Consider the following 445,513-nt stretch of genomic DNA (forward strand, 5'->3'; position numbering starts at 1 on the left):
GGGGCTGGAAACGGCAGGTCCCCTGGATTCCCCGGGAACATCTCCGATGGCTGCAGGACGTTCTGCTAAAATATCCCTTCCATGATGAAGCTACCATATGACTTCCCTGATCCTGCGCGTAGACGCGCCGAAACGCCTGAAGGAGGCCGGCTACGGAAGGGCCCGCCTCGACCCCGAGGCGTACTCATCGCTGGAACTCACCATAGGCAGCATAGTCAGGATCACCGGCAAGAACACCGCGGTCGCCAAGATATTCCGCAGCGACCCGGAGGATGCCGGTTCCGGGATCATCAGGATAGACGGCCTCACCAGGACCTCGGCCGGCGTCTCCATAGGGGAGAACGTCAAGGTCGAGAGGATAGACCCGGGCCGGGCGGTGAGGGTCGTCCTCGCCCCGAACATACCTCCCGGGACCCACATCGCCGTCGACGACAATTTCGCCGGCATCTTCAAGAGCAACCTCATCGGGAGGCCGGTCGTCAAAGGGCTGGACATCACCGTGCCGAACGTATCTCTCATGGGGAACCGCTCCGTGTTTAGAGTGGTGTCGTCGGACCCGCCCGAGGCCGTCATCTCCGACACCACCGACCTGGTGATCCTCGAAGGGCCCGAGTCCCCCGCCGGCAAGAAGCGCGGGAAGGCCAAGTTCGGAAGGGAGAGCAAGTTCACCACCTACGACGACATCGGCGGCCTCGACGACGAGCTGAGGCGCATCAGGGAGATGATCGAGCTCCCGCTGAAGCACCCCGAGCTGTTCGAGAGGATGGGGATATCCGCTCCGAAGGGCGTCCTCCTCTACGGGCCCCCGGGGACCGGGAAGACCCTCATCGCTGAGGCTCTGGCTAATGAGTCCGGGGCCAGTTTCCTGACCATCCGCGGGCCGGAGATCGTCGGGAAGTACTACGGCGAGTCGGAGGCGCACCTGAGGGAGATCTTCGATCAGGCCGAGAAGTCCGCGCCGTCGATCATCTTCATCGACGAGATCGACTCCATCGCCCCCAACAGGGAACGCGCCGACTCGGAGACCGAGCGCAGGATCGTGGCTCAGCTTCTGACCCTCATGGACGGCATGGGAGGCCGCGGGAACGTGGTGGTCATCGGGGCCACCAACCAGGAGGATTCCATCGACCCGGCGCTGAGGCGCCCGGGGAGGTTCGACAGGGAGATCGAGATCGGCATACCCAACCTCGAGGGCAGGAGGTCCATCCTCGAGGTGCACACCAGGTCCATGCCGCTCGCCGAGGACGTCGACCTCGATGCGCTGGCACATACCACTCACGGCTTCGTCGGGGCCGACCTCGCCGCCCTCTGCAGGGAAGCGGCGATGAAATGCCTAGGCCGCTACATGAAGGACGTCGACCTCGACAGGAAGGTCCCGGCCGAGGTGCTGGAGAAGATGAAGGTGGGCATGGACGATTTCTCGGCCGCCTTCAGCGAGGTCGAGCCCAGCGGCATGAGGGAGGTGTCCGTGGAGGTCCCGAAGGTCACCTGGGACGACATCGGCGGGCTGGACGACATAAGGCGCGAGATGACCGAGGTCCTCATGCCGGGGGAGGAGCGCAAGGACTTCGAGCGCCTGGGCATCTCCGCCGGGAAGGGCGTCCTCCTCTACGGGCCCCCCGGGACCGGGAAGACCCTCATCGCCAAGGCGATGGCCAACCAGGCGGACGCCAACTTCATCCTGGTGAACGGCCCGGAGCTGCTCAACAAGTTCGTCGGGCAGGGGGAAGAGAACCTCAGGAAGATCTTCAAGCGCGCCAGGCAGATGGCCCCGTCGATCATCTTCTTCGACGAGCTGGATTCCCTGGCGCCCAGGAGGGCGGGGGACGAGGCGTCGAGGGCGACCGACAGCATGGTCGCGCAGCTCCTTACCGCCCTGGACGGCGTGGAGCAGCTGAAGAACGTCCTGGTCATCGGAGCGACCAACAGGCCCGACATGATCGACCCGGCGGTCCTGAGGCCCGGGCGCCTGGACAGGATGATCCTGGTCGGGAAGCCCTCCGAGGACGCCAGACTCAGCATACTGAAGGTCCACACGCGCAGGATGCCGCTGGCAGACGACGTCGACCTGGAGGAGCTGGCCGCCCGCACCGAGGGTTACGTCGGGGCCGACCTGGCGACCGTCTGCAGGGAGGCCGGGCTGGCCGCCTACCATGAGGACCCGAAGATCGAGTACGTGCACATGAGGCACTTCGAGAAGGCGATGGGAATGGTCAGGCCGTCCGTCGACGACATGACCTACAAGGCGTACTCCGACATGGCCGCCGAGGCCCGCAGCAGCAAGAAGGGCAAATGGGACAATAACCAGCTCTACGGATGACCCAGACGGTCAGAGGTCCTTGACCATGTAAGGCGGGGCGGGAGTGTAGCCGAGCTTGGCATAATACTCCCTGGCCCCCGGCGCGGATGTGACGCACATGCGGGTGCATCCTTCCCGGGCCGCTGCCGCCTCGGCCTCGGCGAGGAGCCTCTTCCCGTAGCCCCTGTGCTGCCATCCCTCGGCCTCCTTCCCAACGGCCGTCTCCTGCCCCGCGACCCTGAGCTCGCGTATGCGGGCGGTCCCGCTGCCGTCCGTCCTCAGGCGTACGTAGCCGATTATCCTGTCTCCTGTCTCGAACGATATGAAATGCTCCGTCCCGCCGGACGCCTCGTAGGTCTGGGTCTTCAGCTCCGCGCCGTCCGGCCCTTCCGGCGGGAGCCCGCTCCTGCCCGCCTCGCGGCAGCGGATGCACCTGCAGGAGAGCCCCTCCTTCGCCATGTTCTCCTGCACCAGCTGGCGCAGGTTGCTCTGCATTATGCCGGCGGCGATCTCCGGGACCGGGATGTCCCTCTGTATGCGCTGTATCCTGACGTACTCGGGGACCTGGGACTTCATCTCTGACAGGAGGGCGACCGCCGTGGCCGTGTCCGGAGGGACGTATTCCCCTGCCTCCCACCACCTGTGCATCTCGGTACCTGGGATCACCAGGGCAGGATAGAACTTCAGGCCGTCCGGGCGGAACGCCGGGTCGGAGAACAGCCTGCGGAAGCACCTGAGGTCGTTTTCGGGCGAGGAGCCGGGAAGTCCCGGCATGATGTGGTAGCACACCAGGAGCCCGTGCCTCCGGCAGACCTCGGTGGCCCTGACCGTCTCGGCCACGCCGTGGCCCCTGCTGACCTTCTTCAGAACTTCATCGTCGAGGATCTGCACCCCGAGCTCCACCCTGGTGGCGCCGAGGCGCATCATCTCCTCTACAGCTTTGTCTGTCATGAGGTAGTCGGGGCGGGACTCCACCGTGAGCCCGACGCACCTGTGCTCCGCAGACCCGTTGATCGCCTGCGCCTCCTCCAGCGAGGCTGCGGGACGGCCGTTCATGGCGTCGAAGCACCTCTTGACGAACCATTCCCGGTACATCGGGTCGCGGGAGGTGAAGTTCCCTCCCATGATGATCAGGTCGATCTTGGATGATGGGTGACCGACCTCCTCCAGCTGGGATATCCTCGAGGCGACCTGGTCGTACGGGTCGTAATGGTTCATCGCCGCCCTCCTGGCTGCCGGCTCCTTGCCGGTGTAGGACTGGGGGGAGTTGTTCTCGACCCCGCCGGGGCAGTAGGCGCACTTGCCGTGGGGGCAGGGGTACGGGGAGGTCATGACGGCCACCGCGGAGACGCCCGACACTGTCTTCACTGGCTTCTTGACCAGCAGGGGCAGGAACCTCTCCCTCTCCTCCCCGCTCAGAAGTGCCAGCACCTCTGAGTTCGGCGGGACCTTGTCGGGCCCCAGCTCGGAGCACAGCTTCATCTTGAGGCGCTGGAGGGAATCGCGGTCGGAGACCTCCCCGGACCTGAGGGCCTCCGCGATGCGTTGGGGGACCTCGTTTCCCATCTTCAGCTCTTCTCCGCCCTTTCCTTCGCAAGCTGCCCGAACCTCTCAACGGTCTTGCGGTAGTTGTCCATGGCCATCTTCACGTTGGCCTCGCAGAACGACCACGCTTTGGACAGGTCGCCGTATCTCAGGCGGTATCCGCGCCTGACCTGGCCGTCGGCGCCCTGGACATCGGTGTACTCGACGATGTCCATCGACTTCAGCTTGTTGATGTAGCGGTAGACGGTGGGCTTGGTGGTGTCCAGGAGGGCGGCGATCTCCTCGGCCGCCCATGCCTTGGAGGGGTTCTTCATGAAGAAGTCCATGAAGATCCTGTAAGGGATGCTCTCCCTCAGGGTGAGCGCCCCGCTCCCCCTCGGGTCGTAGCCCTTAGAAAGGTAGCCGATCTGCGTTAGGAACGTCTCGGCGAGGACGTCAATATCGTCCACGCCGGTCATGGGAGTGTTGGATACCACCTGGAGCTCGAACATCTGTGCACCGCCTTCTTTCCTTTATGCTTGAAAAGTTAAGCCCGGATATAAACTTGTATCGGGCCTCTGCGGCGGGCCCCGCACAGTGCAGTAAACGGCGGGACCGAAGCGCGGGGGTATAGGCGCGGACGGTCCCGCCGGGGGGCAGAGAATGCCCCGGTTAAAGGGTTTGAGCGTAAGATGATGCGGGGGCTCAGTCCCCGTTCCCGGGATCGGTCCCGGAGGCCGCGGTGGCCGTGGGGACGCTCCCGGCCTTCTTCTCCTTGGCCTGCAGTGCGAACCAGAGCGGGATGTAGGCCAGGAGTATGATCGCCCCTACGACCACGGACGACGGCCCGAACAGGTAGTTGGACTCGTACGCCAGGCAGGGAATCAGTATGAAGAACTGGTAGATCGCCAATCCGGCGGCGACATATACCCAGCCCTTGGGCGCGTTCCATACCCTGGGCCTGTCCTTGAACTTCGGGTCGTAGTGGGTCTTGAGGAAGCAGATCATCGCCATCCCCAGCGCGAAGCAGAACCCGAACGACGAGGCCGCCAGGATCATTCCCGGGGTGCCGAGGGGGATCAGGCACATGCCGACCGCGAACTGGAAGAACATGGCGTAGATGGGGGCCCCGTTCTTGTTCGTCTTGCTGAGGAGCTTCGGCATGTTGCCGTTCTGGCTCATCGCGAAGAGCGTCCTCGATGAACCGAGGAAGGCCGTCTGGATCAGCATGACCATGCCTGCGACGAGCAGGATCAGGGCGACGAGGGCCCCCTCGTCACCGAAGTCGCTCACGCAGAGAGGGGCCAGGGTCGCATATCCTGCGACGTCGACGCCGTCGTAGCCGAGGGTGCCGAACACCGACAGCGAGACGATGAAGTACATGAACAGGCAGATGAGGCCGCAGGCGATGAGCGCCTTGGGCAGGTCGTGCCCGGGGTCCTTGTACTCCGCGCCGTAAGTGGCGCAGGACTCCCATGCGCAGGCGCTCCACTGGGCGGTCGCCAGGAACCCGAACACCAGCATGAACCCGTTGGCGTCCCACTCCCAGTCGGGGGAGGTCCAGTCCCTGCTGACGGTGTCCAGGCTGAAGGACCCGTCGATGAACGGGATGGCCACGACGATGACCAGCGGGACGATGGTTATCAGCGAGAGGATCAGCTGCGCCGTGGCGCCGCCGGAGAGCCCTCTCGATCCGATGCCGACGATGACTCCGTAGATGATGGCCCCGAGCACCAGGTTGAGGACGGTCGGGTCGATGTCCGCCATGAAGCCGATGTACTCGTCGAAGTACTCGCTCTGGAGGTACGTCCCGGTCATGATCGTGAAGATCGGGATGACCGGGGTCCACGTGAACCAATAGGACCAGGCGGTGAACGCGCCTATGAACTTACCCCAATTGACCTTCTTCCCGCGGTACTTCTCCTCATCGTCGAAAACATACTGGGCGCATGCCCCGATGCCGGACACGCCGAAATTGGCCGCCATCTCTCCGATGGCCATGTTCTGCAGGAAACCCTGCAGGACCGATATGACCCAGATGGCGATGCTCATCGCCCACAGGGTCCCCGATAGGTCGTACAGGGACGGCAGGATCAGGATGGGCACGCCCATCGCGATGATGACTCCCTGTTTCCAATCGATGGTCCTCGCGAGCTCCGACGTACCTTCAACTGAAGTTCCATAGCTTTCGCTGGGACTGCTTGCTTCTGCCATTGCCACTCCTCCGCACCCTGACGCCGGACGCAGGATTGCCGTCCTGCTAAATCGTGTCCGGCCCGGGGCAAGACTGAAAAGAATATCCGATTGGAGACTATTTAAAAAACGTTACGAATTTTCGGATGACCAGAGAACCATATTAAAAGGTTCCTATGGGTAATGCTTTAAATTCAAACCAAAGCATTATATATAATACATATAAGGCAAGGTTGGATGCATGCTCCGACCCACAGCCCCGAATCAGTAGCGTTCCTTCAGCACATCGATGATCTTCATCACGCTGTCGAACGGCATGACGGGGTATACCGGCACCGTCGAGATCTTCTCGATGGTGGACGCCACGATGGGCGCGCAGATGATGCCGACCGCGCCGTCCCTGCCTGCACGCACTGCGGCGATGACAGCATCCTCCACGGTGGAGACCGTGTACTCGCGGATGGCGATGGTGCCCCCGGCGCCCGTGTCGAAGCTCTTGGGGAGGCCCTCCATGAACGATGAGGCGGCGATGACGGCAGTGAACTTCTGCTTGTCCTTGCCGTAGATCTGCTTCAGGGCGTTTACAATCTGCCTCACGGTGCGCAGGTTGGGCTCCCTCCTCTCCTCGAGGATCTTGTACATGGTGCTCTGGGACAGCCCCGACACCGAGCAGAACTCGCTGAGGGACATATGGAGCTCGTCGTCGAGGATGTTCTGGAAGGCCTTCTGGAAACCTCCCTCCTCCCTGAGCATCCCCGATATGAGGTCTTCCACGGTCATTTCTTCGCCCTCGCGGCATAGGCGGCCGCGGACATCCCCGCGATGACGCCCTCGCCGACGGCCTTGCCGATCTGCCAAGGCCTGCCGGTGATGTCCCCGCAGGCGAACAGCCCCGGGACGCCGGGCACCGAGCAGTCCTTCTCCACCTTCAGGGTGTCGTCGATCTCCGGCATCGCCCCGAGGTCCATGGAGAGGTCGGCGGAGGACCTCCCGCCGAGCTCGATGAACACGCCGTCGACGGGGAGCTCCGTGCCGTCCTCCAGGACCACGGACTTCACGAGCCCGTCGCCGTGGATCTCCTTCACCGACGACTCTATCCTCACGGCCCCCGCGGCCTCGGCCTTCTTCTCGAGTGCCGGGTCCGCATCGTGCGACTTCGCGATCCAGAAGGTCTCCGACGCGTACCTGGTCATGATCTCGGCGCCGATGGCGGCCTCCGATTCGGACCCGACCACGGCGACCCTCCTGCCCTTGTAGAAATTGCAGTCGCAGGACACGCAGTAGCTGACGCCCTTCCCGTTCGAGAACTCGGCCTCTCCCGGGACGTTCAGCTTGTTGCGGGAGACCCCGGTGGCGAGGACGACCGCCCTCGCGGAGATCTCCGTCCCCGACTCGGCGACTATCCTGAACATCCCGTCCGCCCCGCGCGAAGCGGAGACGACGTTCATGTCCAGGACCTCGCACCCGAACGAGTGCGCCTGGCGGACGCCGTTCATGAGCAGGTCTATGCCCTTGGCCTTCCCGGCGGTCCCGAAGTAGTTCTCCACGGATATGCCGTAGGCAGCGCTCCCGGAGATCCTTCCGATGAGGACCGTGCTCACCTTCCTGCGGGCCGAGTGGATGGCGGCCTGGAGGCCTGCCGGCCCGGACCCGATGATCAGAACGTCGGCGTCCATCTGAGCTCACTGCTTCTTCAGCCCGTCGATGTAGGAGACGATGTCCTCTTTCGGCCTGAGGCCGATGAGGGACTCCTGCTGGACCCCGTCGACGAAGAACAGAAGGGTGGGGATGGCGGAGATGCCGAAGGTGCGGGCGACCGCCTGGTTCTCGTCAGTGTTGAGCTTCCCGACCTTGACATCGGGGAGCTCCTCGGAGAGCTGGTCGATTATGGGGCCCATCCTCCTGCAGGGGCCGCACCAGGGGGCCCAGCAGTCGACAAGGACGACGCCGTCCTGCTTCACGAACGTGCTGAAGGTCTGCTCGTTCAATTCCGTTACCATTAGGTTCACCTGCGATGGAATCCCCGATGCAGTTTATAACACATTTGTGCGGGACCCGATCCCGAAGTGGCCGGAACACAGTCCGGCCGGGGTTCAGGGTTTCACGCCTTTTATCTTGGGGTACTCCCCGAGCTCCCCGACCAGGACGTCGAGGTCGCGGCCGTAGTAGGCCGAAAGCTCCCTGTGGAGGTCCTCGATCCTCCTCGCCCCTCTCTCGGCGCCCTTGCGCCTGAGCTTCTCGACGGAGTACGTGTGCTCCACGACCCTGTTGTCGCTCACCATGTTGTCCGCGTGGGCGACGATCTTCTCCTCGATGGTGCTCGGCATGTAGTCGCCCGGAGGCAGCTGCATCTCCTCGACATCCTGCTGGTCCAGGCCGGCGCCGGTATGCTTCCGGACGATGTCGACGAGCTCCTGCGGGAGGCCGAGGTCGCGGACGATGACGGAGCCGATGTACGCATGCATGATCGAGTGGTCCCTGGACCTCCCGATATCGTGCAGCAGGGCGCCTGCGGTGACCAGGTCCGGGTCGGCGGACGGTATGCCCTTGGCGATCGCGTCGGCGACCGCGCGGACGGTGGCGCAGTGCACGACGACGCGCTTGGAGCACCCTGCGTCCCAGAGGTACTGGATGCACTGCTTCCCGCTCGGATACTTCTCATCGCCTGTTCTCGACAACGGTCTTCCCCCTTTCATTGGGAACGACGGCGATCTCGCCGCCCTCCCTGTACTCGTACAGGTGCTTCCCGCCCGTATACACGTACAGGAAGATCGCCATGGCGGAGATCTCCGAATGCGGCTGGTTCCCTACGGAGACGTTGAAGTCCGCCCTCTCATATATGCACATCGGGACCTTGGTCGCCCCGACGATGACGAGGATATCCTCGTCCGTGGGTATCCTGGGTATGGCGATGTCCGCCCTCTGCCCGTACATGGTGAGGTGGACGATCTTGCCCTTGAAGGAGCCGATGACGTCGTCCCAGGCGACCCCGGTCTTGATCGTGAAATCGCCGCCGAACCTCTGGACGGTGCTGCGGATGTTCTCCTCCAGCACCGGGTCCGCGGTATCGACGTAGATGCCCTTGGCGCCGAGGGCCCTCGCCGTCAGCGCCACATGCGTGGTAACGCGCTTGTCGCGCTCGGGACGGTGCCCTATGCGCAGGACCCAGATGTCTCCCATATGAGTCAGTCTTCTTTGATCGGCTCTATCTTGTGGCCGCGGTAGTCCATCTTGACGGACCTGCGGACGAGGGATTTGAGCATGGTGGAGGAAAGACCCAGTTCCTCGGCGACATCGCCGGAGAACTTACCTTCAGTCCCGATCTTCTCGAGTATCTGGGCCTCGATCTTCTGGTACTCATCCTCGGGCATCATGGCGGCGGCCAGGACATCGCTGATCTCGTAGACCGGCCACTGGGCGTTGATGCTGAAGGAAGTGTAGTAGGTATGGTAGGATTTCTCCGGATAGTTACCGTTGGTGGAAAGCCAGCGGGTCTCGACCAGTTTCATCTTCTCGAAGAAGATGGTGGCCTCCCTGCCTTCGGGACCGAACTTCTTCTCGATCTCGTCGGCGGTCTTCCATTCCAAGGTCACCTCTTTCAGCACCTCGCGTTTGATCGGGGTGTCAACGGCCCTGAGCATTGGCACGAGTTCAGAGGGCTCGTTGATGACCTTTATTCTATTCATGGTCGAATTAGGGGTTTTGGAACTATATAATGATTAACGGAACGCCAAACACCATCTGGACAACTTATTTGTCAAAATAATTTCGTTCAGTTATGATGCGAACATGAATAATTTACGATGACTGTCATAGGACAACATGTCAAGAATCGGTCGCCGTTTGTCCATGCCAGCAGATTTCAGCCAGGCGGTTGCCGCCTGCAAAAGCGCAGAAGAGCGCATCTGAGGCCCGGAGCATGTACCCAGACATGGACGGGAACGCCGCCGGGGCCGGGGCTAATTATTTATGCGGAATTCCCCATCGTCGCTTAATGAGATTCGACAGAAAATCTCCGCCTGTACTTTGCTTCCAATGCCTTAACTGCAATAAGGTGTTCAAGGGCGAGGGCGCAGAACAGAAAGCTCTGGACTGCTGCGGATCCTTCATCCAGGGATTCTACGTAAACTACAAAAGGTGGGGCTTCCAGAAGTGGTACGGCCGCTGATGCGGCTCACGGCCCCGCAACGCTCGGCCTATCGGCCGGGCACGCTTTTCCCACAATTTTCGCACTCTGGCTCTTATGAACCGTACTCCGTGCTAGCAAGGGACACACTTTTTATAAGCGCCATCCGTTCGCAGGAGCATGGACGAGCTTTTCACCGGGACCTTCGAGGAGCTTGACCGCACAGAACGCCACATAATGGTCCTTAAGGCTACGAAGGACAACCAGCCCGTGGGCATCATCCGCCTGTCCGAGATTACCGGGCTGCCGAAGCATCTGGTGCGCTACAGCCTCCGCCGCCTGGAGCAGGACGGCCTCATAATCCCGACGAAGGACGGAGCGACCGTTTCCCCCAAGTACAGCGAGTTCATGGACAGCGTATCGTCCAGACTGGACGAGATAGAGTCCCGTGTGGAGGGCCTCCGCCGGGACATAAAGGCATAATTCTTTATACAAGTCCGCCATGCGAGAAGTTGAAGCCTCTGTAGCTCAGTCGGTAGAGCGTGTGACTGTTAATCACAAGGTCCTCGGTTCGATCCCGTGCGGGGGCGCCATCTTCTATCATCCTGTCTGCGGTTCTGCAGCATTTTTTCGATCGTTCTGCTTCCGCCGCTGCTTCCGTTCCCGTTCTCCCGTTTCCGCGGAGCCTGAACGAGGAGACCAGGGAAAGCACCGGCAGCTCGATCAGGGGACCGACGGCGAGCGCCACCAAGACCAGGGGAGAATCGGCGAACACCGCCGACGCGATCGCAAGTGCCAGAGGGGAGTTGCGGGCCATAGTGGTGAACGTCAGGGCGGTGGCGTCCTCCCTGGGCATGCGCAGGCGACCCGCGATATAGTTGGCCAGGGCGTAATCCGAGGCGAAGAAGACCGCCAGCGGAGCTATCAGCGATACCACCAGGCCCAGGTTGTCCGTCACGGTGCTGTGGGCGGACGCGAACATCGCGAAGACCGCGAGGCACAGGAACAGCAGCTGGATCCCGTCGCATCTGTCCCTCACGAAGCCAGAGAACCTCCCGGCGGCGGCGCTGCGGCGGGACAGCAGGCGCACAGCGACGGCCGCGGCCAGCGGGATGGCCACGACATACGATGCCTGGAACAGCATCCGGGCGGCATCGAAATCCGCCCCCGACCCGCAGAAGATCATGATGTACACGGGCATCAGCAGGACCTGCAGGACCAGGTTCATCGGCAGGATGCTGCCGGCGAGGGCCACGTTGCCCCCGGAGACCCTGGTGAACACCAGGTACCAGTCGGTGCAGGGCGTGACCAGGAGCAGGAGCAGACCCGTCCTCATGTCCGCATCGGAGTAGAACGCCAGACCCAGCAGCCATGCGAGGACCGGGGTCCAGACGAAGTTTATCAGCAGGGCCGTGCCGGCGAAGCGGACGTCGGAGAACGACCTCTTCACATCGCGCATGTCCACGGCGGCGAACACCGCGAACAGCATCATCATGAGGAACGCCTCCACGGCGGCCTCCCATCCGCCGATCCCGAAGACCGTGCCGGCGGCCAGACCCAGCAATGCTGATGCCAGCATCGCCGCCGTATGCGCCCACGGTGTGCTGTCCATGCGTCACGCAATGCTTCGTCCGTTGAAATATTGTAGTGCGCACGGTCTGAAAACATATTTTAATAAACAGCAGATATGGCGCACTGAGGGCTCATAGCTTAGCTAGGTAGAGCGTCCGACTCATAATCGGATGGCCGCCGGTTCAAATCCGGCTGGGCCCACCACTTATCGGCGTTTGTCAAAATTCTCTGCCTTGGGCATCCCCTCATTTCCCGCCTTCCTTCCCGAACTCGAGGGAGTTCTCCTTCGCCAAGTCCTGTGCCAGATGCTTGGAGAGCATGCCGATCTCCTCCCAGGCAGCGTCGAATATGGCGTTGGGCACCAGGCAGGGGATGGACAGGGGCTGCCTGATCTCCGGGTCGACGACGCGGCTGCCCTTCCATTCGACCACGTCGGAGACGTGTATCGTATCGCCGAGAAGGGCGGCGTAGCTCATGACGTTCTTGCAATCGGAGGCGATCTTGATCTTTATCGTGTCTCCGTCATCCTGGAGCTCGGCCGTCACCCGGGTCGTCTTGGAGCATGTCCTCATGCGGACCGTCACCGTGGATGCCATGGTCCTGCAATCGGAGAGGGACAGTAAAAACTGACCGCCCGACATGTGCGTCATGCATACGGATACAGGATGCTCCGGAGCGCCTCAGGCGTCCCGCCCGGTGCTCTTGGAATAGCTCTCGCCGGGCACGGTCACCCTGACCTCGAGCGTGCCGCCCGCGGTGCTGGAGCTGTACCTGAACCCCGAGGTCTCGGCGATGTCCCTCGCGATCGCCTCGTACGGGCCGTCGGAAGTGCCGCCGGTATTCGAACGCGCGTTCTCGGAAGCACCGGGATAATCGCTCCGGTAGGCGATGACGAGATGCCCGGCCCCGTCCTCCGAGGCCGAGACGGATGCCGAGTCGGACCCGCGGAGCATCGATGCTTCATAGAGGCTCTCGAACATGCTCGGGAACACCGGGTCCGCCAGGACGCTGAACCCGTCCGCGGAGAACGCGACGGAGAACCCATCGGGCCTCCCGGAGGCGCAGGCGCTCAGCGGCATCCATACCGGGAGCCTCTGCCCTATGGCGGACTCCGCTCTGAAGTACCGGATGAGGTCCCCGATCGCGCGGCGGGACCTTTCCAGCGACGTACGCTCCTCCCCGTCCCCCGTCGTTTTCAGGACCTGCCCTATGTTATCGTCCACCTTCGACAGGATGTGGCCCGAGTAGGCAGAGAAGTAGCGGACGGAGTTCCGCACCTGCCTCAGCCTCCCTGCCGATCTGATGAGCACCGACACATCGGACATCGACACCAGCCAGAACACCCCCTCGCTCTCGTTGTTCAGATAGGCCACGGTCACGAAGATATCGGCGCAGCGGCCGCCGCGGGCGTATCTGAAATACCCGGACTTGGTCGGGGAGCCCGGGCCGGTCTTCGGGAGCAGGGAGCGTATCAGCGCCGCACCGTCCCCTTCCAATGATTCTAGGGACATGTTAAGGAGCCCCCCGTTCTCCGGGCCGAGATAGGTGTCCGCGGCATAATTCGATTGGATGAACGTCCCCGCGGAGTTCAGGGTGGCGATCCCCAGCGGGAGGACGTCGATGAGGTCGATCATCCTGTTCTCCGTTATACGCGAGGCATCTTCCCTTATGTTCTGCTCGTAGAACGAGAACAGGTTGCCAATGAAGAGCCTGAACTGCTCCTCGTCCTCGTCGGTGTTGTCGGTCTCCTTGTTCGCGACCCCTGCGGTCCCGACGGGTATGCCGTTGATGATCACCGGGATCATCATCAGCCTCTTGATCTTGATATGGCCGGGAGGCGTCCCCTTCTTCTTATGCACCGTCTCGGCGTCGTAATCGTTGACGATCACCGGCTTCATGATGCGTATGGGCTCCCCCCATATCCCCGTCTTATCGAGGTCGTATATGCGCGGGGGGTTCTTCAGCCGGCTGTCGATCATCGCGGAAATCGACCACGCGATCATCTTGAGCTTCTTGGACGAGCAGTTGAAGGTCGCGATGTACCCCACCTTGCTCCGGCTGAGCTTCAGGGCCTCCTCGAGGGCGCGCCCCATGATGTCCTCCAGCGGGCTCCCCCTCATGCTCATCATCCCGACGGTGGCCTCCGACCTCTCCATTGAGTGCTCCCTCTGCTCGGCCGAGCGGTGCCTCTCGGCGGCCAACTTTATGCGGGACACGAGCTCGATGAAGAAGTTCGGGGTGTCCTCAGGGAGGTAGTAGTCCATGCGCGAGTCCATGGCGCGGATGGCAAGGTCCGCGTCCTTGGTCTCGGACAGCAGTATGAACGGAAGACTGCCGCCGGGTCCCCTGAGCATGCTGTCGAAGAAGGAGAAGGCGTCGGACCCCTGCGTATGCTCGCAGACGACGACATCGATGCCTCCCTCCGCGATCCTCGCAGCAGCATCCTGGGCCCCGCGGGCGAAGGTCAGGCCGATGTCCTTGCTTATATTCGGGACATACCTGCCGATGCGGGCGCCGACCTCGGACTCGGCATCTATCAGCACCGAATACATTCTCCGATACCATCGGATAAACGGTTATTAATAATTGGCCGAGAACAGCATCCAGGCATGCACCGGCACGTGAAACGGGCCTGCGCCCCTTTCCCGGGTAACAACCCCGAATCGGTTCGATGCGGAAGAGTGGTTGATTCCGACGTATTTTCGGGTTTATTGGATATATTCATAATTAATTTGAAATACTGATGGTTGAAAAATAGACTTTCGGCACTGAGTATATTTACAATTTTTCTATTGAATTCGGGTCAAATTTCAGGTAACAATTATTGGTCTTTAAATACTATATAACTTGTTTTCTAGTTGGTACAATTTAAACAGTAAGTATTCCGCCGTTAGGAACTTTATTTAAATACTCTCCAACCAGATTTTTATTCCAACCGTTGATGAAACGGGAGGAGTGAAGAATGGCAACAAAGGAAGAGATAATGGACAGACTGAGCAACTCAGTCATCCAGTACAAGAGGGCGGACGCGATCGCGGCCGCCAACGAGTGCGTTGCAGAGAAGATCGACCCCGTGGACGCCATCAACGACGGCCTCGTCAAGGGGATGAACGTCATCGGCGACCTCTACGCACAGCACAAGATCTACCTGCCGCAGGTCCTGACGGCCGCCTCCGCCATGTACGGGGCGCTGGACATCCTGCTGCCGCTGATCCCCAAGGCATCCCTCGAGAACGCGAAGAAGTGCGTGACCGCCGTCATGGAGGGGGATGTGCACGACATCGGGAAGAACATCGTGAAGACGATGCTCACCGCCGGAGGCTTCGTGGTCACCGACCTCGGCAAGGACGTGCCTCCCGCGACCATCGCCGGCACCGTCGAGTCCGACGGCATCGACATCGCGTGCCTGAGCACGCTGATGACCCCCACCATGGACAACATGAAGAAGACCCTCGATCTTCTGAACGAGAACGGTGTGCGCGGGAACTGCATCGTCACCATCGGCGGGCCCCCGACTTCGCCCGACTTCGCCAAGCAGATCGGAGCGGACCATAGGGACAACAATGCGCAGGATTGCGTCAAGTACCTCAAGGAGCGTGTCTGAGATGTCCTCCGTCAAGGAGATGAAGCCCAAGGAGAGGGCGCTCGCGGCCCTCTCGGGAGAGAAGACCGATTGCCTCCCCACCTACCCGATCGCGTGCGGGGTCTGCAGGAGGTTCATCGGCGACGGGCATATGAAGTACAGCGAGTGGTGCAACGACCCGGAGAAGTTCGCCGAGGCGTTCCTCCAGGGACAGAAGCACTTCAACATGGACTTCGCTATCGGGCTGATGGACCTGTCCGTCATGGCCGGCGACCTGGGCGCCCATGTCAGGATGGACGAGCAGAACACCCCGTTCGTCGACGGCCACATCATCCATTCCATGGAGGACTACGAGAAGCTCGAGGTCCCGGACATCACCAAGGGCAGGACCGGGGTCCTCATCAAGGGGACCGAGCTGATAGCCAAGAAGCTCAAGGACCAGGTGGTCACATCCGCCTTCGTCGAGGGGCCTCTCCTGGCACTGTCCCAGACCGCGGGCGCCGAGCAGCTCTTCATGGACATGTTCAGCGACCCGAAGCCCATCCACAAGGCGCTCGAGGTCACCACGGAGTACGACAAGCAGATTGTCGAGGCGCTCGGGAAGACCGGCATCGAAGCGCTCTGCTGGGACTACCTCTGGGGCAACTACGCCTGTCTGGGAGACCAGGAGTACGGGGAGTTCGAGGGCGACAAGTACGCTCCCTTCCTCAACGAGCAGACGAAGAAGAACGGCATGGCCGTCGCCATCCACAACTGCGCCGACCTGCCCCACCTCGATACCCAGATCAAGAAGTTCAAGCCCTCGCTCTACTCGATGGCCTACTACCCGCTGATCGCCGGATCGCCGACGGCCGCGGAGACCATAGAGAAGGGGTACAGCGACCACTGCCTCGTCGCCGGCAACCTCGACCCGCAGATCTTCATGAGGGACACCCCCGCCCAGTGCGAGGAGGCCACGAAGAACCTGTGCCAGGAGGTCAAGACCGCCCTCTGCAAGAGGGGGCTAAACTCCGGATACTGCATAGCCAGCGGATGCGAGGTGCCTCCGTCGGTGAACTGCAGGCTCGAGGACATCAAGGCCGTCGTCGACGCCGACAGGAAGTACGGCAGGATGGAATACTGAGCTGGGTGCCGCTCCGAAACCCGTAAACCTATTACGGCGGCGTTGCCGCGCCGCCGGACTCTCCGGAACCGAAACTGCAGAAACAAACCACAGGAAACAAGGATGCGATGATATGGCGAATGCATATTTCGAGGCTATGAGCGCCAAGGGGTTCTCCTTCAACACAACTGCCTCAGTGAGGAAGTTCCAGTGCCCCAGATGCGGATTCAGTTTCTCGCTCGTCTATGCCCGCGCCATCGCGTGCCAGGGATGCTCCGAGGCCGTGAAGGGCTGCCCGAAGGTCAGGTGCGGGAAGTGCGACTACGAGTTCCTCCTCAGGGAAACCCCCGATGTGCAGGGGAAGAATCAGGAGCGCACCCTCGCCGATCACATATGCGACATAGTAAGCAAGCGCGACAGCGGCCTCGGCATCGAGGTCTTCAACAGGTGATGGCCATGGCCTTGGGCCTTGGCATCGACACGGGCGGCACCAACACCGATGCCGCCGTCGTCGACCTCGATACCATGCGCATCTGGGACAGGTCCGTCTCCCCCACCACGAGGGACGACCTCACCGTCGGGATATCCCGGGCCCTCGACGGGCTCGACCGGGACCTCCTGGACAGGATATCCCTCGTCTCCCTGTCATCCACCCTCGCCACCAACACCATCGTCGAGGGCAAGGGCGGGCGCGCAGGGCTGATATGCATCGGGCGCGGCTACAGCGACCGCTCCTTCGGCGGGCCCTGCTGCGTCATAAAGGGGTCGCACGACCTCGACGGCAACGAGACCGAGCCTTTCGACGAGGCCGCCTGCAGGGAGTTCCTGCAAAGCCTGGCCGGGAGCGTGGACGCCGTCGCGGTGTCCGGGTACCTGAGCGTCAGGAACCCGGCCCACGAGGACCGGGCGGCCTACCTCGCCCGCGAGATCCTGGGCGTGCCCGTGGTCTGCGGGCATGAGCTGTCCTCCGGGCTGGGGTTCAACGAGAGGACCACGACGGCCCTGATGAACGCCCGCCTGATACCTATCATCGCCGAGCTGATCCGCGCAATGCAGGAGTCCCTCCGCGGGCGCGGCATAAACGCCCCGCTGATGATCGTGAAGGGGGACGGATCGGTCATGAGCTCTGCGGCCGCCGCCCTGCATCCGGTCGAGACCGTCCTCTCGGGGCCGGCCTCCAGCCTGGTGGGGGCGTACGCCATCACCGGGGAGAAGGACATGCTGATGGTCGATGTCGGCGGCACCACCACCGATATCGGCCTGCTGAAGGACGGTTTCCCCCGCCTCGAGAAGGAAGGGGCGTCCATCGGGGGCAGGCGCACCCGCGTCCTCGCCGCCGCCATGTCCACCTTCGGCATAGGCGGGGACAGCAGGATCCTGGTCAACGGGACCCGCCCGATGATGACCTCCCTGAAGGTCATCCCGGTCTGCGCCGCGGCGGAGAGATGGCCGCACGTGAAGGAGGTCCTCGGGCAGCTAAAGGACAGGAGGCCGTCCGCCGCCTTCGAATCGGTGGAGCCTGACCTCATCAGGCAGGAGACCGAGCTGTTCGCCGCCGCCAGGCCCCCTGCCTCGGAGGAGCTCACGGACTACGAACGGAAGCTCCTGGGACGTTTGAGGGAATCCCCGATGACCGCCGCCGAGGCGGAGGAGTTCACGGGGACCATGGGAATAGCGTACTCGCTCAGCAAGATGGAGAAGCTCGGCCTCGTCACCAGGATCGGCGTGACGCCGACGGACCTGCTGCACGCCGAAGGCTCCTTCACAGAGTTCGACAGGACGGCCTCGGAGGCCGCGGTATCCTACCTCGCCAGGAAGTCCCGCATGACCCAGGCCGACTTCGTCGCCAAGATGAAGGAGGCTGTGGTGCAGAAGATCGCATCCTGCATCATGGAGCACCTGCTGACCGAGGAAGGGGTCACGGACCCGGCAAAGCGCGCCGGGGAGCTCATCGCCAAGACGGCCTCCCGGGACCCGGACCCAGACTACACGATGTCCCTGCATATCGCCCGCACGATCGTGGGGATCGGGGCGCCGGTGTCCGCGTGGCTCCCGCCCGTGGCCAAGCTGTTCGGGGCCAAACTGGTGATCTCCAGGAACGCCGACATCGGGAACGCCGTGGGGGCCGTCGCCGGGATGGTGACGGTCACCGAGGACGTGCTCATCAGGCCGGCGGCGGGGAGCGTATCGGCCAACCCGGCCTGCATCGTGTTCACGAAGAAGGGCAAGCGCGAGTTCCCTGACTTCGACACCGCCGTCGGATATGCCAAGACCGTGGGGGCCGAGGAGGTGCGCCGCCGCGCGGCCGAATCGGGCGCCGGTAACGTCCTCCTGGAGTATCAGATCAGGAAGAAGACCTACCGCAACGAGTTCGAGGGAGGCGCCTACTCGCTGCTGGAGGCGAACGTCCTGGTCAGGGCCAGCGGGAAGCCGAGCCTCAGCAGGGACGGAGACCCGTCCCCCGGCGCCGCGCGAGGCGGCGGACTCCCTGCCCGACGGCCTGTCATCGGCTGCTGGGCTGATCATTTATGTCCATCAGTAGTATCTTTTAAATATTGATGGATACGAAAAAGGACATGTTCGTATCAATAGTTAATCCTCCGTCCGCGTATCATACGGGCCGGAGCAGTTAATTTGTCAAACGGGGACAGAGGCCCTTCGACCACCGCGAAGTACGGCATCGCGACCTTCGCCATATTGGCGGCAGCATATTTCCTGGTCTATTTCCATAGGACGACAGGAGGAGCGCTATCCGAGACCTTCGCGGACCGCTACGGGGTCAGCCCGTCAGCTGTGGCGCTCCTCGCTTCGACCTATCTGATCGCATACACTGTCATGCAGATACCCAGCGGGATGCTGACGGACCGCTGGGGGCCCCGCAGGACGGCCACCGCGGCCGTGTCCCTGATAGCCGCCGGCTCCGCCATGACCGCCCTCTCCGATTGGACCGATGAGTTCATGCTCATGGTCATCGGGAGGTTCATCATCGGTTTCGGGGCGGCGTCCATATTCATACCGATGATGAGGGTCCTCGCCGTTTGGTTCAGGAAGGACCGCTTCGCGACGATGAACGGCATCATCCTGCTTATCGGGAACGTCGGAGCCATCGCCGCCGCCACGCCGATGTACGAGATGACCGACGCCCTCGGCATAGGCGAGGCGTACATCCTCCTCGCGGCGGTCACCGTGATGGTGGCAGCGTGCTGCTGGGTCATCGTGCGCGACAGCCCCAGGGACAGGGGCCTCGGGTCCCTGGACGCAGGGGCGGAGGAGAGGATCCCCGCCCGCCGCGCTATCGCCACCGTCCTGGGGGGCAGGATGAGGTTCTGGCCCCTGGCCGCCAGCATGTTCTTCTTCTTCGGGACCATGATGATGTGGCAGGCATCGCAGGCCGGGTCTTTCTACACCAACGTCTACGGATACGGCGAGCACGACGCGAGCATCATGGTCATGATGATCGGGATCGGGTCCCTTTTCGGATGCCCGGTCGGCGGCGTGCTGTCCGACAGGGTGCTGCGCTCGAGGAAGGCCGTCGCCATGCTCGGAACCGGCGGGTACGCCGCGGTGTGGGCCGCCATGTGGCTCACCGCCGGCAGGGACGCGTTCTCCCCGGAGGTGTTCCAAGGGTCGATGAACTTCCTCTTCGGGTTCTTCTCCGGCTTCCTGGTGGCCACCGTGGCCCAGATCAAGGAATGCTTCCCGTCGTCACTCTCCGCAATGTCTGTGGCCTGCATGCATACGTTCACGTTCATCGGCGGGGCCCTGGCGGTCGCCACCTGCGGGTTCGTGGTCGCGGATTCCACCGTGGCCGAGTTCCAGACCCTCTGCCTGATAGCCGCCGTCATGGCCTTCCTCTCGTTCGCCTGCGAGGCGGTGTCCGTAGAGGACGGGCCGGACGACAGCCTGAGCAGCGACCCGGCGGTCGGGTACATCGTGTACCTCACCGAGATGGGGGAGGACGGCGGGTTCCTGCGCAGGCGCCGATACCGAACGCAAGGTCAATAAGCAGAAACGCGCATGCTGCACGCATCTGGAGGACGACACCGTGTTATGCCCCGAGTGCGGAAAGGAATACGAGGATGCATACGGCTTCTGCCCTTGGTGCGGGGCCGTCAGCAGGCCTGAGCCGGCCGGCACCGCGGGCGCGGGGAGCACGGCAGATGCCGCGGGGAGCCCTCAGCAGGCGATGATCCCGGGCCTGCCGGCATCCATGGTGCCCAGGATGAGCCCCGCCAAGAGATCGACGGTCTGGCTCCTGTGCTTCATCCTCGCGGCCGGGATCTGCGTCTACGGAAGCGTCTCGCTCTCGTTCCTAGCCGGTTCCGCGGCGCTCCTGCTGGCGACCTACATCCCAGGAGGAGCGTTCTTCCCGATGGCGGGAGGAGGGACCATGGGCCTCATGACCGGGATATTGTTCAGGTCGATGCTGGGCCTGAGCTGACGGCGCAAACCGTATTATCGCAGGTACGCCTAATACCGGCCGAGAGAGGTACGATAAGATGTACTGTCCCAAATGCGGGCGCCCGGTGCCCGAAGGAGCCAGATTCTGCCCCGACTGCGGGGCCTCGATGGACATGGTCTACGGCGGAGACCGGGACGGCACCGCCACCTCCGGAACATACTCGGCGGACAGGCCCCGCCGCGGGAGGGTGAAGGACGATATCCGCTACACCAACAACACAGAGAGCAACATCTCCCTGCTCGTCGGGTTCACGCTCGCGATCCTCGCGACGATATTCCTGACGCCCATCGGCGGATTCGTCGCCGGAGTGATCTTCATGCTCCTCGCCGTAGGAGCATCGGTCCTCGGCATGGTCCCGGGGAACAGGGTGTTCCTCCTGGGCGCCGGAGGCACCGCAGGGTTCCTGATCGGATGCCTGCTGTGGATCATCATATGATATCTGAGGAAAGGAGGAAGATGAGATGTACTGCCCGAATTGCGGGATGATGCTGCCTGAGGGAGCGGATTTCTGCCCCGACTGCGGGACCAGGACCTCAGGGTACGGGAAGACTTCCGGAACACCCGGCACGGCCTCGGTGCCGGAGGACGGGAAGCTCAGGCACAACATCCTCCTGATAAGCTTCCTGCTGAACCTGATCGTCACCTTCGCGCTGGGGTTCGCAGTGGACCTCGTCATCTGCACGATCATCCTCATGGTGCTCTACGGCAGACGCAACCTCTACAGGAAGAACCCTGCGGGCGAGGCGCTCGTCGGATCGGCCATCGGCCTGATCATGGGGATCATGCTCCAGGCAGTCTACCTGTGGCGAGGGGAAAATCAGGCGCCGGCATGCGGCGATGCATGCCCGCCGTCCGTCGAAGGGTTCAGCTGAGGGCCTGAGCGCGGAACGCCGCTATGGCCTTCGTCCATGCCTCGACATCCTCGAGCGGCGTGTCGTTGACGAACCATTTGACCGGCATGATGGATGCTCCGCGGGCCGATTTGCGTATGCCGGGCATGACGTGCCCCTCGTTGCCGATGCTGCCGGAGACGTAGAACGGGCAGACGGTCTTGCCGATGAGGGTGCAGGCCCCGAGGAACCTGTCGACGACCTCCGGTTCCTTGAACATGACCATGGGGAAGCCTACGATGACGGTATCGTACCCGTTGGATGGATCCTTCGTCCATTCGGACTCGGGATCGAGCGCGATGATGTCTGCCTCCATCACGGCGGATATCATCTCGGCGGTGCGTCTGACCGCGCCTCCGATGGAGAAATATGCAACCAGGGGGACCATCCTTTCTTCCAACCAGTTGACGTCCTTCCCCATGTGTTTATTTAAAGATTATCGCGAACTGATACGTAATCGGAATTAATCCATCGCAGAGGGGCGGCAGTCCTCCCGGAAGGGCCCCGGAAGGGCCGGAGAAAGGGTTTTCAGAGCGATCCTGCCCATTCCTTCAGGTCGGGAACGGAAACGGAGGATGAGAACCTCCTTCCCTTGAGCACCTTGGCCTTGGGGACGAGCTTCTGCATCCTGGGGCCGATGCCGTCCATCCCGGAGCTCCCGGAGGTGGCGAAGGGGACGACGGTCTTCCCGGAGAAATCGTAGGATTCCAGGAAAGTGTCGATGATGTTGGGCTCCTTGTACCACCAGATGGGGAAGCCGACGTAGATGACATCGGCGGAAGCGACGGGCGCGCCGCCGTTCTTGATCTGCGGCCTGCAGGAATCATCCTCCTTCTCCTTAGTGGTCCTGGAGCTCTCGTCCCTCCAGTTGAGGTCCGCGGCGGTGTAGGGGGTCTCCGGTACGATCTCGAAGATCTCCGAACCGGTGGCCTCGGCGAGCTTCTCCGCGACGGCCTTGGTCACTCCCGAGCAGCTGAAATACGCGACTAACGACGCCATATTCTCACCTTGGCCCTGAATGGCCGCAGACATATAAATGACTGTCCGTCCGTTAATTCCGTGTTCCCTGCTTTTAATACAAAAGCGCCGTTCTTGGATCACCATGGATGCGGGATCCGCGCTCAGGAAGCTGGCCGAAGGGAACAGGAAGTACGTCGAAGGGCGTTCCGCAGGAGATTTCTCAGAAAGCAGGAGGAGGGAGCTCGCAGAAGGGCAGGCCCCTTTCGCGGCCGTCATAACCTGCTCTGACTCCAGGGTGGTGCCGGAAGCGGTCTTCTCGGCGGGCCTGGGGGAGATCTTCGTCATACGCACGGCCGGGAACACCGCCGGACCGGACGCCCTGGCCTCAGCCTGGTACGCCGCGGACCACCTCCGCGTCCCGCTCATCGTCGTCCTGGGCCACACCGGGTGCGGGGCTGTCTCCGCCGCCCTGGAAGGGCACAGCGGCGGCCCGATGGGGGACATCGTGAAACGGATATCCGCCAACATCGGAGGGGAGCGCGACCCCCGCACCGCCGCGGAGATCAACGCGAGGAGGACGGCCGAGGCGGTGGAGAAGGCCGTTCCCGGCACGGCGGTCGCGGCGGCAGTGTACGACACCGCCGGAGGAGGCGTCCGCTTCCTCCTCGGGGAAGGTGCGAAACCGTTATAATCTCCGTGCTAATGTCTAGCACGCTATGGGCTCCCTGACTGTAGGATTCATCGGACTGGGTCTTATCGGAGGCTCGGTCGCACGCGCGCTGAAGAAGGCCGATCCGGGCACCGTCGTCATGGCCTACGACAGGGATGCCGAGTCCCTCGCCGAGGCGTACAAGGACGGGACGGTGGACATCCTCCTCTCGGGCATCGACTCCCGCTACTCGGACTGCGACATGATCTTCCTGTGCGCCCCCGTCAGCACCAACATGGAGCTGGCGGCGCAGGTCGCCCCGTTCATGAAGCCCGGCTGCATCCTCACCGACGTCGGCAGCGTCAAGGCCCGCATGCACCGCAGGATCGGAGAGCTGGGCCTGTCTGATCGTTTCATCGGCGGGCACCCGATGGCGGGCAGCGAGAGGACCGGCTACAGGAACTCCAAGGCGCTGCTCCTGGAGAACGCCTACTACATCATCACGCCCACGCCCGAGACCTCCCCGGAGGACCTGGAGCGCTTCCGCTCCCTGGTCGCCTCCATGGGCGCCATCCCGATGGTGATGGACCCGGAGGAGCATGACACGGTGACGGCGGCGGTCAGCCACCTCCCCCACGTTATCTCCGCGGCGCTGGTGAACCTGGTGAAGGACTCCGACTCGGACGACGGCCGGATGCGGACGGTCGCCGCCGGCGGCTTCAAGGACATCACGAGGATCTCGTCCTCGTCGCCGGAGATGTGGCAGAGCATATGCGCCGAGAACTCGGAGAACATATCGCGCCTGCTGTCCCTCTACATCAGCGACCTGGAGGGAGCGAAACGCCTCATAGACGCCCGCGACAGGGAGGGGCTGAGGGCGATGTTCGACAGTGCCAGGCGTTACCGGGAGACCTTCCCGTCCGCCTCGGCGGGCCCCATCAAGACGGACAATGCCATCCATGTGGAGATCCCGGACAGGCCGGGGGCCCTGGCGGTGGTGCTGACTATGCTGGCCTCTGCATCGATCGACGTCAAGAACGTCGGCATCGTCCACAACCGCGAGTTCGAGACCGGATCGCTGAGGATAGAGCTCCACAGCGAGAGGGATGTGGAGAAGGCCTCCGGCATCCTGAAGGGCTACGGGTACGCCGTCACCGTAGGATGAGGCCCCGTCGCGCCCTGCGTGCGAGGACCGCGTCCCTCAGCTTCCTGACCGATTCGGCGCCGTTCTGGTCGAAAACATCCGCGCCGGCCCTTTTAGCCCCTTCCTCCGAGACCGGCTGGCCTCCACAGCAGAACACGATGCGGTCCCTGATGCCCAGTTTCCTGAGCTCGCTGTCCACCGCCCTCATCTTGGTGTCTATGGAGGCGAACTCCCCGGACACCACGCAGGCCGTGACCCCGTCCTGCCTGCAGCGGGCGGCGATGTCGTCCGGCATCATGCCCTCCTCGACGATGTCTGTCTCGAATCCTTCGATGCCCAGGAGGAGAGCCATCAGGTTCCTGCCCTCGGTGTGGATGTCCAGGGTGGCGACGACCGCCTTGCCCAGGTCCGGCCTGGGTATGCCCAGCGCCTCGCGCACCTCGTAGGCGGTCTTCACGGTGCCCATGAGCTTGGGGAAGACCGTCTTCCCGGCGGTGTACCCCTTCTCGGCCCTGAACACGGCCTCGCGCACCTCCGCCTCCGCTTCATCCCTGCCCATGCCCTCCGCGACCTTCACGGCAGCGGCGGCGTCCATCCTCCCGACGGCATCCGAGACTTCCGACATTCCGATCACTCGCAACGAGATATGGACAGGGAGCATATAGGGTTCTCCCTCTCCCATTCCTCTTTATACCATCCACACCGATTCGCCGAGCATGGCAACATATGTCGTTCTGCACACGAACATGGGAGACATCAAGATCCAGATGCACGAGGACATGCCGATCACCACCGGCAACTTCGTGAAGCTCGCGAAACAGGGCTTCTACGACGGCACCATCTTCCACAGGGTCATAAACGACTTCATGATCCAGGGCGGGGACCCCGAGGGAACCGGCATGGGCGGCCCGGGATACACCATCGAGGATGAGTTCGGCCACGGGCATTCCAACCAGCCCGGGTACGTCTCCATGGCGAACACCGGCCGCCCCCACACCGGAGGGAGCCAGTTCTTCATCAACACCAACGACAACGGCTACCTGGACAAGGAGAACCCCAGCACCCCCTACGCCCACCCCGTCTTCGGGAAGGTCGTAGAGGGGATGGAGGTCGTCCTGAAGATCCAGAAAGTCCCCACCGACATGAACGACAGGCCCCTCAGGGACGTCGTCATCGAGAAGGCAGAGGTCATCGAGGACTGATCGCCATGGCCGCCGGCAAGGACCGCCACGTGTTCCAGGCCCTGGGACTTACCAGGGTCGTGATCGAGGACGGGAAGGTCGTATCGGTCAGCGAACCGAAGCTTGATTACTGCCCCCTCTTCAAGAAGTTCCGCAACCTCGACCGCATCACCCCCGAGGCCGTGAAGGAGAACGTGGAATCGAGGATCCGCGAGTTCGGCCTGTGCACCGAGAACAGGAAGGTGCGCGACGGCGACTACGTGACGTTCGGGATCTCCGAGATCCTCTCGGCCGCTCTGGCCGCCGGCAGCATCGACGCCGCGGTCATCGCCTGCGACGGGGCGGGTACCGCCGTCGTCACCGACCCAGAGCTCCTCCAGGGGCTCTGCGGGAGGATCTCCGGCCTGGTCGAGACCTCCCCCCTGAAGGTCGTGCAGGATGCGGTCGGGAGGGAGAACATCCTGGACCCGGAAGGCTGCACCATCGACCCGCTCAGAGGGGCCGACATGGCCGCCGCCCGGTACGGGAAGTTCGCCGTCACCGTGGCCAACCCCCACGATGCAGCGGCCATCAGGAAGAGATACGGGGACAGGGCGGTTGTGGCGGCCGTCCACAGCAGTGCCATAGGGCCCAAGGGCGCACAGCTGTACTTCGACAACTGCGACCTCGTGACCGCATGTGCCAGCGCCCCGATCCGCAAAGAGGCCGGCAGCCGCGACATAGTCGTCGCCGGCAACAAGGTCGAGATCTACGGCGTCACCGACATCGGGAAGAAGCTGGTTATCGACAAGCTCGCGTCCCTGGGCAGGAAGCCGTATGACGGCGGGCCCCTGGACGAGCCCCGCCCGCTCCTCAACGCCGACCTGCTGTCCGGCGACGAGTGACCGGAAAACCCCATCCTTCCGCCCGGTGCCCTCAGGCGCCGGGCCTCATTTCTTCTTCGGCGGATCGCCGAACTTCTCCTTCAGCGCCTTCTCGGTCAGGAAGATAGGCACCATCAGGGCAACGGATTCGGCGATCACGACGGCCAGCATCATCATGGATATCCCGTACTCGTCGGAGTCCATCACCGGGATCATCGAGACCGTGGCCGGAAGCAGCATGACGAGACCCAGCCACTCCATCTTATTCCCGGAGTACACCTGGGCGAACTTCCAGGATTCGATCGTCCTCATGGAGCGCCGCGTGCGGTAGCCGAAGAAGTGATTGGGCTCTTTGGGCGGATGGGCCGCCAGGAAATGCCCGAGGGCGGCCATGATGCAGGGCGTGAGGACCGCTATGAAAAGCGCGAACCACCAGAAAGGGCTCATGCATTCGCATCGGAGTATGATTATAAAACCGCGCCATCTCGGCGGGAACAGGATCATGCAGGACGGACGCCCGGAAGGACCGGGCCGCCGAAAGACCCAGATCCCTGCCGGCACGGATTTCCGCCTTACAGTTTCGCGCCGATGTACCTCTTGGGCAGCACGTATATCTCCCCGTCCTCGTCGAGACCGACGCGGGCATCGACCTCGTAGACATCGCGGATGAGCTGCGGGGTGATGACCTTCTTCGGGTCCCCGATGGTCATGATCCTGCCCTTCTTCATGATGATGCAGACGTCGCAGTAGCGCGCCATCAGGGAGATGTCGTGCTCCGCCACCATGACGGTCATGTCCGTGCGCGCCATGGACTGAAGATATTCCATCACGTCCAGCTTGTACTTCATGTCGAGGTGCGAGGTCGGCTCGTCCACCAGCATGAGCTTCGGCTCCTGGACGTACGCTTTGGCTATGAGCGCCCTCTGGCGCTCCCCGGACGAGAGCTTGCTCACCTGGTTGCGGCGGAGATCGTCGAGCCCGAAGGTCCTGAGCGCCTCCCTCACCTTGGCCTCATCCTCCTCGGTCTCCCACCACAGGCGGTCCACGAAGGGATAGCGCCCCAGCATGACCATGTCCATCACCGACATGCCGAAGGTCTGCCCGGCCTCCGCCGGGACGGACGCCACCAGCTTGGCGATCTCCGACGGGTGCATGGAGCCCACGTCGTTGCCGTCGATGGTTATGGTGCCGGAGGTCATCTGGTTGATCTTGCAGATGCACTTCATCATGGTCGATTTCCCGCACCCGTTGGGCCCGATGAGGCCCACCAGGCGGCCTTTGCCGAGACTGAAGTTGATGTTGTCCAGCGCCCTGAAGTCGCCGAAATCCATGCACAGCCCCTCTATCTTGAGCAGGTCGCCCTCCCAGTATCTGCCGCTGTCCTCATCCATTGTAACTGCGCCCCTTGGTCATCAGCATGTACGCGAATATCGGCGTCCCGATCATGGCCGTGATGGCCCCGACGGGCAGCTCGATGGGCGAGAGCACCGTCCTGGCTATCAGGTCCGCGAACAGCATCAGCATCGCGCCCAGGACTATCGACGCCGGCATGATGAGACGATGGTCGCTCCCCAGTGCCATCCTGCAGGCATGGGGGATGACGAGCCCGACGAACCCGATGATCCCGCAGAAGGCCACGCAGAGGGCGGTGAGAACCGATGCGATCACCATCATGCAGCGCTTGAACCTCTTCACGTTGAGGCCCAGCTGCTTGGCCTGGTCCTCCCCCATCATGAAGAGGTTGAACTCGCGGGCCCACAGCATGGATATCAACGACACGCCCATCACCGGGATGAACACCAGCCAAGCGTTCTCCCAGGTGATGTTGGCGAACGACCCGAACAGCCACCACATGGCGTTGGTGATGTTGTCCTGCCCCAGGGACAGGAAGATGGTCTGGAAAGAGGAGAAGGCGAACCCGACTATGGTCCCGGCGAGGATGTAATTGGTGGCGGAGCCTCCCGCCCCCTCGGCCACCAGCATGGTTATGCCGAAGGCCGCGATCCCTCCGACGATGGCCGCGATGGGTATCAGGTAAAGGTTGCTGTTGGGAAGGAACGAGACCGATATCTCCAATGCCACGATGGCTATCGCCAGGCATCCGGCTCCCGAGGACACGCCGGTTATGTAGGGGTCCACCAGGGGGTTGCGTATCAGCGCCTGGTACATGCATCCGGCGATGGACAGACCCGAGCCCACGGCTATGGCCGCGATGGCCCTCGGGAGCCTGGCCTGGTAGATGTAGAGCTCGGTGGTATCGAGGTCCTCCCCGTGCTTCTGGACCGAGGAGATGAGGGCGGAGACCGCATCGCCGACAGAGATTATCCCTCCGGAGGAGATGGATATGGAGATCAGGAAGGCTATGACCGACATGGCTATGCCGAACATGACGATGACCGCGACCGCCTCTTCTTGCGCTTTATCTCGCTCTCATCGTCGCGCTTGGTCATCAGGTGCAGGAGCCCTTCGTAACCTTCGCGCAGACGCCTGCCTTTTTTCTCTCCGCTCAAACGAACATCACCTTTCACCTTCAATAGAACTTGATCAGGAATAGGATGCAGACCGCGGCCGCAACCGCCAGCACTCCCCACGTCCAATCCAGGCCGTTCTCCATCTCGACATGGCCTTCGTCGCCCCAGGCCCGCCCCGCCACTTCGGAGATGCAGTAAATCGCCCCGTAGTCGTTGCCCACGTAGAGCTTCCCGTCGATGACCGTTACCGAATCCATGGAATACGAGTCATCCGAATACGGGGAAAGCTGCATCTTCCACAGTCTCTCTCCGGTGTCAGCGGAGTAAGCAGCCACACCTCCGCCTGTAGGCCAGAAGGAACCCGCTGAGTAGTCTGTGGCGTAAACGACGCCATCAGCCAGGGTAAGGGCCCCCTTGACTAGAGATGAAATAGACGACCATACGACCTTCCCGTCCATGTCGAAGCAGCAGATCTGCCCGGTCAGTTCCACGGACGTCCCCTTCCGCCATGGATACAGAGCCCCGGATGGCGGCTGCCGACCGCGGGTCGTTCGCATCGACGTCCCATTCGGGGGCCATCAGGAGCCTTCCGCCGCGCATTATCCAAGTGGTGCATCCCGAACCTCCCGAACGGATGCCTGCGTCGCGCTGGGCGGTCCCGCTGCCGACCCTCCCGGCGGCCCCCGAGACGATCAGCGAGAAAGAGTATCCCCCGATGACGCACCCCGGGGCGGACACATCTGCGAAACGGATCCCCATGGCATCGACCATGTTCCGGCCTGCAGGCCTTATGGATATCCCGAACCTCCCGACATCCACGAGCCCGTAACTCCTCATCAGCTCGACGAGCCTGCGCATGCTCCCCTCACCTATCTCCAGGGTTGCGCACGCCTCCGAACGGCTGACGGCCCTGCCGTTCCATATCATCTTCAGGAGCCCTATGACGTCCGAATCATCGAAACGGGCCGATGCCCCCTTCTTCACCGTTTCAATGATCAGCATCTGCGCCGCTCCTCCCAGAGTCCGAGCGGAACCTCCATACGTCTTCCCCGAAGCGAGAGCGCACGACGGACATCACTTTGAACAGAGGGCGCCCGGTCTCGCAAGCGATGTCGATGCAGCCCTCGCCCCTGAGATAGCGCTTCTCGATCCAGCGGTCCACCGTCTCATCGCTCCAGATGCCGGCCTCGGCCGGGACCCCCGGCGGCGGCCCGATATTCCACCGCTCCGATTTGCATCTGGGGCATTTCACCGGGCCTCCCTGCCTGCGGGGCTCCCATTCGTATCCGCAGACGCGGCAGACGCATCTCTCCGCAGGGACATTCCAAGAATAGGATCCGCATTTGGGGCATTTCTTCGGCTCCGGACCCCGGCTCTCCCATCTGTGCCCGCAGCGAAGGCATGTGCGCCGCGCAGGGGCTTGAACGGCTGCGAAGCGCCTGCCGCAGTAAGGGCATACGCAGATGCCGTCCGCACCTATCTCGGAACGGGACAGGGACCCCTCGGAAACGGGAGCATCTGAGTTGGACATATATTCCAACATAACGCAAGCCGATATGTAACTTATCTCTCGGACGGCCGCCAATGCGAATGCCCGACATCTGCCCGATCGCATCATCGTCGAAGCCGTTTAGATAAAGGCGAGGGATTGAGAGTGATGGGCATTCAAGCTCTCTTTCTTTTGTCAAGGCCCGCATAGATGCTCCCGATGGTTCAATTCTCTGCACGGAAATCAGAATTAATTGGCTCTATGTGCGCCATCATCAAGCCGTTCGCGCTGAAACAGAACGCTCTGCGCAATCCTGCAGAGATCTGGAATTTATTGACTGAACCATGGAGAGAAGAATACGCGAAAAACGATGATGATGGTTTTAACAGGATCGTATCCGACCTCTGCATCAAACTGAAATGAGGCTCCGACCGGGGCCCCGCCGATAGCGGAGCGCCGTCAGTCGCGGAGGCAGCCTATAGGGACCACCGCAACACCGTCTGAGCGCATATAGGCCTGATTACCGCCGGTCAGCACCATCTTGAAGCTCGGAAGCTTCAAGCCTTTCTCTCTGACGAGTTCCTCGATCCTGCACAGGTGCATGGCGCCCTCGTCTATCTCCCTGCTGCCAAGCTTCACTTCTGCAAGAGCATAGCGCCCGTCGTCCAGATGTATCACGGCATCGGCTTCGAGGCCGTACCGGTCATGATAATAGCTGATATCCCCCCTGAGGGCGGATGAATATACCTTGAGGTCGCGTATGCACATGCTTTCGAAGAGGAATCCGAAAGTGTTGAAATCCTCGATGAAGTTGTCCGGCGTTATACCCAGATAATAGGCTGCGATCGACGGATCCGTCAGGTTTCTCTTTTCCGACGCTCTGATGGCCGATTTCGATCTGATTGCCGGATTCCAGGCAGGAACATCGGAGATCAGGTAAGCGTTCCTCAGGGCCTTGATGTGCGCATGGAATCTGTCATCGGAGAGGGCGATTCCGGCATTCTGAACATCTCTGTATATCGCCTGAAGAGAGGCCATGGTGCAGATGTTCCTGGAATACGACCGGATTATGCTTTCGGCAAGATGCACATCCTTGTTGTATCTGCCCGTGCTGAAATCCTCTCCTTCGAAGATCTCTTTCAGATAACCTGCCATTCTGTCTCTGCATATTTCTTGGCTGAGACCGAGGTTGGCAGGCCATCCTCCGCGGCAGATGCATTCTGCCAGTTTCCTAACCGTGAGTTCTGTGGTTGCTCCTCTGAGATCGGCCGTTCCGGAGAACAGGTCCCTGAGGGACACGGTCCCGTTGGATTCTCCTGATTCGAAAAGGCTCATAGGATACATATCCAGGAACCCGAATCTGCCGGCACCGCTGTGCTTCATTGAACCTTCCTTGGGAGCACTGGATCCGGTGAGTATGAACTGACCCACGTCGTTCCGTTCGTCCACTTCATAACGGACAGAATCCCAGATTTGCGGATACTCCTGCCATTCATCGATCAACCTTGGGGTCGGCCCGTCGAGAATCAGGGAGAGATCGGTATCTGCCGCCTTCAGATATGCCTTGGCATCCTTGCCCTGCATCAGGATCCTGCTCTTCGCATATCTCGATGCGGTGGTGGTCTTGCCGCACCATTTCGGCCCTCTGAGGCAGATGGCTCCGAAAGCATTCAGCTGGTTTTCGAAACGTTCATCGATGACCCTGCGGAGATACTTTTCAGGCACGAATTCCCCCATGCATAGCCAGTATATTGATTGCGGTAATTTGCTGTATTCTCTGCGGTTATTTTGTGGTATTTTCTGCGGTGTTTTTGCGATGAATTCGATGCCTATGAGATGCCCAGATCAAGGAAAACAGTAATGCTCGGTCATGAAAAACCTCAGCAATGCTCGGAACTGAGCAAAATGATAAGATGCAAAATGTGCCGGGCCCGTTCAGTAGGTCTCGAGGACGAGATGGGTCCCCGACCTCAGGTAGATCAGGGGGATGAGAAGCTTCCTGGCGCGGCGCCGGAGCTCCTTGTCGTTGGTGAGGATGTAGGCATGCTCCCTCTGGGCGACCTCGAGGACGGAATCGTCCCCGTGCGCCTCCGAGGGCACGATCTCCCTGGACCTCGCCAGCGCCAGGGCCGCCTTCGCCCACTTGCTGTCGAGGTGCTTGAGCTCGCCCACCAAAGGCCCGGGGACGACGAAACGGACGTCCCCGAGGAGGCCGGACACCTCGGCATCGAGGTTGATGCCGATCTCGAACGGCATCAGCAGGGCATTGGTGTCCAGCACTACGGTCTGCATCGGCTCACTGTTCGATCACGCCGTAGCCGATGAGGCGCCACTTGTTGGAGATCCTCCTTGAGATGGCGACCCTCTGGCCCGGCAGGATGCAGACGGGGAGTTTGAGGACGACGTCGGCCTCGCCCTTGCGGGCGCTCCTGACGACGCCGACGGTGGTGGCGATGCCGACGCTCAGCATCAGCGGCTCGCTGCTCTTGATCTCGTCGACGTTGAGCTCGTCGGCGGCGCCGACGACGCGGTCCATCAGGGTGATCTTCATCGTGAAGGAGCTGACCACCTTGGGGGTCTTGCCGGGGAACCCGATGACCTTGCCGGTGAGGCCGTCCGATTTGGTGATGGACGGGTCGAGCTCGGTCCCGAGGGCGATGAGGCCTCCGGGGACGACGGACTTGACCGCCCTCTCGCCGGCCTCGAGGGAGACGATCTTCGCGATGATCTTCTCGTAGGTGACCTTCTTGTCGGGGGCGACGACGCGCCTGCCGGGGACGATCTCGATCTCATCGCCGATCTTCAGCTTCCCCTGGACGAGGGTGCCGCCGATGACGCCGCCCTTGATGTCCTCGGGCACGGTACCGGGGGAGTTGATGTCGAACGACCTCGCGACGTACATGATGGGGTCCGCATCTGGATCCCTCTTCACCTTCGAGACGATGGTCTTCTCGATGGCCTCGATCAGGAGGTCGATGTTCACGCCGCGGTTGGCGGACACAGGGACGATGGGGGCGTTCTCGGCGACGGTGCCTTTGACGAACTCCTTGATCTCCCTGTAGTTCTGCATCGCCTGCTCGCGGGTGACGATGTCGATCTTGTTCTGGACGATGACGATCTTGTCGATGCCGATGATCGAGAGCGCCATGAGGTGCTCCCTGGTCTGGGGCTGGGGGCAGTGCTCGTTGGCGGCGACCAGGAGCAGGGCCCCGTCCATCAGGGCGGCGCCCGAGAGCATGGTGGCCATCAGGGTCTCGTGCCCCGGAGCGTCCACGAAGGAGACCGCCCTCAGGAACTCAGTGTCCGCGCCGCACACAGGGCACTTCTTCTTGGTGCTGTACGCGGCCGCTCCCTGGCAGTTCGGGCACTTGTAGAACGCGACATCGGCATAGCCGAGGCGGATGGAGATGCCCCTCTTGATCTCCTCGGAATGGCGGTCGGTCCACTCGCCGGAAAGCGCCTTGGTGAGGGTCGTCTTCCCGTGGTCGACGTGGCCGATCATCCCGATGTTGATCTCGGGCTGCTTGGGGACCTTCATTCTTCCTTCTTCTCGCTGGGCGCGAGAAGCTCCTCGACGGGCTTGGGTCCGTACTCGGCGACGATCATGTTGATCTGCACGATCTCAGAGGAGATGGCGGAGCCGCGGGCGGCGACGCGCTTCCTCTGCCCGGGGTATTTCTCGTGGAACCCCTTGCCGTCGGCGAGGAGGAGCATGGTCCTCTTCTTGCCGGGCAGGTCTGCCCTCATGGGGGTCCCGGTCTTGTCGGAACCTCCGGTGATCTTCACTTTGTATCCGGGGAGGCCCACGAAGATACCGTCGACGACTTCCCCGATGTTCTTGCCATCAAGGGAGTTCGCGTAGTTTCCCGACACGGCAACGTTGTAGGATTTGCCGGTCTTCACATCGTTGAGAACGACTTTGAATTCAGCCATTTGAACACCTTTGTGTGAACGACCCATCGGTGCTTGGATTATAAATATTTCTTAAATGAAACAAGCCTCTCTTCAAAGGAACATGGACATGTAGATCGGGATGTACACGATATCCCCGTCGACGCGGAGATCGCGTGAGTGGACCACGTATGACCGGCGTACCCTTTCCTGGTACTTCGACACGAAGGCATCCAGAGAGGCATGCCTCGCCGATATCCTCCCGGACTTGACTTCTATGGGGACGATTCCTCCCGAATCGGCGGGGAGAATGAAATCCACTTCGTAGGGCTTCTTGCTACAGGGGGAAGGATAGAACTCGTGATAGAACAGGTTGTGCCCGGAGCATCTCAGTTCCTGCGCCACCATGTTCTCGAAGAACATCCCGCTGTTGATCGACAGATCGCCGCCGATGAATGATGAATAAATGCCCGAGCTCGATCTTTCCTCGATCTCCAGGGTGACCAGGAGCCCGGTGTCAAGAAGGTAGCATTTGAATTCGTCCCCGCGGGTAAGGTTAAGCATCGTGTCGGGATCCGCGCACACGTAGCAGATGTTGCATATCTTCGCTTCCTCAAGCCAGGAGACGCTGTCGGCATAGGCATTCCTCTTGGAACCTTTCTTAACACGAGAGGGACTAAATGTCTTCCTATGGAACGACAGCATAGAGGGTATGTGATCGAATATCATACGCGCCTTCGTCCCGTTCCCCACGGGAATCTTCCCCATGTCCTCGCGATAAAGAGCCAGGATTTGTCTCTTCACCTTCTCCACATTGCTAAAATCCTTAGTGTTCCAGTATTCGGCTACCGCCTGCGGCATCCCTCCGACCAGCATATACGTCCGATAGCGTTCCATCATCTCCCCGTGAAGAGGGGCCAGAGGAACCATTTCTTCAAAATGCTTCCTGATGAACGGCACGGTCGTCTCGTCACCCCCGGCCCAGCAGAACTCCTCGAAGTCCATCGGATACATCTCGATACGCATCTCCTCGGAGGGTATCGTGATATTTTCGACATTCTTCCGCAGAGATATCAGGGAGCCGGTCTCGATGTAATCATAACGGCCGTCCTCCACGAGATATTTGATAAGCGCCCTTGCTTTCGGATAGTTCTGGACCTCGTCGAAGATTATGAGCGTCCGGCGCTCGTGCATCTCCACCTTGTAAAGAGCGCCGAGGTACGACAGAAAGCGGTCGAGATTGCCTGAATTATGCTCGAACAGCGGGATTATCTGTTCCGGCGGATTATTGAAATCGATGTATATGGAGTTCTCATACTCTCTCGCAGCGAACTCTTTGACGATTGTGGTCTTGCCTACACGGCGGGCACCCTCGATGAGAAGCGCGTATCTGCCGGACCACCCTCTCTTCCATTCGAGCATTTCTCTGTAGATTTTCCGCCGGAATGGTGGAGAGAGATTTTTATCCATGTACTGGCAATATTTTCCGCCAATTTAAATTATCGGTTTTATCCCGTTTCCGCCAATTTGGAATCGCGGTTTTATCCCGTTTCCGCCAATTTAAATTATCGGTTTTATCCCGTTTCCGCCAATTTGGAATCGACATGATTATAAAACGTAAAGCGAAACAATACGTTTTCCGGGCCTTCACATGCCCCAGAAGGGCTCGGCGCGGCGCTTGATGGCCGCGATGTCGCTGAGGGCGAGCTTCTCGTCGTCGGTGAGGTCGGATTTCTGCACCTCTTTGAAGCCGGACTCGATCATGTCGGTGTAGAGGACACTGCCCTCGTTCACCTGGCGGCCGACGGTGACGCCGTCGATGGCGACGGACACCTCATCGCCCTGAACGGCCTCTTTGAGGACGGTCCCGTCGTCGGCGCGGACGCTCTTGATCTCCCCGCAGGCCCTGCCGTCGGTGTCGATGAGCCCCTCCCCCACGCGGATGCGGCCGGCGAGCACGCGCACGCCGACGACGGCGGGCTTGCTCACGCGGAACACGTGGTCGGGGAGGATGGCGATCTTCGCCGGGAAGGTGTACGCCAGCCTCTTGTCGCTGTCGCTCTGCTTGGAGGACTCCTCGAGCCAGAGCTTGTAATCGTCGATGAGGGCGTAGACGATCTCGTTCGTCATTACCTTAATGCTGTGGGTGGCTATCTCGGCCTCCGCGTCCTTGGACACCGGGACGTTGAACCCCAGGATGACATGGTGCGTGTCGTTGCCGTAAGAGCTCTCCAGGACATCCCTGCGGGTGATCTCGCCGATGCCGTACTTCCTGATGGGTATGCCGGCGGCCTTCGCCTCATAGGCCAGAGCCTCCAGCGAGCCGATGGCGTCGGCCTTGATGGTTATGCCGCGGTCCTCGGTCTCGATCTTGATGGAGGTCTCCTCCTTGATCTCGGAGACGGCCGGGTCCTTGGCGTTCTTCACGACGCGGATGGGGGCGCCGGCGATGACCCCCTCGGCGTCCTGGACGGCGATCTTCACGCCGGCGGCCGCGTGGAGCTCCTTGACGCTGTCGAAACGGTCGCGGGGGTCGCGGATCTCGTCGAGGGGCTTGGGCTTGAGGATGGCCTTGACGCGGGTGACCAGGGGGGCGCCCCGGGTCCCGATGGCGACGGTGGCGCCGGTCTTGAGGGTCCCGGAGTAGAGGATCATGTCGAGGGTCTGTCCCAGGCCCTTGACCTCCTTGACCTCGAGGATGGTCCCCTTGCCGGGGCCCTCCTCGTTGGCTAGCCTGGACTCCAGGAAGCGCTGTGCCAGGCCGATGAGCATCAGCATGAGGTCGGGTATCCCCTCGCCGGTCTTGGCGGACACCGGGATGAGGGCGACGGCCTTGGTGAAATCCTCGATCCTGTCGTACCTGTCGGCGAAGACGCCGTTCTCGGAGAGCTGGGATATGACGTTGTACATGTGCTCCTCGAAGACCTGGCGGGTGTGGTCCGACTGCTCCTTCTCGGCGAGGACGAACGGCCGGTCCTCGACGGAGTTCCAGCCCTCGATCGTATCGATCTTGTTCAGGACGATGACGAACGGGGTCTTGTACTGCCTGAGGATGCGGATGGACTCGATGGTCTGGGGCATCAGGCCTTCGCGGATGTCGATGACCAGCACCGCGATGTCGGCGAGAGATCCTCCCCTGGCGCGGAGCGAGGTGAACGCCTGGTGGCCGGGGGTGTCGATGAACAGCAGGCCCGGCACCGTGAACCTCTTGGCGCCGATGATGGGGCCGCACATCTCGTAGATGCGCTCGATGGGAACCTCGGTGGCGCCGATATGCTGGGTGATGGCGCCCGCCTCGCGGTCCCCGACCGCGGTCCCGCGGATCTTGTCGAGGAGCTTGGTCTTACCATGGTCGACATGTCCCAGAACGCTAACAACAGGCTGCCTGATCGTCGTCATATGATGCCTCCCGGCCGGACCGTCTCGAGCAGGGCCCGTCTAGGGATAATAGTGAAAGGAAAGGGTTTGGGAAGGGGCCTTGCGGCCCCGGGAGCGGGGACGGACCTCACTCGTAGATCCACTTGTCGGCGTCCCTCTTGTAGTCCACGAGTTCCTCGGGCCTGAAGAAGATGCCGATCTCCCTGGCGGCGGACTCGGGGGAGTCGCTGCCGTGGATGATGTTGACGCCGGTGACCATGCAGTAGTCGCCGCGGATGGTCCCGGGAGCGGACTCCTGGGGGTTGGTCTTGCCCATGAGGCTCCTGCACACCTTGACCGCGTTCTCTCCCTCCCAGACCATTGCGAAGACGGGCCCGGAGGTGATGTAAGCGATCAGAGAGGGGAAGAAGGGCTTGTCCTTGTGCTCGGCGTAGTGCTTCTCGGCGGTCTCCTTGGGGATCGTCATGAGCTTGGCGGCGGCGAGCTTGAGGCCCTTCCTCTCGAAGCGGGACACGATCTCGCCGACGAGGCCGCGCTGGACTCCGTCGGGCTTGATCATGACGTAGGTCCTCTCGATTGCCATGGGGCTCACTCCTTCTTGTCGGCGGCGGCCTTGGCGGCGGCGTTCTTGAGACGGCTGTCCTTCTCGTCGTGCGCCTTGGCGGTCCAGCGGGTGGTCCTGGCGACCCTCTTCAGCTGGATCATGTTCCTGTAGCATTTGCTGGAGTCGAAGTAGAGGACGGTTCCGTCCTTCCTGACGAACATCTTGCCCGTTCCGGGCTCGATGACTTTCCCGCAGAACGAGCATTTCTTCTCTTCCACCATTGAAATCACCTGCCCATTCCGAGCTTCTTGGCCTCTCTCGAGGTCTCCCTGAGCATGAGGATGTCCCCCATCCTGACGGGGCCCATGATGTTCCTGACGATGACGCGGCCCTTGTCGCGGCCGTCGAGGACGCGGACCTGGACCTGCGTGGCCTCCCCGGTCATCCCGGTGCGGCCGATGATCTTGACCACCTCGGACGGGATGCTGTCTGTGTCGACCATTCGGATCCCCCGCTTACTGCCTGAGGTCCTTCACGGCCGCAGCGATCTCGTCGACCTGGGTCTTCCCATTGCCGGCGTCGACGATGGCGACGGAGGCGGTGGGCTTGGAGAGTCCGATGGCCTTCCCGAGCTCCTCCTTGGAGGGAACGTACACGTAGGGGACGTTCTTCTCGTCGCAGAGAGCGGGCATGTGGGCGAGGATCTCCGGGGGCTCGACGTCGGCCGCCATGATGACGACGGCCGCCTCTCCGCGCTCCACGACCTTGGTGACCTCGTTGGTCCCTTTCTTCACCTTTCCGGAGTCGCGGGCGACCTCGGCGAGGGCGTAGGCTTTGTCGGAAACTTCCTTGGGGGTCTCGAATTTGACGTAAACTGCCATTTCAAACTACCTCTTTCGGGCGCTCAAACAGCGCCTTCATTATTCATCGGCTCGATTAGAGCAACGTGACTATAGGGCGGTCGTATAAAAAAGGATGCATAAGCGCCGGGGCCGGCCGAAAACAGGCGCTGGCCCCAGCCTATATCCGGCACGCATGAGGCCGGCCTTCTCGATCGGAACACTGCAGGAAGGGGCCAGGCACGGTTCACCGTCGGGGACGCGGCCGTGTCCGATGCATGAACCGAAGAGAGCCGGATGTGAGATCCGAACGGCGATCGGAGGAGGATGCCGACATCTCGGATACCTGGGACATCTATACGGTCAACGGGTGTTCAATGCCGTCGGACCCTTACATCCTAAATCTGCGGATTGTATAGGTTACATCATCTCAGAACGATCTGGCCCGATTCCATCTGCTCCAGTCCGAAGACGTTGAATATCTCTCTGATGTTCTTCGATATGTGCGTGAGCCTCCAGTCGCCCGTGTTGCCGATGGCGAACACCGTATTCAGCGACAGGAGGAGTTCGCTCACCGACATCCCGTTGACAGAATCCTTCTTCGCCTTGGTCCGCAGCACATCCCGGTCGTGGTCCCTCAAAACATTCTGGATGCGTATCCTCATCATCAGCGCTATGAACTTTATGAACAGCCGTCCTCTGGCGCGTTCCGGATTGCCGGTGTTGTTCCTGTCACCTTCCAGTTCGTTCTTATACACGTCGAAGGCCTTCTCCACCCAGTCCCTGACATCGTAGGAGGTCATCATCTGCTCGAACGTTGTCCCCGAAGATGCCAGCATGACGAACATGCCCGCCCTGTTGTCGGCGAATGTGAACGCATTCTGTTTCCTCTGGATGTGCATATATCCTTCGTCATCAACGGTGTAGTCCAGATACCTCCTGACGAACGGCGGCAGTTTCCTGTACGTCAGTTCGGGATTGCGGTGTTTCGTGTTCTCCAGCCTCAACTCCGTCTCCGAGACCATCGACATCATCTTCGTGATGTCGTCGGATGCCTTCGAGGGATCGAACACCACGAATGCCTTCAGTTTCCTGGATTTTGCGAATCTCTCGTTCACGGCGGCGGAATCCTTGTGGTTCCTGAGGACCTCGACGATATACTCATATCCCTCATCTCCATCGGTTACACCCACTTCGTATTCCGCATACTTGTACGCCTTCCCCTCGTGGAAGGCGAAGGATGACGATGCCTTCAGTTCGTCTATCGCTTTGGACATCAGCTTCTTGATCGGCTCAGCTTTCACGTTCGAAGGCATGGTGAAATCCATATCCAGATCCATCAGAGCGGATACGTTGGCCGCACTCTCGAATCCCCTGTCCATGACCATCCTTCCCTTGCAGCCCATGTCCTTCATATCACGGACGGTGTCCTTCATCACCGCCATGTCAGCAATGCTCCCGGGGAGCATACGGAACATGACAGGGATCCCATCGCCATCGGTGACCATGGCGATGTTGGTCTGTTTCAGATCCTCTCCGTCGCGGTTGTGTCCCCACTGTGCCCATCCCTCCATCTTGGAATAGGTGGAAACTGAGGTCAGATCCAGAGAGAAGAATTCGCTGGAGGTCCTCGCTATGCGTCTCGTGAAGAATCTGTCCATGGTGTTCATCATTCCCCCGACATCCTCGCAGACGGTACCCATAGTGCTCGGAGATAATGTTCCTCTAAGCTTCATGGTCTCCCTGATCACGGTGTTCTCCACCGTATAGTGGATCGAATCCAGGGAGGTGGGATTGATCGCCAGGGCCATGGCGGCACCCATGATGTTGGGTGCCATGGTGGTGAACACCTCATCCAGGTCCTCGAAGATGCCCATGTCCTTCTGTATGCCGTCAAGGAACCTGACGGACCCGTAATGCTTCGCATATTCCTCCTTGGGACGGCTCCTCGACTCTTTAGGAATGATCTTACCCGTCTCCGGGTCCACCCTGCCCAGGTACGTCTTGATAGTTTTCGGATTTTTCCTTCCCGGTACCCTGACAGAGGTACTTTCGTAGGCGTACTTCTGGCCGTTGCGTTCCATATAGAATATGCTTCCCATTAGTAACCTATATGTAAGGTTACATATTTAATACCTTTCTTTATATATTCTTTAAATACCGTATATAAAAAAGAATCAACAATCTGTATGGTTACATCGTCGTAGTACTACAAACCGCAGATTTAGGCTTACATCCTAAAATCAATGCCATAAAAATAGAACTGGGCTGGAGAAATATGGGGCGCATCTTCGACAGGAAGACAATGAAATATCTCAAGCTGACTGGGAAAGACGGCCGTGCCCCCTTCTGTGAATGGATCGAGGAGCGGTACGGCATCGTGCTGGACGACGACCTCCGAAGAACCTGTCGGCATATCTGTATCTTAAAAGGTACAACTTCGAGAAGACCAACACCGCCCTTGACGAGGTATCAGAGGCGATAAGGAAGAACGATACCGATGTGATCCGCGGATTCATCGATAAGAGCATACCCGGAGAAATGAAGGAGACTAAAATAGGACGATATTGAAGATGCCGAGATTAGGCCGCGCCCTATATCGATCATAAATATTGGATTATTAAAAACTCCATCGTTACAATCTGACACGGGCTACCTTCTACAATAGATTGTGCTACATCATTTGGAAAATTCAATACAATTTATTAATATAGTAACCTGTAAACTTTAGAACGACAGTTCTTGAAGTGCAAATTCTCTCTTCAATCTTCTGCGATTCTTGGATATCCGCATAAACCCGATGGCGATCAGAAAAACGCAAAGAACGATAACAGACATCCCCTTCACACTAAAAAGCACAATCTGAAACTCTTCCAAAGAAGGGAACATAGAAAATGCTATGGCGAGGAGGATGGCGACTGCCACAGTCACTTTTGTCTTCTTCTCGTTTCCGAAGAAATAGACTATACCTGGAATGAGATATAGACTCAAATACGGTGTTCCGATGCTGAAAGTAGTACAAAGCAGAGCACCTATGAGCATTACAGCCTCCCATTCCTTCATCTCTCTATCGAACAGAATAACAATGAATGCCAGAAGCATTACGGTTATTTTTAAAACAGAGCCCACCGAAGAAGAAATGCCAATTATCTCTACTAAATCAGAAAAATTGAAGATGCCTTCGCTTCCTGCCCTCCCATTTGCAGTGTCAGTTATTGTATCCAACATCCCCATGAGTGAACCATCTGTAAAGATAAAGGGAACTATCAAAAGAATGCACACAATGATGAAGCAGGTCACAAAATCGCGATACTTTCTCTCTCTTAATATTAAAATGGCAAAAATAGCTGGAACTATCTTAATTCCTGCAGCAATACCAAGGCATACAAAAGAAAATAACCTTATGATCCTGTTTTCAGACTTGTATCCTTCCAAAAAAAGAAGGATGAAAATCAAACATAAAATAAGACAATTTCCGCGACTAATGCAGTAAACCATAGGAAAAGAAACCAAAGTTAATAAGAATAAACCCTCAGTTCTTCTTGCCCCCATTGATTCGTTCAGTTTCTCTGTGAAAACAAAGTGAATGAAATAAATTGCAACAGTCATCAGAAGAATGAATACCATCATCGGTTCATTGGATGACCTCATGTTCATTGCTAAAGAATGCAATCCAAAATCAACAGTAAATGGTACTGTGATGTATGCTATGAAAGCATAAAAAAGCGTGATAAGGGGCGGATACATGACATCCCATTTGGAATATGGATCATCATCGCTGTACATAACGCTGTTAAAATGATCCATGAAGACGTCTGCCCAATCTTTTAGGAAGATTCCATTAAAACTGCGCCCAACAGTGAGTATTGCAGAAATAAAGGATATAATCAATCCGAAGAGCATTAAAAAACAAAATATAGAGAGATGATCTTTGAGTACCTTTTCTTTGAACTTCTGATCGATGAAAGTTTTCTCCTTTGCAAACATGTTATTTCACCACGTTCATTTTGTATTAATTCGGTACTATGTTCATAAAGATTCGATAATCTCTCAGCAGAGCCGTCATACAACCAGGAATGAGATTACCTATTGAGGGATATATTGATTCTTTTGATTATTTTTATCGATTCATCGATAAAATGCTTAAAACCACAATGATATACATATGCGATTGCACTCGTAATAGCAAAGGTAAGCACAATCATTGATAGGTAATTGAAAAGTGGAGAAACATCCGGCACATACACTTCCATTTTCGAAAGTATTAGGGAATGCCAAAGATAGAATTCGAACGAGATTGTCGCGAGAGATTCTATAATTAATTTGGGATGTTTGATTACAGTCTTTGCTGAAGGAAGACTTGCTCTGAATCTTGATTTTTCAGAATAGGCCACGATATAAATTGAAGTTGCGATTAACCAAATAGTCGGATAAACAATCTGGTATAGTTTGATGTAGTCAGGGTTATCAATTTCGCCCCATGTATAAATATAGCAGTTCGTAACAAAAACGATAACAATCAGCATAATGGAAATAATTTGAAGATTCTTTTCCAATGATGACCATTTCTTGAGTCCTCTTAATTCCAGAACAATCTTGTTTAGAAGTATCCCCGCTACGAATAGATCCAGGTTAAATAGGGGACTCTTGTACATTCCTTCTGACCAAGAAAAAGGATCGTAAAAGGCGTTTCTTGCCCAAAATCCTATTATGATGACAGTCGCTAGAAGAACGAACCATCCAGATTTATTTTTCAAAAATCTGCCAATAAAGTCAAATGCGATGCAAACAAAAGGTGCAATCAAATAAAGCCAGAATAATGTAAATATAAACCATGTTGCACCCAATCCATCAAAAGCAATAGAACCATCGTATTTTAACAACAATATATCCTTAACGACTTCTGGATGATCAACAAGGAATTCAGGTGCTGTCAACAAGCATATCAAGAAAATAAAGAATAATGTTGGGATTAGTATCCTAACAACCTTAACAAGATAATATCTAACGAGACCCGTAATCGAATACTCATATCTTCTCTCAAAAAAACCCATACCAGCCAAATATCCGCTAACGATGAAGAATATCCAAACTCCTGCCCATGCGGGAGTTTTGAGAATGAAATCCAATCCTCCATCTATCTCGAAATCAGCATAACTCCTGAATATGTAACTGTGCAATAAGAAAACTAACATCAGTGCAAATACCCTCAGAGCACTCAGCGGATTGACAATAGACGCATTATAAGATGCATTATTCGACCGAAATTCAGACATATTCATTCATTTCCTACTGATTTGTGCATATTTTTAACTTTAATATATATCTAAATAGTATTAACAATAAAGGACTATTGATATGAATAAACGTATTCATCTTACTTCTGAATCTTGATTTATTCCAAATTTAATCGCAAGGCTGAGACGAATACTTATTTCACTTGAATTTTCTTATAGATAACGGCACCAAATATATACACAGCGCCACAGACAGCCCGAACACGAAATATGAGGCAACGAGCGCCCAAGATGCCCCCTCCACTCCCGACCCCGGGATCATGGTCAGGAACAGGGGAATCGATATCAGCAGAGCTGCGAATGAAGCAGCAGCCGCATAAGGGCCCTGGCTCTTCGTTATCAGCACCGTAGTCCCGATCGTCCCGACCGTGTAAGCGGTGATGCCGAGCATCAGCAGCGCGAAATACTGTGAATACGGCTCCATCTCCTCGCCGTAAAACGTCCCGAAGACCCAATCCTGCAACAGCAGGGAAAGAACCACGCAGACGAGGCCGAAGCCCGCGATAAGCGCCACGACCTTAGTGAACTGCCTCCTCAGCGATGCCATATCCCCGCTTCTGGCTATATTGGTGAACGGTACGATGAAGGGCGCGAATACCGATATGGCGAGCGTAGGCACGATGATGGTCGGCGTCGAAAGGGTGCTGAATATCCCGGCGAGATCGTCCCCCTCCTCGAACTGTATGATGAGCTTCGGCAGAGCTGTTATTACGGTCGGAGCGAGGATGGACAGCAGGAGGGGGAGCCCGACTCCGAAAAGCTCCTTCGCCTTCGGCCAATCGATATCCTTTATCCTCGCACTCCTGCTGACGTCCTTCCTGTAGCCGGCCGCCTGGGAGGCCAGGAAATATCCTCCGCCGATGGCCGCCATCAGGAACACTGCCAGGAGCAGATCCTCGCTGGCGATGTAGACCGCCATGAACGATACGAAACTGAAGACGCCCTCGACGGCCATGCACTTGCCGACATAATCCAGATGGCCTGCGATCTGCAGGGGCGCCGAGTACACGTAGGCATAGTGGATGAGGTTCCGGTACAGCATATATGCGAAGATTATGAGGGTCTGTTCGGTGCCGTATCCGAAGATCAGCGAGAACGGGACGATCCCGATGAAGCTGATGGCTATGGTGATGATCCTGACGACGCGGTAATCGTCATCTCTGAAACGCGAGTTCTGATCGGATATCTGGAATTCGCGCAGTGAGAACGTCGCGAAATGGTTCATGATGGTGCAGACGGAGATCGCCACCGAAAACACCCCTGCCTCCGCGAAGTCCGTGATCTTCGGGATAAGCATGATGATGAGCCACTGGAAGAACAGCGTCACCACGTTGCCGATGGTGTTGAACGTTATCTCCTTGGAATGCCCCGCCGCTCCATCCCGCATGCTACCGTTTAGGCTGTATGCTAGAAAAAGATTGGCTTCCGATTCCACACGGCAGCATTCGTACCGCCGTCTCACTGAATGCATATGCCCAGAACTATACACATTGCATCCTGACCTCGCCACCAGGGGTAAACTGAACACGGATTCAGGGGCATGAGGCGAAAACGAAAAGTGTCCCGGTCCGATGTTCAGCTGTGACACAAAAACTAATCGCGACTGGGACGGAACTTCCCAGTCCTAACGACAATATATCGGTTCCTATCGGTCTCGTGAAAACCGTGGAGCATTATCTCGGTTCTGCAGGCGTTCTGGAGTTCGTGGATACGTTCAAAGGACGCGGGGTCCCCATGAGCAGGATACTGGTGGCGATGTGCACGCACATCCTCATGGGCAGCAATTCAATGAGCAGGTGTTCCGATTGGCTGAAGAACAAGGATGTGCGGAAGGAGCTCGGATTGGATTCGGGTCTATCGCAGAGGACCATCAACCGTGCGATATCGCTGTTGGGGAAACACAGCGACGAGATCATAGTGAAGCTGTGGGAAGGGCTCGATGCAAGATACCATTTCGAGAACACCGATGTGAACATCGACGGTTCAGCGGTAGTGGTCAACGGTCCGGAAGCCGAATTGGGTGCGGTAGGTTATCCCAGGGATTTCAGGGACCAGAGCAGGAAACAGGTGGAGTTCCTGACAGCGGAACTCCAGAAGTCTAAGATCCCTTTCTTCATGAGGGCGTACAAGGGGAACACATCCGATCCCGAGCAGTACAGGGATGCGCTCCCGGACATCTTCTCCATGATACGGGAGGGTTCGTGGATAATCGTGGACAACGGAGGTGCATCGGGGGACATCCTGGATTCCATCGTCGATGCGGGGCATAAATATCTCACGAGGGTGAAGATGAACGTATCCGATGACAAACGGATAAACGATCCCGAATGCGAATGGGAGTATGTGGAGGAAGGGGTGTGTTGTAAGAAACACACCTTCGACTCTTCCGGGAGGACGACGTATCTGTTCTTCTCCTTAGACAATTGGAACCGTTCGTATCATTCCGCATCGAAGAGCTTCGACCGTATGGTGGAGGCGGTGAGGACCTACGAGGACGGGCATTTCAGAAAATCGGATTTCGTAACGGTGAAGAGGAACGTTCTCGCGGATGTGGAGGTGAAGGTGAGCCTTCAGACGAAATTCGCATTCGACGAGAGTGAGAGGGATGGCATAATCCGGGAGATCATGGGCACCCGTGCAGGGATTTTCAAACTGGAATCCTCGGAGCAATTGACACCATTGGAAGCTCTTGAGAAGTACCGCGCGAGGGCCACCGTGGAGCACCTGATCCATTCCCTGAAGAGGGTCACGGGGCTCAAACCTCTGAGGGTGTGGAGCGAACCGTCCATCCGCGGATCCATGATGCTGGCTCTCCTTTCTGAAACAGCGATAGCCATGGCGAGATACGAGATGAAGGGCAGGGAGAGGATAAAGGGCAAACGGGGAAGGAAGAAGACCGTCATCGAGAAACCGAACACCGAATCCATCGTCTGGTCTTTGGGCCATTTGACACTTACGAGGATGATGGAGAACGGGAACAGGAAAGAGGCCGTCTACAGCAATTGGAACCCCGTTTCCAAGGAGATCTTCGGCAATATGCGTGCCGATATCGAGAAGGATCTTGCGATTACGGCCTGAAAACGGTCATCCCGGGCCGAGATCATCGGGTCAACTGGCAGCGTAAGCTATGGAAACCGCCAAGTGGCGAATGGATCGGACTTCGTTCAACAATCACAAAGTGGCGAGGTCAGGATTGCATCTTCTCTCCGCAGGATTTTCAGAGTATAACTAAAGTATTATACCGTCCAACCGATAGCATACCGATCTGATGAAAGGGATGAACGACAGGATCCTCCTCCTGGACTGCACTCTGAGGGACGGAGGGTATGTCAACGATTGGAACTTCGGCAGCGGCAATCTGACGTATGTCTTCGACAGGCTCAACAGCGCCGGAGTGGATGTCATAGAAGTAGGCTTCCTGGACGATCGCCGGCAGGCCGATATGAACCGCACCATACAGCCCAGCACAGAAGCCTTGGAGGCTGCTTATTCGAAGACCGCCTCAGGAAATTCGGCGATTTTCGCCATGATCGACTACGGCACCTGCTCGATAGAGCATGTCCAGCCCAGGAACGAGACATTCCTGGACGGGATAAGGGTCATCTTCAAGAAGCCGAACATGCGCAAGGCCGCAGAATTCGGGAAGGAACTGATGGCTAAAGGATACCTCCTGAGCCTGAACATGGTCTCCATCACATCCTACAGCGACGACGACATCAGGGAGTTCTCCGAGTGCGTGAACCGGATAAAACCGTTCGCGGTAAGCATCGTGGACACTTACGGTCTGATGCACAAAGAGCAGATGTACCATTACTTCGAGTTGCTCGACAGATACCTCGAGAGAGATATCCGCATCGGCTACCATTCGCATAACAACTTCCAGTTGGCCTATTCCAACACCATCGAGATGATCAAGATCCATTCGGACCGGAAGATTATCGTCGACGGGACACTGTACGGAATGGGCAAGAGCGCAGGCAACGCCCCCATCGAGCTCCTGGCCATGCATCTCAACGAGGATTACGGTAAGAACTACGACATCAGCCAGCTCCTCGAAGCCATCGACGTCAGCATCATGCCCATCTACCGCGAGCATTACTGGGGCTACAGCATGCAGTTCTACATCGCGGCCAAGGATGACTGCCACCCCAACTTCGTCAAGTATCTTTTGAACAAGAAGACCCTGGCCATCAGGGACGTCGACAATATCCTTTCCAGGATCGATCCCGAAAGGAAACTGAAGTATGACGAGCAGTACATTGAGTCGCTCTATTCGGAATACATCTCCGAGAACGAGGACGACCGCGATGACCTGAAGAAGGTAAGGGCCGCCCTGGGGGACCGCGAACTGCTGCTCATAGGCCCCGGGAACTCCGAGCTCACTGAGAGGGACCGCATCCTCGAGTTCATCAAGGAAAAGAACCCGGTCGTGCTGGCGGTCAATTTCGTCCCGGAGAACCTCGATCCGGATTTCATCTTCCTGAGCAACTCCAAGAGATACAGCTTCCTCTTCCACAAACTGGAGAACTGCAGTTCGAAGATCATCGCCACCTCCAACATCGCCCCGCTCGACAAGCCGTTCGCCTACACCATCCGCTACGATTATCTGGTGTCGGAGAACGACGAGATCTGGGACAATGCGCTCGTCATCATCCTCAACCTTCTCAGGAAAGTGGGAATCGCGAAGGTCAACCTGGCCGGGTTCGATGGGTTCAAGAACGACATCGACAAGAACTACATCGATCCCAGCTTCAAGCTCTCCAGCGACTTCAGCTACCTGTCGGCAGTCAATGAGCGCCTCACGAAGAAGATCGCCGAATACCGCAAGACCATGACGATCAACTTCGTCACCGAGTCGATATACGATGATAAAGGCCAGCGATACCGAGGCCGTCATCTTCGATGTCGACGGCACCATCTTCGATTCCAGCAGCGGGATCATACATGCCCTGAGGGATGCCCTGGAGGAGATCGGCGAGCCTCCTGTCGACGATCAGACCGTCCGCTCCCTCATAGGCCCCCCGATAGGAGCCAGCATCGCAAGGATACGCGGATACTCCGAGGAGAAGGAGAAGATTCTCACGAAGACGTTCAGATCCATCTACGGAGAGAAATATCTGAACGAGGCCTCGGTATACCCCGGGATCGAGGGTCTCCTGAAGGACCTGAAGTCCGCGGGCTTCCGCCTCGGGGTGGCCACCAACAAACGCAGGGACTTCACCGAGAGGATGTTCGATGATTTCGGCCTCTCGGATTATTTCATCGATGTTGAGGGCATGGACCCCGAGGGGACTCTGGACAAGACCCGGATCGTCGGCATGTGCGCCGAGAAGCTGGGAGCAGAGAAGGGTCGCACGGTCATGGTGGGGGATGCCTCCTCGGATTTCAAGGCGGCCGAGGCGAACGGCATCGGGTTCATCGCCGTTCTGTACGGTTTCGGGTACCGTTCGGCAGGGGATGTTCCTGCCGGGCACCGTTCCGCGCGCACCCCCCGCGATATATTCAGTCTCCTCCGATTCGCTCCTTATCGAAGTTGATGCGCTCGGCCTCGACGACCAGGGGGCGCTTCCTGACCCTGTCGTTGACGTTCATCACATACTCCCCGACCATCCCGATGAAGAACAGGTTGAGCGAGACCGCCGAGAATATCGCGAGCGCCAGGATATCGTCGGTGAGGGCGTAGGAGTCCCAGTTGAGGATCTTATTGATGATAGCGGCCGCCCATGCGATGGCGCTCAGGACCGTGAGCCCTATCCCCAGGCCGGTGGCCAGTCTGACGGGGTACTTCGTGTAGGATGTGATGCTCTGCATCGCGCCGTCATAGTAGCTGAAGAGATTGTTGCTGGACTTGCCGGCCCTGCGTTTCGGCTGCTCGAACGGGATGAGCTTGATCTTGTAGCCCATCTCGGCCACGACGCCCCTGAGGAACGGCTTGGGGTCGTCGATCTTCCGCATGATCTCCACGAACTCGCGGTCGTATAGCCCCGAGCCGTTGACCTGCTCCAGCCATTCCACGCTCGAATGCTTCCTCATGAAACGATAGTAGGAGCGGCGCGCCCTGTAGACCAGGCGGCTCTCTTTGCTGGAGGTCTTCTGGCACATCACGAGCTTGTACCCTTCTTCCCACGCTTTCACATACTGCGGGATGAGTTCCGGAGGATCCTGGAAATCCGCCGCCATGCTGATGACGCAGTCGCCGGTGGCCTGGAGGATCCCGTAGTACGGGGAATTGAACTGCCCGTAGTTCTTGGCATTGAATATCGCCTTGATCTTAGGGTTCCGGGCGCACAGGACGCGAATCTTGTCCCTGGTGGTGTCCTTGGAATCGTTATCGATGAACAGGAGCTCGTAATCATAATCCCCGCACTTCGAAAGCTGCTCGATTATGGCTTCCGAGATGGGGACCACATTGTCCTCCTCGTTATAGGTGGGGACCATCACTGAGATTTTCTTCACGTTCAACACCGCATATCCGGGTTATGCGCCCTCACGTAAGCAAGGACGTTCATTATACCTTCCTCGAACGAGTACTGCGGGACGAACCCCGTGTCCTCCGTGAGCTCGGAGATGTCGCCGGCCAGCATCATCGGCTGGTGCGGGTAATAGGGCTTGACCCCGAACCTGAGCTCCGCACCCGGAGCGACGATGTCCCTCACTGCCTCGACGTAGTCCCTGAGCCTCCTGGGCTTCCCGCTGCCGATGCAGTAGGCCGTTCCGTCCTTCCCTCTCTCGCCGATCGCCTTCAGGGCCGCCGCGCAGTCCTTGGCATAGATGTAGTCCCAGATCTGGTCGCAGCCGGTGAGTTCCGGGGTCTTACCGGCCAGCAGGGACTTGATCAGGTACATGATGAGGGTATGGTCGGCGTCGCGGTCCCCGAAGACGCTAATCACGCGCGCCCAGCCGAAGCGGATGCCCAGGCTGCCGCAGAGGAGGCGACACATCCTTCCGGCAGCGTACTTGGCGATCCCGTAGCCGCTCTCCGGGTTCACAGGGGTGCGGCTGCTGAGCTTCATGTCGCACGGCCCGTATTCGGCCTGCGAACCTGTGCCGACGAACGCCTCCGCTCCCCAGTCGGCCGCCAGCCTCACGGCGTCGGCGGAGTACTTGATATTGTCGATCTGAATCTCGGCATTATCGCGTTCGGCTCCGAAAGTCTCCGCCCACGCCAGATGGATGAATAAATCGCACTTCCCCCTGCCCTTCAGGGAAGCGTAATCCGAGATGTCGGCCTCGATGATGGACAGCCGGCCCGAGTGCGGCAGGTTCCCGAGGTTCTTGGACCCCGGCCTGACTATCGCGATGACATCGTTCCCTACCGCCAACTCCAGTTCGACAAGCTCCGACCCGATGGCCCCTGTCGGCCCCGTGATGGCCACTCTCATACCGGTCATGCTCCTTCAGTCGATGTACATGTTCTTCTTCAGCTCGTCGCGGCTGAGGAACGGGTACATATCCTCGAGCGGAGCGGAATACATGGTACCGTCCTCCAGGATCTTAGTGGAGGATTTGGGCTCGAACGCCTGCTTGGTGGTGACGAAGACCTCGCAGATGAAGGGGGCGCTCTCAGAGAGAATCGTATCGAGCTTGGAGAGCTCGGCATTGGTTTTTACCGAATAATACGGATAACCGAAGGCTGCGGCCAATTTCTCAAAGGACGGGAATCCAAGATCCCCTGACTCCGGGCCCATGCCGAAGAAATCAGAATTGAACAGGTTGGTCTCTGTGAGACGCATAGACTGGTATCCAGCGTTATTTATGATGAACAGTTTGATCGGCAGGCGGTTGGTGATGACAGTCTGCAGCTCCTGGAGGTTCATCATGAGGCTCCCGTCCCCAGCGATGCAGACGAGGGGCTTCTTCCCGATTGCGACGCACGCTCCAATGGATGCCGGCAAATCGTATCCCATGGACGCGATGGCTGAGTTCACGATGAAGCGGGTGCCCTTCTTGATGACATAGGCATGGCTGCCGACGGCGCAGGCGGTTCCATTCCCCACGACGGTCACCGTGCCCTCGGGAAGCCTCCTGCTCAACTCCTTCATGAAGCAGTAGGGGTTGGCAGGTCCCTCCTCTCTGTAGTACTCCGGCCTGACGACAGGATACTCCTTCTGCCACTGCTTGCATCTGGCTATCCAATCATCGTCGTCACAAACCTTGTCCCCGGCGCGGTCCAGGAGTGCCTGCAAGAATGCCTTGGCATCAGCATGGACAGGCATATCGACGTGCACGTTGGGCTTCTTCAGCTCAGCGGCGTCGATGTCCTCCATGATTACATATGCCTTCCTGGCCCAAGTCTCATAATTGAATCCGGTCTGGCGGAAGCTCAGGCGGCTCCCGATCGAGAGGATGAGATCGCTGTTCTGCACCGCGAAATTGCCTCCGCGGTCCCCCAGGTTCCCGCCGCGCCCTCCGTACAGAGGATGGTCGTCCGGGATCAGGTCGACGCTGTCCCAGCAGGTGACCACAGGGATGTTCATCCTATCGATGAGCTTGAGGAATGCATCATATCCTCCGGAAAGCCTGATGCCATTCCCCGCGTAGAAGACGGGGCGCTTCGCCTTGGACACCAACTCAATGACCTTGTCCGCAACGGAAGGATCCACCGTCATGGAGATGCTCTTCATGTATTCAGAGGAATTGAAATCTTCAAGCCCATCCGTCTCGATCTCGGCTTTCTGCACATCCAGAGGCACATCTAACCAGCACGGGCCTGGCCTTCCGTGGGTAGCTATGAAGAGGGCCTTGTGGACACAATATTTGATCTTCTTCGGGTCTAGGACCAGTTCGCTGTACTTTGTCATGCAGCTTATAGCCTTGGTGATATCAAACTCCTGGTCTCCCATGGAGCGGAGTGGGAGCCCAGTGCTCCTGGCCATCGTGGCATAGCGGACCTGCCCCGAGAAGACGATCATCGGGATGGAGTCCAGCCATCCCCCCACGACGCCGGTTATAGCGTTGGTCCCTCCAGGACCGGTCGTCACGCACAGGATCGCCAGTTTATTGTTTATCCTGGCATATGCCTCGGCCGCGATGGCCGATGCCTGCTCATGGTGGTTGTAGACGACGTTTATGCCCTTGCAGTGCGCGAAAGCATTGTTCATCCACATGGAACCGCCACCGACCACCGTGAACGCGTCGGTAATGCCGGCATCACGGCAGAGGCTTGCAATATAATCCGATACCCTCGTTTTCATAAAATCACCGATGAAATCAAAGATTGATGCCGCGCCCGGAGAAATACTCCCTGATCTGGGAGTCCATGCATGCAAGGACATCCCCTCCGTCCGCCCAGACCTTGGTCCACTCGACCGTCCTGGCGACTGCCTCCGGACTGTGCCAGAGGGGGGAGATCCCGAAGACCTTCCGGAGGAGCGAATTGTCCAGTTTGAGGAAACTCGCCTCGTGGGGGCCGTTATCGTCCTCCGCCCTCCATTTCAGCCCTTTCCCCCACAACCTGCAGAAGCCGTCAGCCAATTCGCCGGTGGTTATGCAATCCTCCTGATCGGGGCCTATATTGTACGACCCGGCAAGTTCCGGGTCAGCGTACTGCGCCGCCGCCACCGTCAGATATGAGTAAAGCGGTTCCAGAACATGCTGGTAGGGCCTGACCGAATTGGGGTTCCTCAGGACCACATCCTTCCCAGCGACGGCTGCCCGGACGCAGTCCGGCACCAGGCGGTCCTTGGCGAAATCTCCTCCGCCGATCACATTGCCGGCCCTGGCGGTGGATACCGCTACCCCTGCCTGCTCCAGGAAGCTCCGGCGGTAGCTGTGGGTCACCAACTCTGAGCAGCTCTTCGAATTGGAGTACGGATCATATCCGTCGAGGCGGTCGCCTTCAGAATAGAAACGGTCGGAGTCGTTGTTGTCGTAAACCTTGTCCGTGGTTACATTGAGGAACGATCTGGCACAGGGATGGGTACGGACGCATTCCAGTATGTTCACCGTCCCCATGACGTTGGATTCGTAGGTTTCGCGCGGTATACGGTATCCTTCCCTGACGATAGGCTGGGCCGCCAGATGCAGCACGATATCGGGCGATGCATCGGCATAGAAACGGGAGAGTTCAGCGTAGTCCCGGATATCGGCGATCCTGGAATGCACCTGCCCGCCGATGCCGGCGATATCGTAAAGGCTGGGGTCCGTGGGCGGGGCCAGGGAGTATCCGTATACCTCGGCGCCCAAGAGCTTCAGGATCCTGCACAGCCATGAGCCCTTGAAACCGGTATGCCCGGTGACCAGGACTTTCTTGCCGGCGTAGAATCCCGGATTTGCCCTCACCATACCTTCCACTTCGCTTCGCCCCGGGCCCACAACTCCTCGAGCTTCTCCTTATCGCGCATGGTGTCCATGCACTGCCAGAAGCCGCCGTGCTTGTATGCCATCAGCTGACCTTCGGAACTGAGCCTCTCGAGAGGCTCCTTCTCGAAAGTCGTCTCATCACCTTCGATGTAGTCTATCACCTTGGGGTCCAGGACCATATATCCGCCGTTGATCCAATCGGTCTTGCTCTCGGTCTTCTCGCCGAACGAGGAGATGCAATCCCCCTTCATGCCCAGGACTCCGAACCTACCGACGGGATGGACGGCAGTGAGAGTCGCCAGTTTGCCATGCGCCCTATGGAAAGCCACCAGCTTATCGATGTTGACGTCGGAAACACCGTCTCCATATGTCAGAAGGAATGGCTCGTCATCCAGGTACTTGCGAATGCGTTTGATCCTACCGCCGGTCAATGTATTGAGGCCAGTATCTACGACGGTTACCTTCCATTTCTCTACGTCGCTGTTATGGATCTCAGTCTTGAAACCATCGGTAAAATCGAAGGTAACATCGCTGCAGTGAAGGAAATAATCGGCGAAGTACTCTTTGATCATATGCTGCTTGTACCCAGCGCATATGATGAAGTCGTTTACGCCATAATGATAATATGTCTTCATTATATGCCAGAGAATCGGGTGGCTGCCGATTTCGATCATCGGTTTGGGCCTCAGATAACTCTCCTCAGATATCCTGGTCCCCAGCCCGCCTGCCAATATGACGGCCTTCATGCTATCTCCCACTTGCAGTCCGTATTTTATCCTTTTGAACACCGATGTATCAGTGTTTTCCGACCGCCTTTATTATCTCGGCGGCCATGCGATCAATCATCTCATCAGTCATTCCAGGATAAACACCGACCCAGAATGAATCACGCATAATCCTGTCAGTAACAGTCAGATTTCCGACAACGCGGTACTTGGTGCTGTCGCCGCGTATACTGTCGAAGCATGGATGCCTGATAATGTTGCCGGCAAAAAGCATCCTGGTCTGGATGTTGTTGGTCTCCAGATGACCAACCACGCTCCCCCTGTCCACGCCCTCACGGCAGGTCATAAGGAACCCGAACCAGCTCGGATCGCTGCCCGGCAGCGGTTCCGGCAGGATCAATCTGTCGGACACGTATTCAAGCGCGGCCTTCAGCCTGTTGAAGTTGCTCTGCCTCCGCTCGATAAACGACGGCAATTTCTCTAGCTGCGCACATCCGATGGCGGCCTGCAGATCGGTAGCCTTGAGGTTATATCCGAAATGGGAATAAACGTATTTGTGGTCATATCCGAGAGGAAGCTCTCCATACTGACCGTCGAACCTGTGCCCGCAGGTGTTGTCCTTCCCCGAGGGGCAGGAACAGTCCCTCCCCCAATCTCTAAGCGAGCGGATGATTTTGTGAAGTATCGGGTCCCGAGTATAAACCGCCCCGCCCTCACCCGTTGTCATGTGATGGGGAGGATAGAAACTGGACGTCCCTATGTCCCCGACTGTTCCGGTAAACATCTTCTTGCCGTTGTATGTGCATACGGAACCCAGGGAGTCGCAGTTATCCTCTATGAGCCAGAGGTTATGTTCGTCGCAGAAATCCTTGACCTTCTGTATATCGAAGGGATTGCCGAGGGTATGGGCGATCATTACAGCTTTGGTCTTGGGGGAGAGAGCCTTCTCCAGCATGGAGACGTCGATATTGTACTGCGGGATCGTCATATCCACAAATACAGGAACCGCTCCGAACTGGATGGCAGGAGCTACGGTCGTGGGGAATCCGCAGGCGACGGCGATGATCTCATCGCCACGACGGACAGTGCGATCCCCCAAAAGAGGAGATGTCAGGGCCATGAACGCCAAAAGGTTGGCCGAAGAACCAGAATTCACAAAACTGACATACGGTACACCGAGGAACTTTCCGAGCCCGGATTCGAATTCTTCAGTATATCTCCCGGATGTCAGCCAGAAGTCCAATGCTGCATCCACGAGGTTGCACATTTCCTCATCGTCATACACTCTGGATGCATACGGGATGCGGTCCCCTTCCCGGTATTCCCTCCTCTTATGGAACTTCTCGCAATATTCGGAGACTGATTCCAGAATCTCCTTACGAGCCTTTTTTTCGCTCATATCCTCGAACATCTTTATTCAGCCTCTGCATTCATAACATTCCGTTTAATAATATCTGACGGCAACATCGGCATTTATCTCGTGAGACTGCTCGCAGTGAATAGTATTTGCCATTATTTACAGAACCGAGATCATGATGACAAAAGAGTACAGACAGAATTGAATCGATGCTCTTCGAAACGCATTCTCCGATTTGATGGCATCAGCAATCTATGTGTCCCTTTCTGCAACTGTCCTTTATAGCCCTGAAAGTCCTGGGCAGGCTCTCCCATGAGATCATGGCTAGGACAGCGATGAGCGCCAGGGATTTGATGAACGGCTCCGGCGGATAGAGCATGAATATCACGGCGAAGCAGACGGCCGATACGGCATTGATTATGGACAGTTCCCTTCTTTCGGATGCGAAGCAGACCATCGGGATGATGACATAGCAGAAATTGTAGCGGATGCCGTTCCCGAAACAGAGGATCATCGCCCCGAACATGAGCATGAGGACCTTCCACTGGTCAAGGCCCCTGTCGAAGAGGATCATCGCCGCAAACAGGATGACGACCGATGCAGTCACAGCAAGGGATACTGCGGACTGGATGCCTTCGGATGCGAAACGGTGCAGGATCGCGTGGACATAGTCGCCGGCTGTGACGATTGTGCCGTCTTTCCTGCCATCGCCGTATAGCAGCAGATTGTCGGTCAGATCTGACAGGCTGCCGTCGGTCAGGGCAAACGGGACTATGAAAAGGACCGCGACGACCGCCGCGCATCCGGCGAACCCGCGCCAGTCCCTCTCCCTGAGGATGAGGAATGCGAGGACAGCGGGAGCGATCTTTATCCCGGCGGCGATGCCCAGGCAGATGTACGAAGCCCATCTGATCCATTTGCTCTCGGACCTGTAGCCGAGGACGAACATGGCGCAGAACACCGCACACATGATCATCGAATTCCCGCGTACGACAGCGTACATGACGGGAGACGACAGCAGAACGCACAGGAACATCAGCTCTGACATCCAATGTCCCAGACCCCCTTTCCTCTCCGCCCTCATGCAGAACAGATGGACAGCATACAGGGACAGGGCGGTGATGATGAGCAGGACCATGACCGGTTCCTGCGCCTCCCTGTACGAGAACGCGTCTGCCGGATCGGCAGCATAACCGGAGACCGCATTCCCGACCGCGGCGTAGAATACGGTGATGAGTGCTGGGTATATCGCCCCAGTCACATCCCTCAGATTGCCGTACGGATCGTTCATGGAATCCACGAGACTGTCGAAGAAATCCATGAAATATGTCCCGGAATCGCTGTGGAGCGAATCGTGGAAAGCATCGAGGCCCGGAACCGCGAAAAGGAACGCATCTAAGACCAGCAGAACTGCCATCAGGACGATCATCAGCGATGCAGCAGGATTGCCGCGGCTGATCGTATCCCAACGCTCGAGCGCCCCCTCCCTAAGGCTCATCGGTGTGAAGAAGCCGAGAAGGTATATTATCATGATGAACAGGCCGTACACGGCGCATCGACTCTGTCGAAACCCCGCCGCGGACAGAGATCATGATACCGGGCCGTACAGGGGTCTGCCGCGAGGATTCGAACGCGATCCTGCGCGCCCGCTCTTATATAAACAGCCTCGCCGTATCCGAGAACGCAGTTCGGTGTGATGATGAACCGCGGAACCATGCTTATCTCGCTCGCTGCCGTCCTCCTCGCGGCCGCCGTTCTGGCAGGGGAGTTCCTGGCATACAATCCGGTCACCGAGCGCGATGCTGAGGCTCAGTGGTCCGACGGCTCGGTATCGTACAGCGTCCGCAGCACTGGATCGGATGCCTGGGACTCAGTCCTCCTGGAGGAGAGCGGACCGTACACGGCGCCGACGCGGGCCCTCATCTACATCGACCCCGATTACGAGGGCAATTATTCCGAGGCCTGCGCGCTCAGCGATGCGGACCCGTTCCACAACGATCCGTCGGACACCGCCCGGCAGATAGAGCTGAACCTGAAGATGCGCGGGTTCAGGGATATATCGAGGATCGGCGACGGAGAACTGACCGACGAGATATCGCCGAAGATACCGCCGGGTTCCGGCGCCGGCACCGCCCTCATAGTCCTCTCGTACGCGCTCCCGTCATCTGTGTACACCGGGTCCGGATCGGATGCCCTCATCACCTGGATATCGTCGGGCGGCGCGGTCTACTGGCTCGGGTCCGAGGCCGGCCTCCTGTACAAGACGGCGGACGGCCTGGACAGGGCCTCGGAGAACACCCTCCTGGGAACGGGCACCGGAGTGTGCCATGAGGATACCCAGAGCGGGGATGCCGTGAGCGGGGGGCTCACCGGCGCCCTGAAGCTGTCCTGCACCTCCGTCCTGTTCGGCACCGATTCCGGCCTGCAGGCAGGGTACTGCCTCGGTGCATATGCCAGCATGTCATTCATCGGCAAGGGTTCCGGATACATCTGCGCCGTGGCAGGCGACGCAGGCTACTACTCCATAGGCGACCTGGCCCAGGCGCTGGCCGCGGGCATCACCCCCGGCACGGCAGTGCTGGCGCATGACGGGGGCACGGCGGTGAGGGAGACCCTGGACAGGTCGTTCGGTTTCTCCGGAACGGCGACTGGAAAATCCCTTTACATCTACTTCGGAGGGACATATGTTTGCAAGGGGGCGGTGTTCCGCGGCTGAAACGATGCGCGCTGCGGTATTCGATATGCGCGGGGCCGTCTGCAGGCACCCTCTGCTCACAGTCGTCCTCGCCGGCCTCATCCTGCGCCTCCTCATAACCTCCCTGTCGATGGTCTACGACACCGACTACTGGGCCCTGGTCATCAGGAACATCGACAGCGGCAACGGGCTCTACGGGCTCGACGGGTACTTCTACACGCCGGTCTGGGGCTACCTCCTGGCGCTGGAGGAGTGGTTCAACGACTCCTTCCTGGGCCTGGGCGAATCGGCCGTACGCGTCTCGGAGATCGTGTACTTCGAGAACGGCGACCACCAGACTGCCGCCACCATCACATCGGTGGCCTTCGGGTACCTGGTGAAGCTCCCTCTGGCACTGTCCGATCTCATCCTCGCCTGGCTCTGCATGGGGGCAGTGAAGGACAGAACGGGCGATGGGAAGAAGGCCGCGAAGGCGTTCGCGCTCGTGTTCCTGAGCGCGACTGTCCTGGGGTCCTCGGCCATCATCGGCATGCCGGACACTGTCGGCGCGGTATTCATGATGCTATGCATCCGCCTGACCCAGAAACGTCTCCCGGTGCTCGCCGGAGTATGCTTCTCGCTCTCGGTCCTGACCAAGTTCTTCCCGTTCTTCATCATATTCCCTCTGGTGGCATACATACTTGCAAGGGACAGGAGGGACATCAGGCGCGGCATGGTCCAGGTCGCTCTGTCCGCGGCCGGCGCGCTGATCGCTCTGGCGGTCATCCTGGCCCCGCAGATCTCGGACGGCACCGTGGGGGAGTGCTTCCGCTTCATAACCGACCGCATGGGGATATCGTTCGGGGATTCGGCGGGAAGCCGCCTTGCCGGAGCGGCGAGGGTGGCGGTGTTCGCCGCCATCATCGCCGTGGCCTGCCTCGTAGGCAGGAGGGCCTACCGCGAGACCGTGTCCTCGGGCGATGCCGACCGGGCGCTGTACCGGTACTCCCTGGCGATGGTCACCATGTGCATGCTCTACCCGCCCGCCGCCCAGTACCTGGTAGCGGCCGTCCCGCTGCTGGCCTGCTGCGCGGCGGCCGGGGACCGCCGTTTCATGATCTCATGGAAGCTGCTGAGCATCGGGGCCGCGGTCATATTCACGGTGTCCCTCTGCACGCACCTGATGCCGATCGCCGTTTGGACGGACCTCCTGGACGTCTCCTCGCTGGCACATTTCTATGACGTCTGGAATGCCGGGCCCGGCGTGCTCACCGTATGGAACGTCCAGTTCGTGGCGGGGAGCGTCGTCCAGTACATGGGCGTGCTGACGGTGCTGATCGTCATATTCGAGGCGGAGGTCCGCAGATACCTCGGAGGTTTCGGATGCTGGATCGCCGATATTCTGGGAGGTGAAAAGGATGCGTCCGAGGATTAAGCACCGGGGGGACAGCATGAGGATAGATCTCCTCTGCAGCTGGGGAGGCCACCTCCAGGAGATGTTGGACCTCCGCGGGGCATGGGGCAGGTACGACTACCGCTTCATCACCTACGAGAGCGAGCGCACGGCCGCCATGGACGAGCCGATGGTCCTCATAACCCCTCCCTGGATCAGCATCCCCCGTTTCCTGAGGGGCCTCTTCCGTGCCCTCCGCTGCGTGCTGTTCGACCGTCCCGACGTGCTCATAAGCACCGGAATGGGTTATGTGGATGTCTTCGTCTTCCCTCTCTGCAGGCTGCTCGGCACATATACAGTGTACATAGAATCCGGGGCCAACGTCGGCTATGTGAGCGGCACCGCCGGCATCGTCAGACGCTTCGCCGACCGCTTCATAGTCAGATGGGAGGACCTCGCGGAGGAGATCGGAGCGGAGTTCCACGGGGGGATATTCTGATACTGGTAACCATCGGCATGAACGACGCCCCGTACGGCGCCCTGTTCGAGGAGATGGACCGCCTCGCACCCTCTCTGGGGGAGGAGGTCGTGATGCAGGTCGGCAGGACCGGCTTCCAAGGGAAGAACAGCAGATGCTTCCAATACCTCCCCGACACTGAGATGGGGAAGCTCTTCGATTCCTGCTCCCTTATCGTATCCCATGCGGGCATCGGGACCATAGTGAACGGCCTCGACCGCCGCATCCCCCTCGTCCTCGTCCCCAGGGAAGTTGTCATGCCCGATGCCGGCACCGATCAGCAGATGGCCGTGGCCGAGAAGGTGGAGGCCATAGGGCGCGGGACGGTAGTCAGGGACCTGTCCGAACTCGGGAGCAAGCTGACGGAGGCCAGGGCCATGCGCCTCCCCCCGTACGAGCGCGACCGCTCACTGCTCTCGTTCCTCTCAGGACTCCTCGCCGGGCTCGCCGAGGAACCTCCTGAAAAGCCTCTTCAGCGAGCCGGGCAGGAAGCTGCTGATCTTCCCCCTCTCGTAGGAGTCCAGGGCGGCGAACATCGCAGGCACGTAGACCGCGAAGAGCGCGAGGAACAGCCCGATCACCGGGATCCATGCCCCGGGGATATCGACGGCCCCGGACAGCAGGTACATCAGCGCCCCCGAGGCGGCGAAGAATGCATAGCCGACCGCGAGCGGGCGCATGATCTCCCATACCCCGGTGCCGGTGATCCTCCCGACGTAGGCCGTGGTGCAGAGCGTGTAGGCCAGGGTGCAGACCATCCACACGGCTGTGGCCTCCTCCACTCTCTCGAAGCTGTCGGAGGGGGACAGCATGCAGACGGCGGCGGAGACCGCCACGTTGGCGATCCCGAAGACCACGGTCATTATGGAGACAGTGTTCACCTTGAGGTACACTGTGGGCACGCTCTGGAGGACAGTGGCGGCGCAGTAGGCGACATCGCCGGCCAGGGCGATCCTGACCACGTCCGCCAGGTAGACATAGTCCGCCCCTACCCACGCCTCTATGACCTGCGGCGCGAACACCATGACGAAGGCCACCGGCATGGCGAAGAGCAGGGATACGAACTTTATGCCCGTGACCAGCAGGTGGCGGAGGCCCTCGCCGTCCTTCTCCGCATAATAGTGGTAGACCAGGGGCTCGAAGGAGGTGGTCACGGAATAGCATGCTGTGTGTATCATCGAGATGAGAGAGGACACGATGGCGAACCCTCCCTCCGCCTCCGCGCCGATGTATATGTTGATGATGACCAGAGACGCCTGGATGTACAGCATGTTCCCGATCTTGTAGATTATCGACCATGCGCCGAGGGTGCCCATCGAACGGAAGAGGGACCTGTCGTAATAGCGGTAGCGGATCCTCATCGGGGGGTAGTCATGTTTGGCGAGGACGTACAGCAGGACCAGGAGGAACGCGGAGGAGACCAGGTAGGCCAGGCCCACGGCTATGAGGTCCTTCTCGCCGGCCGCGAAGAGGGCGAAGATGAGGCCGACCTGCAGGACCGTGTACGCCAGCCTGGCCATGTATATCTGGTACAGGGTGTTGTTGGCGTTGAAGACACTGGAGAACGCGGACCCGATAACGACCAGCAGCGAAGCGGCCATGATCAGCAGGAACATGATCTGGACCTCGCCGTAGCTGTTGCCGGCAACACCGAATATGTACGGCGACGCCCAGGAGACCAGGATTATCGGCGGGACCAGAACGATGCATGTCCGCAGTATGCCGAAGAAGCCCGTGCTGAGCTCTTTCGAGGCGTCGCTGCTCCTGCTTATGGCAAGCGTGGAATACCTCGAGCATGCAGATTCGAGCGAATCGGCGATGATCATGACGTACGACGTCATGGTGGTGGCGAGGGGGATTATACCGTAGGTCGCAAGACCCAGATTGTCGATGTAGAAGGGTACGAGGAAGACCCCGATGAGCGCCATGACGACAGTCCTGACGATGTTCATCGCGGCGTTAAGCGGGGTCCTCGCCCAGAAGGACCTATCGACGGTCACCGTTTCAATACACTCTCCATCTCACAGTTCGGGTGCCTTACGTGCATAACGGGGATAATGCTTTTGGCGCCCTTGCCTCCGGAAATTAACTGCAGATAACTATAGAGACTATTATAAAGAGCATATGCTTGGTATACATTTATGAACACTATCCAGGAAGGACTGCTGGATATGATGGCAGACATCGACCGGGCCGCCCGGGAGAACGGAGCGGAATACTCCCTGGACTGCGGCACGGCGATCGGAGCGGTCCGCCACCGCGGGTTCATCCCATGGGACGACGACATGGACATACTCGTGAAGGAAGAGGACCTCCCGAAGTTCCTGGATGCCATGGAGAGCCTGCCCGAGGGGAAGTACACTGTCCAGTGCCCCCTGAGCATCGATTTCGCCAACACATTCTACAAGATCCGCAGGAACGGGACCACCGCCATAGAGGACGATCATTGGAGCAACCGCGGCCACCAGGGGCTCTTCATAGACGTGTTCGTCGCCCGCGGATATCCCGACGGGCGCTTCCGGAGAGCGCGGTACGAACTCCTGCTGAAGTTCCAGCGGGGGATGAGGCTCATCGCCTTCCGCTGCTACGGGGACCCCTCGAAGGACCGCCGCCAGAGATGGTGCGACCGCATGCAGGCGCGGGCGCAGGAGCGCATGCGCAGGCTCTGCAGGGACGACCGCACGATGTACCGCATCGACTATCCTGTGGACTCCCGCCCGGTCCCCAGGGAATGGTACCGCGAGTATACCGACGTCCCGTTCGAGGGGCACATGTTCCGTATGTACGCCGACTACGACGACATCCTGACGGATGCCTACGGGGATTACATGACCCCTCCGCCCGAGGAGGAGAGGATCGGCAAGCACATCGTCGCGTTCAGCATGACCGAGGATTACAGAGACTGGCTCAGGGAGCACGGTCACTGAAGATCATCATCGGTCTTCTTCACGAAAACGGCGTACTTGCTGATGAGATAGTTCAGCACGATCTCGATGAACGAGATGATTATCTTAGCGGGGAACCCGTCGACCCCGAAGAGCTCTAGGTCGAGGCCCATGTCGTAGAGGACGGGGAACCCGCAGATGTTGATAGCCCCCGTGAAGGCCCTTCCTGCGACGAAGTAGGTGGCCTCCTTGCTGACGGTCTTCTTCTTCCTCGTCTGACTGCCGAAGACGAAGGTCTTGTTGAGCACGAAAGCGACCATCACTCCTATGACCCAGGAGGCCGCATTGCTGTAGACCGGTTTGATCCCGAGGAGGACCAGGGCCGCGTAGACGCCCCAGGTGATGGCAACGTTGAGGGCGCCGATGAAGAGGTAGCGCATGACCTCTCCGTGCTTCCCGTAGAAAAGACCGTCACAGAAATCCCTGATCCCCATGCTATCCCTCACAGTTTCTTGGTCGAGCCGACCATCTCCCATACGCTCATGTTGTCGCCTCCCTTCTCCACATGCTCGCGCGCGATGCGGCGGCATCTGCCCTCCAGGCGCGCCACGTAAAGCATCTTGAAGGGATGGAACCCCAACTCTTTGATGCAGGCCACCGCCGCCTTCACGAGGTACCTTTTGTTCCATGTAGGGATACTGTAGCCATACTTCTTCTGCATGACGCATTCGCCGACATTGACGCGGACGCGCTGCTTGATGAAATCCTCTTCCGTCTCCGGTCCGCGGTTCAGGACTATACTGTCCGGGACGTAGACGCATATGTACCCGGCCTCCTCCAGTTTCATGCGTATGATGTCCTCATCGGACTGCATGTCGGTCGGCAGGCGGGTGCCGATATCGCGGAACGCTATCAGCTCTCCGATCTTGGGATGCTCGAGCGCGAGCTGGTGGTGGACGCACCACATGAGGTTGACGGCGAAACCGATCTTGGTATCCTTCCCGTTGGTCGGGATAGGGTGACCCCCGGTGATCCCGACCTTCGGGTCAGCGAGGGGCTCGACCAGCTTCTGGAGGGAATCCTCGGTGCCGAACGCGTTGTCAGCGTTCAGCATGACCACGAGATCGCATGATTTGTGGTCGAGGTAGCAGTTTATGGCGGAGTTCTTGCCCTCCCTCTTCTCCTGCCTGTAAAGGCGGAGGGTGGGGAACTCCGCCTGCAGCCCTTTGACGATGTCGTCGGTCCCGTCGGTGCTCCCGCTTGAGACGACCAGCACCTCCTTCACCGAGACCGTGCTGAGCTTCTGGGAGTAGACGGAGCGGATGGACCGCTCGATGATCTGCGCCTCGTTATAGGCGCATATCCCTACAGTCACCTCCAAATCTGGCATTGTGGTGCACAGATTCGCAATGTCCTATAAAAAGTGTCCATGCTGCCTGCCCTTTATCCCATAACTAATAAAACAGCAGTGCGCATATTGAGCATCAGATACACTGCGAGGCAGATGCCGACCGCAGTGCCAGAAAGAGAGATCCGATAAAATGGTCTATGTCGATCCTTATGTGAAGAACGCCTTCCGCAAGAAACAGCCCGAGGGGAGGGGAGGATTCATACGCCTCGATCAGAACGAGAACCCCGACGGACTCCCGAGATGGCTGTTCGACGGGGTCATGAAGGGCATAACCCCCGAGATCCTCGGGATGTACCCGGAGGAGGGACCGTTCATCGAGAAGTACTCCAAGATGGCGGGCATATCCCCTTCCCAGATGACCGTCACCGACGGCAGCGTCGTGGCCATGGGGTACATGATGAAGGTCTTCGGAGAGCCCGGGAAGGACCTGGTGGTCGTACGCCCGACCTTCAACATGTACGGAGCCTACGGAGCGCTCAACGGGATGAAGTTGAAGGAGGTCCCCTACCGCGACGGCTACAGGATGGACATCGGTGACATCCTCTCGTCCATCGACGACAATACGGGCATCGTCGTCCTTGTGAACCCCAACATGCCGATAGGCAACTCCTATTCGCCCGAGGAGGTCGAGGCGGTTGTGAAGAAGGCCGCAGAGCACGGGGCCATGGTCGTCATCGACGAAGCATACCACTACTTCAGCGATACCCAGTCGTCCGTACCGCTGATATCAAAATATGACAACGTCGCGGTCCTGCGCACCTTCTCCAAGATGTTCTCCCTGGCCGGCCTCAGGCTCGGCATTGTGATGTCGAACGAGGAGAACATCCGCTGCATCAACAACTGGCGCCCGCATTACACCGTGAACGCGGTCACCCTGGCCTTCGGCGAGGCCGTGGTGGACAACATCGACAGGCTCCTGAAGGAGGAATCAGAGAAGTTCGCTAGAGGAATGGAGTACATAACCGGATGGCTGGACTCCCGCGGCTATTACTACGTCCCCAGCAGCGGGTGCTTCCTCTGCATCCGCCCCAAGCACAGGGATGCGGTATACATCACCGAGGAGCTGAAGAAGCGCAACATCCTCATCCTCTGCGGCGGCAACAACATCGACGGGCTCCTCCGCCTGACCGTCTGGGACGAGAAGTACATGAGGATGTTCGCCGACGCCATGGCCGCGATAGACCGGGAGCGATCCCCATGAGGACGGTCGCTGTCATCCTGGCCGGAGGGGTCGGGAAGAGGCTGGGCGCATCATGCCCCAAGCAGTTCCTGGAGATCCGCGGGAAGCCGGTCATCGTCCACACGGTCGAGAACTTCCAGAGGAACCCTTCGGTGGATGCGGTGGTCATCGTATGCGTCCCCGACTGGATAGATCATATGGCCGGGCTCGCCAAAGAATACGGCCTCACCAAGGTGGAGGCCATCGTTCCCGGGGGCGAGACCTCGCACGATTCCACCCGCAACGGCATATTCCATCTGCGCAGCGAGCTCGGGAAAGGCGACATCGTCATAATCCACGATGCGGCGCGCCCCATCCTCCCGCAGGCGGCCATCGACGAGATGCTGAGGGTCGCCAAGGAGAAAGGCAACGCCTCTCTGGCCATCCCCTGCTACGAGACCGTGATATACACGGACGACCAGGTCTCCGGCGACAAGGAACTGGACAGGAACCGCCTGATGCGCGTGCAGACCCCCCAGGCCTATGAGTATTCCGATCTTCTGTCACTGTACGACCGCGCCGAGGCTGAGGATAAGCATGACTTCATCTACGCGGACCTGGTGGAGATCTACTACGGCAGGCGCGTGTACTTCTCCAGGGGATTCGCCAACAACATCAAGATAACCAAGCAGGAGGACATCCCCCTCTGCGAATCGCTGATGTCCTTCTCCGAGGACCAGCTCTTCAACCTGTGATACCGTGGACGGCCCTAAGCCCTGGGAGATGAAGCGCCCCGCCTGCGAGAAGGCAGTAGACGAATACGCGCGCGACGGCATGACCGTCGGCCTCGGAACAGGGAACTCGGCCAATTACGCCGTGATGCGCCTGGCCGAGATGGCCCGCGAAGGGGCGGACTTCGTCTGCGTCGCCTCCTCTGTGAAGACGGCGGAGCTGGCCAAAAGCCTCGGCCTGAATATAGCGGATATCTCCTCCGTCAGCAGGATCGATGTGACATTCGACGGCGCCGACGAGGTGGACCCTGACCTCAATCTCATGAAGGGGCTGGGCGGGGCTCTGCTCAGGGAGAAGATAATAGCCGCTTCGACAGCGCGCGAGGTCATCATCGCCGACGACATCAAGCTCGTGGGCAGGCTGGGCGAGAAGGCCCCCGTTCCGGTGGAGGTCTGCACCTTCGGCAGCGCCCGCACCGCGGAACTGCTCCGGAAGCTCGGGTGCGAGCCCGTGCTCAGGATGCATGACGGGAGCCCGTTCGTCACCGACGGCGGCAACCTGATCTACGACTGCCGCTTCGGCCCGATCGGCAGCCCCTCCGAGCTGGAGGCCGACATCGACCGCATCCCGGGCGTCATCGAATGCGGGATCTTCCCGGGCATGGCCGATTCCGTCTTCATCTACCATGGGGACAGCGATACCTTCGAGGAGCTCCGCCGCCCTCAGATCTGATGCCGGCAGGCGTATATCTGGTAAGCATCGCCGACGGTCACGTAGACGCACAGAGTTCCCGAGGCCCCGTTCTTGTCCAGCGTCCCGGAACCGCTCCCGTGCGTAGTGCCCGATTGAGAATCCAGGAGGACGCTGCACCAGCACAGGCCGGCAGAGGCGGCGGATGCAATGTCCTCCGCCTGGAAAAGCGAGACGCCGCCTGCGGCGATGCATATCTGCCCGGAGCCTTCCTTCACGAAGGTCAGGGTCCCCAGGCTGCCGGACATGTAGCCTGCCGTGAGGGATTCCATCCCTGTCCCGGACATGTCAGGGGCGTTCTGCAGGAGGTCGCCCTTCAGCTGCAGCTCCTTCCTGAACGGCCCTTCCGTATCCGCCGGAATGTCATCGGCGAGGTACTCCGCCGTCCCTGTGAAGAAGGCCCTCCCGCCGGCATATTCGTACCCGTCGCGGGTCATCACGTAATCGCCGGGGGCCGGCCCCACCCAATAGACGGTCCCGCCTGCCTCCATCCATTCCAGGGCCGTCCCGCCGGATGTCCCGTCATAAACGGTCATCGGGAACGCCCCGTAGACCATCACCAGGCCCTTGCCGGCGGCGGTCCCCTCCGAGATATCGGACGACAGCGCCTCGGCGAGGCCATCCATGTCCACGTATTCCGTATCGTCAATCCCGCAGATGCCCAGGGAGGTCCTGGTCTGTTCCAGATAGAACCCTGGCTCGTCCATGCGCGAGAGGAAGAAATCATTGCCGTCGCTGTACTGGGACGTGCGCCCTTCCTCCAGGAACAGATACACAGAGGTCACCGGGACGTAATCTCCGCAGGAGATCAGGGATGCCGCATACTCATGCGAACCGTTCACGGTCACGGAGTACTCAGCATATTCGCCTGCATCCGATGCCGAGGATCCGTACCCGTAGTCATCGGGAAGGTAGGCGTACGCCTCGCCGATGAAGATCACCGCGCAGACCGCGATGACGATGGCGGCCTCGGCCGCCCTCTTCCTGCTGAGATGCATGCTGATGTTCATCCCGGTATCCTCCCCAACGGGGCGCGCAGGCGCTCGATCAGCATGCCGGAACGGGTCCCGCGCCGCCCGAGAATATCGTACGCCGCCAGGACGATGAACAGCCACACGGCAACGGACCACATAAGTGCCAGCACTCCTTCGATCATATGCACAGGCAGGTCCTCGGCGAAGGACACCGACAGGGACGTGAAGGTATCGTAATCGATCAGCCCGTAATAGGCGCATGACAGGCACAGCAGGGTGAACCCTGCATGGACGAACGCCTCGGCGAACGAGAACAGACCCAGGCCCCAATAGGATGCGGAATATCCGCGGCAGTCGGGGGCCATCTCCATGCAGAGGATGATGAACCCGATGGCCGACGGGGCGTACTGATATCCGCGGTTCAGCATCACAGCGACGGCGATGAGCAGGCCCGCGCAGAGGTACACTGCCCTGCCTGCTTCATCCCTGTCCATATGCCAGATGCGGCGCGCCGTCAGAACCATGAGTGCCAGCAGGAGCAGCCCGACGAGAATCTGACGGAGAGATGTCGCAGCCCCGTACAGGGAACCGAAGTCCGTGCCCTGCCTATCGGTCAGGAACACGAACGCGTCGTCGATCTGCCCGTTGGCAATCTGCGGCAGGATAAGAATGGCGGAGACAATCAATGCCCCGACTGCGGCAGACACGGCCCCTCCGGCCCATTCCCTGCCGCGGACCGAGCGGAGATAAGCGACCAGGAGGAGGACGCAGACGGCCGGGAAGACCTTCAGCCAGATGGCGAAACCGAACACGATGCCGGCCAGCAGAGGCCTGTTCCTTCCGGCAAGAACGATGCACCCGAGGATCAGGGCCGTCGAGATGCAGTCGAACTGCCCCTGGATCGAGGACATGTAGATGGTTATGGGGCAGAAGCACCAGAGCGCAATGGCGCGGAGCGCACGGGACATGTCTCCCGTCCTGCCGAGGACGATGCGGTACAGCATCCATCCGACGGCGACGTCGATGACGTCCAGGGGGAACTTGATGGCCATGTTCATCTCGGGGGAAATGACGAACGGCCGGTAGCTCCTGACCCCTTCCAGGGGCAGAAGGCCTTCGAAGTAATCTCCGAAAAGCGGCACAGCCCCGACCGCCTGGATCATCATGTCAAGGAAGGAAAGGAGGTACCCCCAGACTGGAGTGTAATAGTTCCCCATGACCCCTAGATGTCGTTCCCGCTCTCGACGGACGCCATTATCCTCGGCCATGCGGACGAATCGCCCATGTGGGTAAGGGAGACTGTGCAGACAAAGCGAACAGCGAGCGCAATGATCACGATCGATGCTAGCTTCTGCTTCGCCGAGAACTCAGACCATCTGCCCATGAGGCTTATCAATGGCGGCTGATGAATGCTCATATGAAATACGTTACGTCTGTTACCGAAACGAATAATATTACAAATTCCGAAATTGTTTTAATTTATTGCGGATTTGATTGCAGGTCCAGCGACGTATCTGCATCCTAATGGAAAAGCCCATGATCTGTCCGCGGAGGGTGCTCCCGCTAAATACTGTGCACAGCATCAGTGACGCAGGCAGGGGCGGCCATGAACATCGGGCAGAGCATCTACGACCTCTTCGGAGGGAACGGCGAGATCGGAATCTTGATCTGCATATTCCTGATCTTCCTGCTGGATGCTCTTGTCATCCCTACGCTCCCGGAGCTCTTCTTCGTTATCGGATTCATGGCCGGTACAGAGTACACTGATGTCCCAATCCTGTTCGGATGCGAGCTCATAGCGGTGGCGGCGGCAGCCGAGCTGGTCGGCATATTCTCACTCTACTATGTCGTGAAGCACATCCGCATTCCGAAGAAGGTCGAGAAGGCCGTGGGGGCTTACACTGACTTCCTGGTCCTCGGCGACGAGCGTCTCCTGCTGCTGAACAGGGTGGCACCCATGATCCCGTTCGCCGGAGCGTTCATCTCCATCATGAAATGGAACCCTGCGAAATGCGCTTTCTACATCGTCCTCGGATGCGTCCTCAAGTTCGGAGTCATAATGCTGCTGAGCGACTTCTTCTACGGGTTCTTCGACAGCGGAAAGGCCCAGAGCTTCACGCTGATTATGATATTCACGGTCATAGGAGCAAGCATAGCCCTATCGCTGTACCTCAAAAAGAGGAACGGGATAGGCATCGGCAAAGACCCAGACGCCTGAAGCAAAGGGATCCGGGGCTGAGCGACCCTATAAATAAATGCGGAAATTAGGGGTCGATGGGGATATCTTTGGCAGGATCGTGCACAGTAGTCATCCCGACATACAACGAGAAAGGGAACGTCGTGAAGATGGCAGAGGCCATCAGGAAGGCGTATCCGGAATTCAAGATCCTGTTCATGGATGACAACTCCGATGACGGCACCATAGATCTGGTCAGGGGCCTGAACGACCCCCTGACCGAGATCCGGCCCAGGAAATAGCCCAGAGGGCTTGCGGCCTCGGTAATGGAGGGGTTCTATCTCGCCGACACCGATTACGCCCTCTGCATGGACTGCGATTTCCAGCATCCCGTAGAGGTCCTGAAGGACATCGTCAGCGAGATGGACAAAGGCGCGGACCTCTGTGTCGGAGTGAGGAACAGCAGGATGTCCATGGGATTCGTCCGTGCGTTCGGTTCCGAGGCCGTGGAGGCCTTCTGCAAGATCTTCTTCCGCATCCACGGGAAGCAGACGACCAAGGACATGATGTCCGGCCTGTTCGCTGTCCGCTGCAGCGAGTTCCATGATGTCATCGCAGGATGCTGGGACAAGTTCGAGTACAGGGGCTGGAAGGTTCTCATGGACCTCATGAAGTACGAGACCCACGACGTGAAGGTCGCCTATGTCAGGTATGATTTCGGCAAGCGGGCCGAGGGAGATTCGCACCTGAACCCCAAGGTCGCGGTCATGACCCTGCATCAGCTGTGGGGCTTCGGGAAATGGTGCTCGCGCATCCTCGCCAGGCTGTACCGCATCGATTATTACGAGATGTACCCGGACGAGGCCAAAGAGAAGAAGAAGACCGGCAAGAAAAAGTGATTTTCTCTTTCCCAGAAAACTTTCCGCAGTTCCCTGCAGGGATCCCGCATATCCCAATTATCGAAAAATAACGGAGGGCATGAGCCCTCCTTCTGAAGTTTCAGTTCACGTAGTCGAGCCAGGCGTCGTACTTGGGGTCCCTGCCGTTCGCGATGTCGCTGAACTTGGCATGGATCTTCTGGGAGACCTCTCCGGGCTTCCCGTCCCCGACGGTGCGTCCGTCGATGCTGGTGACGGGGGCGACCTCGGCCGCGGTCCCGGTGAGCCAGACCTCGTCGGCGGTGGTCAGCTGGAACCTGGTGACAGGGCACTCGCAGACCTCGTAGCCGAGGTCCTTGGCAATTTGGATGATGGACGCGCGGGTGACTCCCTGGAGGATGCCCTCGGCCGCGGACGGGGTGTAGACCTTGCCGAACTTGTACATGAAGATGTTCTCGCCGGTGCACTCGGCAACGTGCCCCTGCCTGTTCAGCATGACGGCCTCGTTGGCGCCCTGGCGGATGGCCTCCCTCTTGGCGAGGCAGCTGGCGACGTAGGACCCGTTGACCTTGGCTCCCGCCGGGCCGCAGAGGTAGTCGGGCCTCTGCCACGAAGAGGTGATCAGCTTGATGCCGGCGTCGGCGTTCTTGCCGAGGTAGGCGCCCATGTTGATGCAGGTGATGGCGAACGAAGCGGGGACGCCGACGGGGTTCAGGCCGACCTCCTCTCCGGAGAGGAAGACGCAGGGCTTGACGTAGTCGACGTTCTTGTTGGCGCGGACGGCCTCCTTGATGGCGTCCATGACCATCTGGTAGGTGTACTCCTTCCCCTCGAAGACGAGGTCGATGCCCATGAGCTTGCAGCCGTCGACCAGCCTCCTGGCGTGGTCCTTGAGCCTGAAGATGGCGGGGCCCTTGGGGGTGTTGTAGACCCTGATGCCCTCGAAGACGCCGGTACCGTAGTTGAGGGCATGGGCGAGGACGTGGACCTTGGCATCCGCCCACTTGACAAGCTTTCCGTTCATCCAGATGTATTCGCATTTTTCCATAGGATTCCCTCAGTGACACACATTTCAGAGCGCGTTCAGGGCCTTGACGTACTTGTCAGGCTCGGAGCGCGCGATGATCTCCTCGACCTGGTCCGACCCGCCGACGACGCCGACGTTCCCGTTGGAAGTGGAGATCAGCGCGTAGGCCGACTGCCCCTCCTCGGGGACGAGCTCGCAGCCGTAGACGTCCTGGAGCTTCTGGAGCCTTCCCATGGCCAGCTCGGCCTCGCCCCTGTCGATGACGGACAGGACCATCCTGGACTTGCCGGGGACCTCGCATTTCCCGACCACGATCGTCTCGACGTTGATCTTGTTGCGGGTGAACTCGCCCATGACTCTCTGCATGACGCCGAACTCGTTCTTGACGATCAGGGATATGACATACATGTGGGTCAACCTGCGGCGGATTAAGGCATCGTCCTATTTACTATGTGCGCGCGATTAATCGCGTTATCTGTTCGGTGCCGTCCGCCGACGTTCCCCAGGATCTCGTCCGCGGCATCGGCGAAGGTGAAAGTGCCAGATACGCGGATGCAGCGCATCCCGAGCCTCCTGCCGAACTCCATGTCCCCGTCGCTGTCCCCGACCATCCAGCACTTGGACGGATCGAGGCCGAGGTCCGAAACGGCCCGCAGGCCCATCCCGGTCGCCGGCTTGCGGCAGGAGCAGTTCTCGTCAGGGCGGTGGGGGCAGAAGTAGACCGCATCGATGCGGCCGCCCGACGATTCCGATATCTGCCTCATGAGCTCGGCGTTCACCGCTTCCATGTCCTCGACGGTGAACATGCCGCGCCCGATGCCGGATTGGTTGGTCACCATCACTACGGGGAGGCCGGCGTCGTTGAGCCTCCTCACCGCGGCCGGAACCCACGGATAGACGTGCATCTTCGCCGGGTCGCCGTTGTGGGGGACGTCCGGGCAGAGGGTGTCGTCCCTGTCTACGAGGACCGCCGCTCGCCCGAACATCTTCTTCTCGACGATCCCGCACATGATGTGGCAGGCGGCCAGGTAGCCTTCCTGGATATGCGCCGTGTCGGTGCTGGGTATGATGACCGCTACGTCGGCGATGTCCTTGAGCTTCCCGCCGGGGCCGGTGAAGGAGAGGGTCCTGCTGCCGAGCTCCTTGGCCCTCTCGAGGGCGAGGATGACGTTCTTCGAGTTGCCGGACGTCGACATGCCGACGACGGCGTCGCCGGGCCTGGCGAACGCCTCGACCTGCCTCTTGAAGACGATGTCGTAGCTGTAGTCGTTGCCGATCGCGGTGACCGGTGCGATGTTGGACAGGCATACCCCCGCCATGGCAGGGCGCTCCATCTTGTACCTGCCGGACAGCTCAGCGGCGATGTGCTGGGCATCGGCGGAGGACCCGCCGTTGCCCATGAAGATCGCCTGGCCCTTGCCTTTCAGCGCTTCGTAGACCAGCTCCGCCGCGGCCTCGATCTGCCTTGGGTCTATGCCCAGGATGGCCTCGGAGCTCTTCCTCAGCTCTTCGACGATACCGTCAGTCATATCTGCTTCTCCATGAGATCACGCCCTCGGGCTCGAACTGGAAGTCGGTGACATCGGCGCCCGCCTTGGCAAGGGCCTTCGATACCTGGGGCTTCTTATCGTACTTCGTGACGAAGTACATGAACCCTCCTCCTCCGGCTCCCGAGACCTTCCCGCCGATGGCCCCCGCTTTGATGGCAGTGTCATAGAGGCTGTCGATCTCCGGGTTGGAGACCTTGTCGGAGAACATCTTCTTGTACTGCCAGGACTCGCCGAGGAGATTGCCCACCTCGTCGATGTCGCCGTGCCTGAGCGCGGAGCGCATCCTTATGGCGATGTCCTTGGCCTTGTCTAAGGCCGCGTCGTTCTTGCCCTCTTTGTACGATTTGATCTGGGTATCGATGACTGCGGCGGAATCGTGGGTCATGCCGGTGAAGCACATGACCGAACGGCACTGGAGCTCGTAGATTATGTCCTGCGGGATCTTGGCGGGGAGGACCGCCACCCCTCCGCTGTCGAACCTCAGGGAGTTGAAGCCGCCGAAGACTGCCGCGTACTGGTCCTGCTTGCCCCCTTTGAGGCCTATGACCTCTCTCTCCAGGTGGTATGCCAGGGCCGCCATCTCGAGCTTGGACATGTCGACGTCCCGCCAGTTGGCGATGGCCCCGATCATCGAGACAATCATGGTCGACGACCCTCCTAGACCGGACCCGGCGGGGACGTCGGAACGGATGCTCATGTCGAACCCTTCGGTCACGCCGAAATGGTTGGTCACGGCCTTGATAAGGTCCATGTTCCCGTCCAGAGGGAGCGGTCCGTCGCCGAGGGGGGCCTTGTAGCGGCCGTAGTACTCGGAGTTGACCGTCATGGTGTTGTCCTTCCTCGGCTTCAGCGTGCTGTACGCATACTTGTTGATGGTGGTGTTGAAGACGTAGCCTCCCTTCTCCGAGGCATAGGGCTCAACATCGGTCCCGCCTCCAGCCAGGCCTATCCTGAGGGGCGCCCTGGACCTGATGATCTCTACCATTCACTCCGACCGTCCTGTGACTTTCTCGTTCTCTCCGACCACAGTGCCGTCGCCGAGGACGGCGTCGGTGACGACGCAGCCCCGGCCGAGGGTGCAGCCCTCGCCGATGACGGAACGCTCGATATGCGCCCCGTCAGCGCGGCAACCTTTCATCAGCAATGTGCCAGATATGTACGAATCGTTGATAGTGCATCCCTTGCTTATAACAGATTCGCAGACTTCCGAACGTCTTAGGAAGGCATCATCGCCTATATAGAACCTGCCGGAGATCTTCGATCCGCTCACCCTGCTCTCCCACCCCGGCGCCGGATGCACCCTGCCGGCCATCTCGAGGTTCATCCTTATGAGGTCGGCCGGGACGCCGATGTCGGTCCACGGGCCCGGGGAGACGTAACCTGTCAGGCGCTCGCCGTGCGAGAGCAGGAGGGGGAACAGGTCCTTGGAAAAATCGAAGAACGTGCGCGGCGGGACGTACCCCAGCACCCGGCGCTGGGCGATGTACACCCCGGTGTTCACCAGGTCGGAGATCTCCTCCCCCGGGCGGGGCTTGTCCTGGAACTCCGCGATCCTCCCGTCGGCGTCCGTGCGGACGACCCCGTACCTGCTCGGATCGCTGACCTTGGAGAGGGACACCGTCGCCGCCGCGCCTGATGAGAAATGCGCATCCTCCATAGCGAGGATGTCGACCGAGGTCAGCGTATCCCCGTTGGCAGCGGCGAAGACCGGGTCCAGGCGGTCCTCCAGCAGTTTCAGCGCCCCTCCGGTGCCCATGGGCGACTCTTCATCGGAATAGGTCAGCTCCACGCCCATGTCGGACCCGTCCCCGACGGCCGCCGCCAGCAGGTCGGACTTGTAGCCGCAGGCCATTATGACCTCGCGCACGCCGGCAGAGGCCAGGGAACCGATGAGGTACTTTATGAAGGGCCTGTCGAGGATCGGCATGGCAGGCTTGGGGCGTGTGAGCGTCAGCGGCAGGAGGCGCGTCCCCTTCCCTCCGACGAGGACGACGGCCTGCTTCACTCTCGGGGCCATGGTTTGCGATGCTCCAGCCCGTATTAATATTCACAGGTGGGCCATGCGGACCACATTGGTGCCGACTGGCACATCCAGTGACGAGGCCACCGGGATGCATTTGGCGCGGAGCAGATGGGCCACCGGGAGCGGCAGCTCCATCTCCGACAGAGACTCGTAGTTGGCCATCCCCTTGGCGATCATCACGCCGGCGGAGGACATCTCCTCCCTGAGCTCCGGCGGCATCAGCCTGTCGGAGAACCCGATGCAGAACCCTCCTGTGTCGAGGATCCCGTCCATGTCGCGGTCCAGGCCTATGCGCAGGGCGTCCTCCCTGGTCACGTCGTTGAGGATGGGCGCTCCGCGCACGATCCCGATGACCCTCTTCCCGTCCGACCTCATCTCGCGCATGAGGAGGCGGTCGAACTCGTCCTCCCCGCAGTTGTCGAACGCATAGAGGACGGTCTCCGATGACCCCACGATCTTCTCCAGCTCAGGCGTCTGGTCGGAGCCCACCCCCTGGTCCAGGAGGGACTGGAACATCTCCCCGAAGCGGTCGGGGCTGTCGATGGCTATGCCGGACCCGAAATCCATGATGTTCCCGATTATCGAGACCCTCACGGCGGCGGCGAAGCGGTCGTCTGACGAATCGATGAAATCGGCGGCGGCCGGGACATAGCGGGCGGCCACCCTGTCCGCCTCCTCCTTCATGGCGCGGTAGGGATCGGCGGTGCCCATCGCCCTGTACGCGGCGGAATGGGCCTCGGTCGCCAGCTCCGCGGAGCATGCGTCCGGCGAGAAGCCCGCGGCGTACGCCTTCACTGCGGCGTCCATGGCCGCGAACTCGGTGCCGTTGCCGGCGAGGCGGGCCTGGAAGAGGACCCTCTTCAGAAGGCAGGGGACGCAGTCGGCACGGACCTTCATCTGAACCTCCCGCTCATGTCCGGGCCGGGGATCTTCTTGTAGAGGAGATGCGCACGGTAGAACAGGCCGCCGGCGTAGACGAACGCGTAGAACACGATGAACACGTCGAGGTACCCGAAGAGCGCGAAGAACGGGATCAGGAACAGCATGTTGGTGAACGGGAAGGGGCTGAAGGGGATGACCTTCTTGTAGAACGACTTGTGCCTGACGTACTCCCCTTCCATGCCGGTGGTCCCGGCATTGGTGACCAGCTGGTTCTCCGGCATGATGCGGTTGTAGATGTTCCCCACGTCGATTATGAGCACCATGCTGGTCCCGGCGATGCAGCCGAGGAACAGGTAGACGGCCGGGTCGAAGCTGAACCCGAAGATGCTGTCCATCCCCCACCTGTAGGCCCAGTAGCCGAGGCTGAACATGAGCAGCGGATAGGTCAGGCGGTGGTTGAAACCATCGATGTAGTCTCCGCGCCCCGACTTGAGGTTGGTGTAGCGGGCCAGCGATCCGTCGGCGCAGTCCAGGGCATATGAGATGACCCAGCCGATCCCGCCGAGCACATTGATCCAGCGGTCGTCCGTCCAGAAGCAGAAGCAGCTGAAGAACATCAGGCATCCCCAGAAGATGGTCAGCTGGTTCGGTGTGACGCGGGTGTGCACCAGGAGCCTGACGAAGAGGCTCCCGAGCGGGATGTAGAAATAGTTCTCCGATGCGTTGTTGGACTCATCGTGGTTGAGCGCTTCCTCGAGCCTCTTCTTATCGACTGCCACGCTTATGAGCATCGGCGATGCCGATTTAAGTATTGCCTTATCCCCGGGGCAATCTGCGGGATCGCGGACGGGATGTCTGCGGCATTCGGCATGTCCAATGTGCCAGATACGGGAACGTCCCCTTCCGGAGACATGCCGCCGGGCCTCACGAGAGGATGCCTTCTGGACGGTGTCCCAACCCCGTCGTATTTTAATACAGGAACCATTATCGTACGCACATGGCTAACGAAAAGATTTGCTCTTCCTGCGGGAAGAGGCTTATCGGGCACGGCAACACCTTCTTCAAATGCCCCAACTGCGGACAGGTCGAGATCGGCAGGTGCGCCGAGTGCCGCGACCAGAAAGTCCCCTACAAATGCCCCAACTGCGGATTCTGCGGACCTTGAGGTGAATCCATGGGACAGATCGTCAGCACCTACGACATCCTGCCGGAGAGCACCGACATCGACCTGAAGAAGATCATGGCGGACCTTCCGAACATCATCCCCAAGGGCGTCAAGCTCATCGAGGAGGACACCAAGATCGCCCCCGTTGCCTTCGGTCTCATGAAGATCGTGGCTGCCTTCGTCATCGATGACAGCATCGAGACCATCGGCGGCGACCTCGAGAACGCGCTCACCTCGATCCCCGGGATCCAGAACGTCGAGTGCGTCTCTTCCACCAACTACTGAAACCTTCAGGGGCCGGAAGGCCCCTTCCCATCTTTTCGCTGTTCGGAACGTTCCGGAACGGCCGTTCTTTCTGTTGAAAATATCAGTTGGCGTTCAGTGCTTGGGGCCCAGGGCCTTCCTGAACACCCTGCCGTCGGTCCGCATGTACGTCTTCCCGTCATGCTTGTAGAAATGGCGGATGTAGAACCTGATCCCCCAGTGGTACACCGACGGGAAATGGAAGCAGCCCCAGCCCTCGAAGCCCCTGAGATACTTCTTCCGCATCTCGGCGAACTCCGGGCTCCTGACATACTTCACGAAGCTCGCCCTGTCCATGTGGCCGGCCGAGCGCATCTTCATGTAAGCATTGCTGCGGAGGACCTCCACCCTCGCCGACGGGTCCTCGATGCCCTCAGCGGTCACGTCCGCGGCGCAGTAGGCCCTGACCTCGTCCCTTCCGCGCCTGTCGGCCTTGGACGGGTCGGAGGTGAGGGACCCGGTGTTCCTGCGGTAGGCGTACATCGGGCGGAGGGACACCGTGACCGTCCCGCAGACAGCCAGTAGGCGGTAGGTGAACTCCACATCCTCCGCCAGGGAGTCGCTGAAGCGCAGGCCGGCGCCCTCGATGACCGATCTCTTCGCGAACTTCGACCAGGCCGTGACCGGCACCGCCGCCTTCCTCATCAGCCTCATGCAGGCGGACGCCGGCATCGTGTAGACGCCGTAGGAAACGGCCATCATCCTCTCCGGGACCTTCCCGCCGGGGCCGGCGTTGACGGCGTTGAAGATCACCAGGTCCGAGCGCTCCTTCTCGGCCAGGCCGATGCAGCTCTCCAGAAGGTCCGGGACGAACCAGTCGTCCACATCCAGGAACCATACGTACTCCCCGCGGGCATGGGCGAGGCCGAGGTTCCTGTTGCCGGCGAGATGGGTGCCCTCCTTCAGGGAGAAGAGCGAGAAACGGGGATCGCCGGCGGCCGCGGACACGGCCGCCTCGGAGCTGCCGTCGGTGCTGGAGGCGTCCACGCAGATGAGCGCTTCGAAATCCCTGAAGGTCTGGGACTTCAGGCAGCCTATGCATTCCCCGATATAATCCGCCCCGTTCTTCACGGGAACGATGACCGAAACCTTCGGGGCGCGTCCGTTTTCCTGCATTTCGGGCTTCCCCAAAGGCTGGCTGTATTTAAATTGCGGAGGGGCCTCGGCCCCTCCTCCGCCCGTCACTGAGCGGGCTCTTCGTACTTCCTGATGAATCCCTGGTCCATCATGGCGCGGGTCAGCTTCCTGGACCTGCCTATGATGGCCGCGGCGCGCTCGTACTCCTCCTGGTAGGTGGTCTTCTTCCTGGCCAGGCCCTGCTCGCAGGCCTTGACGGCGACGGCGGCAGCCTCGCGGGCGAAGACGTCCTCCTCGGACATATTGGGCACGATGTACTCGGCGCTGAGGCCCTTCTCCTCGGCGCACTTGGCGAGCTCGGTGGCCGCCGCGATGCACATCTCGTCGGAGATGGACTTGGCCCTCACGTCGAGCACTCCCCTGAAGATGGCAGGGAAGCCCATGGAGTTGTTGACCTGGTTGGGGAAGTCGGCCCTGCCGGTGGCGAACACCTTGCAGCCGTGCTCCTTGGCCTCCCAGGGCCACATCTCGGGGACGGGGTTGGCGGTGGCAAACACGATGGGGTCGTCGGCCATGCCGTCGATGTACTCGGCGGGGATGGTCCCGGGCCCGGGCTTGGAGGCGGCGATGACGATATCGGCGCCCTCCATGGCCTCCTTGATGCCTCCCTTCTTACCGGCTCCGTTGGTCTTCTCGGCGATCATCTTCTTGAGGCGGTGGGCATCATCGATGTCGTCCCTGTCCATGTTCAGGATCCCCTTGGAGTCGCACATGCAGAGGTGGTCCGCGCGGAACCCGGTGCCGAGCAGGAGCCTGGCGGTGGCGATGGAGGCGGCGCCGGCGCCGACGATGGCGATGTTGGCGTCCTCGAACTTCTTCCCGACGAGCTTGAGGGCGTTGATGGCACCGGCGACCTCGATGGTCGCGGTACCCTGCTGGTCGTCGTGCCATACGGGGATCTTGCAGTCGGCCCTGAGCTCATCGAGGATATCGAAGCACTTGGGGTTGGAGATATCCTCGAGGTTGATGCCGCCGAAGGAGGGGGCGATGAGCCTGACGGTCTCGATGATCTTGTCAGGGTCCTTGGTGTCGAGGCAGATGGGGACGCAGTCGACGCCTCCCAGGTACTTGAAGAGCATGGCCTTGCCCTCCATGACGGGCATGGCGGCCTCGGGGCCGATGTCTCCGAGACCGAGCACGCGGGTACCGTCGGATACCACCGCGACGGTGTTCCACTTGCAGGTGTGCTCGTACACCATCTCGGGGTTCTTCTCGATGTCCTTGCAGGGCTCCGCCACTCCGGGGGAGTACCAGATGGAGAAATCATCGAAGTTCCTGATGCATGCCTTGGGGACGGTCTCGATCTTGCCGCCGTAGTACTTGTGCATGATCATGGCGTCCTTCCCGGGCTTGGCGGCCAACTCCAGGCGCTGCTCCGGGGTGAGGTCCTCGTACCTCGGCTTCTTGGGCTGCTCGCTGCCGGCGCTCTCGCCGGACTCCTTCTTCTTGAACTTGTCCATGAAACTCATGTCCACACCTTCTTCTTCGAAATTCGTATGAATTTCTGCGAACTTTCTGTCCCGTCGATATGACTTCACTTATTAATATTGTTGTGAATACGAGCCTTATCCGGCATCCCGGGAGCGCATAATGCTGACTGCAGCCGTCATTCCCTTTATACTTCAGAGTACTAGAGGCGCGCATGAGCAGGACAACCAAGGCGGCCATCATCGACGGGTACATCGATGACCCCGCCGCACTGGGGGTGCCGCCCTATATCTCCCCCATGATCAGGGCCGTGGCCGGTGCTGCGAAAGACGCAGGGTGTTCTACGGAATACGTCACTATTGACATGATCCGCGGAGGACGTGCGCCGCCCGACGCCGACGTGACCGTCCTGCTGTCCGGCAACACCGTCCCGGGGAAGTACCTCAGGTCGATGCCGATGTCCCTGAAGGAGATCAGGGAGATCTCCCCCAAGCTCTCGGGCCTCACGGTCATCGGGGGATCGTCGGCGTTCGCGCCGGATGCCCAGAGGTTCGACCGCCGCATAAGAGGAGACCTCGCCGCCGCGGTCAGCGACATCCTGCACGGGAAGGAGCCCACCGGCCGCTGGAGGACGCTTGACGAGTGGAACAGGTGGATGCTCCTGGGCGCCGACATAGCTGCGAGCCACCAGGACTTCCCGGACCCCCTCGAGGCGGAGATCGAGACCTACCGCGGATGCCACCGCTGGAAGTCCGGGGGATGCTCGTTCTGCGTAGAGCCCTCCAAAGGGCGGCCCCTCACCAGGGAGCCTGCCGACATCCTCGCGGAAATACGGAGGCTCAGGGAGATCGGCGTGAGGAACATCCGCATCGGAGGGCAGACGGACATCATCTCCTACGGAAGCTCCGACGATGACTCTGGATGCCCCCGCCCGAACCCGGAAAAGGTACGCGAGCTGTTCGAGGGAATAAGACAATTAGGTTTTGACAACGTCAGCGTGGACAATGCCGACCCAAATGTGATCTCCACATATCCCGAAGAATCGGAGGAGATCGTCCGCATCCTCGCGGAAACCTGCTCGTCCGGCAACGTCCTCGCCCTCGGGCTCGAATCGGCCGATCCGGAGGTCGCCCGTCTGAACAATCTCAACTCGACCGCGGAAGGAGTGCTCGAGGCCGTCCGCCTGATCAACCGCGTCGGAGGCGGAAGGGGAGAGAGCGGGATGCCGAAGATACTCCCGGGCATCAACATCATCTGCGGGCTGGACGGCGAGACCGCGGCCACCTACGAGGCCGACCTCGCCCTGCTGAGGAGGATCCGCGACGAAGGGCTCCTGCTGAGGAGGATAAACATCCGCCAGGTCATCCCGTCCCGCAGGCCGTTCGACGTCAAGGTGAACGAGAAGAGGTTCAAGAAGTTCAAGGAGACCGTGCGCGAGGAGATCGACCGCCCCATGCTGGAGCGCATGGTTCCTGCGGGCACCGTCCTCAGAGGGGTCATGGCCGAGCTGCATGACGGGAACATAACCTTCGGCCGCCAGGCAGGCTCGTACCCCCTGCTGGTCGGCATCCCGTACAAGATCGAGCTCGGGAAGCGTTACGACGTCGCCGTCATCGGCTGGGGCTTCCGTTCGGTGACAGGCATCACCTATCCGTTCAACATCAACACCATGCCTATGTCGGCCTTGTCCGCCCTCCCCGGGATCGGGAAGAAGAGAGCGGCATCCATCGCCGCCAAGAGGCCGTTCAGCGGCCCGGACGACCTCTCCCGTGCCGTGGACGACCCCCGCGTCATACAAGGTCTAAAAACCATGATAACATTCGAATGAGGCGATCAAAATGGTCGATTCCCTCCGTGCCGCAAGATATCCGTTCGTCTCCGACGCGGCCGCGTTCATCGACGCGAACGGCGTGAGCATAGAGGACCTCCTGGTCTCCCCTATGTACGCCGATGCCCGCCGCCGGGGGATGGAGAGGGTCATGGGGGCGCTGAAGAAGCATATGATTGAGGACGTCCCCCTGAACGTGTCGAGGGATTCCGAGAACTATGTGCATCTGATAGAGATCCTGTCGTACGGGTATGCCAGGATGATCGTGTCAGACATCAACGACCGCCTCCTCACCAAGAGGTACGCCCTCGCCGAGGCCGAGCGCGTGAACAGGATCCTCGAGGACGATGCCGAATCGATCGACGCCATTTCCTCGGAGCTGGACATCAGCGAGCACGTCAATCCGGACAACACCGTGAGCATACATTTCGCCGACTACCTGCGCTACTCCGTGGCCATCGGCGCGGTCGAATGGAAGCTGATAAACCGCGATGTGAGGAACGGGTTCGTCATCATACCCAGGAAGGATTTCGGAAGGCTGGTGCAGAACGCGTTCCTCAGGAGGCTGGAGTCCGAGATCCCCCTGAATCTGACGGACAGCATGAAGAAGATGCTGTCGAAGAACTCCCAGCATGTCCGCCTGGCTCTGGCGGACCTGAAGGCCTCCCTCAGCCCGACCGGCGGGAAGGGCATCGACAACGACTGCCTGCCGCCCTGCATCAAGGCCATCATCAAGATGGCGCAGACAGGTCAGAACCTCCCCCACAGCGCCAGGTTCGCCCTGGTCTCGTTCATGCACGCGATGGGCGCGGACTACGATCAGATAATCTCTATCTTCGCAGAATCCCCGGACTTCGACGAGAGCAAGTCGAAGTACCAGATAATGCACATCACCGGCGAGCTGAACGGCGGGGAGGGGTACACCCCGCCCGGGTGCGGAGCGATGAAGACGGAGGGGATCTGCTTCAATCCTGACGGGCTCTGCGAGAAGGTGAAGCACCCTCTGAGCTATTACCGGCTCAAATCGCGCGATCTGAACTTCGTCAGGAAGCCCGAAGAAGGGAAAGACGGAGAGGGGAAGAAGGAGCGAATCACTCCTTCTTCCCTGCCTCCCCGCCCTCCTGCCCGGCAGAACGCTCGGCCTCGCCGAGGTTGCGCCAGGTCATGAGCACGCGCTGCACCGCGGTCAGGTTCCCGACCACGGCGAAATAGAGCATCATGAGCTCGATCAGGGACATCGCGTGCCCGAAGACGTCGAAGGTGTCCTCCCATACCGCGGACATGATGAACTGGAATATGGGCACGGCGAAGCACAGGACGACCCTGTCGGCCCTGCCGAGAAGGCCGTCGTAGAGCCTCTTGGCGCCGACCGCCTGCGCCTGGGTCCCCATGTAGGACGTCAGCAGGACGCCGACGATAGCGAGCATGCCGATGTAGTCGTTACACCATCCGCAGAGCGCGAACGGCACGATCATGAACATGTCCGCGTACCTGTCGAAGACGTGGTCCAGATAATCGCCCTTGACCGAGCATTTCCCGGCCAGCTTCGCTATCTTGCCGTCCAGGGCATCGAAGTACCCTGATACCAGCACCAGAATCGCTCCCAGAAGGAGCAGCCAGTGCTCGTCGTAGCTGAAATAGAACACGACGCCGCAGATGAGCGCCGTGATCAGCCCGAGCCAGGATACCGTGTTCGGGTTGACGTTGATGAAGCGCCTCGCAACCGGTGCGATGAAGGGGTCTGCTTCTCTCCTGTGCTTGTCTAGAACCATTCTTCCATCTCCCCTGACCAGTCCACGTTCCCGGGCCTATAAATATCCCCGTTCCCGCGGACGATTCTCTCTATTATGTCGGCCGCCTCCGCGGGGGTGCCGCGGGTGCAGTCTATCTCGTTCACCGGGATGTCGGTGTCCGTGCTCTCGCACAGGATGACGTCCAGCACCTCGGCCTGCACGTTCTCGAGCACCTTGCCGTCCGAGTAGCCGCGCTTCCTGAGCCTCTCGGCGAGGACGGCGGGATCGCACCTGAGGACGATTATCCTGGAACAGTCGCACTGATGTGCCAGATGGGAATCCATGAACACGATCGAGTCCTTGCTCCGGTACGGCTCCAACGAGTCGTTGAGGGCATCCATGTCCACGTTGTAGGTGTCGCGGAGGACGTCCCTCTCCCCGAGCAGCCCGTACTCCCGGAGATGCCTGTTGATGTCCACCACCTCGTAGCCGCGCTTCCTCAGCTCCTCCGACACAGAGGTCTTCCCCGTCCCGGGAGTCCCGGTTATCGCTATCAGCGGCGTCTCAATCCCTCATGTATCCCTTGGCGCGCTCCTCGACCATGTCCCAGGTGGGGGTGTTGGTCAGGGCGCCGGTCTTCTCGAGGACGAACGACGATACCGCGGCGGCCAGGACCAGGCTCTCCTTCTCAGAATATCCGTGGTAGAGCCCGGAGTAGAACCCGGCCCTGAAGGAGTCCCCGCAGCCGGTGGCGTCCACCGCAGCGGCCCCTTTGACCGCCGGGATCCTGAAGATCTCGCCGTCGATGGAGGCCGTGCTCCCCTCTTCGCCGTCCGTGCGCACCACCAGCCTGGGGCCGATGTCGAACACCGACTTAAGACCCAGGCGCTCCTCGATGGCCTTGGCCTCGAAGGAGTTGCAGAAGAAGATGTCCGACGTGTCGGCGAGCTTCCTGAGGTTCTCCTTCACCCACCTGCGGTAGGTCTCCTGCGACGGGTCGCCGGCCACCTTTATCCCTTCCGCGCGCAGCTTCCTGGCCAGGGCGATGTAGTAAAGAGGCTCCCCGGTGCAGAAGTGCACATGCTCTGAGTTCATGGCGTTGCGGGACAGGTCGATGCCCGTCTTGATGATCTCCGCCTGCGGGCCCTGGTAGAAGATGACCTTCTGCCTCAGGCCGCTGTCGTTCATGATGATGCACGATGATGTCTCGTAACCGTCCACCGGTATGATCTCGTCGTCGATCAGGCCGCTGTCCCTGATCTCGTCCCGGTACACCTGGGGAAGGTCGGGGCCCACCAGCGCGGCCAGCGCCGTGGGGACGCCCAGCCGGGCCGCCGTTATGGCTATATTGGTGCCGGTGCCGCCGAGCGTCGTCTTCTTCGAAAGGATGTCCACAGTCTCGTTGAGGGCGGGAAAGTGGGGTATGGAAACGATCTGGTCTATGGTGACGTGGCCGAAAACTGTCAGGAAAGGCTTCATCTCATTCGCTCCTGCGTCCGTCCGCCTCGGTGTACTCCCCGGATACGACCTTGGCGTAGACTTCCTCTATGGCGGGCAGATGGATGTCCCAGTCATAGAACTTCGCCCGCTCGGCCGATGCTCTGGCCAGCTCCTCGCATCTTTCCCTGTCCTCGAAGAGGGCGTTCATGGCATCCGCGAGGGCGGCGGCATCCCCTCTCGGGACCGCCACCCCGGCATCGCCGACGGTCTCCTTCAGGCCGGCGGCGTCGGAGCAGACGATGGGCCTTCCGCGCGCCATGAGCTCCTCGGCCGCCAGACCCAGGCTCTCGAACATCGACGGCATGACGAAGAACCGGCAGCTTCCCATGAGCTCCCGTTTCTCCTCGTCGGAGACGAACCCGCGCATCTCCACCCTATCCTCCAGGCCGTACTTCGAGATGAGCCTGCGCAGCTTCTTCTCCTCCGGCCCCTTGCCGCAGACGATCAGCCGGTGGTCCACCTGCTTCATGGCCTCCATCAGGACGCCGAGGCCCTTGGTGGCCACGAGCCTTCCCAAGCTCAGAGCGAAGTCTCCGCTGCCGCTGCCGGGCTCGACCGGGCGGTCGAGGCAGGTGGGCACGGCGGTGACGTAGCGCTCCGGGTATCCGCGGGCGATGAGGTCGTCCCTCACGGCCCCGCTGACGGCTATGATGTGGTCGAACGACCTCAGCGAGGAATCGAAACGGGAATCGTTGATCCTCGACAGCGCGCCTGCGATCCCCATGCCCTCGCCCCACATGTTATGGTAGGTGAACACCTTCTTCCCGTCGTAGGCGCGCATGGCCTTGGTGTAGCTCGGCGCCCAGCGGTAGTTGAAGTTGACGACGTCCGGGTCCAGCGACTCCACCGCCTCCCCGACCCCTTTCGATGAGATGTAAGGCGGGTTGTACAGCTTCAGCTGCCTCGACTTCAGGCGGATGATGCGGTACCCCTCGGTCTTCTCCTCCTCCGGGTCGTCTTCGGAGAGCCTGCCGGTGACCACCGTCACCTCGTGCCCTTCGGCCGCCAGCCGGACGGCCGTGTCATGCATCCTGCGCTCGATGCCGCCTTTGTACGGATAATAGAACGGATTGACATCAGCGATCTTCATCGCATCATCTCCCGGGAACGGGCTCCTCCGCTCCCGAACCTATGGCCGACCGGTACGCTTCCAACAGCCTCTCGGTGGTCGGCCGGATGCCGTACGAGAGAGCGGTCGCCCTCCCGGCCTCCCGGACCTCGGGAGGAGCATCGAGCGCTTTCTCTATCGCAGCGGCGCATTCCTTCTCCGTGAGGCCGAACAGGTACCCGTTCTCCCCGTCGCGGATAAAGTCCGCGAACGCCCTGCCGTTGCCGCAGGCGACCGGCAGGCCGCAGGACATCGCCTCCTGCACCGTGAACCCCTGGGTCTCGAAGACGGACGCGGACGCGAAGCAGTCGGCCGAGGAATAGCAGGCGACGAGGTCGGCGCCTGTCTGATAGCCGGTGAAGAACACCCTGTCCTCCACCCCGGCTGAATGTGCCAGCTCCTTCAGGCCGTCCAGTGCCGGGCCCTGCCCGACCACCATGAGGACCGTGTCCCGGGGGAGGAGGGCCATGCTCCTGACCAGCAGGTCGGCGTTCTTCTCGAAGGACACCCTCCCGACGGTGATGACCTCCCGGGCGCCCTCCGGGATGCCGAACCTCTTCCTGGCCTCCGCGCCCGCCGCCGGATCGCGCGAGAAATGGTCCGTGTCTATCCCGGTGGGGACGACCTCCATGCGTCTGGGACGTGCCTTCAGGTTCTCGGTGACCTCCCGTCCGGCGGACGGGGTGGGGACGAGGACCGCGGCGGGGCGCTTCAGCAGCTGCCTCAGGTACACGGAGGCGAGCTTCACGAGCCAGCTCTTCGGGAGCCTGATCGGGGAGTACTTATCGATGACGTCGGTCACGAGGGTATCGTAGGTGAGGACCACCGGGACGCCTGTCTTCCTGGACGCCCAGAGGGCCTTGACGGCCATGAAGGCGATGCCGCGCACATGGATCACGTCGGGGCGGAGCTCCCTTATGAGGGCGGCGGTCCGGGAACGGTAGAACGGGACATAGTACCCCGGATAGGAGCTCAGCTCCTTCGCTTTGAAGTAGTATACCCCTTCCTCGCGGTGCTCCGGGCCGGGGTCCGGCGCGATGACGAAGACCGTATGCCCCAGGGCCTCCAGGGCCGCGCGCGTGACCACAACGGCCGTGGCCACCCCGTCTATCGTCGGGCGGTAGCTGTCGGTCATTATGGCGATGCGCATGCTTCAGGTTCCTTCCTGCCAGCTGTGGATGTAATCGTACTGTTCCTTGGTCTGGACGTCGATCTTTATCCCGAGGGAGGCCAGCTTTATCCTGGCTATCTCTGTGTCGATCTCCTCCGGGACGCGGAAGACCCCGGGGGCCATCTCGTCGTGGTGCTGCACCATGTAGACTATGCCCATGGCCTGGGAGGCGAACGAGGTGTCCATGATCTCGGCGGGGTGCCCCTGGCCGGCGGCCAGGTTCATGAGCCTGCCCTCGGCTATGAGGTAGAGCTTCCTGCCGTCCTTCATAACATATCTGTCGACGAAGTCCCTGGCCTTCTCCTTGGACACCGACATCTCCTCCAGGTCCTTCTTGGAGATCTCGTTGTCGAAGTGGCCGACGTTCCCCATGATGCACCCGTCCTTCATGACGGCCAGAGCATCGCGGGTGACGATGTCCTTGCATCCGGTGACGGTCATGATGATGTCGGCGGTCTTGGCGGCCTCGGCCATGGGCATGACATCGAAGCCGTCCATGCGGGCCTCGATGGCCTTCACCGGGTCGATCTCGGTGACGGTGACGAGCGCCCCGAGCCCCTTGGCGCGCATGGCGATGCCCTTGCCGCACCAGCCGTACCCGGCGACGACCAGGCGCTTCCCGGCCACGATGAGGTTGGTGGCCTCCATCCATCCGTCGAAGGCGCTCTGCCCGGTCCCGTAGCGGTTGTCGAAGAGGTACTTCATCTTCGCGTCGTTGATATCCATGACAGGGAACTCGAGCTTGTGCTGGGCGGCCATGGCCTTCAGCCTGACCACGCCGGTGGTGGTCTCCTCGTTCCCTCCCTTGATGCTCTTCAGCACCTCCCTGCGGGAGGTGTGGGCCATGGTGATGAGATCGGCCCCGTCGTCGATGACGTAGTCCGGGCCGATGTCGAGCACCGCGTTCAGGTTCGCGTAGTACTCCTCCTGGCTCTCCCCTTTCTTGGCGTGCACGTCGAGCCCGTACTCCTCGCGGAGGGCCGCGGCCACCGAGTCGTCGGTGGAGAGCGGGTTGCAGCTCGCGAGGCAGATCTTCGCGCCGGCATTGGCCAGCGTGACCGCCAGCATCCCGGTCTTGGCCTCAGTGTGGAGTGCCATGCCTATCTTCAGGCCCTCGAGGGGCCTCTCCCTGCGGTAGCGCCTGTCCAGCTCCTGGATGACCGGCATGTGCTCGTACGCCCATCTGAGCCTCAGGCTCCCTTTTTTCACAAGTTCGTCCATTTTCTTCCCTTCCGGTCATTCCTTGCTGAACTCTGACATGAGGTATCCGCAGATGGCCTCGATCTCCCCTTCGCGGGTCTTCCGCGCTGAATACGAGGATATCAGCGCGTCGATCTCCGCGTCCTTCCCCCTGAGCTCCTTCACGTAGGCGGTGATGTTCGCCAGCGCCCTGGAGATCTCGTCGGAGATGGGCACGGTCGCCATTCTCGAGGTCCTCGACAGGGGGTTGAGATCGAGCGAGATGACCTTCTTCCCCATGGCCACGAGGGCCTCCGCGCGGTCGCCGTCCTCGATGGGGACCACGATGACGTCGCTGCTCCCGACCCCTTCCTGCGTGCAGAGGGCGCGGTCGTGGTTCAGCCCGGGGATCCTCGTGTCAGGGTCCCTCCCGAGGACGTTCTTCGCGCCCTTCGACTCCATGTACGAGATGAGCTTCTCCATCCGTTCCGGGGTGCGGTGGAAGAGGTTGACCTCCATCTTGGCCGGGACCGCCTCGGCAAGGGCGATCAGGCCCTCGGGGTCCAGGACCACCGAGTTGCCGTTCATGCACACGACGGGGTTCTCCGCCCTCAGAAGCATGGCGGCGGCCACCTTCTCGGCATGCCTCGCGGGCTCCGTGGTCCTCTCCCCCATGAGGTAGTCGAACGCCTCTCCCCTGCCCTGGGATATCAGCCCGGTGGGGTCGGCCATTCCCTCCTTCACGCCCTCGGCGAGCTTCTCCCTCGTCACGAGCGATTTGTAGCGCGGATGATCCTTCGGAATAGAAGACACAGCCGTTGAATGAGGGTGCGCCTATTATAATTGCGCGTGCGAAGAACACATCGCAGCGCAGGATGCCCGAAGTATTGTCATTATTCGATGCGCTCTATGACAATAGACAGCAGGGAAGCCGATGCCCTCCCGATGCAATGGCATCGAGAGCTGGAAATACAGGGTGGGCAGCAGAACACCTCTGAGTCACGGCTTCCGAACCAGAACACTCCGTCGAAACGCGAATCTCTTTTGACGCATATCTCATACTTTTGGACATCAGTAAATTCCCTGAGGATCATTGCAACACCGCAGTCCGTCAGTTGTTTGTTCGCACACCTCTGCTATGGGATGTATGCTGGATCGGCTCACAGGCAGCCGGAATCCAGCATGTTCGAAGATTTGCCATTCTTCTGAATACCGTCTTTTTGAATGTTCAGTTCGGCCGGATAATGATTGCATATCCTGAGTCACGGGTATTGCAATGCATGCGCTTCATATGCCGTGTTCAATGATTCAATCCCCATGACGGAGCGGCATTCGGTCTGGATTCAAAATCTGAAAAAGGCCCCGCAAAACGGGGCCGAAAAGGTTTGCGCCGGACTCTTCAAGGCCTGATTACATTATAGTGCACGGCGGCGACGGCCCCGGCTACGAACAGCACGATCAGGATCGCTGTGGCCAGCGCGAGCAGAGCGATGCCGGCTCCCGCTCCGTCGTCCTTCTCCCACTGGGCGTAGAGGACCAGGTCCGCGGTCAGGTCGGAGATCTCCGCGCCGTCGGCGTACGAGGTCCCGCTGCCGTCGGCGGCGGTGTTCCATCCGGCGAAGGAATAATCGTCCCTGGTGAATCCGTTGGCGGTCAGGGCCTTGGCGGCCTCGCCGTAGGTGACCTGCATGGAAGCGGTCGTTCCAGAGGTGCTGCCGTTGCCGTCGAAGGAAACGGTGTAGGTGTCAGCGGTCCACTGGGCGTAGAGAGTAAGATCAGACAAAAGGTCGGAGACCGAAGACCCGTCGGCATACGAAACTCCTCCTCCGTTCGCCTGAGTGTTCCAGCCGGTAAAAGTATAGCCGGTCTTGGTGAATCCGTTGGCGGGGAGAGTAACCTCACCGGCACCGTAAGTCACGGAGACCGATGGAATACTACCGGAAGTGCTTCCGTTGCCGTCGAACGTGACAGCATAGGTGTCTGCAGTCCACTGAGCATAGAGTGTGAGGATGGAGGTCATGTCGGCTATCTCGTCGCCTGCGGCGTACGAGGTGCCTTCTCCGTCAGCCTGGGTGTTCCAGCCGGCGAAGCTGTAGCCGGTCCTGGTGAATCCATTGAGTGAAACGGCCAATGTGCCCCCGTACTCAACGTTCTGCGCGTCGGTAGAGCCTCCGTCAGCGCCGTTCCCATCGTACGAGATCGTATAGGTGATGATTGTCCACTGGGCGTAGAGGGTAATGGCAGAGGTGAGGTCGGACACTGAGTCCCCGTCAGAGTAAGCAGTTCCTTCGCCGTCCGCCTGAGTGTTCCATCCAGAAAAGGTATAGCCAGTCTTGGAGAAACTGTTGGAAGTGAGGGTAACAGCCCCGGCACCGTAGGTCACGGAAACCGGGTCCATGGTCCCGGAGGTGCTGCCGTTGCCGTCAAACGTAACAGTGTAGGTGTTCGCGGTCCACTGGGCGTAGAGGATTATGGACTCAGTGAGATCGGACACCAGTGCCCCATCGACGAACACTGCGCCTTCGCCGTCAGCCTGGGTGTTCCAGCCGGAGAAGCTGTAGCCGATCCTGGAGAACCCATTGAGGGTGAGGGCCTTGGCAGCCTCGCCGTAGGTGACCTGCATGGAAGCGGTCGTTCCCGAAGTGCTTCCATTCCCGACAAAGACCACTTCATACGCGTTCGCAGTCCACTGAGCGTAGAGTGTGAAGGACGATGTCAGGTTCGAAACCTCCTGACCATCGGCGTATGCAGTGCCTTCTCCGTCTGCCTGAGTGTTCCAGCCGACGAAGCTGTAGCCGATCTTTTCGAAATTGTTGAGAGTCAGGGCTACTGGGTCTGCGCCGTATGTTACATTGGTCGCCGAAGTGGCGCCGGACGTACTGCCGTTGCCGTCGAACGTGACGGTGTATGTGTTCGCGGACCACTGAGCGTAGAGGGCGAGATCGGACAGAAGATTGGAGACCGAGGTACCGTCGGCAAACGCCGTCCCTTCTCCGTTCGCCTGAGTGTTCCATCCCGTGAAACTGTATCCTGTCCTGGTGAAGCCGTTGGAAGTGAGGGTGACGGCCCCGGCATCGTAAGTGACCGAAATGGAAAGGGTGGATCCGCCGTCGGCACCGTTGCCGTCGAACGTGACGGTGTAGGTGTCAGCGGTCCACTGAGCGAAGAGGATGAGATCGGACAGGAGATTGGAGACCGAGGCGCTATCAGCATACGTTTCTCCTCCACCGTTCGCCTGGGTATTCCATCCGGTGAAAGTGTAGCCGGTCCTTGTAAAGCCGTTGGCTGTAAGAGCGACAGCTGCGGCATTGTAAGTGACGGAAACCGAAAGGGTGGATCCGCCGTCGCTCCCGTTCCCCTCGAAGGTCACAACATATGTGTCAGCAATCCACTGAGCGTAGAGAGTAATGGAAGACAGAAGATTGGAGATCAATGCCCCGTCATCATATGCATCGCCGTTTCCGTCAGTCTGGGTGTTCCATCCCGAGAAGGTGTATCCTGTCTTAGTGAAGGTATTGGCAGGAAGGGTAACAGCTCCCGCACCGTAGGTCACGGTGATCGAATCCATTGATGACCCGCCGTCGCTCCCGTTGCCGTCGAAAGATACTGTCTGATTAACCCCGGTCCACTTAGCGTACAGAGTTATGTTCGAGGTGATGTTGGAGATTGTGTCGCCTACGGCGTAGTCGGTGCCTTCGCCGTCCGCCTGAGTGTTCCAGCCGTTGAAAGTGTAGCCGGCCCTGATGAAGCCGTTGTCCGAGACCGTCAGAGAGCCACCGTACGAAACGGTCTGCGAAGATACCGAACCGCTGTCGCTGCCGTTGTCGTCGTAAGACAGAGTCTGGTATGCAAGAAGCGGATCGGATGCGGAATCCCTCTTCCATGTGTGACCGGAAAGGTTAGCGGCGGTAACATCAAGAGCAGCCCCATCGGATGTGTTCTTGAAAGTGCCCACGCCAGAGAATGCACTGCTGCCAATAGTAGTTACTGAATCCGGGATGTTGATAGACAATATTGCACTGCAATCGAAGAATGCGCTGATGCCGATTTCTTCAAGTCCATCTGGAAGGGTTACTGATGTGAGGGCGGTGCAATAATAGAATGCGCCACTGTTAATAATCCGTACTGAACTCGGAACTTCATATGTTGTCGATGCTGACTTTGCCGGATATTGAATCGGTTTCGTCATATCCTTGTCAAAGAGAACGCCGTCTGCGGAGCAGTATGATTCATTTTCGCTGCTGACTATAAACGATTCAATAGATGTGCATCCGAAAAATGCATAATCTCCGATTAACAACACCGATGATGGAATATTCACCGATGTGAGGGCTGTGTTAAGATAAAATGTGCCACCGTTAATAGCCGTGACTGTATATGAAGTGCCAGTGTCGGAATCGGTCGCTGTGCTCGGAATATCGGCAGATGTAATGCTGGTATCTGTTAGTCCGGTGACAGCGACGGTCGTTCCGTCCTCGTTCACTGTGTAAGTGAACGTTCTGTCGTTGAAAGTGTCTCCCGCAGCTGCATCCGAGTCTTCAGATGACGCCGACAGGCCTCCAATCGCGCAGCAGAGCAGCACGCAGACCGCGGCCGCGATGCCGATGATGAGCCGGCGAGTTCCCCGGCCGGCGGAGAGGAATTCACACCTTCCCATATGTCCATGTTCAAGATTGTTCATAGAACACCTCTGATTGTATATTGAAAATTGCAATCGATAGCCGATTGCCTAATCAAAACAATATTATTAGGTTCTATAACATTTCGTGTGGAATCGGGCAGAGGAGCAGGCTCATAATCGATCATGCGCATACGCACCTGTGTGCGCCAAAAGGAGCTGTAAGGCACCTTCGCCGAAGGGCGAAGGATGCGCCCCGATGACATTGGAGCAGTCGATGAAATTCATCCTCGGGGTGGAGACCGATCAGTGGAAAATAACGGCGATCCGGGGAGGAGTGGAGGATGACGTGAAGGTCACCCACATCGACATGGATTTCATCGGAGACCCCGGAATATGTCCGGAGTGCGGATGCAGACGTTCGATCCACGACGCCAGGGTCAGGGTATGGAGACATGCCAATCTGGACGATACCGTCTGCTACATCCATGCCGCGATACCGCGCTGCATGTGTCCCAAGTGCGGGAAGATAACCCAGGCGGACATACCCTGGGCGGATCAGCGCGTGAGCTATACGAAGAGGTTCATGGAGGCGGCCATCGAACATATGGCACAGATGTCGCTTGCAGCGGCATCGAGGCTTCTCAAGGTGTCCTGGAAGGTGCTGGACGATATAGTCGGGGCCGTTGTCGACCGCCATCTCGATTCCATGGACCTGTCCGGACTGAGGCGCATCCGTGTGGATGAGACGGCGGCGAAGAAGCACCATAAGTACATCACGGCAGTGACCGACGCCGATACCGGGGATATCGTGTTCATAACCAAGGGGAAGGATTCCGATACCATCAGGGAATTCGCTGTCTGGCTCTGTGAACATGACGGCGACCCGCGGGCCATCGAACTGATCGCCACGGACTTCGGCGATGCGTTCATCGCCGGCGCCAAAGAATATCTCCCCAACGCCGAGCCGGTCTACGACCCGTTCCATCTGGTCCAGATCGCCAACAGGCATCTGGACCGCGACCGCGCATCGACGCAGATCAACGGCCAGAGGAGGAAATCCGTCCGTTACGCGCTGCTGAAGAACCCCGAGAACCTCCGTCCGGATGAGATGCATGAGCTCATGGACATAACCAAGGACAACGAGCTTGTAGGTACATCCTATCAGATGAAGGAGTCCCTCAGGCAGGTGTTCGACTACTCATACGAGCAGATCGATCTGGCACGTGCCCATCTGGTCAGATGGGCGCAGTGGGCCGCAGAGGAAGGATCCGCGGGTTTCAGAGCATTGGCCAAGACCGTGAAGAAGCATCTCGAAGGGATATTGAAGGCCATAGAGACCGGCATCAACAACGGCTACCAGGAATCCCTCAACGGCAGGGTGCAGCTGTCCAAGGGATTGGCGAGAGGTTACGGGAAGGAGATGCGTCTCGGAAGGATAGTGTTCTTCCGCGACAGCTGCAGGTCGTTATGAGCCTGCTCCTCTGCCCGATTCCACACGAAATGTTATAGAACCTATTATTATACGTTATGTTGGACGTTATTGAAAAATATCTTAACAATCTTTAAATGAAGAAAAATGCCCCGAAGCGCAGGGGCCTATGCAGACGCTGGGCATCATTTGCATTCGTCGATCGTCCCTTCCACATAGGGAACGTCCTGAGGAAGGTATCCGCCGGTCACAGCGTCCCAGAGGCCGTCCACTATGCTGTCGATCACCCTGTCGCGCAGCTCCCGGTAAGTGTCCGGATCGGATTTCTTCAGGGCCGCCGCCGAACGGTACACGGTGCCGTCCTCGGAAGTGAACCCTCCCCTCTCGGTCAGGATGGCATCCAGGTCGGAGACCCCGAAGCCCCCGTCGATCTCCAGCCTGACAGCTTTCATGAGGCGCTCGATGTCCTCGTACCTCTCACCTCTGAACCAGTATGCCATATGAGGCGGCCTACCGCCGTCGCAGGTTTATCTAGTTGACGGCCCCGGCATTCCGCCCTTTGTCCGTCCCCGTAAAAATCCTTATACTCCCCGCATATGGGATTCCGATTCAAATGGTAGATATCCGCGTCGTAGTCGTCGGCCCCAAGTTCGAGGGCAACGTCGGGGCCATAGCCAGGTGCATGGCTAACTTCGGCGTGAAGGAGCTTTATCTTGTTAATCCCTGCGAGATCGGCGACACCGCCATCGCCCGCTCCAAGCACGGGGACTACATCCTGAAGGACGCCGTCATATGCACCTCCCTGGAAGAGGCCGTCGACGGATGCTTCCTGGTCGTCGGGACCTCCGGCACCGTCACCAAGGGCGACAGCAACTACACCAGGATCCCGGTCGACGTGAGGACCTTCGCATCCATGTGCCGCGGATACCACGAGAAAATAGCGCTGGTCTTCGGCAGGGAAGACATCGGCCTGCTGCAGACCGAACTCAACAGGTGCGACGTCCTCGTCACCATACCTGCCGACGACGAGTATCCGGTCATGAACCTCTCCCATTCGGTCGGGGTCGTTCTGTACGAGATGTTCCAGGCGGTCCGCAAACCTGAGCACTGCAAACCCTGCAACAGCCACGAGAAGGAGCTCATGTACAAGTTCTTCGGCGATCTTCTGGAGGAGATCGACTACACCGAGCCGAGGAGGGAGGCGACCACCGTCATGTTCAGGAGGATGATGGGAAGGTCCGTGCCCACCGGTTACGAGTTCAACACCATCATGGGCGTCTTCGGCGATGCCGCGAAGGTCATCAGGAACCTTCAGAAAAGCGGAAAGAAATGGGAATGAAGACGAACGCGCCGGTGCTGCCCTGCATCGTCCCCTCGACGACCTCCGGGACCGACCCGGTCAGGTCCGCCGTCCGCCTCACCAGCATCTCGCGCTCCTGAGGGCCCAGCGGAGAATCGGTGAGGACCACCGCGCGCTTGCCCATGATATCCGTCCGGTAAAGCGGGAACGCCAGCGCGCCTTCCGCTGAGAACGCAGGGGACGCCCCGTTCCCGTACCCCAGAGTGTAGAACCTCCCGCCGAATATCAGTTCATACCTGCCGTCGCCCGCCAATGAGGCTATGCTCTCGACGGCGTGCTTGCGGAGGACCGCGAACTCGTCGATCAGAGGCGCGAAGTCCAAGGCCGACGAGTCCTCCCTGAACGCGGTATCGAGGTCCATCACGAAGATCCTGCAGTCCGGCACCGATTGTGCCAGGCTCTCGACCAGGGGCTCGAAGCGGGAGCGGGTGTCATCCGCCCTGAAAGGGACGGAGAGGACGTAGGTGACCCGTATCCCTGCGGAGGAGGCCACCTGCCCGAAGGCGAGAGCGGCGCTGTCCGCGGTCTGACCTCCGACGAATAATGAGACAACTGCGGCCGTGCGGCCGCTGAGATGCTCCAGGATGTCCCCGTCATGGATGAACATGGCGCGGAAGTAGCTCCCGTCCATATCGCCGGGGGCATCCCCCGAAGGGCCGTCCGAGAGGCATATGTCGGCATCCTCGCGGTCGATGGTCAAAAGCGGGAGCCCGCAGTCGGCGGCGGCCGCTCTTGCGGTCCTGCAGCCGTCGGTCCCGCACCCTACGATGACTACTCCCGTCATCCCTTCCTCTCCAGGCTCTCCCGGTACGCGGACGCGAGCTCGGAGGCGGGATCGCCGTCTGAGAACTCCTCGATCCCGTGGGACTCGGCCTCGGCGGCCGCTTCGAGGATACTCTCCCTCTCGGACGGGGACAGGCATTCGGCCAGAAGACGCGATACGGCCTCCAGCAGGAAATCGCTGCGCGATGCGAAGCGGTGCGAGCTCACGAGGGAATCCATCAGGACGAGCTCGTCGGAGGGGATTCTCGCAGTGAGCTTCATTGAACCGTCCATATGACCAGAACTTCAAAAGTGAGCGGGGGGAAACCCCCGCATGGATGAAAGGCGTTTCAGTTATTGCCGGTAAACGGGGATGCTCATCCGAAGAGAGCGGAGAGACCAGCGGCGGCTTCGTCCTCGCTGACCTTCTCTTCCTCGGCCTCGGCCTTCTTGTCTTCCTTGGGGGCCTCGGCGGCGGCTGCGGGAGCAGCTGCGGCGGCTGCGGGAGCGGCGACAGAGGCGTTAGCGATTGCCTCTTTGATGTCGACTCCCTCGAGGGAGGCAACGAGTGCCTTGACTTTCGCGGCATCAACTTCTACGCCTGCTGCGGTGAGAATGGCCGTGATGGCATCTTCGGTGATCTCTTTCCCAGCAGAGTAGAGGACCATTGCGCTGTAAATATACTGCATAATTCTTCAACTCCTTTATCCGAACAGAGCGCCGAGTCCTGCGGAAACCTCTTCCTCAGTTTCCTCTTCGCTCTTTTCTTCTTCTGCTTTCTGCTCCGCCGGTGCGGCGGGCTCTGCTGCGGCGCTAGCGGCAACAGGCGCGGAGGCGAGCCTCGCGGCGATGTCGTCGTTAGTGAATCCGGACGCAGAAGCAAGGGCAAGCATCTGCCTGTCTGCCTTCGCAAAAAGCGCTCCGATAGTATCTTTGGTCGGTATCGCGGCCTCAACAGACAGCGCAACTGCGCTCCTGTATGCCTTGGCGATAAGGGCAGGCATCGTCTCCTTCGCAGGGTATGCGATCTCGACAGCGAGCGCCATAGCGTCGTGGGCGGCCGTAGCGAACATAGATGTGTAATAATCATCAGGAATGTCGAGGACGTCCCTAGTGTAGACGATCCCATCGCCGAAAATCGCGTAAGCGTTCATTCCGACTTCCATGGGAAGAATCTCGAGCTTGGGAAGCATCGCGGCGATCTCGGGGGAGATGGCCTCACCCTGTTTGACGAGGGTGGTCTTCTTCTTGATGGTTATTTTCCCGTTCATGATCTGAGCGGGAAGGCCCAGTTTCTGAAGTTCACCGATGATGGGCCCGGGCCCGAAGGGGGTGGGTCCCTCAGGAACGACGATGTCGATGGGCGCGATCTGACCCGCTTTCGCGGGAGCCGGAGTGCTCGTCGCCTTCAGCTTCTTGAAGAGCTGGAAAGCGTTGATGTCCGTGGTAACGATCGCACACTGCCCGCCGACGTACTCCTTCAGCTTCTCCACGCCGGGCCTGACGGACGCGGCCTGCTCAAGAGCCAGATGAATAAGGTTGTTCTTAGTCATCTTGATCTTGGCATGCTGCCTCATGCCTGCCCTCATGGACTGGATCTGGGGAGCCGGGATCTCCTGCATGTCCACGATCGCTACGACCGGGTACTGCTGGATATCGGCGACGATCTCGTTCACGATGTCCTTCTTCCAACTTGCGACGTGTGCCATACTTGGACCTCCCTCACATCAGCCTCTCGGACGGTCCCATGGTGGTCTTGATGTAGGCGGAGTCGATGTTGTGCTTACCCTTTTCGAGCTTGTTCTCAACACGCTTCATGATGACATCGACGTTTTCGGCGATGTCATCCGCGGACATCTCAACGGTCCCGACGGGAACGTGGAAAGTCTTTCTGTCTTTTGTCCTGACGGTAACAGACTTGCGGAGGTTTGCGATCATCGGGGCCGGATCAACTCCGGGAGCGATGGGCTTAGGCATCTTTCCGCGGGGACCGAGAACGGTACCGAGCCTCTTACCGACGACCGCCATAAGGGGGGCCTCGGCGATGAAGTAATCGATGTCGTTCGCGATCTTCTTCGCCTGTTTCTTGTTGCCAGCGAGGGTCCCGAGTTCGTCGGGAGAGATCACTAGGTCAGCAACGTCCTTGGCTTTCAAGGCTAGTTCGCCACCGCCAATGACAGCGATCTTGATCGACTTTCCGCGGCCTTTCGGGAGGATGATCTCCTCCTGGATACGGTTCTTCGGAATGGTCAGGTCAACATCCCTGAGATTGACGGCCAACTCAACCGTTTCTACGAATTTGCGCTTCTTGGCGCTTTCGAGCGCCTTCTGCACAGCCATTACGGTTGGTTTTTCTGCCAATACAATTCCTCCTCGTAGTGATAGCGGACCGTGAGGCCCTTCTACGAGCGATTCATGCTCATTCTCTTTCCATATTTAAAGAAAACTATCATAAAGCATCCTCACGAGAAGAGGGCACGTGCGCTCATGTACGACGTGTACCTTAAAGAGCCGGAGCAGCTCTCTGACAGGACTGCCGGGGCACTTGCAGCCGTCACAGTCTAAAACACCAAAGATTCCGAAGAATCGGTTAAACTGTGTTTAATATGGATAGAAATGGGAATTTAAGTTGTGTTTAATATGGATAGAAATGGGAATTTAAGTGGTGTTTAATATGGATAGAAAAGGAATTTTTGATATACGTTTAAAGCATCTGGCTATTGATGACGCTGCCTTCCAGAATTTTCAAGAGAAAGATATACGGCTCCCTTCTCAAGTGGAAGAGCGAATCCAACGGAAGCTCGGCACTTCTCATACAGGGCGCCAGACGCATAGGGAAAAGTACAATCGCCGAAGAATTCGCCAAAAACGAATATGAATCGTATCTGTTGATCGATTTCAACAATCCTGGACCAAATCTTATCCATTACTTTGAAAACTATCAAACAGACCTGGACCGCCTATTTTTCCTGCTGCAGACGGAATACGGAGTAAACCTGACCCGCAGGAAAAGCCTAGTCATCTTTGATGAAATTCAGCTATTTCCCTTGGCCAGGAAGATGATCAAATATCTCGTGGCAGACGGACGTTACGATTACATCGAGACCGGGTCGCTGATATCTATCATGAACAGCATGAAAGGTTTCACTATCCCTTCCGAGGAAGAGGACCTCTGCATGTACCCCATGGATTTCGAGGAGTTCTGCTGGGCGTGCGACATGGAATTCATCCCGCAGGAAATCCGCAAGCACTACGCAAACAGAACACCGCTCGGTAGGGATGTACATGACACTCTCATGAACAAGTTCAGAGAGTACATGCTGATAGGAGGAATGCCGCAATCTGTTGCGACTTTCATCGAAACAAACGACTTAAACGAAGTTGAACGTACCAAAAGCCTCATCATATCGCTTTACCGTAAGGACATAACCCGCGAATCCGCTCTCAGTGGCAGAGCCGCCGAGATATTCGACCATGTTCCGTCGTTCCTTTCCGACAGCAGAAAACTGTTCAGGCCCGGAAAAATAGCTAAAGGAACGAGAATGGAGGATTACAGCAGAAGCATCTTGTGGCTTTCGGATGCGATGATCTGCAATGTCTGCTACAATGTGAATGATCCAGATGTTTCTCTCGACCTCACATTGGATAGGAACACGTTCAAATGCTACCTGTCCGATACCGGACTTCTCATCACGCTCTCCTTCAGCCGGGACATCCTTTCGAAAAAAGAGTTCTTCGCCTCGTTCACAAGAGGCAGCATTTCGATGAACGAGGGGATGATATTCGAGAATGCAGTCGCCCAGGCGCTGAAGGCAGGCGGGCACGAGCTCCGTTACTGCGAGTTCTATAACAAAGGTTCAACCCACATCCATGAAATCGATTTCCTTCTCCCGTGCGGCGCGGAGAAGATGTGCCCAATCGAGGCCAAATCAGGGAAAATATCCGACCGCCACATATCGCTGGACCGTTTCTGCGAAAAGTACCGTGACAGGATTGCGGGACCGATCGTGATCCACACCAAGGACCTACGCGAGGAAAAGGGGATCCTCTATATCCCTATCTATATGGCCTGGCTCTTATAATCGGCTCTGGTCCCGCCGTACCCATGGCCCTTCGGCATGACCGGCAGGGCCTCAGATATCGAGAACTTCATGATCTGATTAGCAGAATCCGATATGGTGCATGCAGAAACAACAAACTGCCGAATCTTGGCAACGGAATCGTGCCGTTCCGAATCTGTTTGCAAAAAGAACGGAAACAGAGATGAGCGGGGGAAGGCCCCCGCGGTGAAGTTTGAGATCAGTGAGCGATCTGGGCGTCGTAGACGCCGGCCTTCAGGTCCTTCTGGAAGACCTTGGGGTCCTTGCCGTCCACGGTGACGCCGCAGCTGACGCAGTTTCCGGCGACCTCGGAGACGCGGGCCCTCTCGGTTGCGCCGAGGAGGGAGTCCTGCTTCATCTCCGCGATCTTCTTGATCTGCTCGACGGTCAGGTTGCCCACGACGGTGGTCTTGGGGTTCCCGGACGCGGTCTCGAGGCCGAGCTCGTTCTTGATGAGCGCGGACACGGGAGGGGTTCCGACCTTGATGTCGAACGATTTGTCGGGGTTGATGAGGATCTTGACGGGGACCTTCATTCCCTCGAACGCCTTGGTCTTCTCATTGATCTTAGCGATGATCTGACCGATGTTAACTCCTTTAGGACCAAGTGCAGGGCCCAGAGGCGGACCTGCGGTGGCCTTGCCCCCGTCAACCAATGCCTCAACAGTATCTACCATGTTCAATTCTCCTTTTCAACGACCCTGACGCTGTCAGCCTTGACAGTTACAGGTATGGGGACCATCGCATCGACAAGCTCCACGGTGATCTCCTCTTTGTTCTCGTCGATCTTCTGGACGCGCGCCTTCTCACCCTTGAACGGGCCGGTGACGAGCTCCACCAGATCTCCTTCTTCAATACCGACGACGGCCGATACGGGCACCAGGTAGTGGCTGATCTCCTCGATGGAGGTCTCGCCGTCGATGAATGAATATGCTTTCTTGATGTCGCGGACCTTGACCCTGAGCTGGTCGGTGTTCATGCCCTCGACGAACACGTACCCCCTGAGCCCGATGGGGCTGAGGACGGCGTAGACGTCGCGCTCCCCCTTGTCGGCCCTGGCCATGAGGGCATCGACGACCTCCTTCTCGTGGTCCATCTGGGTCTTGAGGATCATGATGGACTGCCTGGCGACGGCGGTGAACAAGGCGGACGCCTCGCCGGCGTCGGAGGCGATGTGCACCTCGACGTTGACGGCATCCCCGTACCTCGCTCCCTTGGGGCAGATGATCTCGAGCTTGAGGATCTTGGCGGTCTTGCCCGGGAAGTCCACGGTCACGGAGTTCTTGGAACGGTAGTTCTCCCAGAGCTCGTTGCCCACAGAGTCGTACAGGGTAACGTTCCATTCGGGCGCGTCCTCGGCATCGGTCGTCACGCTGAACGACAGCTCGGCCTTGGGAGCGCCGGAAATCGCCTGGAAGTCCCAGTAGACCGTACCGCCGGCATGGACATCTTTCGATCCCGTCTCGCCGGTGAAGTTGGGGCCGCTGACTTCGTCTGACATTTTTCGCTCACCGCTCAGAAATAATCCGGAAGATAGGTCATCAGCCACATGATGAAGAAACCAAGCGCACCCAGGACTATGATCCCGATTGCCGAGATCTTGGAGGTCTTGAGGTACTCGTCCCTGTCCGGCGTGTGCGCCATCTGGAGGATCCTCCCGTACTTCCCCTTGCCGAGGTTTCTGATCTTCGACTCGAGGTCGTCCTGGATCTCCTGGGACCTGGTATCTGCATCGATGTCCGACATTCAAATCATCCTCGGGCCGTAAACGGCCGCGGCACTCTTTCGTTATCACTAGAACAACGATTAAGCAAACCCCTAACAAAGGACGCTTGTATTAAAGGTTTCGTCAGGGTTTCTTTTATAATAGAAAAGGCCCGCGGAACGGGAGGCTGGATGCTCTGCGTCCGCGCCAATCTAATAATGCTTTTATAGGGAACGCAGATGTACCTTCAAAAAACCCTTGAGGTGTTACCATGGAAGACGTTTTGTGCAACATCGAACTGGTCAAGGACAACAACTACTTCATCGCCAGGATCCAGAGCGAGTACAACGGCACCCGCGAGTACAAATCCTCGAACATCGAGGAGGTCCTCGAGCAGATGACGATGGACCTGCAGGAAGAGTTCGACTCCGCCTGATGGGGAGGGAATCTTATGGCGAACGAGATCAAGATGGTATGCGACGAAATGGACATGCTCGCTGAGGACACTACGATCCCCAGGAACATCAGGCGCAGCGCCCAGGAGGCCAAGAACAACCTCCTGAACGAGAAATACGCCCTCGACGTCCGCTGCGCAGGCGCCATGAACGTCCTCAGCGACCTCACCGGCGACAGCAACATGCCGATGCAGGCATACACCCTCATCCTCCAGATCCTCAGCCAGCTTGAGAAGATCTCGAAGGACTACGACGCCTCCAAGGGCAACTGATCGGTCCTGACATAAAGGACCGGCCACCGGCCGCGGCGGGAGACCGCTGCGGCCTTTTTTTTCTTAATTTTTCCGCGTATGAGCGGGACCGGCCGCAGGGGCCTGCCCGCCCTCACTTCTTGAGGAAACCGAGGAAGTTCTGGAATATCTCGGCCCCGTGCTCGGTGTTCTCCACCTCAGGGTGGAACTGGACGCCGTAGCGCTTCAGGGAGTCGTTGGCGACGCCCTCCACGGGGCAGTTCTCGGAGGACGCAGTGAGCCTGAACCCCTCGGGGACCTGCTTGACCTCGTCGTTGTGAGAGCAGACGACCGTGAACTCGTCCGGGAGGCCAGCGAAGAGATCGGAGTGGTCCTTCACGCTCAGCTTCACCTCCCCGAACTCGGGGACCTTGGCGGGGCCGAGCTCGGAACCGAAATGCTGGCACATGAACTGCATCCCGGCGCATATCCCCAGGATCGGATAGTCCGCCTTGTCGAGGTAATCGCCGTTGAACCCCATCCTGTTGGTGTCGCAGGCGACGCTGGGCGCTCCGCCGGACAGGAGCAGGCCGTCGAGGCCGCGGAGCTCGTCGAACGGGGTGTTGTTGGGGACGATCTTCGTCTCCACGCGCAGGTACTTCAGAACGCGCCATTCGCGGTGGGTCCACTGACCCCCGTTGTCGACGACATACACCTTCATGGGGCGGTGATTCCCCATCTTGGCTTATAATCCTAATGACGGAAGCGGAAGAGCTCTGCAGAAGGATGGTCCCCGCCTCTGTCCGCGGGCAATGTTTTTCACAGTGTCAGGCAATCTCTGTGCTGAGGCTGTAACATGGTCAAGCAGACGGCGGGGAGGGATGCTCTGGGGGATTTCGCCCCCAAATTCGCGGAACTGAACGATGACGTGCTCTTCGGAGAGGTATGGTCGAGGGAGGACAAGCTCTCCCTGCGCGACCGCTCCATCGTCACGGTGACCGCCCTGATGTCCAAGGGTATCCTCGACGAATCCCTGAAGTACCACATCGCCAACGCCAGGAAGAACGGCGTCACCGCCGGCGAGATGGCGGAGATCCTCACGCACGCGGCGTTCTACGCCGGATGGCCGAACGCCTGGGGCGCGTTCAGGTACGCCAAGGAGGTCTACGCCGACGATATCCAGAAGGCCAAGGCCGGGAAGCCCGCCCAGAAGGACTACTCCTATACCCAGGAGGACCTGAGGTACTTCCTGGAGAACATGAAGCCCGGGACGCTGATCAAGCTGAGGTCTCGCATGTGCGTCATCATGAACAGGGTCAGCCGGGAGACCATGGGGCTCTGCATGAAGCTCAACGACGGCTTCAAGACCGCCGACGAGCGCCGCGCCGAGTTCTCCAAGATCGTCGGCTACAAGGTGGACCCCAGGTTCAGGGTCTTCCCGCCGTTCTACTCCGACTTCGGGAAGAACATACACCTCGGGAAGAACGATTTCATCAACACCAGCTGCCACTTCCAGGACCAGGGCGGGATCTACCTCGGCGACCATGTGCTCATCGGCCACTCGGTGACGCTGGCCACCATCAACCATATCCAGGACCCGGCGAAGAGGGGCGACACCGTCTGCTACCCGATCACCATCGGGAACAACGTGTGGATCGGCGCCAACTCCACCGTCGTCGGGGGCGTCACCATCGGCGACGGGGCGATCATCGCCGCCGGCGCGGTGGTCACCAAGGACGTTCCCCCGTACACCGTGTACGGCGGGGTCCCGGCCAAGTTCATCAAGAACGTCGATATGGATGAGGAAGAGCGTCTGCAGCTGAAACCTCAGCCGAAGGATTGAACCGGTCACTGGCCGCCGTCTCTGTATCTTTTCCGATAAAAGGACGATGAACGGGGCCCGCAGAGGGCCCCGGAAATGTTTCCGGACTTCACTCCCACTCGATGGTCGCCGGCGGCTTGCTGGTGATGTCGTAGACCACGCGGTTCACCTGGCTCTTCATCTCGTCGGTGATCCTCGACGAGATCCTCCTGAGGAGGGCTATGGGCAGGGAGGAGAAGTTGGCGGTCATGCCGTCGACAGAGTCCACGGCGCGGACCGCCACGGTGTACCCGTAGGCGCGCCTGTCCCCCTGGACCCCGACCGACCTGGTGGGCAGGAGCACGGCGAAGTACTGCCAGGGGCGGACGGCCTCGCCGCTGCCCACAGACTTCATGATCTCGTCCTCGACGATGAAGCAGGCGTTGCGGACGATCTCCACCTTCTCGGGGGTGACCTCGCCGAGGCACCTGATGGCCAGGGCCGGCCCGGGGAAGGGCTGCCTCTCGGAGGCCTCGACACCGAGCTTCCTGGCCACGGCGCGGACCTCGTCCTTGTAAAGGTCGCGGAGAGGCTCGACGAGGGACATGTTCATGTCCTTCGGGAGACCGCCGACGTTGTGGTGGGACTTGATGGTGTCCCTGACCCCGTCGCCGCTCTCGATCCAGTCCGGGGCGATGGTGCCCTGGAGCAGGTGCGTGGCCCCGAAGTTCTTCGCGTACCTCTCGAAGACCCTGATGAACTTCTCGCCGATGATCTTCCTCTTCTGCTCCGGGTCGGTGACCCCTTTCAGGGCGCCGAAGTACTCGTCGGCGGCACGGGCGACAGCGTAGTTGATGCCCATGTGCTTCATCATGGCCTCGACCTCCTCGGTCTCGCCCTTCCTCATGAGCCCGCTGTCCACATAGACCGCCAGCAGGCGGTCCCCGATGGCCTTCGAGGCGAGAGTGGCGGTGACCATGGAGTCGACCCCTCCGGAGCAGGCGATGATCGCCTTCCCGGGTGCCGGGATCTGCTCCTTGATAGAAGCGATGGCCTCGTCGATGAACTCCTGCTCGTCGAAGAATCCCGACATCACTCCACCTTCCTGGCTTCCTCGGCGACGGCCTCGGAGTCCCTCTCGACCTTGGCGGCCATGGCCTCCCTGTCGTCCTTCAGCTTCTGAGCGAGGGCAGGGTCGGAAAGTGCCAGGATCTCCACGGCAAGGGTAGCGGCGTTGTCGCCGCGGTCCATGCCCACGCAGGCCACGGGGATCCCCGGGGGCATCTGCACGATGCTGAGGAGGGCGTCGTAGTTCAGTGCGCCGCTGGCAGGGACACCGATGACGGGCTTGACCGTGAAGCTGGCGATCACTCCCGGCAGGGCGGCGGAGAGCCCGGCGACGGAGATGAAAACATCCGCGTCGGAACCGGTGACGAGCTTCTCCACCCTTGCGGGCGTGCGGTGCGCCGATGCGACAGCGATATCGTAGGCCACGCCGTATTTCTTGAGGACTTTGATCGCCTTCTCCGCTACTGGGAAATCAGACTTGCTCCCGGTGATGATGAAGACCTTTGACATATGCTGAGAGCACCAGCGACGCAATAGTTAATCATTGCGCGCAGCGGCGCATGGCGTTCAGGGCCTGAACTCCAGCCGGCAGATGTTCATATTCATCGCCCTGTCGAAGAACCGGCACATGAGCCTCATGCCTGCAGGGACGCCTTCGGACTTCAGATCAACGTAACCTCCCAGGTACCTCCTGGACGATACCGATATCCTGTCGGACCAGCCGCCGATCTCCGATACCGGGTCGCTGATGCAGAAATACCCGCTGATATCGCTGATGCCCATGTTCTCCAGCGTCTTCTTCATCAGCAGCCTCTGCCCGGTCCTGCCGACGGTGTCGAAGACCAGGCGCCCGCCGGGGAACGCTTCCAGGAGCCTGAGGACGAGGTCCCTGACCTCCCCGGCCCTGAAATAGTGGAAGACCCCGGCAGCGAACAGGAACACGCCTTCCTCCGGCTCGATCTCCTTTATCCAGGAGGGGTCGCTGAGGTCCGCGGCGATGTTCGTCTCCCTCCCCATGGGCGGGAGCAGTTCGTTCCTTATCCCGATGACATCGGGGCGGTCGATGTTGTACAGCCTCATCTTCCCGTTATCGCCGATCAGCGGCGTCTGATCGAGCCCGCACCCCATGTTCACCACGAATGCCCCCGGATGCAGTTCCAGATAGGCCTTCATCTCCTCCAGGATGTCCCTGGGGCGGAGGATCCCCTCCAGGGCGCCGAACCGCCATGCGGCGGTGCGCTTCTTCTTATCGAGTTCGGCGAAATCATAATCCAGACGGCCGGCCGCGGCGGCCGAGTACGGGTCATCGAGTATCCCGGGGTAAAGCTCGCTCCCCAGCTTCCTCCCGTAGAGAGGGATGATCAGGGTCTCCTGCACAGTGTTCTCGGCGATATGGTATCTCTCCATTCGGTTCACCAGTTCCCGCGATCCCTTTCCGTCCCCTCCGGGCCGCGCGGCCTCTGTGCAGGAGGGGGCGGACAGCGCCCTTCCGGCTGCTCCGAAGGATGTGCAAGCATGCGCGCCGCGGACTCGCGGCGCATTGCCTGCCGGCTGAATACCGTTCTGAGTACTATTAGTTTATCCTAAATCTCGAACGGCAGCGATCAGAAGGTCCCCGGATCATCCGCGCCGATGAGCCAGTCCATCACATTGACGATCTCTATCCCGTTTTCCGTCCCGAGACCCAGACGATCCAAGGTCAAGATGGTCTTAGGGAAATTGTCGCCGACAGACGACAGCGGCCTCAGTTCCCTTTCACGAGCCTCCTGCGGCATCATCGATAGGCAGACCTGGTAATATTCCACCCTGCCGTTCCTCATAGCCGTGAAATCGATCTCTCTGTCGCGGTAACTCCCTACATGTACAGTATACCCCCGCCTCAGCAGTTCCAGGTACACAGTGTTCTCCAGCGGGCGGCTGATATCGGTGCCTTCGGCCCCTATGAGAGCGGCATTGCGCAGGCCGAGATCGGAGGCATAGAACTTCGCATTCGTCTTCAGTATCCTCTTGCCGATGATGTCATAACGTTCGGCACGGCGGAACAGGAATGCCTCCTCGAGCTTTCCGACATAACGGTTTACTGTGACCGGCCCAATGCCGATGGCTTTGGCAATCATATCCGTGTTCGTGATATTGCCGATATTGCTGTACAGGAATCTCGCTATGGCGCGGAGAGTGTTGGCATCTCCTGTGCCTAGGCGCGCGAGAACGTCGTCTACAAGCACGGTATTGAATATCCCTGTGAGCTGCGCACGGCAGAATTCCTCGCCGCGGGATGGGTCGACCTCGGGGAGCGCTCCGAAACGCAGGTATTCGGAGAACCTGCGTTCATTGTCGCCAGGATGCAGTTCCAGGTATTCCGGGAACGAAAACGGAAGGATCGCTATTTCCACAAACCTGCCGGCGATGTGCGTGGCGAGTTCGGATGACAGCAGTTTAGAGTTGGAACCTGTTATATACACATCGCAGCGGCCGGTGTTGATCAGATGGGATACGGACTTCTCCCACCCCGCGACGTTCTGAATCTCATCGAGGAATACGTATTTCCTGCCGCTCTTGCCGATCCTTTCCAAAAGCGCACGGTCCAATTCATCTGAGGTGCCTACATCTCTGAATTCGAAAGTCTCGAAGTTCATCTTGATGATGTCCTTCGGATCGGTACCGCCGGAGATCAGATCGGAGATATACTGGTCCAGCAGCGTAGATTTGCCGACGCGCCTCATGCCTGTGACGACCTTGACGACATCGGTCAGGTCCTTTCCTGACCTGAGCCTGTCCAGATATCTTTCCCTGATGACCTCCTTCTGCATACGGGGTATGATGCGATTTCAATTGAAAAAGTTTTCATTGATGAAAACATTTCCGATGAATTTGAATTTGTTTTTATTGATGAAAGAATTTTACGTGAAATATGTCTTCTGCAATGCCCTTCCGGAAGAAATGGGATGCATGCATACGCTCCGAAAATTCACAGCCCGAACGCTGCGAAATCAGAGCGCTCAGTCATCAAGACCCAGACATCTAGCAGGCGGACATTTGCAGCAAGAATCCGTTCCCATTCATGGGCTGCATAGTCCGACAGAGCCGGACCCGCGATGAAGAGCAGAACGCTCGAGAACAGGAGAAAAATTCAAAGAAAGGAAGGGGACCGGCCCGGAGGCCGGGCCCCGCTGAATCGGTTCAGCTTTTGAGAAGTGCGACCAGGAAGATCCCGACAGCGATCAGCGCGCCGATGAGGATTCCGATCAGGTTGACAAGGGCATCGTAGAAGACATCCCAAGCCGCCACATCGCAGAAGGGCTCGACATCGCTCCAAGCAATCATGTAGAGCCATGCGAAGCCGATGATGAGGCCCGCAAGGGTGAGGATGATGCCGTACGCCTTGTTCTTGCCTTTCCCGAAGTACGCGGAGAAGATGCCCGCCGCAATGGCCACCACGGCGAACGCGATGACGATCACCGTGATGAATTCCCAGATGGTCCAATCCATAATTCAGCCTCCGATTCAGAGGATGCCCGCGGGCACCCGAATGTACGGATGATGCAGGTTTACCATAAAAAGGTTTATGGGTTTGTCCAACAGACCAGCCTGACAGTCTGACAGGGCCCGCACGTATGCCTCCGGCAGCGCCGGACGGGAGCGGGACAGCCCCTGCTGGATGGTCATGGATTACCCATCCCAGTCGCTCTTCGAATTTCGAAGAAATTGGATTTGCTTAATATATCGGAAGAGTGTTCATAATTAAACGAATCCGATATATTCAAATAGAAGGGCATCATATGCCTAAATATAGGGTTTTTGGAGGTTTCATGAATTTTTCGGGCACAGTCCAAGGCGTGAACTCCGAGGGGCGCATCATCGCCAGATGCGAGGAAGCTCCCGACATCGGCTCCCGCGTGACGGATTCCCGGAAGAGGATAGTGGGGACGGTCAAACGCGTGTTCGGCCCGGTCGACGGGCCGTACGCATCGATCGCTCCTGCGGCCGACATACCCAGAGAAACATTCGCCGAGGGCGCCAAGCTGTACTTCGGCGGCACAGATCCGAGGAGAAGAAATGCCAAAAAACAGAGAAGAGACCGAGGAAATCAAAGTCTGTCCCGAGTGCGGAAGCCACCATCTGGTGCGCGACTACGAGAGGGGAGAACTGGTATGCGAGGACTGCGGTCTCGTGCTCGATGACCAGTTCATCGACCAGGGGCCCGAGTGGAGGGCCTTCGACGTGGAGCAGGGAGAGAAAAGGGCCCGTACCGGGTCCCCCATGACCTACACCATCCACGACAAGGGTCTGTCGACTGAGATCTCCTGGAAGAACAAGGACAGTTACGGCAAGAGCATCCCCACCAGGAACCGTGCCCAGCTGTACAGGCTGAGGAAATGGCAGCGCAGGATCCGCGTCTCGAACGCGACCGAGAGGAACCTCGCTTACGCCCTCTCCGAGCTCGACAGGATGGCGTCCGCCATGGGCCTCCCCAGGAACGTCAGGGAGACCGCCGCCATGATCTACAGGAAAGCGGTCAACAAGAACCTCATCAGGGGAAGGTCCATCGAGGGCGTCGTCGCAGCATCCCTCTACGCCGCCTGCAGGCAGTGCGGGGTCCCCAGGACGCTCGACGAGGTCGCCGGCTCCTCCAGGGTCGGAAGGAAGGAGATCGGGAGGACCTACAGGTTCATGACCAGGGAGCTCAAGCTCAAGCTCATGCCCACCAAGCCCCAGGACTATGTCCAGAGGTTCTGCTCCGAGCTCAAGCTGAGCGGAGAAGTGCAGACCAAGGCCGCCGATATCCTCAAGGACGCCTCCGAGAAGGAGCTCACCTCCGGGAGAGGACCGACCGGGGTCGCCGCCGCGGCCATCTACATCTCCTCGATCCTGTGCAACGAGCGCAGGACCCAGAGGGAGGTGGCCGATGTCGCCGGCGTGACCGAGGTCACCATCAGGAACAGGTACAAGGAGCTCACCGAGAAGCTCGGCATCGAGATCCAGCTCTGAAACCCCTCCCCCCTCAGCCCAGAGGGGCTCCGGCCGCTGTGCCAGCAGTTCAGCGGCATCCGGCCGGGCATCGTTTTCTATCCCTTCCGCCATGGCGCACGCATGCACGGGGAAGGCTGCATCATCTGTGGGAAGGAGCTCATTTATTCGACGGAGGAGAGGGACGCCGTCTGCTCGATATGCGGGAAGAAGACGAGAACGTCCATATGGTGCCCGGAAGGCCATTATGTGTGCGACGACTGCTGCCGCGCACCTTCCCGGGCGGCCGTCGTCAGGGCCTGCCTGGAATCGGAAGAGAAGGACCCGGTAAAGCTGGCGGAGTCGATCATGCACAATCCGTCGGTCTGCATGCACGGGCCGGAGCACCACATACTGGACGCCTGCGCCCTAGCGGCCGCCTACAGGAACTGCGGAGGGAAGATAGACCTGGAGAGCGCGCTCAGGGAGCTGGTATCCAGGATGTCGGCCGTCCCGGGAGGGGTCTGCGGGAGGTACGGCTGCTGCGGGTCCGCCGTCGCCTGCGGCGCGTTCGTCAGCACCGTCACCGGCACCACCCCTCTCAGCGGGAGCACCTGGGCGCTGGCCAACCGCATGACGTCGGAATGCCTCGCGGCGGTCGGAAGCATCGGAGGACCCAGATGCTGCAAGAGGGACTCCTTCCTCAGCCTCGGCGCGGCCGCCCGCTTCATCACGGAGAACATGGGGGTCCCCATGCCCTCGTCGGTCCCCGTATGCATGTTCAGCGCGAGGAACGCCCAGTGCCTGGGCGAGGCCTGCCCGTTCAATCCGGGGCACGGACGCAGGCGAACGAACCCGCAGGGTGGGTTTTATCTAGATACCCAGATATTAGGGGGGCAGTGATACCATGGGACTGAGTGACAAGTTCAAAAGCGCTCTGAACAAGACCGTGGATAAGCTCGACGACACCATCGAACGCGCCGGCGAGGACGACAAGGCCCACATCGACAGGTACGTCAAGGACCTGGGGCTCTCGAACAAGACGAAGGACGCCGCCCAGGACCTCCTCGCCAAGGCCTCCGCGAAGGACGCCGACGGCAAGGAGCTCGTGTACAGCGGCAGGAACAGGGCCGGCGCCTGCGTCTACATCGCCGCCAAGCAGAACGGCGAAGCGAAATCCCTCGAGGACGTCGCCCGCGTAGCCCACACCGTCCAGTCCGAGCTCAGGAAGTACTGTCTCGACGTCAAGGACAAGCTGAAGATCGATGTCGAGATCGAGGCCGAGTCCTCCGCCGCGAAGACGGAAGAGAAGAAGGAGCGAGACTAAACCATTTCCCGGGGCCTTCGGGCCCTGTTTTTCTCAGCCAAGAGGCATATCGCATGAAGGGGGCGCCTGTGCGCATCATCGAACCGTCCGAGAGGACCGCTTTCGCGTACCGCATAGAGGGAGGCATGGACGCCCGCGACCTCGACGAGATCGAGGCCATGGACTCCGGGTACGTGACCGGCGAGAACTGGCCGTCGATCGTCTCGGAATCGGTGGACGTCAGGCACCGCATGAGGTACATGCGCGGCCGCTCGCTCGGCTTCCGCTACCTGGGGACCGTGGATCCGGATTACTGGAGGTTCCTGCGGGGCATCGACCCCGACCTGCCGCCCATCGCGGCCTGGATGTGCTCCGAGTTCTACCTCAACGGCACCGAGAGGGTATCGGACATCCTGGAGAACCTGGAGCAGGTCAACCCCCTGAGATACTCCAAGCCGCGTGCGAACGGGACTTACCGCAGGAAAGTCCGGGACATGATGGAACGTTCCGCCGGGGATGCGGGCCTCGGGCAGGTGGCGGGGGACGGCCTCCTTGACGACCTCGCCCTCGAGCGCGTGCCGGTGGGCAGGTTCGGATCCACGGAGATCGAGGAGATCGGCGGAGGGGCATACTCGATGAGGTTGGTCCTCTCGGTTCGCTACATCGGCCGTCTGAAGCCGCCGGGGACGGTCTGACATCATACCCGCGGTCAAGGTTTGAACCATTTGAACTGAAGGTAGCGGACGACATCCCCGACCCTGCAGAAGAGGATCTCCTTCCTCACACCGCCCGAGAGGCGAACAGTCCTGGAAATCTCCGGCCACATGGCCACCTTGGAATCCTGGAAAGCGTGGACGAGATAACGCGCATGGCATTCGTCCGGGGACCCCTCATAGACGCGGAAATGCGTCCCGTACTTGAACCCGGTCTTCACGATCAGCCCGCGGGACCGGAGGTCCTCGTAGGCCCTCAGGCGCAGCCCGAACTCGTTCTGGCTCTTGCGGCCGATGGACTTGATGTCATCGGCTGAGAGGACCTCCCCCTTGCGGTCGCGGACCGTCAGGCCGCCGTTCTTAACGAGATAGCATCCCTCGATAAGGGAGAGCTGCAGGACCCCCTGCATGCCCTTCCCATAGAATGAATCAGCATAGAGCGCAGCCCCCTGTTCCGTGTCGAAGACGAATATCCTGTCCCCGACGATAGTCCCGGATACCCCGGGAGCGGGCTTCCCGAGGACCTTCCCGCGGGGGTCCGTCTCCGACATCTTGTAGTAGGTAACGTCGCCCTCTTCGTCGACGACCCCGTAGAGGAGCTCCTTGCCGCGGTCCTTGGTCTGCTCCGCCTCGTCGGCGGAGAGACCGAAATCGACGGCATCCCTCTCCGATACTGCGCAGACGAGGTAAGCGGGAGACGCTGCCGACGGCTGCTCCCCGCGGGCGTAGACGCGGAGGTCGAAGCCGCCGGACTCGGGCTTCACGATGAAACCCCTCTCCCTGAGGTCTTTGTAAACCTGGTACTTGGCCACGAAACCGGGAGTGTGCGCGGAGGCGTACTCGAAGAGCTTCGGGAAATCGACCTTCCTCTTCCCAGATACGACCTCCAGCCTCTCCGCCTGCACCAGGAAGGCGGCCTCGACCAGGTCGAGTTCGAGGAACCCTCCGCTCATCGGGTAGCCGAAGCAGCCCTTGGAGTAGGTCTGGCTCGCTTCCCTGACGTCGCGGATGAAAACAGAACACCCTTCGAGAACGCCCGGCATGATGCGGCCCCATGATGTCCGGCGGATAAAGTTTGTTCGATTGAAGTCTCGGACAATCGCCTGAACAGCCTGTTATGAACGATCGCGGCCATCGGATGCGTATGGAATATGCATCCGCTTTCCCGGAAGGAATGGAACCGGGAGGGGAAACCCCTCCCGAAAAGTATCACTCCATCCCAGACTTCGGGAGGGTCCCCTCGAGGGCCTGCTCATAGCCGTAAAGGTCGAGGAGGCCGTGCCCGGAGAGGTTGAAGACGATGGTCTTGGCCTCGTTCTTCTCCTTGCATTCGAGCGCCTTGTCGATGGCGCACTTGACCGCATGGCAGGATTCCGGCGCGGGGATGATGCCCTCGGTCCTGGCGAAGGTTATGCCGGCCGCGAAGGTCTCGGTCTGGTCGTAAGATACCGCGGAGATCCTGTGCTGGTCGAAGGCCGCGGAGACCAGCGGCGACATGCCGTGGTACCTCAGGCCGCCGGCGTGGATCGCGGGCGGGATGTACTGGCTGCCCAGGGTGTACATCATCATCATGGGGGTCAGGCCGGCGGTGTCCCCGTAGTCGTACTTGAACTCCCCGCGGGTGAGGGACGGGGCCGCTTTGGGTTCGACGGCGATGATCTCGCAGTCCTTGTGCTTGCCCTGCATCTTCTCGCGCAGGAACGGGAAGGTGAAACCGGCGAAGTTGCTTCCGCCGCCGACGCAGGCGATCATGTAGTCCGGCTCGATCTCGCCGATGGCGAACTGCTGCAGGGCCTCCTCGCCGATGACGGTCTGGTGGAGCATGACATGGTTCATGACGCTGCCCAGGGCATAGCAGGTGTGCTCGTCCTTGGCGGCCATCTCGCAGGCCTCGGAGATGGCGATGCCCAGGGACCCGGAGGTCTCGGGGTGCTCCTTGAGGACCTTCCTCCCGAACTCGGTATACTCCGAGGGAGAAGCGTAGACCGTCGCGCCGTAGGTGTTGATGATGGTCTTTCTCAGCGGTTTCGCCATGTAGCTCCCTTTCACCATGAAGATGGTGCTCTTGATGTCGAAGAGGTTGGACACCATGGCGAGGGCGGTCCCCCACTGGCCCGCACCGGTCTCGGTGGTGAGGGTGTGTATCCCCGACTCGGCATTGTAATATGCCTGAGCGAGGGCAGTGTTCCCCTTGTGGGACCCCAGAGGGCTCATGTCCTCTCTTTTGAAGTAAATCTTAGCAGGAGTCTTGAGGTATTTCTCCAGCCGGTATGCGCGCTGGAGGGGGGAGGGGCGGTTGAGGGAGATCAGGGCGTCCCTTACCTCCTCAGGGATGTCGATGTACCTCTCCTTGGAGAGCTCCTGCTTGATGATGGGGTCGCAGAAGATCGCTTTGAACTCCTCGGCCTTGACCGGTTCTTTCGTGACCGGGTTGATCATCGGCTTGAGGTTTGGCAGGTCCGCTGCCATGTTGTACCATTTCTTCGGGATGTCCTCAGGATTGAGGCCGATTCTCGCGTCCTTGGGAATTGCCATGGTGCACCCGAGTGCGCTGATTATGTTTAATGATTCGCCTCAAAACTGCAATAGTGTATGTAAACATACATCAAAGTACTGATGTTCATCTCATCGTATCGGAAAGGCAGGAAGGCACGGACGTCCGCGGAGAACGGACGGCGGCCCGGAGACCGGACCCTGCAAAAATCCCATTATAATAAACTAAAATGGTTATTTGTTATCGTTTTCAATCATTTATGAACAGAAGAAGAACCGGAAATAAACAAAGTTATTTATAGAAGTTCTGTACTATACAACCATTAGTTGTAAACCGAGAGAGAACAACTAGGAACAGAGCGAGTGATTGAAATGGCCGACATGGACACCATCCTTTCCATCGTGGAGAACCCGACCCGGAGGAAGATACTTCAGGCTGTGGTCAGGGAACCCCATTACCCCCTGCAGCTTTCCAAAGAACTTGGAATAAGCCAGCAGGCGGTCGTGAAGAACCTCAACCTGATGGAGAGGGAAGGCCTCGTCGAGAGCTATCATCAGAGCAGCGACAGAGGGCCGGACAGGATCTTCTACAGACCCAGTTCGGAATTCAGCATCACCATAGACATGCGCAACAGCATGTTCGAGGTGAGGATGATCCCGACCGGGAACACGAAGAGCCAGGCATCAAAGGATAAGGCCCCTGCTCAGCCGGCGAAGACTCATGACGAGAGGCGCCTGGAATCGGTCCGTGCGGACATCTCGGCCATCGACAGGCAGCTCAACGAGTTCGACAGGAAAAGGTGCCAGCTGGTCCAGCAGAGGAACGACCTCATAGATTCGTTCCTGGCCGAGACCGACATACGGAACCTCGACTACGAGCACCGGCAGCTGCTCTACGATATGCTGAACAGGCCTAACTGGAGCGCCGGGGACATCTCCCGGAACCTCGGTTTCAATGAGAGCACAGTGTCCGAGATGATCTCGGACATCATGAAAATGGTAAGAATGGAGTGATTGAAATGGCAGCTAACGACAGGGCGATCAAGGTCGCCGAGCTGAAGCCCGGTGAAGCGGGCAAAGGCGTCGCGCGGCTAGATCCGGCCCTGATGGGCATACTGGGCATCAAGGTCGGCGACATAGCCATCGTTACCGGAACGAAGAGGACGGCGGTGAAGATCCTCAGGGGAGCCCCCGAGGACGAGAACCGCGGCATCATCAGGCTGGACGGCTCGACCCGCAGGAACGCGGGCGTGTCGATCGACGAGAGGGTCGATGTCAAGAAGGCGGAGACCAAAGAGGCCGAGAAGATCACCTTCGCCCCCACCGACGAGCTCAGGCTCCAGGGCGGGGAGGAGTACCTTGCGCAGGTGCTCGAGGGCAGGGCGTTCGCCAAAGGCGATGTGCTGTCCCTGAACATCATGGGCAACAAGATGGACCTCGTGGTCACGTCCTTCGGCCCGGCCGCCGAGGCAGCCCTGATGGGCCCCTCGACCAAGGTGAAGATCAGCGACAAGCCGGTCTCCAAGGAGAGCATGGACATCCCGAAGGTGTCCTACGATGATGTCGGAGGCCTCGGCCCGGCCATCGCCCAGATAAGGGAGATGATCGAGCTGCCGCTCAAGCATCCTGAGCTCTTCAAGAGGCTGGGCGTCGAAGCGCCCAAAGGCGTGCTCCTGCACGGTCCGCCCGGAACCGGGAAGACCATGCTGGCAAAGGCAGTGGCCGGCGAGACGAGCTCCAACTTCATCTCGCTCAGCGGCCCTGAGATCATGAGCAAGTTCTACGGCGAGTCCGAGGGCAAGCTCAGGGAGATCTTCAAGAACGCCGAGGAGAACGCGCCGAGCATCATCTTCATCGATGAGATCGACTCGATCGCTCCGAAGAGGAGCGAGGTCCAGGGCGAGGAGGAGAGGCGTATAGTCGCCCAGCTCCTGACCGTCATGGACGGGCTGAACTCCCGCGGCAAGGTGGTGGTCATCGGTGCGACCAACAGGCCGAACGCGATCGACGAGGCGCTCAGGCGTCCCGGCAGGTTCGACCGTGAGATCGAGATCGGCGTGCCCGACGAGCACGGAAGGCTGGAGATCCTCCAGATCCATACCCGCGGCATGCCTCTCGACAAGACGGTCGACCTCAAGGAGATCGCCGAGAAGACCCACGGATACGTGGGCGCTGACCTGGCAGCGCTCTGCAGGGAGGCCGCCATGGCCGCCCTGAGGAGGGTGCTGCCCGACGTCAACGTCGAGGAGGAGACCATCCCCACCGAGGTGCTCAACAAGATCAACGTCACCCGCGACGACTTCATGAACGCGATGAAGGGCCTGCAGCCCTCCACCATGAGGGAGGTCCTCATCGAGAAGCCGAACGTGAGGTGGGAGGACATAGGAGCGCTGGATGACGCGAAGCAGGAGCTGAAGGAAGCGGTCGAATGGCCGCTGAAGTACGGCAAGGTGTTCGCTCACATGAACGCCAAGCCTCCGAAGGGCATCCTGCTCTACGGCCCGCCCGGCACCGGGAAGACCATGCTGGCAAAGGCCGTCGCCACCGAGTCCGAGGCGAACTTCATCTCCGTGAAGGGACCCGAGTTCCTCAACAAGTGGGTCGGCGAGTCCGAGAAGGCCGTGAGGGAGACGTTCAGGAAGGCCAGGCAGGCCTCCCCGTGCGTCATCTTCATGGACGAGATCGACTCGATCGTGCCCGTGAGAGGGACCGGAGGGGACTCGAACGTCACCGAGCGCGTGGTGTCCCAGATGCTGACCGAGATGGACGGGCTGGAACCGATGAACGACGTCGTCGTGATCGCCGCCACCAACAGGCCGGACATGATAGATCCGGCCCTGCTGAGGCCCGGCAGATTCGACAAGTCGATCTACGTCGGACCGCCCGACAAGGCCTCCAGGAAGGCCATCTTCGGCATCCACACCCGCGGCAAGCCCCTCGCCGACGACGTCGACCTCGACGCCCTGGCCGAGCAGACCGAAGGCTGCACCGGAGCCGATATCGGCGCGATCTGCAACGAGGCGGTCATGACCGCCGTGAGGCGCCTTGTCTCCAAGGGCAAGGAGCCGACCGACGATGACATCGCCGCCTGCAAGGTCACGCAGGACGACTTCGTCAAGGCCGTCGGGAAGTTCGGCCCCAAGGCGGCCGAGCGCCTGAAGGCGTACGGCGACCTCGGGAAGGTCCCCCGGGACCGATCCCCGGGCGAATAAACAATTTAAAACAGCCCCGGCCCCCTGTGCAGGGGGGCCAAGACATCAGAATACCCAGACAGGAGAATTGAGGTGATTAGAATGACAGACTATGATGACAGTATGAATGACATGTGGGCTGACTTCGGCCGCCTCTTCGAGAACGACTTCGAGGACATGAACAGAAGGCTCAACAGGATGTTCGACTCCCTGAAGAGCGCCCCCGGCGTCAAGACCTACGGGTACACGATGTACCAGGGGCCCGACGGGGTGCCCCACTACCAGGAGTTCGGCAACACCTCCGGGGACCGCGGGCTGATCGGCAGCACGCCCTTCGGAATGATAGCCGAGCCTCTCACCGACGTCGTAGAGGACAACGGGGTGGTACGCGCCACTGCGGAGATCCCCGGCGTCGACAAGAAGGACATCAAGCTCGACGGGACCGCGAACAGCCTGACTATATCGGTGGACACCCCCAAGAGGAAGTTCACCAAGACCCTCGCCATGCCGTGCGACGTGGACATCGCGTCCGCGAAGGCGACGTACAACAACGGCATCCTGGAGGTCGAGCTCAAGCCGGTGAAGCCGGCGGAGATCACGCGGCATATCGAAGTCCAGTGATCGCAGTCGGGGCCCGAATAAGGCCCCGTTTAATGCCGGGAAGGCGGCCGTCCGTACCTCCATCGGCCGCCCCCGTTCCCCAGGCTCCCGGCATCATTGTTTTATTGCCGCATCTGCGTCAAGGACGCGTGCTCGGCATCAGAAGGAACAAGGACCAATCGCAGTGCCCTGCAGACCAAGGTTTCACGGTCCCGGGGCTGGTTTCCCTCTCCAGGCAGGAATATTCGGACAGCAGCGGGCGCCATGTGCGCTACCGCATGCGGATATCATCGGTCAGCGGCACGACCAACGACCGTCCGGGCTCCGCCAGGGCGATCCTCGGCGGGGACCTCGTCATGGTCGACATGGTCCTCCAGAGGTCCGGCCGCCTGGGTATCATGATCGACATCTCCCCCGGCGCCGTCCGCATAACCTCCGATTCGATGCTCAAGAGCATAGCGGAGACCGTCCCGCTCCCGGTCAGGGTGCGGCCGGAGCCCGTGTCCCTGAGGATCGCCGAGGGCACGCTGTCCCTCGCTCTCAGAGCGGAAGGGCCCCTGGATCAACAATGAACCTCTCCGACTGAACAATCGCTTTATAGAAGGATAAACATCGTTTTATATCATGAACAGAGAGGACATGATCAACACGACGCGCGCCATCCTGGCGAAGGCCGGGTTCGACGTGTCGTCCGCAATCAGCATCAGGAGCATCTGCTTCGACGTAGTCGGACGCAGGGGCAGCACCCTCCTGATCATCAAGGTCCTCAGCAACGTCGACGCGTTCTCCCGCGAGAACGCGAACGAGATGAAGATCATGTCGAACGCTCTCGACGCCTCCCCCATGATCATCGGGGAGACCTCCAGCTCGGGGAAGCTGGAGAAGGGCATCATCTACACGAGGTTCAAGATCCCCATCATCTCCAACGAGACCCTCGCGGACCAGCTCCTCGAGGAGGTGCCCCCGTTTATATTCGCCGCCCCCGGCGGGCTGTACGTGAAGATAGACAGCGACACCCTGAGGGAGCTGCGCGAGGAGCGGGGCATATCCCTGGGGACCCTGGCCGAGACCGCCGGAGTGTCCAGGCGCACGATCCAGATGTACGAGAACGGGATGGGCGCCATGATCGATGCGGCCCTCCGCCTGGAGGAGTTCCTCGGCACCGACATCATCGAGCCTCTGGACCCCTTCACCTACGCCAAGGACGAGAAGGTCGAGGCCAAGGAGGTCAAGGGGGCCGGCAGCAAGACCGGTTCCGACCAGCTCGACCGGCTCGTCAACATCGGGTTCTCCATCACCCCGATCGTCAGGGGGCCGTTCGATGCCATCACCCGCGACTCGGACAGCAACACCGTCCTCCTCACGGGCGTCGGCGACGAAGAGAGCAAGCTGATCCAGAAGGCCCTTATCGTGTCGGAGCTCTCGAACCTCTCGCACAGGCATTCGGTCGTCATCGTCCGCAAGAAGCCGGAGCACGAGAGGATCCGCAGCACCGCCCTGGTCACCGACGACGAGCTCAAGAAGATAGACGACAAGGACCAGCTGACCGACATCGTCCTCAGCCGGAGCACCAAGAAATGAACTCGCCTCTGCGCCTGAGCATCGGGAACTGCACGGTGGACGTCCTGCCTGTCGTCAACGGCCTCCTCTCCGAGGCCGATGTCGTCAGGGCCAACTACCCGGGGCATGAGGCATACGGGGCCTCGATGAGCATCGAAGGATTGGACGCCCTCGCCAAAAGGAAGGAGATCGGCACCGACGAGGTCCCGGTGTCCGAGCTCGACATCGTCTATGCGAAGAAGATGTCCCGCTTCGGGGAGATACAGGTGCCGTCGCCCGCCTTCTGCGAGCTCGTGGACCTCTGCAGGTCGGACGGCAAGACCGTTATCCCCCTCGACATGAGCGATTACGATTACGATACCGCGTACATGCAGTGCGTCAGGGTGACCGAGTTCACCTCCGAGCACCGCCTGGCCAAGAATGGGATGAAGAAGGCCATGGACGCCCCCGACCCGCACGCCCTCGCGGCCATGTGGGACGACCACATCTCGTCCATAAGGGGATATTCGAAGCTCAGCCACAGGCGGGAGGAGCACATCGCCCGCGAGATCGCCGACACCGCGAACTACCGCAGGAGCCTGCTGGCCGTGGTGGAGACGGAACGCGCAGAAGGGGTCGTTTCCCTGCTGAGGTCCGATTATGGAGCAAAATAACTGCAGATACTGCAATTATTATGCGTCCAAAGGCGCTAAATACTGCCCGAGATGCGGGAGGGACCTTTCCGGCATGAGCATTTCCGGGTGTCCCAGATGCGCCGATCAGGCCGCGGCGGGCGCCAGGTACTGCAGGTACTGCGGGAACTACCTCGGAGAAGGAAGAACACAGCCGTACCCGTCCGGGATGCAGGATGGGCCGGAGCACCCGTTCATGAGGAGCACCGTCACCGCGGTGACCCTCCTTTTCATCCTGCTCTGCACGGCGTCCCTGATCGTCTACACCGTCCACGTAGGAGACGTCCTGGGCATAGCCGACCGCTACTCGTACAGCATCTACGTCCCCCTCGGCCTCGTGAATGCCTTCTCGATCCCCCTCAGAGGGAACGCCTTCAGGGCGTACATCCTGATCGCCTACGTCTTATTCGCCCTGTTCCTGGTATATGCGGTCATATCCTATCAGAGGACGGCCGGGAAGTACGGCACGTCGTCCGACCGCACGGAGCACAGCGGGCTCTCGGCCGCCGCTTCCTGCCTGAGTGTCTCCCTCTTCCTGTCGATAGTGTACCTCTTGCTCATGTCCTCGGCGGGAGCGGACGCAGACTCGTCATGGATGGACGATTTCCGCGTCTGGGACCTCAACGCCCTGCTGTTCATGGCCGGACTGAACGAGGAACTGGCGTTCAGGCTCGTATGGATCGGGATCCCGATGGCGCTGCTCGGGTTCCTGTGGAAGAAGGACCGTCGTTCCCTGCAGTACCTCATGGGCGGGTTCGGCATGTCCAAGGCGGCCCTGGCATTCATCATAATATCATCGACCATATTCGGTCTGGCACATTACGACGGATGGGGCTGGGTGAAGATCATCGATGCCGCGGCCGGCGGGATCATCTTCGGATATCTGTACACGGAATACGGCCTTTATGCAAGCGTGCTCGCCCATTTCCTGAACGATACGGTCACCGTCTTCGCCGGGGGCGTCCTCGGGGAACTGGCACTCATGGCGGCAGGGGCCGTCATCCTCGTCTACTGGCTCGTGAAGCCGAACAGGGAACTGCTCGACCTGAAGGGCATGCCGGACATGACGGAGAGCCTTCCCCCGATGAAGGACCAATGGGGAAGGCACTGACCCAGATAAGCAAACGGAGATCAGAACGCCTTGGTGATCATGTCCCTGAGGCGCTTCTGGGACTCCACGGCCGACTCCAGGTTCCTGGACTCGATGATGTACCTTCCCTTGTAGAACGACAGCTTCTTCATGACCGCCGGGAAATCGATGGAACCGTCGCCGATGGTGAGGTGCTCGTCCCTCTTCCCGTTGTTGTCATGAATGTGGACATTGACTATCCTGTCCCTGAAGGCATCGATCATGGCGTCCAGCTGGCCCGAGGTATTGGCATGCCCGACGTCCAGGCATATCCCCAGGTCCGTCCCGGCCACGATATCCTCGAGTTCCGACGCCTTTACGCCCAGCATAACCGGTAAATCCGGCATGTTCTCGATGGCCAGGCGCACGCCGTACTCTGTCTGGGCGCGGTCGAGGAGGCGCATGGTGTCCTTGGACGCCCGGATCGATTTCTCGCGCATGTCCGTCATGGCGAGGTTGACGATCCCCGGATGGACGGTTATGCATTGGGCCCCGAACTCCACGGCGGCCTCCATCTCCGACATGAACTCCATGCATGATGCTTCCCTCATGCGGTCGTTGAGGGCGGCGGCGTTGGTATCCGCTATCGCCGAGTGAACAGTGAAGGTCATGCCGTTCGCCTCCCCTGTGCCCAGAAGGCCGGATATCTTCTGGACGACGTGCTTGTACTCCGAGAATATCTCCCAGTGGGAGAACTCCGCCGATATCTTGGCCAGGCAGGGCTGGAAATCCTCCTTGCCGAAGTCAGGGCAGGAAACTCCTATGACGGTCAGCAGCTCACCTCCTCACCGTTGACGGTAACAGGCGCCACCCGGTCGATGAGCGCATCGAGGTCCTCGTCCTCCACCGTGACGTCGATGGTGCCGAGGACGGTGCGATAGTCCACGAAGGACACCTTGCCGACGGTAGCGACCTGCTTGTTCAGCCTGATGGTCGCAACGGTATGCCCCCTGCGCTCGCCTTTGAGGAACTGGGAACGGGCGGTATCGAGGATCCTCTGCTCGCGGATCTTCTGGGAGAAGCGCACCAGGTCGGCAGGGCCCGAGAGGACCCCGTCGGCGAGGGCCAGCTCGGCCGTGGGGAAGAGGTTGAGCACAGCGGCCCTGACCTTATCAGGGTCCTCGCTCGGATAGACAGGGCAGGATACCGTCACTCTAGCCATGGTCTCGGAATCGGCGGGCAGGTATTAATTGGATTTGCAGAATAAGTGCCAGAATCAGCCCGCTGCAATGTTCCGCTGGTCGCAACCCCATCACTATATAACCCCGTTGCGATAGCCTCGGTCAATGAAGGACGATATACTCGACGCGGCATCTAGGAGGAAACTGTTCCTCTCGCCCGACGCTCTCGAGATAATCGATTCGAACGGCTACCCCATGGAGATGGTCAACACCATGCTCAATGCGATGGCCGGGAACAAGATGTTCGTCACCAAGGAGGATGTCATCGACTTCCTGAACGGCGACAAGGCCCTCTTCGAGAAGGAGAAGACCGCCAAGCCCCGCAACAAACGGGACCTGGACATAGAGGTCGTGCCCGGATCGGACATCACCGGGAACTCGACCTGCGAAGGGACCATCCAGGATTTCACGGCCTACTTCCGCAGCAGGTACAACCTGCTCAAGCGCATAATCTCGAGCCACAAGGACTTCACGATGTCCACCAGCATCGCTCATGCGATGCAGTTCGACCGCCAGGTCAACATCGTCGGGATGGTGTACGAGGTGCGCCAGAGCCAGAAAGGCCATACTATCCTGACGGTCGAGGACGAGACCGGGACCTGTAACGTCCTCATAAAAAAGGACTCCCCCTACGCTGATAACATCTACATCAACGACGAGGTCATCGGGATAACCGGGAAGAAGATGGAGCGCGGCACCCTCTTCGTCGCCGACAAGGTCGTCCGCCCGGACATCTCCAAGAGGCACACCTGGGAGGTCAGCGATTCCACGTCGTCGGTGGCCTTCCTCAGCGACATCCACATCGGCTCGAAGGAGTTCCTGAAAACGAGCTGGGAAAGGATGATCTCCTGGCTCAAAGCGAACGCTTACGACATGGGCCTGAACTACATCGTGATGCCCGGCGACGTCGTGGACGGCATCGGCGCGTATCCGGGGCAGGAAGCGGACCTGGAGATAGACGACATCTACCGCCAGTACGAGACCCTCGCCGAGTATGTGAAAGAGATACCTGATGACATCAAGATCATCCTCCACCCCGGCAACCATGACGCCTGCAGGCTCGCCGAGCCCCAGCCGGCGATATCCGAGATGTACGCCCACGGGTTCGATTCCAATGTCACCCTCACCGGCAACCCCATAAGGCTGAAGATCGAGGGCAGGAAGGTCACTTCCTACCACGGCAAGAGCATCGATGATTTCATCTCCGCCGTGCGCGGGATGTCCTACGACGACCCCCTCGCCGTCATGAGGGAGATGGCCCTGAGAAGGCACCTTGCGCCCATGTACGGCATGAGGAACGCCCTTGCGCCCGAGAAGAAGGACTACCTCGTTATGGAGGAGGAGCCCGACATCTTCGTGTCCGGGCATGTCCACGGCGCCGGCACCATGGAGTACCACGGGGTCAAGATGATCAATGCCAGCACATGGCAGGCCCAGACGGATTACCAGGCCATGCACAACTTCAACCCCGACCCCTGCATCATGCCGATCGTCGACCTGGGCACCGGCAGGGTCGTCATGAAGAACTTCATGAAGTGATTGCCGCCGCGGCCTGACGATCTATAAAAAGAAAGAACGGGGTCGAAGGCCCCGAAAGGGGTTTCAGAAGAGCAGCTGCTCTGCAAGGATCCAGATGATGATGAAGGCCCCAAGCATGAGCATTCCGTAAGCGATGATCCAGACGGCCTTGAACGCGCGTCTGAGCTTCACAGGGTCCTCGCGGATCTCATCCATGCGGTCTTCAAGAGATTTCATCAGCTTTTGCCCTTGATGTGCTTGAGGCGGGTGGTGTTCTCCCTCTCCATCTCTTCGAGGCGGAACTTGACGAAGTGCTCCGAGTCCTTGAGGTCGGGGATGATCTTGAACTCAAGCGCGTTGACACGGCGCTTGGTCTTCTCGATCTCATCGAGGAGCTTCTTCATGGTGGTCTCGACCTCGGCGGCCCTGACGAGGGTCTCGAGGAGCTTCTCGAAGGCGGCCGAGGCCTCCTCCACGTAGGCCGAGGTGTCCAGGACACCGAACCCCTTGTTCAGGAGATCGGTGTGGATGGACGTGGCCTCGACCTTCGGGACCATCATTCCCATGATGGACTTGCTGCCAAGCTTGACCTCGGGGCGGGCGTTCAGAGCGTACGCGGCGCTCCTCACGGCCACCTCTCCGTCGATGGCGCGGGCGATGGTGATCTTCTTCATCGCCTGCTGGAAGTCGGAGCTGACACCGGCGCGCATCTGCCTCGCCTTCTCCAGGACCTCGAAGAACTCGATGATGAGGCCGTCCCTCTTCATCTTGAGGATCTTGTGCCCCGACTGGGACAGCTTGATCCTCCTCTTGAGGTCGAGGAGCACGGAGCGGGTAGGTACGACATCCTGAGGCATCGCTCATTCCTTCTTGGGGAGGTACTTCTGGATGTACTTCTTGTCGATCCTGGTGAGCTGGTCGATGTCGAGCTCCTTCAGGATGTCCCAGGCGATGTCGAGGGTCGTCTCGATGGAGCGGTCCTCGTCGATGCCCTGGCGGACGATGCGGTCCTCGAAGATGTCGGCGAAGTCGAGGAGCTTCCTGTCCTTGGCGTTCAGGGAGTCCTTTCCGACGATGGCGACAAGCCCGCGGAGGTCCTTACCCTCGGCGTAGGAGGCGTACAGCTGGTCCGAGACGGCCTTGTGGTCGTCGCGGGTCTTGCCGGCTCCGATACCGTTGTTCATCAGCCTCGACAGGGAGCTGCTGACGTTCACGGGCGGGTAGATACCGGCCCTGTACAGGTCCATCGACAGCACGATCTGGCCCTCGGTGATGTAACCGGAGAGGTCGGGGATCGGGTGGGTGATATCGGACCCGGGCATGGTCAGGATGGGGATCTGGGTGATGGAACCCTTCTTCCCTTTGATCTTACCTGCACGCTCGTAGAGCTGGGCGAGGTCGGTGTACATGTAACCGGGGTAGCCACGCCTTCCGGGGACTTCCTCACGGGCGGCTCCGACCTGACGGAGCGCCTCGCAGTAGTTCGTGATGTCGGTCATGATGACCAGCACCTGCATCCCGAGGTCGAACGCCATGTACTCTGCGGTGGTGAGTCCCAGACGCGGGGTGGCGATACGCTCGACGGCGGGGTCGTCGGCGAGGTTCAGGAAGACGACGGCGTTCTTCAGGGCGCCGGTCCTCTCGAACTCGTTCATGAACTTCTGCTTCTCCTCGTTGGTGATACCCAGAGCGATGAACACGACAGCGAACTCCTCGTTCTCGCCGCGGACCTTGGCCTGCCTGGCGATCTGGAGAGCGATATCGTTGTGGGGAAGACCGGATGCGGAGAAGATAGGGAGCTTCTGACCCCTGACGAGGGTGTTCATCCCGTCGATGGTCGAGATACCGGTCTCGATGAAGTCGGCGGGGGAGTCCCTGGCCCACGGGTTGATAGCTGCTCCGGCGATGTCGAGCTCCTTCTCGGGAACGATCTTGGCGCCGCCGTCCAGCGGGTCTCCGGCTCCGTTCAGGACACGTCCGAGCATGTCCTTGGAGACGGGCATCTTCATGGTCTCGCCCAGGAACCTCACGGATGCGGCCCTGTCGATACCGTCGGTGCCCTCGAAGATCTGAACGACGACCATGTCGTCGGAGGAATCGAGGACCTCTCCTCTCTTGATGGACCCATCGGAGAGCCTGACGGAGACGAGCTCCTTGTAGCCGACGGGCTCGGTGTTCTTCACGAACACGAGGGGACCGGCGATCTCATCGATGGTCTTGTACTCTTTTGCAACCTCTGCCATGTTCAGGCCTCCAGTTTGGCGAACTGCTCGTCCATGTCCTTGTCGACAGCCACGAGCTCCTCGTCGATCTTCTCTTCGAACTTGGCCTGCTGGAACCTCTGCCTGACGGGGATGTAGATGATCTTGTCCACCGCGACGCCTGCCTTGAGGGCCTTGTCGGCGAGGTCGGAGAACTTCTTGATCATGCTGAGCATCTTGTACTGCCTGGAAAGCGGGCAGTAGCAGTCCACGGGGTGGAAGGAGTTCTGCTGCAGGTAGATCTCACGGATCATCTTGGCGATCTCGAGAGTGATCTTCTGCTCATCGGGCAGGGAGTCGGAACCGACCATCTGCACGATCTCCTGAAGCTCGGCCTCTTTCTGCAGGACCTTCATGGCCCACTGCTTGAGGGCGGGGAAGTCATCGCCGACGTTCTTCTGGAACCAGGGCGCCAGCTGGGCGTCGTACATGGAGTACGAGGTCAGCCAGTTGATGGTCGGGAAGTGACGCCTCTCCCTGAGCTTGGTGTCGAGCGCCCAGAAGACGCGGACGATACGCAGGGTGTTCTGGGTGACAGGCTCGGAAAGGTCTCCTCCGGGAGGGGAGACGGCTCCGATGACGGAGATGGACCCGTCGTCGCCGCAGAGGGCCTTGGCGCGGCAGGCACGCTCGTAGAACTCGGAGAGCCTTCCGGAAAGGTACGCAGGGTATCCTTCCTCGCCGGGCATCTCCTCGAGCCTGGACGAGATCTCACGCATGGCCTCGGCCCACCTGGAGGTGGAGTCGGCCATGAGCGCGACATTGTATCCCATGTCCCTGAAGTACTCAGCGATGGTCATGCCGGTGTAGACGGACGCCTCACGGGCGGCGACAGGCATGTTCGAGGTGTTCGCGATCAGGATGGTCCTCTTCATAAGGGACTCGCCGGTCCTCGGATCCTTCAGGTTCGGGAACTCGGTGAGAACCTCGGTCATCTCGTTCCCGCGCTCTCCGCATCCGATGTAGACGACGATGTCCGCATCGGAGTACTTCGCGAGGGACTGCTGGGTGACGGTCTTCCCGGTACCGAACGCACCGGGGATGGCCGCCGCTCCTCCCTTCGCGAGGGGGAACAGGGTGTCGAGCACGCGGAGCCCGGTGATCAGGGGAACATCGGGGTTGTACTTCTCCGCGACAGGCCTGGCGGAACGGACGGGCCATTTCTGCATCATGGGGTAGCTGACGCCGTCGACGGTGACGACGGGCTCCTCCACGGTGAAGGACCCGGCCTCGATCTTCTCGACCTTCCCCTTCTTAGCGTTGGGGGGGAGCATGATCTTGTGCAGTATGGGGCCTTCCTGGACGGTTCCGACGACGCTGCCGGCTCCGACCTCGTCTCCGACCGCGACGGTAGGAGTGAAGTCCCATTTGGTCTCTCTGTTGAGTCCAGGTGCGGTCGCTCCGCGGCCGATGAAGTCGCCGGTCATCTCACGGAGGACGGGCAGGGGCCTCTGGATTCCGTCGTAAACGGAGGTCAGAAGCCCGGGTCCGAGCTCGACTGCCAGGGGCAGGCCGGTGTTGGTGACGGGCTCACCGGGTTTGACTCCGGTGGTGTCTTCGTAAACCTGGATGATTGAACGGTCGCCGACGATCTTGATGACCTCTCCCATCAGCTGCTCGTTCCCGACATGCACGACATCGTGCATTTTGGGGGAGATGCCGGTGGCGGTCACGACAGGACCAGCGACCCTGTAAATTACACCCTCAGTGCTCATCATTCATCCTCTGTCTTGTATAGATCAACGCCAATGACTCTCTTAACCTTCTCGCGAAGGTCGCTCTGGTCCCCGCCGACGGGGACGACGACCGGCTTGATCGAGTCAAGCACTTTCGTCCTGTAGGCGTTGGGTAGGTACTGCAGGTCGTTCGCGTTCACCGCGAGGATTCCGACATTGGCATCGGACATCGCTTCCTGCATTTTCTCCTGATAGTTTTCCTTGCCGGCGACGTACACCAGCCTGACCCCCGCAAGGCGGAAGCCCAGGGTGAACTCGTCGCTGCCGATAACCGCGATCTCCATCTCAGATCACCAGCAGTCCTTTCATGGTCTCCCTGTCGAGCCCGGAATCGGTCCCGTGGGCGATCATCCTGATGTTCCTGACCTCGTTCTCCTTGTGGATCATGTAGTCCACGACCGGGATGACGGACAGGGGGTACATGTGGCCGACCTTGTTGGCGAGCTTGGCCTTGTAGCGGGCCATGGCCGCGACGACGTCCAGGATGCTGGAGTCGTCCGACAGCTCGTCCTTGATGTCCGCGTACATCCTGAGGTTCTGCATCTCGTTCAGCGCCGATTTCACATCGGACGCGGCGGCGATCTGCGCCATGACCTTCTCGTCGATCTCCGCGCCGCCGGGGATCCAGAACTGGGCCACGGTGTCGCCGGATATGCGGTCGGCCTTGAACTTCATGACGGTCTCGACGTTCTTGATGTCGATGCAGTCCTTGATGTAGGTGCGGAAGATGTCGGTGGGGCGGTCCTGCTTCGAGATCGAAGCGAGCAGCTTCCTGTAGTAGCTCTTCACCATCGCGTCCTCGATGGGCTGGAGGTTGTTGTTCTCCTTGAGGGCCGTGACAGCATCGTCAGGGACGGTGATGTTGGTCTTCTTGGCGAACTGGGCCAGCGCATCTTCCGGCGTGTTGGCTGCGATGAGCTTCTCCAGGTCCTCGGCGGAGAGGTTCCCCGCGGGGACCATGTCCTCGCGGATCTGGTCGGCCGAGAGGCCGTACTTCTTCCCGCGGAGGATGGATTTGAAGTTCTCGAAGTCCCACTTCGCCAAGTAGGCATCGACCATGTTGCTGAGCTCGCCGGTGGACGACTTCAGGATGCTGCGGAAGGCCTTCGACATGTTGGCGTAAGTCGCGTACTCGAGCAGGGTGAGGCCGCTGTAGCGGCCCGCGTAATCGGCCATCTCCTTGGAGTAGCCGGCCTCGGAGATGTACTGGGACATCTCCGGGACGGACATCATCAGGAGCTTGTTGTAGTCCTCCTCCTTGAGGAGCTTGGACTTCTTGGCCTTGACCCTTGCCGAGGTGTACGAGAAGTTGCCTTTGCCGCTGCGTGCGAACATCGTATCACCCGAACAGGATGTCCGAGATCTTCTTCAGGTTCTTGTCCCAGATGCCCTGGAGGATGACGCGGTACTGCATGTCGGCCTCGAAGGACCCGTCCTCGCTCCTGAGGATGAGCCCCGAAGCGACGAGCGCGTCGGTCTCGACCGATCTGACGCCGAGCTCCGCCGCGGTGAAGTCCTCCTTGGGGGACATGACCGCGATGGGGTCGGGGATGACGGTCTTGGCGGAAGCGACCATCGCCTTGTAGTCGGCGAGCCTCTTCGACCTGGGGGCGTTCTCGAGCTCCGCAAGCGCGGAGTCGAAAGCCTGGCCGAGGACCTCCTTCTGCTTGGCGAGGACGATCTTCTTGCTCTCCAGCTCGGCGCTGGAGCGCTCCTGGCGGCCGAGCATCTCCTTGGCCGCGGCGACCTTCTTCTCCTGGGCCTCTTTCATCTTGGCGATCTGGGCGTCCGTCTGCTCCTTGATGGCGGCTATCTCCTTCGCCTGATCCTCGCGGATCTTGGCGACGGAGGCCTCGGCGGATGCCTGGATCTCCTTCGTCACGCTGTCTAGCGCCATCTGCAGGCCTCTAGACTCACAGGACGAACATTGCCATGACGGCGACGACGAGACCGAAGATGACGATAGTCTCAGGCAGGACGGTGAAGATCATTGCCCTTCCGAAGAGGGAGGCGTCCTCGGTGATCGCACCGACTGCCGCGGCACCGATGTCTTTCTCACCGAGACCGGTTCCGATTCCGGCGAGTCCGACCGCAAGGCCGGCTCCGATAGCGATAAGTCCTGCTCCGTTGTCCGAAACTCCATCAACAATTGCCATTTATTCAAATCTCCTTGGTGTTGAGTTTAATCTGTTTGCCGAAATAGGTTTTGACACGCTTCTCGGAGAGAGGCGCGAACTTCTTCCCTCCTCCGTCGAAGAACCTCATCATGAGCTCGACGTACTGCAGCCTTAGGGCGTGCAGACCTGCCGAGAGGATTCCGAGGGTCCAGACAACGAGGTGCAGGAAGCCGAACATGAGTATCGCGATTATGAGGAACGCGATGTTGGCAGTCCAATCGAGTCCGGCGATGTTGTAAGTGACGCCGTCCAAGACCTGCTGCCCCATAACGTCCCCCTTGGGGATAATCATGAGGAAGATGATGTAGTTGAATGCCAGGGCCATACCTGCCTTCGACATGGCGATAGCCGCCAGACGGGTGTAGGAAAGGATCTGACCGATAATCTCCGGAACAGCCATGACAGCGGTCATAGCACCTTCCGCCTTCGCGTTGACAATGATACCAGCGATCAGCAGCACGATACCGATAACGAACGTGTCGAGTGTAACCCCGTCAGTCAGTTTCTCGGCCATAGTCATATCGCCGCGGTTGAACATGGCATCAGTCAGAGCATAGCAGAAGAAGATCATCCCGAAGAACATCATTATGAGGCCGCCCTTGTGTATGAAGGCGGTCTTGCCTCCGTGCTGCATGCTGATGTTGTAGTACCCGGTCATGTGCCCGATGAACAGGTGGATGATACCGATGTACACGGACATCTTCAGCAGGAAGCCGACATCCTCGAGCTTGGAAACCCCTTCTCCGGTGAACATCGCATGAGCATGGCCCACATTGGGCAGCATGTCGTAGAACCACTCGGGGAAATGAACTCCGAGGATCCAGTCCCAGCTGATACTCGTTCCTCTGCTGCCGGCCTCGTCGGTCAGCGCGGCGCTGTCCTCGTACCAATACCACTGGCCGTCGGAGTATCCTCCGCCGATGAAATGCATACCCAGCATCTCGCCGTAGTAGAAGGTTCCGAAGATAGCTCCCCAGATTCCTCCGAAGAACAGGACGAGCCCGATGGACCTCCAGTCCTTGTTCTTTGCGTATTTGAGGCCGTAGGCCCCGATGATTATGAACGGGATCGAGTAGCCGAGGTCTCCGATCATGTAGCCGAAGAACAGGGGCAGGAAGATGGCGATCAGGACGGTCGGGTCGACCTCCTGGTACTTGGGCACGTCGACCATGGAGGTCGCATACTCGAACTCGCTGACTATGGCTCCGTTGTTCTGCTTGGTCGGGACCTTCTGGAAGCGGGGCTCCGCTTTCTCGGTCTCATCCAGGGACCTTCCGCGGGTCTCCTGGAACTCCACATAGATGTCATCCCCGAGCTTCTGCTCGAGGTCGGCCTTGACAGAATCCACCTTCTTGGTGGGGACCCAGGCATCCATGACGTAGGCGTATTTGCTCACCGCGATCCTGAGAGGGACGGACCCTTTCTCGACCTCGATGGACAGTTCTTCGTCGCTTCCTTTGAGGAACGACATGTATTTCGATTTGAGGGCTTCGAGCTCCTTGCCCGCCTCCTCGACCTTAGCGGTCTTGTCGGCGATCTCGGAGTCGATCTCCGCGACGGCGTCGGCGGGGGAAACCTTCCCGGCCTGAGCAGGGACGGACACTTCCGCGAAACCGAAGGGTGCCAGGGCCTCAGCGGCCTCGGCCTTGCGTCCGGCCTTGAGGAACACCGCCACGACGCCGCCGGTCTTCTTGTCGTAGGACGAGAAGATCTCGGAGTCCGCGATCTCCAGCTTGGCCGGGTTCTCGCTGACGGTCCCGACGACGACATCCAGCGATTTGTAGCCGGAATACTGGTCGAGGGTCAGCGGAAGCCTCTGCAAAATCTCGTAGGTTTTCTTTTTGGCGTTTAATTCAGCGATTGACTGGGTAAGATCATTCCTGGCGTCGACGGTCTTGAGAACCTCGTCTTCGACGCTTTCAACATCCCCGGCGGCGATGCGCTCCTGCACATCCTCCACGGTGATGTTTTCCGTCTTCGTCTTCTTTTTGATCCCGAGCTCTTTCTCCAGGGCTTTGACCTTCAGCAGCCTCTCGGATGCCTTGGACGTCCCCTCGATGGGGGTGCCGATGGAGAGCCCGTCGTCGCCGGTGGCATGATCGATAACGTGGAGGGCCTTCTCGTCATAGAACGCGTTGATAGCGTCGGCGAGGCGGGCCTTGGTGCCCACAATCACGATCCTACTCATCGACTCAGGAAGAAGCATTAATCGCACTCTCGAATTCTTTCGCGAGGAAATCATTGACTTCCTTGATCTTATCCTGGGCAGACGCTCCGATGGAATCGGCTTCGGCGCGGCCTTTGGCGAGCACCTCGGCTTTCTCCTTATCAAGGGCAGCCTGCTCCTCCGCCATCGCGGACTCATAGGCAGAGGACTCTGCAGAGTTCTCGGCCTGGATCCTTGCGACGGAATCCCTGCGGGCCTGAGCCACAGCGGCTTTTTTCTCAGATTCGGCCTTGGCGACCGTCTCATCCGCTCTGGACTCAGCCTCCTTTATTTCCGAAAGTATGTCAGTTCGGCTCAAATTACACTCCCCGACTTATTCGTGGGGTGACGTAACCGACTGAAAATATATAAGACAGCGGGTTGGATTCGTTATTATAAAGGAAAACACCGCCTGGCTGGCATTATCGGGCCCCGTACCCGTCAGTGAAAATGTTTTTAAGTCTGCAGAGAGGGAAATGCCGGAGGATGAGACCTCCTTGGGCATGCCCCTCAGGCCTTCTTGGGAACAGCCTCGATCTCGTCGCCCTCGACACGGCGTATCCTCATCTGGGTCTCTGAGAGTATCTCCTTCGAGAGGTCGTCCATGTACCCTTCGTCGTACACGATCTCGGAGATACCGGCGTTCACGAGTATCTTGGCGCACAGGGAACAGGGGAAAGTGGTCGTGTAGATGGTCGCCCCTTTGACGCTGGTACCGAAATAGGCCGCCTGAGCGACAGCGTTCTGCTCGGCATGGACGCCGCGACAGAGCTCATGGCGGGTGCCTGACGGCACCTTCAGCTCGATGCGGAGACAGCCGGTCTCCTCGCAGTGCCTGGCACCTCTGGGAGCGCCGTTGTAGCCGGTGGACAGGACATGCTTGTCCTTCACGATCACGGCCCCCACATGCCTGCGGAGGCAGGTGGAGCGCGTGGCGACGAGTTTGGCCATGTCCATGAAATACCTGTCGGGGGAGGGCCTATCCATGCCCGTACCATGCTTCACGGCGGATAATTAGTTTATCATCCCCTGCGTTAAGGGGTCCGATGAGGAAGAACGCCGTGCTCATCGTTGCGATTATAGCGATCGCCGCCGTGCTCGGGCTCAGGGTAGCGGTGAACGAGATGTCGGGCGTGAGCCCGCCCTTTACCGTGGTCGATTCTCAGTCGATGCAGCATTCCCACGACTCGGAAGTGGGAATAATCGACACCGGGGACATGATACTGCTCAGGGATACCTCCAAGCATGAGCCGGTCACATACGTCGAGGGATACTCCTCCGGCTACAGGATGTTCGGGGAGTACGGGGATGTGATCGTCTACGAGAGGCCCGGCCAGAACCAGGTGATCCACCGCGCGATCCTGTATCTCGAGTCTAACGGCGACGGCACATTCACAGGCAGAGGACTGGAATCCTACACGGGCAAATGGTCCTGCCACGACAGCGGAACCGATACCAGTAACCCGTCTGAACCGTCTAAACTGTCTGGAACTTTGGAAATGGAGAATATCGGATACGGCGGGAAGAAAGTGAGCATAGACCTCTCCGTCCTTTCCGGGAGCGGCTACCTCACCATGGGGGACAATGCCGACACGAACGGATATTTCGATCAGGGATCGGGAATAACTTCCGGCCTGGTGACCGATGATCGCGTCAAGGCCACCGCATGGAAGGAGATCCCGTGGGCCGGCTCTGTCAAGCTGATCATGAACGGCAATGACGGCGCGCTCAATTCCTGGGCCCCCAGCAGCCTCGGGTATCTGACGGCCGCCCTGGCGACAATTTTCATGACCATCATCGGCATCGGCTTCGCGTTAGATGCACTGCATCTCAGGAAAGCCCTGAAAGGCGGGCACTGACAGCACGGCGGCAGATTTTGACTGCTGTACCCCCACCCCTTCATTTCCAGTGGAACTCTGAACGGACGCAATGCTGAAAAGAACAAACCTAGCAGGATACCCCCACCCCTTCATTTCCAGTGGAAAATGAAAAAGGAAAAGGCGATGGAAAAATGAAAAGAAGTGGTTTCAGGAGTCGATATTGAACTGCGTCTGCCTTCCGCTCTTGAAGGCATTGAAATCGATACCGCTAAAGATTTCGTCTTTCTCGAGGATGTCCACGATGTTCTCGGAGACCTTCTCGATCTCCTTGGTCCTGCCCTGGCGACCGAACGATTTGACCCTGGCAGTTATGATGCCGAGCATATCGAGCTCCGAGATGAAATTGGCGACCATCCTCTGGGTCAGCACGTTGTATCCCATGGCGGAGCTGATCTTGACATAGGTCGAGTAGACGTTCCCGGTGGTGACGCTGCCGCTATCTGATCCGGATTCTGTCTTGATGATGCTCATCAGGACCAATTTCGACTGCTCGGTGAGGTTCTTGACCACTTCATAGACAGCATCGAGCTCGAGCTTCTGCCTTGCGTAATCGACATGGGCGGTGGTCACCTTGAGGTCGTCGTTCCTCTCGGCGGCGTCGGCGGAGACACGGAGGACATCGAGGGCCTTCCTTGCATCTCCCGAGGCCTGCGCGGCGATGGCGGCGCAGTAAGGTATGACGGCCTCGTCGAGCGCGCCGGGATAGAAAGCGTATTTTGCTCTGTCGCGGAGGATGTCGATGAGCTGCTCCGGAGTATAGGGAGGGAAGACGATCTTCTCCTCTCCGAGCCTGCTGCGGATCTTCGGAGTTAGCATCTTCTCGGCGAACATCGAGTTGTTGGTGATGCCGATGATCGATACCCTCGATTTCTTCAGCATCTCGTTAATCGTCGTCAGGTAGTAGAAGATGTCGTCGCCGTTTTTCCTGAACGACATATCGATCTCGTCGAGGACGATGAGGAAGATCTTATCCTCCTCGTCGATGTAGACGGAGAGCTCGTTGAATATCTTCTCGAGCGACCATCCGGTGAACGGGATCTTCCTGTTCGGGTCGGTGATGATCTGGTTGGCGATGTTGTAGAGGATGGAGTAGGGAGTGTCGACGACCTCGCAGTTAACGTAGATGCTCCTGCAGTTGTTCCCTTTGTCCGCTTTCTCCAACTCTTTGCCGATGTACTTCACGACCGCCGTTTTCCCGGTTCCGGTCTGGCCGATGATGAGGATGTTCGAAGGTTTGTTCCTGCCGAGCGACGGCGCAATGATGTCGACGATCTCCCCAATCTCATCGTCCCTGTGGAGAAGCTGGTCCGGAAGATACTCTTTGTCGAGGATCTTCCTATCCTTGATCAGCCTGTTCTTCTTCTCAAGATACTTTTTGAAAAGCGAATCTGCCGTCACTCGAAAATCCACCCTTTCCCGTGGAACCCTTTACTTCGGGTCGAAGATATAAGGATTGTTTTTCCCAACCGCCGGCAGGTTATTTCAGACGTTTCCTCAGATGAACGATTTTATAATGGGAAGGGTATAATCGCCCGTCTGACAGGAGACTTCCAAAATGAAAGGCTACCTCACCATCGTCGGCTGCATCGCGGCCGTCTGCGTCGCCATCGTCTGCTTCTGGGCGATCGGCGAGTTCATGTGAAACAATTTCATCTGAACGCGCGGCCGTACGCCGGCGTCCTTTCTCTCTTTTCGGCTTTTCAGCCGTTCGGCTGACAGCTTTTCATCATCGATCTTCATCATTATCGCTCGGGCAGGCATTCCGCCGCCCGTTTCCGCAGTTCTGCAGAGCCTGTTTTTTCACACCCATATCCTTTTTCAGTTTCCAATGGAAATGAAGGGGTGGGGGTGTTCCGCTGCATGCAGCATGCTGCTCTCAAGAACCCCTGCCGATTATCTGCCATAAATGAACATCCTGAGGGACAGATATTTCCTGATCTGCGTGGCGGCGGCCTTCATCCTCATTGCATCCTCGTTCTTCTGGGACAGCGGAGATGGAGAGAGTGGAGTCGCAGGAATAGCCAGGGATGTGAAGGAGACGGAAAACGGGTTCGTCTTCTCCCTCGAGGATGCTTCCGGGGAGGAGACGAGATGCTTTTCCAAAGACCGCCCGGAACCGGGCGCGGTCTACAGGGCCGAAGGAAGCATGTCTGACGACGGGACGATGCTCTTCGTCAGTTCGCTGGAGCTCCTGCTTCCGGCGCGGGAATGATTTAAACATCCCCTGCCGATGGCGGAGCGATCATGTTCGTAGCTGCGGACGATACCGATTCGATGAGGGGCAACTGCACCACATATCTCGCGACCGAGATCATCCGCGTACTGGTCTACGAAGATGGGCTGGACCTCATCGGCTACCCGAGGCTGGTCCGCCTCAACCCAGCCATCCCTTGGAAGACCCGCGGCAACGGCGCTCTCGTCATGCGTTTCGGGAAAGGGACCGGGAAGTAGACGTTCATCGGGAACATCGAAGGCAGGGAGCTTTATTGCTGTGAGTCCCAGACGGAATGGGAGCCGGACCCTGAGGCCCTCGCCGGACGCATCCGTCCCATCGTGGAGGAATACCACGATCCGGTCGATTCCGATCCGGGGATCGTCATAAGCCGCGTCCGCCCGGACCCGTCCTTCTACCGGCGGGGCGTGACCCGCGTCATGAAGCGCTCCGATATCGAAGCGGAGATAGAATGCATCGGCGCCGCGAAGATCGAGCTCGGCTGCGGGCGCGGGATCATAGGGTGCGTCTGCGGCATGGCCTGGGTCCCTGAGGACCACACCTACGAGCTCCTGTCGTACCGCCCCCGTTCCAGGTGGGGGACGGAGAGGATCTTCGACCCCTCCACCGTGGCGCGCGCGGAGCATGAGATCCCAACCTCCTTCAACAGCTGGGACGACCGTCTGGCACAGTGCGCCATGGTCCCCGGGACCCCCTGCCCGGTCATGTACGGCTTCCGCGGCGACGTGCCGGAGGACCTCATCCGCGGGCATGATATCATCAAGACCGAGCCTCAGAGCAGATGGGTCATATTCGAGAGCAACCAGGGCACGGACGATCATATCATCCGCGATTTCACGCCGGAGGAGTTCATCCCGAACAGCTCCTACCTCATCCGCGGGACGGTCGTGTCCGAGCAGAGGATCCGCGGCGGCCACACCTTCCTCTCAATCGATACCGAATGCGGGAGGGTGGTCTGTGCGGCCTACGAGCCCTCCGGTCCTTTCCGCTATCTCCTCGACTGGCTCGACCCGGGGGACACCGTGGAGGTCATGGGGGAGCTCAGGGACAGCCCGAGGACCCTGAACCTCGAGAAGGTGCATGTTATCTCCCTTGTAGATGAATGGGAGAAGGTCTCCAACCCCGTATGCCCGAACTGCGGGACCACGATGTCGTCCGCCGGCAGGGGCAAAGGCTACCGCTGCCGCAAATGCGGGGCCCAGGCGGCGCAGGCCGTGATGAAGAAGAAGGTCCGCCCGGTGGTCCTGGGATGGTACGAGCCTCCCACGGAGGCCCGCAGGCATCTTTCCAAGCCCCTCAAGCGCATGGGGGAGGTACAGCCCGTGGAATTCGTCGATTGCCGTAATCACTGAACGGCATCGTTATATACTGATGAATGGGAATCTGCCATCGCTATACACGGAAGGGACATTCCATGGACGAAGCAGTAATCATAAGCGCATGCAGGACCGCAGTCGGAAAGTACGGCAAGACGCTCAGCGGGATCAAAGCGACCGATCTCGGGGCCCATTGCGTGAAAGAGGCCGTCAGGAGGGCCGGTATCGAGGCCTCCGACGTCCAGGAATGCATAATGGGGAACGTCCTGTCCGCAGGTCTGGGACAGAACCCCGCGAGGCAGGCCGCCGTCGGCGCCGGGCTCCCTGTGGAGATCGGGTCGTTCACCGTCAACGCCGTCTGCGGATCGGCCCTCAAGGCCGTGATGCTCGCCGCCGATGCCATCAAAGCAGGCGAGTACGAGTGCATCGCGGCAGGCGGCATGGAGAGCATGTCCAATGCCCCGTACCTGCTCACCGGCGCCCGCTGGGGATACAGGATGAACGACCAGACCGTCGTCGACTCGATGGTCCACGACGGGCTCTGGGACATCTTCAACAACCAGCACATGGGATTCACCGGCGAGATCGTTGCCGAGAGGTTCAACGTCACCAGGGAGGATGCCGACCAGCTCTCCGTCGACAGCCACAGGAAGGCCCATGAGGCGCAGGTCTCCGGGAAGTTCGACAAGGAGATCGTCCCCTTCACCATCCACAGCAAGAAAGGGGACATCGTGTTCGACAAGGACGAGGGCATCAGGCCCGACTCCACCCTCGAGTCCCTCGGGAAGCTCAAGCCCGTGTTCAAGAAGGACGGCATCGTGACCGCGGGGAACTCCTCGCAGCTCTCCGACGGCGGGTCCGCCGTCATCGTCGCCTCCAGGAAATGGGCGGAGGAGCACGGTATCAAGCCGATGGCCTCCATCGTCGCCTACGGCGAGAGGGGAGTCCTCCCCGAGAGGATCATGGAGGCCCCCATACCGACGACCCAGTACGTCCTGAAGAAGGCCGGCATGACCATCGACGACATCGGGCTCTTCGAGCACAACGAGGCCTTCGCGTCCGCTTCCTGCGCCGTGAAGAAGACCCTCAACGTGCCGGACGAGATCTTCAACGTCAACGGCGGCGCCGTGGCCCTCGGCCACCCCATCGGGTGCTCCGGGACCAGGGTGCTGACCACCCTGCTCTACGCCATGCAGGACAGGCAGAAGGACACCGGCCTCGCCACCCTCTGCTACGGCGGCGGCAACGCCGTCTCCATGATCGTCCGCAGGGAGTGAAACCCGATCGAGCGGGGGCGCATCCGTGCGCCCCCGTATGTGCCAGCAGGGCAGGTATCCATCCATCCGGCCGGGGGCTTCCCTGCTGCGGCTCATCTGAGCACTGCAAATGATTTTACCCCCGGCCGACGATACGCCCGGCATGCAGCTGAGCGAGATCCTGGAGCGCATCGACGCATCGAAGGATGAGATCGCCGATATCATGGTCTCGATGGTGTCCATCCCCTCCATATCCCCCGAGGACGGAGGGGAGGGAGAATCGCGGCGCGCCGATTACCTGATGACCCTTCTGAAGGGCTTCGATTCCGTGGAGAGGGTGGACGTCCCCTTCGGCCCGTCCGGCATACCCCGCTCCAATATCCTGGCGAAGAAGAACGGCAGGGTGAAAGGAACCGTCTGGCTCATTGCCCACATCGACACCGTGCCGGCCGGCGACCTGAAAGCGTGGGAGACCGACCCGTTCAAGGGGGTCCGCAAGGGGGACCGCGTCTACGGGCGCGGCACCGAGGATAACGGCCAGTCCGTGATCTCGTCCCTTTTCGCCACCAAGTTCATCGAGAAGGGCACTCTCGACGGCCACTCGATAGGGATCGCGTGGGTCGCCGATGAGGAGATGGCCAGCGAATACGGGTGCGTCTGGCTCATTGAACACGGCTACTTCTCGCCCGACGATATCTTCCTGGTCCCGGACTGGGGGAGCCCTAACGGGAGCATGATCGAGGTCAATGAGAAGAACGTCCTCTGGCTGAAGTTCGATGTCATCGGGAAGTCCGTCCACGCGTCCACTCCACAGAAGGGGGTCAATGCCTTCGCCGCCGGCGCGGAGCTGATGCATGAGCTCCGCAGGGACTTCACCGAGAAGTACGGGAAGAGCGACCCGATGTTCATCCCCCCTGTATCCACCTTCGAGCCTACCAAAGCGGACTCGACCGTCCTGAACGTCAACACTATCCCGGGAGTATGGTCGTTCTGCATGGACTGCAGGATGCTCACCGATTTCTCCGCGGACTCCGTGAAGGCGGAGGCGGAGAGGGTCGCGGCCGATACGGCCACCCGCACCGGCGCCGAGATCAGGGTGACCGAGCTCGTGAGGCACGTCTCCGGCGGGGCCTCCTCGACAGAGACCCAGGCGTACAAAGCACTGTCCGATGCCGTCCTGTCGGTCACGGGAACGAGGCCGAAGGCCGTCGGGGTCGGGGGCGGGACCTGCGCCAACTTCTTCAGGCTCAGGGGGTACAACGCTTATGTTTGGCAGTGCGGCGGCGGGACACTCCACGGGCCAAACGAGTATGTGGAGCTCAGCAACCTCATCACCGATGCCAAAGTGTTCGCGACGCTGTTCTACAGCATCTGCGTGAAGAACTGCTGATCTGCAGAAAAAAATCCGGCGGCCCTGAGGGGCCGCCCCTGGGGGATCATTCATCCGAGGATTCGAAAAGTCTCCGGAGCATCCAATCGGCATCGAACTTCTCGATGTCGTCATACTCCTGGCCGTCGCAGACGAAGGCGATCGGCTTGCCGATGGTCTTCGCGATGGAAAGCGCTGCGCCGCCTTTGGCATCGGTGTCGATCTTCGTGAGGATGATCGCGTCGACCCCTATGGCCTCATCGAAGACCTTGGCCTGCTCGATCGCGTCATTGCCGGCGAGGGCATCGCCGACGAAGACCTTCAGGTCGGGCTTGGCGATCTTCGCTATCTTCTTCATCTCGGCGATGAGGTTGCTGTTGGTCTGCATCCTTCCGGCCGTGTCGATGAGGACGACGTCCCTCATCTTGGACTTGGCATGCTCGATGGCATCGTAGGCGACGGATGCAGGGTCGGCCTCCTGCTGGGACTTCACTATCTTGACGCCGAGCCGGTCGGCGTGTATCGAGAGCTGCTCGATCGCTCCGGCCCTGAACGTGTCGCAGGCCGCGAGCACGACGCTCTTGCCCTCTTTCTTCAGGCGGTTCGCGATCTTCGCGATGGCCGTGGTCTTCCCGGTGCCGTTTATGCCGACGAACATGATGACGGTCGGCTTGCTCTCGGCCTGCTTCTTCTCGAGCCAGGCGTCGAAATCGAACTGGTTGACCTTCAGGACGTCCGACACGGCCTCCCTGACGGCGATCTCCACGACCTGCTCGAGGGAGTACTCTCTGCTGTACTTCTTCCCGGTCAGATTGTTCCTCACGCCGATGATGATCTCCTGGACGACGTCGTAGGCGACGTCCGACTCGAGGAGGGTGACCTCGAGCTCGTCGAGGATGTCGTCCATCGGGTCGTCCTTGATCTTCTTCGCCAGGAAGGAGTCGCTGAGCATGTCGGAAGCGCGTCCGCTCTTCCTCTCTTTCTTAGAAATGTGGCCGTGCTCTTTGGCCGGTGCCGCAGGAGCCTTGCTGTGCTCCTCGCGGGAAGCGGTTTCGGGTGCCGGGGCTGCAGGCGCGGGGGATGCCTGAGGGGCCGGAGCGGTTTCCGGCTTCTCCTCAACGGGCTTCTCGGGCGCGGGTTCCTCGTATACGGTTTCTTCCTTCAGGTCCTTGCCTTTGCTGAAGATGCTCTTGAGCTTGGACTTGAGGGAATCGAACATGATGGATCACTGCTGCGGTGCGCCCTGCTGCAGCCTTCTCCTGCGGTACTCGTCCTGGACCTCGGCGGCCAGCTGCTCCGTGTACTGCTGGACTTCCTGCATGGCGGCGAGCGCTCTCTCGAGGGCGTCCTGGACCTCGGCGCCGCTGCGCATGAGGTACTCCTTGGTGTCCTCGAAGCTCTTCTCGACGGAAACGCGGTTGCCGATGCCGACGACCGCGGATTTCCTGCCGGTTACTTTGACGGAAACGAACGAGGACGCTCCGATGGGGATCATGATCTCATCGCCCTCCTTCGCTTTGGACAGGGCGTCGATGGTCCTTACCGCTCTGATGTTGTCATCGCGGGAGGACTGAAGGATCCTGATCTGGCGGGTGATGGCCTCGAGCTGCTGGTTGTAGCTGTCGAGCGTCCTGGCCGCCTCGCGGAGCTCCTCGTCGTTCATCTCATGCACCGATCTGGTACTTCACGACGTGGCTCTGGACCTGGTCGGCGGGGATCTCCTCGACCTTGTCGATCTTGATCTGCCACCTCTTCATCTTGTGCTTGGAGCCGATGGTGGAGAGGGCCTTCTCCCTGACTGCTGCTTCGTCGTCTGCGGCCATCTCGATGGAGAAGGGCTGCTCTTTCCTGGGGTCCGCGAAAGAACCGGTCACGAGGAATGCTTTCATGATATTACCTGCCGTGCCCAACCTTTACTCTATAAATAAAGGTTTGGAGGGCATGCAGCGGAGGCTGCTGAAAGGGCCGTCCGCCGGCCGGTCCGCAGGGAGTTTTCAAAGTCGTGTTAACCCGGTCAGCCGAAGAGCTTCTCCCCGGCCTCGCTCGCCCATCCCCATCCGGCGTATCTCCTGCCGACCAGGAACACGGCGCAGTACTCGGGGACCTCGGTCTCCCCGCTGAGGACGAAATGCTGCCCGAGCATGTCCAGCTCCATGTCCTTCTTCATCGTCACTTTGACAGGCTCATCGGTGTAGGCGTCCGGCACTGCGTACTTCAGGGGGTCGTAATCGGTCAGCTGGTCGCGCGTCAGGTGCGATACGCGCAGGCCGGTCTTCCCGTGGACGGACCCCGGGAGGCGGATCAGCCTCTTGATGTCGGGGGTGACGGGCTTGTCCACCTCGCTTGCCATCCTCGGCGCCGCATCCTTCAGCATGCTCATGATGAACTCCTGCTCGAAGTTAGTCAGCCCCTGCATGGTGCCGCGCTCGAGCATGGTCTGTTCCAGCATGCCGATGTGCTCCGCGTACTTCGCCACGGTCTCCTTCTCCTTCTTCGCGATCGAGGGGTATTTCTTCCTCAGGTCGCGGAGGTCCATGGAGCGGACGTCGTCCATGGCCTCGACCATCAGCTTCCTGGTCTTCGCGTACCATCCGCCCTGTTCCGCAGAAGGTATGCGGCGGAACGTCTGTGTCCCGCCGTAAGTGCTGTTACCGTACTGCCTGGTCCCCGTCGATGCCTTCTCTATGCGGAAGATCCGGTCGAGGTCGAGGCCCTGGCATGACACGTAGTCGACGATCTCCCTGCGCTCCCTCGTGCCGAGGGTGTAGATGTCATCGGTCCTGATGTGCGCATGGTACCCCCTGCCGCCGGAGAAGCAGATGTGCACCTGGTCCTCCGTGAAGCCGAGGTCGCTGTACAGGTAATCGTCGCAGAGGGAGATCATCTCCCGGCGGATCTCGACCATCATCTCGGAGTAGGTCATCTCGTCGGCGCCTGCCAGATGATCGGCGTCGAGGTCGAATATGAGCTCCGCGCCCAGCCACTCCTTGAGGTCCATCTCGGGCTTGGCCGGGTACCTGTAATATGATGTGGAGTAGTAGCTGTGGCGGGGGACCCTGGTGGCCATGAAGAACTTCAGGTCCTCGGGCGACTGGAAGGCCATGTGCCTCCTCATGGTCCCGCCGAAGGGGATGAAGCCGAACTCCTTCCTGGCGAAACGGTGGGGCATCTCGGGGGTGAAGGAGCGGTAGTACCTCCTGAACACCCTGAAAAGGAACCTGCTGTCCGCATCCAGCAGGCCCATGTCCTGACGTTCCTGTGTCTGATTCGGCCCCTCCATACCCGTTCGATGTTATCATTGCGCCCTGTTTTATAAAACGATGGCGATGGATGCAGCATGAACCGCGTCCCGGCGTACGACAACCACCTCCATATGAGCCCCGGCGGGCGCAACATCGATGCCCTGAAGGAGTTCGAGGCCGCCGGGGGGACGGGCCTGACGCTGGTCACTCTTCCCTATCCTGAGGTGCCCGTTTCGAAGGGAGAGGATTTCGCGCGCTCCTATGAGATAACCTACAGGATGGCGCAGACGGCGCGGGAGGAGACGGGCCTGGAGGTCAACGTGGCCGTAGGGCCGTATCCGGTTCTGCTCATAGGCCTGGCGGAGAGGTACGGGCTCCCGGCGGCCGAGGACATGCTCATGCGCGGCATGGAGGACGCCGGGAAGGCAGTCGAGGAAGGCAGGGCGGCCGCAATCGGGGAAATCGGAAGGCCCCACTTCCCCTGTTCCCAGGAGATCTGGGACAGTTCCAACCGCATCCTCGGCAGGGGGATGGAGATCGCCCGGGAGGCCGGCGTCCCCGTCATAATCCACTGCGAGTCCGGCACGGCGGAGACCAACCGGAGCCTCGCGGAGATCGCCCGCGCCGCCGGCCTGGACCCGGGGATGGTGATAAAGCACTCCTCCCCTCCCCTTGTCACCCCGGAGGAGACCTTCGGCGTCATGCCCTCGATGCCCGCTTCCAAGACGAACATAAAGGAAGCGCTGTCGAAGGGGTCCGACCGCTTCATGTTCGAGACCGACTACATCGACGACCCCTCCAAGCCGGGGGCGGTGATGTCCGTGACCACCGTCCCGAACAAGGTCCGCTGGATGCTGGCCTCCGGCATCGCCGACGAGGACCTGGTATGCCGCATCTGCAGGGACATCCCGGACAGGTACTACCGGCGCCGAAGGCCCCGCATATTTTGCAAGCGTTATTATCCCAGACAGGGGATTACTGAGCATGAAGGCCAAGGTCACCTGCGTCTACGACGAGGGCGCTCTGCCGAACACGCACCTCATCGGGGCGATCGGAATGTCCATCATGATCGATGCGGATGGGAAGCGCTTCCTGTTCGGCCTCGGGCATCGCCCGAGGTACCTGGAGAACAACATGGGCGAGCTCGGCATCGAACCCGACTCCGTCGACGCGGTGGTCGTGTCCCACAACCACATGGACCACCGCGGGGCGCTCGACGGGTTCATGAAGGAGCGGACGAAGCCGATCGACTTCTACGCCCCCGCGTCCTGCTTTGCCGAGGAGAGGAAGCGCTTCGGCCGCACCGGCGGCATGTACCCTCCCGAGGGGAAGGAGGGGCTGATGTACAGGAACGATGTCGCCGGATGGACCGACCTGTCGGAGCACGTGCACATATCCCCGCCTATGACCCAGAACGGCGCGGACGAATGCTTCCTGGTCGTGAGCACCAAGGTCGGGCCCGTCCTGATAGTCGGATGCTGCCACATGGGCCTGGACCATGCGGTGGACGCCGTGAAGGAGAGGTTCGGCAGGATCCCGGCCGCCGTCATCGGAGGGCTGCACATCGGGAAGAAGAACGACAGGCTGGCCGACGTGTACGCCGGGTACCTGAAGGACCTCGGGATCAAGAGGCTCTACCTCAATCACTGCACCAACGAGAGGGGGATAGACCGCATGCGCGTGACCCTCGGGATCGACGGGGTGAAGGACTTCTTCGGGGGACAGACCCTGGAGTTCGACCTGCTCTGATGCGGACCCGTTGCAGCCCGCACTAATGCTTTTTATAGAAGGACAATCAATCCCTTAGCCAACCAATCCAACAGGGGTAATGAAATGAAAGCGGCATACAGGCTCAGGACGCTCTCGATATTCGTCATCCTGACACTGTTCATGATGCTGATCGGCTTCGTGATCGGCTGGTTCTTCGGCTACGGGCTCTACGGGCTCGTGCTGATGCTGGCCGTCTCGGTGCTGATAAGCTTCTTCTCGTACTGGTTCTCCAAGCAGTCCGCCCTCAGGGCGAACCGTGTGCACCTGGTCACGCGCGAAGAGGAGCCGAGGCTGTACGGCATCGTCGAGAAGGTCGCGAAGGAGGCCGGGCTGCCTATGCCCGAGGTGGGCGTATGCGAGGCCCCCATGCCCAATGCCTTCGCCACCGGCAGGAACCCGAAGAACGCGGCCGTCGTGGCCACCAGGGGCATCCTGAGGGCGCTCAACGACGACGAGCTGGAGGCCGTCATCGGCCACGAGATGTCCCATGTGAAGAACCGCGACATCCTCGTGATGTCGGTGGCCTCCTGCATGGTCGCCATCCTCACGTACGCAGCCAGGATGCTCTTCTACGGCGCCGTCTTCTCGGGCGGGGACAGGGACAACAGGAACAGCGCCCTGATGCTGGTCGTCGCGGCCGTCTGCGTGATATTCGTGCCGATCGCCGGTCTCATCCTGCAGCTGGCCGTCTCCCGCAACCGCGAGTACCTGGCGGACGAGACCGGGGCGAGGATCACCCATAAGCCCCGCGAGCTGGCCAGCGCCCTGATGAAGCTCGAGCGCGGATGCAGCTCCCCGAACAACGACTACTCCGACACCGCTCATGCCAACATGTGGATCAGCGAGCCCTGCCGGAAGGGGTTCGCCAGGAACCTCTTCTCCACCCACCCGTCCACCCAGGACAGGGTAGAGAAGCTGGAGAAGCTCGCCGCCGCCATGGACGGCGGGAGGATCAGGGAATACACTCCCGGAGAGGACTCCTCGAAGAGCGTCATGAAGACCATGACCTCCCGCTGAGGCGGAGGAAACTTTTTCCGTTCCGCTGTCAGCGGGCCGCTGGGTCATTTCCCCGGCGGCCCCGGCGGAGAGCCTATGAATATTATCTGAGCGGCGGAGGGGACCGAAGCTCCCCTCGCTGCACAGGCTCCCATTTGGATATCTCGTTGACCTTGGAGAGGGTGGAGCCCTTCCTGATCTCCGCGCGGACGCGGGTCTCGTGCTCATGGACGTCGAGGGCGCGGTTGGCCACCTCCACGGCCTCCTCCTTGGCGATGACGATGAGGCCGCTCTCATCGCCGACGATCCAATCGCCGGTGCGGACCCTCTGCCCCCCGATGACGATCTCGGTCCCTATGACCCCGGCGCCCTTGGCCTCTCCGGCGCAGGGGACCGCCGTGCGGGCGAAGGCCGGGAACTTCAGGTTCTCGATGTCGTCGATGTCCCTTATCGCGCCGTCGATGACGACCCCTGCGCAGCCCATCTCCATCGCAGAGTTGGATGCCAGCTCGCCCCAGACGGCCATGGGGGCCCCGCCGACGTCGATGACGATGACGTCCCCCTTCTTGGCGCGGTCGATGGCCTCCACGGGCTTCGCCCAGTCGCCGTTCGCCGTCTGGACGGTGAGGGCGCGCCCGACCATCTTCGCATTGCGCTCGATGTACGGGTGCAGGCCGTAGACGACCCCCTTCTTATGGTAGGCGTCCGAGATGTTGCAGGTGGAGACCTTGGAGAACGCCTCGAAGAGCTCGTCCTCGGTATACTTCTTGGCTATGACCTTGCTGATCTCCAGCCCCTTCATGGCCTTCTTGATCTCCGCCGCGGCGCCCCTGATGTCGTCGGTCTTGGTGATCCCGCCGCCGACGATGATGTCATAGGCGCCCGCCTTCACATAATCGGGAACCGTGTCGGCGGTGATCCCGCCGGCCACCGCCACGGGGATGCTTACTGCCTCCACGATCTTCCTGAGGACATCCACCGGGGCCTCCTCGCCGCGCATCTGGGTATCTATGCCCATGTGCAGGCAGATGTATGCCACCCCGAGCTTCTCGACCTCCTTCGAGCGCTTCACCTTGTCCGGGACGTTGATCATGTCGACCATGATCTCCGCGCCGTACTTCCTCCCGGACTCGACGGCCTCGGATATGGTGGAGTCCTCGGCGAGGCCGAGCACGGTGACGATGTCGGCCCCGGCTTTGGCCATGATCTCCACTTCGAAGGCACCGGTGTCCATGGTCTTGGTGTCGGCCACGATCTTGTGGCCGGGGAACTTCCTCTTCATGGTGCGCACGGCGTCAGTGCCGGCGCTCTTTATCAGCGGGGTGCCGACCTCGACCCAGTCGGCGCCGCCGGCGACGGCCTCCTCGGCGATGCCCTCGCTGCGTTTCAGCTGCATCATGTCGAGGGCCACCTGCAATACGGGTTCCATGCCGTAGCGATGCCCTCGCGTGTATAAGAATGAGCGCCGGGGCAACAGGTTTGGGCGTCTCTGCGAAAATTTTTCGGGTCCCCGCCCCGGATTCATGTTCAGATGAATGCCGCTCAGCTCGCCCGTCAATCATCAGCGTTCAGCTCAATGAAACGATCATCATCGCGGCGCTTCTCATATCGCGAGGAATACTTTAATGATGGCCCCCGCCATGGTACTCTCCATGGCAGCAAAGAAGAAGCAGGAGAAGAAGCTCCGCATCCTCTTCGTAGATTCCAAGAACGATCTCTCCTCGCAGCTTGCCGAGCATTATGCCAGGAAGATGTTCTCGGACAGGTACGAGGTCTACAGCGCCGGCCCCGAGCACGATATCGTCGACTGCGACCTGCTCTCGGTGATGTACTGCGCCGGCGAGGACCTCCGCGACCTGGTCTCCAAGGACTTCTCCGACGACAGGTTCCTCCCGCGCGACGAGGGCTTCGACTTCGTGGTCTACACGGAGAAGCCCGTGTTCGACCGCCTCGCGAAGAAATCCCCCTGGCAGGGGCGCCAGATCTGCGCCCACATGGGGACTAGGGAGGAGTTCACCGCTACCGACGACGCCGAGCTCGCCGATCAGCTCCTGGCCATGGCGGACCGCGTGTCCAAATGGGTCGCGGAGAACCTGGCAGACCCTGAGAAGCTCAGGTCCCTGATCTCGGCATGATCCCCATACTCGTCTACGATAAGGACCAGTGCGACCCGAAGAAGTGCACCGCCAAGAGGATGGAGAAGTTCGGCCTGGCCCGCGAGGTCAGGCTCGACCGGATCCCCCGCGGGGCCCTGGTCCTCGACCCCACCGCGGACACCATGCTCTCGCCCGCGGATGCTAAGCACGCGCATCTGGGTCTCGTCGTTCTGGACCTCACCTGGACCCATATCTCGGAGCTCCCGCGCATCCGCGCGGCCCGCGGCAGGTGCCTCCCCTATCTGGTGGCCGCCAATCCGGTGAACTGGGGGAAGCCGTGGAGGCTCAACAGCGCCGAGGCGGTCCTGGCCTCGCTGATCATCATGGGCATGGACGAGCAGGCCGAGCTGTTCATGGGGAGGTTCAACTGGGCCCCCGAGCTGGTGACTCTCAACAAGGCGCTCTTCGACGAGTACAGGACGGCGGCCGACTCCGATGAGGTCCGGAGCATGTCCGACAGCTACGTCAGGTCGGTGGCCGGAGACGGTGGCGGGGACCGATGTCCGCAGGATGTCCGCGGGCTTGTTTTTAATATTGCGCGAGCATAGGAGACGACGCAATGCCGGACGAACTGTTGGAAATGGTATGGAAGGCCCTGGGGGATGAGCGCATCACCACGGCCGAGGCGGCCGCGAGGCTGGAATCGTATTTCCATTACAGGTGCCCGGACGATCTGATCAAGACGCTCAGCAAATACCGCCGCGAGGGCCTCGTGAAGGGGAAGGTCTCCTTCGAGGACGGCGGATGGATCTGGTGGGCCGACGGCGAATGCCGTTCCAAAGAGGCGTGAGATGGCTGTTTTCCAGGATGATGAGCTGAAGGAGGCATGGGCGAGCATCCTCGGCAAGGAGAAGTACGTCCTGATGCTGAGGGAGATAGCGGACAGTTACCCGGACAAGCGCAGCGTGTTCATAGACTACGACGATATCGACATGTACAGCTCGCAGTTCGCGATGTACGTCATGGAGGCGCCGGACCGCTGCATCGCGGCGGCGTCGGAGTACATCAAGGAATCCGCCATGCCCCCTTCGTGGGACCCTGTCAACATCGTGAACGTCAGGATCACCTCGATCCCCCACGACGCCAAGGTCGGGATCAGGAAGCTGAGGGCGAAGCACCTCGGCAGGCTGGTCTCCGTGGACGGCATAGTGAAAAGGGTCACCCCCGTTCGCCCCAGGATGACCAAGGCGCTCTTCAGGTGCGCCAAGTGCGGCCAGGAGATATGGGTGGACCAGCCGGGCATGATCCTCGCGGAGCCGGCCATGTGCACCAACCCGGCGACCACCTGCAACCGGGGCCCGCTGAAGTTCATACTCGACGAGCAGGAGTCGATATACCGCGATACCCAGAGGATCGATTTCCAGGAATCCCCCGAGGACCTGAGGGGAGGCGACCAGCCCGAGAGGATGAGCGGCTACCTCGAGGACGACATCGCCGGGGAGGTCACCCCCGGGTCCAGGGTCACCTTCAACGGGATCCTCCGGTCGGCCGAGAAGCAGGACAGGAACAAGACCACCACCTTCGAGACCTACCTGGACGTTATCTCGGTGGAGTACGAGCAGCACGAGTACGACGAGATCGTCATAACGGACGAGGACGAGAAGGCGATCCTGGAGATGTCCAGGGACCCCCACCTCTTCGAGAACATCATCGACTCCATCTCGCCGACCATCTACGGCATGAGGGAGGTCAAGGCGGCCGTCGCCCTGCAGCTCTTCGGAGGCTGCCACAAGGTCATGGACGACGGCTCGGCGATCAGGGGGGATATGCACATCCTCATCGTCGGAGACCCCGGTGTCGCGAAGTCCCAGATCCTCCGTTACATGTCCCAGCTGTCCCCCCGCGGGATCTACGCCTCCGGCAAGTCCGCCTCGGCGGCCGGCCTCACGGCAACCGCAGTGAAGGACGAGGATACCGGCGGCTGGGTCCTCGAAGCGGGGGCGCTCGTCCTGGCGGACGGCGGCCTGGCATGCATCGATGAGCTCGACAAGATGACCGAGCAGGACCGCTCCTCGCTCCATGAGGCCATGGAGTCCCAGAGGATCTCGGTGGCGAAGGCCGGCCTGACCATGGCCCTCCAGTGCAGGTGCTCCATGCTGGCCGCGGCCAACCCCAAGCTGGGGAGGTTCGACACCGAAGGCTCGGCGATAGCCACCCAGATAGACCTCCCGGCCCCCCTGCTCTCGCGTTTCGACCTCATCTTCGTCATGAACGACGTGCCGGAGCCGAAATACGACCGCAAGGTCACCCAGTACATCCTCAAGGTCCACAGGAGAGGGGAGGCGAGGCAGTACAGCGGCTCCGAGTCCCCGGAAGGCGTGGACATCGACCAGATCATGGAGGAGACGGTCGACATCAAGCCCAAGTACTCCATAGAGCAGCTGAGGAAGTACGTGGCCTACGCCAAGCAGCATATCGTGCCGGTCATGACGGACTCGGCCGCCAAGATGATCGAGGACAATTACGTCAGGATCAGGAGCGGCTATTCGGAATCTAAGACGGTCCCCATCACTGCCAGGCAGCTCGAGGCGTATGTGAGGATAGCCGAGGCCTCTGCGAAGATGCGCCTGTCCAACACCGTCACCGACGTCGACGCGCAGCGCGCCATCGACCTGGTCGCGTACTACATGGACAAGATCGCGAGGACCCAGGGAGGCATCCTGGACATCGACAGGATGTCCGAGTTCTCGTCGAAGGACCGCGCCGACATCAACCAGATCGAGAAGATAATCAAGGACGCCGGCGAAAACGGGATCACGACCGAGGACATCATCTCGGCAGCGTCCCATGACGGGATAAAGGCCGCCGAGGTCAACCAGACGCTCGAGAAGCTGAGCCGGAGAGGGGTCATCTACAGCCCCAAGAGCGGGCACTACAGGCACGCAGGGTGATACGCATGGCAGGAGGATTCTATTTCAGGACGCACAGGCACCCTAAGGAGACCATCATCGCGGTCTGCGATGAGGAGGTCCTCGGGAAGACATTCGCGGAGGGGAAGCTCCACATCACCGTCAACGAGGGCTTCTACGGAGGGGACCTCATCGACGAGGCCGAGCTCCGCTCGAGGTTCGAGGCGTTCACCATCCTGAACATCGCCGGGAACCGCGCGGTGGACATAGCGGTGGAGATGGGGATCATCGACAGGGGCGCCGTCCTGGAGATAGGCGGCATCAGGCATGCGCAGGCGGTGACGCTGTGAACGGGTTCTGCGTCGAATGCGGCAAGGAGACCGACCAGACCGTCAACGGGATGTGCCTGGAATGCTTCCTGAAGGACAGGCAGGTCCTCTCCCTGCCGGACCATGTCGACCTCCAGAGATGCACCACCTGCGGCCAGTTCTACCGTCACGGGGCCTTCGTGCCGATGGAGCAGGACGAGGCGGTCATATGCGCCGCGGCCGAGGAGCTCCAGTGCATCAGCGAGGGCAAGGTCACGGACATCTCCGCCGCCCTCGGGTACCTGGACGATTACAACGTGTCCGTCACCCTCAACTGCAAGGTGGCCGTCGGCGGCTTCACGACCGACGCGGCGGCGACCACCGTCGTCAGGATCAAGAACACCGTCTGCAGGATATGCTCGCGCCGCAGCGGGAACTACTACGAGGCCATACTCCAGATCAGGAGCTCCGGCAAGACGCTGTCCAAGGACCTGCAGGACGAGGTCCTGGCCAGGGTGGAGAAGCTGGTGGACGGCGCCATGAAGACCGACCAGAACGCCTTCATCACCAAGATGGAGATCGTCACGGGCGGGGTGGACGTCTACCTGTCGCTGATCGCCCTGGGGAAGTCATGCGCGCGCGACCTGGCTGATGTCTACGCCGCGGAGACCGACGAGTCCTCCAAGCTGGTGGGGCAGACCCGCGACGGGCTCGACATGTACCGCGTCACCTACCTGGTCAGGCTCCCCGAGTTCCATGTCGGGGACGTCGTCCGCTTCAAGAAGAAGTACTGGCTCCTGTCGCGCGTGTCCGGCAGGGGAGGGAAGATCGTCTCCCTGGACAATTTCCGCGAGACCTCTATCGAGAGGAGGGAGATGCCCGATCTGAAGGTCTACTGCAAGTATTCCGACCTCATCCGCGCCGATGTGATTACGGCCTCCGAGGGCGAGGTCCAGGTCCTGGACCCCTCGAGCTACCAGACCGTGGACCTGCTGGTGCCCAAGGACGCGTCGATCGGGGACAGGGTGCCGGCCGTGAGGATCGATGACGTCCTCTACTACGTGCCGCTGAGGTGATTTCCATGGTGGTCAAACTTCCGGAGACAAGGGAACAGATAGTCGAGAACCTGCTGAAACTGGCCAACACCAAGATCCCCGAGGACATCGGCTGGGCGCTGGAGGCGGCGGCCGAATGGGAGGCGGACGCCTCGGCGCGCACGGTGCTCGGAGCGATCCTGGACAACATCAGGAAGGCCGAGCACCTGGGGAAACCGATGTGCCAGGATACGGGAGTGCCCGTGTTCTGGGTCCGCGGGAGGATCGACCCCGGCATTGCGGACGACATCCGCGAGGCTATCGTCCGCAGCACCGCGAAGGTCCCTATGAGGCCGAACGCGGTCGACCCGTTCACCAGGAAGAACTCCGGCGACAACACCGGCGCGGGGATGCCCTTCATCCATTACATCCCCACCGCCGATCCGTTCACCGAGATCTCGGTCATGCTGAAGGGCGCCGGGTCGGAGAACATGACGAAGCTCGCCATGCTGAACCCCGCCGAGGGCAGGGAAGGCATCGTGAAGTTCATCATCGACTCCGTCCTGGACGCCGGCGGGCGCCCCTGCCCTCCGGGGATCGTCGGGATAGGCATCGGCGGCACCTCGGACGAGTGCGCCGCGGCCGCCAAGCGCGCCCTGATGGAGCCCCTTGACCATGAGGACCCGGACCCGGAGATCAGGAAGCTCGAGGAGGACCTGTTCATCAAGCTGAACAGCTCCGGCCTCGGCCCTATGGGGCTGGGCGGGAACACCACCGTCCTCGGCGTCAAGATAAGGAAGATGGCCTGCCATACCGCCTCCCTCCCCGTCTGCGTCAACATCGGCTGCTGGGCCACCAGGAGGGCGTCCGCACGGATCACCGATTCGGACGTCGAGTACTCCCAGGGGGCGGTTCTGTGAAGACCCTTAACGCTCCGCTGTCCGACAGGGACGTCAGGTCCCTGAAGCTGGGCGAGACCGTCTACATCAACGGCCCCGTGATCACCGGCAGGGACGATGTGCACATCCGCGCACTGGAGTACCTCGATGAGGGGAAGGAGGTCCCGGAATGCCTCCGCGGCGCGGTCATCTACCACTGCGGGCCCATCATGAAGAAGAACGGCGACAGGTGGACCGTGGTCGCCGCCGGGCCCACCACCAGCGCGAGGATGAACTCGCTGGAGCCCCGTTTCATCAGGGAGTTCGGCATCAAGGCGATCATCGGCAAGGGCGGCATGGACCGCGCCACGGCCGAGGCGATGAAGAAGGAAGGCTGCGTCTATCTCGCGGCCGTCGGCGGAGCGGCGGTGTCCCTCGCGGAGGGCCTGTCGCAGGTCATAGGGTGCGAGTGGGAGGACCTCGGAATGCCCGAGGCGCTCTGGAAGTTCAACACTGTCCGTCTGGGCCCCCTCACGGTCGCGATGGATGCCGACGGCAACAGCCTTTATGAGAAGGTCAGGCAGAACATCAAAAGAGTATACTGACCCAGCAGGGCCCCCGCTTACGAGTCCAGCTTCTTTCCGGTGCGGTGGAGGGCCCATGCCGCTGCGGCCATGAAGATGCCGATCAGCAGGCCGGCGAGCATCATGACATGGGCGATGTCGAAGCCCCACAGGTAGTGCGTATGGGTCCTCTCAGTCAGATTCGCATCCGTCGTTGTGCCGCCCTCTCCGACGGTCACTGTGGACTCGTAAGTCTCGAATCCGTCGGCCTTGACAACGATGCTGTATTCACCTACCGATATATTGTTGAACTCGGCGTATCCGCGGGAATTGCTCTCAACAGTATTGCTGTCGCTGTCGCCGACTTTGCTGATGGTGACTTTGGCTCCCTCGATGAAATCGCCGACGTAGATCACCCTGATGGTGAGGGTGCTGGTGGTGGAGGCCATCAGCACCACCCTCAGATCGGAACCGCTCTGGGACATGTCATCGGTCAGCATGTAATAGGTGTTCCCATCGGTGGTCGTGGACGTGGGAAGCGTCAGTGTGTAGTATCCCTCGGAGTCCGTCGATGTCGAGACTGACTGGGGCAGGTTCCTCATAGTGTAGTCTTCTAGGGCGAACAGTATGCCGAACGTTGCAGTGGTGTCGAAGCCTTCCGTGATATTGACATCGAACCTGCCGTCGGATCCGGTTGCTGCGCTGAACCTGATTACGTTCCCATCGGACAGGGTCATCTTCACGGTCACCGTCGCTCCCTCGATCGGCCCGTTCCCGGATGACAGGGGCTCGTAGATGTATCCGGAGATGTAGGTCTGCCCGGTCTCGGTTCCCTCGCCGTCGGCATCCGAGCCGTCTGCGAAGACCAGGGACGGCAGGAGCATGCATATGGCGGCGGCCGCAATCAATGCGGCGGATACATGTTTCATCATCTTTCGATATCAGCGATTCGCTTTATAATCTGCGCGTATAGGGCGTTCAATGGCAAAGACTCTCGCCGTGTTCGACATGGACGGCACTCTGACGGACTCCAGGGAGTCCATTTGGCGTTCCTACAGGCATGCGGCCCGCAGGCTAGGTGTCCCGGAACCCTCGGATGCGGTGCTGAATGACCATCTCTGCGGAGGCCTTCCGGGCAACTGTAGGGCGATCTTCGGCCCTGAGCTGGCGGACGAAGCGGTAAAGCTCTACCGCGAGGACTACCTTGGGCGTGCCGCCGATGACGGCGTGTCCCTCTATCCGGGCGTGAAGGAGGCCCTGGAGAGGCTGAGGGCATCAGGGATAGCCCTGGCGGTGGCGACGATGAAGGTCCGGCCGGCGGCGGAGGCAGCGGTCGAGGCCTTCGGGCTCGGCGGTCTCTTCGGGGCAGTGGCGGGCGCCGACCCCGAGGGGAAGCGCACCAAGGGCAGGATGATCCTCGACTGCGCCGAAGCATTGGGCGCGGACCGCATCATCATGATCGGCGACTGCATCCAGGACCTGGAGGCCGCCAAAGAGGCAAGATGCTGGTTCATCGCTGCCTCCTACGGCTACGGGCTCCCCTTATCGAAGTGCCTGGGTCTCGGCGTCGCATCCGCGGCCACTCCGGCCGAGGCCGCCGATATCGCCATCCGCATATCCAGGCGCCCCTGATGCATTCCGGCGGCCCGATGAAGGGTTTATAACAGGCCAGGGGATTCACAGTACTATTCGAACGGGGAGGGGCTGTACACCCGCCCCGGGAATGTGGCTCATATGGCAGAAACCAAGATGATGACTTCCAGGAAATACGCCGTCCTCGCTGTCCTTGCGGCGGCCGTCGCGGTAATGGCCTGCGTAAGTGTGTTCGATTCCGGCGAATCCGATGCCGAGACTGCGGCCGATGCGGATGCCTACCCTGCAGATTCCGTATACGCCTCCGACTGCGATGACGACGATGACGACACCGACTGCATCGAGATCGCGATCGAGGCCGTCCTCGGCATCGCTGTGCTCGTAATACTCGTCTATTTCGCGATGCAGGTACGCAAGCACTGAAACCGGGCCTTCGGGCCCTTGAAACCCTTTACCGCATGCTGGCGGCCGGGCATCCCCCTGCGGGAACCCGTCCCGGCAGCGCATGATGATGCCGCGGCCTTACTGGCTGTTACCTATTGTTTTTATACGGCGATTTGATAGGCTTCCCGTCCACTTTCCTTTCAAGAGGTGCCAGATACGGAGAAGATAGACAGGAGATACACGATGGACGAGGTCCTCGGCCTCATGGAGCCGCTCACGGCGGCCTGGTTCAGGAAGAGCTTCAGGTCCCTGACGGAACCGCAGAGCATGGCCATCCCCGTGATCCATGAACGCAAGAGCGTCCTCGTCTCCTCTCCCACCGGCTCCGGAAAGACCCTCACCGCCTTCACGAGCATCCTCAACCAGCTGATCAAATACTACAATGAGGGGAAGCTCGAGGAGAGGATCTACTGCATCTACATCTCGCCGCTCAAGGCCCTCGCCAACGATGTCAACAGGAACCTCAACGAGCCTCTGAGGCAGATGCGCGAGCTCGCGGCCGAGATCGGCATGCCGGTCCCCGAGATCTCCGTGGCCGTACGTTCGGGCGACACCCCGCAGAGCGAGAGGCAGAGGATGGTCCGCCATCCGCCGCACATCCTCATCACCACGCCGGAGTCCATGGCCCTCATCCTCGCCTCCCCCAAGTTCAAGGAGGCGCTGAAGAAGACCGAATGGGTCATCCTCGACGAGATCCACGACATCTGCGATTCGAAGAGGGGCGCGTTCCTGTCGCTGACCCTAGAGATGCTGAAGAACTACTGCGAGACCGACTTCACCCGCATCGGGCTCTCCGCCACCATGGCGCCCATCGAGGAGATAGCGAAGTACCTCGTCGGGTTCGACGGGCCCGGAGAGGCCCGGCCGGTCGCCCTCATCCAGTCCAGTTCGAAGAAGGTCCTGGACCTGAAGGTCATCTGCCCCACCGACGACATGACCGCCCTGCCCACCGAGGTCGTCAGCTCCATGATGTACGACAAGCTCAAGGAGCTCATCGACGAGCACGACACCACCCTGGTGTTCACCAACACCCGTTCTGGGGCCGAGGCCGTCGTCTACAAGCTCAAGGAGCGCGGCCTGGAGAGCGTGGAGGTCCACCACAGCTCCCTCGGCAAGGACATCCGCCTGGACGTCGAGGAGAGGCTGAAGAAGGGGCTGATCAAGTGCGTGGTCTCCTCCACGTCTCTGGAGCTGGGCATCGACATCGGTTCGGTGGACCTGGTGTGCCAGATCGGCTCTCCCAAGAGCGTCGCCAAGGGCCTGCAGAGGATCGGCAGGTCGGGGCACAGCTTCGGGAAGGTCGCTATGGGCAGGCTCATCGTGTTCGACCCGGACGACCTGTCCGAGTGCGCCGTCATGTGCCGCGCCGCCCACCGCAGCGACATCGACAGGGTCGGGATCCCGGAGAACTGCCTCGACGTGCTGTCCCAGGCGGTCGTGGGTATGTCCATCGACCGCAGGTGGGGTGTCGACGAGGCCTACCGCGTGGTGCAGTCGTCCTATTGCTTCCACAACCTGCCGTACGACAAGTTCATCGGCGTTCTGAGGTACCTCGGGAGCAAAGAGGAGCACGAGAACGTATACTCGAAGATCTGGTACGACGAGGACGAGGGCGTATTCGGGAAGAAGAAGGGCGCGAGGATGATCTACTTCATGAACCTCGGCACCATCCCGGAGGAATCCAATTACCGCGTCATAACGTCCTACGGATCCGTCGCCGGGGAGCTCTCGGAGAAGTTCGTCGAGAGGCTCTCCCCCGGGGACGTCTTCGTGCTCGGCGGGAGGTCCCTGGAGTTCGTGCGCTCCAAAGGCATGACCGCCTATGTCAAGGAGGCCAACGGCAGGAAGCCCACGGTGCCGTCGTGGGCGGGCGAGATGCTGCCCAGGTCCTTCGACCTCTCGATGGACGTGGCGAGGTTCAGGAAGGAGATGTCCCAGCTGATCGACGAGAACCCTCCGGACATCCTTCCGAGGCTGTCCGAGGAGTTCGACATCGACGAAGGCTCGGCCCGCTCGCTCGTGTCGTACTTCCGGGAGCAGAAGGCGGTCGCGGGGTTCATCCCCGACATAGACTGCCTTGCGATAGAGGAGTACATCGACCCCTCGGGGAACCAGAGGCTGATCTTCCACTATCCCTTCGGCAGGAGGGTCAACGACGCCCTCTCCCGCGGCTATGCGTACCGCATCACCGCCGCCACCGGGTCGAACGTGTCCGTCACCATCACCGACGATGACTTCATGATCGGGACGACCCACAGGATAGACGTGGCGCAGGTCCCGCGCATGCTGGGGACGAGGGACCTCGAGCCGGTGCTGAGGAAGGCCATCAAGGACTCGGAGATCTTCAAGCTGAGGTTCAGGCACACGGCCGCCCGCAGCTTCATGATCCTCAGGAACTACATGGGCAGGCCGATATCGGTCAACAGGCAGCAGGTCCGCTCCACCTACCTCCTGGACATGCTCCGCGACATGGACAACGAGCCGGTCATCGAGGAGACCTACAGGGAGATCCTGGAGGACGACATGGACATCAAGAACGCCAGGGTAGTCCTGGAGATGATCGAGAGCGGGAAGATGGGTGTCAGGGCCGTCCCGTTCACCGGCACCCCCTCGCCGTTCGCCCACAGCGTCATACTCGCAGGATTCTCGGACATCGTGCTGATGGAGGACAGGAGCGCCCTCCTCAAGGAGCTCCACCGGAAGGTCCTGGAGCGCGCCCTCGGGGACAGCGTCCGCGAGTTCGAGTTCGATGCCGACGCAGTGACCCAGTACTTCCGCGCCAAGGTCGGGCGCGTGTCCTCCGAGGACGACATACCCAAGCTGCTCATGAAGACCGGCCCGCTGCAGGTGCTCAGGGACAGGGGGAGGAGCATCTACCCCTACTGCGACCCCGACAAGAAGGACGTCGACGCCTGGGTCAGGGACCTGATCCGCAAGGGCGCCCTCCGCACCGTGTTCCTGGACGAGGCCTACGCCGTCCCGGCGGAGATCGCCGAGGAGTACGCGGCCGCCACCGTGAGGCAGAGGGCCCTCTCCGATGCGGACAACCAGGTGCTGGAGCACATCGGCGCCCGTACCCTGCTGAGCGAGGTCAAGGACGCCCTGCCGGACCTGACCGACGACATAATCTTCCGTTCGGTCAGGAAGCTCGAGTCCATGTACCTGGTCGAGCGCACCGACGTCGCGGAGAACAACCGCTGGTACTTCGGCCGGAGGGAGCCCCCGAAGAACCCCCGCGCCGAGGCGGTCGACAGCGTGCTGCTGAGGCATCTCGGCGCCTACGGGCCGACCACCGTCCAGGAGGCGGCCTTCGCCCTCAGCATCCCGGACGGGGAGGTGCAGCTGTCCCTCGACGGCCTCGCGGCCGCCGGAGAGGTGGCCAAGGGCAGGTTCCTGGTCTCGGAGAACGACCAGTACATGCTGTCGTCCGACAGGCTCCGCCTGAGGTCCGGCAAGGACAATGTGTACGATTACGAGACGGTGGAGAACTACCGCCTCACCAAGGGCGAGAGCTTCGATTCCATCGAGGACTTCTTCAGGTTCTATGTCACGGCCGGGTCCGAGCTCGACGTCTTCTCCAGGGTCAAAGGGTTCAGCCTCGACCGCTGGCAGGAGATGCGCGCGTCCGGGAAGATCCTCCTGGGGAGGTTCGCGAGGGGGCGCGTCAGGTTCATGCTCGCGGAGGACGCGGCGAGGTACGCCTACTTCGCCCAGGACTCCACCCAGCCGTCCGACGCCGAGGTCCTGGCGGCCATCGCCGGGGCCGGCCCCGCCGGGACGACCATGAGGGAGATCGCCGCCTCGACCGGCAGGGAGAAGGAGCAGGTCAAGGAGTCCATCCTGCGCCTCGACCGCTCCATGAAGATAATCCACGCGTTCAGCGACCGCGAGGACTGGGGGACGGAGAACCATTACGCCGTCTATTCCCCGGAGATACCGGCGGAGAGCCCGGAGGACCGCATCGTGGAGCAGGCCATCAGGGCGTTCGGCCCGGTGCCGGTGACCTCTGTTAGGTACATAGTCAGCGTCCCGGACGGCGACATCGATGCCGCCGCCGAGCGCGTGGGCGCGGTCAGGATCCTCGTCGGCCCCGGGCAGGCCGCGATGTACATCATGAAGGACGAGCTGCCGAAGCTCAACAGCCCCGGCGCGGCCCCCGAGGAGACCAGGGTCCTCTCCCTGTTCGACCCGGACCTGGGGTCCAAGTGGGCGGAGATCTCCGCGCGCTACGGTGACCGCTGGATCTATCCGGTGATGAAGGGGAGCAGGGTCATCGGCGCCATGGAGATCTGGGAGATGTCCGGCGCCATAGAGGTCCGCTCTGTCGATGTGGACTCGCCCGACCTGCTGGCGGACGCCCTCGGCGCCATGGACCGCCTGATGGGCTATTTCAAGATGAAGGGTACGGACATCGTCCGCGTCAGGGAGGTCCTGGGCAGCGATGCCGCCGAGCTCCCGCCCGAGATCGCGGAGATAATGAGGTCCTGCGGCTATGTGTTCGTCAACGGATTCTGGGCGAAGGGCAGGTTCTCCGAGAGGGTCATGACCCGCTCCGAGGCCCTGAGCCTCGTCTTCCGCCGCCAGAGGCTCGCCAAGGACAGCCGCTACCCCACCCTCCAGGACCTCCTGGACGCGAGGGGGTACATCCGCAGCGACCAGGAGCTGGTCCCGCGCGTTACCGCCCGTTCGTCGCTGAAGAAGTACGCCGACCGCGGCGCCGTCGTGAAGGGGAACCTCATGCCTCCGTTCATCGGATATGCCAGGCCCGAGCTCATGAAGGTCTTCCGCGCCGCCAAGCAGGCCGAGCGCACCGAGGAGATGAAGCACGTCGAGAAGATCGTGAAGGAGAGGGGGCCGATAGACAAGAAGGAGCTCAGGTACCGCTCCAGGCTCTCGTACGACAGCACGACTGAGGCCGTATCGGACCTCATGAAGGCGTCCATGGTGTGCCAGGACTCGGACGGATACTACAGGTGGGTCCCGGACACGGAGGACCCGGAGGCCGCCGCCGAGGAGATCGCGATGCTCCACCTCCGGGATTTCAGCATCTTCTCCGCCGACATGATGGCGAGGTTCCTCGGCCTGAAGATGTGGAGGACCAGGAAGGTCCTGGGGGCCCTGGAGGCCCGCGGGGAGGTGGTCAAGGGGTTCTTCATCGAGGGCGACCCGACGCTCTACTGGATGCCCGCCGAGGATGCGGACGCGCCGGCAGAGCCGTTCGACGGGACGTTCATCCTCAATACCCAGGACAACCTGAGCTTCTACCTCAGGGAGGACATCCGCAAGGCCTGCGGGTCCTCGGTGAGCACGGTGTGGAAGGGCACCGAGATCATCGGGCACTTCAAGGGCAAGATCACCCCGGACGGGGCCAAGGTGGACGATTTCGAGGGCACGGACGAGGCGAAGGCCCTGATCGAGAAGACGCTCCGCTCCTACGGGGTCTCTGTCGAGAAGAAGGACGACAGCGGGTACGACACTGACTGGGACTCCAGCGAGTTCTACAACCGCGTCAACCCGGGGATATGAGGATTCAACAATCGTAAATATTAACACGTCTTCGGTGAAGGCATGAAAACCCCCTGCGAGATCGTCGTCTGGTACGTGCTCCCCACCATCAGGAGGGAGATCGCCAAGGAGATGGTCGGGACCTACCATATGCGCCAGTCTGATGTCGGGCGCGTGTTCGGGGTGACCGATGCCGCCATATCCCAGTATCTGAAGAACAAGCGCGGCGGCAGCATCCTCATCGAGCAGAGCGAGTATTATCCAAGCTTCATCGATGAGGTCAAGAAGAGCGCCAAGCTCATCGTCGAGGAGAAGTCCGATATGTCCGTCGAGATGTGCAGGATCTGCAATTACATCAAGAGCATCGGCCTCCTCGCCAAGATCTACACCGACATAACCGGTGCCGAAGCTCCCTCCTGCGCATGGGGGAAGACGCCCGATCCGAACTGCATCACCAGCATAGAGTGAGCCGGCGGCGCGGGCCGGAGGGCCGCCCCGGCTCAGATGAACTCAGAATGATAGAGGAACTCCTGGGCGTATCCGGCGTAAGGGCCGAACATCTTCCTGCCGCGCGCGGCGACGGCCTTGTAGCTTCCGGACACCCCGTAGCGGGCCTCCATGACCTTCTGGATCCTCACGTCCACCGGGAACGCTTCCAGGCGGCCGTAGCCGAACAGGGCGACGCAGTCGGCCACCTTCGGGCCGACGCCTTTGATGCCCATGAGCGACTGGGTCAGTTCTTCGTAAGGGAGCTCTTCCAGGGCCTTCACGTCCACATCCCCGTCCTCGGCGCGCTGTGCCAGCAGCAGGAAGCGTTCCTCGCGGAACCCCAGCCTGCATTCTCCTATCCTCTCCTTCCCGTCGAGGATCTGCTTCGGGGTCGGGAACGCCCTGCGGGCCCCGAGATCGGTGCCGAAGAGGTCGCAGACGGACTCAACCATCTTGGCGATCCTCTTGACGTTGACATTGGTGGCGAGGACGTACGTCGCGAGGCACTCCCATTCCGGCTGCCTGAGGATGCGGAGGCCGGGGCATCTCTCCGAGAGGCCGGCCACATACGGGTCCCTGGCCGAGATGTCGGCGATTATGGCCGGGAGGTCGTCCCCGGTGCGGAAATACTCCTCGACAGCGGAGCGGGGCGCGTCCCCCTCGCACTCGAAACCGTCCTCCGTCTGCCTGAGCGTGACGCAGGACCTTCCGATGACCCCCTGCCACGATCCGTCCGCCTGTTTCCTCCAGCGGTGGGCCTGGCCGCACCCGAGGGTCGGGTCCAGGGAGATATCAGTTTCAATCCTCATGCTCATACGGCACGGATGCCCTGCCCTTCTTAAGAATCCGCGCCTTCATCACCGCTGTACATGCGGTAGGCGTGCTTCAGGCGGGCATCGTCCTTCCATTCGGACGCTTTGGCCGCTGCCTCCTCCTCTGCGCGGGAGAGCTTCCCTTTGAGCCCGTACTCGTCGAACGCCTGCACGGACACCGTCTCCATCGCTTTCGAGAAACCGGGGCAGAGCCTCTCCATGATCTCCGGGGCGTCCGAGACGTCGGGCCTGTCGGTGTAGACCGTCACGTACCTGACATGCTCGGGATCGTCCGGCCACTTCCTCGGCCTGAAGAAGATCCTGAGGTAGCGGCGCGAGTCGCGCCCGTAGTAGGTGTCGGCCGTGAACCTCATGTGCATGATATTGGACATCGGCATCGGGATGGGGATGCGCGCTTATGCCTGTGTCGGAGAAGATTAAGTTATACCTGGAGGATACGGAGCGCATGAGGTTCGGACCTGCCGGGTATCCGGCGATCGGAAGCAAGAGCGACCCGGAGGGGTCGCTGAAATACACCCGCGGACTGGGGCTGGACTGCCTCGAGGTGGAATTCGTCCGCGGGGCCAGGATCTCGGAGGACAGGGCCCGCCAGATAGGGAAATGCGCCAAGGACCTGGACATACGGCTGAGCTGCCACGCTCCCTATTTCATCAGCTTCAACTCGGACAGCCCGGAGACGGTGGACAAGAGCGTCGCATGGGTCGTGGACACCGCCAAGGCCGCCCATTGGCTCGGCGCGTACATCATCGTGATCCACGCGGCATCCTACGGGAAGCATCCGGAGACCGCCCTCCCGAATGTCATCTCCGGCCTGACCAGATGCAAGGAGCAGCTCGACGACCTCGGGATACATGATGTCACCCTCGGGGTGGAGACCATGGGGAAGAAAGGGCAGTTCGGGACGCTGAAGGAGATCGCCGGGGTGATGGAGGAGGTGGACGGGGTCCGCCCGGTCCTCGATGTCGCCCATGTCCACGCCAGGGGCGTCGGGTGCCTGAAGACGAAGAAGGACATGCAGGACCTCATCGACGAGTTCTTCCCGCTGGCCGGCCCGACGGCCCACTTCCACATCAGCTGCATCAAGTACGGCGAGAAGGGGGAGATAAGCCATCTTCCGCTCAGCGAGAAAGAGCCCGACCTGCAGATGCTCGCCGACATCCTGAACGACAGCGACATGGACTGCAACTTCGTCTGCGAGTCTCCGCTCATCGAGAAGGACGCCGTCGTCTTCAGGGACATGTTCCCCAGGTACAGGCGGTCCTGATGAGGCGCAGCACCCCGATCCTGGCGATCGCCATCGCGGCCGCGATCATAGCCGCCGCCATAATAATCGGCTGGGTGCTCCCCGATTCGGGAGGGAGCGGGGAAGATTCGGGCAGCATCGCCGTTTGGTTCGATTGGCTCTTCAGAGACTGAACCCAGTCAAATCAAGTCAATCATAAATTTACAATCATTCGAAGACCGGAGAACCTCACTCGGGGCACGATTGGAAATGCATTGTGCACGGAAGCAGGCGGCCTCTCCTCACTGGCCGTGCGGCAGGCGTGCATCCGTCTCCCGCGGATGCTTCCCTGCTCGAATCCATCGGGTTCTCTTTCATTTTGAGTGGAAACGATTTGGGGAAGGAACGCGGTACAACGTCCGATGGACGTATGCGAAATGATGGGGGAGCACCTGGGACTGGTGCCTCCCTGGAAAGCGACCGAGTTCTGGAGCGAACCGAACGCGAGAGGGGAGCTGGACGACCACCTGCGGGTGGAGGTGCCGCCCGGGAGCTGTATGCCCTGTCCGCAGTGCGGGCGCATGTGCCGGATACACGACCGTACTCCGGAGAGGGCCTGGAGGAGCCTGGACGTCGTGTCCAGGCGCCTGTACATCCATGCGCGGATACCGCGCACGGACTGCCCGGACTGCGGCGTCAGGAGGGCGGACGTCCCGTGGGCCCGCCCCCACTCGCACTTCACCCTCTCCATGGAGTCCATGATCATGGCCATGTGCAGGGAGATGGCGGTATCCGCGGCGGCCGCCCTCATACACGAGGACGCGAACCGCATATGGCGCCTTGTGAGGCACAGTGCCAGGAAGTTGGTGGAAGGCATGGACCTGTCGCACGTGACGGCGGTCGGTGTCGACGAGAAGTGCTTCTCCGGCCACGATGCGTTCGTGACCGTCTTCGCGGACATCGTGCGGCATCGGGTGCTCTTCGTGACCCCCGGCAAAGGCTCCGGCGCCGTCGGGGAGTTCAGGGATTTCCTGACGGAGCACGGGGGACGTGCGGCGAACATCGCCGATTTCACCTGCGACTTCGGAGCGGCGTACGTCTCAGGCATCGGGCGCTACTTCAAGAGGGCGCGGATAACCTTCGACAGGTTCCACCTCGTGAAGCTGGCCAACGACGCCATGAACGACGTGAACTTCGGGAAGATGAAGCTGGCGGTCAACCGCATGAAGGTCAAGTACATGATGGTCCGGAACTCCGGCAGCCTGACCGACGGGGAGAAGGAGCTGAGGGACAGGATCTGCGAGGACAACGAGGAACTGGGCCATGCGTACAGGCTCAAGGAGTCGCTGGTGTCGGTGTACTCGATGGGGGATGCCGACATCGCGAGGGACCATCTCCTGGGATGGGTCTCCTGGGCCGGGCGCTCGGGCTTCCGCCCGTTCGCCAGGCTGGCCAAGACCGTGGAGGCGAACATCGAGGGGATACTCCGGTGGTTCTCCACCGGGATGTCCAACGCCCTCCTGGAGGGGACCAACTCGCTGATCTCCCTCATCAAGAGGCGCGCCAGGGGATTCAAGCGGGTCGAGAACCTGATAGCCGTTTGTTATCTCACCGGTGCCAGAGGCAAAGTGGATCTGTACGGGGCTCCGAGGTGAGCGCGTTCCTTCCCCAAATCGTTTCCACTCAAAATGAAAGAGAACCATCCATCGAAAGCGATTTTATAGTCCGACCCTATGCTCATCTTCGGCGCCGATGTGGCTCAGCGGTAGAGCGACGGTTTCGTAAACCGTCGGCCGGGGGTTCAAATCCCTCCATCGGCTCCATTCTCATTCGCAGCTGTGCTTTCCCGACGGTACGTCCGGCCTTATCGGCCCGCTGCTTTTGGTGAGGTACTGGTTCACGATCTTGATCGCGCAGACGTCCCCGCACATGGAGCAGCCGTCCTGCTCCTCGGTGCATCCGCGGGCGCGGTAGGCCTTCGCCTTCTCCGGGTCGAGGCAGACTCCGTACATGGCGTTCCAGTCCAGCTTCTTCCTCGCCTTGGCCATCTCGTCGTCTCTCTCGGATCCCTTCCCGTGGGCCAGGTCCGCGGCGTGGGCGGCGATCTTGGACGCGATGACGCCTTCCTTGACGTCGTTCTCGTCCGGAAGGGACAGGTGCTCCGCGGGGGTGACGTAGCAGAGGAAATCGGCCCCCGCCTGCGCCGCGATGGCCCCTCCGATGGCCGACGTGATGTGGTCGTAGCCCGGAGCTATGTCCGTCACCAGAGGCCCGAGGACGTAGAAAGGCGCCCCGTGGCAGAGCGCCTTCTCCATCTTCATATTCGCGGCGATCTGGTCCATCGCCATGTGGCCCGGCCCTTCGACCATGGCCTGCACCCCGGCCGCCCTCGCCCTCTTCACCAAGTGCCCTAGCACCATCAGCTCGGAGACCTGCGCAGGGTCCGAGGCATCGCGGATGCACCCCGGCCTGAACCCGTCCCCCAGGGAGAGGGTGAACTCGTACTTCCTCGCGAGGTCCAGGAGCACATCGAAGTCCTTGTAGAGGGGGTTCTCCTCGTCATTGTGCAGGATCCATGCGGTCAGGAAGGAGCCGCCGCGGGAGACGACGTCCATCAGCCTTTCCGAGTTCCCGATCCATTTCACGGTCTCGCGGGTGATGCCGCAGTGGACGGTCATGAAGTCCATGCCGTCCTTCGCGTGCTTCTCGATCCCGGAGAAGATGTCGTCCTCGGTCATCTCGACGACGGCGTTCTTCCTGGCGGCCGTCAGCCCGACCTCGTAGATGGGGACGGAGCCCATCATGACCGGGCAGCGGGAGAGCAGGCGCTTCCTGATGGCATCGATGTCGCCGCCGGTGGAGAGGTCCATCACGGCATCGGCGCCGTACTTCACGGCGATGTCCATCTTGCGGATCTCGGGCTCTATGTCAGGCATGTCGCGGGACGTCCCGATGTTGGCGTTGACCTTCACGGAGAGCCCCTCCCCGACGGCGGCGGGTATGGGGTCGTGGGCGGGGTTGCAGGGCATGACGATGCGCCCGGCCGCGATGCCGTCCATGACGAACCTCTCGGTCACGCCCTCCCTCTCGGCGATCTTCTTGATCCTGTGGTCGGACTCCCCGCGGGCGGCCTGCTCCATGATGGTGCTCATTTGAATCGCCGAAGAATCCGCCTCGTCGTATTTCATACTTGACGGCTGGCGCCCCCCGCTCCCCCGGTCCCGCCGCCGCACCGGGGAGAGCATGCCGGAGCATACCTCCAATTCAGTTATTAACGCGCGCGTACGCTCGCGCCTAATTATTATAATATATTAAGACCGACATGCCCAGCCACATATTTTCGGAAGTCAGAAAATGGGCAAAGATGACGACATAAGGAACGGGGAGGTTTACGACGAGAACTCCATCCGCGCCCTGAAGGGCCTGGAGGCCGTCAGGGTCCGCCCCGGCATGTACATCGGCAGCACCGATACCAGAGGGCTGCACCATCTCGTGTACGAGGTGGTCGACAACTCCATCGACGAGGTCATGGCCGGTTTCGCGACCAGGATCGACGTCACCGTCAATGTGGACGGATCGGTGACCGTGGCGGATGACGGCAGAGGCATCCCTGTGGGGATAGTGCCCGAGGAGGGCAAATCCGGCCTTGAGGTCTGCCTCACCGACCTCCATGCCGGAGGTAAGTTCGACCAGAACGCGTACAAGGTCTCCGGCGGTCTGCACGGGGTCGGCGTATCGGTCGTGAACGCGCTCTCCACATGGCTGATCGCCACCGTCAAGAGGGACGGGCACATCCACAGGCAGTCGTACCATACCGGCATCCCGGACGGGCCCGTAGAGGTCATCGGGGACGCCCACGACACCGGGACCACCATAACGTTCCTCCCGGACCCCACCATGTTCGAGACGGTCGATTTCGACTTCGGGACCCTGCAGAACAGGTTCAGGAACCAGGCGTTCCTGAACACCAAGGTCACCATCAACTTCGAGGACAAGAGGACCGAGAAGAAGGAGACCTACCACTACGAGGGCGGAGTGAGCGAGTTCGTCAGGTACCTCAACCGCGCGAAGACACCCATACACCCCGACCCGATCACCGTCAACGGCACCTACAGCGAGAAGGACCCCGAAGGCAAGGAGAGGGACGTCCTGGTTGACATCGCCATGCAGTACACCGACGGGTACAACGAGTCCGTGGACGCCTTCGTGAACACGGTCAGCACCCCCGACGGCGGAACGCACCTCACCGGCTTCAGGACCGCCCTGACCAAGATCCTGAACGACTACGGGAAGGAGAACAACCTCCTGAAGGACATAACCCTCGAGGGGCCGGACACCAGGGAAGGGCTCACGGCGGTCATCAGCATCAAGATGGCCGACCCCCAGTTCGAGTCCCAGACCAAGGAGAAGCTCGGGTCCTCCATCGCCCAGACCGCCGTCATGGGCATCATGGGCCAGAAGTTCAGGGAGTACCTGGACGAGCACCCTCAGGTGGCGCAGGTAATCGTGAAGAAATGCATGTCCGCCTACGAGGGCAGGATGGCGGCCAAGAAGGCCAGGGACGCCACCCGCAGGAAGTCCCTCCTCGAGAGCACGTCCCTCCCCGGGAAGCTCGCGGACTGCTCCGAGAAGGACCCCGCGAAATGCGAGATATTCATCGTCGAGGGAGAGTCTGCAGGAGGCTCCGCCAAGATGGGCAGGGACAGGACCTTCCAGGCCATCCTCCCCATCAGAGGGAAGATCCTGAACGTCGAGAAGACCCGCCAGGACAAGCTCCTCGACCATGAGGAGATCAAGAACCTGACCGTCGCCATCGGCGGCGGCATAGGGAAGGACTTCGACATCACCAAGGCGAGGTACCACAAGGTCGTCATCATGACCGATGCCGATGTGGACGGGGCGCACATCGCGACCCTCCTCCTGACGCTGTTCTACAGGCAGATGCGCCCGCTGGTCGACAACGGGTACGTCTACCTCGCGATGCCCCCTCTGTACGGCGTCTTCAAAGGCAAGAACAAGCCGAAATACTGCTGGACGGACCAGCAGCTGGCGAAGCTCGTCGAGGAGGCGGGCGGCCAGGACAAGGTCAACATCAGCCGCTACAAGGGTCTGGGAGAGATGAACCCGCAGCAGCTGTGGGAGACGACCATGGACCCGGAGCAGAGGTACATGAAGCAGGTGAAGGTGGCGGACGCCATCATGGCGGACCAGCTGTTCAGCACCCTCATGGGAGAAGATGTCGAGCCCCGCAGGGAGTTCATAATCGAGCACTCCAACGAGGTCGAGAACCTGGATGTGTGATCCCATGGAAGGCGAAGAGAGGATCATCAAGGAAACAGTCGAGAAGACGATGCAGAAATCCTACATCGATTACTCGATGTCGGTCATCGTCAGCAGGGCGCTTCCGGACGCGCGCGACGGCCTGAAGCCGGTACACAGGAAGATCATGTACGCCATGTACGACATGGGACTGGCGTACAACAGGCCCCACAAGAAGTCGGCCACCGTGGTCGGAGAAGTGCTGGGTCATTACCATCCCCACGGCGATTCGTCCGCGTACGACGCCATGGTGAGGATGGGGCAGCCGTTCTCCCTCAGGTATCCGCTGATCGACGGCCAGGGTAACTTCGGATCCGTCGACGGGGACCCGCCGGCCGCGATGCGTTACACCGAGGCCAGGCTCTCCAAGATGGCGAGCGACCTGCTGATGGACCTGGACAAGGACACCGTCGACATGATGGACAACTTCGACGGCACCGTCAAGGAGCCCACCGTGCTCCCGTCCAAGTTCCCGAACCTGCTCGTGAACGGGTCCGACGGCATAGCCGTGGGCATGGCGACCAAGATGCCACCCCACAACCTCAACGAGGTCTGCGACGCCATCATGTACGCCATCGACAATCCGGACAACGCGGGCGTCGAGCAGCTGATGCAGTTCGTCAGGGGGCCCGACTTCCCCACCGGCGGCATCGTGAACGGCATCTCGGGCATCGTGGACGCCTACACCACCGGCCGCGGCCGCATCAAGGTGAGGTCCAAGACCCACATCGAGGACAGCGGCAGGAAGGAGGCCATCGTCGTCGACGAGATCCCCTATCAGGTGAACAAGGCCGAGCTCGTCAAGAGCATAGCCGAGCTCGTCAAGAACAAGGCGGTCAACGGCATCAGCGACCTCAGGGATGAGTCCGACCGCCACGGGATGAGGATCGTCATCGAGCTCCACAAGGACGCCATACCCGACGTGGTCCTGGAGAACCTGATGAAGAAGACCCAGCTGGAGATCACCTACGGCATCATCAACCTCGCCCTGGTGAAGGACGCCAAAGGCAAGGACGTGCCGAAGCTCCTCGGCCTGAGGCAGCTCATCGACCAGTACATCGGCCACAGGCGGAGCGTCGTGACCCGCAGGACCCAGTTCGACCTGAGGAAGGCCGAGGAGAGGTTCCACATCCTCGACGGCCTGATCAAGGCGCTGAACATGCTCGACCAGACCATCGCCCTCATCAGGGGCTCTACTTCCGGGCCCGAGGCGAACCAGGGCCTGCAGAACCTGCTCGGCATCGACCAGCAGCAGGCCCAGGCGATCCTGGACATGAGGCTCCAGAAGCTGACCGGCCTGGAGATCGACGCGCTCAGGAAGGAGTACAACGACCTCATCGCCACCATGGAGGACCTGAAGGACATCCTGGCCAAGCCTGCGAGGATCGACGCCATCATCAAGTCCGAGCTCAAGGAGATGAAGGACACCTACGGCGACGCCCGCAGGACCCAGATCAACAGGGACGCCATCGACGTCAACGCCGAGGACCTCATACCCAAGGAGGACACGGTCTACACCCTGTCGGCGGCCGATTACGTGAAGAGGATACCCCTCCGCGCCTACCGCCAGCAGTCCCGCGGCGGCGTCGGCACCAAGGGCATGGAGACCAAGGACGAGGACTACGTCAAGACAATGTTCGTGGCCTCGTCCCACGACTACCTCATGTTCGTGACCAACACCGGCAGGATCCTCTGGCTCAAGGGATACGCCATCCCCGAGGGGAGCAGGCAGGCCAAAGGCAAGCCGATCGTCAACCTGCTGCCGGACCTGCATGAGGACGAGACGGTCATCACGGTCATCCCCACCTCCGCCTTCCCGGACGACCAGTTCCTGGCGTTCTGCACCAGGAACGGCCTGTTCAAGAAGACCCAGCTGTCCGCCTACGGCAATGTGAGGAACAAGGGCATCATCGCGCTCAACATCGATGACGGCGACAGCCTGGTCGAGGCCGCCAAGGTCGAGGCCGGGTCCGACATCATCCTCGCCACCGACGACGGGCTCGCCTGCAGGTTCGACGAGAAGGAGGTCAGGCCGACAGGGCGCGCCGCCATGGGCGTCAAGGGCATGAACCTGGGCCTGAACAACCACGTCGTGTCCATGACCGTGGTCCACCCGCAGGACCAGCTCCTGACCGTGACCGAGTTCGGCATGGGGAAGATCTCCTCCGTGGACGACTACACCAAGCACCACCGCGGCTCCAAGGGCGTGACCACCATCAAGCTCACCAAGAAGAGCGGCGCCGTGGTCTCCGTGCGCAAGGTCGAGGACGGCGACGAGCTCATGCTGGTCTCCGAGTCCGGCAAGATCATCCGCATCGACGTCGGCTCGATCCGCAAGACCGGCAGGTCGGCGCAGGGCGTCAGGGTCATGGACCTCCGCGACGGCGACAGGATCACCGCCGTGGAGCCCGTGAACCCCTCCGGCGTCCGCTGCGATGACGAAACGGAGGAGCAGCAGTGAGCGCCGCCTCGGCGGAGGACGGGGCCAGGTGGTTCCTGGCCTTCTTCGGCCTCGTGGCCGGCATCCTCTGTCTGGCGGCCTCGGCCATGAGCTTCGCCGGCGGCGATGCGGGCCTGGGGGCGGTGTTCGCCGCCGTCTGCATCGCCTGCTTCCTGCTGGCATTCCTGCTCCGCCGCAGCCTCCGGCGGGGCTTCGGGCGCGGTCCGTTCCCCCCAGGCCGCCGCCCCATGTGCCGCGGAAGACGGTAAGTTTATAATAGAGGGGACTTTAACGGAAGTCTAAGCCGCCGTAGCTCAGTTGGGAGAGCGCATGACTGAAGATCATGAGGTCGCTGGTTCGAACCCGGCTGGCGGCACCATGCATTTTTACCTCCTCTGATCTCGTCTGCGGAGCATCGTATCATGAACAAGGAGATCTGGGACTCATATCACCGCGACGGCACCCCTGCCGGCGGCGACCTCGTCAGAGGCCACCGGATCCCCAACGGGCTCTATCACATGATCTGCACAGTGGCCGTCACCAACACCGACGGCAGCGTCCTCCTGGTGCAGAGGGACAGGAGGAAGTCCTTCGGCGGGATGTGGGAGGCCTCCGCGGGAGGATCCGCCCTCAAGGGGGAGTCCCCCGAGCAGTGCGCGATGCGCGAGCTGCGCGAGGAGACCGGCATCGACGGCACGGGGATGAGGTCCGAAGGGTTCTACCCCGATGACAAGTTCCGCTCGATAATCTACGAGTTCTCGCTCTCCACGGACATCCCCAAGGACTCGGTGAAGCTGCAGGCCGGAGAGACCCAGGATTACAGATGGGTCCCCCGCGAGGAGTTCGCCGAGATGATGCGCTCCCGCAGCAGGTGGAACATCTCTCCCAGGTCCCGCCATTTCGGCTACCGCATCATCAGGGAGGCCGAGGAGAAGGGCCTCATACCCAAGCGCGAAGGCAGGAGGCCGAAGAAGAAGGCGTCCGGAGCCCCTGCCGGCCCCGGTGCGGAGAAGCCCGCCCGGCCCCGCTCCGACAACAGGGAACGGAAGCAGAACGCCTCCAAGGACCGGACGGACTCCCCCAGGCCGGTCCGCCCGCCCGCCAAGGGCACCGGCAGGAGAAAGTCCGGGCGCCGCGGAGACCAGGAAACCAAGGGCGGAAACCAGACCGGGACGCCCCGCCGCCCGCAGGACAGGAGGCCGCGGGAAGGGTCCGCGCCCAAGGGCCCTAAGGGGAACGCACCGAAGGCGCAGCCGTCAGGCAGGCCCCGGACCGGCACCCCTGCCCAGGGAGCGCCGCGCGGAGGCAGAGGCCGCCGCCGGCACGGGCAGCGCAGCGGGGAGAAGCGCTCAGGAGGCGGCGGAGACGGCCAGCGAAGACACCGATGAGGTGCTGATCGATCTCAAGACCACGTCCCTCACCCTGGGCGAGGTCATGGAGAGGATCCAGAGCCTCAAGAGCGATCCGAAATACAAGGGGTACGAGATATTCATGGACGGGGACAGGTATGCAATCGTCGCGCGCAGGAGGCCTGAATGATGGTTTACGCGAAAGGCGGCCGCCGCGGCCGCGTGACCATCGGGATCTACAACGCCTACGACCCCAGGACGTTCAGGGAGCCACACCGCAGGGTGATCGCCCGCGCGGGGGACCTCGCCATGGCCTTCGGGATGAACCTGGCACTGTTCGGCTTCCCCATCCCGGAGGACGCCAAGACGCCTGTGGAGATCGCGGATTTCATCGCCGGTACGACCAGCATCGGCGCCCACGGCGGCAATTTCCAGAAGCTCGCCGAGCTGGGACGTTTCCAGACGTTCCCGTTCCCCAACAAAGGGTTCCCGCCGCAGCTGGGTAAGGTCGTGCTGACCACCTGCAGGCCGGACAGAGGGAAGCAGATGCGCACCTCGGAGCTCGCCGCCCTCATAGAAGGGGGGCAGTCGGTGCTGCTGGTCTTCGGCATCGGCCCGCACGGCACCCCGAAGGAGGTCCATGACATCTCCGACATCGATTACGAGGTGACGGGAGGGTGCTTCTCGCTGGAGACCTGCACCGCTCTCGGTGCCGTATGCGGGAAGATTGACGCCGTCCTCAATCCCGACTGAGGCCGGGAAAACATCCGCGGGGGCTTTCGGCCCCCGATAGGTTTCAGTAATGGTCGTAGAGGATGTTCTCGGGGGCGTAGAGCACTCCGGAGCCTTCCTCGACGCGCCCGACGACCTGTGCGTTGGGGTTCTCCTTCGCGATGTCCTCCGCGTCCTCCTCGGGCGCGATGATGGTGAATCCCATGCCCATGTTGAACGTCTGGTACGCTTCCCTGGTGTCGACGTTCCCCATCTCCACGAGGAGCTCGAATATCCTCTGGGGCTTCACCGGGTCGTCGATGACGTACCTGCATCCCTTGGCCATTCTCAGTATGTTCCTGAGGCCGCCTCCGGTGATGTCGACGAGCCCGTGGACCTCGTGCTTCGAGGTGATCCCGAGCACCTGCTTCACATAGATCTCGGTGGGGGTCAGGAGCTCCTTCCCCACGGACTGGTTCAGCCCGGGGGCGCTGTCGGTCATCTTCATGCCTGCAGACTCGACTATCTTCCTGGCGAGGGTGAGGCCGTTGGAATGGATCCCGGAGGACTTCAGGGAGACGATGAGGTCGCCCTTGCGGCATGCGTCGCCGGTAATGATCCTGTCCTTGTCCACCATTCCCATACAGGTCCCGGATAGGTCGAGCCCTTTCACGATCTCGGGCAGGACTGCTATCTCCCCGCCGACGATCTCCATGTCCGAGAGCTCGGCGCCTCTGTTCAGCCCGACGCCGATCTTCCCGGTGACCTCCTCGTCCGGCCTGTCGATGGCCACGTAATCGACGAAGGAGACGGGCTGCGCGTTGACGCAGATGGTGTCGTTGACGTTCATCGCGATGCAGTCGATCCCGATGGTGTCCCAGATGCCCAGCTGCTCGGCGATGAGGATCTTGGTGCCGACCCCGTCGGTGGCCAGGGTGATGTACCGGTCGCCCATGTCGACGAGGCTGGCGAAGAGGCCGGACTTCCTGACCATCTGGCCGATCCCGGACCTGCGGTAGGTGAGGTTCTGCACCAGGGACTCGATCGAGCTTGATTTCTTGTCGATGTTAACGCCCGCTTTGGAGTACGTCCATCCTGCTGCCATTGTTATCGCATCGGTCATCCGTCCGCCTCTTAATTATTGTTCGCCGAAACGGGCCGCTCGGGCGTCATTTCAATGAAGGCATCTTTATCCGTCCGCCCGCCGTTCCCGTTCCCCATGAGGACAGCGGTGCTGATCATCGCGCACGGAGGGGACTCCGCAGGGGCCGCGGACGCGGCCTCCTTCCATGCGGAGCGCATAACGAAGCAGACGGGCATGGAGGTGCGCACCGCATACCTGCACAGCCTGCCGGGCATCGCCGAGACCGCCTCGGCCATGGCGGCGGACGGGATCGAAAGGATCATCGCCCTGCCCCTGTTCATGACCGATGGATACCTTCCGGACAAGGTCGTGCGCATGAAGCTGGGTCTTTCCCCCGGAGCGATGTCGGGCAGGGTGTCCGGCGGCGGGAAGGAAGCGGACATTGTCTTCACCGGGACGTTCGGGGGCCGTCAGAAGATGAGGACGGTCCTGGTTCAGGCGTGCGACGCGAACGGGGCATCGCCGGAGAGAACCTCCGTCATGCTGGTGTTCCACGGCAGCAACGGGAAGGAAGGGGTGCCCTGCGCCGAACCCTGCGCCGGATACCTGAAGGAGAGGGGGTACCTCACGGAGGTGGCCTACAATGAGTTCCAGAGTCCCGGTGTGGAGGAGGCGCTGAGCGGCCTCATGCGCGCGGGGAAGGATATCCTCGTCATCCCCATGTTCGTCTCCCCCGGGAAGCATACCACAGAGGACATCCCCGGGAAGCTCGGTCTGAATGGAAGTGCCAGGGCCCGCAGTTTCGAGACTCCGGGAGGTCCCCGCCGCATTACCTACACGCACGAGATCGGCCTGTGCCCGGGTGTGACCTACATCCTGAAGGACCTCATTTCCGAAGCGTTCGCCCGCTGATCGGTTTAGTTCTCTCCCGTTCATCCCGCAGTCCACTGTGAAGAAGTCCAGGAAATAGGTGGCAATGGCTGCCGGCGGGGTCCGGCATAAGTCAAGTCCCAGATCATAGATGCGGATCATCATCGAGAGAAGATCAGGGACGTTTACAGCGTCAGCACGAGAACCGCCGTGGGCGGCGGTCCTGGTGCCCATGTGAGTACCGCATCATATATATGACACGATGTAAATAAACCGCCCATGAAAAGGGTCCTGATTGTCTGTTACTCATGGTCGAACGGCAACACCTCGCGCATCGCCGGGGTGCTGCGCGATGCTCTGGGTGCGGATTACGCCGAGATAAAGACAGCTGTCCCTTATCCGAAGGACTACAATGAGACCGTAGACCAGGGACAGAGGGAGGTTGAGGACGGATTCACGCCCGAGATCGAGCCCATCAGCAGGAATCCGGATGATTATGAGATCATCGTCCTCGCCACCCCGACCTGGTGGTACACCATGGCCCCTGCGATGCTCTCCTACGTCCGCTCGGTCGATTGGAACGGGAGGACAGTCGTCCCTCTGGCCACTAACGGCGGCTGGCCGGGGCATCTCATGGACGACATCAGGGCCGAATGCAGGGGCGCGCGCATCGAGTGCCCCATGGAGGTGAGGTTCGACTCCGAGGGCGGGCCCGATATGGTGACCCCGGAGAAGGACGTCAGGTCCTGGATCGGATCGGTGAAGGAGCTCGCCGGGATGCAGTCCTGAGCCGTTCCCGGGGTACATTCTTATATCCCCGGCACTGATGGGAACTCCGTGTCCGATCTGCACGACAGATGGGTCGCTGAACGCCACAGCGAATACTACTACAAGCTTGCGAAGAAAGAGGGGTACCGCTCGAGGGCCTCCTACAAGCTGATGCAGATCGACGACCGCTTCCACATCTTCCATGAGGGCGACAACGTCGTCGACCTCGGGGCCTGCCCCGGAGGATGGTCCCAGGTGGCCCGCGAGCGCGTGGGCGACACCTCCAAGGTCATCGGTGTGGACCTCCGCTACATCCATCCCCTCCCCGGGGTGGACTTCATCATCGGGGACATCACCGAGGACTCCACCATGATACGCCTCCTCGAAATGGTCGGGGGCAAGGTGGACGTCGTCCTCTCCGATATGGCGCCCAACATCGCCGGCCAGTACTCGATGGACCACGCGAGGTCGATAGAGCTCTGCATGTACGCCGTGGACGTATGCGACCGCATCCTCAAGAAAGGCGGGCGCTGCGTCATGAAGGTCTTCATGGGGGACCTCTTCGACAGCCTCACCAAGGAGCTCGACAAGAGGTTCGAGAAGGTCATCGTCCACTCTCCCGATGCGTCGCGCCCGACCTCCTCCGAGGTCTACGTCATCTCCAAAGGATTCCTGGGGACTCACAATGTCAAGCCCAGGAAACTGGAGGCCGCGCCCGAGGAGCCTGATTTCAAGCCGAAGGGCGGGAACTTCTGACCGTCCGGACGGTCCTCTGTATCAGTCCCAGAACCTCTTGGTCCGGGCGTACCTGACCTCTGCGGCCATGATGTCGCGCAGGAGGTCGTCCTCGTCCACGTGCATCTTCATGAGGATCCTGGCCGCGACCTCGGGCCCGATGCCCCTGCCGGCGAGGACGATCGCCGCCTTCCCGCCGTAGGAGTTCACGAGGTTGGCGTTCTTGACGATCCTCTTGTCGGTGTTCTTCCCCTTGGCATCCCTGTCCGGCTTGGCGAAGTCGGCGATCTCATCGCGCTCGTAGTCCTTCAGGAGCGCGATCATGTAGCCCCCGCATTTGGGGCAGACGAACTTCTTCGGGGACTGGCCGACCACCACCCGGCGCTGGTTCTTGCAGCTGAGGCAGGTGGCGTAGAGGACCTCGGACTCCAGCCTCTTCTTCATGGCGGCCAGGATGGCATGGTCCGCACGGGCGGGCTGCATCAGCTCCTTGGTCCGGGTGATCCCCTCGAGGCCGATATCGGAGATGCCCTGCTCCACGACCTTGATCTTCCCCTCGGATATCAGCCTGACCACGGTCTCGGTGTCCGGGACGTCGAGGTCCTCCCAGATGACCATGTTGAAGGCGTCGTTGTAGGCGGGAGTGTCCTTGTGGAGGTCGAAGAGCCTGCCGTAGTTGATGTAGCGGCGGTCCGCGCCCTTCTCGATGATGCCGAACTTCTTCGCTATGTTCACGAAACGCCATTTCAGCTGGCTGGAGTTCAGGATGGAGAGCTTGCAGAGCGCCTCTACCGTCCCCGGCCTGATCGAGAGGAAGGTGTCCCTGACGACCCTGCGATCGATGCTCCTGGGCAGCTGGATGATTATGCGGTAAGCGTCGGTGGTGAGGCCGATGCTCTCCCCTATCCTGGCCATCAGGAGCGCCGACACGATCTTGGCGAGGGTCTCGTTCACCCTGCTCCCGAAGCAGCAGTTTATGATGGCCAGCCTGTCGCCGGTCTCGATGGTGACGGTGCGGTCGTCGGGCATGGTCCATTTCTCCGTCTGGCCCGAGAAGTACCCGTCTATGCGCTCAACGGCCGCCTTGTCCCCCGGATAGCGCCCGTAGTCCCTCACGCGGCGGAGATGGCCCACTTCCATCGCGACCTCGAACGGGACGGGTATGTCGGAGCCTTCCCAGGCCGGCACGTTGCCGACGGTCTTGGCCTCCTCGACCAGCAGCTCGTTCTCCCTCTCCTCGATGACCCTCCAGGTCCTTCCCTTGGCGATGAACAGCGCCTCGGACTCCTCCAGGGTGGCGACGAAGTTCTCGTCCAGGGTGCCGATCACCGCGCGGGAGCCGATGTCGCGGACGAGGTAGATCTTCTCGTCGGGGATCATCGAGATGTTGCTGTAGAAGTACTCCATGCCCTTGCGGGACCTCTTGAGGGACCCGTCGTACTCCAGGAGGATGCGGATGGACTTCAGCTGCTCCACGGTGGCGTCGAAGACGGAGCGTTCGAGGTCCTTGAACGGGTAGGAGCGCTTGATGAGCGCGAACGCCCGGTCCGCATCGATGGCCCCGGTCATGGTCATGGCGACCAGCTGGTTGGCCAGGACCGAGAGGGGGGAGGGGCGGCCCGCGCCGTGCTCCATGAGCTTCTCCTCGCACCTGCGGGCCACCACCATGGCCTCCGCGATCTCGTCCGGGGCGGTGGCGAGGATCTCCGCGCGGATCTTCCCGCCGACGCGGTGGCCCGCCCTGCCGGCCCTCTGGGTCATGCGTGCCACCTGCCTCGGGCTGTTGTACTGCAGCACGAGGTCGGCCGATCCGATGTCGATCCCCAGCTCCAGCGACGATGTGCAGATGAGGGCCTTCAGCTTCTGGGTCTTGAACGCGTCCTCGGTCTCGGTCCTGTGCTCCTTGGACAGTGACCCGTGGTGGACGCCTATGGGGTACTTCTCGTCCCACATGAGGTAGCGGGATGCCAGCCACTCGGCCGTCTCGCGGGTGTTCACGAAGAACAGGGCGGAGGTGACGCTGTCGATGAGCTCGCGGGCGCGCTTCATCACCGCCAGGATGTCTGGGTCGGCCTGCAGCTTGTCCTGCAGGGCGGCATCCTCCTCTTTCGGTACGGGGCATTCGACCTTGATGGAGAAGTCCCTGAACGAATCATGCTTGCACAGGGAGACCTTCCTCCCGGCCCCGGCCAGGTAATCGCGGACCTCCTCCAGGTTGCCGACGGTCGCGGACAGGCCGATCCTCTGGAACTCGCCGCAGAGCAGGGTGAGCCTCTCGAGGGCGACCGCCAGCTGGGCGCCTCTCTCGTTGCCGGCGAGCTCATGGATCTCATCGACCACCACCCACTGGACCCTCTTCATCGCCGACCTCAGGTTCTTGCCGGTGAACATGACCTGCAGCGTCTCGGGGGTGGTGATGAGGATCTGAGGGGGGTTCTTGGACTGCCTCTGCCTCTCGGCGGCCGGCGTGTCCCCGTGGCGGACCCCGACGGTTATCCCCAGCTTGGACCCGAGGTCCGACATCCTGCGGAGCATATCGCGGTTCAGCGCTCTGAGCGGCGTGATGTATATGCAGCGGATGCCCTCGCCGCTGTTGGTGGAGTATATGCTGTCGAAGATCGGCAGCATCGCGGATTCGGTCTTCCCGATCCCGGTGGGGGCGACGACGAGAACGTTCTCGCCCTTCTGGATCCTGGGTATGGCGTCCTTCTGGGGATCTGTGGGCTCGGTTATGCCCATCCCGGCCAGAGCATCTACAACGGCTTGGCCGAGCGTATCGAAGGGCATGTTCAAAAAAGGGAAAACGCGGCCTTCGGGGGATGGAAGCGGCCCCGAAGGCCGTCAGCAGCGTTTCGTTCAGGCCTTCTGCGAAGGCTTCTCGGCAGGCGCGGTGACCTGCAGGAGGATCTCGCCGATGTCCATGACCTTGATCTTGGAGTTGATCGCCTTAGCGCCCTGGCTCAGGTTGGTGACGCAGAACGGGCAGGCGGTGACGAGGATCTCGGCGCCGGTGGCCTCGGCATCCCTGATCCTGTCGGCGGCGATCCTGACGGCGAAGTTGTTGAACTGGGACTTGTAGCCTCCTCCGGCGCCGCAGCACCTGGAGTTGGCCCTGTTCCTGGACATCTCGACGAACTCGAGGCCCTTGATGGCCTTCAGGATCTCCCTGGGCTCCTCGTACACTCCCATGTGCCTTCCGAGGTGGCACGGGTCGTGGTAGGTGACCTTGTGGGGGAAGGGCTGGAGGATGGCGAGCTTCCTCGTCTTGATGAGGTTGTTGACGTACTGGGTGAAGTGGTAGACGTTCTGTCCGACCTTGGCGTAGTATTTGCCGAAGTCGGTCGAGACGGTCTTGAAGCATCCGGAGCAGGTCATGACCATGTCCTTGGCGCCCATTCCGTCGGCCTTCTCGACGATGTGCTCGGCGCACTCGAGGGAGTAGCTGTCGTCGCCGGTCCTCAGGAGGGGGGAGGTGCAGCACCACTCGTCCTCGCCGAGGATGTTCATCTTGACGCCTGCCCTGTTGAGGACGCGGACGCCGGTCTGGGGGATGGTCTGCTGCCTGAAGGAGCCGGTGCATCCTGCGAAGAAGATCACATCGGGCACGTCGTACTTGGGGACCTCTGCAGGCCACCAGTCGCCGCGGTGCTTCTGGTCGCCGCCGTACGGGTTGCGGACCTTGGCGACCTTCTCGGCCATGCCCTTGTGGGCGTTGAGGGGCCCCATGCCGTTCTCGACGATCCAGGCCCTGAGGGACTCCCAGAGCTCGACCAGGGGGATCTTGGCGTGGCAGACGGCCTCGCAGTTCCCGCAGCCGGTGCACTTGTACATGGCATCGACGAAGTAGGGGTTGAGCGAGGCGACCCTCTTCAGGGGCTTGTCCATCGGACCGGCCACGTTGATCTGGTTCATGTAGTAGATTTTGCCGCGGGGAGTGTCAGACTCCCAGGGGGTCTGCCTGTGGGCTTCGCATACCGAGATGCAGTAACCGCACTGAACGCAGGCGGTGAGATATTGCTCGATGAACGGCATCTTCGCGGGGATGACCGATTTCGGGGCTTCTTTTGCTTCCATCTTGAAAACCTCTGTCCGGAAGAGAGCGGATTGCAGCCGCTTTCTTAATATTAGCAGGAAAGAGGAAACTTGTTTAATAAGCCTTTTGTGGGACACGCTGGACGGTCTGAATGCCTCGGCGGCGCGCGCGGTCATTTCCGTGCCGCATGGAAGGAAATGTGCCAGCGGGAGGATGCGCGCATCGATGCTGTTCCCTGGGAAGGCGATACAGCCAAGAGATGTACCGTCCCGGCAGTCTGTCTGAATTCGCCACTGGGTTTTAGACCATATGAGCCAGATGTCAGATTTCTTATACATCTGCGGGAAAACGTCAGCTGCGATCGAACTTATGTATGCTGCCGGAGTGCGAGATAGTTAACGCATCCCGATGATCGCACCGGAATTAGAGACAGCAGACCGATCGCGGTCATGTCCAGACAGCGCCTGATATAAAGTACGAAATGGTTGCCGGCATCAGGAGCTCGCTGAGCATGGCTGATGTCGATGGGATGATAGCGGAGATGAAGGAGGCTCTGTGCCCGGAGGTCTCGGCGGAAGAAGTCGGCAAAGATACTTACCGGATACATACTGGGTATTTCTTCCAGGACGGCGACGAGCTGTATATCGTCCTCCGCAGAGGAGAGAACGGCTGGGTGCTGACCGACAACGGCCACACTGTTATGTGGTTGTCCTACGAGGATTTCGAGCTCACCGAGTCCCAGATGTCCGCCCTTACGAGGACGCCGCCATGCAGCTATGCTAGATATGATGGGGGCTGCATATGGGTACCGATAGGGGAGACGGATGCCGGTGGCGCCATCAGGTCCATAGTGCAGGTCATCCTCGGGGCGGCAGACCTGCTCTATCTGAACCGCCGGAACGCGCGTATCATGCCCTCCTGATGCCTAGGCGTGCTTTGGGAGTGCCGGAAAGCTGTCCGACAGACGACGGATTCAGACAGGGCTGGTTTTTCACGGCATCATACTCGCTGGATGTCGCTTCGGATATCTCAGCCGTGATGGCTTTGCGAATCGCAGCGGTCTGTTCCGATGCCGGCGGAGAACGGAAAGCTATTCTTTATCAGTTTCAGGGAACTAATATGCTGGACAGAAAAATTGGCGGGCTTGAGGGGATTCGAACCCTTGGCCGTTCGATTAAGAGTCGAACGCTCTACCTAGCTGAGCTACAAGCCCTTGTAAATCTGCCCATATTATTGTGGTATTTAACTATACCGATTGGCGAAGAGGTTTCAGGACGCCCGGGGCCCCGAACCCCGGGCATCCTGGCATCAGCAGGCGAAATAACCCTTGGTTTTGAGCATGTGCCTCTTGATGAGATGGGCCCCGGTGAAGTAGACCGCTCCGATGAACGGCATCCAGAGCAGCGCCCAGAGCGGGATCGACAGCAGGTCGGTGCATCCGGAGATCGCCTCCCACAGCGGGGTTATGAACGGCAGCGACGTACCGACGGCCAGCGCCGCTATGGTGGTCACTATGAGGATCTTCGCGGAGCACGTCTGGAAGAACGGCAGGCTGTCCGTCCTCACGATGTGGATCGCCCATACCTGCATCCAGAACTGCTCGATGAACCACATCGACTGGAAGAGCACGGCGACCGGCAGCAGGCTGTCTATGGAATCTAGCGGCTTGCCGGAGAGGACGGCCTCGGAGGCGTTCGTGAAGTCGTAGCCGTCGGGCGAGATGCCGACGGTGGGCATGACCACGAACACGAAGAAGGCCCAGGACAGGAGGTCCGTGACCACGCACATCGGTCCGTAGCGGTACATGACGTTCCAGAGGTTCTCCGGTTCCCATTTCCTCGGTCTCTCGACGAACTTGTCCTCGACCTTGTCCATGCAGATGAACAGGCAGGCGATGTCGTTGATGAGGTTGAACACGAGGATCATGGCCGCGCCCATGGGCTCGAAGTTGAACAGGATGGTCCCGATGATGAGGGAGATCATGTAACCGAAGTTGATCGAGGCGATCATCTTCACGTACTTGATCGAGTTGACGTAGACCTTCCTGCCCTCGATCGCCCCGGTGCGGAGTATGTTGAGGTCCTTCTCCAGGAGGATCATGTCGGCGGCCTCCTTCGCGATGTCGGTGCCGGTGTCCACAGATATTCCGACATCGGCCGCGTTCATCGCTATGACGTCGTTGATGCCGTCCCCGATGGCGCCGACCGTGTGGCCGTTGTCGCCCAGGGCGGTGACTATCCTCCCTTTGTCGTTGGGGTTGAGGCGGGCGAACACGCAGCATTCCTCGACCTCCTTCCTGAGCTCCTCATCGCTCATGGAGGCGATCTGGGGCCCGACGAGGATCTTCCCGGTCGGTATCCCGATCTGGTCGCAGACGTACTTGGAGACGAACTCGTTGTCCCCGGAGAGCACCTTGACGTCGATCCCGCCCTCGCGGAGCTTGCCGATGGCCTCCTTGGCGGAGGGCTTGATGGGGTCGGTGAACACGATGAGTCCCTCGAGGATGAGGTCCTTCTCGTCGTCGGCGGTGAAGTCCTTCTTGGCAGGGTCTCCGGGGCGGGACGCGACTCCCAGGACGCGCATGCCGCGGGCGCTGTAGTCGCGGATGCTGTCGACGATCTCGTTCTTCTTCCGGTCGTCGAGAGGGCTGATGCCGCCGTTCTCGTCCTTGTACCTGGTGGAGATCGAGAGGATCTCGGGCATGGCGCCCTTGGAGATGACGATCCTCCCCTCCGGCCCGTCGACCACCGCAGTGGCGCGCCGGCGGTTGAAGTCGAAGGGGACGTCGGCGACGTAGGCGTACTCGTCCCTTTCCTCGGTCAGGTACTCCTCCTCGGCAGTCTCGTCGAGTGTCCAGTCGATCTGGTTGGTCGCCGACATCAGGTTATGGGAGTTTATGCAGGCGAGGAGCCTCACACGCTCGGAGGCCCTCCCTCCCGGATCGCTGCAGAAGTGGAGGCTGATGCTATTCTGGGTCAGCGTCCCGGTCTTGTCGGAGCAGAGGACGTCCATGGCTCCGAAGTTCTGGATGGCCGTGACGTCCTTCACGATGACCTTCTTCCTGGCCATCTCGATGGACCCCTTCGCGAGGTTGGCGGACACGATGGTCGGGAGCATCTCGGGCATCAGGCCGATGGCCAGGGACACCGAGTACTTCACCGCGTCAATGAGGTCGTCGGTGAGCTCGGTCTCGGTGTTGAAGTACCCGCGGATCATCATGATCGCGAACACGGCCGGGACCATGTACAGCATGATCTTGAGCAGGAGGTTGACGATGGCCTTGCTCCCTTCGTCATAGGTTGTCGGAGGCTTCTTGGCGGACAGCCTGTCCGTCATCGCCCCGAGGACCGTATCGTTCCCCACGGCGACGACCATCGCCTCGGCGGACCCGCCGACGACGGCGGTGCCGGAGAACGCGAGGTTGTTGCAGCCGAGGACGGAATCCTCCTCCCCCAGCGATACTGGGTCAGACGATTTGGTCTGGCTGTCGGCCTCGCCGGTGAGGACGGACTGGTCGACCTTCAGGTGGTTGGAGTCGATGATCCTGGCATCGGCGGGGATGATGTCCCCGGTGTCCAGGACGATGATGTCCCCGACGACTATCTCGCGGGACTCCACATCGGTCTCTATGCCGTCGCGGCGGACGGTAATCTCCGTGGTCACCATGCTTATCAGTGCGTCGGCGGCCCGGTTGTTGCGGTACTCCTGCACGAAAGTGACCACTCCGCTGATGATGATCAGCGACGTGAGGATGATGAAATAGATGATGTCGGGGTCGATGACCATCCAGAGGACGTCTATCGCCGCCAGAACGAGGATGAAGACGTTTGAGAACGCGTGAACGAGTCTCCTCAGGTTCTGGAAGCGGGGCCCCGCGGAAAGGACGTTGTTCCCGTATTTGACACGGGAAACGGTCGTCTCCTCGGCGCTCAGGCCGTCGGTATGGCTGCCGTACTCCCTGAGCACCTCCTCCGCAGTCTCGCCCGCCGCTCTCCTGAGCCTGTCCGTGGATGCAGCCTGACCTTCTACCACAGGTGGCCGAATGTCCTTATGATATTTATTTCAGGCCGACCCAGGGAAGGCCCTCTGACTGCAGAAGGCAATGATTTTATCGTTGTCCGACGATGGGGAAGCAATGGTCCAGATAAGGGTAAGGGATTTGATGACGACCCAGGTCATCACTGTCAAGCCGACCGACACGGTCAGGCAGGCGGTCATAAAGATGGCTCTCGACAACGTCACCGGCGCACCGGTCGTCGACAACAGGAACCATGTTCTGGGCCTCATAACCCAGACGGACATCCTCAAGCTCATCCTGCATTACCAGGATATGCTCGACAGGGCCGGCGAGGGCGACAAGATGCTCCTGCAGCCCCTCGACGAGAAGGAGTCCGACCCGGACGTCTCGGCCGTGAACCAGAAGTTCTCGGACATGAAGGTCTCGGACATCATGATCAGGTCCATCCTCTACACCACCCCCGACGCGGAGGTCATAGAGGCGCTCAGGATCATGATGAAGATGGATGTGGGCAGGCTCCCGGTCCTGGAGCAGGGCGTCCTCGTCGGCACCGTCTCGCGCTCCGACGTCATATTCGCCATCTACAAGAAGAAGGCCTGAAGCCGGTTGATGGATGTCCACGTTCTTTCCAGCGGCAGCCACGGCAACTGCACCGTCATCCGCCGCGACGACGAGGCCGTCATGGTGGACGACGGCCTCAGCGGACGCATGACCCAGCGCATGCTGGATTACGAGGGCATAGACGGGAAGGAGATCAAGGCCATCCTCCTCACGCACGAGCACCATGACCATGCCCAGGGGGCCGGCGTCACCGCCAGGAAACTGGGCATCCCCATCTACTCCACGGTCGGGACCTTCATGAACTTCGACCACGGGGACGGGGTGGATTTCCATCCGTTCACCATATCAGGTTCCTTCCCCCTCTGCGGGATGGAGATCGCTCCCCTCCCCACCAACCACGATGCCGCCGAGCCCTGCGCGTTCCGGATCTCCGAAGGGGACAGGAGCATCCTCTATGTCACGGACACCGGGAAGCTCAGCTTCCCCATCGAGGCCGCCCTCGCCGACGCGGACCTGGCGATCATCGAGGCCAATTACGATGCCCAGATGCTCCGCGACGGGTTCTACCCGGAGGCGACGAAACGGAGGATCGCCTCGAGCAACGGCCACATGAGCAACGTGCAGACGGCCGCCGCCATCAAGAGGACCGCCGGCAACAAGGACCGGAGGATATTCCTGGCACATCTGAGCGAGAACAACAACACGCCGGACGATGCCCGCCAGACCGTCTCCGACATCACCGGGATATCGCGTTTCCGGATAGACTGCCTCGAGTTCCGCCCCACCAGGGACAGGCCCGGGGACACCAGGCACCTCACCGTCTGAAGGGGCGCCGGCGCTTATTAAATGGGCACGAAGCGGCCCGGTTCATTTCGAGTATCTTATCTCTGCCGCGATGCCTGCCTGCACGAGCGGAAGTGCCAGGACATCAGGCATGTACAGGACGTCGCCGCGCTTGAGTATGTAGGAGCGGTCCGGTCCGGCGATGGGCATCGGCGCGTCCTGCAGGATCCTGATGAGGGCGAGATCGTTCCTGACCTTCTTCTTGGGCGCTGCGGAGGCGGGCCTCATCGGCATGCCCATCTCCGCGTCCAGGGCCATCTCCTCGTCCGTGCCCTCCTCCTCATCCTCGTTCCCTCCCTCGGGGACGGCCTCCGGCGCCGGGGCGTCATGGACCTGCGCCGCCGGGAGCGGGGAGGGAGCGCGCTGCGGAGGCGCCGAGGGCATGGCGGCCATCCTGTCGAGGCCGTCGTCTTCCGTGTCCTTCCCGTCATCAGGGATGTCCAGGTTCTCGTCGGGGGGATCGGCCGAAGGTTCTCCCCAGTCATCGGGTATCTCGGAGGCGGACGGAGACGGGGCCGGGGCGCTCCCGCGGACCTCAGGCGCTTTTCCGGAGCCGGCGGCGGGAGCCCCCCAGTCGTCAGGGATCTCCTCAGGCTCAGGCTCCGGCTTGCTGGGCTCAGGTTTCTTGATCGGCTCCCTGACAGGTTCTGAGGGCGGTATCGGGGACGGCGTCGGGAACCTGCCGTCGTTCGGCTCCGGCTTGCTGGGCTCCGGCATCTGTATGTCGGGAAGCCGGAAGGGCGCATTGCCGCTGAGCCTGTCGACCAGGCCGCGCATGTACTCGGCGCCTTTCAGGATGTTATCGTAGAAGGCGCGCTCCTCCTTCGTCATCCTGGATATGTCGATGTCCCCTCCCATCGAGCCGCGGAGGGCCATCTTGGATATCTTCCCCAGGCGGAGGTCGACGATCGAGCGGGCGTGGTCCCTGGCCTTCTTCCTCTTGTCGTTGATGCCCTCGGCCAGAGGGGAATCGATGTCCTTGGCAAGTATGCTCTCGTACTCTGACTTGAGCTGTCTGATCAGGGCCGCCATGGCCGGATAGAGGTCCTTGCGGACCTCGGTCAGTGTTTTGGACTTGTGCTCGACGCGGAAGAGCTCGGAGATCTCATCGAACGTCATGGGCGAGTCCGCCAATAGGGACATCTTGCGCCCGTCTTATGCGCCCGCGCGTTAAAATAATCTCCCACCTCCGGCCTGCGGCACCGGTTTTCCGCAGGAAACGGTAATATGCGTGCATGCAGATTGTGCCAGCATGAGGATTTCGGACGTCAGCCGCAGGAGGCCGGACGGCCTCGAGATCGATGTCCTGGTCTCCCCCCGTTCGCCGAAACGCTGCCTGGACGGGTTCGATGAATGGAGGAAGAGGCTCATCGTCAGGGTGCGCGCCCCTCCGGTCGGCGGGAAGGCCGACGAGGACGTATGCGGCCTCTTCTCGGAGATCGCCGGTTGCAGGTCCGAGATAACCGCCGGCATGACGTCCAGGCAGAAGACCGTGCTCGTCCGCGGGGATGCGGCGGATATCGAAGCGGCGCTGGAAAAAGCAGCGGAAAGCGACCGCTGAACGGGTTATTGCCATGATGCAATCAGAATCCCGGTTATTGCGTCAGCGAAAGCATTTCCGGGATCCGGGCCGGGCAGGCGCTCGGCTCAGTAGTAGGTATAGGCGATGACGAGGGCGAAGACGATCGCCACTCCCATGATGGCGGCGATGATAGCGTGCCTCTTGTTGTCCGCAGAGACTTCCATGCGCTCCCGTACGGCGAAGGGCTATTAAACATTTGACGGGTCTGCGCGCGACTGTAAGCATTATAGGGGGAGGACGGCATTACGGGACGGATGAGAGGAAGGTTCGTGGTCCTGGAGGGGATCGACGGATCCGGCAAGACCACGCTGGCCCGCGGGCTGGCCGGGCTGGTCCCGGACGCATGGGTCACGTCGGAGCCCACCGACGGCCCGCTGGGCTCCGCTCTGCGCTTCGGATCGCTCGGGGACATACCCCCGGCGGCCGAGGCGCTGCTGTTCGCGGCCGACCGCGCCGTGCACACCGAGCAGATCGAGAAGGACCTGTCCGAAGGGCGCTGGGTCATCTGCGACAGGTACCTCGCGAGCACCGCGGCCTACCAGGCGGCCGCCATGGGCGAGGCCGCCGACCGCGAATGGCTCGTCTCCATGCAGAAGCACTCGGTCACCGAGCCGGACCTGACGATCCTCCTCGACATGGACCCTGAGGAGAGCCTCGGAAGAGTGGAGGGGCGCGGGCTGGAGAGGAGCAGGTTCGAGAAGCTCGGCTACCTGCGCGCCGTCAGGGAAGAATACCTGAGGCTGGCCTCCGAGATGGGCTTCGAGATCATAGACGCCTCAAAGGGCCGGGACGAGGTCCTGGCCAGGGCCGTCGAATTACTGAAACAGAAGGGAATATATGCATCCGAGCGAAGAGATCTACGCAGAGAAGAGCAACAAGCTTAGCGGCAAGACCATCGTGCTGGGGATCACCGGGAGCATCGCTGCCGTCCAGTGCTTCTCGCTGATCCGCGAGCTCATCAGGAACGGCGCCAAGGTCATCCCCGTGATGACCCCCGCCGCGGTGAAACTGGTCGCGCCGGACGCGCTCGAGTTCGCATCCGGGGTGAAACCGGTCACGGAGATAACCGGGCAGACCGAGCACATCAAGTACCTCGGCGACCCGGCGGACGCCGATCTTTTCCTCGTCTACCCCGCTACCGCCAACACGGTCTCCAAGATGGCCAACGGCATCTGCGACACCCCGGTCACCACCATGGCCTCGGTGGCCCTGGGCTCCGAGATCCCCGTGGCGGTCGCTCCCGCCATGCACGGGTACATGGAGGAGAACCCGACCGTTAAGAAGAACATCGCCGTCCTGAAGGAGATGGGGGTCAGCATCATCGGCCCGAGGGTCGTCGACGGCGTCGCCAAGGCCGCTTCGGTGTCGGAGGTGGTCGCCTGGGCGATCAAGCTGCTCTCGCACGATGACCTCTCCGGGAAGAAGATCCTCATCATCGGCGGCAGGAGCGAGGAGCCCCTCGACTCCATGCGCCTGATCACCAACAGGTCCTCCGGGCTCATGGCCGTGTCCCTCGCCCAGCGCGCCTTCGAGCGCGGCGCCGGGGTCGAGCTGTGGATGGGCGCCAGCTCCGTCCCCGTCCCGGACTACATACCTACAAGGGAATACGAGACCGTCGCCGACCTCGTCTCCATGCTCCCGGACATCGACGCCGACGTGGTCATCGTCCCGGCGGCCCTGGCCGATTTCACGCCCGAGGAGAAGTACGACGGGAAGATACCCAGCGGGAAGGGCTTCGAGATGAAGATGAAGCCCGTCCCCAAGGTCCTGCCCCTGATCAGGGAGAAGTGCGGGTTCGTCATCGGCTACAAGGCCGAATCGGGGCTCAGCCGCGACGAGCTGATCAAGAGGGCCAGGGGAAGGCTGGAGGAGTACGACCTCAGGGCCTGCGTGGCCAACGACGTCGATTCCGCCGGGAAGACCTCCGCCTCCATGATCCTGGTGACCAAGGACGGCGCGGATGACATCACCGGTTCCAAGGCGGCCATCTCCGACTCCATCCTCAACTTCATCGCAAGGAACTGAGATGCCTTCCGCCTACTGCCCGGGGCACATAACCTGCATCTTCAGGCCGTGCGCGGGCAGCGAGGAGACGGACCTCCTCAAGATCGGCTCGGTGGGCGTCGGCATCCGCATCTCCCTCGGCGCCGAGGCTACCTTGGAGGAGCGCTCCGCCGGGAAGACTATCATCACCGTGGACGGGGAGGAAGGGGATTTCCCCGTGTCCCGTGCGGCCATGGCGCGTATGCTGCCAGGCCGCGGGTTCGAGCTCACGGTGAGGAACGGTGCACCGACCGGCCAGGGGTTCGGGATGAGCGCCGCCGGGGCCGTGGCCGCTGCCCTCTGCGCCGCCGAGCTGAAAGGGGAGACCATGCAGGCCGCCTATGTCTCGGCGCACATGGCCGAACTGATAGGCGGCGGAGGCCTGGGAGATGTCTCGGCCATAACCTGCCCCGCCCACGTGCCGGTGCGCGTCCGTCCGGGCCTGCCTCCCGACGGCGAGGTGCGCGGGACGGACATAAAACTGCCGAAGCTGGCACTTGCGGTCCTCGGACCCAAGATGAACACCGGGAAGATCCTCGTGAACCCGGCGAACTACGCCCGCATCGCTGCCGCCGGCATATCCTGCCTGGAGGCGTTCTCCGCCGATGAGAGCGGGGAGAACCTCTTCAGGCAGTCCAATGCCTTCTCCTCGGCCACGGGGATCGAGGCCCCCGAGGTCTCGTCCGCGGTGGCCGAGCTCAATTCTGCGGGCATACCCGCCGCCATGTGCATGCTCGGCAACAGCATCGTGGCCCAATGCGGGCCGGACGAGCTATCGGAGCTCCTCGGAGGGGTGCCGGCGATCGGGTGCTCTTCGACCGGAGCCCTCCCGCACATCACTCGTAGAGGGTGAAGAGCCGGTCGTCCCCTCCGACGTCGAACAGGCCGATCCTGGCGCCGCAGTCGAGCCATCCGTGGGCATAGTTGACGGCCGCGAAGGCGGTCACCAGGTCGCCGGTCTCCCTGAAGTGCTTGGCGTCGCTGTAGTAGGCCTGGGCCATCTCCATGAAGCTGTCCGCCAGGCGGCGGTTGAACGAACGCTCCGGCGCGGCGATCTTAATCTTCGCCAGGGCGCGCGCGGTGATGTCGAGGTACCTGTCGATCCTCTCGTCCGTTACGATGTTCTTGACCTCGTTCTCCATGCCTGCCCCATCGCTCAGCGCCGATAAAAATCCAGCCGGGCCCCGAGTCTCCCGCTCTCTATGTCAGGGCGATGCGCGCGCATACGCGCGAAATGTAATTAAGGGCGGTGCGGATGGCGGATTCATGATAATCGTAGGCGGGTCTGCATCGATGGACCTGGCCAAGGAACTGGCCTCCATCCTCGAGTGCGACTACATCCAGGCGGCGACGACCTCCTTCCCAGACGGGGAGTGCTACACAAGGATCGACAGGGAATCCCTCGACGACGATGTCGTCATCGTGCAGACGACCTTCCCGGACAGCAAGCTCGTGGAGATGTTCCTCCTCCAGGATGCCGTCAGGAGGCTCGGAGCGAGGACCATCACCCTCGTCATCCCCTATTTCGGGTACGCCAGGCAGGACAGGGTCTTCAAGCCCGGGGAGCCCGAGTCGGCCAAGGTCATGTGCCAGCACCTGGACATGAACTGCGACCGCGTGATCACCGTCGATATCCACAAGGAGGCGATCCTGAACTACTTCAACCATCCCCACAAGGACATCAAGGCCGCCGCCGCCATCGCCGAGTACTTCAAGGCCAAGGGCATCGACATCGTCATGTCCCCCGACATCGGCGCCGCCGGGCGCGCGAAGATGGTCGGGGACTTCATGGGGCTCCCCTACGACCACCTGAACAAGACCCGCCTGTCCGGGACCGAGGTCCGCATCGCGCCCGCCGAGGCGGATGTGAAGGGGAAGAAGGTCCTCATCGTCGACGACATGATCTCCACCGGCGGGACCATCGTCGCGGCCGCCGCCGCGCTCAGGGAAGCGGGCGCGGCCGGGATATCCGTCGCCTGCACCCACGGCCTGTTCCTGAACAACTCCCTCGAGAGGTTCACCGGCGCCTCGTTCGATTCGGTGCTGAGCTGCAACACGCTCAACAGCCCCGTCTCCCATATCTCCGTCGCCCGCCTGATCGCTGACGCGCTCAGGGAAGCCAAGGAAGGGAAGTGGTGACCACGGCCGGAAACGAGAAATCGGACAAGCTGAAGACCGCCAAGGACGACGACTTCTTCGAGTGGTACAACGACATCGTCATCAAGGCGAACCTCTGCGACAACCGCTACCCCATCAAGGGCATGAACGTCTGGACCCCCTACGGCTGGAAGCTCATGAGGCAGATTGACGCCTTCATACGCAGGGAGATGGACGCCACGGACCACGAGGAGGTGTGCTTCCCCCTGCTGATCCCGGAGACCGAGTTCAAGAAGGAGAAGGACCACATCAAAGGCTTCGACGAGGAGGTCTACTGGGTCACCCACGCCGGCCTCAACCCCCTGGACATCAGGCTGGTCGTCCGCCCCACCTCGGAGACCGCCATGTACCCCATGTTCTCCCTCTGGGTCAGGTCGCACCAGGACCTCCCGCTCAAGATCTTCCAGATCGTCAACACCTTCAGGTACGAGACCAAGCAGACCCGCGCGTTCATGCGCGTCAGGGAGATCCACTTCTTCGAATCCCACACCTGCCATGCCGACCGCGAGGACGCCGAAAGGCAGGTGAAGCAGGACATCGAGATCGTCGACGCTGTGTGCAGAGAGCTGTGCATACCCCATTCCTTCCTCATCAGGACCGACTGGGACAAGTTCCCCGGAGCGTTCTACACTGTCGGAATCGACACCATCATGCCCGACGGGAGGACCCTGCAGATCGGTTCCGCCCACTACTACAGCACCAACTTCTCCAAGCCCTACAACATCACTTACGAGAAGGAGAACGGGGAGCACGAGTACGTCCACCAGACGACCCTAGGCATGACCGAGAGGCTGCTCGGAGCCGTGGTCGGCATCCACGGGGACAACAGCGGACTGGTCCTCCCGCCCGCCATCGCCCCCGTGCAGGCGGTCATCATCCCCATCTTCAAGAAGGACAACGAGGCCGAGGTCATGCAGGTCTGCAGGGCCGCCGAGGCCGCGCTAGCATCGGCGGGCATCAGGGCCAAGCTCGACGACAGCGACGGCAGGCCGGGCGCCAAGTTCTACGTCTGGGAGCTCAAAGGCGTGCCCCTGAGGCTCGAGATCGGCGGAAAGGACATCGAGAACGGCGTCGCTACCTTCGCGAGGAGGGACACCGGCGCCAAGGGCACTGTCGAGCTGGAGTCCATCGGCCAGGGCGTGCGGATGATGCTGGACATCATAGCCTCCGACATGATGAAGAGCGCGGAGGAGAAGCAGAAAGGGTTCATCGACGATTTCTCCGACATGTCCGCCGAGAGCATTCCCGAGGGCCGCATCGTCAGGATAGGATGGTGCGGGAGCCCCGAATGCGGCCACAAGTTCGAGGACAAGTACGACATGAAGATCCTCGGAACCCCCTACAGGCCCGAGGAATGGAAGGGCAGGTGCGTCTGCTGCGGCAAGGAAGGATGCGGCCCTGCCTACGCCGCCCGCACCCTCTGAACGGGGACGGGGCCTGCCCGTCCTCTTCCCCCGCGGCACCGAGAAGCAGCTGCTGATCTTCGCGGCGGTATGCCTCGGCGCCGTCTGGGTATTCTGCAACGCCGTCCTGGGGCCGGCGGACGACGCCGAAGTGTGGTATGCCAAATGGCAGCTGATCGAGGGCGGCGCCCTGCCGTACCGCGATTTCAATTTCTCCTACCCCCCGCTGGCCCTGGCCCTCTTCATCATCCCGGGGCTGGCCTCCGGCACCGCCGAAGGGTTCTACGCTGTCTTCTCGGCGCAGATGCTGGCCATCGCCTGGCTAACCGTCCTCCTGGTCTCCAGGACAGCCTCCAGGATGGGGCTGGACGGTTTCAGGGCGGCGGCCCTGTACTTCATCGTCCTGCTGATGTACTCCACGGAGCTCACCAAGAAGCTCGACATCGCGGCCGCTGCCGCGGTGCTGTCGGCGATGTGGCTCTGGCTATCGGGGCGCAGGACGGGATCGTACCTGATGCTGGTTCTCGGAGCGCTCGTCAAGATCTACCCGGTTTTCCTGATCCCGGTTTTCCTGATGGCATCATATCTCGCGCCCGGCGGAGACCGCCGCATCGGGATCCTGAAGGGCATCGCCGCGGCCGCCGGGCTGGGCGTTGCTGCCGCATTGCTGATGCTGGCCGCCGGCGTCCCGATGTCCGGGCTGAGCGAGGCCTTCCTGAGCCAGACCGGGCGCAGCTTCCAGGCCGAGAGCGTTCCGGGGAACATCACCCATCTGCTGGGCCTCCTGGGTATATCCGATTACGGGGTGGCCGAGAGCGCCCACACCTACATCATCACGCAGGGCCCCCTGGCCGGTCTCCGGGACGGATGGATATGGGTTGTCGCGGCCATGTGCATCCTGTCGTACATCGCTGTCTGGGTCTTCGGGAAGAGGTCCTCCGCCGGCGGCCCCGCCAGGGTCCTCGCGCTCGGTTCCTGCCTCACCGTGCTGGCCGTCCTGCTCAGCTACATGGTCTTCTCCACCCAGTACATGCTGTGGATCGTCACCCTCCTCCCGTTCGCGATCATGGGCGAGAAGGGGCCTTCCGCCCGCCTGAGGATGCAGGCCGCTTACCTGGCCCTCTTCCCGGTCCTGCTCCCGCTGATGGTCTGGTACCTTTTCGGCATAGGGGAGGCCGCCGCGGCCCTGTCCGTGCTGGTCCGCAACCTGCTCCTCCTGTGGTTCGCCCTGCGCATAATATCTATGCTCTCGGGCCGCCGCCTTGCTTTCCCGCGCCGTCAATGATATAACCGCCGGCAGCGTCTGGTGGACCATGGCATTCCAGGAAGGCGAATACCTCTACCTCCAGGGAGAGGACGGCAGGAGGTACTTCTTCAGGCTCCAGAACTCCATGGTCAAGCTCGGCGGCCTGGGGGTCATCGACGGCAGCCGCTTCTGCGGCAAAGATGACGGGGACATGGTGGAGATCGTCGGGAAGAGGTTCAATGTCTTCCGCCCCGGCACGGTCGATCTCATGGAGTCCCTGGAGAGGGGGGCGCAGATCATCACCCCCAAGGACGCCTGCGAGATCCTGTTCGAATGCGACATCCGCGCCGGGAGCAGGGTGATCGAGGTCGGGGCCGGCTCCGGCGGGCTGACCACCGCCCTGCTGAACGCCGTCGCCCCGACGGGGCATGTGCATACCGTCGAGTTCAAGCAGCAGAACGCGGACCGTGCCCTCAGGAACGTGAAGAGGACCGGGCTCGACCAATATTGGACGTGCCAGATCGGAGATGCGAGGGATGCCCCCATCGAATTCGACAACGCCGACGCCCTCATCACCGACATGCCGGACGCGGAGAACGCCCTCGACAACCTGGTCCCCCATCTGAGGAACGGCGGGAGGATATGCACCTACGTCCCGAACGTCAACCAGCTCGAGCTCTCCGTCAGGGCGCTCAGGGACAGGGGCTTCGCCGATGTCCGCTCGTTCGAGGTCATGCGCCGGGGGATGGAGGTCCACGAGGGCGGCACCCGCCCCAGCTTCGAGATGCTCGGCCACACGGGCTACCTGACCTTCGCCAGGAAGCGCTCGGTCTGACCTCGGTCCGACGTGCGTCTGAACGTTTATAATAACCGCGCGCGTTACAGCGCCCGATGACAGTAATCGATATCAGGATCGAGCTGAAGAAAGGGGTCGCAGACCCGGAGGGATCCAACACCATGAAGACCCTCGAGTCCCTGGGTTTCAAGGGCATCAGGTCCGTGAAATCGGTGAAGACCTTCGTCATGGACCTCGACATGCCCGCCGAAGAGGCGAAGAAGGCCGGCGAAGAGTACTGCAGGAGGCTCCTCGCCAATCCTGTCGTTCAGAGCTACAGCGTCACCGTGAGATGATCCGATGGGGCTGATGGTCAAACGCGACGCCCCCTACGATCTCTGCGATGTGAAGATCAGGGGCGCGTCGGACGCGGAACTGGAGGAGATATCTTCCTCCATGGCGCTCGGCCTTTCCCTCGACGAGATGAAGACCGTCCGCAAGTACTTCGAGGACGAGGGCAGGGACGCCACCGATGCGGAGCTGCAGTCCCTCGGCCAGGCCTGGTCCGAGCACTGCTGCTACAAGAGCTCCAAGACCTTCCTCAAGGAGTTCGTCTTCGGTCTCGACAGGGACGACATCCTCTCCCGCGGGGACGCGGGGGTCATGGTGTTCGATGATGACTACGGGTATGCTCTCAGGATCGAGAGCCACAACCACCCGTCCGCCATCGAGCCCTACGGCGGGGCGGCGACAGGCATCGGCGGCATCGTCAGGGATGTCATCTGCATGGGTGCGCAGCCCATCGGGCTCATCGACCCGCTGTGCTTCGGCCCCATCGACAGGCAGGTCAGCCTGCCGAAGGGGATCAAGGACCCCAAGTACCTGATGAGCGGCGTCGTGTCCGGCATCAGGGACTACGGCAACAGGATCGGGATCCCGACCATCTCCGGAGCGATCTTCTTCGACGAGAAGTACACCGGGAACTGCCTGGTCAACGTCTGCTGCCTCGGGATCGTCAAGAGGAGCGACCTCCTGAAGAACTACGCGGCCGGGCCCGGGGAGGTCATGATCCTCTTCGGCGGCCGGACCGGGAGGGACGGCATCCACGGCGTGAACTTCGCCTCCAAGGACATAACCTCTGATTCGGAGGAGGACTCCAGGGGCGCCGTCCAGCTGGGAGACCCCATCACCAAGGAGCCGGTCATCCATGCCTGCACGGAGCTGGCGAGGAGGCACCTCGTCACCGGCATGAAGGACCTCGGTGGCGGAGGGCTCTCCTGCGTCGTCGGCGAGATGGCCATCGAGAAGGGATGCGGGGCGGACGTGGACCTCGAGAAGGTCCCCCTGAAAGAATCCGGCCTGGCGCCCTGGGAGATCTGGGTCTCCGAGTCGCAGGAGCGCATGATGTGCACCTGCAAGCCCGAGAACGTGGACGAGATCATGAAAATCTTCGACCTCTGGGACATCACCGCCACGGCCGTCGGCAGGACGACAGACACCGGCAGGACCAGGCTGTTCTGGAACGGCGAGAAGATCTTCGACATGGATATCGAGTTCCTCACCGGCGGCCCGATGTACAAGAGGCCGTTCAACCTGCCGAAGCCTCCCTCCAAGAAGGATGAGGTCTTCCCCAAGCTGCCTTCCCTCAAAGAGGTCATCCTGGCCATGCTCTCGGACCCCAACGTGGCGTCCAAGGAGTGGGCCATCAGGCAGTACGACCACGAGGTCAGGGCGTCGACCGTCGTCCACCCGCTGGTCGGCAGGATGAACGCTGCCGGGCCGGGCGACGCATCCGTGCTCAGGCCGGTCCACGACAGGTGGAACGGGCTGGCCGCTGCCGTCGGCTGCAACCCCTGGTTCACCGCCGCCGACCCCTACAGGGGCGGCATGGCGTCCATCGACGAGGCGTACAGGAACGTCGTCGCCGTGGGAGGGGAGCCCAACGCCTTCACGGACTGCCTCAACTTCGGCAATCCCGAGAACCCCGACAGGCTCGGGGAGTTCAGGGAGGCCGTCCGCGGCATCGGCGACATGGCGAGGGGGCTCGGGATACCGATCCCCTCCGGCAACGTGTCGATGTACAACCAGGCCCCCGGCGGGGAGCACATCCTGCCCACGCCGATGATCGTCTGCTGCGGGCTCGTGAAGGATGTCAGGAAGAGCGTCACCGCGGACTTCAAGAAGACCGGGTCCTGCATCTTCGCCATCGGGGACACCAAGGACGAGATGGGCGCCTCGCTCCTGTTCAGGAAGTTCGGCGGCGCCGGCGGGGAGGTCCCCGTCTGCGTCCCGGAGAGGCTGAAGGAGGTCTCCGGCAGGCTGCTGAAGGCGATGTCCGAAGGGCTCGTCCTGAGCTGCCACGACTGCTCCGACGGAGGGATAGCCATAGCGGTCGCCGAGATGTGCATCTCCGGGCAGGTCGGTGCCGTGCTCGACATGACCGCGGTCGAAGGGCCGTCCGAAGAGGCCAAGCTGTTCTCCGAATCGGCGTCCAGGTGGATCGCCGAGGTCGATGCCGGGGATGCCGATGCGTTCACCGCCCTCATGGGCGATGCCGCCGTCCCGATAGGGTTCACCAAGGGCGATTCCCTGGTCATCGGTTCCGAAGAGGTGCCGGTCAGGGAGCTGAGGGCCGCGTGGAGCGATCCCATCTGGAAGATCATGGGGGGATCCAAGTGAAAGCAGAGGATGTCAGGGTATGCGTCATCAGGATCGAGGGGACGAACTGCGAGGACGAGATGGCCGAGGCCTTCGAATCCGTGGGCGCCAAGGCGGAGAAGGTCCACCTGAAGCAGCTCCTGGGTCAGTGCGCTCCCGAGATGAAGCGCAGCCTGGAGGATTACGATGCCCTTGCCTTCCCCGGAGGGTTCTCCGCCGGGGACTACGTGCGCGCGGGCGCCCTCTTCGCCGCGAGGATCAAGGCCGGCATGTCGAAGGAGATCCAGCAGTTCGTGGACGAAGGCAAGCCGGTTCTAGGCGTATGCAACGGCTTCCAGATCCTGGTGGAGCTCGGCCTCCTGCCGGGATTCGGAGCGAAGATGGACCCGGAGCCGACGGCCGCCCTCTATACCAATGATTCCGGCAGGTTCGAATGCCGCCCGTCGGTGCTCCGCATGGAGAACCGCGGGAAGTGCGCCTTCACCGGCAAGATCGCGAAAGGGTCCCTCCTCAAGATACCCGTGGCCCACGCTGAAGGAAAACTCCTCAGCGCCGACCCGGACTTCATCTCCAAACTGGAGGATGCCGACCAGGTCGTCTTCAGGTACGCAGGCCCGGACGGAGGGCCCGCCCCGTACCCGTGGAACCCCAACGGCTCGCCCTCGGGCATCGCCGGGATATGCAATTCCCAGGGCAACGTCATGGGCATGATGCCCCACCCCGAGAGGGTCATGACCGCTTACAACAATGCGGATTGGACCCGCGGGCATGCATCCGAGGACGGCGACGGGAAGGCCGTCTTCGAGTCCGTGATGGACTATCTCTCTAAGAGGTGAGGGAGCGGGCGGGTCCCGCCCCCATCTTCCCGCCGCAAACGCGGCGGGATCTTTTTTCAAAGGACGATCTTAACTTCGACCTTGTCGCCGGTGCTCAGGCCGAGAGTGCGCCTGATGTGGTACTGGCATATGATCTCGATGACGTCCGCATAGATCGTTCTCTCCGGGACGACGACGGCGCATTCGAGGTTCTTGATGCTCGCTTTGTAAGCGATGACGTTTCCGAAGGTCCTCCCGTCGTGGGTGAACCCTTTGATGAAGATCCCGGCGGTGGCGCGGATGACATCGAGCTTCCCGATGTCCTCCTTGTCGACGGCGACATTGAACGTGCCGTTGAACGGCTTGAAGCCGAGCTTGTCGACGAACTGGTCGACGTATCCTTTCTGGCCGATGTAATATCCGCCTTCGCCGAGCCCGTCCTTGACGGTGCCGTGTATGGTTATGTGGTCCGTAAGCTCGAAGATCCTCCTGTATTCGTTATATTCCTGTTTAAGGGCCTCCGAACCGGACGGCGTGATCTTTATGCGCTGCTTCCTGGCCCCCAGGTCGCGCACGATGAGGCCTTGGTCGAGAAGTTCGAGGATGCGTTTGGATGCCGACTGCTGGCTCATTTCCAGGGCATCTCCGAGCTCCCTTGAGGAGACGGCGATGTAGTCATCGAGCCCTCCGAGAAGCGCGAGTTTCCGCAAAGCGAAGGTGTATTTCTCGTCCAAGGACATTGCCCGACGAATGTTGGTTCAATTGTTTAAAGATAACTAAATCTCCGAAGGAGAATGAACATAAAAGTACCGGCCCGAAGGCCGGTGTTGAAGTTTGGATCAGGCCTCGTGGGGCTCGGCAGTCCAGAGTTTGCCGTCCTTGCTGTAGGAGATCACGCAGATGAGCGCGATGCAGACGAACTCGACGCATCCGAACCAGAGCTCGAAGTACTGGGCGGCGGTGGCGCCGGCGATGACTCCGAGGGTCAGGAAGTTCATGAACATGAGGAGGTTCCAGTTCCACTGCCCGTGCATCCCGAACGCGCCTGCGAGGGCGAAGGACAGGCACATGACGAGCAGCATGAGGGCCGCGGTCCCGAGGGAGTCCATGGCGCCGTCGCCTTCGAGGTCCAGATACAGTACGAGTCCGATGACGGCGATGATCCCGCCGATGATGCCGAGGGCCTGTCCGGCCTTGATGGTGCTGTTGAGTTTCATTCGACGGCCTCCTTGCCGATAGCGGAAACGGGGTTCTTAGGCTGGACGTTCACGCCGATCGTGTAAGAAGCGGCGATGAAGAGCCAGACGAGCCCGGCGACGATGCTGATGACCTCCCACTCCTCCTCCGCGAAACCGAACGCGCTGAAGAGGGAGACGCAGAAGAGGACCACTGCCGCACCGGCGACGATGACCTTCCCGTCGTACCAGGTCTGGGCGGCCCAGGACGCGGCGGCGAAAGCGAAGAGCGTCGCGGCGAGGACGGCGAAGAATTCGTGGATGTCCCCGCCCTCGTAGTCCGAGTCGTAGAATCCGACGAAGATAAGGCATATCCCGGCAAGCGCGAGGAGGATCCCCTCGGCCAGATATCCGGATTTTCTCTTGTCGTTCAGGGCCTCGCCGAGTCCGAAGAAGGCGAGAAGGATGGCAGAAATGACGCATCCCCATTCAAAATAAGTCGCGGCGTCGGTATCGGATACCCCGAAGTCAGAGAGGGCGTTGGTCCCCCATTCCCAGGAGGAATCCGCGCCGTAACAGGCGAGCCACATAAAGCAGAAAGCGACTCCTGCGCAGATTCCGAACCATCCGAAAGCGGCGGCGTGCTTCTTTGCATCCGCATTCATGGGAGCCACGTATTCTATGTTATTTTATTAACCTTGCTCACACCCAACCGCCCCCAGACTCCGGAATTTCCCCGTGCCGGCCGTGCGCCTGACAGGGGCCGGGGCTTACCTTCCGCGGCCGATGCGAAGGAAAGTGCTATATCCGCTCCTTCCGTCCTCACGGGCGAGATACTCATGAACAACGTTTACTTCGTGGGAACCGCCGGGAGCGGGAAGAGCACCATGGTCGGGGCCTTCAAGAGGTGGCTGGACGACAACGAGATCGACTCCTGCACCGTCAACCTCGATCCCGGGGCAGAGAAGCTCCCCTATCAGCCGGACATAGACATCAGGGAGTGGATAAACCTCGACGAGGTGATGTCCCAGTACGGCCTCGGTCCCAACGGGGCGCAGATTGTGGCGGCCGACCTGATGGCGGTCAACATCAGCAAGGTAAGCGACGCCCTCGATTCCTACGACGTGGACTACGTCCTCATAGACACGCCCGGACAGCTGGAGCTCTTCGCCTTCAGGGAGAGCTCCAACATCGTCATCGACGCCCTCGGCAAGGACAGGTCCATCATCGCGTACCTCTCCGACCCGACCCTCTACAAATCCGCCAACGGCTTCGTCTCGGCCATGACCCTGGGCGCCCTGGTGCAGTTCAGGCTCGACATGCCGATGATCAACCTCCTCTCGAAGGTGGACACCCTCAGGGAGAAGGACTCCGACAGGATCATCGACTGGTACAACAACCCGGACACCCTGTACGGCGACCTGCTGGACGAGGACAAGGACCCCCAGTCCGTCATCGGTATGGAGCTCTTCCGCGCGCTAGAGGACACCGGCGTCTTCGGCGAGATGAGGGGAGTGTCCGCGGAGAAGGAGATCGGCCTGCAGGAGATATACGCGGCCGTCCAGCTCCAGTTCCACGGCGGGGACGACGCGGAGAAGGACGACTCGGACACCGAGTGAGTTCAGGCTCACATCGAGCCCGTCTGCTTCAGGTATGCCAGGGTGAGGTCGGCACGCTTGCCGTCAGCCCTGGCGATTCCGTCGTAGCCGGCATTGAACAGCTTCCTGCGGGCCGCCCTGAGCTCTTCTTTTCCGTTCGCGCCGTAGACGAAGTTCGCCACGTTTCTGCCCTCGACGAACGTGCCGCGGTAGGGCTCGAACGCCGGGAAGTCGTAACGGGACATGGCCAGGGTCAGCACGGCGCGTATCTGGGACATGCGGGCCGGGAGGATCTTGCCGTTACCGCAGAGGGGCGCGCCCTCGGCCGGTTCGCGCGGGTACACCTGCATTCCGTCGCATCCCATCCCGTCGGTGGCGTAGAACAGGTCGACGATCTCCTTCGGGGTGTGCTCGGGCCCTATCGGGCCGGTCCCGGCCACCGTGCGCAGGCCCGCCGAGATGAGGGCCCTGATGGTGTCCAGGCGTTTCTCGGCCGAGACGCCGGTCTCCGTCCCCTCGCCCAGGCGGACCGAATGGTAGGCGCCGGCCACGCCGGCATCCTTCAGGGTGCCTGCTTCGGAGGCGTCGAGGTCGCGGGTGTCGACGTAGATCTCGGTCCCTTTGGGCGCGGAATCCGCAGCGATGCCGGCTAGCTCCGCCAGCCTGCCGATGTCCGTGTCCCCGATGGTGGACAGCTTGATCCTCCTCACGTCGGAGAACGCCCCGAGCTCCCGGCATCTGCGGGCGAGGTCATCCCCGTCGATGTCCCAGAAGAGCGAATCGGTGGTGCTCTCGGCCCACTTGCAGAACCTGCAGCCCACGGGGCAGGGGCCGGTGGAGACCGGGATCTCGGCCACCATCAGGCCGGTCGATTTGCATTCGGACCTGGTCAGCCTGTCCGCCAGGGAGACGGCCATGGCCGCCTCGGGAGACCTGTCCCTGAAGGTCAGGAGGTACTTGCATTCGTCAGGCTCCAGGCGTTCCTTGTAATAGCCTTTGGAGAGCAGGTCCGCCGCTCTGCTGTCGAACATGGGCGGCATTATCGAGAAGAACCGATAAAAGGTTTGAGGGATGTGCCAGGAGGGGAAGGCTCCCCTTCCGGCTCATCCGTAGAGGTACGCCGGAGGGGCCTTAACCTTGTTCCTGTCGGTGGCGATGACCTTGTCCCTGGCCTCGGCGAAGTCCTCGGGGCTGACGGTGTCGCGGCCCGCTCTGATGGCCAGCATACCGGCCTCGGTGCAGATGCTCTTGATCTCCGCTCCGGAAGCGCCCTCGGTCGCCTCGGCGAGCTTCTTTGCATCCACCTTCTTGGAGACGTTCATGTGCTTCAGGTGGATCTTGAAAATCTGCTCCCTGCCGTCGATGTCAGGCAGGCCGACCTCGATGATCCTGTCGAACCTCCCGGGCCTCAGCAGGGCGTCGTCGAGGATGTCGGGCCTGTTGGTGGCTCCGATGATCTTGACGTTGCCGGTGGGGGTGAACCCGTCGAGCTCGGCGAGGAGCTGCATGAGGGTCCTCTGGACCTCGCGGTCGCCGGAGGTGGCGACGTCGGCCCTCTTCGCGCCCACGGAATCAATCTCATCGATGAAGATGATCGAAGGCGCCTTCTCCTTGGCGAGCTCGAACAGCTCGCGGACGAGCCTCGCGCCCTCTCCGATGTACTTCTGCACGAGCTCCGAGCCGACCAGCCTGATGAAGGTGGCGTTGGTGGCGTTCGCAACAGCCTTGGCCATGAGGGTCTTCCCAGTGCCGGGCGGGCCGACCAGGAGGACGCCCTTCGGAGGCTCGATCCCGACCTTCTTGTAGAGCTCGGGGCGGAGCAGGGGGTCCTCGACGGCCTCGCGCAGCTCCCTCATCTGCTTGGACAGACCGCCGACGTCCTTGTAGGTGATCGTCGGCTTCTCGAGGATCTCCCCGCCGGAGACGACGGGGTCGATGGCGCTGGGCAGCACCTGCATGACGGCGAGGGACTGCTTGTTGAGGGTGACCCTGGAGCCCGGGATGAGGTCCTTGCGGTCCACGTAGTCCGACACTCCCACAAGGAAGTCGGGGCCGCTGGAGCTCTTGACGACGACCTTCCCGTCGGGGAGGATGTCGCGGAGGCTGCCGATGACCAGCGGAGGGGTCTTGAGTCTCTCCAGCTCGCCCCTGACCCTTGCCATGTCCTTCTGCAGCCTGAAGAGTTCGCTCTCTGCCGCGCGCTTCGAGTTCTCAGCGTTCTGAAGGTCCTGCATGAGGCGCACGTTGCGCTCTTCGAGCGAAACAACCTTCGCTTTCAAATCGTCGGTCTCGTTTTCCTCGGGCATATCAAACACGAGGTGATGGCGTTCGCTTTTATTAAAGCCGAACTTACACGCAGGAAAGTACATCTGTCTGATTCCCGGCCTCTTCCTGCAGTCTGGCACAGTCGCGATGCCGGAAATGCGGTTTGCACTTCATAAAAACCTTGTTCTAGGGATCACGGCCCTGCAGAGCTCGGTACGCTGATTAACTATATTTACGAGTGCAAACATGGAAGATGCATGATTTGCGAGATGTGCGGCAAGGACGTGCCCACCACCCGCCTCATGGTCGTGCAGGGAGCGAAGCTCAACCTGTGCCCGAACTGCATGAGGTTCGGCGACGATTACCACGCCCCCCGCGAGGAGGACGGCGGTCGCAGCTTCGAAAGCAACAGCGCGATCATCCAGCAGAGGCTGGAGAAGCGCCAGAGGCGCATGCAGACCAAGGACATCTATGCAGGCACCGCTTCCGTGGCCCTCATCGAGGACTACGGGAAGGCGATCAGGAAGGCCCGCGAGAAGAAGAACCTCGACATGGAGTCCTTCGCCAAGTCGATCAACGAGAAGAAGGGGATCCTCGAGAAGGTCGAGGCCCAGAACCTCGTTCCCGATGAGAAGCTCATCAAGAAGCTAGAGAAGGCCCTCGGCATCAAGCTCACCGAGATCGTCCAGGAGGGCGGCTCCGTGAACGCCAGGGGAGATGCCAAGGGCATGACCCTCGGGAACTTCATCATCAGGGAAGAGAAGGATAAAAAGAAGAACTGATCCAGGAAACCTTTTCCGCCGGGCCTTTCCGGCGGTTTTTATAATGCATCCTGAACAGGATGCCGGAGCAGGCGGCCGGGCCCGCATATCCATCCGTCCGGCCGCGCTCATTCAGCTGTCAGTGCACAGCGATCTTCTCGTAGATCTCGCCGGCGAGCGCTTTCACGTCCGCACCTGAGTCCCTCAGGACGAGCAGCGCCGCGACCGAGATGTCCGTGCTGAGTTTCCTTTTGATGCTGTTGCATTCCGAGATGAACTTCCCGCGGTTGTCCCATCCGTACTTTCCGGAGAGCGCGACGAGCTTCGGGAACATGTCCTCGGAATCGGCGGCCGGCGGCGTCTGGGTCTTCGCAATCTTCGCCGGCTGCTTTCCTGTGGCAGCTGCTTTCCTGAGAGCTTCGGAAGGGCGGTAGGCGATGGGGACCTGCAGGCCGGAGTAGTCCGCTCCCGGCCTTATGTACCCGCCGGCCTGCTTCATCGCGCCGGAGGAGATCATGGCCGCGATCAGGGCATCCGCTTCCTTCGCGGACATCCATTTGAGGTCCAGGGAGATGTACATCCTCATCTCCTTCGGGGTCATCGCGTCCTTGCCTTTGCTGCGGAAGAGCGCAGCGGCGCATATGCTCATCTCGTCTGACATCCGTGCCTCGTACTCTGTTCCCGTTTATATGATGTGCGCGTTATACGCGCGCGTGCGTTATTTGATATTCCACTAACAGAAAGAAAGGTTTATAACGGACATGCGGCTAGAGGCGAATCGATTCAGTGTGGTGACCTTATGAAGTACACTAGGTTTGAGAAGGCTAGGATCATCGGAGCCCGCGCGCTTCAGATATCCTACGGCGCACCTGTCCTGGTCGACTATCCTTCGGATATGATCGACCCCATCGACATCGCCATGCTGGAATTCAAAGAAGACGTGATCCCGATCACGGTCGTTAAAAACTGAAAGGTGACAAACATGGCAGACAATGATGACGTGCAGGTTATTACCCAGGAGCTCCTCGTCCCCGAGGACATCTATCTGACCTCCGGAGTGCACATCGGTACCCAGTACAAGAGCGCCGACATGAAGCAGTTCATCTACAAGGTGAGGCAGGACGGACTCTACGTCCTCAACGTCACCAAGACCGACGAGAGGATCCGCGCCGCGGCCAAGTTCCTCTCCAGGTTCGACCCCCAGCGCATCCTCGTGGCCTCCGCCAGGCAGTACGGACAGCGCCCTGCCAGGGAGTTCTCCAAGGCCATCGGCGCCCCTGCGTTCGCCGGACGTTTCGTCCCCGGGACCATGACCAACCCCGCCAACCCCTCCTTCGTCGAGCCCGATGTGCTGGTCGTCACCGACCCCGCCGCCGACAAGCAGGCGCTCAACGAGGCCCTCAACCTCGGGATCCCGATCGTCGCCCTCTGCGATGCCAACAACGAGTCCCGCAACGTCGACCTCGTCATCCCCACCAACAACAAGGGAAGGCGCTCCCTGGCGTGCATCTACTGGCTCCTTGCCCGCGAGGTCCTCCTTGCCCGCGGAGACATCAAGGACGCCTCCGAGTTCACCCTGACCATCGACGACTTCGAGGCCAAGTACTGAGCCGGACCGGGGGCCCCGAGCCCCCGCCCTAAACCCTTTAGGTTCCTTCTTCTATTATCCTCATATGCGCAGTCCCGCAGTTGCTGGAAGTTTCTATCCCTCCGACCCCTCCGAGCTGAGGGCGTCCGTCGCCAGGTGCTTCAGGTCCGGCCCCGGCGAGCCCGGCGAATGCACCGGGAAGAGGTCGATATCGGCGGTCCTGGCCCCCCATGCCGGCTATGAATGCTCGGGCATGTGCGCGGCCCACGCCTTCAAGGCCCTGGCCGAGGACGGCCGGCCGGACGCGTACATCGTGATCGGCCCCGACCATTACGGCGTGCCCTATGAGAGCGTCATGTGCAGCGACGATTACCTCACTCCCATGGGCCGCGTCCCCGTCCATAAGGACATCGCGATGAGGCTGAGAGAACTCATCCCCGACGACCCGAGGGCGCACCTCAGGGAGCACTCCGTAGAGGTGGAGATGCCGTTCATACAGTACATCGATCCCGGGGCGCAGGTGGTCCCTGTCATCATGAGCAGGCAGAACCCCGGCGCGGCCGAGCGCCTGGCACAGTCGATAAGAACGGCCTGTGCAGGGTACGACGTGGTCATCGTGGCCTCGAGCGACCTGGTCCATTACGTGCCCCATTCCTACGCGGAGAGCGCCGATGCCGGCTTCCTCAGGGCCGTCGCATCCGGGAACCCCGATGCGGTCTTCGACATCGTCAGGAGGGAATCCCTCACCGTGTGCGGCTACGGCCCCATCGCCGTCGCCATGATGCTGTCCGCGCCCGGCAGGATAAGCATCCTCGACAGCACGGATTCGTCGGTGACCCTGGGCATGGGCGCCGGCAGCTGCGTGGGATACGGCTCCGCCGTTATGTACAAGCCCGGGCACTGATGCCCGGATCAGAATTTATCGGCCCGCGCCCCGGACCGGGGTGCGGGCCCGGCGGTCTCCCGCCTAAAGCTCAGATGACCTTGACGTATCTGAGGTTGGGCTCGTAAGCGAGCCCTTTGTTGAGCAGGCCGTCGGTGATCTCCTCGAGCTCCATGCTGGAGATGCCCTCCTGCTCTGCCCTGCGCTCGAGCTCGTCGCGGGCCGCGCCCTTGCCGTCGGTGTCGAGCTCTTTGATGAGCTTCAGGACGGCGGCCTCCTTGGCCTCCCTGTCCTCGGAAGAGGGGGAAGCGTCCGCGGCGGCCTTGGGGTCCCCGGGCTGGACGTCGATGTCTATCTCCTCGGGCCCCTCGGGCACGGAATCCTCCGGAAGACCCAGATCGATGTTGTCATCGGGGAGGATTGCCCTGAGGGCGTTCTGGATGCTGATCAGGTAGGTCCCGGCCTCGGGGGGCCCGTAGACCTCGATGGCCTGGCTGATGCCGGCCGCCTCGGTGTCGGAGAGGCCGGTCTTCTTCAGCCCCTCGGCGGACCTGTCCTCGGCCTTGAGCGCCTTCTGCATCTTGACCATCCTGTCCCAGGTGGAGCGGGCGGTGTCGAGGAGCCACTCGCTGCGGATGCTCTCGGTGATGGGCACCACCCTCTCAGGGCGGACGGATACGAAGGTCCTCTGGTCCTCGGTGGTGTACGATTTGACCTTCCCCATGACCGCGATGAGGCACGGAGCCTCGATCTTGGCCATGGCGGCCGCCGCGTCAGGCTGGAACCTCCCGATGTTGATGTACACGGTCCCGGACGCGACGTCCTGGATCCTGCCCCTCCACATGGGCTCGTCGTCGGTGCCGACGTTCTCCTTCTCGGTCAGGATGCCCGCGATGAGGACGCGGTTGATGCGCGCCCCCAGGCGGCTGAGCTGATAGGACGGCATCTTCTCGGCCTCGGCCTTGATCTCGTAGCTGGCACTGTTCAGTTCAGTGGAGAAAACCCTCCACGCGGTCTCTCTTGCGTTGGTCAAAGCGATCCCTCCACTTCCTCGTACAGCTTACGCGCTTCCGCCTTCACGTCCACCGGCGACAGCTGGGCGCTGTGGACGATGATCGACGGGCCGAAGTCGTCCGTCATGGCGTTCCCTTTGAGAGTGACCCTCTTGAGGACCAGCGCGGAGGCGATCCTGTCGGCGACCGCCCCGGGGTTGCCGGAGGACTCGGCCAGGGCCTCCGCCTCGTCGAGGGTCATGCCGGTGAGCTTCTCGGTGTCGGCGCGTCCGATGATGGCGCTGATGGCGCCGGTGCCGTCGTCGACGGTGGCCTTGATCCTCAGGTCCTTCACCGGGTTCTGGACGGGCCCGTGGACGGCGCACTCCCCGTTGCTGATGGCGCGCCTGCACTGCGGGCACCTGTCGATGAGCCCCGATCCGGACCTGATGTCCACGACCGTGCCCTTGATGACGATGTCCAGGCCTCCTCCGATGCGGACGATCTCGCCGACCGTCTTCTGGCTGTCCTCGGCCTTCACGCCGGGGATCTCCCCGGAGATCTCCTCGACCGTGGTCTTGTCGATGTTGAGCTGGGGTATGCCCTTCCAGGCCCTGATGTAGGCGTTGGCGATCTTGACGTTCTCGCCCTCGCGCAGCTTGAAATCGTTCCAGGCGGTGAAGGTGATCTTGCCGGTGTCGTCGGCGATGGTGCCGGACCAGACGGTCTTGGGCTCTCCCTTGATCGAGATCTCCCTGGTGGCGACGTCTATGATCTTGCCGGTGATGCAGACGTTCCCGCTCTTATCAGTTATCTCGGAAATCTTGACAGGCTTGGCCTGGGGCGAAACCGCCTCCGAGCTCTGGCTGATCGATCCGAACGATACGTCCGGCGCGGGGATGACCTTCCCGCGGTTGCCGATGTTGAGCTGGGGCGCGTCGCGGAACTTCTTCGTGTAGGCGTTCTTGAACGTGTACACAGAACCCTTCTCGTACTCCCCTTCGTCGCTCCAGATGGTGAACGGTATGGAGCCGGTATCGTCCGCGCATATCCCGGAAATGATGGTCTTGGGAACGCCTCTGGCGGTGATCTCCCTCTTCTCGACGAAGAGTATCTTCGCGGTGACGGTGACGTTCATCTCCGTCCCGGTGATCTCCCCGACCTTCTTGGTCACGCCCGACGACGAGACCTGCACGCCGTCCGACGGTTTCCTGCCGCCGAGCTTCTTCATGATGCCGCTTTTGGCGGTCTCAGGCTCTATATGGTACACATTGATGTACGTGTCCGCTTCCTTGCGGATGGTTTCCATGTCGACCTTTCCGCCGAGCGCGCCGAATATCTCCTCGGCGATCGGCCCTATGTCGATCTTCCCGGAATCCTCCATTCTATCTCCCTCTTGTTCATTTTCAGCGAGGTTTTTACATGCTTTTTGGGCAGGTTTCCGCTGTACTCGGAACATCGCCGGCTCACCTTTTAACTTATCTATTGCAACCAAGGGAACATGCCGGACCCCGGAATACGGCCCTCCGAAGGAGGGCCGGGTCTCATCCGCTCTGTCCAGCGGTACGTCCGCCTGCGGAGGTTGGCATATATTTAAAAAGTGAAACGAGATAGAACGGCATGGTTCCAAGAAAGAAGATCGACGAGATCCTCGACGGCTATGACCTCGGGAATCTGACCATAGCCACCCTTTGTTCCCACTCGTCGCTGCAGATCTTCCACGGAGCGAAGAAGTTCGGGTTCAAGACGATAGGGCTCGTCACCAGGGACAACGAGAAGATATACGACGCCTTCCCCCTTGCGAAGCCCGACAAATTCTACAAGTACCAGGATTACGACGAGATGATCGAGCGCAAGGACGAGCTGCTCGACGAAAACGTCGTCCTCATCCCCCACGGGTCGTTCGTGGAGTACATGGGCCACAAGGCGTTCGAGGAGTTCGAGGTCCCCTCGTACGGCAACCGCGCCGTTCTCGGATGGGAGTCCGACAGGGACAAGCAGAGGGAGTGGATCACCTCCGCCGGCGCGCCCATGCCCAAGCTCATCACCGACGCCAGGGAGATCAAGGAGCCGGTGATGGTGAAGTATCACGGCGCCAAAGGCGGCCGCGGCTTCTTCATCGCCAAGGACTACCCCGACTTCAAGCAGGGGATCGACACCAGCCAGCCCTACACGATCCAGGAGTACTGCCTCGGAACCAGGTATTACCTCCACTTCTTCTACGACCCCCTCAAGACCGACGGGTACCGGATAAAGCAGGGCGGATCGCTGGAGCTCCTCTCCATGGACAGGAGGGACGAGTCCAACATCGATGAGATGTACAAGCTCGGCAGCATCGAGGACGCGAAGAAGCACGGGATCTACCCCAGCTTCGTCGTCACCGGCAACACCCCGGTCGTCATCAGGGAGTCCCTGCTGCCCAAGGCGTTCAAGATGGCCGAGGACATCGTCAACAGGTCCTACGAGCTGTTCGGCGGCATGTGGGGCCCGTTCTGCCTCGAGACCGTCGTCAACGACAAGCTGGAGTTCAGGATCTTCGAGATCTCCACCAGGATCGTCGCCGGCACCAACCCGTTCATCAACGGGTCCCCGTACGCCGAGATGATCTACCCCGGCCTCAGCACCGGCGGCAGGCTCGCCATGGAGATCAGGGACGCGAACGCGGCCGGGCACATCAAGGACATAATGTCCTGAAGGAGTCCCGCGGGCGCATCCGGCCCGGCCTCCGGGCAGTTCAATTGTCCAGTCCGGAGGCTTTCCGCCGTTCAATTGTACATTATCCGGTCCGGGAACCGCCGTGCCGCCGCATACGCGCCCGCGCGCATTCAGCAATGTATTTAACGGAAGTTCCTTATGGACGGCGAGAACAAGGGGTTCGCATCATGGTCAGCGTATCGGACAGGGTACAGAAGATCCCGGCCTCGGGCACAATCGCAATCGGAAACTTAGTCAGCGAGCTCAAGGCTCAGGGCATCGACATCGTCTCCTTCTCGATGGGGGAGCCGGATTTCACCACTCCTGCCAACATCGTGGACGCGGCCAAATCCGCTCTCGACAGCGGGTTCACCCACTACACTCCCAGCACCGGCATCCCTGAGCTGAAGGAGGCCATCGCTAAGACCGCACGTGCCAGGAACGGTATGAACGTCTCTTCCATGAACGTGCTCGTGACCCCGTGCAAGCATGCCATCTTCATGACCGCCCTCGCCTTCCTGAACCCCGGGGACGAGGTCATCCTCCCGGACCCCGGCTGGGTCACCTATGAGGCGGACATCAAGCTGTGCGGCGCCAAGCCCGTCTACGTCCCCCTGGAATACGACGACGGCTTCATCCTCGACCCCCGCAGGGTGGAAGAGGCCGTCACGCCGAAGACCAAGATGATCATCCTCAACACCCCTGCCAACCCCACCGGGTGCGTCATGCCCGAGAAGCAGGTCAGGGAGATCGCCGAGATCGCCGAGAAGCACGACCTCATCGTGCTCGCCGACGAGATCTACGAGCAGATCATCTACTCCGGGAAGCATTTCTCCATCGCGTCCGTCCCCGGCATGCTCGACCGCACAGTCACGGTCTCCGGCCTCTCCAAGACCTATGCCATGACCGGATGGAGGGTGGGCTGGGCCGTCTCGAGCGTCAACAACATCGCCGCCCTCAACAAGCTGCAGTCCCACTCCATCTCCTGCTGCGTCTCCTTCGCCCAGAAGGGCGCTGTCGAGGCCCTCGACGGCGACCAGTCGTCCATCAGGAAGATGACCGACGAGTTCAGGACCAGGCGCGACCTTGCGCTCGACCTCCTGGAGGAGGTCCCCCGCGTGGAGTGCCAGAAGCCGGAAGGAGCGTTCTACCTCTTCCCCCGCTACGATGCCGACATCCACTCCGTGGACCTCGCCAAGAAGATGCTCAAGGACGCCCATGTGGCGGTCACCCCCGGAGCGGCATTCGGGCCCCACGGCGAAGGGTTCTTCAGGATATCCTACGCCACCGGCGAGGACCAGATCCGCGAGGGCATCTCCCGCATGAAGAAGTTCATGTCCGAGCTCTGATCCCGGGAGGGCCGCCCCGGCCCCCGCGCCTTCCCTGCCGAGGCGCCGCATCCGCGCATGCATCCTGTTTCCGCGTGCGCGCGCATAGTTAAAAATAAGGGTTGCCAATAACCGATTCATTCCGCCCCCAGGGGCGCTCAGGGATCCAAATGAGCAGGAAATTATTCACCGTCGGTCCGGTCAACGTCCCGGACGACGTTCTCAAGGCAATGGACAGGCCGATGATCACCCACCGCTCCTCGGAGTACAAGCAGCTGCACGCCGACATCGAGGAGAAGCTCCACAAGGCCCTCGGGACCGACAACGACATCTTCATGGTCGCCGGGTCCGCGACCGTCCTCCTCGAAGGGGCGGCCAGGAACGGCATCAGGGAGCACTCCCTCGGGCTCACCTCCGGGTCCTTCGGCGACAGGTCCATCGAGGTCGCCACCACCAACGGCCGCAAGGTCGACGTGGTCAGGGTCCCCATGGGCAAGGCCGTCAAGCCCGCCGACATCGAAGGCAAGGTCGGCAAGGACATCGAGGCCGTCCACTGGGTGAGCAACGAGTCGTCCACCGGCGTCTACTGCGACAATGCCGCCCTGGCGGAAGAGGTCAGGTCCCAGAACCCCGACGCCCTCGTGATGATCGACGCCGTTACCTCCATGTTCGCCATGGACCTGGACTGGAAGCGCACCCAGCCCGACTCCGTCGTCTTCGGCTCCCAGAAGGACCTCGCGCTCCCGCCCGGGCTGGCCTTCGTGGTCGTCTCCCCCGAGTTCATGAAGAAGTCCGAGTCCATGGAGAACAAGGGCTTCTACACCGACTTCGTGAAGCTCAAGGAGAAGAACGACGAGAACTACGCGCTCACCACCCCTCCTGTGTCCATCATGTTCGGCCTGGACTACCAGCTCGACAAGATGCTGAAGGAGGGCATGGCGGCCCGCTACCGGAGGCACCGCGAGATGGGCGACCTCCTGAGGGCATGGGCCAAGGAGAAACTGGAGGGCATCTTCCCCGAGGAAGGCTACCAGTCGGACTCCCTCGCCGTCATAAAGAAAGGGGACCTGGACTTCGATGCCTTCCACAAGGTCATCAAGTCCAGGGGATACGAGATCTCCAACGGATACGGGGATATCAAGAAGCAGACGTTCAGGGTCGGCACCATGGGGGACCTCACCCCCGCCGACATCAGGTCGCTCATCGGCGTGATGGACGAAGCTCTCGAGGAAGTGAAGCAGTAATGGCAAAGATTCTTGTTTCGGATAAGCTCAGCAAAGACGGCCTGGACATCCTCGAGGCGTCCGGGATGCCGGTGGTCATGAAGACCGGCATGACCGAGGACGAGCTCTGCAAGGAGATCGTCGACTACGATGCCCTCATCATCAGGTCGGGCACCAAGGTGACCAAGAAGGTCATCGACTCTGCCAGGAAGCTGAAGGTCATCGGCCGCGCCGGCGTGGGCGTCGACAACGTCGACGTCCCCTACGCGACCGAGAAAGGTATCCTCGTGATGAACACCCCCACCGCGAACATCCTCTCGGCGGCGGAGCACACCTGCGGCATGATCCTCGCCATGGCCAGGAACATCCCCGCGGCCCACATGTCCATGCACCAGGGGAAATGGGACAGGTCCAAGTTCACCGGCGTCGAGCTGAACGGCAAGGTCCTCGGCATCATCGGCGTCGGCCGCGTCGGCGGAGAGGTCGCGAAGAGGCTGAAGCCCTTCAACATGACCATGATCGGCTACGACCCCTTCCTGCCCAAGGTGGTCGCGGACGAGATCGGCGTCAGGCTGACCACCCTCGAGGAGGTCCTCCAGAAGTCCGACTTCATGACCATCCACACCCCCCTGCTGCCCAGCACCAAGAACATGATCTCCACTGAGCAGTTCAAGATGATGAAGCCCAACGCGCGCCTCGCCAACGTGGCCCGCGGCGGCATCGTCGACGAGGATGCGCTCTACAACGCCCTGAAGGACCATACCATCGCCGGCGCGGCCTTCGATGTCTGGTGCAGCGAGCCCCTCGACGAGTCCGAGAAGAAGCTCCTCGAGCTCGACAACCTGGTCACCACCCCCCACCTCGGAGCCTCTACTGTCGAGGCGCAGGAGAGGGTCGCCGTCGACATCGCCCATGCGGCGGTCAAGTACCTCAAGGACGGGATCATCACCAACGCCATCAACGCGCCCCGCGGGAAGCTCACCCCCGAGACCGAGCCCTACGTCCCCCTGGCGGAGAACATGGGCTCCCTCATCAGGCAGCTCGGCGGCGACGCCCCCATCAGCTCGGTCGAGGTCTCCTATTACGGCGGCCTCGCCCAGACCGACAGCAAGCTCCTGACCGTCTCCGCGGTCAAGGGGATCATCAAAGGCATCGTGGGCGAGGACGGGGCCAACATCATCAACGCCCTCCCCGTGGCCAAGTCCAAGGGCATCGAGGTCAAGGAGACCAAGATCGACAAGTTCGAGAACTACGCCAACATGATCGAGGTCAAGACCGTCTCCGGCGGCAGGACGATCACCGTCCGCGGCACCGCCTTCGGGTCCGAGGCCAGGCTCGTCAACTACAACGGCTACAGGTTCAACGTGCCCCTGTCCGGCGACCTGGTGTTCGTGACCTACCCCGACGTCAAGGGCGTCGTCGGCAGGATCGGCGCCGCCGCGGCCGACGCCGGCATCGACATCAGGGAGATGGCCGTCTCCACCAAGGAGAACGACAGCACCGCCCTGACCGTCCTCGTCCTGGGCTCCGCCCCCGGGAAGGAGACCGTGGCCCGCATCGCGGCGGCCGCCGGCGGGGACGCCAAGTGCGCCGAGCTCTGATCCGATGATCGGAGAGAACGACCTGACCCTCGCCGTCAAGAACAGCATCGAAGGCGAGATGGGGATCACCGAGGAGGACGCCCGCAGGCTGGCGCAGCATGTGCTGAACTTCTTCGGGTACTCCGACAGGATCATCGACAACGTGCTCGAGCCGGAGGACCGCGATGCCTTCTACATGATGGAGGACTCGGGGATCCTATACACCGAGAGGGAGGAGATCACCCTCTACGACGGCCGCGAATGGAGGATCCACTACTGGCTCTTCAACCGCGACCGCATCATGAAGCTCAGGGACCTCGAGCCCGAACAGCGGGCGGTCCCTGACGCCTCCCAGTCGGTCTACGCCGACATCCCGGACGACGTCTGGAACAGGAGCAGCGCCCAGTGAGCGGGCTTTTCCCCTACGCTCCGCGTCCCGGCCAGGCGGAGATCGTCCGCACCGTCAGGGACGCGGTCCGCGGCGGGAGGAGCCTGGTCATCGAATCGGGCACCGGGACCGGGAAGACGTCCGCGTCCCTGGCCGGCGCCCTCGAGGGGATATCCGGCACCGGGCGCCGGGTGATCTACCTCACCCGCACCAAGAGCCAGCAGCGCCAGGTCTCTGTGGAATGCCGCGCGATCGGCAGGAAGATCCCGATATTATCGGCGGCGATCCAGGGCAGGGGCCCGGCCACCTGCCCGTTCATGGCCTCCGACCGCGACCTGTCCGACGGTACGCCGGAGGAGCTCTCCAAACTGTGCTCTGCCCTCAAGAAAGGCGACGGGCCGGCCGGCAAGTGCCCGTTCTACGAAGCCCTCGGCAGCTCGGCCGTCGAGCGCTGCATAACATATGCCAGGTCCGCACATCCGGACCCGGAGGAGTTCAGGGATTTCTGCATCGCGTCGGAGATATGCCCTTACGAGGCGTCCAAGAAGGTCCTTCCTTATGCGGAGGTGGTATCGGCGCCGTACGCGTTCTTCTTCATAGCGCCCATCAGGAACCGGCTGCTGCAGTGGATGGGCATCTCCGAGAGGGACGCGGTGGTGATCGCGGACGAGGCGCACAACCTCCCCCAGTACCTTAGGGAGACGATGACCTACAGGATGACCTCCAAGTCCCTCAGCCTCGCGATGTCCGAGGCCGTGTCGAACGGGGACCCGCCGATACACGGGGACATAGCCTGCTCCGATCTGATACAGGCCCTGCAGGAGATCCTCTCGGACGCCTGCCGGGATTACCTGAAAGGCGAGAACGGCATCATCCCGCCCGAGTACCTGAGCGACGAGCTCATGATGCGCCTGGGTCTGTCATCGGCATCCATCTCATCGGCCGTGGGCCGCATGAAGGAGGCCGGGATGCTGATCGAGGACGCTAAGAAGGCCAGGAGGAAGCTCCCGCGCTCCCGGCTTTCCCATCTTGCGGACTTCCTGACCTGCTGGGCGTCCTGCGACGGCTGGAGCCATGCCTTCCTGGTGTCCGGCGGAGATAACCCCGCTTTCGAGGCTTACTGCCTGGATCCGCACGAGGCCGCCGAGCCCCTCAGCACCTGCTTCTCTAGCATCAGCATGTCCGGCACGCTGTCCCCCCTGAACGATTACTCGGCGGAGATGGGGCTCTACAATCCGGAGACGGCTGTGTTCCCCTCGCCCTTCCCCTCCGGGAACCTGAGGACGCTTTACGTTAACGATGTCTCGACGAAGTATGACGAGCTGGGGGACGCCGGGAACTATGAGAGGCTCCGCAAGCATATCGTCGACATCGTCACGGCCACAGAGCGTTCGTCGGCGGTGTTCTTCCCTTCCTATTCACTGATGGAGAGGTTCACCGACGACGGCCTCGCCGACGAGCTCGGCAGGCCGGTGTACTACGAGAGCAGGGGCATGACCCAGTCAGAGTTAATGGACCAGGTCACCGATTTCCGCTGCAGGCCAGGGGGAACGCTGTTCGCGGTCACCGGCGGGAGGGTGAGCGAGGGACTGGACTTCCCGGGCGGAGAGCTGGAGGTGGCAGTGATAGTAGGCATCCCGTATCCTCGGCCGTCCGCCAAGCAGGATGCCCTTGTGAGGTACTGTGCCAGACGTTACGGCGACGGCTGGAGGTCGGCGGTCAGGATCCCCGCTGTGAGGAAGATGAGGCAGGCCGTCGGCCGCCTCATAAGGTCGGAGACGGACAGAGGAGTGGCGGTCGTCCTCGATCGGAGGGCGGGCACGCTGGAAGGCTTTAATGCCGAGCTCACAGACGATCCGGTCAGGGACATACTGGCATTCTTCAGCGGCGGGGAGAAGCACTGAGCCTCAGGCATGCCGGTCCGGGACTTGATTCTTTATTAATGACATCCGACATGCAGAATGCCATGGAAATCGCCGTGGATGATGACGTCAGGAAGATGGTGGAGGAGTCCGGAGAGGATTATCGCATCTGCACCGCCTGCCTGGGCCCGGCCCTGGTCCCGGTATCGGTCAAATCCCCCAAAGCCTCCGATGAGGTCATCCCCCTCGGCAACGGGCGCAAGATCTTCGTTTCCCGCGTGCAGGCCCGCTATGTCACGAGGATAACGATGGACATGCTCTATGACGAGGAGGAGATCGACTCCTGCCCTGCGTTCTACGCATACTCGGAGAAGAAGCACTCGCAGGAATGAGCCGGCCGGGGACGGCATCGGAATATGCCGTCCTGCGATCAGGATAATCTCCCAATCCCGGCGGCGCTGGCGTCAGCCAGGCCCTCTATGTCGCAGGCCTCGGAGTACCTGTCGGTCAGGGCGATATCGGCCTCGGTGACGACCTTCTTCGGGAGCGCCGTGCATCCGATGGCCGGGAGGTTAGAGAGATCGTAGGTGCCGATGGCCTTAGCGATCTGCATTATCTCCTCTTTGTCGTAGCCGATGAGGGGCCTGAGGATGACCGTGTTGATGCCGCGGACCTCCGAATTGATGTTCAGCAGGGTCTGGGAGGCGACCTGTCCGAGCGAATCGCCCATGACGATCGCTCCTGCGTCTATCTCCTTGCAAATGCGCTCCGCCGTAAGGAGCATGGCGTGTTTGCAGAGGACGCACTGGTACAGAGTGTCGGCCTTCTCCGCGATGGCCTTCTGGGTGGGGCCGTGGGGGGCGCTGTAGAGGGGCATTTCCTGCCCGGTCTCCTCCCTCAGGCGCGCGGCGATGCGCATCGCCCGGTCGATCGACCTGTCGTCCGCGTACGGGCGGTTGTCCATATGGAGGAGCGCCACCTCGGCGCCCGCATGCGCCATGACGTACGCTGCCACGGGGGAGTCTATGCCTCCCGAGATGAGGACCAGGACCTTCAAGTGTTCACCCTTCCGAACTCGACCCCGCCCTCGTAGTCGTCCGGCGGGTATTCCTCGTCCTCGTTGAGCAGGGCATAGAGGGACTTTACGAACTCGCGGAGCTGCCTGACCTCCGCCTTCAGGTCCCTGACCTGCAGGCGGAGGTTCTCGATCTCAGCATCGTTGCGGGTCATATCTTCACGTCGCCGTAGTCGTCGGCCAGCTTCCTGGGCTGGCTGGTCTTGCATTTGGGGCAGCTCAGGGTTCCCGGGCCGGTGCGCCTGAGCTCGGTCTTGCAGATCCCGCACTGGGCGCGGACCACTCCGAGGTGGGCGTCCTTGGTGGTGAGCTGCAGCGACGGCTTGACGCCGATGACCCTCGCCCTCACGAGGTCCCCTTTCCTGAACTCTCCGGAGACGCTGTCGGTGTAGTCGGGGGAGATCTTGGAGACGTGGATGGTGGCCACCGTGCTGCTGGCTATCGCGCGGCAGGTCCCCTCGCGGATGAGGGCGGTGGCGGTCGCCATGGTCTTCCTCGTGTCATCTATGGTGGCGTACACAATGTCGCCCTCCTTCAGGATGTTCGGCGGGTTGGGCGATACCACCTTCGCCGTGCAGTCGTTATCGTCCAGCACCAGGGCCCCTACCTGGGACGCGTAGATCTTCCCGTTCCTGGCATATGTTCCGTCGGAGGCGACGTACTCCTCCTCCGCGGCGATCTCGTCGCCGGGGAGCACATATCTTTCGGCCATTTGATTCACCAATCATCGCCGCACGAGGCGTCTGGTTCATTCTATGACGACGGAGACGATTTCCACCGTCTGTTTCGCCTTCGTGTGGAATGAGAAAGTATGCGGGATTACGTACTTATAAAGTCTGCAGTCCGTCACCCGCCTGCCCTTCTCCTCCGCATAGCCTTTCACGAACTCCAGCGTGCCTGCCATGTGGATGGAGTAGACTTTCTCGGCGGATTCCATGGCCTTGTCGAGGAAGGGACGGTCCGCGTTCCTCTTCTGGCTCCCGAAAGGGGGGTTCATCAGGACGGTGTCCGCCCCCTCGGAGACATCGCGCACGTCCGACAGCCTGAGCTCGACGTCCGCCCCCAGTTCATCGGCGGCCTTCCGGGCGATGCCGAGGGCCTTCTGCGAAATGTCGTAGCCCACCGACATCCCGGCGCCCATGAGCGCCGCCCCTATGCAGAACACGCCGGTGCCGCAGCCGAGGTCCATCACCTTCATGCCGGCGATGTCCCCCGCGGAGTATGCCCGGTAGATGATATCGGCGGCGATCGGCGCGGGCGTCGGATACTGCTCCAGGGACGGGTCGGGGTCCTCGAACGGGGGTATGCGCTGCAGCGCCATCTCCAGTTCCTTCTTCCTCATCCGGATGAGTTACCGCGGCATCCGCTATAAAAGGAGCATGGGGGGCCCAGGCCATCCCGAACCATTTATCTAATCAATCACGATACGTTTTCAATGCCGAATGGCGCGTTTCCCAAGGGAGCATGAAAACACATGGTAAAGGTAAAGAGGGCAATCATCAGCGTGTCGGACAAGACCGGCATCGTCGACTTCGCCAAGCAGCTGAAGACACTCGGTGTCGAGATAATCTCCACCGGCGGCACTTACAAACTGCTCACCGACAGCGGCGTGGAAGCCACCGAGGTATCGGACGTCACCGGGTTCCCGGAGATGCTGGACGGCCGCGTCAAGACCCTCCACCCCAACATCCATGCCGGCATCCTCGCCCGCAGGGACAAGCCGGAGCACATGAAGGCCATCGAGGAGATGGGGATCAAGCCCATCGACATGGTCGTCATCAACCTCTACCCGTTCAAGCAGACGGTCCTGAAGGAGGGCGTCTCCTTCGACGAGATCGTCGAGAACATCGACATCGGAGGACCCAGCATGATCAGGGCCGCGGCCAAGAACTACAAGAGCGTCGCGGTCGTTACCGATCCCGGCCAGTACGAATCGGTCATCGGGCACCTCCTGGCGGACGACGGGGAGCTCGACGAGAAGTACCTCGGCAGGCTCATGGCCCAGGCGTTCACCGTCACCGCTGAGTACGATGCCATGATCGCCACCGTTATGAACAGGAAGCTCGGGAAGGACCTCTTCCCGTCCTCCTGGCCCCAGGCCACCGAGAAGAAATGGGAGCTCAGGTACGGCGAGAACCCCAACCAGAAGGCCGCCTACTACGTCGACCCCTTCACCCCCGGCGTGACCATCGGGAAATGCGACATCCTCCACGGTAAGGAGCTGTCCTACAACAACATCATCGACATGGACGAGGCCATAAGCATCGTCATGGACTTCGAGAGGCCGACCGCGGTCGTCATGAAGCACACCAACCCCTGCGGGCTGGCATCCGACGACACCATCGCCAAGGCGTTCAGGACCGCCTACGATGTCGATCCCCTCTCCGCCTTCGGATGCGTCATCGCCCTGAACAGGAAGTGCGACCTCGAGACCGCCAAGATGATCCACGAGTACTTCGTCGAGGTCGTCGTCGCGCCCGACTTCGACCTCGGGGCCCTGGAGATCCTCAAGCTCAAGAAGAGCATCCGCCTGGTCAGGACAGGGATGCCCATCGGCCCCCAGTACCGCGTGAGGGAGATGAAGACCAGGAGGACCCAGGGAGGCCTCCTCGTCCAGACCGACGAGGACGTCGCCGTCGATCCCGCCAACCTCCGCGTGGTCACCAAGAGGGCGCCGACCGAGGAGGAGGTGCACTCCCTCCTCTTCGCGTGGAAGCTCGCCAAGCACGTGATGTCCAACGCCGTCGTCTATGTCCGCGGGGAGCACGCGGTCGGCATCGGCGCCGGCCAGATGAGCCGCGTCGACTCGGCGAAGATCGCCTCCTTCAAGGCCAGGGAGCCCACAGAGGGATGCGTCATGGCCTCCGATGCGTTCTTCCCGTTCAGGGACGCCGTCGATGCGGCCGCCGAGGCGGGCATCACCGCCATCATCCAGCCCGGAGGAAGCATCAGGGACCAGGAGTCCATCGATGCCGCCAACGAGCACAACATCGCGATGGTCTTCACCGGCTGCCGCGTGTTCAGGCACAGCTGAAACCCTTCTGCGGGGCTGTACGCCCCGCTGTAATTCTCCGCGGGATGCGTTAGTTTAATCATCCCGTCCTGTCGTTCCCGCACCAATGTCAAAGAAACAGAAGTCGGGAAGCTCCGTCGCCGAATCCTTCGTCGGCGGACTGACATGCACTCTGATCTTCCTCGTCCTGGTGCCGGTGGTGTGCGACATCATCATCCAGCCCATCGTGGAGGACGAGGTCGGCGATACGACCTTCATGACGCTGTCGTCATCGCTCATCGTCGCGATCATCATGCTGATCGTGATGTTCGCCTTCTCGTTCGTCATCGGGGCCGGAGGCATCCTCAGGAAGTTCGGGATCGTCGGCATCATCGCGATGATCCTCGCTTACTGGCTCATAGGAAGGATCGAGGACTGTGTCATACCCCTGCTGTGCCTTGTAATCGTCTGGGCCGTCACAGGCAGGAAGAAAAAGAATTGAACGGGGCGTCTTCCGGCGCTTCATATTTTTCGGAACCGGAGGGGGCCCTGCCCCCGCCGTCATTCCTTCTTTTCGGCCTTCTCGGCCGCTTCGACGACCACGGGCGTGATGGGAGCGCGCCTCTTCATGTGCCCTCCCGGGCCGCCCCTGGCATTGTAGGCCTTCTCCACGCATGCTGGGTCATCGCAGACGAAGGCCGCGAAGACCACCTGGGTGCAGGTCTTGCCGCAGAACTCGCACTTGTACTGGCTGAAGTCTAGCATATGCGGGGAGATATGCGCCGCAGATAGAAACGGCTTTCACTCGATGTCCATGGAGAAATGCGTCGCTTTCGGCGAATGGGTGAGCGCACCTATCGAGACGATGTCCGCGCATCCGGCGTAATCCGCCGCAGTATCGGCCGTGATGTTCCCGGACGCCTCTATCTTTATGCTCGGATCGATCCTGCGAACCGCCTCGCGGAGATTCCTGCATTCCTCGGGCGGGAAATGGTCCGCCATGATGATGGCGGCCCCGCTGCCTGCGGCCTTCAGCCCTTCTTCGAGGTCCAGGACCTCGATCTCGACCGGGATGCCCTTCGGAACGTCCTTCATCCTGGCGAGGGCTGCGTCGATGCCTCCGCATGCGGCGATGTGGTTGTCCTTGACCATCGCCATGTCCCAGAGCCCCATCCTGTGAGGCCATCCGCCTCCCAGGGCGACGGCCTTCTTCTCGAAGTAGCGGAACCCGGGGGTGGTCTTCCTGGTGCCGGCGATCATGAGGCCCGGGTCCTTCTCGTGGACCTTGGCCGAGATCTCGTAGGTCATCTCGGCGATGCCGCTCATCCGCATCAGGAAGTTGAGCGCCGTGCGTTCGCAGGTCATGAGGGCGCGCAGGTCGCCTTCGCACATCATGACGACGGTCCCCCCGCTCACCCTGTCGCCGTCCTTCACGAACGTCCTGCATTTCACTCCCATGATGGAGAAGATCCCGGCGGCCTCCTCCAGGCCGGCCACGACCGAATCCGATTCGCAGGTGATGATCGCCTTCCCGTTCCCCGGAGGGAGGAACACCTGGGAGGTGACGTCGCCGTCCCCGACGTCCTCTTCCAGGAAGGGCCTCAGGTCGGGCGCTCTCACGGTGCCGCCTCCTCCAGGCCCTTCACCGCGTAGACGGTAATGTCCTTTTCATCCAGCTTATCGAGGCCGGTGGAGGACGGCACCTCTCCGATATGCCATCCTGTCCCGGTGGTCTCGCCGTAGTAGTACTTCACTCCGCCGAGCTCGACGTAATGGATGTCCGCGATCGAGTTCTTGCTCCCGGTGTAGTTCATCTCCCATTCCACGCTCACTCCGGCCGCCATGTGCCCGGGCATGATGATCATCGCTGTATCGTATCCCATTTCGCGCATGATAGCGCAGTACAGGATAGTTGTATCCTCGCAGTCCCCGTTCTGGTCGAACAGGGTCTCCAGCGGGTATTTCCAGTACTCATCGTAACCGACCGAGTCCGAATCGTACTTGTACTCTATGTACTGGACGAATGCCAGGACGAAACCGGCGGTCTTCTGGCCGCTCCATCCCTCGGTCTTGTCCGCGAAGTAATCGGCGAGCGTCTTCAGGTATGAATCATCGGCGGTATCTGCCGTGACAGCGAAGTTCACGTCGCTCGAATTCCCTCTGTTGCGCCTGTCGGAGGGCGCGGTGAGGTCCCGGAAGTGGTCATAGTCGGCCCGCTTGATCGAGAGGCTGTACTCGTAGCCGGTGCCGTCAAATTTCCACGCGAATGTCTTCAGCAGGCTGATGTCGGCGTTTATCTTCAGGACGAACGTCGCCGGGCTGCCGTCCGCTCCGGTCCCCGAGACCACCAGTATGTGCGTCCCGCCGTCGATGAACGTGTAGTTCCAAGAGGCAAGGGTGCTGTTTATCTCCCTCTCGATGCCTCCGTCGGGCCCGTACATGCGCCAGTTCTCAGGGCTGATGCCGCTGACACTGAAATTGTGGGTCTCTTCGGTGACCGTCTCGTCTTCCGAATCCACGGCGGCTATCGTCACATCGCCGATCGCGGTGAACGAGCACGAGGTCCCCGCCCCCAGCTGTTCCATGGTGGAGAGGTCGTACCATCCGCCGAAACCCTTCCCAGAGGCGGATGCGGTCAGCGTGACCTTCTCGCCGAAACCGTACGTCCCGCTCCCGGTAACTTCAATGCCGTCCTCGGTGACCACGGTCACGGTCGGTTTCTCCGCGGTCCCGTCCTCGGTCCATCTGCTGAGGGTGTAGGTGTAATCGATCTCAGGGGCGGCGGTCAGCTGGCTGAGCGTGCTCTCGACCGTGATCCTGTATATGATCCAGCGGTCGTCGCCGGTCCCAACCCATCTCTTCTCCACGATCTTGGCCCCGTCCTGATCGTACACCGTTTGGTAGAGGTTCGTCTCGACGGTGCCGAAGCTCTCGGTCTCCAGGCTCACTTTGGAGGTGGGGCTCTTGCCGTCGAAGATGTTGCGGAAATTGAAGTTGGCCCAGGTGCGGCTGCCGTCCTTGTTCCAGAATCTATCCGTCGTCGTCTCCGGATCGGCGCTGCCGGAGCCTCCGCCCGAGGACCCGTCGCTCAGGACGGTCTTCGTGAACTCGCTGACCCTCTCCATGAGGTAATCTTCCCTGTCCTCAACGTAGGCCAAGTAGGTCAGTTTCTGAGTGCCTTCGACCGAGACGGAGTACGTGTTGGTCTTCTCCTCGCCTTCGACATCGAAGACGAGGCTCTTGCCGTCCAGCCCAGGGGGCAGGTCGTTCGGGTCTTCGGCGAGGACGTTCTCATGTATCCACCATCCCGCGCCGATCAGTACCGCGATGATCACGATTGCTGCGATCGCTCCCTTCATGGGTAAACATCAGGCAGCACTGTTATTATGATTGCCCCGGACGACAAAAAACAAGGGGAAATCCCGCCCGGAAAGGCGGGAAAGGTGTTTCGGGCCTCAGATGTCGAGCTCGAAGGGCTCGTTGGGCATCGGGAGGATGATCTTGTAATCGTCCTCGAGGTCGGGCAGGAAGAGCTCCCTGTTCTCGGAGTGCATGAACACCACGGTCTCCGGGTCGCAGTCCCTGATGAACTGGACGATCTGATCGTGGCCGGCATGCGCCGAGAAGTCGAACTTCTGGACCTCGCAGGCCACCTTGACGATCTCGCCGTCGAGGTCGATGCAGCCTTTGTCCATGAGCATCCTGCCGTTGGTGTCGTCGGCCTGGTATCCGACGAGCAGGATGGCGTTCTTGGGGTCGTCCTTCAGGGTCCTCAGGTAGGTGAGGACGGGCCCGCCGTCGAGCATGCCGCCGGTGGTGACGATTATGGGGCCTTTGACGGCCTTCTTCCTGTCGGAGCTCGTCCTGATCTCGTTGAAGGTCCTCTTGGCGGCCTTGAGCGACTTGGCGTTCCTGATGTACTCGGGGTAGTCGAGGAACAGGTTGGTGACGGACCTGCCCATCCCGTCGACCCACATCTCGTATCCGAGGTTCTTCAGGAGCAGCATGATCTCCTGGGTCCTTCCGACGGCGAAGCAGGGGATGATGACGATGCCTCCCCTGTCGATGACTTCGTCGATCTTGGCGATGAACTTGCTGATGGTCTCCTCTTTCGGGGGGTGGTTCCTGCCTGCGTAGGTTCCCTCGATGAAGAGGGTCTTGCAGTCCCTGGGCCTGGCCCCGAGGACGAGCTTCTGGTCCTCGGTGTGGATGTCGCCGGTGTAGAGCATGCTGCTGTCGCCCTGGAACTCGAACATGGCCGCTCCGGGCACATGTCCCGCCGAGTGGAGGGTAACGTCGATGTTGCCCAGCTCGATGGTGTCCTCGAACGTCAGGGGGACGACATGGTCCATGGTGACCTCGATGTCCTTCTGAGTGTAGGGAGCCGGATATCCCTCGGCCTTGGCGATCTTCAGGCTGTCGTACATCATCAGCTCCGAGATCTCCGCAGAGAGGGGAGTGGTGAACAGTTCGCAGTTGTTCTTTCCGCAGACCGCGGGAACGTATCCGCAGTGGTCGAGATGGCTGTGGGTCAGGAACATATGGTCGATCTTGCCCTCGACGGGGAGAGGGTACTCGGGAGGCTTGGTCGGGCTGACCCCGCACTCCATAAGCATCCTCTTGCCGTCGCCTTCCATCGTCATGGCCATGCGGCCGACGATGTTGGCGCCTCCCAGGAAGTTGAATTTCATTTTCATGTTAACACTTCTACCGTGATATGTGAAGCGCTCGGGATGAGCGCATGACGGAGGCCTTCCGGTCTCTCACACGGCGCCATGGCCGGCGCCGATACAGTTCGGTTATCGGCTTATCCTATATTTATCTAAGGAATAGGAAACGCGCGCGCGGGACTCTGTCGCAGCGGCTTCCGCCAGGGCGGGCATGAGGCACGTCTGGCTGGAATCGATAAGTGCCAGATGACGGAATATGCCAGCACTTCGCGGGATACAATAGCCAGACGTCGGAAAGGGGGATGGACGGGCGCTCCGGGACCGTCCCTCCCCCGGTCTTTTTGATGAAACCATTATAAGTCTCGATTGTACTGTCTGGGTATGAACGGGTGCACAAAAGGCGCGGCATGGCTTTCCATCCTTGCCGGGCTGATATTCATTCTGGCAATCGCCCTTGCAGAACTGGACGATATGCAGGTTTCGTCGGTCGCAGCGGCCGACTTCTATGACGACTACGAGATTTACGGCATATTCGCAGGCGCGATAGCCCTCATCGCCGGCTTCGTCGGCGTGTACGGCGGCGTACGCGAGAATAGAGGTTTCATCTCGGCCGCCAATTTCTTCGTGGCCTGCCTGGGAGCGCTCATCCTGGCGACCGCGTACGGCACCATCGAGATGGGAGACAAGGTCGAGTTCTTCGTGAGGATGATCCTCATCGTCGCCACCGTCGTGGCCCTTGCCTACTTCGCATACTACAAGAGATGGGTCGCTTCCATCATCTTCATCCTCATGGTCGTTGCATCCGTGGCCTTCCTCGGCAACGACTTCAACGGGGACCACATGGACATCTTTGGCTACAAGTTCCCGCTGTTCGCTTTCGATTCCGATCTGATGCTCCTCGGGTTCTCCGCCCTCTATATGGTGTTCATCGGCATCTTCACCCTCATCATCGAGAGGACCCTCACCAGCGTCGCCTTCGCGACCGAGGACCAGGGACAGGCCGAGGCCGAGGAGGCAGTCGCCGTCGAGGCGGCCGCTCCCGCCGCATCCGCCGAGGACATCGCTTCCAAGGCCGCCGAGGAGAAGGAGGCCAAGCAGAAGGCTGTCATCGCCGATGCCGTGAAGGCCAATGAGGACGCCGCCGCCCAGAGGGCAGCGGCCGTCAAGGCTGCCGAGGAGGCCGAGGCCAAGCAGAAGGCCGATGAGGAGGCCGCCGCGAAGGCTGCCCAGGAAGAAGAGGCCAGGAAGCAGGCCGAGGCTGAAGCTGCGGCTGCCAAGGCCGCTGAGGAAGAGGCCCGCAAGAAGGCCGAGGAAGAGGCCGCGGCCAAAGCTGCCCAGGAAGAGGAGGACAGGAAGGCCCAGAACATCGCCAGGATTGCGGAGCTCGAGCGCGAGAACGCGGAGCTCAGGGACCAGATCGCCGCCAAGACCGCCGCGGCAGACCAGGCTGCGGCCGAGAACGAGCAGGCAGAGAAGCAGATCGAGGATCTGAAGGCAGAGATCGCCGCGGCCGATGAGAAGGCCGAGAAGCAGGCTGAGCAGAAGGCAGCCGCCGACGAAGAGGCCGGGAATCAGATCGCGGACCTGAAGGCCGAGAACGAGAAGCTCAGGCAGGAGCTCAGAGAGGCCAGGAAGGAACAGGCCGAGGCCGAGACCAATGCCAAGGAGAACGAGCAGAAGGCACTTTATGCATCCGCTAAGTGCCAGGACGTCCAGGCGAAACTGGATGCCGCGGTCTCCGAGAACGAGGGGCTCAGGAAGCAGGCCGAGGCCGCCGCCGGCAAGGCGGAGGACGGGGCCGCCCTGAAGGCTCAGCTCGAGGAGGCCAAGAAGTACCAGGCGGCGGCCGAGGCCAATGCCAAGGACAATGAGCAGACCAGGATGGCCGCCGAGCAGAAGGCCTTCGATGCCTCTGCTCAGTACCAGAGCGCCCAGGAGAAGCTGGACGCTGCCATGGCCGAGAACGAGAAGCTGAAGCAGGACCTTGAAGAGGCCCAGAAGGCCGCCGGTCAGGCCGAGGACGCGGACGCTCTGAAGGCGCAGCTCGAGGAGGCCAGGAAGTACCAGGCCGCCGCAGAGGACAATGCCAAGGAGAACGAGCAGACCAGGATGGCCGCCGAGCAGAAAGCGTTCGAAGCTTCCACCAAGTACCAGAGCGCCCAGGAACAGCTGGACGCCGCTACGGCTGAGAATGAGAAGCTGAAGCAGGAGCTCGAGGAGGCCAAGAAGGCCGCTGAGGGAGCCGCTGTCGCAGACAACCTCAAGATCCAGCTCGACGACGCCAAGAGGTACCAGGCCGCCGCCGAGGACAACGCCAAGGAGAACGAGCAGACCAGGATGGCCGCCGAGCAGAAGGCCTTCGACCTCTCTGCCCAGTATCAGAACTCCCAGGAGCAGCTCGCGGCCGCGAAGGCGGAGAATGAGAAGCTGAAGCAGGAGCTCGAGGAGGCCCAGAAGGCCGCCGGTCAGGCCGAGGAAGCGGAGGTGCTCAAGGCCCAGCTCGAAGAGGCCAAGAGGAACCAGGCAGCTGCCGAAGCCAACGCGAAGAACAGCGAGCAGAAGGTCTCGGACACTGCCGCCCAGTACCAGAGCGCCCAGGAACGCCTTTCCGTCGCTCTGGCCGACAACGAGATGCTCAAGCACCAGGTCGAGGAGGCCAGGAAGAACCAGGCCGCCGCTGAAGCCGCTGCCAAGGAGAACGAGCAGGCCAAGGCCGACGCCGAGCAGAAGGCCTCCGACTCCGCTGCTCAGTACCAGGCTGTCCAGGAGAAGCTGGACGCCGTCCTCGCCGAGGATGAGGCGCTGAAGCAGGAGATTGAGAAGGTCAGCAGGGAGAACGAGCAGGCCAAGGCCGACGCCGAGCAGAAGGCCTCCGACTCCGCTGCTCAGTACCAGAGCGCCCAGGAGCAGCTTGCATCCGCTAAGGCGGAGAATGAGAAGCTCGCGCAGGACCTCGAAGAGGCCAGGAAGAACCAGGCCGCTGCTGAGTCGAATGCCAAGGAGAACGAACAGGCCAAGGCGGATGCCGAGCAGAAGGCTTCGGACTCTGCTGCTCAGTACCAGCATGCCCTGGAGCAGCTCGCTGTCGTGAACGCGGAGAACGGGAAGCTCAGGCAGGAGCTCGACGAGGCCAAGGCGGCGCCTGTGAAGGCCGCCGACGATCTGAAGGCCCAGCTCGAGGAGGCCAGGAAGTATCAGGCCAATGCCGAGGCCAACGCCAAGGAGAACGAGCAGGTCAGGATGGTGGCCGAGCAGAGGGCATACGATGCCGAGAAGAGGATCGAGGCCCTCCAGGAGGAGAACGCTGAGCTGAAGGTCAGGATCGAGAACGCGGAGAACGCCAAGGAAGCGGCCCCTGCCCCGGCACCGACCATCTCCATCAGCGCGATGTCCGCTCCGGCCTACACTCCGGCCCAGGCCGCCGCCCCGGCGGCCGTCCCCGAGCAGCCCCAGACGTTCGAGGAGCCTGCCGAGGAAGAGGAGGGATTCGACAAGGATGCCGCCCTCAGTGCGCTCGGCATCGAGCCCGAGACCCCCGAGACCTTCGTCCGCAGGGCTTCCTGGAACAAGGGCCTCAGGTGCAGGCGCGACTACGGGAAGTACAAGATCCCCGTGGCCTTCGTCAAGGGCAAGGTCGCCGTCTTCATCGACGGCGATGAGCCTGTGACCTCGAAGGACGAGCCTCTCGCAAGGGAAGGCTGGACTGTCTTCCACTTCGCCGCTTCGGACATCACCGACGGAGAAGCGCAGGCGACCGTGATCGATGAGGCCGTCAAGGCGAACATCAAGGCCTCCAAGAAGCCCAAGCGCAAGACCGCTGCGAAGAAGAACTGAGAGCGGCCGAGGGGGCCGGTGTCCGGCCCCCCGGCAAACTCCTTACGGAGCATTTTTTCATGGACGGAACAGAAGATCGCCGCGATAAGGAACGCCGCGCCGACGGCATCACCACCGATACCGTAGCGGAGGCTCCCGAGGCATCGGGGGAGAGTCCGTTCAAAGCCATTATGAAAAGGGAAAAGGCCCTGTCGGAGAGCAAATCCGCCCGCCGCGGATCCGATTGAACGGCATATCCAGGTTCCGCCGCGCCCCTCCGTCATCGGGTCCCAGCGCCCCCTTAATAATATTAAATATCGGCACCACTTAGGGTCGGGCGATAGAGGCTGATAAGTTTGTTCTGCCCTAAATGCGGCTCGATGATGTTCCCCAAGGATGGAAAGTACAAGTGCACCTGCGGATACGAAGAGGAGACCGCCGGCAAAGCACAGGTCTACAAGACCAACTCCCAGGACAAGGAGATGACCGTCATCAGCGACACAGATGCCACCCTCCCGAAGACCCGCATCACCTGCCCTGAGTGCGGTCACACCGAGGCATACTATGTCATCAGGCAGACCAGGGCGGCGGATGAGTCCCCCACCAGGTTCTACCGCTGCTGCAAGTGCAACCACACGTGGAGAGAGTACAGCTGATCTTTCCTCCACAGCCTCAGGTACAAGGTGAGATAGGATGTTCAAAGCGGAGATCAAATCAGAGACTCTGAAAGGCATTGTTTACGTCATCTCGACCCTGGTGGACGAGGTGAAGTTCTCCATCAGGCCCGACTCGGTGACGCTCAAAGCGATCGACCCGGCGCACGTCGCCATGTCGGAGATAACGGTCAGCAGCAGGGCCTTCCTCTCGTTCTCCGCCGACGAGTCCGAGATCGGCCTCGACCTCGACAAGGTGAAGTCCGTCCTGAAACTGGCGGGCCCCGGCGACATGGTGTTCCTCGAGCACGATCCCGACCAGGGAAGGCTCATCTTCAGGATCGGCAACATCACCAGGCGCATGAGCCTGGTCGACACCGCCTCCATGAGCAACCCCAAGATCCCCGAGATCAACACCTCTGCTGACGTGACCCTCAAGGTCGACAGCCTCAAGAAAGGCATCAGCGCTTCTGAATCGATCTCCGACCACATCTCGCTGGAGGCATCTCCCGACGGGTTCAGGCTGGCATGCGAGGGGGACACCGATATGGCCGACCTCTACATACCCAAGAGCGACCTCGACGGGCTGAAATGCGAGAGCAAGGTCGTTTCCAAGTATCCTCTCGATTACTTCTCCAACATCGTCAAGGTCATACCTGCCGGAACGATAGTCACGATCAAACTCGACAACGATTACCCTATGGAGCTCCTTTTCAAGCTGGCCGAGGGGACCGCCGACGTGCTGTACCTCCTTGCCCCGAGGATAGAGAGCGAGTGATAGCATGGCGATGTCCGTAGCAGACCTCGAGGACGTTGCCAGGCGCATCCGTATAGACATCATCGAGATGACGACGGCCGCGGGTTCCGGGCACCCGGGGGGATCGCTCTCCTCGGCCGATCTCCTGGCCGCATTGTACTTCCGCATCATGAAGATCGATCCCGCCGACCCCTACGCGGACGGCAGGGACCGTTTCATTCTCTCCAAGGGCCATGCTGCTCCCGCCCTGTACTCGGCGCTTGCCGAGAGGGGGTACTTCCCCGTCGAGGAGCTCAAGACCCTCCGCCGGCTGGGATCCAGGCTCCAGGGCCATCCCGCATACCGCGATGTCCCGGGCGTAGAGGTGACCACCGGGTCCCTCGGCCAGGGGCTGAGCATGGCCTGCGGCATCGCCCTCGCCGCCAAGATGGACGGCAAGGACTACCGGACTTACTGCCTCCTCGGCGACGGGGAGCTCCAGGAGGGCCAGAACTGGGAGGCTGCCATGTTCGCCCGCAAATACGGGCTGAACAACCTCACCGCCTTCGTCGACAGGAACCGCCTGCAGATCTGCGGGAACACCGAGGAGGTCATGCCCCTGGACCCGCTCCCGGAGAAGTTCCGCGCTTTCGGATGGAACGTCATAATAATCGACGGCAACGACATGAGGCAGATCATAGACGCCTGCGAGAAGGCCGCCGCATCGAAGAAGAACCCGACGGTCGTCATCATGAAGACCATCAAAGGGAAAGGGGTCTCGTTCATGGAGAACAACGCCGACTTCCACGGCAAGACCTGCACGCCCGAGCAGTATGCACAGGCCATGAAGGAGCTCAGGGGTGAGGCGCAATGACCGGAGAGCGTCTGGCACAGCGCGATTACTACGGCAAGGCGCTTGCGGACCTGGCGCCGTCCAGGCCCGACATCGTGGTCATGGACGCCGACCTCGCCGGCTCCACCAAGACCTCGTCCTTCAAGGCCGTCGCTCCCGAAAGGTTCGTGGAGGTAGGCATCGCCGAGGCCAACATGATCGGCGTCGCGGCGGGCCTGGCGGTCTCCGGGAAGACCGTCTTCGCCTCCACCTTCGGGGTCTTCGCCAGCGGGAGATGCTGGGAGCAGATCAGGATGGCCGTGGCCTACCCCTGCCTCAACGTCAAGGTCGTTGCCACCCACTGCGGGCTCTCCGTGGGCCCCGACGGGGCGACCCATCAGGCCCTGGAGGACATAGTCCTGATGCGCGCCCTTCCCAACATGACGGTGGTCGTCCCCGCCGATGCCAACGAGGCCTACGCGGCCACTCTGGCACTTGCAGACTTCAAGGGTCCCGCCTACATGAGGATGGGACGCTCGAAATTCCCGGTCATAACCCCCGCAGGCCAGACCTTCGAGATCGGGAAGGCTTCCGTCATGAGGGAGGGCTCCGACGTCACCATCGTCGCCTGCGGGCAGCTGGTCGTCTCCGCTCTGGAGGCGGCCGACAAGCTCGCCGCTTCCGGGGTCTCGGCAGAGGTCATCAACATGTCCACGGTCAAGCCCCTGGACGGCGAGACCCTGCTCAGGTCCGTCCGCAAGACCGGCGCGGCCGTCACCGCGGAGGAGCACAGCATCATCGGCGGGCTAGGCTCCGCCGTGTGCGAGTTCCTCTCGGAGAACCTGCCTGTGCCGGTCTGCAGGGTGGGCACCAAGGACATCTTCGGAGAGTCCGGGGAAGCCGACGAACTGCTGGTCAAGTACGGCCTGACCGCCGACGGCATCGCCGATGCCGCCGTGAAGGCCGTTTCCAAGAAGAAGTGATACCATGAAGATCTTCATAGACACCGCGAACCTCGATATGATCAAAGAGATCAACAGCTGGGGGATACTCGACGGAGTTACCACCAACCCCAGCCTCGTTGCCAAGGAGAACACCGATACCCCGACCCGCGTGAAGGAGATCGCCAAGATCCTCGGCGACCGCCCCGTATCCGCCGAGGTCATGGCCGTCGACCACGAGGGCATGATCAAGGAGGGCGAGAAGCTCCACGCCATCGCCTCCAACGTGAACGTCAAGCTGCCCATGTGCATCGAGTCCCTCAAAGCCACCAAAGCGCTGTCCGAGGAGGGCATCGATGTCAACATGACCCTGATTTTCGACCCCCTGCAGGCGCTCATGGCCGCCAAGGCCGGCGCCAGGTACGTGTCCCCCTTCATCGGGAGGCTGGACGACATCGGGGCCCACGGAGTGGACATGCTCTCGGAGACCGTGCAGATCATCCACCAGTATGGCTACGACACCGAGATCATCGCCGCCTCCATCAGGCATCCGACCCACGTCCTCGATGCGGCGGAGATGGGATGCGACATCGCCACCATCCCCTACGACATCCTCAAGAAGATGGTGGCCCACCCCAAGACCGACGAGGGCATCGCCAAGTTCAAGGCCGACTACGAGAAGGTAAACGGACCCTCCCAGTGAGGTGCCATGTCAGGGATCACCGTCGTCGGCGGGGGACCTGCAGGGTCCATGTCCGCCATGTACCTCGCGGCATCCGGCCGCGATGTCACGGTGATCGAGGAGCACAGGGAGAGCGGGAAACCGGTGCATTGCGCCGGGATGCTCTCCCCGGAGACGGTCAGGATGTCCGGGGTCAGCCCCGACATCCTGGGGTCCGCGAACTCCGCGGACGTCGTATTCCCCAACGGGAAAGTTCTTTCCATCGGGCGCCGGGCGCCCATGGTGTATTTCGTCGACCGTGCCGACCTCGACCGCAGGATGGCCGAGAGGGCCATGGATTCCGGCGCCGAGTTCAGGTACGGGATCAAGTGCCGGAAGGTGGAGGTATCCCGCGATTACGCCCTGGTGCAGACCAACCAGGGGGACATGCGCTCCGACATCGTGGTGGGGGCCGACGGCTTCCGCTCCGTGGTATCGGACTCCATCCCCGGCAATGAGCCCAGGGAGCTCCTGACCGGGGCGCAGTACGATATCGAATACCGCATGGAGGACCAGAACAGGATAGTCCTCAGGATGGGCAGCGAGGTCGCCCCCGGGTTCTTCTCGTGGCAGATCCCCATGGGCGACACCACCCGTCTGGGTCTCTGCATATCCGCGCAGGGTTCGGCGCCGGATTACCTCAGGCACCTCATGAAGATCTCCGGCATGGAGGACCGCAGGATCATCGCCCGCTACGGCGGATGCATCCCCATCGGCAGGAAGACCAGCCATGCGGACAGGATCATGCTCATCGGCGATGCCGCCGGGCAGGTCAAGCCCGTCTCCGGCGGAGGGCTCAACCCCATCTTCAGGGCCGCGCCGTACGTCAGGGATGCGGTCGATAGGGCGTACGGGATCGGGCTGTTCTCGGCCTCAGTCATGTCCCTCTACGAGGCAGGCTGGAGGAAGGAGCTGTCCCGCGAGCTCTCCCGCGGCGAGAGGATGAGGAAGTACTTCCTGAAGTTCTCCGACGCGGAGATGAACCTCGTCGGGCAGCTGTTCGACACCCCGGCCATCCGCGAAAAGCTGGGCATGATCGATTTCGACGACCCGAGCGCCATCGTCCGCCCCATCCTGGCGGAGAAAGGCGTCAAGTCCGGGTTCCTGAAGATCAGGCTCAGGGGAAAGCTATGAGGAAGGTCCTCCAGGCGAAGGTCCCCTCGGACAGGGCCTCCGACATCATACCCAGGCTGTTCTCTTCGGGCATCGCGGACCCAGGCGCCCGCATCACGGGAGGGCAGGGGTTCAGGCTGGTCCCTATCAAGGAGGGGAGGCTCGCCGACGCGGAATCGATGGGGCTGGAGATCCTCTCCGGGGACGCCTATTCCGAGGCATCGCGTCCCCCCATGGAGAGGATCCGCGAGGCCCTGTCCGATCTTCCCGCTTACGACCTGGCACGTCTGCCGGAGAAATGGGAGAGGGCAGGCTCGGCGGTGACGATCAAGCTGGGCCCCAGCCTGTTCCAGTACGGGGAGAGGATCGGGAAGGCCTACGCCGAGGCCCTGGGCGCCGGATCCGTTCTTGCCGACGTCTCCGGTGTCTCCGGCGAGTTCAGGCTGCCGGATATGCGCCTCCTTTACGGGGAAGGCGGGGAGTCCGTCAAGACCGAGAACGGCATCAGGTACAGCTACGACGTCACCAAGGTGATGTTCGCCTCCGGGAACCTGGAGGAGAGGCGCCGCATGGAGCGCCTGGACTGCGCCGGGGAGACGGTCGTGGACATGTTCTGCGGCATAGGCTACTTCACGCTCCCGATAGCCAGGTTCGCCGGCGCCCGCTGCGTCCTGGCCTGCGAGAAGAACCCGGACTCCTATCGTTTCCTGCTCGAGAACATCAAACTCAACGGCGTGGAAGGCACGGTCATACCCATGCTCGGGGACAACCGCGCCATACCCGGGGCGCATTTCGCCGACAGGATCCTCATGGGATATGTGCAGACGACCTCGGAGTTCCTGCCGAAGGCCAAAGAACTGGCCAAGCCGGGGTGCATCATCCACTACCATGACACCTTCCCGGTAGGCTCCCAGGAGGAGCGTGTGCGCAGGATATTCTCGGAGGTCTTCGGGGAGGACGGGTACGAGGTACTCGGCATCCGCGAGGTCAAGTCGTTCGCGCCGTCGGTCTCACATTATGTCGCCGACGTCCGCGTCCGGCGATCGGCGCGGCTCAGACCTTCTCGCCGCAGCTGAGCGCCATCAGCAGCGTGTTCATGTCCTCGCGGTACTTCTCGCCGGAGGCCCCGATCACCTGCTTTATGAACGGCACCAGGAACTCGGCGAACTCCTTCTCGTCCTTGGAGAACGTCTGGGGCACCGAGCCTCCGCAGGCGAGCGCGAAGCCGGCGGCCAGCCCCTTGGACTTGGAATCCCTCATGGGGATCCCGGCCGCGGTCTCCTCCACCATCGTCAGCCCCCCGACCTTCGCCGCCTTGGCCAGGGAATCGGCCGCCTGGGTCATCGGCCCGGGGCGGCGGAAGGCCGGCAGGTCCTCGATGACGTCCTTGGAAATGAACGCCCTGCGGGCCTCGGCGATGGCGTCGGCCGCAGGCAGCCTGGGCATCTCCGAGTACCTCTCGGCGAACTCGGCGGAGGTGGCGGCCGCTATGAGGCCCTTCCAATCCGCGCTCCAGAGCCCGGCGACCGCCTCGGAGGCCTTCCCGCTTTTGATGACCACGGACCTGGGGTTCCCGGAGAGGAAGCTCTTCAGGAGCTCCTTCTCCCCGTCGGTGCCGGAGAGGCCGGAGATGAACGAGTCCAGGTCCGAGCCGTAGTTCCTGTCCCCGGAGATGAGGGTCAGCGAACCGCTGGACGCCAGGTCGGAGAGGTCGCTCCTCCGGACGGATTCGATCAGTGCCCGGTCGGTGGTCTTGCCGAGCATGTACTGCTTCAGCTGGTCGCCGGTGACGGCATGCTTCCCGTCGCTGCCCTCAGAGTGGTACTTGCTCTGGACCCAGACCGAGATGTCGTCCAGGGGGTCCTCGGCGGAGAGCCTGGACACGATGTAGGCGAGCGTGGAGACATCCTTGGCGCAGTCCGAGCATATGTGGATGGTGCATCCGCAGGACTTCACGCCGATGTTCAGCGAGACGTTGCCCTCATGGCCGCAGTCGATCCCGTCGCCGTCGAATTTGTAGGGGGTCTCCCACCAGGTGTCGTAGAGGTAGTCCTCCGGCATGTTGGGGGCATCGGAGCAGACGGACTTGTCCCCCCAGGAGTAGAGGTGGAGGCCCTGCTTCTTGATCAGGCCGTTGTAATAGAGCAGCCTCAGCTTCGGGTCGTCGTAGTGCTGGCACCCGATGAGCAGGGGGGCCGGCACCGTCCCCCTGACCACGTACGGCACCCTCTGGCCGCCGATGACGGCCGTGGCCATAAGCGGGACCTTCCCGGCGGCCGCGACGGATATGGTGCCGGCGTAGGCCTTGGCCATGCTGTCGAGGCCCTTAGAGGCCATCTTGATGAGCGCCTGCTCGTCGCCGCGGTACTTCGCGTATTTGTCGATGTCCTTGAACACCTTGTCGAAGACGCATTTCCTGCAGTTCCCGGCGCAGAGGGGCCTGAGGAGCCCGGGGTTGTCGGCCAGGTCCTTAGCGCGCCCTATCACATCGTCCTCCAGTCTCTTGGAAGGCTGCTTGACGCCTCTGATGTGCAGGCGCTTGTTCTTCTCTGCCATGCTGCCTGCATCGGAAGACGCACGTAAAAACAATATGACTGCATCCAGGGGCAATTGCGGCCAGGACCATCTGCACAGGCGGCCGCAGGCGCGTTTCCCAGCCTATATTTACGTCCTAGGCCGATACGGTGGGCGTGAAAGACATCATATCCGCCACGGCGGACGATATACGGAGCATGCGCGTCCGCGGAGCCGGGCGCATCGCCCGCGCCGGGGCCAATGCCCTGGCCGATTATGCGGAGTCGTACCAGGGCCCCGACCTGGGGTCGTTCAGGGAGGACATCTCCAAAGCGGCCGATATCCTTCTGGGGTCGAGGCCCACGGCGGTCTCGCTGTGGAACGGCGTGCACGCCACCATCCGGGACGTCGATTCCGCATCCGACCTCGCGGACGCCCGGCAGTCGGTCATCGACAACGGGAGGCGCTTCGCCGAGGATTCCGAGAAGGCGGTCGAGGCCATCGCCAAGTTCGGCGCCAAGAGGATCAAGGACGGCGACGTCCTGATGACCCACTGCAACAGCAGCGCGGCCATAGGCGTGATCGCCGAGGCCATCCGCCAGGGGAAGGACGTCAAGGTGTACGCGACGGAATCCCGCCCGTGGAGGCAGGGGATCCTGACCGTCCGCGACCTGAAGAACGCAGGGGCGGAGGATGTCACCCTCATCATCGACAGCGCGGTCAGGACCGTGATGCAGAAGGTCGACCGCGTCTTCGTCGGCGCGGATACCGTCACCTCGTCCGGGACGCTGATCAACAAGATCGGCACGTCCCAGGTGGCGATGGCGGCCGCCGAGGCGAGGGCGGAGTTCAACGTGTGCGCAGAGACCTACAAGTTCTCGCCCAAGACTCTCTTCGGCGACGCTGTGACCATCGAGGAGAGGGACATCGGGGAGATCGTCCGCCCGGGGGAGATCCCCGAGGGAGTGAAGGTCTTCAACCCGGTGTTCGACACCACTCCTGCGAAGTACATAGACAGCATCATCACCGAGATAGGGATCATGTCCCCCGGCTCGGTGTACGGTGTCATGGCCGAACAGCTGGGCGGGGCGCTGCGGAAGCAGCGATGCCGGCAGAGGCGAAACGATCGATCAATAAAGAGGTGCCAGAATGGAATCTTACAAATCTTACAGCTATCTCGACCTCGGGGCCGAACTCGACCCCGAAGGGTATGTGTTCGCGACCTACCGTGTGACCACGGACCTCCCGATGGAGAAGGCGGCCGAAGCAGTGGCCGCCGAGCAGTCGACCGGGACTTGGACGGGGCTGTCCACCCTCAAAGACGACGTCTTCGAGAAATACGCCGGCAGGGTGACCTCCATCGAGGGGGACAGGATCGTCATCGCCTTCCCCGTGGATGATTTCTCCGGCAGGTACGGCGGCGTCCCGCAGATCCTCTCGGTGATCGCCGGCAACCTCTTCGGGCTGGCGGCCGTGAAGGGCATCAGGCTGGAGGACGCCGTGTTCCCCCAGAAGTTCCTGAAGGAGCACTTCAAAGGTCCGAAGTTCGGGAGCGAGGGCATGAGGAAGATGCTGCAGAGGCCCGAGAAGCCCTTGGTCGGCACCATCGTGAAGCCCAAGATCGGGCTGTCGCCCGAGGACACCGCCAAATACGTCTACGAAGCGGGGGTCGGCGGGCTCACCAACGGCAAGGACGACGAGACCCTCGTCGACCAGACCTTCTGCCCGATCGAGGCCAGGACCAAGGCGGTCGCCGAGGCCCTGGACAGGGTCGATGAGGAAGGCGGGCACATGATGCACGCCATCAACATCAGCTCCAACGCGGACGACATCGTCGGCCTGGCCGAGGACGTGCAGTCCTGGGGCGCCAGGGAGATAATGGTCGATGTCCTGACCAGCGGGTTCGGAGCCCTGCAAGCGGTCGCCGAGGACCCCAAGATCAAGGTGCCCATCCACGTCCACCGGACCATGCATGCGGCCATCACCAAGGACCCGCTCAACGGGGTGGCGATGAATGTCTTCGCGGAACTGGTCAGGATGTGCGGCGGGGACGCCCTCCATATCGGGACCCTCGGGGTCGGGAAGATGGAAGGGGACATCGCCGGCGGCAGGAAGAGCCTGGAGGCGTGCAGGGGCGATGAGCTCCCGTTCAGGAAGGTCATGCCGGTCTGCTCCGGCGGGATGTTCCCCGGGATAGTCCCGGATGTGATCGCGGCCACCGGGAACGAGGTGCAGATCCAGGCAGGAGGCGGCGTGGCCGGCCATCCCGGAGGGGTCCGTGCCGGTGCGGCCGCAATGTGCCAGGCAGTGGATGCGGCCTTCTCGGGCGTGCCTCTGGCGGAATACGCCGCGGACCATGCAGAACTCCGCGAAGCCCTTGCGAAGTGGGGATCGAGATGAAGCTGAAGGTCAAGCAGGTCGACGTCATGGCCGGCGTCATGGCCGCCGGCATGGACCCCAAGGACTGCGCGGTCGTCGGCGTCAAGGACGGGGACCGCGTGAGGATCTCCGGCCCCAAGGACTCGATCGCGGTCATCCTGATGGTGTCAGACGAGTTCATCTCCCCCGGGACCGTGCTCCTCTCGGCCTCGGTCATCGCCCGCATCGGCGCCGCCGACGGGGGCGAGGTGGACGTGTCCTATTCGCCCAGCCCGGAGAGCGTGCGCACCATACGCCGGAAGATGGACCGCCAGAAGCTCAGCGAGACCGAGATCCGCGCGGTGGTCAACGACATCTACTCGGGCAGCCTCTCCAACATCGAGATCTCCAGCTGGCTCACCGCCCTGTACATCAACGGGATGGACATCGACGAGATCGCCGCCTTCGCGCGGGCCATGGTGGACACCGGGGACGTCATCAGGTTCGACAAGGGCCCGGTGTACGACTTCCACAGCATGGGAGGCGTCCCCGGGAACAAGATCACCCCCATCGTGGTGTCCATCTGCGCCGCGGCGGGACTGATGATCCCCAAAACATCATCCCGCGCCATCAGCAGCGCCTGCGGGACATCCGACTTCGTGGAGACCTTCTGCAACATCGAGGTGTCCGCCGAGAAGCTCAAGGAGATCGGGGAGACCGTCGGCGGGGCGTTCGTATGGGGAGGGGCCATGAACATCGCTCCCGTGGACGACATCGTCATCAAGGTCGAGCATCCGCTGGGCATCAACCCCCGCGCCCAGATGCTGGCATCCATACTCAGCAAGAAGCTCGCCATCGGCGCGAAGTACCTCCTGGTCGACATACCCACAGGGGCCGGCACCAAGGTCCCGACGCTGGACGATGCGAGGGCCTACGCCCGCGACTTCATGGACCTGGGGGAGAAGCTCGGCATGCACATCGAGTGCGCCATAACCTACGGCGACCAGCCCGTCGGCTCCGCCATCGGCCCCAACCTGGAGGCCAGGGAGTGCATACGCATCCTGGAGGGCGCGGAGCATCCCTCGTCCGTCATCGAGAAGGCGTGCGAATGCGCCGGCATCCTGCTGGAGATGGCAGGGTTCCAGAACGGGGAGGAGAAGGCGGCCGAGCTGCTCAGGAGCGGGGCGGCCCACAAGAAGTTCATGGAGATCGTCCAGGCCCAGGGCGGCAGGCCCGACCTGAAGGCCGACGACCTCGTCCCCGGGAAGTACACTGCTGACATAGCCTCCGACAAGGCCGGGTACGTGCACTCGCTCAACAACAAGGACCTGGTCGCCGTGGCCAAGGCCCTCGGGGCCCCCAACGACAAGGGCGCCGGCCTGCTGATCCTCAAGAAGAAGGGCCAGAGGGTGGAGAAGGGCGAGGTGCTCTTCAGCCTTTACGCCGACAACGAGGCGAAGCTCGCCCGCGGCAGGGAGCTGGCCATGAGGTACGCTCCGGTGGACATCGAGGGGATGCTCATCAAAAGGGTCGCCTCGATGCAGGCGAGATGAAGCTCGTCTTCACCGTGGACCTCGACCGCGACGCGAACATCGAGGTCCCGGGGCAGACCGAGGCGGGATCGGCCGACCGGGGGGAGGGCACCGCCCCGAGGTTCTCGTCCTCGGGATGGGCCCTGGCCCGCTACGCCGACATGCTCGACAGCATCGGCATGCCGGCTGCCTTCTTCTGCGAGGGCCGCACGGCCGAGGCCCTGAAGGACGAGATGGGATGCCTGGACCGTTTCGAGCTGGGCATCCACGGGTACGACCACGAGAACCTGACGCACCGCATCCCGAGGGCGGAGGCGGCCGCCGCCGTGAGGCACGGGTTCGATGCGGTGAAGGACGTCACGGGCAGGACGCCCTCGGCGTTCCGCGCCCCGTACATGCATCAGCCCAAGGCCGTCGCGGCGTTCCTGAGGGACACCGGGACGGGGATACTCACCGATTCGTCGATGTACGCCTCCGGGCCAGGGTCCTTCCCGTTCGCGCTCCCCGGCTATGTTGCCGAGGTCCCGGTGACAGAAGGCACGGGACCGGAGGGCGGGGCCATGTCCGGGTATTTCTGGGCGATGCATGAAGGCAAGCGCCCCCCGGAGGACTACTCCTTCCTGGCGAAGAGCGTTCCGGAGGACGGCACCCTGGTGCTCGCGGACCATGTCTGGCACATACGTGAGTCCCGTGCTTCCGGCGTCCGTTCGGATGAGGATTCCCAGAAGGAGCTGGACTTCGTGTCCGAAGTCCTCCGCGCGCTGATGGATGCGGGCGCTGAGCCGGAAACCCTTTCCGATGCGGCCTCGGACGCCTACATGAACCCCGGCCCCTCGGACGGCGCGGACTCCGAATGACAGCGTGGTATGCGAACGTCCGGCAGGCCTGCCGCCGGGCATGCGCGCGTGCCTGCGCTAACTTCTTAACGGGCGCGCGTATAGGCGGATGGGATGACCGCCAAACTGATCCTCGGGAAGGAGGTTTCCGAGAGCATTTATGCGGACCTCCGTGTCCGGATCGCAGCCCTCAAGAACCGCGGGATCGAGCCGACCATCGCGCTCATCGCCGTCGGGGACGACCCCGCGTCGAAGGTCTACCTGCGCACGAAGAACCGGAAGTGCGAGGAGCTCGGCATCAGGGCGGTCAACTACACCTATCCGTCATCTGCCTCCGAGGAGGAGGTGCTGGGGCGCATCATGAAGCTGAACGACGACCGTTCGGTGCACGGCATCCTCGTCCAGCTGCCCCTGCCCCCGGGGTTCGAAGAGAGGTACGTCCTCGATTCGATCTCCCCGGACAAGGACATCGACTGCTTCCATCCGGTCAACGTCGGCCACATGTTCATCGGAGACCCCCATTTCCTGCCGGCGACGGCCGGAGGCATCCAGCAGATGCTGATACACTGCGGGATCGAGACCAGCGGGAAGCATGTCGTCATCGTGGGCAGGAGCAACATCGTCGGCAAGCCGATGGCCGCCATCCTGATGCAGAACAGGGACTACGCCAATTCCACCGTTACCGTGCTGCATTCCCGCTCCGAGTGCCTTAGAGAGATGACAAGGAGCGCGGACATCCTCATCTGCGCCGTCGGGAAGCCCAATTTCATAACCGCGGACATGGTCAAGGAAGGCGCCGTCGTCATCGATGTCGGCACCAACAGGGTGCCTGACCCGTCTTCCCCCAAGGGCACGAAGCTGGTGGGCGATGTCGATTTCGATGCCGTGAAGGAGAAGGCATCGTACATCACCCCGGTTCCCGGCGGGGTGGGCCCGATGACCGTCTGCATGCTGATGGCCAACACGGTGAAGGCCGCGGAGGGGCAGTGGCGATGATATCGGAGTGCCGCGAGCACGGCCCGTTCCGCGGGGACTCCTGCCCCGTCTGCGGGGCCGAGGGCCGCCTGGTCCTGAGCGATATCGAGACGGACCGTCTCGGGAGGCTCATGGCGGCCGTGCTCAGGCACGGGAAGTACGGCCTGGAGATGTCGCCCGACGGCTATGTGTCGGCAGACGACATCGCCGCGGCCGCCAGGGGCGGGGGCCGCATGGGCTGGCTCACCGGCAGGCATTTCCTGGCCATCGCCGCCACCGACCCTCGCGGGCGCTACCAGGTGCTGGGGGACCGCATCAGGGCCACCTACGGGCACACGATCGACGTGGACCTCAGGCTCCCGTCCGAGGGCGTCCCGCCCATCCTATACTATCCGGTGTCCGAAGAGGAGGAGGCCGCAGTCCTGGAGACGGGGATCATGCCGACCGGCAGGGCCAGGGTGCACCTGTCCTCCACCCCGGAAGAGGCGATGGCGGCCGGAAAGGTCCGCCTGGGCGGAGGGAAGGTGCTGCTGCTGGAGATCGACCCCGCGGCATGCGCCGCCGCCGGCTTCCCGGTCGGGAAGGCATCGGACACGGTATGCACTTGCGACAGGGTCCCGCCGGAATGCCTGAAGGCATCGGACGAAGGGCCGTCCGGAAATAACGAAGGAACTGATTGAGATGGTTACAGTACTCACGCCAGATCAGGTAAGAGCGAAATACGGTCCCCTCTTCAACAGGGGTTTCCTCACCATAGTGGACGAGAAAGCAGGGAAGGCCAGGATCATCGAGTCCTGCATGGCCCGCGGCCCGGGGGAATGGGACGTCTGCAACCGCAGGCGCACCGGCGGGATGATCGAGAACATCCGCATGGAGGGCACGGTCATCACCATGGACGTGGGGATCGGCGAGAAGGACCTCAGGTTCGGCCCTGTCTCCGCCGACCTCGGCGGCCAGGGGCTCCGCGCCGTGAAGATCGAAGGGGACGAGGTCCGCACCACCTGGTACGGCATCGCCGGGGCCTCGGTGGGCATCGGGGCCTGCCTGCCCCAGTCCAAGGACGTCATCCGCACCGAGTACCCGGACGATTTCAAGATCGGGGGCGGCCACACCGCCCACGTCGACATCATCACCCCCAAGCTGGTCCGCGTCGTCATAGGCGTCGACGACACCGACACCAAGGAGAAAGGGGCCACATGGGCGTCCGCGCTGAAGATGGCGGTGAACACCCCCGTGGGGCACTTCATGGAGCACAAGATCATCCAGCTCAACCCCAGGTCCCCCACGAAGACGACCAACTGCTGCTCCACCGCGGTGTCCTTCGCCGTCAGGGAGGACGAGGTCCAGAAGCTCATCGAGTACTGCTACGGGTTCCTGAAGAAAGAGTCGGTCTCCGAGGACGCGGTCATGACGGTGTTCCAGGGGCTGGAGGTCCCGAAGGAGCTGACTTCCTGGGCATGGAGGTGCAAGACCGTCCTCGTCGACCGTTCCGAAGCGGTCGCCATGGCGGAGAAGCACGGGGTGCAGATCATAAGCATCACCGGCGAAGGCGGCACCATCGGCGCCGTGGCCGCCATCGGCTGCGCCGACCTGGGGCCGGAATGCGCCGGGGTCCCCGAGGATTTTCCGGACATAGTGCACTGAGGGGGAACGCGGACGGAAGTTCCGAAGATTGTCACCAAGCAGGTCTACTCCACCTACGAGAAGAAGCTGGAGGAGGAGATCAGGGGAGGCCCGATGCCGAACCACATCGGCATCATAATGGACGGCAACCGCAGGTATGCCAAGGAGTTCCTGGGCGACGACATAGATGAGGGCCACAGGGCCGGCGAGCGCAAGATCCGCGAGCTCCTGGACTGGTGCCTCGACCTCAAGATCCGCTACATAACGGTGTACGCGTTCTCCTCCGAGAACTTCTCCCGCGGGGAGGACGAGGTGTCGTTCCTTATGGGCATGGCGGCGGACTCCATCCGCGAGATCGCCGACGACGAGCGCATCGTGAAGAACCACGTCCGCATCCGCGTCCTCGGCAACCGCGAGCTCCTGCCGGAATCCGTCAGGGAGTCCATAGAGTACTGCGAATCGAAGACCGCCGCCTTCAGCGATTTCACCTTCAGCATATGCCTGGCCTACGGCGGCAGGCAGGAGATCATCAGCGCCGTCCAGAGCATAGCCAGGAAGGTGCAGGCGGGCGAGATATCCCCCGAGGACATCGACGAGGACATGCTGTCTCAGCACCTGTACACCTCCGACATCCCCGACCCGGACCTCATCCTGAGGACCAGCGGGGAGATAAGGATCTCCAACTTCCTCCTCTGGCAGCTGGCCTATTCGGAGCTCTACTTCACCGACATCTATTGGCCGGGTTTCAGGCGCATCGACCTGATGAGGGCCATCAGGTCGTACCAGGCACGTGTCCGGCGCTACGGGAGATGAGCATCTGGCACATTACGATGCCGTGATGCTCCACGCGCCGAGCGTGTACGATTTCCGGAAGAAACCGATATTCTACGGGCCTGTCAGCGACGTAATCCCCTCGTCCCCCGTCTTCGAGATGTACCCCATCGGGTTCATGACCATCTCGGCCCATCTGCAGAGAGCGGGCTTCAGGACCAGGATCGTCAACATCGCCAACCTGATGCTCTCCGATCCCAAGTTCGACGCGGAGAAGCGCATCGCCGGCCTCGACGCCGACGTCTATTTCATCGACCTCCATTGGATGCCCCATGCCCACGGGGCGCTGGAGCTCGCCAAGCTGGTCAAGAAGCACCATCCGGATGCGCGGACCGAGCTCGGAGGATTCACCTCCTCGTACTTCTGGAAAGAGCTGATCGAGCGCCCGGAGGTCGACCTGGTCATGCGCGGGGACGCCACCGAGGAGCCCACCGTCCGCATGATGGAGGCGCTGTCCGAGGGGAAGGACCTCTCCTCCGTCCCGAACCTCGTATGGAAGGATGCGGGCGGCGCTGTGCACGACAACGGCCTCACCTATGTGCCGGACGACCTGGACAGCGTCATATTCGACTACGGGGTCATGATAAAGGGCGTGATGCGGACCATGGACATCGCCGGGTCCCTGCCCTGGCGGACCTGGGCGCAGGTCCCCCTGACGTCCGTTTTCACTGTCCGCGGATGCTCCGTGGGGTGCGCCGAATGCGGAGGCTCCCGCTATGCCAACCAGAAGGTGTGCGGCCGGCATCATCCCGCCTTCCGCAGCCCGGAGAAGCTGGCGGAGGACATGGCAGGCATCTCGGATTACCTCAAGGCTCCGATATTCATCGTGGGGGACATCCGTCAGGCGGGCCCGGACTACCGTTCCCGTTTCCTGAAGGCCGTCAGGGAGGAGGATATCGACAACCATGTGGTCATCGAGCTGTTCGGCGGGGCCGGCAGGGATCATTTCAGCGAGATCGACAGGTCCTTCCCCGGAGGCTGGTCGATCGAGTTCTCCCCCGACTCGTACGACGAGGCGGTCCGCCTGGGCATGGGGAAGGGGTACACCAACGCCGCCATAGACAGCACGATCCCGGCGGCCTTCGCCTCGGGCTGCTCCCGGCTGGACCTGTTCTTCATGACCGGCCTCCCCCATCAGACCAGGGAGTCCGCTATAGGGACCGCCGAGGCCGCCGAGCACCTCTGGGGGCTGGTCGGGAAGGATGACGGGCTGTTCATCTACGATTCCCCCTTCGCGCCGTTCGTCGATCCCGGGAGCCGGGCGTTCGAGGAGCCGGAGAAATGGGGATACAGGCTCCGCGCGAGGACGCTGGAGGACCACAGGAAGCTGCTGGACAGCCCCTCGTGGAAGCTTGTGCTCTCTTACGAGACGGACTGCATGACGCGCGACGATATCGGAGAGGCTTCCTACGACGCCGCCGTGGTCCTGACCGATGCCGAATGCCGGTCCGGGAGGATAACGAAGGAGGAGGCCGATGCCAGGAACGCCCGTACCGAGACGGCCAGGGACATCATGCACCGCATCGACCGCATCATGGAGATCAAGGATCCGGCCGAGCGCGATTCCAAGCTCTGGGACATCAAGGAGGAAGGGGTCAGGATGATGGACAGCACCATCACCGACAAGAACGACCTTGATTGGCGCTCGGGCTCGGTCTGGAGCAACGTCCCGAGGATAGCCTACGGGCTCCTCAAGGGGCTGGTCCGCGGGAAGCGCTGAATCCCTGCCCCCGCGGGCCCATTGAAAAGATTTCAGATTTCTCGTGCCTGGCACATATGAGATTGACGGTGAGTTCCTCACTCTCTGCCCATCTCTATCGAGCGGGCGACGGTGGCGTCGATGCACTTCTCGGTCAGGCTATCGAGCCCGCCCTCGCGGAGCACCTTGACCCCTTCGATGGTGGTCCCGCCCGGAGAGCAGACGCCGTCGATGAGCGATTCCACCGACATCCCGGATTCGAGGATCATCTTCCCGGAGCCGATGAGGCTCTGGGCGACCAGGATCTTCGACTGCTCCTCGCTGAGGCCGTACTTGACCCCTGCTTTGATGATCGCGTCAGCGAACATATATATGAACGCGGGGGAACTTCCGGATACGCCGGTGACGGCATCGAGGTCGCTTTCCCTGACCTCCACTGCCTTGCCGGTGGCCTCGAGGATGCCTTTAACGATGCCCCTGTCCGCATCGGTGCATCCGGGGCCCATCACATACCCAGAAGCGCCCTCGAACACCAGGCAGCAGTGGTTGGGCATGACCCTGACGATCCTGCATCCCGGAGCGTATTTTGCCAGCGTCTTCATCTTCACGCCTGCTGCGATGCTGATGAGGAGGCTTCCCTCTTTCAGCTCCGTGCCCTCTTCGGCGAACAGGGGGCCGATGTTCTTCGGCTTCACGGCGAGCACGAACACGTCGGCCGAGCCCTCGAGCTCTTTGGCGGACCCGTACATGCTGATCCCGTACGTCTGGGACATGCGGTCGCGAGTGGCCTGCGTGGGGGCGCAGGCTGCGATCTCATCCTTTCTGTAGACCCCTTTGGAGAGGAGCCCTCCGATCATGGCCCCAGCCATCCTGCCGGCCCCGATGAAAGCGATCCTGTATGCCATGCCCTTCCCAGCGGTGCGCTTTCTTATAATATTTTCATGGATTCTTAAACGAATATTTAGAATAAATTAAATTCAATTATTAATTGCCATTTATAAAGGAAGTTGGCATTTCCCGCGTTCCTTATTATATACGTTGAAGGCATCGCGAAAACCAATGTCACTAGTCTTAAGCTACCTGCCATTACTATTCGTGGGGATTATTTCCCTCGGATTCGCGCCGTTGGCATGGCTGGTCTCCAGGCTCATCAGGCCTGCGAGGTCATCCAAGTGGACTGAGGAGACATATGAGTGCGGTTCCGTCCCGATCGGGGATACGCGCATCATGTTCAGGCTGCAGTACTACGCATTCGCTCTGATATTCGTGGTATTCGACCTCGTGGTCACGTTCCTTCTGATCTGGTCGGTGGCGTTCGACGGTCTGTCGGACGCGGCCACCTGCTACGTTCTCATATTCCTCGGCATCCTGCTGATGGGCGTTGTGTACTCTCTCAAGAAGGAGGAGAAAATATGGATATGAGCCTCTACCCCCACGCCGTCGCCATGAGCGCGGACGAGTTCATGAGCTGGTCCACAGCCATGATCAACGACCTCATGAGCTCCGGCACCAGGAGGACCATCGACAAGCTCACCGGACCTATCTGGTCCTGGGCCATGAAGAACTCGATGCACCCTCTGCACTGGGGGCTCGCCTGCTGCGCGCTTGAGATGTCCCAGGCGTCCGCTTCGCGTTTCGACGCGGAGAGGTACGGGATGATCTACAGGTCGTCGCCCAGGCAGACCGATATCCTTCTCGTCAACGGATGGATCTCCAAGAAGATCCGCCCGCATCTCAGGAGGCTCTGGGAGGAGATGCCTTCCCCGAAGTGGGCAGTCGCCATGGGCGAGTGCGCCATCTCCGGCGGGCCTTGGTATGACTCTTACAACACCGTCCAGGGTCTGGACCAGATTGTCCCGGTGGACCTTTACATCCCCGGATGCCCTGCCAGGCCTGATGCGATGATCGACGGGTTCATGCTCCTCCAGAAGAAGATTGACAGCTACTTCAGGCGCGGAGCCTTCCTCAAGAACTGAGGTGCGCAAATGGCTGCAGAACTACGCGAACATGATGACACGTGGGAGCCCGAGATCCAGAAAGGACTCGAGTCCAAGTTCCCCGGGCACATCCAGGTCACCAAGACCGAGGTGCGCAGGGTCTACGCGAAGACCGACCGCGAGAACATCCATGCTGTGTGCCAGTATCTTCATGACGAGCTGAACTTCGAGCACTGCTCGACCGTCATCGGCGTCGACCTGAAGGACCGCATGCAGGTGGTCTACCACATCAGCAATTATACCAACTACAAAGGAGAGGTCGTCGAGCTTACCATCGATGTTCCCAACGACGACCTGCACGTTCCTACCGTCTCTGACATCTGGGGCGGCGCGAACTGGCACGAGAGGGAGACCTGGGAGCTCTTCGGGATCGTATTCGACGGCCACCCGAAGCTCGAGAGGCTCCTCACTCCGGACACCTACGAGTTCTTCCCGTTCAGGAAGTCGTACAAGCTCAGGGGATGGGACTGATGGCATGGCTTAAGAAAGATGACAAGGAGATCCCCGTCGACAAAGAGGGGAAGCTCGATGCCGCCGCTATCGCGCAGGGCGCCCTCAAGGAAGAGGAGTCCAAAGCGATATTCCAGGCGGAGACCCAGAAGATGGACACCGACAAGATGTGGGTCATCATGGGCCCCCAGCACCCGTTCTCGCACGGGCTCTGGACCCTCAAGATCCAGGTCGACGGTGAGATGGTCACCGATGCCGAGCCCATCGTCGGATACCTTCACAGGGGATGGGAGAAAGAGGTCGAGAACAGGACCTACCCCAAGATCATCCCGATGGCGGACCGTCTCTGCTACGCCGCCTCGATGACCTATACCCACCTCTACTGCATGACCGTCGAGAAGGCCCTCGGCATCGAGGTGCCTGAGAAGGCGAAGTACATCAGGATAATCGCCGACGAGATCAACCGTCTCCAGTCCCACCTCATGTGGCTGGCGGCCATCGGAACCGATCTGGGTAACTACACCGGATTCCTCTGGGCCTCCAGGGAGAGGGAGTTCTGGATGGACATGAACATCAGGCTCTGCGGAGCCCGTATGACCACCAACTACCCCCGTATCGGCGGTGTCAGGAACGATACCACCGACATTTTCGACAGGGATATCATCAGGTGCTGCGACAGGTTCGACAAGGCCCTCTGGGACATGATCGGGCTTATCGACGACAACTCCACCTTCACCCACAGGCTCATCGGCAACGGTATCCTGACCAGGGAGAGGTGCGCGAACCTCGGCATCACCGGCGCCGCCGCAAGGGGTACCGGGATCGACTTCGATGTCCGCCGCGACGACCCCTACGACAACTACGACAAGATCGACTTCGATGTCCCCTGCCAGACCGCGGGAGATTCCTATTCCAGGTATCTCGTCAGGGTCGAGGAGATGTTCCAGGCGACCAGGATCATCAGGGAGGCCATGGAGAAGGTCAGGGAGCTCGGCAAGAACGCCCCCTACAGGCTCAAAGCGCCCACCAATGTTCCGGAAGGGAGGACCTTCTGCAGGATCGAGGACTGCCGCGGCGAGGCCGCCATGTACCTCGTGTCCGACGGCACCGACAAGCCCTATAGGCTTAAGGTGCGCAGCCCGATCTTCGTCAATGTGTCGGCATCGAAGGACCTCTGCACCGGGTGCAGGATCGCAGATGTGCCGGTCATCATGGCCCAGATAGACATGTGCCTCGGAGAGACGGACCGGTGATCCAAAATGGCTGATTACGTCTCTATCCGCGACTGGATCAACTATCCGGACCCCATGTCGAACGAGTTCTACCCGTTCGGCGATGCCTACAACCTGCCGTACGACATCTCCCTGAAGCTCTGGGACATCATCGGCGGCACTCTCGCATGGCTCCTCGACCTGCTGTTCCCCGGGAACACTGTGTCCGAGTGGCTCGTCTGCGACGGCACCAGCAACTTCTTCGCGCTCGTCATCTTCATGATCGTCATCTTCGCGGTGGCCTTCCTGGCCGTCCTGGTAGCCCTATGGGAGGAGCGTAAGGTCCTCGGAAGGGGCATGGACAGACGCGGAACCATGATCGGCATGTGGGGATTCCTGCAGTGCGTCGCCGATGGTTTCAAGACCTTCATGAAGGACAACATCGCCTCCACCCGCATCGACAAGATGGGATACTGGTGGACCGTTTCCCTCATCGTCGGCACCTCCGTCCTCATCGACTGCATGATCCCTCTGTCCAACAGGTGGTTCGTGGTCGACTACGGCACCGGTCTGCTGATCATCATGGCGCTTTACGCGCTGGCCCCTCTGTTCATCCTGGTGTCCGGATGGTCCCAGAACAACAAATACGCCCTCATCGGCGGTATCCGTGCCGCCGAGATGATGATGGCGTACGAGGTGCCGATGCTCATCACCATCGCCGCTACCTGCCTGCTCGCCGGCACGTTCAACATCAACGAGCTGGTCGCTGCCCAGTACGACAATGTCTGGTTCATCATCCCCGAGTGCATCGGTGCGGTGTCCTTCTTCATGTGCGCCGCTGCCGAGTCCGAGCGTTCTCCGTTCGACCTCGCTGAGGCCGAGTCCGAGCTCGTCGAGGGATGGCAGACCGAGTACGGCGGTATGAAGTGGGGTCTCATCATGCTCGGAGACTACCTGAGGGGCGCCTGCTCCTGCAGCATCTTCGTCATCCTCTTCCTCGGAGGCTGGACCCTGCCCTTCATAGACCTCAACGCATGGGACCTCTGGTGGCCCGTGCCCGAGATGGTCATGCTGCTCAAGACTTGGGGAGTGTTCTTCTTGGTCGTCATGCTCAGGCTCGGAACCGCCCGTGTCAGGACCGATACCATCCTCAACCTCGGATGGAAGGTCTTCATGCCCCTCTCGATCGTCAACCTGATCATAGTTCTCATGTTCAGAATGGGAGGTGTGTTCTGTTGAGCGAATATTACGAGAAATACAGGGACGGAAGGCACCGCAACTGGAAGGACCTGTGGATCGTCAAGCCCATCATGGTATGCTGCAGGCTGCTCGTGAGGACCACCATCCACAGACCGGTCACCGTGCTCTATCCGTATGAGTCGCTCTGGGAGCCCGACAACTACCGCGGACGCCCGGCGCTGGACTTCAATAAATGCATCGGATGCGGGATGTGCGCCAGGATGTGCCCCTGCGCGGCCATCATCCTGGTCGAGACCCCTGATGACGAGGGCAAGCCCGTCAAGAGGCCTCAGATCAACATGGGCCGCTGCTCGTTCTGCGCCTACTGCGCCGAGTACTGCCCGGTCGATGCCATGACCGTCAGCCCCATCGTCGAGCTCGCCGAGTTCACCAGGTCCGACCTCATCTACGGACCCAGGAGGCTCGCCTACGACAAGACGACCGAGGGAATGAAGGTCAAGCTCGAGGAGACGCTCATCTCCGACTTCAAGAACGGGAACGGCGAGAGGAGGATCGACCCCCTCAGGACCGACCGCCCCGAGCTGGAGTCCTCCAAGTGCATCAGCTGCAGGAAATGCTCCAAGGTCTGCCCCGTCGGCGCCATCACCATGGTGGAGCACGGGAAGAACGCCAAGGGGCGCCCCATCCTATGGCCTGAGGTGGACGACGCCAAGTGCGTCTGCTGCCGCAACTGTGTGGACGACTGTCCTAAGGACGCTCTGCACATCAAGGAGGTGCTGTGATGGGAATATTAACTGAGATTTGGGACTGGCTCGTCGATTTCGGCGTGTTCATCTGGGGGAACGCGGACCTTGTGGCCTTCGTCTGCCTGGCTGCCATCGCCATCGCCGCGGCCGTCGCCGTTGTCACCAGCAGGATACCGGTGCACAGCGCGTTCTATCTCGCGCTCGTGTTCTTCTGCGTCGGTGTGGCCTACTTCTTCCTGGAAGCGGAGTTCATCGGCGTGATCCAGATACTGGTCTACGTAGGCGCAATCACTGTCCTGTTCGCGTTCAGCATCATGCTGACCCGCAGGTACATCATGGAGGATGATTCCGATGAATAAGCGGACCGCTGCAGCCGTAGGGCTGGCCGCCGCCCTTCTGATCGTCCTCGGGCTCGCCATCGTCGTCAACGAGTGGGACGACAGCCCCCTCGGGTTCGATGATGAGCCTCAGTCCATCCCGTACGACGACGTCGTCATCGACAATGGCGGAACCGACACTGTCGACGACAGCTCGCTCAACTACGGTGTGCTCGAGACCTACGGGCCTCTGCTGCTCGTGCTCGGCGCGCTCATGTTCGCCGCTATGATCGGCGGCATATGCATCGCAAGGGAGGAGGTGGAGAAAGATGATTCCAATTGAGTTCTTCCTCTTCTTCGGAGCGATCCTCTTCGTCATCGGAGCCTACGGCATCATGACCAAGAGCAGCACCATCGTCGTCCTGATGTGCATCGAGCTCATGCTCAACGCCGCCAACATCAACTTCGTCGCGTTCTCCGCATACTCCGGAGATGCGCTCGGACAGGTCTTCGTGATCTTCTCGATCTCGGTGGCCGCCGCCGAAGTCGCTGTCGGCATCGCCATTATGCTCAATGCCTACAAGATGAGAAAGACCGTCAGCACCGACGATCTCAACCAGCTGAGGTGGTAAGATGGAGTTCATAGACTTTGTTTGGCTTGTTCCCCTTGTCCCGATGCTGTGCTTCCTGATCGTCGGGTTCTTCGGCAGGTACATGGGCCCTAAGCAGCACTACGGAGGATACCTCACCATCTTCGGTGCGGCCTTCGCCTTCGTCTACGCGGCCCTCGTCTCTGCGGAATACTGGCTGGGAGACAGCTATCCCCACGCTGTGGAGAGCAGCATGCACTGGTTCTCCATCGGGAGCCTGGACATCAACCTCGGTTACTACATCGACTCGCTGTCCTGCCTGATGATGCTCTTCGCATCGTTCATCTCGATGCTGATCTTCATCTACTCGCTCGGATACATGGGCGACCAGGGCGAGAGGAAGAGGAGGTACTTCGCTGAAGTCTCCCTGTTCCTCACCGGAATGCTCGGCCTCGCCGTCTCCGGCAGCCTGCTCACCATGTTCATCTTCTGGGAGGTCATGGGGCTCTGCTCCTACCTGCTCATCGGCTTCTGGGGATTCAACCACCCCGAAGCGCCCCAGAAGGCATCCGCTGCAAAGAAAGCGTTCCTCGTCACCAGGGCCGGAGACGTCTGCCTCATGGGAGGCCTGTTCGTCCTCGCCTACGCTATGGGGAGCCTCGACTACTCCGTCGTCTTCAACATGGACAACCTCGAGGCCGCGGACCAGAGCATGCTCACCCTCGCATCCTTCCTCATCTTCGGAGGTGCGATCGGCAAGTCTGCCCAGTTCCCGCTGCTCGACTGGCTGCCCGATGCGATGGCCGGCCCCACCACCGTCTCCGCGCTTATCCATGCCGCGACCATGGTCAAGGCCGGTGTCTACCTCGTGGCCCGCTGCTTCCCGCTGTTCGCCATGAACAGCGAGGTCATGCTCTTCGTGGCCATCATCGGGGGCGTCACCGCCTTCTTCACCGCCACCATGGCGATGAACAACATGAACATCAAGAAGGTCCTGGCCTACTCGACCCTGTCCCAGCTCGGATACATGTTCCTCTCGCTCGGTGCGGGAGGCTACCTCTTCGCGCTCGGGATCGAGTCCGGGGACACGGCCATGATGGCCGCAGGCGCCCTCGGATACACCGCGGGAACGCTCCACATGGCCAACCACGCCTTCTTCAAGGCCCTGCTCTTCCTCTGCTCCGGTGCTGTCATCCACGAGACCGGGACCGAGGACATGCGCCTCATGGGAGGCCTGCAGCAGAAGATGCCCTACACCTCCACCACCATGCTCATCGGTGCCCTGTCCATCGCCGGATTCCCGTTCTTCGCGGGATTCTGGTCCAAGGACCTCGTGCTCGATGTCGCCTTCGACGCGTTCAACGACACTGCAGACATCACCAGCTGGTGCTTCCTGCTCCTCTGGTTCCTCGGAGTCGTCACCGCGTTCATGACCGCCTTCTACATGTTCAGGCTCTGGTTCATGACCTTCAGGGGCGAGCCCAGGGAGAACGCCAAGGCCGTCGAGCACGACGCGCCCCGCTGCATGACCATGCCTCTGCTGGTCCTGTCCCTCTTCGCATTCGCCTTCGGTTACACCCTCCTGTTCGGATGGGACGGCGTGTTCACCATCTCCCTCGGATCCTCCGGCTGGAAGGTCGGCGGCGGGGAGGCCGACATGGGATTCCACTGGGTCGAAGAGCTCTTCACCAACTGGAAGACCTACCTGACCATCATCCTGGTCCTCTGCGCCATCGCGCTCGCATACTGCATGTACGACAAGCGCAGCATCGACCCCGGGAAGTTCAGCAAGAACGGCACCTCCAGGCTCTACAGGGTCCTGCAGAACAGGTGGTACCTGCCCGAGATCTACGACCAGGTCGCCTGGAAGCTCGGATACGATGTCGCTCTGGGAGTCGACTACTTCGACAGGAACGTCATCGACGGCACCGTCAACGGGCTCTCCAACGCTGTCATCAGCGGAGGAGACCTCATGTCTAAGGCCCAGAACGGGAACGTCCACACCTACACCGGTGTGGTCATCGGCGGAGTGGTCGCGCTTGCGCTGTTCACTCTTGCCATGATCTACGTCTTCGGAGGCATGTGAGATGGACGGTTCCTTCATACTACCCGCAATGATACTGATCCCCCTCGTGGGCGCGATAATAGTGCTCGCCATGGGCGGGGAGAAGCTCCAGAAGAAGGCGGGATACGCCGCCTTCGTTGTCGCCCTGATCGACCTCGTCCTGGCCCTGTACCTGATGACCGAGGCTGACGATCTCGGGCAGTTCGATTTCAGCGCCAACTGGATCGACTCCGCCGGCCTGACGATGAACCTCATGTTCACCGTCGACGGGCTGAGCATCCTCATGGTCTTCCTCACGGCGTTCCTCGTAGCTGTGGTGATCCCCTTCTCCCACAAGGAGGAGGACAGGCCTCACTACTTCTACGCGCTGCTGCTGATGATGGAGGTCGGCCTGATGGGCGTCTACACCGCAGAGGATTACTTCCTCTTCTACATCATGTGGGAGATCACCCTGCTCCCGATGTACTTCCTCATCTCCTGGTACGGAGGCGCGAGGAGGCACTACGCGGCCATCAAGTTCCTGATCTACACCCACGTGGCATCCCTTGTGATGCTCATCGGTATCTTCGCGCTCGCCTTCGAGGCCGCGGCGATCAACGGTGGCGGGATCAACTTCTCGTTCGAGTACATCTCTCAGGCGTGCGGCCGCTTCGGCGAGACCTTCCAGACTCTGGTCTTCGGACTCCTGTTCTTCGGGTTCGCCGTCAAGATGCCTACCGTTCCGTTCCATACCTGGCTGCCTGATGCGCATACCGAGGCGCCCACCGCAGGCTCCGTGCTCCTGGCCGGAGTCATGCTGAAGATGGGTTCCTACGGTATCATCAGGGTCTGCATCGAGAACCTTCAGCTCGGAGCCGAGAACTGGCAGGAGGTCATGATCTTCATGGGTCTCCTCTCCATGGTCTACGGCGCCTACGCGTGCATCGCCCAGAGGGACCTCAAGAAGATGGTCGCATACTCCTCCATCTCCCACATGGGTCTCGTCATGGTCTCCATGGCCTGCCTCTCCAAGGGAGGTATCGACTTCGCTGTGTTCCAGATGTTCGCCCACGGTCTCATCTCCGCTATGCTCTTCATGGTCTGCGGAATGGCCGGGCACAACTTCGGTACCAGGCAGATCGCTCTGCTCGGCGGAATGGCCCAGAAGGTGCCTGTCTACGCGACGTTCATGATGTTCGCGTTCATGGCATCCCTCGGCCTCCCCGGCCTCATGGGCTTCTGGGGAGAGTTCGGCATCATCTACTCGTTCTACGAGTACCTCGAGGCCAACGACCTGATCTGGGTCCTCGTGTTCTGCCTCCTGAACCTCCTGCTGACCGCAGGTTACTACCTGTTCGCCATGCAGAGGGTCCTCTTCGGGCACCTCACCACCCGCATAGACACTGAGAAGTGCCATGATGTCGACAAGATCGAGGGCATCGCGATGGGGGCTGTGGCCCTCCTCGTGGTGCTCTACGGTATCTGGCCCGACCTCGCGCTCGATATGATCGGATACTTCGCGTATCCTGCATGGATGTGATCAAATGGATGCTACAGTAATCACTGACATATTCGGGGAGTATTCCCCGATCATCCCGATGGTCACACTGATCATCGGTGCCCTGATCATGCCGGCGCTCTACTTCGGATTCAAGAAGAAAGCGCCCGTCTCCGCGATCGCCCTGATCGTAATGATCATCAGCATCGCGATCAACCTGATCATGCTCCTCGGGGACAACTACCCCTCGGAGTACGCGACCTACGCCAATCTGTTCACGTACAATGACTTCAGCGGCCTGATGATCCTGCTGTTCCAGATCGTCGCGCTCATCGTGCTGTTCGTGTCCGTATCCAGCAAAGAGACCACTACCCTCCACTTCGGAGCGTACAACGCCCTCCTGCTGATCGCCACCAGCGGCATGATGTTCGTTGCCTGCGCGGATGACCTGGTGGCGATCTTCGTCGGTGTCGAGACCGTCTCGATCCCCTCCTACGCGCTTGTCGCCATGAAGAGGAACGACGCCCGCGCCGCCGAGGCCGCCGTCAAGTACGTCATCATCGGAGGAATGTCCACTGCGCTGACCGTCTACGGTATCTCGATGATCTACGGCGCCCTCGGAACGCTCACCCTCAGCGAGCTGGGCACCGAGCTCGCCGCCACCGGGTACTCCTGGGCCTTCGTCATCGGCTTCATCTGCATGCTTGCCGGTTACGGGTTCAAGATCGCCGCCGTTCCGTTCCACATGTGGGCGCCCGACGTGTACGAGGGAGCATCGACCCCCGTCTCCATCTTCCTGGCCACCGGCTCGAAGAAGATGGGGCTGGTCGTGTTCTTCAAGATCTTCCTGGTGATGTTCGTCGCGGCCCATGTGGCCTCCGGGCTCGGCATCGAGGAGATCCAGTACATCTTCGCGATCATCGCCGCCTTCAGCATGACCGTCGGCAACGTCGTCGCCATCTCCCAGAGCAACATCAAGAGGATGCTCGCCTACTCGTCCATCGCGCAGGCCGGATACATCCTGATCGCCATGGCCGTCATGAGCGAGTACGCCCTGACCGGCGGCCTGTTCCACATGTTCACCCACGTGTTCATGAAGGGCGGTGCCTTCCTGGTCGTCGGTGCGCTCATCTGCGCCGGCATCGGCGAGAAGATCTCGGACTACAACGGACTGGCCAAGAGGGCTCCTCTGACCGCGTTCGCCATGCTCCTCTTCCTGTTCTCGCTCGCGGGAATACCTCCCCTGGCAGGATTCACCTCCAAGTTCGTCCTGTTCTCCGGAGCTATCTACGCGGAAGACGGGAGCGGTGTCATCACCCAGTGGATCTGGCTGGCATTCGTCGCCATCATCAACTCCGCGATCTCTCTGTACTACTACGTCAGGGTCGTGAAGGCCATGTATGTCGAGAAGCCTGCTGCCGGGTCCGAGGGCAAGATCAAGATCCCCAGGACCTTCCAGTTCGCGATCCTCTGCTGCGCCGTCGCGGTCGTCGTGCTCGGTGTCTACCCCGACATCATCCTCGACCTCTGCAGCGATGCGGCGTCTGCGCTGCTCGGCTGATCGGACAGCGAAACCTTTTCCCGGCCTCCGGGCCGGCCTTTTCCTCAGGATCGTCTGTTTCGGATCCGGTTCGGTTCCGATCCCAAAGGGGGCACGGGCATGCATTGTAACGGATGTCCCAGTTCATCTTCCCGAACAATCGGCTTTAATACGATGCATAAGGATGCATGCACATGTCCGTCAAGGATGATGTTCTGAAGGCCATGAAAGAAGCAGGAAAGCCGCTCTCCGCAGGCGAGGTCGCCAAGATTCTCGGTGCTGACAGGAAGGAGGTCGACGCCGCCTTCAAGGAGCTCAAGGCCGAGAAGGCGATAACCTCGCCTGTCCGCTGCAAGTGGGAGCCTGCCTGAGGCCTGGCGGCGGGGCCTGGCCCCGCTCTGCCCGCATCCGGCGCCGGCCGGACTGGGATATTTTCCTACCTTTTTTCCGACCCAGCATCATGTTTAAGTAGGGTCCTAGTATTGGTCAATGAATGGCAGGGAACTGGCACGATTGCATTTCCTCGGACCTCGACCGTGTCGACTCCGTTATCCGGGAGGTCACACTTTCTGAGAACCCCGAACTCACGGAGATGTGCGATTATGTTCTCTCCAACCATGGTAAGAGGATCAGGCCTGCTATCTGCGTCCTGTCCTACCATGCATGCGGCGGGGATGACGGGAACCTCCACAGGTCCATCGATGTCGCGGCCGCCATCGAGATCATCCACAACGCTACCCTGATCCACGACGATATCAACGACCAGGGAGAGCTCCGCCGGGGCGCCAAAGCGCTCTACAGGGAGTACACCATCGGGAAGTCCATCGTCGTCGGCGATTACCTTTTCGCTCTCGGGTTCAGGCTCCTTGGTTCCACTTCGAACGAGGTCGTGGACTACGTCATCGATGCCGCCTCCGGCCTGGCCGCCGGCGAGTTCGACCAGAAGCAGTACGAGCGCAACGAATCGGTCGGCGAGAGCGAGTACATGAAGATCATCGGCGGGAAGACCGCCCGCCTCATAGAGTGCGCCGCGAAATGCGGCGCCTTCATCGCTTCCGCCGATGCCGAGACCATCGACTGCGTCGGGGATTTCGCCTACAAGGCAGGCATGGCGTTCCAGATCATCGATGATGTCCTGGATGTCGCCGGGGATGTCGGAAGCACCGGCAAGAAGGTCGGGAACGACATCGTCGAGGGCAAGCCCACCCTGCCGATCATCATGGGCATGCAGGACCCGGAGGCGGGCCCCCGCATAGCCGAGATCTTCGAGGACCCGTCCTCCGATTACGCCGAGGCCGCCGAGGCCATCGCCCTGATCAAGAGCACAGATTCCATCAGCAGGTGCCGCGCCGTTGCCGAGAGCATCGCCGATGAGGCCAAGCGCCATCTCGACCCCCTGCCGGACTCCGAGTACAAGACGGCTATGTGCCAGCTGGTCGATTTCTTCGTTTCCCGCGATAGGTGATCTCCGTGGATTCCGTCGATGTTCTGGTGATCGGCTCCGGTCCTGCCGGGGTCCAGGCCGCCCGCGCCGCCGCCGAGCAGGGGCTCACCGCCCTCGTCCTGGAGAGGCGCTCTGCCGTCGGAGTGCCGGTCCGCTGCGGCGAGATGATGCCCTCCGTCAGCGAGATCAAGGACATGTTTCCCGCCTACTCCGGCTCCGACGAGCTCTTCTCCGTCCCTGATGGCCTCGTGGTCAGGAAAGTGAACTCGATCAGGCTCGTCGACCCGAAGCAGAAGGTCAGGGAGTTCCCGTTCACCGGCTACACCACCGACAGGGACCGCTTCGACAGGTACCACATGGACATGGCCGTTGAGGCCGGCGCCGAACTGAAGCTGGGCACTGCTTTCGAAGGCTACACAGGGCGCACGGCGCGGACCTCGGCGGGCGAGATCGGCTTCAAGGTGCTGATCGGAGCGGACGGCCCCGGTTCTGCCGTGGCCAAGGCCGCCGGGCTTCCCGCGAATGCCAATCCTTACCCTGCGGTCTCTGCGCAGGCCAAAGGCGATTTCGGCGACGCCATCCAGATGTTCTTCGGGCGCATCGCGCCCGGGGCGTACGGCTGGATCATGCCCAAGAACGGCACGGCGAACGTCGGCGTCGGGTTCTCGCCCGCATTCTCGCACGGGTCCCTGAAAGAGTACATGGACAGGTTCTGCGAGATGCACGGGCTCGAGCTGCTGACCCCGATGAAAGGAAAATATGTTCCTTCTGAGGGCCCGATATCGAAGACCGTCGCCGACGGCGTGCTCCTCGCAGGGGATGCGGCGGGCATGGTCATGCCGGTCAACGGCGGAGGCATCCCCGAGGCCATGATGACCGGGCGCATGGCCGGCCTGGCCGCCGCCCGCAATGTGAAGGAAGGGAAGGCCCTGGAGCTTTACGAGGAAGAATGGAGGTCGGTGCTCTGGAAGCCCCTCCACATCGCGGCCAACAACAAGAAACTCGCCGATACCTTCGCTTTCCGCAGCGACAGGAGCACTGCCCTCTGCATGAGCATACTCGGGACCCGCAGGATGGGCAAGCTCATCCGCTGCAAGCATCTCCTGCCTTGATCGCCTTTTGCGGTATGCGCGCATCTGGGACCCGCAGATGGGGCACTCGTCCATCTTCTCCTTGTACCATTTGCCGCAGCCGATGCACCGGTAGTTCCATTTCTCCTTCCGGACGATGCCGGCCTGGCCGACGCCCCTGTAGGGGATGCCCATGGCGCGGGCCGTATTCTGGATAGAATAGTCGTCCGACCATACCGTCCCGCCCACATCCGCTGCCAGTGCCAGCACGTCGATGTCCACGGGAGAGAGCCTGCCGATGTCCCCGGTCTTTGTTGCGGCCTCCCTGACGCGTCTGAGCGAATCCTCGCTGGGGTCCTGGACGCGGAGGAGTCCCTCCCAGAGGTCGGGCCTGTCGTCCCCGTACTTCCTCAGCTCCCTGATGACCCCCGGCGGGCAGCAGGACTCCCCTTCGGGGAGCTGGGACATGGAGAAGAGCGCAGAACTGTCGAGGACCTGCATGCCCTCATAATGAGCGGGGCACGTTATCAATCTATCCCGCCGATGATGTGTGCCAGCATCCCCTTCTCGCGGAGCGCCTGGATCTCCGAGATTACCGATGTGGTGCCCAGGATCACAACCGGATGTCCGTCGGCGGCGGCAGATGCGAGCGCCGCGGCCGACCCCGGGATGCGTTCGGATTCTATGCCGGCGGCCGCCAGTGCGGAGGTCTGCATATCGGTGAAACGGTAGTGCGGATTATCGGATGATGTCAGCACTATCCTCCGGCATACCGGCGCCATCTCCTGAGCCACGCCCAGGAAGTCCTTGTCGTCCGGTATGCCGATGACCGCCGTTGCCCCGGAGATGCCGAGCTCGCGGAGGACCGACCTGACCTCTGAGCAGCTGGCACGGTTGATGCAGTTGTCCATGATGACGGCCGGGTCCCGGGAGATCAGGTCCATGCGGCCCGGCCACGATACGGACGATAGGATGCTTTCGATCCTGTCCCTGTCGAAATGCCTGAGTATGTCGTGCGCGGCCGCCAGTGCCAGAGCGCAGTTCCTGGCCTGGAAGGCCCCCAGGAGCGGGACCCTGAAGCGGCCGAGGTCCTCGTCTCCTACGGTAACGGAGAACTCGGTGCCGGACTCCGACACCTCAGCATCCTCAGAGGAGAAATCCTCGCCCCAGATCCTGAGCTCCGCGCCCATCCTGTCAGCTCTTTCCGCCAGGATTCCGAGGACCTTCTCCGTCTGGGGCGCCGTCCAGGCCGTGCGTGTGTCCGCGGTTATCACATGGCACTTGTCCATGGCGATCTCCTCTGCGTCGGCCCCGAGCTCGCGGGTGTGCTCGGCGAACACGGTGTTGATGACCGCGCGGGTGTGGATTGCGTTGTTGACATCGTCGTACTGAGCGCCTTTGCCGCATTCCAGGACGTTGAACTCCGTCCCGCGTTCGCGGAACCACATGAGCGCGGCCGCCGTCTGGATGCCCATGGGGCTGATGTAGCGGCCGCCGTCCAATCCGGCCTGGATCTCATCGAACGCCGGCCTCAGGGATTCGATGCAGCGTGCCAGATCGTCTCCGGGGATCTCGGCGCCGTCTGCCCTGATCCTCTCTGTGAAGCGGACCAGATGCGGGCTGGTCATCAGGCCGACGGACATCTCCGAGCGCAGCGCTTCGCTGATCATCACGGACACCGATCCCTTCCCCTTGCTGCCGGTCACGCAGAGGGCGGGGGTCCCGGAGAGGCTGCGTATGATACCTTCCGTGAGCTCGGGATGCCTCTTCGAGGAATCCCTCCCGCTGTACTTCAGGCCGGCCGCGGCCTCGGCGTACGATGAATAGATGTAATCCTCTGCTTCACGCGCGTCCATGCCGCATATCCTCCGAAGCCATCAGCAGGCAGGCGCGGGCGATGTTGATGCCCGTGCACGATTCTATGCCTTTGATCCCCGGCATGACGTTGACCTCGCAGAAGACATGCCCATCCTTCCCGTCGAGGAGGTCGATGCCGGCTATGTCGAGGCCGGTGGAGCGCCAGACGTCCTCGGCTATGTCCTTCATCTCCGGGGTGACCGGCACCGCCGATACGGATGCTCCCTGCGCGTAATTTGCTCTGAAATCATACGGATTGGTCCTGCGCATGCAGGCGACGGCCTCTCCCCTCAGGGAGAACAGCCGGAGGTCGGTCCCGCGGCTTCCCGGGTAGTACTCCTCGAAGAGCCATTCCTTCTCGGGCCCGAACCTTCCGGAGAGCTTCATGAAATCGTCCTCGGACTCGATCAGGAATATCTCATCCCCGCGGGAACCTTCCAGGCCCTTGGCGACAAGCGGCAGTCCCAGCTTTTCTGCGGCGCGGCGGAAGCACTCCTCCCCGCTCCCGACCGTGTAGCGGGGGACCTCCATATTGGACGTCTTCAGGTCGACCAGCTGGGCGGCCTTGCTGATGTACCTGTCGAACCTGTCGCGGCTGTTGTATATCCTTCCGGCCAGGGCGCACACCGTGTCGCGCACGGCCCCGCGCCGGCGCCTCAGGAAGGCGATATCAGCGCGTCCGAGCTCCGTCCCTCCGGAGATGAGCGTCCCGTCCTCTACCCGGCAGTCGAGCGTGCCGACGATGCGCATGTCCATCCCCATCTTCCTGCCCTCTTCGGCCAGGCGCCTGCAGGCATATCCCCCGGACATATCGGAATAGCGCTCGATGATGTAGCCGACCGTCATGGACCCCGCCGCGTTCGTTTTTGACGGAAGCGCGATTCCCAGAGCGCATTAATATAATTGCGCGCGCAGGGGGCGTTCCGTGCGCGGGTTACTGCGCAGGATTGCCCGATATACGGGGACGTTCCGAAAGCCTTTAAGGGGAAATGGGGATGCGTTCCGCATGGACGCCGTAGAGTTCCTGAAGATCATCTTCGTAGGCCTGTGGGTTTTCCTGCCGGCGATGCTCCCCAACTCGGCGGCGGTCGTCTTCGGCAAGCACGGCAAGACGAAGATGGACTTCGGGAAGACCTGGCGCGGGAAGCGCATCTTCGGCGACGGCAAATCCTGGGCCGGCTTCTTCGGCGGGGCCTTCTCCGGCATCGTCCTCGGCCTGATCCAGATCGGCATCGCCTCCATTTTCGATGATTCCGGGGATTACTGGGGGTTCGGGGACTTCTGGGGCAACGTCGGGGTGCTGGCGACCCTGTCCTTCGGGGCCGTCCTGGGCGATCTGTGCGGCGCCTTCATCAAGAGGCGCCTCGGGCTCGAGAGGGGAGCGAAGGCGCCCGGCCTCGACCAGTACGATTTCGTGGTCGGCGCGCTGTGCGTGACAGCTCTGTTCTTCCCGGGATGGGTATACGACACGTACATCGAAGGCTGGCACATCTGCGCCCTGCTCTTCCTGCTCCTGATAATGTTCGGTATCCACCGCATGGTGAACATCATCGGGTACAGGATGGGACTGAAGAAAGAACCGTGGTGATCAATTATGGCAGACATTAAGAAAGCGCTCGAGGAATGCGGAGCGCTGCAGTTCGGAGATTTCACCCTCGCATCGGGGGCCAAGAGCAACTACTACATCGACATCAAGAAGGCCAGCACCAAGCCGGCCGTCCTGGCCCTGATCGCCGACGAGATGGCCGCCAGGATGAAGGAGCTGGGCATCGAGCCGGACGAGGTCGCAGGCGTCGTCCTGGGATCGATACCCCTGGCCACTGCGCTCTCTCTCAAGACCGGCATCAACCTGCTGATGGTCCGCAAGGAGAGGAAGGACCACGGGACCGGGAAGCTCGTCGAGGGCGACCTAAAGGAAGGCGACCGCGTCCTCGTCATCGAGGATGTCATCACCACCGCCGGCTCGTCCATGAAGGCCATCGCCGCCCTCCGCTCGGAGGGGGTGAAGGTCGACAAGGTCTTCTCCGTCATCGACCGCGAGGGCGGCGGCAGGGAGAACCTCGCCAGCATCGGAGTCACCCTTTACTCCCTCGTGAAGGGCTCCGAGCTCCTCAGGGACGCCGAGAGATGATAATCCCTCCCGGGAAGGACTGCCAGAGGTGCGACCTCTGCAGGCACCGCACGAAGATCGTCGTGCCGTGCGGGGACCCGGCATCCCCCGTGGCGTTCGTCGGGGAAGGCCCCGGCGAGAACGAGGACCTGCAGGGCGTCCCCTTCGTCGGCCGTGCCGGCAAGATCCTCGACGGGATACTGGAGGAGATGGGGCTTCCCAGGGAGAAGGTCTTCATCACCAACACGGTCAAATGCAGGCCCCCGGAGAACCGCGAGCCTACGCCCGAGGAGATGCAGGCCTGCCGCCCGTACCTGGTGAGCGAGCTTCAGGGGAGGAAGGCCATCGTCGGCCTGGGGAAATCCTCGATAAGGGACCTGCTCGGGTACGAGGGGTCCATGAAGGACATCGTCAACACGCGCCAGTACATCGACGTCGGCGGGGAGAAGATACTGTTCATCCCCACCTACCACCCGATGGCATGCATATACCAGCCGGCGGCCCGCGAACAGCTCAGGCTCACCATAGCAATGGTCAGGGAGGAGTTCTTCTGATCGCCTTCGCCCTCGATATGGACGGCACCCTCTACCACGGGGAGCGCCCCATACCGGGAGCGGCGGAGTTCGTATCGGAACTGAGGGCCAGAGGCATCCCGTTCCGTTTCCTCACCAACAATTCCTCGCATCCGCGCGCGTTCTACCGCGACCGCCTGGTCCGCATAGGGTTCAGGGCCGAGACCGAGGAGGTCCTCACCAGCACGCTCGCGACCGTGCGCTACATGAAGCGCGCTCACAATGGGGAGAATGCGTTCGTCATCGCCACTCCCGAGGTGAAAGAGGAGATAAGGGAAGCGGGGATCCAGACGGACTTCCACGGAACTCCTGACAACGTTCTTTTGACATTCGATACGACCATCGATTATCAGAAGATCAACAGAGGGTATCATTATATCCTTGAGGGCGCCGGCCTCATCGCCACCCATCCCGACGATGTCTGCCCGACGGAGAGCTCGTACGACGTGGACATCGGGCCGTTCATCAGGCTCTTCGAGTCGCTCACCGGGAAGAAGGCCGAGGTGGTCGGGAAGCCCAACCGGCTGATGCTGGAGATGGCCGCCGACGAGATGGGCGTGTCCCCTTCGGACGTGGTCATGGTCGGCGACCGCCTCTCCACGGACATCCGCATGGGAGCGGATGCGGGCACCAGGACGGTGCTGGTCTTTTCGGGGGAGACCGATGCCGATATGATGGCGCGTTCTCCCGTGAAGCCCACTTTCGCGGTCGGTTCCGTGGCCGATATAGCATCCGAGCTCCTGGACACCGGCAGGCTGAGGCGATCTCCATGAAACTGCTAGACATCAAATGGATCAATTGGCTCATAATCATCGGGATAGTAGCTTCCCTCGTGGTAGCTTTCTGCGGGATCAACGGCGGTTCCCCGAACCCGATCGGCCGCGAGATGAGGTACATAGTGTCGGGGTCCATGGAAGGGAACCCCCAGGACCAGTACGATATCCCCGAGATCCCCGTGTATTCCGTGGTCGTGATAAATACCGGCGAGGATTCCCTCGATGATTTCGAGGTCGGCGACATCGTGGCGTTCGAATATCTCGGGTCCACCGTGGTGCACCGCGTGATAAGCATCCAGTACGACGATTCAGGGAACGCTGTGTCGCTGACGGCCCACGGAGATTCCCGTCCGTCGGGTGACACGCAGACCGTCACCTCGGGGATGATCGACGGCAAGGTCGTAGGGGTCTCGGAGACGCTGGGCGCGATAACCCATTTCGCCAAATCCTCGTCGGTCCTCATCCTGGTCCTCCTGGCGGTCCTCATCGTCGCCGCCTTCTCCGTGCGCGATATCCTGGCCATTCTCAGGGAAGGCAAGTGAGCCTTCCCGGCCCGGCAGCGGCGGTCCACGCATGACCCAGAGGGGACTTGTATCCGGCCAATCGCACCCTTTTTTAAATATAGAGAGAACGTACGGTGGGACGAGGTTGGAGCGCCTGCGCCGCTGACGGACGGACGCCCTGCCGCATCAGGGATGCACTGCGGCTATGCCGTACGTTCCGAAAGGATGGTTCGGGATGTATCTAAAACAGATAGAACTGGAGAACTTCAAGTCGTTCGGCGGTAAGGTGACCGTTCCGCTGATGGATGGCTACATGGCGGTCACGGGCCCGAACGGGTCCGGAAAGTCGAACATCGGGGATGCGATCCTCTTCGTCCTGGGCCCCAGGTCCCCCAAGGCGGTCCGCGCGGGCAGGATCACGGACCTCATATTCAACGGAGGGTCCAGCAGGTCCAGGGCCAGCTACATGAAGGTGTCGCTCGTCTTCGACAACAAGGACCGCATCATGCCCTGGGACGACGACACCGTCACCCTGACGAGGTACGTCAAGCTGAACGACAACGGCGTCGATTACTCGTCATATTTCTTCATCAACGACCAGAAATCCACGCTGACCGAGTTCGACCGCCTGCTCACGAAGGCGAGGATCAGCGCGGACGGCTACAACATCGTCCAGCAGGGCGACGTCACCAGCATCGTCGAGATAGGGGCCGTCGAGCGCAGGAAGATCCTCGACGGGATATCCGGCATAGCCAGTTTCGATGCCGACCTCCAGGCCGCCGGCGCCGAGAGGGTCGAGGTCAACTCGAACCTCGAGAGGGTGGAGTTCATCCGCTCGGAGAAGGAGAAGACGGTCAGGCAGCTGGAGAAGGACCGCGCCGAGGCCATGAAGTACAAGGAGGTCAAGGACAGGCTCGACACCGCCACGGCCCAGCTGACCGTGAGGCAGAGGGACAACCAGAAGGCGACCTACGAGAGCATCGTGTCCTCCCTGGACGGGACCGAGAAGGAGCTCGAGGAGCTCTCCCGGAAGAAGGCCGAGGCGATCGAGCAGCGCGACAGCAACGAGAAGGCCGTCAGCGAGAAGGACGCCGAGATCGAGGCCAGGCTCGGCTCGGAGTACACCAAGGTCAAGCAGGACGTGGAGGAGGCCAAGATCAAGGTCGCTTCCGAGAAGAGCAGGGCGGATGCTGCGTCCGAGGACATCGAGAAGCAGAAAGCGTTCCGCGAGGGGTTCGTGCAGGACAACGAGGAGAACCGCAGCCAGCGCCAGACGCTCACCGACAACCTGTCGGACCTGGAGATAAAGAAGAAGGACGCCGACACCGAGCTCTCGACCGCCCTCGCCGAGGAGAAGTCCATCCGCGAGGAGACCGCCAGCCACGGGGGCGAGATGACCGATCTCCAGAAGAAGCTGGAGGCCGTCGAGAAGCAGATCGACGCCGCCGCCCGCAGCGAGCAGGAGGCGAGCTCCAGGCAGGCGGCCGTCGGGTCCGTCCTGGAGAACGCTAAGAACGCCAAGGACCAGGCAGAGCAGGCGGTGGAGTCGGCCAGATTCGAGGTCAAGGACGCCGACTGGAACCTCCAGGAGATCAAGAGGCAGGCCGGCCCGCAGAACGAGGCCGAGGAGCTCGGGAACAAGATCCTCGCCCTGAAGAAGCAGGAGAGCGAGCTCGAGAAGCAGGAAGATGAGCTCAGGTCGATCGCGGACAAGAAGACCGCCGAGTACAACCGCCTGTCGACGGAGAAGAGGGTCACCGAATCGCTCAACAGCGGCAGCGAGGCTCTCTCCCGCATCCTCACCCTGAAGGAGAGCGGCGAGATCAAGGGGATCCGCGGGACCGTGGCCCAGCTGGCCACCGTCGATCCCGGCTACGAGACCGCCGCGGCCGTCGCCGCCGGCGGCAAGATGAACGCGGTCGTCGTCGACAACAAGAACGTCGGCGCCGAATGCATCAACTACCTCAAGAGGAACGGGCTCGGGAGGCTGACCTTCCTGCCCATGGACGAGATGATGCCCGGGAAGCCCCGCGCGAAGGCCATCATGGTCCTCAAGAGGACGGACGGCTACATCTCCGGGTTCGTGGAGTACAAGCCGGAGTACGAGAACGTCTTCTGGTACGTCTTCGGCGACACCCTCGTGGTCGGCGATCTCGACAAGGCCAAGGACGTCATGGGCGGGGTCAGGGTCGTCACCCGCGCCGGCGAGCTGATCGAGGCGTCCGGAGCCATGACCGGAGGGAACCTCGACAAGCGCAGGATCGGCAAGTTCGGGCCCTCCGGGCAGTCCGCGCTGGAAGCGGCCGCCGCCGAGATGAAGAAGGCCCAGGACCAGCTGGACGAGATCCGCTCCGACCTGAGGGCGCTCCGCGACAAGATAAGGGAGACCGACTCCCAGATGACCCAGGCGGGCTCCCGCGGCATAGGGATGAAAGGGAAGATCGCGGCGGCCGACGCCACCCTCGCTCAGGCGAAGAAGGGATTGGCCGCCGCCGAGGCGGACCTCGCTAAGAAGGCCCAGGCCGTCTCGGACGCGGAGGCCCAGCTGTCCTCGGCGGATGCCGCCCTGGAGGAAGCGAGGGCAGGGCTGCAGTCCCTGAGGGACTCCCAGGCGAAGATGCGCGAGCGCCTCAGCGTCATAGCGCCCGCAGGCCTGCAGGAGAGGATCCAGAAGGCCGGCGACAGGGTGTTCGCGGCCAGGAACGCCGTGTCCGACCTTGAGTCCCAGATCAACTCCGTGAAGGCCGAGGCCGCAGGGCTGGACAGGCAGAAGGAGGCCACTGACGAGCAGATATCCCATGTCGACGGCATCATCGCCCAGGACGAGGAGGCGGTGCGCGTGCATACCGCCAACTCCGAGAAGCTCAAGGTCGACCTGGAGGCCGTCAAATCGATCATGGAGAAGATGGAGTCCGCCATCGAGGGGCTGAAGGCCGAGCGCGATGCGCTCATCGAGAAGGGCTATTCCCTCAGGAACAGGGCCGAGGCCGCCCAGAAGGACATCGAGGTCAAGGAAGGGTTCCTGACCAGCCAGAGGGCCCAGGCCGAGATATGCAGGAAGGAGCTGGAGCAGCTCGAGGAGGCCGTGCGCGCCATAACGGTGGAGGTCGCCGAGCCGGTCCCCTCGGAGGCCGCGCTCAAGGCCGAGATCAAGCAGTGCAACGAGGCCATATCCGCTCTGGGCAACGTCAACCTCCGCGCCATCGAGGATTACGATGCCGCCGTGGCGGAATACGGGCAGCTGGTGGAGCAGACCAAGGTGCTCACCGGGAGGATAACCGAGCTCGACAGGCTCGCCGAGGAGCTGTCGCAGAAGAAGAAAGGGCTCTTCATGGAGGCGTACGACGCCGTGGACGCCAACTTCAAGGAGATCTACGCCAAGCTCTCCGGCGGAGGCGAGGCCTACATGGCCCTGGACGACCCGGAGGACCCCTTTGCGGGAGGCCTGCAGATAAACGCCAAGCCGAGGAACGGGAAGATGACCCGCCTGGCGGCCCTGTCCGGAGGGGAGAAGTCGCTCACTGCGCTGTCGTTCATCTTCGCCATCCAGGAGTATCAGCCCTCGCCGTTCTACGTGCTCGACGAGGTCGACATGTTCCTGGATTCGGTCAACGCGGAGACGGTGGCCGCCAGGGTGAAGGAGTCCTCCGCCACGGCGCAGTTCATACAGGTCTCCCTGAGGCAGGTCGCCCTGCGGCATGCGGACCACCTCATAGGGGTCACGAGGCCGCCCAACGGCATCAGCAGGATCATCATGCAGCCCGATATCGCGGAAGTATCAAAATATGAGGAAGAAGCATTAAGGAATATGAAGAAGGAGGAGGAAGGCTCCTCCGGAACTCAATGAGGGATGAGAAATGGATGGGAAGGATGGGAACGCGGCCACCGAGCAGATCGAGCAGCATCTGCTCTACTACAAGGCGATGGCCGACAGCGATGCCGACATAGAGAGGTTCGACGGGTATCTGAGGACCCTCAGGGAGACCGGGGACAACGCCAAGCTCGACGACCCGGTGGACGAATCGATAAGGGCGGTGTTCAGCGCGGTGCTGGACAACGGGTTCGACCCCTGGGCCATCGACCTGGACGAGTTCGTCAGGGTGTACAGCGCCAAGGTCGCCGGCGGAAGGTTCGACATGGTGGTCGCCGGGAGCCTCCTACTGATGGCATGGAAGGTCCTCAACGCGCAGTCCGACAGGCTCCGCCTGATCGCCGAGCCCCCCGAGCCCGAGGTCCTGGAGGAGGATTTCGCCTTCGAGGACGAGGACCCGATGGTGGTGCCCGACATAGTCCTGAGGGCCTCGTACGCCAGGGACGTGCCCCGCAGGGTCACCATGAAGGACATCCTCGATGCCTTCGAGGGGGCCAGGGAAGAGGCCGAGATCGCCCGCGCCAGGGAGATCAGCAGGGAGAAGCTGAAGAACAGGGAGCCCCTGAAGTTCGACAACAAGGCGCACCGCGAGGACGACGAGAGGACCGTCGAGAAGGTCTACGAGAGGATCAAGAGCATGGGCGCAGGGCCGATGCCGATCACCGAGTTCTACAGCGGGGACGTCGAGCAGAACATCACCGTCTTCGTATCCGTGCTGCACCTGGTGAGGAACGGCCTGCTGGATGTTTCCCAGACCGAGCTCCCCTACGGGGAGATCACCGTCCAGATAAAGGCCCCCGAGGCCAGGGTGCCCGTGGCAGAGGCCGCGGTGAACTGATATGGACGAGAGGACCATCGTGGAGGCCGCCCTGTTCGCGGCCACCGAGTCTCTCAGGGTGGACGACATCGTCGCCAGGACCGGCCTCAGCGAGCCGGACGTCCGCTACGCCCTCAAGGACCTCAAGATGGAGTACGATATGCGCAATTCCGCGATCGTCATCTCCGAGGCGGCCGGGAACTACCGCATGGTGCTCAGACAGGAATATCAAAAATATATTGACGATTTCGCCAGGCCGGCCATCCCCGGCGGCGTCATGCGCACGCTGGTGACCATCGCCTACAACCAGCCCGTCCTCCAGTCGAAGCTGGTCAAGGTGCGCGGGCCCCGCGCCTACGAGGACGTGAAGGTCCTCAGGAGCATGGGCCTGGTATCCGCCAGCAGCAACGGCCAGACCAAGGAACTCAGCACCACGGCCAAGTTCGCCGAGCAGTTCGGCATCGGCACCAACTCGAAGGCGGCCATCCGCAAGTGGATCGAGGAGAACTCCTCCAAGAGCAGCTCCGCAGGGGATGCGGAGGAAGAGGACACGGCCCCCGAGGACAGGAACGACGCGTCCTGACCCCGTCTTGCTCCGGATCCGCACATCTATAGAGGCTATGGCGGGATATATCGCGCGCACGAAGTTATATAATCGCGCGGCAATCCGAAGGAGGCAATGTATGGGACCGGCGATCCTATCGCCAGGTCCCCGCAGGACGTCCTCCGATGAGTTTTCTAGACAGGGTGAACAAGGCCTCGGAAAAGGAGAGCACGCGCAGAGCGTGGTTCTCGCTGGCGCTCGCCGTCTTCATCATAATCATCCTGATACCGTCCGTATACGTCGTAACCAAGATCCTCACCCAATGGGACAGCGTCTCCGACGTCTGGAACGACGCGTCGGAGATGGGCCAGATCTGGGAGGCCGTCGGCAACTCCTTCGGGCTCGCGTTCGCCGTCACCATATTCGACATCATCGTCGGGCTCCCGATGGCCTGGATCATGGTGAGGAAGGAGTTCCGGGGCAAAGGGCTCCTGGATTCCCTCCTGGACATGCCGCTGGCCTTCCCCACCGCGGTCCTGGGGCTCAGCGTCCTCATGTTCTGGGGATGCCCCGAGGGCGTGGACATCCCCGGGCTGGGACTCCATCTCTCCCCCTTCTGCGCCCTGTTCCTCCTGCACGTGATCTTCACGTACCCGTACATCGTCCGCTCCCTCTCCGGGATCCTGGAGCAGATCGATACCAGCTACGAGACGGCCGCCATGACCCTGGGCGCCAGCCGCTGGACCGCCGTGCGCACCATAACCCTGCCCCTTTTCCGCGCCGGGCTCGTCACCGGGTTCATCCTCTGCTTCGCGCGTTCCCTCTCCGAGACCGGCGGCACCTACATCACCCTCATGATCCTGGGACATCAGACCGACTTCTTCACCGGCCCGACGTACATCATGACCCACAAGCACGGGAACGAGGCCACCCCGGAGATGATCCTCATCAGCGTGATCATGATCCTCATCGCGCTGGCCCTCCTGGTGGCCGCGAGGTACATAATCACGAGGGTCGGGATCCCGGGGGAGAAGGTCTTCCCGGAGCTGGGGAGGAAGCTCAGCCACGGCGCGGTCCCCAAGATCAAGGACGGCCTGGCCGTGCTGGTGCTGTTCGTGATGGTCCTCATACCGTCGTTCTACATCTTCATGTACCTGACGGAGCCAGGCGACATAGACGGGGACAGGCTGGCCGGGTCGATAGCCAATTCCTTCCTGATAGCCGGGGCGGCGGTGGCCTTCGACGTGGTCTTCGGGATACCGTTGGCCATGTACATAGCCAGGCACAGGGGGGAGAAGCTGGCCGGGACCCTGGACAACCTGATGAACGTCCCGCTCATAGTCCCGACCACCGCCCTGGGAGTATCGCTTTACCTGTTCTGGACTGATATCGGGGACGGGGTGCCGGAGATGCTCCTGGTCATCCTGGGGCATATATCGTTCACCTATCCGCTGGTCGTGAGGAACATCGCCGGCGCCGTGGAGGAGGTCGACCCCTCCTACGAGGAGACGGCCATGACCCTGGGCGCCAAGCCCTTCCAGACCTTCAGCAGGATCCTCCTGCCGATGATAAAGAACTCCGTCATTGCCGGGGCCATAATGGCGTTCACCCGTTCCCTCGGGGAGACCGGCGCCACCTACGCCATCGCGCCGGACGTGGATTCCGTGCCGATCTACATCGTCAACCTGGTCCAGAAGGGAGTGGAGACCGGCGACCCGTCATGCTATGCCGATGCGGCCATGGCGTCCATCGTGCTGATCGCGATATGCTTCCTGCTGATGCTGGCGGTCAGGCGTCTCAGCCGCCGCGAGGAGGCGCGCCATGACTGAGATCGTGCTCGACCACATCCGCAAATCGTTCGGCGACGTCTCCGCATCGGACGACCTCTGCCTCACGGTGAGGGACGGGGAGTACCTGTGCCTCCTCGGCCCGACCGGCGCGGGGAAGACCACCGCGCTCAGGATGATCTGCGGCCTCACCAAACCCGATTCCGGGCGCGTGCTCTTCGACGGGAAGGACATGTCCGAGGTGCCGATCAGCGAGCGCAGGGCGACGATGCTGTCCCAGACATACGCCCTGTTCCCGAACATGAACGTCTACGACAACGTGACCTTCTCCCCGAGGATCCGCGGATGGCCCGATGAGGACACCCAGAAGCTCGCCACGTCCATGATCGATATGGTGCACATGAGCAAGAAGGCGGGGAACATGCCCGGAGAGCTCTCGGGAGGGCAGCAGCAGAGGGCGGCCCTGGCACGTGCGCTCGCCTCGGATTCGAAGGTGCTCCTCCTCGACGAGCCACTCCGCGCTCTGGACGCCAGGCTCAGGATCGAGCTCAGGAAGGAGCTGAAATCCATGGTCAAGGACATGGGGCTGACCGCGGTCCATGTCACCCACGACCAGGACGAGGCGATGGAGGTGGCCGACCGCATCGCCATCATACGCAAGGGGAGGATCCTGCAGGTGGGGACGCCGATGGACATCTTCCAGAACCCGGCATCGCCGTTCGTCGCCAATTTCCTGGGCAGGTCGAATGTGTTCAGCGGCAGGCTTCTCCGCTCCGGCCCGGAGGGCTCGGAGGTCGAACTGATGCCCGGGACGGTCATCCGCGCGAGGAGCACGGACCTGGAGCCCGGGTCGCAGGTGGTCGTGGCGGTCAAGGTCGGTACCACGGTCCCGGAGGTCGTCGGGGCCAAGGCCGACGTCCAGGACAAGCACCTGCCCGACTTCCTGCCCGACGGCTACCTCAGGGGGAAGGTTGCCAGGGTGCTTTACGAAGGGGCGACTATCACGGTGGAGACGGAAGTGGAGGGCCTCGGCATCGTCTCGAGCCAAAGATCCAGCAGGAGGTACGAGATGTACTCGCCGGGGATGGAGGTCACGATCACATGGCAGCCTGAGAAGGCCTCGGTGTTCCCGATGCCCGAGGGAGGCCTGGAGGAGGAGATGCGCCTTGACTGACGAGAAGGTTCAGGCAGCGCCGGCCCCGGAACAGGAGGCCCCGGTCCCCAAGATCCGCCTGGAGCACGTCTCCATGAGGTTCGGCAGCTTCTATGCCGTGCGCGACATCTGCCTGGACGTAGCCGAGGGGGAGTACGTCACGATCCTGGGTCCCAGCGGATGCGGGAAGACCTCCCTGATCAAGGTCATATCCGGGATATGGAGGCCCACCGAGGGGAGGGTGCTCATCGACGGCCGCGACGTCACGGACGTCCCCTTGGAGGACAGGGACGTCGGCTACGTGTTCCAGAACATCGCGCTCTTCCCCAACATGACCAACAGGAAGAATGCCGAGTACGGGCCCAGGGTGCGCGGCGAGGACCCGGAAAAGAGAAAGGAGACGGCGGAGAAGTACCTGAAGCTGGTCGGCATGCTCGACCGCGCCGGCATGTTCCCGCAGGAGCTGTCCGGAGGTGAGAAGCAGAAGGTCGCGATAGCCCGCGCCCTCTCGTCCGGATCGAAGATAATCATGCTTGACGAGCCCCTCTCCGCCCTCGACGCCAGGGTCAGGATGGAGCTCAGGTACGAGATCCGCAGGATCGTCAAGGAACTGGGCATCACCATCCTCCATGTCACCCACGACCAGGAGGAGGCCATGTCGGTCTCCGACCGCATCGTGCTTATGAAGAGGGGCACGGTGCATGAGACGGGCAGCCCCCTGGAGATCTACAGGAACCCCAAGACGGTATTCGCCGCCTATTTCATCGGCGAGATAAACCTGCTCACGGGGGTCATCGAGAGCCGCACCATGAAAGGCTGGACGAAGGTCCGCCTGAGGGGCGGGAAAACTGTCAAAGCAGGACCCAGCAGCCTGCAGGAGGGCGAGGCCGCGGTTGTCGCGGTCCGCCCGGAGAACGTCTACACCACGGACGACGGGATCCGCGCCAAGGTGCAGGGGTCGGTGTTCATGGGGACCTACTGGAGGGTCAGGGTCAGGACCGAGACCGACGACAACGTCGAGTACAACCTGTCCGACAACCTGGACCCGCCGGCGGACGGGAGCATCGTGCGCGTCAGCTTCAACAAGGAGATGACCCAGGTGTTCCAGGTCCCGGAAGAAGGATTATCGGAGGCGATCAGCCTTGAGTGAAAGCAACAAAGCTCTATTGGATTGGTTCGGGAAGAGGAAGGAGAGCTCGGTCACGGAGGATGCCCGCGGCCATGCGCTCTCGATATGCGACTGCGCTTCGGACCTGAGGAACGTGCTCGACTGCATGGCCCGCGGGGACCCCGAAGGGGCAAGGAAGGGGATAGAGAGGCTGATCCTCGCCGAGGACGAGTCAGTCCGCGTGAGCGAGCGCCTCTGCGTCCGCATCAGCCGCGGGGAGATCGACCCCCGCGCCAGGATGGACCTGATTAGGTACGTGAGGAAGACCCAGACGATCGCCGGGCTTACCAAGGAAGGCGCCATCCGCGTGCAGCTGGCCCTGGAAACGGCCGCCGCGGTGCCGCAGGAGGTCTGGAAGGAGATCTCCGCCACGGTGTCCGAGCTCGCCGAGGAGGTTAGGTTCATCGCGGCCGCCATCGAAGCAGTCGACTCCGACCCCAAGGAGGCCAACCGCCAGGCCGAGGCAGTCAGCGACCAGGAAAGAGTGATAGACGGGATGTATTATTCATCCCTGAAGCACATATACCTGTCAGAGATGGACACGAGGGCGCTGCTCATCGTTTCCGGGCTCATCGAGTGCATCGAAGATGCTGCCGACGCCGGCAAGGACTGCGTCGACATCATACAGATTATGCTGGCTGCGAAAGGGATCTGAAATGGGGAAGATGTTCGGGACCAACGGGATACGCGGTATAGTCAACGAGGACATGAACGCGGCGCTCGCGCTGCAGATAGGCAAGGCCGTCGGCAAAGAGTTCCCCGGAAGGGTGGCCGTCGGCACCGATACCCGCCTCTCCGCCGATATGCTCACCGCGGCGGTCGCCTCCGGCCTGATGTCGGTCGGATGCGACGTGGACCTCCTCGGCATGCTCCCGACCCCGGCCATCCAATACTACGTGAAGAGCCATCAGGACATCAGCGCGGCGGTCATCGTCACCGCATCCCACAATCCCCCGGAGTTCAACGGGCTCAAGGTCATAGCCGGCGACGGCACCGAGGCATCGAAGGATGCCGAGAACGCCATAGAGGACCTCTACGGCACGGAGATCGAGACCGTCCCCTGGGACGCCGTGGGCAAGACCAGGGAGGTGCCGGGAGCGGCCGAGGAGTACGTGGACGCCATCCTGTCCAGGGCCGACGTCAAGGCGATACAGGATGCCAAGCTGACCGTCGTCATCGACTGCGCCAACGGGGCGTCCTGCTTCACATCCCCCCTGCTCCTCAGGAAACTGGGCGTCAGGGCTGTCATGCTCAATGCCTCTCCCGACGGGACCTTCCCCGGGCATCCCTCTGAGCCTACCGCGGACAACCTGAAGGACCTCTGCAGGATGGTCCCGGAGGTCAAGGCGGACCTGGGCATAGCCCATGACGGCGATGCGGACAGGTGCGTCTTCGTGGACGGGAGCGGGAACTATGTTCCCGGGGACAAGACCCTGGCCGTGCTGTCCAAATCAATGTGCCAGAGGAAGGAAGGCTCGGTCGTCGTGACCCCTGTGGCCACTTCCTCCGTCATCGAGGATGCCGTCGCTTCTGTCGGCGGCCGGGTCATCAGGACCGCCGTCGGATCGCCTGTCGTCGCCCGCAAGATGATGGAGGTCGGAGGGGTCATGGGCGGGGAGGAGAACGGAGGGCTGATCTTCCCGGACAACCAGTACTGCAGGGACGGCGCCATGGCCATAGTCCGCATGCTCGAGTGCATAATCAGGAACGGACCGCTCAGCGGGCAGGTCGCTTCCCTGCCCACCTATTACACCGTCAAGGACAAGATCTCCTGCCCCAACCAGATGAAGAAGAAGCTCCTGAAGCACATGGCCGAGTACTCCCAGGACGAGCGCATCGACAAGACCGATGGAATCAAAGTGCTCTTCAGGGACGGCTGGGTCCTCATGAGGCCGTCCGGCACGGAGCCTATCTTCAGGATCTACGCCGAATCCAGGGACGAGGCCAAGGCCGCCGCCTATGCGGACAGGTACATGAAGGAAGCGGAGAAGTTCCTGTCGGAATCCGCGCCTGCCGGCCAGTCCCGCAGGAAGTGAAAAAGGTCCCAGGCTCAGCGCTTCAGGGATTTTCCGAGGACAGCGAGGCCTTCGTTGATGAGCCTCGCGCCGAGGATCGAGGTGATCCCGGACGGATCTGCAGGGGGGCAGATCTCCATGACGTCCATCCCGGCGAGCCTGTCGCCGATGATGTTTATGACCTTCCGCACGTCGTTGGGGGTGAGGCCGAACGGTTCCGGGGTGCCGGTCCCGGGAGCGTAGGCCGGGTCTATGCCGTCTATGTCTATCGAGAGGTAGACCTTGTCCGCCTTGAAGCCGTCCAGTGCTTTCTTGACGGCCCATTCGATGCCGTGGTCGAAGACGTCGAAGGAGGTGATGTAAGGGACGACATCGTCCCTTTCGAGCTCCTCCCTCCCGATCGACCTGACGCCGACCGCGCAGCAGTTCTCGATGCCCAGGTGCTCGGAGGCCCTCCGGGTCACGCAGGCGTGGCTGTTCGGAGTGCCCATGTACTCGTCCCTGGAATCAAGGTGAGCGTCTATGGTCATCAGGGCGATGCTGTTCTTCTCGAACGACTGTATGACCGGCACGGTGGCGGAGTGCTCCCCGCCGATGACTATCGGGAACTTGCCGTCCCTTATGACCGGCCCGGCCGCGAACTTGACCTCCTCGAACATGTCCTCGGGGAGGATGAAATCGTCGCAGTTCCCGTAGTCGTTAACCCTCGGCTTCTCATCGCCGAGACAGTAGAAAATCGTCTCCTCGAAGTTGTAGGAGGCGCGCCTCACGGCCGTAGGGGCCTCGCGGGCCCCGGCCTTGAAGGATGCGGTATGATCGTAGGGCACACCTATGATGACGGCATCGGCCTCGTTGTACTCGGCGTCCGAATCGGCATAGGTGAGCCCGTACGGCATGCCGGTCCCTCACATCAGCTTCATCCTGTCCATCGCCACGATGTACAGGATCTCAGCGCCGTCCGTGAGGACCGACTCATGGTCCGGGTTGATGGGCATGCTGAAGGTCTCGAAGGTCTCGAGGTCCATGATCTGGACTTCGTTGTTGGCCTCATCGATGGAGATGACCTGTCCCTTTCTCTTGTCGATGACAGGGACCTGCACCTTCGCGGAGACAGGCGCGTTGATGGACCTCTTCTGGCCGGTGAAGATATCGGTCGCCTCGATGCTTGCTTTGGCGGATCCGTGCTTTCCGGGCTTGGAGGTGGTGATGCTGATAATCTTGCAGGGGCAGTCATCGATGTTAACGTACCTTCCGATCTTGAGCTCACGGAGCTCTTTCATTTCCCACTCGGCCATAATCAAACCTTCTTATGATTCGTGTTTGCCTGATGCTCACTGTATTCTCTTGTTCTTCTCGCGCATGTATTGCGGTTCAGGAACGATATCGATATGGAACACGGCAATCGTGCCTTGGTAAGGCCTGAAAATATATAATGCGAACGGGTGCGCGCGAGGCATCCAGATGTCCGGTCATCCGGGCCTGAGCGAATAGACGGCATCGGCGAGCTCCCCTATCTGCGCAGGGCTGAGGCGCTCGATCCTCTCGTCCGCGAAGGGGATGTCGCCGGAGGACGAGATCATGCCGGTGGCCTTCAGCGACGTGCCGATCTTCTTCCTCCTGTGCTCGAAGCAGACATCGACGACACGGAAGAACGTCTTCTCGTCCGCGACCTCGAAGTCCGCCTTCCTGGGTCTTATCGAGACGATGCAGGAGTCCACTTTGGGGCGGGGGTTGAAGCGGCTGCTGGGGACGTTCTCCAGCATCCTGCATTCGGCGCGGTAGGCGAGGTTCACGGTGAGGCGGGAGTAGTCCACGGATCCCGTCTCGGCCACCATGCGCTCCGCGAACTCCTTCTGCACCATGACCACGGCGATCCTGAAGTCATGTTCCAGGAGCTTGAAGATGATGGGCGTGGAAACGCTGTACGGGAGATTGCTGACGAAAACATCGAACTCCGGGAAAGGAACCTTGACGGCGTCTCCGCGGATGAGCGTGATCCTGTCGCCGTAGGTCTTCTCGATGTAATCGGCGAGGTTATCATCCAGCTCGATGCAGGTGAGGCTGTCGGTCTTCTCCGCCAGGCGCTGGGTCAGTATGCCGAGGCCCGGGCCGACCTCCAGGACCCGGTCGTGGGGACCGATGCAGGCATACTCCACATGCCTGTCGGCGATTCTCCCGTCGGTCAGGAAGTTCTGCCCGCGGGATTTGCTGGGCCTAACCCCTGTCTCTCTTATGAGACGCCCCGTCTCGGTCATTTCTGCGAGTTCTGCACGAAAAGATAGCGGCGTCTCTCAGGGTCCTCGATCTCGAGCACGATCCTGGCGACGACAGGCTTCTCGGGTTTGAAGGACTGAACCTTCTGGTACTCGGAGAGCCTGGAGGAGAGGTCCTCGTATCCCTTGAAGCTGCCCCTGGGGCTCTCGCGCTCGGCGAGGATGGCGTTCATGGTCTTCTTGCCGAGTCCGGGAAGCTCCTCGAGGAGGTGCTTCTTGAGCGAGATGGGGCCGGCCTCGTTGTAGAAGCGGATGAACCTGGCCTCATTGTTCTTCACGATGTCCGCGACGGCGTACTCTATCTCGGACGCCGCCATGTTGGGCAGCTCTGTGAAGGAGATCCTCCTCTTCACATGGTCGATGGTGTCCCTCTTCGAGGCCTCTTTGCCGATGTACACGCGGTCGCCGATGTTGATGACAGCGTTGTCCTTCGGGACGAGCTCGAAAAGCTTGAAATCGGTGTCTCCGAGAGCGAAGGCCACGCGCTGCTCGCGCCTGTCCCTGCCTCCGGCTATCGTTCCGATGTCCAATATATACGCGTAATCTTCCATTGAAGCACCCCCTGAAGAATTCAGTAGTAGGGTTCGACGGTCTTCAGGACCTGGTCGATCATATCCGCGTCGAGGGGGCGGGGGAGGTGCTCTTTCGAGCACAGCGCCCTGACGTCGGACTGGTACTTCGGGAGGATGTCGACGATCTTCATGGCAAGGGGCTCATTGCCCTTGATGAAGTCGAGCTCCAGGAGTTTGCCGAAGAGCTCGTCGGCCTGATCCTTGGAGATGTGGCACAGTTCGGCCTGGGAGAGGGCGTTCTTCTGCATAGGGAGGAGTTCCCTCTTCTCATTCTCAGCAGTGAGCATATCCCTTACTTCAGCAAGCGAAACTATCTTTCCGTCCATCCACATCACCTGTAATCAAAGGAGAAAATGTTTTTGCGGACCCGTCAGCGGATTCACTGAACGGTCCTGACGAGATGCTCCGGCCTGGAGACGACGGTCTTGGTTTTCCCGCCGACCTTCACGGAGACCTCGTACGCGGATCCCCTGGAGCCGATGACGACTCCGGTGAGCCCCTGGAACCTGGAGTGGGGCATGCCCTTGTGGATGGAGGGGTCGATGACGATGTTGACCTTCTCTCCGTTCTCGAAAGTCTGGAATCCCCTGGTGATGGGGGAGAGTCCCCTGGACCTGGGCTTCTTCTGGAGAAGCTGGCGGGTCTTGGACCTGAATCCTCTGGATCTCTGCATGTGATCTGCCTCTGATATTTTTCGGATCTGCGCCGATGGATTGACCTAATCCTATCTGAGCAACCCTAGATAGGACTGCGCTATCTGCTCCCTGTTTATTAACCTTTCTTCTATTATTCTTAATAAAGGGAAAGACGGCGGGGACCCGGGCCGCTCAGTAGTCTATTTCGATGACGTCCAGGAGGTCCACCGTCAGCTTGGCGCCGACTAGTTCCGACAGGTTCGGGTCGGTCCTCCCCCCGTCGCCGGAGACAAATTCCTTCACGTAGGTCCCCGACTGCGTCTTCAGCTCCAGGTCGAAGCCCTCGTCGGTGAAGTTATCGGCCTTCAGCCAGTAGATCCTGCGGTTCCTCACCAGGTCGGCGCGGCGGTGCTCGACCCTCACGGGAGTGCGCTGTGCCAGATCCACGTCTTTGAACGAGGAGACCACCTGCATGACCTTCTCCCGGTCATAGGGGCCGTCGGAGACCACTTTGGCGCGGTAGGTCTTGTCGGGGTCGGACCCCTTGTACTCCGCCACTTCCGCCCTGGGGACGAAATGCAGGCCGTGATACTGTGCCAGTATGCTTTCGTTGGCCCTTCTCTCCAGTTCGTCCAGGTCGATGTCCCTGCGCTTCGGCTGGGAGATCTCGAGTACGAACGGCCTCCCGGTCCCGAGCATGCGGGCATCGATGTCCTCCCTGCCCATGCCGTGGAAGAAATCCTCCTTCCCGCCGGCCATCTCCAGGGCTATGCGGCCGATCTCCTCCTGCACGGAGGTCTGGTACATCTTGCCGGAACCGTGGCAGCGGGGGCAGCCCTTCCCGTGGCAGACGCGGCAGGGCCATCTCGTCTGGGGGATCTCGCGGCTGTACTTGTTGTAGCGTCCGGCGATGAACAGCGGGGCGCAGTCGAGGGTGACGTCGGCGAAGCGCGTGTCGATGCAGGCGACGACCTCCGGTTCCTTGAACTCCACGCGGCGGTTGATCATCGGGAGCGCGGCCTTGCCGATCTCCCTGTTGAGCTCGGTCTTGAGAGGCTCGGCGGTCTCGGAGAGGCCGAGCTTCTCCGTCAGCTCCTTCTCGCGCTTGACCTGCCCCGGGTCGACCCTGCAGCCGACCAGGAAGTTCTCCGACTGGACGGTGTTGACCTTCTCGGCCACCGCCCCGGCGAACCTGGGTACCATATCGAAGATGTCCTCGCACAGGGGGCAGATGTCCGCCTTCCCATAGCGCTCGCCCTTCTCCTCCAGGGCGGCGCGCAGCATGCGCCCGCGCTCCTCATCGGTGAGCCTCTCGCCCAGCTTGGCGAACTGCCTTCCTATGCAGTGGTCGCAGAGGCCCATCTTTGCGAGCTCGCGTGCTTTGCCGATGTTCTCTTCCGCCCATTCCTCGGTCAAGCTATCGCCTCAGATGTCGAAGCCCATCTCCGCTATGCGGAGCCTGGGGCGCTGCGATTCGAGATAGTGGTACACCGTGGAATGCTCGCTCCCGTGCAGGAGCATCTCGACTGCAGTCTTGGCGACCGGGAGCGATATGGAATTGCCGATCAGCGACACAGTGTTGCCGTAGACGCTCATGTAGACGTCCGCCAGCTCCTCGATGAGCTCTCTGGTGCGGCCGTTGCGCCCGATGAGCCTCCCGCGGGCGCGCTCGACCTGGGACTGCCTGTCGCCGACGGCCTCCTTGATGTCGATGGTCTGCAGGAACATGTCGTCGTCATCGAGGATCTTGGCGGCCTTGTCCGGATTGAACCCCCTGGCCACGGCGCGGATGACGTCGAGGATCTTCAGGGCGTTGATAGGCTCTATGCCCTCGGCCTCGTCGTGGATGATGACCTCCCCTTCGGTGTCCACGTCTATCTTTATGCCGGTCCTCTCCTCTAGCATCCTCTTGGACGCTCCTCCTTTCCCCACGAGCGCGCCGACGCGTTCCGCGGGGATCCTGATCTCCCTCATTCGTCTTCCTCCTCGTCCCCGCCGTCCTTCTCCTGTTCGGCGGCGGCCTCGTCGCATTCTTTCTCGATCTCTTCGGCGGGCATGACATCCGCCCCTCTGGAGGCGAAGAACCTGTTGATGTTGGCGATGTCGCGGCGCAGGAGGTCCTTTGCGTTGAACCAGTCGGCGGTCATCGCCTGCCCGACGTCGATGACGACCGGCTCGCCGTCCCTCATGAGTATGTTGTATTCGCTCAGGTCCCCGTGGACCAGCCCGGCGTCCGCCCATCCGCCGACAATGAAGTCCACCACGTCCCCGTAGGTCCCGTCGGGGTCGTCGAGCTCGGCGTTCCTGAGCTGCGGGCAGGCGCCCGTCTCGTCGCCGATGTACTCCATGAGGAGGCAGTTCTGCTGGCAGGTTATCGGTTCCGGCACGGGGAGCTCCGCCTCCCAGTACCTCTCGAGGTTCTTGAACTCCTTGGACGCCCATGCGTAGATGAACTTCCAGCGGTTCCCCGTGGTCCCCCTGAACCTGGGGTCGCCCTCGATGTACCTGGACACCTTCTTGAACGTGGACGTGGAGGTCCTGTAGATCTTGAGGGCGACGGGAGCGCCCTCGGCATCGGTGGAGTAGAACACGTTGCCCTCCTTGCCGGTGGAGATGGGGTAGTGGACCTTGTCCAGCAGCCCCTTCTTCATGAAGCCGTAGATCGTCATCAGGGTCTTCCTGTCGAAGACCTCGGCCTCAGTCTGGCGCTCGTCGCCGGTGCGGTCGGTCTTGAGGGCATCTATGCGCTTCTCGAGGTAGGCGTACTCCTCTTCGTAGGATTCCTTCATCCGGTAACCTCCTCCACGCCGGCCCGCGGATGCGGGCTCAGAATATGTCCAGGTTCTTCGGGATCTTGTTCCTCTTGCTGAGGTTGACCGCCTGGGTCTTGGTGTACCTGAACCTGACGTCGCATTTGGTGGGCTCGAAATCCCAGACGGACACGATCAGCAGGTCCCCCTCGCGGATCCACATCCTCTTCTTGATCTTGCCGGGGATGCGCCCTACGCGGGACTGGCCGTCCTCGCACATGACCTTTATTTTGCTTGCCCCGAGGAGCTGGTCGGCGATGCCGAACATCTCCCCTTCTTTGATATTGGGGAGGCGGACGCGGGTCACGTCCTCTTCCGTCGATTCGAAGGGTCCTTCTGCCATTTTATCATCCAGCCATGAGAAGCCCTGCTTATTAAGTGTTGCCTTTGATGTTTATAGAATAATAAGAAAGGACGGGACCAGGGTCCTGCGCCGGGAGCTGGCCTGAGAACCCCCAAATATTTTTAAATCGAGTCTATCATGGGACAGGCACTGCTCCAGTAGTGTAGCGGCCAATCATCCGGCCCTTTCGAGGCCGGGACTCGGGTTCGAATCCCGCCTGGAGCACCATAAATTCTGCATCATGCTGTTTCGATCGCGGTCCCTGCCGTCCCGATCGGTCCGCGCCTCCCGGTTCGGCGGGAGCGTTCCTGTAATCAGTCTTGGAGGATATCCAGAGGGCCGTCCCGGTCATGAGGATGCCTCCGAAGATGTAGACCGCCACGCAGGCGATTATCAGCGCATGGAACGAGACGGTGCATACCGCGGCGTACGCCGCCAGTTTCGCGACGCCCCAGATCAGGACGAGCCTGGACGACATCTTGGAGCGCCTCAGGACCTGCAGCATGCAGGAGCCCAGTTTCCTCAGGCCGTCGAAGGGGATGAAGATGCAGAACATCCTGAGGACCCAGACCATCTCGTCACTGTGCTCCGCCATCGACGGCTCCGTGGTAAATATTCCGATCAGCGGCTCCGCCAGGATGAAAACCGCTGCGGACAGGGCGACCGTGACGGCCGCGGAGATCCTGGCCGAATACGAGAGGCCCAGCTTCATCTTGGGTATGTCCCCCTGGCCTATCGCCGCCGAGCACACGGGGATCATCGCCGCGCCGATCGCCTCGGAGACGGCGGCTATGAGGGTGCAGTACCTGAACGGGACGTTGTACATCATGACGGCGACGGTCCCGCCGGCGATGATGATGAACACCCTCTGGATTATGTTGGTCACGCTGGTGACGGTGGCCTCCGTCGTCCTCGGCCCGGCGATCCCCATGAGCTCGGACATCGACGCCCTGTCCGGGCGGTATCCCCTGAACGATATCCTGACGTTCATCGACCCGTCCATGTACCAGTACAGGCCGATCAGGGTCGAGGCGAGGGCCCCGATCGATGTCGCCCATCCTGCCCCGGAGATCCCCATGCCCGCCCAGTAGATGAGCGCGGGGTCGAGGACCATGTTGAGCCCGGCCGACACTGTCAGGATGATTATCGACCTCTTCCCGGCGCCCTCCGAGCGGAGCAGCCCGGAGACCACGCCGTTCATGATGATGGCGCCGGCGAGGGCGATGAACGGGAAGGCGTATTCCCTGCATCCCTCGCGGACATCGTCCGCTCCCATGAACGATATTATCGGATCGAGGAGGACCCAGACGATCAGGGCGGTCGCCGCCGAGGAGATAAGTCCCAGCACGATTGCGTTCTCGGCGAGCGCGGAGGCGCGGCGCATGTCGTCCTTCCCGATGCGGAAGGAGATACATGCCGATGCCCCCACGCCGAGTCCCACCCCCACCCCGGCGATGAGCCAGTACACGGGGGCCATCATCGAGAGAGCGGACAGGTCGCTGTCGCCGAGCCCGGAGGCCCAGGCGGTGTCGACGAAGAGGTTCACCTGGATGACCAGATAGGAGAACAGCAGCGCCCAGGCGAGCGAGCGGATCGCCTTCTTCGGCTCTCCCAGCATCCTCCTCAGCTCTGCTCCGTCCATGCCCCGGCCTATCAGGTTCTTTTTAAATAGATTGGCAGGGCGGGAAGCATCTCCGCGGGCGTCCCCCGGGGTCCGGGAAGCGCCGGATCCCAACAATCAAAGATTAAATAACAAATCATATTGACTGCTTTTCCATGTCAGAGAACAGGGGCGCGAAGGAATTCACGCCCAATGTCTGGTCGAGGTATGCTATCCTCACCGCCTCCATGCTCATCATCATGGGAGCGGCGGCGGTGGCCCCCGCGCTGAACGGGATCGAGGAGGAGTTCGGGGCAGGCAAACTGCTCACCTCCTTCGTCGTGACGCTTCCCGCGCTGGCCGTCGCCTGCTTCGGGTTCCCCATGGGGACCATGGCCGATAAGCTGGGCATGAGGTTCACCCTCATCCTCTCGCTTATTATCTTCACTGTGTTCGGGATCGCTGGGTATTTCGCGACCTCGATCGGCATGCTCCTGGCCATGAGGTTCATGGTGGGAGTGGGGATCGCCGGCATAGCTACGGCGGACAACGCCCTCATCGGCATGTACTATTCCGGCCCGGAGAGGGCGAAGGTGATCACCCAGCAGGCCGTCTTCATGGGCCTGGGCGTCATCGTCCTCGAGATGCTCGGAGGGTTCCTGGCGGACATCGACTGGAAGTCGCCGTTCCTCGTCTACGCGATCGGAGTCCCCATCCTGCTCTTCGCCTTCCTCGGAATCTACAACGTCTCCGGCAGCGGCCGCGCAGGCCCCTCGGATGCGCCCGAAAGGGACATACCCAGGAGGAAGGCTAGGATCGCCCTCTGCTACATCTCGATATTCTCCGCGATGTTCTGCCTTTACGTGGTGACCGTCAACATGTCCGACTATCTCGTTGACATGGGCGAGAGCATGGCCCTGTGCGGCACCATACTGGCTCTTCTGGGGGCCATGAACTCCGTCGTGCCGATGGCGCTGAACAGGGCAGGCATCAGGCTTCCCCTGTGGAAGGCCGCGGGCGCAGCGTTCATCCTCTATGCGGCCGGGATGTTCCTGCTAATCCCGTCGGAACTTGTTCTGGCGATCATCGCAGTGGTGCTCGTCGGCATAGGGATGGGCACCATAGTGCCGTGCCTCGTGGGCTCCATCTCCTCCCTTGCCGTGCGCGGGAAGGAAGGGAAGGTCCTCGGCGCCTATTCTGTCTTCATGAACCTGGGACAGTTCGTCTCGGCCATCGTCGTAGGCACCATCATCGATGCGGCGGGGTTCGACGATGCCTTCCTGATCGTCGGGATCGCGATGGCCGTGCTCGCGGTCGTCCTGTCGGCGGCCGTCAGGACGGCGTTCTCGGACAGGCCTCAGCGTTCCGCCGAGTGAAACTAAAAAACAGGGTTCCGGCGGGCCTTCCGGCCCTCCGGGCCTCAGGAATTCCCGAGGCTGCTCATTATCGCCTTGCGGCAGGCGCTGCTCTCGGATGCGACCTCCGTGACGTTGTCCTTGGTGATCCTGCGGACCATCGGCAGTTCGGGCTCTTTGAGCATGGCCTCCATGAGCCCGGGGTCCGGGTATCTGGTGTATGCCTTCAGGTCGTCCCTGTTCCAATGGTCGATGAGGTCGTAGACTCCTTCGATCCCGGTGTCGTAGAACTGCTCGACGAGGACCGCCCCGGCGAGGCTGCTCTCCGAGATGACCGATACGTTGGCGCCGTGGACGGCGAACTCCGATCCGTTGTAGGCGATGGCCAGGCCCCCGCCGTCCTTCACCAGGTCGAGCGCCTGGTAATCTATGGTCTCCCCGCCGATGTAAGCGGTGCCGTCCATGTCGATTTGGGTCGTTTTCCGGATGTCGAGAAGGGCGTACGCCTTCTCGTTGGCTCCGACGGCCGGCATCTCGCTTATCATATCGTACGCCGAGGTCCCCTGGAGGCGCCTCACGAACACATCGTCCAGGGCCTCTACCATGTCGACCTCGTCCTTCGAGAGCGTCATCGGGACGTTGAGCCGGTACCGGGTGGTGGGGAGGGGCAGGTCCGCGATCTCCGCCGCGATCTTCCTGAGCATGCTCCTCTCGTCCCAGGACATGTCCGATGCGGCGCTGTCCAGCTCCAGCTGGGTGCATCCCACAGATTCCCTGGCCAGCCCGGTGAGGCTGCAGAGGGCGTCCGCCGCGTGGCTGTACATGCACGAGTCGTAGAACGACGGCAGGACATCGCGGAAATAGCTGACGACCTGCGGGGCGTCGGCCATGAGCTTCATGTTTTCCGAGTAGAACTTCTCGGCCTGGTAATCCGAGGCGCCGAAGGCCACCAGGAACGGGGCGACCATCCGGATGGCGTCGGCGCTGTGCCCGACGTCCGTCCTGTTGAGGACGTAGGAGGTGATGTTGTCGTACCTGTCGATCAGGTCGTACAGCCTCTCTCCTCTGGGTATGAAGTGCCCGCAGAGCATCCTGGCACAGTCGTTCCTGACCAGGAACCCCTGGGGCTCGCATATCAGCTGCTTGTCGTGCACCAGGCCCATGTCCTGCATCGGGTTGATCTCGTCAGGCATCTCCGACCGCCCCGTCGACCTCCTCTGTGAGGTCGTAAGGCCCGTCCAGGACCTTCCCGTCCCTGACCAGCCTCTTGTCCTTCATCTTCACGGTGCCGTCGGCGAAGAGCTTTATCGTCTCGGTTATCAGCGGCAGCTCGCGCTTCGCCCCGTTCTCGCGTATCTTGCGGAAGAGCGGCTCGTCCGTGCCCTCTTCGGCGCGGATCTGCTCCAGGGTCCTGTCCTTCAGCTTCTCATGCATATCGTCCCAGAGGCCGTCCCAGCCCTCTCCCCTGATGGGGAAGCGGCAGTAGGTGATGGCCGCCCCGCGGTCATGCTCGCTGGTGCAGATGTGCATCATGGCGCCCTGTTCCCGCGCATCGGACGCGATCAGCTGCCAGATGACGTCCTGCCAGGTCCCTTTGGGGCCGTCGGGCAGGGCAGGGTGCAGGTTCAGCATGTCGTACGCATCGCAGGTGGCGTCGTCCATCCACAGCATGTACCCGGCGAGGATGCCCAGGTCCATCCCGTACTTCCCGGTGCTTTCCCTCAGCACCTTCCCGTACTCGTTCCCCCAGGCCTTCTCGTCCCTTTCCCTGAGGTCGGGCATGAACTTCTTCCAGGAGGCGGTGACCAATGGTATCCCGTACGATCTGACCTCCTCGAAGAACAGCTCCCTTTGGTCCTTCTTGGGATTATCTTCCTCGGTGTTGTCCCAGTTGCAGAATACGAACGAGATCTCCGCATCGAGGTAGCCGCTACCGATAGCCTGCTCCACCGATCTCAGGAGGTTGCGGGACCCGGGGCCCCGGCCGGTGGAGAACCATCCCAGTTTCAACATCGCCACCCAATCTCCCCGCGGGTATATAGAAAGGCGCGCCCGAATGGCTTTCCTGTCATACATCGAAGAGGACGGTGGCCTCGCAGGCATCGGGATCGATATCCATCATGTGGAACGTCACCGCCTTGATCTCGGTGCGTATGCGCATGCGGGACCGGTCGAGGGGCTCGCCCGAGCAGTCGCAGGAGATGCTGAGGCCGTCTCCGCTGACGCGCACCGAGAAACCGCACAGTATCAGGCCGTCGCAGTCCTCCAGGAACAGCAGCTCCGACAGGAACGAGTACAGGGCGTCCTCCGGATCCTCGCCCGAGACCTCCACGTGCCTCGTCTCGGACTGCCCGACCCCCGAGAGGTCGACCATCTGGTCGAACATCCCGTAGGCGAGGTTCGCATAGCATTCCCCCATGTCCTTCCCGCGGGCGTGTATCATGAGGTCGGCCGTGTGGTCGAGGACCTCGTACCTCTGCATGCCGTACGCATCGCCCAGGGAATAGATATCTGTGTCCATCGGTGCGGAATACGTGGAATCGGCAATGCGAAAACGCTGTAAAACGCAATACAGGCTCTGCATTCCGCAGAAGAAACCCTGGAATCCAGGTAATATTTAATAAGAAGTCCCGTCAATCGCGGTAGCATGAGGATAACAATCGTCGGCTGCGGCTCCATCGGCTCCAGGCTGGCCAAGGCCGCTGACGAGATGGAAGAGGTCAAGAGGATCTACCTTGTGGACATCAGGAAGGACATCGCCGACAATCTGGCGGCAGGGCTGAAGAAGGCCATCGTGGTCGACTCCGTCGAGGACGAGCTCTATCACTGCGACCTGGTCATCGAGGCATCGTCCCAGAGCGCCGCCAGGCAGATCGCCCCGGTCGTGGCCGCCAGGGGAGTGGACATCATGATCATGTCCGTCGGGTCCCTCGTCGACGATGAGTACAGGGCGGCGCTGTTCCAGAACGCCAGAGAGCATGAGGCGAAGATCTTCATCCCCACCGGCGCCCTCTGCGGCGTCGACGGCCTGAGGTCCGCCAGCCAGGACGACCTCGACTCCGTGGAGCTGATCACCACCAAGGGCCCCAAGTCCCTGGAGAACGTCCAGTACCTTCTGGACAAGGGCGTCATAGTCGACAAGATCAAGGAGAAGACCGTTGTTTACTCCGGCCCCGCCAGGGACGCCGTCAAGTACTTCCCCAAGAACATCAACGTCGCTGCTACCGTTTCCCTTCTGGGCATCGGCTTCGACAGGACCAAGGTCACCATCGTCTGCGACCCCGAGGCCACCTCCAACTCCCACGAGCTGAAATACGAAGGGAAGTTCGGCAAGGCTGTTGCGCACACCTACAACATCCCTGAGACCGACAACCCCAAGACCTCGCACCTTGCCGCCCTCGCGGCCATAGCGGCGCTCAAAAGGATCTGCCGCAACGAGTGGTTCGGAATCTGAAAAATTTCTGTGATGATCGGGGAGGCTGCAGCCTTTCCCGATCATCATCGCAGCATCCCGAATGCCTTGATATCAGAAGCAGAATATTCCTCGTATGTGTATCCAGGCGGACATCCGTTCGCCCTCGGATACTGTATATTTTCCATATCCTGCTTAGGTTCGATCTGAACGATCTTAACCTGCGGCTTCATCACTGATCTTTATCGACATCCGTTGCGCAATACTTCATCAGAATGAAGTAAACTGCCAGAGCAGCTGCCATTTCGATGATTGTAACTATTATCAACAGTACAATATCAAAATCATTCATCAAGATATAGAAATTGCCTGTGAATGCTATTATGAAGCATAATAAAAGGAAAATCTGAAGATCTCTTTTCTTTGCTATCTTTCTCATATCGCTCATCTCGAAGTTGTTGTGTCCCAAAACCATTTCCTGCGACCAAAGACTTTGAAATGCCCTCTGACGGTGAAGTCAATCCCTATTCCATTGCCTGCATTATATTGCTCTGTGACAAACTGGTACAGTCTGCTTAATTGAGAACGTCCTCTATTGAAAAAACGTTAATACATAATAATTTAATTAACTAAATAAATACATCACTATGATTTAACTAACTCGTTAAATTATCAAACAATAATCTGATAATTGCGACTGATCGAGGCCCAGCTTCCGTTGGGTAAGTCGCCGCATCATCCGCATTTTCACTCAGCTGTTCTCACGCCCGGAAACTGCCGGTCTAGGTCCGTACGGGCGCCTTCGGCGCCGGATTATACGTTATAAACTGCTGAAAATACGTTTCTTCTTCGTTTAGCCGATACTGGATTCGCACACATCATCGTATGCGCTGGCACATCGGCCGGACTTTGCAACCCCGTTTATATGCCTAAGCAATCTGCCAATCATGGCAACAAGAGCGGAGAGGCTGATGGCGAACGCGCCCGAGGACATGGACGCGATCGTGATCGCCAACGGCGGCGAGAACTTCATCGATTCGATGTACAAGTATCTCCTGAACCCCAAGGGAGGCGTGTTCGAGGACTGCTACATGGTCGTCAGGAAGGACGGTTCCCAGGACGTCATCGTCAACATCCTCGAGGAAGAGGCCGCCCGCTCCGGGACCGGGAACGTCCGCGTGTTCCATGACCGCGCCGAGCTCGAGGCGATCTTCAAAGACTGCCTTGGGGACTGCAGGAAGGTCGGCTTCAACGTCGACTCCGTCCCTTACAGCACTGTCATGGGGATCAAGAAGCTCTCGGGGAACGATTTCGAGGTGGCGGACGCCAGGAAGGCCATCGCCGAGACCGTAGCCGTCAAGGATGCGGATGAGATCGCCGCCATACAGAAGGCATGCGACATATCCTCTCAGGTTGCCCGGGAGATCCCGGAGTACCTGTCCGAGGGAGTCTCCGAGACCGAGGTCGCCACCAGGATGGAGATCAGGATGCAGGAGCTCGGCGGGAGGGGGCTGGCCTTCGATACCATAGCCGCCTTCGGCCCCAACTCGAGCATGCCCCACTACATGCCTGCGGACTACCGGCTGAAGAAAGGAGATGCAGCTCTCTTCGACTTCGGATGCAAGTGGGGAGGCTACTGCTCCGACATGACCCGCACCGTCTTCCTGGGGGAGCCGCCGGACATCATGAAGAGGGCGTACGAGGTCGTGAGGGAGGCCCAGCAGGCCGGTATCGATACCTACCGCGACGGCGCTCCCGCCAAGGACGCCGACCTCGCGGCCAGGAAGATCATCGATGCTTCCGAGTTCAAAGGGAAGTTCATCCACTCCTTCGGCCACGGCATCGGCATGGACGTCCACCAGCCCATCTATGTCAGCTACCGCTCGGAGCAGGTGCTGAAAGCGGGGAACGTGGTCTCGGCGGAGCCGGGCGTGTACATCCCGGGCATAGGCGGGGTCAGGATCGAGGATACAGTGCTCATCGAGAAGGATGGGTGCCGCCGTCTCTCCGATTTCCCGAAAGAACTCACGATCGTGGAATGAACAGAGGGCGGACGGCTTTTTATCCTCGTTCGGCATCTCTAGAACGGAGACCTCTCAATTGGTAAGGTTCTACAAATGCAGCAGCTGCGCCAACACGTTCATCAGCGACGAATGGCACTCGTACTGCCCTCACTGCGGCGCCCACGGCTGGAGCACCGACAAGGTGTTCTTCTTCAAATGCTCTGGGTGCGGCAGGATCTTCATGGGCGATGATATCGACCAGACCTGCCCCTTCTGCGGCGGTTCCGGCTGGAAGGCCGAGGATTTCGCGTTCTTCAGGTGCGGGCGGTGCGGGAAGTACTTCGTCGGCGACGGGCTCAACGAGAGGTGCTCGTTCTGCGGCGGGTCGGGCTGGAGACAGTGAGGCCTGCCGTCGAGTGGGATGCCCTCATCGAGAGGAAAGGCGGCTACCGTTCCGTGTGCAGGGCCCGCCCGCTGCGCGGGGCGAACGTCCTCATCGATCCCGACGACTACGTCTGCATCGATATCGAGACCACCGGGCTCTCGCCTGCCCGCGAATCGATCATCGAGATTGCGGCGTACCGCATGAGGGAGGGGGCCATGGATGATGCGTTCGTCTCGTTCGTGAGGCCCGATAAACATGTAAGCTCCTTCATCACGTCGCTCACCGGCATAACCGACGCCGATGTCGAAGATGCGCCCCTGCCGTCCGAGGTTCTCCCCGATCTGAAGGATTTCGTCGGCGGCGATCCCATCCTGGGGCACAACGTCAGTTTCGACATGAACTTCATCCACGATGCCTGCCTGCGGGAAGGGATCGAGCCCATCGGGAACGACTTCTTCGATACCAAGAACATCGCCAAGTGGGGGCTGCCGGGACTGGAGAACGGAAAGCTGGAGACCGTTGCCGAATATCTCTGCATACCGCTCGGGGTCCATCACCGCGCAGGCGCCGATGTGGAGACCACTGTCAGATGCTATGAGGCGATGGTTAAGGGCAGGGAGCCCATATTCAGACGAAAATAATCAAAAAAGTTTTTACTTATCTTCACTGAGCGGTCTCAAAACCGATCGCAGTGTCTCAGGTTCAGATCTGCTGTATGAGGGTGATGTTCTGCCTGTCGCCGGAATTCTCCAGGCCTGAGCAGTCGCCTTCGATGCGACCGAACTTCACAAGCGGGTATTTCCAGACGGGCCTGCCGTCGTCCCCGCTGAGGGGCGTGGGCCCGTAGAAGATGACCATAGCGTTGACCTTCGGCCACCAGCATATGTCGCCTGCGTCGAAAACAGTAGCCGCCTCGCCTTTGATCTCAGGGTCCGCAGGCAGTTCGAAGTAGTACAGGCCGGAGACCTGATTGGCCTCCGCCTTGTACTCAGGAGATGAAAGGAACCAGACCGAGCTGCCTATATCGCTCTCGTCGAGCAGGGCGGGGTAATCCCCGCACCTTGTTCTTATGAGCAGTTTCAGCACGGTCCGGCCCCCGAAGGCCATCAGTTCTTCGCAGCCTTGCGCTGGAAGAGAGACCTGACCATGGCGCCGGTCTTCTCGATGTCCTTCTTGGACTCGGCGTCCATCATCTTGTGGAGGTTGACGAGGCCGTTGGCCCACTCCTGCCTCCACTCGGTCTTGAACTCGCCGGCGTCGATCTCGCGGTAGATCTCCTTCATGCCCTCGATGGACTTGTCGTTGATGACCCTGTCCCTGCGGGTGAGGCCGCCGTACTTGGCGGTGTTGGAGCAGACGTTCCACATGTAGGTGAATCCGCCGGAGGTGATGAGGTCGATGATGAGCTTGCACTCATGGTCGCACTCGAAGTAAGCGACGATGGGCGGGAAGCCGTTGTCGACAAGGGTCTGGTATCCGGACTGGATCAGCTTGGAGAGGCCGCCGCACTCGACAGCCTGCTCGCCGAAGAGGTCGGATTTGGTCTCGTAATCGAAGTTGTCGACCTCGAAGGTCCCTGCGCGGGTGGCTCCGAGCCCTTTCGCGAGAGCGAGAGCGATCTTCTTCGCGTTGCCGGTGAAGTCCTGGTGGACGACGATGAGGGCGGGGACACCGAATCCCTCGACGAACTGCTGCCTCTCGGCGTCTCCGGGGGCCTTGGGCGCCATCATGATGACGTCGACGTTCTTCGGGGGGACGATCAGCTTGTAGGTGATGGCGAAACCGTGGGCGAAGTCAAGGGCCGCGCCCTCTTTCAGGTTGGGCTCGACGTACTGCTTGTAGACATCGGGCTGGGTCTCGTCGGGGGTGAGGATAAGGACGACATCGGCGTCCTTGACGGCCTTGTCCATGGTGGTGACGGTCATTCCTCCGTCTTCCTTGGCCTTCTTCCAGGAAGGTCCGTTCTCCCTGACGCCGACGGTGACATCGAGGCCGGAGTCCCTGAAGCAGAGGGCCTGTGCGCGGCCCTGGGCACCGTATCCGATGACGGCGATCTTCTTTCCTTTGAGGACGTTGAGGTCTGCGTCCTCATCATGGTAGATTTTTGTTTCCATGAATGATTCCTCTGAATGTCCCTTTATACTTCGCTTTATAAGTATGTTTGCGGGGCTTATTATTGCCTGGTATCAGCAGGGATTTGCGCCGACAGGAAAACTGCTGACCCAGCCTTATATCATTATTACAAAATGTTCTGAATGTTATTAAATTGAAAGAATATAATCCGCAAAATCACAGTTCTTCAAATACAGGTCAGAACATAATCCCGATATGGCCGATGCAGCCCGGCATATCAGGCGCGAAAAATACCTGGAATAAACGGCCCTTCTCAACATGTTCATCAGCGGCCTCATCGAAGACGGGACCGATGAAAAGGAATAGTGTACCTGGAGTTCGTCACAGGATCGGGGTTGCGGGCCTTCCGGCCCGCTGAATTATCTCAGAACTTGCAGCGCCCTTTGACCGGCGGCAGGGCCGGGTTCGGGGGCAGCATCGGGAGGGCATCCTCCTCCGGGTCGCAGTGTATGTCGACCACGCAGGTCTCCCCGCAGTCGAAGGCCTCCTTGAGGGCGTCGCGCACCTCGCCGGCACGCTCGACGGTGATCCCCTTGGCGCGGTACGCTTTGGCGATCAGCGCGAAGTCGGGGTCGTCCCCCAGCTCGGTCTCGGAATAGCGCTTGTCCCAGAACAGCTTCTGCCACTGCCTGACCATGCCCAGCCATCCGTTGTTGAGCAGGACGACGACCACCGGGAGCTTCTCCGCGACCGAGGTCGCCAGCTCCTGGATGACCATCTGCAGCCCTCCGTCGCCGACGACGGCCGCCACTTTGCAGTCTGGGCGGGCGGCCTTGGCGCCTATGGCGGCCGGCAGCCCGAACCCCATGGTCCCGAACGACCCGGAGGACAGCAGCTGGCGGGGCCTCTTGATGTCCAGGAAGTGCATCGCCCACATCTGGTTCTGCCCGACGTCGGTGGTGATGATGGTATCGTCGTCGATGAAGGCATTGAGCTCTTTCATGACCTTCTGCGGGACGATCGGGGAGGTGAAGTAGTCATAGTCGCAGGTGCACCGCTTCTTCCATTCGGTGTTCATCCTCCTCCACTGCTCCCGGTCGGCCGGAGCCTCTCCCAGGGCATCGAGGATCAGGCCGAGGGCCTTCTTCGCATCGGCCTTGATGTTGACGGCCTCCCTGTTCGCCTTCCCGAACTGGGTGGCGTCGATGTCGATTTGGATGACCCTGCAGGTCTTCGCCGGGGCGGTGTGGGGCGAGTACGTCCTGTCCGAGAACTTGGTGCCGACGGCGATGACGAGGTCGGCGCTGCTGAATGATTCCTGGGCGCACATCCTCCCGTGCATGCCGAGGGCCCCCATGCAGTACGGGTCCGAGCTGGGTATGATGCCGATGCCCATCAGTGGGGTGACGACGGGCGCGGAGATGGCGCGCGAGAGCCTGCGGACCTCCTCGGAAGCGCCCGCTCCGATGGCGCCGCCTCCTGCCATGATGACGGGGCGCTGGGACTCCCTGATGAACCTGACAGCATCGGGTATGCCGGAAAGGTCCTCCGTCGGTTCCTTGATGCCGTAATGCTGCTCGGTGAGCGATTCGTCGATCTCGGCGTTGATCTGGTCGACCGGGAGGTCGATATGGACCGGCCCGGGCCTTCCGGAGCGGGCGATCTGCCACGCCTCGTCGATGGCATGCGGCAGCCTGTTGACGTCCGTGACCCTGAAGTTGTGCTTGGTGACGGGCATCATGAGCGAATAGGCATCGACCTCCTGGAACGCCTCGGAGCCTAGGACCTTGGAGCCGACCTGGCCTGTGAGGGCGATCATCGGCACGGAGTCCGCGTAGGCGGTGGCGATCCCGGTGAGCATGTTGGTGGCCCCCGGCCCGGAGGTGGAGAGGCAGACCCCTGTCTCCCCCGATGCGCGGGCGAAGCCGTCGGCGGCATGGCCGGCGCACTGTTCGTGCCTGACCAGGATATGTCTGATCGAAGATTCCCTTATCTCGTCGTAGATGGGGATGACGGAACCTCCCGGGTATCCGAACATCGTCTCGACGCCTCTGTCCTCCAGCATTTTGAGCAGAGCTCTGGAGCCTTTCATGCGAATCGGCCTGTAATCGCTTTGAATTATAAATAAGGGGAAGAGCCCGGGAGCCCGCTGGGTGCGCGCTGAAAAACTTCATTCCTGCAATATGCGCCTGAACTTTCTGTCTTCGATAATCGCTTTCGCGTATACGATCACAGCCGGCGCTGTCGGTGCCCGGTCTCTCAGTCCAGGTATCCGAAGGCCGAGAGGGCGAACAGGAGGTCGAGCCCGAGCCCGACCAGCCATCCCATCGAAGCGCCGGTCAGCGCGGAGGCTGTTTTGCTCTGCGGCCCGTACCCGCCGACGAACACGAACGGGAAGAACAGGAGGCCCCAGATACCCAGCAGGAAGCCCATCGCCATGCCCAGCAGGAAAGATGCCCAGAAGACCTTGCCGAAGGTGACGGGACGGGAACCGGAATCTTCTGTCTGGGTATGCTGAATGGAGTCCGTCCCGGAAGACGAGCCGGTGCCGTTCTCGTCGCGGATGATGGCCCCGCAGTAGGGGCAGAACGAATACTCTTCGTCTATCGGCTTCCCGCATTCGGTGCAGTATCTCATGCGAACCTTCCGACCGGAGCCATACCGTCCTCCGAGATAAACCGCTCTATGACAGATATCTCAGGATGACATTACTCGAGAAAGATGCTCGGAAGGAATCGTTCCCAGCGGAAACGGGCTCCGCGGACGGGCGTGCGCATCGACACCCTCGAGGTCAAATCGTTCCCAGCGGAAACGGGCTCCGCGCATCTTCATGCCGACATCGGCTTCAGACCGCATCGGTCGGGCTGAAACGCATCATCCGGGCCTCGGAGGCACAGGTAATGGATGATGATGTCCTCGTAGCTCCCGTCCTTCATGCGGAAGCCCCCGGGGATGGTACCTAGCTGCCTGAACCCCATCTTGCGGTACAGTGCCAGCGCAGGATAGTTGGTGGTCACAACCGCATTGAACTGGATGATCCGGAACCCGGCCTCCCGAGCCCTCTCGATCGAATCCTTCACGAGGATCTCCCCGATGTGCCTGCCGCGGGCGCTCCGCTCGACTGCATAGCTGCAGTTGGCGATATGCCCGCAGCGGCCCACGTTGTTGGGGTGGAGGATGTAGAGACCCAGCGCCTCATCGGTCTCGGTGTCGCGGGCAATCCCGGTGAAGGTCTGAGACGAGAAGAATTTCTCCGCTTCCGGCGGCGTGAGGTCATCTTCCTGCGGGTAGGCGATCCCGTCATCGACGACCTCGTTCCAGATGCGCGCCGCATCTTCTGCGTCCTTCGCGGCGAATCCCTCTATCTTCACGGGCATGTTTCGGACGATTGCCCCTCGGATATTTAGTTGGAATCTCTTTGTTCCGGCCGGACCGCCATCCGTATAACGGTATTCGGCGTTAGACGCTGCATGGAAAAGCCGATCGGAGGCCGCGGGCGTTATTCGTGGCCGCTGTCATCCCCCGCTTGCCGGGTCTCGCTCGCCGACGACGTCCTTGATGAGGAGAACCCCAGGACGGTCCTCGATCCCTACGTGACCGACGGAGCGGTGAGCCTGGCCTGCGCCTACCGCGGCATCGCGGGCACCGGGCTGTGCCCCGACCCCCTCCTGCTGAAGCTGACTCAGGCGAAGACCGGCATCTACGGGGAGAAGACCGCGGAAACGCTGGGATATTCCTGCGCGACCATCACCGACGAGGTCTTCTGGGAGTCCGACACGGACCCGCTCCCGGAGATCGCCGGGACCTACGGCTACGAACCGGCACGCGGCGATTTCCTGGCGCGCTGGCTCTATCAGCTTCCGAAAGAGAGCAGGGACGAGATCAGGGACCTTCTGTTCGTTTCATACCTGAGGGCGTCGGAACTCCTGATGGGAACAGGGGTTTTCGACGAATCCATCGGGATGGAGACCTTCTGGGACGGCGTCTCGCAGGTCAGGGACACCCTTCCGGACAATCCCTCGGTCCCGGCGTCGCTCTCGGAAGGCGGCGCAGACGGCATCCCGTGCCCCCTGAGGAAGCATTACGGCCTGATCCTGTCGTTCCTGCCTTCGCCGTCCGCATCGTACGACATGGGATACAGGACGCTGGCACAGAGGTCCGGAGTATTCACGGACAGGACGGTCATGAGGCGCCGGGACGCTCAATGCATCGGGATGCCGCTGGAACCGATGGCGGATTACATGAAGGAGTGGACGCCGTCCGGGCCCGCTCCGTCCTCGATATCCGACGCCCTTTCGGAACTTGAAGGCCGTCCCGAGTACATGTTCATCCGCCGCTATGCGGAGGATATCGGGGAACTGATCGCATCCGTCGGCGAGGTCCTCGGGGGATCGAAGGCCGTGTTCTTCGCCGGCAATGCCGTGATCGACGGCATCGAGATCCCGACGGAAGCCCTGATCCCCGAGCTGGCCGAGAAGGCAGGGCTGAAGTGCCAGGAACCGGAGAAGGTTCGCATACGCGATAATTTCCGCGGGCTCGCCGACTGGAGGTTCGACATCTCCGGAGGGGCCTGAAGCTTCAGTCTGCCACAAAGCCGGCGTTCTTCGAACGCTTACACCCTGTACGGGCATCTGCCCATGACGATAGGAACCTTGGGGTCCTGGAGGATCATCGGGGTGATGTCGGCCTCGGGGTCGCAGTGTATGTCGATGAGGCAGGTGATGTCGGACTTGATGCCGCGTTCCAGGGCCTCGCGGATCTCCGAGGATTTGGTGACGCGGATCCCCCATGCGCCGTAGCTCTCGGCGATCTTCACGAAATCGGGGTCGGCATCGAGTTTGGTGCCGCTGTACCTCTTGTTCCAGAACAGCTTCTGCCACTGCCTGACCATGCCCAGCCATCCGTTGTTGAGCAGGACGATGGTGACGGGGATGTCCTCCGCGACCGAGGTCGCCAGCTCCTGGATGACCATCTGCAGCCCTCCGTCCCCGACGATGGTGAGGACCTTGGCCTCCGGCCTGGCGACCTTCGCGCCGAGGGCCGCCGGGAGGCCGAACCCCATGGTCCCGAAGGACCCGGAGGTTATGAACTGCCTCGGGTACCTGACATCGAGGCAGTGCATCGCCCACATCTGGTTCTGCCCGACATCCGTGGTGACGATGGTGTTCCTGTCGGCCAGGAGGCGGTTGATCTCGTGCATGACCTTCTGCGGGAGGATGGGGTCGGCATCGTAATCGAAGTCGCACTGGCACAGCTTCCTGAGCTTGGTGTAGCGGCCGTCCCACTCGGAGTGGGCGTCCTTGTACCCCCTGAGCCTGTCCAGGAGCATCCTGGTGCCTTTCTTCGCATCGCACTGGATGTTGACGCTGGGCAGCTTGGACTTCCCGAACTGGGTGGCGTCGACGTCGATCTGGATGACCCTGCAGGTTTCCGCCGGCATGGTATGGGGGTTGTACGTCCTGTCCGACATCTTGGTGCCGATGGCCAGGACCAGGTCGGCCGACTGGAAGGCGTCGAGCGCTCCCATCCTGCCGTGCATACCTAGGGGGCCGAGGTTGAGCGGGTGCTCCGAGGGGACGACGCCGAGCGACATCAGCGTGGTGACGATCGGCATGCCGGTGAGCTCGGCGAGCTTGACGACCTCCTCCGAGGCGTTGACGGCCCCGCCTCCGACCAGCATGATGGGGCGCTCCGCGCTCCTGATGAGGGAGACCGCATCGGACATCCCCGACAGGTCCTCGGCCGGGGGCTTGACGCCCCAGCTCTTGGTGAGGAGCTCCGAATCGATATCGGAGTTGATCTGGTCGACCGGCATATCGATGTGGACCGGCCCGGGCCTGCCCATCTGGCATATCTTCCATCCCTCGTCGATGGCGTGCGGGAGCCGTTCCGGGTCGAGGACGCGGAAGTTGTGCTTGGTGACGGGCATCATCAGGGAATAGGAGTCGACCTCCTGGAACGCCTCGGCGCCCAGGAAGCTGGTGCCGACCTGCCCTGTGAGGGCGATCATGGGTATGCTGTCCGCGTAGGCGGTGGCGATGCCGGTGACGAGGTTGGTAGTCCCGGGGCCGGAGGTGGCCAGGCAGACCCCGGGCTTGCCGGAGGCGCGGGCGTAACCGTCGGCCATATGGGCGGCGCACTGCTCGTGCCTGACCAGGATATGCCTCACGTCCGACTCCAGGAACTCGTCGTAGATCGGGATGACGGTGGCGCCCGGGTATCCGAAGACGTTCCTCACGCCGCGGTCCTCGAGCATCCTGAGAAGCGCTTTCGAGCCTTTCATGCGAATCAGGACGCTATCTACTGACAATTATAAAATATCGGACCATCCGGAGGCCGCTTCCGGAGGCGCGGACGCCCCGGGCGGCCGCTCCCCGCAGAGGCCTCAGGGCCCTGCCGCGGGGCCTCTGGCACTTATCGTACGGGCCTGCAGGGCCCGCTTAGATTACTATTATATGAGTGGACGCTATCGTTTCTCCAGTGAAGATCCCATGGCTAAGATAAAGGTCGGAGTCAACGGCTACGGAACGATCGGCAAGAGGGTCGCGACGGCGGTCCTGGCACAGGACGATATGACGCTCATCGGGGTGTCGAAGACGAGGCCCACGTTCGAGGCGCAGACGGCCGTCGCCGCCGGAATCCCCCTGTACGTCCCCGCTGAGAGCATCCCCGCCTTCGATAAGGCCGGGATCAAGGTCGCCGGGACCATCGACGACCTCATCGCCGCATCCGATATCATCGTGGACTGCACCCCCGGGACCGTGGGCCCGGAGGACAAGGCGAAATACGAGAAGGCCGGGAAGAAGGCCATATTCCAGGGCGGCGAGGAGCACGGCCTCACCGGCGTATCCTTCAACTCCACTGCGAACTACAAGGATTCGTGGGGGATGCAGTTCTCCCGCGTCGTGAGCTGCAACACCACCGCCCTCCTCAGGGCCCTCAGCGTCCTCGACAGGGAGTGCAAGATCAAGAACGCCTACGTCACCATCGTCCGCCGCGCGGCCGATCCCGGCGACAGCAAATCGGGGCCCATCAACGCCCTGGAACCGTCGGTGTCCCTCCCGACCCATCACGGGCTCGACGTCAAGTCCGTCCTCCCCTGGCTGGACATCACAACCATGGCGATCAAGGCCTCCACCACCCTCATGCACATCCAGGCCGTGGTGGTCAGGCTCGGCAAGGAGATCACCACCGAGGAGGCAGTCGCCATGTTCGCCAAGATGCCTCGCGTGAGGCTGATCTCCTCCAAGGACGGGCTCAAGAGCACCGCCCAGATCATGGAGCTGGCGCGCGAGCTCGGCCGCAGCAGGTCCGACATGTACGAGATCTGCGTCTGGTCGGACGGGATCAAGATGGTCGGCGACACCCTGTACTACTATCAGGCCGTCCACCAGGAGTCCGATGTCATCCCCGAGAACATCGACTGCATAAGGTCCATGTTCAAGATGATGGAGGGGCCCGAGTCCGTGGCCAAGACCAACAGGGCGCTCGGCATCGATCACTGAGGCAGGAACATGGAGGACACGTACAACACGCTGGGCGACATGAACTTCCGCGGGAAGAGGGTTCTCCTCAGGGTTGACATCAACTGCCCGATGGACAGGCAGACCCTGAAGATCATCAACGACTCGAGGATCCGCGCGGTCATACCCACCATCAGGGAGCTCATGGGCAAGAGGGCCAAGGTGGTCATCCTGGCCCATCAGAGCAGGAAAGGCAAGTGGGACTTCACCGATCTGTCCCAGCACGCTGCGATCCTGGCGAGGGACCTCAACGCCCCCGTGAAGTATGTGGACGATGTCATCGGCGAGAAGGCGGTCGCCGCCATCAAGGAGGTCGGCGAGGGGGAGGTCCTCCTCCTCGGCAACGTCAGGGCCATAGACTCGGAGGTCGCCAAGCTCGATTCCGTGGGGCATTCCAAAGGCGAGATCGTCACCGCCCTCGCCCCGCTCTTCGACATCTACGTCTGCGACGCTTTCGGCGCCGCCCACAGGTCCCAGTGCTCCCTGGTCGGCTTCGAGGAGGTCCTTCCCTCCGCTTCCGGCCGGCTGATGGCCAAGGAGATGTATGCCCTCAGGACCATCTTCAACAACCCCCGCCGCCCGTCCGTTTTCATCCTCGGAGGGGCCAAGTTCGGGGACATCCCGCACATGATCGAGAGGGTCCTCGGCAACGGCACCGCGGACACCGTCATCGTGGTCGGGCTCGCCGGCAACGCCTTCCTCATGGCGAGGGGCGTCGACATAGGCGGGGCCTCCAGGGTCCCGCTGGCGGAGGAGCTCACCCCCGAGAACTTCGCCCGTGCCAAAGAGGTCATGGCCAAGTTCGGCCAGAAGATCCTCCTGCCGGTGGATGTGGCCGTCGAGAAGGACGGGAAGAGGGTCTCCGTGCTCACCGGCGACATGGCCGACGCGGGAGCGGCGCTGGACATCGGCGACAAGTCGATCGAGATCTTCCGGAAGGTCATCGAGCAGGCGAAGACCTCGTTCATGAGCGGCCCCGCCGGCATGTTCGAGAAGCCCGGCTTCGAGAACGGCACCAAGGCCATCATGAACGCCATGGTCGACAGCAAGGGGCTCTCCGTCCTGGGCGGAGGGCACACGTCGGCCGCCGCCGAGAGGTTCGACCTCGCGGATTCGATGTCCTACGTGAGCACTGGCGGAGGCGCCCTGGAGACCTTCCTGCTCAGGGAGCCCCTGCCGGTCATCGATGCCCTGGAGAAGTCCAGGGAGAAGTTCGGGAACGGTCAGTGATCCCTCTCGAAACCGTCCAGCCAGCCGTTAGTGGTGTTGATCAGCTCCATCAGGTAGCGGCGCTGGGTCATATCGTAGGGGTCGCAGAGCTCCAGCTGGAGGTTGAGCTTCTCCACGTTGCTGCGGCCCCAGGCGATGATCTTCTGGTTCTCCGCCAGGTACCTTCTGTTCCTGGCACTCTGGAGATCGGTCAGTCTCCCGTCGCGCTCGGCCCGGGACACGAGCTCCGAGAGCCTCTCCATCTGCTTAGTGTAAGCTTCGCACTTCCCGTCGTACTCGATGTACTTGGAGGCCACCTCGCACCGGGAGAGCAGTTTGGACGCCCAGCCGCGGTACTGCGAAGGGCACATGTCGGAATCCATCGACAGATGCACTGCGCTGTACTGCACCAGGTCGCAGATGAGCTTCAGGATGCCGGCGGCCTTCTCCCTGAGGGCATCGGAAGGGAAGTTGAAGCAATGGGCGGAGGTGTCGCGGAGATCGGTGAAGACGATGTCCGCCAGCTCCATGTAGGTCCTCGAGACGCTTCTGAAGTTGACGTCTTCAGGCACTTCGCGGCCCATCTCCGCCAGTTTCCTCTCGGTCAGCGCCTCGTAGCAGTCCAGCGCAATCATCTTCCCGGCCTTCTCCAGGTACTCGTTGTCGACGACCATCTGCTCATAGCTGAACGAGGCGCAGGCGTTCCTGAGCTCTCCCAGCAGCACCAGGAGCTCCTCCGGCCCGGCGTCTTCCGTCGCCTCCGAGAAGGTCTCCTCGGGCGTTCCCCTGACCTCTCCGCTCAGGAGGGTCTATGCGTCCATGCCGCCCCTCACTCTCCGCTGCGGGCGGCATCGAACGATGCGAATACCTCCCTGGGGGCCTTCTCCCTCACGGTGCCCTCCTCGGCAGGATATCCCACCGGCATGATGGCTGTCAGGACGGCGTCCTCTGGGATGGCGAGCGCGCGCTTGACCATGTCGGAATCGAAATGGCCCATCCAGACGGTGCCGAGGCCGAGCGCGGTGGCCTCGAGCATCATATTCGTGAGCGCGATGGAGCAGTCGACGACCTTCGAGCTGATCCCGCACTTCATGGTCCTGTCGTTATCGGCATAGACGGCGATGACACAGGGCGCCGAAGAGACCCAGGAGAAGGGATCGCAGGCCTCGGCGATGATCCCGATCTCCTCCCGGTCGATCGCGAAGACGGCGCGGACGCGCTTCTCGTTCATGGCCGACGGGGCCAGCCTGCCTGCGTCGGCGATAAGGTCGAGCTTCTCCTTCTCGATCGGCCTGTCCTCGAACTTCCTGATGCTCCTGCGGGCTTTGATCGCGTCGAGTACTTCCATATGCCGGGAATGATGTTCCAGGCGGATAAAAAACAAACGAGTCGACCCGGAGATGGGTCCGGGTAAGTGGTTTCACTCCTGTTTCCTGCACCAGATGAGCCCTATCACGATGGACAGGATCGCGATGGCGATGACGACGGCTGCGTACTCGTACACGTCGTCGGTCTGGGAATCGCTGTCGTCGCTTTCGGCGAGGAATACGGAATCGCCGCTGTCAGCGTCAGCCTGCTGGGTCTCGGCCTGCGCGTCGTCGGAGCCGAGGCCGGCGATGCCGAAGGCGCAGGCGGCCAGGACAACGGCCGCAGCGAGGGCGGTCAGCCCGTTCCTGTGCTGTTTGAAGATGTTCTCCATTTTAATCACGTTTCTATGCGGGGTAATCCGGATGCAATTAGAAAAAAGGTTTGGCTGGCTCAGGGCGGACGGCGCCGTACGCCCCGCCCGGAATGCCCGGGAGGCTCAGTCGTTCTTCTTGCCCATGCGCTTGAGCGCGATCTCGATCTGGTCGATGGGCTTGGTGGCGGCCATCCTGATGTAGCCCTCCTCGCTCCCGAAACCGGTGCCCGGGGTGACGATGACGCCCTTGTCGATCATGTCCTTGGTGAAGTCCCCGGAGTTCCTGCCGCAGTTGAACCAGACGTAGAAGGTCCCCTTGGGCATGTCGCACTCGTAACCGAGGTCCCTGAGCCCCTCGACGATGACCTTCCTCCTCTCGCCGTACTCCTCGATGTTCTTCCTGGCGGCGTCCTTGAGCTCGCCCTTGTCGTTGTACATCTGCAGGGCGGCGATGGCGGCCTTCTGGATGAATATGGGCGCTCCGGAATCGATCTGCCCCTTGCACTTGGTGAGCCCTGCGACGAGGTCCTCGTGGCCGACCGCGAAGCCCAGCCTGAAGCCGGTCATGCAGAAGGTCTTGGACATGGACATGAACTCGATGGCGTTCTTCCCGGCCTGCATGACCGAGGGCGCCCTGAACCCGTCGAAGGTCATCTCGCAGTAGGCGTTGTCGTAGGCGAGTATGGTCTTGTTCCTGCCGGCCCACTTCATGACCTTCTTGAGGTAATCGACGTCCGCCACTGCCCCGGTGGGGTTGTTGGGGTAGTTGAGGTACATCATCCTCGCATGCTCGGGGCAGTCATCGACGTCCAGGAGCCAGTTGTTCTCGTGCTTCAGCGCGACCTTCTCGCAGACGGCGTTGTTGAAGATGCTGGCGGCGCCGGAGTAGACCGGGTAGCCGGGCGCGGGGGCGATGATCGTCTCGCCGTCGTTGACGAACGCCTGGGCGATGTTGAAGATGGCCTCCTTGGACCCGATCGTCACGCAGACGTTCGCGTCGGGATCGATCTTCGCGTTGAACCTCTTCTTGTAGTATTCGGCGATGGCCTCCCTGAGGTCCTTCTCGCCCTGGGACGAGGAGTATTTCTGGTTCTCGTTGACATCGGCGGCCTTCTTCATCGCCCTGACGATCTCGCCGGGGCAGGGGAGGTCCGGGTCCCCGATGCCGAAGTCGATCATCTTCACGCCCTCCGCCCTCTTGGCGGCGGCGAGCTTCTCCAGCCTCACGAACAGATAGGGAGGGAGCTTCTGGAGCCTTTCAGCCTGCTTGTAGCTTACCGGCATTCTTCATCACCTGAGATATTCTATGTTTCCTTCGTAGACCAGCTCTGCCGGCCCCTCCATGAGGACGCGGTCCAGCTTGGAGCTGGCATTGATCTTGAGCCATCCGCCCGGGAGGCGGACGTCGACGGGCGTGTCGAACGGGACCAGCCCGTTCAGCGCGGCCGCCACCGTGGTGGCGCACGCCCCGGTCCCGCAGGCCAGGGTCCATGCCGCCCCTCTCTCGTACACGCGTATGTATATCTTACCGTCCCTGACCTGGGCGAACTCGACGTTGGTCTTCTTGGGGAAGAACGGATGCTTCTCCAGCAGGGGGCCGAGGCGGTCGATCTCGGAGTCGCTCAGGGGGTCGAAGGTGATGAAATGGGGGTTGCCCATGGATACCGCGTTCGCCCTGAACTTGGCCCCGTACGCCTCGAACGGCTGGTTGATGAAACGGCCGTCGAAGTCCACCGGGACCTTCCTGCCGTCGAGGATGGGAGCGCCCATGTCTATCTGCACACGGGAGACCCAGTCGTCCTCCGGGTCCTTGGACACCTTGGCGCTGAGGATTCCCCTGCCGGTCATGATCTTCATCTCGCCGGGGCCCGCTAGGCCGGTGTCCGCCGCATGCTTGGCGACGCAGCGGATCCCGTTCCCGCACATCTCCGCTATGGAGGAGTCCGAGTTCACCACGGTCATGGTGATGTCGGACCCGTCCTTCCCGGGCTGGATGTAGAGCACGCCGTCCGCGCCGATGCCGAAATGGCGGTCGCAGACCTGCTCCGCCCAGGCCGGGTCCACCGGGACAGGGTCGTGTATGCAGTCCAGGACGATGAAGTCGTTCCCGATCCCGTGGTACTTCCAGAACTTCATCGCTGCAGCCTCTCCGGGACCTTCTGGTGCCTCCACTGCTCCTCGGGGGTCTCCCTCTCGCGGATCAGCTCGGCCTTTCCGTCGTTGACCAGGACCTCGGCGGGCAGCGGGCGGCTGTTGTAGTTGCTCGCCATCGTGAACCCGTAGGCGCCCGCGTCGTAGACGACCATGATGTCGCCCTCCTCCACCTCGGGCAGGACGCGGTCATGTCCCAGATAGTCTCCGCTCTCGCAGAGCGGGCCGGCGATGTCGTACCTCGAGGTGCAGGCCCTGCCGAACTTGCTCCCGTCGGCGATGTAATGGAACGAGCCGTACATGGCCGGGCGGATGAGGGTGTTGAACCCGGCGTCGACCCCCACGTACTTCTTCGTCTCCGCGTCCTTGATGTCCGTGCAGGCGGTGAGCAGCACGGTCGAGTCGGCGACGATGTACCTCCCCGGCTCGATGATGATCTTCCTGACGTCGGTGTTCTGCTCGAAGACGTCGGTGACCTCCGAGGCCATTCCGTCGAGGTCCATCTCGTCCTCGTTGGGCTTGTACGGGACGCCGATGCCGCCGCCGATGTCCACGAAGTCCAGCTTGATGCCCGCTTCGTCTATCTGGTTGATGAGCTCGGCGAGGACCTCCGCCTCGTCGACGAACGGCTCGACGGACTGCCCGCCGGACCCGATGTGAGCGTGTATGCCGACCGGCTCGAGCCCGATGTCGAGCGCATGCAGGTAGGTCTCGACGACCTTGTCCCTCGGGATGCCGAACTTGGCCCCCTTGTTGCCGGTGATGACCTTCTCGCCGTGGCCGGAACCGACCCCGGGGGTGATCCTGAAGGACACCTTGGTGCCCGGGGCGATGCGGGCCAGCTTCTCCATCTCGGAAACCGAGTCGAGGTTGATGCGGACGCCCGTCTCCACGACCTGCTTTAGCTCTTCCTCGCTCACGAACACGCCGGTGTACATGATCTTGGAGGGGTCGAACCCGGCCTTGAGGCAGGTCTCCACCTCCCCGATGGAGACGGCGTCGATCCCCGCGCCCTCCTGGCGGAGGATGCTCAGTATCGCGAGATTGGTGTTCGCCTTGCAGGCGTAGTGGACCTCGGTCTCCATGTACTTGGAGAAAGCACTGTAGACCGCCCTGTAGTTCTCCCGGACCCTCTGCTCGTCCGTGACGTACACGGGCGTGCCGAACTCCTTCGCTATGTCCTCCACGTTCATGCCGGCGAAGATCATCTTCCCGTCCCGGCTCTCGAAATCGCGCATGGCCATTATGCATTCCCTCCGTCCTCGACGAACTTCTTGTGCAGTATCCTGATGGTGTCCAGCACATGCGCCATGGGCACTACGAAATTGAGGGACACGTCGGACGCGCCCTCGCTTATCATCTGCACGTTGGCATGCGCTTCCTTGACGGCGCCGAAGATCTCCCCGGACACGCCGCAGGTGGTGAGCAGGTTGTCGCCGACGCAGCAGATGAGGGCCACGTCGCCGGTCACGTCGATCCTCTCGATGTCCTCGCTCTCGAGCTCGTTGAGCTTTCTCAAAGTATCCTTGACATCGTTGTTGTGGATGAGCAGGGCGACGGTCGAAAGGGTGGTGCTTATCGAGTAGATGGCGTCGTTGTTCTCGGAGATCTTGGCGAGGATCCTGGTGACGATCTCGGGCCGGTAGGCGATCTCCGGGGAGCTGATGCTTATGATGGACAGGTCGGTCTTGGCCGCCACCGAGCGCAGCAGCTCGTTCTTGGGCTTCCTGAACTGGGAGATGAGGGTGCCTCTCTCCTCGGGCTTGAACGAGTTCCTGACCCACAGGGGGATGTGCTTCCTCCTGACCGGCTCGATGGTCCTCGGGTGGAGGACCTTGGCTCCGAAGTACGCGAGCTCGGCCGCCTCGGTGTAGCTCATCTCGTCGATCTTGACCGCATGGGGGACGATCCTGGGGTCGGCGGACATGAACCCGTCGACGTCCGTCCAGATGTCGAGCCTGTCGGCGTTGAGGGCGTTGGCGATGACCGCTGCGGCGTAATCGGAGCCGCCGCGGCCGAAGGTCAGGGGGAGCCCGTCCTTCTTGACGCCGTAGAAACCGGTGATCACGGGGATGAAGCCGCGGTTGATGTAGGGCATCACGTTGATGTTCATCGCCCTCTCGGTCTCCACCAGGTCGGCGTTCCCGTTGAGGGGGGAGCCGACGGCGCGGATGCCGCAGTCCTCGGCGGTGAGGGCGACGGAGTCATGCCCCAGCGCCCTGAGCTTGTGGCACAGCAGGAGGGAGGAGAACCTCTCCCCCTGGGAGGTCACGTTGTCCCTGTAATAGGGGTCCTTCATGGCGTACTCGTCGAAGAGGAGCCTGCGGAACGCCTCCATCCTGGGCCTGAACTCCTCCAGGAAGGCTGAGTACTGCTCGTCGTTGAGCATGGCCTTGGCGACGTCGAGATGCTTCTTCTCGAACGTGGCTAGGGCCTCGTCCCTCTTCCCGGGTATGTCCTCGCAGAGCCCCACGAGGAAGTTGGTTATCCCGGACATGGCCGAGGTGACGACTACCTTCGAGCCGTCCGTCTTGAGAACAATGCCGGCGACCCTTTCGAGCGCCTCTATGGAACCTACGCTGGTCCCTCCGAACTTCATGACTGTCAGCATAATCCGAGCACCTCGTCCATGCTGTGGACCTTGCCGTCCCTGTGGGCGGCGGCCCACTTGATCGTTACTATGCACCCTCTGGCGAACACCTCGCGCGATATGGCGCGGTGGGTGAGCTCCAGCATCTCGCCGTTGGCGGCGAAGATGACCGTATGGTCGCCCACGATGTCGCCGGCGCGGACCGAGTGGACCCCGATCTCGCGCTGCCTCGGGCCGACGACGCCCTTCCTGCCGTAGACGACGCGCTGGATGGCGGTCGCGGCCTGGAGTCTGCGGACGGCCTCGGCGGCGGTGCCGGACGGGGCGTCCTTCTTGCGGTCGTGGTGCATCTCGATGACCTCGATATCATATCCCGGGAGCATCCCGGCCATGTCGCCGCAGAGCTTCCAGAAGACGTTGACCCCTACCGCGAAATTGGCCGAGACCACGGCGGAGGACCTCTTGGAGGCAACTTCCCTCGCCATCGCGGAGATGGCCTTCTCGGGGACCGCGGTGGTGCCGATGACCACCGAGCATCCGGCCGCGGCCGCCGCCTCGATGGCGGGCCCTGCCGCCTCCGGCGACGTGAGGTCGACGTACACATCGCATCCGCCGAGGACCTCGCCCAGGCGGTCGGGCCCCACGGCCTTCACGCCGAAGACGTCCTCGCCGACGTGCCCTCCGTTCTGCGAGACCACCGCGCCCGTGAGCTCGAGCTCCGGGTCCTCGGAGGCGAGCCTGCAGACGATGCTCCCGAGCCTGCCGGTGGCACCGGCCACCGCCACCCTGACGGCCAAGGGATCACAGTCCGTAGGCGTCGATGAGGGGGTCGACGACCGCCATCCCCTTGTCGGAGAGGGGGGTCAGGGGCAGCCTGGGGTTGTTCAGCCCGAATCCCATGTGCGACATAACGTACTTGATGGGTATGGGGTTGGATTCGCAGAACAGGCCCTTGAACATCGGCATCAGGGCATCGTTCATCTTCTCCGCTTCCGCGAACCTGCCGTCCCTGCAGGCCCTGACCATTTCGGACACCTGCTTGGGCATGCAGTTGGACGCCACAGAGAATACTCCTTCCGCGCCCGCCCTCATCATGTCGAAGGTCATGTCGTCGTTGCCGGAGAGGACGTTGAACCCTTCGGGCCTCCCGGCGAGGGTGGACTTTACCTGCTCCATGTTCCCGCAGGCCTCCTTGATGCCGCAGATCCCGGGGATCTTCGCCAGCTCTATCTGGGTTCTGCTGTCGATGTTGATCCCGGTCCTGCTGGGGACGTTGTACACGATCACCGGTATGCCGGCCATCTCCGCGATGGACATGTAATGCAGGTAGATGCCGTGCTGGGTCGGCTTGTTGTAGTAGGGGCAGATGGAGAGGATGGCGTCGGCGCCCATGTCGGCCGCCTCCATGGAGAGGTCGATGGCCTCCCTGGTGCAGTTGCTGCCGGCCCCGGCAACGACCTTTGCCTTCTTCGCCTGGTCTATGACGATCTTGATGACGTTGAGGTGCTCTTCCCTGCTGAGGCAGGCGGCCTCGCCGGTGGAGCCGCAGGGCAGGAGCATGTCCACCCCGTTCTCCTCCTGGAAATCGACGAGCCTCCTGAGGGCCTCCTCGTCCACGGTGCCGTCCCTCTTGAAGGGGGTCACCAACGCCGTTCCGGTTCCCTTGAACTTGCTGCTCTCTGCGTACATGTCAATTCTCTCCGAAATGCTCCTTCAGGATTAGGCGGGTCCTGGTGCTCAGCACGTTGTCGTACTTGCGCACCTTCTCGATGATGTCGTTCAGGTTCTGGGTGGACTCGACGTCCACGATGGCGATTATGTCCTGGTCGCCGGTGACCTCGAAGACCTCGGTCACCCCGTCGTACTCCGACATCCTCCTGGCTATCTCCTCGGTGTCGGTGTTGACATCGATGCTGACCTCGACCAGTGCCTTCACGTTCTTGGAGCTCGTCTTGATGGTGAACCCGCGGATCACTCCGTCCTCGGTCATCTTGTGGACCCTGCTCCTCACCGTCCCCTCGGACACGCCAAGCTGGTCCGCTATGTCCACGTAGGGGCAGCGGGAGTCCTTCTTCATGATCTCGAGGATGCGCTTGTCTAGGTTGTCTATCATTTTCGGCACCGCCTGGAACCTTATGGGGGCGGTGTAACATTCGTTGCTATATAACAATAATGAAGGAAAGGCGGGAATCCGCAGTAATGGCCGTCTGCGGTTAAGGAAAACATGAAGTTGTTTACGATTTCCGAGGACGGACCGCCCGTCCCCGGAAACCGCTCAGGCGCTGCCGGCAGGGGACGGGCCGCTGCCGTCCGCGCCCTCGTTGGGGAACGCCTTGCCGCCGTCCTCCACCACGATGCGGGTGTAGTCGATGTCGATGCCGTTCTCCTTGAAGGCGGCGTACAGGGCCTGGCGGATCTGCCCGCGGACGGTGTAGCTGGTGTTGAAGTCGTCCACGTACATTCCCATCTTAACCTGTATGTTGCTGTCCTCGAACTCCTCGACGCGGGTGTAAGGCCTTCCGTAGGAGCCGTCGGTGATGACGTGCGGGTTGGCTGAGGCGACGTCCTGCATGATCTGCCTGACCTTGTTCAGGTCGGAGTCGTAGGACACGCTCATCGAGATGTAGCACTTGTAGACCGTGGTCTCCCTGGTGATGTTCTTGATCCTGGAGGTCTCAAGGGTCGAGTTGGGCATGATGTTGATGTCGGTGTTGTCCCAGTTCTCCAGCTGGGTGTTCATGATGTTGACCTCGCGGACGCGGTACACCGTGGTGTCCGTGCCCACCTGTATGAGGTCGCCCTTCTGGAACGGCCTGGTGGCGAGGATGACCAATCCGGAGAAGAACTGCGACAGCACATCCTTGGCGCCCATCGATATGCCTAGGGATATCAGTCCGGCCGAGGTGATGATGGCCGCGACGTCCACTCCGAACATGCTCAGGGCCACGATGGTGACCACGGTGGCGATGGCGATCTCCCCTATGTACATGAAGAGCGGGCGCAGGCTGTCGTAATCCTTCCTGTGGCGGTCGTCCTTGTTCCCGATCCTGGTGATGATCACATCGACGACGAGCTTGTAGAGCCTCCATCCGACGATGGCCCCGACGATCAGGTAGCAGACGTAGAAGACGCGGTTGACGATGTCGATGTACTCCTCGTCAGTCCCTGCGATGCGGAGGACCTGCCCGATGGCCCACAGTATGATGATGACGTGGCAGAGGTCGTACAGGGTCTTCTTCATGTATTCCCTGTCCGGATCGTCCTTCTTCATCACGATCCTGACGCACACCGGGACCGCGATGAGCATGATGACGTATCCGATGGCCAGGAGGCCGAAGAACGAGACGATCGCAGTGAACCAGACCTCGCCCATGATCCCGCTGAAGTCGTTCTCGATGAATCCCAGGAACTTGTTGTACTTGTTGCCCGAAGACAGGTCGGAGGTCACCTTGAGGTCTATCGATACGGATCCCGTCTCGGGCGTCCCGGAACCTGTGGAGTCGTACGACGTGATGAAAACGGTCAGGGTGTAATCTCCCTGATGTGCGTACCTGTCGGCGGATATTTCGATGTACGCCGTGTCCGAATTGGCCGTGCTGGTCGAGCCCGACACCTTGGCGGAAAGGGTCTTCGTGTTCTCCGGGTTCGATCCGCTGAAGTGCGCCGAGGCGCTGACCTTGCTGTTGTCGGTCGACGCCGACACGCTGATGTAATGGGCGTCGGTCGTGTTGTTGTTGATGAGCAGCAGGCTGGCCTGCGTGGTCCCGTTGGCCGAAACAGTGATGCTGTCCTGTTCGCAGATGTAGGCGATGTCCGTGACACCGTCTAGGTCTCCGTTGATGGCCGCTGACGAGTCGTCGGAATACTGGACGGGGACAATCGCCACCGCGAGCATGGCAAGGACGGCCGCTGCTGCGATGAGTAACTTGTTCCTGCTTCTGAACATACGTCTGCATGTAACCTCTCCCCTTTATTAATTAAACTCGTTTGGACTCGCGCATGGAGTTCACCGAGCCTTTGCAGGCAGCCGCAGCCGTCGTGTCCCTTGCGATCCTGGCATCGGCAGCATGCAGCGATATCCGCACCAGGGAGGTCCCGGACATCCACTGGGCATCGCTGGGTCTTATCGGTTCGGTGCTGTATGCGCTTCTGTGCGTGAGCGAGGAGGGGATGAGGTTCGACTGCCTTGCGGTGCCGGCGTGCCTTCTCATGGAGTTCGTAGCGGTGGCATTCCTCGAAGGGAAGGCGGCGGTATCAGCGGGCGCGGCTGCCGCCGTTCTGTTCTTCGCCGTGGTTGTTCAGGGCGACAGCCCGTACATAGTGACCCAGGGGCTTGTGTCCGCAGCCGCTGTGGCCGCCTACGCCGGCCTGTACTATGCCGGCGTGCTCCGCGGCGGCGCCGATGCAAAATGCCTGATGTCGCTGAGCATCGCGCTTCCGTACTATCCGGAGATCGGGCCCTTCCCTCTGATGCCGCCCGATCCGCGTATCGAGGAGTTCATCCCTCCGTCCCTGTCGGTGCTCTTCGTCGGAGCGGTCATCGCAGCGGCATGGGCGCTGATATGGTATGCGGTCCGCACGGACCGCGGCCGGATGAGGCTCGATGAGGCCGCGGGATCGTTCGTCTGGATATGCAGCGGCGAGGACAGCCGCGGAGAGGAGAAGGAAGCGGCGGCCGCCCGCCTGATGTCAGAAGGGGCCTCCGACGCCAAGGTGGTCTACCAGATACCGTTCATAGCGCCGCTGGCCATCGCATCGGCGGCCGTCGTCCTGCTGGGGAGCCCGCTGTTCATCTTATGATGTTCAGCTTGTGCTTGCAGAAGGCGCAGCGGTCCCCGTCGAGCCCGACGATGTCCACGCGGTAGCCGGTCCTCTTGATGACCGCGGCCCCGCATTCGGGGCAGTAGGTGTCGGACGCATCGTCATGTATGATGTTGCCCACATAGGCGTAATCCAGGCCGTTGTCCTCGGCCAGCTTCTGGAACCTGAGGAGGGTGTCCACTGGGGTCATGGGGACGGTCTCCATGTTGTAATCGGGATGGAAGCGGCTGAAGTGCACGGGGATGTCGGGGGAAAGGTCGTCCCTGACCCAGCGGACGAACTTCTCGACCTCCCCCGTGCTGTCGTTGTATCCTGGGATGACCAGGTACGTGAGTTCCAGGTGGACGCCCTGCTCGTGGACCACGCTGCAGGCGGTCTTGACCGATTCGAGGTCCCCGCCGCAGATCCTGCGGTAGAAGCGGTCGTTGAACGATTTGACGTCGATGTTCATGGCATCGCTGACCCTGCAGAGGTCCTTCATCGGGTCCTCGTTGAGATAGCCGTTCGTGACGAGGGCGATCCTCAGGTCCGGGTCGGCCTCGTGGACGTCCATGATGTACTCGTACCAGATCCCCGGCTCGTTGTACGTGAAGGCGATCTGGTCGAAGCTCTGCTGGCGGCAGAGCGCGGCGATGTCCTCCGCGGACTTGAAGGTGGTGCGCTTCTTGCCGAAGGACTCCATGGATATGGAGTAGTTCTGGCAGTACTGGCACTTGAAGTTGCAGCCGATCCCGCCGACAGAGAATATCCTGGTCCCGGGGCGGTAATGGTAGAACGGCTTCTTCTCGATGGGATCGACGGCGATGGATGACACTCTGCCGTAGTTGTAGGCCGTGAGCTTCCCGCCGGTGAACTTGCGGGAGCTGCAGAGGCCGAACTCCTCGCTGCCGATGAGGCAGCGGTGGGGGCAGAGGTCGCACCTTGCTCTGCCGTCCTCTATGTGCCAGTATGTCGCTTCTATATTGGGGTTAATAAATGCCGTCCGGCATCTCCCTCCTCTCGCCGCCTTCCGCGATGAATGCTCCCCTGCCGTTGTCGACAGAGCCGATTATCGAGAACGCCACCCCTGCCTTGTAGAGGGCGTCTATGTCCTTGGGGTCGAAGGTGAACAGGAGCTCGTAATCCCCGCCCCATCTGAGGGCGGTCTCCCTGAGGTCCTTCCTGCATAGGCGGCAGACCTCTTCCGTGTCCTCGCCCAAGGGAAGGAACTCCCACTCGATCTCCATCCCCGCATGCGAGGCGGCGCACACGGCGCGGCAGGCATTGCCGAGGCCGTCCGACAGGTCCATGCAGGACGTCACGATGCCGGTGCCGGCCATGGCCATCCCCTCTTCCCAGCGGGGGACCGGGACGCGGAAGGCGAACTCCGCATCGTCGAACCCCTCGAGGCCGTTCTGCTCCGCCAGGAACCCGGCCGCCGCCTCGCCGATGCACCCGGTCACGGCGACCACGTCGCCCGGGCGGGCGCCCGAGCGGGTCAGGGGCTTCCTGCCCTCGAAGCTCCCGAGGGCGGTGGCGGTCACGGTCCCGGGGCCGGGCTTGGTGTCCCCTCCCACGACCTCCGTCCCGCAGAACTCGCAGCATTGGTCGATCCCGCTGGCTATGTCGAGGAAGTCGGCCTCTTCCATGTCCCCGGGCATATCCATGGCCGCCAGGAGGCCGACGGGCCGGGCGCCCATGGCCGCCAGGTCGCTGAAGTTCACGGCCGCCGCCGTCCAGCCGAACTGCTCCCAGTTCATCCCGGGGGTCTTGTGCCTGGCCACCGAGACCGAGTCGGTGGTGGCCGCGATCCTGCCGTCGGAGAGGCCGCCGATGACCGCTGCATCGTCGCCGGGCCCGATGACAGTGGTCGCGCCCTGGCGGGGACGGCAGACCGAAAGCATGCGCTCTATCAGCCTCCTCTCTCCGATCGTCTCCAGGGTCGCCATGCTTTCCGTATCTGCATTCCGACTTTAAAATTGGTCTTCGGCCGAGGCCCTGCCGGCAGTCCAGAGATATCCGCGCCGACATAGGAATCTATAGATTATATATTTTATATAATCTTGATTTGTTAAAAAAATAAATATCAATATATGAAATTATGATTATTAAATATCTACAATCAAACTGATTGAAAGTCGATTTTTTTTTTATGTCTGAACATGCATACGTTCCCCATGGACCGGAAAGCGATGATATGCATAGCGTCAGCGGCCGTCCTGGCGGTATGCGCATGCTCTCTGATAGTGTTCAGCGGATCTTCGGATGATCCCGGCGATTCGGGCGATGCCGCTGAGCCGAGCAGTTACAAGCACGAGGATTTCGGTATGATGATCCTTGCCGGCGGGGATGCCGGGGACCCGTCCTCTGCATTCGCGGAGAGCTATACTGTCAGCGGAGCCGTCGCCGCCGATGAGATCCCGGCCGGTGCGGCCGTGATTGTGGACGGCATGTGGTTCGGTTCGGTCGGCGGGGATGCCGCAGGAGATTTCCTGACCCAGCTGTATGAAAGGGGCAATGTCATCGCCGCGTTCGCGGACATTGGGACCTTCACAGGTGCCGTCCCCTTCGGGTTCGTCGCGTACTCCGACACCGCGAACCTCTATGCCGCCTACCATGACCCAGATACCGGAAGGAACGTGTTCTGCAGCATCTGCGCGGGCTCCGATGAATCATCCATCGCCAAGTTCCGGGAGTGGGCGGCGGAATATGCAGCGGAAGGCTCCGAGCCCGACAGCAGCATACTGAAGGCCGCGGGCGTGACGGACGGCTCCGGCTGGGGCGGGGAAAACTATTCCTGTCTATACAGGGAGTGCAGCGGATACGGGTGGATGGAGGTCGGCACCTGCTACTACACGGTCAGGGAGGACAACGACAGCTACAGCTACTACTGCACGCGCTACGATGTTCAGGGCGTGCCCGACGGCTGCTCCGTCTCGGACCTCAACATCAGCACCGAGCTCGGGGACGGGTACAGCATCCTCCAATACGGCCCGTCGACGATGAAGGGCTCGGACGTCTCGGTCAGCCTCGGATCGATCTCCGACGGGTCGGCGTCCAGGACGGTCTCATGGGACTATCAGGCGGACATCTCGGTGATAAAGGACAGGTCAAATTATGCGACCGGGGAGATAAGAATCGACCACGAGCTGGACAACGGCGATGCCCGGAACGCCTGCGCCGTGATGCCCGGGAAGGTCGTCCGCGTCGAATGCGGTCCCGGGAACACGGACGGGTCGTATTCGGCGACAGACCATTACGAGGTCGCGTTCTGCAGGAACACCGGGTCCGGGCTCTTCGGGATGTCCGAGGAGTGCCAGTTGTTCAGCGAGGACATCAGGGTCCTCATCCGCTGAGGTACCTGCCGGTCACGCTCGACGGGTCCGAGGCGACCTGCTCGGGTGTCCCGGCCGCCACTATCCTCCCGCCGGCCTCTCCTCCGCCGGGGCCCATGTCTATAACATAATCGGCGTTGCGTATGAGGTCGAGGTCGTGCTCGATCGTGATGACTGTCGCTCCGCTGTCTATGAGCCTCTGCAGGATCCCTATGAGCAGGCGGACATCCAGCGGATGGAGCCCGATGGTGGGCTCATCGAAGACGAACACCGTCCCGTTCTGCCTCCTGCCGATCTCGGATGCGAGCTTGAGGCGCTGAGCCTCGCCGCCGGAGAGGGCAGGGGTGGACTCGCCCAGCGTCAGGTATCCCAGGCCGAGGTCCTTCATCGTCTGCAGGCTCTCCCCGATCCCGGGGACGTCCTTCAGGACCTCAAGGGCCGAGTCGACGGTCATGCCCATCAGCTCGGTTATCGAATACCCTCTGTTCGATCCCTCTGGGTAATAGAGTATCTTCCCGGCTTCGGGGCCGTAGCGGGAGCCTCCGCAGTCCGGGCAGGGTATGTCCACGTCCGGCAGGAACTGCACGTCCATGGAGACCGATCCGGTGCCGTCGCATCCGGGGCAGCGGAGGGACCCGGTGTTGTAAGAGAAATCCCCGGCCTTCTTCCCGGCCTTCTTGGCATCCGGAGTGAAGGAGTACAGGCGGCGGAGGCCGTCGAGGATGCCGCTGTAGGTGGCGACCGTGGAGCGCACATTGGCGCCGATCGGGGCGGCGTCCACCAGGACGACCCTCTTCACGTCCGCCTCCAGCTCCTCGGCCGGGGCCGGGAGGGGCCTTCCGGCGATCCTCGCCTCCAGGGCGGGAACGAGGGTCTCCAGGACCAGGGTGGTCTTCCCCGCGCCAGAGACGCCGGTGACGGCAGTCATGCGGTTCAGCGGGATGTCCAGTTCCAGCGGTTTGACGGAATGGATGGCACCGGACCTCAGATGTATCCGTCCCCCGGCGAACATGGCCGCCGCGGAGGCGCGCTCCCGCGCCTCGACCTTCTCCGTCCCGTTCAGGAAGCCGGCGATCAGGGAGTTCCCGTTCTTCTCCACGTCCTCCACGGTCCCGGCCGCGAGGACCTTCCCGCCGCGGTCCCCGGCGCCGGGCCCCATCTCGATGAGCCAGTCGGCCTCCCTGAGCACACGGACGTCGTGGTCCACGACCACCACGGTGTTGCCCATATCGACCAGGTCGCGCATGATTCCGACCAGCCCGTCGACGTTGGAGGGATGCAGGCCGATGGAGGGCTCGTCGAGGACGTAGAGGACCCCGGTAGTGTGGCTCCGCACCGACCTCGCCAGCTGCACGCGCTGGCGTTCCCCGGTGGAAAGGGTGGGGCCCGCCCGGTCGAGGGTGAGGTATCCCAGGCCGAGGGAGAGCAGGCGCTCGGCGTTGCGCAGGAACTCTGCGGAGACGGTCTCCGCCATCCGGCGCATCTCCGGGGGCATGAGCCGGGGAATCCCCTTCACCCATGCCGTTGCCTCCTCCAGGGTCATCCGGCAGGCGTCGGCGAGGGTCTTCCCGTCCAGGGTGACGGATTTGGCTCTCTCGTTCAGGCGGTCTCCGCCGCACACGGGGCAGGGGCCGGTGGAGAGGTAGCGGTTGATCCTGACCAGGCCCTTCTCGGTGGTCGTCTTCCGGAGCGCCTCGGCGACCGCCTCGTGGGCGTTGCGGTAGGTGCAGTTGAGGTCGAAGAGCTTCCCGTTGGCGGTCCTCATGGGGGTCATCTTCTGCACGGCGGGCCCGGAGTAGACGATGTCCTTCTCCTTCTGGGTCAGTTCGGAGAACGGCACATCCGTGCGGACCCCGAGCTCTCCGGCGACCAGGTACATCCACTGGATCCCGAACATGTTCCAGGGCCCGACGGCGCCTTCCTTCAGGGTGAGCGACGGGTCGGCCACGAGCTTGGAGTCGTCGATGTCCCTGACGACCCCGGTCCCGCTGCAGCGCGCGCAGGCCCCGCCGCTGTTGAAGGAGAGGTCCTCCGCCGAGGACCCGTCGAACTCTGCCCCGCACTCGGGGCATCTTATCTTCCTGCCTACGGCCACAGCCGTCGACGGGGGCACGCGGTGCCCTTTAGGGCACATATAGCTGCCGAGGCGGGAGAACATCAGGCGGAGGCTGTTCAGCAGCTCGGTCGATGTTCCGAAAGTGCTCCTGATCCCGGGGACGGTGGGGCGCTGGTGGAGGGCGAGCGCCGCCGGCACGTTCTCCACGAAATCGACATCCGGGCGGCTCGCCTGGGTCATCCTCCGGCGGGTGTATGCGGAGAGGGCCTCAAGGTACCGGCCGGACCCCTCGGCGTAAAGCACCCCGAGCGACAGGGAGGACTTCCCCGAGCCGGACACTCCGGCGATCCCCGTCATCTTCCCGAGCGGCACATCGACCGATACGTCCTTCAGATTGTGCACGCGCGCTCCCCTGATCTCGATGCTCTCCGGACCCTTTTCTTCCATGCTCTGCGGAATCCGCCTGCCGGATAAATCTCCATCGGGGCCGCGCGCGCTCCGTACCAGCCGCGCCCTGCTGGTGCGCACATATAATATAAGGGAGTCCGTGATTAGCACGCGATTGCAATGGTCAAGGTGGAGATCAGGTACGGCAGGGACGGGACCCAGTCCGCCGAAGTGCCCGAGAAGAACTACATAGGCACCTATTATCCGAAGGACGTCGTCTGCGGCGATGCCGACGAGGTCATCAATGCTTCGCTGGACGACCCGATCGGGTCCGAGCCCATAGGGAAGTTCCTGGAAGGCGGGAAGGACATCGTGTTCATCGTGAACGACGGAACCCGCCCGACCCCTACCGCCAAGGTCCTCGACGCCCTCTCCAAGAGGATGGACCTCCGCGCCGCCAGGTACCTCATCGCCACCGGCACCCACCGCGCGCCCACCGAGGAGGAGTACCACAACATCTTCGGCTCCCATCTCGAGGAGCTCAGGGACAGGATCGTCGTCCACGACGCCAAGACCTCGGAGTGCGTGAACCTCGGGACCTCCAAGAACGGGACCCCCATGGAGGTCAACAAGATAGCCGTCGACGCCGACAGGCTGGTCATCATCACCTCGGTCGAGCCCCACTACTTCGCCGGCTGGACCGGGGGCAGGAAGTCCTTCCTCCCGGGCGTCGCCTCGTACCGCACCGTCGAGGCCAACCACAGGATGGCGGTCGGCATGGACGCCCAGGCCCTGAAGCTCGAGGGCAACCCCGTCCACGAGGACATGATGGATGCCCTCGAGGTCGTCCGCGGGAAGAAGATATTCTCGATCCAGGTGGTCATGGACCGCCATCACAGCATCTACAAGGCCGCCTCCGGCGACCTCAATGCCGCCTTCGCCCAGGCCGTGAAGTGGGGGGAGGAGGTGTTCATCGTCCCGGTGCCGGAGAAGGCCGACATCGTCGTGACCGCCGCCCCCTACCCGATGGACGTGGACCTCTACCAGTCCCAGAAGGCCCTCGACAACGGGAAATGGGCGCTGAAGAAGGGAGGCATAATGATCCTCGTCTCGAAGTGCCGCGAGGGCATCGGCAGCGATGCCTTCCTGAAGCAGCTCTCCACCTCGTCCGACCCGAAGGAGGTAATAGCCAACATCATGAAGGGCTACAAGCTGGGATACCACAAGGCGGCCAAGATGGCTGAGATCGCGACCTGGGCCAGCATGTGGGCGGTCACCGACCTCGACCCGGAGCTGCTGAGGAAGGCCAACATAACCCCCAAGAAGAGCGTGGAGGAGGCCGTGAGGGACGCGCTCGCCCTGAAGCCCGAGGGCAGGCTCATCGTCCTCGCCGAGGGCAGCGTCACCATACCCAGGCCCATGAAGGAGTGAGAGCATGTCAGGAAGCGTATTCACAACTGAGAAGATCGATATGGTGAGGGATGCCCTCAACACCTGCACCATGTGCGGGTTCTGCAAGAGCGTCTGCCCATCGTTCAAGGCCATCAACTGGGACACCGACCTGTCCCGCGGCCGCATAGTCATGACCTACGGCATTTCCGTCGGGCAGCTGAAGCCCGACGAGTCCGTGGTCAGGAGCATGTACACCTGCACCACCTGCGCGGACTGCGTCAGGAGATGCCCCTCCAAGGTGAAGATCGTCGACATCATCGAGCTCTGCAGGGCTGACCTGGTCAGCAACGGCTTCGCGCTCCCCAAGCACAAGCAGATGTGCCAGAACATCATCGACCACAACAACCCGTTCGGCGAGGAGAAGTCTGTGGCCGAGGTCATGAAGGGATGGGGCTACGAGCCCCATAAGGCGCCCATCGCGTACTTCGCCGGGTGCACCGCGACCTACCGCGCCGTGAAGACGGCGAAGGCGTCCCTGTCCATCCTGAAGAAGCTCGGCGCGGACTTCACCACCCTGCCCGAGGTCTGCTGCGGGTCCGTCATGTCCCGCGTCGGATGGCCTGAGGAGGAGAGGCTGAAGCTCTACAGGAAGAACGTCGAGGCGATCGAGGCCCTCGGGGTCAAGACCCTGGTCCTCTCCTGCGCCGGATGCTACAGGATGTTCAAGGTCGAGTACCCCAAGTACCTGGGCGAGCTCCCCTTCGAGGTCAAGCACATCACCGAGTTCCTGGCCGGCAGGAAGCTCGACCTGACCCCGCTCGGGGACGCGACCGTGACCTACCACGACCCGTGCCATCTCGGCCGCCACTGCGGCGTCTACGAGCCTCCCCGCGAGGTCATCGCGCAATTCCCCGGCGTGAAGTTCAAGGAGATGAAGTACAACCGCTCCACCAGCCATTGCTGTGGTGGAGGCGGAGGGGTGCGCGCCGCGTTCCCCGAGGAGGCCGCGCAGATCTCCAACACGCGCCTCGACGAGGCCTCGTTCGCCGACATCCTGGTGACCACCTGCCCGTTCTGCGTCACCAACCTGTCCGCCCAGGTGGGCGACAGGAAGCTCAAGGTCGTCGACCTGGCCGAACTGGTGGACGAGCACCTGCAGCGACATGGACAATAAGGCGTTCTTCAGAGGGGGGCGCCCGCGCCCCCTGGTCATGGGCATACTGAACGTCACCCCCGACTCGTTCTCCGACGGGGGCAAGTGGAACGGCCCCGAGGCTGCCGTACGCCATGCTTTCGAGATGGTCGATGCCGGGGCCGATATGATCGATATCGGCGCGGAGTCCACCCGCCCCGGCGTCGTCGTCCCGGTCCCCGAGGCCGAGGAGCTGTCCAGGCTGATGCCCGTCCTGGAGAGGCTGATGCCCTCCCTGGACGTGCCGGTGTCGGTGGACACCTATAAGGCCGCGGTCGCCCGCGCCGCCGTCGGCGCCGGAGTATCGGTGATCAACGACGTCTCCGGCCTCGTCGATCCCGATATGGCGCGCACGGCCGCGGAATGCGATGTCCCGCTGGTGATCATGGCCTCCTACGGGACCCCCGCGACGTTCAAGACCGACCAGATCTCCAAGGACGCGGTCTATTATGCGCTAGCCTTCATCAGGGAGAGGATCGCCGAGGCGGAGAGGGCGGGCGTGGATGCGGACGCTGTGATAACAGACCCGGGGGCCGGCTTCGGATTCGATGCCGCCCAGAGCATGGAGCTCATACGCCGGTCGTCCGACTTCTCGTTCGGAGGGAGGTACCCGGTGCTCGTCGGGCCTTCCAGGAAGAGGTTCGTCTCAACCTTGTACCCGTCTATGGACAGGGACGAGGCTACGGCGGAGATCTGCGCGGTTGCCGCGGAGGCCGGGGCGGACATCGTCCGTGTGCACGATGTCGCCCGCACGGTCCGCAGGCTCTCCCGTCAGGACTGATAGCCGTTCTTCTTCCTCTCGACGGCGGCCTCATGCTTCTTGCGGGCCCCGATGTACTCTCCCACGGGGATTATGGCGCAGGCGGCGAAGACGACTGCGCCGAACTTGGCGATGCCCCTGACGCCGACCTCGATGCTCTCCAGGCCGGTGCCCTCGGCGACCGATGGTATGGTCAGGCTGTCCGCCGCCGACCCGAAGATGATTATCAGCCATGCGGCGATGGCGATGCATCTGAGCACTCCTGCTACGAGCTTCCCCTTGCTGCCGGAGCCGAAATAAGTGCAGATGTTGGCGAGGACCAGCACCGGGATGTAACCGATCAGGGAGTTGAACACCAGCCCTCCGGGGCTGAGCATGTCCTTCATGTCCCCGCTGAGGCTGAACGCATCATCGAAGGTCCCGGACTCGAAGTACGAGGCGATCATCAGCAGGAGCACGATGACGATAGCGGTCTCGATCACCGAGAACACGATCCTGCGGACGACCCTCGATACGCTGTTCAGGTAGGGAGCGTCCTTCTTCTTCTGCTCCTCGATCTCCTTCTTGTTCTCAGAGCTCATGATGCCGCCCCGTAGAATGCCTCGATCATGTCCGCGAACGCTTCCGCCTGAGCCTGGGTCATCGTGTATGATCCGGTCCCTGACCCGGAATAAGATATCGTTACGGTGTCTTCCGAGGAGAGGCTGTCGAGGAGACTGCGGACGCTGTCGTATGCAGTTTCCCCGTTCCCGGATGCGGAGAAGGTGACGGTCTTCCCGTCGTCGGAGACGTTCAGGAGGAAGGCTGCGTCGCATCCGTCTATCGAGATGGCGCAGTTCCCGGAACTGTCGCAGACGCTCTTCGCGATGTCCGACACGGACTTGGTGAAGCTTCCGCTTGGGACTGTCACCGTCATTGTCGCGCTGTCCCCGCTGCTCTCCATCGAGACCCCGCCCCCGAAGCCCATGTCGACCCTCAGGTTGAGTCCCAGATCGATGAACTTCTCGTTCATGAAATTGAGGTAGGAGAAGCTCAGTTTGGCCAGTACCGGTGTCTTGATCTCCCCGCTGTCCGAGTTCGAGCCCAGGCTGGCCAGGATGACGTAGGCGGGAACCGACATCTCCGCCTGCTCGGTGCGCGTGATGGAATCGGCCTTTACCGTTCCCACGTCGATGGTCCCCAGATAATAGCTTCCGCCGTCCGCGGCCAGGGAGAGCTCTATGGACACGTCCTCGATATCGGAGGGCATATGGGAGTCTATCAGGAAACTTTGGGCTTTTATGCTGACGTTCATCCCGTCGCCGCTGATTTCGGTCGAGGTCTCTCCGTCCGTGCTGATCTCTATCGGAGGATATTCCGACGGGACGGCCTCGGAGAATATGCCGTACCCGCAGGCGATGATGACCGCTGCGGCGATGATCTCGGCTATGAGCTTAGGGCCGTTCATGACCGAATATCGCGGACATGACTTAATACCATGTGCCCGAAATGTCGCGATTGAATCAGAAAATGTACCCCAGGATGAGGATGGTGACGGCGCCTCCGACGGCCAGCACGGCGGCCAGGGCATTGTTCCTCTTCTCTTTCGCGATCCTCTTCTGGTCCTTGCTGTAGCAGTCCATGCAGCAGTAGGCCATATCGAAAGGGACGGCGCGTCCGCAGTACCTGCAGTGGTCGTGCGGAGGGAGATCGGCGGGCATGTTCCCTTGGATGCAGTACTTTGATTTATATGCCGGGGCCGTTCCTTCATAAGACGGTATGGGAGACTGCCCGGCAGGTCCGGGAGGAGATAGGATAGAGATGGTATGCTTGACGTTGGTCAACGCCGCGGACGGTTCCGAGATGGTGCTGTCCGCTTCGGGCGACAGCATGGAGAGATGCATCAGGAACTATTGGGCCGGCGAGGATTGCCTGGTCAGGGACGGCGTGAGGATAGTGCCTCCGGGAAGCGGTTCCGTTCTGCGCGACGGGTCCGTCCTCTCCATGGTGCCCAACCCGACCGTGCGAGGGGGACCATGGCACGCATGGACATCCTCGTGAACGAGAGCGCCATGGCGGCGCTCGCCGACATCGGTAACGGCGCGTTCGACAGCGGGGAGGATGTGCAGGGGGTCCTCAGAGGCACCCTCGGGGACCCTGCAACGATACGCTCGGCCGAGGTCTCCGCAGACCTGGCGGCGCCGGGCGCCGTGGGGTGGTTCCTCGCCTTCGGGAGCGGCAACCTGCCGTCCGCGGAGGACGAGGCGCGCCTCTCCGCCGGGTTCCGGAGGAGGCATTTCGCCGCCCTGATCGACCCGTCGGCATCGTCGATAACGTTCCTCATCATCGAGGGCGGGAAGGCGAGGTCTGCGAGGGCGGCCGTCCTGGAAGGCGTCTGACTCAGACCCAGATGGCATGGTTGGAGCGCATGGCGCCCTCGTCGGTGTCCATGCGCCTCATGAGGTCTGGCACCAGGCAGTCGAAGAAGACCAGCGCCGAATCCTCGAAGAGAGTTCCCAGCGGGGCCATGCTCCCGCTGCGGGCGTCCTTCTCTGGTTCGATGAAAATGCAGCAGTCTGCCAGCCTCGCGAGCTTGCAGTCGCGGTTGGCGGTGACCGCTATGACCTCGGACCCCAGGCGCTTGGCTATCTCGGCCGTCCTGGTCACCGACATGGTGTGGCCGGTGTTGGATATCAGGATGACGATGTCGCCCTTCCCGATTATAGGGGTGGTCATGTCACCCACGAAGTAAACGCGGAGACCCAGCTGTACCAGGCGGACGGCGAACATCTGCCCCACGAGGCCGGACCTCCCCGCTCCGAATATGAAGATCCTCTTGGCCTCCAATATGGAGACGGTGAGCCTCTCGGTGTCCCCGGGAGGTATGCGCGACAGGGTCTCCCTGATCTTGGTCTCGAGGTAGTCGATGCTGTCCAACTTCACTCACTGTCTGCCTCATCGTTGGGATCGGCGGGAGCGAGCTCCCCGTCAGCGATGGCCTCGGCCTGCAGCTCCCTGCGCTTCTCCTTGAGCTGCTTGGCTGCCTTCTTGGAGAGCACCCTCTCGGTGAGGGTCCTCATGTAGACTGCATCGTGCTCGAGGAGGGGCGAATCGGAGATCATGGTGATCTCCGGCATGTGCTCGGCGAGAGCCTCGGCGACCTTCTCGAACTTTATCTCCCCTTTCTTTATGGGGGTGTACCATTTCTCGTTCCCTTCTCCGTCGGACTCCACATTGGAGAAGTCGGCGTAGATGTTACCGAAGTCCTTGTAGAAGGGCTCGAACTGCTCTATCAGGCTGTAGTAGTCCTCGGCCTCGGAGAGCGAGTCCTTGGTCCTCGCCTGATAGTGGGCGAAGTTGAGGACCGGGTAGACGAAGCCTTTCAGGTCGCGCGTCCCGCAGATGTCGAGGAGCTCCTCGAGCGATCCCCAGACGTTGCTGTTCCCGGTGATCTCGATGCCGATCCTCGGGGTGAGCCCCTCAGATTTCCACCATCTCTTGAGGTCCTTGAGGTTGGAGACGATCCTGCTCTTGGCGTGCTTGGGGTTGTCCCCGCCGTAGGGGCCGAGGTTGGTGACCACGAGGGTCCCTCCCAGGGCGTTGAGCACCGCGCCGCAGTTCTGGAGGATGGTGAAGCTCCTCATGGCGGGGGTCTCCTCGGGCATCTCGTCCGGGTCGGCCGGCTCCTCGTTCCCGAACAGGTCCCCGTCGAGGGCCATGTAGTAGGGCGTGTGGACCGAGAGGGATACATCGTGCCTCTTGGCCATCCTGCCGAGGGAGTAGAGGTCGTTGTAGCACGGGGCGAGGCAGTAGTTCATGAACAGCAGGTTGTCCTCCTCGTCGATGGGGATCTCGGGGTCGTAGGAGACGCCCTCCTCGCCTTTGTCGACGGCGATGACGAAGCCCGAGTCGGAATCGAGCTCCTTCAGGGTCTTCCCTATCTCCTCGTCCTCGGGAGCGCGGAAATCGGTGTTGGGCCTGACCATCTGGATCTCCATGGCCGTGAGCGCCAGGCTGTGGATGTCCTCGATTCCGTCTTTCAGAGTGCGTCCTTTGCACGACAGCGGGATTCCTGCGGGTCCGTATCTTATCATGGCCAATCACCCTACAAACAAGGCGCCGATGGGCTATGATTATATCTAATTCACGGTTCAGGCACTGTCCAAGATTCTCGTTCATTTATAAAGAAAATAAACCTGGGAGGCGCATATCTTTAAATGGAAGACCGTCATAGGAGCCCTCTACCCAATGTCGGGAGAGTCAGAAAATGAGCAACACTTGTTCAAAGACCAACCCCCAACTGGTTGCCCTGATCTCTGATCTGAAGGCTGCCACGAGGGAAGATCCGAAGGCTGCTATCTGGCGAGACATAGCGCTCCGGCTTGAAGCACCCAGCAGGGTGTGGGCCGAGGCGAACCTCAGCAAGATAGAGAAGTATGCGCAGGACGGAGAGACCGTCATCGTTCCGGGGAAGGTCCTCGGTGCGGGCGAGATGACCAAGAAGGTCACCGTCGCAGCCTACAGCTTCAGTGCGAAGGCGGAGGCGGCCATCGTCGCCGCCGGCGGGAAAGCGATCACCATCAGGGAACTGCTCGCGCAGAACCCTAAGGGCTCGAAAGTTAGGATCCTGGGGTGAACGAATGGTTACTGTTATCGACGGAAAGGGCCTCATCTACGGAAGGCTCGCAAGCTACGTCGCCGACCAGATCCTCGCCGGAGAGGAGGTCGTCGTCCTCAACGCAGAGCAGATCATCATCACGGGCGACCCTGCTGAGATCTTCAAGGATTTCAAGCACAAGGTCGAGATCGGAGAGGCCGCTTCCAGGAGGAAAGGTCCCTTCTATCCCCGCCGCGCAGACCTTCTGTTCAAGAGGTGCGTCAGGGGCATGATCCCCTGGATGACCACCACCGGAAGGGAAGCGTTCAGGCGCCTCCACGTGTTCGTCGGAACTCCCAAGCAGTTCAACGACGCGGAGGTCCAGGTCCCCGAGACCGCGAAGAAAGCGATCAACTGCAAGTATGTGACCCTGGGTCAGATCTCCGAGCACCTCGGATCTAATGTTAGGTGATTAAATGGACGCAGTCAACACCAGTGGAAAGAGGAAGTCCGCGATCGCCAGGGCAGTCGTGAAGGAGGGCACCGGAAAGGTCGTCATCAACAAGATCCCCCTCGCGATCTACTCCCCTGAGCTTGCAAGGCTCAAGATCGAGGAGCCCCTGCAGCTAGTGCCCGAGAAGGCATCCAAGGTCGACATCTCCGTGTCCGTCCAGGGCGGAGGGGTCATGGGACAGGCGGCGGCCGTCAGGACCGCCATCGCCCGCGGCCTCGTCGACTATTACAAGGATGACGAACTCGAGGCTGTCCTCAAGGCATACGACAGGTCCCTGCTCATCAACGATGACAGGCGCAAACTGCCCAAGAAGCCTATGGGACGCGGCGCTCGTGCCAAGAAGCAGAAGTCGTACCGTTGAGATGGTTGCATGATAATACCGGTGAGATGTTTCACATGCGGAAAGGTCGTGGGCTCTGCCTACCCCGAGTACGTCAAACGCGTGAAGATGGGCGAGGACCCCCAGAAGGTCCTCGACGACATGGGGTTCGACCGTTACTGCTGCCGCAGGATGATCATATCCCATGCGGACCTCATCGGCGAAATATCCCAGCTCGGATGAGGCATCTGCTTCTACCATAAACTACTTAAACCAAACCACTTAATACCCACTTGCTGGGCCCTTGGGGTAGCTTGGTATCCTTCATGCTTGGGGTGCATGTGACCCCGGTTCAAATCCGAGGGGGCCCACCATCTTATTGTCTGGCCGTTAGGTCAATGAATTTTGTGAATTGGGCGGTCTTTCTCCCCCACAGTTATCTGCTTCACTGATTTCCGCAGGCTATCGGTTCATGCGTACTTCGTTCGGAATAGAAGACCCAGGCTGCAGGATTCACTATTTACAAGAAGACCGGTATTCCTCAGCAGACTGAGAATGAAGAACAAGAACCGCGATCTGATCGATCAAGCGAAAACCGCGGCCGATGAAATGTCCGAAATGCTTGAAAGAGACGATTTCATCGATCCTGCAGATATCAGATCGGCGGCCGACAGATACGGGCAGCTCTATGCCGATCTGCACCGCAGGACAAGCGGATTCCTTTCCAGGATAGGGCTTGTCGACAGGGAACTGAAGGAGCAGTCGGACAGGTTCCGCAGCATCTATGAGGGTTTCCCGCAGCATCTGAAACAGCATGATGACGACCTTGCACGCAGGAAGGCCGCTGATATAGGGCAAATCATCAATCCTGTAGAAGGCTACGATCTGGATGAGCAGCAGCTAACGGCCATCGCCTATGATGTGCGCTCAAGGCTGGTGATCGCCGGTGCCGGCACAGGAAAGACCACGGACATCGTGGGCTTCGTGAAGTATCTTCTGAAATCAGGTAAAGCATCGCCCGATGAAATCCTTGCTCTGTCTTTTACTAACAGTTCTGTCAGCGATCTCAGGAAACGGATTGTCGCCGAGACCGGGAACCGCGTGGAAGTGAGCACTTTCCATCGCCTAGGCATCAAGATAATAGCATGTTCGGAGAACAAGGTTCCGAAGGTATCCCATATCAAGATCGGCGATTTCATCTCGGAAGAGATCAAGAAGAGGCGGAGCGACAGCAGATTCGTCCGCAGTCTGAGCGAATTCTTGGCATATGACTTCGATATGCATGATGAAGACCAATTCGGGAACTGCTCCGAACTGGAAGAGTACCTGCATAAGAACCCGCTGATAACCCTGAACGGCGAGAGGGTGAAGAGTTTCGGGGAGGCCGATATCGCCAACTATCTTGCGATCAACGGGGTCCCGTACACATATGAAGACTCATACTGCGTAGATACGGCCGATTCGGAGTACGGCCAGTATCATCCGGATTTCCACATCAACGGCACCAGGATTTACATCGAGTATTTCGGGATCGACCGCAGCGGCGGGGTGGCCAAGTTCATGGTCGACGAGAATCCCGATGCGCGCGAGGATTATCTCAGAGGCATAGAATGGAAAAAGCAGATCCATCGCGCGAACGGGACCACATTGATCGAGCTGTATGCATACGAACGCTCGGAAGGCAGCCTGCTGGATAAACTGGGATCGGAGCTCAAGAGGCTCGGCATAGAATCATCGCCGGAGCCTCCCGAGGCTGTGTTCGATAGGACGTTCGGGTCGGACAGCAGAGCATTGAGAGCCGTATCCTCTCTGTTAACTACCGCAATCCTCTTAATAAAGGGATTCGGAGAATCCTGGGACAGAGTGTTCTCCGATAATGTGCTCCCCAAGGTCAGGAACATCAAGGATAGGCAGTCGCTCAGGAGGACCGAGGCCGTGCTCAGGCCGCTGTATGATGCTTACCGGGCGGCATTGGATGGGAACGGGGAAATTGACTTCGAAGATATGCTCAACAATGCCGCTGAATGCATCCGCCGCGGGAAGTATACGCATCCGTACAGATATGTCATAGTGGATGAGTATCAAGACCTGTCAAGATCCAGGTACAATCTTCTGAAGGCCATGCGCGATTCCCGGGATTTCAGCCTGTTCTGCGTCGGCGATGATTGGCAGAGCATCTACCGCTTCAACGGATGCGATATGTCATATATCCTGGATTTCGAGAAGTACTGGGGGCCGTCTGCGGTCTGCAGGATTGAGAGGACATACCGTTTCTCTGGCGAAATCCTGGAGAAAAGCAGCCTGTTCATCAGCAGGAACCCGCGCCAGTATCCGAAGAAGCTGATCGGCATGTCGAAAACAGACGGCAAAGTCTACTACATACTCGGTGCAGACAGCAGGCAGATCCGCAGTGAGATCGGAAAGAAGCTGGCATATATGCCGGCCGGCAAGAAGGTGCTTTTCCTCGGAAGGTACAATCACGATGTCTCGCTGCTCAGCGGCGACGGTTTCGATTGGAGGCCCGATATCTCCGACGGTTCCGATGCCGTCACATATTCCTGCCGCCCGGATCTGAAGATGAAGTACATGACCATCCATTCGTCCAAGGGCCTGCAGGCGGATGTGGTGTTCTCGCTGAACAACAACTCTGGGAGATACGGGTTCCCGAGCATGCGGCAGGAGCCTGCGCTCATAGGCTTGCTGCTGGACGGCGGCGGTTCTCAGATGGACGAGGAACGCAGGCTGTTCTATGTGGCCATGACACGTGCCAGAGAGGCAGTGTACATCGTATCGGTGAAAGATCATCAGTCTGTGTTCTTCACGGAGATGTTCCCCCGCAGAGGCCTCGGCGGATATGCGGTCAGGATGTTCTGCCCGATATGCGGAGGGCCCTTGGTCCTCAGGACCAACAGCTTCGGAGGCAGGTTCTACGGATGCTCCAACTTCGGGCCCAAAGGATGCAGGTACACCCGCGAATGCGGGACCGGGAACTCGGATCACAGAACAGGATGACTGTTTTGCAATCAGAAAGCGTCGGGCCGATGTTAAAAAGTTTAGAAGGAGTAGCGGAGGCCCGCTTACTCCTTCTTCTTTCCGGAGAAGCGATTCTTCTTCTCGGGTTTTGTGTCGGGCGATTCGCCTGCGACGATCGATCCTTCCTCGGTCTGCCTGAAGTGCTTGGGCATTATGCCGTGCTTCGAGTAGGCCTCGGCCTCGGACTGGATGTGGGCAGTGATCTCCTCATCCATCTCGTTCCCCTTGTAGACCTCGGCCTTGAAGATGACCGCTATGATCAGGAGGAACGCGACGATGACGGCTCCGCAGAGGAACGCATAATCGACGGAATTGGCGAAGGCCAGGAGGATGTCGTTCGCTGCCATTATTATGGGCGAGTTCTCCAGAGTAGGACTGGAAATCGCATTGAAGAGGTCCTGAAGGCAGCCGGTATCGTGGGAGATCATTCCGTAGACCGTATTGCTGACATGGTCTCTGAGCTCCTCGTCGATCTTGTTGCCGATGATCATGGCGAACACGGCGGTACCGACAGTGGTCCCTATTCCCCTGAACAGGTTGGTCGCGGAGGTGGTCATGCCGATCTCGGAAGGCTTGGACGCATTCTGCACGGCGACCATGATGACGGACATCATGCATCCGAGCCCGACTCCGAAGACGAAGAGGCACTCGGCATAATACGTCAGTTCAGACCCGATGGTGAGCTGGTTGAACATCAGCAGACCGCCTACGGTTATCAGGATACCCAGGATGATCCAGAACCTGTAGCCTGTCTTGTTGACCAGGTTACCGCTGATGATCGAGGTGATCATCATGCCGATGACGAGCACGATGGAGTACTCTCCGGCCTCGAGGGTGCTGAGGCCGAGGATGTAGATCGCGAACATGGACGAGTACATCATCGCGCCCATCATCGCAAGTCCGAAGACCAGCATGAACACAGATGCCTCGACGACCGTTTTGTTGTGGATGAGGTGGGGTGCGAGTATGGGTTCGACGGCCTTCCTCTCGACTGCCACGAACAAAGCGATGAGCACGAGGAGCACGGCGATCATCGCAGCCGATTCGACGGAGACCCAGTCGAAGTCGTCCCCGACGAAGTTGAAGAAGAGGACGGTGTCGGCGAGGGCGAGGGACAGGAGGACTATACCCTTGGTGTCGATCACAGGCTTGGACGTCTGGTCCGGAGTCGGGAACTTCTTGATGGTAAGTATGTAGGCGACTATGGCCATGGGGATGTTGATGTAGAAGACCCAGCGCCAGCTGATGTACTCGGTGATGTATCCTCCCAGGACGGGGCCGATACCGCTTCCGATCCCGAAGATGGCGCCGAGCATACCCTGCATCTTGGCCCTCTGGGCCGGCGGGTAGAGATCGGCGACGGCCGCAGTGGCGACAGGGATGAGGATACCTCCTCCGACACCCTGAACTGCGCGGCACACCAGGAGCATCATCATGTTCTGGGACATTCCGGCGACGAAGGAACCGACGACGAAAAGGGTCAGTCCGATGAGGAAGAGGGGCTTCCTCCCGTACAGGTCGGACAGTTTCCCGGCGATCGGGATGAAGATGGTCTCGAACAGCATATACGCCGTGGCGAGCCAGGAGTACAGCTCAAGACCGTCCAGCGACCTTGCGATCTCAGGCCCGCAGGTTCCGACGATGGTGCCGTCGAAACATGCGATGAGCATGGCCAGGCAGAGTCCGACCATGATCATGTTGCGGACTTTGGGGTCGATGTTCTTGTAAGTGATTTGTTCAACTGCCATACGGGCGATGCGATATTGAACCTCTATTTAAATGGCTTGCAACTTGATTTTAATTGACTATATCAACTTATAATATGTACAATTTAAAACCAGATATATTCTATAATTAATCTAATCATTTTATACATAATGTTATGTTGTGGTACTTCGACAAATGATTAATCAATTAAGAGAAGCCGTAATTGTCAAATCAATTTGCAATACAAAAATGAGCGGGGCTCCTTGTACGTATTTATACAAGTCTTAGGTTTTGTCCTACGAGAGGCACTCAAATGAAAACAGAAAAAGAGAAGGGATGCAGCTATGAGCGATTGCCCCATAGTCCTTGAGAACCTCCGCAAGACCTACGGGAGCTTCGTCGCCGTCGACGGCCTCTCCATGAATGTGGAACGCAACAGCTTCACGGGCCTCCTGGGCCCCAACGGGGCCGGCAAGAGCACCACGCTGAAGATGCTGACGAACCTCATAACTCCCACCAGCGGACACGCGTACATTAACGGCCATGATGTGCAGGAAGAGCCCAAAACCGCCCTCGAGGGCGTCGGGACGGTCGTCGAGACCCCCGAGTTCTATCTGTACATGACTCCGCGCGAGACCTACAGATACATCGGCGAGATCTTCGGGATGTCCGAGGAGAGCATCGCCAGCCAGACCGATGACATCCTGGCCAAGGTCAAGATGTCCGAATGGGCGGACAAGAAGCTAGGAACTTTCTCCAAAGGCATGAGGCAGAGGATATCTCTGGGTCTGGCACTTATGAACGACCCGTCCGTGATCATCCTCGACGAACCTACCTCCGGGCTCGACCCGAGGGGGATGGCCGAGATGAGGGACATCCTCAAGAACATCAGGAACGGGAAGAACAACCTGACCGTCCTGATGTCCTCGCACATGATGCACGAGGTCACCGACCTGTGCGACAGGATCGCCCTCGTCAACCACGGGAGGCTCGTGGCGTCCAACACGCTCGACGCCTTCGTGAACGGGGCATCCGAGAGGACGATCCTCATCAGGACGGTCTCCGAACCGAGCGACGCCATGGTCGAGAAGGTCGCCGCGCTTCCCAACGTCGATTCCGCGGTCCGCTACGGGGACGAGATATCGGTCAAATTCGGCGCAGGGAAGACCGAGCAGGCGGACTTCCTGGAGGCCGTAGCCGGCCTCGGCATCGGAGCGTACAGCCTGAGCGAGAGCGACAACGGGCTCGAGGAGAGGTACCTGGAGCTCGTCAAGGAGTCGAGGTGATAGGATGGAAACCAACAGTTCTGCAAGCTCTCCGGGCCGGATGTCCGGAGGAAGGAAGACGCTCAGCTGGGGAAAGGACGATGTGAGGCAGTCCTTCGTCGTCATGAAGAACGAGTTCAGGAAGTTCTTCTACGGGAAGAAGATGCTGCTGTTCCTGGGTCTGACCGTTGCGGTGCTTGCGCTCATCATCGTCATGATCGCGGCGCTGGACCCATTCTCGGATGAGGATGACAAGAAGCGCCTCACCGAGGCCATGTTCATAAGCTTCTACGCGTTCATCATCCTGATCGCCGTGACGCTCTTCGGTGCCACTTCGATCGTCTCCGAGTACGAGGAGCGCACCGCCCTCATCCTCTTCACCAAGCCCATCAGGAAATCCTCGATCTACATGGGGAAGCTCCTGGCCTCGATCGTGCTGACGTTCGTGTTCACCTGCGTGTACTATGCAGTATCCGCCGTCTTCTGCGCCGTGTTCTGCGGCATCGGGACGGAGATGCTGGTGTCATTCGGGCTGTCAGCATGCTACATATTCGGGGCCAACGGCGTGGCGCTGCTCATAAGCACGATGATGAAGAAGAGCAGCACATCCTCTATCGTCGTCTTCATGCTGTTCCTCATCCTCTTCACGGTCATATCGTCCGTCATCGAGGCCGGCGCGGGCAGCGGTACGGCCTTCTGGATGATCGACCAGGCATCAGCAGGTATCAGCAACTCCCTCTCCGACAGCTACGATGACGGCATCCGTGACGCCGCCGTGATGCTCATCTGGGGGGCCGCAGCCTCGGCCGCGGGATACTGGCTCTTCAAGAGAAGGGATTTCTGAAACTTCTTCGGGGAGGGCGCTCCCCTCCCCCCGCAGGCCCCTGTTCTGCGCCAACCATTATATGCAGACGGGGGCTAGGGAATATCCGAGAGAACATGGCGAAGATGGATTACACCTACGTGAATGCCGAGAAATACTGTGCTCCCGGGGCCGCTGTTCCCGCCAACAAGCTGGGCGCCGGGGATGCCGGATCCCTCAGGGCCGCCGTCGCGGAGGAGCTCGCCGCAAGGCAGGCGGAGCTCGCGGAGATCGGAGGCCTGGGCGGCAGCTACAAGCTCGACCACCTCTGCGCCTTCCACAAGTTCCTCTTCGGGAACGTCTTCGATTGGGCCGGCGAGGTCAGGGACGTCGACATGTCCGACCCCCGCTTCGTGAAGGCCGCCGATCTGGTGAAGGAGGCCGAGCTCGTCTTCCTCAGGATGGAGAACGAGGACTACTTCAAAGGGCTCGAGATCCCCGACATGGCCGACCGCATGGCATATTACACCAGGGAGATCGACAGGCTCCACCCGTTCGTCTACGGCACCAAAGAGACCCTTTTCGTGTTCTTCAAGCAGGTGCTCGGGCGCATGCGGTACAATGTGGCCTACGAGAACGTCCCCGCGGATGCCTGGGACGAGGCCCGCGACGCCGGGCTCAGCGGCGACCTCTCGAAGTACATGGGGATCTACGAGACCATCATCACCAAGATCCCCCGCGAGAAGAAGAAAAAGGATTGATCGGGAGGGCCCGTTTCGGGCCTCCCCCGGCATCGGCCCTTCTGCTCCGGCCGGATATATAGCGGTCCCTCGAAAGCATGATTAATATATTGCACGATTGAGCATCTATGGATGTCAGAAGGGTGCAGGTCACCGGCGGATCATCGTTCATGATCACCCTTCCCAAGGCCTGGGCGGATTCTGTCGGCCTCAGGAAGAACGACCAGGTATCCGTCGTGCCGCAGCCGAACGGAGGCCTTCTGCTGACCGTCGGTGGCGAACAGTTCCAGAACCAGGATTATCTCTCGGAGATCGACGCGGATTCCGTGCAGGACGCCGACGCCCTGTACAGGATGCTCATAGGGGCGTACATCGCCGGCCACAGCGAGATTGTCGTGAAGTCGGGGAGCGCCCTCAGGGGAGGGATGCTCGAGGCCGTCTCGAGGTTCACCCAGACCTCCATCGGCATGGAGATCACCGAGGAGGACGTCAGCCGCATCGTGATGAAGGACCTCATGGACCCCACCGAGGTCCTGCCGCAGAAGAACGTCAACCGCGAGTACCTCCTGGTGAAGAGGATGGTCTGCGACGTCTTCCAGGCGGCCGCCGACAACGACGGTTCCAGGCTGGAGGGGATGGCAGACCGCGACACGGAGGTCGACAGGATCCACTGGCTCGTCCAGAGGCAGTCCAGCATCCATCAGCTCGACATCGGCCTCAGCTCCCGCATGGGCATAGACCTCAGGACGGTCACCGGCTCCGTCGGCGTCAGCAAGTCCCTCGAGAGGATGGGGGACCACGCGGTGCTCCTAGCCGGGCATCTGGGGCGGCTCATATCGTCCGGGGATTCCGGGAGCACCTGCAGGGCGATGGAGAATCTATTTGGCACTATCCCTGATCTCATCGACGCGTCCGTATCCTCATGGTCCGGATCGGACGGCATCACAGCGGAGAAATGCATCCGCCGTTCCAAGGAGATCGCACGCGACATCCCCGGGATGTTCTCGGAAGCGGTATCCGACCCGAGGTCCTCCGGCGCCGCCGGGATGATCTCCGGAAGCCTCCGCAGGCTCGCCGAATACTGCGCGGACATAGCGGAATCGGCCATCAACGTCGCGATGGAGAGGTGAGCGGCCGTCCGTTGATTGATTAATCTTTTAACCCATCCCACGGTTGGGTGCGGCATGATGGTCGACAATCCGGAATCGGAGATTTCCTCCCGCATGATGATGGAGATGCCGTTCCTGTTCAGGATCCTCGGGGTCACGTTCATGGACAGGCTGACCGAGTTCATCAAACCCTTCGGCATCAAGCGCAGGGAGGCCCGCTACATCGCCGTGCTCTCCTTCATGCCGCTGACCCAGAAGGAGATGTGCGAGATACTGAAGATCGACAAGGCCAACACCGCCAGGGCCATCGACACTCTCCGCAAGGACGGTTTCGTTGAGAACGGGGAGCACGGAGCAGGACGCACATACCAGGTCTGCCTGACCGACAAGGGGAAGGCCGTCTCCCGGGAGCTCCACTCTTTCATCCTGAGCGTATGGAAGGAAGCATGCGGGGGGATAGACGATGCGGAAGCGGAACGTTTCATGGAATTCCTCGAGCGCGTTTGCCGCAACCTCTGCGGGGAGAAGCTCGACGCAGACCTCGCTCTGATGAGAGATGCCATCAGCCAGCAGGACATCAAGAAATTATCAGAAGTGACCCTTTGAGCAGACTGTCATCCTTCGTCTCCCGCATCGACAGAGAATTGGTCCTCCAGGAGGCCATGTACGGCTTCGTGATGGCCCTCACCTTCATCACGGCCGAGCAGCTGGGACTCGTCGATTACAACACCCGTTCCAAGCTCATCCTCGCGATCCTGGGCATGGATTTCGTCTGGGGCGCCATAGATATGTACATCTTCTACAGGATGGACATAATGGGCATGATCAGCCAGATGGGCTTCCTCAGGAGGCTCTACCTGGCCAAGGACAAGGAGTCCATGAGGCCGGAGATCATGGACCAGCTCGACGGGACCATCTTCAACTATGTCGATGACGGCACCAGGAAGAACGCCGCCGATCTCCTGATGCAGAGCACGTTCGAGACCCAGGAAGCAGCCAGGGCGGACAGGAAGCGCTATCTCTTCAACGCGGTGACATGCTTCGTGGTGACGCTCGGGACGGTCATCCCGGCCGCTCTGTGCCTGACCTTCATATCCGATGATACATCGGCATACTTCTGGACATCGTTCAGTTCCAGCATAGCACTGTTCTTCGTCGGCTACTGGATGTCGCCGTATGAATCCAACCTCATGAGGTCGGCCACCGGGATCGTGACCGCTGTCGTATGCCTTCTGTTGACAGTGTTCGCGGCGTATCTCGGCGGGTGAAGGCGCGGCCGAAAAGACTCCTTTCTCGGACCCCTTCAGGGGCCCGCATCGGCCCATGATTTAAATCATTCTTTACGAAATTATTCAATTGGAACTTTTTGCGCCTTTTCGGAAGTGTAACTTTCGACTATGAAATTTAAATGAGGGGCTATTTTTTCTATTTGGACGTTTTATTTAAATAATGATGGATGCGATAATCAATCCAACCATTCATAGGATGGAATCTCGAAGGAGGAAAAAGATTGTCTGAGAATGATTACAAGATAGACCCGACGGCCTTCGGCCTGTTTCTGGTCGCAGTGGTATCGCTTCCGTTAGCGGTCCTCCAGCTGAAAGATGAGGGCGTCCCCACGTCAGGCTTCTTCACGCTGATGGGCCTGCTGATAATCCTGGTGTCCTATATTGCATACCGCAACGGCAGCAATTTCGGCTTCATCGTCTTCGGACTGGTGGGCGCGGCCGTCGCCCTGACCGGGATCGGCATGGGCGAATGGGAGAACATCACGTTCGGGATCGTGTTCCTGATGGCGATCCCCTGGTCGATATCCATCAAGACCCCCAAGGCCCTCACGTGCATCTGCCTGACGACCGCTCTGATATTCCTCACCGTCGGCCTCTCGACCGTCATCGGCGGGGATTACTGGAACTGGCTCATCGGGATCTCGGCCGCGGCCAACTTCATCTTCAACATCTACCTTTCCTACGCTCTCGCGCTGGAGGGGAAGATACCGGTCTACTGAGGCCGGGGCGGGCAGGGCATGCGGTTCCCTGCCCGTAATTTATCATCATCCATGTATACGGCCTGCAGCGGCCTATGATGTTTCTTCCCAATGTGCCAGCAGGCATACGGCGGCCTTGCAGAACGTTCGGCTCGGATCAAAAGTGGGGCTATCCGGATACGGAGCCCATTCTGGCATCCTGGACAGCAACTTTTTTGATGACAACTCGGCGAAAAAATACGCGGACGCGTTCAATTCAATAAACGGGGATTCAGCGGGGGTGGACGAATGAAATCCCCGCGCTGGAGCATCGACAGCGAGCTCGACGGGAGCCGCCTTCCGGGGACCAGCAGGATTAAAAGTTGCATCCCCTACGGGGATGCAAGAGAACAAAATGGGGCATCTGGGCTTCAATTTTTAAGAAGTAACGCTCCTAAAATCCGCCCGGAGCCCCCAACCTATCATCTCGGCGGGAGCTCGCCGGTTTCTTTGTATTCTTTGTACCACGCGACACATGCCTCCACGGCATGCGATCTGTTCGCGAAGGCATGTTTTGAGATCTGCCCATCGATCCAATCGATGAGCGACTGGTCAACAGTAACGTTCATGCGCGGTTTGTTTTCCATCGAATCTCATTTTATCTCATCCCATGGTTTAAATACGTTTGAGATAGATGTGTCTTCAATCTCATTTAGTGAGATTGGAGCGTTGCAAAATGATGAAAATAACTGCGCCAGCGCAAGCTATGGCCATGCGGGACCCGGACATCTCCGGGGCCCTGACGATGAACTGCCTCGGGAACGTCTCGGACCTCGTCCGCGTCGGGATCTGGGTGAGCCCTCCGATCTCCCTCACGCCGGAGCAGATGGAGGCCCTGCAGGAGGAGACGGACTGCTTCCTCCGCAGGCTCTTCCGGGAACTGGCAGAGATCCCCGCGAGGGGGTGACGGCATGACGCTCTATGCCGTCGACAAGACCGGAGTCACAGTCCCCGTCGGCTCCAAGATCATCGATTTCCGCGGAGACAGAGCCACGCTGGTCTCGCTCGACCGCGTCAATGAATACCGCTATGGAGGGTGCCGCAGCGGGAAAGTCACTGCAGAGTGGCAGAACGGGCATTGCAGATCCGTTTACGACAAGGTCTTCGGCCTGGAGGTCAGAGACACCGATCTGGAGGCGCAGATATGACCGTCCGGATCTACATCTCCGACCGCTCCCTCGAGCTCGTGCATGATGATCTCGGGCATGAGGTCCTCGATGCTCGGGTCCACATCCCTGACGGCGGACGCGTCATCGTCGACTGCGTCATGGATCCCACCAGGCCGCGGCTGACCGTCACGCTGGAGGGTGCAGATGCCGCAATCGCCACGCTCCGCGGCGATGTGCTGGAGGTGGTGCGGGAGAAGATCTGCGTCAAATGCCACGGCCACAGCCGGAGCGAGATCATCCCCCTCGGTACCGGACCCTACACGGTGGCCGACATCTGCCGGATTGCGATCGAGATGGGGGAGGGAGCGGAATGACGCGCGGATCCGGGCGCGGGCCCCGCCGGGAGGCGGACCCCTCCGCCCCTCCTGCCCGGTGGAGCATCGACGGGGAGCTCGACGGGGTATACCTGCGGGACGGCCGCCCGCTGCTGCACCTCTCCGACATCCCGCCGGAGGGCCTTGAGGAGAAGGTCGAGCTCTTCAACTCCCGCGGAGAGGCCGTCGGATGGGCCGAAGGAGGCTCAACGTGCATCCATTGGCACCGCTACCGGGAGGAGACCGAGGCGATCAGGATCGACTCCGAGAGGGCCTCCATGGACCGCCTGCTCGAGTCCCCGTCGGCGTCGATGGCCATCGATTCGATCTCCAAGCTGACCTACGAGGAGCAGAAGGCGGTCCTGTACGCCCTCCAGAACGGCGATGCTGTGAATTTGCCGTACGCGTCGTCGCAGATGGCCAAGACGAAAATGTACCGCGAGAAGACGAAGCACGCGACCGAGGTCGCGATGGGCCGCGCCTTCCGCAGATTATATAACAGGGGCCTCGGGACCGTCTCGAAACGCTCCGACGGCCTCATTTGGCTGACCGTTTCGAGGGAGCGGCTCCGTGCCGTCATCAGCTCCGAGGCCGCCGCAAGGCGGCAGGGGGGCGCCCGCGACATTAACTTGATGAAGGTACCTTGCGAAATTCCAACTTCTTCCTCGGAGGGCGCATCTGGACAGTCTGCCGGGAAGCCTCCGAGGAAACCGCAGCCGAAGCCCTCCGACATCCCCCGCAGGGTCTCGGCCGAGCGCCTCTGCGCGATCAAGATCCTGACGGGGATACGGACCGTCGGGGATGCCGACCGCAGCGACATCGAGCTGCGCTTCCTCCGGTACCTCGACGACACGGAGGACCGCATCATCACCCTCCTCGACGGCTACACCGGGGACTCCGTGGGCTTCGAGTACTCGACCCGGTTCAACGACATCTCCAAGGCCGCAGCGAACCTGGAGAAGTTCGACTATGCGCTGAAGCAGAGCTTCAGGGACCACCGCCGCGCGGTCTTCCTCACTCTGACCACGGACCCCAACCTGTCCGATGAGGAGCGCACGGCCGTCCGCGACGCCAGGCTCCGCAAGGTCTCGGCCGAGCTCTCCTTCCCCGCCTGCTCCCCTAAGCGCCGTGCCTATCTCGCCCGGAAGTACTGGCAGATCATGGGCCCGGACGCCGAGATCGAGGAGCTCGAACGCCGGAAGGAGGCGGGGACCATCACCGCGGACGGGGAGCGCCGCCTGGGGTCGCTGCTGGCCGACAGGAAGCACGCCGAGGAGCTGCGCGCGGTCCTCGCGGATCCTTCCACTGGGACAAGGACCAAGGAGCGCATCATCGCCGCATTGAAGAGGATGAACCGCTGGGAGTACCGCTGGGACCCGAAGGGGTTCCGCTCTGTGTGGGAGGCCAACCGCAGCTTCGGGAGGTCATGGAACAAGTTCATGGCTTACCTCACCAAGAAGAGGGGCGGCCGCAGGCCCCAGTACATTTCGGCCTTCGAGTTCACGGAATCCGGGCTGCTCCACATCCACGTCCTGATCTTCGTCGACTATCTCGCCGACGCCGAAGAGATCTCCAAGGAATGGCGCCGCATCGGCCAGGGCGAGATCTCCTACATCTACGGCCTGAAGGCCGTCAGGTCTCGCGACGGGAAGGATTGGGAGTGGAGATGGAACGCCAAGGCGCGCCCGGAGGACGCCAAGGGGATGTCCGGCGGCGACTACCTCAAGAAGTACGTCAGGAAGGCGATGCTGGCCATGATGGACGATTACACATCGCCCGCACGCATCCAGTCCCCCTACTGGGCGTTCAACAAACGCTTCAATTCCTGCTCCAGGAGCCTCATGAAGGGCTTCGGCGAGCCCGGCAAGGACAAGAACAAGAACAAGAACAAGAACAAGACCGAGAAGGCCAAGCCTTCCCGCTGGGGGATCTGGAGGATCCTGAGCGCGGGCGAGGCGGAGTTCCTCTCGATCGAGGTCATCTACCACAGGGTCACGCGGGAGAGCATGGCCGAGCACCGCGCCGCCGATCCTCCGGACGGCGAACAGGCAGAGGGGGACGCTCATGACCAGCGAAGCGAGCATCAGGGCCTACCGCGCCATCCCGGACCTTGAGGCGCGCCAGGCCCGCGTTCTGGCCTGCGTCAGGGACTATCCGGGCGTCAGCTCGCGCGATATCTCGAGGATCCTGCACATGGAACAGCACAATGTATGCTGCCGTCTCGGGGAGCTCATGAAGTCGGGGCAGGTGCATGTGGTTGGGACCAAGACCGACCGCCTCACGCACCGCGAGGTCCGGCAGTACGAAGCATGCGGCAATGGAGCGGGAGAATGACGCTGAGATTGAGAGAGGTCAATCCAGCCGTGTCCGGCACGGTCCGCTGCAGATGCTGTTTGAGGACGATGGATTTGGGACAGACATTCGTCAGCGGCGACTGCATGATATGTCCGTTCTGCGGGGAGTGGGAATCCTTCGAGGAGATTTCAGAGGATCCATGAAGACCGTGCAGCTCACCCTCGAATTGAAGAAAGCGGACATCAGGAAGATCTCCGAGGCCCTCGCCCCGAAGGTTTCAGAGAGGAAATACCGCTGGAAGGGGGGTGCGAAATCCACAGCCAATCTGGTGGACCAGCTTTCTTTGGTCACAGGGCACGGCAAATCGGAGGTGGTGGAGATGGCCGTCCGCCTCGCCGCGCTCTTCATCAATTTGGCCGGTGCCGAGGCTTTCGATACTATATCTAAAACTACTACCGTTGAGGAATTGATGGCGATGATCGAAGAAATCGGAGATGAACAGCAATGATTGATGGCCGGACATCCGATCGGCGCCGGAAAAGATCTCGGAGCAGGAAGGCCAAGGAAGCGCCGCGCGATGCCGGGGGCAGATTCGCGAAGGTTCCGAAGACCTTCCTGGTGATCGACGACTTCGGGGACGTGGTCCCGTATTCGGACAGGGAATCCTCCTTCGGCTATGCGGTCACGGTGACAGACGACATAGATTCGTTCGGGAACATATCGAAGGAGGACCGCAGGCGGCATGGCCATCCGAGGAAAGAGCGCAAAGCCTCTGATGAAAGCATATCGTACAGTGAGAAATTGGAGGTCACCCGCAAGATAGCAACTCTCGGAGCGGAACACATCGGCTGTTACATCGATAAGAAGGATCCGCCGGATGTGTGGACCATCGAGAGGCGTCCGTTCGAGAGCAGATTGATGTGGAAAAAACGCAAGAATATGATCAGGAAAAAGGTTCTGAGCAGGTCTATGGACACTGCTCTGCGCGGCAGAACCGGTGAGATTGAGATAATAATCGATCATCACGATTCTTATTCGAGGATACCTGAGCTCTGTGAATCCAAGTCGAAGCGCGGAGTGAGGAACGTGAAGGGAGACCAATATGATTCTTCCAGGGGAAAGTACCATGATGCGCTCCAGACGCAGGATTACGTCGCGAACGCGGCTTATGCTGACAGAAAAGGATTCCACAGACGCAGGAATGTTCTGAAGATGAAGATGAAGAAATTGAAACGAGGGTCTCGGAAACCCGAGACCCTGCCAGGTCAAATGGGCAGAAACCCAAGGTATCCCAACAACTCGACGACGCAAGTCCTGGCATTGGGGCCGAAATAACATCTTTGTATTCAATATTTAAACACTCCGCGGGTTTCCCTATCGTCTCAATTCGCAGTATTTAAACAATTTATATTTTTTCGGTTTGGGACTTTTTCAACCATTCATAAGCGCCGACCTCGTGACGCACGTTGATGAAACACAATGCAATGTACGTCGCGATCCTCGCGGCCGCCATTGCGATCCTGGGCGCGGCGGCCCTGGTAGCAGACGGCCACGACGGTTCCGACGCGGCATACTCGGAGGACTACGGCACGGTCTACGGGATCGATCTCGCGCCCGGCTTTTCTTACTCCTACACTCCGAGCTACCCGTCGGACCTGGCCGTCACCACGACCATAGAGAAGTATGAAAGCGCCGGAATCTCCGCCTCCATGTCCGGGAAGACCCTCAGCGTCTCCGTCAAGGACGGGGTCACCTCCGGGTCCTACGACATCATCCTGAAAGCGTCCTCCTCAACCGGCGGCGTCTCCCAGACCGCCTACCAGCACATCCGCATCAACGTCGTCTCCGGCCTTTCCGTCTCCGGATCCATCAACGACATCATCAAGGGCGCATCGGTCAGCTTCACCCCCTCCGGGTCCTCCGGGATGGGGGCCGTCACCTGGTCCGTCAAGTCCGGTACCTCCCTCCCCGCAGGGCTGACCCTCTCCGGCGGCAAGGTCACCGGGACCCCGACCGCTGTCGGAACGCAGACGGTCTCCCTCACCGCGACCGCGGCCGGCGAGAGCAAGGACCTCATCGTTCACTTCACCGTCTGGTCCAAGATCGCCGGCGGGTCCGCGCAGACCATCACCTCCCACGGCGACACCGTGAGCTCGGCGGCGATAAGCAACGCCTCCGACATCGGGGTCACTTGGAAAGTGACCAAGGGGACCCTCCCCGCAGGCTTCTCCCTCAACGCATCCACCGGAGCGATCTCCGGCAAATCGGCCGCGCTCCAGTCCGTGACGGTGACCATCACCGGGACCAGCTCGCACGGCCCGGCACAGACCGCGACCAAGCAGATCACCGTCAGGTCCGAGCCCGCTCTGTCCCTGACAGGTCCCTCTTCTCTGATCACCTATCCGGGGGCCCCCGACAAGACCGCGGTCTTCGCTGCGACCTCCGGGACCTCCGCCGTCACCTGGTCCGTCACATCCGCTACCGGGGTCTCCATCTCCGCCGGGACCGTCACCGTCACCGATGGCGCATCCGCAGGATCCGTGACCGTCACCGCCAAGACCGCCTACGGCCAGACCGCGACGAAGACGCTCGCGATCACCAAGGAGGCGTCCGCTGCAATCAGCGGCGACGCATCCCTCGGTACGACCGTCGGCACCGCTGCCACGCAGACCTACACCTCCAACGTCGGAGGGACCTGGGCCGTCTCCGGAGCTCCCGCCGGGACCACCGTCAGCATCTCTTCCGCCGGCGTGCTCTCGGTCTCCGGGAGCTCGCCCGCGATATTCAATCTGACCATTACTCACACGACGCCTGGGGGCCAGTCGGTGACCAAGACCGTCAGCTGCAGCATCGTCTCGCAGCTCGTCTTCACCTCTCTCCCGTCGTCCGGCGTGATCGCTTACGAGGCCTGATTAGGAAAAAAATCGACAAGAAAAAGGAATGGAAATGAACAGAACGATCAACATCAAGAGCTTCGCGGCGCTGGCGGCCGTCATCATGGCCGCCGCCGCGATGGCGGCGTTCCTCCCGTCCGATGACGCGGACGCCGATGCCGAGACCTACGACACCGATCTCGGACAGAAATGGAGCATGAGGATCCAGTTCGTCTTCTCCGGCAAGGATGCGCAGAGCATCGAATGGGACTTCGGGGACGGATCCGAGCACAGCACCGAATGGAACCCCCTCCACGAGTATGCGAAGACCGGAGTCTACTACGGCAAGCAGACCGTGACAAACCCTCTCGGGACCGATGATATGACCTTCAGGATCGAGGTCATGGGATACCCGACGGTCGCCTTCGACAGCAACGGCGGCACCGCCGTCGAGACCATCAAGTGCACGTCCTTCGGCCAGATCGTCTCCGCGCCCAAGGCCCCGACGAAGGAAGGGGCGGAGTTCGCCGGATGGTACGCCGACAAGGGCCTCACCCAGGCCGTCGACTGGAGCCAGGGCGTGAAGAAGGCCGTCACCTACTACGCCAAATGGACCGGGGAGACCCCCGCCGAGCCCGAGGGACACTCCGTGCAGATCCTCGCCGCCGACGGGTCCGTCATCGCGACCTACACCGTCGGAGACGGGTCCAAGCTCTCCGAGGCGCAGATCGCCAAGGACCTCGGCAAGGACGGGAAGGTCCTCTCCGGCGTCTACACCGATAAGGACCTCAAGGACAAGTTCGACTTCGGCACCGCCGTCACCGGAGATCTGACCCTCTATGCCGGGTACACCGACGTGACCCACCCCGAGGACTCCTCCGACTGGGCCGTCATCGGCCTCTTCTTCGCAGGGATCGCGGCCATCATCGCCTTCGCTTTCGTCCGCCATCCTGCCTGCATCATCGCAGGGATCGCGATGATCGCGGTCGCAGCGCTCATCCACATGGGAGTGATCTCATGGTGAGCGCATCCAAGGACATCAGGATCAGGAGGACGGCGTTCCTCGCCGTCCTCCTCATGGCTGCGGCGGCCTTCGGAGTTGTCGCCATTGCAGAATCAGATAATTCAGACGCAGCAACAATGTATACTGTAAGACAAGGAAGTACTGCGCCGCCCTATTACTACTTTAGCAACGCCATGGATGTTGAGGATGTCACCATAAATAGTGTAACATATTCCAATGAAGTCGGACTCTCATACACCCCCACGTACTCTGAGGATGATGGTTACGGCATCATCGTAGCAGTACCAGAATCGTGCCCCCTCGATACGTATGCGATCAAAATCAATTACGACTTCATCCCTAATGGTGACGAGCCTCAGAGCAGCTCTGAAACATTCTACATCAAAGTGATTGCAGTTCAGAATCTCTCGGTTTCCGATCAGTCTGTCGTAGCAGGCGGATCTGTCTCCATAGACACCGGAATCTCCGGCGTGACCGTCAGCGGTCAGGATTGGCTGCACGTCTCCTCCGATGGCAGAATCTATGGAACGGCCCCTTCGGCGCCCGGAACCTACACGGCAACCGCCGGCTACGGGAGCCAGTCCGTCTCATTCACCATCACGGTGGTCTCCACGCTGGTGTTCACCAGCAACCCTGCGGCGGGAGTCATCGCCTACGAGGGCTGAACGATGGCGAGGGTTCAGTCGCAGTTCGCCGCATCTGCGGGGCTCGTGATGCTCGCCCTTGTCATGGCGGCCGTCGGGGCCCTCATCATCGCCGATTCCGGCGATGACAGCGATGCGGACGCGGGCACCTCGCCCGCGATCTGCACCGTGACCATCAACCCCGGCGCCCACGGAACAGGGAGCATCATCGCCTGGAGCGTGTTCTCCGGCAACAGCATCGAGCTCCCTGCGGCCGCATTCGCCCCCGAGGACAGCGAGAAGTACTATCTTGCAGGCTACGCCGAATCTTCCGGCGGGTCCGCGAAGTACTCCGCCGGCCAGGAGATCGCGGTCAGGTCGGACATGAAGCTCTGGGCCGTCTGGTCGGAGCCCGACGGGATGTTCGATTCGAACGCCCCCGCGTCCGGATCTGCGTCCGCCACATGGTCCTACAAGCCTATCGACCGCACGAGCTACTCCGGCGGCAACCCAGGCATGTGGGCGGCGATGGCCGAGATCCTCGGCTACAGCACGGACCTCGTCGTCGACAGCATGCCAGACTGGATGACGATGACCCACTCCGAGTCCTGGAACGAGGTCGAGTTCAAGGGGTCCCCGACCGGGCCCGGGGTCTACCTGGTCAGGGTCCATCCGGAGAAGCACAGCGATTTCTCCATCTTCTGGGCGATCACGGTCAAGGCTTCGTCCGACACCGCCCACAGGCTCACGTTCGATGCGAACGGCGGCACCGGCAGCTACTCCGTTGCACCGGGCGCCGAGGGCACCTGCACGGTGCTCCCGTCCGCCGGGTTCGCGAAGACGGGTTACACTCTGGCGGCCTGGAGCACGAAGATCTCCGGGCAGACGGTCTACTACCCTCTCTCCGCCGCCTACACCTTCACGGATCATGACGCCGTGATGAGCGCATACTACGCCCCGAACGAGGGCGTGATGGTCTTCGACGCCAACGGCGGGGTCTCCTCCGCCGGGGCCCAGGCATACATCGTCCAGTCTGGCGGATCCGTGACCCTCCCCTCCACCGGGTACACCATGCCCGGGCACGTGCTGGTCGGCTGGAGGTACTCCAACGAGCCCTCCGGCGCGGTCTACGCGCCAGGATACCAGCTGCCTGTGGCGGCCGCCACGCCGACCAACGCCATGTCAGCGGTCTGGGCAGATGCCTCGGCCTCCCTGCACAAGGTCACGTTCAGCTCCAACGGCGGATCCGACGCCGGCACCGGCAACTCGATCTCCGTCCCGGCAGGGACCAAGGTCGCCCTGCCCTCCGTAGGGTTCACCAAGAACGGCTACACTCTCCACGGATGGAACACCAAGGCCGACGGCTCCGGCGACGCTTACGATCGCGGCGCAAGCTACACCGTCGGATCCGCCGACTCGACAGTGTATGCTGTATGGAGTGCCAGTCAGGCATCCGAGATGCACGTGGTATCGTTCATCCTCAACGGCGGCAAGGGGTCGATCCCCAGCCAATCCGTCCCCGACGGGTCCACGGCCTCCAAGCCGAACGATCCGATGATGGACGGCTATGTGTTCAAAGGATGGCAGCAGATCGGCGGCTCCGCGGGCTACTTCGACTTCTCCAAGCCGATAATCTCGGACACTTACCTCCGCGCCATCTGGCAGCGTGCCATCTCCGTATCGGTGACTGGCCTGGCGGTCTCCGTCGCACTGGATGCCAACGCCCCCGGCACCGGCTACGCCGCGATCAGCTGGGGCGACGGCTCGGCCCAGCAGACCTTCTACAGGACCGTCACGAAGACCATGGCCGCCGGGACCTCCGGCGACCTGACCGTCACCCTCTCCACCGGGCAGAAGGTGTCCGCCCACTGGGAAGTGTCCTCCGGGGCCACGGGCCAGTTCAAGGTCACCGTCCTGGACGATGGCGGGAAGGTCCTCAGGACCTACACCGTCTCCTCCGGCAAGGAGCTCTCCAAGAGCTCCGTCATGAAGGACCTGGCCAGGGAAGGGAAGAGCGTGACGCTCTACACCGACGCCGCGCACGAGCATGAGTATGGGTGGGGCGCCGTCAACGGCGACCTGGTCCTCTACGCCCACTACACTGACAAGGGCAGCAGCGGAACCGCCGATACGGCCGCGATCGCTGCCGCGATCCTCTGCGCCGTCTGCATCGCCGGTTTCGCCTACTTCCGCAACCCGTCCCTGCTGGCCGCCGCGATCGCACTGGGCGCTGTTGCCGCCATGATCAAGGTGATGATTTGATACACGCTCAACTGAAAACCAACGCGGCCTTCATGGCCGCGATCCTGCTGGCCGCCACCCTCTGCGCCGCCGTCCCCGTCTTCAGCGACGAGGAGATCGCCGATGAGAGCGACGCCGACCCGATTACCCTGGGTGCAGGAGCCATCTTCCTCATCGGCTTCGCCGTCGGAGCGATAGCCGGCGGGGCCGCCGTCCATGTCATCGAGGATCTTCTCGAGAAGCAGAACGATGAGTTCAACGAGGCCCTGCGGGCAGGCGAGGCCAACCGCCTGTACTCGGTCATCGAGACCCTGGAAGCGTCCTACGCCAACTCCCTGGCCAACTACTCGCAGATCTGGTCCCTGACCTCGGAGCACTGGATCCGCGAGGCCGAGCTCTCCGCATCGGTGCTGTGGGCACCGAACACTGCCTACAACCCGTCCAACATCATGGCCATGTCCGGGGTCTACTCGAACAGCGCGATGATGCTCGCCGATGCCGTCGCCCAGCCCAACGCGCTCTACGGCGCGGTCAGCCAGAACATCGCGGCGTGGACCCAGGACGCGGCATACAACGACAAGATCACAGTATCGTGGACCTACGGCAGCCAATCGATGGGCTCCGCCGCATCGTGGAGCGGGAAGGAAGTGTGGGCCGTCTCCGTGCCGGCCTCCGCCGCCGAAGGGCAGGAGGTCTACATCGGATCCGACGGCTACATCATGTGCTTCGATTCCAACGGGTCCGCGGTCGGGCCCGACGGCCTCGTCTCGCTCCCTTCCGGGACCGAGAAGAAGGTCGCCGAAGGCGTCTATACGCTCTCGGCAGGCGCGACATATGTGTCCGACAGGATGCTCCCGGTGATCTCCGCGACATCCGCCCAGGTCCGCCCCGGCGTGATCATGACCGCCGGCGGCAGCTCCGCGATCGCTATCTACGACTCCGATTCCGGCAGGATCTCCGTCGGCGGGGTCTCCTACGATAGCCTCGGGATATCCTTCAAGGCAGAAGGCTCCTCCGCCAGTACCGTGGACGTGACCGAGGTGCTTAAGCAGCGCCAGGGGCTGCTGTCGTCGGTGATCTCCACCATGAACCAGGCCGATTCGTCGGCCTGGGCCGTATGGCAGATCTATAACGACGCCGGGTCCGCCAGCGCGTACATCACTACCCTGGCCGTGCCCAACGAGTACGAAGGGGTCGAGATGTCCGCCGCGCAGAAGCGCATCATGGCCGTCATGGCCCTCCAGGAGCTCGCGGGCTACTGGGCCGGGAACAGCGGGGCCCTGCTGAAGGACTACACCGTGACCCCCGGGTCCAACCAGCTCTTCATCCGCGGCGACATCTACAACGACCGGAACGAGGTCATCGCCAAGGACGCGATCTTCACGCCCTACTACCGCACCCAGGACGACAGCATCGCCCTCGGCAGCAACACCGAGACCCAGGCCGCCACCGTGGCCGTGTGGGCCACCGGCTACACCGGGTCCCTCAGCTCGTGGAACCATGTCACCGACCATCCCTACCTGATCACGTCCAAGGCCGGATACGTGATGGATGCGGCGGAGATCGAGTATGCCGGCGAATCCGTCTCCAGCGTGGACCTCGATGTCCGCAGCATCGACTACATCGAGCCCGGGAAGATTACCATCGTCCCGAACCCCGCACCTGATGCCGATAAGGACTACACGGCGCTGATCACCATCGCGTTCATCGCCATGGCCATCCTTCTGGCGTTCGCCGGGGTGCTCAACGGGCGTCCCGGCCTCGTCGTGATCGCGGTCGTCCTGGCCATCGCAGGGGCCGTCGGTGCCGGCACCATCAACGGCTGGCTCGTGAACGGGTTCAGCCTCGGAGGGCTGTTCTGATGGACATCGACACGATCCTCGCCTACGGCCCGACCGTCCTCCGGGTGGGCCTCCTCGCGCTCTGCGCCTGGCACCTCTGGCAGCGCAACATCGTCAAGAGCATCCTGTCGCTCGGCGCGTGCGTCGCGACCTTTATACTGGGGTGGTGACAGCATGGATGCTTCGCAGCTGCTCCTGGCCGCCGGGGTCGCCCTGGCGGGCGTCGTCGTCGGCGCCCGCGTGCAGAGGACGGCCCGGTTCATCTACCCCCTGGACTTCATGACGCTGGCCATCGCGGCGTTCATCCTAGCGGACCTCGCCCTGGGGGCCACCGGCATAGAGGCCACATGGTATGCTGCGTTCATCCTCGGCTACATCGTCGGCTATCTGATCGTGGGCAGGACGTCCTACATGATGCTCTGGACCACGGACCTGGCCAACAAGGAGCTGAGGATGGTCCCCCTGGTCACCTGGACCGAGGACGGCCGGCAGTACCTCCAGAAGCAGAGCAACGTGGCCCTCTTCCGCCGCCTGGTGCTGAGGGTCCGCCACGACATCGTTTCCAATGTCCCGCTCGAAGACGACTGGTACTCCGTGATCAAGTATCCCGCGTTCCCGCTTTTCCGGAGATGCGTGGTCGTGGCCGAGGCCGTCGACACCTGGTGGGAGCCGCAGCATCTGTTCTGGAAGTTCAGCGCCAAGCACTACGTTACGAGCATCCAGATCGCTTACGCGGGGACCGTCAGCAAGCTCCAGCTCGCGCAGGACGAGGACTCGCTGAAAGAGATGCAGGACCAGAACAACCGCCTGATCCGGGAGATCCGCAACCTCCGGAACCAGCAGGGCCCCGCCCTGATGGAGATGGAGCTCCGGATGGAGCAGGCGAGGCTGGCCGCCAAGCCGGTCAACAGGATGTTCGAGATGCTATGCAGGAGGCCGCAGCCGCCGAAGGACGGGGACGAGAAGAAGGGCACGCCGGAGGAGACGGCGAAGATCAGGAAGGAGGTGGACGATGCCACAGCAGACGACGAAGGCGGGGCTGAAGCTCAATCGTGAGCTCCGCAAGGCCGTGCACAGCGGCGACCAGTACGAGGAGTACAAGACGACCTACCAGTACAACCTTGGCTACATGGCCTGGGTCAGGGAGATCATCTCCAGGATGGAGGCCGAGATCGACGCCTACTACGCCGACGGCGGGACGCTGGAGGTGATCGACGAACACGACTGGCACCTCGTCTTCGGGGAGACCGAGATGGACATCAGGCTGGATGACGACGGCAACGTCCAGGAGTACACCCGGCGGCACGTCCACGGCCACATGCCGGAGGTCCGCAGGATGCAGATGATGTTCTTCGCGGCCAACATGCTGCCGATCTACAAGCAGATCCTCGACACGGTCCAGGAGTGCCAGAAGGACCTCGACGATGCCAACATCGTCAAGGGCCTTTCGGAGATCCGCGAGATCATACGCGGCGACAAGTACCTCACCGTGGCCGCCGTCTCCGGCGTCGGGATCTCCGAAGAGGACGACATCGACCCTTTCAAGATCTTCACCGACGACGGGGGCGATTCGCTTTGATAGCCGCCTCAGGACGCCTCCATTTCGCCCGCGACGAGCCAAAGGTCCGCCTCACCATGGACGACATGTTCCCGTCATGGACGGCCAGGGATATCACCAGGGACCTGCTCAAGAGGTTCCTGCTCCCGGTCCCCGAGGGGCGGCAGGTGGTCAAGGCCAGCATGTGCGTCGTGGGCGGCCAGGGATGCGGCAAGTCGGTCTTCTTCGAATGGCTTGCCGGGCTGGTCCGGGACAGGTACGGGGAGTCCCGCGTCCACATCATCTACACCGACGACATCCGTGTGGCCATCAGGATGATCGACGACAGCCCGGTCCAGCTGCTGATCATCGACGATGCCATGACCTGGGCGTCCAGCCGCCAGGTCTTCAAGCAGACCGACATCCTGGCCGACTACAACCGCTCCAGGCACGTCTTCGAGGGGCGCCTCCGGGGGAGGCCCGGCGTCATCCTCTACTGCTGGGGATGGCAGCGCTTCGGCGAGCTCGACCCCGCCTTCCGCCAGTCGGATGTGCTCGTCTTCAAGTCGGGCATCTCCGAGAAGACGGAGCGGGCCAAGATCCAGGAGTTCGTCGGCCCGGTCTACATGAGCTACCTCTGGAAGATCTGGGACCGCATCAGCCGCGGGGACAACGCGGCGAAGAACACCTCCGTCGGGGTGATCGCCTCGCTCCCGCAGGCGCGCGGCGTCGGGATCTTCCGCTCGGCATTCGCCGAGGGAATCCTCCCGCCGATGGTGAAGCACGAGGACGTGTTCACGGACGACGAGGAGCAGGACGCGGGCCCGGATGTGGGCGGCGGCCCATCCGGGGACGCTCCGGATGGCGCGCAGACGCCCGATCAGGCCGCCCCGGAGACACCGAAGGGGCCTGACACCATCCGCCGCGCCCGCCGCGACCCTGCATGGGCGCGCCGTATTAGAGTTTGGGACTACAGGCAGGCGCACCCCCGGATGACCAACAAGGCCATGGCCAAGAACCTCGGCGAGTCACCGAGCTACGTGGCCAACGCCATCAGGCAGGTCAGGTCGCTCATGGGCGACGGGCCGCCCCCGGAGGATCCTCCGGAAAACGGGCCGTGAAAAAACGGCTGGTCGCGCGTGCGCGCGTCACGCGCGTATAATAAAAATCAGGGCCGAAAGCAGACGGAAGCAGAAACAGAAAGGAAAGCGAGAACATGGCAGCAGCAGAGAGCACCAAGAAGAAGAGCGGATGGCTGGCGAGGATCCTCAGCGATGAGGCGGCGGCCGACCGTGCGGACGAGAGAGCGAAGAAGGCATCCGCCAGGGAGCAGAAGAGGAAGGACGCCGAGGCCAAGCGCAGGCTCAAGCTTGAGAAGCAGGCGGCGCAGAACAGGCGGTATGACGCCGTGACGCAGATCCGCAAGGAGCGCGGCGGCGCAGGCCTTAGCATCGTCTTCGCGCACAGAGACAGTCCGCCCGAAGGCAGGAGCAGGAAGAAGGCCGTCAGGACGGACTCCCGCAAGGCCGTCGACGCGATGAAGCGCAGCCTTCGGAGCCAGTATTCCGGGAGCACTGAAAGCCGCAACAGGGCCTACGCCGCCGATGTGGACGCCCAGAGGGGCGGCCGCCCGGTGAAGGACCTCCCCCAGTCACAGCAGAGGTCCGCGGTGGAGAAGGCCACCATCGAAGGCGGGCTCGGCGCCGTCTACTACGACGACCAGTACGCCTGGATGTACAAGCACGGCATGGCCAAGACGCCGCCTGGAAAGGTCGATAGAAGCAGCGAGGAGTATCTGGCCACCGTCAGGCGCTATGAGAAGCTCGCCGGGCGCGCCGGGTACGAGATCTACTCCGAGAGCCAGAAGGGGAAGAAGTCCAAGAGGCGACCATGACCGGCAAAGCTCCGAAGGCGCCTCCGACCGCTCATGAGCTCGCCAAACGCGCCCGTGCCCGCGGAGAGCGGGCGGCGGCCGTCGACTACGACAGGCTGGCCTCCAGGACCTTCCCGGAGGACCTCACGCCCGAGCAGGCCGCCAGATGGAGCCGCCATCCCGACCGCTACGATATCGAGGGGATCGATACCCCGGGCCGTCCGAAGCGCAATATCGGAGGCCGCAAAGGGGCCAGGGCGGCCGCCCATCGGAAGATCGCGGTCTACGGCACGAAGGACGAGGAGAGGATCGTCAGGGACACTCTGGACAGGGACTTCACCGCCGACGAGCTGAAGAAGATGGCCGGCAGGGGGATGGACGTCTACGTCCGCCCGATGGCCGGCAGAGAGGACGGCAGGACCTCCGGGAGGACCATGCAGATCGACCGGTACCGCGCCACCGAGAGGACGGTGATCCACGAGGGCATCCATGCCCTCAGGCGGAACGACGGATCGCGCAGGGGGGCTTCCAGGTCGGTGCTCCGGTCCCGGGGGCGCATGGATGCCGATGCCAGGTCCATCGAGGAGAGCCAGACGGTAGCGGAGCAGATCGTCCGCGAGCATGGGTCCGGGACTGCGGACCCCTACTACTGGAGCGTTCCGGTGAAGGACAGGAAGACCGGGCGCTGGCGCAGCCCGACCGATGCGGAGGCCGAGAGGATGTACCGGGAGGATGTGAAGCTCCTCTCGAAGCAGAACGACCCATCCCGGGCGGCCGATGACCTCTGGACGCAGACAAACATCTCCAGGCTCCGCCTGGGAAGGAAGCAGGCCGTGAACGCGGCGGCCGAGAGGGGCATGATCGGGCGCCGGGGCGGATCTCCCCGGAAGGCCGCGGTCAGGAAAACCGCCCCGCCGGTACGCAGATCCCCCAAGATCTCCCGCGAGGAGGAGTACCGGGACGCCATGGCGTACGCCGAGGAGGAGCGCCGCGATGAGCTCGTCAGGCAGATCATGTCCGAATACTCTGCGAAGCAGATCGCCGACAAGCTCAAGCGGTACTCCGGAGGCGACATGGGAGAGACCGCGGCGGTCTACATGAACAAGAAGCACGGCGCGGAGAAGCTCGCCGAGTACCTGGAGTACGCGAACGGGCTGGCCGAGGACCCCTCGATGCGCCGCGGATGGCTGGAGCACAGGGCGAAGGGGCGCAGGAAATGAAGGGAAGGATACGTCCGAAGAAAGAAAGAGTTGCGCCCGACACCAACATCATTGTGTCTGTTTTGAAAAGAGAGCCAACGTCTAAAGTATCGAAAAAAGCGCTCAATAAGATGAAACATCGCGACCATTTCATTCTATTGGGAACCGTGTATGATGAGATTGGGGTAAGCAAATCAAGCAGATTGAACAAAGATGAGAAAAAACGTTTCAGAAATTTTTCAGAAAAGAATCGCAGCAAGGTTATCCGGAAAGATTCAAGCAAAACGGACATTGAAAGATACAAGTCTGTCAAGGGGAACGATCGCAAAGTACTGGATGAAGCAAAGAAATCGAATGTGGACAGGATCGTCACGATGGACAAGAAATTCTCTCGCAATGATGGAAAATACGGAATCAAATTGTCCTCGCCTAGCGAATATCTGAAGAAATTCAAGAGGAAGAAGTAAATAGTGCCGAAAGAGATAATCAATCGCTCCCGCGAGGGTCCTTCGGGATTAACGTGCGAAACAGGCATGGGTGTGCGCGCCCATGTCCGCGGGAGCGCCTTCATACTCATTTCTGTTTTTGCTTAGCATCTGATTGGGAAATGGATCTCCCTTATGCTGAAGTTCAGAGTTTAGCGCCTGGGTACGGAGACATCCTTTGATTGCTTTGGAGGAGTTTCATTTTCTCCGACCATTTTTCTTCGGGGCAAACTGTCCGTTCTTGCTGCGCGGCTGTGGCCCTTTGTCTTTGTTATTGTCTGGATGCGTGCCCTCTCTGACGAGCTTCCTTGGCTTCCTGGGCTTCGCTCCTGGCCTCCGAATCCTCGCGGGTCTCCTTCTTCCCGAAAATTGAAAACACAAAAGACGAAATCAGTTCTTGCTGGATGCGGGAGGCTTGGGATCTTCGGAGCCGTCTTTCCCAGCGTTCTCGCCGAAGACGTCCCTCTTCCATTCGGCGAAGATCTTGTCGTACTCCTCCTTCGTTATGAGCACCGGCTTCTTCTTCACTTCGTTCCATTTCATCTTCCGATCCTCCTCATGTCCTCTTGATGAATTGAGGGTTTAAGGCTATATCAAAATAATGTTTCCGCTTGATCCATATCAATCCTTCGCCTCTCGATATGACCGCCACGTCGACATGCCGTCTATGCTTGGCGGGTCGTCGTGGCGGTCTCCGTTCTCTATCTCCATCAAGAGGCGGCAGACCCGCGCTCCTTCCGAGGTGACATAGTAAGAAATCGCAAGTTGATTGCCTTTGACGACCTCAGTCCTTATCCATCCCGCATCGAGGAGATCGGCGAGACGCGCCCTCCGAGCTCCGCTTGCAGGGCTCTTCTTATCGGCGATCTCATTCTGGATGATGCCTGGATTTTTGTAGATGTCCAGAAGGACATCGATGGCGTGTTTTTTGCCCAGAATGTCCCGTGGATGCATGAATTATGATGTCGGGATTCGAATTTAGGATAGATGTTCGATTAACGTTATTCGTTACGTTTATTTACCACGAATAACGATATCTGTTACAGAATTGGACTTCCGAGGACAGCGGAAAAAGAATCCCATCCATGGAATCCGGGGCTTCAACGCGCATACTGTCCAATTCTGCGCCCGCCCCGGATCCCTATCCCCCGCTATCTTCGGTACAACTGGAGATGAAAGGAAATGGAAACGGAATCGGACATACCTTCTGACATTCTGAAGAAGCTCCAAAGGCTGAACACGCTCGGCATCCGCCCCTACAGGGCGGACCGCGGACCGCACGGGCAGATCATCTGGTTCGTCCCGGCGGACGATCTCGTGCTTGTCGCTATGCAGAGGGCCGGCACGCCTGCCGTCGCCAAGAGCAGGGCCGGTTGGGTCTCCGCGGACCGCGTCTGCGGCGGGACCGACCTCGCGATCAGGCGCCACGGCTCCCTGTCCGAGGCCGAGGCGGAGATCGGCGGGCCCGGGGAGTACCGGACCGAGTGGGAGGCATCGGCATGACGCTCGGGCCCACTGCATTCATTCTCGAGTTCGTGAGAACCCACTCCGGCGTCACATCGAGGCAGATCTGCGATGCCTACTCCGAGCACTTGGGGCATAGATGCAACCATGCCAGCATGACCACGAGGCTCAAGATGCTGAGCATGCAGCAGAGGATCGTTCGCGGAGGGATGCCCGGGCGTTACATCTACAGCGGGGTGAAGGAATGACCGCCGAGACACTGGAGCCCTGGATCATGGGGGGAGATGCCCCGGTCGACATCCCTGATGCCAAACCCTGCCCGTTCTGCGGGGGCATCGCCGCGCTGCAGCCTGCACACGAGCGGACCGACGAGTTCGACTCGAACACGATCAGCACCGTCGACGACAGGGTGATCTTCAGTTACATGGGATGGAGCACCTACTCGCCCAACGCGCAGGATCGGAAGGACTACTACAGCAGTCCCGCAGTCAATCTCTGGCTGGTTCAGTGCAGAGATTGCGGCGCGTGCATCGGGCGCAGCTCATGGCGCGAGGCGGTCGCCGACTGGGGGGTGAGGCTTTGACGCGGATCTTCGTCGTCGACACCGAGACCACCGGACTCGACGGCGTCCCCGCCGGGGACCTGGTGCTCGACATCGGGATCGTCCGTGCCGACACCGTCACAGGCGAGGTTCTGCCCGCCTACTCCAAAATCGTCGGCTACAACGTGGACGACTGGGACTATGCGAAGCGCAATGCGTGGATCTTCGGCCACTCGGATCTGACCCTGGACGACGTCAGGGACGGAGTCCCTGTTTCCTGCGTCTCCGAGGATGTGCGCACGCTCCTTGCCGGCAGCATCGCCACTGCGTACAACATCCCCTTCGACTTCGGCAAATTTTTGCGCTACAGGCCCTGGGCCGTCAGCTGCCATCTCGCCCCGGACATCATGGTCGCCGCCCACAATCTCGTCGACGGGGAGTACGAGTTCGAGGATGGCTCGACGTCTTGGCCGAGGCTGGAGAAGGCATACTCGCAGCTCTGCCCGACCGACCCCGCGGGTCTGAACGGGGTCCAGAAGCACCGCGCCCTGTCCGACGCCATGGCCGCCGCCCACGTCATGCTGCGCCTGGTCAATGATGGAATCTACCCGAGGGAGGTGACGGCATGATCGGCGGGGAAGAGGCAAAGAAGATGAACGCCGAGGGCGTTGCGGAGACCATCAACGTAAAAGGAGGTGAGAAGAGAATGGCAAGCGAATGGGAAGATCTGGAGAAACTGACCAAGGAGGAGCTCATCATAGAGCTCGTCAAAGAGCGCACTGCGCACCGCGAGCTCTGCAGGGGCATGAGGGAACTGATCGGCACGCATCCTGCCGACGATGAGGGTTTCTTCATCGAGGGCGAGGGCGAGGAAGACTGGCCGGGGAAGAGGACCACGGACGGATGGGCCGAGAAGATAATCCTCTACGCGAAGAAGGAGTCCGGGGACCCGGAGTTCGATCCTTCGGATGCGATGGACTACGGGCTCAACGGATCGCAGGCCGATGAGGCCTTCGGAAGACTGGCCGGGAAGGGCATCGTCGATTGGCCGAGCGATGACCCCCGCAGCAAGAGGTTCAGCGGGATCAGCGGATATACTGCGGACGAAGTGGCCGCGATGGATCCGGAAGAGCGTGAGGAGCGCATCCGCCAGGAGAGGGAGATGGACGGCGATGGCCAAGAATAAATCTCCCATCAGGAAGGCCGATCCGGATTTCGAGGCCAGAAGCGCCGAGATCGAGGCGGACAGCATCAGGATCCAAGGTGAGGGGAAGTTCCGCAGGTCCGGTGTCCACCATGCCGAAAGGGCTGTAGCCGAAGGAAAGGTCAGGATAAAGATAAGGGAACCGTTGCCAAACACCGACGGAAATCCGAGAAGACCGCCCTCCGGCAGCATCCTGGAAGGCAGTAAGGCCGAGGTCCAAAGCCGCAAACTGACCGTTGCCAAATCCGGAAAGAAAGGCGAACCGGACAAGGCCGCTGCGAGCAGGGGCATATGGATCTTCGGGAAACTCAGGAGGCGGAAGGAATGACCGCCTCCGTCACAATTTATAACTGCATCCCTTACGGGGATGCAAGAGAACACAATGGGGCCAACGAGGTTCAAATTTTTGGACGTAGCACTCCAAATCCTCGGGGCCTCTCTCCCTTTTCTTCTGCCTTCTTGTATCTCAAAACACAGAGTTCTACTCCGTGCGAAAGACTGGCGAATTCCCTCGATTCGACCTTGGATTCCAGATATGAAATTAGTTCTGGAGGCAACGCTACAGTCAGTGATTTCTTACGCGTTGTGCGTGACATGCAAGAAAAATCACTGGAATTAATTATTAATATCCGCATTAGAATTGCATATACATCATGCATAATGCATGATGGAGTGCTACAAAATGACAAAATCGACAGCATCAGCGCAAGCCATGCAGGTCCCGGACGTCACCGGGTCAGTGGCCATGGAATGCCTCGGGAACCGCGCGGATCTGGTCCGCGTCGGCGTGTGGGTGAGCCCCCCGCTCTCCCTCTCGCCGGAGCAGATGAAGGGCCTGAGGGAGGAAACAGACCTCTTCCTGCGGCGGATCTACCGCATGCTCTCTGGCATTGCGGAGGAGAGGCGATCGCATGATCACCATTGCCGAGCTGCTCCGGCTCCGGGGCGGGGACGATTTCGATGTCTACGATTCCGTCGTCGAAACGGGATTCGAGTGCGCTTACGAACAGCACATCCCCGACAGGGACAAGCAGGATGACGAGGACTACTACTACGACTTCGTCTGCGCTTGGATCCAAGAGAGGATCGCGGTCGAGAGGATCTATAAGGATTCCGTGACCGCGGACATCTGGGGGTTCGTCGAGAAGCACATCCCCCTGTTCCGGAAGATCTCCGAACATGCTACCATCAGCTACCAGGTGCGCGGCGATGACGACGACAGCATCACTGCGGCGATCGCGATCTGCCAATGCCTCGAGGTCGGAGATTGGCCCTGCAAGGACTACGGGCGGATCGCGAAGCTCATCGGGGAGGAATGCGCATGACGCCGCGCATCAGGGAGGTCCCCGAGGAGGACATCGCCGATATGGCCGTCCGGTGCGATGCCGGCGGCCGCATCCCCTCGGGGCTCTGGCTGGCGAAGACATCCGACCGCGGTGAGGTCTGGTGGATCGCCGCCGACACGACGCACGGGATGCCCATCATCGATGAGTTCCACACCCGCACCGCCGCGGAGATGTGGCTGCGCAAGACGGAGGTGTGCGACATCATCCATGAGTTCGATGTCCGCACCTGGCTCTCCGGGAAGGTGAGCGCATGATCTCCGTCGGAATCGAGGACAGGCGCGTCTCCGTCTCCGACGGCGGCGTCCGCCTGGCGGACTTCATCGACACCCTCTCGCTTCTGCAGATCGAGATCTACCCGTCCGGCACCGGCGGGAAGGTGACCGTCGAGGCCTGCGTCGTCATCCAGGGCAATCCCGCAGGCGTCATGAGGGCCGACGCCGACTCCGTCGGCGTCTCCGGCGATGCCTGCGACCGGGGGCTGGTAATCAGGGTCCCCTCCCAGGACGGGAAGCGGAAGCGCATCCCCTCCGGATGGCTGGGCAAGACCTTGGTCGCCCGCGACGGCAGGCTCTGCGCGGAGGGATCGGAATGACCGTGCCCTCCGTCATCAGGTGCGACTACTGCGGATGGCCCACCACCCGGGAGCATGTCTGGGGGTGGACGGTCGCCCCGGGGAAGACGCTCTGCCCCCTGTGCGCCACGATCCTCGGCTCCAAGCCCGTCGTGTGTCACCTGTACCCGCAGGATGAAACCCCGAAGGAGGCGGGACAGTGAAGCTGACGCCCGTGCAGCTCGCGGATCTGCAGGCGGTCCGCGATGCCGGCTACCATCCGCTCAAGACCCGCATCCGCCATGGGACGATGATTGCCTACCTTTCCAGCGAGGAGATGCTGCGCATGATTGACGAGTGGATCAAGACTAAGGAACAGCCCGAGGGGCTGTTCATCTGCCAGGATTCAGGCGGCTGGTCTGTCTGCGAGGGCTACACCGGGGAGTGCTACGTCGAGTGGTTCCACTTCGAGGCATTTGCAATCCGCTGGCTGCTCTACGAGAATAACGACGATACGGACAGCCTCCACAGGCTCGACGACAGGATGTTCGCTGCGAAGGGGGCGGCCGCATGATCGACAGCGACATGGTTAGGCGGTACATCGATGCCACCGGGTGCGGGCCCTGCTGCGGGAACTGCCGCCACTGCATCGTGTGCCCTCCGTCGGATCCGGAGAAACAGGAGACGACATTCTGCGGTCTGCATCCGGTCGAGACGCCCGACGGCCTGGACTTCTGGGCGGTTTACTACGAGGACCTCTGCGCCAAGTGGAGCCCAGTCCCCGGTTGGGAGGGCGGAAAATGATCCGCGGCAATAAGGGGCTGTGGATCTGTTCGAGGCCCCACGGAGAGCCCCGCCATTATCGCCACGAGATGGCAGCGCGTGCCTGGGAGTGGTTCGATAATGACGCGGATGAGCTGGACGATCTCCTGGACCGCTGCCGTGTCCATCACGTCAAGATCCGCACCGAGTGGTTCGAGCTCCTGCAGTCGGGAGCGAAGCCGTGCGAGATCCGCAAGAACGACCGCGGGTACGAGATCGGCGACAGGATCGTTCTTCACGAGATCACAGCGACCGCCGACGGCGACAAACCGACCGGGCGCGAGCTTGTCCGCAGGATCTCGCTTGTCGTGGAAACGGAAGGGATCGCGGAGGGGTACTGCCTCCTCTGCTTCGAAGATCCGGAGGAAGAATCATGATGGGAGCCGGACAGGAAAAGATGATGAAAACGGAAGGCATTGCAGACGGCATCGATGGAAAAGGAGGTGAGAAGAGAATGGCAAGCGAATGGGAAGATTTGGAGAAACTGACCAAGGAGGAGCTCGTCATTGAGCTCGTCAGGGCGAGGGCCTGCTACAGGGGCCTGCGCGGGGAGATCGACAAGAAAGACATCTGGCCGTGGCCCGAGGACCTTTCGGGCCCCGAGCACCGCGAAGGTCCGGGGAAGGCGACGCCTGGATGGGCCGAGAAGATCGCGCTCTACGGCGCGATGCACCCGGAGGACGGCACGTTCTACTGGTGCGATCTGGAGAACTACGGCCTCGACAGGGACACCGCGTACGAGGTCTGCGGGAAGCTGATGCGCGATGGCAGGCTGAAGACTCCAGAGGGGGTCGATATCATGGATCCTGAGGAGGGAGACCTTTGACCATCCTCAGAAGGAAACCCGATCACGAAGCCTCCGATGTCGAGATCGAGGCCGATGAGATCGACGGCCCGGAGTATTTCCCCGGACGCAAGACCGACGGCAGAAACAGGTCACATGCCAGGGGCAACATCGAGATAACCATCCGCAAGCAGCACAAGGGGGCTCGCGACGCGAAGACGCGGCCCCCTGAAGGGACGGTTCTGGAATCCCCCGGGAAGGACAGCACGGCCGTCATCGAGGCCCGCAGGATCCAGAAGGTGCGCAAGGCCAAGAACGGCTCGGGGCGCGATTCCACGACCGCCGCAGGCGGCGTGGAGATTTTCGGATTTTTCAGAACCGCTTTGCACTCCCTCGGTGAAAAGAAAACTGATGAGAACGACAGGCGCGGGAAGTCCCCCAGCAGGGGGAAGAGGAGATGACCGTCAAGGCGAGGATCATGGGCACCCGCACCGAGTGCGACAGGATCTGCCGCATGGCGAGGGCCTGCGCCGGCGGGAACGTCCGCTCCATATCCGGCTGGTGCCCCAACAGGAAGGGCGGGGCCGTCGGCCCCGAGGGGCGCGTCTACATCGAGTTCGACATGCCGGGGGAGAGGCAGTGACCGAGATCTGCAGCGTCCGGCGGTCCGGGAGATTGTCCGCATCGCCGCGGAGGCGGGAAAATGAACGAATCCGAGATGGAGAGGATCGAGCGGTACTGCCGCGACCGCATGGGGGAGCCCGCCGAGAGCGTGCTGTCTCGCTATATGGACGCAGTTGACAGCGGCGCCTCGGAGAACCTCTATGAGCTCTCCGTTCAGGCCCGCATCAGCTACGAATCGGCCATCTTCCTATCGGCGATTCTGGTGAACGCCGGGGTGGTCGGGTAGACCCGGACGGCATCCGGCGGCGTCAAGATCGTGAGGGCGGAAAGATGACCCCCGAACAGGAGCAGGCAATCATCGACACTGTCCGCACGTTCCGCCCCGGGGCCCCGATCTGCGTTGATGATATCCGGTTCGCCGCTGCCGTCGACGGCCACGATCTATCGGGTGTGCTCCCCTGGGAATGGGGCCGCGTGATGAGATCGCTCTGCAGCAGCAAAAACGGCCCCTACGGAGCCCATGACCGGAGATCGTGGATGGCAAGGAGCCATTCTAAGGAGGTCGAGCGATGGCTCGTGCTTTTGCCTCGTGGAAGTCAGCCGTCGACGCGATGATCCGTGGTCTGCGCATGCAATCCAATCTCAAGGAGAGATCTCTGGAACATTACCGTCAGAGTTGTTGCACTGTGCTCCGCGCGATGGATGATGCCGGGCGCGGGACTCTGCCTAATAACATCGCCGAGGGGGATGTCAGATGGTTGCTCGACTACATGAGACGCCGCAATCTCACGGTTGCGACATCCAGGGGATACTATGCCGCGCTGAGGCGCTATCTGCGCTATTTCGGGAATAGGTCTGCCGATTCAATCAAGATCATGTGGCCTGACGATTCGCGTCCCAATGTCGACTGGCTGACGCCTGCCCAGGCCAAGGAACTGCTCGCGCTTCCGAAGGATCCGGTGGACGAGATGATCGTGCACTGCGGGCTGTGCCTCGGCATGAGGCGCGTGGAGATCCTGCGCCTGACCCCTGATTCGTTCCACGGCGTCTACGTGGACATCCTTGGCAAGGGCCACGGTGCCGGGAAGCCGCGCCGCATGCCGTACCACAGGGACACGCAGGCCGTGCTGTCTAGGTACCTGGCGTACCGCAAGGCCATGATCGGCTGCGTCCTGGCCGCCAGGCCGTCCGCCGCCGTTCCGGATGCGCTGCTGATATGGGTCCGGGGCCACGCGATCCACACCTTCGGCGAGAAAGGGACGGGAATCGATTCCCGCCTCAAGAAGCTGGCCGTCAGGATCGGGTATCCCGCCCTGTCGTCGCATACTCTGAGGCGGACCTTCGGGAGGGCGATGTTCCACTCCGGCATCCCTCCCGCCACCATCGCAAAAATGCTGGGCCACAGTTCGATTGAGCAGACCCTGCGTTACATCGGAGTGGACATGGACGACATGACCGACGCCATGAGGAGCTTCATTCTCCGATGTGGTGCCCAAAGTACAATGGAGGTTTGATAATTATGCAGAAATTAAATGGGGAAACAAACAAGCCAGCATCAGAAGTGGGGCTATCCGGATTTGAACCGGAGTCAATGGCTCCCAAAGCCACAAGTCTACCAAGCTAGCCCATAGCCCCGATATGGCACCAAACTGTGCGCTGGGTATTTTATCCTGCCGTCTGCCGCCGAACGGCGGCCCCGGTCAGTTTATGATGCCTCTTTTCCTGAGCTCGTCCGCGAGCATCCGGACGGCGGTCCCGCGGTGGGAGATGGCGTTCTTGTCCTCGGTGGGGATCTCCGCGAAGGAACGCTTACCGTCGGGGCTGAATATCGGATCGTAGCCGAATCCCCCGGTACCCCTGGCCTCATGGAGTATCTCTCCGGGGCAGACGCCGGTGACGATGATGCGCTCGTTCCCGATCCAGGCGCCGATGCAGCAGCGGAACGTCGCCGAGCGGTCCTCGATGCCATTCATGAGCTTCAGGACGCCAGGGTTGCCGACGGTCTTCTGAACGTATGCGGAGTACACTCCCGGGAATCCGCCGAAGGCGTTCACGAACAGGCCGGAATCGTCAATCATGAAGTCGCGCAGCCCTTCGGCATGCAGCTGCTTCATCCCCTTGTCGACAACCTCCTCGAGGTGGTCCGTCTGCACCTCGTCGTATTCGCGGTTGATGTGCTCCATCTCGAGGCCGTAACCGCCCAGAGACGACTGGTATTCCCTTACCTTTCCGGGGTTGTGCGTGACCACCCTGATCTTCAGGCTCATGTGTATCTCCCTCTTTCCTTTATCTCCCTGACCTTGTCCATGACCAGGGACGGCTGGGTCTTCACCCGGCAGTAGCTGTCGATAAGTTCCCCGTACGCATGCGTCAGGTTGGGATGCGCGGACGAGAACGCCCTCTCGAGGAGGCGTATGTCCACGCCCATGTCCTCCGTCTCGGCGAGCGAGACCCCCATGGAGAAATCGATGAAGCAGATCTTTCCGCCGGATATGAGCATGTTGGACGTGGTGAGGTCCCCGTGGGCGATGCGGGCATTGTGCAGCAGGGCCACGTCCCTGCCGATCTCGCGGCAGATCGCATCGGCATCCTCCGGGTGCTCGTCGAGGTGCTTCTTGACGGTCTCGCCGCCCATGTCCTCCATGATCATCTCGCCCGCCGCCGGATCGACCCAGTATATCATCGGAGTGCGTATCCCGGCCCTGCGGGCGTCGCGGATGAGCCTGGCCTCGGAGCGTATCCTGAGGGACCTGATCCTGGAATCGAGCTCGGGCGCGCGATAGCCCTTGGGGGACCTGACCTTGAGTATCGCCCTGCGTCCGAGGAATTCCGTGCGGTAGACGCTCCCCTCGGCCCCGACGGCTATCTCGTCAAGCCCCTCCATGTCCATGCCGGAGCGATGGCCCGCGGCGTATTTCAACTATCGCGCTCTCCCCTGGAATCCCGCGAAGGTTATATTCAAGCGTCATCTTATGAGCGGCCGTGAACCGCATCCCAATCGGCTGCAGAGCGTTGGACTCCCTCCTCGGCGGAGGCATCGAGACCGGCAGCGTCACGCTTTTCTACGGCGAGGCCGGGTGCGGGAAGACCAACATCTGCCTGCAGGCGGCCCGCAACGTGATCGCCTCGGGGAAGAAGGTTGCGTACGTGGACACCGAGGGGCTGTCCCAGGACCGCGTTCAGCAGATCTTCAAGGACCCGGAGGCGGTCAAGAGCCTCCTGGTCTTCGCCGTCCACAGCTTCACCGAGCAGGCGGACCGCATAGACCAGATAGCGAAGATCGCCGGGACGGGCCTGCTGGGGCTCATCATCATCGATTCCATGACGATGTTCTACCGCCTCAATTACGACAACCAGGAGATGAAGAACAGCTTCATCCGCCAGACCGAGGTCCTCCTGAACATCGCCCGTGAGCACGACATGCCGGTGCTGATGACGTCCCAGGTGTACACCAACATCAACACCGGGACGATAGAGTTCCTCGGCGGCCATGCCATGCATCACAACGCCAAGACGATCATCAGGATCGACCTCCGCGGCAACGGCATGAGGAACGCGGTCATCAAGAAGCACCGTTCGCTGCCCGAGGGCAGGTCCGCGATGTTCAGGATTACCGCCGACGGTATCGCCGACGTCTGACCGTCCGGCAGATATGGGATAAAATGAGGGCCGGTCTCCCGGCCCGTGAGAAGTTTCAGACGTCCCTGCTGATGGCGTAGTCGGCGAGGGCGAGCATGAACTCCTTGTCCTCGGAGTCCTTCAGGCAGGAGAGGTGGGCCTTGGCGGATGCGATCTTCTCCTCTGCCGCCTTCCTGTTGTAATCGACGGCCCCGATCTCCCTCATAATCTCGACGCCCTCCATGCACTCCTCGTCGGTGGCGTTCATGTTGCCGAGGATGGACTTGAACTTCGCCATCTTGGCGTGGTCCTTCAGGTGCTCGAGGGTGTAGGTGACCATCAGGGTGCATTTGCCTTTCCTGAGGTCGTTCCCGACCGATTTCCCGGTCTTGGAGGAGTCGCCGGCGACTCCTAGGTAGTCGTCGTACATCTGGAACCCGAGCCCCATGTCGAGGGCGTACTGGTTGATCTCCTCCACGGTCTCGGCATCGGCGCCGCCGACGATGGCCCCTCCGGCCGCTGCGGCCGCGAAGAGGACGCTGGTCTTCAGGAAGATGGTCTCGATGTACCTCTCCTCGGAGATGAGCTGGTGCTCGTTGGTGACATCGAACTCCTGCCCGCGGGCGAGGTCCCAGACGGCCTTGGTGACGCGCCTGAGTATGTCCCTCATGGCGGCATCCGGCACATCGAGGTCGGCGATGATCTGGAAGGCCTTGGCGAACAGGGCGTCTCCCGCGTCGATGGCGGTGGGCTCGTCGTAGGCCACGTGCAGGGTCTTCATGTTCCTGCGCATGTCGTCGCCGTCCATTATGTCGTCGTGGATGAGCGTGAAGTTGTGGATGTACTCGATGGCCACCGCAAGGGGCATGGCCTTCAGCTTGTCCCCTCCGACGGCCCCGCAGGCGGCGAGGACGATGGCAGGGCGCATCCTCTTGCCGCCGGCGTACGGGTACTGCCTGACGGCGTCGATCAGCCTCTGGGGCTCCTCGTCCGGAATGTAGCTCTTTATGGGTCCGTCGACCTCAGCCGAGGTCTTCTTCAGATACTCTTTTGCGTCCATTTCAATCCCTCGATCCATTCGCGGGTCTCTCCCGCGACGAAATGCCTCGCTTCCGCGAGCTGTTTGATGTTTGCGGAGCCCGTCAGCATCATCGCCGCCCGCAGCTCCTCTCTGAAAAGCATGAGCTTCTTCTTGACGGCGTCCGCGGACTCCGTCGCTTCCCTGAGCACCGCATGCGCGACGCCTGCGGCCTCCGCGCCCATGGCCACGGCCGCGGCCACGTGCGTCCCGTCCAGGATGCCCCCGGACGCTATGAGGGGGAGCCTGGAGGCCCTGCATTCCGCCAGGGCGGCGGGCGCGGGGATCCCCCAGTCGAAGAACGTGTTGCCCATCTCGGCCAGGGCATCGTCGCCGATCATGCTGGCGCGGTACATCTCCACGGCGGAGAAGCTGGTGCCCCCCATGCCGGCGATGTCCAGGCCCCTGACCCCGATGCCCTTGAGCCTCTCGGCGGTGTACCCGTCGATCCCGGCGCCGGTCTCCTTCACAATTATCGGGTACCTGAGCGCCAGGTCGCGGATCCTGTCCCTGATCCCGGCGCCGCAGCGGTCCCCCTCGGGTTGGATGACCTCCTGGAGGAAGTTCAGATGGACGGCGATGTAGTCGGCGTCTATGAGGTCGGCCGCCGCCTTCACCATCTCGTCGGTGAAGGGCTCCCCGCTCTTCTGCTTCACGAGCTGGGGGGCGCCGATGTTGCCGATGACCAGCGGGACGTCGAAATCATTGATGACGGAGTAGGTCTCGGGGTCCACGCCCCTCACGCCTGCCCTCTCGCTGCCGACGCCCATGCCGATGCCGAGCTCCGCACAGGCCTCGGCGATGTTGGAGTTGATCTTTTTGGCTCCCGGGAATCCTCCGGTGATGGCGGTGACCACCATCGGGAAGGCGAGCTTCTTCCCCAGGACATCGGCCGTCATGTCGATATCGTCCATGTCGATCTCGGGCATGGCGTTGTGGACGAGCTTGACATCGTCCCAGTAGCAGTGGTCGGGGGCGACGCGCTCCTTCAGGCATATGTCGATGTGATCGGCTTTGCGGCTTCTGATCGTCATTAGATTCCTCCCTTGGCTGATGTGCAGATGACATCATGACCTTTTAACAGAGAGTATAGACGTCCGGGCACATTGCCGTTGATCAGGACGCAGTCCCTGTCCTCCGAGGTCATCCTGAGCATGGCCTCCATCTTGGCCCCGACGCCGCCGGTAACATCGTCCACCGAGGACGCGGTCCTGATGTGCGCCAAGGTATCCTTGGTGACCTCGCGGATGAGCTCCGCCGAGGGGTCGGTCTTGGGGTCGGCGGTGTACAGGCCGTCTATGTCGGACACGAAGATGACCCTGCTGGGGGAGTACATCCTGCAGAGCATCTCCATGATCTGGTCCCCGGAGACGATGGAGAACCCCATGGAACGGTCGGCGATCACATCGCCGTACATGACGGGGGTGATGCCGAGGTCCGTGAGCCTCTTGATGGGCTCGTCATGGTCGGCTATCAGCTTCCCGCCGTCGGCCACGAACGCCGCCGTGATGGGGACGGTGGCCGCGGGTATGCCGGCGGCCAGGAGCTCCTCGACCACCATGGACGACAGTTCGCAGCAGTCGCAGATGACGCGGGCCGCCGCCGGGATCTGCTCCGGCCTGCTGTAGCCTTTCTGGATCCCGTACTCCTTGGACACGACGTGCCCGAAGGACCCTGCCCCGTGGACGATGAGGACGTCTTCGCCGGAGCGCTTGATCTCCCCGGCGAGCCTGGCCACGGTCTCCTTCCTGAAGGTGCGGTAGGCGGTCTTATCGGTTATGACGCTTCCGCCGAGTTTGATCAGGATCATCGCGCGCCCCATCGCCTCTTCTGATTAATAAACTCACGCGCGCAAATTCACGCGCGCGCATATAATCGACAGGATGTACACCGGCCGCCTGACGGAGAGCCAGAATATGATACGGGCAGCGGGATGAAATGACGCATGCTCAGAAGAATGAAGAGAAGAAAAGTGGTAGACAGCGTGTCTGCTTTCCCGTACACTTGCGCAATACAGTACGCGACAGATACGCGAGAGGGCTTAACTTCCGGGTTCGAGATGGGACCGGGTGAACCCCTCTGCTGTGGCCGTCTGACCAAAACTCTAGATAGAGGCTTTGTATAAAAAGTTTTGCATCGGCCGTTCCGTCACCGGGCGGAACCGGCCGGCGGAGGCTCAGTTGGGCTTATCGATCTCAGCGGTGTCCGAGTCCAGGAAGTCGTTCCAGAGCTTCAGTGTCTCGTTGGCTTCCTCTTCGTCCATGACCTCGATCGCGAACCCCGCATGGACCACGACGTACTGCCCGACCTTGGCGTCCACCATGGAGATGTTGGCCGTCTTCATGGATCCGCCGTAGTCCACATATGCTTCGTCGCCGTCGATGTTCACTATCTTGCCGGGTATTGCAAGGCACATCTTCACTCACCTGATATTATCTTTATAATGGCCTCGGCAGGCTGGCCGTCGGCCGCCTCGAGCGCGGCGATGGCCTTCTCGCGGTCGCAGTTCGTCTGGGACATCACGAGCTCGATGTCCTCGCTGGGGAAGACCGGCCCTGCAGGGGCTCCGCCGGCGGTCCCTGCGGGGACCTCCGAGACGTTCCCGGCCACCTGGTAACTCTTGCTGCCCTTCATGTCGATGCATACGACCTCTGCAGGGGAGATGACGATGTCCTTGTCGGCGGTCCTGATGATGACCTCGGTCACGCCTTTGACCTCCTCCTGCTTTATGCCCATCGAGCGCATCGTGCGCTGCATAGCGCGGGGGTTCATGCCCCTCATTCCTCCAGCCATATCGGGATACCGATTCCGTTACCGCTAATTAACCCTTATCCGCGGCCGGGACGCCGCCGGGGACGGTTCCTCCGGGCATGCACCACACGGTTCCGAGGCTGGCACATCGGAGCTCTCCGTCCTTCTCCGGCAGACGGTGTCCAGCCCCTGCGCTCAGCGGTCCCGGGGCGCGACCCCCGCCCTCCGTCGGGAATATTATTATTGTCGGCGTGAGATAGAGTGCGCGTGATCACAGCAAAGGACCTCTTCGCCGGCGACGAGCTTGCCGGCCGCACTTTCCGCGCCCTCATGGACAAGGTCCGCTCCATATATCCGGACACCGACTTCGAGGTGGTCCGCGAGCTCGTGGTCTTCAGCACGATCGACCGCCCCTTCCTCTGGGTATGGGCCCCCGCCCGCGGGAACACCACTTACGGGGACTGCCCCCTGGTGATCTCCTTCGGCCTCTGCTACAAGGTGCCGCCGTGCAGGTACACCCGCATCGTCCAGTCTTCCGACGACCGCTGGATCTACCACATCGGCATCCCCGGGCCCGACGGGATCTGCGACACCCTGCTGACGATGATCAGCAAGGCGTACGAGGACAAGTCCGAGGACTGCGACTGATCCCGGTCAGTTTTCCAGCAGGCCGGCGACCTCTTTCTTCAGCGCTTCCAGAGCTTCTGCGGCTTTGGAGGCGTCCGGTATGCCGCCCTGGGCGAAGTCGGGTTTCCCGCCGCCCCTTCCGCCGAACATCCCCAGCACCTTCGGGAGGACCTTGCGGCAGTCGACCTTCGGAGACCCGGAGCCGAGCATGATGTTCGCGGTCTCGCCGACGGCTATGAACGCACAGACCGCCCCTTCGGCCTTCAGTTTCTCGACGGCCTCCGCCAGGACCTTCCTGTCCGCCCCCGGGAACACGCCGCTGTAGAACGCGGTGCCCCCTACTGTTTCCGGCTCCAGCGACCCGACGCCCTTCTTGGCGGCCTCCTTAGACGCTTCGGCCGCGGCCTCCAGGTTATGCTTCATGTTGGCGACGGTCTTGACTACCAGTTCAGGTTTGCTGCCGGTCTCGTCGATGACCTCGAGGCAGGTGGCCGCTAGGGATATCGCCGCATCGGCCGCGGCATCCCCGACCTTGAAGTGGATGGCCACCCCGTCCCTGCCGGCGGACACCTTCCGATCGACGAACAGCATGCCCAGCTCCGAGGTCTCCTGCACATGGACCCCGCTGCATGCGGAGTAGTCGATGTCGCCTATGGAGACGACGGTGATCTCCTCGTCCTCGGGAATGCGGTCGAGCTTGATCCTGACCTTGGCGAGGTCCGGGTCGTTCCTGGCCATCACGGTCTTCCTGACCGTGAGGTTGTCGCGTATCGCTTTGTTGGCGAAGGCGAGGGCGGAGCGTATCTTCTCCCAGCTCACGTCATGGTTTACGATGACGTACTTGTCCTCCGGCGAGATGTAGATCTTGGTTATAGCGAGGTCCGGGTCCTCGCGGTGCAGGGAGCAGAAGAGCAGGTGCTCCCCGGTGTGCCCCATCATGAGGTCGAAGCGCCTGTCCCAGTCGAGGCTGCACCATACGCGCATGCCGGGCCTGAAATCGTTGCCCGGGACGATGTGGACGATCTCCTTGCCCTCGTAGCGGACCTCGGTCACCCTCTTGCCGTTGATGGTCCCGGTGTCGCAGACCTGCCCCCCGCCTCCGGGATAGAACGCGGTCAGGTTCATGACGACCTTGTCGCCGTCGACCGCCGTCACCTCCGATTCGAACTCCGACAGGTACCCGTCGTGCCTGAAAACCTCGTCTGCCATTGCTATCGCCTCCCCGATGGGACGGCGCGGATATAAGACCGTGTCCCCGGGCGCATCCCGGCTGCCTGATCGCCGACAGGGCCGGCCGTCCAGACGGCCGGCCGGGCCCGATGTCGCAGCGATTCTCTCCGCATCTGCGGGAACGCCGCGGGGCGGGAACTGTTCACAGTAAAGTTAAATTCCCCCCGACCAATCGGGTTGGGAGAGGGAGAGAAACGTCCGATACTAAGAACTTCGACGAACTGGACAGGCGCATCATAGAACTCCTGAGCAGCTCCAGCCAGGGCTCCTACCGTCAGCTCGCCAAGCAACTCGGCGTGCACCCCACGACGCTCATCCAGAGGGTCAACAACCTCGAGGCCCAGGGGGTCATCCGCGGATACCGCGCGAAGCTCGACTACATGGCGATGGGGTACGGCTTTATGGGCATCGCCAGGGTCTTCCTGAACAAATCCGACACCATGGCGGAGGAGAGGATCTCGTCCCTGCCGCAGACCGTGGCCGTCTATGATGTTGCCGGAGACGCGAACGTGGTCGCGATGCTCTGCTGCCGGGACAGGAAGGAGTTCCTCGACACCATCATGAAGATCGACGCCCTCGACGGGGTCGTGCGCGTCGAGTCTTCCGTCATCCTGAGGATCGCCAAGAGCGAATCTGATTATGTTCCGGTCCTCGGGCCGGACGAAGGCTCGGTCTGACCGGGCTCTGGAGGCCTGACCCGCACCGTGCGCGCGCAGGCGCACATTATTTAACGGGAATGGGCAATAGGCGCCCCCGTTATCATCATAGGGGCACCCATAATGAGAAGAACGAACACGTGCGGAGAGCTCAGGGCCTCCGACATCGGGAAACATGTATGTCTGGAAGGCTGGGTGAGGTTCTCGAGGGACCACGGAGGGGTGGCCTTCATCGACCTGGCCGACAGGTACGGAATAACCCAGGTGGTCTTCGATCCCGCGGACCTCCCGGCCGGGACCGACGCCGATGCGATATCATCGGTCATGTCGACCTTCTCCAGGGAGTCCTGCGTCCTCATCGAGGGAAATGTCAGGGCCAGGGTCGAGGGCACCGCCGTGGACTCCAACCCCACCGGCGAGATCGAGGTCCTCATCACCCACGCCGAGCTCCTCGCGAAGTCCAAGCTCCCGCCGTTCGAGATCGGCGACCAGAAGGAGGGCGTCCTTCCCGATGAGGACACCAGGATGAAGTACCGCTATCTCGACCTCCGCAGGACCCCCATGATCAAGACGATGGAGTTCAGGAGCAAGCTCGTCCATCTTGCCAGGGTCTACCTAGAGAGCAAAGGCTTCCTCGAGATCGAGACCCCGATCCTCGGAAGGTCCACCCCCGAGGGCGCGAGGGACTACATCATCCCCTCCAGGGTCCACCCCGGCACCTTCTACGCGCTGCCTCAGTCGCCCCAGCAGTTCAAGCAGATGCTCATGGTCGGAGGCCTCGACCGCTACTACCAGGTGGCGAGGTGCTTCAGGGACGAGGACTCGAGGAAGGACAGGCAGCCCGAGTTCACCCAGCTGGACATCGAGATGTCCTTCGTCGATTCCAAGGACATCCAGGACATGATCGAGGGCCTCGTCTCCTACATCTGGAAGGGACTTTACGGCACCGAGCTCAAGACCCCCTTCCCCCACATCGGCTATAAAGATGCCATGGAGAGGTTCGGCTCCGACAAGCCCGACATGAGGTACGGGCTGGAGTTCACGTCGCTCACCGACATCGTGAAGGACGTCCCGTACAAGATCTTCAGGAGCATCCTCGCCGAGGGCGGGATCGTCGCCGGACTGTGCATAAAGAAGAGCATGGGAGAGGTCGGCAGGAACGATGTCGACAGGTACATCAAGTACGCCAAGAAGGTCGGGCTCGGAGGCCTCACCTGGATGAGGTGCGAGAACGGCATCCTCACCAGCAACATCACGAAGTACTTCACCCCCGAGATCCTGGAGAACATCAAGAAGGCGCTCGGCGCGGAAGAGGGGGACCTCGTGTTCATCATCGCCGGCCCCTGGAAGGCCACCTACGAGGGCGGAGGGTTCCTCAGGAAGAAGATCGCGGAGGACCTCCACATGGTCCCGGAGAACAAGTTCATGTTCTTCTGGATGGACCAGAACCCCATGTTCGAGAAGGACCCGGTCTCCGGCGCGTACACGGCGTTCCACCACCCCTTCGTCCTGCCCACCGGCAGCCTGGACGATCCGGACCACTGCGGCGGCGCCTGCTTCGACCTCTGCCTGAACGGGAACGAGCTCGGGTCCGGTTCCGAGCGTATCCACGATGCGGAGACCCAGATCGCCGTGTTCCACAGGCTCGGGCTCTCCGACGAGAAGATCCAGCAGAGGTTCGACTATTTCGTCGAGGCCCTCAGGTACGGCGCGCCTCCCCACGGCGGCATCGCCATCGGCATCGACAGGCTGGTCGCCATCCTGCTGAACAAGGACACCATCAGGGAGGTCATCGCCTTCCCGAAGAACAAGAAGGCGGTGTCCCTGCTGGACGGTTCGCCCTCGCCGGTGGACGATGAGAAGCTCCAGGAGCTCCAGATCATCTCCCTCGCAGGAGGCCTGGACGTCTCGGACGCCGAGGAGTTCAACCCCGACGCTGAGGACAAGGACTCCGAGTGAAACCTTCAGGCCGGGCCTTCGGGCCCGGCGATTTTCCTAAGACCCAGATGTCAGATTTATTCTGACGCTCTGCAGTGCAAGTTTAATGCCGTCACAGCAGGGAATGGATCAGCTCGGCCGCGAATCCTGCGGCCATGACGATCGCGATCAGAGAAAGAACGGTCGCTATCCTCCTCACCGCAGCGGTTCTGTAGTCCATAAATTAGGAATGCCTAAATAATATTTAAACCGTGCATGAAGAGCAGTATCGAACCGTTCTTCATGCACGGGCCGACGTTTCAGAACCATACTTTCTTAGCTCCCTTCACCAGCAGGAAGATGAATATCGGGCCGCCGAATATCGCGGTTATGACTCCCACAGGCATGCCTGAGAACGTGATCATCTTGGCTATGCAGTCGCACACCACCAGGATGGCCGCCCCGCACGCGGCGGAGCAGGGCAGGAGATGCCTCAGGTTAGAACCCACCAGCACTCTGGCCATGTGAGGGGCCTAGAGCCCCTCAGATCCTCGAGTCCGCTATCCTCTTCGCGGCCGATACCACGTCCGAGGAGGAGAACTTCCCCGGTGCGGTCTTCATGACGTGCCCTATGGCGCTGTTGAGCGCCTTGGTGTTGCCCTTGGCGTAATCAGCAAGGACCTTGGGGTTGGTGTCCAGGAAGTCCGTGATTATCTTCTCGAGGTCGCCCGCATCTGCCGAGGCGGTCTCAGCGTCGACGCCCGTCATCTCCGACTTGATCTCGATGGAGCACTCCGTGTCGGTGATCTTCCCGCCGGCGAATCTGCAGATGGTGCCGAGCACGGCCTCCGGGCTCCTCCCTGCCGCCTCCATCTCCTTCCAGGAACCGGCCACGGGGCCGGCCACCAGTTTGACGGCGAGGTCCTTGCCGTATTCGGCAGCGACTGTTTCGAAGAACTGTGCCAGATCGATGGATGTGGAGACGAGCTGCTTGGCCATCTTCTCGGGTATGCCGTACTGCGCGGACAGCCTCACGGTCATCTTCGCAGGGCTCTCCCTGATGGTAATGCCCTCGGCCATCTTCCCGATATGGAATATGCCCAGGTCGGGCTCGTCGATGTAGCCGTAGTCGGCCTCGAACTCCTTCTTCCTCGCAGAGTACGTTATCCCGCGGGACTCGTCGAAGTTCCTGGTCTCCCTCTCGATCTTCCCTCCGGCCTTGAGTATCTTGATCTGCCTGACCATCTCGTACGTGAGGGCGCGCTCGGCGTTCTTCACGCCGGTGACGTTCTTCACCTCGCACCTCTCCTTGCCGATGGAGATGTTGCAGTCGCAGCGGATGCTGCGCTCCCCGTCCGCCGGCATGTCGATGGTGGCGCGGATGTCGGCGATGAGCTGGGTCAGGAACTCCCTCGCCTCCGCCGGGGTGGAGATGTCGGGCTCGGTGACAATCTCCGCCAGGGGGACCCCCGAGCGGTTGTAGTCGATCAGCGAGTACATGTCCGAGGTCCTCTTGGTCTTCCCGGGGTCCTCCTCCAGGTGGATCCTGGTGATCCTTATGGGCTTCTTCCCGTTCAGCATCACCAGCCCGCCGGTCCCGATCGGGTGGTCGTACTGGGTTATCTGGACGCTCTTGCTCATGTCCGGGTAGAAGTAGGTCTTCCTGGAGAACCAGGTGGTGTCGGCGATCTTGCAGCCGAGCATCTTGGCGAGCATGATGCCGTACACCAGGACCTGGCGGTTCAGGACCGGCCTGGAGCCGGGCATGCCGAGGCACACCGGGCAGACGTGGGTGTTCGGGGCCTCCGCGTCGGTGGTGGGGCAGGAGCAGAACATCTTGGACCTGGTGGGCAGCTGAACGTGGACTTCCAGACCGATCTTCATACCGACACCTCCGGGCGCCTGAGGTCGAATCTCTTCCCCCAATCCTCCGCCATCGTGAGGAGCATGTCCTCGTTCCAGTGGTCGGTCACGAACTGCATCCCTACGGGCATGCCGTTCTCGGAAGAGTAGCCGCAGGGGCAGTTCAGGTGCGGGGTGCCGGCCAGGTTGGGCGGCACGGTGAGGAAGTCGGCCGCATAGTTCTCGACCGGGGTCATCTTCGAGATATCGCTGAATTTGGGCGATACGAAGGGCATGGTCGGGGTGAGGACGGCGTCATGGTTCTCGAACTGCTTCCTGTACGCGTCGATGACTTCCAGCCTGACCTGGAGGGCCTTGGCGTAGTACCTGTCGCGGAAGCCCTCCATGCGGGTGTAGGTGCCCAGCAGGATCCTGCGCTTGGCCTCGTCGCCGAAGCCGGCGGTCCTGACGTCGGTGAAGTAGTCATCGAACTTCTGGGACAGGTCGCCGTCCTGGCGGCCGTAGCGCATGCCGACATAGCGAGCGAGGTTGGTGGAGGCCTCCGAGGTCGCGAGGACATAGTAGGCCGGGATGGCGTACTTCAGCTCGGGCATGCTCACGCGGTCGACCTCGATGCCGATGGATTTGAGCTCCTCGAGGGCGCTGCCGAACGCCTCCCTGACATCGGCGGCGACTCCGGAGAGCGCCTCCTCGGGCACGGCGACGGAGGAGATCCTGGAATGTGCCAGCTTCAGTTCGGGCTGGGCGCATGACGTGGGATCCCTCGGATCTTTTCCTGCGATGACGGGGAGGTAGCGGGACAGCTTGGACGGGTCGGCGGACAGCAGCCCGACCTTGTCCAGGGAGTTGCCGTAATCGATCAGGCCGTAGCGGGACACGCGCCCGTAGGTGGGGACGATCCCGTAGACCCCGCAGAAGCTCGCGGGGCAGCAGATAGATCCGCCGGTGGACACTCCCAGCGACACATGGCCGTCCAGGACGGCGGCCGCGCAGGCCGAGCCGCCGGACGACCCGCCGCAGGAGCGCTCCAGGTCGAACGGGTTCCTGGGTATACCGAAGGCCGAGTTGGCCGAGAAGGTCCCGAAGCCGAACTCATCCATGTTGGTCTTGCCGATGAGCTTCCCTCCGGCGGCCTTCATCTTCTCGATGGGCGCGGCGTCGAAGACGGGGCGGTAGCCCTCGAGGATCCTCGACCCGGCGCAGGTCTCGAACTCGCTGGACGTCAGGTTGTCCTTGGCGGAGAAGAGGAACTTCGCATCGCCGGGGGTGCCGTCCTCGCAGAAGGCCCTGAACATCTGGTATCTCTGGTTGATCGCTTTCAGCCGCGACATGGTCTCCGCGTCGCTCATACCAGCTTGGGCCCCCTGACGTAGTTCTCGTAGGTCTTCATGTCCTTCAGGAGCTCGGCGGGATCGATGTCCTGGCGGGGCTCGTCCTCCCTGGTGATGTCGGCAATCTCCACCGGGTTCACCCCGATGCCGTCGTGCCCGGGGGCCTCGTCGAGGACCTTGAAGTAATCAAGTATGTCGGCGAGGTCCTTCGAATATCTGTCCAGCTCCTCATCGGTGAGCCTGATGTGCGCGGTCCTCGCGACCCGCGCAACCGTTTCTCTGTCCATTGCATGGCCTCCGGGGGCCCGGCGACGGGCCCCTCATTGGTGCGCGGATTGGTTTGTTTTATAATAGAATTGCGCGTTCGGCGCTTCTTCGCTGCCCTGCTGCCGGCGCATCGGCCTTCTCATTGTAGAAGATCAGCCCGTAGAAGGTCACATGGTCCTCCTCGAACCTGAACTCCAGGCCGTTGTCCTCCAGGTACTCCATCAGGAGGATGCCGTAGGCGCTCACCGAGTCGACCCTCTGGTCGGGATGCCTGCACTCTCCGGGATAATTGCATTTCCCGCAGTAGTTGCATCCTCCGTCGGACAGGCACATGCAGCTGTAGTCTCTTGCGCGGAGGAAGCTCTGCATCGTCCTGAGCAGGTTCTGGAGCTTTCCGGAATAGGATTTCAGGGCATCGGCGTCCTTTATGTCGACCCTGTAGCGATGGTAGACCACCGCTGCGTGGCCGTATTTCCTGATCTTCCCGAGGCATGAGGCTATGTTGCCGGCCCCCGGAGGGCATCCCCAGTTGGTGCCGTAGCATTTGCAGACGTTCTGCTCGCACATGTGCCTGCATTTCTCGGCGTCCCTCACCGTAAGCCTCGGAAGGGCGATTTCCTTGAATTCGAAATCCGGGCATCCTGCAGCCCTCGCCACCTGGTTCCAGAGATCCTCGATGGACATACCCAGAGATTGGCATTCGAAGATTATAACCTTTCAGCGCGGAGAACGGCCCGGTGCCGCTCCCGTCATTTCCTGCGTCCCTTCCCCGAGCGGAACCAGACGCTGTTGGGGTCTTTCATGGGGACGGTTTCGGGGTGGCAGCGCCTGCACGGGCGGTGGCCCTGCGCTTCGGCCTCCTCGCGGGTGCTGTAGAAACGGATCTTCTGGCGGATCGGGATCCTGCCGGAACAGGAAGGGAGGCAGTACACCTCGGAATCATATGCCCCGTAGAAGAAGACGCCGTCGAAGTCCTTGTCCCTGCGGAGGACTATCTCGTACATTTCATCTTCCGAAAGCGTCAGCACCATCGTATATCAGATGGTGCTGGATGCTATAATGGTGTTTGCGCATATCTTCGCATTTCAGGCTCGGATTCCCTCTATCGGTCCTTTCCTGCGATCGGAGTTTGTTTTTTTTTGCGGGAGAAACGGCCGCCGGCATGCCCGGGATCGGCCGCCCAGATATCATATGAACTTCATCGGACCTGCCGAAGGCCCGAAGAGCGCCCCCTTAGAGCGGCCTGTTTCATGTTCAGACCGTCAGGCGGGTTACAAAGGATTTATTAGCCGCGCGTCATGGCATATAGCATGGCAGATGAGATGGATGGTCAAGCCCCCGAAAGGGACCCCGCCGTTCAGAAGAAGTTCGATGCGGCCATGAAGGCCATGAGCTCGGGCGATTTCAAGAAGGCATACAGCGCGTTCAAGAAGTACTCCTCCGAATACCCCGACGATGCGGAAGGATGGTACTACACCGCAGAGTGCGGGAACTATGCCTCCGGCATGTTCGGCGCCAAGGTGAAGACCGAGGACATAATGGCGGCCTACACCAAGGCCATCGAACTCAGCGGGAGCGCCGATTACTATCAGTCCTACGGGCTGTTCTGCATATCGGTCGGCAAGTACGACGAGGCGGAGAAGGCGTACAACGAGGCGGCTGAGATTGATGAATCGATGTCCCCGACCTACTACTCGGAGTTCGCCATCGAGTACTACAACGCGATCATGGCCAGTTATGCGGACATCGCTGACGATCCCAAGTCCGCGGCGGCCCTTGCCCCGTACAAGAAGAAGGCCCTGCAGTACCTCCTCAAGGCGATAGACATGTCACCTGAAGAGGCCAAGAGCCTTCTCTGAAGATCTATCAAACATCTTGCCGCCTTCGGGCGGCCGGTTCTTTTTTTCAGCGATCTGCGGACTTCGGGGATTTCCGCAGTTTGCAATGTCTGTTGATGGACGTTACTGTATATTTCAGTCCATCCATATGGCCTTTGTTTTACGAATTTCGTATTTTAGAGATTATTTTATGGTTATATTCAAATATCATTAGACATTTGTCTAATTTCGAAGGAAAAAACAATTCAATCGTGGTATCAATGAGGTCATCAGCAATCGCAGCGGCGGGAATCGCATTCCTGGCAGCCACAATCGCAGCAATAGTCTTGGTGTCGCCCGTTTCATCGGCAGATGACGGCTCAGCGGCCGCAAGCGTCAATGTCACCATCCCTTGGATCCTTGTGTGCTCCGCGCTCGTGTTCATCATGGTGCCCGGAGTCGCATTCTTCTACGGAGGTATGCTCAGAAGGCAGAGCATGACCTCTATGATCGCCCAGTGCCTCGCGGCTACCGCGGTCATGGGCATATCCTGGATTGTCGTCGGCTACTCGCTCGCGTTCGGCGGCGATGCTGCCCTCATCGGTAACCTCGATCACGTCCTTCTGAACGGCATCGACGAATTCGACATGATGGACGGCGGCGAGATCTCCTACCTGGAGTTCGTCCTCTTCCAGATGATGTTCGCCATCGTCACTGCCACGCTCGTGCTCGGTGCATGCGCTGAGCGCATCCGTTTCAACGCGATTATACTCTTCCTCATCTTCTGGTCGGTCCTCGTCTACGCTCCCATGGCCCACTGGGTCTGGGGAGGGGGGCTGTTCGACCAGTATCTCACCGTCCTCGACTTCGCCGGAGGGACCGTGGTCCACATCTGCGCCGGAGTGACCGGTCTGGCACTGTGCATATTCGTCGGTCCCAGACTGGCTGGGACCCGCAAGTCCTCACGCGCCCACAGCATACCCATCGCTTTCCTTGGCGCCATGCTGCTGTGGTTCGGATGGTTCGGGTTCAACGGAGGGTCCGGCCTTCTGGCCGATGCATCCGCAGTCCATGTGTTCTTCACCACCCAGGCCGCCGCTGTCTTCGGCATGGCCGCGTGGGGAGTCGCCCAGTACATCAAGGTCGGGAGGGTCGGCGTCCTCGGGCTCATCGCGGGAGCGATCGCGGGGCTCGTCGCCATCACCCCCGGTGCGGCGTACCTCGGGTTCACCGAATCGATGTTCACGGGGGCGGTCGGCGGGGCCCTGTGCTTCTTCGCCGTCACCTTCATACACTCCAAGCTGAAGTTCGATGATGCTCTGGATGTCTTCGGCGTCCACGGCGTCGGAGGGATCTGGGGAGCGATCGCCACCGGCATCTTCGCGGACCCGGACCTTTCCGGCGGCGTCGCCGGGCTCATCCACGGCGGCACCGACCTGTTCATCGGGCAGATCGCGGCAGTCGCCTTCACCGTCATCTTCTGCTTCGCCATGTCGTATGCGATCATCTGGGTCATCTCCAGGTTCATGAAGGTCCGCATACCCGAGGCCGAGGAGTCCATAGGGCAGGACATCGTTGAGCACGGGGAGCCGGCATATCTCTGAGGTGAAATGGAATGAAGATGGTCGTAGCGATAGTGCGCCCCGAGAAGTACCAGGACGTCAAGGACGCCCTCAAGGCCAAGGGGATCACCGGGATGACGTTCACCCACGTCACCGGCCGCGGGAAGCAGGCAGGGGTCAAGTTCACCAACAGGGTCGGCGAGTTCGTCGTCGACGAGATCGAGAAGGTCAAGATCGAGATCGCCGTCGAGGACGATCACGTCCCCTGCGTGATCGACACTGTCTGCAAGGCCGCCAAGACCGGCCGGAGCGGTGACGGATGGATCTTCATCGTCCCCATAGACGAGGCTGTGAGGATCAGCACCTACAAGACCCCTGAGGACTCCGGCGGGGAAGCTCCCGCCGAAGACCGGGGCGGGGAGGAGGAACCCTGAAAAGGTCCGGGCAGGTGAACGGGCCCGGAAGGCAATCTCCTCCATCAGAACGCTTCTCGGACCGCAGGGTCCATCCCTGCGGCCCGTTATTTTCAATGTTAATTTTTCAATGTCGATCGGCCGATGAGCCGATATCCTGCATGCATCTCGGCAGGCAGTTTCTCTCTCGACCGTGCAAGCGGCCGTCTCGGAACAAGGCCGCATCGATGATCAGGCCCTGTATCATCAAGTATGCTTGAACAGGACAATGGCGCCCCAATCCCTAAGAAGGCGGCAGGCTGTAAAACGTATGGTAGCGAGGGGTCGATTTGAACGACCGATCTCCGGGTTATGAGCCCGACGGGATATCCTGGCTACCCTACCTCGCTATGATGTGCCCTACACTTGGCTTACTATTTAAATTTCGTGAAGGGCGAAACGGTTTCAGAAGAGCTTCTTCAGGAACATCAGGTCCTGGATCTTGCCTTTGATCGAGATCTTCTTGGTCACGTACGCACGCATGGGCCTGAGGTCCCCGTCGACCAGCTGCTGGAAATACTCCGGGGTGGTGGTGACCGTGATGTCCGCACCTTCTACGAACTCCGGTTTGAAATCGGAGATCTTCGCATCGGAGAGCTTCATGGAGTATTTCTCCTCTCCGAGGTCGAAGTTCACGGTCTTCACGAGGTCTTTCGTCTTCTCGTGAACGTCTGCGTCGTCGGCCATCCTCTTATTGGCCTTATCAATGAGTTCCTGTATGGTCGCTTCCATGGTCATGGTCAATCACCAATCGTCCAGTGTCGTGTTCTTTCCTTTCGAGAGCATTGCCTTGACAGGTTCCCACGATTTTCTAGCGTGTGGCGGTGCACAGCGGTGGTTCTTAATCCATTTTTCTATGAAGTCAACGGTCACGGGGTCGCTAGGGTAGCCGGAGCCTACCGGCATGCCGAACTCCCCGCGGTAGCCCTCCACGATGCGGTCCCTGGTCACCTTGGCCATAATCGAGGCGGCCGATACCGTCGGGTAATTGGCATCGGCCTTATGCTCTGCCTTGACCGTTATGCCCCCGGCCATCCTGGACAGCGTCCCGGCGAACCTTCCGGTATTGGGGTCGGGGCAGTCGGCGACCGCGAGGTCGCAGGGGTGCATGGCCGCGAGCGCGGCGAAACGTTCCAGTTCGATCATGTTCAGGGATTTGGCGCTCATTTCGGAGTCGATGGTCTCGGCCTCGATGACCGCGACCTCCCAGTGCGGCACGGTGCGCGCGATCTCATCATACAGCGATTCCCTCTTGGCGGGGGTCAGCATCTTGGAGTCCTTCACGCCGAGCTCCCTGAGGGCGGCGTCATCGTCCGACCATACGGCACCCACGACGAGAGGCCCGAGCATCGGCCCGCGGCCGGCCTCATCGATCCCGCATATCATCGTGCCCATGCGGCCTCCATGCAGCTGCGCGGATAAATCGGGAACGGTCGTGCAGCGGATGCCGTCCAACCCTCTTTCGGGTTATCCTATATGATTTAAGTAATTCGTTCTTTACCGCTGTCATATGGCATTGAAGTGTGACGTGCAGTACAGCAGGGGATCCACGGGGTTCAGGCTCTCTAAAGTAGGGGTCTCCGGCGTGCGCAAGCCGGTCCTGATCGCAAGGCCCGGGATGAACAGCCCCCTGAGCAACGTCGTCAACTGCTCATTCGACATCTTCGTGGACCTTCCGGCCGCGCAGAGGGGCAGCCACCTGTCGAGGAACGTCGAGGTCCTCAGGGCGGTCGCCGAGGAGAGCATTTCCCATCCCGTCGACGGCCTGGAGAACCTGGCCGCCGATATGGTCAGGAAGCTCCTCGTCAAGCACGAGTATGCCATGAACGCCTACGTCACCATCACCGCCGAGTACTTCAGGCCCAGGAAGACCCCCTCGGGCAGGGACACCCTCGAGGGCTACACGCTCCTGGCGGGCGCCACCGGCACCAGGGACGGGGAGATCAGGAAGACCATCGGGTGCGAGGCCGTGGGCATGACCGCCTGCCCCTGCGCCCAGGAGACCGTCGGGGAGCTCCTCAACGTCGAGGACCCCGGCTTCCCCATGATGTCCCACAACCAGAGGAACGTATGCTCCATCGTGATCACCACCGGGCCCGAGGAGAGCATCGAGGCCGATGATCTGATCGATCTCGCGGAGAAGTCAGTCTCCAGCCCCACCTTCGAGCTCCTCAAGAGGGAGGACGAGGGAAGGGTCGTCATCAACGCCCATGAGAACACCCGTTTCGTGGAGGATGTCGTGAGGAACGGCCTCACCCTGGTCGTCACCAACTTCCCGAAGCTTCCCGATGATTGCGAGGTCAAGGTCTCTTCCGACTCGGAGGAGTCCATCCACAAGCACAACGCCTATGCCGAGCGCACCGCCACCATGGGCGAGCTCCGCGAGGAGTTCGCGCAGAAGGTCCAGGCGCTCTGAAGATCCTTTTTCAGGCGTGTCATGCCTGCGGAGGGGCGCTCATGCCTCTCTGCAGATCTCCTGGGACAGTGTTTCCGCCCCGTACTGTCGTTCTGCCCGGGGAACTCATCCGGGCACTCCGGCGGCCGTTTTATGAATCTACTTTGAAAAAATGCAGACGGGCGCCGCAGGCATGGCCTGCTCCGCCGTCTGCGACTGGCTCAGATCCTGCTGAGCTTCTTGTCCATGATCCCGATGTCCTCGACGGTTATGCCGTCGGGGGCCTCGAGGCCGTCGAGATGGCCGGTCCAGTAGACGACCACTCCGGGGCCGAACAGCTCGGTATAGGGGATGAGCTGGTTCTTGCAGTTGTAACGGAACTCCACGGCATCGCCGAACGAGGCCTTGCTCTCGATCCAGCGGATCTCCCTGCCCTCGAACTCCATCGGGGAGTCCAGGAGGCAGTCGGGGGTCTTGCCGGTCGCTCCGGCGGCCCTCTCCTCCTCTTCCGTTTTGTATGAAACGTCTTGGCCGTCCAGCCATTCCCAGAGGAGCCCTTCTCCCCATTTCCCGCGTTCCTTCTGCCTCTGGTCGGCCTGGGGGGAGTAGACGATGTCCTTCTCGGTTGCCTCGCGCAGCTCGGCCGCGGTCTCGGGGCTGTCCAGCAGGGAAGGGTCGCGGACGTATTCCCAGAAGACCTTCTTGGTGCACCCGTCCTCGAGGAATATGGTCATGGCCGTCAGCATCGGCGGGTATCCCAGGCGGTCGGCGATGGAGCAGATGCTCTCGCCGCCGGTCCAGTCGCGGAGGATCTCCCTGGACTTCTTCCTGACCGTGTGGAACTTCTTCTTGACGGTCCTGTTGACCTTCTGGGTATACAGGGTCTCGAGGAAGCGGGCATCGTAGCCCTCTCCCTCCAGGCGCTCTATGTCGTCCTTGCTGTTGAGCTCGCCGTAGATCCTGGAGTACTCTCCGTATTCCATCGGATCACTGTCTGAACTGCCTGACCAGGTCCTCGACGGCGGCGAACACGGGCTCCCTCACCATGGCGGTAGGGGGGCAGTAGGCGTTCTCGCCGTTCGCAAGGAACTCCTCGGCAGTGGTCCCGGCGGCGATGACCGCCGTCATCCAGTCGATGCGTCCGGTGGTGTTCTCGCCTGCGACGATCTGGCACCCGATGATGCGGTGGGTGGCGCGGTCCCCTATGACCTTCACGGTCATGCGCTTGGCGCCGGGGAAGTACCTGGCGCGGGTGAGGCCTTCGGCCCTGCCGGTGGCGGTGTCCGCTCCGTACCAGGAGGCAAGTCCCAGCGACATCCCGGTGCCGGCGATCTCCATCTCCCCGATGGGGCTAACCCACGGGCTCAGGGTGGGCCCGCAGATCTCGCGGCGGCCGACGGCGTTGGTCCCGGCGACCCTGCCCTCCTTGACGTCGGACGATCCGAGCTGGCTCATGGTGGGCCCGGGGTAGACCCCGGACTGGCACTGGATGACGTCCCCGCATGCGAGGACATCGGGCATGAGCCTCCCGCGCCTGTAGCACTGCATCGTGGGCGCGACCGCGACGGCGCCGAGCTGGCCGATGTCGAGGCCCAGCTGCTTGGCGATGTCGGTGTTGGCGCGGACCCCGGTGGCGAAGATGACGATGTCCGCCGGATAGGTCTTGCCCAGGGACTCGACGCCCTCGGCCTTCCCATTGCCGGTGACCTTCTGGACGGGCGCCTTCAGGACGATGGTGACGCCCTGGTCCTCCAGGTATTTCTGGACCTGGGCGGCCATGTCGGCATCCGCGATCCTGGGTATGACCTGGTCCATCATCTCGATGACGGTGACGTCCTTGCCGATGTTGTTGAGGGCGATGGCGAGCTCGAGCCCGATGACGCCCGCTCCGGCGATGACGACGTTCCTGGCGGTCTTCAGGCAGGCCTCTATCTTCCTGCCGTCCTCGACGGTCCTGACGGTGAACACGCCGGGGAGGTCCTTCCCCTCGATCGGGGGCACGAAGACCCTGCCGCCCGTGGCGAGGACCAGCGAGTCGTACTCGTAGGTCTTCCCGCCTGCGGTCACGGTCTTGGTGACGGTGCCGTCCTTGGCCCTGTCGTTGACGGCCGACTCCACCTTGGTGCGGGTCAGGACCTTTATCCTCCTCTCGGACGCGTACCACTCGGGGGTGTGCATTATCATCTGGTCCCAGGTGGACTTCCCCTCGAGGACCCAGGGGATCATGCAGGGTGAGTATGCGATATCGCAGTCCTCGGTGATCACGGTGATGTCCGCTTCGGGGTCTGCCGCACGGGCAGCGGACGCGGCCGACATGCCGGCGGCGCCCGATCCGACTACTATGACTTTCTTCGCCATTTGAATGCCTGCGTCGCCATGCCCCTATGATATTAAAAACACGCGAGGGCGGGGGCCCGCGTGCGAGTCCCAGCGGTCCGCCTGCCAAGGTTAATAATCTGCCGGGGCGTGCGGACGGGCGATGAAGAAGGAAAGAGTTCCGAGCGAGCCCGAGGCCGTCTGGTCCGAGAAGGACATGGCCGGAGGGGAGGCCGTGGATGCCCAGGTGATCATCCTGCGCACCAACGGCTGCTGCTGGGCCAAAGCGGGCAGGGGAGGCTGCACCATGTGCGGCTACCGCACCGCCTCCATGAGCGGGGTCACAGCGGAGGACCTCAACAAACAGGTCGATCTGGCACTTTCTAAATACCGCGGCGAGCCGTTCGTGAAGATCTACACCTCGGGGAGCTTCTTCGACACCGAGGAGATCCCGGCGGCCGTCAGGGACAGGATCTTCGATGAGTACGGCGGATGCAGGCGCATCCTGGTCGAGAGCCGTCCGGAGTTCCTCACCGGGGACCTGCTTTCCGTCCTCCCGCGGCAGATGACCGTGGCACTGGGCCTCGAGTCGTCCGACGAGGAGGTCCTCAGGACCTGCGTCAACAAGGGATTCACGGCCGCCCAGAGCAGGGAGGCCGGCATGCGCCTGAAGGACGCCGGGCTGGGGGTGAGGACGTACCTGCTCCTGAAGCCGCCGTTCCTGAGCGAATCCGATGCGATCGAGGATGCGGTGTCGTCCGCGCTCTTCGCCGATCCCTTCTCCGACGAGATATCGGTGAACCCCCTCAACATCCAGCACGGAACCGTCGTTGAAAGGCTGTGGAAGCGCGGCGAGTTCCGCTCCCCGTGGATTTGGAGCCTCATAGAGGTCATGAAGCGTCTGTCCGGGAAGGTGAACGCCAGGCTCATGAGCTCTCCCTCCGGCGGAGGGTCCCAGAGAGGGGTCCACAACTGCGGCGCCTGCGACCAGCGCGCGCTGGCCGCGGTGGAGAGGTTCTCCTTCTCGCAGGACCCCCGCGACCTGGACTGCGGCGGATGCGAATGTAAATCTACCTGGGAGCGCTATCTCGCCGCCGAGAAGATGCTGGGCACCGCCGACGATGTCGGCAGGGTGCTGGCCAATGAACTCAACATCAGAGGCTGAGAACGTGGAAGGAATGACGGAATTCGACATAAAGAGAGGCTGGTACAGCAAGATCGAGGGCGGGAAGCTGAAGGACATAATGCAGAACGTCTTCGGCTCCGTCAGGGAGGAGAACGGGGCCCTCGTCTCATCGTACGGCGCCATGTCCCGCATCGAGGCGAAGATCATCTCGAAGAGCGTCCTCGGGGTCTCCACCGTGAACGTCGAGAACGCGAGGGACCTCCCCGACGAGACCGTCCTCGACTCCAAGAGGAAGCTCAACGAGTTCCTCCTCGAGGCCACCGGGTTCACCCCCAAGGACCGCCTCAAGCGCGCCAAGGACAAGGCCAAGAACGGGACCCTGTGACCCGCTCGGCGGGCGGTCCGCCCGCGGCAGGCGCCAAACCCCTTCCCGCATTAGTTCCCGCGCGATTGTATTAATAAGAAAGCGGGGGCCACCTTTTTATATGCGATGTTGCTAGCACCCCTCAGATTGAGCACTCTGTGCCGACCAGACGTATCGGGCAATGCAGAAGCAACCCATCGTTCATTTCATGTCGGAAAACGACGTTTTTCGAGATGGATACGGCGTCACGGTCGGTTCACGAAGGCGTTCGTCTGATGAATCGCGAGGTTAGCGAAGATACCCTCGCAGGTATGTGGAAATATGCCGCAAACAAGACGCCCAACAAAGGGTTCCAGGGCATACGGCCCTAGGAAGAGAGCAAAGTCGCAGATGCCCAGGCTGGACAGCTGGCCCGAGATCTCCGGCGCGCCCAAGATACAGGGATTCGCCGGCTACAAGGCCGGGATGACCCACGCGTTCGTCGTCGACAAACGCGCGAAGAGCACCACCTCCGGCATGGAGGTCCAGGTGCCCGTGACCGTCATCGAGGTCCCGCCCATGAAGATCGCCGCCGTCAGGTTCTACGAGAACACCATTCTCGGCCTGAAGACTGCCGGCGAGGTCTGGGCCAAGGAAGCGGACATCGACCCTCTCCTGAACAGGAGGGTCAATGTGCCCAAGAAAGGAGAGCCCGACTACTCCAAGTTCGACGGCCTCGACATCGAGGACGTCCGCGTCCTCGCCTACACCCAGCCCAAGCTCGTGTCCGGCGTGCCCAAGAAGGTCCCCGACCTGATGGAGCTCAGGATCGGCGGAGGCAAGTCCGTGCAGGAGCGCGTCGATTACGCGAAGAGCATTCTCGGCAAAGAGGTCCCCGTGACCGATTTCGCCGCCGAGGGCGCCTTCATCGACGTCATCGCCATCACCACCGGAAAGGGATTCCAGGGAGCCACCAAGAGGTGGGGAATCAAGCTGCTGTCCCACAAGAACAGCAAGCACCGCCGCGGTGTCGCCAACCTCGGACCCAAGAGGCCCGGATACGTCAGGAGCACCGTGCCCCTGGCCGGTCAGATGGGATACCACCAGAGGACCGAGCTGAACAAGAAGATCATCAAGGTCGGAACCGACGGTAAAGAGGTCAACCCCCAGGGAGGCTTCGTCAACTACGGAGAGGTCAGGAGCACCTACGTCCTCGTCCACGGATCCGTTCCCGGTCCCGCGAAGAGGCTCATCAGGTTCAGGGACGGCACCCGCGTGCCCGCCAAGGCCGACACCAGCGCCGCCGAGGTAACCTTCGTGTCCACCCAGTCCCAGCAGGGAGCGTGATTCGAATGACCACAACCAACGTTTATTCCGTGAAGGGAGAGGTCGCCGGAACCGTCGATGTGCCCGCGGCGTTCGCCTCCGAGTACAGGCCCGACCTCATCAAGAAAGCGATCCTTGCCGCGGCAGCCAACGGAAGGCAGCCCTACGGACCCAACAAGATGTCCGGAATGAGGCACTCCGTCAGCACCTGGGGCAAGGGACGCGGTGTCGCCCGCGTCCAGAGGCTCCACGACGGAAGGAGGGCAACCCAGTCCCCTAACAACATCTCGGGACGCAGGGCCCACCCGCCGAAAGTCGAGAAGATCTGGACCCAGAAGGTCAACAGGAAGGAGCTCAAGATGGCCCGCCTCTCCGCCCTCGCCGCAACCGCCAACGCGGAGTGCGTGAAGGCCCGCGGACACGTCTTCGATGACAAGGTCTCCTTCCCCATCGTGGTCGACGACGCCCTCAACGAGGTCAAGACCGCTGCGGAGGTCAGGCAGCTCTTCGACGCCATCGGGATCGGATACGATGTCGACCGCGCGAAGGACGGGACCAAGATCCGCGCCGGAAAGGGAAAGATGAGGAACAGGAAGTACAGGACCCCTGTCTCCGTCCTTATAGTAATATCTGATAAGGACAGGAAGGCCGCCGTCTTCTCCGGCGCCGGCAACCTGCCCGGTGTGGATGTCGAGGAGATCAGCACCCTGAACACCAGCCTGCTCGCTCCCGGAGGAGACGCCGGAAGGCTCACCGTCTACACCAAATCCGCAATCGAGAAGATCGGAGAGTGGACCGAATGAAGCAGAGCGATGTGCTCATCAAGCCGTACGTGACCGAGAAGTCCCTCAACCTCATGAACGGGACTCCCATCCAGAAGTTCAAGGACGGCAACAAGATCGAGTTCCTGGTCAACAGGGACGCTGACAAGGCAGACATCAAGACCGCCTTCGAAGAGTACTTCGAGGTCAAGGTCGAGAAGGTCTGGACCAGAATCCAGAAAGACGGCAAGCATGCCATCATCAAGCTCGCGGAGGGCTACTCTGCAGAGGATGTCGGCACGAGGGTCGGAGTGTTCTGAGGTGAGATCATGGGAAAAAGACTGATTCCGCAGAGGAGAGGCTCGGGCAGCGACCACATGCGCTCCCCCTCCCACAGGCATGTCGACGACATCAGGATCCCCCACTACGCCCAGGCGGAAGGAACCATCAAGGACCTTATCCAGGCCCCCGGAAGGACCAGCCCCCTGGCCGTCGTGGACTTCGGCGGCAAGAAGAGCTACCAGCTCGCCGTCGAGGGAACCAAGGTCGGTCAGAAGATATACATCGGCACCAAGGACGCCGATGTCGGGAACATCCTCGCTCTCGGCAACATCCCCGAGGGAACCCTCGTCCACAACGTCGAGGGACAGCCCCTCGACGGAGGCAAGTTCGTCAAGACCGCCGGAACCTCCGCGCTCGTCGTCAGCCGCGGGAAGACCGTCGTCCTGACCATGCCGTCCGGAGAGCTGAAGGAATTCGACCCCAACTGCCGCGCAGTCGTCGGGGTCGTCGCCGGAGGCGGAAGGACCGACAAGCCCCTCGCCAAGGCCGGTAAGAACTACCTGACCCTCAGGTCCAGGTCTGTTGCGAACAAGAAGACGAGCGGTGTCGCGATGAACGCGGTCGACCACCCGAACGGCGGAGGAAGCCACCCGCATGTCGGAGGACCCAACTGCCACGGCAGGACCGCGCCTCCCGGCCAGAAGGCTGGATTCATCGCGCCCAAGAAGAAGATCAAGAGGAAGTGACCTAAATGGCAAAGAAAATCATGGGATCCGCGAAATCTTCCAGGAGAAAACTGAGGAAGAAGGCATCCGCGATCCAGGCGAGGAGGAAGAAGGAGTTCATGTTCAGGGGATACACCCTTGAACAGCTCCAGTCCATGCCCTTCGACCAGGTCCTCGAGCTCCTGCCGTCCAGGGCGAGGAGGACCTACCTCCGCGGGCTGAACTACGAACAGCAGATCGTCTACGACAAGCTGTCCGGCGAGAACAACGGAGTCGTCAGGACCCACCGCAGGGACCTGCCCATCCTCCCCTCGTTCGTCGGGAAGACCGTCGCTGTATACGACGGCCACCAGTTCGTCAACGTCGACATCAAGCCCGAGATGATCGGATGCAACCTCGGCGAGTTTGTGATCAACAGGAAGATGCCGCAGCACTCCGGACCCGGAGTCGGTGCGACCAGGTCCTCCAAGTTCATGCCGCTGAAGTGAGGTGTCGAATCATGGCTACAAACAAAGGCTACACAACTGTTTCGGACCCCGACACCACCGCCAAGGCCCTGTCCAAGGAGCAGCCCATCTCCCCCAAGTTCGCCCGCGAGGTCGCGGGTCTGATCAGGGGGATGAAGGTCCCCGAGGCCAGGAAGACCCTGGAGGGCGTCATCGCCAAAGAGGTCCCCGTTCCCCTGAGGAGATACAACAAGCGTGTCTCCCACAAGGCGAACGTCGGGCCCGGAAGGTATCCGGTCAAAGCGTCCAAGGCCATACTCGCCGCTCTGGAGAGCGCGGCCTCCAACGCCGACTACAAGGGACTCGACTCCGCATCCATGGAGATCTCCACGATCTCCATCTCCCGCGGACAGGTCATCCCCGGGCACAGGCCCAGGGCGCAGGGACGCGCCACCCAGTGGAACCAGGAGACCGCGAACATCGAGATCATCCTCTCGGAGGTTGAGTGAAATGGCATCAGAAAGGAAATTCGTCGCCGAGAACGTCCGCAGGGTCCTGCTCAAGGAGTACCTCATGAAAGAGGTCTCCCGCGCGGGATTCGGCGGCCTCGACGTCCAGAGGACCCCCATGGGGACCCGCATCATCCTCTCCACCGAGAGGCCCGGGCTCGTCATCGGCCGCCGCGGCCAGACGATCAAGAACCTGACCACCGTCATCGAGGACAGGTTCGGGTTCGAGAACCCCCAGATCGAGGTCGAGGAGGTCAAGGACGTCTCCCTCAACGCTCAGATCATGGCTGAGAAGCTCGCCTTCTCCCTCGAGAGGGGATGGCACTTCAGGCGCGCAGGCCACGCGACCCTCAGGAGGGTCATGGACGCCGGCGCCCGCGGATGCTACATCATCGTCGCAGGGAAGCTGAGCGGACAGAGGCACAGGACCGAGAAGTTCAAGGAAGGCTCCATCAAATACTGCGGTGAGCCCAAGATCCAGTTCGTCGACCACGGATACGCGGTCGCCAAGCTCAAGATGGGAATCATCGGAGTCACCGTGGAGATCATGCAGAACACCGCGAAGCTCCCCGCCGAGATCGCTGTCGCCGGAAAGGACGAGGCCGCCCAGAAGCTGCCCGACCTGTTCGGCCCGAACGCCGTCGCCGCGCAGGCCGCCCCCGCCGAGGGAGCAGAGCCTGCCGAGGCCGCGCCCGCTGAGGAGGCGCAGTGACCATGGCAGCACTCAAGGTCGCCGACATCAGGAAGATGTCCGCTGAAGAGCGCAACGAGAAACTGAAGGAGCTCAGGAACGAGCTCATGCACGAGAGGGGTGTCTCCGCTATGGGAGGCGCTCCCTCGAGCCCCGGCATCATCCGCTCCCTCAGGCTCAGCATCGCCCGCATCCTGACCGTCCAGAAGGAGGAGGAGAAGCTCTGATGTCTGAGATCTGCCCGAAGTGCGGCCTGCCGAAAGAGCTCTGCATGTGCGAGGAGATCGCACGCGAACAGCAGAGCGTCAGGATATCGATTGACAGCCGCAGATACGGTAAGACCGTCACCGTCATCGACGGCATCGACGGCAACGACATCGACATCAACGACCTCGCGAAGACTCTCAAGAGCCGCTGCGCGGCCGGCGGCACCTGCAAGGACGGGCGCATCGAACTCCAGGGCGACCACAAGAAAAAGGTCAAGGCCGTCCTGGAAGAGATGGGATTCCGCACCGAAGTAAGGTAAGCAGATGAATCGCACCGAATTCATGAGATCCGAACTCATAGGCCTCGACGTGAGTGTGCTGTCAGCGCCGTTCTCCGGTATATCCGGAAGAGTGGTCGACGAGACGAAGAACACGTTCACCATTGAATCGGCCGGAACTGAGAGAATGGTCCCCAAGTCGGGGAACGAGTTCAGGTTCATGTACAACAACGAGCAGATAGACATCGAAGGAAGCAAACTCCTTCACCGACCCGAAGACAGGATGAAGAAGGTTAGGTGAGAAAAATGACAGCAGAAATCAGGAACATCGGCATCGAGGTCAAAGCACCGCAGGGCGAGTGCAGCGACCCGTGCTGCCCCTTCCACGGAACCCTTTCCGTGAGGGGACAGGTCATCGACGGAGTGGTCGCAAGCGTGAAGATGAACTCAACCGTCATCGTGAAGCGCGACTACCTCAAGAAAGACGAGAAGTACGAGAGGTACATGAAGAAGTCCGCAAGGTACGCGGCCCACGCGCCCGCCTGCCTCGGGCTCAAAGCGGGCGACTCCGTGAGGATCATGGAGTGCCGCCCCATCTCCAAGACCGTTTCGTACGTCGTGATCGAGAAGAGGGACTGAGATGAAGGGAATCGCAGGACACCAGATCAGGGGAGTGCAGCAGGAGACCGAGCTCACGGTCATCGACAACACCGGAGCCAAGGTCATCTCCATCATCACCGTTCCCAGCTACCACGGCGTCAGCAGGAGGATCCCCAAGGCCGGAGTCGGCGACTTCGTCATCGCCTCCGTCAAGAAAGGGACCCCCGCCATGAGGAGGCAGATCGTCTTCGCCGTCATCGTCCGCCAGAAGCGCCCCTACAGGCGCCCCGACGGCACGATGATCTTCTTCGAGGACAACGCGGCCGTTCTCGTGACCGACACCGGAGAGACCAAGGGAACCGACATCAAGGGCCCCGTCGCCAGGGAGGCCGCCGACAGGTGGCCCAGGATCGCAGCGACCGCGAGCACCATCGTGTGAGGCAATGGACATGGTTAGCAGCAAAGCAAGGGTGCAGAGGAAGGCTCAGGCCAACGCCCCTGCGCACACTAAGAGGAAAATGCTCTCCGCCCATCTCAGCGATGAGCTCGCGGAGAAGTACGGCAGGCGCACCGCGAGGGTCTGCGAAGGCGACACCGTCGCGATCGTCCGCGGAGACGAGGACATCAAAGGGACCGAGGGAAAGGTCGTCGAGGTCTTCACCAAGACCGGACGCGTCTCGATCGACGGAGTGACCATCAAGCAGGCAGACGGGACCGCCGTCGCCCGCCCGGTCCACGCCTCGAACCTCGTCATAGTCAAACTGAACCTCGAGGATCCCCTCAGGTCCAAGATCCTCGACAACAAGGAGGCAGCAGAATGAGCGACCACATGAAGAGACTGGCTATGCCCAGGACCTGGGCCATCCCCAAGAAGACCCACGTCTGGGCGGCCAAGCAGAGGCCCGGAGCGCACTCCGTGGACGAGTCCGTCCCTGCCGGCATGCTCCTCAGGGACATGCTCGGTGTCGCGGACACCGCCAAAGAGGCCAAGAGGATGATCGCCGACCGCGACCTCATCGTCAACGGCAAGAAGGTCAAGGACGCCAAAGCGCCCGTCGGGATCATGGACACCGTCAGCATCCCGAAGCTGAACGCGAACTACAGGATGCTCCTCACCGGCAAGGGGAAGCTCACCGCCGTCCCCATCTCCGAGGAGGACACCAAGTGGTCCCTGTTCAGGGTCGAGGGCAAGAACAAGGTCGCCGGAGGCAAGCTCCAGGTCAACCTGTCCTCCGGGAGGAACATCCTCATCAGCGAGAACAAGTACAAGACCGGGGACACCCTCAAGATGACCTTCGAGGGCAACGAGGTCCTCGCAGTCTACCCCTACGATGTCAACGCCGTCGTGCTCGTCATCAACGGACGCCACGCCGGAAAGGTCGAGACCATCGCGTCCGTCAAGGACGGGTCCGCGACCGCCGCCGCCACCGTCACCTTCGAGAGCAAGACCGAGACCGTCAAGGACAACGTGTTCGTCATCGGCACCGGCAAGACCGAGATCGTTCTTCCGGAGGCTTCCGAATGAGCGAGAACGTCATGAGGGACCTCCGCATATCGAAGATCTCCGTCAACATCGGCGTCGGCGAGGCCGGCGAGAAGCTCGTCAAGGCCCAGAAGGTCCTCGAGATGGTCACCGGGCAGAAGTCTGTCCAGACCCTCTCCAAGACCGTCAACAGGGACCTCGGCATCCGTGAGGGCATGCCCCTCGGATGCAAGGTCACCCTCAGGGGAGAGAACGCCGAGAAGTTCCTCGCCCGCGCCCTGAGCATCAGGGAGAACCGCGTGTACGAGTACTCCTTCGACAAGGAGGGCAACATGTCCTTCGGTATCTCCGATTACACCGACTTCGACGGCATGAAGTACGACCCCGAGATCGGGATCTTCGGAATGGATGTCAACGTGGTCATCCGCAGGAAAGGCGGAGAGCGCGTCGAGAGGAGGGCTCTCCTCAGGAAGTCCATCCCCAAGGAGCACCGCGTCGGAAGGGACGAGGCCATCCAGTTCATGAAAGACAAGTACAATGTCCAGGTGATCGAATGAAGCCCAAGAAACAGTACGGCAGGCAGGTCGGATGCGACCGCTGCGGCCGCAGGCGCGGTATTATAAGGAGGTACGGGATGCACCTGTGCCGCCAGTGCTTCAGAGACATGGCCCCGGAGCTGGGCTTCAAGAAATATTCGTGAGGTGACATGAATGCAGAGCGATCCACTCAACGACGCAATGTGCGTCATAAAGAATGCATCGGTCAACGGAAAGGCGGAGTGCATCATCGCACCCTCCTCGAAGCTGATCGGCCGCGTGCTCAAAGTCATGCAGGACTACGGATACATCAACCAGTTCGAGTTCGTCGAGGACGGCAAAGCGGGCAAGTTCCGCGTCCAGCTCAAAGGAGCCATCAACAACTGCGGTGTCATAAAGCCCAGGTATTCCGTGAAAGTCGCGGACATCGAGACCTATGAGGCGAGGTACCTCCCCGCCCAGGATTTCGGGGTCCTCATCTTCACCACCACCGACGGCGTCGTCGCCCAGGACAAAGCCAAAGAACTCGGCATCGGCGGAAAACTGCTTGCATACGTGTACTGAGGAACAAAGATGACAGTTGCAGGGATAATCGAAAGCCACATCGCCATACCCGATGGGGTCACCGTCTCTCTGGACGGGAACACCTTGACGGCCAAAGGGCCCAAAGGTGAACTGAGCAGAAACTTCTCGCACCCCCGCGTGAATGTCGTCGTTGCGGACGGGAAAGTCACAGTCAGCTGTGAATACCCGAGGATCAAGGACAAGGCCATGGTCGGAACCTACGCCGCCCACATCAAGAACATGATCAAGGGCGTCACCGTCGGGTTCACCTACCACCTCAAGGTCGTGTTCTCCCACTTCCCTATGAAAGTGACCGTCAACGACAAAGAGAAGAGGGTCGAGGTCAACAACTACATGGGAGGGCACGCCCCCCGTTACGCCGTCATCGTCGGCGACTCCAAGGTGAAGATCAGCGGACAGGACATCACTGTCACCGGCATCTCCATCGAGGACGTCGGCCAGACCGCGGCCAACATGGAGAAGTCCACCATGAGGGGAGGCTTCGACAAGAGGGTCTTCGAGGACGGTATCTACATTACCGGCAAGTCGCACAAGGTGAAAGAATGACCGTAAAGGAGTTCAAGGACCTTCCGGGATTCTCCGACAAGAACACTGAAGAGCTCTCGTCGATCGGGATCACCACCGTTGACCAGCTGAAGGATGCTGTCAGCGACGAAGAGAAGTCCAAGGAGATCATCAAGGCGCTCACCGGCGTCGGCCCCAAGACCATCGAGAAATGGCAGGCCGCGTTCGCCGGCGAGGAAGTCAAGGCCCCCGCGAAGAAGGAGGCCAAGGAAGAAGAGGCCGCAGAGGTCGTGGAGGCAAATGCCTACGCGGTCCAGCCCAAGCCCGAGCTCGACGACGAGACCGTCGAGGCGCTCGCGCAGAGGGCCGTCATCAGCGGCAAGCGCCCTGCTTTCAAGAGGCAGGAGTGGTACAGATACAAGATGCTCGGCGAGATGTGGAGGAAGCCCCGCGGAATCCACTCCAAGATGCGCAGGAGGTTCAAGAAGCGCCCTGCGATGGTGGAGATCGGCTACCGCGGACCCGCCAAGGCCAGGGACCTCCATCCCTCGGGATTCGAAGAGGTCATGGTCTACAACGCCGAGGACCTCGAGAAGATCGATCCCAAGAAGCAGGCAGCCCGCATCGGAAGGACCGTCGGAACGAAGAAGAGGGTCGCGATCGAGGACCGTGCCAAAGAGCTCGGTATCCGCGTCCTAAACAGGATGGTGTGATCAATGGCAGACCTTAGCAACCAGAAGAGGCTTGCCGCCGAGATACTCAAGTGCGGCATCCACAGGGTCTGGATCGACCCCGAGAAGGAGGACGACGTCGCCGAGTGCATCACCCGCTCCGACATCCGCACCGCTATCGCGTCCGGCACCATCAAGGCCAAGCCCAAGGAGGGTACCTCCAGGGGCAGGATAAGGCACGCCCAGGCCCAGAAGGCCAAAGGCAAGAAGAAGGGGCCCGGAAGCACGAAGGGAACCCACAATGCGAGGGCGCCCCACAAGAAGGTCTGGATCCAGACCATCAGGCCCATCCGCGACGAGCTCAAGCAGCTCAGGGCAGATGGCAAGATCACCCCGTCCGTCTACAGGCTTTACTACAGGAGGGCCAAGGGAGGAGTCTACACTTCCCGCAGGAACCTCAGGCAGCATATGGTCATCGACGGCAATCTGAAGGAGGAGAACTGATGGCAACCGGACCTAGATACAACGTGGCGTTCCGCCGCAGAAGAGAGGGCCGCACCAACTACTACACCCGCCGCAAGCTCCTCGCGAGCCATGAGACCCGTGCAGTCGTCAGGAGGTCCAACAAGAACATCACCGTTCAGTTCGCTGACTTCACGATGACCGGTGACAAGATCATCGCAGCCGCCGACACCAAGCAGTTCAAGGCCCTCGGATGGGAGCACTCCTGCTCCTCCATCCCCGCCGCCTACCTCGTCGGGTACGCTGCCGGCCTGAAGGCCAAGAAGGCCGGCGTCGAGTACGCAGTGCTCGATCTCGGCATGCAGAACCCCCAGCACGGCGGAGTCCTCTTCGCCGTCGCGAAGGGAATCATCGATGCGGGAGTCGAGGTCCCCGCCTCCGAGGACGTGTTCCCCGATGAGGACAGGATCAACGGAAAGCACATCGACGACAAGATCGAAGCGGATGTAGCAAGCATGAAACAGAAACTGGAGGCTGAGTGAAATGGTCGACTGGATACCCAAGACCAGGCTGGGACATATGGTCCTAAACGGCGAGATCACGACCATGAGCGACGCCCTTGCCACCAAGCTGCCTCTCCGCGAGGCCGAGATCGTCGATATCCTGCTCCCCGACCTCCAGGACGAGGTCATCGACATGAACATGGTCCAGAGGATGACCGACTCCGGAAGGAGGGTCAGGTTCGCTGTGACCTGCATCGTCGGCAACGGCGACGGGTTCATCGGAATGGGCAGGGCCAAAGGGAAAGAGGTCGGGCCTACCATCAAGAAGGCCATCGACAACGCCAAGCTGAACATCATCGAGATCAAGAGGGGCTGCGGGTCCTGGGAATGCGGATGCGGAACCGTTCACTCGCTGCCTTTCGAGGTCATCGGACGCTCCGGCTCCGTCACCGTCTACCTCCGCCCCGCTCCCCGCGGTATCGGACTGGCCGTCGGCGACGTGGCCAAGAGCCTGCTCACCATCGCCGGTGTCCACGACTCCTGGGGATTCGCCACCGGCAACACCAAGACCAAGGTCAACTACTGCATGGCGACCTTCGACGCTCTCCGCCAGACCGCGAAGATCAGGGTCACCGAGCAGCAGGCTGAGAAGCTCAAGATCGCTTCCGGCCCCATCGGGATCGCCAACAGCGACAGCACCCAGGCCGGAGACGGCGACTACAGGGAGGAGTGAAGATGGCATACATCGTTATCCGTGTGGTCGGGACTGTCAGCGTTCCACGCGACATCAAGGAGACTATGAGGCTGATGGGCCTTAACAGGGTCAACCATGCCGTCATTGTCCCCGAGACCGACAGCTACAAAGGGATGCTGTACAAGATCAAGGACTTCTGCACCTTCGGCAAGGCCGATGCCGAGACCATCGCCGCCCTCCTCAGGGAGCGCGGGATGATCGCCGGCGACGTCGCCCTGACCGACGACTACGTGAAGGAGAAGACCGAGTTCGCCACCATCGACGACCTCGCCAAGGCTGTCGCCGCCGATGAGTACAAGCTCAAGGATGTCGAGGGCCTCAAGCCTGTCATCCGCCTCCACCCTCCCATCGGAGGATACGAGGGCAACAAGCGCTCCGTCCAGAACGGCGGGGCCCTGGGCGACAGGAAAGAGAAGATCAACGACCTCGTCAAGAGGATGCTCTGAGGTGGAATAATGCCCAGCAGGACAAAGAAATTCAGAGGTCTCAGGACCCACGGCCGCGGCAAGAAATCCGGCCGCGGCGCCGGTATCATCGGCGGCCGCGGTAACGCGGGCATCGGGAAGACCGGTAAGATCTGGATGCTCAAATACGACAGGGATCACTTCGGACGCCACGGCTTCAAGAGGCCGCAGTCCGTCGTGAAGGCGAACAGCACGATCAACGTCTCCGAGCTCAAGAAGTGCATGGACACGTTCATCGCGCAGGGCTTCGCCAAGAAGGATGGGGAGAAATACACCGTCAACCTCACCGACGCGCACATCGACAAGCTCCTGGGAAGCGGCAACATCGACATCGCTGTCGATGTGACCGTTGCAGAGGCGTCCGCCAAGGCCAAAGAGAAGATCGAGGCCGCCGGCGGCAGCATCGCCGAGTGATACGGGGTGTGTTGTCCCAATGGATGATGAACAACCGAGCCTGCTCTACAAGGTGAAACCCCTTGGGGACAGGCTCCCCGCCGTCAAACGTCCTGAGGGCCATGTGGCCTTCAGGACCAAGATGATGTGGGTCATTGTCATCCTGGTCCTTTACTTCGTGATGTCCAACGTCTATATCTGGGGGCTCGATCAGACCGAGTCCCTGGATATATTCGCGCAGTACAGGACCATCATGGCCGGAGCCTCGGGAACCATCCTGCAGCTCGGTATCGGCCCCATCGTCACTGCATCCATCATAATGCAGCTTTTCGTTGGTGCCAAGATCATCAAATTGGACCTAAGCAACAAAAAGGACAAGGCATGCTATCAGTCGGTCCTGAAGCTCCTTGTCATCATCATGATCTTCGTGGAGGCCATCCCGCAGGTCTACGGATATCTCGTCCCTTCGGACACGTTCGTGGACATGTTCGGGAGCGCGGGCTCCAAGCTCATGATCATACTACAGCTCTTCGTCGGCTCCTATCTCATATTCCTCTTCGATGAGGTGATATCCAAATGGGGCATCGGGAGCGGCATATCGCTGTTCATCGCCGCAGGCGTAGCACAGGCGATATTCACCGGAACGCTCAACTGGTACGCTGTCGACGACAGCGCGGCGACGTCGCTGAGCAACCCGCCCGCGGGAACCATTCCCAAGGCGATCTACGTGCTGATGAACACGAACTCGTCCGACATGATGAACGGCGGGTATGAGACGATATTCCTGGGCCAGCCGAACCCCATGGTGGCGCTGGTCGGTACCGTCGTGATATTCCTGGTCGTCGTGTACCTGGAGTCGAGCCGCATAGAACTGCCCATATCGCACGGCAATGCGAGGGGTGCCAGAGGCAAGTACCCTATCAAGCTGATGTACTCGAGCAACATCCCGGTCATCCTGATGTCCGCCCTGCTGGCGAACATAAGCATGATCTGCCTGCTGTTCTACACCAACGGCTTCCTCAGCAGCATACCCTTCCTCGGTGCCAACGACTCCATCGGATACTATGAGTCCGGGAGCACCACTGCATCCGCAGGTATGGCATGGTATCTGTCGACGCCGCAGGGTCTGACCGATTGGCTGCTGCCGATCCTGAATCCGTCCAGCTACGGCAACGGGCACTCAGTGCTGCAGAACCTGTGCCATGTGGGCATCTACGTGGGCGTGATGGTCCTGGGTTCCATAATGTTCGCCAAGTTCTGGGTGGAGACCACCAACCTCGGTTCCGAGTCCGTGGCCAAGAACATCCAGAGGAGCGGCATGCAGATCCCCGGATTCAGGCGCGAGCCGCGTGTCCTCAAGAGGGTGCTGGACAGGTACATCCCTACCATCACCGTACTCTCGGGAGCGCTCGTAGGTCTCCTGGCGGCCGTGGCCGATATGATCGGCACCGTCGGCAACGCGACCGGTACAGGTCTGCTGCTGACCGTCGGTATCATCATCAGGTTCTACGAGGCGCTGGGCCGCGAGCAGATGATGGAGATGAACCCCATGATGAGAGGGTTCTTCGGATCGGAGGATTGAGGTAAATGGCGAACCCTGGAAGCCCTGAGCAGATGCGTCAGATGCAGCAGGACATGCCGCAGATGCCGAAAGGCACCATGCTGGCTATGATGTTCACGCTGCTGATCATGATGGTCGTCGTGCAGTTCAGGTCAGCGATCGGCGAGGCCCTGGACGTGGTGTTCAGCGTCATCGATTTCGACGGGAAGTACCCCGTCCTCACCCTGGTGCTGGGAGGGCTCATTATGATCACCCTCTCCACCACCATCAGGGCGGCGCTCTCGCACCCCATCGAGCAGGCGAAGAACCAGCATATCCAGTCCGAGTTCAACTCCGAGCTGAGGAAGGCCAGGCTGGAGAACAACCTCTACAAGATGAAGAAGCTCACCGAGGAGCAGCCCAAGATCATGGCCGGGTCGATGCAGCAGAGCACCGACATGATGAAGGTCATGCCGATCACCATGCTGGTCGTCATCCCCATCTATGCCTGGGTCTGGTTCTTCGTGAACAACACCGTTCCCGATGACCTCATCGACATAGTCATGCCGTGGGGGACCGCCAACCTTCTTGACTACATCTGGTTCATGCCGATCTGGATCATCGTCTACACGCTGATCAGCCTGCCCATCGGGCAGCTCGAGAACAAGGCTGTGACCTACATACTCCTGAAGAGGCGCCTGAGACAGCTGGAGTCTGAAGAATGAGGATAACCATCAGCGGTCCTCCCGGTTCCGGGAAGACCACTCTCTGCGGCATGCTGTCCGAGGCCCTCGGCCTCAGGGCGGTCGTCTTCGGCCAGGTCTTCAGGCAGATGGCCGCGGAGAAGGGGATGACGCTGGGGGAGTTCGGGGCCCTGGCAGAGAAAGATCCCTCTATAGACGCGGGCATCGACGAGCGCATCGTCGAGACGGCCCGTGCCAACCCCGACATCATTCTGGAATCCCGCCTTTCCGCATACATGCTCACGCGCAACGGCATCCCGGCGTTCCGCATCTATCTAGATGCGAGCCCCGAGGTCCGCATGTCGCGCATAGGGGTGCGCGAGGACAAGGACATGGGGACCGCGGTGCAGGAGACCATCGACCGTCAGAAGTCGGAGGCCACCCGCTACATGAAGTATTATAACATCGACATCGGGGACAAGAGCGTCTACGACCTCATCCTCGATACCGCCGAGTACACTCCTGAGCAGGAGCTCGGGATCATTCTCGACGCTATCAGGGCCCGCGAGGGCGCCCGAGATATGCTGGTCAAGGATGCGAAAGCGATCCCGGACAAATGGGGCAAGCGCCCGTCCGACCGGACCATAGGTGAGCTTCTGGAAGCAGGCGTCATCGCCCTCGACAAGCCGCGCGGGCCGACATCCCATCAGGCCACCGCCTGGGCGAGATCGGCTCTCCACTGCGAGAAGATCGGCCACGGCGGCACCCTGGACCCTTATGTTTCCGGCATACTCCCTATCTGCACCGGCAAGGCCGTCCGCCTGACGGACGTGGTCCTCTCATCGGACAAGGAGTACGTGTGCCTCATGAGGCTCCACGCGGACCGCCCCGAGGCGGAGATCCGCAGGGTCATGTCGAAGTTCGTCGGCAGGATATACCAGCTTCCGCCGGTCAGGAGCGCTGTCAAGAGGCAGCTCCGCATCAGGAATGTGAAGGAGCTGGAGGTCCTGGATATCAAAGGAAGGGATGTGCTGTTCCGCATCTCCTGCGACGCCGGGACATACGTCCGCACCCTGTGCACCGACATCGGCGACCTGCTGCTGTGCGGGGCATCGATGACCGAGCTCCGGAGGACCCGTTCGGGCAGGATGACCGAGGACGGCGCCGCCACCCTCCAGGACCTGACCGACGCGTACATATTCTGGCAGCAGGACGGCCACGGGGAATGGCTCAGGAGCATCATCAGGCCCATGGAGGTCCTGGTGGACCCGCTCCCGAAGGTCATCGCCAAGGCCACCGCCGTAGACGCGCTGTGCCACGGGGCGGACCTCAGCGTCAAAGGTGTCCACATGCTCGACCCGGAGATCAGGAAGAACGCGCTGGTCGCCGTCATGACGGCCCGCGGCGAGCTGGTGGCGCTCGGCAAGATGATGCTCTCCTCCGAGAAGCTCATGGCCGCCGACTCGGGGATAGCCGTGCACATCACCCGTGTGCTGATGGAACCGGGGCATTATCCCAGGATGTGGAAGTACTCCACCGACCTGGCCGATGTCCCGAAGCAATGACCCAGACATCCGTTCAATATATCTCGGGCGCAGGCCGGTCAAGATGCAAATCGGGCAATCCTTTTTACATTGGACGGCAATCATGCACCGATGGGAATCTTCTCGAAAAGCGAGACGGTGCTTCAGCTGGACCGCAAGGTCGTCGGAGAGGTCAATCTCCAGAGCGATACCGGTACAGGCTATGACAACGTCCTGCATATCCCGTTCGGGGTCAAGAAGGGCCGCAAGGTCCGCGTGTCGGTCGAATCCGACAGGCCCGTCGACGTAGCGCTGGCATATGGGGATTTCTCCTCAGCCGGCCATAAAGAGGGGATGACCGAGGGCACTCTGGGGCCGTTCGACACCAAGGACTACACCGATATGGCGCTCTTCCTGGGTGTGTACCCCGGCGACAGGGCCACGGTCTCCGTCAGAGTATGGACGGATAAGAAATGACAAGGATCGTGAAGGGTAGGAAGGTAAAATACTGGGAGGATTCGCTCCCCAGCAGCGTCACCGAGCTCAGCTCGTTCGACCGCACTGTGCTGATCCTGTGGGCGCTGAGCCTCCTGGCCAGCCTCGCGGCCCTGTCGTATTTCATATATGCCAGCACATTCGACAAGTACGTCTCCGTCTAGGTCCTGGCGGCCCCGTTCATCCTAGTCGGCGTCTATTACATGCTGGACAACTTCCTGCGCGGAAACAAGGCGTACCTGCTCTTCCTGGTGATGGTCGGCATCATCGTGGGAGTGCTGATAGCCATAGATGTCCACAGCTACGGTTCCGTAGCGCTGTTCATCGCTGAGATAGCCGTGGGGTCCGTGGGAGTGGCGGTCGTCGTGGCCTCCATCCAGAAGCTGATCTTCTTCAGGACCCTGCATTCGGTCAGGTACATGAACATCAAGGCCAAGCGCAGCCTGGGCGACAGGGTGGTATCGTTCATGTTCAACGTCCCGCCGGACATCGACACCAGGAGGATCGAGCTGACCTTCAGCAAGAGCTTCAAGTTCCCCTGGAAGGACATGTTCACCACCGCCATGCTCTCCATGGCCGTCGGGCTCTTCGTCTGGATCTATTTCTCCATGAACCCGGTGGCGTCCGACGACAGCATCACCGATGCATCGCTCTCGGTCTTCACCGTCATCCTCTACGTCCCGATCATCACCATGACCTTCAGCATCTACAAGACCGTGGATGCCAGGGTCGAGAGTGATTTCGAGCCGTACAGGCTGTACAACGGCGTCGTGGCCACCATCCAGAGGATGGCCCTCCCGGTCCTCGCCGTCCTGCTGTACGTTTACTACAAGATCGACAATACCGACGATTACAGCTCCGTCCTGCAGTTCATCATAATCTCCGCGGTCGTCATCTTCTTCGTGGTCATGCTGACCTCGGCGATCTACTATCGCACCCTTTCCGACGGAGTGGTCGCGGACATCGAGCAGAAGAACAAGATCTTCATCCCTGTCTCCCTCTTCGCCAACCTGAAGAACGAGAGCCGCAAGGACAAGAAAACCGTCCCCGGGACGCCCGAGAGGGACGAGTCGGACATCAGCAAGCTCGATATCTCTTACAGGTCCGACTGAGGCCTGTTCTCTTCCGCCCGGGCCTAAGAAGATCCGGCCCGGGCGGAATCATTCGATTTTATCTTTCAATCGTCGTAGAAACGGGAGAGGCTCGGGTTGGCGCGCCCGGGAGCCGCCCATCCGTTGATGATGGGCTTGAAGACCTCCATGGATGACATCCCTTTGGTCTTCCTGAGGCCGATGATCTCGGGCTCATGGCTGTTGCTGATGATGATCCTGTACTGCTGCTCCGTCTTGTCGACGGTGACGGCCGGCCCTCCGAAGTCCTTCAGGGCCTTCAGGATTACATCGGCCATCAGCTGGATGTCCTCGGGAGTGTAGGAATCCGGGACGGTCAGCATGAAGTCGCTCTCCTCGGTCTGCCCGTTGAGCCTGAACTGGACGTCGGCCGCGGACATCAGTTTCCTGAATTTATCCTCCTTCTCGCCTTCCCCGGCGAGCGCGGTGATCCTCTTCCTGAAGGTTTCGGCGATGTCGAGGTACATGGCCTCCTCGCCAAGGATGCTGAACATACCGCTCTGATGCGCGAAGCCGTTAATAGGCATTCGCACGCCTCAGCGCCCCAAATATTAATTGCAGGCGCTCTTATCCGTCTTCAATGGCCGAGGATTTCAAGGTCACCCCGTGGGAGGTGACCGGCGACATAGATTACGGCGTCCTGATGAAGAGGTTCGGTACCTCTCCGGTCGACAAGACGGTGCTCGACCGCATCGCACGCTACGGGGACATCCATTTCATGCTCAGGCGCGGCATCTTCTACTCGCACCGCGACCTGATCCCGCTCCTCGACTCCTATGACAAAGGGGACCGCTTCTGGCTCTATACCGGGAGAGGCCCGTCGGGGAACACGCATCTGGGACATATCATGCCCTGGATATTCAACAAGTGGGTGCAGGACAACTTCCATGTAAGGATGCTGTTCCAGATGACCGATGACGAGAAGTTCCTGTTCAAGGACCTCACCCTGCACGACACCCGCAGCATGGCCTACGAGAACGCCCTCGACTTCGCCGCCCTGGGGTTCGACCCGGACAGCACCAAGATACTCGTGGACACCGAGAACATCGGCACCCTGTACCCGCTGGCCCTCCAGGTGGCCAAGAAGGTCACCTTCAGCACCGCCAAGGATGTCTTCGGCTTCGAGGGGTCCTCCAACATCGGCAAGATCTTCTTCACCGCGCTGGAGTCCGCCCCCGCGTTCCTGCCGAGCGTCATCGAGGGCAGGCCGACCCCGGTCCTGATCCCCGCCGGCATCGACCAGGACCCGCACTTCAGGGTCACCCGCGACGTCGCCCCCGGCCTCGGGTTCCCCAAGCCCAGCCTGCTCTACTGCAAGATGTGCCCCAGCCTGAGCGGCGGGGACAAGATGTCCTCGTCCGATCCGATGGCCACCATATACACCACCGATACCCCCAAGCAGGTCAAGAAGAAGGTCGGCAGGGCGTTCACCGGCGGGTGCGTCAGCGTCGACGAGCAGCGCGAGAAGGGCGGGAACCCCGATGTCTGCGCCGTGTTCAAGTACAACTTCTATCTCTTCGAGCATGACGACGCCAAACTGGAGGAGATGGCGCGCAGGTGCAGGAACGGCGAGGTCCTGTGCGGCGAATGCAAGGTCGCGCTGACCCAGAAGATAAACGTCTTCCTCGAGGCCCACCAGGCCAAGAGGGAGGAGGCCAAGGAGATCGTCGCTAAAATGGCCTACGGCGGCTTCAAATGGTGAGATAATGGTCGCGAAAGAAGTAATCGATGGTCTTAGCTACAACGAGAAGAAACTGCTCCTGGCACTTGCGAAGGCTGGAGGCTCCGCAGCGCCGGAGGACCTTGTCCGGGGCGGAGCGTTCTCCCTCGGCGTGGAGGCCATGGGAGCGGCCTCCAGGCTGTCCTTCAAGGGGCTTGCCTCCATCAAGGAGAGCAGCGAGAAGTTCTACGAGCTCACCGATCCGGAGGCGTCCGCCAAGGACCTTCCCGAGAGGCATGCGCTCGAGGCAATCTCGGCGGCCGGCGGGAGGATGACCCTGGCCGACCTGGCCTCCGCCATACCCGGGGAGGACAAGATCGCCGTCGGCTGGCTCATGAAGAAGAAGCTGGCCGTCATGGACAGGTCAGGGGAGAACTCCCTGCAGCTCACCGACGCAGGCCGCGCCGCCCTCGGCAGCTCGATGCCCGACGAGCAGCTCATAGCCAGGATGCTCAAAGCGCCCGTCCCCGAGGCGGAGGCCGACCCGAAGGCCGTGAAGGACCTCAAGGGCCGCAAGGGCATGATCCGCGAGACTGAGGACGTCCGGAGGCAGATATCGCTTACCGATGAGGGCAAGGAGGCCGCCGCCTCCGGCATCGAGCTCAGGGAGGAAGTGGCCGACGTCACCGACACGCTGATCCAGAGCGGGAAATGGAAGGACGTCGATTACCGCTCCTACGATGTCCAGGCCCTCGCTCCGACGGTGTACGCCGCGAAGAAGAACCCCCTGACGCGCCTCGGCAACGAGGTTCGCCGGCTGTTCTGCGACATGGGGTTCACCGAGATGTCCTCGGAGTACGTCCAGCCCGCGTTCTGGAACATGGACGCCCTGTTCATCCCGCAGGACCATCCGGCCCGCGATATGCAGGACACTTTCTTCCTGGAGCATCCTGCGTCCATACCCCTGACCGACAGGGCGCTGGTGGAGAAGATCAAGGCCATCCATGAGAACGGCGGCGGCACCGGGTCCACGGGCTGGGGCGGGACCTGGTCCGAGGAGAAGGCGGCCCAGGCGCTGCTCAGGACCCACAGCACCGTGAGCTCCATAAGGTACATCGCGGCCCATCCCGACGCGCCCCAGAAAGCGTTCTCCATCTCGCGCATCTTCAGGAAGGAGTCCATCGACGCCACCCACCTGCCCGAGTTCTCGCAGATCGAGGGCATCGTGATCGACGAGAACGCCAGCCTGGACATGCTGATCTCCCTCATCCGCGAGTTCTATTCCAGGATGGGGTTCGATCAGATCCACGTGAGGCCCAGCTACTTCCCGTACACCGAGCCCTCCCTGGAGCTCGAGGTGTTCTTCCACGGGAAATGGCTCGAACTGGGAGGCGCCGGCATCTTCAGGCCGGAGGTCGTCGCCCCGTTCGGCGTGAAATGCCCCGTCATGGCCTGGGGATTCGGCTTCGAGAGGCTGGCCATGCTCAAATGGGACATCAAGGACATCAGGGACCTGTACATCTCCGATATCGATTCCCTGAGGAAGAGCACGGTCTTCTGAAATGCCGTCTCGGGCGCCGGCGCCTTTGCAGGAGCGCCGGGCCCGGTCAGCCCCGGTCAGGCCATCGAAATATCTCAGAGCGCCTGGAATCCCGGGTCCGTTCCTTCCGACACAGCATCGATCATGTGCCTGTACGCCGGACGGCGCCCTTCGGGAGCAGACTGCCAGGCCTTCTCAAGGTTATCCATCGTGGCCGCGGTGTCCTTCTCGGCGAACGCTATGCGGGCGCGGGTGCAGAATATCCTGTCGATCCACGCTCCGTCCAGGGTCCTCAGCGTCTCGTTGGCGGCGATGTCGCAGAGCTCCCTGGCCTTCTCCAGGTTGCCGATGCTGGCATGCGCCTCGGCGGCAATCTCGGCAGGCAGGGGCCCGCCGACCTCCTCCATGGCGCGCTCGGCTATCGTTGCTGCCTCCTCGTAGCGCTTCTGCAGCACCAGGATCTGTGACCTGACCTCGAGAGCATGCCTGGACCCTATCCCGGCCAGTTTGCCGAGGCATTCCTCGGCATCCTTCACGGAACGGAGCCCGATCGATGTCTCGGCCATGAGCCAGAACAGGTGCTCGCTGTACTCCGGGACCGCCTTGACGGCCCTGAGGTCGCAGTAGAGCTCCTCGGAGGGGCAGAACAGCGCGTTCTAATCCATGGTTTCGGCGAGGATGTTGGCCTCGATGTTCCTGCCCGCCTTGTTCAGGTGGTACAGTCTCTCGGCCCTGTTCCCGCTTTTGAGCCAGTAGTCGGCGGCCCAGCTGTGCCAGGAGCGGAGGGAGAAGGGATCGGCCAGCCGGATGAACGCTTCTGCAGTCCTCTCCGGTATGCAGATGTACCCGCGGAAATCGGTCGGGATCGTCCCGGAGGTCATCCCCGGAAGGTCCTTCTTCAGGATCGGTTTGCGGAAGACGCAGGCCCTGCCGACCGCATCGCGGTCCGCCTGGCTCATGCACTTCCACTTCCCTTCCGGATTGCAGCGGCTGATGTCCAGGAGCATATCGGTGTCGATGCCCTTCTTCTCCAGGTTGGCCTTGAGCTTCCTCCCCTCCCCCGCGCCTATCGGCGTGAGGCAGTAGACGAAGCGCTTGGCCGGGGTTCCGTTCAGATGCGCCTGCCACCTTTCCACGAATCCGTACTCCTCAAGCTTCTTCAGATCGATAGATACATGCGCGCGGGAGATCCCGGCGGCGGATGCTATCCCGTCCTGAGTGAGCTCGCGGGGGACGTCGAAGTTCTGTTTCGGGTACACGCTCGGAAATCTGAGCATGTGAAGCAGGATGCGTTCTTTCACGGTCAGGCAATAAGTTTGTTCCATCATATCCAGGATCGAAGATTTTCGCATCCGGATTTAAAGGCATACTATTGCAATCAGAGATACGGATTACAGACAGCCAGGCGTGTCTTTACCTGCATGTAATGCCTGGGGCAGGGAAAAATTAACAACTATTAATCAGCAGTTGGTTCCATCTAGTAAAAAACATATTCATCTTGGTCTTTTGTGCAAATCTGTAATGCTGGCCGTAATCAGATGTATGCAGGATATTTCCTCGCGCAACATCACCGATTCCCTGCTCGCGTCCGGGGGCTGGACCGATGAGGGGAAAATCGGAGATTTAGTGTTCTATACAAAAAATGACTTAGTAATGGCTGAGATCCAGGACCTCCACATCCGCCGCGACGGGCTCGATGCGCAGATCGCGGAAGCAGGATGGAAGCCAGATGCCGTCATCTTCCCCTCTGAGCATGCATCATCGAGCGGCACCCCTGCGCTGACCGTCCATCCTATAGGCAATTACGAGGACTGCAGGCTCGGCGGCAGGGCGGAGACCCTGGTCCCGTCCGCGCCGGCCCTCATGAGCAACGCTCTGCGTACGATCAAGGCGAAATGCAATCTGCCGGAGTTCAGCATCTGCTTCGAGGCGACGCACCACGGCCCGTACATGGAGACGCCTGCGTTCTTCATAGAAATAGGAAGCGATGAGAACCACTGGGGCAGGAAGGACGCGGCGGCGCTGCAGGCGTCGGTCATAGAGGACTTCCCGCGCGACAATGATTACTCTACGGTCATCGGCATCGGCGGGGGCCATTATGCCCCGCGCTTCACCGAGCTCGCCCTGACGAGGAAGGTGAACTTCGGGCACATCGTGCCCACTTACAGGACGGACAACGCCTCAGACGAGGCGGCGGCCCGCATGATCAGGCAGGCAGCCGAGAAGACAGGCACCAAAACGGCCTTCCTGCACCGGAAGTCCATGAACGGGCCGTCGGCCGCGAGGCTGACGAACCTTGCCGAATCCGAGGGCATCGAGGTCATCAAGAAGGATTGCTTCGAGCCCCTCGGCCCGGAGCGAAGGCCGGTCACCCGGCCCTGTGCGAATCGACGTGGGTGCCGGAGAACGGCTGCCCGAGGATCGCCTTCTCCAGCTCGGCGAGGTTCCTGCCGTCCACCATCTCGATGTCGATGCGGTCCTTCTCGGCGATCTTCACGCCCATCGGGTCGAAGACGCTGGATTTCCCGGCCGCATGGCCGCTGTAGACGATATGACCCAGCTCCTCAATGGTGAGGCTGCTGTACTTCACGGCGTCCGGGTTCTTGCGGGGGTCGTCTGAGTACACGGCGTCCACGGAGGTGGCGTTGACTATGCGGTCGGCGCTCCATCTCTCGGCGACCATCGCGGAGACGGCATCGGTCGTGTGGCCCGGCTCGGTGCCTCCCATGACCGGGATCTTTATCTTCCCGACCTTCGCCACGGTGCCCTCCACGGTGGGGGAGATGTCCATCGACGAGAAGTCCTTCCCGAGCGCCAGGGCGAGGAGCTTGGCGTTGATCCTGGTGGAGTCTATGCCCATGATGTCCAGGTCGTACTCGGACCCTCCGAGCTCCCTGCCGGTCGTCGCGTAATAGCGGGCTGTCTTCCCGCCGCCGACGACAATGATCATGCTGACCTTTCCGGATGCTTCCCTGAGCATATGTGCCAGACTGCTGATGTAGGCTGCATCGTCCCTGCCGGGGATCAGTATGGAGCCCCCGATGGAGATGACCACTCTCTGATTAGCCATTCTTAACCCTTTTATACGCAAGCGCGATGGGTATAATAATTATTGTTGGAGGCTTTGGAAACGGCAATAGACAATTCTGTCAGCAAGGCCAGGTATGATTTCAAGAAAGCCATGGACGAGATCCGCGGCTATCGAGGAAAAGGCACCGAGCTCATCTCGGTGTACATCCCGTTCGGAAAGCTCGTATCGGACGTCATGGCCTACCTCAGGAACGAGGAATCGGCGGCGTCGAACATCAAGTCGAAGACCACGATGAAGAACGTGACGGGCGCCATCGAGTCGGTCGCTGCCCGTCTGAAGACATTCGACAAGATCCCGGAGAACGGGATCGTCATCTTCTGCGGCGAGGTCCCCCGCGCGGGCGACCAGACCAAGATGGTCCAGTACGTCATCAACCCGCCCGAGGCCATCACCGCCTTCCTGTACAGGTGCGACGCGCAGTTCTTCACCGAGCCCCTCGACGGCATGCTCGTCGACAAGAGGTACTACGGGCTCATAGTCATAGACAGGAAGGAAGCTACCATCGGCATGCTGGCCGGGACCAGGATCAAGGTGCTGAAGCACTACGACTCCCTCGTCCCCTCGAAGCACCACCAGGGAGGTCAGTCCTCCGTGCGTTTCGAGAGGCTCATCGAGATCGCCGCCCACGAGTTCTTCAAGAAGGTCGCCGACGGATGCACCACCTGCTTCCTGGACAGCATCCTGGACATGGAGGGCATCCTCGTCGGAGGGCCCGGCATGACGAAGGACTTCTTCATCAACAACGAGTACCTCCACCATGAGCTCCTCAAGAAGGTCGTCAGGCCGTTCTTCGACACCGGCTATACCGACGAGTCGGGGCTGAAGGAGCTCGTCGAGGCCGCCCAGGGCGTCATCGTGGACATGCAGATCACGTCCGAGAGGGACATGATGCAGCGCCTGTTCAAGGAGATCAGGAAGGAGGACGGCGGGCTCTCCGCCTACGGCGAGGACATGGTCCGCAAGTGCGCCGAGATGGGGGCGGTCGATACGTTCCTCATCTCCAGCAAACTGAAGAAATACCGCATAAAGGCCGTATGCCCGAACGGCCACGAGACGATGATGACCGTGGATGACCCAGACGCTCCGGTCAAGTGCCCGGAGTGCGGGTTCGGCGCCAAGGTCGCGGAGAGCAAGGACCTCATCGATGACTTCTTCGAGATGTCCGAGCTCTACAATTCGAGCATCCAGCTCATCTCCGGCGATTCCGAGGAGGGGGAGATGCTCTACAGGGCGTTCGGCGGCATCGCAGCGCTGCTGCGTTACAAGGTCGGATGATTCGGCATGAAAGCACAGGAACAGTTCGAAAAGGAATGCGAAGAGGCCGTTGTCAAGGCCCTCGCCGGCATGGGGGCCCCTGCCGACCTGAAGATCGTGAAGGAGGTCCCGGAGCAGGCGGACCTGGCCGTGCCGTGCTTCGCCTTCTCGAAGGCGCTCAGGGCGCCCCCGAAGGCGATCGCGGAGCAGATCGCATCGGCCATAAAGGCGCCGTGCGGGCTCATCGCCGGCGTCGAGGCCGTGAACGGCTATCTGAACTTCACCGCGGACCCGACGGCCATCGTCACCGATGTCCTGCAGGAGGTCTCGGAGAAGAAGCAGGACTTCGGGAAATCGCGGCCGACCGGCCTCAGGGTGAACGTCGAGCACACCTCCACCAACCCCACCGGGCCGGTGCACGTGGGACGTGCCAGGAACCCCATCATCGGCGACACGCTGGCACGCTGCCTCAGGATGCGCGGGCACGACGTCACCACCGAGTACTACGTGAACGACGTCGGGAAGCAGATGGTCATCATGGCCTGGGGGGCCGAGAACATCACTCCCGAGGAGGTCAGGGAGGAGATCGCCCAGACCGAGAAGCCCGATGACAGGGACAAGATCGACCACAGGCTGGTCTACAACTACCGCGCCGCCACCAAGAAGATCCACGGCAACCCCGCCCTGGAGGAGGAGATCGCCGAGATGATCAGGAAGTTCGAGGCCGGCGACGAGGGCACCGTCGCCCGCGTCGGGAAGGTCGCGGAGACCATGCTCGGGGGCATCCGCCAGACCCTCGCCGACATGAACGTGGTCCTCGACAGGTACACCTGGGAGTCCCAGTTCATCAAGAACGGCGCCGCCAGGGATGTCGTGAAGAAGCTCCAGGAGAGCAAGTACGCCGGCCAGGCCGAGGACGGGGCATGGTATGTGGACCTCAAGGACTTCGGGATCCACGGCAAGAACACCAAGTTCACCTTCACCAGGTCGGACGGGACCACCCTCTACACGACCAGGGACCTCGCCTACCACCTCGACAAGTTCTCCCGCTCCGACCGCACCATCGACGTGCTGGGAGAGGACCAGAAACTGGGGTCCCAGCAGCTCTGCTCCGCCCTCTCCATCATGGGCGTCGAGAGGAAGCCCGAGGCCCTGTTCTACGCCTTCGTCTCCCTGCCCGAGGGCAGGATGTCCACGAGGAAGGGCGTCGTGGTCTACCTCGACGACCTCATCGACGAGGCCACCGAGCGCGCCGCCAAGGCCATCAGGGACGGCAACAAGTGCGCCGGGATGACGGATGCGGAGATCGACAGGATCGCCCACGACATCGGGGTCGGGGCGGTCAGGTACAACATCGTCCGCGTCGGCGCCGACAAGCAGCTCGTCTTCAAATGGGAGGATGCGCTCAGCTTCGACGGGAACTCCGGGCCGTACCTGCAGTACGTTCACGCCAGGGCCTGCAGCATACTCCGCAAGGCCGGGGATTTCAAGCGCATCACCGACGGGTCCCTGCTCAAGGACGAGTACGAGATCAGGCTGGCCAAGACCCTGGCCAGGTTCGAGAGCGTCCTCGCGGACATCGATGCGACCAAGAGGGTCAGCATGATGCCCGCCTACGGCCATGAGGTGGCCGTCGCCTTCAACCAGTTCTACGCCCAGGTCCCGGTCCTCCAGGCCGGCGCCGAGAGGGATGCGAGGCTTACCCTCGTCGAATGCACCAAGTACGTCCTCAGCAACGTCCTCTGGTGCCTGGGCATGGGCGCCCCCGAGGCGATGTGATATGGACTTCCGGCCCATGAAGCTCAAGGACATCAAGAAGGTCCGCGAACTGGAGCTGTCCTGCATAAAGGAGTACTTCAGCGAGACCATCGAGAACAAGTGGGAGGACCTTCCGCAGGAGTGGAAGGACAACCTCGGGGCGAGCAGCCCCAACCATTTCCGCCCCTACCTGGAGAGCGGGCTGAGCTTCGTGGCCGAGGAGGACGGGGAGATCTACGGGTTCATCTTCGCGCAGATGCTCCACCATATCGCAGACTGCACCAATCTCGTATGGATTGAGAACATGGGGGTCGACCCCATCGTCCGCAGGAACGAGATCGGCTACAGGCTCCTCAGGGAGACCCTCCGTGCGGGACGCGCCGCGGGAGGAGAGGTCGCCCACAGCATGATCGAACAGGACAATGCGCCCTCGATCATGCTCCACAAGAAGATCGGGTTCTTCATCGACAGGCGCGCAGTGGCGCTGATGGACCTTAAGGACCCGAAACTGAAGCTCTGACGGCCCGGCACCGGCGTTTCTGCCTGCCGGCCGGCGGATCATATCTCAAAAATCCCCGAAAGGGTAAGGGGTTTGATCGGTGAGGCACGCCTCACTCAGAACCTTTGGATTCCTTCTCTGCCTTCTTCCTGTCATCGGCCGCGGAAATGGCTGCCTTGGTCCTGACAGTGGCCCTGGTGATGATCATGGTCATCGCGACGGCGAGGCAGGTGACGAGGAGAGCGTAGATGGTCTTCCCGACAAGGCTGTCATCATCATGGAAGACCGCGCTGACCGCGGACTGGATGGCGCCGTTCCAGGCAAGCGCAGCGACGAGCCCGAACGCGGAGATGATCAGCGCGGAGAGGGACTCGAGGAACTGCAGTTTGAAGGGTTTAACTTCAGCGTCTGCCATACTCCGCAGACTGCTGATGGCATATTAAAGGTATCGGCTTATGCAAAAGGGGGGCCGGACCCCTATCGGGGCCCGAAAGGGGTTTCACTTCCTCCTGGAGGAGACGTACTTGAGCTTCTTGCCCTCTCCGTCCTTTCCGGAGGATTTCTTGGCCTTCTTCTCATCGGCCAGTTCCGAGAAGGAAGATGCCTCCTTCTCCTTGGGTTCCTCGGCTGGCACGGCTTCCTTGGACTCGGAGGATGCATCGTAGCGCCTCCTCTCGGTAGAGGCCTTCTTCTCGGCGGGGGCCTTGGAGTCCTTCCCGGCCTTCTTCTCCTCTTCGAGCTGGGTGAAGGTGGTGGTGGGCTTCGCCTTGGGGTTCGACCTGATGTAATAGAGCACGGCGATCACGATTATGATCGCGATCGCTATGATCGCGATGTAAGACGTTGCCTTGTCCCAGATGCCCTTGTCGACATGCACTTCGACCGAGGTGGTGCCGATGGAGGTCTGGTCGCCGGTCGTGCTCTCGTCCCCGTCCTCATCGATGTAGGCATAGACGGTGACCGTGTGGTTCCCGCTGCTCAGGGATATCGACAGGGTAACGGTCTGCGTTCCTTCGGAGAGCCCGGTCTTCATGACAGTCTTGTCCGGGTCGGATTCGTCGTACGAGTCCACGTACATCTTGAACAGCACGTTGCTCTCCGCGGTCAGGCTCACCGGCACATCGATGTGCCCGGATTCCCCGTCCTTCCAGTCGTCATCGGCTGTTGCGGTGCCGATGCCGTTGGTGGCGGCATCCGATGCGCTTGCAGCCACGGCGGCCGCGGCGACGGCCAGCAGGGCCGCCAGGGACAGTGCCAGGAGCCTGCCGGCGTTCTTTCCGGCGAATGCCTGGCTCATGTTATGATCTCCTCGAGCCTCTCCTGCTCTATGGCCTTGCGGACCTCCATGGAGAGGCGCCTCCCGGTGCTCATGTTGGTCCTCCACAGGGTGTTGCCGTAGGGGTGTCCGACGGACATGTGGACGTTGGTCCCTCCTCCGATCCTGGGGGCGACATCGTAGATGTAGAAGTTGAGGTCCTTGTCGACGCAGGTCTGGAGGCAGAAGGGCCCGATGATCCCGGGCTTGTAGTACTCCTGGGTCGCTTTGACGTACTTCTCGGCCATCGCGAACGCCTTGTCGAGCAGGGACTCCCTGAGGGTGGCGGAGTTGTGGCCGCAGACGGTGTACTCCGGGATTATGCCGTCGTCCTCGAGCTCGACCTGCTGCTTCCCGGGGAGCCTCACGTAGCCGTCCAGCGAGGACTCGAACCTCCAGTCGATGCCGAGCAGCTCCACTTTCTCTCCCTTCTCCTCGAGGGGGTCGTAGAAGAAGTCGAGGTTGAAGACGGGGCCGATGATGTACTGCTCCATCCTGGCGTGCTTCTCGAAGTCCTCGTCGAGAACGCCCTGCTTGATCAGCTCCTGGCTCTTCTCCACGTACTGGTCGTAGTCCTTGGCAGTGAAGAACCCGCGCTCGAGCTTCTTGACGTGGTGGTGGACCTTGATGATGGTCAGCCCGTCGATGTCCTCGGGCTTCTCGACCTTCTTGGGGTAGGGGAGGTTGGCCTTCTCGAGGAGCCAGTAGTAGTCCTTCGGCCCGCCCCTCTCCTCGGAGCGGAGCAGGTTCCTGCTGCCGACCATGGGGACCTTGAAATTGTCCTCCACGTCATCGATGCTGCAGTAGGAGGTGAACGACCTGTTGGGCACCCACAGGGTGTTGGTGTTGATCAGATACTCCTGGTTCTCCGGCTTCATGATGTCGCCGAACTTATCGAGGATCATCGTGTCGTCGACGACTCCGCGGATGAGGTTGCCGTCGGCGTCCCTCTGCGATCTGAAGTAGTTGTTGAAGGTCCGTTCCCTTCCTTTCTGGCACACTGCGAGGGTGCGGAAGCCTTCCGACACCGCTCCGTCGCAGGTGTCGAGCGAGGAATGCGAGGCGAGGACCCCGATCCTGGCCTTCTCCTGATCGTAGCGTCCCAGATTGGCAAGCACTTCGTCTCTGCTGATCATGGAATTACCTGTGTGAAGGTAAAACAAGCCTTCTATTTAACATAATATAAGGAGGGGTCCGCTGTCCCCGGCGCCTCCTGGGCAGGCATCCTCTGTGCCGGGTCAGATGAAGACCGAGATCACCGATACCAGGATGATGGAGCCGACGAGGTCCATCACCGACGAGGTGATCGGTATCGACTCATCGTCCGGGTCCAGGCCGAACTTGGTCGATGCCACGGCCACGTAGTAGGACAGCAGGCTCAGGACGGCGGTGGTGATCATCCCGGCGGCCATTATGATGGCCATGGATGTCAGGAAGCCGATCCCGCTCCCGCCGTTGACGAGGATGCATGCCGCGTAGGATATGGTGCCGATGTAGGCGAAGGTGATGACCGAGCAGACCAGGATCATCGCGAACTCTCCCCCGGCGCCTTTGGGGTTCCACCTGGGGGAGAGCGTACCCAGGTGGATGGCGGAGGAGAGCTTGGAGGTGAGCATCCCGGACAGGGCGTTCCCCTGGTTCAGGAACGCCGGCATCATGATCATGAGGACGCCGTACTGCACCAGGGAGTCCTCCTCGTCCTGGATGACGATCCCCGCCCCGATCTCGAATATGAGGCAGAACATCAGGACCGGGAGGGAGGCGTAGAAGATCCTCTTGGCCTCTCCGGAGAAGTCCCTGCGGCTGGTCTTGGCCTTCAGCATGCGCCAGGTGTACAGCGCGGTGACGGCGATGATGGCGACCGTCATTATTATGGTGGCCGTCTCCCCCCAGCTGTAATCGTCCATCTCGAGGAAGACCCAGGTGGCGAAGAATATCATCGGGACGGTGACTATGTCGCCGATGGCCGCGATGAGGGGGGCCGTGATGTTGTCCACGTCCCATTCCCTCTTGTTCCCGACGTAGGCGATCAAGATGTTGAAGCACACCACGATGATCCCGGCCAGGAACCCTCCCACCGAGGAGATGAAGATGAGGTCCCAGATGTCGGCGTTCCCTCCGAACCAGATCAGCGCGACGAGCCAGGTGACGGCACCCATGGCGATGCTCATGATGAGCGAGAGCGCTATGGCGGAGTCGAAGTTGGCGCGGAGAACCGTTCCCTTCCTGAGGCTCATCTCGAAGGTACCGATGTTCATGGCGGTGCCTATCCTGGAGCCCATCGCGCCGAAGATGTTCCCGCGCATCCCTATCGCGGAGTAGATGAGGATCATCATCCCCGAGATGGTCAGGATGTAATCTTCCATGCTGTTGAGGACGAGGCCGGCGAAAAGATCGGCGGTGCCGGCGATGCAGAGGGCGGCGAGACCCATGATTATCGCGGACCCGTAGCGGGCCAGGAATCCGTCAGATCTCTTCTGCCTATCCATCCGAAGAACCTCCTCAGACCATGCGATCGAGTGCGACAAGGCATCTCTCTTATAAATGAAAGACGGGAAGAGGCCCCGCATGCCTGCGGACAGCACGTGCCAGCCGTTCAGATGGGAGTCTGGGACCGATGCAGACTGGTTGTATTGATAGTGATAATCATATATCGGCGATGCAATATTTCGCCGTAAATTCCGTTCAAGGGTGAAAGGAACTTGGTTATCTGCGTCGGCCGGAGACTCTCCGGCATGGTCCCGGGGGCGTCCGGATGAGCGAACCCGAAGACATCTCGGAACTCAAACACATAGATATGACCGTGCGCGAGCTGCTCACGGAGATGAAGGATTCTTCCGAGGTCATCGTCGACCTCGCATACGCATCGCTGATGTACAACAGCACCAGCATGGCTGAGAAAGTGCGCGAGATCGAGGACGAGATGGACGATCTGAAGTTCGCCACCCGTTACAAGGTCCTCCTGTCCAGCAGAACCAGGGAGGACGCCAGGCAGCTGTCCGGTCTCCTGGAGGTCGCTTCCGCCGCCGACAGGATCTCGGACGCCGCCTCCGATATAGTGGGCCTGCTGAGGTTCCCTCCCGAAAAGCGCCCGTTCATCACCGAGATGCTCTCGGAGGCCGACGAGAAGATCAGGATGATCAGGATCGCCGACGGGTCGAGCATGGCCGGGAACACGATCGGCAAGCTCGCCGTCGAGGCCAACACCGGCTGCAAGATCATCGCCGTCAAGAACCGCCGCGGGTGGACCTACGACCCCGAGGGAAGCGCCAAGCTCCGCGCGGGGGACACCATCATCGTCCGCGGGACCGACGACGGGGCCGACCTGCTCACCGAGTACGCTTCGGGCAAGAAGGAGTGGGAGTTCGAAGAACCTGTCTCCGAGGAGGAAGAGGAGACCTCGGACAAGGAGGACGAGAAGAACGAGGAGGAGCTGACCCAGGAGCTCAACGGGGAGGGCGATGGAGAATGATGAGCCGTCTAGCCGCCATGCTCACCGAGCTCAAGGACACCTCCGAGATGATGATCGATCTGGCATATTCGTCCCTGCTCTATGACAACACTGAGATCGCCGAGGAGGTCATCTCCCTCTCCAACAGCCTCGACGGGCTGAGCGAGCGCATACAGGACGAGATGGCCAAGTCCGGCCAGAGCAATTCCGAGGAGGTTTACAGGGCGATTGTCACCGTGACCCTCATGGACAGGATAATGGACATCGCCCACGCGGCGGAATCCATCGCCGACGTGGTCATCCGCGGTCTCGCGGAGCACCCCGTCCTCGCCATGTCCATCAGGGAGGCGGACACCACCATGTGCCTCGCCAAGGTCGCCGACGATTCGATCCTGGCAGGGAAGACCTTCGGAGAGGTCTCCCTCAGCACCGTCAGCGGCATGTTCGTCATCGCGGTCAGGCGCGGCGACGACTACATCTTCGGCCCCGGGGAGGAGACGAAGATGGAGGCCGGCGACATCCTCATAGCCAGAGGGCCCGAGGAAGGGGTATCCTACTTCAAGGACCTCGCCGACGGTACCGAGAAATCTCTGGACTGACGGTTTTTATCCCATCAGGCCGCCAGGGCGATCCCCGCCCAGCGTCCGGCGGCCGCTCCGCCCAGGCAGAGGACCACGGTCCCGAGGAAGTTCATCGCTGCGTCGCCGAAGCGCCCGTTCGAGAACAGCACCGTGGTGTCCAGCGCGAACGTGGACATGGTGGTGAACGCTCCGAAGAAGCCGGTGAACATCAGCAGCCTGGCCTCCTGCGATATGCCGGTGAGGCTGAACGTCAGGAGCGCCAGCAGGAAAGACCCGATGAAGTTGACCGCGAGGGTGGCCCACGGGAACTGCGTCGAGTCGATATAATAGATGAACAGGTAGCGGACGGCCGCTCCGATAGCTCCGCCGGCAGCGACGATGAGAAGGCATGCAGGCAGGCTCAGTTCCATGAACGGTCGCCAGAGGCGGGACGGATAAATAATTGACGGGACCGAAGCCGGAACCTATCAGAAGTTAGAATGAGAAGTGGTAGCCCCGACCAGATTCGAACTGATGTCCAAAGATCCAGAGTCTCCGATGATTGACCACTACACTACGGGGCTATTGAACCGCCATATCCGGCGGTTGTTATTAAGCGTTTCTGTTGTGCCCCCAGAGGGGGCACGGGATAGGCATCCCGGGAATCACTGGAGGACCGCTTCGACCTTCTTGAAGATCTCGTTGATGTCGCCGACGCCGTCGATCCTGACGAGCTTGCCGGCGTTCTTGTAGTAGCCGATGAGGGGCTCGGTGTTCTTGTGGTAGGTCTCGAGCCTCTTCTTGACGGTCTCCTCCTTGTCATCGTCCCTCTGGTAGAGCTTGGATCCGCACTTGTCGCAGATGCCGTCGACCTTCGGAGGGTTGTTGGTGAGGTGGTACACCGCGTTGCACTCGGGGTTGGGGCAGGAGCGCCTCTGGGTCAGCCTCTTGACGAGGATGTCGTCGGCCACGTCGATGTCGAGGGCGAGGTCGATGTTCAGCTCCTTGTCGAGGGCCTCCGCCTGCTCGATGGTCCTGGGGAACCCGTCGAAGATGATGCCGGGGACCTTGCCGAGGCTCCTGATCTTCTCCTTCATGAGGTTGATGATGACCTCGTTGGGGACGAGCCCTCCGGCGTCCATGTACTTCTTGGCGGTCTTGCCCAGCTCGGTCCCGTTCCTGACGGCCTCGCGGAGCATGTCGCCCGTGGAAAGTCTGACGTATCCGAGCTCGGTCTCGATCTTCTCTCCCTGGGTTCCTTTCCCGGCCCCGGGGGGTCCCAGAAGTACAATCATGGATTTCATATGGGACGGTAGAAGGAAGGCGGTTAAAAGGGTGATGGGCGGGGCGGCGCCCCGCCGAAGCTTTTCGCGCTGCTGTCAGGCGATGACGCCCTTCAGCCTGTAGGCGCCGTACATCCTGACGATTCCGGCGGCGGCCACGAAGGCGCCGATCACGATCATCACGACGTCCGCCGTGTCGTCGAGGTTGAAGAGGGCGATGATGCCGGTGACGATCATCAGCACCGCGACGGCGACGTTGACGATCTTGGAGCCGCTGTCCGGGAGGCCGAAGGCCGGGATGCCGAGCAGGGCGAGGACGCCGATCACGATCAGGCCCACGGCCAGAAGGGCCATGAGGACGTCCGAGATCAGTGCCGGGACCAGTATGAGGATGAGTCCGAGCAGGAGGTAGAGCCCTCCCATGAGCATCCCTCCCCCGCCGAATCCGACGGAGGCGGCGCCTACGAATATCAGGACCGCCCAGATGACCAGGATCACGCCGACGGCGATCAGGATTATCTCCAGGGCATCCTCGCCGAGGACGGCTATGGCTATACCGACAATAAGTGCCAGGAGCCCTTCGGCGAACTGCATCGCGCAGAGCTTCTTGCGTTCGTTCACGCTTATCATGAGGCGGGAATCGGCGCCGGCCCGTATAATTGTGGCGACCGCGCAGAGGCATCGCGCGCATGCGCATTCTTATAACCAATAACGTGAATCGGCATGGCCGATAGAAATGGCCCTGGACGAGAAGATATTGAAGCAGCTGGAGGCTGTCGTCGGGAAGGACGGCATATCCACAAGCGCAGCGGTGCTGTACACCTACGGTTTCGACGCATCCGTGTACCACAGCAGCCCGGATGTGGTCGTCCAGCCCACATCCACCGAGCAGGTGTCCGAGATCATGAAGATCGCCTACGCGAACGGCATACCTGTGGTGCCGAGGGGCGCCGGGACCGGGCTCTGCGGCGCCGCCGTCCCCATCATGGGCGGGATCTGCCTCGCGATGCAGAAGATGAACAGGATCCTCAACGTCAGCGTCAAGGACCTCTGGGTCGACGTCGAGGCCGGGGTCGTATACAACGACCTCAACGCCGAGCTCGCCAAGTACGGGTTCTTCTTCCCCCCGTCCCCCGGGTCCGGGGAGGCGTGCCAGGTCGGCGGCATGGTCGCCACCAACGCCTCCGGCATGAGGGCCGTCAAGTACGGGGCCACCAGGGACTACGTCCTCGGTCTGACGTTCGTCAGGGCCAACGGGGACATCGTCCGCTGCGGCACCAGGACCATCAAGGATGCTTCCGGGTACCAGCTGGCACGCCTCATGTGCGGGTCCGAGGGGACCCTCGGGGTCATCACCGAGATAACCTTCAAGCTGACCACCAAGCCGAAGAAGTCCGCCTCCGCCCTGGTGACCTTCGGCTCCGTCGTCCAGGCCGGGAAATGCATCTCCGCCATCATCGCCAAGCCCCTCATCCCCGCATCCTGCGAGCTGCTGGACTCCACCTCCATCGAGGCGGTCAACAAGGCCAGGGGCCACCCGCTCCCCGATGCCGAGGCCATAATCATCGTCGAGGTCGACGGCGAGACCGACGAGGTCATCAGGAGGGACCTGAAGGTGGTCGAGGAGGTCGCCGCCGAGCAGGGCGCCGAGTCCGTGACCCCGTCCTTCGACAGCGCGCAGATCGCTAAGTGGACGGACGCCAGGAAGTCCGTCCTCGCCTCGCTCTCCGCCCTGATGCCCGGCTACTCCTGCGTCTCGCTGGCGGACGACATGGGCGTGCCGGTGTCCCGCGTGCCCGAGGCCGTCGAGAAGTTCCAGGCCATCGCCAAGAAGAACAACGTCATAGTCGCCGTCTACGGCCACGCCTCGGACGGGAACCTCCACAGCAAGATGCTCCTGAAGGTCGGCGACGCCGACGAGTGGGACCGCGGGATCAAGACCGCGGACGAGATCTTCGATGCCTCCATATCCCTGGGCGGGACCGTCACCGGGGAGCACGGGGTCGGGATCTCCAAGGCCGTGAAGTTCCAGGAGGAGAGGAAGACTGAGCTCGACTGCATCCTCGCGATCAAGCAGGCCATGGACCCCAAGAACATCCTGAACCCCGGGAAGGCCGCTCAGTGGCGCGGCACCGTCAAGAGGAACCTCAGGTATCCCTGCAAAGAGTATATGTGAACCGGGCGGGCCTTCACGGCCTGCCCAATTTTCTTTCCTTTTTTCTAACTTGGTCTGCTGCCGATATCCGCCGAGCCGGGCGTGCCGGCTCAGGAGTAATAGATCGTCGGCATGAACCAGAACGAGATGAACAGCACCACGGCGATCCCCATGGCGAGCGCGTAAACCCCAGTGTTCCACCTGAGGATCTTGGCGCCGTCGAGAGGGCCGAAGGGCAGCATGTTGAACAGTGCCAGCGAAGCGTTCATGCTTGCCATGAGGTAAACGGGGACGACATAGGCGGTCTCGTTCAGGACCAGGCTTCCCGCGATGCCGACGGCCGCGAGGAACATGTTGACCGCGGGCCCGGCGATGCTTATCCTGCCGTTGTCCTCCACGGTCATGTTCCCCCTGATGTAAACCGCCCCGGGGGCGGCGAAGAGGAAGCCGAAGACGGACATGACGAGGGCCAGCAGGAGGCCCATCGGGTACATCCTGTACTCTGCCCAGCATCCGAGGTCCTGGGACATGAACTTGTGGCCCATCTCGTGGCCCACGAAGCTCAGGAGCATGATGACGAAGATGACCGCGAACATCGCCCCGTACTCCGAGCCGCCGAAGTGGCGCTCGAAATAGTCCGCCACGCTCCCGGACCTGAACATGATGACGACCGCGGCCGTCAGGACAAGCGTGGAGATGAATATGTCGCGGATCTCGCGGGGACTGAAACTGTGGGCGCTGGACAACCTGCCGCTCATCATGACCGCTCCTAGTCTGCATACGTAAAAGCCAATCACTTATAAATCGGGAGCGGATGGGCATCAGAGATGGATGCTCAACCGAGGAACGCGGCCAACGGCAAGGAGACCATGAGGTGGTGCGACGCCTGCGGCACGCTGATCCTGGGAGCGCGCTGCTCCGTATGCGGTTCCGCCGGCAGGGAGTTCGAGGTCAACAGCCCCGGCGACATACGCCCCTGCATGGGGGACAGCAGGGGCATCCTCGAAGGTCTCCTCAGGGACGCCTTCGGCACCGCCGCCCCCATCGAGCGCAAGGAGGTGTTCTTCAACAAGGTGCCGGGCGAGGACCGCACGGACGAGATCGTGGCCCACGGGTCCGTCATAGGCATCCTCAGGTTCGACATCCCGTCCGAGAGGCTGCAGGTGGAGCTGCGCCTGCGCGGCGCGGAGCTGTTCGCGCCCGCAGCTTCGAAGAACGTCGTGTCGATCTCCGGCGTCTCGGGGCACCTCAAAGGCAAAGGCGTGGCGGGGGAGAACGTCTCTGCCATCATCGGGGAGTTCCGCAGCGGAGACCCCATCATCGTCAGGAAAGGCACCAAGACCGGCCCCGGCGTGGCCATGGCCGATTCGGCGGACATGAGGTCCGCCGAGAAAGCGCTCCGCGTGAGGGACCTCGGGGCCCCGTCCGGCCTGCCCCTGTCCCCGGATGCCGATGATAGGACATTCGTCGCCTGCAACAGGGAGCACCTGGAATCCATAGAGCGCAGGGCCGTGGGGGAGATCCGCAGCTACGTGAAGGGCAGGAAGCAGCCGGTCACGGTGTCGTTCTCGGGAGGGAAGGACTCCCTCGCCGCCTGCGGGCTCGCTATCGAGGCCGTCGGGTCCCCGGAGCTGCTCTTCACCGACACCGGCCTGGAGTTCCCGGAGACGGTCGCGTACGTCAGGCGCTTCGCGGAGGAGAAGGGGCTGAAGCTGCATGCCGCCGAGGCGGGGAGCGCGTTCCGCGACAACGTCGATACCTTCGGCCCTCCCGCAAAGGATTTCAGGTGGTGCTGCAAGGTCTGCAAGCTCGGCCCGATAACCGACCTCATCGCCCGCGACTTCCCCCGCGGGACCGTCACTTGCGAGGGGAACCGCTCCCTGGAGTCTTTCTCCCGCTCCGGGACGGAGTTCGTGTCGAGGAACCCCTTCGTCCCCAACCAGACCAACCTCAACCCGGTCAGGGATTGGTGCGCGGCCGAGATCTGGGGCTACATCTGGATGAAGGGCCTGGACTACAATCCCCTGTACAACAGGGACTTCGAGAGGATCGGGTGCTACCTGTGCGCCTCTTGCCTCGCCAGCGAATGGAGGAACACCAAGAGGATCCACCCGGAGATGTACTCGGATTGGGAGGCGTACCTTCACAGGTACGCCGAGTCCAGGGGCCTGCCGCCCGAGTACGTGGACCTCGGCTTCTGGAGGTGGAAGGTCCTCCCCCCGAAGATGAGGCAGCTGGCGGACAGCATGGGGCTGGACCTCCGTGGCGGCCCGGAGGGCGGCGGGATGTCCATGAAGCTCATGAAGGGCGCCTCGGTGTGCGTCGCCGGCGGTTATTCCATGGAGGCCGTGGCCACGATGCCGAGGAAGAGGGATTTCTCGTACGTGGAGGATGCCCTGAGGACCGTCGGCGAGGTGAAGTACTCGCCGGAGTTCGAGATCGCCCTGGTGAGGACGCCTTACGGGCGCGCAAGGCTGTTCGGCGGGGGGCAGATCTCCGTGACGGCGGAGAACGCGGAGGATGCCGAGCGCATGTTCGCCAAGGCCGGGAAGGCCCTGGTCCGCGCCGAGCTGTGCACCGAGTGCGGAATCTGCGCCAAGTCCTGCCCCAGGCACGCCATCAGGATAAAGGGGGGCATGAGGGTCGACCCGGAGAGATGCACCTCCTGCGGCAGGTGCGAGGCTTCGTGCATGGTCGTTCACTTCTACGACAAGATCATGGAAGGGAAGGCCGCGCCGGCCCCGGAGAAGTGCCAGGTGTCTCCGGGCCCCGCTGACAGCAGGGGGCCCCGCAGGGAACGCTCCGGTCCCGGCCGGCGCGGGAGGTACTCCGCCGGCAGGTATTCTGGGCAGAGGCGCGGACGGGCGCCCTCCGGATCCCCGCGCAGGGAAGGGAACGGGCATCCGCGGGACCGCAGGCGGGACGGCGGACGGGCGCCTCCCCGCCCGTGAAGATTTATAAGGCCCACAGGATGCTCCATCATGGACTCCCCGATATTCTACATCGCGGCCGTTCTCGCCTTCGCGCCTGCTCTGGCACTGATGTACGCTCTCGTCAGGAAGTACACCTATCCGTACACCGACCATCCTTACTTCGGGGACCCCATGTTCTTCGGGCTCTTCGCTGTCGGGCTCATAGCGGGGACGGTGATGTTCATGGTGTACACCTACATCATGAACGCGATCCTGGGGATCATCCTCTTCTCCGTGGTCCAGTGCCTGGCACTTGTCGTGGTCATGAACCTGAAGCGTTTCCGCGGCCACTCGGAGAGCATATTCTACGGCCTGGCGTTCGGCCTCGGTGCCGGATGCGCCACCGGGACGGGGTTCATCTATTACATCGCGTCGGCCACCGACAGCCTCGGGGACAGCGTGGACGTCGCAGGGTACGCTTACCTGTTCATCATGTCGCTGTCAATGCTGTTCGAGTACTCAGCCGTGGGGATCGACATCGGCAACGGGATCGCGCGCCATGCTCCCATGCAGTACGCGGCCTCCGCGATGATCTGGAACCTGGTCTTCTGGATAGTGGTGTATGTTTCCCTGGACAACTCCGACAGCGCCATCATGTACGTGGCGGCCGCGGCCGTGCTGGCACTTTCCGCGATATATCTGTGCGCAGGGGCGCTCAGGGAGATACCCCGCATGGTCAGGGAAGTCGATTCCCAGAACAGGAAGGGGAAGAAAGGGAAGAATTCCCGAGACAGCCTCTGAAACGGCATCGCGAGCGCTTGTAGCGCCCGTACTTGGTCTCGTAGACCAGGCACCTGTCCAGCATGGCCGAGAGCATCTTTTCGGCGTTCTTCGGCTCGAACTGCCTGAGGTCATCGACGGTCCATTCGCCGTAGATCCTGTCCAGCCCTTCCGCTAGGATCTCCATCTTCGCTTCCGGGCCCGAAGCGCGCTTGTACTCGTACTTCAGGACGGATCCGGGGTCGGACGGGTCGGGAAGGGCGGTCTCTTCTTCCGCAGGCAGGGACCCGGCGGCCCATTCCGTGTCCGCAGGGGACCGTCTCATGCCCTGCCTCGCCCCGTCACGCAGGGTAATCGCCTCGATGCGCCTGCGGAGCAGCTCCTGGTCGCGGGCCCTGAACAGCAGGGCCCTTTCGGAGGTGACGTCGGCGTTCCCGCAGTAGGGGCATACGGTCCTGCCGTCCTTCTCGTCGATGATCCTGGGGCGCCTGCAGTTCCCGCATCTGATGATCGCGAACATCTCAGTCTCTGAAGTCCGTGAAGACGACCGCCGAGACGCAGCACCCGTACTCGCCGTCGGGCACCGTCTGGTTCTCCACCCTGCAATGGACCTCTCCGAACTCCACGCCGCGTATGCGGGACATCTCGCGCATCTTGTTCCTGAGCTCTTCCGCCAGGTCCTCGCCGGACCCGTGGAGGTGGCCTTCGGCGACATATCCGCCGTGCCCGTCCTTCCTGAAGGCGTAGGCGACCCCGGACGAGATGACGTCTCCCGATCTCCCGCGCATCTGGGACAGCACGCAGAAGGTCACCATGCCCATCGGGATCTCGCAGACGTCCACCTGCTCGGCGCCGTCGGGTATGACCGATGAGACTGCGACGAGGTTCTGCTCGCTGATGTGCGCTTTCAGGAGTGCCAGGTCGAACGCGTTGAGGTCCGACACAGGGCTGGCGGCCTGGCCGGAGGTCACGAAGAAATGTTTCGGTACGGTCTGCATATTGCTCTCTCCGAGTTCTCATCCGTAGATGCTGTGGTTGATCGTCTGTTGCTGCATCTGCGCCTTTATCCTGCCGTCGATCTCGTTGGCCTCGTTGGTGAGCGGGGACGGGTCGACGTCCAGGCCAGGGATGAGCGTGGAAAGGGGCCCGAGGAGCCAGGATGCCGCCCTCGGGTCGGGCAGCTGCGGGTTGGCCGGGGACAGGACGCATTCCACTTCCCTCCCCTGCTGCTCCCCCTTGAAGAGCATGACCCCGGAGACGCCGCGGACTATGCCGTCCTTCATTAGCTTGAGGCCGCTGTCCTCCATGCGCTTCCTGGCGCTGTCGGTGGACCCGAGCCCCAGGAGCTCGGTCTGGTCGGGGGAGATCCTGGGTATGCCGTCGACGCAGACGATCTCCTCCACGCCCAGGCTGTCCAGCGCCTCCAGTATGGAGTCGCAGATGCAGCCGGTGTGCTCCGGCCTGGGTGCGATCTCCGAGGTGACGATGACAATGTCGCGCTTCTTGCGGGATGCGCGCTTCTTCACAGCCGCCGCGGCCGGCGCTTCGGAGGCGCTCCCCTCGGTTCCGTCGGCCGCCTTCTTTGCGGGCTTGCGCCTCTTCCTGGGGAGCTGCCCGGCGTAGATCCTGACGGGCGGGTAGCACCTCCCTTCCTGGACGAAGGCGTACGGGGGCAGCTCAGTCGAGTCGACGGCGGCCGCCACATGCAGTCCCAGCGTCCTCGCCAGGTAGCTCGATACGATCCATCCCACGAGCCCGACGTTGGGGAAGCCGACCACCGCGATGGGGTCCTCCAGCGGCTCATCGGCGTATCTCAGCACCTTGAATTCCGACATCGCGGGGTCGGCATGCGGTAAAGTTATTAAAACGTCCGCAGAGTGGACCGGAGCATGTCGAATACCATCAGGAAAGCGGAGACCGCCGGCGGGATCCCGGTCCTAACAGAGCCTATGGACGGAAGTGCCAGCGCAGGGTTCATGATAGCGGTGAGGACAGGGTCGCGCGACGAGCGCGACGGCATACGCGGCCTCTCGCATCTCCTGGAGCACACGGTGTTCAGGGAGACCCGCAGCATGGACTCGTTCCAGATGGCGAAGCTTATGGAGGGGAACGGCGGGGAGCTCAACGCCTTCACCGCCAAGGAGATGACCGGTTTCTACGGGATCACCCTGAAAGAGACCTCCGATGTCGCGATGAGGTGCGTGGCGGACATCGTCGCCAACCCCCTAATCAACGAGAAGGACACGGAACTGGAGAAGCAGATCGTCCTCCAGGAGCTGAGCATGGTGAAATCGGAGCCGGAGGAGTACGTCCACGACCTGTTCGAGAGCGACCTGTGGAAAGGGGAGCAGCTGGGATATGACGAGGGCGGCACCGAGGAGAGCGTCAGGCCGCTCACCCACACGGACCTGCGTCAGTACTACTCGGAGAGGTACGGCAGGCCGAACCTCGCCGTGTTCGCCACCGGCGGCATAGACCCGGACAGGGTACTGTCCTGGGCGGAGGACAGCCTGGACGGGATGTCGGCGCCGGTCGTCGGAGCAAGGGTCCCTCCCAAGATGCCGGGAGCGTCGCACACGGTCCATGCGTCCGCGGCGGAGCATGTGAACATCGGCTTCGGGTTCCCCGTGGGGGAAGGCACCGAGGCCGAGCGCTATGCCGAGTCCGTCCTCGCCTCTGTCCTCGGCGCCGGGACCAGCTCGAGGCTGTTCCAGAGGGTCCGCGAGAAGAACGCGCTGGTCTACTCCATCTACGAGACCGCGGAGCATTACAGCGACGCCGGGTACGTGGTATCGTTCATGTCGTGCACCCCGTCGAACGTCCCGAAGGCCCTGGAGGAGACCGCGAAGGCGCATGCCGAGTTCAGGAAGGAAGGGCTGGAGAAGGATGAGCTCTCCCGGACCAAGAACCTCCTGAAAGGGGAGATAGCCAGGTCCGCCGAGACTACCGACGGGCGCATCTACAGGATGTGCCGGGGATTCATGACCCACGGCGCCGCCCACAGCGCCAGGGAGACCATGGACCTCATCGACTCGGTGACCGAGGACGATGTCATGGCCGCCGCCGACAGGGTTTTCAGGGCCGACAGGCTCAACATCACAGTCCTCGGGAAGCTCGGCCGCCGGGCCGGGGCCTTCGACTTCTCGTCGCTGGACGTCTGAGCCGGCCGCGTCCCTGAAGCCGGAGATGACGTGGAGGACCGCGCTGCCGGCCGATCCCCTCGAGGCCGCGACCTCGGGGGTCAGGTCCTCGCTCATGGTGGCCATGTCCTTCACCTCAATGGCCACGAACTTCACGGACAGCGGCATCTTCTCGGGTTCCATCTGCCTGCCGATCTTCAGCGCGGTGGCTATGTTGATGTCGTGCGAGGGGACGCTCGCGACGGTGGACTCGAAATCGGCCACATCGAAGATCAGGACGGTCCCGGGGCCGTACTGCCCCGTCTGTATGGCGTCGACGAACACGGCGTACGAGTACCCCTCTATGACCGGGAGAACCTCCAGCCCGCCGATCGCTTCCGCGAAGCAGTCGACGTCCTCCATACCCATCGCCTTGATGTCGTCGGAGACTTTCAGCCCAACCGAGTCGTCGCTCATTATCGGGCTGCCGAGGCCGACCACCGCTATGCGTCCGTTCAGAGCCATTGTACCGCACGGAGCATGGCCTCCGCATCTTAAAAGATGCTTCCGGCGGCTCCTGCGCGCCACGCGCGCGATGTTCCTTTAATATCAGGGAGAGGATGACTGCGCTATGGAGATCAGGGTCCGCACCGAGCAGATAATCAACGGGCAGGGCGTGACCAACCGCCAGCTCGAGGCCCTGATCGCGGTGGCGAAGACGGGGAGCATGACCGCGGCCGCCCGCGAGCTCGGCATCTCGGTGCCGGTGGTCCACCGCTACATCTCGAACATCGAATCGGCGGCGGGCGTCCCCGTGACCGTCTCGACCCCCTCGGGCACATCTCTGACCGCGGTCGGGAAGGAGATCGCCGAGAGGTTCACCGAGTCGGAGGCCAGGGTCTCGGACGACAGGGGCTTCACGGTGTGCTGCAGCCCGGTGACCGAGGAGCTCATGACCTCGGTGTTCTCCTCCCTCAAGCTCACGGACGTCGAGCTCGTGATATCGGACGACGTGCACAACGTCAGGATGATGAAGGAGGGCCTCGCGGACCTGGCCCTCATCGACGACCCGCTCTATCTCTACGACTTCGACGAGATGGGGTACGACATGGACGAGGTCGGCTACATGGGGATGGTCTATGTGGACAACGGCCCCGAGTTCATCCGCTACAAGTACGGGGCGCAGAGGGTCGCGTTCATGTTCCTGGAGTCCATGAACAGGGAGCACACGGTCGTTTCGGAGACGTACTCCCTGTCGGAGATGCTCGGATCGGGCAAGAGCTTCTTCGTCGACGAGTACCTGCTGACCAGGAAGCGCCTGAAGATCAAGTCCGCCGTGGACCCCGGGGTGCTCAGGCATGCGATAACCGCGGTCTTCAGGGAGAACGACCGCACGGCGGAGAAGATAATCGCGTCGGTCAAGGCGAGGCATCTGGCCTGAACCTGCCGGGCGTTGGGGACTGTAGAATATTTAAGTATACCTTATAAGGTAACCCTAACCGTTCCGGACCGTTCCCTGTTAAATATCTTCAGAAAATTTTCGCATCCAGTGAACGTCATGGACGCTACTGAAGTCAAATACGACCCGGAATTCGAGAAGAGGCTCGCCGAACTCGGAGGAGCAGACGCCAAGCTCTGCTTCCAGTGCGGAACCTGCACCGCCGGATGCCCCTCCGGAAGGAGGACCTCCTACAGGGTCAGGAAGCTCGTCAGGATGGCCCAGCTCGACATGAAGGAGCAGATCATCAGCTCCGACGAGCTCTGGATGTGCAGCACCTGCTACACCTGCGTGGAGAGGTGCCCCCGCCGCGTCCCCATCGTGGACATCGTCATCGCGCTCAGGAACATGGCCGTCGCCGAGGGCCACATCAAGCCCGCCCACAAGAAGACCGCGACCAACCTGTACACCATGGGCCACACCGTCCCCATCAACGACAACATCAAGGCCATGAGGAAGTCCCTCGGGCTGCCCGAGGTCCCCCCTACCGTCCTCAGCAACCAGAACGCGTTCGCCGACCTCAAGAAGATCATGGATGCGGCCGGATTCAACAAGATCGTGGAGGAGTGAAAATGGCAAAATACGCTTTCTTCCTTGGATGCATCGCGCCCCTCAGGTACCCCGGTGTCGAGAAGTCGACCCGTGTCGTCTGCGAGAAGCTCGGGATCGAGCTCGTCGACCTGAACGACGCCTCCTGCTGCCCCGCACCCGGAGTCATCAGGGCCTTCAGCAAGACCACCTGGCTCGCTGCCGCCGCGAGGAACCTCGCGCTCGCCGAGAAGATGGGCCTGCCCATCCTGACCATCTGCAACGGATGCTACGGATCCCTCTTCGAGGCCGCCCATGAGCTCAAGGAGAACCCCGAGGAGCTCGCCAAGGTCAACGAGATCCTGAAGGAGATCGGCCTGCACTACAACGGGACCACCGAGGTCCACCACTTCGCCGAGGTGTTCTACAAGGAGGTCGGGATCGAGAAGATCAAGGCCGCCGTCACCAAGCCCCTCAACTACGGCATCGCCGTCTTCTACGGATGCCACTTCCTGAAGCCCGGGCACCTGAAGAACCTCGATGATACCGAGAACCCCAAGATTCTCGACGAGCTCGTCGAGGCCACCGGATGCAAGAGCCTCCCGAGGAAGCAGAAGACCCTCTGCTGCGGATCCGGAGGAGGTCTGAAGGCCGCGTTCGGAGATGTCGCCAACGAGTTCACCAAGACCAACCTGGAGAACATGAAGGAGTCCGGAGCCCAGTTCATCGTCGATGTCTGCCCGTTCTGCCACCTGCAGTTCGACACTACCCAGGAGGCCCTCGGGTACAACATCCCCGTGCTCCACCTCTCCCAGCTCTACGGCATCGCCATGGGCATGTCCGAGGACGAGCTCGGACTCTCCGCCCACAAGGTGAAGGTCGTCCTCTGAGGACGTAAACTCTCCGGGGCCTCCGGGCCCCCTTTTATCTATTGAACACTGCGGATCCGAACCTTTTCGGGGTGTCTTATAAAGGTACGCAAGCATTTTGTACTCCGATGTTGACCCAGGAAGACGCGGAACGCGCCGCCCGGAAGGCGGTCATGAACTACAGCGCCGCGGCTGCCCGCGATGTATCGGAAAGGGCCCTGGCCGGAGGGCTCGACCTGATTTCCCTGATAACCAACGGCTACACCGCCGGGATCAAGGAGATCGGGAGGCAGTACGACCGCAGGGAGATCATGCTCCCGCAGCTGATGGCCGCAGGCAGCGCGATGAAGGCGGGAGTCGATATCCTGACGCCCCACCTGGGCAATCCCTCCGACGGGTCGATGCTGGGGAGGTTCGTCATCTGCACCATAGAAGGCGACATCCACTCGATCGGCAAGGACATCTGCGCCGCCCTCCTGCAGGCCGCCGGCTTCTCGGTCGTCAACCTGGGGCGCGACGTGCGCGTGAAGTTCATCGTGGACGCCGTGGAGGACGACGGCGCGGTGGCCGTGGGGACGTCTGCGCTCATGACCTCCACCATGGTCAACCAGAGGCGCCTGGAGGAGATGATGGCCGACAGGGGCCTCAAGGGCAAGGTCGTCACCAATGTCGGCGGGGGCCCTGTGACCCAGGACTGGGCGGACGAGATCGGCGCCGATGTGTTCTCCGAGAATGCGGAGGACTGCGTCCGGAAGATGCGCGCTGCGCTCGGGGAGAAGGGCAACGGCGCCGCTCCCGCCGGAACGTCTTCCGATGAGAATGTTATAAATAATAGTGGTACCACCCACTGATGGAATAAATTATATTTTTAGGTGAATTTTCCAATTGCTGGACATTGAGGAAAATACAAAAACCTAAATTTGGTCCATTCTGGCAATCTTTTTATATGCTCCGAAGATAGGCTGACAGCAATAGGAGTTACCGAAATGGCAGCACCCGGAGCAGAGAAGAGGGCCGCAGAGGCCAAAGCAGCCGCTGAGAAGGCGGCGGCGACCGCGGCAGAGCCCGCCAAGGATACGAAGAAGACCGCGCCGGCGGCGAAGACCGCAGGCGGCAGGAAGAGCAAGGACAAATGGAAGGCCAAGGAATGGTACCAGATCCACGCTCCCCGCATGTTCAACGAGATCGTCGTCGGAGAGACCCCCGCCGTCGACCCCGAGGCCCTCCTGAACAGGAAGGTCGAGATCACCGTCAAGGACCTGACCGGCGACCTCACCAGGATGCACATCAAGCTGAAGTTCAAGATCGTCGGTGTCGACGGGCACGAGGCCAAGACCGAGTTCATCGGCCACGAGTTCGCCGCCGACCACGTCCGCAGGCTCACCCGCAGGAAGAAGACCAAGACCGACCACGTCGTCGATGTCACCACTGCCGACGGCTACGTTGTTAGGATCAAGACGATGGCCATCGCCGACCGCAGGATCCAGTCCTCCCAGGAGGACGCGATGCGCGCCGCCATCGGAGAGTACCTGGTGAACTTCGCCAAGGAGAAGAAGCTGTCCGATGTCGTGAAGGCTGTCATCTCCGGAGACATGTCCAAGGACACTGCCAAGGCCTGCCACGTCATCGTCCCCATCAAGAGGGTCGAGATCCGCAAGACCGAGGTCCTCAGGAAGGGAGAGGGAGAGCCCGAGCCCATCATCGAGGCCCCCCAGCCCGAGGAAGCTCCTGCCGAGGAAGCCCCCGCAGAGGCCGCTGAGGCTCCTGCCGAGGAAGCTCCTGCCGAGGAGACCAAGGAGTGAACCCCCCGCAGGCGCAGGCCTGCGGGACCTAAACCTCTTCCGCCCATCCAATAGGGTTATAAACCCTGAGAGGATGGGGCGGTTCAGCGCCGGGATGGCTCAGCCTGGTAGAGCGTCGGACTCATAGGGTTTGGTTTAATTACTGACCTCACCAGGGAAATCCGAAGGCCGAGGGTTCGAACCCCTCTCCCGGCACCAACCTTTATCATCTCAGGACTGCGATGCTGTCATCGGCCTGCGGTTTCTTGTTGCAACTATGAATCAGCAGGTCGCTTTTTGAATGGGGCGGTCTTTAAATGGGGCGGCTTTTTCAGTCACAATGATTATGTTCGTTGGAACTATCATCCAATCATAATGGGCGAACTTCTCATCACCGTGGTTTCTGTGTCCATGCCGGCAGTTCTGTCCACGTGCGAGTATGCCTCTTTGCATAAGATTCGGGGAGTGAGGTTCTCGGTCTCATACGTTGGTCAGGGACATGGCAGTATCGAAGGGATTCTCGGAGACATAGAGTCGGCCGATGCTCTTGTCATAGATCTCATGGGCCTTTCCAGCGCAGATTGCCGCATGATTGTCTCTGCAGCTAAAAAATGCAAAGGCATTCGCGTAACAGCGGGAGGGATGGCTCCCAATTTGGCCCGGATCGGAGGGTATGATGCATCGCGTTTCAGGATGAGCGCTGCCGATGAAGAGAACCTCCATCGTATCAGCCAATGTTGGAAACGGGCGGAAACCAGGGATATGGAATACATCTACAGCCTCATTCTCGGGCATTACCTAGGGATTCGCAGCGTGGAAGAGAAGGAGTACCCGGAGGTCAGAGAGGGAGTTTACCTGAAAGATCCGGACACCGGCGAAGAATGCCCGGATGTCGGCTCATACCTGTCTGCCCACAGTTTCGGGAAGAAGGAGGGAACGGTGATGATGGCGTACAGCGGCAGCAGCTATCCCTATGACAGCAGAAAAGTCGCCGAACGCATGTTCGCGGCATTAGGCGGTTTCGCCGACGTCATCCCTGTTGCAATGAACAGTTACAGCGTGGACAGTGCAGACGAGCTGAGGAGGATCGCCGGAAAACCCGATGTCATCGTCAATCTGCTGCCGTTCCGCTTCCTCGCGGGCCCCATGGGAGGGGACAGTGGCTCTGCCGTAGATCTCCTCAGGGAGTTCGGGGCTCCGATCCTCTCTCCGTTCATCATGACAGGCACTTCTCGCGGTGATTGGATGCGTTCAAAAACGGGCGTCGATGCCATGGAGTTCATGCTGGACATATTCCTTCCCGAACTCGACGGAGCCGTCTGCACCATTCCTGTAGGCACATCCGAACCCATGCCGTCTTCAGAAGGTTTTCCGCCGGGCGCATCCGAGATAGATCCGCTTGATGATAGGATTTCAAGGATCGCCGGAAAGGTCCGCGGTCTTCTGAGGCTTCGCCACAAATCCGAAACGGAGAAAAAAGTGGCGATCATCGCATACAATTATCCTCCGGGAGAGGGAGAACTCTTCGGCGGTTCCTTCATCGACGGAGCAGGGTCTCTGTCAAGCATCTTATCGATGCTAGCGACGGCAGGTTATGATACCGTTCCTATGAGCGCAGGAGAGATAATCAGCAGGTTTCTTTCCGACGGGATACTCAACGGCGGAGATTGGCTGGCTCCGACCGGGGCCGTCATCAGGAGCCTGCCGAGGGGAAACCATCCCTGCGAGATCTCGGCAAGATGGGGACCGGAACCGGGAAAGATCATGGTCTCGGACGGGAAATACCTGATCCCAGGGATCGTCGACGGCAATGTGTTCATCGGCATCCAGCCCGCCAGAGTGCCGGAGAAAGGGGACATAAGCGGATCCTACCACGATGATTCGCTTCTGCCGCACCACCAATATCTGGCATTTTACGAATGGCTGCAGAGGGATTTCGGGGCCGACGCGATCGTGCATCTCGGAACCCATGGAACTCTGGAGTTCCTGCCCGGGAAGGAGCAGGCCATGTCGGGGCAGTGCTATCCGGATATGCTGATGGGGGACCTGCCGCACTTCTACATCTATTATTCCGGGAACCCCTCGGAGGCGATGATCGCGAAAAGGCGTTCCCATGCGGCGATAGTGAGCTACATGCCTCCGCCGTTTGTCCGCAGCGGGACATACGGCGCCCTTGCAGAATTGGAATCCGAGATAGCGGAACTGCGTGAGAGTTCAAAGGCCGATTCCGGCCGCGCCGAGATGCTGAAGGACAGCATAGTCAGGAAAGCTGCAGAAATGCGCTTGCCGACAGACATCGAAGAGCTAGAGGATGAACTTGTCAATATTCGCAACTCTCTCATCCCGAACGGACTCCATGTGTTCGGGAAGGGGATGTCGGCGGAAGATGCTGCCTGCTGTGCGGCGGAATCTCTCCGCTTCCCCCATGACGGGCTTCCTTCTCCGGAATCACTGAACGGAATCTCCGACGGGGAACTGGCAGAAGCTGTTTCTGAATATGCTGCGGACGGCAGAGTGCCTTCTTCAGCAGCAGATGTCGAAGGAATCGCTGTTTTTCTCGAATATGCAAAGAAAGTCATGTCGGCGGCCGAACATCCCGAAGAG

486 protein-coding genes, 11 tRNA genes, 1 rRNA gene and 7 pseudogenes (1 of these 505 only partly in view) are annotated in these 445,513 nt (G+C 61.2%); 292 read left to right on the top strand and 213 right to left on the bottom strand.

Annotated elements, in window-relative coordinates; genetic code table 11:
* The first annotated feature begins 97 nt into the window (after positions 1-97).
* Positions 98-2,320, top strand: a complete 2,223-nt coding sequence (locus O8W32_04660) for a CDC48 family AAA ATPase (GenBank protein WII08468.1) — start codon at positions 98-100, stop codon at positions 2,318-2,320.
* A gap of 9 nt (positions 2,321-2,329) precedes the next feature.
* On the opposite strand, the gene O8W32_04665 is transcribed toward O8W32_04660, so the two are convergent.
* The 9 genes from O8W32_04665 to O8W32_04705 form a co-directional block, all read right to left on the bottom strand.
* Positions 2,330-3,865 carry a tRNA uridine(34) 5-carboxymethylaminomethyl modification radical SAM/GNAT enzyme Elp3 gene (locus tag O8W32_04665; GenBank protein ID WII08469.1) on the bottom strand — a complete coding sequence of 512 codons (1,536 nt, stop codon included), beginning with the start codon at positions 3,863-3,865 and terminating at the stop codon, positions 2,330-2,332.
* Between the two features lie 2 nt (positions 3,866-3,867).
* Complete coding sequence (locus tag O8W32_04670; GenBank protein WII08470.1) at positions 3,868-4,335, bottom strand: transcriptional regulator; 468 nt, start codon at positions 4,333-4,335, stop codon at positions 3,868-3,870.
* Between the two features lie 193 nt (positions 4,336-4,528).
* Positions 4,529-6,037 (bottom strand): APC family permease, encoded by a 1,509-nt coding sequence (locus O8W32_04675; protein ID WII08471.1) that lies wholly within the window; start codon positions 6,035-6,037, stop codon positions 4,529-4,531.
* Positions 6,038-6,280: 243 nt separating this feature from the next.
* Positions 6,281-6,796 (bottom strand): transcriptional regulator, encoded by a 516-nt coding sequence (locus tag O8W32_04680; GenBank protein WII08472.1) that lies wholly within the window; start codon positions 6,794-6,796, stop codon positions 6,281-6,283.
* On the bottom strand, positions 6,793-7,692 hold the full coding sequence (locus O8W32_04685; protein ID WII08473.1) for an NAD(P)/FAD-dependent oxidoreductase: 900 nt from the start codon (positions 7,690-7,692) through the stop codon (positions 6,793-6,795). Before O8W32_04685 ends, O8W32_04680 begins: the two co-directional genes overlap by 4 nt.
* A 6-nt stretch (positions 7,693-7,698) precedes the next feature.
* On the bottom strand, positions 7,699-8,016 hold the full coding sequence (gene trxA, locus O8W32_04690) for a thioredoxin (GenBank protein WII08474.1): 318 nt from the start codon (positions 8,014-8,016) through the stop codon (positions 7,699-7,701).
* A gap of 93 nt (positions 8,017-8,109) precedes the next feature.
* On the bottom strand, positions 8,110-8,694 hold the full coding sequence (locus tag O8W32_04695; protein WII08475.1) for an HDIG domain-containing protein: 585 nt from the start codon (positions 8,692-8,694) through the stop codon (positions 8,110-8,112).
* A complete protein-coding gene (locus O8W32_04700) occupies positions 8,675-9,196 on the bottom strand; it encodes a tRNA (cytidine(56)-2'-O)-methyltransferase (protein WII08476.1) in 522 nt (173 codons plus the stop codon). Before O8W32_04700 ends, O8W32_04695 begins: the two co-directional genes overlap by 20 nt.
* 5 nt (positions 9,197-9,201) lie before the next feature.
* The gene (locus tag O8W32_04705) at positions 9,202-9,702 is read right to left on the bottom strand and encodes an ArsR family transcriptional regulator (GenBank protein ID WII08477.1); all 501 of its coding nucleotides are present in this window, start codon (positions 9,700-9,702) and stop codon (positions 9,202-9,204) included.
* Positions 9,703-9,935: 233 nt separating this feature from the next.
* Here O8W32_04705 and O8W32_04710 point away from each other — a divergent pair, with 233 nt between their 5' ends.
* The 5 genes from O8W32_04710 (at position 9,936) to O8W32_04730 (ending at position 11,918) form a co-directional block, all read left to right on the top strand.
* On the top strand, positions 9,936-10,184 hold the full coding sequence (locus O8W32_04710; GenBank protein ID WII08478.1) for a hypothetical protein: 249 nt from the start codon (positions 9,936-9,938) through the stop codon (positions 10,182-10,184).
* Positions 10,185-10,322: 138 nt separating this feature from the next.
* On the top strand, positions 10,323-10,625 hold the full coding sequence (locus tag O8W32_04715; protein ID WII08479.1) for a hypothetical protein: 303 nt from the start codon (positions 10,323-10,325) through the stop codon (positions 10,623-10,625).
* Between the two features lie 34 nt (positions 10,626-10,659).
* Positions 10,660-10,735: transfer RNA gene (locus O8W32_04720), tRNA-Asn, on the top strand.
* A 354-nt stretch (positions 10,736-11,089) separates the two neighbouring features.
* Complete coding sequence (locus O8W32_04725; GenBank protein WII08480.1) at positions 11,090-11,494, top strand: hypothetical protein; 405 nt, start codon at positions 11,090-11,092, stop codon at positions 11,492-11,494.
* A 347-nt stretch (positions 11,495-11,841) separates the two neighbouring features.
* Positions 11,842-11,918: transfer RNA gene (locus O8W32_04730), tRNA-Ile, on the top strand.
* A gap of 41 nt (positions 11,919-11,959) precedes the next feature.
* Here O8W32_04730 and O8W32_04735 read toward each other — a convergent pair.
* A complete protein-coding gene (locus O8W32_04735) occupies positions 11,960-12,310 on the bottom strand; it encodes a hypothetical protein (GenBank protein ID WII08481.1) in 351 nt (116 codons plus the stop codon).
* Between the two features lie 84 nt (positions 12,311-12,394).
* Complete coding sequence (locus tag O8W32_04740; protein WII08482.1) at positions 12,395-14,266, bottom strand: GAF domain-containing protein; 1,872 nt, start codon at positions 14,264-14,266, stop codon at positions 12,395-12,397.
* A 410-nt stretch (positions 14,267-14,676) separates the two neighbouring features.
* Here O8W32_04740 and O8W32_04745 point away from each other — a divergent pair, with 410 nt between their 5' ends.
* From O8W32_04745 to O8W32_04780, 8 genes are all read left to right on the top strand, one after another.
* Positions 14,677-15,318: a B12-binding domain-containing protein gene (locus tag O8W32_04745; GenBank protein WII08483.1), complete on the top strand. Its 642-nt coding sequence runs from the start codon at positions 14,677-14,679 to the stop codon at positions 15,316-15,318.
* A 1-nt stretch (position 15,319) separates the two neighbouring features.
* A complete protein-coding gene (locus O8W32_04750) occupies positions 15,320-16,420 on the top strand; it encodes a uroporphyrinogen decarboxylase family protein (protein WII08484.1) in 1,101 nt (366 codons plus the stop codon).
* A 112-nt stretch (positions 16,421-16,532) separates the two neighbouring features.
* Positions 16,533-16,850: a hypothetical protein gene (locus tag O8W32_04755; protein WII08485.1), complete on the top strand. Its 318-nt coding sequence runs from the start codon at positions 16,533-16,535 to the stop codon at positions 16,848-16,850.
* Entirely contained in the window at positions 16,850-18,958 is a 2,109-nt protein-coding gene (locus O8W32_04760) for a hydantoinase/oxoprolinase family protein (protein WII08486.1), read from the top strand. The genes O8W32_04755 and O8W32_04760 overlap by 1 nt, the downstream gene beginning before the upstream one ends.
* Positions 18,959-19,033: 75 nt before the next feature.
* Complete coding sequence (locus tag O8W32_04765) at positions 19,034-20,404, top strand: MFS transporter (protein ID WII08487.1); 1,371 nt, start codon at positions 19,034-19,036, stop codon at positions 20,402-20,404.
* Positions 20,405-20,444: 40 nt separating this feature from the next.
* Positions 20,445-20,840: a zinc ribbon domain-containing protein gene (locus tag O8W32_04770; GenBank protein ID WII08488.1), complete on the top strand. Its 396-nt coding sequence runs from the start codon at positions 20,445-20,447 to the stop codon at positions 20,838-20,840.
* A gap of 58 nt (positions 20,841-20,898) precedes the next feature.
* Positions 20,899-21,297, top strand: a complete 399-nt coding sequence (locus O8W32_04775; GenBank protein ID WII08489.1) for a zinc ribbon domain-containing protein — start codon at positions 20,899-20,901, stop codon at positions 21,295-21,297.
* Positions 21,298-21,322: 25 nt separating this feature from the next.
* The gene (locus tag O8W32_04780) at positions 21,323-21,733 is read left to right on the top strand and encodes a zinc-ribbon domain-containing protein (protein WII08490.1); all 411 of its coding nucleotides are present in this window, start codon (positions 21,323-21,325) and stop codon (positions 21,731-21,733) included.
* Here O8W32_04780 and O8W32_04785 read toward each other — a convergent pair.
* Together O8W32_04785 and O8W32_04790 are read right to left on the bottom strand one after the other, a co-directional pair.
* A complete protein-coding gene (locus tag O8W32_04785) occupies positions 21,726-22,172 on the bottom strand; it encodes a flavodoxin (protein WII08491.1) in 447 nt (148 codons plus the stop codon). The two genes, O8W32_04780 and O8W32_04785, sit on opposite strands and share 8 nt — an antisense overlap.
* Positions 22,173-22,279: 107 nt before the next feature.
* Complete coding sequence (locus tag O8W32_04790) at positions 22,280-22,750, bottom strand: flavodoxin (protein ID WII08492.1); 471 nt, start codon at positions 22,748-22,750, stop codon at positions 22,280-22,282.
* Between the two features lie 103 nt (positions 22,751-22,853).
* Here O8W32_04790 and O8W32_04795 point away from each other — a divergent pair, with 103 nt between their 5' ends.
* Positions 22,854-23,402, top strand: coding sequence for a carbonic anhydrase (locus O8W32_04795; GenBank protein ID WII08493.1), 549 nt, complete (start codon positions 22,854-22,856; stop codon positions 23,400-23,402).
* Positions 23,403-23,427: 25 nt separating this feature from the next.
* On the top strand, positions 23,428-24,525 hold the full coding sequence (locus O8W32_04800) for a prephenate dehydrogenase (GenBank protein ID WII08494.1): 1,098 nt from the start codon (positions 23,428-23,430) through the stop codon (positions 24,523-24,525).
* Here the strand turns inward: O8W32_04800 and O8W32_04805 are convergent.
* Positions 24,512-25,129, bottom strand: a complete 618-nt coding sequence (locus O8W32_04805; protein ID WII08495.1) for a hypothetical protein — start codon at positions 25,127-25,129, stop codon at positions 24,512-24,514. The genes O8W32_04800 and O8W32_04805 overlap by 14 nt on opposite strands.
* A gap of 91 nt (positions 25,130-25,220) precedes the next feature.
* Between O8W32_04805 and O8W32_04810 the strand changes: the two genes are divergently transcribed.
* Positions 25,221-25,706: a peptidylprolyl isomerase gene (locus tag O8W32_04810; protein WII08496.1), complete on the top strand. Its 486-nt coding sequence runs from the start codon at positions 25,221-25,223 to the stop codon at positions 25,704-25,706.
* Between the two features lie 5 nt (positions 25,707-25,711).
* On the top strand, positions 25,712-26,569 hold the full coding sequence (locus tag O8W32_04815; protein WII08497.1) for a DUF2099 family protein: 858 nt from the start codon (positions 25,712-25,714) through the stop codon (positions 26,567-26,569).
* Between the two features lie 45 nt (positions 26,570-26,614).
* Here O8W32_04815 and O8W32_04820 read toward each other — a convergent pair whose 3' ends face one another.
* The 20 genes from O8W32_04820 to O8W32_04915 all read right to left on the bottom strand — a co-directional run bounded on the left by O8W32_04820 (position 26,615) and on the right by O8W32_04915 (position 45,844).
* Positions 26,615-26,995, bottom strand: coding sequence for an SdpI family protein (locus O8W32_04820; GenBank protein WII08498.1), 381 nt, complete (start codon positions 26,993-26,995; stop codon positions 26,615-26,617).
* Between the two features lie 125 nt (positions 26,996-27,120).
* On the bottom strand, positions 27,121-27,939 hold the full coding sequence (locus tag O8W32_04825) for an ABC transporter ATP-binding protein (GenBank protein WII08499.1): 819 nt from the start codon (positions 27,937-27,939) through the stop codon (positions 27,121-27,123).
* Positions 27,932-28,936, bottom strand: a complete 1,005-nt coding sequence (locus O8W32_04830) for an iron ABC transporter permease (GenBank protein WII08500.1) — start codon at positions 28,934-28,936, stop codon at positions 27,932-27,934. Before O8W32_04830 ends, O8W32_04825 begins: the two co-directional genes overlap by 8 nt.
* Positions 28,937-29,078: 142 nt before the next feature.
* Positions 29,079-29,477 (bottom strand): PQQ-binding-like beta-propeller repeat protein, encoded by a 399-nt coding sequence (locus O8W32_04835; GenBank protein WII10045.1) that lies wholly within the window; start codon positions 29,475-29,477, stop codon positions 29,079-29,081.
* Positions 29,413-30,021 (bottom strand): hypothetical protein, encoded by a 609-nt coding sequence (locus tag O8W32_04840; GenBank protein ID WII08501.1) that lies wholly within the window; start codon positions 30,019-30,021, stop codon positions 29,413-29,415. The genes O8W32_04835 and O8W32_04840 overlap by 65 nt, the downstream gene beginning before the upstream one ends.
* Positions 30,008-30,550: a hypothetical protein gene (locus O8W32_04845; protein WII08502.1), complete on the bottom strand. Its 543-nt coding sequence runs from the start codon at positions 30,548-30,550 to the stop codon at positions 30,008-30,010. Before O8W32_04845 ends, O8W32_04840 begins: the two co-directional genes overlap by 14 nt.
* Before the next feature lie 417 nt (positions 30,551-30,967).
* Positions 30,968-32,233, bottom strand: coding sequence for a DUF4143 domain-containing protein (locus O8W32_04850; protein ID WII08503.1), 1,266 nt, complete (start codon positions 32,231-32,233; stop codon positions 30,968-30,970).
* Positions 32,234-32,443: 210 nt separating this feature from the next.
* Positions 32,444-32,800, bottom strand: a complete 357-nt coding sequence (locus tag O8W32_04855; protein ID WII08504.1) for a twitching motility protein PilT — start codon at positions 32,798-32,800, stop codon at positions 32,444-32,446.
* A gap of 4 nt (positions 32,801-32,804) precedes the next feature.
* The gene (locus O8W32_04860) at positions 32,805-34,046 is read right to left on the bottom strand and encodes a translation initiation factor IF-2 subunit gamma (protein WII08505.1); all 1,242 of its coding nucleotides are present in this window, start codon (positions 34,044-34,046) and stop codon (positions 32,805-32,807) included.
* Positions 34,043-34,441, bottom strand: a complete 399-nt coding sequence (locus O8W32_04865) for a 30S ribosomal protein S6e (protein WII08506.1) — start codon at positions 34,439-34,441, stop codon at positions 34,043-34,045. Before O8W32_04865 ends, O8W32_04860 begins: the two co-directional genes overlap by 4 nt.
* A gap of 72 nt (positions 34,442-34,513) precedes the next feature.
* On the bottom strand, positions 34,514-35,821 hold the full coding sequence (locus O8W32_04870) for an AAA family ATPase (protein WII08507.1): 1,308 nt from the start codon (positions 35,819-35,821) through the stop codon (positions 34,514-34,516).
* 225 nt (positions 35,822-36,046) lie between these two features.
* Positions 36,047-37,798: a translation initiation factor IF-2 gene (gene infB / locus O8W32_04875; GenBank protein WII08508.1), complete on the bottom strand. Its 1,752-nt coding sequence runs from the start codon at positions 37,796-37,798 to the stop codon at positions 36,047-36,049.
* 106 nt (positions 37,799-37,904) lie between these two features.
* Positions 37,905-38,360: a nucleoside-diphosphate kinase gene (gene ndk / locus O8W32_04880; protein WII08509.1), complete on the bottom strand. Its 456-nt coding sequence runs from the start codon at positions 38,358-38,360 to the stop codon at positions 37,905-37,907.
* Between the two features lie 5 nt (positions 38,361-38,365).
* Positions 38,366-38,602 carry a 50S ribosomal protein L24e gene (locus O8W32_04885; GenBank protein WII08510.1) on the bottom strand — a complete coding sequence of 79 codons (237 nt, stop codon included), beginning with the start codon at positions 38,600-38,602 and terminating at the stop codon, positions 38,366-38,368.
* 5 nt (positions 38,603-38,607) lie between these two features.
* A complete protein-coding gene (locus O8W32_04890) occupies positions 38,608-38,823 on the bottom strand; it encodes a 30S ribosomal protein S28e (protein WII08511.1) in 216 nt (71 codons plus the stop codon).
* Positions 38,824-38,836: 13 nt separating this feature from the next.
* Positions 38,837-39,202 carry a 50S ribosomal protein L7Ae gene (gene rpl7ae / locus O8W32_04895; GenBank protein ID WII08512.1) on the bottom strand — a complete coding sequence of 122 codons (366 nt, stop codon included), beginning with the start codon at positions 39,200-39,202 and terminating at the stop codon, positions 38,837-38,839.
* 383 nt (positions 39,203-39,585) lie between these two features.
* Positions 39,586-41,262 carry an IS1634 family transposase gene (locus O8W32_04900; protein WII08513.1) on the bottom strand — a complete coding sequence of 559 codons (1,677 nt, stop codon included), beginning with the start codon at positions 41,260-41,262 and terminating at the stop codon, positions 39,586-39,588.
* A 625-nt stretch (positions 41,263-41,887) separates the two neighbouring features.
* Positions 41,888-43,147 (bottom strand): glycosyltransferase 87 family protein, encoded by a 1,260-nt coding sequence (locus O8W32_04905; GenBank protein ID WII08514.1) that lies wholly within the window; start codon positions 43,145-43,147, stop codon positions 41,888-41,890.
* 95 nt (positions 43,148-43,242) lie between these two features.
* A complete protein-coding gene (locus O8W32_04910) occupies positions 43,243-44,442 on the bottom strand; it encodes an acyltransferase (protein ID WII08515.1) in 1,200 nt (399 codons plus the stop codon).
* Between the two features lie 154 nt (positions 44,443-44,596).
* Positions 44,597-45,844: a hypothetical protein gene (locus O8W32_04915; GenBank protein WII08516.1), complete on the bottom strand. Its 1,248-nt coding sequence runs from the start codon at positions 45,842-45,844 to the stop codon at positions 44,597-44,599.
* A 278-nt stretch (positions 45,845-46,122) separates the two neighbouring features.
* Here O8W32_04915 and O8W32_04920 point away from each other — a divergent pair, with 278 nt between their 5' ends.
* The 3 genes and pseudogenes from O8W32_04920 to O8W32_04930 all read left to right on the top strand — a co-directional run bounded on the left by O8W32_04920 (position 46,123) and on the right by O8W32_04930 (position 49,994).
* A complete protein-coding gene (locus O8W32_04920; protein WII08517.1) occupies positions 46,123-47,535 on the top strand; it encodes a hypothetical protein in 1,413 nt (470 codons plus the stop codon).
* A gap of 199 nt (positions 47,536-47,734) precedes the next feature.
* A pseudogene (locus O8W32_04925) lies at positions 47,735-48,457 on the top strand (aldolase catalytic domain-containing protein).
* 865 nt (positions 48,458-49,322) lie between these two features.
* The gene (locus tag O8W32_04930) at positions 49,323-49,994 is read left to right on the top strand and encodes an HAD-IA family hydrolase (protein ID WII08518.1); all 672 of its coding nucleotides are present in this window, start codon (positions 49,323-49,325) and stop codon (positions 49,992-49,994) included.
* Here the strand turns inward: O8W32_04930 and O8W32_04935 are convergent.
* From O8W32_04935 to O8W32_04965, 7 genes are all read right to left on the bottom strand, one after another.
* The gene (locus O8W32_04935) at positions 49,960-50,913 is read right to left on the bottom strand and encodes a glycosyltransferase family 2 protein (protein ID WII10046.1); all 954 of its coding nucleotides are present in this window, start codon (positions 50,911-50,913) and stop codon (positions 49,960-49,962) included. The genes O8W32_04930 and O8W32_04935 overlap by 35 nt on opposite strands.
* A gap of 2 nt (positions 50,914-50,915) precedes the next feature.
* A complete protein-coding gene (locus O8W32_04940) occupies positions 50,916-51,848 on the bottom strand; it encodes an NAD(P)-dependent oxidoreductase (GenBank protein ID WII08519.1) in 933 nt (310 codons plus the stop codon).
* Between the two features lie 6 nt (positions 51,849-51,854).
* Positions 51,855-53,651: a thiamine pyrophosphate-binding protein gene (locus tag O8W32_04945; GenBank protein WII08520.1), complete on the bottom strand. Its 1,797-nt coding sequence runs from the start codon at positions 53,649-53,651 to the stop codon at positions 51,855-51,857.
* A gap of 16 nt (positions 53,652-53,667) precedes the next feature.
* Entirely contained in the window at positions 53,668-54,741 is a 1,074-nt protein-coding gene (rfbG, locus tag O8W32_04950) for a CDP-glucose 4,6-dehydratase (GenBank protein ID WII08521.1), read from the bottom strand.
* Complete coding sequence (rfbF, locus tag O8W32_04955; GenBank protein WII08522.1) at positions 54,735-55,505, bottom strand: glucose-1-phosphate cytidylyltransferase; 771 nt, start codon at positions 55,503-55,505, stop codon at positions 54,735-54,737. Before rfbF ends, rfbG begins: the two co-directional genes overlap by 7 nt.
* Before the next feature lie 49 nt (positions 55,506-55,554).
* Entirely contained in the window at positions 55,555-56,895 is a 1,341-nt protein-coding gene (gene rfbH, locus O8W32_04960; GenBank protein WII08523.1) for a lipopolysaccharide biosynthesis protein RfbH, read from the bottom strand.
* Positions 56,896-57,085: 190 nt separating this feature from the next.
* Positions 57,086-58,372 (bottom strand): glycosyltransferase family 87 protein, encoded by a 1,287-nt coding sequence (locus tag O8W32_04965; protein ID WII08524.1) that lies wholly within the window; start codon positions 58,370-58,372, stop codon positions 57,086-57,088.
* Positions 58,373-58,540: 168 nt separating this feature from the next.
* Here O8W32_04965 and O8W32_04970 point away from each other — a divergent pair, with 168 nt between their 5' ends.
* The 3 genes from O8W32_04970 to O8W32_04980 are packed head-to-tail and all read left to right on the top strand — an operon-like array spanning position 58,541 to position 61,407.
* Complete coding sequence (locus O8W32_04970) at positions 58,541-59,557, top strand: hypothetical protein (GenBank protein ID WII08525.1); 1,017 nt, start codon at positions 58,541-58,543, stop codon at positions 59,555-59,557.
* A 4-nt stretch (positions 59,558-59,561) separates the two neighbouring features.
* On the top strand, positions 59,562-60,950 hold the full coding sequence (locus tag O8W32_04975) for a hypothetical protein (protein ID WII08526.1): 1,389 nt from the start codon (positions 59,562-59,564) through the stop codon (positions 60,948-60,950).
* 16 nt (positions 60,951-60,966) lie between these two features.
* On the top strand, positions 60,967-61,407 hold the full coding sequence (locus tag O8W32_04980) for a hypothetical protein (protein WII08527.1): 441 nt from the start codon (positions 60,967-60,969) through the stop codon (positions 61,405-61,407).
* Positions 61,408-61,850: 443 nt separating this feature from the next.
* Here the strand turns inward: O8W32_04980 and O8W32_04985 are convergent, their stop codons facing one another.
* Complete coding sequence (locus tag O8W32_04985; GenBank protein WII08528.1) at positions 61,851-63,425, bottom strand: hypothetical protein; 1,575 nt, start codon at positions 63,423-63,425, stop codon at positions 61,851-61,853.
* Between the two features lie 141 nt (positions 63,426-63,566).
* On the opposite strand from O8W32_04985, the gene O8W32_04990 reads away from it, so the two are divergent.
* Positions 63,567-64,352, top strand: coding sequence for a LicD family protein (locus O8W32_04990; GenBank protein WII08529.1), 786 nt, complete (start codon positions 63,567-63,569; stop codon positions 64,350-64,352).
* Here the strand turns inward: O8W32_04990 and O8W32_04995 are convergent.
* On the bottom strand, positions 64,346-64,804 hold the full coding sequence (locus O8W32_04995; GenBank protein ID WII08530.1) for a GtrA family protein: 459 nt from the start codon (positions 64,802-64,804) through the stop codon (positions 64,346-64,348). The genes O8W32_04990 and O8W32_04995 overlap by 7 nt on opposite strands.
* Before the next feature lie 8 nt (positions 64,805-64,812).
* Entirely contained in the window at positions 64,813-65,700 is an 888-nt protein-coding gene (locus O8W32_05000; GenBank protein WII08531.1) for a glycosyltransferase, read from the bottom strand.
* A gap of 151 nt (positions 65,701-65,851) precedes the next feature.
* Between O8W32_05000 and O8W32_05005 the strand changes: the two genes are divergently transcribed.
* Genes O8W32_05005 through rpiA form a run of 3 tightly spaced genes read left to right on the top strand, consistent with a single transcriptional unit; the run spans position 65,852 to position 68,344 of the window.
* Entirely contained in the window at positions 65,852-66,922 is a 1,071-nt protein-coding gene (locus O8W32_05005) for a histidinol-phosphate transaminase (protein WII08532.1), read from the top strand.
* Positions 66,919-67,635, top strand: coding sequence for an IspD/TarI family cytidylyltransferase (locus O8W32_05010; GenBank protein ID WII08533.1), 717 nt, complete (start codon positions 66,919-66,921; stop codon positions 67,633-67,635). The genes O8W32_05005 and O8W32_05010 overlap by 4 nt, the downstream gene beginning before the upstream one ends.
* 4 nt (positions 67,636-67,639) lie before the next feature.
* Positions 67,640-68,344, top strand: a complete 705-nt coding sequence (rpiA, locus tag O8W32_05015; protein ID WII08534.1) for a ribose-5-phosphate isomerase RpiA — start codon at positions 67,640-67,642, stop codon at positions 68,342-68,344.
* Here rpiA and O8W32_05020 read toward each other — a convergent pair.
* Genes O8W32_05020 through O8W32_05030 form a run of 3 tightly spaced genes read right to left on the bottom strand, consistent with a single transcriptional unit; the run spans position 68,335 to position 70,753 of the window.
* A complete protein-coding gene (locus O8W32_05020; protein ID WII08535.1) occupies positions 68,335-69,372 on the bottom strand; it encodes a hypothetical protein in 1,038 nt (345 codons plus the stop codon). The genes rpiA and O8W32_05020 overlap by 10 nt on opposite strands.
* Complete coding sequence (locus O8W32_05025; protein WII08536.1) at positions 69,369-70,553, bottom strand: glycosyltransferase family 87 protein; 1,185 nt, start codon at positions 70,551-70,553, stop codon at positions 69,369-69,371. The genes O8W32_05020 and O8W32_05025 overlap by 4 nt, the downstream gene beginning before the upstream one ends.
* A gap of 5 nt (positions 70,554-70,558) precedes the next feature.
* Positions 70,559-70,753 carry a hypothetical protein gene (locus tag O8W32_05030; protein ID WII08537.1) on the bottom strand — a complete coding sequence of 65 codons (195 nt, stop codon included), beginning with the start codon at positions 70,751-70,753 and terminating at the stop codon, positions 70,559-70,561.
* 189 nt (positions 70,754-70,942) lie between these two features.
* On the opposite strand from O8W32_05030, the gene O8W32_05035 reads away from it, so the two are divergent.
* A complete protein-coding gene (locus tag O8W32_05035; protein WII08538.1) occupies positions 70,943-71,554 on the top strand; it encodes a hypothetical protein in 612 nt (203 codons plus the stop codon).
* Positions 71,555-71,682: 128 nt separating this feature from the next.
* A pseudogene (locus tag O8W32_05040) lies at positions 71,683-72,411 on the top strand (glycosyltransferase).
* 100 nt (positions 72,412-72,511) lie between these two features.
* On the opposite strand, the gene O8W32_05045 reads toward O8W32_05040, so the two are convergent.
* Genes O8W32_05045 through O8W32_05075 form a run of 7 tightly spaced genes read right to left on the bottom strand, consistent with a single transcriptional unit; the run spans position 72,512 to position 78,651 of the window.
* Positions 72,512-73,438: a branched-chain amino acid transaminase gene (locus O8W32_05045; protein WII08539.1), complete on the bottom strand. Its 927-nt coding sequence runs from the start codon at positions 73,436-73,438 to the stop codon at positions 72,512-72,514.
* Positions 73,439-73,462: 24 nt separating this feature from the next.
* Positions 73,463-73,825, bottom strand: coding sequence for an acetolactate synthase (locus O8W32_05050; GenBank protein ID WII08540.1), 363 nt, complete (start codon positions 73,823-73,825; stop codon positions 73,463-73,465).
* 20 nt (positions 73,826-73,845) lie between these two features.
* Complete coding sequence (locus O8W32_05055; GenBank protein ID WII08541.1) at positions 73,846-74,946, bottom strand: HAD-IIIA family hydrolase; 1,101 nt, start codon at positions 74,944-74,946, stop codon at positions 73,846-73,848.
* The gene (locus tag O8W32_05060; protein ID WII08542.1) at positions 74,939-75,952 is read right to left on the bottom strand and encodes a kinase; all 1,014 of its coding nucleotides are present in this window, start codon (positions 75,950-75,952) and stop codon (positions 74,939-74,941) included. Before O8W32_05060 ends, O8W32_05055 begins: the two co-directional genes overlap by 8 nt.
* Complete coding sequence (locus O8W32_05065; GenBank protein ID WII08543.1) at positions 75,953-76,984, bottom strand: NDP-sugar synthase; 1,032 nt, start codon at positions 76,982-76,984, stop codon at positions 75,953-75,955.
* 30 nt (positions 76,985-77,014) lie between these two features.
* Positions 77,015-77,887, bottom strand: coding sequence for an ARMT1-like domain-containing protein (locus O8W32_05070; GenBank protein ID WII08544.1), 873 nt, complete (start codon positions 77,885-77,887; stop codon positions 77,015-77,017).
* Complete coding sequence (locus O8W32_05075; GenBank protein WII08545.1) at positions 77,884-78,651, bottom strand: CDP-alcohol phosphatidyltransferase family protein; 768 nt, start codon at positions 78,649-78,651, stop codon at positions 77,884-77,886. Before O8W32_05075 ends, O8W32_05070 begins: the two co-directional genes overlap by 4 nt.
* A 218-nt stretch (positions 78,652-78,869) precedes the next feature.
* Between O8W32_05075 and O8W32_05080 the strand changes: the two genes are divergently transcribed.
* Together O8W32_05080 and O8W32_05085 are read left to right on the top strand one after the other, a co-directional pair.
* On the top strand, positions 78,870-79,037 hold the full coding sequence (locus O8W32_05080) for a zinc finger domain-containing protein (protein ID WII08546.1): 168 nt from the start codon (positions 78,870-78,872) through the stop codon (positions 79,035-79,037).
* A 9-nt stretch (positions 79,038-79,046) separates the two neighbouring features.
* The gene (locus O8W32_05085) at positions 79,047-79,322 is read left to right on the top strand and encodes a translation elongation factor EF-1beta (GenBank protein WII08547.1); all 276 of its coding nucleotides are present in this window, start codon (positions 79,047-79,049) and stop codon (positions 79,320-79,322) included.
* Positions 79,323-79,415: 93 nt separating this feature from the next.
* On the opposite strand, the gene O8W32_05090 is transcribed toward O8W32_05085, so the two are convergent.
* Both O8W32_05090 and O8W32_05095 read right to left on the bottom strand, forming a co-directional pair.
* The gene (locus O8W32_05090; protein ID WII08548.1) at positions 79,416-80,456 is read right to left on the bottom strand and encodes a glycosyltransferase family 2 protein; all 1,041 of its coding nucleotides are present in this window, start codon (positions 80,454-80,456) and stop codon (positions 79,416-79,418) included.
* A gap of 65 nt (positions 80,457-80,521) precedes the next feature.
* A complete protein-coding gene (locus O8W32_05095; protein WII08549.1) occupies positions 80,522-81,946 on the bottom strand; it encodes an NADP-dependent malic enzyme in 1,425 nt (474 codons plus the stop codon).
* Positions 81,947-82,119: 173 nt separating this feature from the next.
* Here O8W32_05095 and O8W32_05100 point away from each other — a divergent pair, with 173 nt between their 5' ends.
* Positions 82,120-83,733 carry a radical SAM protein gene (locus tag O8W32_05100; GenBank protein ID WII08550.1) on the top strand — a complete coding sequence of 538 codons (1,614 nt, stop codon included), beginning with the start codon at positions 82,120-82,122 and terminating at the stop codon, positions 83,731-83,733.
* A gap of 10 nt (positions 83,734-83,743) precedes the next feature.
* Positions 83,744-84,901 (top strand): DNA primase large subunit PriL, encoded by a 1,158-nt coding sequence (locus tag O8W32_05105; GenBank protein ID WII08551.1) that lies wholly within the window; start codon positions 83,744-83,746, stop codon positions 84,899-84,901.
* Here the strand turns inward: O8W32_05105 and O8W32_05110 are convergent.
* From O8W32_05110 to O8W32_05145, 8 genes are all read right to left on the bottom strand, one after another.
* Positions 84,825-85,505 (bottom strand): CDP-alcohol phosphatidyltransferase family protein, encoded by a 681-nt coding sequence (locus tag O8W32_05110; GenBank protein WII08552.1) that lies wholly within the window; start codon positions 85,503-85,505, stop codon positions 84,825-84,827. The genes O8W32_05105 and O8W32_05110 overlap by 77 nt on opposite strands.
* Entirely contained in the window at positions 85,496-85,981 is a 486-nt protein-coding gene (locus tag O8W32_05115) for an adenylate kinase family protein (GenBank protein ID WII08553.1), read from the bottom strand. The genes O8W32_05110 and O8W32_05115 overlap by 10 nt, the downstream gene beginning before the upstream one ends.
* 49 nt (positions 85,982-86,030) lie before the next feature.
* Positions 86,031-86,945: a carbohydrate kinase family protein gene (locus O8W32_05120; GenBank protein ID WII08554.1), complete on the bottom strand. Its 915-nt coding sequence runs from the start codon at positions 86,943-86,945 to the stop codon at positions 86,031-86,033.
* A gap of 1 nt (position 86,946) precedes the next feature.
* Positions 86,947-88,056, bottom strand: a complete 1,110-nt coding sequence (locus tag O8W32_05125) for a glycosyltransferase family 4 protein (protein ID WII08555.1) — start codon at positions 88,054-88,056, stop codon at positions 86,947-86,949.
* Between the two features lie 4 nt (positions 88,057-88,060).
* Positions 88,061-89,224, bottom strand: a complete 1,164-nt coding sequence (locus O8W32_05130) for a glycosyltransferase (GenBank protein ID WII08556.1) — start codon at positions 89,222-89,224, stop codon at positions 88,061-88,063.
* Between the two features lie 3 nt (positions 89,225-89,227).
* On the bottom strand, positions 89,228-90,466 hold the full coding sequence (locus O8W32_05135; protein WII08557.1) for an adenosylhomocysteinase: 1,239 nt from the start codon (positions 90,464-90,466) through the stop codon (positions 89,228-89,230).
* 15 nt (positions 90,467-90,481) lie between these two features.
* Positions 90,482-91,237 carry a 4-phosphopantoate--beta-alanine ligase gene (locus O8W32_05140; GenBank protein ID WII08558.1) on the bottom strand — a complete coding sequence of 252 codons (756 nt, stop codon included), beginning with the start codon at positions 91,235-91,237 and terminating at the stop codon, positions 90,482-90,484.
* 586 nt (positions 91,238-91,823) lie between these two features.
* A complete protein-coding gene (locus tag O8W32_05145; GenBank protein WII08559.1) occupies positions 91,824-94,379 on the bottom strand; it encodes an InlB B-repeat-containing protein in 2,556 nt (851 codons plus the stop codon).
* A gap of 922 nt (positions 94,380-95,301) precedes the next feature.
* On the opposite strand from O8W32_05145, the gene O8W32_05150 reads away from it, so the two are divergent.
* Positions 95,302-96,516: an ISL3 family transposase gene (locus O8W32_05150; GenBank protein WII08560.1), complete on the top strand. Its 1,215-nt coding sequence runs from the start codon at positions 95,302-95,304 to the stop codon at positions 96,514-96,516.
* A gap of 143 nt (positions 96,517-96,659) precedes the next feature.
* Here O8W32_05150 and O8W32_05155 read toward each other — a convergent pair whose 3' ends face one another.
* Positions 96,660-96,974, bottom strand: a complete 315-nt coding sequence (locus O8W32_05155; GenBank protein ID WII08561.1) for a hypothetical protein — start codon at positions 96,972-96,974, stop codon at positions 96,660-96,662.
* Between the two features lie 113 nt (positions 96,975-97,087).
* On the opposite strand from O8W32_05155, the gene O8W32_05160 reads away from it, so the two are divergent.
* Positions 97,088-97,813, top strand: coding sequence for an RNA methyltransferase (locus O8W32_05160; GenBank protein ID WII08562.1), 726 nt, complete (start codon positions 97,088-97,090; stop codon positions 97,811-97,813).
* On the opposite strand, the gene O8W32_05165 is transcribed toward O8W32_05160, so the two are convergent.
* The 5 genes from O8W32_05165 to O8W32_05185 all read right to left on the bottom strand — a co-directional run bounded on the left by O8W32_05165 (position 97,776) and on the right by O8W32_05185 (position 100,957).
* Entirely contained in the window at positions 97,776-98,618 is an 843-nt protein-coding gene (locus tag O8W32_05165) for a hypothetical protein (protein WII08563.1), read from the bottom strand. The two genes, O8W32_05160 and O8W32_05165, sit on opposite strands and share 38 nt — an antisense overlap.
* Positions 98,615-98,890, bottom strand: coding sequence for a hypothetical protein (locus O8W32_05170; GenBank protein WII08564.1), 276 nt, complete (start codon positions 98,888-98,890; stop codon positions 98,615-98,617). Before O8W32_05170 ends, O8W32_05165 begins: the two co-directional genes overlap by 4 nt.
* An 83-nt stretch (positions 98,891-98,973) precedes the next feature.
* Positions 98,974-99,285 (bottom strand): 50S ribosomal protein P1, encoded by a 312-nt coding sequence (gene rpl12p / locus O8W32_05175; protein WII08565.1) that lies wholly within the window; start codon positions 99,283-99,285, stop codon positions 98,974-98,976.
* A gap of 15 nt (positions 99,286-99,300) precedes the next feature.
* Positions 99,301-100,305, bottom strand: a complete 1,005-nt coding sequence (locus tag O8W32_05180; GenBank protein WII08566.1) for a 50S ribosomal protein L10 — start codon at positions 100,303-100,305, stop codon at positions 99,301-99,303.
* 13 nt (positions 100,306-100,318) lie between these two features.
* Positions 100,319-100,957 carry a 50S ribosomal protein L1 gene (locus tag O8W32_05185; GenBank protein WII08567.1) on the bottom strand — a complete coding sequence of 213 codons (639 nt, stop codon included), beginning with the start codon at positions 100,955-100,957 and terminating at the stop codon, positions 100,319-100,321.
* A 30-nt stretch (positions 100,958-100,987) separates the two neighbouring features.
* Between O8W32_05185 and O8W32_05190 the strand changes: the two genes are divergently transcribed.
* Together O8W32_05190 and O8W32_05195 are read left to right on the top strand one after the other, a co-directional pair.
* Positions 100,988-101,161 carry a hypothetical protein gene (locus O8W32_05190; GenBank protein WII08568.1) on the top strand — a complete coding sequence of 58 codons (174 nt, stop codon included), beginning with the start codon at positions 100,988-100,990 and terminating at the stop codon, positions 101,159-101,161.
* 158 nt (positions 101,162-101,319) lie between these two features.
* Entirely contained in the window at positions 101,320-102,678 is a 1,359-nt protein-coding gene (locus O8W32_05195; GenBank protein WII08569.1) for an AAA family ATPase, read from the top strand.
* A gap of 217 nt (positions 102,679-102,895) precedes the next feature.
* Here the strand turns inward: O8W32_05195 and O8W32_05200 are convergent, their stop codons facing one another.
* The 3 genes from O8W32_05200 to O8W32_05210 are packed head-to-tail and all read right to left on the bottom strand — an operon-like array spanning position 102,896 to position 104,441.
* Positions 102,896-103,372 (bottom strand): 50S ribosomal protein L11, encoded by a 477-nt coding sequence (locus O8W32_05200; protein ID WII08570.1) that lies wholly within the window; start codon positions 103,370-103,372, stop codon positions 102,896-102,898.
* Positions 103,373-103,374: 2 nt separating this feature from the next.
* Entirely contained in the window at positions 103,375-104,196 is an 822-nt protein-coding gene (locus O8W32_05205) for a transcription elongation factor Spt5 (GenBank protein WII08571.1), read from the bottom strand.
* Between the two features lie 14 nt (positions 104,197-104,210).
* On the bottom strand, positions 104,211-104,441 hold the full coding sequence (locus tag O8W32_05210; protein WII08572.1) for a protein translocase SEC61 complex subunit gamma: 231 nt from the start codon (positions 104,439-104,441) through the stop codon (positions 104,211-104,213).
* Between the two features lie 230 nt (positions 104,442-104,671).
* On the opposite strand from O8W32_05210, the gene O8W32_05215 reads away from it, so the two are divergent.
* Together O8W32_05215 and O8W32_05220 are read left to right on the top strand one after the other, a co-directional pair.
* Entirely contained in the window at positions 104,672-104,836 is a 165-nt protein-coding gene (locus O8W32_05215; GenBank protein ID WII08573.1) for a hypothetical protein, read from the top strand.
* Between the two features lie 15 nt (positions 104,837-104,851).
* Entirely contained in the window at positions 104,852-105,127 is a 276-nt protein-coding gene (locus O8W32_05220) for a UPF0147 family protein (protein ID WII08574.1), read from the top strand.
* 112 nt (positions 105,128-105,239) lie between these two features.
* On the opposite strand, the gene O8W32_05225 is transcribed toward O8W32_05220, so the two are convergent.
* Positions 105,240-105,806 (bottom strand): GMP synthase subunit A, encoded by a 567-nt coding sequence (locus O8W32_05225; protein WII08575.1) that lies wholly within the window; start codon positions 105,804-105,806, stop codon positions 105,240-105,242.
* A 135-nt stretch (positions 105,807-105,941) separates the two neighbouring features.
* On the opposite strand from O8W32_05225, the gene O8W32_05230 reads away from it, so the two are divergent.
* A complete protein-coding gene (locus O8W32_05230; protein ID WII08576.1) occupies positions 105,942-106,928 on the top strand; it encodes a carboxymuconolactone decarboxylase family protein in 987 nt (328 codons plus the stop codon).
* 88 nt (positions 106,929-107,016) lie between these two features.
* Here the strand turns inward: O8W32_05230 and guaA are convergent, their stop codons facing one another.
* The 5 genes from guaA to O8W32_05255 form a co-directional block, all read right to left on the bottom strand.
* On the bottom strand, positions 107,017-107,979 hold the full coding sequence (guaA, locus tag O8W32_05235; GenBank protein ID WII08577.1) for a glutamine-hydrolyzing GMP synthase: 963 nt from the start codon (positions 107,977-107,979) through the stop codon (positions 107,017-107,019).
* A complete protein-coding gene (purE, locus tag O8W32_05240; GenBank protein ID WII08578.1) occupies positions 107,979-108,464 on the bottom strand; it encodes a 5-(carboxyamino)imidazole ribonucleotide mutase in 486 nt (161 codons plus the stop codon). The genes guaA and purE overlap by 1 nt, the downstream gene beginning before the upstream one ends.
* A gap of 57 nt (positions 108,465-108,521) precedes the next feature.
* A complete protein-coding gene (locus O8W32_05245; protein WII08579.1) occupies positions 108,522-109,361 on the bottom strand; it encodes a class I SAM-dependent methyltransferase in 840 nt (279 codons plus the stop codon).
* A gap of 197 nt (positions 109,362-109,558) precedes the next feature.
* A complete protein-coding gene (locus O8W32_05250; GenBank protein ID WII08580.1) occupies positions 109,559-110,764 on the bottom strand; it encodes an ATP-binding protein in 1,206 nt (401 codons plus the stop codon).
* Between the two features lie 370 nt (positions 110,765-111,134).
* Entirely contained in the window at positions 111,135-111,443 is a 309-nt protein-coding gene (locus tag O8W32_05255) for a hypothetical protein (protein ID WII08581.1), read from the bottom strand.
* A gap of 567 nt (positions 111,444-112,010) precedes the next feature.
* Between O8W32_05255 and O8W32_05260 the strand changes: the two genes are divergently transcribed.
* The 4 genes from O8W32_05260 (at position 112,011) to O8W32_05275 (ending at position 114,902) form a co-directional block, all read left to right on the top strand.
* Complete coding sequence (locus O8W32_05260) at positions 112,011-112,943, top strand: transcription initiation factor IIB (protein WII08582.1); 933 nt, start codon at positions 112,011-112,013, stop codon at positions 112,941-112,943.
* Positions 112,944-113,045: 102 nt separating this feature from the next.
* On the top strand, positions 113,046-113,804 hold the full coding sequence (locus tag O8W32_05265) for a DUF5714 domain-containing protein (protein WII08583.1): 759 nt from the start codon (positions 113,046-113,048) through the stop codon (positions 113,802-113,804).
* A 4-nt stretch (positions 113,805-113,808) separates the two neighbouring features.
* Positions 113,809-114,228 carry a cyclin family protein gene (locus tag O8W32_05270; GenBank protein WII08584.1) on the top strand — a complete coding sequence of 140 codons (420 nt, stop codon included), beginning with the start codon at positions 113,809-113,811 and terminating at the stop codon, positions 114,226-114,228.
* Positions 114,229-114,281: 53 nt separating this feature from the next.
* Positions 114,282-114,902, top strand: a complete 621-nt coding sequence (locus O8W32_05275) for an HpaII family restriction endonuclease (protein WII08585.1) — start codon at positions 114,282-114,284, stop codon at positions 114,900-114,902.
* Between the two features lie 14 nt (positions 114,903-114,916).
* On the opposite strand, the gene endA is transcribed toward O8W32_05275, so the two are convergent.
* Together endA and O8W32_05285 are read right to left on the bottom strand one after the other, a co-directional pair.
* Positions 114,917-115,963, bottom strand: a complete 1,047-nt coding sequence (endA, locus tag O8W32_05280; GenBank protein ID WII08586.1) for a tRNA-intron lyase — start codon at positions 115,961-115,963, stop codon at positions 114,917-114,919.
* A gap of 166 nt (positions 115,964-116,129) precedes the next feature.
* Positions 116,130-117,455 carry a TrpB-like pyridoxal phosphate-dependent enzyme gene (locus O8W32_05285; GenBank protein WII08587.1) on the bottom strand — a complete coding sequence of 442 codons (1,326 nt, stop codon included), beginning with the start codon at positions 117,453-117,455 and terminating at the stop codon, positions 116,130-116,132.
* 330 nt (positions 117,456-117,785) lie between these two features.
* Between O8W32_05285 and O8W32_05290 the strand changes: the two genes are divergently transcribed.
* From O8W32_05290 to O8W32_05320, 7 genes are all read left to right on the top strand, one after another.
* Positions 117,786-118,427 (top strand): ArsR family transcriptional regulator, encoded by a 642-nt coding sequence (locus tag O8W32_05290; protein WII08588.1) that lies wholly within the window; start codon positions 117,786-117,788, stop codon positions 118,425-118,427.
* A 5-nt stretch (positions 118,428-118,432) separates the two neighbouring features.
* Entirely contained in the window at positions 118,433-120,625 is a 2,193-nt protein-coding gene (locus O8W32_05295) for a CDC48 family AAA ATPase (protein ID WII08589.1), read from the top strand.
* A gap of 81 nt (positions 120,626-120,706) precedes the next feature.
* On the top strand, positions 120,707-121,225 hold the full coding sequence (locus tag O8W32_05300; protein ID WII08590.1) for an Hsp20/alpha crystallin family protein: 519 nt from the start codon (positions 120,707-120,709) through the stop codon (positions 121,223-121,225).
* 128 nt (positions 121,226-121,353) lie between these two features.
* Complete coding sequence (locus O8W32_05305; protein ID WII08591.1) at positions 121,354-121,776, top strand: hypothetical protein; 423 nt, start codon at positions 121,354-121,356, stop codon at positions 121,774-121,776.
* 52 nt (positions 121,777-121,828) lie between these two features.
* Positions 121,829-122,785, top strand: coding sequence for a transcriptional regulator (locus O8W32_05310; GenBank protein WII08592.1), 957 nt, complete (start codon positions 121,829-121,831; stop codon positions 122,783-122,785).
* Positions 122,782-123,417: a hypothetical protein gene (locus tag O8W32_05315; protein WII08593.1), complete on the top strand. Its 636-nt coding sequence runs from the start codon at positions 122,782-122,784 to the stop codon at positions 123,415-123,417. Before O8W32_05310 ends, O8W32_05315 begins: the two co-directional genes overlap by 4 nt.
* Complete coding sequence (locus O8W32_05320; GenBank protein ID WII08594.1) at positions 123,404-124,546, top strand: CPBP family glutamic-type intramembrane protease; 1,143 nt, start codon at positions 123,404-123,406, stop codon at positions 124,544-124,546. The genes O8W32_05315 and O8W32_05320 overlap by 14 nt, the downstream gene beginning before the upstream one ends.
* 20 nt (positions 124,547-124,566) lie before the next feature.
* Here O8W32_05320 and O8W32_05325 read toward each other — a convergent pair whose 3' ends face one another.
* The gene (locus O8W32_05325; GenBank protein WII08595.1) at positions 124,567-125,175 is read right to left on the bottom strand and encodes a sugar phosphate isomerase/epimerase; all 609 of its coding nucleotides are present in this window, start codon (positions 125,173-125,175) and stop codon (positions 124,567-124,569) included.
* A gap of 158 nt (positions 125,176-125,333) precedes the next feature.
* Positions 125,334-125,726: a hypothetical protein gene (locus O8W32_05330; GenBank protein WII08596.1), complete on the bottom strand. Its 393-nt coding sequence runs from the start codon at positions 125,724-125,726 to the stop codon at positions 125,334-125,336.
* 124 nt (positions 125,727-125,850) lie between these two features.
* Between O8W32_05330 and O8W32_05335 the strand changes: the two genes are divergently transcribed.
* Complete coding sequence (locus tag O8W32_05335) at positions 125,851-127,284, top strand: DNA-directed DNA polymerase II small subunit (protein WII08597.1); 1,434 nt, start codon at positions 125,851-125,853, stop codon at positions 127,282-127,284.
* 63 nt (positions 127,285-127,347) lie between these two features.
* Here O8W32_05335 and O8W32_05340 read toward each other — a convergent pair whose 3' ends face one another.
* The 11 genes from O8W32_05340 to O8W32_05390 form a co-directional block, all read right to left on the bottom strand.
* Entirely contained in the window at positions 127,348-127,500 is a 153-nt protein-coding gene (locus O8W32_05340; GenBank protein ID WII08598.1) for a hypothetical protein, read from the bottom strand.
* A complete protein-coding gene (locus O8W32_05345; protein ID WII08599.1) occupies positions 127,500-128,120 on the bottom strand; it encodes a V-type ATP synthase subunit D in 621 nt (206 codons plus the stop codon). Before O8W32_05345 ends, O8W32_05340 begins: the two co-directional genes overlap by 1 nt.
* 3 nt (positions 128,121-128,123) lie before the next feature.
* The gene (locus O8W32_05350) at positions 128,124-129,506 is read right to left on the bottom strand and encodes a V-type ATP synthase subunit B (protein WII08600.1); all 1,383 of its coding nucleotides are present in this window, start codon (positions 129,504-129,506) and stop codon (positions 128,124-128,126) included.
* Positions 129,507-129,508: 2 nt separating this feature from the next.
* Positions 129,509-131,239 carry a V-type ATP synthase subunit A gene (locus O8W32_05355; GenBank protein WII08601.1) on the bottom strand — a complete coding sequence of 577 codons (1,731 nt, stop codon included), beginning with the start codon at positions 131,237-131,239 and terminating at the stop codon, positions 129,509-129,511.
* Positions 131,239-131,544, bottom strand: a complete 306-nt coding sequence (locus tag O8W32_05360; GenBank protein WII08602.1) for a V-type ATP synthase subunit F — start codon at positions 131,542-131,544, stop codon at positions 131,239-131,241. The genes O8W32_05355 and O8W32_05360 overlap by 1 nt, the downstream gene beginning before the upstream one ends.
* 1 nt (position 131,545) lies before the next feature.
* Complete coding sequence (gene ahaC, locus O8W32_05365; GenBank protein ID WII08603.1) at positions 131,546-132,595, bottom strand: ATP synthase A1 subunit C; 1,050 nt, start codon at positions 132,593-132,595, stop codon at positions 131,546-131,548.
* A gap of 4 nt (positions 132,596-132,599) precedes the next feature.
* A complete protein-coding gene (locus O8W32_05370; protein WII08604.1) occupies positions 132,600-133,157 on the bottom strand; it encodes a hypothetical protein in 558 nt (185 codons plus the stop codon).
* Positions 133,158-133,173: 16 nt separating this feature from the next.
* A complete protein-coding gene (locus tag O8W32_05375; protein WII08605.1) occupies positions 133,174-133,416 on the bottom strand; it encodes an ATPase in 243 nt (80 codons plus the stop codon).
* Positions 133,417-133,420: 4 nt separating this feature from the next.
* Positions 133,421-135,625, bottom strand: a complete 2,205-nt coding sequence (locus O8W32_05380) for a V-type ATP synthase subunit I (GenBank protein WII08606.1) — start codon at positions 135,623-135,625, stop codon at positions 133,421-133,423.
* 4 nt (positions 135,626-135,629) lie between these two features.
* Positions 135,630-135,962: a hypothetical protein gene (locus tag O8W32_05385; GenBank protein ID WII08607.1), complete on the bottom strand. Its 333-nt coding sequence runs from the start codon at positions 135,960-135,962 to the stop codon at positions 135,630-135,632.
* A gap of 191 nt (positions 135,963-136,153) precedes the next feature.
* Positions 136,154-136,630 carry a dCMP deaminase family protein gene (locus O8W32_05390; GenBank protein WII08608.1) on the bottom strand — a complete coding sequence of 159 codons (477 nt, stop codon included), beginning with the start codon at positions 136,628-136,630 and terminating at the stop codon, positions 136,154-136,156.
* A gap of 59 nt (positions 136,631-136,689) precedes the next feature.
* On the opposite strand from O8W32_05390, the gene O8W32_05395 reads away from it, so the two are divergent.
* Complete coding sequence (locus O8W32_05395) at positions 136,690-137,502, top strand: S26 family signal peptidase (protein WII08609.1); 813 nt, start codon at positions 136,690-136,692, stop codon at positions 137,500-137,502.
* Positions 137,503-137,670: 168 nt separating this feature from the next.
* On the opposite strand, the gene O8W32_05400 is transcribed toward O8W32_05395, so the two are convergent.
* Complete coding sequence (locus tag O8W32_05400) at positions 137,671-138,921, bottom strand: orc1/cdc6 family replication initiation protein (GenBank protein WII08610.1); 1,251 nt, start codon at positions 138,919-138,921, stop codon at positions 137,671-137,673.
* A 165-nt stretch (positions 138,922-139,086) separates the two neighbouring features.
* A complete protein-coding gene (locus O8W32_05405; GenBank protein WII08611.1) occupies positions 139,087-139,263 on the bottom strand; it encodes a hypothetical protein in 177 nt (58 codons plus the stop codon).
* A 166-nt stretch (positions 139,264-139,429) separates the two neighbouring features.
* Here O8W32_05405 and O8W32_05410 point away from each other — a divergent pair, with 166 nt between their 5' ends.
* The 5 genes from O8W32_05410 to O8W32_05430 all read left to right on the top strand — a co-directional run bounded on the left by O8W32_05410 (position 139,430) and on the right by O8W32_05430 (position 143,718).
* The gene (locus O8W32_05410) at positions 139,430-139,735 is read left to right on the top strand and encodes a hypothetical protein (protein ID WII08612.1); all 306 of its coding nucleotides are present in this window, start codon (positions 139,430-139,432) and stop codon (positions 139,733-139,735) included.
* 32 nt (positions 139,736-139,767) lie between these two features.
* The gene (locus tag O8W32_05415) at positions 139,768-139,974 is read left to right on the top strand and encodes a hypothetical protein (protein ID WII08613.1); all 207 of its coding nucleotides are present in this window, start codon (positions 139,768-139,770) and stop codon (positions 139,972-139,974) included.
* Positions 139,975-140,076: 102 nt separating this feature from the next.
* Positions 140,077-141,108 carry a tRNA(Ile)(2)-agmatinylcytidine synthase gene (locus O8W32_05420; protein ID WII08614.1) on the top strand — a complete coding sequence of 344 codons (1,032 nt, stop codon included), beginning with the start codon at positions 140,077-140,079 and terminating at the stop codon, positions 141,106-141,108.
* A gap of 62 nt (positions 141,109-141,170) precedes the next feature.
* Complete coding sequence (locus O8W32_05425) at positions 141,171-142,349, top strand: acetyl-CoA C-acetyltransferase (protein WII08615.1); 1,179 nt, start codon at positions 141,171-141,173, stop codon at positions 142,347-142,349.
* A 142-nt stretch (positions 142,350-142,491) separates the two neighbouring features.
* Positions 142,492-143,718 carry a M20 family metallo-hydrolase gene (locus O8W32_05430; GenBank protein ID WII08616.1) on the top strand — a complete coding sequence of 409 codons (1,227 nt, stop codon included), beginning with the start codon at positions 142,492-142,494 and terminating at the stop codon, positions 143,716-143,718.
* 46 nt (positions 143,719-143,764) lie between these two features.
* Here the strand turns inward: O8W32_05430 and ftsY are convergent, their stop codons facing one another.
* The 4 genes from ftsY to priS all read right to left on the bottom strand — a co-directional run bounded on the left by ftsY (position 143,765) and on the right by priS (position 146,941).
* Positions 143,765-144,916 carry a signal recognition particle-docking protein FtsY gene (gene ftsY, locus O8W32_05435; protein ID WII08617.1) on the bottom strand — a complete coding sequence of 384 codons (1,152 nt, stop codon included), beginning with the start codon at positions 144,914-144,916 and terminating at the stop codon, positions 143,765-143,767.
* A 6-nt stretch (positions 144,917-144,922) separates the two neighbouring features.
* Entirely contained in the window at positions 144,923-145,360 is a 438-nt protein-coding gene (gene pfdA / locus O8W32_05440) for a prefoldin subunit alpha (GenBank protein WII10047.1), read from the bottom strand.
* Between the two features lies 1 nt (position 145,361).
* Entirely contained in the window at positions 145,362-145,586 is a 225-nt protein-coding gene (gene rpl18a, locus O8W32_05445; protein WII08618.1) for a 50S ribosomal protein L18Ae, read from the bottom strand.
* Positions 145,587-145,711: 125 nt separating this feature from the next.
* Positions 145,712-146,941, bottom strand: coding sequence for a DNA primase catalytic subunit PriS (gene priS, locus O8W32_05450; GenBank protein ID WII08619.1), 1,230 nt, complete (start codon positions 146,939-146,941; stop codon positions 145,712-145,714).
* A gap of 129 nt (positions 146,942-147,070) precedes the next feature.
* On the opposite strand from priS, the pseudogene O8W32_05455 reads away from it, so the two are divergent.
* The 3 genes and pseudogenes from O8W32_05455 to O8W32_05465 all read left to right on the top strand — a co-directional run bounded on the left by O8W32_05455 (position 147,071) and on the right by O8W32_05465 (position 149,726).
* Positions 147,071-147,802 (top strand): annotated as a pseudogene (locus O8W32_05455) (TatD family hydrolase).
* Positions 147,803-147,923: 121 nt separating this feature from the next.
* On the top strand, positions 147,924-148,688 hold the full coding sequence (locus O8W32_05460; protein ID WII08620.1) for an MBL fold metallo-hydrolase: 765 nt from the start codon (positions 147,924-147,926) through the stop codon (positions 148,686-148,688).
* An 84-nt stretch (positions 148,689-148,772) separates the two neighbouring features.
* Positions 148,773-149,726 (top strand): zinc metalloprotease HtpX, encoded by a 954-nt coding sequence (locus O8W32_05465; GenBank protein WII08621.1) that lies wholly within the window; start codon positions 148,773-148,775, stop codon positions 149,724-149,726.
* Between the two features lie 82 nt (positions 149,727-149,808).
* On the opposite strand, the gene O8W32_05470 is transcribed toward O8W32_05465, so the two are convergent.
* Positions 149,809-151,134 (bottom strand): orotidine 5'-phosphate decarboxylase, encoded by a 1,326-nt coding sequence (locus O8W32_05470; protein WII08622.1) that lies wholly within the window; start codon positions 151,132-151,134, stop codon positions 149,809-149,811.
* Positions 151,135-151,357: 223 nt separating this feature from the next.
* On the opposite strand from O8W32_05470, the gene O8W32_05475 reads away from it, so the two are divergent.
* From O8W32_05475 to O8W32_05510, 8 genes are read left to right on the top strand one after another with little or no spacing between them, the layout of a single operon-like run.
* The gene (locus O8W32_05475) at positions 151,358-151,840 is read left to right on the top strand and encodes a hypothetical protein (GenBank protein WII08623.1); all 483 of its coding nucleotides are present in this window, start codon (positions 151,358-151,360) and stop codon (positions 151,838-151,840) included.
* Positions 151,837-152,409, top strand: a complete 573-nt coding sequence (locus O8W32_05480) for a DUF367 family protein (GenBank protein ID WII08624.1) — start codon at positions 151,837-151,839, stop codon at positions 152,407-152,409. The genes O8W32_05475 and O8W32_05480 overlap by 4 nt, the downstream gene beginning before the upstream one ends.
* 11 nt (positions 152,410-152,420) lie before the next feature.
* Positions 152,421-152,651: a hypothetical protein gene (locus tag O8W32_05485; protein WII08625.1), complete on the top strand. Its 231-nt coding sequence runs from the start codon at positions 152,421-152,423 to the stop codon at positions 152,649-152,651.
* Between the two features lies 1 nt (position 152,652).
* The gene (locus tag O8W32_05490; GenBank protein WII08626.1) at positions 152,653-154,752 is read left to right on the top strand and encodes a minichromosome maintenance protein MCM; all 2,100 of its coding nucleotides are present in this window, start codon (positions 152,653-152,655) and stop codon (positions 154,750-154,752) included.
* 5 nt (positions 154,753-154,757) lie between these two features.
* Positions 154,758-155,060, top strand: coding sequence for a DUF424 family protein (locus tag O8W32_05495; GenBank protein ID WII08627.1), 303 nt, complete (start codon positions 154,758-154,760; stop codon positions 155,058-155,060).
* The gene (locus O8W32_05500) at positions 155,057-156,094 is read left to right on the top strand and encodes an NMD3-related protein (GenBank protein WII08628.1); all 1,038 of its coding nucleotides are present in this window, start codon (positions 155,057-155,059) and stop codon (positions 156,092-156,094) included. The genes O8W32_05495 and O8W32_05500 overlap by 4 nt, the downstream gene beginning before the upstream one ends.
* 5 nt (positions 156,095-156,099) lie before the next feature.
* Entirely contained in the window at positions 156,100-156,972 is an 873-nt protein-coding gene (locus O8W32_05505; GenBank protein ID WII08629.1) for a fumarate hydratase, read from the top strand.
* A complete protein-coding gene (locus O8W32_05510; protein WII08630.1) occupies positions 156,969-157,535 on the top strand; it encodes a FumA C-terminus/TtdB family hydratase beta subunit in 567 nt (188 codons plus the stop codon). Before O8W32_05505 ends, O8W32_05510 begins: the two co-directional genes overlap by 4 nt.
* 17 nt (positions 157,536-157,552) lie before the next feature.
* Here O8W32_05510 and O8W32_05515 read toward each other — a convergent pair whose 3' ends face one another.
* Entirely contained in the window at positions 157,553-158,422 is an 870-nt protein-coding gene (locus O8W32_05515; GenBank protein WII08631.1) for a carboxypeptidase-like regulatory domain-containing protein, read from the bottom strand.
* Positions 158,423-158,474: 52 nt separating this feature from the next.
* On the opposite strand from O8W32_05515, the gene O8W32_05520 reads away from it, so the two are divergent.
* From O8W32_05520 to O8W32_05535, 4 genes are all read left to right on the top strand, one after another.
* A complete protein-coding gene (locus O8W32_05520; protein WII08632.1) occupies positions 158,475-159,125 on the top strand; it encodes an HAD-IA family hydrolase in 651 nt (216 codons plus the stop codon).
* 102 nt (positions 159,126-159,227) lie between these two features.
* On the top strand, positions 159,228-159,509 hold the full coding sequence (locus O8W32_05525) for a hypothetical protein (GenBank protein ID WII08633.1): 282 nt from the start codon (positions 159,228-159,230) through the stop codon (positions 159,507-159,509).
* Positions 159,510-159,677: 168 nt separating this feature from the next.
* The gene (locus O8W32_05530; GenBank protein ID WII08634.1) at positions 159,678-165,056 is read left to right on the top strand and encodes an ATP-dependent helicase; all 5,379 of its coding nucleotides are present in this window, start codon (positions 159,678-159,680) and stop codon (positions 165,054-165,056) included.
* A gap of 42 nt (positions 165,057-165,098) precedes the next feature.
* Entirely contained in the window at positions 165,099-165,503 is a 405-nt protein-coding gene (locus O8W32_05535; GenBank protein ID WII08635.1) for a transcriptional regulator, read from the top strand.
* A 32-nt stretch (positions 165,504-165,535) separates the two neighbouring features.
* Here O8W32_05535 and O8W32_05540 read toward each other — a convergent pair whose 3' ends face one another.
* The gene (locus tag O8W32_05540) at positions 165,536-166,333 is read right to left on the bottom strand and encodes a DNA glycosylase (protein WII08636.1); all 798 of its coding nucleotides are present in this window, start codon (positions 166,331-166,333) and stop codon (positions 165,536-165,538) included.
* A gap of 29 nt (positions 166,334-166,362) precedes the next feature.
* Positions 166,363-166,728 carry a hypothetical protein gene (locus tag O8W32_05545; protein ID WII08637.1) on the bottom strand — a complete coding sequence of 122 codons (366 nt, stop codon included), beginning with the start codon at positions 166,726-166,728 and terminating at the stop codon, positions 166,363-166,365.
* A 74-nt stretch (positions 166,729-166,802) separates the two neighbouring features.
* On the opposite strand from O8W32_05545, the gene O8W32_05550 reads away from it, so the two are divergent.
* The 4 genes from O8W32_05550 to O8W32_05565 all read left to right on the top strand — a co-directional run bounded on the left by O8W32_05550 (position 166,803) and on the right by O8W32_05565 (position 169,402).
* Complete coding sequence (locus O8W32_05550) at positions 166,803-167,621, top strand: TIM barrel protein (protein ID WII08638.1); 819 nt, start codon at positions 166,803-166,805, stop codon at positions 167,619-167,621.
* On the top strand, positions 167,621-167,773 hold the full coding sequence (locus tag O8W32_05555; GenBank protein WII08639.1) for a hypothetical protein: 153 nt from the start codon (positions 167,621-167,623) through the stop codon (positions 167,771-167,773). Before O8W32_05550 ends, O8W32_05555 begins: the two co-directional genes overlap by 1 nt.
* 228 nt (positions 167,774-168,001) lie before the next feature.
* Positions 168,002-169,234, top strand: a complete 1,233-nt coding sequence (locus O8W32_05560) for an ISL3 family transposase (GenBank protein WII08640.1) — start codon at positions 168,002-168,004, stop codon at positions 169,232-169,234.
* 93 nt (positions 169,235-169,327) lie between these two features.
* Positions 169,328-169,402: transfer RNA gene (locus tag O8W32_05565), tRNA-Thr, on the top strand.
* 3 nt (positions 169,403-169,405) lie between these two features.
* On the opposite strand, the gene thiC is transcribed toward O8W32_05565, so the two are convergent.
* Entirely contained in the window at positions 169,406-170,731 is a 1,326-nt protein-coding gene (gene thiC / locus O8W32_05570; protein ID WII08641.1) for a phosphomethylpyrimidine synthase ThiC, read from the bottom strand.
* Positions 170,732-170,933: 202 nt separating this feature from the next.
* Between thiC and gyrB the strand changes: the two genes are divergently transcribed.
* From gyrB to O8W32_05605, 7 genes are all read left to right on the top strand, one after another.
* Positions 170,934-172,880: a DNA topoisomerase (ATP-hydrolyzing) subunit B gene (gyrB, locus tag O8W32_05575; GenBank protein ID WII08642.1), complete on the top strand. Its 1,947-nt coding sequence runs from the start codon at positions 170,934-170,936 to the stop codon at positions 172,878-172,880.
* 4 nt (positions 172,881-172,884) lie between these two features.
* Positions 172,885-175,359: a DNA gyrase subunit A gene (gyrA, locus tag O8W32_05580; GenBank protein ID WII08643.1), complete on the top strand. Its 2,475-nt coding sequence runs from the start codon at positions 172,885-172,887 to the stop codon at positions 175,357-175,359.
* Complete coding sequence (locus O8W32_05585; GenBank protein WII08644.1) at positions 175,356-175,607, top strand: hypothetical protein; 252 nt, start codon at positions 175,356-175,358, stop codon at positions 175,605-175,607. Before gyrA ends, O8W32_05585 begins: the two co-directional genes overlap by 4 nt.
* A 34-nt stretch (positions 175,608-175,641) precedes the next feature.
* Positions 175,642-175,717: transfer RNA gene (locus O8W32_05590), tRNA-Phe, on the top strand.
* 43 nt (positions 175,718-175,760) lie between these two features.
* On the top strand, positions 175,761-176,726 hold the full coding sequence (locus O8W32_05595; GenBank protein ID WII08645.1) for an NUDIX hydrolase: 966 nt from the start codon (positions 175,761-175,763) through the stop codon (positions 176,724-176,726).
* A gap of 1 nt (position 176,727) precedes the next feature.
* Complete coding sequence (locus O8W32_05600) at positions 176,728-176,877, top strand: hypothetical protein (protein ID WII08646.1); 150 nt, start codon at positions 176,728-176,730, stop codon at positions 176,875-176,877.
* Positions 176,877-177,440 carry a DUF531 family protein gene (locus tag O8W32_05605; protein WII08647.1) on the top strand — a complete coding sequence of 188 codons (564 nt, stop codon included), beginning with the start codon at positions 176,877-176,879 and terminating at the stop codon, positions 177,438-177,440. Before O8W32_05600 ends, O8W32_05605 begins: the two co-directional genes overlap by 1 nt.
* Before the next feature lie 43 nt (positions 177,441-177,483).
* Here O8W32_05605 and purM read toward each other — a convergent pair whose 3' ends face one another.
* Positions 177,484-178,503 (bottom strand): phosphoribosylformylglycinamidine cyclo-ligase, encoded by a 1,020-nt coding sequence (purM, locus tag O8W32_05610; GenBank protein WII08648.1) that lies wholly within the window; start codon positions 178,501-178,503, stop codon positions 177,484-177,486.
* 114 nt (positions 178,504-178,617) lie between these two features.
* On the opposite strand from purM, the gene O8W32_05615 reads away from it, so the two are divergent.
* The 3 genes from O8W32_05615 (at position 178,618) to O8W32_05625 (ending at position 180,876) form a co-directional block, all read left to right on the top strand.
* Complete coding sequence (locus O8W32_05615) at positions 178,618-179,394, top strand: hypothetical protein (protein ID WII08649.1); 777 nt, start codon at positions 178,618-178,620, stop codon at positions 179,392-179,394.
* Positions 179,395-179,631: 237 nt separating this feature from the next.
* Complete coding sequence (locus O8W32_05620) at positions 179,632-180,141, top strand: flavodoxin (GenBank protein ID WII08650.1); 510 nt, start codon at positions 179,632-179,634, stop codon at positions 180,139-180,141.
* A 48-nt stretch (positions 180,142-180,189) separates the two neighbouring features.
* Complete coding sequence (locus tag O8W32_05625; protein WII08651.1) at positions 180,190-180,876, top strand: RlmE family RNA methyltransferase; 687 nt, start codon at positions 180,190-180,192, stop codon at positions 180,874-180,876.
* A 21-nt stretch (positions 180,877-180,897) separates the two neighbouring features.
* On the opposite strand, the gene O8W32_05630 is transcribed toward O8W32_05625, so the two are convergent.
* Both O8W32_05630 and O8W32_05635 read right to left on the bottom strand, forming a co-directional pair.
* Positions 180,898-183,642, bottom strand: coding sequence for a DEAD/DEAH box helicase (locus tag O8W32_05630; protein WII08652.1), 2,745 nt, complete (start codon positions 183,640-183,642; stop codon positions 180,898-180,900).
* Between the two features lie 69 nt (positions 183,643-183,711).
* Positions 183,712-184,929 carry a (Fe-S)-binding protein gene (locus O8W32_05635; GenBank protein ID WII08653.1) on the bottom strand — a complete coding sequence of 406 codons (1,218 nt, stop codon included), beginning with the start codon at positions 184,927-184,929 and terminating at the stop codon, positions 183,712-183,714.
* Between the two features lie 470 nt (positions 184,930-185,399).
* On the opposite strand from O8W32_05635, the gene O8W32_05640 reads away from it, so the two are divergent.
* On the top strand, positions 185,400-185,810 hold the full coding sequence (locus O8W32_05640) for a DUF1828 domain-containing protein (protein WII08654.1): 411 nt from the start codon (positions 185,400-185,402) through the stop codon (positions 185,808-185,810).
* Between the two features lie 214 nt (positions 185,811-186,024).
* On the opposite strand, the gene O8W32_05645 is transcribed toward O8W32_05640, so the two are convergent.
* Positions 186,025-186,101: transfer RNA gene (locus O8W32_05645), tRNA-Lys, on the bottom strand.
* Positions 186,102-186,196: 95 nt separating this feature from the next.
* On the bottom strand, positions 186,197-188,920 hold the full coding sequence (gene mgtA, locus O8W32_05650) for a magnesium-translocating P-type ATPase (protein WII08655.1): 2,724 nt from the start codon (positions 188,918-188,920) through the stop codon (positions 186,197-186,199).
* Between the two features lie 103 nt (positions 188,921-189,023).
* On the opposite strand from mgtA, the gene O8W32_05655 reads away from it, so the two are divergent.
* Both O8W32_05655 and O8W32_05660 read left to right on the top strand, forming a co-directional pair.
* Positions 189,024-189,506 (top strand): CBS domain-containing protein, encoded by a 483-nt coding sequence (locus tag O8W32_05655; protein WII08656.1) that lies wholly within the window; start codon positions 189,024-189,026, stop codon positions 189,504-189,506.
* A 9-nt stretch (positions 189,507-189,515) separates the two neighbouring features.
* Positions 189,516-190,292, top strand: a complete 777-nt coding sequence (locus tag O8W32_05660; GenBank protein ID WII08657.1) for an MBL fold metallo-hydrolase — start codon at positions 189,516-189,518, stop codon at positions 190,290-190,292.
* Positions 190,293-190,334: 42 nt separating this feature from the next.
* Here the strand turns inward: O8W32_05660 and O8W32_05665 are convergent, their stop codons facing one another.
* The gene (locus O8W32_05665; GenBank protein ID WII08658.1) at positions 190,335-191,453 is read right to left on the bottom strand and encodes a DNA replication complex GINS family protein; all 1,119 of its coding nucleotides are present in this window, start codon (positions 191,451-191,453) and stop codon (positions 190,335-190,337) included.
* Positions 191,454-191,562: 109 nt separating this feature from the next.
* On the opposite strand from O8W32_05665, the gene O8W32_05670 reads away from it, so the two are divergent.
* The 4 genes from O8W32_05670 to O8W32_05685 all read left to right on the top strand — a co-directional run bounded on the left by O8W32_05670 (position 191,563) and on the right by O8W32_05685 (position 194,788).
* Positions 191,563-191,871: a DUF167 family protein gene (locus O8W32_05670; GenBank protein ID WII08659.1), complete on the top strand. Its 309-nt coding sequence runs from the start codon at positions 191,563-191,565 to the stop codon at positions 191,869-191,871.
* 275 nt (positions 191,872-192,146) lie between these two features.
* Entirely contained in the window at positions 192,147-192,776 is a 630-nt protein-coding gene (tmk, locus tag O8W32_05675; protein ID WII08660.1) for a dTMP kinase, read from the top strand.
* On the top strand, positions 192,730-193,917 hold the full coding sequence (gene coaBC / locus O8W32_05680) for a bifunctional phosphopantothenoylcysteine decarboxylase/phosphopantothenate--cysteine ligase CoaBC (protein WII08661.1): 1,188 nt from the start codon (positions 192,730-192,732) through the stop codon (positions 193,915-193,917). The genes tmk and coaBC overlap by 47 nt, the downstream gene beginning before the upstream one ends.
* A 1-nt stretch (position 193,918) precedes the next feature.
* Entirely contained in the window at positions 193,919-194,788 is an 870-nt protein-coding gene (locus O8W32_05685; protein ID WII08662.1) for a pantothenate kinase, read from the top strand.
* On the opposite strand, the gene O8W32_05690 is transcribed toward O8W32_05685, so the two are convergent.
* Positions 194,772-195,077 carry a DUF357 domain-containing protein gene (locus O8W32_05690; protein ID WII08663.1) on the bottom strand — a complete coding sequence of 102 codons (306 nt, stop codon included), beginning with the start codon at positions 195,075-195,077 and terminating at the stop codon, positions 194,772-194,774. The two genes, O8W32_05685 and O8W32_05690, sit on opposite strands and share 17 nt — an antisense overlap.
* A gap of 124 nt (positions 195,078-195,201) precedes the next feature.
* Here O8W32_05690 and O8W32_05695 point away from each other — a divergent pair, with 124 nt between their 5' ends.
* The 7 genes from O8W32_05695 (at position 195,202) to purQ (ending at position 203,010) form a co-directional block, all read left to right on the top strand.
* Complete coding sequence (locus tag O8W32_05695) at positions 195,202-196,074, top strand: ribose-phosphate diphosphokinase (protein WII08664.1); 873 nt, start codon at positions 195,202-195,204, stop codon at positions 196,072-196,074.
* A complete protein-coding gene (gene proS, locus O8W32_05700; GenBank protein WII08665.1) occupies positions 196,071-197,516 on the top strand; it encodes a proline--tRNA ligase in 1,446 nt (481 codons plus the stop codon). Before O8W32_05695 ends, proS begins: the two co-directional genes overlap by 4 nt.
* Positions 197,517-197,646: 130 nt before the next feature.
* Positions 197,647-198,780 carry a glycosyltransferase family 87 protein gene (locus tag O8W32_05705; GenBank protein ID WII08666.1) on the top strand — a complete coding sequence of 378 codons (1,134 nt, stop codon included), beginning with the start codon at positions 197,647-197,649 and terminating at the stop codon, positions 198,778-198,780.
* 28 nt (positions 198,781-198,808) lie between these two features.
* Positions 198,809-199,576, top strand: a complete 768-nt coding sequence (locus O8W32_05710; protein ID WII08667.1) for a tRNA (adenine-N1)-methyltransferase — start codon at positions 198,809-198,811, stop codon at positions 199,574-199,576.
* A gap of 56 nt (positions 199,577-199,632) precedes the next feature.
* A complete protein-coding gene (purS, locus tag O8W32_05715; GenBank protein WII08668.1) occupies positions 199,633-199,872 on the top strand; it encodes a phosphoribosylformylglycinamidine synthase subunit PurS in 240 nt (79 codons plus the stop codon).
* 4 nt (positions 199,873-199,876) lie between these two features.
* Positions 199,877-202,195, top strand: coding sequence for a phosphoribosylformylglycinamidine synthase subunit PurL (gene purL / locus O8W32_05720; protein WII08669.1), 2,319 nt, complete (start codon positions 199,877-199,879; stop codon positions 202,193-202,195).
* A complete protein-coding gene (purQ, locus tag O8W32_05725) occupies positions 202,192-203,010 on the top strand; it encodes a phosphoribosylformylglycinamidine synthase subunit PurQ (protein WII08670.1) in 819 nt (272 codons plus the stop codon). Before purL ends, purQ begins: the two co-directional genes overlap by 4 nt.
* A 56-nt stretch (positions 203,011-203,066) precedes the next feature.
* Here purQ and O8W32_05730 read toward each other — a convergent pair whose 3' ends face one another.
* The 3 genes from O8W32_05730 to O8W32_05740 all read right to left on the bottom strand — a co-directional run bounded on the left by O8W32_05730 (position 203,067) and on the right by O8W32_05740 (position 204,829).
* Positions 203,067-203,729: a DUF120 domain-containing protein gene (locus O8W32_05730; protein ID WII08671.1), complete on the bottom strand. Its 663-nt coding sequence runs from the start codon at positions 203,727-203,729 to the stop codon at positions 203,067-203,069.
* Between the two features lie 99 nt (positions 203,730-203,828).
* Positions 203,829-204,206, bottom strand: a complete 378-nt coding sequence (locus O8W32_05735; GenBank protein ID WII08672.1) for a hypothetical protein — start codon at positions 204,204-204,206, stop codon at positions 203,829-203,831.
* Positions 204,203-204,829 carry a DUF998 domain-containing protein gene (locus tag O8W32_05740; GenBank protein ID WII08673.1) on the bottom strand — a complete coding sequence of 209 codons (627 nt, stop codon included), beginning with the start codon at positions 204,827-204,829 and terminating at the stop codon, positions 204,203-204,205. Before O8W32_05740 ends, O8W32_05735 begins: the two co-directional genes overlap by 4 nt.
* Positions 204,830-205,003: 174 nt before the next feature.
* On the opposite strand from O8W32_05740, the gene O8W32_05745 reads away from it, so the two are divergent.
* Positions 205,004-205,783 (top strand): ATP/GTP-binding protein, encoded by a 780-nt coding sequence (locus O8W32_05745; GenBank protein WII08674.1) that lies wholly within the window; start codon positions 205,004-205,006, stop codon positions 205,781-205,783.
* Positions 205,784-205,791: 8 nt separating this feature from the next.
* On the opposite strand, the gene O8W32_05750 is transcribed toward O8W32_05745, so the two are convergent.
* Entirely contained in the window at positions 205,792-206,793 is a 1,002-nt protein-coding gene (locus O8W32_05750) for a radical SAM (protein ID WII08675.1), read from the bottom strand.
* Positions 206,794-206,865: 72 nt separating this feature from the next.
* Positions 206,866-208,068 carry a proteasome-activating nucleotidase gene (locus O8W32_05755; protein WII08676.1) on the bottom strand — a complete coding sequence of 401 codons (1,203 nt, stop codon included), beginning with the start codon at positions 208,066-208,068 and terminating at the stop codon, positions 206,866-206,868.
* A gap of 216 nt (positions 208,069-208,284) precedes the next feature.
* Between O8W32_05755 and O8W32_05760 the strand changes: the two genes are divergently transcribed.
* Complete coding sequence (locus tag O8W32_05760) at positions 208,285-208,809, top strand: multiprotein bridging factor aMBF1 (GenBank protein ID WII08677.1); 525 nt, start codon at positions 208,285-208,287, stop codon at positions 208,807-208,809.
* Positions 208,810-208,927: 118 nt separating this feature from the next.
* Here O8W32_05760 and O8W32_05765 read toward each other — a convergent pair whose 3' ends face one another.
* Positions 208,928-209,449, bottom strand: a complete 522-nt coding sequence (locus tag O8W32_05765) for a DUF2240 family protein (GenBank protein WII08678.1) — start codon at positions 209,447-209,449, stop codon at positions 208,928-208,930.
* Between the two features lie 138 nt (positions 209,450-209,587).
* On the opposite strand from O8W32_05765, the gene O8W32_05770 reads away from it, so the two are divergent.
* The 3 genes from O8W32_05770 to amrB all read left to right on the top strand — a co-directional run bounded on the left by O8W32_05770 (position 209,588) and on the right by amrB (position 211,280).
* Positions 209,588-209,758: a DNA-directed RNA polymerase subunit K gene (locus O8W32_05770; protein WII08679.1), complete on the top strand. Its 171-nt coding sequence runs from the start codon at positions 209,588-209,590 to the stop codon at positions 209,756-209,758.
* A gap of 12 nt (positions 209,759-209,770) precedes the next feature.
* The gene (gene rpsB, locus O8W32_05775; protein ID WII08680.1) at positions 209,771-210,397 is read left to right on the top strand and encodes a 30S ribosomal protein S2; all 627 of its coding nucleotides are present in this window, start codon (positions 209,771-209,773) and stop codon (positions 210,395-210,397) included.
* Between the two features lie 64 nt (positions 210,398-210,461).
* Positions 210,462-211,280: an AmmeMemoRadiSam system protein B gene (gene amrB, locus O8W32_05780; protein ID WII08681.1), complete on the top strand. Its 819-nt coding sequence runs from the start codon at positions 210,462-210,464 to the stop codon at positions 211,278-211,280.
* A 70-nt stretch (positions 211,281-211,350) separates the two neighbouring features.
* Here amrB and O8W32_05785 read toward each other — a convergent pair whose 3' ends face one another.
* Positions 211,351-212,292 (bottom strand): glycerol dehydrogenase, encoded by a 942-nt coding sequence (locus tag O8W32_05785; GenBank protein WII08682.1) that lies wholly within the window; start codon positions 212,290-212,292, stop codon positions 211,351-211,353.
* Complete coding sequence (locus O8W32_05790; GenBank protein ID WII08683.1) at positions 212,289-213,635, bottom strand: single-stranded DNA-binding protein; 1,347 nt, start codon at positions 213,633-213,635, stop codon at positions 212,289-212,291. The genes O8W32_05785 and O8W32_05790 overlap by 4 nt, the downstream gene beginning before the upstream one ends.
* Before the next feature lie 236 nt (positions 213,636-213,871).
* Between O8W32_05790 and O8W32_05795 the strand changes: the two genes are divergently transcribed.
* From O8W32_05795 to O8W32_05825, 7 genes are all read left to right on the top strand, one after another.
* Positions 213,872-214,945 carry a formate--phosphoribosylaminoimidazolecarboxamide ligase gene (locus tag O8W32_05795; protein ID WII08684.1) on the top strand — a complete coding sequence of 358 codons (1,074 nt, stop codon included), beginning with the start codon at positions 213,872-213,874 and terminating at the stop codon, positions 214,943-214,945.
* Positions 214,946-215,133: 188 nt separating this feature from the next.
* The gene (locus O8W32_05800; GenBank protein WII08685.1) at positions 215,134-216,294 is read left to right on the top strand and encodes a pyridoxal phosphate-dependent aminotransferase; all 1,161 of its coding nucleotides are present in this window, start codon (positions 215,134-215,136) and stop codon (positions 216,292-216,294) included.
* Between the two features lie 149 nt (positions 216,295-216,443).
* Entirely contained in the window at positions 216,444-217,517 is a 1,074-nt protein-coding gene (locus tag O8W32_05805; GenBank protein ID WII08686.1) for an aminotransferase class V-fold PLP-dependent enzyme, read from the top strand.
* A complete protein-coding gene (gene serA, locus O8W32_05810; protein WII08687.1) occupies positions 217,517-219,097 on the top strand; it encodes a phosphoglycerate dehydrogenase in 1,581 nt (526 codons plus the stop codon). The genes O8W32_05805 and serA overlap by 1 nt, the downstream gene beginning before the upstream one ends.
* A gap of 4 nt (positions 219,098-219,101) precedes the next feature.
* Positions 219,102-219,485, top strand: a complete 384-nt coding sequence (locus tag O8W32_05815; protein ID WII08688.1) for a hypothetical protein — start codon at positions 219,102-219,104, stop codon at positions 219,483-219,485.
* Entirely contained in the window at positions 219,482-221,368 is a 1,887-nt protein-coding gene (locus O8W32_05820; GenBank protein ID WII08689.1) for an ATP-dependent DNA helicase, read from the top strand. Before O8W32_05815 ends, O8W32_05820 begins: the two co-directional genes overlap by 4 nt.
* A gap of 62 nt (positions 221,369-221,430) precedes the next feature.
* On the top strand, positions 221,431-221,718 hold the full coding sequence (locus O8W32_05825; GenBank protein ID WII08690.1) for a hypothetical protein: 288 nt from the start codon (positions 221,431-221,433) through the stop codon (positions 221,716-221,718).
* A gap of 38 nt (positions 221,719-221,756) precedes the next feature.
* On the opposite strand, the gene O8W32_05830 is transcribed toward O8W32_05825, so the two are convergent.
* The 4 genes from O8W32_05830 to O8W32_05845 are packed head-to-tail and all read right to left on the bottom strand — an operon-like array spanning position 221,757 to position 223,743.
* The gene (locus O8W32_05830) at positions 221,757-222,383 is read right to left on the bottom strand and encodes a tRNA 4-thiouridine(8) synthase ThiI (protein WII08691.1); all 627 of its coding nucleotides are present in this window, start codon (positions 222,381-222,383) and stop codon (positions 221,757-221,759) included.
* Complete coding sequence (locus O8W32_05835) at positions 222,380-222,556, bottom strand: hypothetical protein (GenBank protein WII08692.1); 177 nt, start codon at positions 222,554-222,556, stop codon at positions 222,380-222,382. Before O8W32_05835 ends, O8W32_05830 begins: the two co-directional genes overlap by 4 nt.
* Positions 222,553-223,113: an exosome complex RNA-binding protein Csl4 gene (locus O8W32_05840; protein WII08693.1), complete on the bottom strand. Its 561-nt coding sequence runs from the start codon at positions 223,111-223,113 to the stop codon at positions 222,553-222,555. Before O8W32_05840 ends, O8W32_05835 begins: the two co-directional genes overlap by 4 nt.
* 36 nt (positions 223,114-223,149) lie before the next feature.
* Entirely contained in the window at positions 223,150-223,743 is a 594-nt protein-coding gene (locus tag O8W32_05845) for an METTL5 family protein (protein WII08694.1), read from the bottom strand.
* Between the two features lie 132 nt (positions 223,744-223,875).
* Here O8W32_05845 and purH point away from each other — a divergent pair, with 132 nt between their 5' ends.
* Entirely contained in the window at positions 223,876-225,435 is a 1,560-nt protein-coding gene (gene purH / locus O8W32_05850) for a bifunctional phosphoribosylaminoimidazolecarboxamide formyltransferase/IMP cyclohydrolase (GenBank protein WII08695.1), read from the top strand.
* 85 nt (positions 225,436-225,520) lie between these two features.
* Positions 225,521-225,895, top strand: a complete 375-nt coding sequence (locus O8W32_05855) for a hypothetical protein (GenBank protein WII08696.1) — start codon at positions 225,521-225,523, stop codon at positions 225,893-225,895.
* A 59-nt stretch (positions 225,896-225,954) separates the two neighbouring features.
* On the opposite strand, the gene O8W32_05860 is transcribed toward O8W32_05855, so the two are convergent.
* From O8W32_05860 to O8W32_05875, 4 genes are all read right to left on the bottom strand, one after another.
* The gene (locus O8W32_05860) at positions 225,955-226,158 is read right to left on the bottom strand and encodes a hypothetical protein (protein ID WII08697.1); all 204 of its coding nucleotides are present in this window, start codon (positions 226,156-226,158) and stop codon (positions 225,955-225,957) included.
* A gap of 36 nt (positions 226,159-226,194) precedes the next feature.
* A complete protein-coding gene (gene nadC / locus O8W32_05865) occupies positions 226,195-227,013 on the bottom strand; it encodes a carboxylating nicotinate-nucleotide diphosphorylase (GenBank protein ID WII08698.1) in 819 nt (272 codons plus the stop codon).
* Positions 227,010-228,752 (bottom strand): hypothetical protein, encoded by a 1,743-nt coding sequence (locus O8W32_05870; GenBank protein ID WII08699.1) that lies wholly within the window; start codon positions 228,750-228,752, stop codon positions 227,010-227,012. The genes nadC and O8W32_05870 overlap by 4 nt, the downstream gene beginning before the upstream one ends.
* A gap of 96 nt (positions 228,753-228,848) precedes the next feature.
* Entirely contained in the window at positions 228,849-230,090 is a 1,242-nt protein-coding gene (locus tag O8W32_05875) for an MBL fold metallo-hydrolase (GenBank protein WII08700.1), read from the bottom strand.
* 354 nt (positions 230,091-230,444) lie between these two features.
* Between O8W32_05875 and O8W32_05880 the strand changes: the two genes are divergently transcribed.
* The 9 genes from O8W32_05880 to O8W32_05920 all read left to right on the top strand — a co-directional run bounded on the left by O8W32_05880 (position 230,445) and on the right by O8W32_05920 (position 239,948).
* Complete coding sequence (locus tag O8W32_05880) at positions 230,445-233,897, top strand: hypothetical protein (GenBank protein WII08701.1); 3,453 nt, start codon at positions 230,445-230,447, stop codon at positions 233,895-233,897.
* A 59-nt stretch (positions 233,898-233,956) separates the two neighbouring features.
* Positions 233,957-234,124 carry a hypothetical protein gene (locus O8W32_05885; protein ID WII08702.1) on the top strand — a complete coding sequence of 56 codons (168 nt, stop codon included), beginning with the start codon at positions 233,957-233,959 and terminating at the stop codon, positions 234,122-234,124.
* Between the two features lie 135 nt (positions 234,125-234,259).
* On the top strand, positions 234,260-234,532 hold the full coding sequence (locus tag O8W32_05890) for a transcription factor S (GenBank protein ID WII08703.1): 273 nt from the start codon (positions 234,260-234,262) through the stop codon (positions 234,530-234,532).
* A gap of 37 nt (positions 234,533-234,569) precedes the next feature.
* On the top strand, positions 234,570-235,307 hold the full coding sequence (locus O8W32_05895) for a DNA polymerase sliding clamp (protein WII08704.1): 738 nt from the start codon (positions 234,570-234,572) through the stop codon (positions 235,305-235,307).
* A gap of 4 nt (positions 235,308-235,311) precedes the next feature.
* Positions 235,312-236,139, top strand: coding sequence for a transketolase (locus O8W32_05900; GenBank protein ID WII08705.1), 828 nt, complete (start codon positions 235,312-235,314; stop codon positions 236,137-236,139).
* Positions 236,136-237,080: a transketolase family protein gene (locus O8W32_05905; protein ID WII08706.1), complete on the top strand. Its 945-nt coding sequence runs from the start codon at positions 236,136-236,138 to the stop codon at positions 237,078-237,080. The genes O8W32_05900 and O8W32_05905 overlap by 4 nt, the downstream gene beginning before the upstream one ends.
* 4 nt (positions 237,081-237,084) lie before the next feature.
* Positions 237,085-237,741, top strand: a complete 657-nt coding sequence (gene fsa / locus O8W32_05910; protein WII08707.1) for a fructose-6-phosphate aldolase — start codon at positions 237,085-237,087, stop codon at positions 237,739-237,741.
* Positions 237,742-237,747: 6 nt separating this feature from the next.
* Complete coding sequence (locus O8W32_05915) at positions 237,748-238,893, top strand: NAD(P)/FAD-dependent oxidoreductase (GenBank protein ID WII08708.1); 1,146 nt, start codon at positions 237,748-237,750, stop codon at positions 238,891-238,893.
* The gene (locus O8W32_05920) at positions 238,890-239,948 is read left to right on the top strand and encodes a class I SAM-dependent methyltransferase family protein (protein WII08709.1); all 1,059 of its coding nucleotides are present in this window, start codon (positions 238,890-238,892) and stop codon (positions 239,946-239,948) included. The genes O8W32_05915 and O8W32_05920 overlap by 4 nt, the downstream gene beginning before the upstream one ends.
* On the opposite strand, the gene O8W32_05925 is transcribed toward O8W32_05920, so the two are convergent.
* A complete protein-coding gene (locus O8W32_05925; GenBank protein WII08710.1) occupies positions 239,926-241,428 on the bottom strand; it encodes a hypothetical protein in 1,503 nt (500 codons plus the stop codon). The genes O8W32_05920 and O8W32_05925 overlap by 23 nt on opposite strands.
* A 176-nt stretch (positions 241,429-241,604) precedes the next feature.
* Between O8W32_05925 and O8W32_05930 the strand changes: the two are divergent.
* The 9 genes and pseudogenes from O8W32_05930 to O8W32_05970 all read left to right on the top strand — a co-directional run bounded on the left by O8W32_05930 (position 241,605) and on the right by O8W32_05970 (position 251,261).
* Positions 241,605-242,411 (top strand): annotated as a pseudogene (locus O8W32_05930) (ribose 1,5-bisphosphate isomerase).
* Between the two features lie 124 nt (positions 242,412-242,535).
* Positions 242,536-243,786, top strand: a complete 1,251-nt coding sequence (locus O8W32_05935) for a RuBisCO large subunit C-terminal-like domain-containing protein (protein ID WII08711.1) — start codon at positions 242,536-242,538, stop codon at positions 243,784-243,786.
* Positions 243,771-245,297: an AMP phosphorylase gene (locus tag O8W32_05940; protein ID WII08712.1), complete on the top strand. Its 1,527-nt coding sequence runs from the start codon at positions 243,771-243,773 to the stop codon at positions 245,295-245,297. Before O8W32_05935 ends, O8W32_05940 begins: the two co-directional genes overlap by 16 nt.
* The gene (locus O8W32_05945) at positions 245,294-246,133 is read left to right on the top strand and encodes a polysaccharide deacetylase family protein (protein ID WII08713.1); all 840 of its coding nucleotides are present in this window, start codon (positions 245,294-245,296) and stop codon (positions 246,131-246,133) included. The genes O8W32_05940 and O8W32_05945 overlap by 4 nt, the downstream gene beginning before the upstream one ends.
* Positions 246,134-246,226: 93 nt before the next feature.
* A complete protein-coding gene (locus tag O8W32_05950; protein WII08714.1) occupies positions 246,227-247,108 on the top strand; it encodes a bifunctional 5,10-methylene-tetrahydrofolate dehydrogenase/5,10-methylene-tetrahydrofolate cyclohydrolase in 882 nt (293 codons plus the stop codon).
* Positions 247,105-247,767 (top strand): RNA 2'-phosphotransferase, encoded by a 663-nt coding sequence (locus tag O8W32_05955; GenBank protein WII10048.1) that lies wholly within the window; start codon positions 247,105-247,107, stop codon positions 247,765-247,767. Before O8W32_05950 ends, O8W32_05955 begins: the two co-directional genes overlap by 4 nt.
* Before the next feature lies 1 nt (position 247,768).
* Positions 247,769-248,731 carry a DUF1743 domain-containing protein gene (locus tag O8W32_05960; GenBank protein WII08715.1) on the top strand — a complete coding sequence of 321 codons (963 nt, stop codon included), beginning with the start codon at positions 247,769-247,771 and terminating at the stop codon, positions 248,729-248,731.
* Positions 248,732-248,824: 93 nt separating this feature from the next.
* A complete protein-coding gene (gene uppS, locus O8W32_05965; protein WII08716.1) occupies positions 248,825-249,523 on the top strand; it encodes a polyprenyl diphosphate synthase in 699 nt (232 codons plus the stop codon).
* Positions 249,501-251,261 carry a TIGR04190 family B12-binding domain/radical SAM domain protein gene (locus O8W32_05970; GenBank protein WII08717.1) on the top strand — a complete coding sequence of 587 codons (1,761 nt, stop codon included), beginning with the start codon at positions 249,501-249,503 and terminating at the stop codon, positions 251,259-251,261. The genes uppS and O8W32_05970 overlap by 23 nt, the downstream gene beginning before the upstream one ends.
* A gap of 77 nt (positions 251,262-251,338) precedes the next feature.
* Here the strand turns inward: O8W32_05970 and proC are convergent, their stop codons facing one another.
* Positions 251,339-252,145 carry a pyrroline-5-carboxylate reductase gene (gene proC / locus O8W32_05975; GenBank protein ID WII08718.1) on the bottom strand — a complete coding sequence of 269 codons (807 nt, stop codon included), beginning with the start codon at positions 252,143-252,145 and terminating at the stop codon, positions 251,339-251,341.
* Between the two features lie 154 nt (positions 252,146-252,299).
* Here proC and O8W32_05980 point away from each other — a divergent pair, with 154 nt between their 5' ends.
* The 15 genes from O8W32_05980 to O8W32_06050 all read left to right on the top strand — a co-directional run bounded on the left by O8W32_05980 (position 252,300) and on the right by O8W32_06050 (position 265,389).
* Positions 252,300-252,662: an NADH-quinone oxidoreductase subunit A gene (locus O8W32_05980; protein ID WII08719.1), complete on the top strand. Its 363-nt coding sequence runs from the start codon at positions 252,300-252,302 to the stop codon at positions 252,660-252,662.
* Complete coding sequence (gene nuoB, locus O8W32_05985; protein ID WII08720.1) at positions 252,653-253,216, top strand: NADH-quinone oxidoreductase subunit NuoB; 564 nt, start codon at positions 252,653-252,655, stop codon at positions 253,214-253,216. The genes O8W32_05980 and nuoB overlap by 10 nt, the downstream gene beginning before the upstream one ends.
* 9 nt (positions 253,217-253,225) lie before the next feature.
* Positions 253,226-253,708 (top strand): NADH-quinone oxidoreductase subunit C, encoded by a 483-nt coding sequence (locus tag O8W32_05990; protein WII08721.1) that lies wholly within the window; start codon positions 253,226-253,228, stop codon positions 253,706-253,708.
* Positions 253,708-254,940, top strand: a complete 1,233-nt coding sequence (locus O8W32_05995; GenBank protein ID WII08722.1) for an NADH-quinone oxidoreductase subunit D — start codon at positions 253,708-253,710, stop codon at positions 254,938-254,940. The genes O8W32_05990 and O8W32_05995 overlap by 1 nt, the downstream gene beginning before the upstream one ends.
* A 6-nt stretch (positions 254,941-254,946) precedes the next feature.
* On the top strand, positions 254,947-256,137 hold the full coding sequence (locus tag O8W32_06000) for an NADH-quinone oxidoreductase subunit H (GenBank protein WII08723.1): 1,191 nt from the start codon (positions 254,947-254,949) through the stop codon (positions 256,135-256,137).
* Positions 256,134-256,880, top strand: coding sequence for a 4Fe-4S binding protein (locus tag O8W32_06005; protein ID WII08724.1), 747 nt, complete (start codon positions 256,134-256,136; stop codon positions 256,878-256,880). Before O8W32_06000 ends, O8W32_06005 begins: the two co-directional genes overlap by 4 nt.
* Positions 256,880-257,203 carry an NADH-quinone oxidoreductase subunit J gene (locus tag O8W32_06010; GenBank protein ID WII08725.1) on the top strand — a complete coding sequence of 108 codons (324 nt, stop codon included), beginning with the start codon at positions 256,880-256,882 and terminating at the stop codon, positions 257,201-257,203. Before O8W32_06005 ends, O8W32_06010 begins: the two co-directional genes overlap by 1 nt.
* Complete coding sequence (locus O8W32_06015; protein ID WII08726.1) at positions 257,196-257,504, top strand: hypothetical protein; 309 nt, start codon at positions 257,196-257,198, stop codon at positions 257,502-257,504. Before O8W32_06010 ends, O8W32_06015 begins: the two co-directional genes overlap by 8 nt.
* The gene (gene nuoK / locus O8W32_06020; GenBank protein WII08727.1) at positions 257,491-257,793 is read left to right on the top strand and encodes an NADH-quinone oxidoreductase subunit NuoK; all 303 of its coding nucleotides are present in this window, start codon (positions 257,491-257,493) and stop codon (positions 257,791-257,793) included. Before O8W32_06015 ends, nuoK begins: the two co-directional genes overlap by 14 nt.
* Position 257,794: 1 nt before the next feature.
* On the top strand, positions 257,795-259,837 hold the full coding sequence (locus O8W32_06025; GenBank protein ID WII08728.1) for a proton-conducting transporter membrane subunit: 2,043 nt from the start codon (positions 257,795-257,797) through the stop codon (positions 259,835-259,837).
* 1 nt (position 259,838) lies between these two features.
* Positions 259,839-261,335, top strand: coding sequence for an NADH-quinone oxidoreductase subunit M (locus O8W32_06030; protein WII08729.1), 1,497 nt, complete (start codon positions 259,839-259,841; stop codon positions 261,333-261,335).
* A gap of 4 nt (positions 261,336-261,339) precedes the next feature.
* Complete coding sequence (locus O8W32_06035) at positions 261,340-262,854, top strand: NADH-quinone oxidoreductase subunit N (GenBank protein ID WII08730.1); 1,515 nt, start codon at positions 261,340-261,342, stop codon at positions 262,852-262,854.
* A 173-nt stretch (positions 262,855-263,027) separates the two neighbouring features.
* On the top strand, positions 263,028-263,204 hold the full coding sequence (locus O8W32_06040) for a transcriptional regulator (protein ID WII08731.1): 177 nt from the start codon (positions 263,028-263,030) through the stop codon (positions 263,202-263,204).
* Between the two features lie 122 nt (positions 263,205-263,326).
* Positions 263,327-264,298 (top strand): polyprenyl synthetase family protein, encoded by a 972-nt coding sequence (locus O8W32_06045; GenBank protein WII08732.1) that lies wholly within the window; start codon positions 263,327-263,329, stop codon positions 264,296-264,298.
* Positions 264,299-264,303: 5 nt separating this feature from the next.
* A complete protein-coding gene (locus O8W32_06050) occupies positions 264,304-265,389 on the top strand; it encodes an NAD(P)/FAD-dependent oxidoreductase (protein WII08733.1) in 1,086 nt (361 codons plus the stop codon).
* Between the two features lie 267 nt (positions 265,390-265,656).
* On the opposite strand, the pseudogene O8W32_06055 reads toward O8W32_06050, so the two are convergent.
* The 3 genes and pseudogenes from O8W32_06055 to O8W32_06065 form a co-directional block, all read right to left on the bottom strand.
* Positions 265,657-265,815 (bottom strand): annotated as a pseudogene (locus O8W32_06055) (nucleic acid-binding protein).
* Between the two features lie 59 nt (positions 265,816-265,874).
* Positions 265,875-267,203 (bottom strand): Mur ligase family protein, encoded by a 1,329-nt coding sequence (locus O8W32_06060; protein ID WII08734.1) that lies wholly within the window; start codon positions 267,201-267,203, stop codon positions 265,875-265,877.
* On the bottom strand, positions 267,190-268,050 hold the full coding sequence (locus tag O8W32_06065) for a hypothetical protein (protein ID WII08735.1): 861 nt from the start codon (positions 268,048-268,050) through the stop codon (positions 267,190-267,192). The genes O8W32_06060 and O8W32_06065 overlap by 14 nt, the downstream gene beginning before the upstream one ends.
* Before the next feature lie 160 nt (positions 268,051-268,210).
* Between O8W32_06065 and O8W32_06070 the strand changes: the two genes are divergently transcribed.
* The 13 genes from O8W32_06070 (at position 268,211) to glmM (ending at position 282,541) form a co-directional block, all read left to right on the top strand.
* Complete coding sequence (locus O8W32_06070; protein WII08736.1) at positions 268,211-268,792, top strand: CDP-2,3-bis-(O-geranylgeranyl)-sn-glycerol synthase; 582 nt, start codon at positions 268,211-268,213, stop codon at positions 268,790-268,792.
* Positions 268,793-268,798: 6 nt separating this feature from the next.
* Positions 268,799-269,335 carry an orotate phosphoribosyltransferase gene (gene pyrE / locus O8W32_06075; protein WII08737.1) on the top strand — a complete coding sequence of 179 codons (537 nt, stop codon included), beginning with the start codon at positions 268,799-268,801 and terminating at the stop codon, positions 269,333-269,335.
* Positions 269,332-269,868 (top strand): uracil-DNA glycosylase, encoded by a 537-nt coding sequence (locus O8W32_06080; GenBank protein ID WII08738.1) that lies wholly within the window; start codon positions 269,332-269,334, stop codon positions 269,866-269,868. The genes pyrE and O8W32_06080 overlap by 4 nt, the downstream gene beginning before the upstream one ends.
* Before the next feature lie 17 nt (positions 269,869-269,885).
* Positions 269,886-270,659 (top strand): HAD-IIA family hydrolase, encoded by a 774-nt coding sequence (locus O8W32_06085; GenBank protein ID WII08739.1) that lies wholly within the window; start codon positions 269,886-269,888, stop codon positions 270,657-270,659.
* Positions 270,656-271,204 carry a hypothetical protein gene (locus tag O8W32_06090; GenBank protein WII08740.1) on the top strand — a complete coding sequence of 183 codons (549 nt, stop codon included), beginning with the start codon at positions 270,656-270,658 and terminating at the stop codon, positions 271,202-271,204. Before O8W32_06085 ends, O8W32_06090 begins: the two co-directional genes overlap by 4 nt.
* A gap of 196 nt (positions 271,205-271,400) precedes the next feature.
* Complete coding sequence (gene smc, locus O8W32_06095) at positions 271,401-275,012, top strand: chromosome segregation protein SMC (GenBank protein ID WII08741.1); 3,612 nt, start codon at positions 271,401-271,403, stop codon at positions 275,010-275,012.
* A gap of 10 nt (positions 275,013-275,022) precedes the next feature.
* Positions 275,023-275,874 carry a chromosome segregation protein ScpA gene (locus O8W32_06100; GenBank protein WII08742.1) on the top strand — a complete coding sequence of 284 codons (852 nt, stop codon included), beginning with the start codon at positions 275,023-275,025 and terminating at the stop codon, positions 275,872-275,874.
* A gap of 1 nt (position 275,875) precedes the next feature.
* Positions 275,876-276,436, top strand: coding sequence for an SMC-Scp complex subunit ScpB (locus O8W32_06105; protein ID WII08743.1), 561 nt, complete (start codon positions 275,876-275,878; stop codon positions 276,434-276,436).
* Between the two features lie 146 nt (positions 276,437-276,582).
* Positions 276,583-278,226: an iron ABC transporter permease gene (locus tag O8W32_06110; GenBank protein ID WII08744.1), complete on the top strand. Its 1,644-nt coding sequence runs from the start codon at positions 276,583-276,585 to the stop codon at positions 278,224-278,226.
* Positions 278,219-279,358, top strand: a complete 1,140-nt coding sequence (locus O8W32_06115) for an ABC transporter ATP-binding protein (GenBank protein ID WII08745.1) — start codon at positions 278,219-278,221, stop codon at positions 279,356-279,358. The genes O8W32_06110 and O8W32_06115 overlap by 8 nt, the downstream gene beginning before the upstream one ends.
* Positions 279,351-280,487, top strand: a complete 1,137-nt coding sequence (locus O8W32_06120; protein ID WII08746.1) for an ABC transporter ATP-binding protein — start codon at positions 279,351-279,353, stop codon at positions 280,485-280,487. Before O8W32_06115 ends, O8W32_06120 begins: the two co-directional genes overlap by 8 nt.
* Positions 280,480-281,160 carry a DUF47 family protein gene (locus O8W32_06125; protein ID WII08747.1) on the top strand — a complete coding sequence of 227 codons (681 nt, stop codon included), beginning with the start codon at positions 280,480-280,482 and terminating at the stop codon, positions 281,158-281,160. The genes O8W32_06120 and O8W32_06125 overlap by 8 nt, the downstream gene beginning before the upstream one ends.
* Before the next feature lies 1 nt (position 281,161).
* Complete coding sequence (gene glmM, locus O8W32_06130; protein WII08748.1) at positions 281,162-282,541, top strand: phosphoglucosamine mutase; 1,380 nt, start codon at positions 281,162-281,164, stop codon at positions 282,539-282,541.
* A gap of 14 nt (positions 282,542-282,555) precedes the next feature.
* On the opposite strand, the gene speB is transcribed toward glmM, so the two are convergent.
* From speB to eif1A, 10 genes are all read right to left on the bottom strand, one after another.
* On the bottom strand, positions 282,556-283,416 hold the full coding sequence (gene speB / locus O8W32_06135; protein ID WII08749.1) for an agmatinase: 861 nt from the start codon (positions 283,414-283,416) through the stop codon (positions 282,556-282,558).
* 9 nt (positions 283,417-283,425) lie between these two features.
* Positions 283,426-283,815, bottom strand: coding sequence for a translation initiation factor IF-5A (locus tag O8W32_06140; protein ID WII08750.1), 390 nt, complete (start codon positions 283,813-283,815; stop codon positions 283,426-283,428).
* Between the two features lie 174 nt (positions 283,816-283,989).
* Entirely contained in the window at positions 283,990-284,775 is a 786-nt protein-coding gene (rsmA, locus tag O8W32_06145) for a 16S rRNA (adenine(1518)-N(6)/adenine(1519)-N(6))-dimethyltransferase RsmA (GenBank protein WII08751.1), read from the bottom strand.
* A complete protein-coding gene (locus O8W32_06150; protein WII08752.1) occupies positions 284,772-285,344 on the bottom strand; it encodes a DUF655 domain-containing protein in 573 nt (190 codons plus the stop codon). Before O8W32_06150 ends, rsmA begins: the two co-directional genes overlap by 4 nt.
* A 20-nt stretch (positions 285,345-285,364) precedes the next feature.
* Complete coding sequence (locus O8W32_06155; GenBank protein WII08753.1) at positions 285,365-285,691, bottom strand: hypothetical protein; 327 nt, start codon at positions 285,689-285,691, stop codon at positions 285,365-285,367.
* Between the two features lie 53 nt (positions 285,692-285,744).
* Positions 285,745-286,038 carry a 50S ribosomal protein L21e gene (locus O8W32_06160; GenBank protein ID WII08754.1) on the bottom strand — a complete coding sequence of 98 codons (294 nt, stop codon included), beginning with the start codon at positions 286,036-286,038 and terminating at the stop codon, positions 285,745-285,747.
* 154 nt (positions 286,039-286,192) lie between these two features.
* A complete protein-coding gene (locus tag O8W32_06165; protein ID WII08755.1) occupies positions 286,193-287,416 on the bottom strand; it encodes a tRNA pseudouridine(54/55) synthase Pus10 in 1,224 nt (407 codons plus the stop codon).
* A 9-nt stretch (positions 287,417-287,425) separates the two neighbouring features.
* Positions 287,426-287,974, bottom strand: coding sequence for a KH domain-containing protein (locus tag O8W32_06170; GenBank protein WII08756.1), 549 nt, complete (start codon positions 287,972-287,974; stop codon positions 287,426-287,428).
* A complete protein-coding gene (locus O8W32_06175) occupies positions 287,971-288,789 on the bottom strand; it encodes a serine protein kinase RIO (protein WII08757.1) in 819 nt (272 codons plus the stop codon). Before O8W32_06175 ends, O8W32_06170 begins: the two co-directional genes overlap by 4 nt.
* A gap of 37 nt (positions 288,790-288,826) precedes the next feature.
* Positions 288,827-289,153, bottom strand: coding sequence for a translation initiation factor eIF-1A (gene eif1A / locus O8W32_06180; protein ID WII08758.1), 327 nt, complete (start codon positions 289,151-289,153; stop codon positions 288,827-288,829).
* Positions 289,154-289,305: 152 nt separating this feature from the next.
* On the opposite strand from eif1A, the gene O8W32_06185 reads away from it, so the two are divergent.
* The 4 genes from O8W32_06185 (at position 289,306) to O8W32_06200 (ending at position 292,129) form a co-directional block, all read left to right on the top strand.
* Positions 289,306-289,381 (top strand) — tRNA-Glu (locus tag O8W32_06185).
* A 185-nt stretch (positions 289,382-289,566) separates the two neighbouring features.
* On the top strand, positions 289,567-290,244 hold the full coding sequence (locus tag O8W32_06190; GenBank protein WII08759.1) for a hypothetical protein: 678 nt from the start codon (positions 289,567-289,569) through the stop codon (positions 290,242-290,244).
* A 21-nt stretch (positions 290,245-290,265) separates the two neighbouring features.
* The gene (locus O8W32_06195; GenBank protein WII08760.1) at positions 290,266-290,715 is read left to right on the top strand and encodes a hypothetical protein; all 450 of its coding nucleotides are present in this window, start codon (positions 290,266-290,268) and stop codon (positions 290,713-290,715) included.
* A gap of 214 nt (positions 290,716-290,929) precedes the next feature.
* Positions 290,930-292,129 carry an MFS transporter gene (locus tag O8W32_06200; protein WII08761.1) on the top strand — a complete coding sequence of 400 codons (1,200 nt, stop codon included), beginning with the start codon at positions 290,930-290,932 and terminating at the stop codon, positions 292,127-292,129.
* 44 nt (positions 292,130-292,173) lie between these two features.
* On the opposite strand, the gene O8W32_06205 is transcribed toward O8W32_06200, so the two are convergent.
* Genes O8W32_06205 through O8W32_06215 form a run of 3 tightly spaced genes read right to left on the bottom strand, consistent with a single transcriptional unit; the run spans position 292,174 to position 294,629 of the window.
* Positions 292,174-293,301 carry a hypothetical protein gene (locus tag O8W32_06205; protein ID WII08762.1) on the bottom strand — a complete coding sequence of 376 codons (1,128 nt, stop codon included), beginning with the start codon at positions 293,299-293,301 and terminating at the stop codon, positions 292,174-292,176.
* Positions 293,294-294,121, bottom strand: coding sequence for a formyltransferase family protein (locus O8W32_06210; protein ID WII08763.1), 828 nt, complete (start codon positions 294,119-294,121; stop codon positions 293,294-293,296). Before O8W32_06210 ends, O8W32_06205 begins: the two co-directional genes overlap by 8 nt.
* Before the next feature lie 55 nt (positions 294,122-294,176).
* Positions 294,177-294,629, bottom strand: a complete 453-nt coding sequence (locus O8W32_06215; GenBank protein WII08764.1) for an archease — start codon at positions 294,627-294,629, stop codon at positions 294,177-294,179.
* Positions 294,630-294,755: 126 nt separating this feature from the next.
* Between O8W32_06215 and O8W32_06220 the strand changes: the two genes are divergently transcribed.
* Complete coding sequence (locus O8W32_06220; GenBank protein ID WII08765.1) at positions 294,756-295,562, top strand: aspartate dehydrogenase; 807 nt, start codon at positions 294,756-294,758, stop codon at positions 295,560-295,562.
* 190 nt (positions 295,563-295,752) lie between these two features.
* Here the strand turns inward: O8W32_06220 and O8W32_06225 are convergent, their stop codons facing one another.
* Positions 295,753-295,959 (bottom strand): hypothetical protein, encoded by a 207-nt coding sequence (locus O8W32_06225; protein WII08766.1) that lies wholly within the window; start codon positions 295,957-295,959, stop codon positions 295,753-295,755.
* Positions 295,960-296,467: 508 nt separating this feature from the next.
* On the opposite strand from O8W32_06225, the gene O8W32_06230 reads away from it, so the two are divergent.
* From O8W32_06230 to O8W32_06240, 3 genes are read left to right on the top strand one after another with little or no spacing between them, the layout of a single operon-like run.
* The gene (locus tag O8W32_06230; GenBank protein ID WII08767.1) at positions 296,468-297,562 is read left to right on the top strand and encodes an aminopeptidase P family protein; all 1,095 of its coding nucleotides are present in this window, start codon (positions 296,468-296,470) and stop codon (positions 297,560-297,562) included.
* A gap of 58 nt (positions 297,563-297,620) precedes the next feature.
* A complete protein-coding gene (locus tag O8W32_06235) occupies positions 297,621-297,926 on the top strand; it encodes a hypothetical protein (protein WII08768.1) in 306 nt (101 codons plus the stop codon).
* Positions 297,923-298,549 (top strand): 3'-5' exonuclease, encoded by a 627-nt coding sequence (locus O8W32_06240; GenBank protein WII08769.1) that lies wholly within the window; start codon positions 297,923-297,925, stop codon positions 298,547-298,549. Before O8W32_06235 ends, O8W32_06240 begins: the two co-directional genes overlap by 4 nt.
* A gap of 61 nt (positions 298,550-298,610) precedes the next feature.
* Here the strand turns inward: O8W32_06240 and O8W32_06245 are convergent, their stop codons facing one another.
* The 5 genes from O8W32_06245 to O8W32_06265 form a co-directional block, all read right to left on the bottom strand.
* Positions 298,611-298,994 carry an AfsR family transcriptional regulator gene (locus O8W32_06245; protein ID WII08770.1) on the bottom strand — a complete coding sequence of 128 codons (384 nt, stop codon included), beginning with the start codon at positions 298,992-298,994 and terminating at the stop codon, positions 298,611-298,613.
* 20 nt (positions 298,995-299,014) lie between these two features.
* A complete protein-coding gene (gene ilvC, locus O8W32_06250; GenBank protein ID WII08771.1) occupies positions 299,015-300,022 on the bottom strand; it encodes a ketol-acid reductoisomerase in 1,008 nt (335 codons plus the stop codon).
* Between the two features lie 383 nt (positions 300,023-300,405).
* Positions 300,406-302,073, bottom strand: a complete 1,668-nt coding sequence (gene ilvB, locus O8W32_06255) for a biosynthetic-type acetolactate synthase large subunit (GenBank protein ID WII08772.1) — start codon at positions 302,071-302,073, stop codon at positions 300,406-300,408.
* Between the two features lie 167 nt (positions 302,074-302,240).
* Positions 302,241-302,618: a zinc-ribbon domain-containing protein gene (locus O8W32_06260; protein ID WII08773.1), complete on the bottom strand. Its 378-nt coding sequence runs from the start codon at positions 302,616-302,618 to the stop codon at positions 302,241-302,243.
* Positions 302,619-302,809: 191 nt separating this feature from the next.
* Positions 302,810-303,358 (bottom strand): GNAT family N-acetyltransferase, encoded by a 549-nt coding sequence (locus O8W32_06265; protein WII08774.1) that lies wholly within the window; start codon positions 303,356-303,358, stop codon positions 302,810-302,812.
* A 93-nt stretch (positions 303,359-303,451) separates the two neighbouring features.
* Here O8W32_06265 and O8W32_06270 point away from each other — a divergent pair, with 93 nt between their 5' ends.
* On the top strand, positions 303,452-304,555 hold the full coding sequence (locus tag O8W32_06270; GenBank protein WII08775.1) for a hypothetical protein: 1,104 nt from the start codon (positions 303,452-303,454) through the stop codon (positions 304,553-304,555).
* 38 nt (positions 304,556-304,593) lie between these two features.
* Here O8W32_06270 and ilvB (O8W32_06275) read toward each other — a convergent pair whose 3' ends face one another.
* Entirely contained in the window at positions 304,594-306,264 is a 1,671-nt protein-coding gene (ilvB, locus tag O8W32_06275) for a biosynthetic-type acetolactate synthase large subunit (GenBank protein ID WII08776.1), read from the bottom strand.
* A 208-nt stretch (positions 306,265-306,472) separates the two neighbouring features.
* On the opposite strand from ilvB (O8W32_06275), the gene O8W32_06280 reads away from it, so the two are divergent.
* Positions 306,473-307,486 (top strand): type II glyceraldehyde-3-phosphate dehydrogenase, encoded by a 1,014-nt coding sequence (locus tag O8W32_06280; GenBank protein ID WII08777.1) that lies wholly within the window; start codon positions 306,473-306,475, stop codon positions 307,484-307,486.
* A gap of 9 nt (positions 307,487-307,495) precedes the next feature.
* Positions 307,496-308,734 (top strand): phosphoglycerate kinase, encoded by a 1,239-nt coding sequence (gene pgk, locus O8W32_06285; protein ID WII08778.1) that lies wholly within the window; start codon positions 307,496-307,498, stop codon positions 308,732-308,734.
* Here pgk and O8W32_06290 read toward each other — a convergent pair.
* The 11 genes from O8W32_06290 to O8W32_06340 all read right to left on the bottom strand — a co-directional run bounded on the left by O8W32_06290 (position 308,728) and on the right by O8W32_06340 (position 319,081).
* Entirely contained in the window at positions 308,728-309,438 is a 711-nt protein-coding gene (locus O8W32_06290; protein WII08779.1) for a hypothetical protein, read from the bottom strand. The genes pgk and O8W32_06290 overlap by 7 nt on opposite strands.
* 104 nt (positions 309,439-309,542) lie before the next feature.
* Positions 309,543-310,061 (bottom strand): nitroreductase family protein, encoded by a 519-nt coding sequence (locus O8W32_06295; GenBank protein WII08780.1) that lies wholly within the window; start codon positions 310,059-310,061, stop codon positions 309,543-309,545.
* 72 nt (positions 310,062-310,133) lie between these two features.
* Complete coding sequence (locus O8W32_06300) at positions 310,134-310,412, bottom strand: hypothetical protein (protein ID WII08781.1); 279 nt, start codon at positions 310,410-310,412, stop codon at positions 310,134-310,136.
* A gap of 105 nt (positions 310,413-310,517) precedes the next feature.
* A complete protein-coding gene (locus tag O8W32_06305; GenBank protein WII08782.1) occupies positions 310,518-311,678 on the bottom strand; it encodes an aminotransferase class I/II-fold pyridoxal phosphate-dependent enzyme in 1,161 nt (386 codons plus the stop codon).
* Between the two features lie 6 nt (positions 311,679-311,684).
* A complete protein-coding gene (gene dapF / locus O8W32_06310) occupies positions 311,685-312,530 on the bottom strand; it encodes a diaminopimelate epimerase (protein ID WII08783.1) in 846 nt (281 codons plus the stop codon).
* Positions 312,527-313,789 (bottom strand): diaminopimelate decarboxylase, encoded by a 1,263-nt coding sequence (gene lysA, locus O8W32_06315; GenBank protein WII08784.1) that lies wholly within the window; start codon positions 313,787-313,789, stop codon positions 312,527-312,529. The genes dapF and lysA overlap by 4 nt, the downstream gene beginning before the upstream one ends.
* Positions 313,789-315,156: an aspartate kinase gene (locus O8W32_06320; GenBank protein ID WII08785.1), complete on the bottom strand. Its 1,368-nt coding sequence runs from the start codon at positions 315,154-315,156 to the stop codon at positions 313,789-313,791. The genes lysA and O8W32_06320 overlap by 1 nt, the downstream gene beginning before the upstream one ends.
* Complete coding sequence (gene dapB, locus O8W32_06325; GenBank protein ID WII08786.1) at positions 315,150-315,932, bottom strand: 4-hydroxy-tetrahydrodipicolinate reductase; 783 nt, start codon at positions 315,930-315,932, stop codon at positions 315,150-315,152. The genes O8W32_06320 and dapB overlap by 7 nt, the downstream gene beginning before the upstream one ends.
* A 4-nt stretch (positions 315,933-315,936) precedes the next feature.
* On the bottom strand, positions 315,937-316,824 hold the full coding sequence (gene dapA / locus O8W32_06330; protein WII08787.1) for a 4-hydroxy-tetrahydrodipicolinate synthase: 888 nt from the start codon (positions 316,822-316,824) through the stop codon (positions 315,937-315,939).
* A gap of 1 nt (position 316,825) precedes the next feature.
* Positions 316,826-317,248, bottom strand: coding sequence for an Lrp/AsnC family transcriptional regulator (locus O8W32_06335; GenBank protein ID WII08788.1), 423 nt, complete (start codon positions 317,246-317,248; stop codon positions 316,826-316,828).
* Positions 317,249-317,410: 162 nt separating this feature from the next.
* Positions 317,411-319,081: a mechanosensitive ion channel family protein gene (locus O8W32_06340; protein ID WII08789.1), complete on the bottom strand. Its 1,671-nt coding sequence runs from the start codon at positions 319,079-319,081 to the stop codon at positions 317,411-317,413.
* A gap of 53 nt (positions 319,082-319,134) precedes the next feature.
* Between O8W32_06340 and O8W32_06345 the strand changes: the two genes are divergently transcribed.
* Entirely contained in the window at positions 319,135-319,935 is an 801-nt protein-coding gene (locus O8W32_06345) for a hypothetical protein (protein WII08790.1), read from the top strand.
* Here the strand turns inward: O8W32_06345 and amrS are convergent.
* Positions 319,925-320,929 (bottom strand): AmmeMemoRadiSam system radical SAM enzyme, encoded by a 1,005-nt coding sequence (gene amrS / locus O8W32_06350; GenBank protein WII10049.1) that lies wholly within the window; start codon positions 320,927-320,929, stop codon positions 319,925-319,927. The two genes, O8W32_06345 and amrS, sit on opposite strands and share 11 nt — an antisense overlap.
* The gene (thiL, locus tag O8W32_06355; GenBank protein WII08791.1) at positions 320,925-321,884 is read right to left on the bottom strand and encodes a thiamine-phosphate kinase; all 960 of its coding nucleotides are present in this window, start codon (positions 321,882-321,884) and stop codon (positions 320,925-320,927) included. The genes amrS and thiL overlap by 5 nt, the downstream gene beginning before the upstream one ends.
* A gap of 228 nt (positions 321,885-322,112) precedes the next feature.
* Here thiL and O8W32_06360 point away from each other — a divergent pair, with 228 nt between their 5' ends.
* Positions 322,113-323,291, top strand: a complete 1,179-nt coding sequence (locus O8W32_06360) for a hypothetical protein (protein WII08792.1) — start codon at positions 322,113-322,115, stop codon at positions 323,289-323,291.
* Here O8W32_06360 and O8W32_06365 read toward each other — a convergent pair.
* Positions 323,281-325,773 (bottom strand): hypothetical protein, encoded by a 2,493-nt coding sequence (locus tag O8W32_06365; protein WII08793.1) that lies wholly within the window; start codon positions 325,771-325,773, stop codon positions 323,281-323,283. The two genes, O8W32_06360 and O8W32_06365, sit on opposite strands and share 11 nt — an antisense overlap.
* 120 nt (positions 325,774-325,893) lie before the next feature.
* Here O8W32_06365 and larA point away from each other — a divergent pair, with 120 nt between their 5' ends.
* From larA to folP, 3 genes are read left to right on the top strand one after another with little or no spacing between them, the layout of a single operon-like run.
* A complete protein-coding gene (gene larA, locus O8W32_06370; GenBank protein ID WII08794.1) occupies positions 325,894-327,144 on the top strand; it encodes a nickel-dependent lactate racemase in 1,251 nt (416 codons plus the stop codon).
* Between the two features lie 4 nt (positions 327,145-327,148).
* A complete protein-coding gene (locus O8W32_06375; protein ID WII08795.1) occupies positions 327,149-328,279 on the top strand; it encodes a (Fe-S)-binding protein in 1,131 nt (376 codons plus the stop codon).
* Complete coding sequence (gene folP / locus O8W32_06380) at positions 328,269-329,078, top strand: dihydropteroate synthase (GenBank protein WII08796.1); 810 nt, start codon at positions 328,269-328,271, stop codon at positions 329,076-329,078. The genes O8W32_06375 and folP overlap by 11 nt, the downstream gene beginning before the upstream one ends.
* Here the strand turns inward: folP and O8W32_06385 are convergent.
* The 3 genes from O8W32_06385 to O8W32_06395 are packed head-to-tail and all read right to left on the bottom strand — an operon-like array spanning position 329,069 to position 330,757.
* Positions 329,069-329,638: a hypothetical protein gene (locus tag O8W32_06385; GenBank protein WII08797.1), complete on the bottom strand. Its 570-nt coding sequence runs from the start codon at positions 329,636-329,638 to the stop codon at positions 329,069-329,071. The genes folP and O8W32_06385 overlap by 10 nt on opposite strands.
* Positions 329,635-330,504, bottom strand: a complete 870-nt coding sequence (locus O8W32_06390; GenBank protein WII08798.1) for a hypothetical protein — start codon at positions 330,502-330,504, stop codon at positions 329,635-329,637. Before O8W32_06390 ends, O8W32_06385 begins: the two co-directional genes overlap by 4 nt.
* A 55-nt stretch (positions 330,505-330,559) precedes the next feature.
* Positions 330,560-330,757: a DUF2116 family Zn-ribbon domain-containing protein gene (locus O8W32_06395; GenBank protein WII08799.1), complete on the bottom strand. Its 198-nt coding sequence runs from the start codon at positions 330,755-330,757 to the stop codon at positions 330,560-330,562.
* Positions 330,758-330,857: 100 nt separating this feature from the next.
* On the opposite strand from O8W32_06395, the gene O8W32_06400 reads away from it, so the two are divergent.
* Together O8W32_06400 and O8W32_06405 are read left to right on the top strand one after the other, a co-directional pair.
* A complete protein-coding gene (locus O8W32_06400) occupies positions 330,858-331,097 on the top strand; it encodes a hypothetical protein (protein ID WII08800.1) in 240 nt (79 codons plus the stop codon).
* Positions 331,073-331,435 (top strand): hypothetical protein, encoded by a 363-nt coding sequence (locus O8W32_06405; protein WII08801.1) that lies wholly within the window; start codon positions 331,073-331,075, stop codon positions 331,433-331,435. The genes O8W32_06400 and O8W32_06405 overlap by 25 nt, the downstream gene beginning before the upstream one ends.
* 1 nt (position 331,436) lies before the next feature.
* Here O8W32_06405 and O8W32_06410 read toward each other — a convergent pair whose 3' ends face one another.
* Both O8W32_06410 and O8W32_06415 read right to left on the bottom strand, forming a co-directional pair.
* Positions 331,437-331,979 (bottom strand): SIS domain-containing protein, encoded by a 543-nt coding sequence (locus tag O8W32_06410; GenBank protein WII08802.1) that lies wholly within the window; start codon positions 331,977-331,979, stop codon positions 331,437-331,439.
* Positions 331,976-333,130 carry a TIM barrel protein gene (locus tag O8W32_06415; GenBank protein WII08803.1) on the bottom strand — a complete coding sequence of 385 codons (1,155 nt, stop codon included), beginning with the start codon at positions 333,128-333,130 and terminating at the stop codon, positions 331,976-331,978. The genes O8W32_06410 and O8W32_06415 overlap by 4 nt, the downstream gene beginning before the upstream one ends.
* Before the next feature lie 173 nt (positions 333,131-333,303).
* Between O8W32_06415 and O8W32_06420 the strand changes: the two genes are divergently transcribed.
* From O8W32_06420 to O8W32_06445, 6 genes are all read left to right on the top strand, one after another.
* Positions 333,304-333,672, top strand: a complete 369-nt coding sequence (locus tag O8W32_06420) for a 50S ribosomal protein L18e (protein ID WII08804.1) — start codon at positions 333,304-333,306, stop codon at positions 333,670-333,672.
* Between the two features lie 4 nt (positions 333,673-333,676).
* On the top strand, positions 333,677-334,105 hold the full coding sequence (locus O8W32_06425) for a 50S ribosomal protein L13 (protein WII08805.1): 429 nt from the start codon (positions 333,677-333,679) through the stop codon (positions 334,103-334,105).
* 4 nt (positions 334,106-334,109) lie between these two features.
* Positions 334,110-334,508: a 30S ribosomal protein S9 gene (locus tag O8W32_06430; protein ID WII08806.1), complete on the top strand. Its 399-nt coding sequence runs from the start codon at positions 334,110-334,112 to the stop codon at positions 334,506-334,508.
* 9 nt (positions 334,509-334,517) lie between these two features.
* The gene (locus O8W32_06435; GenBank protein WII08807.1) at positions 334,518-334,709 is read left to right on the top strand and encodes a DNA-directed RNA polymerase subunit N; all 192 of its coding nucleotides are present in this window, start codon (positions 334,518-334,520) and stop codon (positions 334,707-334,709) included.
* 55 nt (positions 334,710-334,764) lie between these two features.
* Positions 334,765-334,840, top strand: a tRNA-Pro gene (locus O8W32_06440).
* Positions 334,841-335,021: 181 nt separating this feature from the next.
* Positions 335,022-337,478: a UvrD-helicase domain-containing protein gene (locus O8W32_06445; protein WII08808.1), complete on the top strand. Its 2,457-nt coding sequence runs from the start codon at positions 335,022-335,024 to the stop codon at positions 337,476-337,478.
* A 65-nt stretch (positions 337,479-337,543) separates the two neighbouring features.
* Here O8W32_06445 and O8W32_06450 read toward each other — a convergent pair whose 3' ends face one another.
* Entirely contained in the window at positions 337,544-339,247 is a 1,704-nt protein-coding gene (locus O8W32_06450) for an MDR family MFS transporter (protein ID WII08809.1), read from the bottom strand.
* 303 nt (positions 339,248-339,550) lie between these two features.
* Between O8W32_06450 and O8W32_06455 the strand changes: the two genes are divergently transcribed.
* From O8W32_06455 to O8W32_06485, 7 genes are all read left to right on the top strand, one after another.
* On the top strand, positions 339,551-340,492 hold the full coding sequence (locus O8W32_06455) for an ABC transporter ATP-binding protein (GenBank protein WII08810.1): 942 nt from the start codon (positions 339,551-339,553) through the stop codon (positions 340,490-340,492).
* A gap of 4 nt (positions 340,493-340,496) precedes the next feature.
* The gene (locus tag O8W32_06460) at positions 340,497-341,315 is read left to right on the top strand and encodes an ABC transporter permease subunit (GenBank protein WII08811.1); all 819 of its coding nucleotides are present in this window, start codon (positions 340,497-340,499) and stop codon (positions 341,313-341,315) included.
* A 95-nt stretch (positions 341,316-341,410) separates the two neighbouring features.
* Positions 341,411-342,034: a Fic family protein gene (locus O8W32_06465; protein WII08812.1), complete on the top strand. Its 624-nt coding sequence runs from the start codon at positions 341,411-341,413 to the stop codon at positions 342,032-342,034.
* Between the two features lie 107 nt (positions 342,035-342,141).
* Positions 342,142-343,143: an AbrB/MazE/SpoVT family DNA-binding domain-containing protein gene (locus tag O8W32_06470; GenBank protein WII08813.1), complete on the top strand. Its 1,002-nt coding sequence runs from the start codon at positions 342,142-342,144 to the stop codon at positions 343,141-343,143.
* Positions 343,144-343,197: 54 nt separating this feature from the next.
* Positions 343,198-343,728 carry a MarR family winged helix-turn-helix transcriptional regulator gene (locus O8W32_06475; GenBank protein WII08814.1) on the top strand — a complete coding sequence of 177 codons (531 nt, stop codon included), beginning with the start codon at positions 343,198-343,200 and terminating at the stop codon, positions 343,726-343,728.
* The gene (locus O8W32_06480) at positions 343,725-344,390 is read left to right on the top strand and encodes a hypothetical protein (GenBank protein ID WII08815.1); all 666 of its coding nucleotides are present in this window, start codon (positions 343,725-343,727) and stop codon (positions 344,388-344,390) included. The genes O8W32_06475 and O8W32_06480 overlap by 4 nt, the downstream gene beginning before the upstream one ends.
* Positions 344,391-344,632: 242 nt before the next feature.
* Entirely contained in the window at positions 344,633-345,130 is a 498-nt protein-coding gene (locus O8W32_06485; GenBank protein WII08816.1) for a hypothetical protein, read from the top strand.
* Between the two features lie 440 nt (positions 345,131-345,570).
* On the opposite strand, the gene O8W32_06490 is transcribed toward O8W32_06485, so the two are convergent.
* Complete coding sequence (locus O8W32_06490) at positions 345,571-345,735, bottom strand: ribbon-helix-helix domain-containing protein (protein WII08817.1); 165 nt, start codon at positions 345,733-345,735, stop codon at positions 345,571-345,573.
* Positions 345,736-345,854: 119 nt separating this feature from the next.
* Here O8W32_06490 and O8W32_06495 point away from each other — a divergent pair, with 119 nt between their 5' ends.
* The 20 genes from O8W32_06495 (at position 345,855) to O8W32_06590 (ending at position 362,604) form a co-directional block, all read left to right on the top strand.
* Positions 345,855-346,055 carry a hypothetical protein gene (locus O8W32_06495; GenBank protein WII08818.1) on the top strand — a complete coding sequence of 67 codons (201 nt, stop codon included), beginning with the start codon at positions 345,855-345,857 and terminating at the stop codon, positions 346,053-346,055.
* Between the two features lie 4 nt (positions 346,056-346,059).
* Positions 346,060-346,296, top strand: coding sequence for a hypothetical protein (locus tag O8W32_06500; protein WII08819.1), 237 nt, complete (start codon positions 346,060-346,062; stop codon positions 346,294-346,296).
* On the top strand, positions 346,293-346,631 hold the full coding sequence (locus tag O8W32_06505; GenBank protein WII08820.1) for a hypothetical protein: 339 nt from the start codon (positions 346,293-346,295) through the stop codon (positions 346,629-346,631). The genes O8W32_06500 and O8W32_06505 overlap by 4 nt, the downstream gene beginning before the upstream one ends.
* Complete coding sequence (locus tag O8W32_06510; GenBank protein ID WII08821.1) at positions 346,628-348,745, top strand: hypothetical protein; 2,118 nt, start codon at positions 346,628-346,630, stop codon at positions 348,743-348,745. The genes O8W32_06505 and O8W32_06510 overlap by 4 nt, the downstream gene beginning before the upstream one ends.
* Positions 348,696-348,965, top strand: a complete 270-nt coding sequence (locus tag O8W32_06515) for a helix-turn-helix domain-containing protein (protein ID WII08822.1) — start codon at positions 348,696-348,698, stop codon at positions 348,963-348,965. Before O8W32_06510 ends, O8W32_06515 begins: the two co-directional genes overlap by 50 nt.
* Entirely contained in the window at positions 348,962-349,129 is a 168-nt protein-coding gene (locus O8W32_06520) for a hypothetical protein (GenBank protein ID WII08823.1), read from the top strand. The genes O8W32_06515 and O8W32_06520 overlap by 4 nt, the downstream gene beginning before the upstream one ends.
* Positions 349,126-349,434, top strand: a complete 309-nt coding sequence (locus tag O8W32_06525) for a hypothetical protein (GenBank protein WII08824.1) — start codon at positions 349,126-349,128, stop codon at positions 349,432-349,434. The genes O8W32_06520 and O8W32_06525 overlap by 4 nt, the downstream gene beginning before the upstream one ends.
* Before the next feature lie 110 nt (positions 349,435-349,544).
* Positions 349,545-350,261, top strand: a complete 717-nt coding sequence (locus O8W32_06530; protein WII08825.1) for a hypothetical protein — start codon at positions 349,545-349,547, stop codon at positions 350,259-350,261.
* 134 nt (positions 350,262-350,395) lie between these two features.
* Entirely contained in the window at positions 350,396-351,838 is a 1,443-nt protein-coding gene (locus O8W32_06535) for a putative Ig domain-containing protein (GenBank protein ID WII08826.1), read from the top strand.
* 34 nt (positions 351,839-351,872) lie between these two features.
* A complete protein-coding gene (locus tag O8W32_06540; protein ID WII08827.1) occupies positions 351,873-352,823 on the top strand; it encodes an InlB B-repeat-containing protein in 951 nt (316 codons plus the stop codon).
* Positions 352,817-353,488, top strand: coding sequence for a hypothetical protein (locus O8W32_06545; GenBank protein ID WII08828.1), 672 nt, complete (start codon positions 352,817-352,819; stop codon positions 353,486-353,488). Before O8W32_06540 ends, O8W32_06545 begins: the two co-directional genes overlap by 7 nt.
* 3 nt (positions 353,489-353,491) lie before the next feature.
* Complete coding sequence (locus tag O8W32_06550) at positions 353,492-355,708, top strand: InlB B-repeat-containing protein (GenBank protein ID WII08829.1); 2,217 nt, start codon at positions 353,492-353,494, stop codon at positions 355,706-355,708.
* Positions 355,709-355,740: 32 nt separating this feature from the next.
* Positions 355,741-357,549 carry a hypothetical protein gene (locus O8W32_06555; GenBank protein ID WII08830.1) on the top strand — a complete coding sequence of 603 codons (1,809 nt, stop codon included), beginning with the start codon at positions 355,741-355,743 and terminating at the stop codon, positions 357,547-357,549.
* A complete protein-coding gene (locus O8W32_06560) occupies positions 357,549-357,698 on the top strand; it encodes a hypothetical protein (protein WII08831.1) in 150 nt (49 codons plus the stop codon). Before O8W32_06555 ends, O8W32_06560 begins: the two co-directional genes overlap by 1 nt.
* Positions 357,699-357,702: 4 nt before the next feature.
* Entirely contained in the window at positions 357,703-358,584 is an 882-nt protein-coding gene (locus O8W32_06565; GenBank protein ID WII08832.1) for a hypothetical protein, read from the top strand.
* Complete coding sequence (locus O8W32_06570) at positions 358,541-359,107, top strand: hypothetical protein (GenBank protein ID WII08833.1); 567 nt, start codon at positions 358,541-358,543, stop codon at positions 359,105-359,107. The genes O8W32_06565 and O8W32_06570 overlap by 44 nt, the downstream gene beginning before the upstream one ends.
* Positions 359,104-360,186, top strand: a complete 1,083-nt coding sequence (locus O8W32_06575) for a hypothetical protein (GenBank protein ID WII08834.1) — start codon at positions 359,104-359,106, stop codon at positions 360,184-360,186. Before O8W32_06570 ends, O8W32_06575 begins: the two co-directional genes overlap by 4 nt.
* A gap of 95 nt (positions 360,187-360,281) precedes the next feature.
* A complete protein-coding gene (locus O8W32_06580) occupies positions 360,282-360,959 on the top strand; it encodes a hypothetical protein (protein ID WII08835.1) in 678 nt (225 codons plus the stop codon).
* Entirely contained in the window at positions 360,956-362,158 is a 1,203-nt protein-coding gene (locus tag O8W32_06585; GenBank protein ID WII08836.1) for a hypothetical protein, read from the top strand. Before O8W32_06580 ends, O8W32_06585 begins: the two co-directional genes overlap by 4 nt.
* Positions 362,122-362,604 (top strand): PIN domain-containing protein, encoded by a 483-nt coding sequence (locus O8W32_06590; GenBank protein WII08837.1) that lies wholly within the window; start codon positions 362,122-362,124, stop codon positions 362,602-362,604. Before O8W32_06585 ends, O8W32_06590 begins: the two co-directional genes overlap by 37 nt.
* A gap of 408 nt (positions 362,605-363,012) precedes the next feature.
* Here the strand turns inward: O8W32_06590 and O8W32_06595 are convergent, their stop codons facing one another.
* Positions 363,013-363,165: a hypothetical protein gene (locus tag O8W32_06595; protein ID WII08838.1), complete on the bottom strand. Its 153-nt coding sequence runs from the start codon at positions 363,163-363,165 to the stop codon at positions 363,013-363,015.
* 78 nt (positions 363,166-363,243) lie between these two features.
* Positions 363,244-363,576, bottom strand: a complete 333-nt coding sequence (locus O8W32_06600; GenBank protein ID WII08839.1) for a hypothetical protein — start codon at positions 363,574-363,576, stop codon at positions 363,244-363,246.
* Positions 363,577-363,804: 228 nt separating this feature from the next.
* Between O8W32_06600 and O8W32_06605 the strand changes: the two genes are divergently transcribed.
* From O8W32_06605 to O8W32_06690, 18 genes are all read left to right on the top strand, one after another.
* Complete coding sequence (locus O8W32_06605) at positions 363,805-364,125, top strand: hypothetical protein (GenBank protein ID WII08840.1); 321 nt, start codon at positions 363,805-363,807, stop codon at positions 364,123-364,125.
* On the top strand, positions 364,122-364,334 hold the full coding sequence (locus O8W32_06610) for a hypothetical protein (GenBank protein ID WII08841.1): 213 nt from the start codon (positions 364,122-364,124) through the stop codon (positions 364,332-364,334). The genes O8W32_06605 and O8W32_06610 overlap by 4 nt, the downstream gene beginning before the upstream one ends.
* A complete protein-coding gene (locus tag O8W32_06615) occupies positions 364,331-364,669 on the top strand; it encodes a hypothetical protein (protein ID WII08842.1) in 339 nt (112 codons plus the stop codon). Before O8W32_06610 ends, O8W32_06615 begins: the two co-directional genes overlap by 4 nt.
* Positions 364,666-365,256, top strand: coding sequence for a 3'-5' exonuclease (locus tag O8W32_06620; GenBank protein ID WII08843.1), 591 nt, complete (start codon positions 364,666-364,668; stop codon positions 365,254-365,256). Before O8W32_06615 ends, O8W32_06620 begins: the two co-directional genes overlap by 4 nt.
* Complete coding sequence (locus tag O8W32_06625; protein ID WII08844.1) at positions 365,253-365,813, top strand: hypothetical protein; 561 nt, start codon at positions 365,253-365,255, stop codon at positions 365,811-365,813. Before O8W32_06620 ends, O8W32_06625 begins: the two co-directional genes overlap by 4 nt.
* On the top strand, positions 365,800-366,159 hold the full coding sequence (locus O8W32_06630; protein ID WII08845.1) for a hypothetical protein: 360 nt from the start codon (positions 365,800-365,802) through the stop codon (positions 366,157-366,159). Before O8W32_06625 ends, O8W32_06630 begins: the two co-directional genes overlap by 14 nt.
* A 583-nt stretch (positions 366,160-366,742) precedes the next feature.
* A complete protein-coding gene (locus tag O8W32_06635) occupies positions 366,743-367,156 on the top strand; it encodes a hypothetical protein (GenBank protein ID WII08846.1) in 414 nt (137 codons plus the stop codon).
* Complete coding sequence (locus O8W32_06640; protein ID WII08847.1) at positions 367,153-367,431, top strand: hypothetical protein; 279 nt, start codon at positions 367,153-367,155, stop codon at positions 367,429-367,431. Before O8W32_06635 ends, O8W32_06640 begins: the two co-directional genes overlap by 4 nt.
* The gene (locus tag O8W32_06645; GenBank protein WII08848.1) at positions 367,428-367,769 is read left to right on the top strand and encodes a hypothetical protein; all 342 of its coding nucleotides are present in this window, start codon (positions 367,428-367,430) and stop codon (positions 367,767-367,769) included. Before O8W32_06640 ends, O8W32_06645 begins: the two co-directional genes overlap by 4 nt.
* A complete protein-coding gene (locus O8W32_06650) occupies positions 367,766-367,951 on the top strand; it encodes a hypothetical protein (GenBank protein ID WII08849.1) in 186 nt (61 codons plus the stop codon). The genes O8W32_06645 and O8W32_06650 overlap by 4 nt, the downstream gene beginning before the upstream one ends.
* A complete protein-coding gene (locus O8W32_06655) occupies positions 367,948-368,301 on the top strand; it encodes a hypothetical protein (GenBank protein ID WII08850.1) in 354 nt (117 codons plus the stop codon). The genes O8W32_06650 and O8W32_06655 overlap by 4 nt, the downstream gene beginning before the upstream one ends.
* Positions 368,298-368,531 (top strand): hypothetical protein, encoded by a 234-nt coding sequence (locus O8W32_06660; GenBank protein WII08851.1) that lies wholly within the window; start codon positions 368,298-368,300, stop codon positions 368,529-368,531. The genes O8W32_06655 and O8W32_06660 overlap by 4 nt, the downstream gene beginning before the upstream one ends.
* Positions 368,528-368,926: a DUF3850 domain-containing protein gene (locus O8W32_06665; GenBank protein WII08852.1), complete on the top strand. Its 399-nt coding sequence runs from the start codon at positions 368,528-368,530 to the stop codon at positions 368,924-368,926. Before O8W32_06660 ends, O8W32_06665 begins: the two co-directional genes overlap by 4 nt.
* A 77-nt stretch (positions 368,927-369,003) precedes the next feature.
* Entirely contained in the window at positions 369,004-369,375 is a 372-nt protein-coding gene (locus O8W32_06670) for a hypothetical protein (protein ID WII08853.1), read from the top strand.
* A complete protein-coding gene (locus tag O8W32_06675; GenBank protein WII08854.1) occupies positions 369,372-369,794 on the top strand; it encodes a hypothetical protein in 423 nt (140 codons plus the stop codon). Before O8W32_06670 ends, O8W32_06675 begins: the two co-directional genes overlap by 4 nt.
* On the top strand, positions 369,791-369,976 hold the full coding sequence (locus tag O8W32_06680; GenBank protein ID WII08855.1) for a hypothetical protein: 186 nt from the start codon (positions 369,791-369,793) through the stop codon (positions 369,974-369,976). Before O8W32_06675 ends, O8W32_06680 begins: the two co-directional genes overlap by 4 nt.
* A 60-nt stretch (positions 369,977-370,036) precedes the next feature.
* On the top strand, positions 370,037-370,243 hold the full coding sequence (locus O8W32_06685) for a hypothetical protein (GenBank protein WII08856.1): 207 nt from the start codon (positions 370,037-370,039) through the stop codon (positions 370,241-370,243).
* Between the two features lie 412 nt (positions 370,244-370,655).
* On the top strand, positions 370,656-371,471 hold the full coding sequence (locus tag O8W32_06690; GenBank protein WII08857.1) for a tyrosine-type recombinase/integrase: 816 nt from the start codon (positions 370,656-370,658) through the stop codon (positions 371,469-371,471).
* Positions 371,472-371,519: 48 nt separating this feature from the next.
* Here the strand turns inward: O8W32_06690 and O8W32_06695 are convergent.
* From O8W32_06695 to O8W32_06705, 3 genes are all read right to left on the bottom strand, one after another.
* Positions 371,520-371,592: transfer RNA gene (locus tag O8W32_06695), tRNA-Pro, on the bottom strand.
* Between the two features lie 65 nt (positions 371,593-371,657).
* Positions 371,658-372,224, bottom strand: a complete 567-nt coding sequence (rdgB, locus tag O8W32_06700) for an RdgB/HAM1 family non-canonical purine NTP pyrophosphatase (GenBank protein WII08858.1) — start codon at positions 372,222-372,224, stop codon at positions 371,658-371,660.
* Positions 372,221-372,847 carry a KEOPS complex kinase/ATPase Bud32 gene (locus O8W32_06705; protein ID WII08859.1) on the bottom strand — a complete coding sequence of 209 codons (627 nt, stop codon included), beginning with the start codon at positions 372,845-372,847 and terminating at the stop codon, positions 372,221-372,223. Before O8W32_06705 ends, rdgB begins: the two co-directional genes overlap by 4 nt.
* Positions 372,848-372,939: 92 nt before the next feature.
* Here O8W32_06705 and radB point away from each other — a divergent pair, with 92 nt between their 5' ends.
* Entirely contained in the window at positions 372,940-373,596 is a 657-nt protein-coding gene (radB, locus tag O8W32_06710; GenBank protein ID WII08860.1) for a DNA repair and recombination protein RadB, read from the top strand.
* 55 nt (positions 373,597-373,651) lie between these two features.
* Here radB and O8W32_06715 read toward each other — a convergent pair whose 3' ends face one another.
* The 6 genes from O8W32_06715 to O8W32_06740 all read right to left on the bottom strand — a co-directional run bounded on the left by O8W32_06715 (position 373,652) and on the right by O8W32_06740 (position 377,446).
* Entirely contained in the window at positions 373,652-374,635 is a 984-nt protein-coding gene (locus O8W32_06715) for a polyprenyl synthetase family protein (protein ID WII08861.1), read from the bottom strand.
* Positions 374,614-375,687 carry a type 2 isopentenyl-diphosphate Delta-isomerase gene (gene fni, locus O8W32_06720; protein WII08862.1) on the bottom strand — a complete coding sequence of 358 codons (1,074 nt, stop codon included), beginning with the start codon at positions 375,685-375,687 and terminating at the stop codon, positions 374,614-374,616. The genes O8W32_06715 and fni overlap by 22 nt, the downstream gene beginning before the upstream one ends.
* Positions 375,687-376,463 (bottom strand): isopentenyl phosphate kinase, encoded by a 777-nt coding sequence (locus O8W32_06725; protein WII08863.1) that lies wholly within the window; start codon positions 376,461-376,463, stop codon positions 375,687-375,689. Before O8W32_06725 ends, fni begins: the two co-directional genes overlap by 1 nt.
* A 164-nt stretch (positions 376,464-376,627) precedes the next feature.
* A 5S ribosomal RNA gene (rrf, locus tag O8W32_06730) occupies positions 376,628-376,749 on the bottom strand.
* 80 nt (positions 376,750-376,829) lie between these two features.
* Positions 376,830-377,069: a HypC/HybG/HupF family hydrogenase formation chaperone gene (locus O8W32_06735; protein ID WII08864.1), complete on the bottom strand. Its 240-nt coding sequence runs from the start codon at positions 377,067-377,069 to the stop codon at positions 376,830-376,832.
* A 2-nt stretch (positions 377,070-377,071) separates the two neighbouring features.
* Entirely contained in the window at positions 377,072-377,446 is a 375-nt protein-coding gene (locus tag O8W32_06740; protein WII08865.1) for a nascent polypeptide-associated complex protein, read from the bottom strand.
* 225 nt (positions 377,447-377,671) lie between these two features.
* On the opposite strand from O8W32_06740, the gene O8W32_06745 reads away from it, so the two are divergent.
* Entirely contained in the window at positions 377,672-378,052 is a 381-nt protein-coding gene (locus tag O8W32_06745) for a DUF5655 domain-containing protein (protein ID WII08866.1), read from the top strand.
* 6 nt (positions 378,053-378,058) lie between these two features.
* On the opposite strand, the gene O8W32_06750 is transcribed toward O8W32_06745, so the two are convergent.
* A complete protein-coding gene (locus O8W32_06750; GenBank protein ID WII08867.1) occupies positions 378,059-379,240 on the bottom strand; it encodes a DHHA1 domain-containing protein in 1,182 nt (393 codons plus the stop codon).
* Between the two features lie 110 nt (positions 379,241-379,350).
* Between O8W32_06750 and O8W32_06755 the strand changes: the two are divergent.
* The 3 genes and pseudogenes from O8W32_06755 (at position 379,351) to aspS (ending at position 381,876) form a co-directional block, all read left to right on the top strand.
* Positions 379,351-379,557, top strand: a pseudogene (locus O8W32_06755) (hypothetical protein).
* A complete protein-coding gene (locus tag O8W32_06760) occupies positions 379,558-379,938 on the top strand; it encodes an Lrp/AsnC family transcriptional regulator (protein ID WII10050.1) in 381 nt (126 codons plus the stop codon). It begins immediately after the preceding pseudogene.
* 102 nt (positions 379,939-380,040) lie between these two features.
* The gene (gene aspS, locus O8W32_06765; GenBank protein ID WII08868.1) at positions 380,041-381,876 is read left to right on the top strand and encodes an aspartate--tRNA ligase; all 1,836 of its coding nucleotides are present in this window, start codon (positions 380,041-380,043) and stop codon (positions 381,874-381,876) included.
* A 278-nt stretch (positions 381,877-382,154) separates the two neighbouring features.
* Here aspS and O8W32_06770 read toward each other — a convergent pair whose 3' ends face one another.
* The 6 genes from O8W32_06770 to O8W32_06795 all read right to left on the bottom strand — a co-directional run bounded on the left by O8W32_06770 (position 382,155) and on the right by O8W32_06795 (position 386,326).
* Positions 382,155-382,358, bottom strand: a complete 204-nt coding sequence (locus O8W32_06770; protein ID WII08869.1) for an iron chelate uptake ABC transporter family permease subunit — start codon at positions 382,356-382,358, stop codon at positions 382,155-382,157.
* 19 nt (positions 382,359-382,377) lie between these two features.
* On the bottom strand, positions 382,378-383,718 hold the full coding sequence (gene gatB / locus O8W32_06775) for an Asp-tRNA(Asn)/Glu-tRNA(Gln) amidotransferase subunit GatB (GenBank protein ID WII08870.1): 1,341 nt from the start codon (positions 383,716-383,718) through the stop codon (positions 382,378-382,380).
* Positions 383,715-385,046: an amidase family protein gene (locus O8W32_06780; GenBank protein WII08871.1), complete on the bottom strand. Its 1,332-nt coding sequence runs from the start codon at positions 385,044-385,046 to the stop codon at positions 383,715-383,717. Before O8W32_06780 ends, gatB begins: the two co-directional genes overlap by 4 nt.
* A complete protein-coding gene (locus tag O8W32_06785; GenBank protein ID WII08872.1) occupies positions 385,043-385,315 on the bottom strand; it encodes an aspartyl/glutamyl-tRNA amidotransferase subunit C in 273 nt (90 codons plus the stop codon). Before O8W32_06785 ends, O8W32_06780 begins: the two co-directional genes overlap by 4 nt.
* Positions 385,316-385,373: 58 nt before the next feature.
* On the bottom strand, positions 385,374-385,979 hold the full coding sequence (locus O8W32_06790; protein ID WII08873.1) for a DUF2284 domain-containing protein: 606 nt from the start codon (positions 385,977-385,979) through the stop codon (positions 385,374-385,376).
* A gap of 65 nt (positions 385,980-386,044) precedes the next feature.
* A complete protein-coding gene (locus tag O8W32_06795) occupies positions 386,045-386,326 on the bottom strand; it encodes a hypothetical protein (GenBank protein WII08874.1) in 282 nt (93 codons plus the stop codon).
* A gap of 279 nt (positions 386,327-386,605) precedes the next feature.
* On the opposite strand from O8W32_06795, the gene O8W32_06800 reads away from it, so the two are divergent.
* The 3 genes from O8W32_06800 (at position 386,606) to O8W32_06810 (ending at position 389,108) form a co-directional block, all read left to right on the top strand.
* A complete protein-coding gene (locus tag O8W32_06800; GenBank protein ID WII08875.1) occupies positions 386,606-387,154 on the top strand; it encodes a hypothetical protein in 549 nt (182 codons plus the stop codon).
* Between the two features lie 308 nt (positions 387,155-387,462).
* Positions 387,463-388,716 (top strand): ammonium transporter, encoded by a 1,254-nt coding sequence (locus O8W32_06805; GenBank protein WII10051.1) that lies wholly within the window; start codon positions 387,463-387,465, stop codon positions 388,714-388,716.
* A gap of 11 nt (positions 388,717-388,727) precedes the next feature.
* Positions 388,728-389,108, top strand: coding sequence for a P-II family nitrogen regulator (locus O8W32_06810; GenBank protein ID WII08876.1), 381 nt, complete (start codon positions 388,728-388,730; stop codon positions 389,106-389,108).
* Between the two features lie 290 nt (positions 389,109-389,398).
* Here the strand turns inward: O8W32_06810 and O8W32_06815 are convergent.
* The 3 genes from O8W32_06815 to rnhB form a co-directional block, all read right to left on the bottom strand.
* Positions 389,399-389,476 (bottom strand) — tRNA-Met (locus tag O8W32_06815).
* A gap of 55 nt (positions 389,477-389,531) precedes the next feature.
* Positions 389,532-389,864, bottom strand: a complete 333-nt coding sequence (locus O8W32_06820; protein ID WII08877.1) for an SCP2 sterol-binding domain-containing protein — start codon at positions 389,862-389,864, stop codon at positions 389,532-389,534.
* Between the two features lie 6 nt (positions 389,865-389,870).
* Positions 389,871-390,521, bottom strand: a complete 651-nt coding sequence (gene rnhB, locus O8W32_06825) for a ribonuclease HII (GenBank protein ID WII08878.1) — start codon at positions 390,519-390,521, stop codon at positions 389,871-389,873.
* A gap of 115 nt (positions 390,522-390,636) precedes the next feature.
* Between rnhB and mptA the strand changes: the two genes are divergently transcribed.
* Positions 390,637-391,542: a GTP cyclohydrolase MptA gene (gene mptA / locus O8W32_06830; protein ID WII08879.1), complete on the top strand. Its 906-nt coding sequence runs from the start codon at positions 390,637-390,639 to the stop codon at positions 391,540-391,542.
* A 200-nt stretch (positions 391,543-391,742) separates the two neighbouring features.
* Here mptA and O8W32_06835 read toward each other — a convergent pair whose 3' ends face one another.
* Together O8W32_06835 and O8W32_06840 are read right to left on the bottom strand one after the other, a co-directional pair.
* Positions 391,743-392,504: a C15orf41 family protein gene (locus O8W32_06835; GenBank protein WII08880.1), complete on the bottom strand. Its 762-nt coding sequence runs from the start codon at positions 392,502-392,504 to the stop codon at positions 391,743-391,745.
* 4 nt (positions 392,505-392,508) lie between these two features.
* Entirely contained in the window at positions 392,509-393,879 is a 1,371-nt protein-coding gene (locus tag O8W32_06840; GenBank protein WII08881.1) for an FAD-dependent oxidoreductase, read from the bottom strand.
* A gap of 121 nt (positions 393,880-394,000) precedes the next feature.
* Here O8W32_06840 and O8W32_06845 point away from each other — a divergent pair, with 121 nt between their 5' ends.
* The 32 genes from O8W32_06845 to O8W32_07000 all read left to right on the top strand — a co-directional run bounded on the left by O8W32_06845 (position 394,001) and on the right by O8W32_07000 (position 412,838).
* Positions 394,001-395,002 carry an archaeosine biosynthesis radical SAM protein RaSEA gene (locus O8W32_06845; protein ID WII08882.1) on the top strand — a complete coding sequence of 334 codons (1,002 nt, stop codon included), beginning with the start codon at positions 394,001-394,003 and terminating at the stop codon, positions 395,000-395,002.
* Positions 394,980-395,348, top strand: a complete 369-nt coding sequence (locus tag O8W32_06850) for a DUF5611 family protein (GenBank protein WII08883.1) — start codon at positions 394,980-394,982, stop codon at positions 395,346-395,348. The genes O8W32_06845 and O8W32_06850 overlap by 23 nt, the downstream gene beginning before the upstream one ends.
* A gap of 300 nt (positions 395,349-395,648) precedes the next feature.
* On the top strand, positions 395,649-396,653 hold the full coding sequence (locus O8W32_06855) for a 50S ribosomal protein L3 (GenBank protein ID WII08884.1): 1,005 nt from the start codon (positions 395,649-395,651) through the stop codon (positions 396,651-396,653).
* Positions 396,654-396,658: 5 nt separating this feature from the next.
* Positions 396,659-397,435 carry a 50S ribosomal protein L4 gene (rpl4p, locus tag O8W32_06860; GenBank protein WII08885.1) on the top strand — a complete coding sequence of 259 codons (777 nt, stop codon included), beginning with the start codon at positions 396,659-396,661 and terminating at the stop codon, positions 397,433-397,435.
* The gene (gene rplW, locus O8W32_06865; GenBank protein ID WII08886.1) at positions 397,432-397,713 is read left to right on the top strand and encodes a 50S ribosomal protein L23; all 282 of its coding nucleotides are present in this window, start codon (positions 397,432-397,434) and stop codon (positions 397,711-397,713) included. Before rpl4p ends, rplW begins: the two co-directional genes overlap by 4 nt.
* Positions 397,714-397,722: 9 nt before the next feature.
* Positions 397,723-398,421 carry a 50S ribosomal protein L2 gene (locus tag O8W32_06870; GenBank protein WII08887.1) on the top strand — a complete coding sequence of 233 codons (699 nt, stop codon included), beginning with the start codon at positions 397,723-397,725 and terminating at the stop codon, positions 398,419-398,421.
* Between the two features lie 5 nt (positions 398,422-398,426).
* On the top strand, positions 398,427-398,888 hold the full coding sequence (locus O8W32_06875; GenBank protein WII08888.1) for a 30S ribosomal protein S19: 462 nt from the start codon (positions 398,427-398,429) through the stop codon (positions 398,886-398,888).
* An 11-nt stretch (positions 398,889-398,899) separates the two neighbouring features.
* Positions 398,900-399,355, top strand: coding sequence for a 50S ribosomal protein L22 (locus tag O8W32_06880; protein WII08889.1), 456 nt, complete (start codon positions 398,900-398,902; stop codon positions 399,353-399,355).
* 1 nt (position 399,356) lies between these two features.
* Entirely contained in the window at positions 399,357-400,067 is a 711-nt protein-coding gene (locus tag O8W32_06885; GenBank protein ID WII08890.1) for a 30S ribosomal protein S3, read from the top strand.
* A 2-nt stretch (positions 400,068-400,069) separates the two neighbouring features.
* On the top strand, positions 400,070-400,273 hold the full coding sequence (gene rpmC / locus O8W32_06890) for a 50S ribosomal protein L29 (protein ID WII08891.1): 204 nt from the start codon (positions 400,070-400,072) through the stop codon (positions 400,271-400,273).
* Entirely contained in the window at positions 400,273-400,572 is a 300-nt protein-coding gene (gene yciH, locus O8W32_06895) for a stress response translation initiation inhibitor YciH (protein ID WII08892.1), read from the top strand. The genes rpmC and yciH overlap by 1 nt, the downstream gene beginning before the upstream one ends.
* Positions 400,573-400,576: 4 nt before the next feature.
* The gene (locus tag O8W32_06900; GenBank protein WII08893.1) at positions 400,577-400,831 is read left to right on the top strand and encodes a ribonuclease P protein subunit; all 255 of its coding nucleotides are present in this window, start codon (positions 400,577-400,579) and stop codon (positions 400,829-400,831) included.
* A 5-nt stretch (positions 400,832-400,836) separates the two neighbouring features.
* Positions 400,837-401,169 (top strand): 30S ribosomal protein S17, encoded by a 333-nt coding sequence (locus tag O8W32_06905; protein ID WII08894.1) that lies wholly within the window; start codon positions 400,837-400,839, stop codon positions 401,167-401,169.
* 1 nt (position 401,170) lies between these two features.
* Complete coding sequence (locus O8W32_06910; protein WII08895.1) at positions 401,171-401,569, top strand: 50S ribosomal protein L14; 399 nt, start codon at positions 401,171-401,173, stop codon at positions 401,567-401,569.
* A gap of 10 nt (positions 401,570-401,579) precedes the next feature.
* A complete protein-coding gene (gene rplX, locus O8W32_06915; protein WII08896.1) occupies positions 401,580-401,951 on the top strand; it encodes a 50S ribosomal protein L24 in 372 nt (123 codons plus the stop codon).
* Entirely contained in the window at positions 401,948-402,655 is a 708-nt protein-coding gene (locus O8W32_06920) for a 30S ribosomal protein S4e (GenBank protein WII08897.1), read from the top strand. Before rplX ends, O8W32_06920 begins: the two co-directional genes overlap by 4 nt.
* Positions 402,652-403,170: a 50S ribosomal protein L5 gene (locus O8W32_06925; GenBank protein ID WII08898.1), complete on the top strand. Its 519-nt coding sequence runs from the start codon at positions 402,652-402,654 to the stop codon at positions 403,168-403,170. The genes O8W32_06920 and O8W32_06925 overlap by 4 nt, the downstream gene beginning before the upstream one ends.
* A complete protein-coding gene (locus O8W32_06930) occupies positions 403,167-403,313 on the top strand; it encodes a 30S ribosomal protein S14 (GenBank protein ID WII08899.1) in 147 nt (48 codons plus the stop codon). Before O8W32_06925 ends, O8W32_06930 begins: the two co-directional genes overlap by 4 nt.
* Positions 403,314-403,323: 10 nt before the next feature.
* Entirely contained in the window at positions 403,324-403,713 is a 390-nt protein-coding gene (locus O8W32_06935) for a 30S ribosomal protein S8 (protein WII08900.1), read from the top strand.
* A gap of 9 nt (positions 403,714-403,722) precedes the next feature.
* Complete coding sequence (locus O8W32_06940) at positions 403,723-404,280, top strand: 50S ribosomal protein L6 (GenBank protein WII08901.1); 558 nt, start codon at positions 403,723-403,725, stop codon at positions 404,278-404,280.
* Positions 404,277-404,951, top strand: coding sequence for a 50S ribosomal protein L32e (locus O8W32_06945; GenBank protein WII08902.1), 675 nt, complete (start codon positions 404,277-404,279; stop codon positions 404,949-404,951). Before O8W32_06940 ends, O8W32_06945 begins: the two co-directional genes overlap by 4 nt.
* A 3-nt stretch (positions 404,952-404,954) precedes the next feature.
* Positions 404,955-405,413 carry a 50S ribosomal protein L19e gene (locus O8W32_06950; protein ID WII08903.1) on the top strand — a complete coding sequence of 153 codons (459 nt, stop codon included), beginning with the start codon at positions 404,955-404,957 and terminating at the stop codon, positions 405,411-405,413.
* A complete protein-coding gene (locus tag O8W32_06955) occupies positions 405,413-405,913 on the top strand; it encodes a 50S ribosomal protein L18 (protein WII08904.1) in 501 nt (166 codons plus the stop codon). Before O8W32_06950 ends, O8W32_06955 begins: the two co-directional genes overlap by 1 nt.
* A 1-nt stretch (position 405,914) precedes the next feature.
* Positions 405,915-406,607 (top strand): 30S ribosomal protein S5, encoded by a 693-nt coding sequence (locus O8W32_06960; GenBank protein ID WII08905.1) that lies wholly within the window; start codon positions 405,915-405,917, stop codon positions 406,605-406,607.
* Positions 406,608-406,609: 2 nt separating this feature from the next.
* Positions 406,610-407,074 carry a 50S ribosomal protein L30 gene (locus O8W32_06965; protein WII08906.1) on the top strand — a complete coding sequence of 155 codons (465 nt, stop codon included), beginning with the start codon at positions 406,610-406,612 and terminating at the stop codon, positions 407,072-407,074.
* A 9-nt stretch (positions 407,075-407,083) separates the two neighbouring features.
* Positions 407,084-407,506 carry an uL15 family ribosomal protein gene (locus O8W32_06970; GenBank protein ID WII08907.1) on the top strand — a complete coding sequence of 141 codons (423 nt, stop codon included), beginning with the start codon at positions 407,084-407,086 and terminating at the stop codon, positions 407,504-407,506.
* A 19-nt stretch (positions 407,507-407,525) separates the two neighbouring features.
* Complete coding sequence (secY, locus tag O8W32_06975; GenBank protein ID WII08908.1) at positions 407,526-409,067, top strand: preprotein translocase subunit SecY; 1,542 nt, start codon at positions 407,526-407,528, stop codon at positions 409,065-409,067.
* A 5-nt stretch (positions 409,068-409,072) separates the two neighbouring features.
* Entirely contained in the window at positions 409,073-409,750 is a 678-nt protein-coding gene (locus tag O8W32_06980; GenBank protein ID WII08909.1) for an EMC3/TMCO1 family protein, read from the top strand.
* The gene (locus O8W32_06985) at positions 409,747-411,273 is read left to right on the top strand and encodes an RNA-guided pseudouridylation complex pseudouridine synthase subunit Cbf5 (GenBank protein ID WII08910.1); all 1,527 of its coding nucleotides are present in this window, start codon (positions 409,747-409,749) and stop codon (positions 411,271-411,273) included. Before O8W32_06980 ends, O8W32_06985 begins: the two co-directional genes overlap by 4 nt.
* Before the next feature lie 90 nt (positions 411,274-411,363).
* A complete protein-coding gene (locus tag O8W32_06990; protein WII08911.1) occupies positions 411,364-411,708 on the top strand; it encodes a hypothetical protein in 345 nt (114 codons plus the stop codon).
* Positions 411,705-411,890: a hypothetical protein gene (locus O8W32_06995; GenBank protein WII08912.1), complete on the top strand. Its 186-nt coding sequence runs from the start codon at positions 411,705-411,707 to the stop codon at positions 411,888-411,890. The genes O8W32_06990 and O8W32_06995 overlap by 4 nt, the downstream gene beginning before the upstream one ends.
* A gap of 39 nt (positions 411,891-411,929) precedes the next feature.
* The gene (locus tag O8W32_07000; GenBank protein WII08913.1) at positions 411,930-412,838 is read left to right on the top strand and encodes an oxidoreductase; all 909 of its coding nucleotides are present in this window, start codon (positions 411,930-411,932) and stop codon (positions 412,836-412,838) included.
* A gap of 65 nt (positions 412,839-412,903) precedes the next feature.
* Here O8W32_07000 and O8W32_07005 read toward each other — a convergent pair whose 3' ends face one another.
* A complete protein-coding gene (locus O8W32_07005) occupies positions 412,904-413,350 on the bottom strand; it encodes a hypothetical protein (GenBank protein WII08914.1) in 447 nt (148 codons plus the stop codon).
* An 86-nt stretch (positions 413,351-413,436) separates the two neighbouring features.
* Between O8W32_07005 and O8W32_07010 the strand changes: the two genes are divergently transcribed.
* The gene (locus O8W32_07010; protein ID WII08915.1) at positions 413,437-414,558 is read left to right on the top strand and encodes a tryptophan--tRNA ligase; all 1,122 of its coding nucleotides are present in this window, start codon (positions 413,437-413,439) and stop codon (positions 414,556-414,558) included.
* A 4-nt stretch (positions 414,559-414,562) separates the two neighbouring features.
* The gene (locus O8W32_07015) at positions 414,563-416,077 is read left to right on the top strand and encodes a phenylalanine--tRNA ligase subunit alpha (protein ID WII08916.1); all 1,515 of its coding nucleotides are present in this window, start codon (positions 414,563-414,565) and stop codon (positions 416,075-416,077) included.
* A gap of 74 nt (positions 416,078-416,151) precedes the next feature.
* Here O8W32_07015 and O8W32_07020 read toward each other — a convergent pair whose 3' ends face one another.
* Positions 416,152-416,622 carry a hypothetical protein gene (locus tag O8W32_07020; protein ID WII08917.1) on the bottom strand — a complete coding sequence of 157 codons (471 nt, stop codon included), beginning with the start codon at positions 416,620-416,622 and terminating at the stop codon, positions 416,152-416,154.
* A 90-nt stretch (positions 416,623-416,712) separates the two neighbouring features.
* Positions 416,713-417,357: a hypothetical protein gene (locus tag O8W32_07025; protein ID WII08918.1), complete on the bottom strand. Its 645-nt coding sequence runs from the start codon at positions 417,355-417,357 to the stop codon at positions 416,713-416,715.
* A gap of 352 nt (positions 417,358-417,709) precedes the next feature.
* On the opposite strand from O8W32_07025, the pseudogene O8W32_07030 reads away from it, so the two are divergent.
* Positions 417,710-418,321, top strand: a pseudogene (locus tag O8W32_07030) (D-aminoacyl-tRNA deacylase).
* A gap of 103 nt (positions 418,322-418,424) precedes the next feature.
* Here the strand turns inward: O8W32_07030 and pyrH are convergent.
* The gene (pyrH, locus tag O8W32_07035) at positions 418,425-419,126 is read right to left on the bottom strand and encodes a UMP kinase (GenBank protein ID WII08919.1); all 702 of its coding nucleotides are present in this window, start codon (positions 419,124-419,126) and stop codon (positions 418,425-418,427) included.
* A gap of 54 nt (positions 419,127-419,180) precedes the next feature.
* Here pyrH and prf1 point away from each other — a divergent pair, with 54 nt between their 5' ends.
* Genes prf1 through O8W32_07050 form a run of 3 tightly spaced genes read left to right on the top strand, consistent with a single transcriptional unit; the run spans position 419,181 to position 422,679 of the window.
* Entirely contained in the window at positions 419,181-420,422 is a 1,242-nt protein-coding gene (gene prf1, locus O8W32_07040; GenBank protein WII08920.1) for a peptide chain release factor aRF-1, read from the top strand.
* 6 nt (positions 420,423-420,428) lie between these two features.
* Positions 420,429-422,180 carry an arginine--tRNA ligase gene (gene argS, locus O8W32_07045; protein ID WII08921.1) on the top strand — a complete coding sequence of 584 codons (1,752 nt, stop codon included), beginning with the start codon at positions 420,429-420,431 and terminating at the stop codon, positions 422,178-422,180.
* A gap of 1 nt (position 422,181) precedes the next feature.
* The gene (locus O8W32_07050) at positions 422,182-422,679 is read left to right on the top strand and encodes a GNAT family N-acetyltransferase (GenBank protein ID WII08922.1); all 498 of its coding nucleotides are present in this window, start codon (positions 422,182-422,184) and stop codon (positions 422,677-422,679) included.
* 91 nt (positions 422,680-422,770) lie between these two features.
* On the opposite strand, the gene O8W32_07055 is transcribed toward O8W32_07050, so the two are convergent.
* The 4 genes from O8W32_07055 to O8W32_07070 all read right to left on the bottom strand — a co-directional run bounded on the left by O8W32_07055 (position 422,771) and on the right by O8W32_07070 (position 426,462).
* Positions 422,771-423,073 (bottom strand): DUF5654 family protein, encoded by a 303-nt coding sequence (locus tag O8W32_07055; GenBank protein ID WII08923.1) that lies wholly within the window; start codon positions 423,071-423,073, stop codon positions 422,771-422,773.
* 84 nt (positions 423,074-423,157) lie between these two features.
* Positions 423,158-423,955 (bottom strand): hypothetical protein, encoded by a 798-nt coding sequence (locus O8W32_07060; protein WII08924.1) that lies wholly within the window; start codon positions 423,953-423,955, stop codon positions 423,158-423,160.
* Entirely contained in the window at positions 423,952-425,109 is a 1,158-nt protein-coding gene (locus O8W32_07065; GenBank protein ID WII08925.1) for a formate--phosphoribosylaminoimidazolecarboxamide ligase family protein, read from the bottom strand. The genes O8W32_07060 and O8W32_07065 overlap by 4 nt, the downstream gene beginning before the upstream one ends.
* A 102-nt stretch (positions 425,110-425,211) precedes the next feature.
* Positions 425,212-426,462 carry a magnesium transporter gene (locus tag O8W32_07070; GenBank protein WII08926.1) on the bottom strand — a complete coding sequence of 417 codons (1,251 nt, stop codon included), beginning with the start codon at positions 426,460-426,462 and terminating at the stop codon, positions 425,212-425,214.
* Positions 426,463-426,728: 266 nt separating this feature from the next.
* On the opposite strand from O8W32_07070, the gene O8W32_07075 reads away from it, so the two are divergent.
* Together O8W32_07075 and O8W32_07080 are read left to right on the top strand one after the other, a co-directional pair.
* Positions 426,729-427,445 (top strand): potassium transporter TrkA, encoded by a 717-nt coding sequence (locus O8W32_07075; protein WII08927.1) that lies wholly within the window; start codon positions 426,729-426,731, stop codon positions 427,443-427,445.
* On the top strand, positions 427,445-428,023 hold the full coding sequence (locus O8W32_07080; GenBank protein WII08928.1) for a potassium channel protein: 579 nt from the start codon (positions 427,445-427,447) through the stop codon (positions 428,021-428,023). Before O8W32_07075 ends, O8W32_07080 begins: the two co-directional genes overlap by 1 nt.
* A gap of 14 nt (positions 428,024-428,037) precedes the next feature.
* On the opposite strand, the gene crcB is transcribed toward O8W32_07080, so the two are convergent.
* The 4 genes from crcB to O8W32_07100 form a co-directional block, all read right to left on the bottom strand.
* On the bottom strand, positions 428,038-428,415 hold the full coding sequence (crcB, locus tag O8W32_07085; protein ID WII08929.1) for a fluoride efflux transporter CrcB: 378 nt from the start codon (positions 428,413-428,415) through the stop codon (positions 428,038-428,040).
* Between the two features lie 77 nt (positions 428,416-428,492).
* A tRNA-Gln gene (locus tag O8W32_07090) sits at positions 428,493-428,568 on the bottom strand.
* Between the two features lie 81 nt (positions 428,569-428,649).
* The gene (locus O8W32_07095) at positions 428,650-429,288 is read right to left on the bottom strand and encodes an adenylate kinase (GenBank protein ID WII08930.1); all 639 of its coding nucleotides are present in this window, start codon (positions 429,286-429,288) and stop codon (positions 428,650-428,652) included.
* A gap of 75 nt (positions 429,289-429,363) precedes the next feature.
* On the bottom strand, positions 429,364-429,897 hold the full coding sequence (locus O8W32_07100) for a DUF308 domain-containing protein (GenBank protein WII08931.1): 534 nt from the start codon (positions 429,895-429,897) through the stop codon (positions 429,364-429,366).
* Between the two features lie 106 nt (positions 429,898-430,003).
* Between O8W32_07100 and O8W32_07105 the strand changes: the two genes are divergently transcribed.
* Positions 430,004-431,443, top strand: a complete 1,440-nt coding sequence (locus tag O8W32_07105; protein WII08932.1) for an FAD-binding oxidoreductase — start codon at positions 430,004-430,006, stop codon at positions 431,441-431,443.
* A gap of 89 nt (positions 431,444-431,532) precedes the next feature.
* Here O8W32_07105 and O8W32_07110 read toward each other — a convergent pair whose 3' ends face one another.
* On the bottom strand, positions 431,533-432,180 hold the full coding sequence (locus tag O8W32_07110) for a site-2 protease family protein (GenBank protein ID WII08933.1): 648 nt from the start codon (positions 432,178-432,180) through the stop codon (positions 431,533-431,535).
* 69 nt (positions 432,181-432,249) lie between these two features.
* Between O8W32_07110 and O8W32_07115 the strand changes: the two genes are divergently transcribed.
* Positions 432,250-434,373 carry a phosphoadenosine phosphosulfate reductase family protein gene (locus O8W32_07115; protein ID WII08934.1) on the top strand — a complete coding sequence of 708 codons (2,124 nt, stop codon included), beginning with the start codon at positions 432,250-432,252 and terminating at the stop codon, positions 434,371-434,373.
* Positions 434,374-434,403: 30 nt separating this feature from the next.
* Positions 434,404-435,135, top strand: a complete 732-nt coding sequence (locus O8W32_07120; GenBank protein ID WII08935.1) for a hypothetical protein — start codon at positions 434,404-434,406, stop codon at positions 435,133-435,135.
* Here O8W32_07120 and O8W32_07125 read toward each other — a convergent pair.
* Genes O8W32_07125 through O8W32_07135 form a run of 3 tightly spaced genes read right to left on the bottom strand, consistent with a single transcriptional unit; the run spans position 435,071 to position 436,949 of the window.
* Positions 435,071-435,634: a hypothetical protein gene (locus O8W32_07125; GenBank protein ID WII08936.1), complete on the bottom strand. Its 564-nt coding sequence runs from the start codon at positions 435,632-435,634 to the stop codon at positions 435,071-435,073. The two genes, O8W32_07120 and O8W32_07125, sit on opposite strands and share 65 nt — an antisense overlap.
* Position 435,635: 1 nt before the next feature.
* Entirely contained in the window at positions 435,636-436,112 is a 477-nt protein-coding gene (locus O8W32_07130; GenBank protein ID WII08937.1) for a pyruvoyl-dependent arginine decarboxylase, read from the bottom strand.
* An 18-nt stretch (positions 436,113-436,130) separates the two neighbouring features.
* On the bottom strand, positions 436,131-436,949 hold the full coding sequence (locus O8W32_07135; protein WII08938.1) for a PAC2 family protein: 819 nt from the start codon (positions 436,947-436,949) through the stop codon (positions 436,131-436,133).
* A gap of 54 nt (positions 436,950-437,003) precedes the next feature.
* On the opposite strand from O8W32_07135, the gene O8W32_07140 reads away from it, so the two are divergent.
* The 9 genes from O8W32_07140 to O8W32_07180 all read left to right on the top strand — a co-directional run.
* Entirely contained in the window at positions 437,004-438,275 is a 1,272-nt protein-coding gene (locus O8W32_07140) for a pitrilysin family protein (GenBank protein WII08939.1), read from the top strand.
* Positions 438,276-438,300: 25 nt separating this feature from the next.
* Positions 438,301-438,840 (top strand): hypothetical protein, encoded by a 540-nt coding sequence (locus O8W32_07145; GenBank protein WII08940.1) that lies wholly within the window; start codon positions 438,301-438,303, stop codon positions 438,838-438,840.
* Positions 438,841-438,864: 24 nt separating this feature from the next.
* Positions 438,865-439,674, top strand: a complete 810-nt coding sequence (locus tag O8W32_07150) for a LysR family transcriptional regulator (GenBank protein ID WII08941.1) — start codon at positions 438,865-438,867, stop codon at positions 439,672-439,674.
* A gap of 117 nt (positions 439,675-439,791) precedes the next feature.
* Entirely contained in the window at positions 439,792-440,301 is a 510-nt protein-coding gene (hdrC, locus tag O8W32_07155; protein WII08942.1) for a CoB--CoM heterodisulfide reductase subunit C, read from the top strand.
* Positions 440,302-440,303: 2 nt separating this feature from the next.
* Complete coding sequence (gene hdrB / locus O8W32_07160) at positions 440,304-441,149, top strand: CoB--CoM heterodisulfide reductase subunit B (GenBank protein ID WII08943.1); 846 nt, start codon at positions 440,304-440,306, stop codon at positions 441,147-441,149.
* Positions 441,150-441,256: 107 nt separating this feature from the next.
* Positions 441,257-441,979: a cobalamin-dependent protein gene (locus tag O8W32_07165; protein ID WII08944.1), complete on the top strand. Its 723-nt coding sequence runs from the start codon at positions 441,257-441,259 to the stop codon at positions 441,977-441,979.
* Positions 441,980-442,114: 135 nt separating this feature from the next.
* Complete coding sequence (locus O8W32_07170; protein ID WII08945.1) at positions 442,115-442,930, top strand: 30S ribosomal protein S3ae; 816 nt, start codon at positions 442,115-442,117, stop codon at positions 442,928-442,930.
* Between the two features lie 88 nt (positions 442,931-443,018).
* Positions 443,019-443,128, top strand: a tRNA-Met gene (locus O8W32_07175).
* Positions 443,129-443,284: 156 nt separating this feature from the next.
* A protein-coding gene (locus O8W32_07180; GenBank protein WII08946.1) for a cobaltochelatase subunit CobN crosses the window boundary here: on the top strand, positions 443,285-445,513 show its 5' portion. It continues 1,296 nt past the right edge of the window; the window shows 2,229 of its 3,525 coding nt (coding positions 1-2,229); its start codon is at positions 443,285-443,287; its stop codon lies off the right edge, out of view.

This window comes from Methanomassiliicoccales archaeon LGM-DZ1 (assembly GCA_030168595.1).
Classification (GTDB): Archaea; Thermoplasmatota; Thermoplasmata; order Methanomassiliicoccales; family Methanomethylophilaceae; genus Methanomethylophilus.

What these genes read in the sequence shown, in the direction of transcription:
- O8W32_04660 (WII08468.1), top strand. Translation starts at nt 98, where the DNA reads ATGACTTCCCTGATCCTGCGCGTAGACGCGCCGAAACGCCTGAAGGAG.
- O8W32_04665 (WII08469.1), bottom strand. Translation starts at nt 3,865, where the DNA reads ATGGGAAACGAGGTCCCCCAACGCATCGCGGAGGCCCTCAGGTCCGGG.
- O8W32_04670 (WII08470.1), bottom strand. Translation starts at nt 4,335, where the DNA reads ATGTTCGAGCTCCAGGTGGTATCCAACACTCCCATGACCGGCGTGGAC.
- O8W32_04675 (WII08471.1), bottom strand. Translation starts at nt 6,037, where the DNA reads ATGGCAGAAGCAAGCAGTCCCAGCGAAAGCTATGGAACTTCAGTTGAA.
- O8W32_04680 (WII08472.1), bottom strand. Translation starts at nt 6,796, where the DNA reads ATGACCGTGGAAGACCTCATATCGGGGATGCTCAGGGAGGAGGGAGGT.
- O8W32_04685 (WII08473.1), bottom strand. Translation starts at nt 7,692, where the DNA reads ATGGACGCCGACGTTCTGATCATCGGGTCCGGGCCGGCAGGCCTCCAG.
- trxA (WII08474.1), bottom strand. Translation starts at nt 8,016, where the DNA reads ATGGTAACGGAATTGAACGAGCAGACCTTCAGCACGTTCGTGAAGCAG.
- O8W32_04700 (WII08476.1), bottom strand. Translation starts at nt 9,196, where the DNA reads ATGGGAGACATCTGGGTCCTGCGCATAGGGCACCGTCCCGAGCGCGAC.
- O8W32_04705 (WII08477.1), bottom strand. Translation starts at nt 9,702, where the DNA reads ATGAATAGAATAAAGGTCATCAACGAGCCCTCTGAACTCGTGCCAATG.
- O8W32_04710 (WII08478.1), top strand. Translation starts at nt 9,936, where the DNA reads ATGTACCCAGACATGGACGGGAACGCCGCCGGGGCCGGGGCTAATTAT.
- O8W32_04715 (WII08479.1), top strand. Translation starts at nt 10,323, where the DNA reads ATGGACGAGCTTTTCACCGGGACCTTCGAGGAGCTTGACCGCACAGAA.
- O8W32_04735 (WII08481.1), bottom strand. Translation starts at nt 12,310, where the DNA reads ATGGCATCCACGGTGACGGTCCGCATGAGGACATGCTCCAAGACGACC.
- O8W32_04740 (WII08482.1), bottom strand. Translation starts at nt 14,266, where the DNA reads ATGTATTCGGTGCTGATAGATGCCGAGTCCGAGGTCGGCGCCCGCATC.
- O8W32_04745 (WII08483.1), top strand. Translation starts at nt 14,677, where the DNA reads ATGGCAACAAAGGAAGAGATAATGGACAGACTGAGCAACTCAGTCATC.
- O8W32_04750 (WII08484.1), top strand. Translation starts at nt 15,320, where the DNA reads ATGTCCTCCGTCAAGGAGATGAAGCCCAAGGAGAGGGCGCTCGCGGCC.
- O8W32_04755 (WII08485.1), top strand. Translation starts at nt 16,533, where the DNA reads ATGGCGAATGCATATTTCGAGGCTATGAGCGCCAAGGGGTTCTCCTTC.
- O8W32_04760 (WII08486.1), top strand. Translation starts at nt 16,850, where the DNA reads ATGGCCATGGCCTTGGGCCTTGGCATCGACACGGGCGGCACCAACACC.
- O8W32_04775 (WII08489.1), top strand. Translation starts at nt 20,899, where the DNA reads ATGTACTGTCCCAAATGCGGGCGCCCGGTGCCCGAAGGAGCCAGATTC.
- O8W32_04780 (WII08490.1), top strand. Translation starts at nt 21,323, where the DNA reads ATGTACTGCCCGAATTGCGGGATGATGCTGCCTGAGGGAGCGGATTTC.
- O8W32_04785 (WII08491.1), bottom strand. Translation starts at nt 22,172, where the DNA reads ATGGGGAAGGACGTCAACTGGTTGGAAGAAAGGATGGTCCCCCTGGTT.
- O8W32_04790 (WII08492.1), bottom strand. Translation starts at nt 22,750, where the DNA reads ATGGCGTCGTTAGTCGCGTATTTCAGCTGCTCGGGAGTGACCAAGGCC.
- O8W32_04795 (WII08493.1), top strand. Translation starts at nt 22,854, where the DNA reads ATGGATGCGGGATCCGCGCTCAGGAAGCTGGCCGAAGGGAACAGGAAG.
- O8W32_04800 (WII08494.1), top strand. Translation starts at nt 23,428, where the DNA reads ATGGGCTCCCTGACTGTAGGATTCATCGGACTGGGTCTTATCGGAGGC.
- O8W32_04805 (WII08495.1), bottom strand. Translation starts at nt 25,129, where the DNA reads ATGTCGGAAGTCTCGGATGCCGTCGGGAGGATGGACGCCGCCGCTGCC.
- O8W32_04810 (WII08496.1), top strand. Translation starts at nt 25,221, where the DNA reads ATGGCAACATATGTCGTTCTGCACACGAACATGGGAGACATCAAGATC.
- O8W32_04815 (WII08497.1), top strand. Translation starts at nt 25,712, where the DNA reads ATGGCCGCCGGCAAGGACCGCCACGTGTTCCAGGCCCTGGGACTTACC.
- O8W32_04820 (WII08498.1), bottom strand. Translation starts at nt 26,995, where the DNA reads ATGAGCCCTTTCTGGTGGTTCGCGCTTTTCATAGCGGTCCTCACGCCC.
- O8W32_04825 (WII08499.1), bottom strand. Translation starts at nt 27,939, where the DNA reads ATGGATGAGGACAGCGGCAGATACTGGGAGGGCGACCTGCTCAAGATA.
- O8W32_04830 (WII08500.1), bottom strand. Translation starts at nt 28,936, where the DNA reads ATGTTCGGCATAGCCATGTCGGTCATAGCCTTCCTGATCTCCATATCC.
- O8W32_04835 (WII10045.1), bottom strand. Translation starts at nt 29,477, where the DNA reads ATGGACGGGAAGGTCGTATGGTCGTCTATTTCATCTCTAGTCAAGGGG.
- O8W32_04840 (WII08501.1), bottom strand. Translation starts at nt 30,021, where the DNA reads ATGCTGATCATTGAAACGGTGAAGAAGGGGGCATCGGCCCGTTTCGAT.
- O8W32_04845 (WII08502.1), bottom strand. Translation starts at nt 30,550, where the DNA reads ATGTCCAACTCAGATGCTCCCGTTTCCGAGGGGTCCCTGTCCCGTTCC.
- O8W32_04855 (WII08504.1), bottom strand. Translation starts at nt 32,800, where the DNA reads ATGCAGACCGTAGTGCTGGACACCAATGCCCTGCTGATGCCGTTCGAG.
- O8W32_04860 (WII08505.1), bottom strand. Translation starts at nt 34,046, where the DNA reads ATGAAGGTCCCCAAGCAGCCCGAGATCAACATCGGGATGATCGGCCAC.
- O8W32_04865 (WII08506.1), bottom strand. Translation starts at nt 34,441, where the DNA reads ATGGCTGAATTCAAAGTCGTTCTCAACGATGTGAAGACCGGCAAATCC.
- O8W32_04870 (WII08507.1), bottom strand. Translation starts at nt 35,821, where the DNA reads ATGCTCGAATGGAAGAGAGGGTGGTCCGGCAGATACGCGCTTCTCATC.
- infB (WII08508.1), bottom strand. Translation starts at nt 37,798, where the DNA reads ATGACGACGATCAGGCAGCCTGTTGTTAGCGTTCTGGGACATGTCGAC.
- ndk (WII08509.1), bottom strand. Translation starts at nt 38,360, where the DNA reads ATGGCAATCGAGAGGACCTACGTCATGATCAAGCCCGACGGAGTCCAG.
- O8W32_04885 (WII08510.1), bottom strand. Translation starts at nt 38,602, where the DNA reads ATGGTGGAAGAGAAGAAATGCTCGTTCTGCGGGAAAGTCATCGAGCCC.
- O8W32_04890 (WII08511.1), bottom strand. Translation starts at nt 38,823, where the DNA reads ATGGTCGACACAGACAGCATCCCGTCCGAGGTGGTCAAGATCATCGGC.
- rpl7ae (WII08512.1), bottom strand. Translation starts at nt 39,202, where the DNA reads ATGGCAGTTTACGTCAAATTCGAGACCCCCAAGGAAGTTTCCGACAAA.
- O8W32_04900 (WII08513.1), bottom strand. Translation starts at nt 41,262, where the DNA reads ATGGGAAGCATATTCTATATGGAACGCAACGGCCAGAAGTACGCCTAC.
- O8W32_04905 (WII08514.1), bottom strand. Translation starts at nt 43,147, where the DNA reads ATGTTTGCAAAGGAGAAAACTTTCATCGATCAGAAGTTCAAAGAAAAG.
- O8W32_04910 (WII08515.1), bottom strand. Translation starts at nt 44,442, where the DNA reads ATGAATATGTCTGAATTTCGGTCGAATAATGCATCTTATAATGCGTCT.
- O8W32_04915 (WII08516.1), bottom strand. Translation starts at nt 45,844, where the DNA reads ATGCGGGATGGAGCGGCGGGGCATTCCAAGGAGATAACGTTCAACACC.
- O8W32_04930 (WII08518.1), top strand. Translation starts at nt 49,323, where the DNA reads ATGATAAAGGCCAGCGATACCGAGGCCGTCATCTTCGATGTCGACGGC.
- O8W32_04940 (WII08519.1), bottom strand. Translation starts at nt 51,848, where the DNA reads ATGACCGGTATGAGAGTGGCCATCACGGGGCCGACAGGGGCCATCGGG.
- O8W32_04945 (WII08520.1), bottom strand. Translation starts at nt 53,651, where the DNA reads ATGAAAACGAGGGTATCGGATTATATTGCAAGCCTCTGCCGTGATGCC.
- rfbG (WII08521.1), bottom strand. Translation starts at nt 54,741, where the DNA reads ATGGTGAGGGCAAATCCGGGATTCTACGCCGGCAAGAAAGTCCTGGTC.
- rfbF (WII08522.1), bottom strand. Translation starts at nt 55,505, where the DNA reads ATGAAGGCCGTCATATTGGCAGGCGGGCTGGGGACCAGGATATCTGAG.
- rfbH (WII08523.1), bottom strand. Translation starts at nt 56,895, where the DNA reads ATGTTCGAGGATATGAGCGAAAAAAAGGCTCGTAAGGAGATTCTGGAA.
- O8W32_04965 (WII08524.1), bottom strand. Translation starts at nt 58,372, where the DNA reads ATGATAATATACCTTCTCGGCTTCTTCACACCGATGAGCCTTAGGGAG.
- O8W32_04970 (WII08525.1), top strand. Translation starts at nt 58,541, where the DNA reads ATGAACCGCGGAACCATGCTTATCTCGCTCGCTGCCGTCCTCCTCGCG.
- O8W32_04975 (WII08526.1), top strand. Translation starts at nt 59,562, where the DNA reads ATGCGCGCTGCGGTATTCGATATGCGCGGGGCCGTCTGCAGGCACCCT.
- O8W32_04980 (WII08527.1), top strand. Translation starts at nt 60,967, where the DNA reads ATGAGGATAGATCTCCTCTGCAGCTGGGGAGGCCACCTCCAGGAGATG.
- O8W32_04990 (WII08529.1), top strand. Translation starts at nt 63,567, where the DNA reads ATGAACACTATCCAGGAAGGACTGCTGGATATGATGGCAGACATCGAC.
- O8W32_04995 (WII08530.1), bottom strand. Translation starts at nt 64,804, where the DNA reads ATGGGGATCAGGGATTTCTGTGACGGTCTTTTCTACGGGAAGCACGGA.
- O8W32_05000 (WII08531.1), bottom strand. Translation starts at nt 65,700, where the DNA reads ATGCCAGATTTGGAGGTGACTGTAGGGATATGCGCCTATAACGAGGCG.
- O8W32_05005 (WII08532.1), top strand. Translation starts at nt 65,852, where the DNA reads ATGGTCTATGTCGATCCTTATGTGAAGAACGCCTTCCGCAAGAAACAG.
- O8W32_05010 (WII08533.1), top strand. Translation starts at nt 66,919, where the DNA reads ATGAGGACGGTCGCTGTCATCCTGGCCGGAGGGGTCGGGAAGAGGCTG.
- O8W32_05020 (WII08535.1), bottom strand. Translation starts at nt 69,372, where the DNA reads ATGAACATCAGCATGCATCTCAGCAGGAAGAGGGCGGCCGAGGCCGCC.
- O8W32_05025 (WII08536.1), bottom strand. Translation starts at nt 70,553, where the DNA reads ATGGGGAACTATTACACTCCAGTCTGGGGGTACCTCCTTTCCTTCCTT.
- O8W32_05030 (WII08537.1), bottom strand. Translation starts at nt 70,753, where the DNA reads ATGAGCATTCATCAGCCGCCATTGATAAGCCTCATGGGCAGATGGTCT.
- O8W32_05035 (WII08538.1), top strand. Translation starts at nt 70,943, where the DNA reads ATGAACATCGGGCAGAGCATCTACGACCTCTTCGGAGGGAACGGCGAG.
- O8W32_05045 (WII08539.1), bottom strand. Translation starts at nt 73,438, where the DNA reads ATGGAAAAATGCGAATACATCTGGATGAACGGAAAGCTTGTCAAGTGG.
- O8W32_05050 (WII08540.1), bottom strand. Translation starts at nt 73,825, where the DNA reads ATGTATGTCATATCCCTGATCGTCAAGAACGAGTTCGGCGTCATGCAG.
- O8W32_05055 (WII08541.1), bottom strand. Translation starts at nt 74,946, where the DNA reads ATGACTGACGGTATCGTCGAAGAGCTGAGGAAGAGCTCCGAGGCCATC.
- O8W32_05060 (WII08542.1), bottom strand. Translation starts at nt 75,952, where the DNA reads ATGGTAGAGATCATCAGGTCCAGGGCGCCCCTCAGGATAGGCCTGGCT.
- O8W32_05065 (WII08543.1), bottom strand. Translation starts at nt 76,984, where the DNA reads ATGGCCCCGAGAGTGAAGCAGGCCGTCGTCCTCGTCGGAGGGAAGGGG.
- O8W32_05070 (WII08544.1), bottom strand. Translation starts at nt 77,887, where the DNA reads ATGAAGGTCCGTGCCGACTGCGTCCCCTGCCTTCTGAAGAGGGTCCTC.
- O8W32_05080 (WII08546.1), top strand. Translation starts at nt 78,870, where the DNA reads ATGGCTAACGAAAAGATTTGCTCTTCCTGCGGGAAGAGGCTTATCGGG.
- O8W32_05085 (WII08547.1), top strand. Translation starts at nt 79,047, where the DNA reads ATGGGACAGATCGTCAGCACCTACGACATCCTGCCGGAGAGCACCGAC.
- O8W32_05090 (WII08548.1), bottom strand. Translation starts at nt 80,456, where the DNA reads ATGCAGGAAAACGGACGCGCCCCGAAGGTTTCGGTCATCGTTCCCGTG.
- O8W32_05095 (WII08549.1), bottom strand. Translation starts at nt 81,946, where the DNA reads ATGAGTTTCATGGACAAGTTCAAGAAGAAGGAGTCCGGCGAGAGCGCC.
- O8W32_05100 (WII08550.1), top strand. Translation starts at nt 82,120, where the DNA reads ATGAGCAGGACAACCAAGGCGGCCATCATCGACGGGTACATCGATGAC.
- O8W32_05105 (WII08551.1), top strand. Translation starts at nt 83,744, where the DNA reads ATGGTCGATTCCCTCCGTGCCGCAAGATATCCGTTCGTCTCCGACGCG.
- O8W32_05110 (WII08552.1), bottom strand. Translation starts at nt 85,505, where the DNA reads ATGGTTCTAGACAAGCACAGGAGAGAAGCAGACCCCTTCATCGCACCG.
- O8W32_05120 (WII08554.1), bottom strand. Translation starts at nt 86,945, where the DNA reads ATGAAGCCTTTCCTGACAGTTTTCGGCCACGTCACCATAGACCAGATC.
- O8W32_05125 (WII08555.1), bottom strand. Translation starts at nt 88,056, where the DNA reads ATGAAGATCGCTGATGTCAATCCGTTCTATTATCCGTACAAAGGCGGC.
- O8W32_05130 (WII08556.1), bottom strand. Translation starts at nt 89,224, where the DNA reads ATGCGCATCGCCATAATGACCGACAGCTACCGCCCGACGATAGACGGG.
- O8W32_05135 (WII08557.1), bottom strand. Translation starts at nt 90,466, where the DNA reads ATGGACGAACTTGTGAAAAAAGGGAGCCTGAGGCTCAGATGGGCGTAC.
- O8W32_05150 (WII08560.1), top strand. Translation starts at nt 95,302, where the DNA reads ATGACATTGGAGCAGTCGATGAAATTCATCCTCGGGGTGGAGACCGAT.
- O8W32_05155 (WII08561.1), bottom strand. Translation starts at nt 96,974, where the DNA reads ATGGCATACTGGTTCAGAGGTGAGAGGTACGAGGACATCGAGCGCCTC.
- O8W32_05160 (WII08562.1), top strand. Translation starts at nt 97,088, where the DNA reads ATGGTAGATATCCGCGTCGTAGTCGTCGGCCCCAAGTTCGAGGGCAAC.
- O8W32_05165 (WII08563.1), bottom strand. Translation starts at nt 98,618, where the DNA reads ATGACGGGAGTAGTCATCGTAGGGTGCGGGACCGACGGCTGCAGGACC.
- O8W32_05170 (WII08564.1), bottom strand. Translation starts at nt 98,890, where the DNA reads ATGGACGGTTCAATGAAGCTCACTGCGAGAATCCCCTCCGACGAGCTC.
- rpl12p (WII08565.1), bottom strand. Translation starts at nt 99,285, where the DNA reads ATGCAGTATATTTACAGCGCAATGGTCCTCTACTCTGCTGGGAAAGAG.
- O8W32_05180 (WII08566.1), bottom strand. Translation starts at nt 100,305, where the DNA reads ATGGCACACGTCGCAAGTTGGAAGAAGGACATCGTGAACGAGATCGTC.
- O8W32_05195 (WII08569.1), top strand. Translation starts at nt 101,320, where the DNA reads ATGACGCTGCCTTCCAGAATTTTCAAGAGAAAGATATACGGCTCCCTT.
- O8W32_05200 (WII08570.1), bottom strand. Translation starts at nt 103,372, where the DNA reads ATGGTAGATACTGTTGAGGCATTGGTTGACGGGGGCAAGGCCACCGCA.
- O8W32_05205 (WII08571.1), bottom strand. Translation starts at nt 104,196, where the DNA reads ATGTCAGACGAAGTCAGCGGCCCCAACTTCACCGGCGAGACGGGATCG.
- O8W32_05210 (WII08572.1), bottom strand. Translation starts at nt 104,441, where the DNA reads ATGTCGGACATCGATGCAGATACCAGGTCCCAGGAGATCCAGGACGAC.
- O8W32_05215 (WII08573.1), top strand. Translation starts at nt 104,672, where the DNA reads ATGGAAGACGTTTTGTGCAACATCGAACTGGTCAAGGACAACAACTAC.
- O8W32_05220 (WII08574.1), top strand. Translation starts at nt 104,852, where the DNA reads ATGGCGAACGAGATCAAGATGGTATGCGACGAAATGGACATGCTCGCT.
- O8W32_05225 (WII08575.1), bottom strand. Translation starts at nt 105,806, where the DNA reads ATGAAGGTGTATGTCGTCGACAACGGGGGTCAGTGGACCCACCGCGAA.
- O8W32_05230 (WII08576.1), top strand. Translation starts at nt 105,942, where the DNA reads ATGGTCAAGCAGACGGCGGGGAGGGATGCTCTGGGGGATTTCGCCCCC.
- guaA (WII08577.1), bottom strand. Translation starts at nt 107,979, where the DNA reads ATGTCGGGATTCTTCGACGAGCAGGAGTTCATCGACGAGGCCATCGCT.
- purE (WII08578.1), bottom strand. Translation starts at nt 108,464, where the DNA reads ATGTCAAAGGTCTTCATCATCACCGGGAGCAAGTCTGATTTCCCAGTA.
- O8W32_05245 (WII08579.1), bottom strand. Translation starts at nt 109,361, where the DNA reads ATGGAGAGATACCATATCGCCGAGAACACTGTGCAGGAGACCCTGATC.
- O8W32_05250 (WII08580.1), bottom strand. Translation starts at nt 110,764, where the DNA reads ATGCAGAAGGAGGTCATCAGGGAAAGATATCTGGACAGGCTCAGGTCA.
- O8W32_05255 (WII08581.1), bottom strand. Translation starts at nt 111,443, where the DNA reads ATGGATTGGACCATCTGGGAATTCATCACGGTGATCGTCATCGCGTTC.
- O8W32_05260 (WII08582.1), top strand. Translation starts at nt 112,011, where the DNA reads ATGCCAAAAAACAGAGAAGAGACCGAGGAAATCAAAGTCTGTCCCGAG.
- O8W32_05265 (WII08583.1), top strand. Translation starts at nt 113,046, where the DNA reads ATGCACGGGGAAGGCTGCATCATCTGTGGGAAGGAGCTCATTTATTCG.
- O8W32_05270 (WII08584.1), top strand. Translation starts at nt 113,809, where the DNA reads ATGGGACTGAGTGACAAGTTCAAAAGCGCTCTGAACAAGACCGTGGAT.
- O8W32_05275 (WII08585.1), top strand. Translation starts at nt 114,282, where the DNA reads ATGAAGGGGGCGCCTGTGCGCATCATCGAACCGTCCGAGAGGACCGCT.
- endA (WII08586.1), bottom strand. Translation starts at nt 115,963, where the DNA reads ATGCCGGGCGTTCTCGAAGGGTGTTCTGTTTTCATCCGCGACGTCAGG.
- O8W32_05285 (WII08587.1), bottom strand. Translation starts at nt 117,455, where the DNA reads ATGGCAATTCCCAAGGACGCGAGAATCGGCCTCAATCCTGAGGACATC.
- O8W32_05290 (WII08588.1), top strand. Translation starts at nt 117,786, where the DNA reads ATGGCCGACATGGACACCATCCTTTCCATCGTGGAGAACCCGACCCGG.
- O8W32_05295 (WII08589.1), top strand. Translation starts at nt 118,433, where the DNA reads ATGGCAGCTAACGACAGGGCGATCAAGGTCGCCGAGCTGAAGCCCGGT.
- O8W32_05300 (WII08590.1), top strand. Translation starts at nt 120,707, where the DNA reads ATGACAGACTATGATGACAGTATGAATGACATGTGGGCTGACTTCGGC.
- O8W32_05310 (WII08592.1), top strand. Translation starts at nt 121,829, where the DNA reads ATGAACAGAGAGGACATGATCAACACGACGCGCGCCATCCTGGCGAAG.
- O8W32_05315 (WII08593.1), top strand. Translation starts at nt 122,782, where the DNA reads ATGAACTCGCCTCTGCGCCTGAGCATCGGGAACTGCACGGTGGACGTC.
- O8W32_05320 (WII08594.1), top strand. Translation starts at nt 123,404, where the DNA reads ATGGAGCAAAATAACTGCAGATACTGCAATTATTATGCGTCCAAAGGC.
- O8W32_05325 (WII08595.1), bottom strand. Translation starts at nt 125,175, where the DNA reads ATGACCTTCACTGTTCACTCGGCGATAGCGGATACCAACGCCGCCGCC.
- O8W32_05330 (WII08596.1), bottom strand. Translation starts at nt 125,726, where the DNA reads ATGGCTAGAGTGACGGTATCCTGCCCTGTCTATCCGAGCGAGGACCCT.
- O8W32_05335 (WII08597.1), top strand. Translation starts at nt 125,851, where the DNA reads ATGAAGGACGATATACTCGACGCGGCATCTAGGAGGAAACTGTTCCTC.
- O8W32_05340 (WII08598.1), bottom strand. Translation starts at nt 127,500, where the DNA reads ATGAAATCTCTTGAAGACCGCATGGATGAGATCCGCGAGGACCCTGTG.
- O8W32_05345 (WII08599.1), bottom strand. Translation starts at nt 128,120, where the DNA reads ATGCCTCAGGATGTCGTACCTACCCGCTCCGTGCTCCTCGACCTCAAG.
- O8W32_05350 (WII08600.1), bottom strand. Translation starts at nt 129,506, where the DNA reads ATGGCAGAGGTTGCAAAAGAGTACAAGACCATCGATGAGATCGCCGGT.
- O8W32_05355 (WII08601.1), bottom strand. Translation starts at nt 131,239, where the DNA reads ATGAGCACTGAGGGTGTAATTTACAGGGTCGCTGGTCCTGTCGTGACC.
- O8W32_05360 (WII08602.1), bottom strand. Translation starts at nt 131,544, where the DNA reads ATGGAGATCGCGGTTATCGGCAGCGACGAGTTCACCCTGGGCTTCCGC.
- ahaC (WII08603.1), bottom strand. Translation starts at nt 132,595, where the DNA reads ATGTTCGCACGCAGCGGCAAAGGCAACTTCTCGTACACCTCGGCAAGG.
- O8W32_05370 (WII08604.1), bottom strand. Translation starts at nt 133,157, where the DNA reads ATGGCGCTAGACAGCGTGACGAAGGAGATCCAGGCATCCGCCGAGGCC.
- O8W32_05375 (WII08605.1), bottom strand. Translation starts at nt 133,416, where the DNA reads ATGGCAATTGTTGATGGAGTTTCGGACAACGGAGCAGGACTTATCGCT.
- O8W32_05380 (WII08606.1), bottom strand. Translation starts at nt 135,625, where the DNA reads ATGAGTAGGATCGTGATTGTGGGCACCAAGGCCCGCCTCGCCGACGCT.
- O8W32_05390 (WII08608.1), bottom strand. Translation starts at nt 136,630, where the DNA reads ATGGATAGGCCCTCCCCCGACAGGTATTTCATGGACATGGCCAAACTC.
- O8W32_05395 (WII08609.1), top strand. Translation starts at nt 136,690, where the DNA reads ATGAGGAAGAACGCCGTGCTCATCGTTGCGATTATAGCGATCGCCGCC.
- O8W32_05405 (WII08611.1), bottom strand. Translation starts at nt 139,263, where the DNA reads ATGAAGATCGATGATGAAAAGCTGTCAGCCGAACGGCTGAAAAGCCGA.
- O8W32_05410 (WII08612.1), top strand. Translation starts at nt 139,430, where the DNA reads ATGAACATCCTGAGGGACAGATATTTCCTGATCTGCGTGGCGGCGGCC.
- O8W32_05415 (WII08613.1), top strand. Translation starts at nt 139,768, where the DNA reads ATGTTCGTAGCTGCGGACGATACCGATTCGATGAGGGGCAACTGCACC.
- O8W32_05425 (WII08615.1), top strand. Translation starts at nt 141,171, where the DNA reads ATGGACGAAGCAGTAATCATAAGCGCATGCAGGACCGCAGTCGGAAAG.
- O8W32_05430 (WII08616.1), top strand. Translation starts at nt 142,492, where the DNA reads ATGCAGCTGAGCGAGATCCTGGAGCGCATCGACGCATCGAAGGATGAG.
- ftsY (WII08617.1), bottom strand. Translation starts at nt 144,916, where the DNA reads ATGTTCGATTCCCTCAAGTCCAAGCTCAAGAGCATCTTCAGCAAAGGC.
- pfdA (WII10047.1), bottom strand. Translation starts at nt 145,360, where the DNA reads ATGAACGACGAGGAGCTCCGCGAGGCGGCCAGGACGCTCGACAGCTAC.
- rpl18a (WII08618.1), bottom strand. Translation starts at nt 145,586, where the DNA reads ATGAAAGCATTCCTCGTGACCGGTTCTTTCGCGGACCCCAGGAAAGAG.
- priS (WII08619.1), bottom strand. Translation starts at nt 146,941, where the DNA reads ATGGGCCTGCTGGATGCGGACAGCAGGTTCCTTTTCAGGGTGTTCAGG.
- O8W32_05460 (WII08620.1), top strand. Translation starts at nt 147,924, where the DNA reads ATGAAGGCCAAGGTCACCTGCGTCTACGACGAGGGCGCTCTGCCGAAC.
- O8W32_05465 (WII08621.1), top strand. Translation starts at nt 148,773, where the DNA reads ATGAAAGCGGCATACAGGCTCAGGACGCTCTCGATATTCGTCATCCTG.
- O8W32_05470 (WII08622.1), bottom strand. Translation starts at nt 151,134, where the DNA reads ATGGAACCCGTATTGCAGGTGGCCCTCGACATGATGCAGCTGAAACGC.
- O8W32_05475 (WII08623.1), top strand. Translation starts at nt 151,358, where the DNA reads ATGGCAGCAAAGAAGAAGCAGGAGAAGAAGCTCCGCATCCTCTTCGTA.
- O8W32_05480 (WII08624.1), top strand. Translation starts at nt 151,837, where the DNA reads ATGATCCCCATACTCGTCTACGATAAGGACCAGTGCGACCCGAAGAAG.
- O8W32_05485 (WII08625.1), top strand. Translation starts at nt 152,421, where the DNA reads ATGCCGGACGAACTGTTGGAAATGGTATGGAAGGCCCTGGGGGATGAG.
- O8W32_05490 (WII08626.1), top strand. Translation starts at nt 152,653, where the DNA reads ATGGCTGTTTTCCAGGATGATGAGCTGAAGGAGGCATGGGCGAGCATC.
- O8W32_05495 (WII08627.1), top strand. Translation starts at nt 154,758, where the DNA reads ATGGCAGGAGGATTCTATTTCAGGACGCACAGGCACCCTAAGGAGACC.
- O8W32_05505 (WII08629.1), top strand. Translation starts at nt 156,100, where the DNA reads ATGGTGGTCAAACTTCCGGAGACAAGGGAACAGATAGTCGAGAACCTG.
- O8W32_05515 (WII08631.1), bottom strand. Translation starts at nt 158,422, where the DNA reads ATGAAACATGTATCCGCCGCATTGATTGCGGCCGCCGCCATATGCATG.
- O8W32_05520 (WII08632.1), top strand. Translation starts at nt 158,475, where the DNA reads ATGGCAAAGACTCTCGCCGTGTTCGACATGGACGGCACTCTGACGGAC.
- O8W32_05525 (WII08633.1), top strand. Translation starts at nt 159,228, where the DNA reads ATGGCAGAAACCAAGATGATGACTTCCAGGAAATACGCCGTCCTCGCT.
- O8W32_05535 (WII08635.1), top strand. Translation starts at nt 165,099, where the DNA reads ATGAAAACCCCCTGCGAGATCGTCGTCTGGTACGTGCTCCCCACCATC.
- O8W32_05540 (WII08636.1), bottom strand. Translation starts at nt 166,333, where the DNA reads ATGAGGATTGAAACTGATATCTCCCTGGACCCGACCCTCGGGTGCGGC.
- O8W32_05545 (WII08637.1), bottom strand. Translation starts at nt 166,728, where the DNA reads ATGTCCAATATCATGCACATGAGGTTCACGGCCGACACCTACTACGGG.
- O8W32_05550 (WII08638.1), top strand. Translation starts at nt 166,803, where the DNA reads ATGAGGTTCGGACCTGCCGGGTATCCGGCGATCGGAAGCAAGAGCGAC.
- O8W32_05555 (WII08639.1), top strand. Translation starts at nt 167,621, where the DNA reads ATGAGGCGCAGCACCCCGATCCTGGCGATCGCCATCGCGGCCGCGATC.
- O8W32_05560 (WII08640.1), top strand. Translation starts at nt 168,002, where the DNA reads ATGGACGTATGCGAAATGATGGGGGAGCACCTGGGACTGGTGCCTCCC.
- thiC (WII08641.1), bottom strand. Translation starts at nt 170,731, where the DNA reads ATGAGCACCATCATGGAGCAGGCCGCCCGCGGGGAGTCCGACCACAGG.
- gyrB (WII08642.1), top strand. Translation starts at nt 170,934, where the DNA reads ATGGGCAAAGATGACGACATAAGGAACGGGGAGGTTTACGACGAGAAC.
- gyrA (WII08643.1), top strand. Translation starts at nt 172,885, where the DNA reads ATGGAAGGCGAAGAGAGGATCATCAAGGAAACAGTCGAGAAGACGATG.
- O8W32_05595 (WII08645.1), top strand. Translation starts at nt 175,761, where the DNA reads ATGAACAAGGAGATCTGGGACTCATATCACCGCGACGGCACCCCTGCC.
- O8W32_05605 (WII08647.1), top strand. Translation starts at nt 176,877, where the DNA reads ATGGTTTACGCGAAAGGCGGCCGCCGCGGCCGCGTGACCATCGGGATC.
- purM (WII08648.1), bottom strand. Translation starts at nt 178,503, where the DNA reads ATGGCAGCAGGATGGACGTACTCCAAAGCGGGCGTTAACATCGACAAG.
- O8W32_05615 (WII08649.1), top strand. Translation starts at nt 178,618, where the DNA reads ATGAGGACAGCGGTGCTGATCATCGCGCACGGAGGGGACTCCGCAGGG.
- O8W32_05620 (WII08650.1), top strand. Translation starts at nt 179,632, where the DNA reads ATGAAAAGGGTCCTGATTGTCTGTTACTCATGGTCGAACGGCAACACC.
- O8W32_05630 (WII08652.1), bottom strand. Translation starts at nt 183,642, where the DNA reads ATGCCCTTCGATACGCTCGGCCAAGCCGTTGTAGATGCTCTGGCCGGG.
- O8W32_05635 (WII08653.1), bottom strand. Translation starts at nt 184,929, where the DNA reads ATGGAAGCAAAAGAAGCCCCGAAATCGGTCATCCCCGCGAAGATGCCG.
- O8W32_05640 (WII08654.1), top strand. Translation starts at nt 185,400, where the DNA reads ATGGCTGATGTCGATGGGATGATAGCGGAGATGAAGGAGGCTCTGTGC.
- O8W32_05655 (WII08656.1), top strand. Translation starts at nt 189,024, where the DNA reads ATGGTCCAGATAAGGGTAAGGGATTTGATGACGACCCAGGTCATCACT.
- O8W32_05660 (WII08657.1), top strand. Translation starts at nt 189,516, where the DNA reads ATGGATGTCCACGTTCTTTCCAGCGGCAGCCACGGCAACTGCACCGTC.
- O8W32_05665 (WII08658.1), bottom strand. Translation starts at nt 191,453, where the DNA reads ATGTCCCTATTGGCGGACTCGCCCATGACGTTCGATGAGATCTCCGAG.
- O8W32_05670 (WII08659.1), top strand. Translation starts at nt 191,563, where the DNA reads ATGAGGATTTCGGACGTCAGCCGCAGGAGGCCGGACGGCCTCGAGATC.
- tmk (WII08660.1), top strand. Translation starts at nt 192,147, where the DNA reads ATGAGAGGAAGGTTCGTGGTCCTGGAGGGGATCGACGGATCCGGCAAG.
- coaBC (WII08661.1), top strand. Translation starts at nt 192,730, where the DNA reads ATGCATCCGAGCGAAGAGATCTACGCAGAGAAGAGCAACAAGCTTAGC.
- O8W32_05685 (WII08662.1), top strand. Translation starts at nt 193,919, where the DNA reads ATGCCTTCCGCCTACTGCCCGGGGCACATAACCTGCATCTTCAGGCCG.
- O8W32_05690 (WII08663.1), bottom strand. Translation starts at nt 195,077, where the DNA reads ATGGAGAACGAGGTCAAGAACATCGTAACGGACGAGAGGATCGACAGG.
- O8W32_05695 (WII08664.1), top strand. Translation starts at nt 195,202, where the DNA reads ATGATAATCGTAGGCGGGTCTGCATCGATGGACCTGGCCAAGGAACTG.
- O8W32_05710 (WII08667.1), top strand. Translation starts at nt 198,809, where the DNA reads ATGGCATTCCAGGAAGGCGAATACCTCTACCTCCAGGGAGAGGACGGC.
- purS (WII08668.1), top strand. Translation starts at nt 199,633, where the DNA reads ATGACAGTAATCGATATCAGGATCGAGCTGAAGAAAGGGGTCGCAGAC.
- purL (WII08669.1), top strand. Translation starts at nt 199,877, where the DNA reads ATGGGGCTGATGGTCAAACGCGACGCCCCCTACGATCTCTGCGATGTG.
- O8W32_05730 (WII08671.1), bottom strand. Translation starts at nt 203,729, where the DNA reads ATGTCCTTGGACGAGAAATACACCTTCGCTTTGCGGAAACTCGCGCTT.
- O8W32_05735 (WII08672.1), bottom strand. Translation starts at nt 204,206, where the DNA reads ATGAAACTCAACAGCACCATCAAGGCCGGACAGGCCCTCGGCATCATC.
- O8W32_05740 (WII08673.1), bottom strand. Translation starts at nt 204,829, where the DNA reads ATGAATGCGGATGCAAAGAAGCACGCCGCCGCTTTCGGATGGTTCGGA.
- O8W32_05745 (WII08674.1), top strand. Translation starts at nt 205,004, where the DNA reads ATGAACAACGTTTACTTCGTGGGAACCGCCGGGAGCGGGAAGAGCACC.
- O8W32_05750 (WII08675.1), bottom strand. Translation starts at nt 206,793, where the DNA reads ATGTTCGACAGCAGAGCGGCGGACCTGCTCTCCAAAGGCTATTACAAG.
- O8W32_05755 (WII08676.1), bottom strand. Translation starts at nt 208,068, where the DNA reads ATGCCCGAGGAAAACGAGACCGACGATTTGAAAGCGAAGGTTGTTTCG.
- O8W32_05760 (WII08677.1), top strand. Translation starts at nt 208,285, where the DNA reads ATGATTTGCGAGATGTGCGGCAAGGACGTGCCCACCACCCGCCTCATG.
- O8W32_05765 (WII08678.1), bottom strand. Translation starts at nt 209,449, where the DNA reads ATGTCAGACGAGATGAGCATATGCGCCGCTGCGCTCTTCCGCAGCAAA.
- O8W32_05770 (WII08679.1), top strand. Translation starts at nt 209,588, where the DNA reads ATGAAGTACACTAGGTTTGAGAAGGCTAGGATCATCGGAGCCCGCGCG.
- rpsB (WII08680.1), top strand. Translation starts at nt 209,771, where the DNA reads ATGGCAGACAATGATGACGTGCAGGTTATTACCCAGGAGCTCCTCGTC.
- amrB (WII08681.1), top strand. Translation starts at nt 210,462, where the DNA reads ATGCGCAGTCCCGCAGTTGCTGGAAGTTTCTATCCCTCCGACCCCTCC.
- O8W32_05790 (WII08683.1), bottom strand. Translation starts at nt 213,635, where the DNA reads ATGGAGGATTCCGGGAAGATCGACATAGGGCCGATCGCCGAGGAGATA.
- O8W32_05795 (WII08684.1), top strand. Translation starts at nt 213,872, where the DNA reads ATGGTTCCAAGAAAGAAGATCGACGAGATCCTCGACGGCTATGACCTC.
- O8W32_05800 (WII08685.1), top strand. Translation starts at nt 215,134, where the DNA reads ATGGTCAGCGTATCGGACAGGGTACAGAAGATCCCGGCCTCGGGCACA.
- O8W32_05805 (WII08686.1), top strand. Translation starts at nt 216,444, where the DNA reads ATGAGCAGGAAATTATTCACCGTCGGTCCGGTCAACGTCCCGGACGAC.
- serA (WII08687.1), top strand. Translation starts at nt 217,517, where the DNA reads ATGGCAAAGATTCTTGTTTCGGATAAGCTCAGCAAAGACGGCCTGGAC.
- O8W32_05815 (WII08688.1), top strand. Translation starts at nt 219,102, where the DNA reads ATGATCGGAGAGAACGACCTGACCCTCGCCGTCAAGAACAGCATCGAA.
- O8W32_05825 (WII08690.1), top strand. Translation starts at nt 221,431, where the DNA reads ATGGAAATCGCCGTGGATGATGACGTCAGGAAGATGGTGGAGGAGTCC.
- O8W32_05835 (WII08692.1), bottom strand. Translation starts at nt 222,556, where the DNA reads ATGACCCGCAACGATGCTGAGATCGAGAACCTCCGCCTGCAGGTCAGG.
- O8W32_05840 (WII08693.1), bottom strand. Translation starts at nt 223,113, where the DNA reads ATGGCCGAAAGATATGTGCTCCCCGGCGACGAGATCGCCGCGGAGGAG.
- O8W32_05845 (WII08694.1), bottom strand. Translation starts at nt 223,743, where the DNA reads ATGAGGAAGAAGGAACTGGAGATGGCGCTGCAGCGCATACCCCCGTTC.
- purH (WII08695.1), top strand. Translation starts at nt 223,876, where the DNA reads ATGGTAAAGGTAAAGAGGGCAATCATCAGCGTGTCGGACAAGACCGGC.
- O8W32_05855 (WII08696.1), top strand. Translation starts at nt 225,521, where the DNA reads ATGTCAAAGAAACAGAAGTCGGGAAGCTCCGTCGCCGAATCCTTCGTC.
- O8W32_05860 (WII08697.1), bottom strand. Translation starts at nt 226,158, where the DNA reads ATGCTAGACTTCAGCCAGTACAAGTGCGAGTTCTGCGGCAAGACCTGC.
- O8W32_05870 (WII08699.1), bottom strand. Translation starts at nt 228,752, where the DNA reads ATGAAGGGAGCGATCGCAGCAATCGTGATCATCGCGGTACTGATCGGC.
- O8W32_05875 (WII08700.1), bottom strand. Translation starts at nt 230,090, where the DNA reads ATGAAAATGAAATTCAACTTCCTGGGAGGCGCCAACATCGTCGGCCGC.
- O8W32_05880 (WII08701.1), top strand. Translation starts at nt 230,445, where the DNA reads ATGAACGGGTGCACAAAAGGCGCGGCATGGCTTTCCATCCTTGCCGGG.
- O8W32_05885 (WII08702.1), top strand. Translation starts at nt 233,957, where the DNA reads ATGGACGGAACAGAAGATCGCCGCGATAAGGAACGCCGCGCCGACGGC.
- O8W32_05890 (WII08703.1), top strand. Translation starts at nt 234,260, where the DNA reads ATGTTCCCCAAGGATGGAAAGTACAAGTGCACCTGCGGATACGAAGAG.
- O8W32_05895 (WII08704.1), top strand. Translation starts at nt 234,570, where the DNA reads ATGTTCAAAGCGGAGATCAAATCAGAGACTCTGAAAGGCATTGTTTAC.
- O8W32_05900 (WII08705.1), top strand. Translation starts at nt 235,312, where the DNA reads ATGGCGATGTCCGTAGCAGACCTCGAGGACGTTGCCAGGCGCATCCGT.
- O8W32_05905 (WII08706.1), top strand. Translation starts at nt 236,136, where the DNA reads ATGACCGGAGAGCGTCTGGCACAGCGCGATTACTACGGCAAGGCGCTT.
- fsa (WII08707.1), top strand. Translation starts at nt 237,085, where the DNA reads ATGAAGATCTTCATAGACACCGCGAACCTCGATATGATCAAAGAGATC.
- O8W32_05915 (WII08708.1), top strand. Translation starts at nt 237,748, where the DNA reads ATGTCAGGGATCACCGTCGTCGGCGGGGGACCTGCAGGGTCCATGTCC.
- O8W32_05920 (WII08709.1), top strand. Translation starts at nt 238,890, where the DNA reads ATGAGGAAGGTCCTCCAGGCGAAGGTCCCCTCGGACAGGGCCTCCGAC.
- O8W32_05925 (WII08710.1), bottom strand. Translation starts at nt 241,428, where the DNA reads ATGGCAGAGAAGAACAAGCGCCTGCACATCAGAGGCGTCAAGCAGCCT.
- O8W32_05935 (WII08711.1), top strand. Translation starts at nt 242,536, where the DNA reads ATGGAATCTTACAAATCTTACAGCTATCTCGACCTCGGGGCCGAACTC.
- O8W32_05945 (WII08713.1), top strand. Translation starts at nt 245,294, where the DNA reads ATGAAGCTCGTCTTCACCGTGGACCTCGACCGCGACGCGAACATCGAG.
- O8W32_05950 (WII08714.1), top strand. Translation starts at nt 246,227, where the DNA reads ATGACCGCCAAACTGATCCTCGGGAAGGAGGTTTCCGAGAGCATTTAT.
- O8W32_05955 (WII10048.1), top strand. Translation starts at nt 247,105, where the DNA reads ATGATATCGGAGTGCCGCGAGCACGGCCCGTTCCGCGGGGACTCCTGC.
- O8W32_05960 (WII08715.1), top strand. Translation starts at nt 247,769, where the DNA reads ATGGTTACAGTACTCACGCCAGATCAGGTAAGAGCGAAATACGGTCCC.
- uppS (WII08716.1), top strand. Translation starts at nt 248,825, where the DNA reads ATGCCGAACCACATCGGCATCATAATGGACGGCAACCGCAGGTATGCC.
- proC (WII08718.1), bottom strand. Translation starts at nt 252,145, where the DNA reads ATGGCATACAGGATCGCTTTCATCGGGGCCGGCAGGATGGCTGGGGCC.
- O8W32_05980 (WII08719.1), top strand. Translation starts at nt 252,300, where the DNA reads ATGTCACTAGTCTTAAGCTACCTGCCATTACTATTCGTGGGGATTATT.
- nuoB (WII08720.1), top strand. Translation starts at nt 252,653, where the DNA reads ATGGATATGAGCCTCTACCCCCACGCCGTCGCCATGAGCGCGGACGAG.
- O8W32_05990 (WII08721.1), top strand. Translation starts at nt 253,226, where the DNA reads ATGGCTGCAGAACTACGCGAACATGATGACACGTGGGAGCCCGAGATC.
- O8W32_05995 (WII08722.1), top strand. Translation starts at nt 253,708, where the DNA reads ATGGCATGGCTTAAGAAAGATGACAAGGAGATCCCCGTCGACAAAGAG.
- O8W32_06000 (WII08723.1), top strand. Translation starts at nt 254,947, where the DNA reads ATGGCTGATTACGTCTCTATCCGCGACTGGATCAACTATCCGGACCCC.
- O8W32_06010 (WII08725.1), top strand. Translation starts at nt 256,880, where the DNA reads ATGGGAATATTAACTGAGATTTGGGACTGGCTCGTCGATTTCGGCGTG.
- O8W32_06015 (WII08726.1), top strand. Translation starts at nt 257,196, where the DNA reads ATGAATAAGCGGACCGCTGCAGCCGTAGGGCTGGCCGCCGCCCTTCTG.
- nuoK (WII08727.1), top strand. Translation starts at nt 257,491, where the DNA reads ATGATTCCAATTGAGTTCTTCCTCTTCTTCGGAGCGATCCTCTTCGTC.
- O8W32_06025 (WII08728.1), top strand. Translation starts at nt 257,795, where the DNA reads ATGGAGTTCATAGACTTTGTTTGGCTTGTTCCCCTTGTCCCGATGCTG.
- O8W32_06030 (WII08729.1), top strand. Translation starts at nt 259,839, where the DNA reads ATGGACGGTTCCTTCATACTACCCGCAATGATACTGATCCCCCTCGTG.
- O8W32_06035 (WII08730.1), top strand. Translation starts at nt 261,340, where the DNA reads ATGGATGCTACAGTAATCACTGACATATTCGGGGAGTATTCCCCGATC.
- O8W32_06040 (WII08731.1), top strand. Translation starts at nt 263,028, where the DNA reads ATGTCCGTCAAGGATGATGTTCTGAAGGCCATGAAAGAAGCAGGAAAG.
- O8W32_06045 (WII08732.1), top strand. Translation starts at nt 263,327, where the DNA reads ATGGCAGGGAACTGGCACGATTGCATTTCCTCGGACCTCGACCGTGTC.
- O8W32_06060 (WII08734.1), bottom strand. Translation starts at nt 267,203, where the DNA reads ATGGACGCGCGTGAAGCAGAGGATTACATCTATTCATCGTACGCCGAG.
- O8W32_06065 (WII08735.1), bottom strand. Translation starts at nt 268,050, where the DNA reads ATGACGGTCGGCTACATCATCGAGCGCTATTCCGATATGTCCGGGGGA.
- O8W32_06070 (WII08736.1), top strand. Translation starts at nt 268,211, where the DNA reads ATGGACGCCGTAGAGTTCCTGAAGATCATCTTCGTAGGCCTGTGGGTT.
- pyrE (WII08737.1), top strand. Translation starts at nt 268,799, where the DNA reads ATGGCAGACATTAAGAAAGCGCTCGAGGAATGCGGAGCGCTGCAGTTC.
- O8W32_06080 (WII08738.1), top strand. Translation starts at nt 269,332, where the DNA reads ATGATAATCCCTCCCGGGAAGGACTGCCAGAGGTGCGACCTCTGCAGG.
- O8W32_06085 (WII08739.1), top strand. Translation starts at nt 269,886, where the DNA reads ATGGACGGCACCCTCTACCACGGGGAGCGCCCCATACCGGGAGCGGCG.
- O8W32_06090 (WII08740.1), top strand. Translation starts at nt 270,656, where the DNA reads ATGAAACTGCTAGACATCAAATGGATCAATTGGCTCATAATCATCGGG.
- smc (WII08741.1), top strand. Translation starts at nt 271,401, where the DNA reads ATGTATCTAAAACAGATAGAACTGGAGAACTTCAAGTCGTTCGGCGGT.
- O8W32_06100 (WII08742.1), top strand. Translation starts at nt 275,023, where the DNA reads ATGGATGGGAAGGATGGGAACGCGGCCACCGAGCAGATCGAGCAGCAT.
- O8W32_06105 (WII08743.1), top strand. Translation starts at nt 275,876, where the DNA reads ATGGACGAGAGGACCATCGTGGAGGCCGCCCTGTTCGCGGCCACCGAG.
- O8W32_06110 (WII08744.1), top strand. Translation starts at nt 276,583, where the DNA reads ATGAGTTTTCTAGACAGGGTGAACAAGGCCTCGGAAAAGGAGAGCACG.
- O8W32_06115 (WII08745.1), top strand. Translation starts at nt 278,219, where the DNA reads ATGACTGAGATCGTGCTCGACCACATCCGCAAATCGTTCGGCGACGTC.
- glmM (WII08748.1), top strand. Translation starts at nt 281,162, where the DNA reads ATGGGGAAGATGTTCGGGACCAACGGGATACGCGGTATAGTCAACGAG.
- speB (WII08749.1), bottom strand. Translation starts at nt 283,416, where the DNA reads ATGCCGTACGGGCTCACCTATGCCGATTCGGACGCCGAGTACAACGAG.
- O8W32_06140 (WII08750.1), bottom strand. Translation starts at nt 283,815, where the DNA reads ATGGCCGAGTGGGAAATGAAAGAGCTCCGTGAGCTCAAGATCGGAAGG.
- rsmA (WII08751.1), bottom strand. Translation starts at nt 284,775, where the DNA reads ATGACCGAGACGGGGCGTCTCATAAGAGAGACAGGGGTTAGGCCCAGC.
- O8W32_06150 (WII08752.1), bottom strand. Translation starts at nt 285,344, where the DNA reads ATGGAAGATTACGCGTATATATTGGACATCGGAACGATAGCCGGAGGC.
- O8W32_06155 (WII08753.1), bottom strand. Translation starts at nt 285,691, where the DNA reads ATGGACGGAAAGATAGTTTCGCTTGCTGAAGTAAGGGATATGCTCACT.
- O8W32_06160 (WII08754.1), bottom strand. Translation starts at nt 286,038, where the DNA reads ATGCAGAGATCCAGAGGATTCAGGTCCAAGACCCGCCAGCTTCTCCAG.
- O8W32_06170 (WII08756.1), bottom strand. Translation starts at nt 287,974, where the DNA reads ATGAGGGAGATCAGGATCCCCGCGGAACGCGTCGGCGCGCTCGTGGGG.
- O8W32_06175 (WII08757.1), bottom strand. Translation starts at nt 288,789, where the DNA reads ATGAAGGAATCCTACGAAGAGGAGTACGCCTACCTCGAGAAGCGCATA.
- eif1A (WII08758.1), bottom strand. Translation starts at nt 289,153, where the DNA reads ATGGCAGAAGGACCCTTCGAATCGACGGAAGAGGACGTGACCCGCGTC.
- O8W32_06195 (WII08760.1), top strand. Translation starts at nt 290,266, where the DNA reads ATGTTGAGCCCGGCCGACACTGTCAGGATGATTATCGACCTCTTCCCG.
- O8W32_06200 (WII08761.1), top strand. Translation starts at nt 290,930, where the DNA reads ATGTCAGAGAACAGGGGCGCGAAGGAATTCACGCCCAATGTCTGGTCG.
- O8W32_06205 (WII08762.1), bottom strand. Translation starts at nt 293,301, where the DNA reads ATGCCTGACGAGATCAACCCGATGCAGGACATGGGCCTGGTGCACGAC.
- O8W32_06210 (WII08763.1), bottom strand. Translation starts at nt 294,121, where the DNA reads ATGTTGAAACTGGGATGGTTCTCCACCGGCCGGGGCCCCGGGTCCCGC.
- O8W32_06215 (WII08764.1), bottom strand. Translation starts at nt 294,629, where the DNA reads ATGGACACAGATATCTATTCCCTGGGCGATGCGTACGGCATGCAGAGG.
- O8W32_06220 (WII08765.1), top strand. Translation starts at nt 294,756, where the DNA reads ATGAGGATAACAATCGTCGGCTGCGGCTCCATCGGCTCCAGGCTGGCC.
- O8W32_06225 (WII08766.1), bottom strand. Translation starts at nt 295,959, where the DNA reads ATGAGAAAGATAGCAAAGAAAAGAGATCTTCAGATTTTCCTTTTATTA.
- O8W32_06230 (WII08767.1), top strand. Translation starts at nt 296,468, where the DNA reads ATGGCAACAAGAGCGGAGAGGCTGATGGCGAACGCGCCCGAGGACATG.
- ilvC (WII08771.1), bottom strand. Translation starts at nt 300,022, where the DNA reads ATGGAAACAAAAATCTACCATGATGAGGACGCAGACCTCAACGTCCTC.
- ilvB (WII08772.1), bottom strand. Translation starts at nt 302,073, where the DNA reads ATGAAAGGCTCCAGAGCTCTGCTCAAAATGCTGGAGGACAGAGGCGTC.
- O8W32_06260 (WII08773.1), bottom strand. Translation starts at nt 302,618, where the DNA reads ATGAGATACTGCACCGAATGCGGGAAGCCGATAGACGAAGAGTATTCG.
- O8W32_06265 (WII08774.1), bottom strand. Translation starts at nt 303,358, where the DNA reads ATGCCCGTGAAGATAGAGGGATTCGCCGCGAAGGACGCAGAAGATGCG.
- O8W32_06270 (WII08775.1), top strand. Translation starts at nt 303,452, where the DNA reads ATGGAAAAGCCGATCGGAGGCCGCGGGCGTTATTCGTGGCCGCTGTCA.
- ilvB (WII08776.1), bottom strand. Translation starts at nt 306,264, where the DNA reads ATGAAAGGCTCGAAAGCGCTTCTCAGGATGCTCGAGGACCGCGGCGTG.
- O8W32_06280 (WII08777.1), top strand. Translation starts at nt 306,473, where the DNA reads ATGGCTAAGATAAAGGTCGGAGTCAACGGCTACGGAACGATCGGCAAG.
- pgk (WII08778.1), top strand. Translation starts at nt 307,496, where the DNA reads ATGGAGGACACGTACAACACGCTGGGCGACATGAACTTCCGCGGGAAG.
- O8W32_06295 (WII08780.1), bottom strand. Translation starts at nt 310,061, where the DNA reads ATGGAAGTACTCGACGCGATCAAAGCCCGCAGGAGCATCAGGAAGTTC.
- O8W32_06300 (WII08781.1), bottom strand. Translation starts at nt 310,412, where the DNA reads ATGGAGAACATCTTCAAACAGCACAGGAACGGGCTGACCGCCCTCGCT.
- O8W32_06305 (WII08782.1), bottom strand. Translation starts at nt 311,678, where the DNA reads ATGCCGGTAAGCTACAAGCAGGCTGAAAGGCTCCAGAAGCTCCCTCCC.
- dapF (WII08783.1), bottom strand. Translation starts at nt 312,530, where the DNA reads ATGAAGTTCTGGAAGTACCACGGGATCGGGAACGACTTCATCGTCCTG.
- lysA (WII08784.1), bottom strand. Translation starts at nt 313,789, where the DNA reads ATGGCCATGCGCGATTTCGAGAGCCGGGACGGGAAGATGATCTTCGCC.
- O8W32_06320 (WII08785.1), bottom strand. Translation starts at nt 315,156, where the DNA reads ATGCTGACAGTCATGAAGTTCGGAGGGACCAGCGTAGGTTCCATAGAG.
- dapA (WII08787.1), bottom strand. Translation starts at nt 316,824, where the DNA reads ATGTACGCAGAGAGCAGCAAGTTCAAGGGAACCGGAACGGCGTTGGTG.
- O8W32_06335 (WII08788.1), bottom strand. Translation starts at nt 317,248, where the DNA reads ATGATAGACAACCTAGACAAGCGCATCCTCGAGATCATGAAGAAGGAC.
- O8W32_06340 (WII08789.1), bottom strand. Translation starts at nt 319,081, where the DNA reads ATGTTCAGAAGCAGGAACAAGTTACTCATCGCAGCAGCGGCCGTCCTT.
- O8W32_06345 (WII08790.1), top strand. Translation starts at nt 319,135, where the DNA reads ATGGAGTTCACCGAGCCTTTGCAGGCAGCCGCAGCCGTCGTGTCCCTT.
- thiL (WII08791.1), bottom strand. Translation starts at nt 321,884, where the DNA reads ATGGCGACCCTGGAGACGATCGGAGAGAGGAGGCTGATAGAGCGCATG.
- O8W32_06360 (WII08792.1), top strand. Translation starts at nt 322,113, where the DNA reads ATGGACCGGAAAGCGATGATATGCATAGCGTCAGCGGCCGTCCTGGCG.
- O8W32_06365 (WII08793.1), bottom strand. Translation starts at nt 325,773, where the DNA reads ATGGAAGAAAAGGGTCCGGAGAGCATCGAGATCAGGGGAGCGCGCGTG.
- larA (WII08794.1), top strand. Translation starts at nt 325,894, where the DNA reads ATGGTCAAGGTGGAGATCAGGTACGGCAGGGACGGGACCCAGTCCGCC.
- O8W32_06375 (WII08795.1), top strand. Translation starts at nt 327,149, where the DNA reads ATGTCAGGAAGCGTATTCACAACTGAGAAGATCGATATGGTGAGGGAT.
- folP (WII08796.1), top strand. Translation starts at nt 328,269, where the DNA reads ATGGACAATAAGGCGTTCTTCAGAGGGGGGCGCCCGCGCCCCCTGGTC.
- O8W32_06385 (WII08797.1), bottom strand. Translation starts at nt 329,638, where the DNA reads ATGAGCTCTGAGAACAAGAAGGAGATCGAGGAGCAGAAGAAGAAGGAC.
- O8W32_06390 (WII08798.1), bottom strand. Translation starts at nt 330,504, where the DNA reads ATGAACGGCCCTAAGCTCATAGCCGAGATCATCGCCGCAGCGGTCATC.
- O8W32_06395 (WII08799.1), bottom strand. Translation starts at nt 330,757, where the DNA reads ATGCCCGCCGATCTCCCTCCGCACGACCACTGCAGGTACTGCGGACGC.
- O8W32_06400 (WII08800.1), top strand. Translation starts at nt 330,858, where the DNA reads ATGGTATGCTTGACGTTGGTCAACGCCGCGGACGGTTCCGAGATGGTG.
- O8W32_06405 (WII08801.1), top strand. Translation starts at nt 331,073, where the DNA reads ATGGCACGCATGGACATCCTCGTGAACGAGAGCGCCATGGCGGCGCTC.
- O8W32_06415 (WII08803.1), bottom strand. Translation starts at nt 333,130, where the DNA reads ATGATAAGATACGGACCCGCAGGAATCCCGCTGTCGTGCAAAGGACGC.
- O8W32_06420 (WII08804.1), top strand. Translation starts at nt 333,304, where the DNA reads ATGAGCAACACTTGTTCAAAGACCAACCCCCAACTGGTTGCCCTGATC.
- O8W32_06425 (WII08805.1), top strand. Translation starts at nt 333,677, where the DNA reads ATGGTTACTGTTATCGACGGAAAGGGCCTCATCTACGGAAGGCTCGCA.
- O8W32_06430 (WII08806.1), top strand. Translation starts at nt 334,110, where the DNA reads ATGGACGCAGTCAACACCAGTGGAAAGAGGAAGTCCGCGATCGCCAGG.
- O8W32_06435 (WII08807.1), top strand. Translation starts at nt 334,518, where the DNA reads ATGATAATACCGGTGAGATGTTTCACATGCGGAAAGGTCGTGGGCTCT.
- O8W32_06445 (WII08808.1), top strand. Translation starts at nt 335,022, where the DNA reads ATGAAGAACAAGAACCGCGATCTGATCGATCAAGCGAAAACCGCGGCC.
- O8W32_06450 (WII08809.1), bottom strand. Translation starts at nt 339,247, where the DNA reads ATGGCAGTTGAACAAATCACTTACAAGAACATCGACCCCAAAGTCCGC.
- O8W32_06455 (WII08810.1), top strand. Translation starts at nt 339,551, where the DNA reads ATGAGCGATTGCCCCATAGTCCTTGAGAACCTCCGCAAGACCTACGGG.
- O8W32_06460 (WII08811.1), top strand. Translation starts at nt 340,497, where the DNA reads ATGGAAACCAACAGTTCTGCAAGCTCTCCGGGCCGGATGTCCGGAGGA.
- O8W32_06465 (WII08812.1), top strand. Translation starts at nt 341,411, where the DNA reads ATGGCGAAGATGGATTACACCTACGTGAATGCCGAGAAATACTGTGCT.
- O8W32_06470 (WII08813.1), top strand. Translation starts at nt 342,142, where the DNA reads ATGGATGTCAGAAGGGTGCAGGTCACCGGCGGATCATCGTTCATGATC.
- O8W32_06475 (WII08814.1), top strand. Translation starts at nt 343,198, where the DNA reads ATGATGGTCGACAATCCGGAATCGGAGATTTCCTCCCGCATGATGATG.
- O8W32_06490 (WII08817.1), bottom strand. Translation starts at nt 345,735, where the DNA reads ATGGAAAACAAACCGCGCATGAACGTTACTGTTGACCAGTCGCTCATC.
- O8W32_06495 (WII08818.1), top strand. Translation starts at nt 345,855, where the DNA reads ATGGCCATGCGGGACCCGGACATCTCCGGGGCCCTGACGATGAACTGC.
- O8W32_06500 (WII08819.1), top strand. Translation starts at nt 346,060, where the DNA reads ATGACGCTCTATGCCGTCGACAAGACCGGAGTCACAGTCCCCGTCGGC.
- O8W32_06505 (WII08820.1), top strand. Translation starts at nt 346,293, where the DNA reads ATGACCGTCCGGATCTACATCTCCGACCGCTCCCTCGAGCTCGTGCAT.
- O8W32_06510 (WII08821.1), top strand. Translation starts at nt 346,628, where the DNA reads ATGACGCGCGGATCCGGGCGCGGGCCCCGCCGGGAGGCGGACCCCTCC.
- O8W32_06515 (WII08822.1), top strand. Translation starts at nt 348,696, where the DNA reads ATGACCAGCGAAGCGAGCATCAGGGCCTACCGCGCCATCCCGGACCTT.
- O8W32_06520 (WII08823.1), top strand. Translation starts at nt 348,962, where the DNA reads ATGACGCTGAGATTGAGAGAGGTCAATCCAGCCGTGTCCGGCACGGTC.
- O8W32_06525 (WII08824.1), top strand. Translation starts at nt 349,126, where the DNA reads ATGAAGACCGTGCAGCTCACCCTCGAATTGAAGAAAGCGGACATCAGG.
- O8W32_06535 (WII08826.1), top strand. Translation starts at nt 350,396, where the DNA reads ATGAAACACAATGCAATGTACGTCGCGATCCTCGCGGCCGCCATTGCG.
- O8W32_06540 (WII08827.1), top strand. Translation starts at nt 351,873, where the DNA reads ATGAACAGAACGATCAACATCAAGAGCTTCGCGGCGCTGGCGGCCGTC.
- O8W32_06545 (WII08828.1), top strand. Translation starts at nt 352,817, where the DNA reads ATGGTGAGCGCATCCAAGGACATCAGGATCAGGAGGACGGCGTTCCTC.
- O8W32_06550 (WII08829.1), top strand. Translation starts at nt 353,492, where the DNA reads ATGGCGAGGGTTCAGTCGCAGTTCGCCGCATCTGCGGGGCTCGTGATG.
- O8W32_06555 (WII08830.1), top strand. Translation starts at nt 355,741, where the DNA reads ATGGCCGCGATCCTGCTGGCCGCCACCCTCTGCGCCGCCGTCCCCGTC.
- O8W32_06560 (WII08831.1), top strand. Translation starts at nt 357,549, where the DNA reads ATGGACATCGACACGATCCTCGCCTACGGCCCGACCGTCCTCCGGGTG.
- O8W32_06565 (WII08832.1), top strand. Translation starts at nt 357,703, where the DNA reads ATGGATGCTTCGCAGCTGCTCCTGGCCGCCGGGGTCGCCCTGGCGGGC.
- O8W32_06570 (WII08833.1), top strand. Translation starts at nt 358,541, where the DNA reads ATGCCACAGCAGACGACGAAGGCGGGGCTGAAGCTCAATCGTGAGCTC.
- O8W32_06580 (WII08835.1), top strand. Translation starts at nt 360,282, where the DNA reads ATGGCAGCAGCAGAGAGCACCAAGAAGAAGAGCGGATGGCTGGCGAGG.
- O8W32_06585 (WII08836.1), top strand. Translation starts at nt 360,956, where the DNA reads ATGACCGGCAAAGCTCCGAAGGCGCCTCCGACCGCTCATGAGCTCGCC.
- O8W32_06590 (WII08837.1), top strand. Translation starts at nt 362,122, where the DNA reads ATGGCTGGAGCACAGGGCGAAGGGGCGCAGGAAATGAAGGGAAGGATA.
- O8W32_06595 (WII08838.1), bottom strand. Translation starts at nt 363,165, where the DNA reads ATGAAATGGAACGAAGTGAAGAAGAAGCCGGTGCTCATAACGAAGGAG.
- O8W32_06600 (WII08839.1), bottom strand. Translation starts at nt 363,576, where the DNA reads ATGCATCCACGGGACATTCTGGGCAAAAAACACGCCATCGATGTCCTT.
- O8W32_06605 (WII08840.1), top strand. Translation starts at nt 363,805, where the DNA reads ATGGAAACGGAATCGGACATACCTTCTGACATTCTGAAGAAGCTCCAA.
- O8W32_06610 (WII08841.1), top strand. Translation starts at nt 364,122, where the DNA reads ATGACGCTCGGGCCCACTGCATTCATTCTCGAGTTCGTGAGAACCCAC.
- O8W32_06615 (WII08842.1), top strand. Translation starts at nt 364,331, where the DNA reads ATGACCGCCGAGACACTGGAGCCCTGGATCATGGGGGGAGATGCCCCG.
- O8W32_06625 (WII08844.1), top strand. Translation starts at nt 365,253, where the DNA reads ATGATCGGCGGGGAAGAGGCAAAGAAGATGAACGCCGAGGGCGTTGCG.
- O8W32_06630 (WII08845.1), top strand. Translation starts at nt 365,800, where the DNA reads ATGGCCAAGAATAAATCTCCCATCAGGAAGGCCGATCCGGATTTCGAG.
- O8W32_06635 (WII08846.1), top strand. Translation starts at nt 366,743, where the DNA reads ATGATCACCATTGCCGAGCTGCTCCGGCTCCGGGGCGGGGACGATTTC.
- O8W32_06640 (WII08847.1), top strand. Translation starts at nt 367,153, where the DNA reads ATGACGCCGCGCATCAGGGAGGTCCCCGAGGAGGACATCGCCGATATG.
- O8W32_06645 (WII08848.1), top strand. Translation starts at nt 367,428, where the DNA reads ATGATCTCCGTCGGAATCGAGGACAGGCGCGTCTCCGTCTCCGACGGC.
- O8W32_06650 (WII08849.1), top strand. Translation starts at nt 367,766, where the DNA reads ATGACCGTGCCCTCCGTCATCAGGTGCGACTACTGCGGATGGCCCACC.
- O8W32_06660 (WII08851.1), top strand. Translation starts at nt 368,298, where the DNA reads ATGATCGACAGCGACATGGTTAGGCGGTACATCGATGCCACCGGGTGC.
- O8W32_06665 (WII08852.1), top strand. Translation starts at nt 368,528, where the DNA reads ATGATCCGCGGCAATAAGGGGCTGTGGATCTGTTCGAGGCCCCACGGA.
- O8W32_06670 (WII08853.1), top strand. Translation starts at nt 369,004, where the DNA reads ATGGCAAGCGAATGGGAAGATTTGGAGAAACTGACCAAGGAGGAGCTC.
- O8W32_06680 (WII08855.1), top strand. Translation starts at nt 369,791, where the DNA reads ATGACCGTCAAGGCGAGGATCATGGGCACCCGCACCGAGTGCGACAGG.
- O8W32_06685 (WII08856.1), top strand. Translation starts at nt 370,037, where the DNA reads ATGAACGAATCCGAGATGGAGAGGATCGAGCGGTACTGCCGCGACCGC.
- O8W32_06690 (WII08857.1), top strand. Translation starts at nt 370,656, where the DNA reads ATGGATGATGCCGGGCGCGGGACTCTGCCTAATAACATCGCCGAGGGG.
- rdgB (WII08858.1), bottom strand. Translation starts at nt 372,224, where the DNA reads ATGAGCCTGAAGATCAGGGTGGTCACGCACAACCCCGGAAAGGTAAGG.
- O8W32_06705 (WII08859.1), bottom strand. Translation starts at nt 372,847, where the DNA reads ATGGACATGGAGGGGCTTGACGAGATAGCCGTCGGGGCCGAGGGGAGC.
- O8W32_06715 (WII08861.1), bottom strand. Translation starts at nt 374,635, where the DNA reads ATGGACGCAAAAGAGTATCTGAAGAAGACCTCGGCTGAGGTCGACGGA.
- fni (WII08862.1), bottom strand. Translation starts at nt 375,687, where the DNA reads ATGACGATCAGAAGCCGCAAAGCCGATCACATCGACATATGCCTGAAG.
- O8W32_06725 (WII08863.1), bottom strand. Translation starts at nt 376,463, where the DNA reads ATGATCCTGATCAAACTCGGCGGAAGCGTCATAACCGATAAGACCGCC.
- O8W32_06735 (WII08864.1), bottom strand. Translation starts at nt 377,069, where the DNA reads ATGTGCCTTGCAATACCCGGCAAGATAGTGAACATCGACGGCGACGAA.
- O8W32_06740 (WII08865.1), bottom strand. Translation starts at nt 377,446, where the DNA reads ATGGCTGGAGGAATGAGGGGCATGAACCCCCGCGCTATGCAGCGCACG.
- O8W32_06750 (WII08867.1), bottom strand. Translation starts at nt 379,240, where the DNA reads ATGGCAGACGAGGTTTTCAGGCACGACGGGTACCTGTCGGAGTTCGAA.
- aspS (WII08868.1), top strand. Translation starts at nt 380,041, where the DNA reads ATGAGAAGAACGAACACGTGCGGAGAGCTCAGGGCCTCCGACATCGGG.
- O8W32_06770 (WII08869.1), bottom strand. Translation starts at nt 382,358, where the DNA reads ATGGCCAGAGTGCTGGTGGGTTCTAACCTGAGGCATCTCCTGCCCTGC.
- gatB (WII08870.1), bottom strand. Translation starts at nt 383,718, where the DNA reads ATGAAGATCGGTCTGGAAGTCCACGTTCAGCTGCCCACCAGGTCCAAG.
- O8W32_06780 (WII08871.1), bottom strand. Translation starts at nt 385,046, where the DNA reads ATGAGCGACGCGGAGACCATGTCGCGGCTGAAAGCGATCAACCAGAGA.
- O8W32_06785 (WII08872.1), bottom strand. Translation starts at nt 385,315, where the DNA reads ATGGACAGAGAAACGGTTGCGCGGGTCGCGAGGACCGCGCACATCAGG.
- O8W32_06790 (WII08873.1), bottom strand. Translation starts at nt 385,979, where the DNA reads ATGTCCATCGAGGATCTCTGGAACCAGGTGGCGAGGGCTGCAGGATGC.
- O8W32_06795 (WII08874.1), bottom strand. Translation starts at nt 386,326, where the DNA reads ATGGTGCTGACGCTTTCGGAAGATGAAATGTACGAGATAGTCCTCCGC.
- O8W32_06800 (WII08875.1), top strand. Translation starts at nt 386,606, where the DNA reads ATGGCAGATGAGATGGATGGTCAAGCCCCCGAAAGGGACCCCGCCGTT.
- O8W32_06810 (WII08876.1), top strand. Translation starts at nt 388,728, where the DNA reads ATGAAGATGGTCGTAGCGATAGTGCGCCCCGAGAAGTACCAGGACGTC.
- O8W32_06820 (WII08877.1), bottom strand. Translation starts at nt 389,864, where the DNA reads ATGACCATGGAAGCGACCATACAGGAACTCATTGATAAGGCCAATAAG.
- rnhB (WII08878.1), bottom strand. Translation starts at nt 390,521, where the DNA reads ATGGGCACGATGATATGCGGGATCGATGAGGCCGGCCGCGGGCCGATG.
- mptA (WII08879.1), top strand. Translation starts at nt 390,637, where the DNA reads ATGGCATTGAAGTGTGACGTGCAGTACAGCAGGGGATCCACGGGGTTC.
- O8W32_06835 (WII08880.1), bottom strand. Translation starts at nt 392,504, where the DNA reads ATGGAATACGGAGAGTACTCCAGGATCTACGGCGAGCTCAACAGCAAG.
- O8W32_06840 (WII08881.1), bottom strand. Translation starts at nt 393,879, where the DNA reads ATGGCGAAGAAAGTCATAGTAGTCGGATCGGGCGCCGCCGGCATGTCG.
- O8W32_06845 (WII08882.1), top strand. Translation starts at nt 394,001, where the DNA reads ATGAAGAAGGAAAGAGTTCCGAGCGAGCCCGAGGCCGTCTGGTCCGAG.
- O8W32_06850 (WII08883.1), top strand. Translation starts at nt 394,980, where the DNA reads ATGAACTCAACATCAGAGGCTGAGAACGTGGAAGGAATGACGGAATTC.
- O8W32_06855 (WII08884.1), top strand. Translation starts at nt 395,649, where the DNA reads ATGCCGCAAACAAGACGCCCAACAAAGGGTTCCAGGGCATACGGCCCT.
- rpl4p (WII08885.1), top strand. Translation starts at nt 396,659, where the DNA reads ATGACCACAACCAACGTTTATTCCGTGAAGGGAGAGGTCGCCGGAACC.
- rplW (WII08886.1), top strand. Translation starts at nt 397,432, where the DNA reads ATGAAGCAGAGCGATGTGCTCATCAAGCCGTACGTGACCGAGAAGTCC.
- O8W32_06870 (WII08887.1), top strand. Translation starts at nt 397,723, where the DNA reads ATGGGAAAAAGACTGATTCCGCAGAGGAGAGGCTCGGGCAGCGACCAC.
- O8W32_06875 (WII08888.1), top strand. Translation starts at nt 398,427, where the DNA reads ATGGCAAAGAAAATCATGGGATCCGCGAAATCTTCCAGGAGAAAACTG.
- O8W32_06880 (WII08889.1), top strand. Translation starts at nt 398,900, where the DNA reads ATGGCTACAAACAAAGGCTACACAACTGTTTCGGACCCCGACACCACC.
- O8W32_06885 (WII08890.1), top strand. Translation starts at nt 399,357, where the DNA reads ATGGCATCAGAAAGGAAATTCGTCGCCGAGAACGTCCGCAGGGTCCTG.
- rpmC (WII08891.1), top strand. Translation starts at nt 400,070, where the DNA reads ATGGCAGCACTCAAGGTCGCCGACATCAGGAAGATGTCCGCTGAAGAG.
- yciH (WII08892.1), top strand. Translation starts at nt 400,273, where the DNA reads ATGTCTGAGATCTGCCCGAAGTGCGGCCTGCCGAAAGAGCTCTGCATG.
- O8W32_06900 (WII08893.1), top strand. Translation starts at nt 400,577, where the DNA reads ATGAATCGCACCGAATTCATGAGATCCGAACTCATAGGCCTCGACGTG.
- O8W32_06905 (WII08894.1), top strand. Translation starts at nt 400,837, where the DNA reads ATGACAGCAGAAATCAGGAACATCGGCATCGAGGTCAAAGCACCGCAG.
- O8W32_06910 (WII08895.1), top strand. Translation starts at nt 401,171, where the DNA reads ATGAAGGGAATCGCAGGACACCAGATCAGGGGAGTGCAGCAGGAGACC.
- rplX (WII08896.1), top strand. Translation starts at nt 401,580, where the DNA reads ATGGTTAGCAGCAAAGCAAGGGTGCAGAGGAAGGCTCAGGCCAACGCC.
- O8W32_06920 (WII08897.1), top strand. Translation starts at nt 401,948, where the DNA reads ATGAGCGACCACATGAAGAGACTGGCTATGCCCAGGACCTGGGCCATC.
- O8W32_06925 (WII08898.1), top strand. Translation starts at nt 402,652, where the DNA reads ATGAGCGAGAACGTCATGAGGGACCTCCGCATATCGAAGATCTCCGTC.
- O8W32_06930 (WII08899.1), top strand. Translation starts at nt 403,167, where the DNA reads ATGAAGCCCAAGAAACAGTACGGCAGGCAGGTCGGATGCGACCGCTGC.
- O8W32_06935 (WII08900.1), top strand. Translation starts at nt 403,324, where the DNA reads ATGCAGAGCGATCCACTCAACGACGCAATGTGCGTCATAAAGAATGCA.
- O8W32_06940 (WII08901.1), top strand. Translation starts at nt 403,723, where the DNA reads ATGACAGTTGCAGGGATAATCGAAAGCCACATCGCCATACCCGATGGG.
- O8W32_06945 (WII08902.1), top strand. Translation starts at nt 404,277, where the DNA reads ATGACCGTAAAGGAGTTCAAGGACCTTCCGGGATTCTCCGACAAGAAC.
- O8W32_06950 (WII08903.1), top strand. Translation starts at nt 404,955, where the DNA reads ATGGCAGACCTTAGCAACCAGAAGAGGCTTGCCGCCGAGATACTCAAG.
- O8W32_06955 (WII08904.1), top strand. Translation starts at nt 405,413, where the DNA reads ATGGCAACCGGACCTAGATACAACGTGGCGTTCCGCCGCAGAAGAGAG.
- O8W32_06960 (WII08905.1), top strand. Translation starts at nt 405,915, where the DNA reads ATGGTCGACTGGATACCCAAGACCAGGCTGGGACATATGGTCCTAAAC.
- O8W32_06965 (WII08906.1), top strand. Translation starts at nt 406,610, where the DNA reads ATGGCATACATCGTTATCCGTGTGGTCGGGACTGTCAGCGTTCCACGC.
- O8W32_06970 (WII08907.1), top strand. Translation starts at nt 407,084, where the DNA reads ATGCCCAGCAGGACAAAGAAATTCAGAGGTCTCAGGACCCACGGCCGC.
- secY (WII08908.1), top strand. Translation starts at nt 407,526, where the DNA reads ATGGATGATGAACAACCGAGCCTGCTCTACAAGGTGAAACCCCTTGGG.
- O8W32_06980 (WII08909.1), top strand. Translation starts at nt 409,073, where the DNA reads ATGGCGAACCCTGGAAGCCCTGAGCAGATGCGTCAGATGCAGCAGGAC.
- O8W32_06985 (WII08910.1), top strand. Translation starts at nt 409,747, where the DNA reads ATGAGGATAACCATCAGCGGTCCTCCCGGTTCCGGGAAGACCACTCTC.
- O8W32_06990 (WII08911.1), top strand. Translation starts at nt 411,364, where the DNA reads ATGGGAATCTTCTCGAAAAGCGAGACGGTGCTTCAGCTGGACCGCAAG.
- O8W32_06995 (WII08912.1), top strand. Translation starts at nt 411,705, where the DNA reads ATGACAAGGATCGTGAAGGGTAGGAAGGTAAAATACTGGGAGGATTCG.
- O8W32_07000 (WII08913.1), top strand. Translation starts at nt 411,930, where the DNA reads ATGCTGGACAACTTCCTGCGCGGAAACAAGGCGTACCTGCTCTTCCTG.
- O8W32_07005 (WII08914.1), bottom strand. Translation starts at nt 413,350, where the DNA reads ATGTTCAGCATCCTTGGCGAGGAGGCCATGTACCTCGACATCGCCGAA.
- O8W32_07010 (WII08915.1), top strand. Translation starts at nt 413,437, where the DNA reads ATGGCCGAGGATTTCAAGGTCACCCCGTGGGAGGTGACCGGCGACATA.
- O8W32_07015 (WII08916.1), top strand. Translation starts at nt 414,563, where the DNA reads ATGGTCGCGAAAGAAGTAATCGATGGTCTTAGCTACAACGAGAAGAAA.
- O8W32_07020 (WII08917.1), bottom strand. Translation starts at nt 416,622, where the DNA reads ATGGCCGAGACATCGATCGGGCTCCGTTCCGTGAAGGATGCCGAGGAA.
- pyrH (WII08919.1), bottom strand. Translation starts at nt 419,126, where the DNA reads ATGGCTAATCAGAGAGTGGTCATCTCCATCGGGGGCTCCATACTGATC.
- argS (WII08921.1), top strand. Translation starts at nt 420,429, where the DNA reads ATGAAAGCACAGGAACAGTTCGAAAAGGAATGCGAAGAGGCCGTTGTC.
- O8W32_07050 (WII08922.1), top strand. Translation starts at nt 422,182, where the DNA reads ATGGACTTCCGGCCCATGAAGCTCAAGGACATCAAGAAGGTCCGCGAA.
- O8W32_07055 (WII08923.1), bottom strand. Translation starts at nt 423,073, where the DNA reads ATGGCAGACGCTGAAGTTAAACCCTTCAAACTGCAGTTCCTCGAGTCC.
- O8W32_07060 (WII08924.1), bottom strand. Translation starts at nt 423,955, where the DNA reads ATGAGCCAGGCATTCGCCGGAAAGAACGCCGGCAGGCTCCTGGCACTG.
- O8W32_07065 (WII08925.1), bottom strand. Translation starts at nt 425,109, where the DNA reads ATGATCAGCAGAGACGAAGTGCTTGCCAATCTGGGACGCTACGATCAG.
- O8W32_07070 (WII08926.1), bottom strand. Translation starts at nt 426,462, where the DNA reads ATGGATAGGCAGAAGAGATCTGACGGATTCCTGGCCCGCTACGGGTCC.
- O8W32_07075 (WII08927.1), top strand. Translation starts at nt 426,729, where the DNA reads ATGAGCGAACCCGAAGACATCTCGGAACTCAAACACATAGATATGACC.
- O8W32_07080 (WII08928.1), top strand. Translation starts at nt 427,445, where the DNA reads ATGAGCCGTCTAGCCGCCATGCTCACCGAGCTCAAGGACACCTCCGAG.
- crcB (WII08929.1), bottom strand. Translation starts at nt 428,415, where the DNA reads ATGGAACTGAGCCTGCCTGCATGCCTTCTCATCGTCGCTGCCGGCGGA.
- O8W32_07095 (WII08930.1), bottom strand. Translation starts at nt 429,288, where the DNA reads ATGAAATCCATGATTGTACTTCTGGGACCCCCCGGGGCCGGGAAAGGA.
- O8W32_07100 (WII08931.1), bottom strand. Translation starts at nt 429,897, where the DNA reads ATGATAAGCGTGAACGAACGCAAGAAGCTCTGCGCGATGCAGTTCGCC.
- O8W32_07105 (WII08932.1), top strand. Translation starts at nt 430,004, where the DNA reads ATGGCCCTGGACGAGAAGATATTGAAGCAGCTGGAGGCTGTCGTCGGG.
- O8W32_07110 (WII08933.1), bottom strand. Translation starts at nt 432,180, where the DNA reads ATGAGCGGCAGGTTGTCCAGCGCCCACAGTTTCAGTCCCCGCGAGATC.
- O8W32_07115 (WII08934.1), top strand. Translation starts at nt 432,250, where the DNA reads ATGGATGCTCAACCGAGGAACGCGGCCAACGGCAAGGAGACCATGAGG.
- O8W32_07120 (WII08935.1), top strand. Translation starts at nt 434,404, where the DNA reads ATGGACTCCCCGATATTCTACATCGCGGCCGTTCTCGCCTTCGCGCCT.
- O8W32_07125 (WII08936.1), bottom strand. Translation starts at nt 435,634, where the DNA reads ATGTTCGCGATCATCAGATGCGGGAACTGCAGGCGCCCCAGGATCATC.
- O8W32_07130 (WII08937.1), bottom strand. Translation starts at nt 436,112, where the DNA reads ATGCAGACCGTACCGAAACATTTCTTCGTGACCTCCGGCCAGGCCGCC.
- O8W32_07135 (WII08938.1), bottom strand. Translation starts at nt 436,949, where the DNA reads ATGTCGGAATTCAAGGTGCTGAGATACGCCGATGAGCCGCTGGAGGAC.
- O8W32_07140 (WII08939.1), top strand. Translation starts at nt 437,004, where the DNA reads ATGTCGAATACCATCAGGAAAGCGGAGACCGCCGGCGGGATCCCGGTC.
- O8W32_07145 (WII08940.1), top strand. Translation starts at nt 438,301, where the DNA reads ATGACGTGGAGGACCGCGCTGCCGGCCGATCCCCTCGAGGCCGCGACC.
- O8W32_07150 (WII08941.1), top strand. Translation starts at nt 438,865, where the DNA reads ATGGAGATCAGGGTCCGCACCGAGCAGATAATCAACGGGCAGGGCGTG.
- hdrC (WII08942.1), top strand. Translation starts at nt 439,792, where the DNA reads ATGGACGCTACTGAAGTCAAATACGACCCGGAATTCGAGAAGAGGCTC.
- hdrB (WII08943.1), top strand. Translation starts at nt 440,304, where the DNA reads ATGGCAAAATACGCTTTCTTCCTTGGATGCATCGCGCCCCTCAGGTAC.
- O8W32_07165 (WII08944.1), top strand. Translation starts at nt 441,257, where the DNA reads ATGTTGACCCAGGAAGACGCGGAACGCGCCGCCCGGAAGGCGGTCATG.
- O8W32_07170 (WII08945.1), top strand. Translation starts at nt 442,115, where the DNA reads ATGGCAGCACCCGGAGCAGAGAAGAGGGCCGCAGAGGCCAAAGCAGCC.